Here is a 456,327-nt window from a genome sequence, read left to right as displayed (position 1 = left end):
CCTCCGCGGACAGGCGGCCCAGGTTGTGCAGCGCCACGAGGTAGTACAGCGCCATGTGGGTCCGCTCCACCGGGTCGATGCGGCCCAGGAGGTCCTTCGCCTCCGCCAGCCGGTCCTTCCGGTAGGTCAGGTACTCGGCGCGACCGGACATCGCGATGGCGTTCAGCATGGTCAGCAGCGGGTAGATCTTCCCGAACGCTTCGGTCATCGGCTGCGGGAAAGCCGGCGGGAGGTTCAGCTCGTCCGCGCGGTCGAGGTGGTCCAGGACCTCCTTCAGGTAGTCCCGGGGTCCGTCGAAGAGGTACCGGTCGTACCCGAGCAGCGAGACCACCGAGAGCAGCATGGATCCGCCGCGCCCGCGGAAGAAGGGCGCGGGGATCCGTTCCAGGAGGTCCAGCGCCTCGCGGACGTGGTCGCGTTCGCCGGTGACCAGCCGGTCCGCCAGGCCCAGCTGCCCGAGAGCGAGGAAGACCGCCGTACACGCGGAAAGCCGCTCGTAGTCGCCGTGCCGTCCGCTGTTCTCGTCCTTGATCCGGTCCGGCCGGATCTGGTCGGTCGCGGCGAGGATCTCCGCCGGGAAGTCCATCCACTCGTTGACCAGCAGCTTGTGGTCCAGGCCGAGCTTGGCGAACGCGTCCATCAGGATGCTGCCCGCCGTGACGCGGTAGTAGGGGTTCTCCTCCGACCGCACCGCGTCCACAATGGACCCGACCGCCGAGCCGACGTCGACCCGCGAAAAGTCCGCGGCCGGGTCCGCCACGTTCAGGATCAGGTCCGCCAGCAGCCGGGAGAACAGCGTGTAGGAGTTGGCCGGCGGTACCTTGGCCGCCAGCAGGTCGAACGTGTGCCGGATCCGTTCGGCGGCGACGGGGTCGTAGCCGATGGGGTACTGGCCGAGCCCGATGCCGCGCACCATGCGGCTCCACGGCGTCGCGATCATGCGGGACTCGGTGGTGAGGTCGTCCAGTCCTGCCACCGGCAGGGCCGGCGATGCACTGGTCATGGGTCAGCCCTCCTCCTTCTGCCGGGCGTGCGGGTGCCCGGTGGTGTGCCGTGCGTTGACCGCCGGTCGGGTGCTCGGTCGCGGCGAGCGGGGAGTGTGCTGTCCGGGCACCACGCGACGACGGGTGTGCCCGGCGGACGTCGTGCGCCGGTGCGGACGCTCCAGGTGAGCCAGCGACGGCACCGGCACCCCCAGGAACTCCGTCCGCTCGCCGGTCAGCAGCTGCAGCGCCCAGTTCAGCCACTTGACGCCCTCGCAGTAGATCGCCACCGGCCGGCGCTGCGCCTGGTAGGTGTCGGTCAACGTCCCGTCCAGCTCCGACTGGAAGTGGAACGGCGGCATGGCCGTGAAGTGGGTGCCCATCATGAAGACGAACCGGATGAGCCAGTAGGGATCCTTGAGCTGGCGCGATTCCGGGTCGTCCCGGTGCACGGCCGCCATCACGGTGGCGAAGTAGTCCTCCATCCCGCGCGGCGCGGCCGGGTCGACGTCTTCACCCCGGGCCACCACGTCCCGCACCCCGTAGGACTTCTGGTACGGGTTCCCCGCCACGAAACCGATGTCGACCCGGGGCGTCCGGCCCGCGCCGGTCCTGACCCGCAGGGTGAACTGCTCGTAGTGGATCTCGTCGTAGTGGCCGATGGAGTTGTGCCACGGCTTGTTGTCGTACATCGCGTCGTCGCGCGTGTCCCGGCCGTCGCTCTTGAAGCCGATCGCCCGCGGGTCCAGGAACCGGATCCCGACGGACTCCGCCGTGATCGCCGCCAGCGCCGCGTCGATCTCCTCGCGGGGAGCGCCCTGCTCGATCAGCCACTGGGCGTGCAGCAGCGGTACGGAGTTCTCGACCTTGATGTTCTCGGTGTTCGTGTCGCCCATCACCAGGGAGTGGAACCGCGGCTCCAGGATCCGGAGGTACTCCGGGTGCGCCCGGAACCGGGCCAGCAGCGCCGGCGCGTTGAGGTAGCTGACGCCGTCGATGACGATCCGCTCGGTGTCGAGCAGCTCCGGGGTGAAGGTGCGCGGCGCCGTGCGCCGGCACAGGGCCAGCCGGTCCTCGATCTTCCGGAAGTACGAGACGTCCAGGGTCTCGCCCGGCGCCGGGACGCGGTTCACCGTGTGCACTTCCCGGTTCAGCACCCGGAAGATCTGCTCGTAGAGGCGGGCGACCACCGCCGGGGGCGGCGAGTTCCGCTCGACGAACCGGCTCACCTCCTCACCCGGGACGTAGCTCATCTCGTAGATGACTTCCTTGCGAGTGGTCGTGCCGTCCGTCCGCAGGTGCGGCGGAACCGGGATGACCCGCTCCTGGATGTCGTACACCTCGGGGAAGTACCGGCGCACGGACTCCGGCAGGGCCTGCAGGTACTCCGCCTGCTTCCGGGCCTTCGCGAACGGCGGCAGCATCACGCCCCGGCCGTCCGGGTTCCAGCTGACCGTGGTCAGCGCCTCGCTCAGGACCTTGCGGACGGTGGTCCGGTCTTCGCCGTCCTTGCGCAGGAAGATCGTCATGGACTCGCTGCCGCCGTTGCCGAAGCCCAGGACGCGTTCGCCGATCTCGAGGTAGGCGTTGACGGTCCCGCTGAGCACCCGGCGGCTCTGGGCGTAGCGCAGCACCTTCTCGTTCTCCACGGTCATGGACAGGAGGCAGTGGTCCTCGAACTCGTCCAGCGCCGCGTTGACGCCCGTCGTCCGGACCTCGGCCGGAGAGGAGATGGAGATGACGTCGGCCCGGTGTGGCCCGGCGTCGACCCCTTCGAATGCGGATCCGAGCGCCAGGATCCGGCAGTTCCCGTTGAGGTGGATCCGCCGGGGTCCGGTGTCGAGAGCGCCGTCGAGGAAGACGCCGCGAGTGGCGGCCGCGACGTCCTTGGCGGACCACAGCGGGACGCCCGCCGGGGAGACGAGGGGCAACTCGGGAGAGGTCAGCGAGGACACCACGCGGTCCAGGGCGGCCTCCAGGTCGAGCCCCGTGCCGAATTCCCGGTACAGGTCGTGGAGGGCCACGACGTCGGCCGGCGGCGCCGCGCCCGACGCCGCCAGGGCCGCCAGCCAGCCCACCGGGTCGCTTCCCTCGAGGTAGCAGTCGTTCTGCCGGAACAGCGCCGGCCGGTCGTGGCGGAGCGCCTGGAAGAGGGCCTGCTGCCGCGGGATGGCCGCTTGGCTGTGGTAGGCGAGCCGGTCGAAGTGGACGACCACGACCTCGTGCCGCCCGGTCGTGGCGAGCTTCCGGTCGGTGACGCGGCCCGCCCGGTCGACCAGCCTGAGCTCGGTGTAGACCTCGCCCGGCCGGTCGCCGGTGAGCTCCTTCTTCAACCGCGCCCGCAGCACCAGCTCGCCGTCGCCGGCGTCGATGTCCGCGCGGTGCCGGTGGGTGTGCTGGAAGACCTCGAGGAGTTCGTAGAAGGCCGGTGCGGCGTCCCGCCTGGCGCGGAACATCTCTTCGGTGATGACACGCCGCATGTTCTGGAAGAGGTACTCCTCGCCGAACCGATTGCCCGATGTCAGCCGGAAGAGGTCGCGGAGCGTGTCGAGGTGCCGGTCGTCGAGGCGGTCGCCCGACTCGCGCAGCTTCTCCAGCTGGGCCAGCAGGACGTCGACCTGCTTGACCACGCGGAGCACCGGGTCCGTCGGGTCCCCGGTGTAGGCGGTCACGGGTGCGGCGATGTCGTTGTCATTCAGCAGTTGCACGGATTTCTCCCCCAGTCCCAGCTCCACCACCAGCTCGGGGTGGAGGTCCGCCAGCGTCGCCGCGGTCTCCCGCGACGCCATGACTTCGTCGGTGATCGCGAGGATGCCGGTGCGGACGTCCTCGGCCGTGGTGAGCAGCCCGGCACCGTGGTTCGAGACCACCGGGGTGTGCGGCGCGTGGAACACGATGCCCTTCGCGTCCAGGAACCGGCCGAGTGCTTCGCGTACGCCGCCCATCCGGCCGGAATGGGCCAGGAAGTTCGTCGGTTTCTTCAGCTCCTCCGCCCGCACCGCGGGGAACCGGGCCATGAGCTCGTCGAAATCCGCTTTGACGCCGCGGCGGACGTACACGTTCGTCTGCCGGTCCGAATAGAACTTGTGGATTTCGACATCGACCTTCGGGAACTCCTTCCCGATTTCACCGAGGGTGCCGGCGAGTTCTCCGGGGTCCCCCTTCAGGGCGACGACGTGGAACGGTTCGGGGACCAGTTGCCGGCCGCGCAGTGATTCCGGGAGGTACGCGGCGACCTCGCGGGCGACCGGTTCGTCGGGAACCGCCCCTTCGGCGGCCACCAGCATCAGCGGCGTGAAAACCCGCGCGATCTCGACGCCGTCGCCGACGGACAGCGCCCCGCTCGCCACGGCCGACGTGATGATCCCGAAGCTCTCCCCGGTGTAGGCCACGAAGTGCAGGGGGACCCCGCTCTTCGCCGCCGTGTCCCGCAGGTGGGCTTCCAGTGCCAGGCTGTGCACCAGGATCGCCGCGCCGAGGAAAGCCTGCTGCGCCAGTCTTTCCGCCGGCAGGTTCTCCGGGATCAGCAGGAGCTTCTCCGGGCGGCCGGGGACGCCGAACGCCTGCGCGGCCTGCCGGTAGACCTCGCGCACTGCCGGGCTCCCGGAATCCAGCAGGTGACGGCCGAGGTCCTGGTACGCGGCGCGGCTGCCCAGACCGGGGAAGACGCCGGCGACGGGGTGCTGCCGGGATCCCGGCGCGCGTTTCCGCGTGGGGGGATCGGTGCGCCCGCAGAACGGGAGCACGGTCGAACGTGAACGGGAAGGAACCACTTTCATCGCCTCTCCCTGAGTTGTCCGGAGTTTGTCCTCGACGGGAAACGGGAACCGTCGCACTACCGCCCGACGGTGTCGCGTGGTATCGAAAGTAGGAGCGCCGGGCATCGGGCTCAAGCGAGTCAGCGCTGGTAGAGCCGATGAGACAGGCCGCACTGTTACGAAGGTCGTAGTGACGATTACACCTACGTAGGCGGTGCCCGTTCCGGTGTCCGCCTACGCTGAAGCCGAGGTCATTCACCCACGAGGCGTGCACAGTTGAATGGAGGGTAGTCATGCCTATCGGGCTTCTCGCCTTGGCGCTGGGAGGCTTCGGCATCGGGCTGACCGAGTTCGGGATCGTGGGTCTGCTTCCCGAGGTGGCGGCGGACTTCGGGGTCACCGAGCCGGTGGCCGGGTACCTGGTCTCGGGTTACGCGCTCAGCGTCGCGTTCGGCGCGATCGCGCTGACCCTGGCGATCACCCGGTTCGACCGGAAGAAGGTACTGCTCGGGCTGATGGTCCTGTTCATCGCGGGCAACCTGATCTCGGCGGTCGCGCCGGTCTACTCGGTGATGCTGCTCGGCCGGATCGTCGCGGCCCTGTGTCACGGCGCGTTCTTCAGCGTCGGCGCGGTGGTCGCGTCGGAGATGGTCCCGGAGAACCGGAAGGCGAGCGCGATCGCGTTGATGTTCGGCGGCCTGACCGTGGCCAACGTGCTCGGCGTCCCGCTCGGCACGCTGCTGGGCCAGCAGCTGGGCTGGCGTTCGACGTTCTGGGCGATCACGGTCATCGGCGTCGTCACCTTGGCCGGCATCTGGCTGCTGGTTCCGCAGCCGGAGCCCGTCGGCCGGACGAGCCTGCGCGGCGAGCTCGGCGTGTTCCGCCGGCCCCAGGTCTGGATCTCGGCGGCGATCACCGTGCTGTCCTACGGCGGCATGTTCGGCGCGTTCACCTACATCGCCTTCACGCTCACCGAGGTCAGCGGCTTCGCCACCACCACCGTGCCCTGGCTGCTGGTGCTGTTCGGGGTCGGCATGTTCGCCGGCAACTTCCTCGGCGGCAAGGCGGCGGACCGGGCACTGGACAAGTCACTGCTCGTGATCTTCACCCTGCTCACGGCGGTGCTGGCGGTGTTCGCGCTGACCGCGCACAGCCAGGTCCTGACGATCATCTCGCTGTTCTTGATGGGCACCGTCGGCCTGGCCGCCGCGCCCGGCCTGCAGCTGCGGATCATGCGCTACGCCGAGGACGCGCCGACGATGGCCTCCGGCGCCAACATCGCGGCCTTCAACATCGGCAACGCGCTCGGCGCCTGGCTCGGTGGCCTGGCCCTGGCCGCCGGACTCGGGTTCGTCTCGCCGCTGTGGGTCGGCGCCGCGGTCAACGTCGTGGGCCTGGCCGTCCTGATCGCCGGATCGGCGGCGGCGCGCCGGCACCACCGGCACCTCACGGAGACGTCGCAGGAAACTCGCCACGCCGTCACCACCTGACGCCGTCCGCACACCGAGCCGGACGCCCGCTCCCCGGCAGGGAGCGGGCGTCCTGGCGCGCACGAGGCTCGCCGCACATCGAACTCGCGGGCGGGGCGGGGATCAGCCGGCTCGGACCCCTGCCTCGTTCCCTTGTGCCTGGCCGATCAGCCGATCATCACAGCGGGATCGCGGGTGCTCGGCGGGGGCTCGTAGTCGTGCCCGAAATTCCACCGGGCCATGCCGTCGCTGCAGCTCCCGGTGGTCACGTGGCTGCCGTATCCCCACCCGATGTCGCGGAGGCAGCCGCCGAAGGCGACCGAAACGCCGGCAGCTCGCCCGCAGCCTGATCGCTGCCGGGTGGTCAGGCGCCAAGGCGGCTGTAGAGCCGGCTGGCCAGGGACGCGGCGAGCCGGTTCAACGCACCCAGCGGATCGAGCTGCGCGAACTGCCCGAGCAGCTCCGCCGCCGCGTAGGCCTCGGCTTCCGACAGCAGCGCCGCGCACCGCTCGCGCCGTCCCCGCTCCAGCAACCGCGTCAAGGCTTCGGCGTACTCGCCCATGTCCCGTACCCCGACCAGGCCGTACCGCTCACCGAGCGGATCCTCCGTGACCTCGTCACTCATGGTCGTGCACCCCCTTCCTCCACCGTCCGTCCGACACGCCGCAGAAAATCTATGGTGGCTGGAGTAGACATCCCCCAGCGGGTGTGTGTAGTGTTCTTCTCGTAGCGAGAGAGACAACGTCAAGCAGGCGCGGGAGAGGACGTAACTACCCGCGAGGTGAGACAAGACGGTCAGGCAGTGCGGAGCCGATCTGGGAACAAGGTTTCGGCTGGTGACCGGGAGCAGTACTCCGGGACCGGGTTGTGAAGAGGTTTGACCAGGTAGTACCGGTCCGGAGCGGAAGTGCAGGAAGCGGGCGGAGCACGTGCGCCCGTGAAGATCAGCAGTTGTGGTTGTTGTTCGTGCAGTTCAGTTGTTTGCAGTTCAGGTGCAGGACCGGTCAGGTGGCCGGGGCCGATCAGTGGACAGGGCTCCGGGCAGTGACCAGCGACGTCAGCGTGCTGGGACCGATCAGTGGAAAGGGTTCCGGTCGTGACGCTCGCAGCAGGTGAAGTAGAAGTACCCAGTAAGTGGAAAACACAGGAGAGAAGGGATCGGGAGCATCATTGGATCGCCCGCAGCGGCTGGGTAGCGCCGCGCGGGTGCCGCAGTCCCATCGAGTTCGGAGGTGGTGCTCGGTCACGAATGAGCGATCCCCGCGGATGCCGGCTTTCGGCCGGACGCGGGTGCAGGACGCCGGCGGTCGCGCCGGTTGACAATGGTGAAACCCAACCCTTGAGGACCCCGGGTGCCGTCGCGGCACCCGGGGTCCTTTGTGATGTGGAGGTGGAATGATTCCTGACCAAGAAGGACCGGCCACGCCGAGCGGGGCCGGCAAGTTCGACGACGAGCACTACCCCGGCTACACCATGGGCCGGGCCGCGGACATGCTCGGTACCACCCAGGGGTTCCTGCGCAGCCTCGACGAGGCCGGCCTGATCACCCCGGAACGCTCCAGCGGCGGGCACCGCCGCTACACCCGGCACCAGCTGCGCCTGGCCGCCCGCGTGCGGGAACTGGTCGATGGGGGCACCGCCGTCGACGCCGCCTGCCGCATCGTCACCCTCGAAGACCAGCTCCACGAAGCCCAGCGCCTCAACCGATCCCAGCGCCTCGACACCGTCGACTGACTCGGCACGCGGCATCCACGCCGCGTGCCGATATCGTCGCCGGCCCTCGCCCTGATCGGTTCACCCGTCGTCGCGGCCTGGCCGGCCACCTCTCGCGCCAGGGCAGGTCAGCGCCCCGGTCCATTTCCGAATCTTATTCATATTCTCGGAGATCTCGCCGACGCGTAGCACGCCGGACTTCCTTCGAAAACCTTCCCGTTACATCTTGACGCCGCCGACGCCGTCGTTCACAGTCCTCGTGGTGCGTTCAGTCGCACCGCTGAACCACTCCCCCGTCCCTCATACCCCTTGCCTGGATTGCCGTCGGAAGTGTTAGCGCTAACAACTCCTCGCCTGGACTGTTGTGTCCGTGCGTGGGTGTCGTCGGGATCCGCAGCGTTGCGGCCCCTCCTGGAAGGAAAGATGCTCATGTCGGTTGGGTTTGCGAGGACCGCGAGGCGGCGTCGCCGGTGGCAGTCCGGGTTGGCGACCGCGGCGGTCATGACGGTTGCGGGCGGGCTGCTCACGGTGGCCCCCACCTCGGCGTCGGCCGCCACTGTGGACACCAGCGCCTGGTACGTGCTGCTGAACCGCAACAGCGGTAAGGCCCTCGACGTCAACGGTGCGTCCACCGCCGATGGCGCCGGCCTCATCCAGTGGACCCGCACCAATACCACCAACCAGCAGTTCCAGTTCGTGGACGCCGGCGGCGGCAACTACAAGCTGCGCGCGCGGCACTCCGGCAAGCTCGCCGACGTGCAGGGCGCCTCGACCGCCGACGGCGCCCCCGTGGTGCAGTGGACCGACAACGGCGGGGCCAACCAGCAGTTCAGCCTCGCCGACTCCGACAGCGGGTACGTCCGGTTGGTCAACCGCAACAGCGGCAAGGCCCTCGACGTGCAGGGCGCCTCGACCGCCGACGGCGCCAGCGTGGTGCAGGCGAGCAGTGCGGCCGGCAACGATCAACAGTGGCAGCTCGTCCAGGTCGACGGGGGCAGCGGCACCGGCACCTGCGCGCTGCCGTCGACGTACCGCTGGTCGTCGACCGGCCCGCTGGCGAACCCGAAGTCCGGGTGGGTCTCGCTCAAGGACTTCACCAACGTCGTCTACAACGGCAAGCACGTCGTCTACGCCACGACGCACGACACCGGGACGAACTGGAAGTCCACGAGCTTCACCCCCTTCACGAACTGGTCCGACATGGCCACCGCGAGCCAGAACTCGATGTCCTTCGGAGCCATCGCGCCGACGCTGTTCTACTTCGCCCCGAAGAACATCTGGGTGCTCGCCTACCAGTGGGGCGGGCCGGCCTTCTCCTACCGCACCTCGAGCGACCCCACCAACCCCAACAGCTGGTCCTCACCGCAGACGCTGTTCACGGGCAGCCTCCCCAGCGGGGCCCCGATCGACCAGACCCTCATCGGCGACGACACGAACATGTACCTGTTCTTCGCCGACGACAACGGCAACATCTACCGCGCCACCATGCCCATCGGGAACTTCCCGGGCAGCTTCGGCGCGAGCTACACGAAGATCATGAGCGACACTCCCCTCAACCTGTTCGAAGCACCCGAGGTCTACAAGATCCAGGGCCAGAACCAGTACCTCATGATCGTCGAGGCGCGGGGGACGAACGAGCGGCGCTTCTTCCGCTCGTTCACGGCCACGAGCCTGGGCGGCACGTGGACCCCGCAGGCCGCGACCGAGAGCAATCCCTTCGCGGGCAAGGCCAACAGCGGCGCCACCTGGACCAACGACGTCAGCCACGGTGACCTGGTCCGCACCAACCCGGACCAGACCAAGACCGTCGACCCCTGCAACCTGCAGTTCCTCTACCAAGGACGCGACCCCGGCTCCGACGGCACCGACTACGGCCTCCTGCCGTACAAGCCGGGTGTGCTGACGCTGCAGCGTTGACCCGGTGAGTGACGCAGGGCGGGCTCGGTGCAAGCCGAGCCCGCCCGCTCGCGCGGAAACCCGGACGGTGGTCTTCGGCTAGGGTGACCGCGTGCGGATCCGGGCAAGCGCGCTCATCCGGGGTGTCGGCGGGCGACCCGCCGTGCTCGTCGAACTGCTCCTTCTGCTGCTTTGGTTTCTGCTCTTCGCGCGTCTCGATGCCGCTGTGGGCAAGGACTTCGCGGCCGCCACCGCCAACGCGCTGGCCCTCCAGTCCACCGAACACGCGATACACATCGACATCGAACGCAGCGTAAACGGCCGGCTGGCCGGAAATCCGGTTCTGTGTCAGCCGGCGGTGTACCTGTACCGGCTGTACTACGTCGTCGTCGCCGGTGTGCTGGTGTGGGTGTTCGTCCGGCACGCCGGCGTCTACCGCCAGGCCCGCCGGACGATGGTCGCGATGATGGCCCTCGTCCTGCCGGTCTACTGGGCGGTGCCGATGTCGCCACCGCGGTTCGCGCTGCCGGGCGCCGTCGACGTCGTTGCCCGGTACGACTTCCTGCACCTGGAGAGCTGGACGCGGCCCACCCACTACACGGCCATGCCCAGCATGCACGTCGGCTGGTCGCTGTGGTGCGCGTACGCCGTGTGGTCCGCGCTGCGGGGCACGCATCCGCGCCTGGCACTGTTGGCGTGGTTGTTCCCGCTGCTCATGGCGGCCGACGTGCTCGCCACGGGGAACCACTACGTGCTCGACATCGCGGGCAGCGTCACGCTGCTGGCCGTCTCCGTCGTCGCCGCGTCGCTGTGGGGCCACCGTCACTCACGGGACACGTGCCGCACCACCACGCCGACCAGCCTGTCCCGCGGCACGAACCCGTAGTGCCGGGAGTCCCAGCTGGCCGGCCGGTTGTCACCCAGGACGACGGTGCAGCCGGGCGGCACCACCGTGCCGGCGAGGCCGTGGACGTCCGGGTCGGCCCAGCTCGGCGGCATGCGGTCGCCGGATACCGCCACGACGCGTTTGAGCAGCATCTACCCCCGTCGGCGCTCCGCTCGGCAACCGCGGGTAGCGCAGCAGGGCTACCTGGCCACGCCGTGGGCGGCGGGTCCGGCGCACCAGGACCCGGTCGCCGGACCGCAGTCCCGGTGCCATGCTCGAACCGTCCACTGTGGTCAGGATCAGGCCGCGGCGGACAACGACGGCGCAGCCGGCAGTCCGGCGGCCGGCAGTCCGGCGAGGACGAGCCCTTTCACGGCACGGTCTGGTAGCCGAGCTGGACCTGCACGAAGGACGCCGCCTCGGCGCGGCTGCGGACGACCCGAAGCATGTCCTGCCACCGGGGCGCCCGCCATCGCGAGTTGCCCCGGTCTCCTCACCGGGGCAACCCGTCCACCACCCACGGTAACCGGACTCGGAAACCCTCCGGCTCAATCCTCGATGACCGGCCTGACCGGGGAGAGGAACGGATCCAACCGCTCGTGAAGTTCACCACGCGCCATGACTCGCACCCGGAAAGCGCCGGGACCTGGCGGAGTATCCATGTCGTCCGACCGTTCGTACAACATGCCCCAGGACCCGGGGAAACGCCGAGCGACGTACTCCAAGAGCTCGGTCAGTTCGCGCTCTTCATCCCGACGTCGGTTCGGCACACCGTTCACCAGCAGGAAGTGCAGACCGTTGAATACCTTCAGCTCCGCTTCGCCCGAAGACCAGTCGATGCCGGATATCTTCACACGAAGCTCGGCCAACAGGCCGTCAAATTTCTCCTCCTCGATTTCCTCCGGAGTTTCCGCAAGCCCGAACCAGCCATGAAATTCATACAATCAAATCACCCGAGCGGTCCGATGTCGACAACGTAGTTGACACCATACCGCTCCCCGTACTCCGCCAGCTTTGCGATCACCTCGGGATCCGGCGGTCCTGCGAAGTGGAAGTAGGGAGTTCGGCCGGCCCGGATGGCGAACGCGAACGTACTCTTGGCCTGCTTGCGCCAAGAACTGCCGATCTGAAGCCCGGCCGGCTTGCTTTCCGCTATATAGGTGTCGCTGACCACGTCGATCTCCCGGCCCTTGGGGTCGTTGGCGAACTTGACCCGAGAGACACCACCAATCTTCTCCGCCAATGCGTCGGCGGCCGGATCCGGTTTGTTGTTCTTGATGAGAGCGCCCAGTCCACCATTGATACAGCCGTTTCCATCGTCGTTGTGCACAAGGACCGGCACACCACCGGCCTCGACATAGTACGTGTGCACGCTGTTGATGGTGAGGTTGTACGTACTGCCGCTACCGACGTAACGACGGTTCCCGACGACGGCGACGTGACCGCCGTGAGGGCTGTCGAGCTGCGTACCGGCGGCCAGCGCCGCGGCGGGCGTCCAGGCGTGAGCGGTGGTGTCCCAGAACAGGTGGTAGGCAGTGACGGTGATGCGCGCGGAGCCCTGTGGGGTGGCCACGGTGACATCGTCGAAGTCGGTGTCATCAGCGGTGACGTGCACCGCGTCGACGGGGTGCTGCTGGAGCACCGGGCTCCCGGGCTCGGCGTTGGCGACGCGGTCTCCCGTCCTGACGTCCTCGATGGGCTTGCTCGTACCGTCCGCCATCAGCACACGAGTACCCGCCGCGAAACTGTTGCCCCGGCAGATGATCCCGCCGATGTCTTCGGCACTTTCGGTTATCTCGGCGAACTCTGCATCAGTTTCCAGGGCCAGCCGTTCCATCTGACCGAGTTCGGCGTTGATTTCGGCGCCGAGGACCTCGAAGGCGCTTTTGCCTTCGGCCATGGCTTCCGCGATCGCGGCCGATGTCTCGAGACCGTCGACTGCTCCGAGTTCGGCACCGGCGCCTCCGAGCAGTGCGAGGACGTCGCAGATGCCTTCGCAGGCTGCAGTGAGGAGGGTGATGCCGATGAACAGGAAGATGTCGTTGACCGGGTCCCCTCCGCCGTTAGGCAGGCCGTCGGGGTACCGGGCTTGGAAGTTGGCGTTGAAGAGGTTGTACGGCTGTAGACACAGGTTCTCCTTCAAGCCGCTGCCGTGGGGATTGAGCTGGTGGCAGAGATCCTGCAAGTGGTGCAGGATGCGGTCCTTGTCCGCCTGGGTGCCGGTGAGCAGGAGAATGCAGTCTTCGGTGCTGTAGCCGGCCAGTGACGACGCAGGTCGCATTGCGGGCTGACACGCTTGCTTGCGCTGTTCGATGACCTGTTGCTTCTCGGTCTCGACCTTCCTGGCAACCGCTTCCCAGGCGGCGTGTGCGGCATCAGAAGCTTCTTTGGCGCTCTTGCCGGCATCGACGGCGGCGTTGTACGCATCGTGCGCGTATTTCGCCGCGTCGCGGGCATATCCCGCAGCATCCGCCGCCGAGTGGGCGGCACTGGCCGCGGAGCGGCCGGCCCTGTCGGCGGCGGCGGTCGCGGAGGCCGCGGCCGAGGCGGCCGTGTTCGCCGACGCCTGCGCCTGCTGCGCGGACGCGGCGGCACGGTCGGCGGCGGCCTGGGCCTGGTTGGCGGCATCGGCGGCCCGAGTGGCGGCGATGCCGGCTTCGTCGGCGTAGTGCGTTGCCTCCTCGGCGGAGTTGCGGGCGCGCGCCGCGGCGGCCTGGGCTTCGTTGGCGTCGTGGGCGGCACTGGCCGCGGCGCTGGTGGCTTGCGCGAGCAGGCTCTCGACAGCGTTGTTGTGCGCGGCGGTGTTCTGATCCCGTCGGGCCGCGGTGAACTGGCCGACGGCCAGGAATTCGCGCGTCAGCGTCGGCGGACCGTCCAATGCGGCCTGTGCGCCTGCGACAACCTCACGAGCCCCGGCCGCGCGGGCGGCCGACTGAACCTGGGCGACCTTCACCTTGTCGTCGATCTGCAGGGAAACGTATTGCTCGGTGTCGAGGAAGTCGCGCAACGCCTTGTCGGTCCCGGCGTCCAGCGCGGTTTGGCCGTGCTGGACGACCACGGTGCGGCCGGCCGCCCTCGCCGCGGACATGATCTGGCTGACCTGCAGGGTGTCATCCTGCAACCGGCCCGGGTAGTCGCGGCTTCTCAGGAAGTTCCGCACGTCGGTGTCGGAGCCGGCGAGCGCGGTGGTGGCGGCCGTCTTGAAGCCGGCTGTCCCGGCGTCGGAAAGCTGCTTGAGGATGACGCGGTCGTCCTGCCCCGCGGCCGCGTTCAGGCCGGTGGTGATGAAGTCGACGACTTCGTCGTCGGTCGCGGCGACCGCGGTGAGCGATGCTGCCTTGACCCAGGAACCACCGGTGTCCGCCAGCTTCAGCGCGACCTTGCGCGCGTCACTGATCACGGTGGCGCGCGCGGTGCCTGGGGCGGTCGCTTCGGCGATGAGGCGGTTGGTCTCCGCGTCCCAGATGCTGGCCTGGTCCAGGTCCCATCGCGGCGTGATCCGCCGAGCGGCGTACGCCGCCGAGGCCGCGAAGGCCGCGTCGTCGGCCTGCTGCCCGGCCAGCGCGATCCGGTCGTCGTCGGCTTTGCCCGCCACCTGGGCGATCTGCGACGCCTGCTGTGCCGCCGTCCCTGCCGTCGTCGCCGCTGCCGTCGCGGCATTGGCGTGGTCGGTGGCCTTCCGGGCCGCATCGGCCGCGTTCCCGGCGAAGACCGCCGCGTCGGCGGCGGCGTTGGCGGCCGCCGTGGCGTTGGCCGCGGCGGCGTCGGCGGCATCCGCGGCCTGGCCCGCGGCGGTCCCGGCCTGATCCGCCCACGACTGGCTTGCCTGAGCCGCGGCAACGGCGCGCGCGGCCTGTGCCCGCGCCTTGGCCGCGGCGGCCTGTGCCTGCCGGGCGTCGGCGCCGGCGGCCGCGGAGGCATTCGCCGCGTCCGTCGCCGCCTGCGCCGCCGTGCGCGACTGGTTCGCCGCGTCGGTGGCTGCCTGCCCGGCGACCTTGGCCTGCTGTGAGGCTGTCCGGGCGGACCGTGCGGCATCGGCCGCTGTCGTCGCGCTCTGAGCCGCGTCCCGGGCGGTCTGGGCTGCCGCGTTGGCATCCGCCGCCTTTGTCCTGTCGCCCAGCGCCGCGGCGGCGGCATCGTAAGCGTGGGACGCGGCCTTGCCTGCTTGCGAGGCGGCGGTCGCGGCTCGCGACGCGGCGACTGCCGCGGTGTGCGCGGCGGCGGTAGCGGCGTTGGCCGCGCCGATCGCCCGGCGCGCGGTGATCGCGGCCTGGTCGGCGGCGTATGCGGCACGGTTCGCGGCATCCGTGGCCTCACCGGCGTTTCCCTGCGCCGCTGCGGCCGCATCCTTCGCTTGCTGAGCCGCCTTCTGCGCGGCCGCGGCCTCGGTAACGGCTCGGTCCGATTCCGCCTTCGCCTGCTGCGTCTGAGTCGCTGCTTGTTCCGAAGCGGCTTTGGCCGTCGCCACGAGCTGGGCGATGGAAGCGGTTTCCGCGTCCCGCGCTTGTGCGACGGGCAAGTCGATGGTCAGGAACTGGTTCAACGCGTCGAGGGTCCCCGCGTCCAGAGCTTGTTGACCTGCCCGCTTCACCTCGGGGCCGCCGGCCGACCGCGCGCGGCTGACCTTCACCGTCTGGTCGATCTCGAACGGAACCTGCCACCCGGAATCGAGGAACGTCTTGAGCGCGTCGTCGGTACCGGCGTCGAGTGCCTGCTGTCCCGCTTTCCTGACTTCCGCGCCACCAGCCGACATCACCTGGCTGACACGCAGGCTGAGGTCAACCCCGTGCGGCGTTTCCCAGCCGGCATCCAAGAACGTCTTCAGCGCGTCGTCGGTGCCCGCGTCCAACGCCTGCTGGCCGGCCGAGCGGGTCGCCGGGCCACCGGCGGACATCATCCGGCTGACTTGCACGCTCCGGTCGATGGATACATCGGTGTCTTTCAGCGTGGTCAGGAACCTGGTCACGTCCGCGTCCGTGCCCAGCAAGGCCAGTTCGGCATCGCGCTTCGTGGCCGGGCCGCCGACTCGCCACAGCAGTGCCACTCGCGCCCGATCCGAGCCGGCCGCCGAGGACGACGTGGTCTGCGCCAGTGCCGGTCTGGCGGGAGAAGCGACCGCGGAGGCAACCGGGACGGCGACGCCCCCGGCAGCCAGCGCAACGGTCATCGTCATTGTCAGGGCAGCACGAAACCCGAGTCTTGCCGCACGCATCTGAGTCCCCCTCGATCGACCGGCGCGAAAATTCGCCCCGACGTAAATCGCGCGTCAGAACATTTACCGGGCACCCCCAGAACGGTCAACCGCCATTGTGACGTGATCGAGATCACAATGCCAACTCCGGCATAGGCTGCCTAATCTCGCGCTGCCCACATCATTTCGCCATCAGTGTCCAGATTGGGCGATACGTCGGCTTTTTGTCATCTTGAAGGGGGAGTCCATGCGCCGGTTGAACCGGATTTTTCTCAGCACCGCGGCTGTCGCGGTCATCACCGCGGCCACGACGAGCATCGCGGTCGTCCCGGCCCACGGTGCCGCGGCAGCGGACGAGCCGCCACCCGTCGTGGAGGACTACAGCTACCCGGGAGCGGACGTGATCTTCGCGAACGACCTCGTGCAGCTGATCAGCGGCGACGGCCACATTCTCTACAAGCCGTGCCCTGCGGCCGAAGCACCGGGGCTGATCATCGTGCGAAGCAACGACCTCATCGGCTCACGGCGCAACGGCAGGGTCTGCTTCGAGGTCACCGGCGCAGTCGGCCACCTGACGCTGAAGATTCCGAACGTCTACGCCGTTCGAGGCGACGGCACCACGACGACCGCCGGCCACAAGCTCAGGGCCGAGCTGACCACCAACGCCGGCGCGCACTCGTCGGTGGACGTCGACCCGAACTTCGACACGGAAGTCGGCATCGCCGCCACCCCGCCCGGCGACCCGACCACACTGCTGCAATTGGACGCATCACGCTGAGCCGGCTGCCACGTTTTCGCGGCCGCAAGCACACCGACGTCCCTTTCCCGAACGGAGAACTTCTGCAGACAAGAGGCCACTGAGGTCTCCGTGGCGCTTGTCCGACGGGACGAATAGAGAAACCGACGGGCCGGGGCCTTTCCCGGCCCGTCGGCCCGTTTCGCGAAAGGCGATGTCCTCGTCCATGGCCAGGACGTCGACACTCACGGACGCAGGCTTGCAGATCCCGTTCGACGAACCGTGCCACGGTCGGCGCCCGGGAACGGCGGGGCGATTCAGCCCGGCTGGTCCAGTCGTTCGAGCCACCGATCGAGCAACGCAGTCTCGGCCGGCTCCAGGTTCTCCGTGCCACTAAGGGAAAGCCGGTAGCGCAGCTGCCGCGCGGCCGCGCCGACGGGGTCGGGGCCCGGCCGGGTGTCCGCGTCGGTGAGGACCGCCGCGAAGACCGCGTCTCGGGCGCGCTCCGACAACGCCGGGTCGTCGTAGAGGGCCGGCTGGGCGATACGGCCGAGGGCCACCCCCACGTTCGCCGACAAGATCAGCTGGGCCGCCTGACGTGGTGTCGTGCGCAAGGCCCCAGCGGCGGCGCATCGCACCAGCGTTGCCTCCAGCAACTCCAGGATGCGCCGGTGCGCCGTCGACGCCGCCTGAGGGCGGGGGGCGAACATCAGCTGGTACAGCGCCGGGTTCCGGTCCGCGAACGACATGTGGTCGGCCCAGCCCACGTGCAGGTCGGCCACCGGGTCGTCGGTGACCTCCAGGGCCTGCTTGCGCCGGGCGTACCGGTCGAAGCCCGCGTCGGCCACCGCGTCCAGCAGGCCGCGCTTGTCCCCGAAGAGCCGGTAGAGGACCGGCTGTGTCACGCCCACTTCTTCGCACACCGCGCGAGTCGCGATGTCGCCGTCCGCGGAGCCCGCCAGTTGCCGCTCGGCCGTCTCGACCAGCGCCGTACGTACCGTGACGTCGTCGGCCGGGCCTACCGCACCGCGACGGCGACGACGGGCCGTCTCTGTCTCAGACACCATGAATCGATGATACGACACCGCGCTAGCGTCGATTCGGGCTCCGTGCTACGGTCGTCGTATCGTCGAAACGAACGATGAATATCACCGCTACTGGAGCAAGGGAACGACATGCCTTTCGCCAACCTGAAGGTTCCGGCCGACACCCTGACGCCGGAGTCGAAGAAGAAGCTCATCGACGCCGTCACCGACGCCTACGCCGATATCTACGGTGAACGGGCCCGCGCGACGACGCTCGTGCTCGTCGACGAAATCGCCGATGGTGGTTGGGGCGTGGGCGGGAACGTCCTGACCGCCGAGATGCTCGGCCGCAGCTGATCCGGCTTACTTCGCCAGAGTGCCGCTGACGTATAGCATGTCGCCCATGCGGACGTCGTCGTCGCCCAGGGGTGGCAGGTCGTTGGCGGCGAGCAGGTCCCGGATCGTGCTTCCGTTCAGCACCCAGCCGCGGTCGGCGAGGTAGGGAGCGGCTTCGTTGCGCTCGCCGTAATAGCGCAGCTTCGCCATGTCGGTGTCGAAACTCCGCGCACGCCAGCGTTCGGAAATGCCGCGCAGGCGGTCCTTCGTCCTGTCCTCGTCGCCCGGCCGTGGGTTGGGCCTGCTTTCCGTGGCCAGCCTGCTTCCCGGCGCGCTGAGTTCGGTGATGGTGTCCAGCAGGCGGTCCTGCGCCTCGGGCGGCAGGTAGCCCAGCAGGCCTTCGGCGCTCCACGCGGCCGGACGACCCGGGTCGAACCCGGCGCTGCGCAGGGCGCCGGGCCAGTCGTCGCGCAGGTCGGCCGCGACCACCCTTCGGTCGGCGGTGGGCTCGGCGCCCAGTTCGGCCAGCGCGCGCGTCTTGAATTCGACGACGCGCGGCTGGTCGACCTCGTACACCACCGTCCCGGCCGGCCAGGGCAGCCGGTACGCGCGGGAATCCAGCCCCGAAGCCAGGATCACGACCTGCGCGATGCCCGCGTTCGCCGCTTCGAGGAAGAACTCGTCGTAGAACTTGGTCCGGATCTTCGCCACGTCGATCCAGACCTGCTCGACCAGGTCGCCGGGCGGGACTTCGCCGCTCGCCAGCCGGGTCAGGAGGTCGACGCCGACCGCCCGGACGAGCGGTTCGGCGAACGGGTCGTCGATCAGCCGCCGGTCCGTGCGGGTCGCGATCGCACGGGCCGCCGCCGCCATGGTGGCCGTCGCGCCGACGCTGGACGCCAGATCCCAGGTGTCGCCCTCGTGCCTGGTCGAAGTCATGCTCTCTCCGGCTTTCTCCGGACTCACACGGACGAAACGCTACCGCCGCTCCGAGGAGTTCATCCGCATCCTCAAAGACTTATGGGCGAACGATCCGGCCGAGTTCCGGGGCTGCTTCTACCGGATCCACGACTTCGACATCAACCCCAAACCCCTCGCCGTGCCGTAAACCAGACCTGCTCAACCGGCTTGAGCGCCGTCAGCACGGCTGTCGGTGTGCCCGTCGGGCTGGGCCGGGGTGTACACCGGCTGGAGGAACAGGCTGCCGTACCGGTCGCCCTGGGACGTGGTGAGCGCTTCGGGCCGGGGTTCCTCGGCGACCGGGTGGCTGAACAAGTTGTCCACTGTGGAATTACTGATGGAGGTTCCTTTCGCGGGTGCCACCGGTTCAGGGCAGCCTTGAGGAGGTGGTGCGCGACGCCGGGACGACCGGTCGCGGCTGATCACCGTCGAAGTGCCGGACGGTCCGTGATAGGGCGGGTCACGCGTCAACGGCCACCACTTGCCCACGAAGCTTCTCGGACGCCCCCAGCTTACACGCCCAGGAGGCCGTGGAAGAACGTCCGGACGTCCGCGGCGAACAGGTCCGGCACCTCCATCGCGGCGAAGTGGCCGCCGCGGTCGAACTCCGACCAGTGCCTGATGTCGTACCGCCGCTCGGCCAGCGGGCGCACCGGCAGCGTGATGTCGTGCGCGAACACCGCCACTCCCACCGGGACCGGGCACGGCTGGGCGGCTCGCGGGGCGTCGTGGTGCAGCCGCGCCGAAGACGCCGCCGTGGCGGTCAGCCAGTACAGCGAAACGTCGGTGAGCAGCCGGTCGTCGCTGATTCCCGCCCGGGGGTCCGTCCACTGGGCGAAGCGCTCGGCGATCCAGACCAGCTGGCCGACCGGCGAGTCGGTCAGCGCGTAGCCGATCGTCTGCGGCGTCAGGGCCTGCAAGGCCTGGTACGGCGGCCGGTTCGCCATCAGCTGCCGGACCTTCGCCAGCCGGGCTTCGTCCGCTTCGGACAGTTCGACGCCGGCGTCCGGGTCCGGCCGCGTCGGCAGGAAGTTCACGTGCACGCCGACGACCTGCCCGGGAGCCACCGCGCCGAGCGCCAGCGAGATGCCCGACCCGAAGTCGCCGCCCTGCGCGCCGTAGCGGTCGTAGCCGAGGCGGCGCATCAGCTCGGCCCACGCCCGCGCGATCCGGGCGACGTCCCAGCCGCGCTCGTGCGTCGGCCCGGAGAAGCCGTACCCCGGGATCGACGGGATCACCAGGTGGAAGTCGCGCGACAGCGGCTCGATCACGTCGGTGAACTCCAGGAACGACCCGGGCCAGCCGTGGGTGAGGATCAGCGGGAGCGCGTCCGGGTTCGCCGACCGGACGTGGACGAAGTGGATGTTCTGGCCGTCGATCTCGGTGGTGAAGTGCGGGAGCTCGTTGAGGGCGGCTTCCTGCTCGCGCCAGTCGTAGCGGGTGTGCCAGTGGCCGGCCAGCTCCTTCAGCCGCGCCAGTGGGAAGCCGTAGTCCCATCCGGCGCCGGCCACTTCGCCGGGCCAGCGGGTGCGGGCGAGCCGGTCGTGCAAGTCGTCGAGGTCGGCCTGCGGGATGTCGATGCGGAACGGCTCGATCATGGTCCTGGCTCCTTACCGTTGGTACGACCAACGATAGCAGGATCGTTGGGCTTGCCAACGAATATCTGCCCACGTGTGGGTGATCTATCGCACTCGTTCGAGGTCCGGTCGATGCGCCTACGCCGGCTGTATCATCTCCGTCGATGAGCTGGGCGGGGTGGAAAGTGCGGTTGCGGGAGGTCCGCCCGGCGGACCGGCGCACCCTGACCGGGTTCGACCGGGACTCCGCCCGCGTCCGCGATCCGCAGGTCGGCGGCTACCGCCACTGGGCGACGCACCGCAGCGGCGCGGACGGCTCCGGCGACGACTTCCACTTCGCGATCGAGACACTGCACAACCGGACGCTGGTCGGGTCGGTCTGGGTCCAGGCCGACCCGGCTTCCGGGCGGTTCAGCTACGGCATCGGGATCGGGCCGCAGCACCGCCGCTGCGGTTACGCCGCCGACGCCGTCACGACCCTGCTCGCGGTCATGTTCGAGCTGCGCGGCTACCGCAAGTGCGAGGTCAGCGTCAACGGCGGCAACTTCGCCTCGCTGGCCCTCCACGGCGAGCTGGGCTTCCGCGAAGAGGGCAGGACGCGCGACACCGAACTGCTCCGCGGGGCGATCCGGTATCCGGTGCTGATGGGGCTGACCGCGGACCGGTTCGCGGAGCACCGGCCGGCGTTCCTCGCCGCCCGCGGTCCCGTCCGGCCCTCGCGAGGACGGCATTGGCGCACATCGCGGCGCGGACGGCACTGGCGCGCCGAACACCTGCGACGTCTTCCCCGGCCGACCAGCTGAAGGTGCTCTGCGGTCGCGGCGGGGTGTCCCGGCTTCACCGCGCGAAGGCGGCCACCGGTCCCGGCGCCGGAGACGCCGCCGGGGTGAACGAAACGATCACCGGGTCCGGCCGGTCGCCGATCCGGGCCTCCACCCGGCGCAACAGACCCGCCGTGTCCAGCCAGTACCGGACCCGGGCCGCCTTCGTCGTGTCCTGGGGGTGGGCCGGCTGGGGTCCGTCGATGACGTCGACCGGGGTCTCGTCCACCGTGTCGGTGCGGACCCACCTGGCCGAGCTCTGCCGGAGCAGCTGGACGTTGTCCGGGCGGTCCGCGCCCAGCCCGAGCAGGAGACGCAGGGCCGTGTCCAGCTCCGGGCCCTGCTGGAGCGGCCGGTACTGCCACCGGTCCGCGGGCGGCGGGTCGGTCGCCGCCTGGCCCGGGCCGCCGCGGAAGGCCACCGCGGAGGGCGTCCACTGCAGCAGTCCGGCGGACGCGTCGTCGTGGCGGCCGTCGGTGCTCATCTCCGCGTAGCCCAGACGCTCGACGAAGTTCACCCGTCCGTGCAAGGCGATCCGGCCGGCGCCGGTCGGCACCGTGGCCGTGAAGTTCTCCGTCCGGAACCGGTAGTTCGCGAACCGGGCCAGCGCCAGCCGCTCGGCCTCCGCCGTGGACAGCGGCCGGGGCTGCGGGTCGGCTCCACACGCCGCCACCAGCAGCACCGCGGCCAGCGCCGCCAAGCGCTTCACGGCTTGACCCCGGCGTGCTCGGCCAGCAGCGCGAGCGGCGGCACGGGGTAACTGCCGAGGTCGACCGGCCCCGGCAGGCCACGCGCGGGCCGCGGGGGCGCCGTCGCCGCGTCCGGCAGGTCCGGCTGCCCGGGCGGCGCGGCCACGTCCGGGAACGGCACGCCGCGGGGCGCCGGAGGCAGGACGAGCCGCACCCCGGCGGCCTGGGCGGGACGCGCCGGGCAGGCCATCGTCCCGGCGAGGCCGGCCGGGGCGGTGCTCGTCAGGACGTTGTCCTGCAGGCAGTTGCCGCTCCCCGGGGCCCGGTCCGAAGCGGCGTAGACGACGTCGACGCCGTTGCCGGAGAGCACGTTGCCGACCAGCCGGTTGTCCGACGGCGCCAGGTCCTCGGCCGAGGCCAGCGCGATCCCGGCGCCGGGGTTGCCGGTGACCAGGTTGCGGGCCAGCAGGTTCCGGGTGCCGCCGGCGATGCCGATGCCCACGCCGAACCCGCCGTCGGCCTGCGCCGGACTGCCCGGCTGGGCGTTCGCCGCCACCAGGTTGCCGACGATCGCGGCATCCCGCTGCGGCACGAACGCCTCCTGGTAGTCCGAGTTGGTGGAAAGGCCCACCCGGTTGCCGACGAACCGGTTGCCTGCCACGGCCATCAGCCCGGACGCGTTCGTGCCCTCGTAGCCCACCGCGTTGCGTTCGGCGACGTTCCCGCGGACCGCGATGTCGCACGGGTTGCACTGGCCGACGTAGAACCCGGAGTCCGCGCTGCCGGAGGCGTAGCTGTGCTCGATCAGCCCGTGCTGGGAGTCGAACGCGTAAACCCCGTACAGCCCGTTGTTGCTCGCCGTCACGTACGAGACGCGGAAACCCTGCACCGGCGGGAACTTCGCCGGGTCGAGCCGGGTGTAGCCGTCGCTGCCCCTGGCCAGTCCCCCGGTCTCGTCGGCCATGCCGGTGACGAGGACGCCGTTGAGGACGTGGTCGCGGACGGTCAGGTTTTCCACCGCGACACCCGGCGCGGTGACCACGATCCCGTTGGCCCGGCGCACTTCGCCGTCGAACACCACCCGGTTCCGGTCGGTGCCGCGCAGCACGAGGTCGGGCACGGTGATCCGCACCGACTCGCGATACACGCCCGGGGAGACGAGCACCAGGTCGCCCGGCCGCGCGGAGTCCACGGCCTGCTGGACGGTCGGCGCGTCCTGCGGGACCCGGATGGTCGCGGTCCCGGCGGCGTCCGGCCGGAACGACCGGTCGGCGGAAGCGCAGCCGGCGACGGCCAGCGCGCAGAGCAGGAGGACGGGAAGCGCACGCACGGCGAAACCATAGGAGGGATCCGCGCCGCACAGCCCTAACGACGCGAAATGCCACCTGGTGGAGTGACAACCACCGGCTCCGCGGCGGCGAGGCGGCACAATCCGCGCGTGGTCACTCCTCCCCCCTTGTCCCGCCGGGCGGTGCTGCTCGGCGCCGGTGCCGCCGGCCTGCTGTCCGCCTGTTCCGCCCCGGCCGCCGCCTCCGATCCGGGAGTGGTGGACGTCTTCGGCGCGCAGCAGGCCGGGATCGCCCGGCCCGCGCCGCCCCAGCGGCACGTCGACCTGTCCGTCTGGGACGTTCCCCCCGGGATCCGCCTCAGTGCTCTGCTGGCCACGCTCGGGCGGCGGGCGGCGGCGTTGTGCGCGGGCGGGCAACTCGCGGACCTCCCGCCCGCCCGGCTGACCGTCACGGCCGGGCTCGGCCCGCGGATCGTCGCGGCCGCCGGCCCGGACCTGCCCGGCGCGCAGGACCTCCCGGTGTTCCCCGGCGACGACGTCGAGGACCGGCACCGCGGCGGCGATCTCCTGCTCCAGGTGTGCGCGGACGAGCCGCTCGTCGCCGCGCTCGCGGTGACCGAGCTGACGGCCGGCATCGGGATGACCCCGCGGTGGCGGAAAACCGGTTTTCGCGGACCGTCCGCATCGGACGGTTCCGCGCGCAACGTGCTCGGCTTCGCCGACGGCATCGTGCTGCCCAAGACCGACGTCGAACTGGCCGCCGACGTGTGGCTCGACGGCCCGCCCGCGGTCCGCGGCGGCACGATCGCGGTCGTGCGGTCGATGCGGCTGGACACCGCGGCCTTCCACGCGCTGCCGGTGACGCGGCAGGAGCAGGTCATCGGGCGCCGCAAGGCGACCGCGGAACCGTTGTCCGGCCCCGAACTCGACCTGGGGGCCAAAACCCCGGACGGCGAGTACCTCATCCCGGCCGACGCGCACATCCGGCGTGCCCACCCGCTCACCGTCGGCGCCGGAGTCATGCTGCGGCGGTCGTACAACTCCGAAGAGGGTTTGCTGTTCATCTCGTTCCAGAAGGAACTGCGCACCTTCGTGGCCACCCAGCACCGGATGAGCGAAGGCGACGCACTCCTGCGCTACGCGACGCCGACCGCGTCGGCCACTTTCCTGATCCTGCCCGGCTTCAGCGCCGACGTCCCGCTCGGCCAGGCTCTGCTCCACGCAAGTTCGTGAAGGCCACCTTGAGGAACTACAAGTTCCTCAAGGTGGCCTTCACGAACAGTCAGCTCCGGCGAGCCCGGCGCGCGGCCAGCAGCGCCGCGATGCCGGCGGCCACGGCCAGACCGCCGAGGCCCAGGAGCCAGAACCCCGGGAAACCGGTGCTGGCCAACGGGCCCTTCTTCGGCGGGGTGACCGGAGCCGGGGCCGGGGCGGCAAGCAGACCGGCGTCCGCACCCAGGTCTTCGCGCTTCGCCGGGCCGACGGAGAGCACCGGGGTGCACCCGTCGGACGGCTGGGCGTCGGAGTCCCGCGTGTCGTCGGTGCCCACGTCCGGCTGGGTCAGCTTGCGGCCGCCGGTGTCGAAGCAGACCTTGTACCCGCCGTCGGGAAGGTTGTCGAACAGGTACTTCCCGCCGCTGTCGGTCTTCGTGGACGCCAGCTGCTTGCCGGTGCCGTCCTTCAGCACCACCGGCACGTCCGGCACGCCCGGCTCACCCGGGTCCTGCAGTCCGTTGCCGTTGCGGTCGAGCCACACGAAGTCGCCGATGCGGTTTGTGGGTTCGGCCAGGCCCGCGTCGAGGGTGAGGTTCTCCCGCTTGCCCACGCCGAGGGTGACCACCGGCGTGCACCCGGTCGCCAGGCCGGCGTCGGAGTCCTTGGTGTCGTCCCCGGCGTCCGGCTTGGTCCACTGCCGGCCGGCGTACTTGCCCGTCAGCTTCGAACGGTCGAAGCACACCTGGTACGACCCGTCCGGCAGGTTGTCGAACGAGTACTTCCCGTCGGGCCCGGTGCTCGTGCCGGCGAGTTGCTTGCCGTTGCCGTCCTTCAGCACCACCGGCACGTCCGGCACACCCGGCTCACCGGCGTCCTGCAAGCCGTTGCGGTTCAGGTCGGCCCACACGAAGTCGCCGAGGCGGTTCGGCGGCGAAACCAGGCCCGCGTCCAGAGTCAGGTTCTCGCGGGCACCCAGGCCGAGCTTCACGACCGGCGTGCACCCGGTCGCCGGGTCGGCGTCCGAGTCCTTTCCGTCGTCCCCGGCGCCGGCCTTGGTCAGCTTGTAGTCGGCCACCGGTGCCGGCAGGTGCGCGATGTCGAAGCACACCTGGTACGACCCGTCGGACAGGTTGTCGAACAGGTACTTCCCGCCACCGTCGGTCTTCGTCGTGGCCAGCTGCTTGCCCGAACCGTCCTTCAAGACGACCGGCACGTCCGGCACACCCGGCTCACCCGCGTCCTGCAACCCGTTCCCGTTGACGTCCTTCCACACGAAGTCGCCGAGGCGGTTCCTGGGTTCGACCAGACCCGCGTCCAGGGTCGGGTTCTCGCGGGCACCCGGACCGAGCTTCACCACCGGAGTGCACCCGGTGCCCGGGTCGGCGTCGGAATCCTTCCCGTCGTCACCCGCGTCCGGCTTGGTCCACTGCCAGTCGGCGTAGTCCGCCGGCAGCTTGGTCCCGTCGAAGCACACCTGGTACGACCCGTCCGGCAGGTTGTCGAACAGGTACTTCCCGCCACCGTCGGTCTTCGTCGTGGCCAGCTGCTTGCCCGAGCCGTCCTTCAGCACCACCGGCACGTCCGGCACCCCCGGCTCACCGGCGTCCTGCAGCCCGTTCCCGTTCAGATCGCCCCACACGAAGTCACCGAGCCGGTTCGGCGGCGTGACCAGGCCCGCGTCGAGGGTCAGGTTTTCGCGGGCATCCGGACCGAGCTTCACGACCGGGGTGCACCCGGTCGCCGGGTCGGCGTCGGAATCCTTCCCGTCGTCGCCGGCGTCCCGCTTGGTCAGCTGGTAGCCGGCCACCGGTGCCGGCAGGTGCGCGATGTCGAAGCACACCTGGTACGACCCGTCGGACAGGTTGTCGAACAGGTACTTCCCGCCACCGTCCGTCTTCGTTGTGGCCAGCTGCTTGCCCGAGCCGTCCTTCAGCACCACCGGCACGTCCGGCACACCCGGCTCACCGGCGTCCTGCAGCCCGTTGCCGTTGGTGTCGAGCCAGACGAAGTCGCCGACCCGGTTGCGCGGCTCGACCAGGCCCGCGTCCAGGGTCAGGTCCTCCGGGTGGTCGACCCCGAGCGTCGTGACCGGCGTGCACCCGGTCGCGGTGTCCGCGTCGGAATCCTTCCCGTCCTCCCCGGCGTCCCGCTTCGTCCACTGCCAGTCCTCGTAGTCCGGAGGCAGCTTGGCGCGGTCGAAGCACACCTGGTACGCGCCGTCGGGCAGCTTGTCGAACAGGTACTTCCCGTCCTGGCCCGTCTTCGTCTTGGCGATCTCCTTGCCGGCGCCGTCCTTCAGCACGACCGGCACGTTCGGCACGCCCGGCTCACCCGGGTCCTGCAGGCCGTTGCCGTTCTTGTCGGCCCACACGAAGTCCCCGAGCCGGTCCGGCGGCCGGATCCCGGCGTCGAGGGTGGGGTCCTCGTGCTTGCCCGGGCCGAGCGTCGTCACCTGGATGCACCCGGTGGGCGGGTCGGCGTCGGAGTCCTTGCCGTCCTCGCCCGCGTTCGGCTTGGTCCACAGCCAATCCGCGTAGTCCGCCGTCAGCTTCGAACGGTCGAAGCACACCTGGTAGGACCCGTCCGGCAGGTTGTCGAACAGGTACTTCCCGTCCTGGCCCGTCTTCGTGGTGGCGAGCTGCTTGCCCGAGCCGTCCTTGAGCACGACGGGCACGTTCGGCACGCCCGGCTCACCCGGGTCCTGCAGGCCGTTGCGGTTCACGTCGGCCCACACGAAGTCCCCGAGCCGGTTCGCCGCGGCGGTCAGGCCGGCGTCGACCGTGTGGTCCACCGAGCCCGCCGGGCCCATCGTCACCTTGACGACGCCCGTGGCCGGGTCGGGATCGGAGTCGATCGTCGCGTTGCCGCCTGCCTTCTGGACCGTCCACTTGATACTCGACAACGGTGGCGCGCCCGGCAGGGCACCGGTGTCGATGCCCGAGTAGTCGAACTTGACCGTGTAACAGGTGCCGGCCTTGAGCCCGTCCGCCGCGCCGAAGTAGTACTCGCCGTTGGCGCCGGTCGTCTTGGTCGCCAGTGCCGCGCCCTTGCCGTCGCAGGGCAGCAGCACCACCTTCGCCCCGGCCACCGCGGGCTCGGCCGGGTCCTGGACGCCGTTCGCGTTGGTGTCGAACCACACCCGGTTGCCCAGCTGGACCGGCGCGTTGTCGCACAGCGCCTCCAGGTCGGCCAGGCCGTTGGCCTTGGCCCACCCTTCGGTCTTCGAATCGTTGATCAGGTAGCTGTTCGGGTAGTTGTCGGCCATCATCGTGCCCTGGGCCCGGTCGAACCAGCCAATGCCGCCGGTGTTGATGTCCGTCGGGTCCATCACCGTCGCGGGCATCCGCGCGGCCGGGTAGACCACGGCGATACCGCCCTGCGCGGTTTCGTTGTGCGGCTTGCCGATCGAGGCGCTGCTGAAGTACTCACCGGGGTAGTACTCGACGACGTCGGTCGGCTCGCCGCCGCCGTTGGCCGCCGCGCTGTTGTTGTTGGGACAGCCCGAAGTGCCTTCCCAGACATAGCCGCCGGCCTGCTTGCAGACGCGGTTGAGGTCGCCGCCGCTGACGGTGTCGTACTTGTCGGGCGACCCGGCGGACGGCGGCATGTCGTGGCCGCCCTGGTCGGCGAACCGGTCCCGGAACCCGAGCACGAGGTCGCCGCCCGCCTCGGCGCGGATGTCGGTGAGCAGCGGTTCCGCGTGGGCCAGCAGGTGGCCGCCCTGCGGCGCGGGCGGCTGGTAGGTTGCCTGCCACGGGTTCCAGTGGTCGGTGTTGCTGCCCCACCACAGTGTGTCGCCGCGCTTGTAGTCCAGCTTGTGGTCGACGAGCACCGGGCCGAACGTGCCCGCGGCCGGGTCGAAGGTCCGGACCACCACGCGCATGTCGGCGGTCTTCTGCGTCGATTCGCCGGAGCACACCCCACCGACGAAGACGGCGCCGTCGTGCACACCGAGACCGCCCGGCCGCCAGTCACCGGCCGCGGAGCAGTCCGGGTTCGGGATCGCGTAGCTCGCCTTCGGCGCGGCCGCGGTCGCGCCGGTAGCGTCGTAGAGGTAGAGCTTGCGGTCGACCAGGTTCACCACGAACAGCGTCGTGCCGTCCTCGCTGATGCGCATCGCGCCGAGGCTCTCCTTGCCCACCACGTCGGCGAACGGCCCGTCGAAGTTCGTCTGCATGGCGTGCGCGGTGCTGCCGGCGCCGGGCACCTTGGTGAACAGCTTGGTGCTCTTGGCCGCGGTGTCCGTCACGTAGATGCCGCCGGTCCCGCCGGGGCCGTAGGCGGTGGCCCGCTTGGCGAACGCGCTGGAGAAGACGCGCTTGTCCTGCTTGCGGTACGCGATGCCGTAGACCGTCCCGGTGTCACCCTGGGTGGCCAGCGCGGTGGGGGCGGTCGCGGTCCCCCGCGCGGTGAACGGGAAGCTCACCAGCGAGCGGGCCTTGGGGTCGATCCCGGGCGCGATGCCGTTGCGCTGGCAGGCGGTGACGAGTGCCGGGTTGTCCTGGCAGTAGTCGGCGGGGTTCCACACCCCCATCGTCAGGTCGGCCTTCTTGCCCCCGGAGACGTCGACGAACGCGGTGAGGCTGCTCAGCCCCCCGCCCGCCGGGGCCGGCTTCAGGTACGGCATCGACGCGGGGACGCTCGCCTCGACGCGGTACTTCCCGCCGGCCAGCCCGGCGGTGGCCAGCTTGACGGTGCCGTCTCCGCCGGTGGTCCCGGCGGTCGTGCCGCCCGCGGGGTCGGTGGCCTTGACCGGGATCCCGGCCACCCCGGTCTCCAGCGCGGGCTCGTAGCTGCCGTTGCCGTTGAGGTCACGGACGACCCGGACGGTCAGAGTGCCGTCGGAGGCGTCCGCGGCAGCCGGCCGGGCCGGCACCGCCAACGGGAACACCGTCGAAGCGAGCAGGAGCACCGCCCCGAAAGCAGTCAGTCTCTTCAAGTCTCACTCCACAAGCCGGGCCCTCGACGGCCACTGTCCAATGCAGACGGTTGTGGGTGAGTTTAAAAGCCGGGCAGAGTGAGCCACCCGGTGAAGCCGGGTGAATGAATGACCGGATCACGTGACTTCAAACCCCACGATCGAGTGAGATGTCGCCCACCGACGGGGTTAGAGGCGGCCGCGACGCCACCGGACCGGGAGGCCCGAAGGCCTCCCGGTCCGGTGGGCGATCAGCCGTCGGACTCTGCCGACGGGAGGTAGGCACCCGGCACCTGGTCCGGGGCGTACACCTGCGGCTCACCCGGGTAGGGCAGCTGCCAGCCGTGCGTCTGGTACCACGTGAAGTGGTTCATCTGCGCGGGGTTGGCGTAGTCGGCGACGGCGTCCGGGCCGGTGAGACGCTGGTGCGTCGTCCACTCCTGCCACTGCGCCGCCACGTGCTGCTTGTCCGCGGGCACCGCCGACGACGGGACCGGCGCGGCGGCCGGGTTCGGCGGCGCGGGGGTGTCCGCGCCACAGGACGGCTGGGTCGCCAGGCCCGCCGTCAGGGAGGTCCGGTTGGGGACCGCCGTGAACGGCGTGTAGTCCGGCTTCGGCGTGAACGCCGCGCTCATCGGCGTCGCCGCGCTGTCCTTCTGGTTCATCGGGTGAACGCCAAGGATCTGCTCGATCGTGCGGACCATCGTGATCTGCGAGTAGTAGTGGCTGTCGACGACGCCGTGCTGGGCGTACGGGCTGATGATCTGCACCGGCGCCCGGTGCCCGTCGACGTGGTCCAGACCCGCCTGGGAGTCGTCCTCGACGACGAAGATCGCGGAGTCCTTCCAGTACCGGCTGTGCGAGATCTCGTCGACGATCCGGCCGACCGCGAGGTCGTTGTCGGCGACCTGGGCGGCCGCGTTCGGCGGGCCGCCGGTGTGGTCGCTGGACAGCCAGAACATGTTCAGGTTCGCCGGCCCGTGCTTCTCGAAGTCGTCCTTCCAGATCTGGTACCGGTAGGTGTCCGGAACCGACGTGTCGAACTTCGGGAAGGCCGGCACCGAAACGTCGTTCAGCGACGGGATCGGCGACGACGACACCAGCGGGTACGCGCTCGGTTCGCCGGTCGCGGCCATGTTCTTGGCGTCGCAGTAGAGGTTCTGCCAGCTCGCGCCGTCCGGCTTGGTCAGGAACTGCTGGAACTCGCCGAAGTCCCGCACCGACTTCCCGGCCGCCTGCGCGCCGGTCCAGAGGAACCCGGTGCTCTGGTGGCCGAGCGCGTCGTCCTCGGTGTCGTAACTGCGCAGGTACTCGCCCGCCGAAGACTCGGTGTACTCCGGGTTGTCGGCCTGCATCAGCCAGTTGTGGCCTTCGGCGGAGTTCGTGCCGATGTCGTAGGTGTTGTCGTACAACCCGAACTGCTTCTCCAGCGCGTGCTGGTTCGGCGTGACGTTCTCGCCGAACTGCGTCACCGACGGGTCGCCGTTGCCCCGCGGATCGTCGCCGAAGACCTGGTCGTAGGTCCGGTTCTCCTTGACCAGCAGGAAGACGTGCTTGATCGTCGACGGGTCGCCGAGCCGCGCCGGGACCGGCACCGGGGTCCGGTGGCCGTAGTCGTTCGCCACCTGGACCGAGCCCGGGGTCCAGCCGTTCTGCCGGAAGACCTTCGCCGTGTACCCGCGGATCGCGAAGTCGTCCGGCAGCCGGAACTTCTGCACGCTCGACGTCGTGTCGTGGGTGCCGTGCCCGGCCGCCGTCGTCGGGCGGCGGGCGTCGATCCCGCGGGTGTTGGAGACCACGACGTCCTTGCCGGCCGTGGTGATCGCCGTCGGGAAGTAGTCCGTGGGCAGCAGGCCGACGTAGCTCACCGGCGCCTGCGCCCACCAGTAGCGGTAGACGGCGACCGCGTTGGCGCGGCCGAGCGTCACCAGCAGGTGGCCGTCGTCGGTCAGCGTCACGCCGTCCGGCTCGTACCCGACCGACGCCTCCGGCCACGGCTGCGTCGCGATGGTCTGGACGACCTTGTCGCGCGCGGTGTCGATGACCGAGACCGAGTTGCTCGCGGTGTTGGTGACGAACAGCGTGCCGTTCTTCGCGTACACCGCGGTCGGGTGCAGGCCGACGTCGATGCTCCCCGGCGCGGCGGCCGGGTGCGCGAGGTCGATGACGCTGACCGTGCCGCTGGTCGTCGCGCCGGTGAACCGGCTGGCCGGCACCTGGGTGTTGTAGGAGTTCAGCGTCGGCTCGCCGGGACGCGCCGGGCGGCCGCCTTCGTTGCTGACGTAGAGCTTGTTCCCGAGGCGGACCAGGTCACGCGGCGCGTTGCCGACGGCCCAGCTCTGCTTGATCGCGCCGGTCGCCGCGTCGAGGGCGACGACGCGGTTCTGGCCGTTGACGGCGGAGTACACAGTGGACCCGTCGGGCGAAAACACCGCCTGCGCCACCAGCGCGTGCTTCGGCCCGTCCGCCGGGATCTTGACGGCCACCGGGGCCGCGACCGTCCCGTCGGGGTTCACCGTGAACCGCGTGTACCCGTCGGTTTGCGCGAGCCACAGCGACTTGCCGTCCGGCGAGTACGAGGGGCCTTCCTGGCCCACGTCGTTGCCGGGGATGCGCAGGTTCGCCGTCGCGGAGTTGCCGACGAGCTGCTGCACCTTCCAGTTCTTCAGGTCGACGACGGTGAGCGCTATCCCGCCGTCGGCGGTCAGCGCGGCGAGGTGGCTGCCGTCCGGGCTGGCCGAGGACGCCATGATCTTGCCGCCCGGCACGACGAGCCGGTCGCCGATGGGGTCGATGTACTGGTCGGCGGCGACGACCTGGCCCTGGCCGGTGACCTGGCCGACCTGGTCGTGCCCGAACTGCTGCGTCGACGCGACCCCGACCCCGGTGCCGGTGGCGACCAGCACGAGCGTGGCGGAACCGGCGGTCGCGAAGCGGAACCGGTGCCGGACGCGGCGGTCCTTCCCGGCCCGCCGTCTGCGGCGTGCTACCTGCATGGGGCTCATCCCTTCGTGGAGGAGAGCAGCTCGACGTTGGCGTCGAACTGCCAGAGCGGGTTGGGCTGGTCCCCCGCCGGGGTCCGTACCTGGAAGTAGCCGTTCACTTCCTTCGGCCCGTCGCCGTCGGCGACGTACCGCCCGTCCGAGGTGACGTCGAGCTGGTAGATGGCGGTCCCGGTGGCGTCGACGCCGGGAAGGTGCCAGGAGACGACGCACCGCCAGTCGTTCCCCGGCCCTTCGGCCGCGATCAGGCCGTCGCCCTTGGTGCACGCGGCCGTGGCCGCCAGCCGCGCCTCGGTGACGTCGGGGCGGCCGAGCTGCGCGGTCTGGAGGCGGTAGAGGTGGGCGAACGCCGTCGCGACCGACCGCTGCACCTTGTCCTGGTCGATCCCGGACCCCAGGGACGGCGTCGCGGCGGCGATGATCCCGGCCGTCACGGCGAAGAGCGCGACCAAGGGCAGCGCGGCGAGCGTCCGGCGCCCCGAGCCGTCGTGGGCCGAGTTGGTGAAGTCCCGCCGGACGAACAGCAGGTACGCGAGCGTCGTCGCGGCCACGGCCCACGCCAGGCCGACGCCCACGCCGACGAGCAGCGGGCCGAGCTGGCCGGGATCGGTGAACAGGCCGTTCCACGCGATGAAGGCGTAACTGGGCAGAGCGAGGCGGACGGCGACCGGCAGCGGCAGCAGCTGGGCGAGCGCCATCGCCAGCGCGACGACGGCGGGCAGCAGCAGCCCCATCGGCGAGCGTCCCCCGAGGACGGACCCGAGCAGCCCGAGTGCGGCCAGGGCCAGGGTCGGGGCGAGCACGCAGACCCAGGCGAGCAGGACCCGCCCGGCGGCGTCGCCGGGAGTGAGCAGGTGGCCGTCGAAGCCGACCAGGGCCCGGTTCCCGGCGGTGAGGAGGCCGCCGGCGGTGCTGGAGACGGCCATCCCGGCGACGAGCACGAGCAGGACGGTGAGGCTGGCCAGGGCCTTCGCGGTGAAGAGCCGGCTCGCGGACCGGACAGCCACCAGCAGGTGCCGCCAGGTGCCCAGCCGGTCTTCGGCGGCGAACACGTCCCCGGCGACGACGGAGGTGAGCAGCGGCAGGGCGTAGGTGCCCGCGAAGCCGAGCATCACCAGCGGCCCGGCCCAGCCGGTCGCGTTCATCCAGCGACCGAAGAGGGTGTCGACGGGCAGCGAGCTCTGTTCGCTGACGGCCGCGACGAAGATCGCGGGAGCCAGCCAGCAGGCGAGGATGAGCAGGCGGATGCGCCAGGTGGCGAAGAGCTTGACCAGCTCGAACCGGTAGGTGCGCCCGAGGGGAACGGGCCGGGCGACGGCGGTGGTCATCGGGTGCTCCCCTGTTCGGTGAGAGCCAGGAACGCGGCTTCCAGCGGCGACACCACCGGCGCCAGCTCGCGCACCGCGACACCGTCCCGCCCCAGCCGCAGCACCAGTTCGTCGAGCGCGGGAACGAGCGCCCGCACGACCACTCCCTCGGCATCCCGTGGCGCGTCGACGAGCTTGATCCCCCGCGTATCCGCGATCACCCGCCGGGCGGCGGCCGGGTCGGAGGTGCGCAGCCGGTACGCGAGCTCGCCGTTCTCCGCCGACAGCTTGGCGAGCGGGCCGGTGAAGACCACGCGGCCGGTCGCGAGGATCGTCACCTCCGCGCACAGTGCCTCGAGGTCGTCCATCCGGTGGCTGGACAGCACCACCGCGGTGCCGGCCGCGGCGAGGCGGCCGAGGACGCCGTGGACGTGCTTCTTGCCCGCCGGGTCCAGGCCGTTCGCCGGCTCGTCGAGCACCAGCAGCCGCGGCTCGGTGAGCAGGGCCGCGGCGAGGCCGAGCCGCTGGCGCATGCCGAGGGAGAAGCCGCGCACCCGGTCGTCGGCGACGTCGGCGAGCCCGACCTCTTCGAGCACGTCACCGACGACGTGGCCGCCGAGCCTGGCCAGCGCGGCGAGGTTCTGCCGGGCGGTGAGCGAGGGGTAGAGGCCGGGGCCGTCCACGAACCCCGCGACGCCGGCGGGCGCGGCGAGCGCCCGCCCGACCGGCGTGCCGAGGATCTCCAGCCGGCCTTCGTCGGCGACGGCGAGGCTCAGCAGCAGGCCGAGCAGGGTCGTCTTGCCGGCGCCGTTCGGGCCCGCCAGCCCGTGGATCTGCCCGGCCGCCACGTCCAGGTCGACGCCGTCGAGCGCGACGACGTCCCCGAAGCACTTGGTGATCCCGCGCGCTCTCACTGCCAAGGGTGCGTCCATGGGTCCCTTCCGTTCCCGGCCTGCGCGGAGAAACTTAGGTACCGCAAGTGACGGCGGCGGGCGCGTCGAGTGAACTGACGCGGAACGGGAGCCGACCGGCCGTGGCCGGACCGGTGAAATGTCCGGGTTGCGCGCTGGTTAACCCTCGCCTTGCCTTGACGCGGATGCCCTCACGAGGATCAGCGCGGCGGCCGCGCCAGCCCGTGCCCCACGGCGTAGCGCGTCGCCTGGACGCGGTTGCGCACGCCGATCTTGGCGAACGCGTTGTTGATGTGCGTCTTGACCGTCGCCTCGCCGATGAACAGCTCGGCCGCGATCTCCCCGTTGCTCAGCCCGGCGGCGATCAGGCCGAGCACCTCGGCCTCCCGCGCGGTGAGCCCGCCCGGCAGGCCTTCCTTGCGCGGCAGGCCTTTCACCACCGGGTCGGCCGCGCCGGGCAGGAGGCTCGCGACCTGGCTCGACACGCCGGCGCCGAACGTCAGCTGCCCGGCCGCCACGGCTCGCAGCGCGACACCGATCTCGCCGCGGCCCGCGTCCTTCGTCAGGAACCCCCGTGCCCCGGCGGCCAGCGCGCCGGCGATCGGCTCGTCGTCCGAACCGGTCGTCAGCACCACGACGGCGACGTCCGGGTGGTTCCCGGTGATCCGCCGGGTCGCTTCGACCCCGCCCAGGACGGGCGTGTTCAGGTCCATCAGCACGACGTCGACCCGGTCGAGCCGCCGGAGGAGTTCGAGGGCCTGCGCGCCGTCCGCCGCCGAGCCGGCGACCTCGACGTCTTCGAGGAGGCCCATCAGCGCGACCAGGCCGTCCCGCACGGCCTCCCGGTCGTCCACGACGATCACCCTGATGGCCCGCGGCTCCCCCATGGTCCCCCTTCCGCCCTTGCCCGGGGCAGGCTATCCGGAACAAGGACAATGGCGGGATGCTGACCCCCGAGCAAGTGAAGACCCACTGGTGGCGCGGGGCGCTCGTGGTGACGGCGGTGACCATCGCCGCCGCGTTCGCACGGGAAGCGCCGTTCGCGGCGGTGTTCGCCCTGGTCCCCGTCCTCCTGTGGTGCTCACTGGCGCGGTCGCCCCGGAACGGGGTGGTCGTCGGGCTGGTCTTGCTGGCGCTGCTGGCCTGGTTCGTGGTTCCGCGCGAACTGGACCTGTCCGGACCCTGGGTGCCGGCGAAGATCGAGGTCTACTGGCTCTACACGACGCTGGCGGCGGTGGTGTGCGCGATCGGCGCCCGGCGCGGCGCCGGCCGGCTGACGGCGCTGGTGGTCGCCGGGTTCGTCGTCACCGGCGGCGTCCTGTTCTCCGAATGGGAGGCCCCGCCCGGCGACGAAGGCGTGTCACCCGGCCCCGCACAGCTGCGGATCGTCGAGAGCATCGGCTGCGGTTCCGGCAACTGCTGGCGGGAAATGGCCGTCACCGGCGACTACGCCGCCGACGTCCTGCGCGCGCACCTCACGGCCCGCGACTTCATCCCCGCGCCGTCGGCCGGCGACCGGAGGATCGAACGGTTCTGCCGCGACACGGGGCTTCTGGTGACCCACACGGTGTGCGCGGATCTCTATACCTTCACTGAAACCTCGGCGCGCGTCGACTGGTACGTGAACTAGGAAAGGTGGTGCGGCGGCACCGGAACCGCCGCACCACCGCTCCTGTCAGCCTGGGGCGACCGCCCGCCCGGTCTGCGGCGAGATCATCCCCGAGCACAACCCGCGGCTGCTCAGCGTCTGGGCGATCCGGGGAATCGCGGCCAGGGTGTTGGCCGGCCATTCGTGCATCAGGATGACCTGCCCGTTCGTGAGCCGGGCGTTGGCCGCGACGATCGCGTCGACGCTCGCGTTGTTCCAGTCTCCCGAGTCGACGTCCCAGATGATCTGCCGGAGGCCGTACTTCGCCTCCACCGCCTGGACTGTCGCGTTCGTTTCGCCGTACGGCGGGCGGAACAGCCGGGGCGTGCCGCCGCCGGCCGCCGAGATCGCCTGCTGGGTCCGGGAAATCTCGGAGTCCACCTGCGCCTGGCTCTGCTGGGTCAGGTGCGGGTGGGTGTAACTGTGGTTGCCCACCCACATGCCGGCGGAGACCTCGGCACGGACCTGGGCCGGGTACGCGGCCGCGTACTGGCCCTCGTTGAACATGGTGGCCCGCAACCCGTTCTGCCGCAGCGCGTTCAGCAGGGCCGGGGTGTGGGCGTTCGACGGCCCGTCGTCGAAGGTGAGACCGACGTACCCGTTGCACGTCGCGGCGTGCGCCGGGGTGACGGCGACGGTCCCCGCCACGGCCATCGCCGCCACGGCCATCGCGGCGGCGGCCGGCAAGGTGCTGCGAGGTCGCATGGTCAGCCCACCGTCAGGTTGGAGTTGCCGCTGCTCTGGTAACCCTCCGTCGCAAGGATCATGTAGTAGTTGAAGCTGCCGAGCCGCATGCCGGCGCGGGCCCAGGCGTCGAAGTGGTTGCCGGTGGTGATGGTGCCGCCGGTCCGCCGCTGCTGCCGCACGCTCCAGTACTGGTTGAAGGTCTTGTTCCCTTCGACGGACGGCGCGTTGTAGCGGGTGGTCATATAGATGTCGTAGGTGCCGCCGTCGCTGGTCACGGTGCCCTTGTAGGTCCCGGTCGGCCGCCAGCTGCCCCAGTTGTCGACGATGTAGTACTCGACGAGCGGGTTGGACGTCCAGCCGTAGAGCGACAGGTAGCTGTTGCCGGAGGGGTTGAAGCTGCCGGAGTAGTTCACGTTCCGGCGGCTGCCGTTGCTCCAGCCCTTGCCGGCGACGAAGTTGTTGACGTTGCTCCAGTTCGTGCGGTAGTTGCCGCCGGAGCCGAGCGTCATGGAGACCGAGCCGCCACCGGCGGACCAGAACGAGTAGTAATACCCGTTGTTGGTGCCGGTCTGGTTGGTGGTGATGACGGTATCGGCTCGCGCCACCCCGGGCACCAACGCGGCGATCACCGCGAGCGCGGCCCCACCGGCGAACACCCTGAAGCGGTTCTTGGTACGCATTCTTCCTCCTCGTCGAGGCCTGGCGTCGGAGAAAGCATGTGATCACCGAGGGCGGCGGGGCAATCACTTTCGGAAAGTTTCGACCGGGGTGACGGGAAGTGCCGCGGCTGCTGCGCGGGTCAGGCGGAGCGGTCCCGCCGGGCGCGGCGCAGACCGCGCCGCCGGATGACCGCCGGCGCGGGGACGAGCCGGATCCACGCCGCCGCCGGTCCGGCACCGCTCGCGACGGAGACGGCTCGGTAGTCCTCGGCCCGGGCGCGCTCACTGTGCCTGACGACCTCACCGAAGAACCAGTCCGAGGCGATCACCGCCAGCACCGCCGCGGCGTCCGCCAGCGCCCGCTTCAGCTCCGGCGCGTCCACCAGCTGCTGGGCGTGCAGGATCGACGAGCCGGTCACGCCGTGCTCGTCGGAGGACACCTCGCCGGCGTGCAGTGCCAGCCTGAGCCGGAACCGTTCCGGCGCCGGATGAACCTCGTTGTGAATCGCCAGTTCGTCGGCGAGTGCGCCGACAAGCAAATCGGCGAACAGAGTCTTGGGGATTTCCGCGGGGGCCAGCACGAGCACGCCGTCGCCCAGATCCGAATAGCGACAGGCGCCCCACGGAATGCCGGCGGTGGCGAATGCCCGTTCCAATGATCGATACATCCCCTGCCGGACTCGCAGCTGATTCGGATTCAGGCGTCTGCCGAACGCTTCGACGTCCACGACGACCACGGTGCAGTGCGCGGTGTCCAGCTCGACGCTGCCCTGCCAATCCACCGCCCTCGCCCCGTGCAGGGGCGCGATCCCGACGGCGCCGGTCCGCACGCGCTCGGACGCGCGCGTCCGGCCTCCAGGCCGGGGCAGCGGCGGCCTCGCCGCTTCGGGATCGGGCATCGGGGGTTCCTTTGCCGAGAATCAGCCGATCGAGCGCGCGTCGGGATGTGGCGCAGTGCGCTCGTGTCCTATCCTCAGCGTAGTCAACCGAACGGGATGCCGGGAGCACACTGGTAGCATCGTTCGGTTACCGTAACCACGCAACGTCCCGTCCCCATCGCAGCTGCGCCTGCCCTTGCAGAAGGTCGTGAACATGGGTGTCCCGAGCCGGACGACGACCTGGCCTGCACCTGGCCACATCGGACGCTAGCGGAGCGCCGACGTGTCAGCGCCCCAGTCTCCCGTCGTCGCCTCGTGGGAGCTCGCGCTCCGGCTGAAACGGCGTCGTGAGCAACTGGGCGTCGAGGTCAGGACCATCACCGAAACACTGGGTTTCACCCGCAATTACTGGTCCGCCGTCGAAAACGAACGCAAGATCCTTTCCCAAGAAAGCCTCGCCAGGATAATCGAGCTGTTCGAATTCGACGACGAGGAGAAAGAAGAACTATTGGCCCTGCGCACTGCGGCCAAGGAACGCGGCTGGTGGACACGGTACTCTGCACTTTTCGACAACGAGATCCAACGACTGTACGGATTGGAACAAGGCGCCCGAGGAATCCGCGATTACGAAAATCTGCTGATTCCCGGCCTGCTCCAGACCGCCGACTACACGAGGGCGATCATGATGCCCGACGTGACCATGCGCCCGGTCGAGGTCGACCAGCGCGTGGAGGTCCGACTGCGCCGCCAAGCCCGTCTCCTGGACGAAAACGATGCGTTTACCTTCACGGCGGTCATCAGCGAAGCGAGTCTACGCCAGCAAATCGGCGGCCCGCGTGTACTGCGGGATCAGCTCAGGCACCTCGCGACCCTGATCGAGCGATATCCGTCCAAGTTGGACATCCGGGTTATCCCGTTCACCGCAACGGCGTGCGGCCTCTTCGGCGGAGCCACCGTCGTCCTCATCGACTTCGACAACCCGCAACTGCCCACCCTGGCTTGGCAGGAGACTGTCACCAGCTGGGGCATCATCGACGACCCGACGCAGGTCAGGAACCTTACGACCACGTTCGAGGACGCCTACCGGCTCGCCCTCGGCAAGGACGCGACCCTGGAGAAGGTCGACAACTGCATCAGAGAGTTGAGTTGACCTCGCCGCAAACACGCCACGCGGACATCATAGAGCAAGGGGACTCACACCGGTAGGGTACCGGACACGCCGGCTGGCCCTCGACAAGAGGGCCAGCCGGTGACTTTTGTTACCCTAACAGCAAGGAAATCGATTACCGTGGAATTCATGGCCACCAATTCGCGCATCCTCACCGGGTGGTTCAAAAGCAGCTATTCGAATGCCGGCGGAAGCTGCGTCGAAACCAGGTTCACCACGGATGCCACGTTGGTCCGGGACAGCAAGGACCGCCGCCCCGACTCCCCGGTCATCGAATTCGCCCCCGCGGCCTGGACATCATTCCTCGCCATCATGACACGGGACGATTCCTGAGCTCGAACACCTGAGGCGCGCGGACGAGGGTGCGACCACAAACCCTCGTCCCGGCCTCCGGCACACCACCCCCCGCCCATCGTCCCCCGCAGGAGGTCGTCCCTGCGCGGGGTTTGCCGTCGTGCCCGAAAAGCCAGAACATCCATGAGAATGCCCCGCACCCAAGCCGAGGAGCTCACGTGGACAAGTTCTGTTCCTACACCGCCGCGTCCCACCGTTCCGACTGGTTCAAGAGCAGCCACTCGAATGCGAGTGGCAGCTGTGTGGAAGTTCGTTTCGCCTCCGGCTGCGCCGCCGTCCGGGACAGCAAGAACCGCTGCGCCGACTCGCCTGTCATCGAGTTTCCGCCCGCATCCTGGACGTCCTTCCTGCGCGCCGTAGGACGTCTGACGTCGAGTCAGTAAGTCAAAGCCGGGTGAGGGAGACACCGGGCACCCTCACCCGGCCGTCCGGCGCCGCGCTCCTTCGCCCGGTCCCAGCAGGCGAACCCAGCCCCAGGCCGCGGTTTCCTTCTCCTGGACCCGTACCTGACGGAACAGGTCCGGCCTGCTGACCGGGCTGTGGCGGATGATCTCGTCGTAGAACCACGCCGACGCGATCACCGCGAGGTCCCCGCCCGCGTGCGCCGCCGCGTTCGCCATCACCCGCGAATGAAGCAGGCGGAACGTGTGCACGATCGCCGCCCCGGCTGTGCCGTGCACGTCGTAACTCACCTCTCCCGCGTGGAGGGCCACGCGCAACCGGATGCGTTCCGGACGCCGGTGGGAAGCGTTGTGGACGGCCAGCGATGCCGTGAGCTCACCCGGCAGCACCTCGCTGAACACGGCCTTCGGATAGCCTGCCGGCACCAGGACGAGCACGCCGTCGCCCAGGTCGGCCCAATGGCAGTCCTCCCATTCCACTCCGCCGGCCAGCAGCGCCTGCTGGGCCACGTGATAAAGGCCCGCCCGCTGCGCCAGCCGGTGCATCGTCGTCCGGTCGGGCGCGGAAAATCCCTCGATGACGAGCGCCAGAATGGTGTGGTGCACCGGATCCGTCACCGGCTCGGCCGGGCTGCACGGCACCGGGCGCTGCCGCAGCCATCCGGTCCAGTCCCTCCACGACATTCCGACCTCCCTCCACCGGGCCACTCGGGCCGGGATGATCGTGAACGGCGGTGGTTGACGCTTCGGTTGCCGGTTGCTGGACAAATTCTTGACAGCCGGTTGACCTGCGCTGAACCGCGGTGCTCCGCGGGTTACTGTGCTGGTCGAGAAAGTCCTTGCCGGCAGGCCAGGGGTGGACGAGGAAGCCCGATGGAGTTCCGGATCCTCGGGGCCGTCGAGCTCCGGCTCGGCGACCGGGAAGTCGCGCTCGGGCGCGCGAAAGAACGTTCGCTGCTGGGTGTGCTGATGCTCAACCACGGCAAGGTGGTCAGCCTCGGCACGGTCACCGAAGCGCTCTGGGACGACAACCCGCCCGCCCACGCGAAGAAAGACCTCCAGGCCTATGTCAGCCGGCTGCGGGCCGCGCTGCGCGGGTACGGCGTGTCGGCGCGGATCGTCACCCAGCGCGGCGGCTACCTCTTCTTGCCCGGGGACGAAGAACTCGATTACGCACGGTTCAAAGCCCTCGTCCGCGACAGCGGGATAGCGCGACGGGCCGGGCGGCTGGACGAGGCCGCGGCCGCCCTGCGGGAAGCGATGGACCTGTGGCGTGGGCCCGTCGTCGAAGACCTCGGCACTCTCTGGATGGAACGCAAGCGCGAAGACCTCGACCGCTACGACCGCGTCGCCGGGTACCAGGCGTTGTGCGCCGTCGAACTCGAACGCGGCCGCTTCCGCGAGGTGCTGCGGATCCTCGACTTCGCGATGGTCGAGCACGAATTCGACACCGATTACATCGGGCAGCGGCTGATCGCGCTCGACGGGCTGGGCCACTACGAAGAATTCGACGCCTACTGGAAAGAAGTCTACGACCGCTCCGCCCGGTCGTTCGGTACCGGGCCCGCCCGCGAACTGCAGGAACTGCACCGGCGGCTGCTGCAGTCCCGGGACGCGCTGGCCCCGGCGGACCTCCACCGCACCCAGGCCGCCCTGCGCGCCCTGCCGCCCGCTCAGCTGCCGTCCCGGGTCAGCGGATTCGTCGGTCGCTCCGACGATCTCGCCCGGCTCGACGAGCTGCTCCTGCGCTCCCGCGTCGGCGGCTCGCCGGCGACGCTGATCGTCGCCATCACCGGCCCGGCCGGGGTCGGCAAGACCGAGCTGGGACTGTGCTGGGCGCACGGCATCCGGGAACAGTTCCCCCACGGCCAGCTGCACGCGGACCTCTCCGGCCACGGCAGCGGCCCGCCGCGCGATCCGCGCGACATCCTCGGCGAGTTCCTCGACGCCCTGGGCGTCACGGCGCCGGCGATGCCCGCGAGCCTGAGCGCCCGGACGGCGATGCTGCGCACGCTGCTCGACGACAGCCGGGCGCTTTTCTTCCTCGACAACGCGCGGGATTCCGGGCAAGTCGTGCCCTTGCTGCCGGGCAGCGCCCAGTGCGTTGTCGTGGTGACCAGCCGGCACCGGCTGAGCGACCTCGTGACCCACCACGGCGCCTACCGGCTGGAGGTCGCGCGGTTCACCGAGACCGAGGCGGCCCGGCTCCTCGCCGGGCTGCTGCCGGACCCGGCGGTCGCGCTTCCCGAGCCGGCCACGGTCGTCGCGCTCACCGGGGGGACCCCGCAAGCCATCCGCACCCTCGCCGAGCTCCTGCCCGGCTCCGGGGAACCACCGAGCCTCGCCGAGCTGCTCCTGGCCGGAGAACTCGCGTCGGGAACGATCCTCACCTCGATACTGTGGTCCTGTGACGCGCTGGGCCCGCACGCCGCCCAGCTGTTCCGTTCACTCGCCCTCCACGTCGAGTCCGGCATCGGCGCGGAAGCGGTGCACGCCCTCGACGGGACCGACGCCGAAACCACCCGCGGCGCGCTCGCCGAACTGGGCGCCCGATACCTGGTCAGCAGGGAAAACGGCCGGTTCCGGATGGACGCGCTCACCCGGGCGGCCGGCGAACGCCTCGCGCTCGCGCAAGATCCGCCGGCCGACCGCTCGCGGGCGCAGGCGCGGCTGCTCGACTGGTACATCGCCCGGGTCGGGGAGGCCGCCGAAGCCCTGGCGCCGAGCCGGTGGCGCATCGCGGATCCGGCCCGTCACCTTCCCGGCTTCGCCGAGGCCAAGACGTTCCTCACCGATGAGGAGGCGTACCTGGCCGCCGCGATCCACCGCGCGGCCGGCAGTGACCTCGCCCGGGCGGTGACCCTGCTGCGGCTGCTCCGGCCGCACCTCGATTTCGCGGGCAGCGGGTGGCGCGAAGCCGCCCAAGCCGTCTTGCTGGCCGCCCGCGCCGCGAACGACCTCGGCGCCGAAGGCCAGGCCCTGACCACCTTGGCGCGCGTTCACGGGGCACTCGGCGATCCGATGGCCGCCGAGGAATCGCTCCAGCTCGCGATCACGATCTTCCGCATCACGCGCGACGACCGGTCGTCGGCCGAAGTCCTGCTCCTGCTCGCCCGCCACGCGGAGGACTCCGGCGATCCGGCCTACGCCGAGTCGTGCCTGCGCCAGGCCCTGGAACTCCAGGCCGGCCTGAACGAACCCGCCCAATGCGCGGCGGTGCACGGCGAACTCGGCGCCCACCTTCGCCGAAGGGAACGGCTCGAGGAGGCGGCGGGGCACCTTTCCGAGGCGAAACTGCTGTACACCGAGCTCGAAGACCACCGGCGGCACGCCGCCATGGCGCTGGAGCTCGGTCTCCTGAGCCGCCGGGCCGGCCGGACGACGGAGGCCATCCGCTTCCTGACCGAGGCGGTCACGTTGCACGACCGCCACCCCGCGGACCACGGGCGGACGCTGGCCGCGCTGGTCGAGCTGAGCGAGGCCAGCTGCGACGCCGGCGAACACGGTGACGTCCTGCTGTACGCCCGGAAAGCACTCGGCATCTCCCGCTCGTCCGCCGACCGCGGCCAGGCCGTCCGCGCGCTGGTGGCCTTGGTTCGGTCCCTCGCGGCCACGGGGCGGCAGGCCGAAGCGTGGAACGAGTCCCGCCAGACCATCGCGCTCGTCGCCGAACTCGACGGGCCCCTGCACGACCACGTCCGCACCCAGTTCGGCCGGCTCGGGCTCTGGCCCGCGGGACTCGATCCGTGAATCCCGGCTACTCGTGCACGCCGATCGCGTCGATCGGCCGGGCCCGCAGCGTCACCCGTGTCGCCACCCCGATCGCCACCATCCCGAGCAGTGCCGCGCCGCCGATGATTCCGAAGTAGACGGACGGTGGTCCCGCCGGAACGACGTTGCCGCGCAGGCCGATGTTGAGCAGTCCCAACGGCACCAGGGCCACCAGCGTCCCCAGTGCCATGGCGATCCCCACCGTGACAAGTGCCTCGAGCCGCATCATGCGGGTCACCTGACGACGCGTCGTTCCGACCAGGCGCAGCAACGCGAACTCCCGGCTTCGCTGCGCGGTCGTCAGGACCAGCGTGTTGGCCACGGAAATCGCCAGGTACCCGACGATGACGCCGGCCGCCACCAGGTTGAGGTAGAACTGCACCTGCCGTTCGCCGCCTTCCGGGGCGGCCGATGCCGGTGCTGTGAGCGCCAGGCCCGGGTAGGGCAGCGCCCGCAACGCCGTGGCCACCGCGGCCGCGTCGGCGCCCGGCTGGCGCCGGACCAGGACCGAGTCGTCCAGCCGGCCGCCGATGTGCTCGCGGGCCAGCGCGACCGGCAGCACGAAGTCGCCGAACGCCAGGTCGTGCGTGTACGTCGCCACCAGCCGCAGCTTCGCCGGGACGCCGTCGCCGAAGTAGAACTCGACCTCGTCGCCGAGCTTCTTGTCCAGCCAATCCGCTTCCGAACGGCTCAGTGCCACGGTGTCGCCGGTCAGGTCGGTGAGTTTCCCGGCGTCGACGCCCAGTTCGAGGGCGCCGCCCGCCTGCTCGGCCGCCAGGCCCTGGGCCGGTGTCCGCTGGACCTCGACGCTGTCGCCCAGCTTGCTCGCGGTGATCACGGACGTGCGCACCACCGGCGTCGCCGCCGCCACGCCGGGCACCCGCCGGGCCGCCTCCGCGACCTCCGGGGAGACGCCGCCCGGGCCCGCGAGCACGTAGTCGGCGGTCGTCGACCGCGCGGTCTGCTGCTCGGCGGCCGCCGAGGCGGCCAGCGGGCCGTAGAACGTGGCGAGGGCGAACGCCACCGCGAGCATCAGCGGCGTCACCGCCGCGGCGACGCGCCGGGCGTTGGCGTGGGCGTTCGCGCCCGCCAGGTAGCCGCTGATCCGCCACACCCGCGCCAGCGCCGGCGCGAGGAACCGCACCACCAGCCCGGTCACCTGCGGGCCCACCACGGCCAGCCCGACGACGACGACCAGCGTCGCCATCGAGGACGCCGCGGCCGCGATGTCGCCGCGGAGGAACAGCGGGACCAGCGCGCCGCCGAAGCCGGCGAGCACCAGGCCCCAGCCGGTGAGCAGCCGGCCGCGGCCGAGTTCGCGCCGCTCCACGGCGGCCTCCCCGAGCGCCTCGACCGGCCGGATCGACGACGGCCGCCGCGACGCCGCCCAGGCCGCCAGCCGGGCCGCGCCCAGGCCGAGCAGCACCGCGGCGAGCAGCGGCAGCGGGCTGATCGCCAGCCCGAAGTCGGCCGGGATCACGCCGATGGCGGCGAACGCGTCCCGCAGCCCGGAGGCCACCGCCAGGCCCAGCGCACTGCCCAGCACGCCCGCGACCAGCGCGATCAGCGTCGTCTCGGTGCCGATGAGCTTGCGGATCTGCTTCGGCGTGGCCGCGACCGCACGCAGCAGCGCGAACTCCCGGCGGCGCTGGTTGATGGTCAGGGCCAGGGTGCTCGCCACCACGAACACCGCGACCAGCAACGCGAAGCCGCCGAACGAACCGGCGATCGTCAGCAGCAGCGTGCGCGTCTGGCTGACGTCGAGGAACTCGACGCTGCTGCGCTCGACGCCCGTGGTGACCTCAGCGCCGTCCGCGACCGCCCGCACCCGGCCGGCCAGGGTCTCCGGCGTCACGCCGGGGCCGGCGAGGACGCCGATCGCGCGCGCCCGGCCGGGCTGCCCGGCCAGCGCCGCGGCCCGTTCCGGGGTGAAGAACAACGCCGACTGGCGCGGCACGCTGTCGACGACGCCGCTCACCTTGAACGTCGCCGGCACCGACCGGGTCGTGATCCGCACCTGCCCGCCGATGCCGACGCCGGCCCGGCGCGCCAGGTCGGCGTCCAGCACGACCTCGCCGGCGGCCGCGGGTGCCTCGCCCCCGCGCAGGGTGAACGGCGCCAGCACGGCCGCGTCCCAGTTGTGGCCGAGGGACCCGCTTCCGCCGAGCAGCTGCCCGTCGCGGGCCACGACCTGCGCGGGGAAGCTCTGCTCCACCACCGCGGAACGCACCCCGGGCACCGAGGCGATCCGCCCGGCCAGCGCGGCCGGGACCGAAGGCTGCTCGCCGACCTGCTCGAAGGAAAGCGCGTCGGCACCTGGGGGCCGGACGGTCTGGGCGCCGCCGACGACGACGGCCGCGGCGGCGTACCGCTGCGTGGGGACGCCGGCCCGCAGGCCGGACTCCATGAGGACCCCGCACGCCGCCACCAGGGCGGTGCCGCACAGGATCGCGATGAACGCGCCGGCGAACCCGCCGAGCCGGCTCCGGATCGTCTGCCAGGCCAGGGTCAGCACGGTCACCACTCCCCGAGGTGCGTCATCCGCTCCGCCACCCGCTCGGGGGTGGGGTGCGGGAGGTGGCCGGCCAGCTTGCCGTCGGCCAGGAACAGGACGCTGTGCGCGGCCGAGGCCGCGACGGGGTCGTGGGTGACCATCAGGACGGTCTGCCCCATCCCCTCGACGATCGCGCGGAGCAGGTCCAGCACCTGCCGCGCGGTGCGGGTGTCGAGCGCGCCGGTCGGCTCGTCGGCCAGCACCACCTCGGGCCGGGTGACGAGCGCCCGCGCGATCGCGACGCGCTGCTGCTGCCCGCCGGACAGCTCCGCCGGGCGGTGTTCCAGCCGCTTCGCGATCCCGACGCCGTCGACGATCTCCCGCAGCCACCGCGGGTCCGGCTTGACGCCGGCCAGCCGCAGCGGCAGCGTGACGTTCTGCAGCACGTTCAGCGACGGCAGCAGGTTGTAGGCCTGGAAGACGAACCCGATCCGGGTGCGCCGCAGCCGGGTCAGCTCGTTTTCCTTCAGCCTGCCGATCTCGGTGCCGCCGAGCAGCACCCGCCCCGCCGTCGGCCGGTCGAGACCGGCCGCGCAGTGCAGGAAGGTGCTCTTCCCCGAGCCGGACGGCCCCATCACCGCGGTGAACGTCCCCCGCGCCACCCCCGCCGACACCCCGTCCAGCGCGGTGACCGCGCCGTCGCCGGAGCCGTACACCTTCCGCACCTCGGTCAGCTCCAGCGCGTATGCGCTCGCTGTGGTCATCTCTGTCCCCTTAAAACTCATCCTTGCGTCGTAAGGAAAACTAGGTCGGTGCGGCCGCGCGTTCGATCCCGTGGAGGGGTGGATCGGGGGTAGCGCCAGCACCACCACGGTGGTGGGGTGGGACACTGCCGTGATGACGACCCGCCTGCGCGAGTGCTGGTCGGCGGTTCGCTACCTCGTGGTCGGCGCCGGCACGTCGCTGCTGTCGCTGTTCGCCCTCGCCGGGCTGTTCGCCGTCCTGCTGCTGTGCCCGGTCGGCATCGGGATCCCGTCACTGGCGCCGATGATCCGGCTGTCGCGGTGGCCGGTCGGGGCCGACCGCCGCCGGGCCGCGCGGAAGCTCGGCGAACCGATCCCCGAGCCGTACCGGGACGGCTCCCCGCTCAAGGACCCGGCCACCCGCCGCGACCTCGCGTGGCTCGCGATCCACGCCGCGACCGGGTTGATCATCGGCGCGCTGGCCTTCGGCCTGCCGCTGGGCGCGGTCCAGCAGGTCATCACGGTCTTCGTCTGGCCGCTGGTCCCCGGCGGGATCGAAGGCTCGCTCGGGATCGTGGTGGATTCCTGGCCACGGGCCGCGCTGGACCTGCTGGTGGCCGCCGCCATGGTCGCGGCGACGCTGCAGCTGCCGCGCGTCGCCTGGTGGCAGGCCCGCACCGCCCGGAAGCTGCTCGCCCCCGCCCCCGGCGTCGTGCTGGCGGACCGGGTCGCCGAGCTGACCGCGACCCGCGCCGCCGCGCTGGAGGCGCACGGGGCCGAGCTGCGGCGCATCGAGCGTGACCTGCACGACGGCACGCAGGCGCGGATCGCGGCGGTCGTCCTGCAGCTGGGCATTGCCGGCCAGCTGTACGACCGCGATCCGGCCACCGTGCGCGACCTGCTGGTCAAGGCGCAGGACACCGCGACCGACGCGCTGGCCGAGCTGCGCACGGTGGTGCGCAGCATCCACCCGCCGCTGCTGAGCGAGCGCGGCCTGGCCGGGGCGGTGCGCGCGCTCGCCGAGCGCAGCCCGGTGCCGGCCACGGTCGACGTCGCCGCCGAGACCGGCCGCCCGGCCGCCGTCGAGGCGGCCGCGTACTTCGTCGTCGCGGAGGCGCTGGCCAACGTGACCAAGCACGCCGACGCGTCCCAAGTGGACATCACGCTCGGCGGGACGGCTTCGGTGCTGTGCCTGGAAATCCGCGACGACGGCCGCGGCGGCGCCGACGAGTCGCGCGGCAGCGGGCTCGCCGGGATCCGCCGCCGCGCCGAAGCCTTCGACGGAACCCTGACCCTGACCAGCCCACCCGGTGGGCCGACCGTGCTGCGAGTGGAGCTGCCATGCGGGTCGTGATCGCCGAGGACGACGCGCTGCTGCGCGAAGGCCTCGCCCTGCTGCTGAAGACGGCGGGCATCGAAGTGGCCGCCGCGTTCGACAACGCCGAGGACTTCCTGGCGTTCATCGAGGGCGACCGGCCCGACGCGGTGGTGATGGACGTCCGCATGCCCCCGACCCACCGCGACGAGGGCCTGCGCGCGGCCGTGCGCGCTCGCGAGATCCACCCGGCCCTGCCGGTGCTGGTGCTGTCGGCGCACGTGGAGACGAGCTACGCGGTCGAGTTGCTCGCCGACGGCGTCGGCGGCGTCGGCTACCTGCTCAAGGAGCGCGTCGGCAAGGTCGAGCGGTTCCTGGACGCGCTCCAGCGGGTCGCGAAGGGTGGCACGGCGATGGACCCCGAGGTGATCGGCCGGCTGATGGGCCGCCGCCGCACCGCGGATCCCTTGGCGTCGTTGACCGCCCGGGAGCGCGAAGTACTGGGGCTGATGGCGGAGGGCTACAACAACAGCACGATCGCCGAGCTCCTGGTGGTCAGCGACGGCGCCGTGCTCAAGCACATCCGGAACATCTTCGCGAAACTCGGCCTGCCGTCCGACGAAGGCGCCGGGCACCGGCGAGTGCTGGCAGTACTGGCCTACCTCGGCCGCGACGCGGGCTAGCACGGGGCTCGCGGTCAAAGCCGTGAATGGCACATTGAGGGACTTGAAGTCCCTCAATGTGCCATTCACGGCTTTCCGGGTGAGCGCGTACAACGTCCACTAAGGACGGAGGCTGCGCAGCATGAGGTCGGCGAAGTGGCCGGCCACCTGCTCCCCCGACAGCTCGCCTTCGACGTGGTACCACATGCCCAGCCGATGGATGGCGCCGAAGTGGTAGTTGATGACGAGGTCGGCCGGGACGTCGGCGCGGAAGACGCCGGTGCGCTGGCCTTCGGAGACGAGGTCCCGCACCCGCTCGTGGTACGTGCGCCGCTCGGCGCGCACCTGGACCTGTTTGGACTTTTCCAGCAGCGGGAACGACTGGAAGAACACGGTTGCCGCGTCGAGGTCGGCGATGCTCGTCACCACGACGTCGGCGATGATCGCGTGCAGCCGTTCCGCCAGCGGGAGGTCCGATTCGGCGATCGTCTCCATGCGCCGGGTCTGCATCCGCAGCATGGCCGCGTAGATCTCGAAGAGCAGGTCGTCCTTGGACTCGAAGTAGTGGTACAGCCCGCCTTTGGTCACACCGGCCACTTCGACGATTTCGCGGACCGTGGTGGCCTCGAACCCCTTCTCCGCGAACAGGCGCACCGCCGCCCGCACGACCTTCTCCCTGACCGTCATGTCGTCACCCTATTCGAGTGAGCGGGGCGGGCCGGGCCCGCCACGAGCCCGGCCCGATCCTCACTTGCCCTGCGGGTTCACCTGCTCCGGAGTGGCGCGCTCACCGGTGTACGGCGTGATCGCGCCGGTGCCCCGGTCGGTGACGGCCGGTGGCTGGAGCACCGTCGTCGTGGTGTCCGGGTTGATCTTGAACACGTACGCGCCGGTGTAGCCGGAGTGCGAGTCCTTCGAGAACCCGAACGGTGTCAGCCCGGGCCCCTTGAGGGCGCCGGAGCTCATCGCGTCGACGAGCTTCTGCCGCGTCGGGTCCGGGCCCGCCGCCTTCAGCGCCTGCGCGAACGTGTAGGCCAGCACCATGCCGTAGAACAGCGTGTTGGTGAGCTGCTCCTTCGGGATGTACTTGTCGTGGATGCCCTTGAAGTAGGCGACCCAGGGGTCCGAAGTCAGCGCGACGTCCGGCAGGTAGCCGGTGCCGATCAGGCCGGCCAGCAGCTGCGCGCTGGAGACGCTGGCGCCGCCGCGCCGGGCGAAGTCCTGTAACAGCCCGGACAGCGTCGCCGGGTCCGCGCCGATGCTGCTGACGACGAACTGCGGGTGGTAGCCGATCTTCGCCGCGGACAGGATGGCGAGCGCGGTGAACGCCGGGATGCACTCGCAGACGACGACCTCGGCGCCCGCCGCCTTGAGCGCGGACAGCTGCGGCGTGACGTCGGTGTTGGCGGTGTCGTAACCCTGCCGGACGACGGTCTGGTCCTTGAGGAACTGGTCGAGCCCGGCCTGGGTGTCCCGTCCGATGTCGTCGTTCTGGGTGAAGTACCCGATCTTCTTGCCGGCGAAGGTGTCCTTGACGTACTTGCCCTGGATCTTGCCTTCGCGGGCGTAGTCCACCTGGTACCCGAAAGTCATCGGCGCCTTCTGCGGGTTGTCCCAGGCGAGCGCGCCCGACGACACCAGCACGTCCGGCACGCCTTCGGAGTTGAGGTAGTCGACCACTTTGGAGTGCGTCGGCGTGCCGAGCCCGCCGACGATCGCGAACACCTTGTCCTGCAGCACGAGCTTCTTGACGACCTCGACGGTCCTCGTCGGGTTGTAGCCGTCGTCCTCGACGCGGTAGTCGATCTTGCGGCCGTTGACCCCGCCGCCGTCGTTGATCGCCTGGAACACCGCGCGGGCCCCGACGGAGATCCGGCTGTACCCGGGCGCGGCCGGGCCGGTGAGCGGCTGGTGGGTGCCGATGACGACGGCGTCCTTCGTGACGCCGACGGCCGAGTCGGCGGTCTTCGCGCCACCGCCGTCGCTTTCGCCCGCGCCGCCGCACGCGGTCAGTACCAAGGCGAGGGCGGCGAAACCCGCGCCGTACCTAGTGCTTCTCATCGTTCTCCTTTGCTCGGCGGATCGAGGTCAGAGAAGTGCCCAGTCTTCGGAAGCCACCCTGGATGCCGCGCGGGAAGGCGAGCACGACGACGATGAGGATCACGCCGTACACCGCCAGCGGGAGGTTGTTGGCCACGTCGGTGTTCAGGTGCAGAGCGTCGGCGAGGTCCTCGGACCAGGCCTGGAAGTAGACGAGCGCGACCGCGCCCCACAGCGCGCCCCACAGGGACCCGAGCCCGCCCAGCACCACGGCCGCCAGCAGGCTCAGCGACAGCGCCGGGGTGAACGACCCGGGCGCGGCGGTGCCGAGCAGGAACGCCTGCAGGCCACCGGCGAGCCCACCGCAGACCGCGCTGACCAGGAACGCGAGGATCTTCGTGCGCCCCACGGCGATCCCGCCGAGCGCGGCGGCGACCTCGTCGTCGCGGACCGCGCGGAACTCGCGGCCGAGCCGGCCGCGGACGATGTTCACCACCAGCACCAGCGCGATGAGCACGCTGAGCCAGACGATCCAGGTCTGCCAGCGCAGCTCGGGAACGGCCACTCCGGACGGTCTGCTGTGGACGGTGAAGCTCAGTCCGTTGCTGCCGCCGAGGAAGTCCGGGAACCGGCGGGTCAGCGCGGGCAGGCCGACGGCCAGGGCGAGCGTCGCCCCGGCCAGGTACGGGCCGCGCAACCGGGCCGCGGCGGCGCCCGCCAGCAACCCGGCGAGCCCGCCGGCGGCCGAGGCCAGCAGCAGGTCGGCCCACAGCGGGAACGACGGCACCCGGCGCACCAGCAACGCGACCGTGTAGGCGCCGATGAACATGAACGCGCCGTGCCCCAGGGAAACCTGGCCGGTGAGGCCGGTGAGCAGCGTCAGCCCGGCCACCGCGATCAGGTAGTAGCCGATCGTCGCGATCCGCAGGTTGGTGAACTCGTCGGTGACCAGGGTCAGCGCGACGACGACGGCGAACGCGCCCAGCGCGGCCAGCGCGTGGACCAGCAGCGGCGGCAGTGCCCGGCGCCGCTTCGGTGTTTCCACCGGGGTTTCCGGGAGCTCGGTGCGCACGCTCATACCCGCCTCACCTTGGCCCGGCCGAACAGTCCGCTCGGCCGCAGCGTCAGCACGACCACCAGGATCGCGAGCGCGGCGATCGTCACCAGCTCCGGTCCGAGGTAACCGGACACATAGGACAGTCCGACGCCGAGGACGAACCCGCCGGCGATGGTGCCCAGCGGGTTGTCGAGGCCGCCGAGCACCGCCGCGGTGAGCGCGTAGACGAAGACGCCGTCCAGCACGTTCGGGAAGAGGAACGGCGGCGTGGCGAGCAGCCCGGCCAGCGAGCCGACGCCGGCGGCCAGCCCCCAGCCGAAGGTGAGCATCAGCCCGACCCGCACGCCCAGTGTGCGTGCCACGTCGGGGGCGAACGCGGCCGCGCGCATCCGCAGGCCCAGCGGCGTGTACTTGAACACCACCAGCACGAGCGCGGCGATGGCGAGCACCACCAGCACCACGAACAGGTCGTTGGCGGAGAACCGGCCGCGGAAGTCGAAGGCGTACGGGAACGCCAGCGGCTCGTTGGACCAGATCATGCCCGCGACCGCCTGCAGCACCAGCAGGAGCCCGAGGGTGACGATGATCGAGCTCAGCTCGGAGCGGTGCCGCAGCGGCCGGATCAGCAGCCGTTCGGTGGCGACGCCCAGCACCGTCCCGGCGGCGATCGCGACGGCGAAGCCGAGCCAGTAACTGCCGGAGGACTTGGTGACCGAGTAGGCGAGGTACGTCGAAATCAGGGCGAGCGCGGGCTGCGCGAAGTTCACCACCCTGGTGGCCCGGTAGATGATGACCAGCGCGAGCCCGAGTGCCGCGTACACCGCGCCGGCCGAGATCCCGCCGAGGGTCAGGTCGAAGAAGTCCTGCATATCGGACCGGTCACCTCCTGGTGAGGGGAAGTCAGAAACCGAGGTAGGCGTGGCGGAGGCCGTCGTCGGCCAGCAGTTCCGCCGCGGTGTCGACCGCCACGACGCGGCCGAGCGCGAGGACGTACCCGCGGTCGGCGATGGACAACGCGCTGTGCGCGTTCTGTTCGACGAGCACGACGGTGAGCCCGGTCGAGGCCCGCAGGTCCCGCAGGATTCCCATGATGCGGGCGGTGATCAGCGGGGCCAGCCCCAGCGACGGTTCGTCCAGCAGCAGCAACGCCGGACGGCTCATCAGGGCGCGGCCGATGGCCAGCATCTGCCGCTCGCCGCCCGAGAGCGTCGAGGCGGGTTTCGCCGAACGTTCTTCCAGCGGCGGGAAAAGCTCGTACACCTCGGTGCGCGCGACCGCGCGGTCGGCGCGGTCACGCCGCCACAGCGCGCCCAGCCGGAGGTTCTCGTCGACGGTCAGCTCGGTGATCACGCCGCCGCCCTCGGGCACGTGCGAGATCCCGCCGCGCGCGATGCGGTCCGGCGCCAGGCCGGTGAGTTCCCGGCCGTTCCAGGCGATCCGGCCGCCGCGGGCGGGCTGCAGGCCGCTGATCGTGCGCAGCAGCGTCGTCTTGCCGGCGCCGTTCGCGCCGAGCACGGCGGTGATCCCGCCGCGCTCGACCGTGATGCCGACGCCGTCGAGCGCGCGGACCGCGCCGTAGGCCACGGAAAGCTCCTCGATCTCAAGCACCGGGCGCCTCCTCGGCGGGGTCACCCAGGTAGGCCTCGGCCACGCGGGGGTCGGCCTGGATCTCGGCCGGGGTGCCCGCCGCGATCACCTCGCCGAAGTTCAGCACCACCACGCGGTCGCAGACCTGCATGACGAAGTCCATGTGGTGTTCGACGAGGACGATCGCCATGTGCCGCCGCAGGGCCAGGATCAACGTCGAGAGCTCGGCGAGTTCGGCGGCCGAGAGCCCGCTCGCGGGTTCGTCGAGCAGCAGCAGGTCCGGGTCCGCCACCAGCGCCCGCGCGAGCGCGACGCGTTTCCTTACGCCATAAGGAAGAACGCCGGGCAGCCGGTCGGCGAGGTCGTCGATCCCGAGCTCGCCGAGCGTTTCGCGGGCGCGGGCGGCCAACGCGGCTTCGTCGCGCGCCGAACGGCCGGCTCCGGCCAGGGCCGGCAGCACGCCGGTCCGGGCGTGGCGGCCCGCCCCGGCCATCACGTTCTCCAGCACGGTCAGCCCGGGGAACAGGCCGAGACCCTGGAGGGTCCGGACGATCCCGAGCCGGGCGAGGTGTTCGGTGCGGTGCCGCACGAGGGGTTCTCCCCGCCACAGCACGCGGCCCGCCTGCGGCCGCACGAACCCGCAGACGACGTTGAACAGCGTGGTCTTGCCGGCGCCGTTGGGCCCGATGACGCCGACGACGGTGCCGGCGTCGACGCTCAGCCGGACGTCGTGCAACGCGGTGAGGCCACCGAAGCGCACGGTCAGGCCGTCGACCACAAGCAGGTCCTCGCCGGGCAGTGCCTCACCAAGAGGTGTCATCGATGACTCCTGTCTCAGCAGGTGGACCAACCCGTACCGCGCGGTCGGTATGAAGAGGGTGGGCTGCGACGGCGGTCGTGTCAAGGTGCGAACCGCCGAAACCGGACGCGCGGTTACCCGGTCCGAAAATTTCACGAAGGCCACCCGGCGGGGAAAGTCCTTACGGCACAAAGAAGGGCGGGTGCGCGTTCGCGCACCCGCCCTTCGCGGCCCGTCCTCCGCTCAGCCGGTCCCGGCCTGCGGGGCGATCATCGAGGAGGCGTCGATCTTGGTCTGGACAACATCCAGCTGCTGCAGCAGGTCCGGCACCCGCTGGATGCGGCGGGCGTCCAGGGTGGACCCGAAGGCCGGCATCACCATCAGGCCCGCGATGTCCTGGTCCACCCGGGCGTTGCGGACGACCAGGGGTTCGATCCGGGCCCGGTCCACCGCGGCGCGGGTGGCGTTGAGCATCGCGCGCTGGAAGGCCCGCACCGTCTTCGGGTGCTCCTGGGCCCACTTGGCGGTGGCGCCGTAGCCGGTGAGCGGGAACGCCTGCGTGCTGCCGCTGGCCGCGTCGACCACGGGGTACGCCCCGGCGGTCTTGGCGGCCTGGGTGAGGAACGGCTCCGGCTGGTAGGCCGCGTCGACCCGGCCCTGCGCAAGCGCGGCGCCCATTTCGGGCAGCGGCATCGGGACCCACTGCACCTTGTCGGTCGCGACGCCGTGGTCACGCATGACCGACCGGGTGAGCACGTCCGAAGCCGCGTTCTTCGAGCTGATGGCGATCCGCTTGCCGCCCAGGTCGTTCACGGTCTTCACCGGCGAGTTCGGCACGGTGACGATCTCGTTGCTGCGCGGGCTCGCCGAGGTGGCGTCGCTGACCAGCTTCACGTCCGCGGTTCCGCTGCTCTTCGCCAGGAAGAACAGGGTGTAGGTGGACAGCGCGAGGTCGTCCTGGCCGTTCGTCATCCGGGTCAGCGTCTCCTGGCCGCTGGCGCCGACGTCGGTCTGCACGTCGAGACCCTCGGCCTTGAAGTACCCGCCTTCCTGGGCGAGCCACAGGGTGGCGAGGTCGACGGCGGGGAAGATCGCGACGCGGATCGACGGCTTTTCGACGTCGCCGGCGGCCGCGGAACGGCTCGGCTGACTGCACGCGCTCAGCAGTGCGGCGACGACGAGAGCGAGCGCGGCGAGCCGGCGGGGCGAGGCGCGATGGGGCATAGCTCTCCTGGAGAAAGAATCTTTCGATCACGGAATCCGGCTCGTCGAGCCGTGATTCGCCGGACTGTAGATGACGATTTCCGGGTCCGCAAATACGTTGCCGAGAAATACGTCACAGCATGGTCACGCGAAAGAGTGACGGGCGCGCGAACGGTGACCCACTGACAGGAGTGGTTGGACCAAGGAAACAAACCCACTGGAATGTCCTCGTTCCGGTGATCTCGCCACCGCAGGTGACCGGGGTCCCGACCGCCGTAACAGCGCGGATTCGCGGCGCGACTGGCTGATGTGACCTCCACCCCGGACGAACCGGACCCCGCCGAAGAACTGAGGAAACTGATCGAAAACTCCGCACCGGAGGACGATTGGCGGCACGTGGAAACGGCCGTCGTCCACCGAAGCGACGACGTCTACAAAACCGCGACGATATGGTTCGTCCCCACCGGTGGCGACGACGGAAAACTGATTCTCGTCGCCCAGTCCTGGTCACCACGGCCGGGCCACTCCGGATTCCACCTGCGGCCCGGCGCGAGCCAATGGACGTGCGAGGACGCCGCGATCGGCGAACTCCACCGGCTCCTTTCCGCCCGGTTCGGCACGCCGTCCGGCACGGCAGAGCCGCAAACCGAGCCGGACGCGCCGCTTTCGGCGGTCATCCGGAAGGTCCAAACGGGCGAAGCCGACGCAGGCCAATTGGCCCAGCTGGCCGAAGCACTGGCGGAAGCCCCGCACGCGGCGGAGATCCTGGCCGCGCACGGCGCCGGGCAGGTGCTGCTCGACGGCATCCAGGCCGCGAAACAACGGGACGTGATCACGGCGCTTTCCGACGTCGTCCGGGATCCGGCCGCCAAGGAGAACGATTTCCAGCGGATCCTCGAGGAAAGCTGGTGGATGTTCGGCGGCCGCTTCGTCGACAAGACGAAACGCCGGCTACTGGCCGTCATGACCCAGCTGGACGTCCCGCTGATCCGGGCCGACGGCGCGCTCCACGTCGTCGAGCTGAAACGGGCCTGCATCCGGGATCTCATCATCCCGTACCGCAAATTCTTCGTGGTCGGCCCCGAGGTGAACAAAGCCGTCGGCCAAACCCTCAACTACCTGCGCGAGCTGGACGAGGAACGCAACAGCATCAAGCAGAAACTGGGCATCGAGTGCCGTCGCGCGTTCGCGACGGTGGTCATCGGCCACCCCGGACACGTCGGCGACCCCGAGGTCCGCGAGCACGTCCCGGAGACGCTCCGGACCTACAACGCGCACCTCAGCCGCGTCGAGGTGATCACCTACGCCGACCTCATCCAGGGCGCCGAGAAGGCCCTCGAGCTGGCGCCGTCCCCGGCCGGCTGACGCACCGGCTCAGTTCGCGGCCGGCCCGCCGCCCGCGACGAAACAGGACTGGACGGACGAGAGCGCGCGTCAGAGTCATGGCCGGACCACGCGCCAGTTGTAACAGTGCTTACAGATCCACGACGATCGCACCTGAGCGCAGCTTTCACGTGAAAGCTACCTAGCGCGGCGACTCCTCCGTCACCGGCTCCCGCACGGCCATGGCGGAGATCAGGTAGGCCGAACGCAGGACGGCGTCGCGCAGCAGGGCGGCGCTGTCCTGCGTCCGCGCCGGGGCGAGCACGAACCCGGCGCCCGTGTGCTCACCCCAGCCGGTCATCACCTGCGGGTCGCCGAACCCGCGGATCGGGCACGGCAGCGGCGGCGCCACCGGCACGTGCGCGTCGCTCATCAGCAGGCTCACGTCGGCGCGTTCCGCCTGCTCGGGCACCGCCCGCGCGACCCGGGCGGGTGGTGCCTGGTGCGCCACGACGAGTGCCCGCGGGACCCCCAGCCCCGCGGCCACCCGCCGCTGCGCCAGGCGGTACGCGACGAGCGCGCCGAGCCCGGCACCGAACAGGACGTGCGGGCGGGCGAGGACGGCGGCCAGCTCCGCGGACAAGGACTCCACCAGCAGCCACATGTCCCGGTACGGGTGCTCGTCACGGCGCTCGCCGCGGCCCGGCAGCTCGACGACCTGCACCGAGATCCGCGGATCGCGCCAGGCCCGGTAGCGGCCCGCGGCTTCGCCCGCGTCCGGGAAACAGACGAACAACAAGCGGTCCGCGTCGTCCCTGTCCACCCATGGCCTCCCTTCCGTCACGTCCGGGGATAGGGTCGGTGACGGCACTTCCGTTCCGCTTCGGTCCGCCTTCCGGGGGGCAACACGTGCGCTACCGCCTGCTCGGACCCGTCACGGTCCTCCACGACACGGGCCCGGTCCGTCCCGGCGGCCAGAAGCAGACGTCCGTGCTGGCCGCGCTCTTGCTGAACCCGAACCGCGTGGTCAGCGAAGACCGGCTCATCGACCTGACCTGGGGCGAGAACGCGCCGCCGAGCGTCCGCGGGCGGCTGCAGGTGCACATCTCCGAACTGCGGAAGCTCCTCGGCCGCGACGTCATCGTGCGGCGCGCGCCCGGGTACGTCATCGAGGTCGCGTCCGGCGACCGGGACCTCGACGTGTTCGACGACGAGGTCGCCAAGGCCAGGGCCACCGCCGGGCCGGCCGCCGTCGCGCACCTGCGGGCCGCGCTGGCGCTGTGGGACGGCAGCCCGCTCGGCGGGGCGAGCGAGGAGCTGACCGGGCGCGAAGGCCCGGCACTGGCCGAACGCCGGCTCGTCGTGCTGGAGGAGCTGTACGAGCAGGAGCTGGCTTCGGGACGGCACGGCGAAGTGGTCGGCGAGCTGCGGCAGCTCGTCGACGAACACCCGTTCCGCGAGCGGCTGCGGGCCGCGCTGATGCTCGCGCTGCACCGCTGCGGCCGCAGTGCGGAAGCGCTGGAGACATACACGCGCGCACACGACCTGCTGGTGGACGAGCTGGGCATCGAACCCGGCCAGGCCCTGCAGGACCTGCGGCTGCGGATCCTGCGTGGCGAAGACGAACCCGCGCCGGCCCCGGTCGCGCCGCGGCCCGCCGAACTGCCGCTGGATGTCCGGGGGTTCGCCGGCCGGGCGCCGGAGCTGGCCGCGCTCGACGAACCCGGCGACGTCTGGGTGATCACGGGCACCGCCGGCGTCGGCAAGACCGCGCTGGCCGTGCACTGGGCCCACACCGCGCGGGAGCGCTACCCCGACGGCCAGCTGTACGTGAACCTGCGCGGCTTCGACGCCGACGACGAGCCGCTCACCCCCGCCGCCGCGCTCGCCCAGCTGCTGCGGACCCTCGGCGTCGACCTGCGGGACGTGCCGCCGGGCGTCGACGACCAGAGCAAGCTCTACCGGTCGCTGCTGGCCGACCGGCAGGCGCTGGTGGTGCTGGACAACGCCCGTGACGCCGCCCAGGTGCTGCCGCTGCTGCCGTCGTCCGGCCGGGTGCTGGTGACCAGCCGCCACCGGCTCGACGAGCTCGTCGCCCGCACCGGCGCGCGGTCGCTGGGCCTCACGCAGCTGCGTGAGGAGGACTCACTGGCGCTGCTGACCGCCCTGCTCGGCGAGCGGGCCGCCGGCGAGCGGGGCGAGCTGGCGGAGCTGGCCCGCCTGTGCGGGCACCACCCGCTGGCCCTGCGGATCGCCGCGGCGAACACCGGCGTCGCCGGCATCGGCGAGCTGGTCGACGAGCTGCGCGGCGACCCGCTGGCCCAGCTCGGCTTCGACGGGTCCGGGGAAAGCGCCGTCGCCAAGGCGTTTTCGGTGTCCTACCAGGCGCTGCCGCCGGTGCTGCGGCACGCGTTCCGGCTGCTCGCGCTGGTGCCGGGGGCCGACTTCACGGCGGTCGCGGCGGCGGCCCTGCTGGCGGTGCCCGCCGAGGAGGCGACCCGGCGGCTGCGCGGGCTGATCGCGGCGAACCTCCTCGAGGCGCACGCGCCCCGCCGTTACCGGTTCCACGACCTCGCCCGGCGCTACGCCGAGAAGTGCGTCTCCGCCGATGAGGACGAGTCCGCGCGGGACGCGGCGTGGGAGCGGCTGTTCACCGGCTACTGCGCGGCGGCGGACGCGGCGGTCGCCCTGCTCGGCGCGCGGATCGTGGCGCTCCCCCGCGAAGACGCGCCGTCGGCGCCGAGCCCGGTCGTCTTCGGCGGCGCGGCCGAAGCCGTGGCCTGGCTGGACGTCGAGGTGCCGAACCTGTCGGCCGCGCTCCGGCAGGCCGCGACGCGCGGGCCGTACCCCGGCGCCTGGTACCTCGCCGACGCGTTGCGGCGGTTCTTCCACGACCACGGCCGTCGCGCGGAATGGCTCGAGCTGGCCCCGATCGTGCTCCGCGCGGCGCAGGAGCGCGGTGCCCAGCCCGCCGAAGCCCTCGTGCACCTGTCCATCGGCGGCGCGTACTTCCGCGAAGGCCAGCACGAAGCGGGCATCCGGCACTCGGAGAAGGCGGTGCTCGCCAGCCGGGCGTGCGGCTGGCGGCAGTGCGAGGCCACAGCCGTCGCGAACCTCGGGGCGATGCTGGAGTGGACCGGCAGGCTGGCGGAGGCCGTCGAACACAGCCGGCGGGCGATCCAGCTGTTCCGCGAGCTGGCCAACCGCTCGGGCGAAGCACTCGCGCTGAACTCGCTGAGCTGCCACTACCGGCAGCTGGGCCGGCTGGAGCAGGCCGAAGACTGCCTGGTCGAGGCGATCGCGCTGGCCCGCAAGGAGGACCTCGCGTTCTGGGAGGCCGCGAACCTCGCCGACCTCGGCTGGGTGCTGCTCGCCACGGGACGGCTGGCCGACGCGGGGGACGTCCTCGACCAGGCGTTGCGGGCCTTCCGCGACCTGGGCTCCAGCTTCGGCGAGGCCACCGCGCTGAACGCGGTGAGCGCCCTGCAGGTCGCCCGCGGGGAGCACGTCGCGGCGGTGGCGACGGCGGAGGCGGCACTGGACTGCGTCCGCCGCGACGGCGACCGGCAGGTCGAGGCCGCCGCGCTGATCGCGCTGGGCCGGGCGTTGGAGGCCCGGGGTGACCTCGGCGCCGCGGAGCGCGTCCTGCGCGAGGCCAGGGAACTGACCGCGGAGTCGGGACTGCGGGGCCAGCTGGCGGAGGCGTCCGCGACACTCTCGCGGGTCCTCGCCGCCGGCGGCCGCGTGGGCGAAGCCGGCGAACACGCGCGGACGGCGCTCGACGCGGCCCGGGCGGGCGGGTTCCGCGTGGTCGAGGCGGAGGCCCTGCTGGGGCTGGCCGCGGTCGAGGCCGCGGCGGGCCGGTCGAGGCTCGCCGACGGCACGGCCCGCGAGTCCCGCGCCCGCTACCAGGCTGTCGGGCACGTCACAGGCGAAGCCTTCGCCGAGCGCTTCCTGGCCCGGTTGGCCGATCGCGCGACAGGCTGACCCACCGGCGGGTGTCACTCCCACCCCGCGGCGCGACATACTGGAGAGATGCCCCGTCCGAAACACGTTGCCGCGAGCGATCTGCGCCTTCCGGACGCGCTGCAGCCGGGGCGGCCGAAGGGCGACCAGCTCCGCGAAATCCTGGAAAGCGTCGCGACGGAGGCGGGTCCCGGCAGGCTGATGCCGTCGGAACGGTTCCTCGCCGAGCACTTCGGGGTCGCCCGCGGCACCGTCCGGCAGGAGATCAACCGGCTCGTCGCGGACGGCGTCCTGTACCGCCAGCACGGCACCGCGACGTTCACCGCGGAACGCCAGGCGGCGCACATCGACATGCTGACCTCGTTCACCGAGGACATGCAGGCCCGCGGCGTGGTGCCGAAGACGAAGGTGCTGCACGCCGAAGTCGAGAGCGCGGGCCCGCGCATCGCGGGACGGCTCAACGTGCCCCCCGGCGCCCGGGTGTTCCGGCTCGAACGGCTCCGCTTCGTCGAGAACGAGCCGTTCGCGGTCGAGCGCACCAACCTGTCCGTGGACCGGTTCCCGGGCATCGAGCTGTTCGACTGGGAAACGGAGTCCCTGCACCGCACGATCGAGGAACGCTGGGGCGTGCACGCGGAGTGGAACGACACGGCGATTTCGGCGGTGCTGCCGAACTCGGGTGACGCCGCCCTGCTCGGCATCGAGGCCACCCAGCCGTGCCTGATCATCGAAGGCACGCTGCACGACCAGAGCGGCGGCGTCATCGAGGCGGGCCGGTCCCTCTACCGCGCGGACCGCTACACCGTCTTCACCCAGGCACGGCGCAGCCCGGCCTAGGCCCCCCGAGCCGGGACCGAATCACACCGGCCGGTGTGATGGTGGGCCCGCAGCTGCTTCAGGCAGTGCTCCACCAGCACGTCCGCGGCCTCCGGGCGGAACAGCGTCACGTAGGACTCGTAAATGCCCTCCCGGTGGCCCGCGGCGTCGGGCAGGTACCCGAGGTAGCCGTCGGTGTAGCCGATCACCCGCGTGTGCCGGAACGGGCTGCCCTGCCGGATCCGCAGCCCCAGCGACGCGAACAGCTCGAACGGCGTGTGCAGCCAGGCGATCTCCCCGAGCGACACCACCGTGACCGGCACTTCGGCACAGCCGGCGGGCGGGTTGCTGGCCGCCATCACGGCGAGCATCGCGCACCCTTCGTACCGGGTCTGCGCGATCCGGACGGCCGGGTGGTCCTCGCCGTGGCTCGCCAGTTCACGCTGCCACTCGGCCTCGGCCGCCTCCCGCAGCTCGACGCTGTCCTCCAGGGACGGCACGTCCCGGTAGGGCAGGTGCAGCGCGGAGCGGGTCAGCCGGACCGGGCCGGTCGCCGCCGGTGACGACGGTGCCCCCGCCTCGGCGAGGGTGCGCGCGATCGACGTCGCGAGGTGCCCGCCGAGCGTGCGGACCTCCTCGTGGTTGCGGCCGCGCCGCACGAACCGGGAGCTGGCGTCCCCCGCCGCGCCCTGCAGGAAGGCCGCGACCGGCTGCCCGACCAGCGTGGCCAGCTCGCGGCGCGTCGCGCCCGGCCAGTCCGCCGACCAGGCGAGGTTGTCGGGGCCCAGCACGGTCGGGTGGCTGGCGTAGTCGAACAGCAGCGCGGCCGGGGAGCCGTCGTCGCGGCGCAGTTCGAGCACCCCGAACGACGTGTCGTGCGGCCCGTCCGGCCGGTAGCGGTTGCCGCCGACGGCTTGGGTCGAACCCGCGTGCCAGCGGGCGCGGACCCGCCCGCGGCAGGCGCGCAGCCGCAACGCGGCGCCGGTGACCTTCTCCGCCATGCGGCCGACCAGCCCGGGGTCGCGCTGCCCCGGCAGCCCGGGGTGCAGCGGCCCGGTCCAGCCCTCGGGGCCGGAATGCGTGTGCGACGCGCAGACGAGCACCCGCTCCGGGCCGATGCCCACCGCCGCGGCGACGGCGTCGGCCAGGGTGCTGGTGAGGCCGGCGTCGACCGCCAGCGCGTCCAGCGCCACCCACAGCACGCCGGGATCGTCCTCGGTGGACAGCCAGATCAGCGACGCCTCGAGGTCGTCGTGCGTGCCGGTCGCGACGCCGTGCCGGGCCAGGTAGCCGCCGAGCGGGTGCCCGGGTCCCGGCGTGATCCGGACGTCCTGCGCGGCGAGCATCAGCGCGGCGGTCACCAGGTCGATTCCAGGACGTCGACGACGCCGTCGCGGCCGGCGGCGCGAGCCACCCCGGCCAGCTCGGTGACGTCGCCGGTCGTGTGCAGCAGGACTTCCAGCAGCATCGGCAGGTTCAGCCCCGACACCAGCTCCAGGCGCGGGCGCGTGGCGGGCGCGGCGGCGAGCGCGCGGACGGTGTTGAACGGCGAGCCGCCGTGCAGGTCGGCGAGGACGAGCACCTCGGCGGCGTCGCCGGCCAGGGCGAGCACGTGAGCGCCGAACTCGTCCGGGCTCTCGTGCGGACCCAGCTCGCAAATCTTCAGCCGCGCCTGCGGGCCGAGGATCATCTCGGCGGCTTCCCCCACGCCGGAGGGCAGGCGGCCGTGCCCGGCGAGGATGATCGGAACGGTCATGGCGGACTCCTACTGTGCCGATTGTTCCCGATCCGGCCACAGTCACGGCCGAATGGCTTCGTAGCAACGGTTACGTGCCGCTCGGGGGGCGGCCTCCTTTTGGCCGCATCAGGAACTCTTCGCCGGGGCGGGCACGAACCAGCCGAGCCACCCCAGGACGACCCCGGCGACGACGACGATGGCGATGACCCAGACCGGCCGCAGCCGGGCCTTGACCGTCAACAGGTAGACCCCGGCGGTGACCAGCACCGGGAGCAGGAAGGGCAGCAGCTCGTCGAGCCGGTCCTGGATGGCGACCGACTGCGTCACCGGCTTCCCCTGGACCGTGGTGGTCTGCCGGTAGGTCAGCGTGGTGACCACCTTGACGATCGACGGGATGAACCCGCCGAGCACGACGAACCCCAGCACGGTCGCGCCCTGCGCGACGCGGGCGAGCGCGCCGGCGGCGAGGTGCCCGGCCAGCCGCTTGCCTTCGCGGTAGGCGAACCCGAACTGCCAGCGCCGCACGAGCGCGTACGGGACCAGCACCATCACCGCGGCGAACGCCGGGCCGAGCCAGTTGCCCTGCAGCGCCCACGACGCGCCCATGGTGAAGATGATGCTGTTGTACAGCGCGAAGACGACGGTGTCGCCGATGCCGGCCATCGGCCCCATCAGTGCGACCTTGGTGCTCGCGGCCGACTTCGGCGTGCCGGCCTCCTCGAGCGCGACCGTGGAGCCGAGGATCAGCGGGCCGCCGACCAGCACCGAGGTGTTGAAGAACTGGAGGTGCCGCTGCAGCCCGGCGGTGTAGTCGGCCTTGTCCGGGTACAGCTTGCGCAGCACCGGTTCCATCGAGTACGCGAACCCGAGCGCCTGCATCCGTTCGTAGTTCCAGGAGATCTGGCTCGACCAGAAGTACCGGCGGAACGCGCGGCGCAGGTCCTGTCTGGTCAGCCGGGGATCGGCGGCGGACTTTTCCTCGGCAGCGTTCGCGGCCTCGGGCACCACGAGCACGGGCTCGTCGCGCTTGAGCGTCACGAACAGCATCGCGACCGCGACGCCGACCAGCGCGATGCCCAGGACCGGCAGGTGCAGGTAGGCGAACCCGACGAACCCGATCAGCAGCAGGTACCAGTACTTCGACAGCTCCATCATGCCGAGCAGCAGCGCGAACCCGACGGCGGGCAGCAGCGACCCGGCCAGGGTCATGCCCTGGACGAACCCCGCGGGGATGCTCGCGGTGATGTCCTTGACCAGCCCGCCGGACGCGGCGAGCGCGGCGAGGAACGTCGGGATGGCGCGCACCGCGACCCACGGGACCAGGCTGACCCAGTGGATCATCGCGAGGCCGCGCGCGTTGCCGTCGGCGGCGTAGCCGTCGGCCCGGTGCACCAGCGCGGTGGTCACCATCTTGCCGACCGGGTCCAGCGCGGCCAGCAGGATCGCCGCCGGCAGCCCGACGCCGATCCCGATCGCGGCCTGCGCGGACACGTCGCCGGCGGCGCCCGCGGCCAGCGCGGTGCCCACGATCGCGCCGGTCTGGTAGTCCGGGATCGTCGCGCCGCCGTAGGTGTAGACGCCCAGCGCCGCCAGCTCCAGCGTCGCGCCGATCAGCAGGCCGAGCAGCGGGTGCCCGGTGATCAGCCCGGCCACCGAGCCGGCGATCAGCGGGCGCTGGGCGTAGATGAGGAACGGGCCGAGCCCGTCGTAGGTGCAGTAGATCGCCCAGATGGTCAGGGCCAACGCGACGAGCATGCGGGGCTAGAGCCCTTTCCGGTCGAGCAACGGGACGAATTCGGTCGGCTTGTCCTGGGGCATCAGCTGGGTGACCAGCGGGATGCCCGCGGCGGCGAGCTTCCGGTAGGCGTCGGCCTCGTCCGCGGTGACCGCGATCGAGCGGGTCACCATGGTGAACGTGGCGCCGGGCCGCGGCGCGACGTTGCCGACGTTGACGACCTCGGGCCGCAGTCCGCCTTCGACGAGGCGGAACGCGTCCTCGGGGTGCTGCGCGATGATCATGACGTCCCGGCCGGCGGGTGCGGCCAGCGCGTCGGCGACCGACAGCACGTCGGTCGGCAGGCCGCGGGCGGCCTGCGGGAGCAGCATCCGCTGCAGGTCGTCGGCGGCGACGTCGTCGTTGCAGACCAGCAGCCGGCGTACGCCGAGCCGCCGGGTCCACGCGACGGTGACCTGACCGTGGATGAGCCGGTTGTCGATCCGGACGTGTTCCCCCGCCATGTGTCTCCTCCCGGCCGGCAAGGAGACATACTGGTTCGTACCAGTATCTGTGTCAATACTGCCCGTGACCGGCCATCCGGACCAACGGCTTCGCGCGGCCGACGGTAGGACCCCTCAGACCTGCCGTCGGCCCGCGAGCGCGAAGCCCCCTCGGTGTTTCCCGGACCCTCCCATAAAGGTATATACCAGTATGGACGGTCGAGATCGACTGTCAAGACCTGCGCCGATGATCGGTCCGAGAAAATTATCGACCGTTCAACCGATCGAAATTTGAAGGATTGCCGAAGGGGCTCCCGGCCCCGAAGATTCCCGGGGAAAGCGCAACCTGGCCCGGCCACCGTCGTTAACCGCTTCGTCAGTTCAGGGGAGGACACCATGCCGGCCGTCAGATCGAACATCGTCCCGCTTCGGCACGCACGCCCGGGAGTGGTGGCGTACGTGAAGAGCCCGGCCGAGTGGTTCGTCGCGAACAGCGGCTGGATCCAGGGCAGCGACGGCGTCGTGCTGATCGACACCTGCGGCACCGAGCAGGCGACACTGGAACTGCTGCGCGACGTCCGCAAGTACGCCGGTGACCAGGCACTCACGGTCGTGATCACCCATGCGCACGGCGAACACCACAACGGCCTCGGCGTCGCTCTCCGCGACGGCGGAACGGCACTGGCCGCGCCAGGCAGCGTCGAGCTGGTCAAGGCGGGTCCGCAGACCTACGGCAACGTCTTCACCTGCACCCGCTGGGGCGTGCTCGAGCCACCGGAGCCGGACGCGGTACGGCCGGTGACCGGCTGGCAGCAGCTCGACCTCGGCGGCGCATCCGCCGACGTGGTGGCCGTGCCGGGCGTCGCGCACACGGCGGGCGACCTGGTGGTGCACGAGCCGCGGTCGGGCACGCTGTTCACCGGCGACCTGGTGTTCATCGGCAGCACACCGGTGGCGGTGCACGGCTCGATCCCGGGCTGGCTCGACGCGCTCGACTGGCTCCAGGACACGTTCCGGCCGCGCACCGTGGTGCCCGGCCACGGCCCGGTGGCGACCCCGGGCCACACCGCGTTCCACGCGATGCGCGTCTACCTGGAGTGGCTGCTGGAGGCGACCGCGCGCCAGTCCGACTTCACGAAGCTGGCGAAGCAGGCGTCGCTGCGGTGGCCGGGATGGCTCAACCCGGAACGGCACGTCGGCAACCTGATGCGCGCGTACGCCGACCAGCACGGCCGCAAGCTCGACGTCGACCTGGCGATCGACGCGGTCCTCGCGGCCGCGGGCGGCCGCATCGACCTCGACTACCTGCTGGACGGCGAACCGGTCCGGCAGATCTCCTAGCCCCCGGACGTCGTGAACGACTCGTTCATGTCATCCGACGTCATCAACGAGTCGTTCACGACGTTGCCACCGGCGCCGGCGCTGGTCAGGAGCCCGCGCCGCCCAGGCTTTCCAGCAGCGTGCGCAGCGTCGCGGCCAGTTCGTCGCGCTCGCCGGCATCCAGCGCGGCCAGGATGCGGTGCTCGGTTTCGACGTGGTCCGGCAGGACCCGGTCGATCAGCTCGCCGCCGGCGCCGGTCAGCTCGACGCGGACCCCGCGGCCGTCCGCCTCGTCCGGGGTGCGCTCGACCAGCCCGCGGGCCTCCAGCTTGTCGAGCCGCTGGGTGACGGCCCCGGACGTGACCATGGCCGAGCGCATCAGCTCGGTCGGGGTCAGCCGGTAGGGCGGCCCGCTGCGGCGCAGGGTCGCGAGGACGTCGAAGGTCGAGCGGTCCAGGCCGTGGCGGGCGAACGTGCGGCGCAGCTCCGCGTCGACCAGCGCGCTCAGCCGACTCAGCCGGCCAATCACCCCCATGGGGGATACGTCGAGGTCGGGACGCTCCGCGTGCCACTGCTCCAGGACCCGGTCCACGTGGTCGGCCATGGCCTCAGCGTAACGGATGCCTTAGCGGTAAGTGAGTAGTAGCGATCTACCTTAGCGCTGAGGTAATCTGCCTTAGTGCTAAACAACCGACTCGCCGTCGTCCTCGTGACCGCCCTGGCCCCCGCGATCTGGGGCACCACCTACCTCGTCACGACCGAGTTCCTGCCGCCCGGCCGCCCGCTGCTCGCCGCGGTGATCCGCGCCCTGCCCGCCGGGCTGCTGCTGGTCGCGCTCACCCGCCGCCTGCCGAAGGGCGACTGGTGGTGGCGCTCGCTCGTGCTCGGCACCCTCAACATCGGCGCCTTCCTGGCCCTGCTGTTCGTCGCCGCCTACCGGCTGCCCGGCGGCGTCGCCGCCACCCTCGGCGCCCTGCAGCCGCTGATCGTCGCGGGCCTGTCCACCGGCCTCCTCGGCGAACGCCTCAACCGCCGGACGGTGCTCGCCGGCCTCGCCGGGGTGCTCGGGGTCAGCCTGCTGGTCCTGCAGTCCGACGCCCGCCTCGACGCGCTCGGCGTCGCCGCCGCGGCCGGCGGCGCGGTCGTGATGGCCACCGGCGTCGTGCTGAGCAAGCGCTGGACGTCCCCCGCCCCGCTGCTGGCGACGACCGGCTGGCAGCTCGTCGCCGGCGGGCTGGTGCTCGTGCCGGTCGCGCTGGCCGTCGAAGGCGCTCCCCCGGCGACGCTGTCCGGCGCGAACCTGGCGGGCTACGGCTACCTCTCGCTGATCGGCGCCGCGCTGGCGTACGCCTTGTGGTTCCGCGGGATCCGCGCGCTGTCCGCGACGCACGTGACGTTCCTCGGCCTGCTGAGCCCGGTCGTCGCGACCCTGCTCGGCTGGCTCGTGCTCGGCCAGCGGCTGACGGCGTGGCAGCTGCTCGGCGCCGCGATCGTGCTCGCCGCCGTCGTGCTCGCCCAGCGGCGCAAGAGGACCGGGCAGTCTTCGACGACCGCTCGCCAGGCCACCGACTCCGCGATGGTTTGAACGACTCGCGTGATCCAGGCCGTACCTCGCGTGATCCAAGACGCAACTGGCGTGATCCAAGCCGTATCCCGCGTGATCAGAGCCGTAACTCGCGAGTTACGGCTTCAATCACGCCAGTTACGGGTTCGATCACGCGAGTTCCGGTTTCCAGCACGCGGGTGTGACGTCGGCCGGGTCATCATGGAACCGTGCGGATCACGGCCTGGTGGGGCGGACTCAGCCCGCGGCGACGCTTGATGCTGAGCTGTGTCGCCGTGGCCGTGGTCGCGGTGGTCGCCGCCGCCGTCGTCGCCACCTCCGGTGCGAAAGCCGCGCCGGAGGCCGGGACACCCGACCAGAACCGGCCCGGCCCGGTGCTGCTCGTGCCCGGTTACGGCGGCGGGCAAGGAGCGCTCGACGAGCTCGCCGCGCGGATCCGGCAGGCCACCGGCCGCACCGCCGAGGTGCTCACCCTCGCCGGGGACGGCACCGGTGACCTGGTGGAACAGGCCACCGTCCTGGCCGCGGCCGTCGAAAGGGCGTACGAACAGGGAGCACCTTCGGTCGACGTCGTCGGATACTCCGCCGGCGGGGTCGTGGCCCGGCTGTGGGTCAGCCGCGAGGGCGGCGCCCACCAGGCCCGCCGGGTGGTGACGCTCGGCGCGCCGATGCACGGCACCGGACTGGCCACGGCGGGCGGCGCGCTCGTCCCGGGCGCGTGCCCTGCCGCGTGCGTCCAGCTCGCGCCGGGCAGCAGCCTCATGCGGGAGCTGACGAAGGAGCCGATCCCGCCGGCCCTGCCGTGGCTGTCGGTCTGGACCGAGCGGGACGAGACGGTCACCCCGCCGGACTCCGCCCGGCTCGACGGCGCCGTCAACGTCGCCCTGCAGCAGGTCTGCCCCGGCAACCAGGCCGCCCACGGCGACCTGCCCACCGACCCGGCCGTCACCGAGCTCGTCCTCCAGGCCCTCGGCACCGGCCCGCTCGAAGCTCCCACGGACTGCCTCAGCTCGTGACGTCCTTCGTCGAGAAGTTCGCCCACGCCGCGCCGAAGAACACCACGATGTAGCCGGCCTGCAGCAGCAGTCCCTGGCCGATGTTGTGCCACAGCACCGGATCGCGGAAGAAGTCGATCCACGACAGCCAGTAGTGCGTCGGCAGGTAGGGCTTCACGGACGCGGCCGCGTCGAGGGCCTCCAGCACCGAGCTGGTGATCAGCACGGCCAGCCCGCCCAGTGCGGCCCCGAGTGCGGAGTCGGTCACCGTCGAGAGGAACACGGTGATCGCGGCGAATCCCAGCATCGACATCACGATGTAGGTCACCGCGCCCAGCAGCCGCAGGCCGAGCGCGGACGAGCTGAGCGACTGCCCCGACAACGACGTGACGCCGGACGGCTGCCCGCCCGGGCCGGCGATGCCCGGGGTGCCGCCGGTGCCGAACAGGAACACCCCGAGCACCAGCGAAGTCAGCACGACGATGACGATCGCCGCGGTCACGTAGACGGCCAGCGCCACCATCTTGGCGCCCAGCAGCCGGGTCCGCCCGACCGGGCGCACCAGCAGGTAGCGGAGGGTGCCGCCGGCGGCCTCGCCCGCGATCGCGTCGCCCGCGACCACCGCGACCGCGATCGGCAGGAACAGCGGCAGCACGAGCGCGAGCGCGGCGGCCGGGTACAGCGCGCCGTCGTTCACCACCGCGGACAGGAACGCCCCGCCCTGCCCGGGCGGCGGCGCGAAGTCGGCCGTCGCCAGGAAGACGCCGACGATCGCGGGCAGCAGGCACAGCAGCAGCACGCTGACCCACACCCGCGGCCGCAGCGCGAGCTTCCGCAGCTCGACGCCGATCATCCGGCCGCCCCGAACCGGTCCGAGCCCGGACCCGTCACGTCGAGGACGACCTGCTCCAGCGTCCGCTGCTCGGCGTGGATGGATGTCACGCGCACCCCGGCTCCGACGAGCAGCGCGTTGAGCGCCGCCGGGTCGCCGTGCCGGATGACCAGCCGGTCGCCGTCGCGGGTCTCGAGCTGCCCGTCGAGGACGGCGGCCGCCGCGGCGGCGTCCGGCGTGCCGACCAGCACCCGGCCGGTCGCCGCCCGCAGCGTGGCCAGGTCCTCCTGGAGCACGAGCCGTCCCCGGTCGACGACGCCGACGCGTGTGCACAGCTGCTCCACCTCGGCCAGCAGGTGACTCGACAGGAACACCGTGGTGCCGCCCGCGTTCAGCGCCACGAGCAGTTCCCGGATCTCCTTGATGCCCTGCGGGTCGAGGCCGTTGGTCGGCTCGTCGAGGATCAGCAGCCGGGGCCGCCGCAGCAGCGCGCCGGCGAGCCCGAGCCGTTGCCGCATGCCGAGCGAGTACGCCTTCACCGGCCGCTGGTCGACCCCGCCGAGCCCCACCTGCTCCAGGGCTTCGTCGATGCGACGGCGTCGCGTGCGCCGGCCGCCGCCGCGCCCGGCGGCGTCGAGCAGCGCCAGGTTCCGCCGTCCGGACAGGTGCGGGTACGCGGCCGGGCTCTCGACGAGCGCACCGACGTCGGGCAGCACTTCGGCGACCCGTTTCGGCACCGGTTTCCCGAGCACTTCGATCTCGCCGGTAGTGGCGTAGACCAGGCCGAGCAGCATCCGGACCAGGGTGGTCTTGCCCGAGCCGTTCGGGCCGAGGAAGCCGTAGCGATCACCTTCGCGGACATCGAGGTCCACCGCGTCGACGGCCACCGTGGTGCCGTACCGCTTGGTCAGCGCGCGCGTGACGATCATCGGCCGCTCCGGCGCAGCCGGGACAGCTCGTCGGCCACCGACTTCAGTACGTCCGGGGTCACCGTCCCGGCCAGCAGGTACGAGCGGCGGGAGACGGCCGAGCGGACGATCGCCAGCGACAACGGCGTGATCGACAGCTGCACCACGGTGCCGGCGGCCAGCTTGACCTGCGTCCCGCCGGCCTTGCCCGCGGCGTCACCGGCCGCCGCGGCGACAGTGCGCGGCACGGCGATCACGGCGAACGACGCGAGCCCGTTGCCGTAGAGCGCGGCACCCTCGATCCCGCCGAAGCCCGGCGACGTCACCGGACGGCCGGCGAGCTTCGCCGGCAACGGCACCTCCCCCATCGCGCCGAGCACACTGGCGACGTCCGGGGCGCTCGCCACGGTGAACCCGGACCCGAGCGCCGGCCGCGGCGCCTCGACGACCGGCGTCGTCTGCGCCAGCTCCCGGAACTCGGTGACGAAGATCGGTGCCCGCTGCCCGCGGGCGGTCAGCTCGACCCGCACGGCCACGCCGGTCGCCGGGTCCGCCCAGACGTCGACCTGCCCGATCGTCGTGTCCGGGTCGGCGGGGACGAGCCGGAGCCCGGACGCGGCGACCCCGGCGACGTTCCGCCCGGGCAGCGCGCTCACTCTGTCGTTGCCGGCGGCGCGGAGGATCCGCCGGGCGAGCTCGGGCGGCAGCAGGTCCCCGGCGCGCGGGAGCCGCACGGCCGGCTCGCCGATCAGCTCGGTCAGCGTGTTGTCGCCGTAGTCCCACGTGTATTCGCCGTCGGGCAACCGGTAGACGTCGTGCTCGCCGGCGGTGCCGAGGATGTCGACGCGGTAGCGGTCGGGTCCGGCGTACCACGCGCGCATCGGCGTCTTCATCGAGAAGAGCGCGGTGACGGAGCCGAGGTTCGGCAGCTCGGGCAGGGCGAGCGAACCGGTGCTTTCGGCGTAACCCTGGTACGGCCGCCCGGCGGAGTCCAGGACGAGGGCGCGCAACCGGGCCGGGTCGGCCGCCGCCCCGGCCGGGGCGAGCGCGGCGACGACCGACGGCGCGGACACGAGCACCACGGCCGCGGCGGCGGCGACCGCCCACCGGCGCCGCTTCTCGTGCCGTACCACCGAGGGCGTCATCCGGCATCACCTCTGCGTCCTTTGTACGCCATGGAAGTCCGGTCCGGGCTATGGTCGGACGGTGACGACCCCCGTTCATGCTGCTGTCCTGAGCTAGTTCCCGCTCCGGTCCTTCGCACACCCCGCACCTCTCGCGGGTTCTTCGTCGTGCCCGCAGCAAGAACGGAAACCCTTCACCCGTGGCTTTTCTCGTCCTGCCCGGCGAACCCGATCGCCGGCTGTTCACCCCGCCGCCGCGCCGCGTCGTCGCCGCCGACGACCGGCTCCCGGCCGACGCCGCCCTCCGCGCGATGTCCTCCGCTACCGCGCTCCTGTGGCTCGGCAGCTACCCGGCCGCGCGGCACCTGCTCGACGCCGTGAACCGGCGGATCCCGCCGCCCCCGCCGGACGATTACCCCCGCTACCGCGCCGACCGGGCCCGCCGGGCCCGGCTGCTCTCCCTGCTGTACGTGCCGCTGGACCCGGGGCACGTCGTCCCGCTGCGCCGGGCCCCGGACGTCCGCACGGCGTGCACCGCGGTCTACGGCCCTCTGGACGTGCCGGCGGCGGTGCCGCTGCGGGAGCTGCTCGGCGTCCTCGGTGCCGCCGAATGGCGTCGCCGGGGCATCGCCGTCCCGGCCCTCGGCGCGCGGATCCACCCGCACTACGGCGTTTTCGCGCCACTGCGGCAGGAATACGTCGACCTCGTCGCGGAAACGCCGTTACCCGGCACGGAACTGGTGTTCGACATCGGCACCGGCTCCGGCGTGCTCGCCGCCGTGCTCGCCCGGCGCGGGGTCGAGCGGCTGGTGGCGACGGACTCCGATCCCCGCGCCGTGGCGTGCGCGGCCGAGAACCTGGCCCGGCTGGGCTTCGGCGCGCGCGCCGAGGTCGTGCGCGCGGACCTGTTCCCGCCCGGCCGGGCGCCGCTGGTGGTGGCGAACCCGCCGTGGCTGCCGGGCCGGCCGCGCACGCCGCTCGACCACGCCGTCTACGACCCGGGCAGCCGGATGCTGCGCGGTTTCCTCGACCGGGCGCGCAGGCACCTGACCCCGGACGGCGAGGCGTGGCTCGTGCTGTCGGACCTCGCCGAGCACCTCGGCCTGCGCACGCGCGCCGCGCTGCTCGGCTGGATCACGGCGGCGGGCCTGCGGGTCGTCGCTCGGACCGAGGCGGTTCCGCGCCATCCCCGCGCGCTCGACCCCGCCGACCCGCTGCACCGGGCCCGGTCCGCCGAAGTGACGTCCCTCTGGCGCCTCAGTCCATAGTGGACAAGAAGCACGCCGATGCCATGAACGACTCTTTCCTGTCTTCTGACGACAGGAAAGAGTCGTTCACCGCATCGCGAAACCCGCCACCGCTTCCACCGCTTCCCGCGTCTCCCGGACGTTGTGGGCGCGGAAGACCGCGGCGCCGGCGTGCGCCGCGATCGCCGTCGCCGCGAGGGTGCCCGTCAGGCGGTCGTGGGCCTCGACGTCCAGGGTCTCGCCGATGAGGTCCTTGTTCGACAGCGCGACCAGCACCGGCCAGCCGGTCGCCACCAGCCGGTCGAAGTGCCGGAGCAGCTCAAGGCCGTGCCGGGTGCTCTTGCCGAAGTCGAAGGTCGGGTCGACGAGCACGCCGCCGCGCGGGACCCCGGCGGCGACGGTCCGCTCGGCCGCGGTGGTCAGCTCGGCGACGACGTCCGCGACGACGTCGTCGTAGCGGGGCCAGAAGGGCCGGTCCGGGGTCGGCGCGGGGTACGGGTCGGTCCGGACCGGCATGCCCCCGACGTGGGAGCAGACGTAGCCCGCGCCGAACTCGGCGGCGATTTCGACCAGCTTCGGGTCGGCGCCCGCCCAGGTGTCGTTGAGCAGGTCGGCACCCGCTTCGCAGACCTGCCTGCCGACCTCGTGCCGCCAGGTGTCGACGCTGATGACCAGCCCCGGGTGGCGGTCGCGCACCTCGGCGACGAACGGCACCACCCGGCGAATCTCCTCGTCGACGTCGACCTCGGGCCCCTCGCCCGCCTTCACCCCGCCGATGTCCACGATGTCGGCACCGGCCGCGACCGCGCGGTCGACGGCGTCCCTGGCCGCGTTCCCGGCGAACGTCGCGCCCTTGTCGTAGAACGAATCCGGCGTGCGGTTGACGATGGCCATCACCAGGGCGCGGTCGCCGGGCATGCGGCGGCCCCGGAAGACCACCTCCGGCCGGTGTGACGTCATGGTCATCACCCTGCCAGGTCACAGCTGGGGCCGGAACGCCGCGTCCGGGCCCACCGGCGGTTATTCTCGGCGCGCAACCGAGCAGGGGGAAACGCATGAGTACGACCAGTGAAGGTCCGGCCCGCAGCGAAGCCGAGTCGATGATCGCCGAGGCCAAGAAGGCCCTGTGGGTGATGGTCGGCCTGCTGGCGGTGCTGTGGCTGCTGCAGATCGTCAACGCCGTCGAAGGGTACGACCTGAGCACGGAGTTCGGCATCGAGCCGCGCGACCCGGCGTCGCTGCCGGAGATCTTCAGCGCGCCGTTGATGCACTCCGGCTGGGCCCACATCGAAGGCAACTCGGGGCCGCTGTTCGTGTTCGGGTTCCTCGCCGCCTACCGCGGGGTGAAGAAGTGGCTCAGCGTGAGCGTGCTGATCATCGTCGCGAGCGGGCTGGGCGTCTGGTTCACCGCGCCGTCGCACTCGATCACCATCGGCGCCAGCGGCCTGGTGTTCGGTTACTTCGGCTACATCATCGTGCGCGGGCTGTTCGACCGGCACCCGATCGACATCGTGATCGGGCTGGTGATGGCATTGTGCTTCGCCTACCAGTTCACGGCGCTGCTGCCCACCGACGAGCGGATCAGCTGGCAGGGACACCTGTTCGGGTTCGTCGGCGGCATCATCGGCGGCTGGCTCTTCCGCGATCGGCGCCCGAAGGCGGTCGCCACCCCGGACGCGGCGACCACCCTGCTCCCCAAGGACTTCAGCTAGGCGGCTCGAGTTCCGCCTCGACGTCGATCCGGACGTACCGGCCGATCACCGCTCGCGGCACCCGCATGCCGAGCGGCGCCCGGTCGAGCGTCCCGGTGGCGCGGACCCGGGTGCCATCCGGGACGACGGTCAGGGTCAGCGGGCACGACGTCCCCCGAAGCCACAGCTCGCCGGTGACTTCCCAGCCGTCGCCGCGCCGCTGGACATCGGCGGCCACGAACGTCATCTCCGGGCGAGCGCCGCTGTCCAGCAGGTTGGGCTTGCGAAGGTCGGCGTCGCGGCGCTCGTTCCGTGTGTCGAGCGTGCCGAGGTCCAGTTCCGCCCGGACGGCCGTCACCTCGCCGTCAGTCACCTCGACAACGCCCGTACGAACGGGAATCGTGCCGCGCACCCGGTTGAAGCCGAAGTTGCGGACCTCGAAGGCCGCCGTCGTCCGTCCACTGAGGACGGTCCACGTCCCGGTGCGGAGCGTGGCCGCCGGGTGCGGGCTCATCGCGCACCCGCCGGCGCCGGCAGGTGCGCGTGCAGCACGCGGTGCAGGTCGACCCGGTCCGCGCCGGGCAGCAGCGCGGGGTCCTCACCGGGCAGCAGCTCGGTGGCCATGATCGCCTCCTGGACGGCTTCGACCGTCGCCAGCGACGCGGTGAACCCGACGATGACCAGGGACCGGTCTTCCGCGATGAGGGCGTAGGTCGTGCCGACGCCCTCGATGCCCCGGACCGCGGGCCAGATGCGCTCGCGCCCCGCGCGCTGCTCGGCGGCCGACTGGTCGGCGCCGCGCGGGCCGTCGAACCAGGTGATCTGGGCGTAGGCGGCCGCGTCCGACGCCGGGTGCACGTCGGCGACCCGGTAGACGCCGGTGTCGAGCCAGGTCGTCCCGGCGGGCTGCCGGGACGCGGCCTCGCCCGCGGCCGCGGCGTCGGGCCAGAAGGTGACGACGGCACCGGCCTGGCCGCCGAGCTGGGTGAGCGTGGCGGCGCCGAGGGCGCCCTCGCCGAGGTCGTGAGTCCCGAGAGGACTCCGGAACTGGTGGATCGTGGCGTGCATCGGACGCTCCTTTTCGCTGGTCAATGCGTTGGGAGCCACTTTCGCCGCGGACCGCGTCCCGGGCATCAGTGCCAGTACGGAGAACGGCGCTGAAACCGGACGCGGAGGGGATACTGCTCGGGTGACGCGCAGCGAACCGTTCGTCGGGCGGGCCGGTGCCGCGGCCGACCTGCGCGCGTGGCTCGCGGCGGCGGCCGAGGGCTCCGGCGCGCTGGTGCTCGTCGGCGGCCCGGCGGGGATCGGCAAGACCCGGCTGGTCGAGACGGTCACGGACCGGGCCGCCGTCTGGGGCCGGTGCGTCGACGACCCCGGCGCCCCGCCGCTGTGGCCGTGGCGGCGGGTGCTGCGGGCGCTGCCGGAGGCGGGCGCGGAGGTTTCCCGGGCGCTGGCTGACCTCGACGGCCGCGACGGCGCCGACCTGGTCGCGGCCCGGTTCCGGTTCGTCGCGGTGGCCGCCGACGCGCTGGTCGACGCGGCCGGCCCGGACGGCCTCGTCGTGGTCCTCGAAGACGTGCACTGGGCCGACGAGGCGTCGCTGCGGCTGTTGCGGCACCTGGCCGGGGAGATCCGCCGCTCCCGGCTCGCCGTGGTCGCGACGTACCGGGACACCGGCTCGGCCGGCCCGCTCTTCGAGGCGCTCCCGGACCTGCTGGGCCGGCCGGGCACGGAAAGCCTCCGCCTGGACCCGCTGACCGAGCCCGACGTCCGCGCCTACCTCGCCGGGATCGGCCGGGCGGGCGTCGACGCCGTCGACGCGTTGCGGCGGTCGGGCGGGAACCCGCTGTACCTCAAGGCGGTGGCGCGGTCCTCGGCGACCGGCGGCGGCGAGGCGGAGCTGCGTCACCTCGTCCGCACCACGGTCGCCGGGCTGGACGCGGGGACGCGCGAGCTGCTGGCGATCGCCTCGGTCCTCGGCGAAGAGGTCGACGCGCACATCGTCGCCGAAGTGGCCGGGCAGCCGGTGGACGACGTCGTCGTCGCGCTCGACCGCGCGGTGCGCGCTCGCGTGCTGCTGCCGGCGGTCGCCGGCTCCCGGCGGTTCGCCCACGCCGTCGTGCGCGACGGGATCTACGCCGACCTCGACCAGGGCGTCCGCGAGGAGCTGCACGCCCGGACGGCGGCCGCGCTGGAGCACCGGGCCGAGCCGGGGGTGGTCGCCGGGCACTGGCTGCGGGCCGCGGCGACGCCGGACGCCCTCGCCCGCGCGGCGGACTGGGCCGAAACGGCGGCGCGGGACGCGACCCGCTCACTCGCCTTCACCGAAGCCGCGCGTTTTCTGGCCCTCGCGCTCGGCAGCCGTCGCCGCGCGGGCACCCCTGACGGGCTCGCCGCCCTGCTCGTCGACCTCGCGACCGCGGAGTACCGGGCGGGCCGGTTCGCCCGCAGCCTGGACCACGCCCGCGAGGCCGCCGGGCTGACGTCCGATCCGATGCTGGCCGCCGCCGCGGCCCTCGTCGTCCGGGACACCGCCGCGCCCGGCCTGTTGCCGGAGATGGCCGCGCTCACGGCGTCCGCGCTGGCCGCGATCGGCCCGGACGGGGACCCGGCGGTGCGGGCGAAGCTGCTCGCGCAGTCGGCCTCGGTGGCGGCCGACTGCGGGAAGACGAGCGAAGCGGCGAAGACCGCCGACGAAGCGCTGTCCCTCGCGGAGCTGTCCGGCGACCAGGAAGCGCGGCTCGACGCCGTCCGCGCCCGGCTGAAGACGCGCCCGAGGGAGCTGCCCCTGGCCGAACGGCTGCGGCTCGGCGCGCTCGCCGTGTCCCTCGGCGGCCCAGGACGGCCGCTCGTGGCGCTGTGGGGGCACAAGTGGCGGATCGACGCGGCGTTCGAGGTCGGCACGATTCCCGCCGTCGACGCCGAGCTGAGCGCGATCTCCGACCTCGCGGCGACGACGCGGCTGCCGCTCGTCCGCTGGCACGAGCTGCGGTTGCGGGCGTCCGTCGCGGCCTACCGCGGCGCGTTCGCCGAGAGCCGCGAGCTGAACCGGCTCGCGAGCGAGCTCGCGGAGGCGGAACTGGGCGAAGACCGGTCCACGGTCGCGATGTCCTTCGCGTTCGCGCAGCAGCTGGCCGACGTGGTCGGCGACCCGGCCGAGCTGCCCGAGGGGTACGGCGAGCTGCTGGCGATCGCGCCGCCGCTGCCGATCACGGTCGTCTCCCGGCCGCTGTGCGCCCTGATCGCCGGCCGCCGCGACGAGGCGCGCGCCGCCTACGACGCCCTGCGCCCGCACCTGCGCGACCCCGACTTCGTCGAGCATCCACCGGGGATCGGCCCGAGTCTCCTGCCGCTGCTGGAAGCGTTCGAGGACCTCGAAACCGCGGAGTGGCTCGCGAAGCGGATGGACGGCGAGCCCCCGATCGGCTCGGGTGGCGCGGGCACCTTCTGCAGCGACTGCTCCAGCAGCTGGGCCGGCCGCCTGGCCGCCCTCCTCGGGCAGCACGCCGAGGCCGTGCCGCTCTTCGAGGAGGCGATCGCATGGGACACGCGGCTCGGCGCCCGGCCCTACGTCGTGCACAACCGCGTCCGGCTGGCGGCCGAGCTGGCCGCGCTGGGGGAACTGCCGCGCGCGGAGACGCTGGCCCGGCAGGCCGCCGACGAAGCCCGGCGGCTCGGCATGCCCCGCTGGGTGCGGAAAGCCACCGAGTTGCTCGACCGGGTGCGCACCGAGGCCGACCCGCTGACCGGCCGCGAACGGGAGATCGTGGCGCTGGTGGCCGGCGCGCTGAGCAACCGCCAGATCGCCCACCGGCTGGTGCTGTCCGAGCGCACGGTGGAAAGCCACGTCCGCAGTGTCCTGGCCAAGCTGGGCCTGGCGAACCGGACGGAGGTGGCGGCGTGGGCACACCGCCGGGGCCTCACGACGGTGCCGACCGGGGCTCCGCCCCGGGCCGGGGGCTCCGCCACCCGGAACCCCCCATGAGCGGGCCGAACGCGAACACCGCCTCGGTGAACTGGTCCGGGTCGAAGTCCATCGCCTGGTGCGCCTGCCCGCGCATCGGCACGACGTCGGCACCGGGGATCCGCTCCGCGACCGCGTCGGCGGCGAGCCGGAGGTAGCCCGGGCTTTCCGTGCCCGCGAACAGCCGGACCGGGACCGCGATCCCGGCCAGCCGCTCGTCGAACACCATCGCTTCGACGACGTCCAGTTCGCGCGGGATCGTGGCCGCCGCGGCCACCCGGGCCTGCCAGACCGGCGTGCCGCGCATCGCCTCGACGGCCGCCGGGGCGAGCCGGAGCGCCTCCCCGAGGAAGATCTCCAGGATCTCCTCCGGATCTTCGGCCGCCTTCATGCGGGCCCGCGCGTCCGGCCCGACGACGAACCCGCCCGGCTCCGGCCGCGGCGGCTCGTAGGCCACGAGCCGGCCGATCGCGTCGGTGATCTGGGCCGCCTCCAGGGCGCACAGGGCACCGTAGGAGTGCGCGACGACGTAGACGTCTCCCCCGGCGGCCTCCGCGACGGCGGCGATGTCCTCGCCTTCCCGCCGGATGCCGTACCTGCCGGCCTCGGCGCGGCTCAGGCCCCGGCCGCGGCGGTCGAGCAGGTGGAGGCGGTAGCGCCGGCCCAGCCGCTCGCGGACCGCGGCCCAGCGGGTGTGGTCCGCGCCGGTGCCGTGGACCAGGACCATCGGCGGCCCGTCGCCGTACGTCTCGAACCCGACGACCGTCCCGTCGGGCGAGGTGACCGATCTCGACATGGCTTCGAGGCTAACGACGAACTACCGCACAGCCCCGGCTCACGCCGAAGACCGCGCGTTCGGGCAGCCTGTGTAGCGCTGTGAGGTCACTATGAGGTCGCTGTGCATCGGGCCGCGCACGCTGCGGATCCGGCGCCGCTGTGGTGATCTGGACCGGTGGCGATCAAGTTTCCCCGCACCGCGCTGACGACCGCGGCGGCGTTGCTGGTCCTGGGGACCGGGCTGGTCCTCGGCACCGGCACGACCGCCGACGACGCCTACGCCGCGGGCGTGCCGGCCCCGGTCACCACCCCGGCACCGGCTCCGGTCACCCCCGCTGCTCCGCCCCCGCCGAAGGCCGCCTCCCCGGTCGGAGCACTGTTCGCGAACGGCAGCCATTTCTGCAGCGCGAGCGTCGTGCACTCCGGCGCCGGCGACCTCGTGCTGACCGCCGCGCACTGCGTCAAGGACGGCATGTCTTTCGCACCGGAGTACCACGACGGTGTCGCGCCACTGGGAATGTGGACGGTGACCGGGGTGGCCGTCGCCGGCGGCTGGACGTCGTCCGCCGACCCGGATCTGGATTTCGCGTTCCTCACCGTCCGGCAGGCCGGAAACGCGAACTCGCTGGAAAGCCTCACGGGCGCGAACGTGCTCGGCACGAACCGCGGATTCGACCACCGGATCACCCTCACGGGCTACCCCGACACGACCGATTCCCCGGTGGTTTGCGAAGGAACCACCACACGTTCCGACACCTACCAAATGCGCGTGGCGTGCCCCGGTTTCCCCGACGGCACCAGCGGCGGGCCGTGGGTGACCGACGGCGCGGTCATCGGCGTCATCGGCGGTTACCAGCTCGGCGGCGACACCCCGGACGTCTCCTACAGTCCCTATTTCGACGACGACATCGCAAAGCTGTACGCGTCGGTCACCGGCTGAAAACGCGAGAACCGGACCCGTGTCCCTGGCGGAAGACACGAGCCCGGTTCACCTCTCGCGAACCCTCAGCAGGTCACGATGAGCCCGGTGAGCGCCGAGCACGTCTTCGACGCGCTGTCGTTGGCGCTGGTGGGATCCTCCGGCGAGCTCGCCGTCCGCACCGCCGTCGTGGTGTACGAACCGAGCGCGAGCAGGCCGCCGTTCACGGAGAACTTGGGCGTCGCGGAAGCGCCACTGGCCAGCGAAGCGACGTCACAGTTCACGGTCCGCGTGCTGCCGACGTGGGTACAGCCGGAGCCGCTCGCGAACGACAGGCCCGCGGGATAGGTGGCCACGACCCGGATTCCGGTCGCCGTGGACGGGCCGTTGTTCGTCACGGTGAGCGTGTAGTCGATGCGCGCGTTCAGCCCGCCGTGCCCGGTCGCGCCCAGCGCGACCTTGACGTCGGCGTAGGTCACCGGGTTGGCGATCGTGATGACCGGGCCGTCGAAGGTCTCGAAGGCGTAGTTGTCGCCGACGAACTGGTGCTGCAGCGTGAACTGCCCCGGCGCCGCGGTGTCCTTGACGCGCAAGGTCCACACCGTGGTCTTCGTGCCGCCCGCCTCGAGGTCGCCGAACGCGGCCCGGTAGCTGCTCCCGGCCTGGAAGCAGCCGACCGCCGTCGTGTTGGTGCAGGACACGATGTCGACGACGTCGACGATCGCGGTCGGAGTGCCGTAAATGGCGCCCTTCGCGAAAGTCACCGTGAAATCGCGGTCGTTGTGAATGGTTTGCGTGACCGTGAATGTCTGTCCCGGCAGCACGGTGGTGGGACTGACTTCGACGGAACTGGTGGGCGTGTCCGCCTGCGCGGCGGGCGCGATTGCGATGAACGCCGTGGCCAGTGCGGCCACCGAGGACAGAATCGTGGTCCGTCGCCAGCTTCTTTGCATAATCGTCATCTCGCTGTTCCGGTCCGGGGAATGCCGCTCTGACAGATGTTGCGTGGTCTTTTGTGGACAGCCGACGCTGATCAGTCGTCGCGTTCCCGGAATTCGTTACCGCCATCCGGACGCGCCGCGGCACCGCCCTCAGGAGGGACGCCAGCGGCCGTTCATCTCACCCGGGCGCGGCGGTGGGCCCGGCAGGTCGGGCCCACCCGCCGACAATCCCTCGACGAGCAGGGCGAGGTACCGGCGCCGCAGCTGCGCGGTGCGCTCCGGGTCGTCGACGCGGATCGCCGCGCAGCACTCGAGGATCATGCCGACGTCCTCGGCGACGGCGTCACTGCGCAGGCGCCCGCTCTCGTGGGCCCGGGCGACCAGGCCCGCCGCCAGCTCGTTGGCCCGGCGGGCGTCGGAGCCCATCTCGGGCGTCGGGGTGAACGTGCCCGCGAGGTGGACGGTCAGCGAGTGCACGTCGGCGTCCACGACCCGGGTGAGGAACCCGGTCAGCGCCGTCCAGCCGTCGGGCTCTTCGGCGGCGATTTCGGCTTCGTCGATGAACCGGCGGAGGCCGTCGTGGCAGAGCCGGCACAGCAGCACCTCCTTGCTGGGGTACCGCCGGTAGAGCGCGCTGATCCCGACCCCGGCACGGTCGGCGACGTGCGAGATCGGCGCCTTCGGGTCCACGAGGAAGACCTGGCGGGCGGCATCGAGGATGACGACATCGTTGCGGGCGGCCTGGCCGCGGCGGCCGGGCAGGGCTGTCTCACTCATGACCCGAGATTAGCACTGGAACGGATCGTTCCGCTCTGGTACAGTTCGGAACGAAGCATTCCGTTCCACTCCGAAGGAGCCAGTCATGACGGTCCCCGCCCTCCGCCCGTTCCGCGCCGAGATCCCCCAGGCCGCCCTGGACGACCTGCAGAACCGCCTGCGCGGCGCGCTGTGGCCGGACGACCTGCCCGCCGAGTACGGCGTCACGAACGAGCGGGTCCGCACGCTGGCCGAGTACTGGCTGGAGAAGTTCGACTGGCGGGCCTTCGAGGCGCGGCTCAACGCGTACCCGCAGTTCCTGACCGAGATCGACGGCGAGACGATCCACTTCCTGCACGTCCGGTCGTCGCGGGAGGACGCGACGCCGCTGGTGCTGACGCACGGCTGGCCGGGCTCGATCGTCGAGTTCCTCGACGTGATCGGCCCGCTGACCGAGCCGGAGCCGGCGGACGAGCCGGCGTTCCACCTGGTCATCCCGTCGCTGCCGGGCTTCGGCTTCTCGGGCCCGGCCCGCTCGGCGGGCTGGGGCACGCACCGCACGGCGGCGGCGTGGACCGAGCTGATGAGCCGTCTCGGCTACGAGTCGTACGGCGCGGTGGGCAACGACGCGGGCTCGATGATCTCGCCGGAGATCGGCAGGCTCGTGCCGGAGAAGGTCGTCGGCGTACACGTCACGCAGCTGTTCTCGTTCCCGTCCGGCGACCCGGCCGAGATGGCGGACCTGAGCGAAGCCGACCAGGCCGGGCTCGCGCGCCTGCAGTGGTTCTACGAGAACATGTTCTCCTTCAACACGCTGCACAGCCAGCAGCCGCACACGCTGGCGTTCGCGCTCGCGGACTCGCCGCTGGGCCTGCTGGCGTGGAACGCCCAGCTGTTCGGCGAGCACCTCGACCCGGAGTTCGTCCTGGCGAACGTGACGCTGTACTGGCTGACCCGCACCGGCGGCTCGTCGATCCGCTTCTACTACGAGGACGCGCACACGGCGGCGCGCCCGGAGGGCCCGACGACGGTCCCGACGGGCCTGGCGATGTTCGCGGGCGACTTCCAGTCGATCCGCCGGTTCGCCGAGCGCGACCACGCGAACATCGTCAGCTGGAACAGCTACGACGTCTCGGCGGGCTCCGGCGGCCCCCGCGACGCGGCGGGCCACTACGCGGCGCACGAGGCCACGGACACCCTGGTGGGCGACATCCGCCGGTTCTTCGCCGGCCTGAACCACGGCTGGCCGCTTCTCGCGTCGGCGCACGAAGCCCTGCGGTCGGCGGTCGCCGGCGTCACGGACTTCTCGGCCCCGACGCCGTGCTCGGAGTGGAACGTCACCCAGGTCCTCCAGCACGCGGCGGGCGACCAGCTCGGCTACGCGGCGGCCATCACGGGCACGGGCGGCCCGGACTTCAACCCGTTCGCCCCGTCCGGCGAGCTCACCGGCCCGGCGGCCGGCTTCCTGGAGCCGACTTTGAAGGCCGCGGCGGCGGCGTTCGCCACGGTGAAGCCGGACGCGGCCGCGGTCCCCACCCCGTTGCCGCAGGGCGCGCTCCCGGCCCCGGTGGCGGTGGGCGCGGCGGCCCTGGACGCGGCGGTGCACGCATGGGACATCGCCGTGGCGAGCGGCCAGGCCTCCCCGCTGACGCCGGAGCTGGCCGAGGCCCTGCTGCCGGTGGCGAAGGAACTGGCGGAACCGCTGCGCGGGTTCGCCTACGCCCCGGCCCTGGAAGGCCCGTCCGACGACGGCGTGGTGCCGTCGCTGCTGCGCTACCTGGGCCGCGACCCCGAGTGGACCGCCTGAGGACCAACGCCGAGTTCGCCGGGGAACCACAACGGTTCCCCGGCAACAGGCATGCGGCACCCCTTGCGGATGGCGGCGCCGCGATGTCATGAACGAGTCGTTCACCTCGTCGGACGACAGGAAAGAGTCGTTCATGACATTCGGCGAGCCGCTGATCGGCAAGGCGGGCACGACTCCGCCGGCCCCCTGCCGACCGGGGCACTCCCTGGTCGCCCACCGCCGATCCTGACTGTCCGCACAGGCCGAGAACCCACATTCGGCGCATGCCGCCGCGCCACACCGCTGGGTACGGTGACCGCATGACGCGCAAGGCGGTTGCGGTGCGGCGGGAGGAGATCGTGCTCGCCGCGCTCGAACAGATCCGGGCCCGGGGTATCGCCGGGGTGCGGGCCGCCGACGTCGCCAAGGCCCTCGACGTCAGCACCGCGCTGATCTTCTACCACTTCGGGACCCTGGAAACGCTCGTCATCGAGGCGTTCCGGCAGGCCGCCGAACGGGACCTCGCGAACCTGCGCGCCGAGCTGGCGCGAGGCGGTCCGGCCGACGCCCGCCTGCGCTCGGTGCTGGCGCTGTACGGGCCGGCCCAGCCCGCAAACGGCTGGAAGCTGTGGATCGAAGCGGGCGCGGCGGCGATGCGCGACTCCCAGCTCCGCGCCGTGCTGCAGCGGCTGGACCTGCGGTGGCGGGACGCCGTCGTCGCGTTGATCGCCGAGGGGGTCGGGGCCGGGGTGTTCCGGTGCCCGGACCCGCACGGCGCGGCGTGGCGGCTGACCGCCCTGCTCGACGGGCTCGCGGTGCAGGTCGTCGCACGCGAGGGCACGGTCACCACCGGCGACTGCGCCCGGTGGGTCGAGCAGGCGATGGCGTACGAGCTCGGCTGTTGACCGGGGAATCAGGAGGGGTGATGACGGAACAGGCCTTGCTCGAAGTGGCGTGGACCGACCCGGTCACCGGGTGCCGTGGCTACCTGGTGATCGACCGGCTCGTCCGCGGCGTGGCCAGCGGGGGCCTGCGGATGCGCCGCGGCTGCACGCTCTTCGAGGTCCGCGGCCTGGCCAGGGGCATGACGCTCAAGGAGGGGCTCAACTACGACCCCGACGGCCGGTACGTGCCGCTGGGCGGCGCCAAGGGCGGCATCGACTTCGACCCGTATGACGAGCGCGCCCGCGACGTCGTCGCCCGCTACCTGGGCGCCATGCGCCCGCTGATCGAGCAGTACTGGACCATGGGCGAGGACCTGGGCCTGCGCCAGGACGTCATCGACGGCGTGATCGCGGAGATCGGCCTGCTCAGCCCGGTGCAGGCGGTCTACCCGCTGCTCGAAGACCGGGAGGCGGCGACCGCCCGGCTGGCGGAGGCGTTCCGGATCGAGGTCGGCGGCCTGGGGCTCGACGAGCTGGTCGGCGGGCTCGGCGTCGCGCAGGCCACGCTGACCGGGCTCGAAATGCTGGGTCTCGACAAGAACGAGAACCGGGCGGTGGTGCAGGGCTTCGGCGCGATGGGCGGTGCGACCGCGCGGTTCCTCGCCGACGCGGGGCTGCGCGTGGTCGGGGTCTCGGACGTGCGCGGGGTCGTCGTCAACCCCGCCGGGCTCGACATCGAAAACCTGCTGCGGCACCGCGACCGCTTCGGCGGGATCGACCGCGACAACCTCAAGCCCGGCGACGAGCTGCTCCCGCCGGAGGCGTGGCTGGACGTGCCGGCCGAGGTCCTCGTCCCGGCGGCGATCTCCTACTGCGTCGACAGCGACAACCAGGCCAAGATCGACGCGAAGCTCATCGTCGAGGCCGCGAACCTGCCGGTCACCCCGGATGCCGAAGAGCTGCTGGACGCCCGCGGCATCCGGGTGGTGCCGGACTTCGTGGCCAATTCGGCGACCAACTCGTGGTGGTGGTGGACCTTGTTCGGCGATGTCGGCGCGGACGCCGGCGAAGCGTTCGGCAAGGTCCGGACCCGCATGATCGGGCTGGTGACCAGCATGTTCGAGGTGGCGACGCTGGACGGCCTGAGCCTTCGCGCCGCGGCCCTGCGGCTGTCGGAGCAGAACCTGGAGGCCATCCAGGCCCGCTTCGGCTGAGGGAACGATTCGTCCCGTTCGGTAGTTGAACGCTCTATGAAACTCGGCATCTACAGCTTCGGCGACCGCGCGCCCGACCCGGGCACCGGCGAGCAGCTCACCGTCGCGCGGACGCTGGCCAACACGCTCGAACGGATCAAGCTCGCCGACGAGCTGGGCCTCGGCTTCTACGGCCTCGGCGAGCACCACCTCGACCAGTACGCCATCTCCAGCCCGGGCACGGTCCTGGCCGCGGCGGCGAGCGTCACCCGGCAGATCACGCTCAGCTCCGCGGTGACCGTGCTGAGCACCGAGGACCCGGTCCGCGTGTACCAGCAGTTCACGACGCTCGACCAGCTCAGCCACGGCCGCGCCGAGCTGCTCGCCGGCCGCGGCTCGTTCACCGAGTCGTTCCCGCTGTTCGGCAACGACCTCGGCGACTACGACGAGCTCTTCGAGGAGAAGCTGGCACTGCTGCTGCGCATCGACCGCGAAGACCCGCTGACCTGGTCCGGCAGGTTCCGCCCGCCACTGGAGAACGCGCGGATCCTGCCCCGGCCGTACGGCGGGCGCCTGCGCATCTCGGTCGGCACCGGCGGCAACCCCGAGTCGTCGATCCGCGCCGGGCTGCTCGGGCTGCCGGTGGTGTACGCGGTGATCGGCGGCCGTCCCGAGCGCTTCGCCCCGCTGGTCGACCTCTACCGCCACGCCGGCGAGGCGGGCGAACAGGACCCCGCGGACCTGCGCGTCACCATGAGCGCGATCGGCTTCATCGCCGAGAAGTCGCAGGACGCCAAGGAGACGTTCTACCCGTACTGGCTCGAGACGATGAAGTACGGTGCCCGCGCCCGCGGCTGGGCGGTCCCGACCCGCGCCGAGTACGACTCCTACACCGACGGCGCCCAGGCGTTGTTCGTCGGGAGCCCCCAGGAGATCGCCGAGCGGCTGATCGAGGTCGGCAAGCTCACCGGCGCGGACCGCTACGCGATGCAGATGGACTGGTCCGGCGTGCCGCACGCGGACGTCATGCGAGCCATCGAACTCCTGGGCACCGAGGTGCTTCCGCTGGTGGAGAAGGAGTTCTAGACGTCGTTCGCGGCGATGTAGCCGAACGTCATCGCCGGGCCGATCGTCGACCCGGCGCCGGCGTAGCTGTGTCCCATCACCGCCGCGCTCGCGTTGCCCGCCGCGTACAGACCGCTGATCACCGAGCCGTCCGGGCGGAGCACGCGCGCCCGGGCGTCCGTGCGCATGCCGCCCTTGGTACCGAGGTCGCCGGGGACGAGCCGCAACGCGTAGTACGGCGCCGCCCGCAGCGGCGCCAGGCAGGAGTTCGGCGACACCGACGGATCCGTGTAGTAGTGGTCGTACGCGCTCGCGCCGCGGTGGTACTCGGTGTCCACACCGGACCGGGCAAAGCCGTTGAATCGGTCCACTGTGGACTTCAACGCGGCCGTCGGCACGCCGATCTGCGCGCCGAGGCCCTGGATCGTCGATGCCTTGAAGACCGCGCCGGCGGAGTACCAGGCGTCCGGGAACGGCAGCAGCGGCGCGATGTCGCGGAACAGGTACCGGTTGCGGTAGTTCTGGTCGACGATCAGCCACGCCGGGATGTCCGGCGCCGACGGGTTCTTGTCGTACATGGTGTGCACGACGTCGCTGTAGGGCGCGGCTTCGTTGACGAACCGCTGCCCGGCCTGGTTGACGATCAGCCCGCCGGGCAGGGTCCGTTCGGCCAGGCAGAAGTACGGGTCGCCGGGGGTCGGGATGGCCGGGCCCCACCAGGCGTCGTCCATCAGGTCGAGGGCGGCGCCGGCGCGCTGCCCGGCGCGGTGGCCGTCGCCGGTGTTCTCCTTCGCGCCGACCGTCCAGTCGGTGCCGATCGGCTGCCGCTGGTACTGCGCGCGCATCGCGGCGTTGTGCTCGAACCCGCCGGAGCCGACGATCACGCCCCGGCGCGCCCGCACCAGCCCCTGCGGCGTCACGACCCCGGTGACCGCGCCGTTTTCGACGTTCAGGTCGACGAGCGGGGTGTTCAGCAGCACCGGGACGTTCGCGCGCTGGAGGCCGACGCGCAGGCCGGCGGCGAGCGACTGCCCCATGGTGAGCGGCTTCTGCCCGGCCAGCGCGGCGGCCGTGCCACGGGCGAGGCACTCGGCGGCGACCGCGGCACCCTTCGCGTTCACCAAGGCGAGGTTCAGCCACTTGTAGTCGGTGCTGAAGACGACCAGCCCGGCCGGCGTCGCGAGGTAGGGCGGGTTCAGGTTCGCCAGTTCGGCGCCGAGCAGCTTGCCGTCGAACTGGTCCGGCTCGATCGACCGGCCGTTCGGCAGGCCGCCCGGCAGCTCCGGGTAGTAGTCGCTGTAGCCCTCCATGAAGCGGAACCGCAGCGGGCTGTTCGCCAGGACGAACGAGATCATGTCGGGGCCGTTGCGCAGGAACGCCTCCTGCCGCGCGGCCGGCACGTCCGGGCCGACGACGGCGGCGAGGTACTGCGCGGCCTTCGCGGGCGTGTCCGGCACACCGGCGGCGAGCAGGACGGGGTTGTTCGGGATCCAGATCCCGGCGCCGGAGCGGGCCGCCGAGCCACCGAACGTCGGCGCCTTCTCGAGCACGACGACGCTCAGCCCGCGCTTGGCCGCCGTCAGCGCCGCGGTCATGCCCGCCGCACCCGAGCCGACCACGACGACGTCGTACTCCCCGACCGGCGGGGCGGCGTTCGCCGCCGGGGCCGTGAGCCCGGACGTCACGGCGAGGCCTACGCCCGCGGCGCTGCCGCGGAGAAGCTGGCGGCGGGTCAGGTCGGCATCCATGGCGCACTCCTCGCTCGCGGAACGGCGAGGTCATGATGTCGGCCGCGGCCAGTAACTGAAACAGGTTCTACCCGCTTGGAGCAGTCGCGGACGCCGCCGTTGCGCCGGTGGCGCCAACCGGTGACGGCATTCGGCGCAGGCTCAGGCCGCCCAGGTCACCGGAACCTCTTCGGGCCCCCGCACCGACAGCGGCGGCCGCCAGGCGATGGTTTCCGCCGGAACGGCCAGGTCCAGGCCGGGCAGCCGGTCGACCAGCGCCCGCAGGGCGATCTCACCCTCCAGCCGGGCCAGCGCCGCGCCGAGGCAGAAGTGGACGCCGTGCCCGAAACCGAGCTGCGGGGCGTCCTTGCGGCGGATGTCGAACGCGGCCACGTCCGGGAACACGTTCTCGTCACGGTTGGCGGCCCCGACGTGCGCCAGCACCGCCTCGCCGCGCCGGACGAGCACTCCGCTCAGCTCGACGTCTTCGAGCGCCACGCGCAGCAGCGACGTGTCGACCGGGCCGTCGAAACGCATGATCTCCTCGACCGCGCCCGGCGTGAGCGCGGGATCGGCGCGCAACGCCGCCAGCTGCTCCGGGTGCCGGCACAGCAGGACGACGCCGGAGGCGATCAGGTTGACCGTCGTCTCGTGGCCGGCGAGCAGCAGCTGCGTGGCGAGGTCGATCAGCTCGGACTCGGTCAACCGGTCGCCGTCCTCGTCGCGGGCGTGCACGAGGACGCTCAAGAAGTCCTCCGTGGGGTGCGAACGCTTCGTCGCCACCAGCGCGGCCATGTCCTCGACGCTGTCCCGCCGTGCCTGCTCGACGTCGGCGGGCGCGTGCTGCATCGGCGTCACGATCACCCGCGACCACTGCCGGAACCGTTCGCGGCCGGCGACGGCCTCCCCCGGACACCCACCTCTGTCCCTTGTGGACATTCGACAAGTTGACGACACCCTCATCTTGTGGCTAAGTTGAGATGAGTCTCAACTTACTCCGAGGAGGTTCTCTTGCCCCCAGTGATCGCTGTCCTGGGCGTCGGCCCCGGGCTCGGCTTGTCGATCGCCCGCCGGTTCGGCCGCGAAGGCTTCACGACGGCGCTGGTCTCGCGCACCGACGCGCGGCACGCGGCCTACCGCGAGTCTCTGCCCGGCGTCACCACGCACACGTACACCGCCGATGTGACCGACGAAGTGCAGCTCAAGGCCGTCCTCGACCGCATCGCGGCGGAAGCAGGCGAGATCGGCACGGTGTACTTCGGACCCGCCGACGCCACGGCCGGCCCGGGCATCACGCCCCTGACCGAAGCCGGCGCTGACACGCTGCGCGCGCCGTTCGAATCCATCGTCCTCCCGGCGGTGAGACTCGTCGAAGCCGTGCTGCCGCGCATGCTGGCACGCGGTTCGGGCTCGCTGCTGTTCGCGGGCGGTCTGAGCGGCAAGTACCCGATGCCGATGCTCGGCAGCCTCGCCCCGGCGTCGGCGGCGCTGCGGATGTACGTCCTGACCTTGCACGCGGCCCTGCGCGAAAAGGGCGTCTACGCCGGGACGCTGACCATCGGCGGCCTGATCGAACGCGGCGACATCCACCGCGTGTTCACCGAGCAGGACCACGGCTTCGCGGTGGGAACGCTGGATCCCGACGACATCGCCGAGAAGGCGTGGTCCCTGCACGCCGCGAGGGACGAAGCCGAAGCCGAGTTCAACGCGATGGCGGCGGTCTAGGCGAGGTAGGAGAGTTCCGGGTGCGCGGCGAGGTAGCGCTCGAGCAGCCGCCGCGCCACCGGCACCGAGCCGACCAGCGGGTGCAGCGCGAACGCCCGCAGCGCCGCCGCCCGCGAACCGGTCGTCGCCGCTTCGATCGTCGCCCGCTCGACGGCCTTGACCGCGGTCACCAGGCCCAGCGCGTGGTCCGGCAGCGTCGCGGCGGCGACCGGGCGGGCACCGTTCGCGTCGACGACGCACGGCACCTCGACGACGGCGTCGGACGGCAGGCCCGGGAGCGCGGAACCGTTGCGGACGTTGAGGATCAGCGTCGTGCGTTCGCCGCCGGACAGGGCACGCATCAGCGCCAAGGCGACCTTCTCGTAGCCGCCCCCTTCGAGATCGTCACGCTCCCCTTCGCGCGTCTCGGCCATGTACGTCGCTTCGCGCTCCAAGCGCGTGCGTTCCCACGAAGCCAGCGAAGGCTCTTCGTAGAATCTGCGCTGCTGCTGCAGCAGCAACGCACCGCGCGATTCCGAACCGGCGGCCTCGCGCGCGAAGTAGTAATAGTGCAGGTATTCGTTCGGCAGGGCACCGAGGGCGCGCAGCCAGTCCGCGCCGAAGAGCTTGCCCTCTTCGAACGACTCCACCGCGGCCGTGTCGGCGAGCAGCCGCGGCAGGACGTCCTCGCCGCCGACGCGGACCGCGCGGAGCCAGCCCAGGTGGTTGAGCCCCGCGTAGTCGAACCACGCCGTCGCCGGGTCGACGCCGAGGGCCAGTGCGACGCGGCGGCACAGCCCGACCGGCGAGTCGCAGATACCGATCACCCGGCCGCCGAGGTGCGCGGCCATCGCCTCGGTGACCATCCCGGCCGGGTTGGTGAAGTTGATGACCCACGCGCGCGGCGCCAGCTCGCCGATCGTCCGCGCGAGGCGGACGGCGACCGGGACCGTCCGGAGCCCGTAGGCGATCCCGCCCGCCCCGGCCGTTTCCTGGCCCAGCACGCCTTCGGCGGACGCGACCTGCTCGTCGAGCTGCCGGCCGCGCAGGCCCCCGACGCGGATGGCGGAGAACACGAAGTCCACATCGGACAGTGCGGTGGCGAGGTCGGTGGTGGTCCGCACGCGCGGCGCGTCGTCCGCTCCGGCGGCTTGCTCGGCGAGGACGCGTTCGATCGCGGCGAGGCGGCCGGCGTCGACGTCGTGCAGGACCAGCTCGGTGACGTCCCGGCCGGTGAGCAGCGCCCCGTGCACGAGCGGCACGCGGAACCCGCCACCGCCGAGGATCGCGAGCTTCACCGCGGCGCCTCGACGCCGGGCGGGAGTCCCCCCATCGAGTGAGGACCGCCCTGCGCCCCGCCGAGGTTCAGCTCGTGCCGCATCCGGCGACGATAGCAGCCGGAAACACGCGATCCCTGGCCGATGGGCGGCAGCTCTTGCGAATCTCGCGCGGCTGACGCACGCTCGGGCCCACCGCCAGCGTGATCGGAATGGAGGCGCCCGTGCCGGCTGAGCCAGCCCCCGACGTCGATGTCTTCCTGTCCGGCCTGCTGTTCTTCGACCTGGTCTTCACCGGGCTCGAACAACCGCCGTCGCCGGGTACGGAGGTGTGGACGGGCGGCATGGGCTCGGGGCCGGGCGGGATCGCGAACTTCGCGGTCGCGCTGAGCCGCCTCGGCCTGCGGACGTCGCTGGCGGCCGCGTTCGGCACCGACGTCTACGGGCGGTACTGCTGGGACGTGCTGGCCCGGCAGGAGCACATCGACCTGTCGCGTTCGCGGCGGTTCCCGGAGTGGCACTCGCCGGTCACGGTCTCGCTGGCCTACGCGGGCGACCGCGCGATGGTCACCCACGGCCACCCGCCGCCCGTCCCGGTCGCGGAGCTGGCCGGCTCGCCGCCGCCGAGCCGCGCGACCGTCGCGCACATCGGCCTCGACACCGCCGACTGGGTCCACACCGCGCACCAGGCGGGCAGCCTGGTGTTCGCCGACGTCGGCTGGGACCCGTCCGAGGCCTGGTCGCCGGCGCTGCTCGAACAGCTGGCGTGCTGCCACGCGTTCCTGCCGAACGACGTCGAAGCCATGCGCTACACCCGCACGGACACGCCGGAGGCGGCGCTGTCCCGGCTCGCCGAGCTGGTCCCGATCGCGGTGATCACCCGCGGCGGCGCGGGCGTCCTGGCGGTCGACGGCACGACCGGTGAGACGGCGGCGGTCCCGGCCCTCCCGGTGGACGTGCTGGACGCGACGGGCGCGGGCGACGTGTTCGGCGCCGGGTTCGTCGCGGCGACGCTGACGGGCTGGCCGCTGGCGGAACGCCTCCGGTTCGCCTGCCTCACGGCGAGCCTGTCGGTCCAGCACTTCGGCGGCGCGCTGGCCGCACCGGGCTGGCACGAGATAGCCGAGTGGCACACCCGGACCCGCCGCCCGGACTACGCGTTCCTGGACGAGGTCCTCCCGGCGGAGACGGTGGCGGGCATCCGCCGCGGACCGGTGACCCTCGGCTTCGGCGACGACAGCTGGCGCTGACCGTTCGCCCGACGAGATGACGCAGGAGTTCGTCGCTCTCGGCACCGCCGTGAAGCCGTTGCGCGCGGACCACCGCATCGCCAAACCCCAGCTCGTGCTGCCCCTGGCCGACTGATGGACGAGCTGGACTTCCACCTGCTGGTGGCGGCCTTGCGCACGGACCGCGCGGGGACCGGAATCGCCCGGCCGGTCCCTCTCGGGGTCCGGCCGGGCTCAACCGGCTGCCGGCCGCGTCCTATCCCACCGCCACCCGCAGGATCTTGTTGTGGCTGTTGTGCGGCGTGCTGTCCTTGTCGCCGTCCACGCTGGTGGCCAGCCACATCTGGCCGTCGGGGGCGGGCTCGACCGTGCGGAGCCTGCCGTACGTGCCGTTGAAGAACGTCTGGAAGTTCGTCAGCGAACTGCCGCTGATCACCGCGCGATAGAGCCGCTGCCCCTTCTGGCACGCGACGTACAGCGCGTCACGGATGATCGTGATGCCGCTGCACGAACCCGAACCCACCGGGTACGTCTTCTTCGGCGCGATGAAGCCGGCGGTGCCGCACGAACCCGACGTCCCTTCACACGAAGGCCAGCCGTAGTTGCCGCCCTTCTGGATCAGGTTCGTCTCGTCCATGATGCTGTTGCCGAACTCCTGCTCCCACAGCCTGCCCTGCGAGTCGAACGCCAGGCCCTGGATGTTCCGGTGCCCGTAGCTCCACACCGCGTTGTGGAACGGGTTGTCCGCCGGGATCGTCCCGTCCGGGTTGATCCGCAGCACCTTTCCGTTGGGGCTGCTGGTGTTCGAGGCGTTCGACCCGTTCTGCGCGTCACCCGTGCCCGCGAAGAGGAACTTGCCGTCCGGGCTGAAGCGCAGCCGCCCGCCGTTGTGGAACTTGTTGCGCGCGATGCCGGTGAGCAGGATCTGCTCGGTGCTCGTGGTCAGCGAGTCGGCCGCCGCGTCGTATTTGATGCGCACGATCCGGTTGTCGTTCGGCGAGGTGTGCATGATGTAGAGCCAGTGGTCCGAGCCGAACGAGATCGGATTGATCTCCAGGCCCGTCAGGCCGCCCTCACCGTCGGTGCTCTGCACGTTCGGCACGAGGCCGATGGTCTTCTTCGCCCCGGTCTTCGGGTTCAAGTGGACGATCGTGTGCGCGTCGCGCTGGTTGTAGAGGATCGTGCCGTCCGGCAGGGTCACCAGGCCCCACACGACGTCGTCGTCCGTCGCGACCTGGGTGGCGCCGCAGACTCCCTGCGACGGCGTGCAGGTCGAACCGCCGGTCGTCGTGACGTCCAGGACCGGCGTGCTCGGTTCGCTGAGGTTGCCGTTCCCGTCGACGGCCCGGACCTGCAGGTGGTAGGCGGTGTTCGGGGTCAGCCCGCCGAGGGTGGTGCTCGCCGTGTCGGACGTCCCGATCTGCGTGCCGGAGTTGTAGATCCGATAGCCGGTGACCGCCACGTCGTCGGTCGACGCGGTCCACGCGAGGCCGATCGAAGTGCTGTTGACCGCGGTGGTGTGCACGTTCCCGGGCACGGACGGCGGCGTGTGGTCGTCGGACGGCGGCGTCTTCACCGCCAGCGTGCCGCTGGCCTGCGACACGTTGCCGGCCGCGTCACGCGCGTTGACGTAGAAGCCGTAGCTGACGTTGGGGCTGAGGTTCGAGCAGGTCGCCGTCAAAGCGCCGGTCGTGCCGGCGCAGAGCTGCCCGTCCCGGTAGATGTCGTAGCCCACGACGCCGACGTTGTCGGTGGCCGCGGTCCACGAGATGGTCGCGCTGGTCGGCGTGACCTCGTCGAGCGTCGGCGTGCCGGGCTGCGACGGCGGGACGACATCGCCGGTCGTGCCGTAGACGCCGAACTCCTGCAGCGAGTAGCCCTTCGACGCGTCAGTGCGGCACCGTTTCGTGCCGTACATCCGCACGTAGCGGCCGGTGCCGTCGAGGGAGGTCAGGTCCTCGACGCCGCCCTTCCCGGCGGTGGTCGCGTAGATCCGCGTCCACGTGACGTGGTCGGCGGAGGTGTCGACCTCGTAGGCCGTGGCGCACGAAGCGTCCCACTGCAGCCGGACCCGGCTGACGTGCACCGCCGCACCGAGGTCGACGTAGATCCACTGCGGATCGACGCCGGCCGCGCTGGCCCAGCGGGTCGCCGAGTCCCCGTCGACCGCGTTCGCCGCCGGACAGCACCCGCCGGCCGACGACGCGGTCACCGGTTTGCCCTGCGACAGCAAGGGATCCGCGGCTTGCGCCGTCCCCGCCGTGGTGATCGTCCCGATGACGAGCGCGGCCACCGCGGCCACGATCGTCCCCACCCGAATCCGTCTGGTCATCCCGTCCTCCACGCAGCCGGTGCGGAGGATCGACAGCGCGACACGACACGCCGCGACTCGCCTCCGCGGAACACTGCCGCCGCGGCTCCCGTCCGCTGTGCGCTCTACTCTGCGCTCGCCCGGGCCCGTCGGTGAACGGCCCGTCGGCACAGGCAGAGGCGGATGCCTGACGACGACGCGGGGTTCTCCGGGTCCGGGACCGACCTGGAGCCAGGGCGATCTCGGGAAAACCCTACGAGCGGAACGTCCGGCCGGTCAACCGGCACCGGCCCGGCTTCCCGCTCACCGGGCAGAGGCGCGAACCCGTTGAGGGAGAAGAAGTTCAGTCCGGCATCACCCGCCCGAGGAAACCCCGGACGTACCCGGCGATGGCGTCCAGGTGCGTCTCCAGCGCGAAGTGCCCCGAGTCGAGCAGGTGGACCTCGGCGTCGGGCAGGTCGCGGGCGTAGGCACGGGCACCGTCGGCGACGAAGATCTCGTCGTTGCCACCCCAGACGGCCAGCAGCGGGACCTGGCCGGTCCGGAAGTACTCGTGGAACTTCGGGTACAGCCCGACGTTGTGGTGGTAGTCGGCGAGCAAGGCCATCTGGATCTCCGCCGCGCCGGGCCGGTCCAGCAGTGCCTGGTCGTGGATCCAGACATCCGGGCTGACCAGCGACGGGTCGAGCACGCCGTCGAGGTACTGCGCCTTCGTGGCTTCGAGGGTGACCATGCCCCGCAGGTCGTCCCCGGTCAGGGTGCCGGCGGCCAGCTTCTGCGGCAGCCCCGCGCCCAGGCCCTCGACGTAGGCGTTGCCGTTCTGCGTGACGATCGCGGTCACCCGCTCCGGGTTCGCGGCCGCGATGCGCAGGCCCACCGGCGCACCGAAGTCCTGGATGTAGAGCGCGAACCGGCCGAGGCCGATCTGGTCGAGCAGGCCGAGGGTGAGTTCGGCGAGGGCGTCGAAGGTGTAGGCGAACTCCTCCACCGAGGGCGCGTCGGACGCGCCCGCGCCCAGGTAGTCCGGCGCGACGACGTGGTAGCGGTCGGCCAGTGCCGGGATGAGGTGCCGGAACATGTGCGAACTCGTCGGAAACCCGTGGAGCAGCACGATCGTGGGCGCCCCGGCGGGTCCGGCCTCCCGGTAGAACAGCCGGTGCCCGGCGACAGTGGCGTAGCGGTGATGCACGGTGACCATGACTTCTCCTCGTCTCTCATGGATATCTATCAATTTATCCATGATATCCGGTAAGCTGTCAACGGATTGGGCAAACTGGGCACGGACTCGGGAGGCGAACGTGGTCACTGCGGCACCCGGCGAGGACGGCTCGCCCGCGCTGGCATTGGTCAACACCTGGCGGCTGAGCACCACCGGCGAGGTCGACGAACTCGCCGAGCCCGGCGACGCCACCGAGTGGCTGCGCCGGCACGACCTCCCGGCAGTCACGCTCGGCCCGGACGACCTGAGCCGCCTGGCCGCCCTCCGCGCCGCAGTCCGCGAACTACTGGCCGCGCTGGCGGAAGAGCGCCCACCGGACACCACCGCCGTCGCGACGGTGAACGCGGCCGCACGCGCCGACGCCGCCGCACCCCAGCTCACCTGGCAGACCGGACCGCTGCGGGAGTGGCACAGCACCCGCCCGGACAGCCTCGACGAAGCCGTGGCATCCCTGGCTCGCGACGCGATCGACGTCGTCAGCGGCGACCTCGGCCGCTTGGTCCGCCCGTGCGAGGCTCACGGCTGCGTCCGGTTCTTCCTCCGCGAGCACGCACGACGCCGCTGGTGCTCCACGACCTGCGGTGACCGGGTCCGCGCGGCCCGGCACCAGCGTTTGGTGGTCGAACAGCGCGAAGCGTCCCAGCAACACCCCTGACCGGCCCGAAGCCGCCGAACGGCGACCTCAGTTCACCTCGAATTCAATCGCCCCTTTCCTCTCTTCGACCGCGGAGCCGTGTCCGCCCTCCGGACGCGATCACTCCGTCGCGAACGCCGCCGAACGGCTCACCTCGGCCCATTCGGCCACCTCCTCCCCGCGAGCACGTTCCGACCGTTGCACCGCCTCGACCGCGTCCGCGCCGAGCAGCAGCCGCAACGGTGGCTTGCCGAGCCGGACCAGGTCGGTGAGGATGCGGGCCGCCCGGGCCGGGTCACCCTGCTGTTTGCCGTCGCTCGCGTCACGCAGCCGGTGCATCTCACCCACCGATGCGTCGTACTCCGGCCGGACCGCGGCCCGTTCCATCGATGCGCCCTGCCAGTCCGTGCGGAACGCGCCCGGTTCGACGATCGTGACCTTGACGCCGAACGGCTTCACCTCCGCGTTGAGCACCTCGGAGAAGCCCTCCACGGCGAACTTCGCCGCCTGGTAGGCGCCGAGGCCCGGCGACCCGCCGACCCGGCCGCCGACCGACGAGAACTGCAGGAAGTGGCCCGAGCCCTGCTCGCGGAACACCGGCAACGCCGCTCGCGTGACGTTGACGACCCCGAAGAAGTTGGCCTCGACCTGTGCCCGGAAGTCTTCCTCGGCCATGTCCTCGATGGGTGCGCTGTTCGCGTAGCCGGCGTTGTTGACCACGACATCGAGGCCGCCGAACTCGCGCACCGCGAACGCGACCGCCTCACGCGCGGCCTCGGCATCCGTGACATCCAGCGCGAACGCGCGAACCGCGGCGCCGAATTCGGCCACCAGGTCTTTCAGCTGCTCCGGCCGGCGCGCGGTGGCGACCACCCGGTCGCCGTCCTCGAGTGCCGCCGCGTCAGCTCCCGCCCGAACCCGCGGGAACTGCCGGTGATCAGCCACGTCTTGCTCATGATGCCCTCTCCCTGGCTCGCCGGCTGGCGGTAACCAACCGGTTGGTTATCTCAGGAAACACCTCGGGGACGGGTTTGTCAACCAACCGGTTAGTTGCTAATCTGGTCGCATGAGAGACGCGGCGGAGACGAAGCGGCGACTGCTGACCGCCGCCACGGAGGAGTTCGCGGAACGGGGCATCGCAGGCGCCCGCGTTGACCGGATCGCGGCCGCCGCCGGGTGCAACAAGGCGATGATCTACTCGTACTTCGGCAGCAAGGACAACCTGTTCGACGCGGTGTTCGGCGAATCGGTCGCACGGTTCGTCCTAGACGTCCCGCTCGACACCGGTGACCTGCCTGGCTACGCCGGAAAGCTGTTCGACCAGTACGAAGAGCGACCGGACGCGCTACGGCTGGCGATCTGGCACCGGCTGGAACGTCCCGAAGGCAAGTGGGTCACCGAGATCGTCCTGGCCAACGAAATCCGGCTGCTCGACATGGAGCGCGCCCAGAAGGAAGGGAGACTGTCCGACCACTACACACCCATGGAACTGCTGGTGCTGATCCAGTCGGTCTCGACGGCGTGGACGACGACGAACTCGGAACTCGGCGTGCGCACCAATATCCCCCGCGAAGAGCGGCGGGCGCTGGTGGTGGACGCGGTCCGGCGGCTGATCGCGGAGCACTGACGAGAGCGGTACGGGCACACCTGGAGCACTGGTCACCCGGCGGCGAACCGGCCGGCGCGTGGCGAACCCGCGGCACCGGCTCGCCGCCGCTCTGGCCAGTCGAACTGTTGGCTAGCCGAACTGTTGGCCAGTCGAACTGTTGGCCAGTCGAACTGTGGCTAGTCGACCAGGGCGCCGCAGCTGACGTTGACCGTGGCTGCCGTCATCGTGCGGGCGCGGTCGGACGCGACGAACGCCGCGACCGCACCGATGTCGGCGAGGGTGGCCGCGCGGCCGAGCATCGTCTTGCCCGTGATGCTGTCCTCGATGGCTTCCCGGCCCGGGAAGCCGGCCGGGAGCGTCTCGGGGATGCCACCCGTCCGGAGCGTCACCGTCCGGATCCCGTGCGGGCCCAGCTCGGCGGCGAGCTGGCGGCGCATCGCCTCGAGCGCGTGGAACGCCACCTGCAGTCCGCCGACGGCGAACTCGCGCACGGGCTCGCCCGCACCACCGAACAGGAGGATCACACCGGACCGTTTTCCGATCATGTGCCGGGCCGCCGCGCGGGCGGTCAGGAACTGGGTGCGCACGGCAGTCACGACCGGCCGTTCGTAGTCCGCGAGCGACATGTCGACCAGCGGCGTGCCCTGGACGTCACCGTGGGCGATGAGGTTGAACGAGATGTCGACACCGCCCCGGGCGGCGACCGCGTCCGCGTGCTCGTCGACCGCGCGCTCGTCGAGGGCGTCGACCTGCGCCGTCTCGGCCGATCCGCCGGCCGCTCGGATGCGCTCGGCGAGTTCGTCCAGCCGGGCGCGCGTGCGACCGGCGAGGAAGACCCTCGCGCCTTCCTCGGCGAAAGCGGTGGCCACAGCCGTGCCGATCCGCCCGGCCGCGCCGTAGACGATCGCGTTCTTGCCTTCGAGCAACGTCATGACTCCTCCGATGTCCGGGGCCGTTCATCGGAGCGTCGAACGGGCGCACCCGAAATCGACACGAAGCACTCAGGCAGGCAGCTTGTTCGGCAGGATCGCGTGTCCGTGGATTTCCTTCGCGACCAGGTATTTCAACGCCGTGTCGGTGAGGTCCGGCGGGACCAGCTGCTGCATCTCGACCTCGATGCCACCCACTTCGAGTGCGTAGACCTTGGCCGGGTTGTTGGTCAGCAGGGTGACTTTTCCGAGACCGAGCTGCTTCAGCAAGGCGGCAGCGTCCTCATAAGAGCGAGTGTCGGCCTTGTAACCCAGAGCCGCGTAGCTGGCGAAGGTGTCGAGATCTTCCTTCTGCGACAGCTGGAGCCCCTTGGCCTTGGCCACCAGGCCGGCACCGCGGCCCTCCTGGTCCAGGTAGACCAGCACGCCGGAGCCGTGCTCGCGGATGATGCGACGGGACTCGCGCAGCTGCCACAGGCAGTCGCAATCGGTCGACTCGAAGACTTCGCCGTAGAGGCAACGGGAATGGACGCGGACCGGACAGCCGTCGGACGGCTCGCCGTACACCGCCGCGCACGGTGGGTTCGCCAGGTCCGCTTCAGCCTCGAGGACGACTGCGCGGAACGCCCCGTCGGCGCCCTCCAGCTGGTGCACCACTGATCCGGTCACGGATTCTCCAGGATTCGGTCGGTCTCGAGGGTGCGCTCGACCTCGTCGCGGCCCGGCATGGACTCGGCGATCTCGTCGAGCGAAGGATTGGTCGCCATCGCCGCGATCGCCCAGCGCAGCGCTTCTTCGCGGCTCCGGCCTGCACCCTCTTGAATGAGTCTTTGGATGAGCGCCGCGGAAAAAGCTTCACGGACGCCCGGTGCGTCGTCGAGCGGGACCGGCGGACCTTCGATGTCTTGGGAGATCACGCTCGATCGGATCTTACAACCGAAACTTTCGATGACGCACACGGCACCCACCCCCAAGGACAACAGGGATCGGGCCAGGTCGTCAACGGTACGCGGACCGTCCGGATCGGACAACAGCCTGCGCAGCTCGCCTTCGCGGCCGACGAGGTAGTCCACTGCGCGAAGGAGCCGGTAGAGCTGCTGCGGGGCTTCACGAGGTGGGGAAGCCTGTAGCAGCACCAAGGGCTTTTCCCGTTGCGCGGTAGCGACCGAGAGCGCCCATTTGATCGTTTCCATCGGTGGTTCGAGCGTGATCAGCACGGCGTCCGCCGCGGCCATCGCCTCCCGCACCCGTGGCGCGCGAAGGTCCTCTCTGGACAGAGAGACCTCGGTTTCGTTCGTCCAGCCGAGGTAACGGGTTTCCCCGGTCTGGCCGACGAGCACCAGCGCACGCGGGTTGGCGACGCCGGGCGTCTCCTTGACGAGGTCGGTCGCCAGACCTTCCTTGCGCATGAACTGCAGCAGGTCCTTGGCCTGGGAGTCGCCGCCGATCGCGGTGACGAGCCGCGCGTCGAGACCCAGGCGGCGCCCGGCCACGGCGAGGTTGAGGCCCTTGCCGCCCGGATGCACGTCGAAGGACGACGCCTGGACGGCCTCGCCGACACCGGGCCACTCCTCGGAAACGACGACGTGGTCGGTCACGGCGCTGCCCACCACGACGATGAGACCCACGGTTTGCCCCCGGGATTCGACGTCGGCAGGCTCGGCGTCGTCGACGCAGCGCTCGGCGAGCACGCCCAGCGTCCGGGCCTCGATCGTGCCGCGCAGGCTCCGGACCGTCGGCGACGGGTGGCCGGGCTCGACGCCGAGCAATGCGTGCAGGGCCCCCCAGCCCTCGGCAAGCGCGCGCCGCCGCTCCCCCAGGTCGTCCGCGTACAGGCGCTCCACCTCGGGGCGTTCGCCCACGCGCGCACGGAGGACACCGAGGGCCAGCGCGGCGTCGGCGATCAGCAGGTCGGCCGGTTCGAGCGCGGCGACGACCGCCGTCACCACGTGGACGATCGCTTCGCCCTCGGACACCCCGGTCTCGCGGATGTGCCGGCGGACGGCGGGCAGTTCGGCGACCAGGCGGACGTCGACCTCGGTGGCGTCGAGGCGCTCGACAGTGAGCCCGCTGCGCGTCCTCAGCTTGAGGAAGACGCTCCGGACGCCTTCGACGTTGGCGTCGTACCTCGCCATCGCCCCAGCCTACCTTTCGCTCGGCACTTGCCTTCTCCTGGTCGGCACTTGCTCGAAGGTGCGGGCACCGCATCGGCGGACGCGGACGGCCGACCTCCCATTGTTGCCCCCGCACGCCGGTGCCCCTCGGGAAGTTAGGCCGTTCGGTGCGTTTGACTGCGGCATCCGGGTCTCGCGTGTGCGTGGAACGGGCGCTTCCCGGCGTCGAGCAGGGAAACCCCTGACGACGACATCGTTTTGTCAATTGACATCGTTACTGGGCAAATGACAACCTGAAGAAGCTCATGGACCCTCGGGAGGTCGTCATGCAGCCTCTGAACCTCTGGTCGACGCGAGTAGCCCGGCCATCGAACACCCTGCTGGGCCTGCGTGGCGCAGCGTCCCCACGCGCCATCGTCAGGCGAGCGGCATTTGCCGGAGCGATTGCCATCAGCCTCGGGGTGAGCGGCTGCGCGCTGCCGACGCGGGCCGTGCGCCCCACCGGCGGCGACCGGGTGGTGGTGGTCGTCAGCGGGACGGCCAACGAGCCGCGGCCGACCGTCACCGACACTGTCCGCGCCGTGCTGCGCGACGCCGCGAACAGCGGGAACGTCTCGCAGCAGGGCTCGGGCAAGAGCAGCGTCGTGCTGGTGTCGGCCGCGGACGGCGGCGATCAGCGCTCGATCGTGCTCACCCCGCGGCGGGCCGACGGGTCGCTGGAGCACGGCCTTTCCCGCCCGGCGCTGATCGACCGGAATGTCACGAGCGCGGTCGACGCCATCGGCGCCACCGTGGCGCACAAGAGCGGGCTCGACCTGCTCGCCGGCATCGCCGACGCCGTCCGCGGCGTGCCCGCCGGGACGCTCGTGGTCCAGAGCAGCGGCTTGAGCACCGGTGGCGCGTTCGACCTGCGGCAGGTCGGGTGGGCGGCCGACCCCGCCGCCATCGCCGCGCGGCTGGCCGCCGCCGGGCAAGTGCCGCGGCTGGACGGCTGGCGCGTGCTCTTCGCCGGGCTCGGTTCGGTGGCCGGCGCCCAGCCGCCGCTGCCGTCGCCGGCCCGCGACCGGCTGGCCGCGTACTGGCAGGCGATCTGCCGGGCGGCCGGCGCGGCGACGTGCGACGTCGACCAGAGCCGGATCCCGGCCGAGCCGTCACGGGCCACCGTGGCGACGCCGGTCGTGCCGGTGCCAGGGGTGACATCGGTGACCGGCCCGCGCGGCGAGGTCACCACCACGGTTTCGGACACCGCGCTCGGCTTCGCCGGGGACTCCGCGGTGCTTTCCGAATCGGCCCGCGACCTGCTGCGGTCGCTCGCGGGCAGCATCACGGCCGGCGGCTCGGAAGCGCCGGTCACCGTCCGCGGCTTCGCGGCCGACCCACCGGGGTCGACCGACGCGGGACGGCGGGAACTGGCGGAGCAGCGAGCGCGTGCCGTCGCCGGCGCGCTCACCGAGGCCGGGGTGACCCAGCGGGCCGACGCCTCCGGCACCGGCACCCAGCCCGGGGTCACCGCGATGACCGGCGGGCGGTTCGACGAAACGGCGGCGGCCCGGATGAGGCGGGTGGAGATCACGTACCAGGGCCCCGGCCCGAGCTCGTAGGAAGACCAGGAGGCACGGCCATGACCAGCACCGACCAAACGCGCAACCTCCCCCTGCCCCAGCCGCGGCCCCGCCGGGAAACCCCCGCCGGCGACCTGCTCCTGGCGCGGGTGCAGGAGCTGAACTACCGCTCCGCCCGGGCGATGGAGGGCCACGTGGTGGGCCCGCACGGCCAGAACCTGACTGTCGGCGAGGCCCAGGCCCGCGCCGAGCTGATCGACCGGCTGATCGAGCTGGAGCAGCTCCGCGGCAGCCAGCGCCACCGCCGTGTCGGCCGGCTGACCCGGATACTGACCCTGCTCACGGTGACCGTGGTCGACCTGCCGATCATGCTTTGGCTGGCCAGCTCGGTGTTCAACGTCGACTGGAGCGACCCGCTGGGGCTGCCGCTGGCGATCAGCGTGGTCATCTCGGTGCTGGCGACCGGCGGCGCGGCGACCGCGCTGCACCACCTGGGCCACAACCAGCGCCAGCACAAGAACACCAAGCGTCAGCTGGACTGGGCGAAGCTGTCCGCCGGCTCGAAGCTCAGCCTGGCCACGGTCGGGCTGCTGGTCGGGCTGATGGGGGTGGTGATGTTCGTCCGGGTCTACACCGAAGGCGTGCTGTCCGGGATGAACGATCTGGCGGTGCTGATGGCGGTGCTGGTCGCGCTGGTCATGGTGATCTCGGCGACGCTGGTGTTCTGGACGGCGTTCCGCGACGGCTCGCTGGAGCAGGACGACCTGCGCCACTACAGCGATTGCGTGCGGCCGTTCCTCGTGGCGAAGCGCGCGTATGAGGACGAGGCCCACGAGCTGAGCTGCCAGTACGACCTGCTGCGGCGGCAGGCGGGACGAGGGGAGACCGGCGCCGACTGACCCGGGCGGGGCGAGTTGTCCACAGGCAGGCTTGCTTGTGGACAACTTCGTCCTGGGATGGCCGAACGGCCGGTTTCGCCGGTTGGGGCCGATAGACTGGACTGGGGACGCCCCCCAGGGCGGGTGGGGGCCGCCAGGACGGGGCCGCCAGGCAGCGTGAGCCAAAGCCCCGCCGACGCCCGTCAGGGTCGGGAGACGCCCATCGGGTTCGGCGCCGGGACCACGCCGCTGTCGAACAACGCTCGGCTCAGCGGCTCCGCCAGCTCCAGAAGCCGCTCGAGGTCGTTGCCCAGTTCCTCCACCGGTGCTGCCGCCAGGCGGTCCGTGTCCTCCTCGATCCGGTGGCGCAACGCCGTTCCCGCTGCTGTCAACCGACCCTCGTCGTCGAGCAGGCCGCGGTGGCGCAGCCTCTGCACCGCCGTCGTCCAGGCTTTGTCGGACCAGCCTCGGTGGGGCTGGACGTCGCCTCGGCCGATCACTCCGTCGCCGATGTGGGTCAGCGTTGTCTCCAGGCCGCTCAATCCCGCGTGGACCGCCGCGAGGACGTGGCCGTCGCCGCGGTGCTCGCGCAGCACCGTTGCCGCCAGCCACAAGCGGCTCCACGATCCCGGCGGCTGCGGGACCGCGGCCCAGCCCGCCGCCAGTGGGCGGCCGTCGCACCCGCACGCCTTCGCCGCCCGCGAGAGCAGTGCGGCCAGCTCCTGGGGGCCGTCCGGCCCCAGGACCCGGCGCAACGCGGCCGAGACCGCGTCGAGCCGGGAGCGGACGACCTCCGCCGGCGAAGCGAACGACCACGCGTCCGGCAGGGCCCGTGTCACCATCTCCGGGGCGAAGCCGAACAGCATCGACGTCGCCGCCGCGGGGCCGACCTCGCCGAGCGGGGCCAGACGGCCCGCGAAGTAGCCCATCCAGTACCCGCGCAGGCCAGCCGCCTTCGCCGCTTCGGCCGTCTCGGGTGCGAAGTAGACGACGGCGTGTAGTGGCTCTACGGCCGCCCACAACCGCCGGGCCGGTGATGCTCCCATCGCGCTCCTCCAGGCGTCCGCGCTGCTGGGAACAATAACTAGCGCGCTCCGTACGCGCCGCCGTTCACGTGGACGACCTGGCCGGTGATGTGGCCCGCGCCCGGTGCGGCCAGGAACTCCACCGTTTCCGCTACCTCCTCCGGGCGGCCTGCCCGCTTGTTCAACGCCACGGCGATCCGCGAGCTCAGCCACTCTTCCGTCAGTGTGCCGTGGAAGAACTCCGTGTCGAGGATGACGCCGGGGGCCACGACGTTGGCCGAACCGGTGTCACCAAGCTGACGCGCCAGGTCCGTGTTCCACGCCTCGATCGCGGCCTTCGCCGCGCCGTACGAGCCGGAGCCCTGCTTCGCCGCGACAGAGCCGAGAGTCACAACCCGCACGTTGTCCGCGAAGCGCGGCTTCAAGGCCGCCGTCACCAGGACGGCTGAGAGGACGTTGGCGTCGAAGTTGGCGTGCCACGCGTCCGCGAGGCCCTGCAGGTCGCGGGGTGCCGGGGCTTCGCGGACCCGGTCGGTGTTGCCGCCCGCGTTGTTGACCAGGACGTCCACCCGCGACGGCAGCTCCGCCAGCGCCGCCTGCACGGCCGCCGGGTCGCTCGCGTCGAAGGCCACCACCCGCGCGCCGATCTTCTCCGCCGCCGCTTCGAGCACGTCCTTGCGGCGCCCGGTGACGGTCACCCGCTCGCCCGCCGCCGCGAACCGGGCGGCGATCGCCAGCCCGATGCCCGTGCCGCCTCCGGTGACCACGATTTCCCGCTGTTCGCTCATGCCGCCATCTTCGCGGAGGAAAGCGCTTACCGGCTCGGTTTTCCCGGCGAGCGGGACACGAAATCCCTGTTCGTTAGGGTACTTTACGAACAAGTCTTGACGGCGGGCCGCCGCGCGGCGAACCTGGACGGACGCCGCAGTCATCGTCCACCCCTTTCTCACGGAGGCAGCATGACCCGGCGTGCGTTCGTGCTCGTGGTGACCCTGTTCCTCGCGTTCGCCGGCGGGCCGGCGGCGAGCGCGGCCACCACGCAGCCGACCTTCCTCACCTTCTACGGCTGGTGGGACAACACCCCGCCCGGCGGCGACATCTCCTACCCGAAGATCCACGACAAGGCAGGCGGCAAGGGCACCTACGCCGACCCGGTCACCTTCGCCACCAGCAGCGACGAACTCAAGCCCGGCACCAAGGTCTGGGTGCCGCGGATGAAGAAGTACTTCATCATGGAGGACGGCTGCGACGAGTGTTCCGACGACTGGAACAGCAAGGGCCCGAACGGCGGTCCCGGCCTGCGGCACATCGACCTCTGGCTCGGCGGCAAGGGCGGCAGCGCCTTCGACGCGATCGACTGCGAAGACGCGCTCACGCACTACAACCCCGACAACACGCCGGTCATGGAACCCGTGGTCGTCGACCCGCCGTCCGACGAACCCTATGACGCGACGCCGATCTTCAACACCAGCACCGGTGAGTGCTACGGCGGCGCGAAGCCGAACACCACGGTCGGCCAGTACCGCAACAACTCCACCGGCACCTGCCTCGAAGCCCCGGGCAGCGGCACGACGTTGAAAGTGGCCGCCTGCACCGGAAGTGCCGCGCAGCGGTTCACCTTCCACGGCGCGTTCCTCGTCATCAACGACAAGTGCGCGGGCATCTCCGGCAGCTCGATCGTGCTCCAGACCTGCACCGGCGGTCCGGCGCAGCAGTGGTCGATCAACCCCGACGGCACCATCTCCGACATCCAGACCAGCAAGAAGTGCTTCCGCGCCTCGGGCACCACGCTCACCGCGGGCAGCTGCTCCGGCACCGCCGCCCGCTGGACGTTCACCGCGGCCGGCGCGTCGGGCCTCAGCGTGTCGCCTTCGTCGGTGTCGGTCGCGCCGGGCGCTTCGGCGACGGCCACCGTGACGTCCGCCGAGGCCGTCACGCTCTCCGCGAGCGGCGCTCCGGCGGGCGTGACCGTGTCCTTCTCCCCCGCGTCGGTGCCGGCGAACGGCACCTCGACCGTCACGGTCGCCGCCGCCGCGACCGCGTCCCCCGGCTCGGCGACGATCACCCTCACCGGCGGCACGAAGACGGCGTCGCTGGGTGTCACGGTGACCGGGACCGGCGGTGGCCCGGAAACCCTGCTGTCGCAGGGCAAGGCCGCGACGGCGTCGTCCACCGAGTCGTCGTCCTACCCGGCGAGCGCCGCCGTGGACGGGAACCTGACGAGCACCCGGTGGGCGTCCAAAGAGGGCGCCGACCCGCAGTGGCTGCGCGTCGACCTCGGCGCGACCGCCTCGATCTCGCACGTCAAGCTGACCTGGGAAGCCGCGTACGGCAAGGGGTACAGCGTCCAGGCCTCCGCCGACGGCACGACCTGGACGACGATCTACACCACTACGACCGGCAACGGCGGCACGGACGACCTCACCGGCCTGGCGGGCAGCGGCCGCTACGTCCGGATGAACGGCGTCACCCGTGGCACGTCGTACGGCTACTCGCTGTACGAGATGCAGGTGTACGGCACGGCCTGAGTTGCCGAACCGGCAACGAAGTTTGCTTTCCCGGGGACGTGCTCCGCATGCTCGGAGTACGTCCCCGAGGAGGAGCCTTGTCCCACACGCACGATCAGCCCATCACCGTCGAGAACCTGCTGAAGCGGGAGTTCTGGGAGGCGCTCTACCAGCGCGACGACCAGATCTGGAGCGGGAACGTCAACGTCAACCTGCGTACCGAGGTCGAAGGACTGAAGCCCGGCCGCGCCCTCGACCTCGGCTGCGGCGAGGGCGGCGACGCGATCTGGCTGGCGAAGCTCGGCTGGACCGTCGACGGCGCCGACATCTCGACCACCGCGCTCGCCCGGGCGGAAGCCGCGGGCAAGGAGGCGGGCGTGGCCGTCCGGTGGCTGCACCGCGACATCCTGACCTGGCGGCCCGAGGACACCTACGACCTGGTTTCCGCGCAGTACATGCACCTTCCGCCGGACCTGCGCCGCGACGTCTTCACCGCGGCCGCCGCGGCGATCCGGCCCGGCGGCTCGCTGCTGGTCGTCGGGCACTCGCCAAAGGCGATGCGGGAGTTCGACGGCCAGAAACCGCCGCAGGAGCTGTACTTCGAGCCCGAGGAGATCACCACCTACCTCGGCGACGCGGCGCAGTGGGTGGTCGAGACGTGCGAGACGCGCGGCGAGGGCCACCACACCGACGCCGTCTACCACGCGAAGCGGCTGGAAGCCTAGAAAGAGCGAAGGCCGCTCACCTCCCCCGACGGCGGTGAGCGGCCTTCGCCGGATTTCAGGCGAGCTCGAGGCCGTACGCCTGCAGTTCGAGGGTCAGCGGGTAGAAGTAGCTGGTCTGGGTGTCGCCGCCGGACAGCGTGCCCAGGCCCTTCGAACCGTCGTACGCCGGGCCGCCGGAGTCGCCGTGGTCGGTGTGCGCGGTGGTGCCGAACTCGTGGTTGAGCACGCCGACGTCGAAGTTGACCGACTCGTCGACCGAGGTCACCTGGCCGCTGCCACCGCCGGTGGTCGAGCCCTGCTTCTGCATCTGCTCGCCGACGGTGGGGGTCGCCGCGCTGGTGATCTGCTGGCCGGTGTTGATCTCACCGGGCCCGGTGCCGTTCGGGCGGGTCAGCAGGCCGGAGTCGGCGCCGGGGCAGTCGCTCTCGACGACCTGCGCGCCGGAGACGTCGCCGCCGGACCAGGTGCCGCCGAGGTTGGTGCAGTGGCCCGCGGTGAGCAGGAACGGCGAACCGCCGCGCGTCACGTTGAAGCCGAGCGAGCAGCGGCCCTGGCTGTTCTGGATCGCGTCACCGTCCTTGATGTACAGCTCCAGCTTGCCGGTGCGGTGCTCGACGCGGACGCTGTCGCCGTACTTCGCGGCGGCCGCGGAGACCTTGCCGGCGGTCTCCTTGCTGGCCGCGTCGTACACCTTCACCACGACCTGGTTGGTCTTGGTGTCGATGCCCCACGCGGTCTGCGGCACGTTCTTCACCGCGTCCAGCTGGTTCTTGACGCCGGTGAGCGCGGCGAAGGTGTGCTTGACCTTCTTCGCGGTGAAGCCGGCGGCCTGCACCTGCCGCATCGCGGCGTCGTCGACGACGTTCACGACGGCCTTGCCGTTCTCGAGGTAGATGCCGCCGGAAGCGGCGCCGAGCGAGTCGGCCACCTGGGTGGCGGCAGTGATGGCGTGGGCCTGCAGTTCCGCGAAGGCCAGCGGGGACGCAGTGGCGGCCGAAGCGCAAACACCGCTGGTCAGCGCGGCTGCCGACAAGACGGCGAAGGTCTTGAGGGCGGTCTTCCGGGGAGTCATCAACTTCCTCCAGGGTTGCCGTTGAAGTCTGTGCCGACACTTTCGTTGCCGGGCAACCAACGCACCACCGACGAAGGTTGGTTAATAACCAAGGGAACCGGACATACCACTCAGATCACCCCGAACGGCCTAACGCCGATACCCCTTCGGCCTACTCACGCGGCCAGCGGACGTGCTCCTCGTAACCCGGGTGCTTCTTCAGGTACCCGACGATGAACGGGCAGACCGGCACGATCGTCCGCCCGTTCGCGACGACGTCGTCGAGCGCGCCCGCCGCCAGGACCTTGCCCAGGCCCTGCCCGGCGAACGCGTCGTCGATCTCGGTGTGGGTGAACACCGTGAGGTCGCCGCGGCGGTCGTACTGCGCGACCCCCGCCAGCTTCTCCCCCGCCCACAGCTCGTAGCGGTCCTCGTCCGGGTTGTCGACCACTCTGGTCTCGTCGCTCATCGGCTCTCCTCGCTCGGGTACGTCCACCATCGTGCGACGGCCGCCCGCCGCGTGCTGACCGGGTCGTGAACCCCGCTGGGCCGGCCGGGGGATGCGTCCGGCCCGTTCGTGTGCAACCGGCCTGCTTCCCTTGGCGGGCACCGGTCTCGTTTGGTTGCCTCACGGGGTGCCTCAACAGCCGTTCGTCCTCCCCGAGTTCTACATGCCCTACCCGGCGCGCCTGAACCCGCACCTGGAGGGCGCGCGCGAGCACAGCAAAGCCTGGGCGCGCGGGATGGACATGATCGACGTGCCACAGCACGGCACGGTGATCTGGACCGAACACGACCTCGACTCTCACGACTACGCGCTGCTCTGCGCCTACACCCACCCCGACGCCGGCGCCGAAGAGCTCGACCTGATCACCGACTGGTACGTCTGGGTCTTCTACTTCGACGACCACTTCCTGGAGCTGTACAAGCGCACCGGCGACATCGACAGCGCGCGGACCTACCTCGACCGGCTCACCCTGTTCATGCCCGCCGAGGGCGAGATCACCGCGACGCCGGAGAACCCGGTCGAGCGCGGCCTCACCGACCTGTGGAACCGCACGGTCCCGCACCGCACGGCCGGCTGGCGGCGCCGGTTCGTCGAGAGCACGAAGGCGCTGCTGGAAGAGTCGCTGTGGGAGCTGGCCAACATCAACGAGGGCCGGCTCGCCAACCCCATCGAATACGTCGAGATGCGGCGGAAGGTCGGCGGCGCGCCGTGGTCGGCGAACCTCGTCGAGCACTCGGTGCACGCCGAGGTGCCTGACGAGATCGCCGCGTCGCGCCCGATGGAGGTCCTGCGCGACTGCTTCGCCGACAGCGTCCACCTCCGCAACGACCTGTTCTCCTACCAGCGCGAGGTCCAGGACGAGGGCGAGCTGTCCAACGGCGTGCTCGTGTTCGAGGAGTTCCTCGGGCTGAGCACCCAGCAGGCGGCCGACGCGGTCAACGACCTGATCACCTCCCGGCTGCACCAGTTCGAGCACACCGCCCTCACCGAAGTGCCCGCGCTGTTCGACGAGCACGGCGTCGACCCGGCCGCGCGCGCGGCGACGTTCGCCTACGTCAAGGGCCTGCAGGACTGGCAGTCCGGCGGGCACGAATGGCACCTGCGGTCCAGCCGGTACATGAACGAGGGCGCCTTGGCCGGCCGCGGCGGCCCGGAGCTGGTCGGCGCGGCCGGCTTCGGGACGTCCGCGGCGCGCATCTTCTCCTCGGTGCTCGCCACCGCGCCGCAACGGCTGCGGGCGTACGGCTCGACGCCGTTCCGCGTGGTCGACGTCCCGCGGCCGTCCGTCGACGTGCCGTTCCCGCTGCGGCTCAGCCCGCACCTGGGCACGTGCCGGGTGCGCAACGTCGACTGGGCGCGGCGCGTGGGTTTTCTCGACGGCGTGGTCTGGGACGAGCGGAAGCTGCGCGCCACCGACCTGCCGCTGTGTGCGGCGGGAATCCATCCCGACGCCACCGCCGACGGGCTCGACGTCACCAGCGACTGGCTGACCTGGGGCACCTACGCCGACGACTACTACCCGGTGGTGTTCGGCGCGACCCGCGACCTCGCGGGCGCGAAGGCGTGCAACCTGCGCTTGTCGGCGTTCATGCCGGTGGACGACTCGCCGATGCCCGCGCCCACGACGGCATTGGAAGCGGGGCTGGCCGACATCTGGCCGCGGACCACGGCCGCCATGACGCCGGAGGCCCGGCGCGAGGTGCGCCAGGCGGTCGACACGATGACGTCGAGCTGGCTCTGGGAGCTGGCGAACCAGGCGCAGAACCGGATCCCGGACCCGATCGACTACGTCGAGATGCGGCGCCGGACGTTCGGCTCGGACCTCACGATGAGCCTCTCCCGGTTCTCGCACGGCCGCTCGGTGCCGCCCGCGCTGTACCGGACCCGGCCGGTGCAGGCCATCGAGCACTCGGCGACGGACGTCGCGTGCCTGATCAACGACCTGTACTCCTACCGCAAGGAGATCCAGTACGAGGGCGAGCTCCACAACGCCGTGCTGGTGGTGCGGAACTTCCTCGACTGCCCGGAAGAGCGCGCGTTCGCCGTGGTCACCGACCTGGTGCACGCCCGGCTGGCGGAGTTCGAGCACGCGGCGGCGATCGAGCTGCCCGCCCTGTTCCGGGACTACGACGTCGCGCCGGACGTGCAGGAGATGCTGCTCGAGTACGTCGGGGAGTTCCGCGACTGGATGGCCGGCATCCTGAACTGGCACGAGAACGTGGGGCGGTACACCGAGACGGAGCTGCGGTACCACCCGGTGGCCGGGTCCGTGCTCGGCGGGCCGACCGGGCTCGGGACGTCCTCGCTGCGGATCTCGTCCCTGCTGCCCGCAGGTCGCTGAGCCGCGTTGCCTGCGCCACTCCGCCGGGCATCCGGGTCCGGCGGAGGCGATACTCGACGGTGTGAGCGGCTTCAACCTGCGTTTCCTCGGCCATTCGACCGTCCGCCTCGAACTCGGTGACCGGGTCGTTCCCGCTCCGGCGGACCGCGCGTGAACTGGACGGATCCGGCCGCCCTCGGGTACCCGGCGGTGTTCGGCGGCGTGCTGCTCGGCTCGATCATCCCGATCGTGCCCACCGGTGCGGTGGTCGGCGCCGCGGCCGCTGTCGCGACCAGCAGCGGCCGGCTGTCCCTGCCGCTGGTGATCGTCCTCTCCGTCCTCGGGGCCTACCTCGGCGACGTCGTGACGTTCGGGATCCCGCGTCTGGGCAGCGAAGCCGCGTTCCGCTGGATCAGCGGGCGCCAGCCCGCCGAACGGCTCGAAAAGGCCCGCGAGCAGTTCACCCGCCGCGGCTGGCAGCTCGTCGTGATCGGCAGGCTCGTCCCGGCCGGGCGGATCCCGGTGCTGCTCGCGGCGGCCGCGTTGAGCTACCCGTGGCGCCGGCTGCTGCCCGCCGCGCTCGTCGCCTGCGTCCTCTGGGCGACCGCATACAGCCTGCTCGGCATCGTCAGCGGAGGCGTCTTCGACTCACCCCTGATCGCGACCCTGCTCGTGACGGTCCTGGTCCTGCTGATCACGGTCCTCACCGCCCTGATCGCTCGCCGGCGGCGCAAAACCAAGGAAGCCCTGTTACGGAGGTAGTTTCGTGAAACTGACGGTGTACGGCGCGGACTGGTGCCCGGACGTGAAGCGCAGCCGCGCGCTGCTCGACCGCGAAGGCGTCGAATACTCCTATGTGGACGTCGAGGCGGACGCGGACGCCGAGCGCCGGGTCCGCGAGCTGCAGGACGGCGCGCGCCGCATCCCGACGATCGTGTGGGAGGACGGCACGTTCCTGGTCGAGCCGTCCGACGAGGAGCTGAGCGGGCGGCTGTGAAACTGCTGCGGGAACTACCGCTCGGCACGCGGGTCGTAGTGCGCTACCGGATCGAGGGCGGCTTCACCGACGCACTCGGGAACCTGGTGGCCCGCGACGAAACGACGTGCACGGTCGACACCCGCCGCGGCCCGGTCGTCGTCGAGTTCGCCGCTGTCACCCTCGCCAAGCCCGTGCCCCCGCCGCCGGTGCGGAAATCCGGTGGCGGCCCTCCGCCCGCTTTGTGACGATCGGAGTCATGTTCGAGGACTTGGTGGCCGAAGCTTCGGCGAAGTCCTCGACGGCTGCCCTTCCCTGCCGCCGCTGATGGTGGCCACCGAGTCGTGGCCGCCGAACGTCGCGAAGGCGTCGGCCCGGTTGCGGCCGGCGGGAGCTGCACGAACTGATCGAGCGGGAGGGCCCGTTCGTCGCCCACACGACCCGGTTCCTCATCGAGGCCCGGAAGCCTTGACGATCGCCGCTTCGACGCCGTCCAGCAGCAGCTCCAAGCCCGCCTCGAACGACAGCCGCGCCTCGCGCTCCAAGTAAGGCTCGTCGGACGGCGCTTCGAACGCGCCCTCGGCACCGAGCCGGGCCACCGTCGGGAACCGGGCCGTCAGATCCGGCGCCAGCTCACCCAGCAGCGCCGAGCGCGCGTACCACCAGTCCTCTTCGGACTGTCCCGTCTCGGTCGCCGCCTGGCGGGACTCCGCCGCCGCCTGGACCGAGCCGCGGACGACGTTGAACAGCGCCGCCACCACCCAGCGCACCCGGGACAACGGCAACCCGGTCGCAGCCAAGACGGAAAGCAGCGTCTCCTGGACGTGGAACTCCCCCGGCCCCAGCGCCGGGCGCGCCGGCGAGACCTGCAGCAGCCACGGGTGCCGCAAGTGCAGGTCCCACAACGAGCTCGCCAAGGCCAACGCCGCCGGGCGCCAGCCATCCGAAACCGGAAAAGACGAAGGCAGCTCCCCCAGCGTCCGGTCGTACATGAGGTCGACCAGCTCGGTCTTGCCCGGCACGTACGTGTACAGCGCCATCGCCGTGCGGCCGAGGCGTTCGCCGACCGATCGCATCGACAGCGCGCCCATGCCCTCGGCGTCCGCTATCTCGATCGCCGCCGCGACGATCGCCTCGACCGACAGGCCCGGTTTGGGGCCCGGGCCGGTGCGCGGCGCGACCACGCGCGGCCCCCACAGCAGTTCCATGGACCGCCGGGCGTCGCCCTGACCCGCGAAGACGACCACCTTGCCGACTCCTTACACCATAAAGTAATGTACGATGGACAATCACTTTACAGCCTAAGCTATCAAGAAGGACGGTATGACCTCACCCAGGCGGGCCGCCGACACCCACGACGTGATCGAGGTCCGGGGCGCCCGGGAGAACAACCTCACCGGCATCGACCTCGACATCCCGAAGCGGCGGCTCACGGTCTTCACCGGCGTCTCCGGCTCCGGCAAGTCGTCCCTGGTCTTCGGCACCATCGCGGCCGAGTCGCAGCGGCTGATCAACGAGACCTACAGCGCCTTCCTCCAGTCGTTCATGCCGAGCCTGTCGCGCCCGGACGTCGACCTGCTGGAGAACCTCAGCGCGGCCATCGTCGTCGACCAGGAACGGATGGGCGCCAACTCACGCTCCACGGTCGGCACCGCGACCGACGCCTACGCGATGCTGCGGATCGCGTACTCGCGGCTCGGCGAACCGTACGTCGGCACGTCCGGCGCGTTCAGCTTCAACCTGCCCGAGGGCATGTGCCCGGCCTGCGAGGGCCTCGGCCGGGTGTCCGACCTCGACGTGCGCGCCCTGCTCGACTTCAACCGCTCGCTCAACGAGGGCGCCGTCCTGGTCCCCGGGTGGGCGCCCGACAACTGGTACGTCCAGATCTACGTGTCCTCCGGCTTCTTCGACCCGGACGCGAAGATCCGCGACTTCACCCCGGAGCAGCTCGACGACCTGCTGCACAAGGGGCCGTGCAAGGTGAAGGTCGGCAAGAACAACCTCACCTACGAAGGCCTCGCGCTGAAGGTCAAACGGCTCTACCTGCAGAAGGACACCGAATCGCTGCAGTCGCACCTGCGGGCGTTCGTCGAGAAGGCGGCCACCTTCAAGACCTGCGGCGAGTGCGGCGGCGCCCGGCTCAACCAGGCCGCGCTGTCGGCGAAGATCGACGGGAAGAACATCGCCGACTGCTCGGCCATGCAGATCAGCGACCTCGCCGAGTTCGTGCGGAACCTCGACGCGCCGTCGATCCGGCCACTGCTGGGCAACCTGCGCGACACCCTCGACTCGCTGGTCGAGATCGGCCTCGGCTACCTCTCGCTCGACCGCGAGTCCGCGACGCTCTCGGGCGGCGAGGCGCAGCGGGTGAAGATGGTGCGCCACCTGGGTTCCAGTCTCACCGACGTCACCTACGTCTTCGACGAGCCGACCGTCGGGCTGCACCCGCACGACATCGAGCGGATGAACAACCTCTTGTTGTGCTTGCGGGACAAGGGGAACACGATCCTGGTCGTCGAGCACAAGCCGGAGACGATCCGGATCGCCGACCACGTCGTCGACCTCGGTCCCGGCGCGGGCGCCGCGGGCGGGCGGCTCTGCTACACCGGGAGCATCGACGGCCTGCGCGCGTCCGGCACGCTCACCGGCCGCCACCTCGACCACCGGGTCACGCTGCGCCCGGAGCCGCGCAAGCCGTCCGGGCACGTCAGGATCACCGGCGCTCGCCTGCACAACTTGCGTGACGTCAGCGTGAACGTCCCCCTCGGCGTGCTGACCGTCGTCACCGGCGTCGCCGGGTCCGGGAAGTCGTCGCTGATCCACGGCTCGCTGGCCCACCGGGACGGCGTCGTCGTGGTCGACCAGTCGGCGATCCGCGGGTCCCGGCGGTCCAACCCGGCGACCTACACCGGCCTGCTCGACCCGATCCGCGCGGCCTTCGCCAAGGCCAACGGCGTCAAGGCGAGCCTGTTCAGCGCCAACTCCGAAGGCGCCTGCCCGAAGTGCAAGGGGCTCGGCGTGATCTACACCGACCTCGCGATGATGGCCGGGGTCGCGTCCGTCTGCGAGGAGTGCGAAGGCAAGCGGTTCACGCCGAAGGTGCTCACGTTCGAGCTGCGCGGCAAGAACTCCGCCGCACCCAAGAACATCAGCGAGGTCCTGGCGATGTCCGTCGCCGAGGCGCGCGAGTTCTTCCCGTCCGGCACCGCGCGGACCGTGCTCGACCGCCTCGCCGACGTCGGCCTCGGCTACCTGACACTCGGGCAGCCGCTGACCACGCTCTCGGGAGGTGAGCGGCAACGGCTCAAGCTGGCGATCCGGATGGCCGAGCACGGCTCGACGTACATCCTCGACGAGCCGACGACCGGCCTGCACCTCGCCGACGTCGACCAGCTCCTGGCGCTGCTGGACCGGATCGTCGACGCGGGCAACACGGTGATCGTCATCGAGCACCACCAGGCCGTGATGGCCCACGCCGACTGGCTCATCGACCTCGGCCCCGGCGCCGGCCACGACGGCGGCCGCGTGGTCTTCGAAGGTACGCCGGCTTCGCTGGTGGCCGACGCCGCCACGCTCACCGCCCGGCATCTGCGCGAATACCTGGGAAAGCCATGAACCCGACCGGCCTGCTCGAAGTCACCGCGGTGCGGCGCGTGACCCCGCGCACCGCGCGCGTCACCTTCACCGGCGACGGCCTCGGCGAGCTGGAGCCGTGGCCGGACCAGCAGCTCAAGCTGCTGGTCCCGCCACCGGGCTGCCCGGTGCGGCTGCCGACGGCGGCGGACGACGACGTCATGCGCTGGTACCAGGCGTTCCTCGCGATCCCCGAGGAAGAGCGGCCGGTGATGCGCAGCTACACCGTGCGCTCGCGGAATCGCGGCACGATCGACGTGGACTTCGTGCTGCACCCCGGTCCGGCGGGCCCGGCCACGGCCTGGGCGTTCCAGGCGGCAGTGGGTGACGTCCTCGGCCGCTACGGCCCGGACCCGGCCTACCGCCGCCCACTGTCCGCAGCGGACACTCTGCTCCTCGCGGGCGATGAGACGGCGATCCCCGCCGTCGCCTCGATCATGTCCGAAGTGGACAGTCCAGCGGTGTTCCTCGAGGTCGAAGACGTGGCGGAGGAGCAGCCGCTGCCCGGCGAGGTGCACTGGCTGCACCGGAACGGCGCCGAGCACGGCAGCCGTCTCCTGGAGGCGGTGCGTGGGGCGGTGCTGCCGGCGGGGTCGGCGGCCTGGCTGGCCGGTGAGGCGTCGACGGTCCGCGCGTTGCGTCGTCACCTCGTCGGCGAGCGCGGCTTACCCAAGGGCGACATCGAGTTCACCGGCTACTGGCGGCGAAAGCTGACCCAGGACGACGCCCCGACGCCGGAAGATCTGGCCGACGCGGCGGAAAAGCTGGGAGACTCGGCCGGGTGGACGGGGAACTGATCGCATCGGGCATCGACCCGGCTTCGGTGGTGACGGCCGGGGAAATCGGCGGGGGTACGTACAACACGGCGGTCCGGCTGAGACTGGCGGACGGGCGGCGGCTGGTGCTCAAGATCGCGCCGACCGCTCCCGGTCTCGCACACGAACACGACCTGCTGGCGACGGAGGCGGAGTACTACCGCCTGGTGCCGGGGCCGCTGCCGTCGGTGGTGGGCGCCGGGCCGGGATTCCTGCTGATGACGGAGGTGCCCGGCGTTCCCTGGCACGGCCGCGAGGTCGCCGATCGTCCGCGGCTGCGGCGGGAGCTCGGCGGGATCGTCGCGGGACTGCACAAGGTGACCGGCGAGGGGTTCGGCTACCCGCAGGATCCCCTGCACCCGACGTGGCCGGCGGCGTTCACGGCGATGGTGGACGCCGTGCTCGCGGGCGCCGTCCGGTACGGGGTGCGTCTGCCGCGGCCGGCCGCGGAGATCGCGCACCTTGTGCGCCGTCACGAGCCACTGCTGGCGCTGGTCGCGACACCGGTCCTGGTGCACTTCGACCTGTGGGACGGCAACATCCTCCTCGACGACGGCCGGGTGTCGGGGATCATCGACGCCGAGCGCGCGTTCTGGGGCGACCCGGTGGCGGAATTCGTCTCCCTGACGCTGTTCCGCGACCTGGACACCGACCTGGTGGCGGGCTACCGCGCGGCCGGCGGCCCGGCGCGGTTCGACGCGCCCGCTCGCCGCCGGCTGGCGTTGTACCGCGTGTACCTGGACCTGATCATGCTGGTGGAGATGGCACCGCGCAAGGACGGCGACGCGGACCGGGCGAGGTTCGTCGCCGAACACCTCGGGAGGGACATCGACGCCCTGCACCGGGCCGTCTGAACTCACACGAAGACGAGTGAGATCAGCTCGTCGACGAACGGCTCCACCAGCTCGGCCCCGGTCCGGTTGAGCACGCTGTGGAACAGGGCCACCCGCCCGTGCGCGCCGACGAACACCACGGCCGCCGCGCGGCCCGGGGTCACCCTCAGCAGGTGGCCGGCTTCGACGCAGCGCTCGAAGCCCGCCGCCAGGCGGTCGATCACGTCCAGCAGCGGGCCTTCCGCGCGGGCGCCGGGATCCGGGCGCGACGCGCCGTTCGCGAGCATCAGCCGGTAATGCCCCGGGTTCTCCATGGCGAACGTGCAGTAAGCGTGAATCTGCGCCCGCACCCGGCCGACGACGTCGGTTTCGCCCAGCGGCTCCTCCGCCGCGCACATCGCGTCGCGCAGCCGCGTGTATTCGTGGTCGAGCAAGCCGCGCACCAATTCCGCACGATCGGAAAAATGCTGGTAGATGCTCGCCGGGGCGATGCCGACCGCGCGCGCCACCCCGCGGATCGTCAGCCCGTCCTCGCCGCCCAGCTCGGCTAGCAGCCGGCCGGCCGCGGCCAGAATCTCCCCGCGCAGCCGTTCCCCTTCGCCCCAGCGGTTCCTCGTTCGGCCGTTTCCGGTTTCGACGTTTTCGGGCACCCACCCATTCATACGCCCGCGCCCGCCGGGCCGGTGTTCCGGGGTCCCCCAACGGGGGGACCCCGGAGCGTCAGTGGTTGTCCACGAACTGCCGGGCGAGCGCTTCGCCGGTGCTCACGGCGTTGGCGTGGCTCTCGATCGGCGTCACCTTCGAATTCTTGAAGAAAAGGTAGGTGACGCCCGAGTCCGTGCCGCCGTTCGACGGGTCCGGGTTGATCCCGAGCGAACTCGCGGTCGCATAGGACGCTTCGCCGATGATGTCGGTCGGCCCGGTGTCACCGACCACGGCGTAGGTCACCTGGTTGTTGTAGATCACCGCCACGACGCCGGCGCCCGCGATGCCGAACTTCCGGTAGTCCCAGGTACTGCTCGGGCTCGGCACGACGACGTACGGCAGTACCGCGGCGTTCAGCGGTTTCCCGTCGGACTGGTGGAACGCCGTGTCGGCCTGGAAGCAGCAGTCGGTGTTCTCGTTGCACTGCGAGGTCCGCTGGCCGTCGCAGTCGATGTCCATGTCGGCCTTCCAGAAGACCGCGTCCGAAAGCCCGCACACCGGGATCGTCCGGCTCGTCTCGGAGTCGGTCTTGTACTTGCCGCTGGAGATCTGGCTGCACGACGTCAGCTTGGCCAGCAGTTCGGACGCGCTCGGCGCCCCACCGCCGCCCCCGGAGTCGCCGACGGTCAGCGAGTCGACGTTCGGGCCGCCGTTCGCGGTCGTCGCGGTCGCCCGGACGGTGTGCGTGCCCGCGGTCAGCGTCACGGACACCGGCGTGGTGGCCCACGTCGTCCAGGCGCCGGTCCCGGCGAACGACGGCGTCGCGACGGTCGTGCCGTCGACGGCGACGGTCATCGGCCGAGCGGTCGTCGTGCCGTTGGCGAACCGCAAGGTCAGCGTCGTGCTGCCGGCGACGGCGACCGAGACCGGCCACTGGACGTAGGAGCCGGTCAGGTTGTCGTAGTTGACGAAGCCGGTGCCGGTGAAGCCGGCGTGGTCGGAGTTGACCGCGCCTTGGGAAATGGTGGCGTTCTCGGCTTCGTAGGTGGTAGTCGCGGCGTTCGCGGCCGCGGGCACGAACGCCGCTGCCAGCAGCGCGCCGACGGCCGCGATCGCCATGGCGATCGCGCGGGGTCTGTACATGATGACCTCCGACAGTTAGGAAAGTTTCCTTACTGTCGGAAAACGCTAAGTCGACATACCGCCACGGTCAATACGAACGGCGCCGGCTCCCGTTGACCGGGAACCCGTTCAGCGGGCCGACACCGTCCGAAGTGGACTCAAGACACCAGCGCCGGGTAGAGCCCGGTCAGGTCGCCGGCCAGCCCGGCGCGCACGTTCCGGCTGATGTCGTCGGCGATCACCTCGAAGCGGCCCTGGGCGACGCCGTCGAGCGCGAGACCCGCCACGATCGCCGGGTCGGCCTTCGGCCCGTCGACGTTCTTGGCCATGTCGGTGTCCATGTAGCCGACGTGCAGCCCGGTCACCAGGGTCTTCTGCGGGGCCAGTTCCAGGCGCAGCGCGTTGGTCAGCGACCAGGCCGCCGCCTTCGCCGCGGAGTACGCCGCGACCTGCGGCGCGGTGAACCAGGAAAGCACGGAGAGCACGTTGAGCACCGCGCCGCCGCCGTTGCGCTCCAGCACGGGCGCGAACTCGCGCGTCACGCCGAGGGTGCCGAAGTAGTGCGTGTCCATCTCCAGCCGGATGTCGTCGAGGGACCCGCCGAGCAGCGACGCCCCGGTGGACGAGCCGGCGTTGTTGACCAGCAGCGTGACGTCTCCGGCGATCGCGGCGGCTTCCCGGATCGACTCGGGGTCGGTGACGTCGAGCTTCAGCGGGACCACCCCGGGCAGGTCGACCGATTCGGGATTCCGCGCGGCGGCGTAGACCTTGGCCGCGCCGCGCTCGAGGAGGGCGGCGGCGAACTGACGGCCGAGCCCCCGGTTGGCTCCGGTGACCAGCGCCACCGCACCCGTGATCTCCATGACGAACTCCTCTCGCATCTGGCTTGCTCGTTGCAAGCTAGCTACGGCCGACCCTACGGCGTAAACTTGCTCGGAGCAAGTCAGCACGAAGGGATCACACGATGAGCCGTCGCATCACGTGGGAGGACGCCTCCTGCCCGATCGCCCGCGCCGCCGACGTCCTCGGCGAGCCGTGGACGCTGCTGATCCTGCGCAACGCCACCGCGGGCACCACCCGGTTCGAGGACTTCCGCGCCCAGCTCGGCATCGCCGACAACGTGCTGACGACCCGGCTGGCCAAGCTCGTCGACCGCGGCCTGCTGACGAAGCTCCCCTACCGCGACGGCGGCCGCACTCGCCACGAGTACCGCCTCACCCAGGCCGGCTCGGACGCGTTGCCGGTGCTGCACGCGCTCGGCGCGTGGGGTGACGCGTACACCGCGACGAAGAGCGAGTACGGCCCGACAGACCTGGTCCACACCCGCTGCGGGCAGCTCACGCGACCGGGCGCCAAGTGCGACAACTGCGGAAAACCACTGGTCAGGGCCGACCTCGCGTGGCGCGGCTCCTGGCTCGGCGAAGGCGAGATCCCGCTGGCGGACCCGGTCGGCTGAGCCAGGCCGCGACGGTCCGTGAATGGCACATCGAGGGACTCTACGTCTCTCAATGTGCCATTCACGGACTTGCGACGGGGCGCCCGCTAGGTTCGGGGCATGCTCACCACGCTGGCCGTCGAGAACTACCGCTCGCTGCGTGATCTGGTGATCCCGCTGTCGGGCCTGACCGTCGTCACCGGACCGAACGGCAGCGGCAAGTCCAGCCTGTACCGGGCGTTGCGGCTGCTGGCGGACGCGTCGCGCAACGGCGCCGTGGCGGCGCTGGCCCGTGAGGGCGGGCTGCCGTCGACGCTGTGGGCCGGGCCGGAGAACGGCGTGCGACGGGGCACTTCGCGGGTTGAGGGCAAGGTGCACACGAAGGCCGTCGGGCTGCGGCTCGGCTTCGCCGGCGACGAGTTCGGCTACGCGCTCGACCTGGGGTTCCCGGTGCCAGGCAAGAAGACGCTGTTCAACCTCGACCCGGAGTTCAAGCGGGAAGCGGTGTGGTCGGGACCGTTCCTGCGGCCGGCCGCGTTGCTCGCGGACCGGGCGGGCCCGTCGGTGCGCACCCGCGTTTCCTCCGGGGCCTGGGGCGAGGACCGGTTCAAGATCCGGTTGACCGACAGCATGCTGAGCGAGTTCTCGGACCCGCGGGCGTGCCCGGAGCTGCTGGTGCTGCGGGAACGCATCCGGTCGTGGCGTTTCTACGACCACTTCCGCACGGACGCCGACGCCCCGGCCCGCCAGTCCCGCATCGGCACCCGCACCCCGGTGCTGTCCCACGACGGCGCCGACCTCGCGGCGGCCCTGCAGACGATCATCGAGGTGGGCCACGCCGAGGGCCTGGCGGAAGTGCTCGACGCGGCGTTCCCCGGCTCGACCTTGGAGGTGCGGCGCTCCGAGGACGGCCTGCTGTCGGTCGAGTTCCGCCAGCACGGCCTGCTACGGCCGCTGTCGGCGGCGGAGCTGTCCGACGGCACGCTGCGGTTCCTCCTGTGGGTGGCGGCCCTGCTGACCCCGCGCCCACCGGAGCTGCTGGTGCTGAACGAGCCGGAGACGAGCCTCCACCCGGACCTCCTGCCGGCCTTGGCGACCTTGATCGCGACGGCGGCGAAGGAGACCCAGCTGGTGGTGGTGTCGCACGCCCGGCCCCTGATCCGCGCACTGGCGGAGGTGACCGACGTGGGCACGGTCGAACTGGAGAAGGAGTACGGCGAGACGAAGGTGGCCGGCCAGGGCCGCCTCGACCGGCCTTCGTGGCACTGGCCGTCCCGCTGACCAAAGCACCCCAATGTGGCATTGGGGCGTTGGGGTCTCAGCGGCCGCCGCGGGTGCTTTCGCGGATCTCCAGAGCGAACGGGGTCTGGATGTCCTGCGGCGGGGACGTCGTGTCTCCGGTGATCCGCCGGTGCACGAGGTCGACCGCCGCCTCCGCCAGCGCCGTCTTGTCCGGCGCGATCGTCGTCAGCGACGGCAGCGAGAATGCGCTCTCTTCGTTGTTGTCGAAACCCACGATCGCCACGTCGTCCGGGACTCGCAGGCCCAGCTCGGCCACCGCCCGCAACGCGCCGACGGCCAGGAGGTCGTTGAAGCAGAACACTCCGTCGGGCGGCGAGTCCAGGGCCAGCAACGACTTCATCGCCGCCGCCCCGACCGACCGGTGCCACTTCTCCGCCGGGGCCACCAAAGCGTCCGAATAGGACAAACCCGCCTCCGACAGCGCCGAACGATAACCGGCCAGCCGCTGGGACGACGTCCCGCGCGCCGGGTTGCGGCCGATCGCCGCGATCCGCGTGCGGCCCAGCGAAGCCAGGTGGGACACCGCCGTCCGGGCGGCCAGGACGTTGTCGATCGCCACGTGATCGAAGGGCACGTCCACCGCGTGCTCGCCCAGCATGACCAGCGGGATCCCGCCCGGATCCGACGGGAAGTCCGCCGCCTCCAGCGCCTCGGGGTGCACCAGGGCACCGTCGACCAGGTGGGGCCCCAAGGACGACAGCGTCTCCCGCTCCCGCTCCCGTGTCCCTTGCGTCTGTTCGATCAGGACGCTCCACCCGCGCTTCTGCGCCGCCGTGATGACCAGCCCCGCCAGCTCGCCGAAGTACGGGATCGACAATTCCGGCACCATCAGCGCGAGGAACCCGGTGCGGCCGCGGCGGAGGTTGCGGGCGCCGATGTTCGGCCGGTACCCGGTCGCCGCCAGGGCTTCCTCGACGCGCCGGCGGTTCTCCGGCTTGACGAAGGCGTAGCCGTTCACGACGTTCGACACCGTCTTCACCGACACTCCGGCGAGCATGGCGACGTCCTTGAGCGTCACGGTCACGAGCGGGTCCCTTCAGAGAGTGAGCACGAAGTGTAGCGAGCGGCTGCCGGTTTACAACGTTGTTCCAACGATGTAAAAAGTACCTCAAGACTCCCGGAGTGAGGCGTATCACTCCGGAGAGTGGGCCCAACGAAGCTGCCCGAGGAGTCGCCGTGCTCTTGTCCTCCCGTCCCCGGCTGGTCCTGGCCACCGCAGCCACCGCGGCCGCCGCCGCGCTGACCCTCACCTCCTGCACGAGCAGGGAAGAAACACCCGCGGCGCCGTCGAGTGGGGGTGGGCCGGCCGCGAGTGCCCAGTCCGCCGCGCCGGCCGCCGACGGCTGCACGCTCGCCAAGACCGGTTACCCCAAGGTCGACCTCAAGACCGCGGTGGTCGGTTTCTCCCAGTCCGAAAAGGAGGCCAACCCGTTCCGGATCGCCGAGACGCAGTCCATTCGCGACGAGGCCGCGAAGCTGGGCATCGGCAAGCTGCTCGTCACCAACGCCCAGAGCGACCTCAACCGCCAGATCAGCGACATCAAGTCGCTGCTCGACCGCGGCGCCCAGCTGCTCGTCGTCGCGCCGCTGAACTCCGACGGCCTCCAGCCCGCGCTCGACGCGGCGAAGGCCAAGAAGGTCCCGGTCGTCACCGTCGACCGCAAGGTGACGTCCCAGCCGTGCGGCGACTACCTGACCTTCATCGGCTCGAACTTCGTCGAGCAGGGCAAACGCGCGGCGCAGGCCATGGCGAAGGCGACCGGCGGCACCGGCAAGGTCGTGATCCTGCTCGGCTCGTCCGGCAACAACGTGACGACCGACCGCACCCAGGGCTTCAAGGACGAGCTGGCGAAGACGCCGGGTCTTTCGGTGGTCGCCGAGCAGACCGGTGAGTTCGACCGCTCCAAGGGCCAGTCCGTGATGGAGCAGCTCGTCCAGAGCCACCCGGACATCACCGCCGTGTACGCCGAAAACGATGAGATGGGCATCGGCGCGGTCAACGCGCTGAAGACCGCAGGCAAGTCGCCGGGCAAGGACGTCAAGGTCGTCTCGATCGACGGCACCCGCAACGCCGTGCAGCTGATCGTCGACGGCAGCTACAACGCCGTGATCGAGTCCAACCCGCGCTTCGGCCCGCTGGCCTTCCAGACGCTGCAGAAGTTCGAGAACGGCGAGCCGATCCCGGCGAGCATCGTCATCACCGACGACCAGTACGACGAGACCAACGCGGCCCAGAAGGTCGGGAACTCGTACAAATGACGGCAGCCACCGAAGTGCTGACCGCACCGGTGCTCGAGGTGACCGGGGTGACCAAGCGGTTCCCCGGCACCCTCGCCCTCGACGACGTCGGCTTCGCGCTGCGGCCGGGCGAGGTGCACGCGCTGGTCGGCGAGAACGGCGCCGGCAAGTCCACGCTGATCAAGGTGCTCACCGGCGTCTACCAGCCCGACGAGGGCGAAGTGCGCCACCTCGGCGAGCCGGTGACGTTCAAGCGGCCGATCGACGCGCAGCGCGCCGGGATCTCCACGATCTACCAGGAGGTCAACCTCGTCCCGCTGATGAGCATCGCCGGCAACGTCTTCCTCGGCCGCGAACCGCGCACGCGCACGGGACTCGTGGACTGGCCGAAGATGCACGCCGACGCCCGCGAGCTGCTCAAGGGCTACGGCGTCGACAACGATGTCAAGCGCCCGCTGCACACGCTCGGCGTCGGCGCGCAGCAGATGGTCGCGCTGGCCCGCGCGGTCTCGACCGACGCGAAGGTCGTCATCATGGACGAGCCGACGTCGTCGCTCGAACCCCGCGAGGTCGAGACGCTGTTCGAGGTACTGAACCGGCTGCACGCCGAAGGCATCGCGATCGTCTACGTCAGCCACCGGATGGACGAGCTGTACCGGGTGTGCGACAGCGTCACCGTGCTGCGCGACGGCCGAGTCGTCCACAGTGGACCGTTGAGGTCCTTGCCGCGCATCGAACTGGTGTCGCTGATGCTCGGCCGGGAGATCCGCCAGATCCGCGAAGAGGGCGTCACGGCGTTCGGCGAGGAACACGACGTCGAGCGCGAGCCGCTGCTCAAGGCCGAAAACCTGTCCGGGATGCGGAAGCTGCACGACGTCTCGGTGAGCATCCGGCCCGGCGAGGTCGTCGGCCTGGCGGGACTGCTCGGCTCCGGCCGCAGCGAGACGGCGCGGGCCATCGTCGGCGCCTTCCCCCTGGCTGGTGGTTCTGTCCTGCTGGCGGGAAAACCGTTGCGAAAAGGCAAGATCAAGGCCGCCATGCGCGCCGGGATCGCGTTGCTGGCCGAGGACCGCAAGACCGACGGGATCATCCCGAACCTGTCCGTCCGCGAGAACATCGTGCTTGCCGCGCTGCCGGCACTGTCGCCGTTCGGCCTGGTCAGCAAGGCCAAGCAGGACCGGATCGTGAAGACCTTCATGGACCGCCTGCGGATCAAGGCCGCGAGCCCCGAGCAGAAGGTGTCGGAGCTGTCCGGCGGCAATCAGCAGAAGGTGCTCCTCGCTCGCTGGCTGGCCACCGGCCCGAAGATCCTGCTGCTCGACGAGCCGACGCGCGGCATCGACGTCGGCGCCAAGGCCGAGGTCCAGGCGCTGATCGACGAACTCGCCCAGGAAGGGCTCGGCGTGCTGCTCATCTCGTCCGAGCTGGAGGAGCTGATCGACGGCTCCGACCGCGTGGTCGTCCTGCGCGACGGCTCGGTCGCCGGCGAGCTGACCGGCGAAGGTATCACCGAGGAAAACATCCTGGCGGCGATAGCGACGGAGGGTGACAACGATGTCCAGCGCCACCCTTGAGCGGGCGAAAGTCACCGCGTGGCTGCAGGACTACGGCGTCTACCTGGCCGTCGTCGTCCTGCTGCTGTTCAACGTCGTGTTCACCGAGAACTTCCTGTCCGCGGCCAACTTCCGCACGCAGCTGGTGCAGGCGGCACCCGTCTGCATCGTCGCACTCGGCATGGCGCTGGTGATCGGCACCGAGGGCATCGACCTGTCGGTCGGCTCGGTGATGTCGATCGCCGCCGCGCTCATCCCGCTGTACCTCGGCGCGGGCCCGCTGACGGCGATCCTCGTCGCCGTCATCGCCGGGATCGTTTCCGGCCTGTTCAGCGGATATCTCGTGGCCTACCTGGGCATCCAGCCGATCATCGCGACCCTCGCCCTGCTCGTCGGCGGCCGCGGGCTGGCCCTGGTGATCGCCCACGGCCAGCTCGTCCAGCTGCACAACCAGGACTTCCTGGCGCTGGGCACCGGCGACGTCCTGGGCGTGCCGATCATGGTGATCGTGGCGGCTGTGCTCGCGGTGCTGGCCGGTCTGGTCGTACAGCGCACGACGTTCGGACGGCACCTGGTCGCGGTGGGCGGCAACCGCGCGGCGAGCACCCTGGCCGGGCTGCCGGTGAAACGCGTGCTCGTCGGCGTCTACGTCATCTCCGGGGCCCTGGCCGCGGTGGCCGGCGTGCTGGCGACGTCGAGGCTGGGCGCCAGCGACCCGAACGACCTCGGCCTGCTGATGGAACTGTCCGCGATCACCGCGGTCGTCGTCGGCGGCACCCCGCTGACCGGCGGCCGGGTCCGCGTGCTCGGCACCGTGTTCGGCGCGCTGCTCATGCAGCTCGTGCACGCCACCCTGATCAAGCACAACCTGCCGGACTCGACCGCGCAGATGGTCCAAGCGGCCATCATCGTCGCCGCGGTCTACGTGGCCCGCGAGCGGAGCAAGCGATGACCACCACTCAGAACGCCGCGTTCGCCGGGGTGCTGCAACGGCAGGGCGCGGCCGTCGTCCTCGTGCTCGGCATCGCCGCCGCGTGGTTCGCCTTCCCGCGCTTCGGGTCCGTGGACAACCTGCGCGACCTGGCGCTGCAGGGTTCCTTCCTGGCGATCATCGCGCTCGGCATGACGTTCGTGATCATCTCCGGCGGCATCGACCTCTCGGTCGGCTCGAACTACGCGCTCGGCGGCGTCTTCGCCGCGTACGGCGCGCAGTACGGGCTGCTCGTCGCGATCGTCCTGCCGCTCGCCGTGTGTTCGCTGATCGGGCTGGTCAACGGCCTGCTCATCGCGCGCACCGGGATGGCGCCGTTCATCGTCACCCTCGCCTCCCTGCTGTTCGCGAGGGGACTCCTGCTCGCGCTGACGTCCGAAGGTGCGACGACGTACAAAGTGGACCCTGGCTCGGCGTTCCTCTGGCTCGGGCAGGGCACGATCTTCGGCATCGGCGTGCCGGTGTACCTGACGCTGATCCTGTTCGCGCTCGGCGGGCTGCTCCTGCGCCGCACCCGGTTCGGCCAGTCCGTGTTCGCCGTCGGCGGCGCCGAACAGTCGGCGTTGCTGATGGGTCTTCCGGTGGCGCGCACCAAGATCACGCTCTACACGCTGAGCGGCGCCCTCGCCGGGTTCGCCGGCGTCCTCACCGCCGCGTACCTGCAGTCCGGTGTCACGGTGATCGGCGTCGGCACCGAGCTCGACGCGATCTCCGTCGTCGTCATCGGTGGCACGCTGCTCACCGGCGGCGCGGGGACGATCGCCGGCACCCTCGTCGGCGTGCTGCTGCGCACGCTGATCCAGAACGTCATCAACCAGATCGGCACCCTCGACTCCAGCTACCAGACGGTGGTGAGCGGGGCCTTCCTGCTTGTCGTCGTGGTGATCCAGCGCCTGCTGGCACGTTCCCGAACCCGCTGAACGGTCCCCTACCAGGAGGTTCGACGATGTTCCGCCCCGCCCGCCTCGCCGCCGCACTGGCGCTGGTCTTCACCGGCCTCGCGGTCCCCGCCGCGAACGCCGAGTCCCCACCACAGTGGCAGCGGCTCACCCCGCCGCTGTCCACCCCGTGGACCAACGACGTCTCCCCCGCCAACGCGCTGCCGGACTACCCGAGACCGCAGCTGACCCGCGACAAGTGGCAGAACCTCAACGGCGTCTGGGAGTTCGCCTCGGCCAAGCCCGGCGAGGCGGCCCCGGTCGGACGTTCGCTGGGAGAGCGCATTCTCGTGCCCTACCCGGTCGAATCCGCGCTGTCCGGGATCATGCGCCACGAAACGCAGATGTGGTACCGCCGCACGTTCCAGCTGCCGCGCGACTGGCGCGGGCAGCGGATCCTGCTGCACTTCCAGGCCGTCGACTACGACGCGACGATCATCGTCAACGGCAAGACCGTTTCGCGGCACACCGGCGGCTACGACAGTTTCTCCGTCGACGTCACGGACGCCTTGACCACCGCGCGCGACCAGGAACTGATCGTCGGCGTCGCCGACCCGAACGACCAGGGCGGGCAGCCGATCGGCAAACAGCGCCAGCCCGGCGACGGCATCTTCTACACGCCGACGTCCGGCATCTGGCAGACCGTCTGGCTGGAACCGGTGGCCACCGCGCACATCGACCGCTTGGACGTGACGCCTGATGTCGCGAGTGGATCGGTCACGGTGAACGCCGTGGTCGGCGGCCCGGTGCGGCAGCGCGTCGAAGCCGTCGCCTACGACCACGGCCGCCCGGTCGGCCGCGTGAGCGGGGACGCGAACAAGCCGTTGAAGCTCAAGGTGGACCGGCCGCACCTGTGGTCGCCGGACGACCCGTTCCTCTACGACCTGCGCGTGCGGCTGTCCACAGGGGACGAGGTCGGCTCGTACTTCGGTATCCGGTCGATCAGCGTCGGCAAGACCGCCGACGGCAAGCAGCGGATGCTGCTCAACGGCAAGTTCGTCATGCAGGTCGGCCCGCTGGACCAGGGGTTCTGGCCGGACGGCATCTACACCGCGCCGACCGACGCGGCGCTGAAGTTCGATCTCCAGCAGGAAAAGGCGCTCGGCTTCAACATGGTGCGCAAGCACATCAAGGTCGAGCCGGACCGCTGGTACTACTACGCCGACAAGCTCGGGCTGATGGTGTGGCAGGACATGCCGGCGATGAAGGACGACGTCGAACCGTCCGCGGCCTCGCGCGTCAATTTCGAGTCCGAGATGCACCGGATGATCGACCAGCACCGCAGCTTCCCGTCGATCGTCACGTGGGTGCCGTTCAACGAGGGCTGGGGCGACTACGAGGTCGGCCGGATCGCCGACCAGGTCAAGGCCTGGGACCCGACACGGCTGGTGAACGCCGAGTCCGGCGTCAACTGCTGCCGCTCCGAACCGGACAGCGGCCGCGGCGACATCTACGACGACCACAGCTACACCGGGCCGGGCACGCCGGTGCAGACCGGCCCGCGCGCGGCGGTCGACGGCGAGTACGGCGGCCTCGGCCTCAAGGTCGCCGGGCACGAGTTCGACGCGGCGGGCAGCTTCGCCTACGAGATGGAACCCGACAGCGCGACGCTGACCCGGCGCTACGGCGAGCTGCAGCAGCGCCTGCTGCTGGTCGCCCAGCGGTGCGGCGTCTCGGCCGGGGTCTACACGCAGACCACCGACGTCGAGAAGGAGGTCAACGGCTTCTTCACCTACGACCGGCAGGTGAAGAAGATGGACTTCGCGGCGGTCCGCGCGGCGAACCTCGCGGTGATCAAGGGCGCCACCGGCACCCCGGTGTCCGGGCCCTCGGTTCCGGCGGGCACACCCGGGATCGACGGCATCGCCGCGTACCCGTTCGACGAAAACGCGGGCACGGTCGCCGCGGACGCGGTCGGCGACCACGACGCGACGCTCGTCGGCGGCGCGTCCTGGACGGCCGGGAAGAGCGGTTCGGCGCTGGCGGTGAACGGCTCGGGCCAGTACGCCGACACCGGTGCCGCCCTGCTGAACACCGAAGGCAGCTACAGCGCGGCGGCGTGGGTGAAGTTCAACGCCGTCGGTGACGGCTTCCAGACCGTGGTGAGCCAGGACGGCGACAGCAACAGTGCGTTCTTCCTGCAGTACTCGGGCGCGGACCACCGGCTGGCGTTCAGCTTCGTGGGCACGCGGGCCCTGGCGCCTGCCGCGCCTGAGCCGAACCGCTGGTACCACCTCGTCGGCGTCCGCGACGCGGCGTCGGGCACGCTCAAGCTGTACGTCGACGGCCAGTTGGCGGCGACGAAGAGCGTCTGCCTCGGCGAGGCGTCGACCGGGCACACGGTGATCGGCCGCGGCAAGTACGGCGGCGGCCCGGTGGACTTCCTGAACGGCGCGGTCGACCAGGTCCACGTCTACGACCGCGCACTGTCCGATTCGGACGTCAATGCCCTGTTCACCAGCGGGAAGTAGTCAAGGCAACCAGTAACGCCCCCTGTGCGTGTGCGATAGCGGTATGGCCGTATTCCACGGCCATCAGGTGCACACGCACAGGGGGTGAGCCTTATGGGCTCTCGAAGATCGATCCTGCCCGCCAGAGCGGGCGTCCTCACCATCGTCACGGCGCTGGTCGCGACCGGCACGGCGGTGCTCACCGCCGGTCCGGCCGCGGCGCAGACGGTGACCGAGACCGCGGCTTCGTCGTGGGCCTACGTCGACTCGGCGGCACCGAAGGCGAGCTTCGTCAACCAGGCCGGGAACGCGCCGGTCGGCGCGCACACCTACGCCGGCGGCACGAAACACGTCTTCAAGTCCTACGTCACTTTCGACATCTCCGCGCTGAAGGGCAACCCGCTCGAGCGGGCGTACCTGAGCACCGGCGAAACCGCCGTCACCGACTGCTCCCACCCGCGCACGACCGAGGTCTGGCTGACCGATTCCGCGAAGAAGCCGACCTGGAACAACCAGCCGGCGGAGCTCGTCAAGGCCACCGGCCCGTACATCGACTCTTCGTGCCCTTCGCGGCAGATCACCTGGACGGTCACCGCGGCGGTCCAGGCCGCGCTCGACGCCGGCCGCACCACGGCGACCTTCGTCCTGCGGCTGCCCGACGACCAGCAGAACGACCTGGCACTCGGCCGTGAGTACGACCCGAAGGCGGTGCTCGGCCTCACCTTCGACAAGACGCCGGGCAAGCCGTCCGGGCTGACCGTCAATTACCAGGCGTGCACGGCGAAGCCCCTCGTGGTCTCGAGCCAGGCGCACCTGACCGCGACGGTTACCGACGGCGACGACTCCTACCTCAACGGGGAGTTCGCTTTCTGGCCGGCCGACGCACCGGACCAGCGCCGGACCGTCGGCAACACGGGCATCGGCGTGGACCAGATCTGGGCCGACGTCGACTCGTACCTCACCGAAGGCGTCACCTACGTCTGGCAGGCGCGGGGCAAGGACTACCAAGGCGTCTTCGGGCCGTGGAGCGCGACCTGCAAGTTCACCACCGACTTCACCCCGCCCAAGGCGGCGCCGGTCATCACGTCGCCCGACTACGCGGCCGAGGCGCCGCCCGGATCCGGCGGCACCGGCGTCCCGGGGACGTTCGTCTTCGACGCCAAGGGGGACAAGGACGTCGTCGGGTTCAAGTGGGACGGTGGCTACGCGGCCGCCGACCGCCGCGGCGGCAAGGCGACCGTGCGCTACGCACCCCGCAGCAGCGGGCCGGTGAGCATCAGCGCGGTGTCGGTCGACGCGGCGGGCAACCAGGGGCCGACCGCCGACTACCGGTTCTGGGTCGCGGACAACCAGCCCGGGGTGACCTGCACGCCGTTCGACGACTACGTCGGCGTGACGCGGACGTGCACCTTCACCCCGTACGGCAGCACCCCGGTCACCGGGTACGTCTACCACCTGGGCAACCAGCCGGAAGACACCGTGGCGGCCGGCCCCGACGGGACGGCGACCGTGCAGGTCACCCCGACCGATCCCCAGCTCACCTACCTCCAGCTGGCCGTGCGGGCCCAGCTCGCCACCGGGTACCTGACCGCGGAGAGCAGCACCGCGGTGTGGAGCGAGCCCGGCGAGCCCGAGGTCGAGTCGCTCACCGCGAACCCGACGCAGGGCCTGCCGGCGCAGTTCCGGGTGCACGCCGCGCTGCCCGGGTCGGTCTCGTTCACCTACCACTGGAACGACGAGGACCTGATCACGGTGCCGCTCGACGCCGACGGCACCGCGACCGTGACGGTCACGCCGAAGACGTCGTCGTGGGGTTCGTTCTACGGCTACACGACGACGGCTTCGGGCCAGAACTCCGGCTGGGGCGGGATGAACGTCTCGGTCGCCTCGAACAAGCCGAAGGTGACGAGCGCGGAGTACCCGGAGGGCGGCGACATGACCGGGGCGGTCGGCGTCCCGGGCACGTTCGTGTTCTCCTCGCCCGTGCCGGGCGCGGTGAGCTACACGTACGACTTCAACAACGGGGTGCACGGCACGGTGGCCGCGGGACCGGACGGCACCGCGAGCGTGGTCTTCACCCCGACGCAGAGCTACATCAACAGCATCTGGGTGACCACGAAGTTCGCCGACGGCACGGTTTCCGAGCAGGGCAGCTACACGTTCTACGTCGCCTACTCTTCGCCGCACTTCTCGTGTGACGCCACCGGGTGGTCGGTGGCGCCGGGGCAGCACATCCAGTGCACCCTGACGCCGGTCCAGGTGAACCTGGCCACCTACGGCTACCGGGTGGACTCCGGCCAGGAGACCACCCTGGCGCCGGGGTCCGACGGCACGGCGACGTTCGCCTTCGACGTGCCCGCGGACGCCCACAGCGGCTCCTACGTCCAGCTTCGGGTGTGGAGCACGAACACCGCCGGCACCAAGTCGGACGAGTCGGGCACCAGCTTCTACGTCTACGTGAACACCGGTGCTTCGGCCCGGGGCGCGACGGCGGTCTGACCCCCCGTGACGGCCACCGCGGCAGCCCGCCGTGGTGGCCGTCACGCTGGACCTGGAGCGCGCTCCAGCCCCTAACGTCGGTTCCGGCAGCGACGAATTGGGGAAAGGAACCCGGCATGACCGACGAGCGCTTCGAACGTGGCCTCAAGACCCTGACCGAGATCGACGGCGAGGGCGGGCAGCGCGTCCTCGACAACCTCGCCGACGTCTCCCCCGCGCTGGCCGAAGCCGTGGTGTCGTGGGGGTTCGGCGAGATCTACTCCCGGCCCGGCCTGCCGCCGCGCGAGCGCCAGCTCGTCACGCTCGGCATGCTCACCGCGCTCGGCGGGTGCGAGCCGCAGCTGGAGGTGCACGTCAACGCGGCGCTCAACGTCGGGCTCACGCCGGCCGAGATCGTCGAGGCGCTGCTGCACTCGGCTGTCTACTGTGGATTCCCGAAGGCACTCAACGCGACCTTCACGGCCAAGAAGGTCTTCGGCGAGCGCGGGCTGCTGCCGGTGACCGCGGACTGAGCTCACCGGCCGCGGGCGACGAGACCGGCCAGCAGGTTCGTGAGCGTCTCCCCGAGCCCGGCCGCGAACACCGGTGGCTCGCCCAGCTCGGCGGCCGCGGCCGCGACAGCCGCCGTCGGGTTGGCGTGGGGCCACGACCCGGACACCAGCACCAGGACACCGCGGGCGAAGTGGCGGGCCCCCTCGGCCGGCAGCTCCGGAATCCGGTCGCGGACCAGGGTCCCGAGCCGCTCGGTGTTCGCGGCCACGCGGCGTTTGAAGCCGCGGGCGAAGTCCACCGGGATGTTGCGCTCCAGCACCGGCGCCGTCGAGCTGATCAGCTCGCACAGCAACGGCCGTTCGGCGAGCGTCCGCGCGATCGTGCCGGCGACTCGTTCTTCCCGCGCGAAGCCGGCTTCCGCCGGGCCGGGCTCGTCGAGCGCCTTCTCGAGGTCGTCGAGCCACGCCGTCCACACGCCGTCGAGGACCTCGAGGAAGATCGCCTCGCGGCTGTCGAAGTACCGGAGCACATTGGACTTCGCGAGCCCGACCTGGCAGCTGAGCTCCCGCAGGCTGATGTCGGCGACCGGCCGCCGGTCGAGCAGCTCCTTCGCGGCCGCGAGGATCGCGGCGCGGCGGGCCTCGACCTGCTCGGGCCGGCGGGCTCGCTGGAATCCGGCGCTCATGGCGCCGACGTTACCGGTCAGTCGGTGGCGGCCTTCGTCCCGCTTTCCCGGCGCGACTTGACGCGGTGGTAGCTCCAGCCCAGCAGCGCGAAGAGGATCACCGACGACAGGATCAGGCTCGATCCGGTGCTCCAGCCGCTGAACGGCAGCGACTTCACCGTGGCCCAGACGATCCCCGCCGCCAGCAGCGCCAGCCCGGCCAGCACCGAGCCGGCGATCCGCAGCGGCGAGGACACGCTGTCCTCGGCCGCCTTCATCGCGCGGTCGCGCACCGGGTCGACGTACCGCTCGAGCGCCGGGAACTCCGACGCCAGCAGCAGCAACCCGGCGAGCACCAGCAGCAGCCCCGGCCCGGGCAGCACGAGCAGCAGCACCCCGACCACCAGCAGGATGGCACCGGCCACCACGACCAGGACCCGCTTCATCCGCTTTCCGAGCCCCACGCGACCACTCCTGTCGTTTCGACCGATTCTTCCCGTCGCGGCCGCTGTCTGCCACTCACCAGAGCCGATACCCGCGTTACGACCACCACTAACGCACAGAGCGTCATCGATCCGAGCCAGATCACGAGACCCGGCCAGACGTGCAGGATCTGCCCGAAGGTGCCCTGGCGCCCGGCGAACACGAAGCTCATCAGCTCCGGGAGCAGCACGAGAGCCAGACCGGGCAGCAGATACGGCAGCAGCCGCAGGCCCGTCCGCCACGGGCTCGTCCGGCGCGCAGCCCATCGTCGCGCGTGGACCACGCCGAGTGCCGCGAGCAGCACCGACAGCAGGATCAGGCCGGCGAGGACCCGGTCCGCGACCACCCCGGCGGGCAGCGCGGGTTCCGGCGAGCCACCCTCCAGCAGCGTCGCCAGCCCCCGCGCCAGCGTTTCGGCGTCGTTGTCCAGCGCCAGGCCGGTGTTGGCGAGCACGGCGACGCCGTAGCCGCCGGGCAGCAGGAGCTGCGCGGCGGTGTGGCTGAACCACTCGCCGGTGTGGGACAGCCGTCCGGGGCTTCCGGCCCGCCAGCCCAGCGCGTAGTCACGACCGGGTGCCGGGGTGTGCGCCAGCGCGACCGAGGACGGCGACAGGGCGCCACCGCCGTCGCGCTGCGCGATCAGCCAGCGTGCCAGGTCCTCCGCGGTGCTCTGCACGCCGTGGCTGCCGCCGGTGAACCAGTCCGCTTCAGGCACCGGGACCTCGAACCCGAAGGCCCGCACGTAGCCCGGCGAGAGATCCGCGGGCGGCTCGTCCACGGTCGTGCTCGACGTCATCCCGAGCGGGGTGAACAGCCGCGTCCGCAGGTACTCCGCGAACGGCTGCCCGGCGACCACCTCGACGATCCGGGCGGCGGCTTCGTAGTTCGGGTTGTGGTAGTGGAACTTCGTCCCCGGCTCGCCGGCGAGCCGCGCGTCACGCAGGCGGGCGACGGCCTCGGCGAGGCTGTGCGGCTGCGGGAGCTTCAGGTCGGGGAACGCGGAGTCGGCCATCCCGGACGTCTGGTCCAGCAGCATCCGGACGGTGATCCGGGCGCCGCGCGGATCGGCGAGCCGGAACTCCGGCAGGTACCGCGTCACCGGCTCGTCGAGCCCGAGCCGGCCGGCCTCGGCCAGCTGCAGCACCGCGAACGCCGTCATGGACTTGCTCAGCGACGCGATCGGCAGCCGGGTCGACGCGGTGATCGGCGTGCCGGCCGCGTCGTGTCCGTAGCCGGCGACGCGGACGACGTCGGCGCCGTGGGTGATGGCAACGGCGGCCCCGGGCAGCCCGGTGTGGTCGAGGTAGGCGCGGACGTAGCCGTCGACGTCCGGCGCGGGCGCCGCCGCGGCAGCGGGGGTCGCGGTGCCGAGCAGCAGGGCCGCGAGCACGAGGAAGAGCCTGGTCATGGGGCAAAACTAGGCAGCGCGCCCGGCCGCTGTCGGCTGCCGGACGACGTCCGCCACCCCCTACTTTCGGCACCTTTCTTGACGGCGTGCCCATTCGGACTTATATTCAACTTATCGGTTGATAAACAGATTGGTTGAGAACTGACATGACGGTCGTCGCCAGCTTCTGCATGTCGCTCGACGGGTACGTGGCACGGCCCGACGACAGCGTCGGACCGCTGTTCGACTGGTACACCGCGGGCGATGTCGAACTGCCGATGGTCGGCTACCCGACCACCTTCCGCGTCGCTCCGGCCAGCGCTTCGTACCTGCGTTCCTTCCTGGAATCGGTGCGCGGTTCTGCTTTTGTGTGCGGTCGTCGCGTGTTCGACTACACCCACGGCTGGGGCGGGAGCCCGCCCGGCGGTGGGCGGGCTTTCGTCGTCACGCACCGGCCGCCGCCTTCCTGGTCCTCCGAGAATCTCGCGCCGTTCACTTTCGTTTCCGATGTCGCGAGCGCTGTCGAGCAGGCCAAGGCCGCCGGGGACGGGACTGTGGGGGTTTCCGGGCCCAGCATCGCCCAGCAGTGCCTGAACCTGGGCCTGCTCGACGAGCTGAGGATCGACCTGGTCCCGGTGTTCCTCGGCGAAGGAGTCCGCTATTTCGAAAACATCGGCTCGGACAAGTCTCCACTGGAACGCGTCGAGGTCGTCGCGGGCGAGGGTGTCACGCACCTGCACTACCGCGTCCACCACTGACGATTCCACAGTGGACATTCCCCGGGTTCGTGAAGGCCACCTTGAGGAACTTAGAGTTCCTCAAGGTGGCCTTCACGAACTTGCGATGAGTGCCTACTCCCCCGCCGAGGCGAGCAGCTGCTCGAAGGGCACGAACTCCGGCCCAGCCGCAACGGCCGGCCGCCCGGCAGCGAGGGAAGCCAGCTCGGCCCCGGCCTTCTCGATCCGCCGCTGCAAGGCACCCTCCCCGCTACCCCAGTCCGACGAAGCCGCATACACACCCGTCGCCACCGGGTCCGCCTTCAGATACCCGAACAACGGCCGCAGCTGATAGTCCAGCACCAGTGAGTGCCTTTCCGTCCCGCCCGTTGCCGCGAGCAGGACCGGCTTGCCCACCAGGGAATCCGCGTCCAGCACGTCGAAGAACGACTTGAACAACCCGCTGTAGCCCGCCGTGAACACCGGCGTCACCGCGATCAGCGCGTCCGCGCCCGTCACCGTTTCGATCGCCGTCCGCAGCTGCGGGCTCGGAAACCCTGTCAGCAGGTTCTTCGTGATGTCCAGCGCTATGTCGCGCAGCTCCACCACCGAAACCGAGACCGGCGACCCGGCCGCGGCGACCGTCGCCGCGGCCAGGCGGTCCGCCAGCAGGCGGGTCGAGGACGGGACCGACAGCCCCGCCGTCACCGCTGCGAGTTTCATACCGAAGCCTCCACCGAAGCCGAAGCTGCCTTCAGCGACTCGTGCGTCGGCGCCTCCGGCACGTGCGCCGGCCGCAGCGAATCGAGTTCCTTGCGCAGCACCGGGATCACCTGCTCGCCCAGCAGGTCCAGCTGCTCCAGCACCGTCTTCAGCGGCAGGCCGGCGTGGTCCATCAGGAACAGCTGACGCTGGTAGTCGCCGAAGTGCTCGCGGAAGGTCAGCGTCTTGTCGATGACCTCCTGCGGGCTGCCGACCGTCAGCGGTGTCTGGTCGGTGAACTCCTCCAGCGACGGCCCGTGCCCGTACACCGGCGCGTTGTCGAAGTACGGCCGGAACTCGCTCCGCGCGTCCTGGGACTTCGGCCTGATGAACGCCTGCCCACCCAGGCCGACGATCGCCTGGTCCGCCGCCCCGTGGCCGTAGTGCTCGTAGCGCTGGCGGTAGAACCCGATCAGCTGCTGGAAGTGGGAGGTCGGCCAGAAGATGTGGTTCGCGAAGAAGCCGTCGCCGTAGTACGCGGCCTGCTCGGCGATCTCCGGGCTGCGGATGGAACCGTGCCAGACGAACGGCGGCACGCCGTCCAGTGGCCGCGGTGTCGACGTGAACCCCTGCAGCGGGGTGCGGAACTTGCCCTCCCAGTCGACCACGTCCTCGCGCCACAGCTTGCGCAGCAGCGCGTAGTTCTCGATGGCCAGCGGGATGCCCTGGCGGATGTCCTGGCCGAACCACGGGTAGACCGGGCCCGTGTTGCCGCGGCCCATCATGAGGTCGACGCGGCCCTCGGCGAGGTGCTGCAGCATCGCGAAGTCCTCGGCGATCTTCACCGGGTCGTTCGTGGTGATCAGCGTCGTCGACGTCGACAGGATGATCTTGGACGTCTGCGCCGCGATGTAGCCCAGCATCGTCGTGGGCGACGACGGGACGAACGGCGGGTTGTGGTGCTCGCCGGTCGCGAAGACGTCGAGGCCGGCCTCCTCCGCCTTGAGCGCGATGCGGACCATCGCCTTGATCCGCTCGTGCTCACTGGGCGTGGTGCCGTTGGTGGGATCGGTCGTGACGTCGCCCACCGTGAAGATTCCGAACTGCATGACCTGCTCCCTTCGCGAGCACCATCTTACATGCACGTTCAACTACTTCCAAGCAAGAGATATTCCGGTCGTCAGGCCCTGGGAAGGCACCGGCTAAGGTCAAGGACATGGACGCGGAGCTCGCTCGGCTGGGTTTGGCAGAACGTTCGGTACGACTACTCGCCGGTCGCGACATCTGGGCCTCGATCACCCCCTTGCTCGCCCCGCGCCGGAACCTGGTGGCCGCCTTCGGTCACGTCGGTCCCGGCGCGGCGGCCCTGCTGCCGTTGCAACCCGGCGACACGCTGATCACGGACGCGAGCCTGGACACGGTGCTGTCCGGCGCGACGAGCCCGCACGCGCTGCTGCACTGGGTCAAGGCGGGCGTGATCGTGCACTCGCTGCGGGGGCTGAACGCGAAGCTGGTGATCGCCGAGGACGACCCGTCGTTCGTCGTGGTCGGCTCGGCCGACGTCAGCGCCGCCGGCCCACGGCAGCTGTTCGAGGCCGTCACGCTCTCCCACGAGCGGCAAACCGTCGAGGAGGCCCAGGAGGCCTGGCTCGAGTGGTGCGACCTCGCGGGCCCCTCGCTGACCGCCGGCGACCTCGAACCGCTGCTGGAGCAGTACGGCGCCGGCAAGCTGGTCACCGCCCGCCCGGCCGCGACCCGGCCCGCCGCCGCGCCCGCCCGGCCGGTGGTGACCAGCCGTCCGGTGACGCCGGTCCGGCCCGCGGCCGCGACGCCGCCGCCCTCCCCGGTGCGCCCTGCCGCTCCCGCACCGTCGCCGGTCCGCCCGGCCGCGCCGCCCGCTTCCCCGGTTCGCCCCGGTGTTCCGGAGAGCCCGGCCGGCAGCACGCCTCCCGCCGTGCCCACGGCCCCCAGCGCGCCGCTGCCCGCCTCCGCCGCCCAACCAGGCCCCGAGCAGCCGGAAGAGCTCGAAATCCCGGACACGGCCACTCCGGCCGCCACCGCGGAACCGGTTGCAGCCGAGCCGGACGCCCCCGAAGACACCGAAGACACCGGAGCCGCCGTGGACACCGACGTGCCCCGGCCGTCGTGGCCGCGACCGGCCGAGCTGTACCTGGTCAGCCTCGTCGAAGGCGGCGAACCGAACGCCGAGGCCGCGTACCGGCTCGAAGAGCTGCAGCGCGAATACACCCACCCGGGCGAGGACGGCGAATCACCGTTCCGCGTCGAGCTGCTCTGGGCCGACGACGGCCAGGGCCAGGACCCGCCGCGCACGCTCCGCGCGGGCGTGCACGTGATCCCCGTCTACAGCCAGAAGCAGGGCCGGCCCCTCGTCGGGTCGCGGATCGAGGCCCCCGGTCTCGTCCTGCAGGCGTACATCGACGAGTTCGCGTACCCCCGCCGTACGTACTGCTACGTCCTGACCCGGCAGTCGGCCGCCAAACCGGCCTTCGGCGACCTCCGGAAGGCCCTCGCCGCGATCGGCGAGAAGCCGAACTTCCGGAACAGCTTCCAGGTCCCGCGGAAGATCGAAGCCCTGCTGGGCCTGTGGCCCGACCTGGGCTACGACCCCCGCTGACGGGCGGCGCACGCCACTCCGGGAACGGGAGCGCGCGGAAACTGTCAGGGTGGGCGGATATCCTGCAGTACGGTGCAGGCCAAGTCCGCACCACCACCAGCACTTTCGCGAGCCACGATCCGGGAGAACGACCCTGTGACTGCCGAGACCTTGTACGGGGCCGACGACCTGACGCATCTCGAGGGTCTCGAAGCCGTCCGCAAACGACCCGGGATGTACATCGGCTCCACCGACAGCCGGGGCATCAACCACCTCTTCTCCGAGGTGGTGGACAACTCCACGGACGAAGGCGTCGCCGGCCACGCGACGAAGGTCGTCGTCACGCTGCACGCCGACGGCAGCGTCCAGGTGGACGACGACGGCCGCGGCATCCCGACCGGCACCCACGCCAAGTCCGGTTTGTCCGGCGTCGAGCTGGTGCTGACGCGCCTGCACGCCGGCGGCAAGTTCGGCGGCTCCGGCTACAAGACCTCCGGTGGCCTGCACGGCGTCGGCGCTTCGGCGGTCAACGCGCTGTCGCACCGCTTCGACGTCACGGTGAAGCAGGACGGCAAGGTCCACCAGATGTCGTTCAAGCACGGCGTCCCTGGCACGTTCGACGCGCCGGGCCCGAAAGCGAAGTTCACCCGCCGGTCCGGGCTGAACCTCACCGGCAAGATGAAGCGCGGCGAGCGCAGCGGCACGTCGATCCGCTACTGGTACGACGCGCGCTACTTCGAGTCCGGCGCGGCGCTCGACGTCGAAGGCGTCCGGGCCAAGCTGCGCAACACCGCCTTCCTCGTCCCGGGCGTCACGTACGTGCTGCGCACCGCGATCGAAGACACGATCAACGAAGAGACCTTCCACTTCCCGCACGGCCTGGTCGACATGGTCGACTTCCTCTCGCCCTCGGGCGAGAAGCCGGTCTGCGGCACGCTGCTGATCACCGGTGAGGGCACGTACAAGGAGAACGCGGCCGACGCCGCCGGCGTCATGCAGTCCAATGTGGAGCGTCACGCCGAGGTCGAGGTGGCGCTGCGCTGGGGCACCGGCTACGAGCGCACGGTCGAGTGCTTCACCAACACGATCCGCAACGTCCACGGCGGCACCCACCGCCGCGGCTTCGACCGCGCGATGGCGAAGGCGGTGCAGGACGCGATCTCCAAGACCCGCGGGCTGCTCAAGCCCAAGGAGGACATGCCGACGATCGAGGACGTCCTCGAGGGCATGACGGCCGTGGTGCACGTCCGGCTGCCGGAACCGCAGTTCACGTCGCAGACCAAGGACGAGCTGTCCACCGCCGGGATCACCCGCGTCCTCCAGGGCATCGTCGACAAGCACGTCAAGGCCTGGACCGAGGATCGCAAGACCAAGTCCGAGGCGAAGGTCGTGCTGCAGAAGGTGGTCGACGCCTCCCGCGTCCGGCTCACCCAGAAGCAGCAGAAGGACGCCGCCCGGCGCAAGACCGCGCTCGAAGGCGCGGCGATGCCGCCGAAGCTGGTCGACTGCCGCACCACCGGCGTCGCCCGCAGCGAGCTGTTCCTGGTCGAGGGCGACAGCGCGCTGGGGTCGGCGCGGATGGCGCGCGTGTCCGAGTACCAGGCGCTGCTCCCGCTGCGCGGCAAGATCCTCAACGTCCAGAAGGCGTCGCTGGGCGACACGCTGAAGAACGCCGAGATCGCGTCGATCGTCCAGGTCCTGGGCGCGGGCACCGGGCGCACGTTCGACCTGACGACGATGCGCTACGGCCGGGTGATCCTGATGGCCGACGCCGACGTCGACGGCTCGCACATCCGCACGCTGCTGATCACGCTGTTCGCGAAGTACATGCGGCCGGTGATCGAGGACGGCCGGCTGTACGCGGCGATGCCGCCGCTGCACAAGCTCGTCACGAAGGGCCGCAACCCGGAGACGCACTTCACCTTCACCCAGCGGGAGATGGAGCAGAAGTTCGCCGAGCTGGAGCGGGCGGGCAAGAGCATCGTCACGCCGGTGCCGCGGTTCAAGGGCCTCGGCGAGATGGACGCCGACGAGCTGTGGGAGACCACGATGAACCCGGCGACGCGCTCGGTCCGCCGCATCACCATGGACGATGCCGAAGCCGCCGAGGGCGCGCTGGAACTGCTGATGGGCGAGAAGGTCGAGCCCCGGCGGAACTGGCTGGTCGCCTCCTCCGACCGGGTCGACCGCGAAGCCATCGACGCCTGAGTTTTTCGTAGCTACCAAGGAGTTCTGCCGTGGCACGCCGCAAGGGCACCACCACCAAGGTCGATCCGAGCGCGTTCGACGCCGCCGGGGCGCAGGTCTTCGAGAACCCGCTGAAGACCGAGATCGAAGACTCCTACCTGGAGTACGCGTACTCGGTCATCCACTCGCGCGCCCTGCCGGACGCGCGGGACGGGCTCAAGCCGGTGCACCGCCGGATCCTGTACTCGATGAACGAGAACGGCTACCGGCCGACGCACGCGTACGTGAAGTCGTCGCGCGTGGTCGGTGACGTGATGGGCAAGTACCACCCGCACGGTGACGTCGCGATCTACGACGCGATGGTGCGGCTGGCGCAGGACTTCTCGCTGAACGTCCCGCTGATCGACGGCCACGGCAACTTCGGTTCGCCCGACGACGGCCCGGCCGCCTCGCGGTACACCGAAGCCCGCATGTCGCCCGAGGCGATGCAGCTGGTCGGCGAGCTCGGCGAGGACACCGTCGACTTCCGGCCGAACTACGACGGTTCGCTCGAAGAGCCGTCCGTGCTGCCGGCGGCGTTCCCGAACCTGCTGGTCAACGGCACGTCCGGGATCGCGGTCGGGATGGCGACCAACATGATCCCGCACAACCTCGGCGAGGTCATCGCCGCGGCGCGGTGGCTGATCACGCACCCGTCCGCGACGCTCGACAAGCTGATGGAGTTCGTGCCAGGGCCCGACCTGCCGACCGGCGGCAAGCTGCTGGGCCTCGACGAGGTGCGCCGCGCCTACGAGACCGGCCGCGGCGTGGTCCGGATGCGCGCGAGCGTCGAGACCGGGCCCCTCGAGGGCAGCCGCGGGCGGCAGGCGATCACCGTCACCGAGCTGCCCTACGGCGTCGGGCCGGAGAAGGTGATCGAGAAGATCACCGACGAGGTCAACAAGTCCAAGCGGCTCACCGGCATCGCCGACGTCAAGGACCTGACCGACCGCGAGAACGGTACGCGGCTGGTCATCGAGTGCAAGGTCGGCGTCAACCCGCAGGCGCTGCTGGCCGACCTCTACCGGCTCACGCCGCTGGAGCAGTCGTTCGGCATCAACAACCTGGTGCTCGTCGACGGCCAGCCGCAGACGCTGGGCCTGAAGGAGCTCCTGGAGGTCTTCCTCCGGCACCGCTACGAGGTCGTCACGCGGCGGACGAAGTACCGGCGCCGCAAGCGCGAAGAGCGGCTGCACCTGGTCGACGGCCTGCTGATCGCGCTGCTGAACATCGACAAGGTGATCCGGCTGATCCGCGAGAGCGAGAACGCCCAGGCCGCGAAGGACGGCCTGATGACGCGCTTCAAGCTCTCGGAGATCCAGGCGACCTACATCCTGGACACGCCGCTGCGCCGGCTGACCAAGTACGACCGGCTGGAACTGGAGTCGGAGCAGGAGCGGCTGCGCGAGGAGATCGCGGAGCTGACCAAGATCCTCGACGACGAGTCGGTGCTGAAGAAGCTCGTCTCGTCGGAGCTGGCGAAGGTCGCGAAGGACTTCACGACCGAGCGCCGCACCGCGCTGATCGACGGCGACCTGAAGGAGGTCCTGGCCGCGTCGAAGCCGTCCGGGCCCCTCGAAGTCGCGGACGACCCGTGCCAGGTGATCCTCTCGGCGACCGGGCTGGTGGCGCGTACCGCGGCCGAGTCCGAAGAAGCGACCGAGACGCGCCGCCGCAACGGCCGCGTGAAGCACGACGCGGTGGCGGCGCTGGTCCACACGACCGCGCGCGGGCAGATCCTGCTGGTGACCAGCCGCGGCCGGGCGTTCAAGACGGACGTGCTTCCGCTGCCGGTGCTGCCCGAGCAGGCCGGCACGGTCTCCCTGCGCGGCGGCATGGCGGCGAAGGAACTGGTGCCGTTGGAGAAGGGCGAGACGGTCGTCGGGATCGCGCCGCTGGGCGAGCAGGCGGCGGGCTCGCCGGGCCTGGCGCTCGGCACCCGGGCCGGCGTCGTGAAGATCTGTTCGCCGGAGTGGCCGGTCCGCTCGGACGAGTTCGAGGTGATCTCGTTGAAGGACGGCGACGAGGTCGTCGGCGCGACATGGCTGGCGGACGGCTCGGAGACGCTGGCGTTCGTGTCGTCGGAGGCGTCACTGCTGAAGTACGCGGCGTCCCTGGTCCGCCCGCAGGGCCTGAAGGGCGGCGGCATGGCCGGCATGAACCTGACCGCGGGCGCGTCGGCGGTGTTCTTCGGCGCGGTCCGCACCGACGACGACGAGCACGGCGAGCCGATGGTGATCACCGCGACGGGCCAGAGCGTGAAGGTGACGCCGTTCAGCGAATACCCGGCGAAGGGCCGCGCGACGGGCGGGGTCCGGGCCCAGCGGTTCCTCAAGGGCGAAACGGCGCTGCGGGTGGCGTGGATCGGCCCGCGCCCGGCGGCTGCGGCGCGCAACGGAGACCCGGTGGAACTGCCGGAGATCGACGTCCGCCGCGACGGCTCGGGCCACGCCCACCCCGGCCCGGACGTGGTGGGTCACCTCATCGAACGCGACTGATCGTGAAGGCCACCTTGAGGAACTTCAAGTTCCTCAAGGTGGCCTTCACGATCCGCTAGGCGACCTTGAACGACTGAGCGGCGCTGCCGCTACAGGCCGCCTGGACCAGCTGGACGCTGTCCGCGGTGGACGAGCCCGGCACGGTCAGGCACTTGCCGCTGTGGCGGGCGACGAAGTGGTAGTACCCGCTGCCTTCCGAGACCGGCTGCCACTGCTGGTTGTTCCCGCCGCTGTAGGACCACAGCTGCAGCCCGGCGTTGTCCGCGGTCGAGACGTCGGTGACGTCGATGACCTCGGCGGCGTTCGTCCGGTTGGTGATCCGGTCGTAGCCGCCGCCGGCCGGAGCGAACTGGTACTGCTGCGCCGCGGTGCCGTTGCAGGTGTACTGCTGGATCACCGTGCCGTTGGCGCTGCCGGCCGCGCGGGCGTCGACGCACTTGCCGGACGCCTTGTTCGTCACCGCGTACCAGGCCGCGGGGTCGATCGTGCCCGGGTCGGTCGGCCCGGTCGAGCCGCCACCGAGCCACTTCAGGCCGTCGAGCACGAACCGGTTCTGGTCGGCGCTCTCGAACGTCGACGACAACGCAGTGTTCGTCTCGTAGTTCATCGCGTTGTGGCCGAAGTTGGCGTAGAGCATCTTGTAGTTCTTGTTCGTCCACGCGATCGGGTAGTAGCCGCTGTACCAGGTCTGGTTCGGGTCGGTACCGATCGGGAACGTGGACTGGTCCATCGACGCGAGGATGGCGATGTTGCTGTTCTGGCGCAGGTCGTTCTGCCACGCGTACCACTCCGACGTCGACGACCGGATCGTCGCCGGCAGGTTCGCCGTCGACGGGTGGGTGCGGTTCTCGATCTTCAGCGTCTCCGGGGTCGGGCCCCACGTGTTCGACGTGAACCGGCCGGTGCCGAGGAAGTCGTTGTGGAACCAGTTCGCGTACGACGGCGTCGAGCTGTCGTTGTAGGCGGTGACGTGGAAGCCGAAGAACCCGCCACCGGCCTGCATGTAGCTCTGGAAGCCCTGGAACTGCGCGGCCGACTGCGGCTGGTCGTCGAAGAACATCACGACGTCGGCGGTGGCCTTGGTGAGGCTCGTGAGCCGGTTCCAGTCGGTCGTCGACGAGTAGGTGTAGCCGTTGGCCGCCGCCTGCTGGGCGAACCAGACTCCTGCTTCCTTTTCGAAGCTGATGTGTGCGGCGTCGTAGGTGCCGCTGTAGAACGCGAGCACCTTGAACGGCGTCGCGGCGTGCGCGGGTTCCCCGGCCGGGCTACCCAGGGCGAGCCCCAGGCAGGCGGCGAAGAACGCCAGGATCCGGATCAGCGGACGGCGGGTTCTCATCGCGGTTTCCTTCCGGCCGGCCTGATGGGTCGAAAATTCACGCCTTGAATTAATACAGGGACATTGGTGTTTGGTCCAGACCTTTGCGGGATCTGGGGTGCCGATCAGCGGGATTCCGGCTTCCGGTCAGGTCCTGACCTGATTCGGTTCTACGGTTCCGCCATGACTCGCGAACACGAAGAACTCCTGGGCCTGCTGACGGAAGTCCGCTCGCGATTGCTGATCCCGGTCCGCGGCCTCACCGACGCCGAAGCGGCCAAGCGCACGACGGTCAGCGAGCTGACCCTGGGCGGCCTGATCCGCCACCTGGCGACGGGCGAGCGCATGTGGCTGCAGGTCCTGCGCAACGCCGACGGCTCGCTGCCGGACGGCATGCTGAACACGGCGCAGTACTCGATGAGCGAGACGCTGTCGCACTGGCTGTCGGCCTACGAGGTCGCGGCGGCGGAAACCGATGCGTACGTGACTTCGCTGCCTTCGCTGGACGTGGAGGTGCAGCTGCCGACAACGCCGTGGTCGCCCCCGGAACCCCGGTTCTGGTCGGCGCGGCGGATCGTCCTGCACCTGATCCACGAAACGGCCCAGCACGCGGGCCACGCGGACATCATCCGGGAATCGCTGGACGGCGCGAACTCCACGGCCCAGCTCGGCGCCTGACCCGAAGCCCGGCACTGTGGACAAGCCGAGCCTCATCGGCCGAGAGCGCCCGGAACTGTCGGTGCCCTCCGGTAGCGTGGAAAACGGGGGCTGCTCAGCGATCCGAGCGCAGCGAAGCCGGGTCGAAGGTCTCCCAGTACGCGTCCTCGTCCTCCGAGGAAGACGAAGGCGCGGGCGCCGGCGATGAAGACCCGAGCCGCTCGGCCCGCAGCCGCTGGAACTCCTCGACCGTCATGCCCGGGTCGTCGTCCTCCGCGCGGGCCGGCGCCGGTACTCCCGTCATCTGCTCGATCATGGCCGTCATGTCCTCGCCGAGCAGCAGCGCGACCTTGTTGTAGCCGTCCTGGGTCGCCTCGCGCATGGCCGCCTGGGCGATCTCCACCACCAAGGGCCCCAGGCGGTCGCCCAGGTCCACCGCCGACGGTGCCAGCCACAGCCGCAGCAGCTTGCCGCGGGCGTCGACGGTGACCTCGACCTGGCCGTCGATGTCGTGGGCCGTGCCGGACGCCGACGCGAGCAGCTCCTCCACCCGGGCCATCGCCTCTTCGCGGGCCCGGGCCTGGGCGATCAGCTGACGAGTCGTGATCACCTCGGTCACCTTCCGTACGAGTAGGTCTCGGCGTCCGGGTCGTCGTCCGGGATCGCCTCGTAGCCCAGGGTTTCCAGCTGCGACGCGTCCACGACCGGAGCCAGCGCGTGGTACATGCGATCACCCGCGCGCCGGGTCGCGCGCTGGGCCAGCTCGAAGATCCGGTCGGCGATCACCGCCGACCCGTGCCGCAGCGCCGACCGGTGGATCGTCACGCCGGTCAGCAGCCCGCCCGGCGCGACCTGGACCTCGATGCCGTCGGCCTCCGCCTTGCCCACCACCGGGCCGGACCGGGCCAGGCGCGCCGAGACCTCCGTGCCCGCGCGCGATGCCTGCTCGGCGATCCGGGCGGAAGCCAGCTCGATGTCGAAGTCAGTCAAGGAATCACCCCGTCGGACGGTAGAAGCCGATGAACGACTGCCCCGCGTTCGTGGTGCGGATCTTGCTGATCTGCACCGGGTCGCCGGCCTCGACCATCTGGCCGTCGCCGATCACCATCGCCACGTGGCCGGACCATACGACGAGGTCGCCGGGCAGCAGCTGGTCGATCGAGGGCACCTCGGCCCCGACCGTCTGCTGCGCCGCCGTCCGCGGCAGCTGCAGCCCCGCGTCCTGGTACGACGTCATCGTCAGCCCGCTGCAGTCCAGGCCGACGCCCCGCGCTGTCCCGCCCCAGACGTACGGCACGCCGAGCTGCGAAAGCGCGTTGCGCACGGCCTTGGCCGCGGTCTCGTTCGGCGCCATGACCTGCTTGCCGCCGGGCAGGTTGATCGCGACGCCCGAGCCGGGCTGCGGCGGGATCGCGACCGGCAGCCGCGGCTTGTGCACGGTGCCGCCGCCACCGCCGCCTCCCCCACCGCCGCCGCCCCCGCCGTCCGAGCCGCCGCCGGAGTAGCCACTGTTGCTGTTGAACGACGAACCGACCTTCGTCGAGGGCGAGGCGGACGAAGCCGACGTCGTCTGCTCGCCGCCGAGCCGGGTGCCGATGTCGGTGAGCTGGTTGATCGTCTGCTCGCTGAACGTCGCGGCCTGGCCGGTCAGCTGACCGATCTTCGTCTGCAGCTTCATCAGGATGTCGCGCGACGCGGCCGCGCGGCTTTCCGGCGGCTGGATGGTCTTCACCGCTTCCAGCGCCTTCATCGACGCCGAAATCTCCTTGATGATCCGGTCGCGGACCTGGTCGTTCTTGATCTCGCCGACGTGCAGCGTCTCGGCCGCCTCGGAGACGGCCTTCTCGATCTCGGCGCTCTCGTCGAGGAGGTCCTGGACCTCTTTCTCCAGGTTCTCCGACGTCGCGGTGGCGCGGTCGGTCGTCGAGCCGGAACTGGCGGAAGCGAGGGTGACGCGCTGGGTGGAGGCGTGGTCGCGGGTCTGCCCCACCGACGTCTGGAGGGCGACGTGGGCGTCCCGCGCGCCGGTGATGGCGGCCGGGTCGTGCCGCAGCTTCCGCGCGAACTGGTTCGTGTGGTCCAGGCCGTGCCGGACGAGCTGGTCGGTGTGCTCGGTCACGCGTCGCCACCGAGCCGCCGGACGACGTCGCCGTGCTCGGCTTCGACCGCCGTGTAGTTGCGGTCGGTCTGCCGAGCGGCTTCGCCGACCTGCCGCCAGCCGCCGCCGACGCGGTGCAGCTTCTCCTGCAGCGCACGCATCCGGCCGCTGTAAGCCCCGGAGAAGCCGGACTCGCCGCCCATTTCCGAGAACCCGTGCCCGTCGAGCGTCACGTGCGGGCCGACGTGCTTCTCGGCCGCGCCCTTGACGTCTTCACCGAGCGGGTCGACTTCACGCGCGTAGCGTGTGTACGCGCCGTCGTCGACGTGAAACCCCGAATGCGAACCGTCCACTGGCCCTCCCTGTCACCGGCGGTGCGACGTGCGCGCGGCACCCCCGGTTCCCCTTTTGCGGAATTCAGCCTAGTCCACGGTCCGTACCCGAGTGGGCGAATTGCCCGGAGTCAGCCGAGGACCTTCTTGAGCCAGTCCGGGTCCTGCCAGGACACGACCGAGCCGTTCGCGGTGACCGTCGGCGTGCCGAAACCGCGCTGCCCGCTGCCGAAGTCCTGCGCCAGCTTCGGGTCGTTTTCGATCTGCTGGAACGCGGCGTCGACCTGCTGGTCGTAGGTGCCGGCGTTGACGGTCTGGGCGAACGCCGGGTCGGTGATCCCGACGTTCTTGCCGAGTTCGATCAGCTGCGTCTTGTCGTAGCCGCGCTTGCCCTCTTCGGGCTGGTTGGCGAACAGCGCGTCGTGGAACTGGAGGAACTTGCCGGCGTCGGCCGCGGCCAGCGCCGCGTTCGCCGAGTCGAGCGAGTAGCCCGGCGGGCTGGAACGCTGGTTGAGCAGCGGCACCATGTGGTAGCGCACCTGCAGCTTGCCGTCGTTGACGGCTTGCTCGATCTCGCTCTTGTACTGCTTCTCGAACTCGCCGCAGATCGGGCACAGGAAGTCGGCGTAGACGTCGATCGAGGCCTTGGCGCCGGTCTTGCCCACGGTGACGACCACGCCGTCGCGCTTCTGCGTGACGCCCGAAGCCGGCGCGCTCGTCGTCTCGCCGGGGTTGATGATCTGCCCCTTGGTTTTGTTCCGGTCCGAGATCGTCCAGAGCACGCCGCCGATGACGAGCGCGGCCACGACGACCACGGCGCCGATCCCGATGATCCACTTCCGCCGGTCGCCGGACGCCCCCCTGGCCTGCGCGACCACCTTCGGACCGGCCTGTGCGGCCTGACGACGCTTCCGAGCGGTCCGCTCAGCTCCACCCACTGTGATCAGTCCCCTTCCGCGATACCCGAGTAGTCGTGTTCGGGCTCGCCCGAGTTCCCGCGACCTCGCGCCAGCCAGCCGTCGATCGACAGCCAGGTGCGCGGCCGCGCCAGCAGCCAGGCGGCCAGCAGCGCGAACCCCGTGTCGCGGAGGATCTCCTGCGGGTACGCCGTCTGCCCCGCCGCCACCTGGCCCCCGCCGCCGAAGCACCCGCAGTCGATGCTCAGGCCGCGCGCCCACGATTGGGCGATCCCGGCGATGAGCACGAGCAGCAGCCCCAGCGCAGCACCGGCGGCCCACCGGGTCGCCAGACCCGCGAGCAGGAACAGCCCGAGCACGAGTTCGACCAGCGGCAGCGCGATGGCCACCACGTTTTCGAGTGCGTCCGGCAGCACGTCGTACGCCTGCACGGCGATCAGCGTCTGCCCGGGATCCGCCAGCTTCAGCGCACCGGAAACGAGCCAGACGGCCGCCAGCCCGAGCCGGGCGAGCGTGCCGACGGTGTTCAGCACGGGTTGGGACGGTCGCACCACACACTTAGGCTATCGGGGGGACCTGAGAACTTCGTGAAGCAGGACAGCGGCGGAGGGAGCGGCTGGATGCGGTGGCGCGCGCTCCTCGGCTCGGCGTTGCTCCTGGTCACGGTGTCGGCGTGCGGGCCGAGCCGGGTCTCGCCCACCGATTCGGTGGTCACCCGGGCGAGTGCCACGGATCACCTGACCATCGGTATCCGGTTCGACTCGCCGGGGCTTTCGGAGCACACCGTGGACGGCCGGTTCGTCGGGTTCGACGTCGATGTCGCCACTTTCGTGGCTTCGGAACTGGGCGTCGCGGCGAAAGACATCACCTGGCGCGAGACGACGTCGGCGACGCGCGAAACGGACCTCACCTCCGGTGCGGTCGACCTGGTCGTGGCGACGTACTCGATCACCGACAAGCGCAAGCAGCTCGTGGCGTTCGCCGGCCCGTACTTCACCACCGGCCAGGACCTGCTGGTCCGCCGGACGTCGGCCGACATCAGCGGCCCGGAGGCGCTCAACGGGCGGCGGCTGTGCTCGGTCACCGGCTCGACGCCGGCCCAGCAGGTGAAGGACAAGTTCGCCCAGGCCGTCCAGCTGGTCGAGTACCCGCGGTACTCCGACTGCGTGACCGCGCTGCTCGCCGGGCAGATCGACGCGGTCACCACGGACGCGGTCATCCTGGCCGGCTACGTCACGCGCGACCCGGAGCTGCTGAAGGTCGTCGGGAAGCCGTTTTCGAAGGAGAACTACGGCATCGGCCTGCGCAAGGGTGACACCCAGGGTGTGTCCGCGGTCGACGACGCGATCCGGAGGATGATCTCCTCCGGTGAATGGCTGCGCTCGCTCAACGCGAACATCGGCCCGTCCGGCTACCAGCTGCCCGCACCCCCCGAGGTCACCCGGAAGTGAAGCTCCCCGACCTGCCGGTCCGGTCCGTGCTGCCCGACGTCGTCGCCGCGCTCGACGCGCACGGCGCCGCGGTACTCGTCGCGCCGCCCGGCACGGGAAAAACGACGCTGGTCCCGCTGGCACTGGCTTCGGCCGGTGAAGGCCGGGTCGTGGTCGCCGAGCCGCGGCGGCTGGCGGCGCGGGCCGCGGCGGCGCGAATGGCGGCGATCCTCGGGGAGCCGGTCGGCGAAACCGTCGGGTACGCCGTGCGCGGCGACCGCAAGGTGTCCTCGCGGACCCGGATCGAGGTGGTGACGTCGGGGCTGCTGGTGCGGCGCGTGCAGGGCGACCCGGAGCTGCCCGGCGTCTCGACGGTCCTGCTCGACGAGTGCCACGAGCGGCACCTGGACGCGGACCTGCTGCTCGCGCTGCTCCTCGACGTCCGCGCCGGGCTGCGCGAGGACCTCCGGCTGCTGGCGACGTCGGCGACGGTCGCGTCCGGACGGCTCGCGGCCCTGCTCGGCGACGCCCCGGTCGTGACGGCGACCGCGCGGACCTACCCGGTGACCTTCTCGTACCTGCCGCCCGCGCGCGGCGAGCGCGTCGAGGCCACGGTGGCGCGCGCGGTGCGGACGGCACTGTCCGAAGGGGACGGTGACGTGCTCGCTTTCCTGCCTGGAGCGGGCGAGATCGCACGGACTTCGGGACTGCTGCGAATGTCTGATGTGGACGTCTTACCGCTGCACGGGAGGCTGTCGGCGGCGCACCAGGACGACGCGCTGCGGCCGCGTGACCGGCGCCGGGTCGTGCTGGCGACGGCGGTGGCGGAGTCGAGCCTGACGGTGCCGGGCGTGCGCGCGGTCGTGGATTCCGGGCTGGCGCGCGTGCCGCGGGTCGACCACCGGCGCGGGCTGCCCGGCCTGGCCACGGTGCGGGTGTCGGCGGCGGTGGCCGCGCAACGTTCCGGCCGCGCGGGCCGGGAGGCGCCCGGGCAGGCTTATCGCTGCTGGGCGCAGCACGAGCAGGCGACGTTGCCGGCGTACCCCGAGCCGGAGATCCGCACGGCCGAGCTGGCCCGGCTGGCCTTGGAGCTGGCGTGCTGGTCGACCCCCGACGGCAGCGGCCTGTCCTGGTGGGACCCGCCGGGCGAGGGCGCGCTGGCGGCGGGGCGGTCGTTGCTGGCGACGCTCGGCGCGACGGACGCTTCGGGAGCGGTCACCCCACGCGGACGGCGGATGGCCGAGCTGGGCCTGCACCCGCGGCTGGCCCGGGCGTTGCTGGACGGCGCTTCGGAAGTGGGCGCCCAGAACGCGGCGGAAGTGGTGGCGCTGCTGGACGCGGGCGGCACGCTGACCGACGTGGAGGCGGAGCTGCGCCGGCTGCGCTCGGCGGGAGACGAGGGCGCGCGCCGCTGGAAACGCGAAGCGCAACGCCTCGCCAAGCTCGTGACCGGCGAAGGAAAGCGGGATCCCGCGCTGGTCGTCGCCCTCGCCCATCCCGAACGGCTCGCCCGGCGCCGTCCGGGCGGCGCTCCCGTCTATCTCATGGCCGGGGGCACCGCGGCCGAGCTCCCGGCCGGCAGCGGGCTCGACGCCGAATGGCTGGCGATCGCCGAAGCCACCCGTGATCCCGGCCGCGCGCACGGCACCATCCGCCTCGCCGCGGCAGCCGACGAGCGCCTGGCCATCCGGGCCGCACCCACCCTTCTGTCCGAAGTGGACGAAGTCACTTGGGACGGCGACGTCGTCGCGCGGCGCGTCCGCAGGCTCGGTGCCATCACCCTGTCCGAGAAGCCGCTCAAGAACGCCGACGTCCGCGACGCTCTCGTGACCGGTCTCCGCGAGAACGGTCTCGGCCTCCTGAAGTGGAGCGAGACCGCGACTCGCCTCCGGGAGCGAATGGCGTTCCTCCACCGGGCACTCGGGAAACCGTGGCCGGCGGTGGACGACGCCACCTTGCTGTCCGATGTGGACAGCTGGCTCAATCTCGGCGGTGCCCGCCGGAAAGCCGATCTCGCCGCCATCGACGCGGGCACGGCGTTGAAGGCCCTCCTTCCCTGGCCGGAAGCCGCCAAGCTGGACGACCTCGCCCCCGACCGCCTCGAAGTCCCGTCGGGCTCCCGCATCCGCGTCGACTACCGCGGCGACCAGCCCGTCCTGGCCGTGAAACTCCAGGAAACCTTCGGCTGGAACGAAACATCGGCGATCGCCGGTGTCCCGGTCGTGCTGCACCTGCTCTCCCCGGCCGGCCGCCCGGCGGCGATCACCGCCGACCTCGGGTCCTTCTGGACGAGCGGCTACCCGGCGGTGCGCGCCGACCTGCGCGGCCGCTACCCGAAGCACCCGTGGCCGGAGGATCCCGCCACCGCCGTCCCGACCCGGCACACCCGCCGCCGCGGCTGACCCGGACTCGGCCCCGATCACCGGTCTGTATCGAAACGGTTCCCTTCGGTAACGTGGAACACCCCCCGCGCGACTTCGATGGGCGGCACGGGGCCCGGGGCACCCGGGCAGAGGGAGGTACGGTGGCGACGGCGAGGGCGGGCGAGCGGCACGGGGTGAGCCGGTGACCCGGGTTTTCCTCAGCTACGCCGAAGAGGACGCCGACGTGGCCGGCCGGGTCGCCGAACGGCTCCGCGCCTCGGGCGCCGAAGTCTTCCGCTGGGAAGATCCCGAAAACCAGGCCGAGCGGTTCGTCGAACGGCTCCAGTCCGAGATCGAAAAGGCCGACGTCTTCGTGGCGCTGATTTCCCCGGCCGCCCTCGCCTCGCCGTGGTGCGCCCGGGAACGCGACGTCGCCTTTCACCGCGAAACCCAGCTGAAACGGCAGTTCGTCTACGTCTTCGAGGTCGTTCCGACGAAAACCGACGGAACCGGGTTCCTGCGCACCTACGCCTGGGTCGACCTGAAGGCACCGGTCGACGACCAGAAACTGCACCGCGCGCTGGCCGTGCTGGAACGGGAACGGCCGGCGCCGTCCGGAGGCGGCACCAACGGGACACCGCCGAACGTCTTCCGCAACCGCACCGACGAGCTCACGCGCATCCGGACCACCCTCGGCACCACCGGCACGGACGACTTCTGGCTGGTCGTCTCCCCGCCGCGGATGGGGAAGTCGTGGTTCCTCCACCGGCTGCTCTGGGAGCTCCAGGAAGGGGACTGGCGCGCCCGGCTGATCGACCTGCGCAACCTCCCCGCCGGCTACCGCGCCGACTGGGCCAAGGTGCTGTGCCAGCTCCTGGACGTGGCCGAACCCGCCGGTTCCTTCACCGAAGACGACCGTTACCGGGCCGCGGCGGTCGTGAGCAACCGCTCGTGCCACCAGCTCTTCCTGCTCGACAGCGCCGAACTGCTGGAACAGCCGGCCGCGCACCAGCTGCGCCGGGAGCTGACGGAGATCTACAAGCTCGTCGGCGACAGCGGCAACGAAAACACCCGGATGAGCGTGGTGGTCGGGACGCGGCGGCAGGACGAATGGCAGGGCTTCCGCAGTTCGGGCGGCTCGTCGGTGCTCTTCCAGGTGCTCCCGCTGACCGAGTTCACCGTCAGCGTCGTCCGGCAGGCCCTGCACGAGTTCAAGCGGAGCTTCGGCGCCGACCGGCTGAACCGCTGGGCCGAAGGGCTCCACCAGCTGAGCGAGGGCCTGCCGGCGCTGCTGGTCAAGGGACTCCAATGGGCGGAGGAGACCGCGTTCATGCGGCTCGCCGACTGCGAAAACGGCCACCAGGGCGTCTTCGACACCGTCGCCCGCCCGTACATCAGCGAAGACCTGCTGGCCGCCGACAGCCTGCTCCCGTTCGGCGGGGATCAGCTCTCCGCCCGCAAGAAGGCGCTCGAGCTGACGTTGCGGGCGATCGTCCCCTACCGCATCTTCACGCAGTCGCACCTGCGCCACCACATCGAGCACGACGTCGAACTCGCGGACGCGCTGCGCGCCGCCGGCTGGGACGAGACCGGGCTGTGGGAGGCGATGAGCCGGACCGCGCTGCTGGCGAGCCCGTCGGAGGAGCTGTGGCAGGTCCTCAACCCGCCCATCCGGCGGCTGCTGTACCGGTACTACCACCCGGACACCCGGGCGCGGCTCGGCGTGCACGTGACGGCACGGGAGTTCTACGAGAAGTGGGCGGTGACGCCCGCCGGCGTCGAACAGGGCGTGGTGCTGATCGAATGCCTGTGGCACGAAGCCACGAAACTCCGGCTGGAAGAGCACCGGGACCTGCGGCCGAAGCTGCTGGCCGCCACGGTCGAGCTGTCGGCCGCGTTCGGCAGGCCGGAACGGTTCGGCCCGGCGGAGTTCAGCCGGTACGTCACCCAGAAGCTGGGCGCCGACTTCGAGTTCGCCTCGCTCCTGCGCTCCGACGAAGGCCTGTTCGACGACGTCGTCCGCACGCTCGGCGAGACCATCTCCGGAGGTGGCTGATGCAGCCGATGCCCGTCACCGACTACGTGCCGCGCCGGGAGGAAGCCGAGCTCCTGGCCGAGGTGGCCCGGGTGCGGTCCACCCGCCACAGCGGCGTCCTGCTGATCTACGGCGTCGGCGGGGTGGGGAAGACGAAGATGGTCCGCGCGCTGGCCCGCCGCGGCGGCCCGGACCGCCACACGCACTGGATCACGCCGATCGACATCGACGACTCCGAGTTCTGGCTGCTGGAGAACCTGCAGCGCGTCGTCGCCGAAGAGCTGGATCCCGAAGCGGTCTTCTTCAGCCCCTTCCTCACCTACCTGTCCCAGCTGCCGCAGTACTCGGCCCGCCGGATCGGCCGGGACACCATCGCCAGCCACCACCGGCGCATGCGCGAGCTGTTCGTGCAGTGCTACACGGACTTCGTCGAGAAGACCGGCGCGACCGTGGTCATCACCCTCGACACCGTCGAGACGATCCGCAGCACGTACCTGCTGATCACCCTCACCCAGTGGATGCGCCGGCTCCCGGCCACCCTGTTCGTCCTGTCGGGACGGCCGGCGACCGGCTGGGGCGGGCGCGACCCCATCCGCGAACACCTCGACGACCCCCGCAACCCGCTCCCGGTGACGGAGATGGAGCTGCACGGCTTCGGCCACGAAGACGCCGTCGGTTTCCTCGACGCGAGCGTGCTCGGCGATTCGCTCACCGCGGAGCAGAAGGAACACCTGGCCGACCTGACGGCGGGACACCCGCTCTGGCTCGCCCTCGCCGTCGACTACCTGCAGAGACGCGATCCGCCGCCGGAAATGGCCGAAGAGGGGCCGTGCGACGGTCCGCTGCGCGAGAACTTCCGGCGCCGCCTGGTCACCCCCTACCGCAGCGCGAACTTCTGGTCGGAGGCGATCAAACGCCTCGCGGTCGTCCGCCACAGCATCGACCAGCGGGTGTGGGGCCGCCTGATGGACGACCAGGACCTCCCCGACGGCGTCGGCGACTGGGACCAGGCGTGGACGGAACTGTGCCGCCGCCCCTGGATCCGCCGCCGGGCCAACGCCCGGTACGTCACCCTGCACGACGCCCTCGCCGAAGAGCTGTGCCTGCGGCTGATCCCGCTGCACGACCTGGACGAAACGTGGCGCCACCAGATGTGGCGGCGGGCGTCCGACGCCTACGAAAGCCTGGTCGGCGCCGAGTACGAGGCCGTGGTGGGCGAGCTTTCCACCGTCTTCGACACCGGCGAGGACCCCGACAACGCCGTGTTCCGCCGGGTCGCGGAGCTGGACATCCGGAAACGCGAGTTCGACCAGCTCCGCACCGCCGCGCTGTACTACCGGCTGCTGAGCGACTTCGAAGGCGGCACCGAGCTGTTCCTCGAGACCTTCAGCACCGCCGCCGCCCAGCACGACCTGCACTTCCAGGAGCTGGCGTGCCACGAGCTCGAGCGGTTCCTGCCGCCGGCTTCGGAAACGGCGCTGCTGGAGGACGCCGTCGGGGTGGTCATCGAGCGGTTCCGCTCCTGGCTGGTCACGACACCGCTGCGGTACCTCGACATCGGGATCAGGATCGCGCAGTTCCTCACCAACAACGCCCAGCCCAGGGCCGCGTTGTCGCTGCTCGACCGGCTGCCGGAGGACCAGGCCGACGCGGACCTGCGGTACCGGCTGGCGAACGAGCGCGGCAACGCCTGGATGGGCATCCCGGGCGAGGTCGAGCTGGCCAAGCACCACTTCGATCTGGCGCTGGAGTACACGGACGGCCTGCCGTCACCGGACCGGGAGCACCGGCGGGCCCAGGCGTACAAGGAACTCGGGTACTACACGAGGAACCTCGGCCGGTGGCAGCAGGCCGACACGTACTACCACTCGGCCTACGAGGTCATCGCCGCCGTCGTCGGCCCCGGCCGTCCGAGCGCCGACCGCGAAGAGCTCGCGTCCATCCAGGCGAACTGGGCGTACCTGCGTGCCCTGCACGGTCAGTACGACGACGCCCGCAACCTGATCGAAGCCGCGATCGCCGTGCGGCGGCGGCTGGGTTCGGACCACCAGCTCGCGGTTTCCTACAGCGTGTCGGGCGAGATCTACCGCTACGAACGCAAGTTCACTCTGGCGTGGAAATCCTATGCCCAGGCGGAGACATGCTTCTCGACTCTGCGTAACTGGCCGTGGATCGGGATGATCCTCCAGGAACAGGCGATCTGCCTCTTCCAGGCCCACCAGTCCGGGTACGAACTGCTCCCCGATCCGGTCACGCAGGCCAAGCAGATCATCCTGCGCTCCCTGGAGATCTGCCGCGACTACGCGATCAGGTGGTACCCCTCCGCTCTCAACCGCGCCGGGCGGATCTTCGGGGACGAAGACCCCGACACGGGTCTCGACTACCTCGACAAGTCGGTCACCGAAGCCACGAGGGTCGCCGACGGCTGGTTCGTCTCGGCCGGCCTCATCGAGTACATGGAGCTCGTCTACGAGGTCTGGACCCGCACCCGGGACCCGCGCTACCGTGCCCTCATCAGATCGCGGGTGGCCGACATCGAGCGCGCGATCGAGGAATACGACTACACCGATCTCGAGGCCCGCTGGGAACTGCTCCAAGGTCACCTGATCCTGCACGACAATCTCGACGGCACCGCGTCGGAGACGCTCGACGACGCCTTGACCCACTATTCCGTGGGTTTCCGCATCCTCGCGGATCGCCGGGTGGGTTCGCACGGCGCCGCCGCCATCGCGAGCGAGTTCGAAAGATTCCACCAGCTCTTCTCGCTGCTCAGCACCGAAACGCAGGTCCGGTGGTACGCCAGATTGCGCGAGGACTGGTCCACGAAAAGCCGATCGACTTCCTTGCTGGCTAGACTCGAACAACTGTACTAAGACCACCCGCGTGTTCCGGGTCGTCCGGCCAGTGAGAGGGTTTCGCGATGCATTCCAGCGACCAGCGCGCTGTCGCACTGTCCGGTTCGGACATTCCGGGAGCGCAGGAGCTGCTCGTCCACAGCTGCGAGGACTGCGCCTGCCCGCCGAGTGGTGGGAGCGCCGTCCGGGCGGCCGCCGAACCACCCGGCGGCCCGCTCGTGCGCGCGCGGGAGATCGTGGAATGCCCGGTCGACGACGAGCACACCGCGTTGTTCAACCCGGACGGGAACGGCGGGGTGCTGATCGTCAACCGGCGGGGACGCGCCCTTCTCGACCTTTTCGCCACACCCCTGGAGTTCGGCGGGATCGCGGCGTCGGGATTCGGCGACGAATCGGCGGAAGCGGCCGTGCGCCACCTTTTCGCGCACGACCTGCTGCACCCCGCGGGCGCACCCCCGGATCCCCGGTTCGCGGAAAGCCGGCAACTGACCGCCTGGCTGCACGTCACGAACAAGTGCAACCTGAAGTGCCCGTACTGCTACGTCAGCAAGTCCGACGACGCCATGACCCGGGACACCGGGCGGGATTCCGTCGACGCCCTCGTCCGCTCGGCGGTCCGGAACGGATTTTCGGCGCTGCGCCTCAAATACGCCGGCGGCGAGGCGAGCCTCAACGCCGACGTCCTGCTGGATCTCCACCAGTACGCGCGGGAACGGTGTGACGCGGCCGGCTTGACGCTCAGCGCGGTCCTGCTCAGCAACGGCGTCGCGATCGGCAGGCGGCTGGCGGCGGCGCTGACCGAGCACGGGATCGCGGTGATGATCTCGCTCGACGGCATCGGCGAGGCCCACGACGCCCAGCGTCCCACGGTGGGCGGGCGGGGGTCGTCGCACCTCGTGCTCCGCACCGTCGGCCGGTTGCTCGAGGCCGGCGTCCGGCCGCACATCTCGATCACCATCACCAGCCGGAACGTCGACGCGGTCGGCCCGGTCGTCCGGTTCGCTCTCGAGCGGGACCTGACCTTCAGCTTCAACTTCTTCCGGGACAACGACTGCTCGTCGGCCGTGGCCGACCTCCAGTACGAAGAGAAGGCGATGCTCGCGGGCCTCGAAGCGGCGTTCGCGGAGATCGAGGAAAACCTGCCCCGGTGGAGCGTCCTGGGGTGCGTGCTGGACCGGGGCCAGCTGCTCGCGCCCCGCCGTCGCGCCTGTGGCGTCGGCGACGACTACGTCGTGATCGACCAGCGCGGCGGAATCGCCAAGTGCCACATGGAAATCGGCGACACGCTCGGCAACGTGCGGACCGTGGACCCGGTGCTGGCCGTCCGCGACGACTCGCGCGGGATCCGGAACCTGCTCGTCGAGGACAAGCAAGGCTGCCGCGACTGCACGTGGCGCCACTGGTGTTCCGGCGGCTGCGCCGCGGCGACCTTCCGCGCCACCGGCCGGTTCGACGTCCGCTCGCCCAACTGCGCCATCTACCGGACCATTTACCCCCAAGCCGTGCGTCTGGAAGGATTGCGGCTGCTCCGGTACGCGGGCCGCTGACCAGTGCGACAGGGAGGTCCGATGGACGACCCGGTTCCCGCCGAGCGCCCCGAACCAGGCCGGGGGCTCGCGATCGCCGACGCCTCCTACGACTGGTACCGGTCGCACGCCATCCGGTCCCGCCGGTGGTACAAGGTGTCCGAGGTGGGGATGCTCGCGCTGTCGGCCAGCATCCCCGTCATCGCCGCGATCAGTGCCACGAGCACGGTGCCCCTGGCGATCATCGGCGCGGTGCTCGTCGTCGGTTCGGGCCTCCGGTCGGTGTTCCACTGGCAGGACAACTACCTGCGCTACAGCACCGCCCGCGAAGCGATCGACGCCGAGCGGCGGCTCTACCACATCGGCGCGGAACCGTACGCCGACGCGGCGACCCGGGAAGAAACCCTCGTCCGGGCCGTGACGCGCATCGAACAGGGCGAGCTGACCACCTGGACGAGAGTGGCCGCGGAAAAACCGCGGACCTGACCCCTGCCGAAAGTCGGGGACGGTCCGCGACCGTCGTCCGATGCCCCCGGTGCCCCGGAAACCGCAGACTCCCGGAGACAGGCGAAACCGGGAGGGGAACCATGATCACGCTTCGAAAACTCACGAAGCGCTACGGGGAGAAGACCGTCGTCGACGCGCTCACCTGCGACGTCGCACCGGGGCAGGTGACCGGGTTTCTCGGCCCCAACGGCGCCGGGAAGTCGACGACCATGCGGATGACCGTCGGGCTCGACCACCCGCAGGACGGCGAAGTCCTGGTCGGCGGGCGGCGTTACGGCGAGCTGCGGCACCCGCTGCGCGAAGTCGGCGCGCTGCTCGACGCCAAGGCCCTGCACCCCGGCCGCGGCGCCGGGAAGCACCTGCTGGCCATGGCGCGCAGCAACGGGATCGCGGCGAGCCGCGTCGAAGAAGTGCTCGCGACCGTCGGGCTCTCCGACGTCGCCGGTAAGCGGGCCGGCCAGTTTTCGCTCGGCATGGGGCAACGGCTGGGGATCGCGGGCGCGCTGCTCGGCGACCCCGGCGTGCTGCTGTTCGACGAGCCGGTCAACGGCCTCGACCCGGACGGCGTCCGCTGGGTGCGGCAGCTGATGCGGTCGCTGGCGGCCGAGGGACGGACGGTGTTCGTCTCGAGCCACCTGATGAGCGAGATGCAGCTGACCGCCGACCACCTGATCGTCATCGGCAAGGGCAGGCTGCTGGCCGACGCGCCGGTCGCGGAGTTCATCGCGGGCAACTCCCGGACCACGGTGTCGGTGCGCGTCCCGGACGATGCCGAACGCTCCTCTTTGGACGCGCGGCTGCGCGCCGGGGGCGGTCTGACGCACCCTGGTGAGCGGGGCGAGCTGGTGGTGGACGGCCTCGACGTCACCCGCGTCGGGGACCTGGTGCACGAACTGGGGATCCGCGTGCACGGCCTCGCCGAGCGGACGGCGTCGCTCGAGCAGGCGTACCTGGAACTGACCGCTTCTTCGGTGGAATACGGGGTTTCGGCATGACTGCTTCTGTCGAGGTGCGTGGCGGCTTGTCCGGAGCGGTGGCCGCGGAGTGGACGAAGTTCTGGTCGGTCCGGGCGACGTGGTGGTGCCTGCTCACGGGCGCCGCGCTGATGCTGGGCTACGGCACGCTGTCGGGCATCGCCCAGCGCTATGGCGACCACCCGGAAGCCGCGAACACGATCGCCCTCGGCGGCGGCTTCTACTTGACGCAGTTCGCCGTGATCGCCCTGGCGACGCTGTTCGTGACGAGCGAGTACGCGGGCGGCGGCATCCGTTCGACGCTGCTGTGGACACCGGTGCGTTCACGGGTGGTCGTGGCGAAGGCGGCGGTGCTGCTGCCGGTGCTGTTCGCGTACGGCGTGCTGCTGGCGTGCGCGGGAATGGCGCTGGCGGCCGCGGTGAAGGACGGCCACGGCCTGCCGACGTCTCCTGAAGCGGCCTTCACGACGGCGTCGGGCATGGGCGGGTACTTCGCGCTGCTGGGACTGCTGTGCACGGGCATCGGCTGGGCCCTGCGCAGCGCGGCGGGGACGCTGGTGTCGGTGATCGTGCTGCTGGTGCCGCTGCCGCTGATCGTGGCGTCGCTGGGGTTGCCGGAGACGGTGCCGTACTTCCCGGGGATCGCCGGGGTCAACGCGATGGTCGAGGCCGGGCAGCCCAACCCGGTCACGATGGCGCCCGCGCCCTATGCGCCTTGGGTGGGCTTGGCGATCTGCGCGGCTTGGACCGCGGCGGCGTTGCTGACGGGGGCGGCGGTCCTGCGCCGCCGCGACGCCTGACGCTCGAGCCGTGCCGTGAATGGCACATTGAGGGACTTGAAGTCTCTCAATGTGCCATTCACGGCTTTGCTGCCGCGTCTCCCCCGGTCAGTCCCGCCTCGTACGCCGTGATCGCCGCCTGGACCCGGTTCTTCACCCCGAGCCGGGTCAGGATCGTGCTCACGTGTGCCTTGACCGTGCCCTCCACGACGAACATCTTCGCCGCGATGTCCGCATTGGACAGTCCGGCGCCGAGCAGCGCCAGCACTTCGCGCTCGCGCGGGGTCAACGCGGCGATCCGTTCGCGGGCCGCGGCGGCGCGGACCAGCTGCCCGCCGGACAGCCGCGCGATCACCCGCTGCGCCACCTTCGGCGAGAGGAACGCGGCCCCGTCGGCGACCGCGCGGATGCCGGCCAGCAGCTCGCGCGGGTCGCCCGACTTCAGCAGGAACCCGCCCGCGCCCAGCCCCAAAGCGCGCTCGATGTAGTCGTCCTCGCCGAACGTCGTCAGCATGATCACGCCGGTGGCGGGCAGCAGCCGCCGGATCTCCGCCGCCGCGCCCAGGCCGTCCAGCCCGGGCATGCGGATGTCCAGCAGCACGACGTCGGGATGTGTGGCGAGTACCTGCGAAACGGCCGAACGACCGTCGGCGGCTTCGGCGACGACCTCGATACCCGGGTCCGCAGCGAGGATCGCCGCCACCCCCGCGCGCATCATCGCTTCGTCGTCGGCCAGCACGACCCTGATCACGTTGCTCCCTCGGCGAACCTGTCCTTGGCGACCAGCTTGCCATCGGCGAAGCACAGGCGGTACGCGGCATAGTCGTTGTCGAGCCACGACCGCCCGGTGCCGTAGTACTCGCACGCGACGCCGGCCACCGGCGGCTGCGGTGGCTCGCCCCGCACCGGGCGGGCGATGCGCTGGCGCTCGGGCAGCCGCGGCGCCACCTCGGCCCGGGACTGCCCGAGCCGCAGCCCGTCGTAGACCGGCCCGGGCAGCTCCGAGGAGTTCCACTCGTAGAGGAACACGATCCCGCTGACCGCGAGAACCGCCCCGAACAACACCAGCGGGACGGCCACCGCCAGGATCAGGCTGCGCCGCACGTCGCGCCGCGCCAGCTCGAGGGCCCGGGCCGACGTCGGCTCCCTGGTCTCGTCATCGGCGGCGGCGTCCGGCGGCTCGACCGGCGCGGCGCCGTGCGGCAGCGTCGCGGTGACGGCGAACCCGCCCTCGTGCGGGCCGGCCCGCAGCGTGCCGCCGGCGAGCCGGACGCGCTCACGCAAGCCGATCAGCCCGACGTGCCCGGACGCGGCCCCGGGCAGCGGCCCGGCGGGTGGCGGCGCGTTGACCACGCTGACGTCGGTCCGCGCGCCGGTACTGGCCACCCGGACCGTCACGGCGGCGCCCGGCGCGTGCTTCGCCACGTTCGTCAAGGCTTCCTGCACGACGCGGTAAGCGGCGCGAGCCACCATCGGCGGTGCCGCAGCCAAGTCCACTGTGGACTCGATGAGCAGGCCGGAGGCCCGGGCGCGCGAGATCAGCTCGCCGGGGTCGCCCTGCACCGGTTCCACCGGCGCGGCGTCCTCGCGCAGCACGCCGATGATCTCCCGCAGCCGCTCGGTGGCGGCCGCGGCACTGGTCCGCAGCTGCGCGGCGGCGTCGCGCTGGGTGTCGTCGAGGCCGCCCGCGACCTCCAGCGCGGCGGCGCGGACCGCGATCAGGCTCAGCTCGTGCCCCAGCGAGTCGTGCATGTCGCTGGCGATCCGCGCGCGCTCGCGCAGCCGCGCCTGCTCGGCGACCAGCCGCTGCCTGCTCTCCATCTCCTCGGCCCGGCGCCAGCCCGTGCGGGCGAGCTCGCCGCGCACGCGGACGTACCGGCCGAGCAGCCACGGCGACAGCCCGGCGAACACCAGGATCGCCACCATCGCGGCCCAGTCCCCGAGGCCGTCGGGCCCGGCGAACAGGGCCAGCGGCAGCCCGAGGACCGTGACGGCGACGCCGATCAGCACGCCCGGCCGGGCCCGGGTCATCCGCAACCCGGCCAGGTAGCTCATCGCGACCAGCACGAACACCACCCAGACCGGCACGTGGTCGCCGTACGGGAACGGCACGGCCAGCGCTCCGGCCAGCGCGATGCCGAGCGAGACGACCGGGTACCGCCGGGCCGTCGCCGTCGACCCGATCACCACGGCGACGCCGCCGGCCAGCTCCCAGTACGACCCGGACCCGACCGTGCCCGTGGCGACGACGAACGCGAGGAACAGCCCGAGAGCGACGTCGAGCACCACCCGCCACTTACGTTTCGTCACCTCTCGCACGGGTCCGAAGCTACAAGCCGTGACAGCGGGCGACCACTGCCGAAAGTCAACGGTTGCTCGAGGTGACGGGTGAGCAGTGCTCTCACTTTGGAGCGCCGCACCCGAGGCGGTTGCGAGCAGTGCTCTCGAAGCTGAGCACCATCCCGGACGCCGACACGGACGGCGGACGTCTCGATGCGCATATCCGCACGGCAGCGGCCCGGGTGTTGCATGATGATCCACCATGGCCGAGCGCACACTCGCCGATCAGTTGGGCGGCTACCTCCCCGAAGGCATCGAAGCCCTCGAAGAGCACGAGCGGCAGGATCTCGCGAACGCCCTGCGGGACGCACGCAGGCGGCAGGCGAAAGCGCTCGCCGAAGCGGGCGAAGAAGGCCTCCGATACGTACCCGCGCCGCTGCGCGGAGTGGTCCGGAAGGCGGTGGGCCTGTGACATCGGAAAAGCGGACCGAGGACTACGCGGCCCGCGCGGAGATCCTCAAGCTGGCCCGCGTCCTCGACGTCGAGCCGGCGCGGCTCGAGTACCTCGCCCGCGTCGACGCCGACGACCTGCAGGCGTTCCGCGAGCAGGTCACCGACACGCTGTTCGACGCGAACGCCGCCGTGCTGCAGCGGATGGCGCTGGCCGCGCGGGTCGTGCCCGTCGGAGTGCTCGCCAAGATCGCCGAGAAAGTGTTCGGCCCGCTGCTGTGCGCCCGGATCGCCGGCCTGGTCGACGTCTCGCGCGGCGTCGAGGTCGCCAAGCGGCTCCACCCGCGGTTCCTCGCCGAGGTCGCCGCGGAGCTCGACCCGCGGCGCGCGAGCGCGATCATCACCCGCATCCCGCTGGACACCGTCCTCGCGGTGGCGGCCGAACTGGCCCGCAAGGAGGACTGGATCACACTCGGCCGGTTCGTCGGGCACCTGCCGGACCCGACCGTCCGGCAGGCGCTGGAGCGGATCGACGACCCGTCGCTGCTGCGGATCGCGTTCGTGCTCGACGACAAGCACCGCGTCGACCACGTCGTCGGCCTGCTGCCGGCCGACCGGCTCGGCAGGCTGGTCACCGCCGCGAGCGCCGACGAAGACCTCTGGACGCCGGCGCTCGACCTCCTGGCCCACCTGGGCGAAGCCCGCCGCGCGACGCTGAAGCCGATGCTCGGCGGGCTGCCCGGGAAGTTCCGGGAACGCGTTCAGGCGACGATCAAGTAGATCCCGTAGCCGACGATCGCCGCGCAGGCGGCGAAGCAGACGACCGCGCCGGCCAGTGGGCCCGTGCCGGAGGCACCGGACTCGCGGGCCGTGTCGCGCTGGGAGAGCCCGACCACCCCGAAGGAGAACAGGCTCGTCAGCACGACGACCGAAGCCAGGGCGACGGCGAAGACGATCCCGAGGGAACCCCAATTGATGTGCACGGCGCTCCTCAGGCGTTGGCCGGCTGCGACACGGCGGATTCGGACGCGTTGACGGAATCGGCGTTGACCGGGTTCCGCTTCGAGGCGAGGTAGATGCCGAGCGCGACGACGACCCCGGCCAGGCCGACCAGCACGGTGCCCCAGGTCCCGAGCGTCGAGATCTCGGCGGCGAGCGCGCCGACGATCGCGGCGGCGGGCAGGGTCAGCGCCCAGGCCAGCACCATCTTGCCCGCGACGCCCCACCGGACCTCGGCGAGCTTGCGGCCCAGGCCGGAGCCGATGATGCCGCCCGAGCAGACGTGCGTGGTGGACAGCGCGAACCCGAGGTGCGCCGAGGTCAGGATGACCGCCGCGGCGCTGGTTTCGGCCGCGAAGCCCTGCGGCGTCTGGATTTCCGTGAGCTTCTTGCCCATCGTCTGGATGATCCGCCAGCCGCCCAGGTAGGTGCCGAGCGCGATCGCGGTGCCCGCGGTCAGGATCACCCAGACCGGCGGGCTCGAGTTCGGCGCGAGCGAGCCGGACGCGATCAGCGTCAGCGTGATGACACCCATGGTCTTCTGCGCGTCGTTCGTGCCGTGCGCGAGCGACACCAGCGACGCCGAGGCGATCTGGCCGGCCTTGAAGGTCCGCCCCACCGTGTCCTGCTTCGCCCGGGCGGTGATCCGGTAGACGAGGAAAGTCCCCAGCGTCGCGACGATCCCGGCGACGATCGGCGAGGCGAGCGCCGGGATGAGCACCTTCTCGACGACCTTCCCGAAGTGGACGGCGTCCGAACCCGAGGCGATCCAGGTGGCGCCGATCAGCCCGCCGAAGAGGGCGTGCGACGAGCTCGACGGCAACCCGATCAGCCAGGTCACGAGGTTCCACACGATGGCACCGACGAGCCCGGCGAAGATGATCACCGGTGTCACCTTGGTGTCGTCGACGATGCCGCCGGAGATCGTCTTCGCGACCTCGACCGAGAGGAACGCGCCGACGAGGTTCAGCACGGCGGACACAGCGACGGCGACTCTCGGCTTGAGCGCTCCGGTCGCGATCGAGGTGGCCATCGCGTTGGCGGTGTCGTGGAAGCCGTTGGTGAAGTCGAAGGCCAGTGCGGCGACGATCACCACCAGCACGATCAGCGAGAAGTCCATGGGCGGCTCTCTTCCGTAGCTGTTGATTAGCAACGCTACTGATCAACTTCGGCCCGTCCGATCCCAGCGGCGTGACGGCTTCCTGAACTCTCGATGAACCGGGGTGAGGAAAACCCCACCCCCGAGCCGGTGGTTCAGCCCAGTGTCCCCACCCGCCCCACCTGAAACGCTCGCAACCGGGCGAAGGGAGCCATGATGACCAAGCTGGGGTGGTCGGTCGCCGCGACGGTGGCGTCGGCGGTGTTGTTCTTTTTCGGCACGGGCTTGGACCCGCTGCCCGAACTCGCGTGGCTGGCGCCGCTGCCGGTCCTGCTGCTCGTTCCGCGCGTCAACGGCGCGATCGCGTTCCTCTGCGCGTTCGTCGCCTACCTCGCGGGCAGTTCCGGGAGCTGGAGCTACTTCTGGCATTCGCTGTCGATCCCCCGCCCCGCCGCGCTCGGGATCCTCGGCGGCAGCGCGCTGCTGTTCGCGGTCTCGGCCGTGCTCTTCCGGCTGCTGGTCCGCCGCGGTCACGGCTTCCTGGCCGCGCTCGCCGCGCCCGCGCTGTGGACCGCCGCGCTCTACGTCGTTTCGCTGCTGAACCCGACCGGCCTCATGGGCACCTTCATGACCACCCAGGCCGACCGGCCGTCGATCGTGCGGCTCGCCGCGGTCACCGGCGGCTGGGGCGTGGAGTTCCTGGTGCTGCTCGTCCCGGCCGCCGTGGCCGCCGCCCTGGCCCCCGGCGTCCGCGCCCGGTCCCGGACGGTCGGGCTGGTCGCCGTCGCCGCGGTCCTGGGTGCGCTCACCTTCGCGAGCATCCCGTCGCTCAACGGCCCCTCGACGCGGGTTGCGCTGATCGCCCCCGCGCAGAGCCGCTGGGCGGTCGACGTCGCCACCCCGGACGGCCAGGCGCTCGTCCAGTCCTATGTGGACCAGATCGGCCGCCTGCCGGACGGCGTGAAAGCCGTGGTGCTCCCGGAAGCCGCCTTTGGCGTGGACCAGGCCGGCCGCCCACGGCTCGTCGAGGCCTTCACGCAGGTCGCCCGCGCGAAGAACCTGGACGTCGTCACCGGCGTCGTCGACACCACCGGAGAGGGCCGGTTCAACGCCACCCTCGCCGTCCCGCCCACCGGAGAACCGGTCGAATACCGCAAGTGGCACAACGGGGACGCGAAGAACATCACGTCCGGCACCGAACTCACCCACTTCGCCGGGATCGGGCTGATGGTGTGCATGGACGTCAACTTCGCCGACCCCAGCCGTGGATACGGCGAAGCCGGCACAGGCCTGGTCCTCATCCCGGCGTCCGACGAAGACGCCGACGGCTGGGTGCACAGCCGCACGGCGCTGATCCGCGGCGTCGAGAACGGCTTCTCGGTGGCGTGGAGCGCCGCCCGCGGCACCCCGATGCTGGCCGACGCCCAGGGACACGTGCTGGCCGAAACCCACACCGGCGACCGCCCGTTCTCGGTGATCGCCGCCGACGTCCCGATCGGCCCCGGAAAGACCCCGTACGCCCGCTTCGGCGACTGGTTCGCCTGGCTCTGCGGCCTGGTCGCGCTGGCCGGGATCGTCACGACGACCCGCAGACCGTCGTTGTCACCCGTCACGACTCTGCCGCGGTGACCCGGACCCCGGCGCGCCACACCGAATGCGTCAGCGGGACCCCGGGCCGGTACGCCAGGTGCGTCACCGAAGGCGCGTCGAGCACGTGGACGTCCGCCCGTGCGCCGGGCCGCAGCACGCCGACGTCGTCGCGGCGCAACGCCTTCGCCCCGCCCGCCGTCGCGGCCCAGACGGCCTCCTCGATCGTCATCCGCATCTGCAGCACCGCCGTCGCGACGCAGAACGCCATCGACGTCGTGTACGAGCTGCCCGGGTTGGCGTTGCTGGCCAGTGCCACCGTCGCGCCCGCGTCGAGCAGCCGCCGGGCCGGGGCCAGGGGCTGGCGGGTCGACAGGTCGCACGCGGGCAGCAAAGTCGCGACCGTCTCGGAAGCCGCCAGCGCCTCGACGTCCGAGTCCGAAAGGTACGTGCAGTGGTCGACGCTCGCCGCGCCGAGTTCCACCGCCAGCCGGACGCCGGGGCCTTCGCCGAGCTGGTTGCCGTGCACGCGCAGGCCGAGCCCGCGCTCGGCGGCGGCCTTCAAGACTCGTGCCGACTGGGCCTCGTCGAACGCGCCGGTCTCGCAGAACACGTCCGCCCAGCGCACGCTTCCCGCTACGGCGTCGAGCATCTCGCCGCAGACAAGGTCCACATAGGACTCGGCATCGGCGCCGGGCGGGACGAGGTGCGCGCCGAGGAACGTCACCTCGTCGGCCACCTCGCCGGCGACCCGGGCGCTTCGGGCTTCGTCCGCGACCGTGAGCCCGTAGCCCGTCTTGGTCTCCAGGCAGGTCGTCCCCTGCCGGGCCGCTTCGCCGACGTGGCGGCGCAGGTTCGCCGCCAGCTGCTCGTCGGACGCCTCCCGCGTCGCGCCGACGGTGATCGCGATGCCGCCTGCCGTGTAGGGCTTTCCGGCCATCCGCGCTTCGAACTCGGCGGTGCGGTCACCGGCGAAGACCAGGTGGGTGTGGCTGTCGACCCAGCCGGGCAGCACCGCGCGGCCGTCGACGTCGACGCGCTCGTCGGCGGCCGGAGCCTGCGCGGTGGCCCCCACCCAGGCGACCTTTCCGTCCTCGACGACCAAGGCGGCCTCGGTCAGCCGGCCCAGCGCCGGGTCGTTGGTGGTGAGTTCGCCGATGCCCGTGATCAGGATTGCCACAGTGCCTCGATCTCCTTCGCCAGAACGGTTTCCGGTCGGTCGACGAGCAGGTGCGTGCCGTCGCGCACGACCTCGCGGCCGGCGACGACGACGTGCCGGACGTCGGCGCCGGATGCCGCGAACAGGATCCCGGACGGCTCGATCCCGGCCGTTCGCACCGAATCCAGGGACACGGTGACGAGGTCCGCGCCCGCCCCCTCGACGAGCCGGCCGACCTCGTCCCACCCGGTCGCCGCGTGGTCCGTGCCCGCTTCGAGAAGTTCTTCCGCGCTGAACCGGCCGCGTTCCTCACTGGCCAGCCGGTCGTCCAGCTCCAGCGCGCGGGTCTCTTCGAACGCGTCGACGACGGCGTTGCTGTCACTGCCGATGCTCAGCCGCACCCCGGCGTCCCGCAGGGCGCGGGCCGGGCCGATGCCGTCGCCGAGGTCGCGTTCGGTGGTCGGGCAGAAGCACGCCCCCACCCGGAACTCGCCGAGCCACCGCACGTCCCGGTCGGTGAGGTGGGTCGCGTGGACCACGGTGAGCCGCTCCTCGAGCACGCCGTTGTCCCACAGCAGCCCGGTCGGGGTGAACCCGGTGGCCGCCTCGCACTGCTCGTTCTCCGCCCGCTGCTCGGACAGGTGGATGTGCAGCGGCCGGTGCCCCGGCACCGCGTTGTCCACTTCGGACAGCTGGTCCTCGGGCACCGCGCGCACCGAATGGATCGCCCCGCCGACCCGGAACAGCTCACCTTCTTTCAGCGCCCCCACCCGGTCCGCCCAGGAATCGGCCGAGCCGTCCGAGAACCGCCGCTGGACCTCGTCCGGCTCGACGCCGATGCCCCCCGCGAGGTAGCACGTGTCGAGCAGCGTGAGCCGGATCCCGGCGTCGGCCGCGGCCTGGCGCAGGGCCTCCCCCATCGCGTTCGGGTCGGCGTACGGCTTCCCGCCGGGCGCGTGGTGCAGGTAGTGGAACTCCCCGACGCTCGTGTACCCGCCGAGCACCATCTCCGCGTACACCCCGCGGGCCAGCCGGTAGTACGTGTCGGGATCGAGCCGGGACGCCAGCGCGTACATTCGCTCGCGCCACGTCCAGAACGTGCCGCGCTCGTGGTGCGTCCGCCCCCGCAGTGCCCGGTGGAAGGCGTGCGAGTGCCCGTTCGCGAAGCCCGGCAGCGTCAGTCCGGTGAGCACAGTGCCGGACCGCGGCGACCCTGGCGTCACGCCTGTGATCCGGCCGTCGGCGACGTCGATCCGCACGCCCGAAGCGATCCCGCCGGGCAACCACGCCTGCTCGCACCAGAAGCTCATCGCGCCAGCCGCTCCAGGGCCGTCACCAGCGCTGAAGCACCGGCTTCGACGTCCTCGGTCTCGGCGAACTCCTCCGGCGAGTGGCTGATTCCGGTCGGGTTGCGCACGTAGAGCATCCCGGCCGGGACGAACCCGGCGAGGATGGCCGCGTCGTGCCCGGCGCCGGTCGGCAGCTCCGGCGGGCCACCGAGCCAGCCGCCCAGTTCGCGGCGGAGGGTGCCGTCGAAGACGACATCGCCGGAGTAGGACTCGCGCGTCACCTCGACCCGGCAGCCCTCCTCCTTCGCCGCCTCCGAGGCCGCCCGGCTGATCTCGGCGACCAGCCCCGGCGTGCCTTCGCCGGGTACCCGCGCGTCCAGCCACAGGTCCACTGTGGACGCGATGACGTTGGTCCCGCCGGGGGTCGGCACGAGCCGGCCGACGGTCGCCCGCGCGTCCGGCACCTTCGCGGCCAGCCGCCGGACGGCCGTGACCGTCGCCGCGGCGGGCAGCATCGGATCCGCGCGGTCGGCGAGCAACGTCGCCCCGGCGTGGTTCCCCTGCCCCGCGAACGAAAACCGCCACCGTCCGTGCGCGATCACCGTGCTGCCGACCGCCACCGGCGCACCGAGGTCGATCAGCCCGCGCCCCTGCTCGACGTGCAGTTCGAGGAACTGCCCGATCCGGTCGAGCCGCTCGGCGTCCGGGCCGATCCGTGCCGGGTCGACGCCTGCCTTCGCGGCCGCCTCGGCGAACGTCACGCCGTCGGCGTCCCGCAGGCTGCGCGCCTTGTCGGCGTCGATCGTGCCGGTGAGCAACCGCGAACCCAGGCACGGGACGCCGAACCGGCCGCCCTCCTCCTCGGCGAACACCACGACGGCGAGCGGCCTGCGCGGCCGGAACCCCTTGGCTTGCAAGGTCTCGACCGCGGCCAGCCCGCTCACGACCCCGAGCGGGCCGTCGAACGCGCCGCCACCCGGCACCGAGTCGAGGTGGCTGCCGGTGACCACGGCGTTGCGCCCCGGCGGCCCCCACCACGCCCAGATGTTGCCGTTGCGGTCGGTTTCGACGTCCAGCCCGAGCCCCAGCGCGCGCTCGACGAACCACTCCCGCAGGTCGTGCTCGGGCGCGTCGAAGGCGTGGCGGGAGTAACCGCCGCGCTTCGGGTCACGCCCGACGTCGGCGATCTCCGCCAGCAGCCCCGAGGCGCTCACTCGGCTTCCCGCATCGGCACCCGCACGCCGCGCTCGTCGGCGACGTCGGCCGCGCGCTCGTAACCGGCATCGACGTGCCGGATGACGCCCATGCCCGGGTCGTTGGTGAGCACCCGCTCCAGCTTCTGCGCGGCCAGCGGCGTCCCGTCGGCGACGCTGACCTGGCCCGCGTGGATGGACCGGCCCATGCCGACGCCGCCACCGTGGTGGATCGACACCCAGCTGGCGCCCGAGGACGTGTTGACCAGCGCGTTGAGCAGCGGCCAGTCGGCGATCGCGTCGGAGCCGTCGGCCATGCCCTCGGTCTCGCGGTACGGCGAGGCGACGCTGCCGGAGTCGAGGTGGTCGCGGCCGATGACGACCGGGGCCTTCAGCTCGCCGCCGGCCACCATCTCGTTGAACCGCAGCCCCGCCAGGTGCCGTTCGCCGTAGCCGAGCCAGCAGATGCGGGCGGGCAGGCCCTGGAACGCCACGCGCTCGCCGGCCAGCTTGATCCAGCGGGCGAGGGATTCGTTCTCCGGGAACAGGTCCAGCATCGCGCGGTCGGTCGCGGCGATGTCCTCGGGGTCACCGGAGAGCGCGGCCCAGCGGAACGGGCCGTTGCCCTCGCAGAACAGCGGCCGGATGTAGGCGGGCACGAAACCCGGGAAGTCGAACGCGCGCTCACAGCCGCCGAGTTTCGCCTCGCCGCGCAGGGAGTTGCCGTAGTCGAAAACCTCGGCGCCGCGATCCAGGAAGCCCAGCATGGCCTCGACGTGGTCGGCCATCGACTCGCGCGAGCGGTCGGTGAACTCGTCGGGCTTCTTGGCCGCGTAGTCGTGCCAGTCGTCGACGCTGACGCCCTTGGGCAGGTACGAAAGCGGGTCGTGCGCCGACGTCTGGTCGGTGACGATGTCGACCTCGACGCCGCGGCGCAGCAGCTCCGGCAGCACCTCGGCGGCATTGCCGACGACGCCGACCGACAGCGGCCGCTTCTCCTGCTTCGCCTTGGTGACGCGGGCGATGGCGTCGTCCAGGTCGTCGGCCACCTCGTCAAGGTAGCGGGTCTCGACGCGGCGGTGCGCGCGCTGCGGGTCGCACTCGATGACCAGCGCCACACCGTCGTTCATGGTCACGGCGAGAGGCTGCGCGCCGCCCATGCCGCCGAGGCCGGCGGTCACGGTGAGGGTGCCTTTCAGGCTTCCGCCGAACTTCTTCTTCGCGACGGCGGCGAACGTCTCGTACGTGCCCTGGAGGATGCCCTGGGTGCCGATGTAGATCCACGAACCCGCGGTCATCTGGCCGTACATGGTCAGGCCCTGCTGCTCGAGGCGACGGAACTCCGGCCAGGTCGCCCAGTCGCCGACCAGGTTCGAGTTCGCGATGAGCACGCGCGGCGCCCACTCGTGCGTGCGGAACACGCCGACGGGCTTGCCTGACTGGACGAGCAGCGTCTCGTCGATGTCCAAAGTGGTCAGTTCGCGCGTGATCGCGTCGAAGCTGGCCCAGTTGCGGGCGGCCTTGCCGGTGCCGCCGTAGACGACGAGGTCCTCGGGCCGTTCGGCGACCTCGGGGTCGAGGTTGTTGTGGAACATCCGCAGCGCGGCTTCGGTCTGCCACGACTTGGCGGTGAGCTGGGTGCCACGGGCGGCACGGACTACGCGGGACATCAGACCTCCAGACGGGCGGCGTCGAGGACGGCGCCGGAGCGGACGAGTTCTTCGGCGGCCGCGATCTCGGGCGCCAGGTGACGGTCGGGGCCGGGGCCGTCGACCTTCGTGCGGAGCAGGTCGCGCACCGCGCCGGTGACCGGCGACGGTTCGAGCGGCGCGCGGAAGTCCAGCGCGCGAGCCGCCGTCAGCAACTCGATGGCCAGCACGGTGGTCAGGCCGTCGACGGCCTTGCGCAGCTTCCGCGCGGCCGACCAGCCCATGGAGACGTGGTCCTCCTGCATGGCGCTGCTCGGGATCGAGTCGACGGACGCGGGCACGGCGAGCCGCTTGAGCTCGCTGACCACGGCGGCCTGCGTGTACTGGGCGATCATGTGACCGGAGTCGACGCCGGGGTCGTGTGCGAGGAACGGCGGCAGGCCGTGCGAACGCGCCTTGTCGAGCATCCGGTCGGTGCGCCGCTCGGCGATGCTGGCGACGTCGGCGACCGGGATGGCCAGGAAGTCCAGCACATACCCGACGGGCGCGCCGTGGAAGTTGCCGTTGGACTCGACGCGGCCGTCGGCGAGGACGACCGGATTGTCCACAGCGGACATGAGCTCGCGCTCGCCGACGAGTTCGGCGTGGGAGAGGCTGTCGCGCGCGGCGCCGTGGACCTGCGGGGTGCACCGCAACGAGTAGGCGTCCTGGACGCGGTTGCAGTCCGGGCCGCGGTGGCTCTCGACGATCTTCGAGCCCTGCAGCGCCTGCCACATCCGGGCGGCGGACTTCGCCTGCCCGGGGTGCGGGCGCAGCGCCTGGAGATCGGCGGCGAACGCGCGGTCGGTGCCGAGCAGGGCTTCGACGCTCATCGCGGCGGTGAGGTCGGCGATGTCGAAGAGCCGGTGCAGGTCGACGGCGGCGAGCAGGAGCATGCCGAGCATGCCGTCGGTGCCGTTGGTGAGCGCGAGGCCCTCCTTCTCGGCGAGGACGACCGGCTCGATGCCGGCCTGCTTCAGCGCTTCTCCCGCGGGTTTGGTCACGCCGTTGTGGACGACTTCGCCTTCGCCCATGAGCGCGAGCGCGACGGCGGCCAGTGGCGCGAGGTCACCGGAGCAGCCGAGCGAGCCGTACTCGTGGACGACCGGGGTGATGTCGGCGTTGAGCAGGGCCGCAAGCGTTTGCGCGGTGCCCGGCCGGACGCCGGTGTAGCCGCTGGCGAGCGTCCGCAACCGCAGCAGCATGAGCGCACGGACGACCTCGGCCTCGACGGCGGGCCCGGCGCCGGCGGCGTGCGACCGGATCAGGCTGCGCTGCAGCGCGGTCCGGCTCTCGACCGGGATGTGACGGGTGGCGAGCGCGCCGAAGCCGGTCGAGACGCCATAGGTGGGCGTGACGGCGTGGGCGAGGTCCTCGATGTGCTGACGCGTCGCGGCGAGGTTCTTCTCGGCCGCGTCGCTGAGCCCGACGGGCGCGTGGCCGCGGACGACGTCGACGACCTGGGCGGCGGTCAGGGGCTCCGGGCCCAGGAGCACTTTTTCCGGCATGGGCCCATTGGACATCGTCCTTCCCGCTGGTGGGCCGCCTGAACGAGTGGTTCTGTCTGGTATCCCAGACTTGGCTACGCTGGCCCCAAGCAGGGGGCGGAGGTGCGTGTGGGCGAGAGCAGTGAGGTTCCGGCGCTGCGCCGCGGGCTGGCCGTGCTGAGCCTGCTGGCGACCCGGCCCGGGCCGGTGACGGCGGCGGCGATCGCCCGGGAGGCGGGTCTCCCCCGGTCGACCACGTATCACCTGCTCAACGAGCTGGAGGCCGCCGGTTTCGTCGTGCACCTGCCCGCGGAACGCCGCTACGGCCTGGGCATCGCGGCGTTCGAGCTGGGCTCGGCGTACCTGCGGCACGACCCGCTCGAGCGGCTGGCCGGCCCGTTGCTCCGCAAGCTCGTCGACCGGGCCGGGCACACCGCGCACCTGGGCGTCCTGCACGGCAACGAGTCGCTGTACCTGATCAAAGAACGTCCGGCGCGCCCGGAGACGCTGGTGACCGAGGTCGGCGTCCGCCTGCCGGCGCAGCTGACGGCGTCCGGCCGCGCGATCCTGCGGCACCTGCCACCGCCGCACGTCCGGGCACTGTTCCCGTCGGCGTCGGCGTTCGTGCTCCGCACCGGCCGTGGTCCCGGCACCCTGGCCGAGCTGCGCCGCACGCTCACCGCGGAGCGCCGTCTCGGCTGGTCGGTCGAAGACGGCCACGTCACGGACGGCTTCGCGTCGGTGGCCTGCCCGGTGTTCGACCACGGCGCCCGCCCGCTGGCGGCGATCAGCGTGACCTTGCGCCACCACTGCGCGGCGGAGCCGTGCGAAGAAACGTGGCCGGAGCTGGCGGCGGAGGTCGCGGCGACGGCCGCCGAGCTGACCACCCGCATCGGCGGCCACCCGGGCTGACCGAGCCCGCTGACGGTCCCGTCAGGACAGTGCTCGATCACGGGCCTGTCGACATCGACAGGAACAGCGAGCTACCCGGCGACGGGGAAGGTGGTCCACGTAAGGGACCTGGTCTGACGCTCAGACGAGCCGCTGCCGCCGGCCGACATCGAGCCCGAGCATGGCAAGCAGCTCAGCGCAGTCCCGGACATCGGAGGAGTGTCCGGCAACGGTGAGAAGAGCCCGATCGTTCTGTTCGGCAAGCCGCTCGGCCTCCTCAGCCCGGATAACCCCCATACGGCTGTCTTCGTCATTGGCGGTGGAGCTGCCATGCTGCCGGGCCCAGGTCATCTGGCACCTACTTCCGACTCCACCGGTGCGGAGCCATGGTCGGAACTCCAGCATGACACTAACAAGAATTTCACTCACAAGTGACCCCCAGCACCAACCCTAGGTAGCAACTCAACCGCGGCCAGCCACCACATCCCAAAACCAACAACCAAAAGGAGGACGGCCCTGACCTGGGCTACGCGGACCGGTCCGCCTGGGCGGCGCTGTGCGCGGCCTGAGCCGGCTGGACGGGCCTGAGCCTGTCCGGTCGCCGGCGTGCGTGGCAGCCGCCGCCGTGGTGTCCTCAATGACTCATTCAGGTCTTCGGAGGTCTTGAATGAGTCATTCAGGACCTCCGGCGAGCCGACCCGCGAACCCGGCGTGACTTTGCCGGAACCCTGGGGGTCCGGGGCGAGGCCCCGGGAGGGGGTCGAGGGGGCGAAGCCCGCCTGGCGGGGGTCTGGGGGTTCGACCCCCGGAAGAACACCCGAGAACGAAGAGAAGGCCCAGCCCCGAAGGGGCGTGGGCCTTCTCGAAGTGGAGGTGCCGGGAATTGAACCCGGGTCCTCTGGCGTATCAACAGGACTTCTCCGTGCGCAGTCCGCTACGTCTCTACTCGGCTCCCTCAATCACGCGAACAAGCTGAGGTGACGAGCCCAGCCACTGTTTGCTTCACGACTGTTCCCCGTGGCCGGGACAGTCGCTGAGCCTCCTAGCTGATGCCGGTACCCGGGCCGGAGGCGAACCCGGGCCGACAGAGTCGCACTCGCTCAGGCGGCGAGGGCGAACTCGCGCTGACTGGAGTCGGCGCTTATTTGGTTGCGATGACGCTTACGGTGGTCTCTCGCCTGCACCGGCACGCTTCTCCTGAATCAACGTCCAAAGTCGAAACCGTTCACCCCCTTGGTGGGATCACAACCTGTCCATCATAACGCCCCCCGCTACCGGGTTAGTCCCGGCGGGTAGGGCCAGCCCTACCGGGAGGATGCCCGCGCGCACCATGTCGGCTGCCCCGGCGAACGGCGATCCTTGGACCATCGTGGGATGAAGGGAGTCCGGTCGTGGTGAGTGAGAGGCGGGATCCGCCGTTCGGCGGTTCGCTGGTGTTCTTGCTGATGAACCTGCCGCTGGGGGTGTCGGCGTTCGCGTTGCTGACGTCGTTCACGGCGACCGGGCTGGGGACCGCGGTGGTGTGGGTGGGCGTGGGCCTGCTCGCGCTCGTCGTCCTCGCGGTGCGGGGGGCCGCGAGGATGGAGCGCGCGCGGGTCTACGCGCTGCTGGACCGGTATGTCGATCTGCCTTATCTGCCGCTGCCTGCGGGCAAGCAGAGCCGGCGGTGGAAGGCGCGGCTGAAGGACCCCTCGACGTGGCGGGACCTGGCCTACTTCTTCCTCCTCTTCCCGCTGGGCATTGTCGAGTTCGTGCTGGTCACGACGTTCTGGGCGACGAGCTTGGCGCTGGCGACGCTGCCGATCTCCTACCGGTGGCTGCCGGGCGGCGCGTACTACTTCCCGTCGGACGACCTGCGGTGGCTGACCGTGGACTCGGCGGTGGAAGCGCTACCGTGGGCGGCGCTGGGGGTGTTGTTCATCGCGTTGTCGGTGGCGCTGACGAAGGCGCTGGCGGGGATGCACGCCCGGGTGGCGAACGCGCTGCTGGGGCCGACCGTGGCGCAGCGCCGCCGGATGGAGCGCTGGTGGGAAGACGTCGAAGAGCAGAACCTGGTGGCGGGATGAGCGAGGCACAGCGGCTGGAGCATCCGCGGCCGCACCCGGCTCGCACGATCGCGTACATGATCGCGAGCTTCGTCTTCCGGCTCCTGCAGTTCGTGCTGATCGTCGTGGGGATCGCCGTGGGGGTCTCGACGGCGGTGGTGTGGGTCGGGTTCCCGATCCTGCTGGCGACGACGAGTTTCGTCCGCTGGTCGGGTGACCGGGAGCGCGCGTGGCTGGGCGTGATGCTGCGGGTTCCGTTGCCGCCGGTGGAGCGGCGTCCGTACGACGGCCTGCCGCTGCTGCGGCGGTGGCTGGTGCGGTTGAGCGACACGACGACGTGGCGGGACCTGGCGTACCTGATGGTGGCGTTCCCGCTGGCGTGCGTGGAGTTCGGGATCGCGATCGCGTCGATCGTGCTGCTGCCGATGGCGATCTGGGTAACGCCGTGGCTGGGCTGGCTGCACGGCGAACTGGGCCTCGCGCTGCTGGGTCCGAACCGCACGAAACGGCTTGAGCAGAAGGCCGACCGGCTGCAGGCTTCGCGGGCGCGGGGCGTCGACGCGGCGGAGGCGGAGCGACGCCGCATCGAGCGTGACCTCCACGACGGCGCTCAGCAGCGGCTGGTGGCGGTCGCGATGAGCCTGGGGCGGGCGAAGTCGAAGTTCGACCAGGACCCGGAGGCGGTGCGGGAGCTGATCGACGAGGCGCATTCGGACGCGAAGCTGGCGGTGTCGGAGCTGCGGGACCTCGCGCGCGGGATCTACCCGGCCGTGCTCGGCGACCGCGGGCTGGACGCGGCCCTGTCGGCGCAGGCGGCGAAGTCGCCGATCCCGGTGGACGTCTCGGTGGACGTCGACCCGCGGCCGCCGGCGGCGGTGGAGACGACGGCGTACTTCATCGTCGGCGAGACGCTGACGAACATCGCGAAGCACTCCGGAGCGTCCGAAGCGATCGTGAAGGTGTGGCGGACCGACGACCAGGTCGTCGTCGAGATCACCGACAACGGCCACGGCGGCGCCGAGGTGCGGCCCGGCGGCGGGCTGGCCGGCCTGGCCGACCGCGCGGCGACGATCGACGGCGTGATCACCGTGGTCAGCCCGGTGGGCGGACCGACCGTAATCCGGGCTGACCTCCCCTGCCAGTGGTGAATAGGCTGGACCCCGTTCATCCACGAGCTTGGGGGCCGGATGCGGGTAGTCATCGCCGAGGACGCCGTGCTGCTGCGGGCCGGGGTGACCCGCCTGCTCGCCGACGAGGGCATCGAGACGGCCGCGGCCGTCGACAACGGGGACGACCTGCTCGGCGCGGTGCTGGAACATCGCCCTGACCTGGCGATCGTCGACGTCCGGATGCCTCCGACGTTCACCGACGAGGGTCTGCGCGCGGCGCTGGCGGCGCGCAAGGAGATCCCGGGGCTGCCGGTGCTGGTGCTTTCGCAGTACGTCGAGGAGTCGTACGCGGTGGAGCTGCTCTCGGGCGGTGCCGGCGGGGTCGGCTACCTGCTGAAGGAACGCGTGGCCGACGTCGCGGACTTCCTCGACGCGGTCCGCCGGGTGGCGGGCGGCGGCACGGCGATCGACCCGGACGTCATCGCCCAGCTGATGGCCCGCGGCCGCCGCAACCCCCTGGATGCCTTGACGGCCCGCGAGTCGGAAGTGCTGGGCCTGATGGCGCAGGGCCTGTCGAACACGGCGATCGCGAACTCGCTGGTGGTCTCCCACGGCGCGGTCGAGAAGCACATCGGCAACATCTTCTCGAAGCTCGGCCTGGAAGCGAGCGCCGAGGAACACCGCCGCGTCCGCGCGGTCCTCACCTACCTCGGCCGCTGAGCGAACTCTCAGTGACCGAAGTACCCGTAGAGTGGACAAAGGGTCACCCGTTCCGCGGGCGGCACCCTCCTGATCGCTCACTTACCATGAGCGAACCCGCCGGAGAGGAGAGCAGATGTCCGACGAATCTCGGTGCGTCCGCTTCTTCGGCGGACCGCTCGACGGCCGCGTCCAGGAGCTCGGCGACGCCGAACCGGTGCCCGGCACCGTCATCCGGCACATCCACCTGCACGGCGGCCCGAAGATCGAGACGCGCTACGAGCTCGGCCTCACCGAGACCGGCTGGGAGTACCGCGTCGCGGCGGCGCAGCACGAACCGGAGCCGGACGGCCTGAGGTAGGGAGAACCCCCGTGTCCGCCGGGGGTGGACAGGACCCCCAAGACGCCGGTCAGCACCGCTGTTTTCCCTGGTCGAGACGACCAGGCTGAACGGCATGCAGACAAGCCAGGGGGTCGCGAGCGGCGGCCGGGACAGGTTTCTCGACGTCGTCCGGGCGGGGGCCATCCTCGCCGTCATCGCCCAGCACTGGATCATGCCGGTGCTGTCCTATTCCGACGGTCACCTCGCGACCGGCAACGCCCTCGCGACGCCCGGCTGGTGGGTCGTGACCTGGTTGTCGCAGGTCATGCCCTTGGTCTTCTTCGCCGGGGGTGCGGCGAACCTGATCTCGTTCCGCCGCGCGGACTCCACGCGAACCTGGCTCTCCGGCCGCATCCGGCGCCTGATGGTGCCGGTGCTGCCGCTGGTGGCCGTCTGGCTGGTCATGCCGGACTTCCTCCGCGGCCTGGGCGTGCCGCCCCAGCCGGTGCAGGTCGCGAGCGCGATCGCCGCGCAGCTGCTGTGGTTCCTCGCGGTGTACGTCCTGGTCGTGCTGCTCACCCCGGTCATGGTCACCGCGCACCGGCGCTGGGGCCTGAAGGTGCCGCTCGTCATGGCGGTCGCGGGGGTGCTCGTCGACTTCGCCCGCTTCAACGACTTCGGTTACGTCGGCTACCTCAACGCCGTGTTCGTCTGGGTCGCGGTGCACCAGCTGGGCTTCCACTACGTCGAAGGCCGCCTCGGCGCGCTGACCCGCCGCGGCGCGCTGACGCTGTCGGCGGCCGGCTTCGGCACCACGGCGCTGCTGGTCGCGTTCGGGCCGTACCCCGCCAGCATGATCGGCATGCCGGGCGCGCCGGTGTCGAACATGAGCCCGCCGACCGTGCTGCTGGCCTTCCTCGCCGTCGGCCAGATCGGCCTGCTGCTCGCCTTCCGCCCGCAGCTCAACGCGCTCGCGGCGCGTCCCGGCGTCGGCGACGCCCTCGGCTGGCTCGGCGCGCGGTTCATGAGCGTCTACCTCTGGCACATGCCGGCGCTGGTCGTCGTCGCGGGCGTGACGGTGTACGGCCTCGGCTACGAGACCCCGGCGCCGGGCACGGTGTTCTGGCTGGTCATGGCGCCCGCGTGGTTCGCGGTGTGCGGGCTGGTGCTGCTCGGCCTGCTGCGGCTGTTCGCGCGGTTCGAGACGCGGCGCGACGCGAGCGAAGTGACGGCGAGCGTGCCGCAGCTGGTGGTGGCCGGGCTGATGATCTCCGGCGGCCTGCTCGGCCTGGCGGCCCACGGGTTCGCCCCGCTCTCGGACGGCCCGCTGCCGTGGGTGGTCCTCGCGACGGCCGGGTTCCTCCTGGCGGGCAAGCAGATCCCGGCGACCGTCCTGGGCACCCGCTTCCTGGGCCGCGCCGTGGCCGTCTCCGAACGCGCCCAGGGCGTCCGCTGACCCTCCACCCAAGTCCGTGAATGGCACATTGAGGGACTTGAAGTCCCTCAATGTGCCATTCACGGCTTTGCCAGGAAGGTCAGGCGTCGAGCAGGCGCAGCGGGGTGTCGTGCAGGACCGCCCGCAGGAACGGCTCCCCCAGGCGATCGTCGGCGGCCGCCCAGCCGGCGATCGCCTGCAGCTGCGTCGCGTACGAGTACGGGATGTTCGGGAAGTCCGTGCCGAGCACCACGCGGTCGGCGAACGCGGCCAGCCGCGCGGTCCAGTCCGGCGGCAGCGGCGACACGGCCTCGGCGAACGGCACCCCGACCATCGTGGTGTCCAGGTGCACCCGCGGGTACTTCGCCATCAGGTCGAACGCCGTCCCGAACTCGGGCATCGCCGCGTGCGCGAGCACCGCCGTCAGCTTCGGGTACCGGGAAAGCACCTCTTCGAACACCGGCAACCCGGTGAAGTCACCCCGCAACGGTCCGTGTCCACAGTGGACGACGACGGGGACGCCGGCGTCGGCCAGCGCGCCCCACACCGGCTTCAGCAGCTCGTCACGCGGGTCGTACGCGCCCACCTGCACGTGCGCCTTGAAGACCCGGGCACCGGCACGCAATGCACCGTCCACAGCGGACCCGGCACCGGATTCCGGATAGAACGTCCCGGTCGGCACCGCATCCGGAACCCGCGACGCGAATTCGAGCGCCCAGGAAGTCAGCCACTCCGCCATCCCCGGCTTGTGCGGGTAGACCAGCGGCGCGAACCGCCGGACGCCCAGCGAGCGCAGGGTCTCCAGCCGGTCCTCTTCGGACGTGCGGTAGTGCACCGGCCACGCCGTGCCGTAGTGCGCCGAGGCGCGGTCGAAGTAGGCCCAGACCTTGTCCATCACCGGCTTCGGCAGGAAGTGGACGTGCAGGTCGACCAGGCCCGGCAGGCCCAGCGACGCCGTCCAGCGCGCGACGTCCGAGTCGGAGGCCGGGCCGGGCGTCACTCCGTGAACCGGCCCTTCAGCGCGCGGCCCATGGCCTTCCTGATGTCCCGGTCCGCGTCGCGCTTGGCCAGCGTCTGCCGCTTGTCGTAGGCCTTCTTGCCCTGAGCCAGGGCGATCTCGACCTTGACCTTGCCGTCCTTGAAGTACATCGACAGCGGCACCAGGGAGAGCCCGCTCTCCTTGGTCTTGCCGATGAGCTTCTCGATCTCCCGCCGGTGCAGCAGCAGCTTCCGGGTGCGCCGCGGCATGTGGTTGGTCCACGTGCCCTGCGTGTACTCCGGGATGTGCACGTTGCGCAGCCACACTTCGCCGTCGTCGACCGTCGCGAACGCGTCCGCCAGTGACGCCTTGCCCTCGCGCAGGCTCTTCACCTCGGTGCCGACGAGCACGAGACCGCACTCGTAGGTGTCGAGGATGGAGTAATCGTGTCGCGCCTTGCGGTTCGACACGATCACCTTCTGGCCACGTTCCTTGGGCATACGACCACTCTACGTGATTTCGGGGACTACCAGCAGCCAGTTTTGAATAGGCACAGCAACCTAGTGCCGGACGTACAGGCGCAGCGTGACGTACCCGGTGATGGCGGAGATCACCACGGACACCCCGAGCAGGATCGGCGCGACCGGGAACAGCAGTTCCAGCGTGGTGATCTTCGGGAAGACGTCACCGGTGAACACCGCGTCGAGGAAGCTCACCTTGGTCAGGACCAGCATGATGATCCCCAGGATCGCACCGACCGCGCCGGCGACCACCGCCTCCAGGAGGAACGGCAGCTGCGTGTACCACCGTGTCGCGCCGACCAGCCGCATGATGCCGACCTCGGTGCGGCGGGTGAACGCGGAGACCTGGATCGTGTTGGCGATCAGCAGCAGCGCGGCGATGGCCATGATGAGCGCGGCGCCGAAGGCCATGTTGCGGACGCCGTTGAAGGCGTTGAACACGCGGTCGAGGAACTTCTTCTGGTCGTCGACCTTCCGCACGCCCGGCTTGCCCGCGTACTGCTGCACGATCGATTCACTGCGGTCCGGGTCCTTCAGCTTCACGTGCAGCGACGCGGGCAGCGACTCGGGACCGGTGAGCGCGATCAGCTCCGGCTGGCTCTCGAAGATCTTCTTGAACCGGGCGAAGGCCTGGTCGCGGTTCTCGAACACGACCGACTCGACGCCGTTGTTGCTCTGCAGGTCCGAGCGCAGCGACTGGCACAGCGCCTGGGTGCAGCTCTTGTCGGTCGCGCTGATGTCGTCGGTGAGGTAGACCGAAACCTCGACGTCGGCGAGGAAGTTGGCCTTCATCTTGTCGATCGTCCGCACGGCGAGGAGGCCGCCGCCGAGCATGGCGAGCGACACGGCCGTGGTCAGCATCATCGCGATGGTCATCGTGACGTTCCGGCGCAGGCCGGTGACTACCTCACTGAAGACGAAACTGGCGCGCATGTCGGGTGCAGGTCCTTGGGGTCGGGGTCGTTGAAGGGCTGCGTCGCTACGGGAACGCGGTCAGCGACCGATGCCGTAGACGCCGCGGGCGTCGTCGCGGATCACCCGGCCGAGCTGCAGCTCGACGACTCGGCGCCGCATGGAGTCCACGATGGAGTGGTCGTGGGTCGCCATCAGGACGGTCGTGCCGGTGCGGTTGATCCGCTCCAGCAGCAGCATGATGTCCTGGCTGGTGTCGGGGTCCAGGTTCCCCGTCGGTTCGTCGGCGAGCAGCACCAGCGGGCGGTTCACGAACGCGCGCGCGATGGCGACGCGCTGCTGCTCACCGCCGGAGAGCTCGTTGGGCAGCCGGTCGGCCTTGCCGTCGAGGCCGACGAGCTCCAGCACCTCGGGGACGACCTTCTTGATGGTCGGCGCGGGCTTGCCGATGACCTCGAGCGCGAACGCGACGTTCTCCGCGACGGTCTTGTTCGCCAGCAGGCGGAAGTCCTGGAACACGCAGCCGATGGTCTGCCGCAGGCGGGGGACCCGGCGGCGGGCCAGCTTGGCGACGTCGAAGTTGGACACCACCACGCGGCCCTTGCTCGGCGTCTCTTCGCGCAGCAGGAGCCGGAGGAAGGTCGACTTCCCCGATCCCGAGGGACCGATGAGGAAGACGAACTCACCCTTGTCGATGTTGACGGACACCCGCTCGAGCGCGGGCCGCGTCGAGGTCTTGTAGACCTTGGAAACCTCTTCGAGCCGGATCACGATTCGGCATACTACCCACCGGGCTCGTGAAGCCCCGGTTGCCCGGTGCACCCGGGTGGAGCAGCGGGTGTTTGCGCACGGTGAGCGGTCGCACAAACACCCACTGCACCGATCAGCCGGTTTGGATACGCCAGCGGATGCCGGCGTCGAGGAAACCGTCGATTTCGCCGTCGAGCACCGCCGACGGGTTGCCGACCTCGAAGTCGGTCCGCAAGTCCTTGACCATCTGGTACGGGTGCAGCACGTAGGAGCGCATCTGGTTGCCCCAGCTGGAGCCGCTGTCCTTGAGCGCGTCCATCTCGGCACGCTCCTCTTCCTTCTTCCGCAGCATCAGCCGGGCCTGGAGGACCTTCAGGGCGGCGGCCTTGTTCTGCAGCTGCGACTTCTCGTTCTGGCAGGAAACGACGATGCCGGTCGGCAGGTGGGTGATGCGCACCGCGGAGTCGGTCGTGTTGACGCTCTGGCCACCGGGGCCCGACGAGCGGTAGACATCGACCCGGATGTCCTTCTCCGCGATGTCGACGTGGTCGACCTCTTCGACCTCGGGCAGCACCTCGACGTGCGCGAACGACGTCTGGCGGCGGCTCTGGTTGTCGAACGGCGAGATCCGGACGAGCCGGTGGGTGCCCTGCTCGACCGAGAGGGTTCCGTAGACGTAGGGGGCGGTCACCTTGAACGTCGCCGACTTGATGCCCGCCTCTTCGGCGTAGGAGATGTCGTAGACGTCGGTCGGGTAGCCGTGGCGCTCCGCCCAGCGCAGGTACATGCGGAGCAGCATCTCGGCGAAGTCGGCCGCGTCGACGCCACCGGCCTCGGAGCGGATGGTGACGACGGCGTTGCGGTTGTCGTACTCGCCCGAGAGCAGGGTGCGGACCTCGAGGCCGTCGATGTCCTTGCCGAGGTCGGCGAGCTCGGCCTCGGCCTCGGCCATGCTGCCGGAGTCACCCTCGGCCTCGGCGAGCTCGTAGAGCACGCCCAGGTCGTCGAGCCGCTGACGCAGCTCGCTGATCCGGCGCAGCTCGCTCTGCCGGTGGGACAGCTGGCTGGTGACCTTCTGGGCCGCCTCCGGGTCGTCCCAGAGGTTCGGGCTCGAAGCCTGCTGTTCCAGGTCGGCCACCTGGGCACGCAGCGCATCCAGGTCCATCACCGACTCGATCTGCGTCAGCTTGCCGGTCAGGTCCCTCAGTGCCGCGTCGAACTCATCACTCACGTTTGTCAAGGTTACGGCAAAACCCACGACCGGTTGCGAGGACCGGTCGTGGGCGCGCGAACCTCAGGCCGCGGGGATGGCGTCGAGCAGCTTCAGCGCGGCCTTGGCCTGCGCCTGGGCGAACTCGGCGACGGCCTTCTCGTACGGCCCATCGGCCGCCTTGGTGGCCGCCCTCGCGTCGTCGAGCTGCTGGCTGTAGCTGGTCCGGGCCGACTCCAGCAGCGACTGGCGCTGCTTGGCAGTCAGCGACCCCGCGTGCACGAGCCGCAGGATGAGCGGGCTGCGCAGGTGGTCGGGGCCGGCCTCGGACGTCAGCCAGGCCTTGAAGGCCTTCTTGCCGGCGGCGGTGATCAGGTACTGCTGGCTGGAGCGCGGGCCCTGCTTGCCGAGCCGGACGAGGCCTTCCTTGGACAGCGCCGGGAGCTCCCGGTACACCTGGCTGCGGGTGACGCTGAAGAAGGCGCCGAAACGCTCACCCGCCCCCGCGACGAGCTGCCCGCCGGTGGCGGGACCGTCGTGGAGCAGACCGAGCAGGGCGGCGGCTGTTGCATTCAATTCGGACACGTCCTCTACATTCCCACTTATCGGCCGCTGTGTCCACAGTGGTCAGCGTATCTGTCCATTGTGGCTAGTGAGATCCCCTCGTTCGGCCCAATGCGACCGGGTCCACTGTGGACCCGGACACGCTGTGCAACCACCAGGGCCACGCTTTGGTCCGAAAAGCCGCACCCTCACCGCCACGGCAACCTCCAGGCAGGTGAGTTCGGCAGGCGGCTTTCCCCGGCTTGGCGCACACCGAACACGCACCGCAACCACACGCAAACAACGGCCGAATCACGGGATTCGTAGAAAATGGCGACCGGCACGGGGGATACCAAGGGATGAAGGGCACTTGGCGGGGGTTTGGGAGTTCGACCCCCATTGCAATGCGAAAGAGGCCGAGTTCGCATATTATGCGAACTCGGCCTCTGCCGTGGTAGCGGGGACAGGATTTGAACCTGCGACCTCTGGGTTATGAGCCCAGCGAGCTACCGAGCTGCTCCACCCCGCGCCGTTGTGGTACTTGAGAAAGATTACACGGTGCTTCCACGGGGTTTACACCGGGGGTCCCCAACCCGGCTGACCAGGCGTTTCGAGCCAGCTGCGGGCTCCACTGAGGACCATCGACAGCCCGTCGTCGAACCGCGCTTCGGCGTCACCCAGCACCGCTTCGCCCGCCGTCTCGCGGTACCGCTCGTCGAACTCGCCCGGCATCGGACGGACAGCCTGCTCCTCGATCACGTAACCGATGACGAAACAGTAGACGGTGAACGTCGCGCGGCTCGCGCGCCGCTCGTCCAGCCCGGACTCGATGCTCCGGCGCAGCGGGTGCTCGCCGATCAGGCTCAGGTCGGCGAGATAGGTCCCGGAGAAGACCTTCCCGCCGTCGCGGTAGGCCAGCATCATGCTGCGCAGCGCGCGGGCGCCGTGCGCGACGGCTTCCCACTCCCCCAGCGACTCCGGCGCCGCCCGCTGCGCCGCGGAATCGCGGTACATCTGCGTCGCCATCTGGTCGAGCAGCTCCTGCTTGTTCTTCACGTGCCAGTAGAGCGCCGGCGCCTTGACGCCGAGGTCGGCGGCGATCAGCCGGAGCGTAAGGCCGTTCAGCCCGACTTCGTTGAGCAGCTTCAGCCCGGATCGCGCGATGTTCTGCCTGGTCAGCGCCATTTCTGCCGATCTCCTCAGGGTTCCGGGATTGACAATTTAACGATGTTAAGGGCATCCTCGGGACAGGTCAATTTAACGTTGTTAAGGAGCTGGGGATGGACGAGCTGACCGCGGAGGTGGTCGTCGCCGGGGCGGGGCCGACGGGGCTGATGCTGGCGAACGAGCTGGCACTGGCCGGAGTGGACGTTCAGGTGCTCGAGCGGATGCACGAGCGGACGGGGTTGTCGAAGGCGCTGAACCTGCAGCCACGCACGGCGGAAATCCTGGATCTGCGAGGTCTGCTGGGCCGGGCGGAGGACCGCTCGTTCGCGACTGTCGCGGACGGACACTTCGCGGTGATCCCGGTGAGCTACACGGGCTGGGACACCCGCCACCCGTACCAGCTGGGTATCCCGCAGGCGGAGGTCGAGGCGGCACTGGAGGAGCGGCTGGCGGAGCAAGGTGTCCGGGTGAGACACGGCCACGAGCTGACGAGCTTCTCCCAGGACCCCACAGGAGTCACGATCACAGCGGGCGACGTCCGTATCAGAGCGGCCTACCTGGTGGGCTGCGACGGAGGCCGCAGCGCGGTGCGCAAGGCGTTGCGCCTGCCGTTCGAAGGAATCGAAGGCCGGGGCCACGGCGTATCAGCGGACGTGCTGTTCGATTCACCCCCACAAGGCGCACCCACGGAGTGGCGCTCGATGGGCAACATGGTGACGTCCCAGAGCCCGGGCAAGTTCGTGGGCGTGATCCCCCTGGGAGAGCCGAACCTGTACCGAGTGAGCTTCGGCGACCGCCTGCACCGCCCCCAAAACCTCAGGGCAGAGGTCACGGAGGAGGAAGTCCGCGCAGCGGTCGAAGAGCGCTTCGGCCCGGAAGCGAAGATCGCAAAGATCCGCTGGGCATCCCGTTTCTCGGACGACAGCCGCCTGGCAGCCAAGTACCGAGTAGACCGAGTCTTCTTGGCGGGCGATGCGGCCCACATCCACTTCCCGGCCGGAGGCCAGGGCCTGAACCTGGGCATCCAGGACGCAATGAACCTGGGCTGGAAACTGGCAGCAGAACTGAGAAACCAAGCCCCGCCAGCCCTCCTGGACACCTACGAGTCAGAGCGCCGCGAAGTGGCAAAGCAGGTCCTGGACAACATAGCGGCCCAAAACGCCCTGGTCCCCCTAACCCCGGACCAGCTGGCCCTACGAGCCCTCTTCCGCGACCTGACAGCGCTTCCAGAAGTCCAGCACCACTTATCAGGAATGATCTCCGGCCTGAACATCAAGTACTCGGCTCCCGCAGGAGCGCACCCTGCGCAGGGATCGCGCTTACCGGACTTCGCACTGGGAGACGGCCACGCAAGCGACGTATTCCACAAAGGAAAGTTCGTCCTACTGACAAAAGAGCCAACCCCACCCCCACACGCAGAGGTAGTAGTAGCCGAAGTCCCAGAACTCCCCTGGCCAGACCTGACGAAGATCCTGGTCCGCCCAGACGGCTACGTAGCATCAACAACAGGCTCGACCAAGGGCTGGCTCGTCTGAGGACGCGACGGGAACCCACCACCCCGAAGCCGGATTGTGACTACGGCCGGTAGCACCGCGTCAAGGCGGGAAAGCGTGCCTTGACCCGGCACTACCGGCCGTGTTCTGGCTTCGTATCGGGGTTGCGGGGAGGGTCTGGGTGGGGTGCCGGTTGCGCTTCAGCGTGCGGCCCGCCCTCACCAACGCAACCACCCGCAGGGGGTCCATGGGCTGCACCAACGCAACCACGCGCAGGGGGGTCCAGGGGCGGCGAAGCCCCCCTGGCGGGGGTCTGGGGGTTCGACCCCCAGGACAAATGCGAAGGAGGGGCGGTTCGCGCTTTCCGCGAACACACCCCTCCCACCTCTGTAGCGGGGACAGGATTTGAACCTGCGACCTCTGGGTTATGAGCCCAGCGAGCTACCGAGCTGCTCCACCCCGCGTCGTGGCACCTACCTTACGCCCTGGTTTCGCCGGGGTGCAAAGCAGGTGCCTCGGAGGTAAGCGACGTCACCTTCCCGGCGGGGTGCTGGGGGGCGGGCTGGTGCCGGGGGCGGCGGTTTTGGCGGCTTCGTAGGCCCTGGCGGCGGCGTCGAGCGCGGCGAGCGCGGCGCCTTGGTCGGTGAAGTTGCCGGATTGCTGGGCGGCTTTGAGTTTGGCGATGGCGGCTTGGATGTCGGCGACGGCCCTGTCGAGGGCCGCGTTGCCGCCACTGGTGTTGGGGGGTGCCGCGGTCGGTGAGGTGGGGGTGGTGGGTGTTGTCGGTGTGGGTTGCCCGGCTTGGGGCGGCGTGGTGGTGGCCTCGCCGGTGCCGGCGCCGAAGACCTGGTCGAGGGCTTCTTGGAGGGTGGCGCCGTAGCCGACCTTGGGTCCGTAGGAGACGAGGACGCGGGCCAGTTGCGGGTAGCTGTTCTGGTTGCGCTGCCGGATGTAGACGGGTTCGACGTAGAGGAAGCCGTCGGCGACCGGGAGGGTGATCAGGTTGCCGTAGATGGGGGTGACGTTGGGGTTGTTGAAGAGGGTGCGGTCCTGGGCGACGCGGGAGTCGCTCTGGAACCGGTTCTGGACTTGGACGGGTCCGTCGACCTGGGTGGCTCCGGTGGCCGCGCTGGGTAGCTGGAGGACGCGGATCTTGCCGTAGTCGCCGGGGTCGGAGGACACGGACATCCAGGACGCGAGGTACTGGCGCTGGAGGCCGGTGAGGGAGCTGGTCAGCTGGAACGTCGACTTGGTCTGGCCGGGGGTGTTGGCGAGGACGTAGTAGCCGGGCTGGTTGGCGGCGCCGGCCGCGGCCGGGTTGGAGCCGCCCTCGGCGGTCGGGTCCTGCGGGACGCTCCAGAAGGCCTGCTGGGAGTAGAACTCCTGCGGGTTGCTGACGTGGTAGCGGGACAGGAGCTCGCGCTGGATCTTGAAGAGGTCTTCGGGGTAGCGGAAGTGGGAGCGCAGGTCCGGGGAGATCTCGGCGCTGGGCTTCACGAGTCCGGGGAAGACCTTCTCCCAGGCGTTGAGGACGGGTTCCTTGTCGTCGATCGAGTACAGGTTGACCGTGCCGTTGAAGGCGTCGACGGTGGCCTTGACCGAGTTGCGGATGTAGTTGATGGAGCTGTTGGCCTGGCGGGCGACGCCGTTGAGCGAGTCGTTGGTGGCTGCGCCGAGCTGGGTCTGCTGGGCGTACGGGAAGTTGTTCAGCGTGGTGTAGCCGTCGACGATCCATTGGATCTTGCCGTCGACGACCGCCGGGTACGGGTCGCCGTCGAGGGTCAGCCACGGCGCGATCTTGCTCACGCGGTCGCGCGGGTCGCGGTTGTACATGATCTTGGAGTTGTCGCCGATGGCGTCGGAGAACAGGATGTTCCGTTCGCCGTACTCGGCGGCGAAGGCGAGGCGGTTGAACCAGTTGTCGATGGCGACGCCGCCGGTGCCCTTGTAGGTGTAGCGGTCGGTGGTGGTGTCGTACTCGCCGGGCGCGTTGCCGGAGGTGCCGCCGACGATGGCGTAGTCGGATTCCGCGGCGGACAGTTCGCCGTAGTAGATGCGGGGTTCCTTGACCTCGATGCCGGTCTGGCCGGGTGTGGGCGCACCGGCGCCCGCCGGGTTCTGCGTGTCGCTGGTGGTGGCGATCGGGTAGCCGCCGTCGGAGTTGGCGTCCTTGACCGCGCGGTCGATGGTGTTGGCGGGCGCGACGACGAAGCCGTTGCCGTGGGTGTAGACGAGGTGCTTGTTGATCCAGCTGGTCTGGTTGCCGGTCAGGCCCTCGGTCTTGATCTCCTTGGCGGCGACGATGTAGTCCTGCGTGACGCCGCCGACGGTGTAGCGGTCGATGTCGAGCTTGGCCGGGAAGCCGTAGAAGTTCTCGCGGCCGACGCGCTGGGTGAAGGTGTCGGAGAGGATGTTCGGGTCCAGCAGCCGGATGTTCGACATGGTGCCGTTGTCGGCCTTGATCTGGTCCGGGGTCGCGGACGAGCTGCCGGTGTAGGGCTGGTACTGGACGCCGGTGAGGCCGTAGGCGCGGCGGGTGGCGTCCATGTTGCGCTGGATGGACGCCGCTTCCTTCTCGTTCGCGTTCGGCTTGACCGAGAACTGGTCGAGGACGGCGGGCCAGGCGACGCCGACGAGGATGCTGGACAGGATCAGCAGCACCAGGGCGATGGCCGGGAGCTGCAGGTTGCGCAGGAAGGCACCGGCGAAGAACGCGATCGCGCAGATCACCGAGATGCACAGCAGGATCAGCTTGGCCGGCAGCACCGCATTGAGGTCGGTGTAGGTGGCGCCGACGAACAGCGGCATGCCGCGGTCGGACAGCAGCAGGTTGTACCGGTCGAAGAAGTACTCGATCGCCTTCAGCAGCACGAAGAGGCCGACGGTGATGGCGAGCTGCGCGCGGGTCGGGCCGGCGAGCTGGCCGCCCTTGCCGGCCAGCCGGATGCCGCCGAAGACGTAGTGGGAGATCAGCGCGCCGAAGAAGGAGATGACGACGGTGATGAACAGCCAGCCGAGGAGCCAGTTGTAGAAGGGGAGGTCGAAGGCGTAGAAGCCGACGTCCTTGCCGAACTCGGGGTCGGTCTGGCCGAACGAGGTGCCGTTGAGGAACAGCTGCACGACCTGCCAGTCGCCCTGGGCGGACAGCCCGGCGATGAGGCCGGTGAGCACCGGGATGCCGACGCCGAACAGGCGGATGCGGGCGACGATCGCGGAGCGGTAGCGCGCCAGCGGGTCGTCGGCGCCCGAGATCGGCACGAACACCGGGCGGCTGCGGTAGGCGATCATCAGGCTGATCGCCAGTGCCCCGCCGACGAGCAGGCCGACGGCGAGGAACAGCACGGCCCGGGTCACCACCTGGGTGGTGAACACCGACCGCGCGCCGACTTCGCCGAACCACAGCCAATCGACGTACGTGTCGAGGAGACGGGCCCCGAGCAACAGCGCCAGCACAATCACCGCGGCGATGATGAGGAGGATCCGGCTCCGCCGGGACAGCTTCGGCAGGCTCACCGGGGGCCGAGTCGCCACGGCACACGCTCCTGTCTTCGTGAACACTTGAGCAGGGGCGCGTGCGCCCCCTGATTCCCTAACTCTACGGATGCCCGGTGGAGTTCCCGGGACCCGCCCAAACCGGACTCGCGACGTCGTCGCGCCGGTCGACCTGACACGATGTGCGCATGGCAGCGAACGAAGCGCGACAGGCCGGCGTGGCCGCGCTCGCCCGTGAGATCGAGGACTTCATGGCCGCGGGTGGCTGGGACCAGCCGCCGCAGCTGTTCGCGCTGGTGCCGACGGCGGCGCTGCTGGACGAGCAGCCGGAGCTGGCCGGCCAGCTGGACCGGGCGAACCCGCTGACGCCGGTGGCCCAGGAAGCGCTGCCGGAGGGCGACCTGGCCGAGGCGCTGGGCCGGATCGCGTGGCCGGATCTGGTCATCGGGTGCGCGCTGGCCCAGGAGATCATCGTGCTGCCGCCGGGCTCGGAGCCGGAGCTGCCGGACGTCGCCGAGGCGGACGCGGAAAGCCTGCGCCGCGCGGCCGCCAACCACCCGCAGCGGACGGAGGCCCGCCTGGTGGCCGCCGTCCTGCGCGACGGCGAAGGCGCCTGCGTGATGCGGCTGCGCGGTATCGGGACGGCGGACGGGACGGACGAGTCGATCGACGAGATCGTGGAAAGCCCGGACCTGGCCCCGAATCTGCTCGAAGCGCTCAAGGCGACGCTGCAGCCCTAGCAGGAGGCCGTCGGGCGCCCCGCCTTGAGGTTGCCCAGCTGGGCGAGCGCGTCGTCCAGTGTGGACACCTTGATGAGGTTGAGCCCGGCCGGCGCGGCGGTCTTGGCTTCGGCGCAGTTGTGCTCGGGCACCAGGAAGTCGGTGGCGCCCGCTTCGCGCGCGCCGACCACCTTGAACGAGATCCCCCCGATCGGGTCGACCTCGCCGGTCTCGGTGATCTCGCCGGTACCGGCGATGTGCCTGCCGCCCGCGAGGTCGCCGGGCTGCAGCCGGTCGATGATGGCGAGGGTGAACATCAGCCCGGCCGACGGGCCTCCGACGTCCTGCAGGGAGATGTTCACGGTGAACGGCGCGTCGGCGCGGTCGACCGCGGTGAGGCCGATGAAGCCCTCCTTGCGGTCGGGGCGCGAGGCGAGCGTGAGCGGCACGGTCCGCTCGGGCTGGCCGTCGGACTGGAAGGTGATCTGGACGGTCTGGCCGGGCAGGGTGCCGGTCAGCGCGGCCCGCACGTCCGCGGCCTCGACGATCTTCTTGCCGTTGACGGTGATCAGCTTGTCGCCCGGGGCGAGCACGTGGTCGGCCGGGCTGCCGGAGACGATCTGCTTCGCCAGCACCTTGATCGGGTAGCCGAGCTTGCGCAGGGCGGCGACCTGGGCGTTCGTCTGCGAGTCCTGCAGCTGCTGGATGTTCTCCTGCTTGACCTGCTCGTTGGTCTCGCCGGGCTTGAAGTACTCCTCGCGCGGCGCGAGCGCGAACCGGCCGCTGGCCCAGAAGCCGAGGCCCTGGAACAGGGTGACGCCGTCGTGCAGGGAGACGGTCGTCATCCGCAGCTCGCCGGTGGTCTGCTGGGTCTCGTGACCGGTGACCTGGATGACCGGGTTGCCCGCCGCGTCGCGACCGAGCGTGTCATAGGTGGGGCCGGGGCTGATCGCCACGAACGGCACCGGCACGATCGAGCCGAGCACCACGAAGATCAGGAACAGCGAGCCGCTGACCACCAGTGTCCAGCCACGGCGGGTCATCCGCCGGGCCTCGCCGGCCGGCTCCGCCGCCGGTTCCGGGGCGCTCTTCGCGGGGGCGGTCTCCTCGGAGGACTTGGTCACGACCGACAGCGTACGGTGACCGCGTTCGCTTCCCGGTGAAGGCCACGCACATGGGTCCGGTTGACGCGCTCGGCGGCCGCTGAGCCGCGTACGGTGGACACATGAGCAATCCCCCGTTCGGCTTCGGACCTTCCGATCCCGACAAACGAGGTGAGAACGACCCCTCGGAAGGCGGGCAGCAGTCCGGCGCCGAGGCCTTCAACCAGCTCGGGCAGATGCTGAGTCAGCTGGGCCAGATGCTCAGCCAGGCCGGCAGCTCCAGCGGGCCGGTGAACTACGACCTCGCCAAGCAGATCGCCCTGCAGACACTGGGCAGTGCCGGCAACACCGGCGAGAGCAAGCTGGGCTTCCGCGGCGGCGACGACGCGAACGCCGCCGTGCGTGACGCGGCCCACCTGGCCGAGCTGTGGCTCGACGCGGCGACGGTGTTCCCGGCGGGCGCGACGTCGACGGTCGCGTGGTCGCCGCGGTCCTGGGTGGAGAAGACGCTCCCGACGTGGCAGCGGCTGTGCGACCCGGTGGCCCAGCAGGTCTCGGGCGCCTGGATGCAGGCGCTGCCGGAGGAGGCCAAGCAGGCCGCCGGCCCGCTGCTGCAGATGATGGGGCAGATGGGCGGGATGGCGTTCGGCTCCCAGCTCGGCAACGCGCTGGCGCAGCTCGCGCAGGAGATGCTGACGGCGTCCGAGATCGGCCTGCCGCTGGCGCCGGCCGGGACGTCGGCGCTGCTGCCGGCGAACATCGAGAAGTTCGCCGAAGGTCTGGAGCTGCCGAACAGCGAAATCCTGGTGTTCCTGGCCGCGCGCGAAGCCGCGCACCAGCGCCTGTTCACGCACGTGCCGTGGCTGCGGCAGCGGCTGCTGGCGACGGTCGAGGAGTTCGCCCACGGCATCACGGTCGACACGTCGGCGCTCGAGTCGCTGGCCGGCCGGATCGACCCGGCGAACCCGGCGAGCATCGAAGAGGCGATGTCGTCCGGCTTGCTGGAGCCCCAGACGACGGAGGAGCAGAAGGCGGCGCTGAACCGCCTGGAGACACTGCTCGCCCTGGTCGAGGGCTGGGTCGACGTGGTGGTGTCGGAAGCGGTCGGCGACCGCCTCCCGGGCGCGGACGCGCTGCGCGAGACGCTGCGCCGCCGCCGCGCGACGGGCGGCCCGGCGGAGCAGACGTTCGCGACGCTGGTCGGCCTGGAGCTGCGCCCTCGCCGGATGCGGGCGGCCTCGGCGCTGTGGAAGCTGGTGGGCGACCGCCACGGCCTCGACAAGCGCGACGGCCTCTGGTCCCACCCGGACCTGATGCCGACGGCCGAGGACCTGGACGAGCCGATCGACTTCGCGGACCGCGTGGGCTCGAGCGGCTCGCTCGACGACCTGGACCCGATCGCCGAGCTGGAGCGCACGGAACGTTCGGAGCGTTCCCAGCGCGAGCAGCAGGACACGCCCCCCGCGGACGACGACACCAAGGGCAACGACACCAAGAGCTGAGCAGTGGACCCGGAGCCGGGCGTCTCGCATCCGCGAGGCGCCCGGCTCCGTTTCCACCACCAGCCCCGCTCCGCCTCCCGGCCCAGCCGCCTGAACACACGTGTCGACCTTCCAGACACGCGAGTCGACCCTCCAATCACGCGAGTCGACTCTCCAAGCACGCGTGTCGTCCGGCTGGGTACGCGCGTCGTCCGCTCAGGTACGCGTGTCGTCCGGCTGGCTGCGCGAGCCGACCTTCCAGGCACGCGAACCGCCCCTTCGCGCACACGTGCCTATCCGTCAAGCCACCCGCGACCCGCCGACCGGCCGTCACCGTGACGTGACGTGACGTGACCGGGGTGGCCCGCACCAGCGGACCACCCCGGTCACCGTCACCCGCTCAGTCCTCGGTGGAGATCCCCCACCCGGCCGCGGCCGACAGCCCCTCGAGGTACCCCATCGCCCGTTCGGTCTTCGGGTACCGCCGCACCAGTGCCCAGAACGCCGCGTCGTGGCCGGGCTCGCGCAGGTGCGCCAGCTCGTGCACCAGCACGTAGTCCAGTACCCATGGCGGGACCTTCCGCAGCCGGTCGCTGACCCGGATGGTCGCGTCGACCGGCGTGCAGGACGCCCACCGCGTGCGCATCGGCGGCACCCAGCGGACGCTCGCCGGCACGGCGGTGCCGGCCAGGTACTTGCCCGACAGCAGCGCGCAGCGCGCCAGCAGGGCTTCGTCCGACGTCTTCGGGGACGCCGGGCGTCGGGGTTCCGAGCGCTGCAGTTTGCGCTCCATCTCGGCGACCCAGTGCTTCTCCTCCGCCCTGGTCATCCGCGCGGGGATGAGCACGACGAGCGTGTCGTCGTTCCAATACGCGGTGACCGTCCGGTGCCGGCGCTGGCTGCGCCGCACTTCGACCTTGTGTCCAGGTGTGTCCGACGGGGGGTTCGTCTCCCCCCGGCCCCTCAGTGAGGGCGTCCGTGCTTCGACCACCCGACCACGGTAAGGCCAGACACCGACAATCCCGAGCGCCTTGAGGTCACAGACCCGAGTTGTCCACAGCCTTCCTCAATTGTGGACAACTCGGCCGTTCCGCCGTCTTCGCGAGCCGGCCCGTCGCCGCCGGGTGCGATCCTGCGGACATGATCCTCTCCACCGCGGACATGCCTCCGGTGCTGCTGCCCACCCACCCCGCCCTGCTCCCGGGCCTGACGGTGCTGGACCGCGGCCCGCGCGAGATCCAGATCGGCCTCGACCCGCGTCACGGCGTGATCGTCGAAAACCTGCCCCCGAACCTGGTCCGGCAGGTGCGCGCCCTCGACGGCAGCCAGGCCGTCGAGCGGCTCCTGCTCGCCGAGAGCGAACACCGCGACCAGCTGCGGACGCTGCTGCGGCAGCTCACCGCGCTCGGCCTGGTCACCGACGCCGGACGGCCCGACAGCCCGGGTCCGCGCGGCGAGACCGGTCTCTGGTCGCTGCGCGCCCGGCACCACCAGGCAGCGTTGACGGACCGGCGGCGCGCCGCCGCGGTCTCGGTGCACGGTGACGGCCGCGTGGCGGTCGCCACCGCCGTCCTGCTGGCCAACGCGGGCGTCGGGCACGTCGACCTGCGGGTGTCCGGCGTGGTGACCGAGCACGACCTCGGCTCGGGCTTCACCGACGCGGACGTCGGACGGCCCCGGCGGGAGGCACTCGCCGCCCTGCTCCACCGGGTCGGCGCCGAGGTCCGCGTCACGCGCCTGCACGACCGCCATCCGGACCTGGCCCTGCTCACCGACGCCGTGGTGCCGGCTCCCGAAGTCGTCGCCGACCTGATGGACGACGGCGTCCCGCACCTGCTGGTGCGCGTCCGCGACGGGACCGGCATCGTCGGTCCGCTGGTGATGCCGGGCCGCAGCTCGTGCCTGCGCTGCGCCGACCTGCACCGGACGGACCTCGACCCGTGCTGGCCACGCGTCGCCGGGCAGCTCGCGGGCCGGCACCAGCGGCCCGACCTCGGCGCGGTCCACGCCTGCGCGTCGCTGGCCGTCGCCCAGGCGATGCGGCTGCTCTCGCCCGCCGAGCCACCACCACCGGCGTGGAACGCCACCCTCGAGATCGACGCCTTCGACGGCCGCATCCGCCACCGCGGCTGGCCGCCACATCCCCGCTGCGGCTGTGGCGCCCGCGCCGTGCTCCAGGAGACGTAACCCACCAAGACGCCGCGAGCAGGCTGCGCGCCGCCGGCGATGCAGGGCAGAATCGCCGGTGTGACCGACTTCCGCGACCCGGCCGATCGTGACACCACGATGCCGCGCAAGGGTGCCGCCCGTACCGCCAAGCTCGCCAGTCTCCCGCTCGGCATCGCCGGCCGGGCGGTCGGCGGGTGGGGCAAGAGGCTCGCGGGCCAAAGCGCGGAGCAGGTGAGCGCGACACTCTCGGCCAAGGCCGCCGAGCAGCTGTTCGAGGTGCTCGGCACGCTCAAGGGCGGGGCAATGAAGTTCGGCCAGGCGCTGAGCGTGTTCGAGGCGGCGGTGCCGGACGACATGGCGAAGCCGTACCGCGAGGCGCTGACGAAGCTGCAGGCAGCCGCGCCGCCGATGCCGGCCCGGCAGACCCACCGGGTGCTCGCCGAGCAGCTGGGCCGCACCTGGAGCAGCCGGTTCGCCTCGTTCGACGACGAACCGTCGGCGGCCGCGAGCATCGGCCAGGTGCACCACGCGGTCTGGCACGACGGCCGCGAGGTCGCCGTCAAGGTGCAGTACCCGGGCGCCGACGAGGCGCTGCGCAGCGACCTGCGGCAGCTGCAGCGGTTCAGCAGGCTGTTCCAGGCGTTCGTGCCCGGCACCGAGGTCAAGCCGCTGCTCGCCGAGCTCGCCGAACGGATGAACGAGGAGCTCGACTACCAGGCCGAGGCCCAGAACCAGCGTGCCTTCGCGAAGGCGTTCGACGGCGACCCCGGCATCCTGGTGCCGCGGGTGGTGGCCAGCGCGCCGAAGGTCGTCGTCACCGAATGGGCGAACGGCACGCCGTTGTCGAAGGTGATCGCGGACGGCGACCGCGAGACCCGGAACCTGGCGGGCCGGCTGCTGGCGGAGTTTCACTACTCCTCCCCCGAGCGCGTCCACCTGCTGCACTCGGACCCGCACCCGGGCAACTTCATGATCACCGCCGACGACAGGCTGTGCGTCATCGACTTCGGCGGCGTCGCCCGGCTGCCCGACGGCATCCCCCGCCACCTGGGCGAGATGACGCGGCTGGCCCTCGACGGCGAGTCCGCCGGGCTGATGCGCCTGCTGCGGGAGAACCGGTTCATCCGCACCGACAGCGACCTGACCGCGGACGAGGTGCTGGCGTACCTGGCGCCGTTCACCGAGCCGCTGGCCGAGCCGACGTTCCACTTCACGCGCCGCTGGATGCAGAAGCAGGCGGGCCGGGTGGGCGACAGCCGCGGCAACGACTTCCGGGTCGGCCGGCTGCTCAACCTGCCGCCCGAGTACCTGATGATCCACCGGGTGACGGCGGGGTCGACGGGCATCCTGTGCCAGCTCGACGCGGAGATCCCGGCCCGCGGCATCGTGGAGCGCTGGCAGCCCGGTTTCGCGGGCTGAGTTGTCCACAGGCGGGGCCGCGAACGGACGGATTCCGCCAAGTTGTCCACAGCCTCGGGAATCGGGGTTCCACCCGGTTGGCCGAGCCGCCATGCTCGAACCATGACCGCTACTCAACGCACCGATCCACTGTCCCTCAGTAATCCCGGCACCTGCGAGGTGATGAGCCTCGAACAGTTGCGCAGGGCCGGGGTGTCCGACCGAAGAACCCGGCGGCTCTGCGGCCCCGGCGGGCCGTGGCGCCGCCTGCACCCCGGCGTCGTCCTGCTGCGCAACACCACCCCGACCCGGCGGCAGCTGCTGCACGCCGCGCTCGGGCGGTACGGCGCGGGGGCGGTGATCACCGGCTCCGACGCGCTGCAGGCCCACGGGGTGAAGTGCCCGGCCGACGGCGAGATCCAGCTACTGGTGCCCGGGCACTGCCGGGTGACCGCCCGCGCCGGCGTCCGAGCGGCACGCACGGCCCGGTTGCCGGACCCGGTGCTGGTCGACGGGCTGCCGTTCGCGCCGCCGGCCCGGGCGGCGCTCGATCTGGCCCGATCGGAACCCGACCCGGCCCGGATCCGGCACCTGCTGACGCTGCCGCTCTACTGGGGCCTGTGCGACCGGCGGGAGCTGCTGGCGGAGCTCGCCGACGGCCCGCAGCGCGGCACGGCAGAGGTCCGGAAGGTGCTCCGCGCCATCGACGAGCGGCCGATCCAAGCCCACGGCCTGGCGACGCGCGTCCTCGACATCGCCCGGCTCCCGCCGCCGATCTGGGACGTGACGATCTGCGACCGGCGCGGCCGCCGCATCGGCGAGGCGGACGCGTGGTGGGACGAGATCGGGCTGGCCTGGCGATACCAGTGCGGCCCGGGCCCCGGCGGCGGCTTCAGCCACCTCGCGCTGGCGGCCACGGGCATCGTCCTGGTGCGCTGCACGGTCCGGCAGCTGCGTCAGGTCCCCCAGGAGGTGGCGCTGGAGCTGGCCCAGGCGTTCGGCGAGGCATCACGCACACCCCGCCCGCGGGTCCACGCGGTCCCGATGACGCCCATCGGCGACGCGGCCTGACGCCTCGCACCCGGCGAACCCGTTGCCATCAACTGCTCAGGAGGACGGATTGATCACCAGTACTCGTCGGGCAGCTTGCCTTCGATGTCGCGCACGTGCTCCCGCGCGCAAGCCGGGCACAGCCACCGAACCGTGCCCCGTTCGCGGGTGGACACCCAGGCGAGCGCCGTAGCCGGGTCGTCGTCCGGGCCACGGGTGCGGCCGCAGCGGGTGCACACCGGCCGTTCCGGGGCGCTCACCGTGACCGTCCACAGTGGATCTCCTTGGCGCCGAACAGGAAGAGATCGTCGCGGTGGCCGAGGAAATCCGGGCTCTGCGGGTCGGTGAGCGAGGCGAGCACGGCACGATCGCCGTCGTCGAGCCACTCCCCGGCTGACTCGGAGAGCCAGCCGACGCGGTGCACGACGTACTCGCGCAGCAGGTCCGAGCCGGGCATCGGGTGGTCGATGAGCGCGCCGAACGACTCGACGTCCTCGAGCCCGGCTTCGCGAAGCGCGCGAGGCCAGTCGTAGGGCATGGCGACGCTGCCCGCGATCCCGGCCCGCATCCGCGCGAACCACTCGCCTCGCGCGGCGAGCAGCCGCTGTTCCAGCCCCGGCCGTCCGACCCCGAGTTCCCAAGGGAGGCACCGTATTTCGAGTCCGCCTTCGGCGATGGCGAGCATTCCGCCCGGCCGCAGGAGCCCGGCCAGCGTGTGCAGCGCGGCCTGCTGATCACCGACGTGGTGCACCACGCCGGAAGCCCAGCCGAGATCGGCCGCGGGTACCTGCCGGGCCAGTTCGGGGTCGGCGAGGTCCGCGGCCAGGCCGACGACTTCGACAGCGCCGGCGGCCGCCTCGGTGACGACCCGCTCCGCCTCGGCCAGCAGCTCCGGCGTGGCATCGACGAGCACCACGGTGCCCCCGCCGCGCCGGGCCAGCTCGCGCGCGAACAGCACGCTCATGCCCCCGGCCCCGCACCCGACGTCGACCACGGTCGGCCGTTCGGCCACCCCGGCGACGAGCCGCCGGGCGACGGGCGCCAGCGCCTCGGCGTCGAGGGCGTCGGCCATGCGCAGCTGGGCGAGGCGATCCGCCCAGCCGATGTCGTCATGGGTGTGTGCGGCCACCCGCCCATTCAACACCAGCCGGCCCGCCGCCGAAGTCATGAACGAGTCGTTCACCGCGTCCGGCGACCTGAACGAGTCGTTCACGACGTGCGGCCGCGGGATAGCCGGGCAACACCGGAACTCGCACCCCACGGCCAGCACGAAGGCCCCCGCCGCCCGAAGGCGGCAGGGGCCCTGCGCTCAGTTCTGGTCCTGGTACCGCTCCGCCCGTCGAGTCGCCCATCGGGCTACTCGCGTCCAGCGGCGTGCCGCACGCGCGCTACCTCGGGCCCGCTGGGCGCGGACCCCCTCCTCCAGATCCCGTATTCGGGCCCTGGACAGTTCTTCATAGAGCAACATCTCGCTGATCTCCTCGATCTCGGTCTTCGTCAACTGCAGTTGCGGACTCATCCGCGCTTCGTAGTCCTTCGCTGTGACCGGTTCGACGCTCATGCGGCGGCGCTCCGGTGATCGCCGCGGGCCTTGGCCGCGGCGGGCTCGACGGCGGCGTTCTTGCGCGGACGGCCACGGGGCCGCTTGCGCGCGATCACGACACCGCGCTCGAAGATCTCGCCACCCCAGACGCCCCACGGCTCACGCCGGGCCAGCGCGCCGGCCAGGCAGGCCTCGCGCACCGGGCAGTCGGCGCACTGCGCCTTGGCGCGCTCGAGCTCGGCCGGGGACTCCGCGAACCACAGGTCCGCGTCGCCGGAACGGCAGGGCAGCGCCACGTCGGGAACGGCGATCGGGTCGAGCAGGTCGGCGAATATTGCCTCACCCGAGGTGTAGGCGATGGCCGAAGACATGGTGGTTCCTCCTTGTGTCGTACGGGTTTTCGGTGGAGTGACGGAGCTGGGCAACGCTGTTCCTCTTGGGTTGTGCAGCCAAAAACACGAAGGCCGCGGATCCGGGGTTTCCGGTTCCGCGGCCTTCGTGAGCCTCGTGTCCTGACTAGGTCAGGAACTTCGCTCCCGTATCGACAACGGAACACGGAACTGCTTGATGGTCGGCAGATCGGCCTGCGGGTACGCGGCGAGAACGCCCTGCGTCCCGAAGACGACGACACCGGTGGCCCAACGCCGCTCGACGCGACGCATGCCACGGATCTCGTGCGCGCTCACGGACACACCAGTGCCCGGGCGCGAAGCGGCCGCGACTTCCGCGGCGCAGGACAGACGGGTGCCCGGATTCGTGAGCGTCACGTTGATGGTCATTTCACCGGCACCTCCTTCTGTACTCTGCACACACGGCCGCCGAGCGGCGCTGCAACGTGGATCCCCAGCCGAGCCCTTCGGGCTCGGTACTGGCAGGTTATTGCCCCCCACCACACCGGGGCAACTCAATTAACGGGAAAATCCTCGAAGTTACGAAGATCGCCCCTGAGCAGCGGGTTCGCCGCGTCGATCATGGCTGCGACGCGGTCAAGTCGGCATCGGCCCAGCCCGGCCGCCCCTCGACGCGGGCACGACGACGCCGGCCCGGAAGCGCTCGCCCCACAGGCTGCCCGAAAGGACCGCCCGATCGGGCACTGCCGAAGCGACGCGACCTCTCCGGCGGACCGGCCAAGCGCCGCCGGAACCAGCCGAGCACCGCGCGGACCCGCCGAGCGCCCTCACGCCCGGCCGCACGAACCGGCCAAGCGCCGTCCGAACCGGCCGGGCGCCGTCAGGACTCCGCCGACGCCCGGACCACGCCGAGGATCTCCGCGCCGAAGCGTTCGAGCTTGGTCGCGCCGATGCCGGAGATCGACACCAGCGCTCCTTCGTCAGCCGGGCGCTGCTCGGCGATGGCCATCAGCGTCGCGTCGGTGAACACGACGAACGCCGGCACCTTCAGCTCGCGAGCCCGGTCGCCGCGCCATGACTTCAGCCGCTCGAGCAGGGCCTCGTCCACCGCGGACGGGCAGCGTCCGCAGCGGCCCAGCTTGACGTCGATGGTCTCCAGCAGCGGCCCGCCGCAGACGCGGCAGCGCGTCTTGACCGGCGTCGACGGCTTCTGCTGGGACCGTGCCGCCCTCGCGGCCGGGTGGTCCTCCGGGACCAGGCCGTACAGGAACCGGCTGCGCCGCCGGTTGCGCCGCCCGCCCGGTGTGCGGGCCAGCGCCCACGACAGCCACAGGTGCTCGCGGGCCCGGGTGACGCCGACGTAGAACAGCCGGCGCTCCTCCTCTATCGCGGCCTCGTCGTCGCCGGCGTGGAGGATCGGCATCGTGCCCTCGGCCAGGCCGACGAGGAACACCGCGTCCCACTCCAGGCCCTTCGCCGCGTGCAGCGATGCCAGCGTCACGCCCTCGACCGTCGGCGGGTGCTGGGCCGCGGCGCGCTGGTCGAGCTCGGCGCAGAACCGCGGCACGTCCGCGTCCTCGACCGTCGCGGCGAGCTCTTCGGCCAGTTCGACGATCGCCAGGAGCGCGTCCCAGCGTTCCTTGGCCGCGCCGCCGGCGGGCGGCGACTCGGTGAGGCCGACTCGCGCGAGCACCGAACGCACCGTCGTGACCAGATCGGAGCTGCCGTCACCGCTCGCCGTGCGCAGCGCGGACATCGCCTGCCGGACCTCCGTCCGGTTGAAGAACCGCTCGCCGCCGCGGACCAGGTACGGGATGCCCGCCTCGGCCAGCGCCGACTCGTAGGCCTCGGACTGCGCGTTCACCCGGTAGAGGACGGCGACCTCGCTCGCCGACACGCCACCGTCCAGCAGCTCACGCACCCGCCGGGCGACGGCCTCGGCCTCGACCGCCTCGTCGTCGAACTCGGCGAAGCGCGGCTCCGGCCCCGGCGGGCGCTGGCCGATCAGCTTCAGCCGCGAACCCGCCGGACGTCCCCGCGCGGCGCCGATCACCCGGTTCGCCAGCGAAACGACCTCGGGCGTCGACCGGTAGTCACGCTCGAGCCGGACGACGGTCGCGTCCGGGTAGCGCCGGGTGAACTCGAGCAGCGGCCGCGGCGACGCGCCGCCGAAGGAGTAGATGGTCTGGTTGGCGTCGCCGACGACGGTCAGGTCGTCGCGGCCGCCGAGCCACGCGTCGAGCAGGCGCTGCTGCAGCGGGGTGACGTCCTGGTACTCGTCGACGACGAAGCAGCGGTACCGGTCGCGGAACTCCTCGGCGACGACGCCGTGTTCCTCCAGCACCGCCGTCGTGTGGAGGAGGAGGTCGTCGAAGTCGAGGACCTGCGCGGCGTTCTTCAGCTCCTCGTAGTTCCGGTAGACCTCGGCGATCTGCGCCGCCGGCGCCGGGATGTCGCGCTGGGCGCGGGCGGTGACGGCCGGGTAGTCGTCCGGGCTGATCAGCGACGCCTTCGCCCACTCGATCTCGCTCGCGAGGTCGCGCAGGACCTCGACCTCGGTGCCGAGCTTGGCCCGGTTCGCGGCCTGGCCGACGTAGCGCAGCTTGTTCTCCAGCAGCTCCCACGGCCGGTCGCCGACCACGCGCGGCCAGAAGTACCGCAGCTGACGGCGGGCGGCGGCGTGGAAGGTCAGTGCCTGCGCGGCGTCGACGCCGAGGCCACGCAGCCGCGTCCGCATCTCCCCCGCGGCCCGCGTCGTGAAGGTGACGGCGAGCACCTGACCGGCGGAAACGTGCCCGGACCGGACGAGGTGGGCGATCCGGTGGGTGATCGTGCGGGTCTTGCCCGTGCCGGCGCCGGCCAGCACGCAGACCGGCCCCCGCGGGGCACTGGCGGCGGCGCGCTGCTCGGGGTCGAGACCATCGAGCAGACGGTTGATGCTCTTGGTGGAAAGTACGCCGGTCACGTCCGGCATCCTCGCAGAGGGGGACGGGGAATCGGGGCAGGGGCACGCGGCCGTATCCTGGTCATATGGCGGGACAGCAGGACAAGGAAGCGGCCAAGCAGGCCAAGAAGGAGAAGCGCGCGGCGAGCAAGGCACGCCGTGGCCAGCTCTTCGAGGCCTTCAAGATGCAGCGCAAGGAAGACCCGTGGCTCATCCCGTGGATGGTCGGCGCGATCCTCGTCGTCGCCGGCCTCCTGTTCGGGATCGGGTTCTTCTTCAAGGCCCAGTGGGTCCTGCTGCCGCTGGGCCTGGTCCTCGGCGGCCTGCTCGCCATGATCATCTTCGGCCGGCGCGTCCAGCGCACGGTCTACTCGAAGGCCGACGGCCAGCCCGGCGCCGCGGCGTGGGCGCTGGAGAACCTGCGCGGCCGCTGGAAGGTGACGCCGACCGTCGCGGCGACGACGCAGCTCGACGCGGTGCACCGGGTCCTCGGCGGCCCCGGCGTGGTGCTGGTCGCCGAAGGCGCGCCGCACCGCGTGAAGACCCTGCTCGCCCAGGAGAAGAAGCGCGTCTCCCGCCTGATCGGCGACACGCCGATCTACGACGTGACGATCGGCCACGAAGACGGCCAGCTCCCGCTCAAGAAGCTCCAGGGCTACCTGATGAAGCTGCCGCGCAACCTCAAGCCCGCCCAGGTCGACGCCCTCGAGGCCAAACTGGCCGCCCTCGGCAACCGCGGCGCGGCGCTGCCGAAGGGCCCGATGCCCGCCGGCGCGAAGATGCGCAACGTCCAGCGGACGATCCGCCGCCGCTGACCCGCTCACGAGAAGGCCCCGTCCGAACCCGGACGGGGCCTTTCTCGTCTCGCGGGGTCAGCGCATCCGGATGACGACGGTGCCGGTCAGCCGGTCGAGCCAGCTGCGGCCGTCGGCGTTGCGGACCGCCGCCGGGATGATGACGAACGTCAGCACCGCCCGGACCAGCGCTCGCGGCGGCCCGACCAGCGCGGCGCCGTCGAGACGGGCGACGCGGATGCCGACGACGCCCATGCCGGGCGTGAAGCCGAAGAAGCCGGCGGAGATCACCGAGATGACCGCCCAGACACCGCCCGACCAGAGGTTGAAGTTCTGCATCGCGACCGGGTCCTGCAGGCTGGGGTGCAGGAAGATGGCCGTGACCAGGGCCGCGACGACGAGGTCGACGATCAGCCCGAGCAGCCGCGCGCCCCCGCTCGCCGCCGAGCCGACGCCCGACTCGGGCAAACCGAACTTCTCACCCGGCCAGCGCGAGCCGTGTTGATCAGTGCCCCGGCCACCGTCGCCGGTGCCGGGCAGCCACTCGCCGGTCCATCTCGCCACCCGTCTAGGGTATGCCGGTGGCGCGGACCACATCCGACCTGGTCGGATACCCGATATCGACCACCCGTTAACACTGGCGAAACATACGGGTGACGGTCGGGCAACACCGCACTTTTAGCGTGAGCCGAAGAGAGCACTGCCGTACGAGCTCGAACGAGAAGGAGTCACCGAGGGTGCCCACTACTCCAGACGATATTCAGCGCCTCATCGCCGACCAGGACGTCGAGGTCGTCGATGTGAGGTTCTGCGACCTGCCCGGCGTGATGCAGCACTTCACCGTCCCCGCGAAGGCGTTCGACAACGACGCCATCGCCGAGGGACTCGCGTTCGACGGCTCCTCGGTGCGCGGCTTCCAGTCCATCCACGAGTCCGACATGCTGCTGCTGCCGGACCTGGACACGGCGCAGATCGACCCGTTCCGCAAGGCGAAGACGCTGTCGATCAACTTCTTCGTGCACGACCCCTTCACGCGCGAGGCGTACAGCCGCGACCCGCGCAACATCGCGCGCAAGGCCGAGCAGTACATCGCCGAGTACGGCGTCGCCGACAGCGTGTACTTCGGCCCCGAAGCCGAGTTCTACATCTTCGACTCGGTCCGTTTCGACTCCGCCGAGCACGCCTCCTTCCACGAGATCGACTCGATCGAGGGCTGGTGGAACACCGGCGCCGACGAGGTCGGCGGCAACCAGGGTTACAAGACGAAGTTCAAGGGCGGCTACTTCCCGGTCCCGCCGGTCGACCACTTCGCCGACCTGCGCGACGACATCGTCCGCAACCTGACGGAATCCGGTTTCGAGATCGAGCGCGCGCACCACGAGGTGGGCACCGCGGGCCAGACCGAGATCAACTACAAGTTCAACACGCTGCTGCACGCCGCCGACGACTTGATGATGTTCAAGTACATCGTCAAGAACACCGTGTTCGCGGCGGGCAAGACGGCGACCTTCATGCCGAAGCCCCTGGCAGGCGACAACGGCTCGGGCATGCACTGCCACCAGTCGCTGTGGAAGGACGGCACGCCGCTGTTCCACGACGAGTCCGGCTACGCGGGTCTGTCCGACACTGCTCGCCACTACATCGGCGGCCTGCTCAAGCACGCCCCGAGCCTGCTCGCCTTCACGAACCCGACGGTGAACTCCTACCACCGCCTGGTCCCGGGCTTCGAGGCGCCGGTTTCGCTGGTCTACTCGCAGCGCAACCGCTCCGCCTGTGTCCGCATCCCGATCACGGGCAACAACCCGAAGGCGAAGCGCGCCGAGTTCCGCTGCCCGGACTCGTCCGGCAACCCGTACCTGGCGTTCGCGGCGATGATGATGGCCGGCCTCGACGGCATCAAGAACAAGATCGAGCCGCCGGAGCCGATCGACAAGGACCTCTACGAGCTTCCGCCGGAGGAGGCCAAGAACGTCCAGACGGTGCCGGGCGACCTCGGCACGGTCCTCGACACGCTGGAAGCGGACCACGACTACCTCCTCGAGGGCGGCGTGTTCACCCCCGACGTGATCGAGACGTGGATCTCGTACAAGCGCGAGAACGAGATCGACCCGCTGCGTCTGCGCCCGCACCCGTACGAGTTCGCCCTGTACTACGACGTGTGATCCGGTAGCAGTCCGGCCCTTGGACACGCCGGCGGCGAGGTGCGAAGAGCCCTCGCCGCCGGCGTTTCTTTTGTCACTCCGCGGTCGACAGCACCTTCAGGTCCGCGCCCGCCGCTTCGAACCTGCCCCGCGGATCCTCGACCAGCTTGCGGCGCTCCAGGTCCATCAGCCCCAGCGTGCAGGTGATCTCCGCGGCCAGCGTCCCGTCGAGCTTCACGATGTTCGAGTCCATCTTGAACGTCTTGCCGCTGCCGAACTTGACGTCGCACGTCACGTCGACCGCGTCGCCGGCGCGCAGCTCTCGGCGGAACACCACGTGCGTTTCCAGCAGGACCGAAGCGAGCTTCGCCTTCCTGAAGCCTTCGAGGCCGCCGGCCGCGTCGAACAGCTCCAGTCTCGAAACCTCGCCGTACGAGTGGTAGACGGCGTGGTTGAGGTGGCCCAGGGTGTCCAGCTCGTAGTGCCGGACCTTGATCCGGGTCCGGAACGGCTCGCGATCGGTCACCCGCCCACTGTAGGTCAGGCCTCGTAGAACAAGTGCTCCACCACGGTGTGCGCCCGCCGCGTGATGCGGCGGTAAGTGTCGAGGAACTCGCCGGGGTCGTCGCCGGCCGACTGGCCGAGCACGCGGGCCACCGCCGCCAGGTCGCGGCCCGAACCGGGGACCTCGTCGACGGCCTTGCCGCGCACGAGCATCCCCGCGTTGCGCACCCGGGTCGCCAGCAACCACGCCTCTCGCAGGGAGTCCGCCTGCGCCTGCTCGGCCAAGCCCGCTTCCGGCAGGCACGCCAGCGCGTCCAGCGTCGACGTCGTCCGCAGCGCCGGGACCGTGTGCGCGTGCTGCAGCTGCAGCAGCTGGACCGTCCACTCGACGTCGGCGAGGCCGCCGCGGCCGAGCTTCGTGTGCCGCGTCGGGTCCGCGCCGCGGGGCATCCGCTCGGTCTCCACGCGGGCCTTGATGCGGCGGACCTCGCGCGCGTCCTTCGCGTCCAAGCCGCCTTCGGGGTAGCGGATCGGGTCGATCATCGCGATGAACCGCGCGCCGAGTTCGTCGTCGCCGGCGATGAACCGGGCCCGCAGCAGCGCCTGTGCCTCCCACACCTCGCCCCACCGCGCGTAGTAGGCGCGGTACGACTCCAGCGTCCGGACCAGCGGCCCGCTGCGCCCCTCCGGCCGCAGGTCGGCGTCGACGACGAGCGCCGGGTCCGAACTCGGCGCGCCCAGCATCTTCCGGACGGTCTCCGCGACCGACGAAGCGAACTTCACGGCATCGGCGTCCGAGACCCCTTCGAACGGCTCGCACACGAAGAGCACGTCGGCGTCGGAGCCGTAGCCGAGTTCGGCGCCGCCGAGCCGGCCCATCCCGATGACGGCGATGTGCGCCGGCGTCCGGCCCAGTTCGGCCTGCCGCTGGCGGAACGCCGCGGCCAGCGCGCCCTGCAGCACCGCCACCCAGACACTGGACAGCGCTTCGCACACCGCGGGCACGTCGAGGAGCCCGAGCAGGTCAGCGCAGGCGATGCGCAGGATTTCGTGCCGCCGCAGCGAACGCGCCGCGGCGACAGCGGCGTTCAACCCGGGCTGACGCCGGACGGCGGCCCGCAACGACGTCGCCACCTCGGCGGGCGTGCGGCCCATCAGCCGGGCCGGGTCGCCGAGCAGCTGCAGCACCTCGGGCGCGCGGACCAGCAGGGCGGGCACCAGCCGCGACGTCCCCAGCAGGAGGGCCAGGTTCTCGACGACCGTGCCTTCGTCGCGCAGCACACGCAGGTACCACGGCGTGTCCTCGAGGGCCTCGGACACCTTCCGGTACGACAGCAGGCCACCGTCGGGATCGGGCGTGTCGGCGAAGAGGCCGAGCAGCACCGGCAGCAGCGCCTGCTGGATCGCGGCGCGGCGCGAGACACCCGAAGTGAGGGCCTTGATGTGCTGGAGCGCGCCGTCGGGCGCGGTGTAGCCGAGCGCGGCCAGCCGGCTGGCCGCCTGCTTGGTGGTCAGCCGCAGGGCCTCGGTCGGCACGTTCGCGACGGACTGCAGCAGCGGCCGGTAGAAGATCTTTTCGTGCAGCCGGCGGACACCCTTGCCGTGCCGCCGGAACTCCGCGAGCAGCGTCTCGCCCTGGCTCTTGCCGCCGCTCGCCTTGATCCCGCTCGCCCTGGCGAGGATGCGCAGTTCGACGGTGTCCGTCGGCGCCGGGAACAGGTGGGTCCGCCGCATCCGGCGTAGCTGCAGCCGGTGCTCGATCATCCGCAGGAACTCGTACGACGCGCCCAGCTCGGCGGCGTCCTGACGACCGACGTACCCGCCTTCGCCAAGGGCCGCGAGCGCGTCCATTGTGGACGGCGAGCGCAGGTCCGCGTCGATCCGGCCGTGCACGAGCTGCAGCAGCTGCACGGCGAACTCGACGTCGCGCAGGCCGCCGCGGCCCAGCTTCAGCTCGCGCTCGGCGTGCTCGGCCGGCACGTGCCCCTCGACGCGGCGCCGCATCTGCTGCACCTCGCCGACGAAGTTCTCCCGGTCGGCCGCCGACCACACCAGCGGCGCCACCATCTCGGCGTACTGGCGGCCGAGTTCGGCGTCGCCCGCCACCGGACGTGCCTTGAGCAGCGCCTGGAACTCCCAGGTCTTCGCCCACTTCTGGTAGTAGCCGTGGTGGCTTTCCACGGTGCGGACCAGCGCGCCGGCTTTGCCTTCGGGACGCAGCGCGGCGTCGACGTCGAAGCACGCCCTCCCGACGACGCGCATCATCGTGCTCGCCAGCCGCGTGGCGGCGCCGAGGTCGTCCTCGCCGACGAAGATGACGTCGACATCGCTGACGTAGTTCAGTTCCCGGCCGCCGCACTTGCCCATGGCGATGATCGCGAGAGTGCCCTCGGCCGAAGCGCCGACCTCGGCTTCGGCGACCACCAGCCCGGCGGCCAGCGCGGCCTCGGCCAGCTCGGTCAGCTGCGCCGCGACTTCGGCGTAGCCCGGGTGATCGAGACCGGCCTCGACGACGTGCCCGAGGTCGGCGGCGGCGATGCCGAGCAGCTGGCCGCGGTAGGCGACCTTGAGCGCCTGCTCGGCTTTGAGCCCGGTCAGCACCGAACCGTCGCCACCCAGCAGAGCCGCGCGCAGGGCTTCCCGGTAGCAGGCGGAGTCGGTGCACTTGTCCCCGATGAGCGAGCGCCAGTGCTCCGGGTTCGCGGCGAGGAAATCGGCCAGCGCGCTGGACGTCCCCAGCACGCTCAGCAACCGGCCGCGGAAGGTGCGGTTCGCGCAGAGCTGTTCCGCGAGTGACGCCCACTCGGTGACGTCGGCCTCGCGGATCCGGTCCAGTCCGCGCAGCGCGAGGTCCGGGTCGGCGGTGCGGGACAGCGCGGAGAGCACGTCGATGGCCGTCGCGACCGGACCGCCGTCGTCCCACCAGCCGGCCGCGCGCAGCTGACCTTCGGCACGGGCATCGGTGAAGCCGTACCTCGCCGCCGAAGCGGTCGTTCGCGCGCGGTCTGCCATCACCGACCACCGTAGCCGGGGAACGTGGCTCAGGCGGCGAGGCGGCCCGGCTCGGTTCCGGCAGGCGTCGGCTCGGGCACGTGGAAGCTGTGCGCGGTGACGGGGTGGCGTCGCGAAAGCAGGTAGATGCCGAGGCCGACGCCGATCCCGGCCACCCCGACGGCGACGGTGCCCGCGGTGCCGAGGGAGGCGACCTTGCCGGAGATCGCGCCGACGATCGCGGCGGCGGGCAGCGTGAACAGCCACGCCACGACCATCCGGCCCGCCATCCGCCAGCGGACCGGCGCGTCCCGCCTGCCGACGCCGGAGCCGACGATGCCGCCGGAGCACACGTGCGTCGTCGACAGCGGGAAGCCCAGCCGCGAGGAGATCAGGATGACCAGCGCCGAGCTCGTCTGGGCGGCGAAGCCCTGCGGGCCCTCGATGTCCGTCAGGCCCTTGCCCAGGGTGTGGGTGATCCGCCAGCCGCCGAGGTAGGTGCCGAGGGCGAGCGCGCACGCGGCGCTGATGATCACCCAGACGGGTGGCGACGCACCCGCCGGGAGGCTGCCTGCGGTGACGAGCGTGAGCGTGATGACGCCCATCGTCTTCTGCGCGTCGTTGGTGCCGTGCGCGAGCGAGACCAGGGAGGCCGAGACGATCTGGCCGACCTTGAACCCGCGCGTGGCCGGGCGGCCGCGCACCAGGAAGCGGTAGACCAGGTAGGTCGCGATCATGGCGACGACACCGGCGATGACCGGGCTCGCCGCGGCGGGGATCAGGACCTTCTCGACGATCTTTCCGAAGTGGACCGAGTCGGCACCGGCCGAAATCCAGGTGGCGCCGATGAGGCCGCCGAAGAGCGCGTGCGAGGAACTCGAAGGCAGCCCGACGAACCACGTCACGAGGTTCCAGACGATCGCGCCGATCAACCCGCCGAAGACGATCGACGGGCCGATCTTCGTGTCGTCCACCAGCCCGCTGGAGATCGTCTTGGCGACCTCCACCGACAGGAAAGCGCCGACCAGGTTCAGGATCGCCGAGATCGCGACCGCCACGCGGGGCTTGAGGGCCCCGGTGGCGATCGACGTCGCCATCGAGTTCGCGGTGTCGTGGAACCCGTTCGTGAAATCGAAAACCAGGGCCGTGACGACGACGACCGCGACCAGCAACGAGGGCTCCACCCCGACCTCCGAACCCTTGTGGGGACTTTTCCCGCAAGGTACCTGACGGGTGCGCTCGGTGTTAACCGGACGTTGCCGGCTGTGACCCTTGTCGTTAAGCCAGCGGCAATGTGCGCTGACTCCCTGCGGCCGGCTCGAGTTCTCCGGCGGCCAGCCGGACGAACCTTTGCGCGAAGGGACGCCACGTCTCCTCGATGTCGGCGTGCACGGTGACCAAGGCGTCGTGCTCGAGTGAGCCGGGCCGGGCGAACTCCGCTACTTCGGGACAATCCGCGGCCCAGCTCTCGACGACGGCGGGCGTCGTCTCGATGTGGAACTGGACACCGTAGACACAACGGCCGAGCCGATAGGCCTGGTGCGTGTAGCGCGGCGCGGACGCGAGCAGCTCGGCACCGGGCGGGAGCCGGGTGATCGCGTCGGTGTGGAACTGGAGGACGTCCTGCATGAGCGGCAGGTCGGCGAACAGCGGGTCGGTCCACGCCGCGTCCTTCTTGGCGACGAGGTACGGGCCGACCTCCGGCCCGTCGGCGCCTTCCTCGACGCGGCCGCCGGTCGCGAGGGCCAGGAGCTGACCGCCGAGACAGATCCCGAGGGTGGGCAGGTTCTTCGCCGCCGCCTTGGCCAGCAGCCGGCGGACGTCGGCCAGCCACGGGTGTTTCGTGTCGTCCTGCGCGCCCATGTCGCCGCCGAGGCAGACGACACCCTGGTAGCCGTCGAGGTCCGCCGGCAGCCCGCCTTCCGGCTGCACGCGGACGTCGAGTTCCGCGCCGGCGTCGGTCAGCCAGTCACCGAGGGGGCCGAGGGGATCCGACGGGTCCGGCTGGATGATCAGCAGTCGTGTCACGCCTTCCAGGGTAGGTCAGCAGGCGCAGCGGATTCCGGGGGCTTTGTCTCCTTCTGTGTCTCCTTCTGTGGGGTAGCCCGCGGCGATCCAGCTGGTGATGCCGCCGGAGAGCCGTTTCACCTTGAAGCCGAGTTCGGCGAGCTTGAGCGCGCCCTTGGTGGCGGCGTTGCACTGGGGGCTCTCGCAGTAGCAGACGTAGACGAGGTTCTTGTCGAGGTGCGCTGTGCTTTCCGGCGTCATCTCGCGGTAGGGCAGGTTGATCGCGCCGGGGATGCGCGCCTGCGCGAAGACCTCGGGCGCGCGAGTCTCGACGACGACGTAGCCATCGGTGCGGCCGGCGTCGAGGTCATGGAGCTCCTCCAGGCCGACGGCCGGCTGAGCTTCACGGAGCTGGGCCGCCGGGTATCGCTGTCCGGCTCGGCATCCTGCGGGTGCTGTGCCGGGACACGGCGGAGCTGGAGGAGCTGGTCGAGAAGGTCCAGCGGTACGGGGAGACGACGACGTCACTGGTGTTGTCGTCGCCGTTGCGCCGGCTCGGCCGGGCTCGGTTTGAGGCCTCACGTGTGATCCGGGAGGCATCACGCGTGATGGGAGGGACGACACTGTGCCGGCCTGGGCCCGCGTCAGCGTGACCCGGGGCGGGATTCGCGTGACTGGGGCCGGGACTCGCGTGATTGACGGCGGAACTCGCCGCCAGGACCGGCCCGACTCGCATACCCGAACGCGGGAACGCAGAAAGGGCCCGGGCCGGGAGACTTGCGTCTCGACCGGGCCCAGGCCCTTTCTCCAAAATAAGTTCGGCGGTGTCCTACTCTCCCACAACCCTTCGGTTGCAGTACCATCGGCGCTGTCAGGCTTAGCTTCCGGGTTCGGAATGGGACCGGGCGTTTCCCTGACGCTAAAACCACCGAAACACTCCGAAACAACACACCCTGAGGTGGTGTTTCAGAACCGTAGAGTGGATGCGCAACATCTTCGTAGGCAAGTCCTCGGCCTATTAGTACCAGTCAACTCGACAACACATTACTGTGCTTCCATTTCTGGCCTATCAACCCAATGGTCTGTTGGGGGCCTTAACCCACAAAGGGGTGGGATACCTCATCTTGGAACAGGCTTCCCGCTTAGATGCCTTCAGCGGTTATCCCTTCCGAACGTGGCCAACCAGCCATGCCCTTGGCAGAACAACTGGCACACCAGAGGTTCGTCCGTCCCGGTCCTCTCGTACTAGGGACAGCCTTCCTCAAGTATCCTACGCGCGCGGCGGATAGGGACCGAACTGTCTCACGACGTTCTAAACCCAGCTCGCGTGCCGCTTTAATGGGCGAACAGCCCAACCCTTGGGACCTACTCCGGCCCCAGGATGCGACGAGCCGACATCGAGGTGCCAAACCATGCCGTCGATATGGACTCTTGGGCAAGATCAGCCTGTTATCCCCGGGGTACCTTTTATCCGTTGAGCGACACCCCTTCCACCAGGAGGTGCCGGATCACTAGTCCCGACTTTCGTCCCTGCTCGACATGTCTGTCTCACAGTCAAGCTCCCTTGTGCACTTGCACTCAACACCTGATTGCCAACCAGGCTGAGGGAACCTTTGGGCGCCTCCGTTACTCTTTAGGAGGCAACCGCCCCAGTTAAACTACCCATCAGGCACTGTCCCTGAACCAGATCATGGCCCGAGGTTCAGATTCCCAATTCGACCAGAGTGGTATTTCAACAACGACTCCACAACAACTAGCGTTGCCGCTTCACAGTCTCCCACCTATCCTACACAAGCCGAACCGAAAACCAATACCAAACTATAGTAAAGGTCCCGGGGTCTTTCCGTCCTGCCGCGCGTAACGAGCATCTTTACTCGTAGTGCAATTTCGCCGGGCCTGTGGTTGAGACAGCCGGAAAGTCGTTACGCCATTCGTGCAGGTCGGAACTTACCCGACAAGGAATTTCGCTACCTTAGGATGGTTATAGTTACCACCGCCGTTTACTGGCGCTTAAATTCTCAGCTTCACCCCCGAAGGGATTAACCGGTCCTCTTAACGTTCCAGCACCGGGCAGGCGTCAGTCCATATACATCGTCTTGCGACTTCGCATGGACCTGTGTTTTTAGTAAACAGTCGCTTTCCGCTGGTCTCTGCGGCCACCCACCCCTAGCCCGTAAAGGACTTCAGGATGTTTGGCCCCCCTTCTCCCGAAGTTACGGGGGCATTTTGCCGAGTTCCTTAACCACAGTTCACCCGATCGCCTTGGTATTCTCTACCTGACCACCTGTGTTGGTTTGGGGTACGGGCCGTGCATGCACTCACTAGAGGCTTTTCTCGGCAGCATAGGATCACTCTACTTCACCTCAAACGGCTACGCATCACGTCTCAGCCTCATGAAACACGGATTTGCCTATGTTCCGGCCTACACGCTTACACCAGGACAACCATCGCCTGGCGGAGCTACCTTCCTGCGTCACCCCATCGCTTGACTACTACGAAATCAGATCCCACGCTCCACACACAAACCTCCATCCGAAGACTTCAGCTCATGGCTTTGGGTGGTTAGTATCAAACGCCTCGTCATGGGCGCACATGCTCGGGTACGGGAATATCAACCCGTTGTCCATCGACTACGCCTGTCGGCCTCGCCTTAGGTCCCGACTTACCCTGGGCGGATTAGCCTGGCCCAGGAACCCTTGGTCATCCGGCGGCAGAGTTTCTCACTCTGCATTCGCTACTCATGCCTGCATTCTCACTCCCACACCCTCCACGACTGGCTTCCGCCGCCGCTTCCCCGGATGCAGGACGCTCCCCTACCCATCCACACCACTAGACAAGGACTTCAAGAGTCCAAGCCGATGTATTGCATGAATGACACAGCTTCGGCGGTGTGCTTAAGCCCCGCTACATTGTCGGCGCAGGACCACTTGACCAGTGAGCTATTACGCACTCTTTCAAGGGTGGCTGCTTCTAAGCCAACCTCCTGGTTGTCTGGGCAATCCCACATCCTTTCCCACTGAGCACACACTTAGGGGCCTTAGCTGGTGTTCTGGGCTGTTTCCCTCTCGACGACGAAGCTTATCCCCCGCCGTCTCACTGCCGTACTCTAACACCACGGTATTCGGAGTTTGGTTGATTTCGGTAACCCGGTAAGGCCCCTAGACCATCCAGTAGCTCTACCCCCGTGGAGAAACATACGACGCTGCACCTAAATGCATTTCGGGGAGAACCAGCTATCACGGAGTTTGATTGGCCTTTCACCCCTACCCACAGCTCATCCCCTCAGTTTTCAACCTAAGTGGGTTCGGGCCTCCACGACGTCTTACCGTCGCTTCACCCTGGCCATGGGTAGATCACTCCGCTTCGGGTCTAGACCACGCGACTACAGACGCCCTATTCAGACTCGCTTTCGCTACGGCTACCCCACACGGGTTAACCTCGCCACGCAGCACTAACTCGCAGGCTCATTCTTCAAAAGGCACGCCATCACCCAACAAAGCAGGCTCTGACGGCTTGTAGGCACACGGTTTCAGGTACTCTTTCACTCCCCTCCCGGGGTACTTTTCATCTTTCCCTCACGGTACTAGTCCGCTATCGGTCTTCAGGAAGTATTTAGGCTTACCGGGTGGTCCCGGCAGATTCACAGCAAATTCCACGAGCTCGCTGCTACTCGGGAACACCACCAAGGTCCTTGNAACTGGTTTTCGCGTACGGGGCTCTCACCCACTCCGGCCCGCCATCCCAAGCGGTTCCACTAACCAGCACAACAACCCGAAGAGATGTCAGTCTCCTCAAGGCGGGTCCCACAACACCGACCACACAACCCCTGACAGGTATCACATGCAATCGGTTTAGCCTCTTCCGCTTTCGCTCGCCACTACTCACGGAATCACGGTTGTTTTCTCTTCCTGCGGGTACTGAGATGTTTCACTTCCCCGCGTTCCCTCCACACACCCTATATATTCAGGTGCGGGTAACACCACATCACTGGTGCTGGGTTTCCCCATTCGGAAATCCTCGGATCACAGCTCGGTTGACAGCTCCCCGAGGCTTATCGCAGCCTCCTACGTCCTTCATCGGCTCCTGAAGCCAAGACATCCACCATGTGCCCTTAACAACTTGACCACAAAGATGCTCGCATCCACTCTACAGTTCTCAAACACCACACCAGAAACAAACTACGTTTCAGGGCTGTGTAAGCCCTGAGGCGTGTTGCCTCAGGACCCAACAGTGTGCACAGCGAACAACCCACCACCCAGCTCCACGACCGGGGTTCCACGCGAAGCAAGCTCCGCAGTACTAGCCGGCGGTATCACAACCGCGGTGAGCCATAACCAGTAGTTCCACGATTCCTTGAGCAACCGGAACAAGCACACATTCGGCACTTGAGTCCCAGCCACCCCACCAGGTTGATCCGGGTATCCCGGCCTGATGGATGTGTTGTGCTCCTTAGAAAGGAGGTGATCCAGCCGCACCTTCCGGTACGGCTACCTTGTTACGACTTCGTCCCAATCGCCAGTCCCACCTTCGACCACTCCCTCCCCTTACGAGGTTGGGCCATGGGCTTCGGGTGTTACCGACTTTCATGACGTGACGGGCGGTGTGTACAAGGCCCGGGAACGTATTCACCGCAGCGTTGCTGATCTGCGATTACTAGCGACTCCGACTTCACGCAGTCGAGTTGCAGACTGCGATCCGAACTGAGACCGGCTTTAAGGGATTCGCTCCACCTCGCGGTATCGCAGCCCTCTGTACCAGCCATTGTAGCATGTGTGAAGCCCTGGACATAAGGGGCATGATGACTTGACGTCATCCCCACCTTCCTCCGAGTTGACCCCGGCAGTCTCCCACGAGTCCCCGCCATAACGCGCTGGCAACGTAGGATAAGGGTTGCGCTCGTTGCGGGACTTAACCCAACATCTCACGACACGAGCTGACGACAGCCATGCACCACCTGTACACCAACCACAAGGGAAGCCCCATCTCTGAGGATGTCTGGCGCATGTCAAGCCCAGGTAAGGTTCTTCGCGTTGCATCGAATTAATCCACATGCTCCGCCGCTTGTGCGGGCCCCCGTCAATTCCTTTGAGTTTTAGCCTTGCGGCCGTACTCCCCAGGCGGGGTGCTTAATGCGTTAGCTACGGCACGGACAACGTGGATGTCGCCCACACCTAGCACCCACCGTTTACAGCGTGGACTACCAGGGTATCTAATCCTGTTCGCTCCCCACGCTTTCGCTCCTCAGCGTCAGTATCGGCCCAGAGACCCGCCTTCGCCACCGGTGTTCCTCCTGATATCTGCGCATTTCACCGCTACACCAGGAATTCCAGTCTCCCCTACCGAACTCAAGTCTGCCCGTATCGACCGCACGCTCCACGTTAAGCGTGGAGATTTCACGGCCGACGCGACAAACCGCCTACGAGCTCTTTACGCCCAATAAATCCGGACAACGCTCGCACCCTACGTATTACCGCGGCTGCTGGCACGTAGTTAGCCGGTGCTTCTTATCCAGGTACCGTCACTTGCGCTTCGTCCCTGGCGAAAGAGGTTTACAACCCGAAGGCCGTCATCCCTCACGCGGCGTCGCTGCATCAGGCTTTCGCCCATTGTGCAATATTCCCCACTGCTGCCTCCCGTAGGAGTCTGGGCCGTGTCTCAGTCCCAGTGTGGCCGGTCACCCTCTCAGGCCGGCTACCCGTCGTCGCCTTGGTAGGCCACTACCCCACCAACAAGCTGATAGGCCGCGGGTTCATCCTGCACCGCCAGAACTTTCAACAACCCCCCATGCGAGAAGTTGTGATATCCGGTATTAGACCCCGTTTCCAAGGCTTATCCCAGAGTGCAGGGCAGATTACCCACGTGTTACTCACCCGTTCGCCACTCATCACCACCCGAAAGCGGATCAGCGTTCGACTTGCATGTGTTAAGCACGCCGCCAGCGTTCGTCCTGAGCCAGGATCAAACTCTCCAACAATGAACAGTTTAATCGAGGCAAATTAATGCTCTCAAAGGAACCTCATACGAGGTTTCAAAACATAAGCTCTACTGGCTTAGTTCACTAGCACACTGTTGAGTTCTCAAGCAACACACTCTGAATCCATCCGCGTTATCCGCGGCTAAATCCTCGGCAGTTGTTCCAAGCGATATTCACAAACTTTTGGTCGAGCATGCCTCAGCCTACGGGTTTAGTCGTAGGGGGTCGGCGGCCGCTCGTGGGCCGACGCTGAACATTACCCGGTCCGATCCGCGGTGTCAACCCGCTCGTCCCGGCCTGGTCTCCGGGGCTTGCGGCCCCGGTGTGACCCGGTGTTCCTGGCGACGAAGAGAAGATTACATGCCCCCGAACCGCCCCAAAACAGGGGGGTCACTTAACGACATCGTCGCAGGTCAGAACGCTTACAGACGGCTACGACGGCCAGGTCGGCAGATACCGGGGCGGGACCCGCGCCGGAGCCACCCGCTCGAAGTCCGCCGCGAGGGCCAGCATCCGGGCGTCGGACCACCGCGCACCCATGAACGAGATCCCCACCGGGAGCGGTCCGGCGAACCCGGCCGGCACGGTCACGTCCGGATAGCCGGCGACCGCGGCCGGGGTCGACGACGGGATCACGTCGTTGTCCCCCACCGCGCAGTCGGTCTTCCACGCCGGCGGGTTGGTCGGCGACGCGATCGCGTCCAGGCGGTACGCGGCCAGGGTCTCGTCGAGCGACCGGCGCGCGAGGTCCGACAGCTCCGCCCGGCCGGCGAGGTAGCCCGGGTCCGACGGCGGAGGCGCGGCCAGTGCCTGCTCGAACAGCTCCTGTCCGGCGAAGCAGGTCCGCTCCAGCGGGTCCGCCCGGTTGTAGGCGATCAGTCCGGCCAGGTTCCGTGGCCCGGCCGGCCGCGTCGCGAGGTACGCGTCGATGTCGCGGTGGAACTCCGTGAGCAGCGCCGGGAACTCCAGCTCCTGCAGCCGCGCCTGGTACGGCAGCGTCACTTCGACGACCGTCGCACCGGCCTTGACCAGGGAGTTCCGCGCCGACGTCATGATCGCTTCGGTGGCCGGGCCGAGCACCGGCAGCCGCCACAGCCCGATCCGCGCGCCGCGCAGGACACCCGGGCGGAGCAGCTTCGCGTAGTCCGTGGGCTGGGTGCGCGGGTACTGCGCGGTCGCCGGGTCCGCGGGGTCCCGTCCTTGGAGCACCGAAAGAGTGAGTGCCACGTCGACGACGTTGCGCGCGATCGGGCCCGCGGTGTCCTGCTCGGCGGAGATCGGCACCACGCCGGTGCGGCTGACCAGGCCGAGGCTCGGTTTGTGACCGACCGTGGCCGTCATTCCGGCGGGGCACACGATCGAACCGTCGGTTTCACTCCCGATGGCGACCTGGGCCAGTGACGCGGCGACACCGGCCGCGGACCCGGCGGACGACCCGCACGGGTTGCGGTCCAGCACGTACGGGTTGTTCGTCTGCCCGCCGACGCCCGACCAGCCGGACGTCGGCTTCGCGGCGCGGAAGTTCGCCCATTCGGAAAGGTTCGCCTTACCGAGGATCACCGCACCGGCCGCGCGAAGCCGGGTGATCAGCGTGGCGTCCTTCGCCGGGCGGCTGCGCAGGGCCCTCGACCCGGCCGTCGTCCATTGGTCACGGGTGTCGACGTTGTCCTTGACCAGCACGGGGATGCCGTCGAGCGGTCCGCGCAGGCGATGCGTACGGCGCCGGGCATCGCTCTCGAGAGCTTGTCCCGGCGAAGACGGGTTGAGTGCCAGGACCGCGTTCACCTTGCCGTCGATCCGGTGCACCCGATCGAGGTACAGGCGGGTCAGCTCGACGGCGCTGAGCCTGCCGGACGCCATCCGCGCCTGCAGCGCCGGGATGTCGGCCGAGTCGAGGTCGAACTTCGAAGCCGGGGAAGACGCCGCGGCGGGGACCGCGGTGACGAGCGTGAAGACGGCGGCCGGCACCAGGAGGAGGGCCGGCCGCCGCTTCATCAGAGCACCGGCAGCAGGGTTCGGAGCTCGTACGGGGTGACCGCGCTGCGGTAGTTGTCCCACTCCACGCGCTTGTTCCGGAGGAAGAAGTCGTAGACGTGCTCCCCGAGGGCTTCCGGCAGGAGCTCGGACGTCTCCATCTCGGCCAGCGCCTCCCCCAGGTTCTGCGGCAGCTGCGAGTACCCGGCGGCGCGCCGTTCGGAGTCGCTCAGCTGCCAGATGTTGTCCTCGGCGGGTGGCGGCAGCTCGTAGCCCTTTTCGATCCCCTTGAGCCCGGCGGCCAGGATGACCGAGTACGCCAGGTACGGGTTGCACGCCGAGTCCAGCGTACGGATCTCCACCCGCCGGGATGACGCCTTTCCGGGTGAATACATCGGGACCCGGACGAGCGCGGAGCGGTTCGCGCGGCCCCACGAGACCGTCGTCGGCGCCTCACTTCCGCTGATCAGGCGCTTGTAGGAGTTCACCCACTGGTTGGTGACCGCCGAGATCTCCTTCGCGTGGTGGAGCACCCCGGCGACGAAGGCCTTGCCGGTCGCCGACAGCTCGTGCGGGTCTTCGGCGTCGTAGAACGCGTTGCGGTCACCCTCGAACAGGCTGACGTGCGTGTGCATCCCCGAACCGGGCTGGTCGGTGAACGGCTTCGGCATGAACGTCGCGCGCACGCCCTGGGTCAGCGCGACCTCCTTGACGACGTAGCGGAACGTCATCACGTTGTCGGCCATCGTCAGCGCGTCGGCGTACCGCAGGTCGATCTCCTGCTGGCCCGGCGCGCCCTCGTGGTGGCTGAACTCGACCGAGATGCCCATCGCCTCGAGGGTCTCGATGGCGTGCCGCCGGAAGTGCGTCGCCGTGGCGTGGCTGGCCTGGTCGAAGTAGCCGCCGTTGTCCGCGGGCTCCGGCTCGCTGCCGTCGTCCGGCATGGTCGAGAGCAGGAAGAACTCGATTTCGGGGTGGACGTAGCACGTGAAGCCCGCTTCGGCGGCCTTCGACAGCTGGCGGCGCAGCACGTGCCGCGGGTCCGCCCACGACGGCGAGCCGTCCGGCATCGCGATGTCGCAGAACATGCGGGCCGAGTAGGGGCCGCCCTCGGGGGTTTCCCAGGGCAGGACCTGGAACGTCGATGGGTCGGGCTTGGCGACCATGTCCGATTCGTAGACCCGGGCGAAGCCCTCGATGGCCGAGCCGTCGAAGCCGATGCCGTCGTTGAAGGCGCCTTCGAGCTCCGCCGGCGCGACCGCGACGGACTTGAGGAACCCCAGCACATCGGTGAACCAGAGACGGACGAAACGGATGTCGCGCTCCTCGAGCGTGCGAAGCACGAATTCCTGCTGGCGATCCATGGCCGCACCCTAACCACAGCGTGTTAACGACATGTTTCGCGACGCGCCGAGGCCGCGGAAGTCACGTCGCGAGTACCGCAACGGGTTTCTTCGCCCGGCTGATGGCCAGCGACGCGGCGGACGCGATGACCGCCAGGACGGCCGCGGAATACCAGGCCAGGGTGTAGTTCCCGAGCTGGTCGCGGACCAGGCCGGCGGCCGACGCGGCGAACGCGGCGCCGAGCTGGTGGCTGGCGAAGACCCAGCCGAAGACGATCGGGCCGGCATCGCCGAACGCGCGGACGCAGAGCGCGACGGTCGGCGGGACCGTGGCCACCCAGTCGAGGCCGTAGAACAGGATGAACGCCCACATGCTCGGCTGCACCGAACCGGTGAACAGCTGCGGCAGCAGCGCCAGCGAGAGCCCGCGCAGGGCGTAGTACACGCCCAGCAGGATCCGCGGGTCGACGCGGTCGGTGAGCCAGCCGGAGAAGATCGTGCCGACGACGTCGAAGACGCCGACCAGGGCCAGCAGGCTCGCCGCGGTCGTCTGCGGCATGCCGTGGTCGTGCGCGGCCGGGACGAAGTGGGTGCCGACCAGGCCGTTCGTCGTCGCGCCGCAGATCGCGAAGCCGACGGCGAGCAGCCAGAACGTCCGCGTGCGGGCGGCCTGGCCCAGCACGGACAGGGCGCGGCGGCCCGAGCCGGTCCTGGGGGCCGGCCGCGCGACCTCGGCGTCGGCGGGCGCGCCGTAGGCGGTGGTGCCGACGTCGGCGGGGTGGTCGCGGATGACCAGCAGGACCACCGGGACGACGGCGAGCGCGGCGATCGCGATCACCAGCGACGCCGTGCGCCAGCCCGAGTCCACCGCGAGGTTCGCGATGAGCGGAAGGAAGATCAGCTGGCCCGTCGCGCCCGCCGCGGTCAGGACGCCGGTGACGACGCCGCGGCTGCGGACGAACCACCGGGCCGCGACCATCGCGGCGAAGCCCATGGCCATCGAGCCGGTGCCCAGGCCGACCAGCACGCCCCAGCACAGCACCAGCTGCCAGCTCGCGGTCATGAACACCGTGCCGCCCGCGCCGAGGGCGATGACGGTCAACGCCGTCGCCGAGACCCGGCGGATGCCGAAGCGTTCCATCAGCGCGGCCGCGAAGGGCGCGAAGAGGCCGAAGAGCACGAGGTTCACCGAGACGGCGGAGCTGATCGTGGCCCGCGACCAGCCGAACTCCTGGTGCAGCGGGTCGATGAGGACGCCGGGGGCGGCACGGAAGCCCGCGGAGGCGAGCAGCGCGACGAAGGCGGCACCGGCGATCAGCCAGGCGCGGTGCAGCTTCGGGGCGGGACGGGTCTCAACAGTCACCCAGGCAGTCTCACCGCGCGCGCGGTGAGACGGAAGTGGCCGGGAGGACATCATCCGCAAGGATCGGGCCAACAGGCGCCGCTCAGTAGGCTCAGGGGATGTCGCGCTTCGCCCTGTTGCTCGTGCTTCTCCTGACGGCCCTGACGGCCGGCTGCACCGGGCTGCCCGACACGCGCGGGCCGTTCCCTCCAGGTGCCGAGCTGGTCAGCGACGCGGCGAAGTCGTTCGCGGCGGTGCGGAGCGTGCACTTCGCGGCGGGCGTCAACGGCGTCCTGCCGGGCTTCCCGCTCCGCCAGATCGAGGGCGACGCGACCCTCGACGACGGCGAGTCCGCGACCGGCACGGCCGACGTCCAGGACGACGACGCCGGCGGCGGGCACACGAAGTTCCGCTTCGCCGTCCAGGGCGGGCACGTCTCGACCGACCTCGGGGCCGGTCCGCTCCCCGACGCGTACGCGGTCAGCACGTTCCTCGGTCCGCACGGCGGGCTGAAGCGGCTGCTCGACAGCGTGACGGACGCCAAACCCGAAGGCCGCGAGAACGTCGACGGCGCGTCCGCGCTGCGGGTCGGCGGCCGGGTGCCGGCCGCCGTGGCGCACAGCGTGCTCGCGCCGGTCGACGCCGACCTCACCGTCAAGGTGTGGGTGTCGGACGCCCTGCCCCGGCGGTTCGTCCGGCTGTGGGTACAGATCCCGCCGCCGGACGACCACCTCAGCCCGGTGATGATCGAGCTTTCGCTCACCAAGCAGCAGGCGTAGCTCCGACATCCGGGGCTTCGCCCCACGCCGGGGGCTCCGCCACCCGGAACCCCCGAAAAGCGGCTCTCGACATCCGGGGCTTCGCCCCAGGCCGGGGGCTCCGCCACCCGGAACCCCCGAAAAGCGGCTACTGCCCCGAGCACCGCGTCCCCTCCGGCGGCACCGTGCCGTCCACGAGGTAGTCCGTGCCCGCCCGGTCCACGCACTTCACGCCCTGCAGGAACACCGTGTGCTGGGTGCCCTCGAAGGTCAGCAACGCGCCCTTCAGGCCCTTCGCCAGGTTGACGCCGGCCTGGTACGGCGTCGCCGGGTCGTTGGTCGTCGAGATGACCAGGGTCTTCGCCAGGCCTTCGACGTTCGGCACGTGCGGCTCCGACGTGTTCGGCACCGGCCAGAACGCGCACGCGTCGCGGGCCGCGCTCGCCGGGCGGCCGTCGTCGAGGAACGGCGCGACCTTCACGTACTGCTCCTGTGCTTTGAGGATGACGTTCGGGTCCGTGACGCGCGGGTCGTCGACGCAGCGGATCGCCGTGAAGGCGTCCTGCGTGGTGCCGTAGCGGCCGTCGGAGCCGCGCTCGTTGTAGATGTCGGCCAGCTTCTCCAGCGTCGCGCCCCGCTGCTGCTTCAGCTCGTTGAGGCCCGAGTTCAGGGCGTCCCAGAGGCTTTCCTGGTAGAGCGCCTGGATGACGCCGGTGGTCGCGTCCTCGTAGGAGAGCTTGCGGCCGTCGCCGACCGGCACCGGGAAGTCGATCAGCGGCCGGACGAGGCTCTGGAAGACCTTGACCGCGGCGCCCGCGTCCTGGCCGAGCGCGCAGTCCTGCTGGGCCGTGCACCACTTCCCGAACTGGGTGAACGCCGTCCCGAAGCCCTGGCCCTGCGCGACCAGCGACTCGACCGCGTCCTGCTCGGGGTCGACCGCGCCGTCGAGGACCATCGCACGGACGTTCTTCGGGAACGCCTCGGCGTAGGTCGACCCGATCCGGGTGCCGTAGGAATAGCCCAAATAGGTGAGCTTTTCGTCGCCGAGAACCGAGCGGAGGACGTCCAGGTCCTTCACGACGTCGCGGGTGCCGACGTTGGCCAGCATCCCCGTGCCGTCTTCGGTGCGCTGGGCGCACTTCGCGGCGAAGTCCTTTTCCTGCGCTTCCTGCTTGAGCACGCCCTTCGGCGAGCCGTCGGTCTCGCTGTCGTCCGCGCGGTCGGCGTCCCGCTCGGAGTCGGTCAGGCAGTGGATCGCCGGCTGGCTCGCGCCGATGCCCCGCGGGTCGAATCCGACCAGGTCGAAGCGCTTGGCGAGGCCCGTGCTCGTGGCCGGCTTGACCAGTCCGGCCGCCGCGACCATGCCCGAGGCACCCGGGCCGCCCGGGTTGACGACCAGCGACCCGATCCGCGCGCCCGCGTCGGCGGCTTTGTGCCGGAGCAGGCCCAGCGTGACGGTGTCGCCCGCCGGTTTCGCGTAGTCCAGCGGCACGGTCAGCCGGGCGCACTGGATGTCTTTCGCCTGGAAGGCCGACCTCGCGTCCTCGGACGTCGCGTAAGGTGCGCAGTCGGCCCAGGTCAGGCTCTGGCCGTAGAACCGCTCCAGCCCCGCGGGCACCGGCCCGGACGGCGGGTGCGACTCGGTGGTCGGCGCGGGCGCGGTCGTGCCGGTGGACGTGCAGGCGGTCAGCGAGGCCGCGAACAGCACGGATGTCGCAATTGCGGTGATCCGGCGGGCCCGGGACCTGGCGCTGGGATGTGGGAACACGGTTGGATCGTCCCATCCGGCCGCGGAACTCGAACGCACCACCGTCGCGTTGGGTGGTGGAGGCCGGTCGAGCGAGAGAGAACGGGAGACCAGGGGTGGCAGCACTGATCAGCCGGGTGGGCAAGAAGCTCCGCCGGATCATCCAGCGGCCGGGCAGCGTCGAGCTGACCCGCTACGAAGCACTGCTGCCCGCGGTCGAGAAGCTCGAAGCCGAGCTCGAGAAGCTCTCCGACGAGGAGCTGACCGAGCGGGCGGGCAAGCTTCGCGAGACGCTGAAGGACACCGCTTTCGGCGACGGCCAGCTGGTCGAGGTGTGCGCGCTGGGCCGCGAGGCCGCGCGGCGGGCACTGGGCGAGCGCGCGTTCGACGTGCAGGTGCTGGGCACGATGGGCCTGCTCTCCAAGCACGTCGTGCAGATGGAGACCGGTGAAGGCAAGACCCTCGCCGGTGCGCTGGCCGCGGCCGGCTACGCGATCCGCGGAAAGCGCGTTCACGTCGTCACCGTCAACGACTACCTGGCGCGACGCGACGCGGAGTGGATGGGCCCGGTCTACACGCTGCTCGGTGTGTCGGTCGGCTGGGTCGAACCGGCGCACTCGCGGGAAGAGCGCAAGGAGGCCTACGCCAAGGACGTCACGTACGGCGCCGTGGCCGAGATCGGCTTCGACGTGCTGCGCGACCGGCTCGTCACCCGGGTCGACGACCTGGTGCAGCCCGCCCCCGAGGTCGCGATCGTCGACGAGGCGGACTCGGTGCTGGTCGACGAGGCCCGCGTCCCGCTGGTGATGGCCGGCTCGATCGACCGCAGCGACGCCGACGAAGAGGTCGCGAAGATCGTCCGGCGGCTGCGGCTCAACCTGCACTACGAGACCGACAGCGAGGGCCGCAACGCCTGGCTGACCGACGCCGGCTCCTCCGTCGTCGCGAAGTCGCTCGGCCTGGAGGTCGACGACCTGTTCAACGAACAGGCCTCCGATCGGCTCGCCGCCGTCAACGTCGCCCTGCACGCCCACGCGCTGCTCACCCGCGACGTCGACTACCTGGTCCGCGACGGCAAGGTGCAGCTCATCAACGCCGCCCGCGGCCGCGTCGCCGAGCTGCAGCGCTGGCCGGACGGCCTCCAGGCCGCCGTCGAGGCGAAGGAGCAGGTCACCGCCACCGACCACGGCGAGATCCTCGACTCGATCACCGTCCAGGCGCTGCTCGCGCGCTACCCCGAGGTGGCAGGCATGACCGGCACCGCGGTCGCCGTCGCCGAGCAGCTGCGGGAGTTCTACGAGCTCGAGGTCGCGGTCATCCCGCCGAACACCCCGAACATCCGCGAGGACCTCCCCGACCGGGTCTTCGCGTCGCCGTCGCAGAAGCTGCGGGCGATCGAGGAGGAGATCCGCACGGTGCACGAGACCGGGCGGCCGATCCTCGTCGGCACCCAGGACGTCGCCGAGTCCGAGGAACTGGCCGAGAAGCTCTCGAAGGTCGACCTCGAGTGCGTCGTGCTCAACGCGCGCAACGACGCCGAAGAGGCCGCGATCATCGCCGAGGCCGGCAAGAAGGGCGCGGTCACCGTGTCCACGCAGATGGCGGGCCGCGGTACCGACATCCGGCTGGGCGGAACCGACGGCGAGAGCCGCGAAGACGTCGTCGAGCTGGGCGGGCTGCACGTCATCGGCACCGCGCGGTACCCGTCGAGCCGGCTCGACGGGCAGCTGCGCGGCCGCTCCGGCCGGCAGGGCGACCCGGGCAGCGCGATCTTCTTCGCGAGCCTGAACGACGAACTCGTGCTGTCGAACGCGCCGGACGTGCCCGAGGGCATCGTCGACGACGAAGAGACCGGCGAGATCACCGACAACGCGGCGCTGCGGCAGCTCAACCACGCCCAGCGCGTCGCCGAGGGCGTCGACCTGGAGATCCACCGGAACACCTGGCGGTACACGCGGCTGATCGAGCGGCAGCGCCACGACCTGCTGGTGCACCGCGACAAGGTGCTTCGCACCGCGTACGCGGCGGACGCGCTGGAGAAGGCGCACCCGGAGAAGTTCGCCGAGCTGAAGGAGAAGCTCGACGACCAGGAGAAGCTGGAGCAGATGTCCCGCGAGGTGCTGCTGTTCCACGTCGACCAGCTCTGGTCCGACCACCTGGCCTACCTCACCGACGTCCGCGAGAGCATCCACCTGCGGGCGCTGGCGCGCGAGACGCCGCTCGACGAGTTCCACCGCGCGGCGATCCCGGAGTTCCACAAGATCATCGCGGAAGCCGACTCCCGAGCGGCGAAGACGCTCGAAGAGGCCGAGCTGACCGACGAGGGCATCGACCTCGGCGACGCCGGCGTCCGGCGGGCGAACACGACGTGGACCTACCTGGTGCACGACAACCCGTTCGACTCGGACTTCGAACAGACCATCAAGAAGGTCCGCAGCATGATCAAGCGGAAGTAGTCCTTCTGCCGTTCGAGGCCCCGCCCGGTTCGCCGGGCGGGGCCTTGGCGTTTCGCCCACATTCGCTCGGCCTGGCGGGTGGCGGTGGGCCAGAATGACGGCATGCCGCAACTGCGCATCGCGCTCGCCCAGGTCAACCCCACCGTCGGCGACCTCGACGGCAACGCCGACCTGCACGTCGAGTGGACCCGCCGGGCCGCCGAAGCCGGCGCCCACGTCGTCGTCTTCCCCGAGATGTCCTTGACCGGCTACCCCGTCGAGGATCTCTCGCTGCGCAAGACCTTCGCCGCGGCCTCCCGGCAGGGCGTCGAGTCGCTCGCGCGTCGCCTCGACGAGGCCGGCTGCGGCGAAGTGCTCACCTACATCGGCTACCTCGACCTCGACGACGTCGGCCCGCGGGACGCCGCCGCGGCGCTCTACCGCGGCGAGGTCGTCGCACGGCAGTTCAAGCACCACCTGCCGAACTACGGCGTCTTCGACGAGCACCGCTGGTTCAAGCCGGGCACCACGCTCGACGTCGTCCGGTTCCACGGGCTCGACATCGGCATGGTCGTCTGCGAGGACATCTGGCAGGACGGCGGGCCGATCTCGGCGCTGGGCCGCGCCGGCGTCGACCTCGTCGTGGCCCCGAACGCGTCGCCGTACGAGCGGTCCAAGGACGAGCAGCGGCTGCCGCTCATCGCCCGGCGGGCCGCCGAAGCCGGAGCGCCTTTGGTTTACGCCAACCAGATCGGCGGGCAGGACGACCTCGTCTTCGACGGCGACTCGCTCGTCGTCGCCGCGGACGGCACGGTGCTGGCGCGCGCGCCACAGTTCGTCGAGCACTTGCTCGTGCTGGACATGGACCTCGCCGCGGGCGGGCACGCCGGTGACGGCGAACTCGAAGGCCTGCACGTCCGGCGCCGCGTGCTGAGCTCGGACCCGCTGCCGGCCTACCCCGCGTCGGCCGAGCCGGTCATCAGCGAGCCGCTGTCGGACGAGGCCGAGGTGTGGCACGCGCTGGTCGTCGGGCTGCGGGACTACGTGCACAAGAACGGGTTCTCGTCGGTCATCTTCGGGTTCTCCGGCGGCATCGACTCGGCGGTCTGCGCGGCGCTGGCGGCGGACGCGCTGGGCGGCGGCAACGTCTACGGCGTCTCGATGCCGTCGAAGTACTCGTCGGGGCATTCGAAGGACGACGCCGCCGACCTGGCGCGGCGGATCGGCGCGCACTACCGGGTCGAGCCCGTCGAGGACATGGTCCGCGTGTACGTCGACCAGCTTTCCCTGACCGGACTGGCCGAGGAGAACATCCAGGCGCGGACGCGGGGCATGCTCCTCATGGCACTGTCCAACCTGGACGGTCACCTGGTGCTGGCGACCGGCAACAAGACCGAGCTCGCCGTCGGGTACTCCACGATCTACGGCGACGCCGTCGGCGCGTTCGCCCCGATCAAGGACGTCTTCAAGACGCACGTCTGGCAGCTGGCCCGGTGGCGCAACGCCGAAGCGGCGAAGAACGGCGAGACCCCGCCGATCCCGGAGAACTCGATCAGCAAGCCGCCGTCGGCCGAGCTGCGGCCGGGCCAGGTGGACACCGACTCGCTGCCGGACTACGCGCTGCTCGACGACATCCTCGACGACTACGTCGAGGGCGACCGCGGGTACGCCGACCTGATCGAGGCCGGGTTCGAGCCGGAGACCATCGACCGCGTGGTGCGGATGGTCGACAAGGCCGAGTACAAGCGGCGCCAGTACCCGCCGGGCACGAAGATCACGTTCAAGGCCTTCGGCCGCGACCGGCGGCTGCCGATGACCAACCTCTGGCGCGAGGGCAAGGCCTGAGGTCCGTGAATGGCACATCGAGGGACTCTACGTCCCTCAATGTGCCATTCACGGCTTTCAGCTCAGGGCGACCTGGCGGCCTTCCGGGGTGCGCAGGGCGGCCGTGAGACCGGCTTTCGCGGCGCGGCGGACCAGGAGTTCCAGGCCGAGCGCGTCGGTCACCGCGAGCACCGAGTCCGGATCCGGGTGGGTGCCGGTGACCATCAGCAGCGGCAGGGACGGCAGGCCGCGCGTGGTCGGGTGCGGGGTGCTGCCCCAGTCGATGAGGAACGGGTGCAGGGTGCCCGGGGCGCTCGGCGGGGTCAGGCGCCAGCGCAGCACTTCGCCGTCTCCGGTCTCGCGGGACATCTCGATCGCGTCGCCCGGGTCGAAGCCGTGCGCGCGAGCCGCGGCGATCGTCGCGTCGATGTCGGGCGTGCGGACCGCCCACGCGACCAGCGCGGGCTCGGTCAGCTCGTCGATCCCGAACGGCCGCGGCCCTGGGGCGTCCGGCTGCGCCGGGTCCGGGCCGATGACCTCCAGGTACATGCCCGCGCCGAGGTCGGCGAGGTGGTTGGCGGTGCCCAGGCCGAGGTGACGGCCGCCGGGTGTGGGCGTGACCCCGGTGAGCGCGGTGACCCGGGCGACGGCCTCGGCGAGGTCCGGCCCGGCGTAGACGAGGTGATCGAGCACGGGCCCATCTTGTCGTACCTCGGTCGTATCGTGACGGGATGACAGTGGGGTTCACGGCGGGGTTCACGGTGTTCGAAACCGCGATCGGGGTCTGCGGGCTCGCGTGGCGCGACGACGTCGTGATCGGGACGTCGCTGCCCGAGGGCAGTGCGGCGCGGACCCGCGCGTGGCTGGTCCGGCGGTTCCCGGACGCCGTCGAGGGGACGCCGCCTCCGCCGGTGCGGGCCGCCGTGGACGGGATCGTGGCGCTGCTGAGCGGCACGCGTCGCGAGCTGGCCTCGGTCGAGCTGGACTTTTCCGGGGTGCCGGAGTTCCACCGCCGCGCGTACGAGATCGCGCGGACGATCCCGCCCGGCAAGACGCTCACCTACGGCGACATCGCGCACCGGCTCGGCCAGCCGGGGTCCGCCCAGGCCGTCGGGCAGGCGATGGGGCACAACCCGTTTCCGATCATCGTGCCGTGCCACCGGGTACTGGCGGCCGGCGGCAAGGACGGCGGGTTCTCGGCGCGGGGCGGGGTCGGGACGAAACGCCGGATGCTCGTGATCGAGGGCGCGCTCGCCGACGAGCCGACGCTGTTCTGAGCCTCGCGGCGTACCCGGAAGGGCATCACGCGTGATTGGCGGGTCGACACGCGTGATTGGCGGGTCGACTCGCGTGATTGGAGGGTCGACACGCGGGGTGGGCGGCCTGCCGGGTGGCAGGCCGCGGGCCGCGGTGGTCAGGCTGGCTGGGACTCCGGGGTCCAGGGCTTGATGAACGGGGTTTCCGGCCAGTCCTCGGCCGCCGCCATCAGGGGCATCGCCGTGCCGCCGTCGACGTGCTCGCGGATGATGTCCGCGTGGCCCGCGTGGCGGGCCGTCTCCTGGATCAGGTGCAGCAGCACCCAGCGGACCGACCAGGCCTCGACGTCCTGGGGGAACCACGGCACGCCCTTCGGCACCGGGACCGCCTGGCCGAGGTCGTCGATCCCCGCGATGACCTCGGCGGTGCGCGCCGCCACCTCGTCGTAGCGCGCCAGGACGCCCTCAAGCGTCTCCTCCGGCCCCAGGCGGTGCGCCGACTGGTATTCCGCCATCGCCTCGCCGAACGGCTTCTGCGGCACCTGGAGCACCGTGTCCATCCAGCCGTTCTCGGTGCTCGCGACGTGCTTGACCAGCCCGCCCACCGACAGCGTGCTCTTCGTCGGCGTGAGTCTCGCCTGTTCGTCCGTCAGCCCGTGTGCCGCCAACCTGAGCACGTACCGCTGCTGCTCCAGGAAGCTCAGCAGCCCGTCACGCTCGTCGGCCACCGGGCGCACGTTTCCCGCCATGTCGATCCTCTCCTCGCCGGACACTGCGGTGATCGTGCCACCCACCACCGACATTCCGGGCGGAAAGACCGGGATCAGGTCCGAGGAGCGTGCCGCGGCGCCGGCTTGACGAAGGCGTACGCCCCGCCCACGGCGTACAGCGTCGCGCGCTCCACCAGCTGGATCCGCGTGAGGACACCCTCGAAGGCGTTCAGCTCCCGGGCGAGGACGACGGCCAGCGAGGTGGCCACCACCACGACCAGCCCGGCGACGGCGAGCCCCCGCCAGCCGGGCGGCCACCACAGGATCAGGCTGACCACCCCGATCACGAGGACGAGACTCAGCAGCGCGGACAGCACCTCGCTGTGCTCCGGGTAGGCGGCCTGGAGCAGCAGCACCAGGCCGAACGCGCTCACCGAGTACGAGCTGAGCCGCGCCGACCACTGGACCGGCCCGAGCCGGTGCAGCGGGGGCCCGGCGAGCACGAACGCGACCCCGGACACCGCGAGCAGGACCCGGAACACCGGCGGCCCGGTCAGCAGCGCCTCGGCCGGGTCCCGCACCGGGGACACCCCGGTGGGCAGGAAGAACTCCAGCAGCCAGCCCGAATAAGCGAGGACGGCCACCCCCATCAGGAGGGCCGAGGCGATCCGAGCCGTGCGCACGAGGCAGAGCGTAAGCGACCGGCCGCGCCACGGCCCGTCGCCGTGACCAGGTCCACCGAGTCGTTATGCCTGCGGTCGGACGAAGGGGAACAGGACCGTCTGGCGGATGGAGGCCCCCGTAAGCATCATCAGCAGCCGGTCGACGCCCAGGCCGAGCCCGCCGGTCGGCGGCATGCCGTGCTCCAGGGCGAGCAGGAAGTCCTCGTCCAGCTCCATCGCCTCGACGTCGCCGCTGGCCGCGCGCAGCGACTGCGCTTCCAGCCGTCGCCGCTGCTCGATCGGGTCGGTCAGCTCGGTGTAGGCCGTGCCGACCTCGGACCCGAACGCGATGAGGTCCCAGCGCTCGGCCAGCAGCGGGTCCACCCGGTGCTGGCGGGTCAGTGGCGAGACGTCGGTCGGGTAGTCGGTGTAGAAGGTCGGCAGCACGGTCGCGCCCTCGACCAGGTGCTCGAACGCCTTGAGCACCAGGTCGCCGTGGCTCGGGTCCTCCCTCACCGGCACTCCCGCGGCGACGCACAGCCGGCGCAGGTCCGCCACCGACGTCCCCGATCCGACCTCCTCGCCGAACACCGCGGAAACGGCTTCGTGCACCGGGACCACCGGCCAGTCGCCGGAGATGTCGTACTCGGCGAGCTTCCCGTCGGCATCCGGCCTCCGCACGACCTGAGCGCCGTACGCCGCTTCGGCCGCGTGCTGGATGAGTTCGCGTGTCAGCACCCGCATCGAGTCGTAGTCCGCGTACGCCTGGTACGCCTCGAGCATCGTGAACTCGGGGTTGTGCGTCGCGTCGACACCTTCGTTGCGGAAGTTGCGGTTGAGCTCGAAGACCCGCTCGACGCCGGCGACGCACAGCCGCTTGAGGTACAGCTCGGGCGCGATCCGCAGGTACATCCGCATGTCGTAGGCGTTGATGTGGGTGACGAACGGCCGGGCGTTGGCGCCGCCGTGGACCGTCTGCAGCATCGGCGTCTCGACCTCGAGGAAGTCGGCGTGGTGCAGCCGGTCGCGCACCGCGCGGACCACGGTGGACCGCAGGCGCAGCATGTTCGTCGAGTCCGGGTTGACGGCGAGGTCGAGGTAGCGCTGCCGCACCCGCGTCTCCGGGTCGGTGAGGCCCTTGCGCTTGTCCGGCAGCGGGTGCAGGCACTTCGCGGTGACCGTCCACTCGTCGACCAGCACCGAGAGCTCGCCCCGCTTCGACGTCACGACCTGGCCGCTGACGCCGACGTGGTCGCCGAGGTCGACGCCGGTCCGCCAGCCGGTGAGGTCCAGCTCGCCCGCCTCGAGCATCAGCTGGATCTCGCCGCTGAAGTCCTTGACGCGGGCGAAGCACAGCCCCCCGAGGATGCGCATGTTCAGCACGCGCCCGGCGATCCGGACGCGGTGCCCGGTGGCCGTGTCCGGGGTGAGGTCACCGAACTTCGCGACGACGTCCCCGATGTGGTCGTCGCGGCGGAACCCGACGCCGTAGGGCTCGATGCCGGCCTCGCGCAGCTTGTCGAGCTTGGCGATGCGGACGCGGACCTGCTCGGGCCGCCGTACCGGCTTCGACGCCGGCGCCGCCGCGGACTCCTCGATCGCCTTCACGCGGGCGACGAAGTCGTCGCCGACCGTCTCCAGCCGCAGCGACCGCGACCGTCCGGTCGGGACGAACCCTTCGAGCGCGCCCGCGACGATGCCGACGCGCGGCAGCCGCCGCGCCGACGAGTAGCAGAGGAACCGCGGTTCCCAGTCCGGCCCGTACTTGGCGTTCGACCGGTACAGCGACTCCAGCTGGAAGAACCGCGAGAACACGCTGAGGATCCCGCGCCAGGCCCGCAGCACCGGGCCCGCGCCGATCCGCTCGCCCTCGGAGAACACCGCGCGGAACATCGCGAAGTTGAGCGAGATCCGCTGCGCGCCGAGGTACTGCGCGGCCGCGACGACCTCGGCGATCATGTACTCGTTGAGGCCGTTTTCGGCGTCGCGGTCGCGGCGCATGAGGTCCAGCGAAAGCCCGCGGCGCCCCCACGGGACGAACGACAACAGCCCGCGCAGCTCACCGCGGGCGTCGTACGCCTCGACCATCACGCTGCGGCCGTCACTGGCGTCGCCGAGCCGGCCCAGCGCCATCGAGAACCCGCGTTCGGTTTCGGCGCCACGCCACGCCTGGGCGCGGGCGAGCAGCTCGGTCATCTCCGGTACGGGGATTTCGCCGTGGCGGCGGACCCGCGAGGTGTAGCCGGCGCGCTGGATGCGTTTGACGGCTTGGCGCACCGAGCGCCGCTCCGGCCCGGCGAGGCTGAACTCGCGGACGTCGAGCACCGCTTCGTCGCCGATTTCCAGGGCACGCAGACCCGCGGCGGTGTAGACCTCGGCGCCGTGCCGGCTGGCGCCGAGCACGCCCGGGGTCCAGCCGTACGTGCGCGTCTCGTCGAGCCACGCGCGGACCGCGTCGGGCCACGCCTCGGGGTCGCCGACCGGGTCGGCGCTGGCGACGCTGGTGCCGCCGAGCACGCGGTAGGTCACCGCCGCGCGGCCGTTCGGCGCGAAGACGACGCTCTTGTCGCGCCGCGTGGCGAAGTAGCCGAGGGAGTCGTCCTCGCCGTATTGGGCGAGGAGCTGGCGCAGACGAAGCTCTTCGCTGTCCGTACGCAGGCCACGGCTGCGTACGCCGCGGAAGAGCATGTACAGCGCTCCGGTGGCGACGGCGGTCGCGCTGAGGTCGAGGAACACGTCCAGCCAGCCGGGTCCCTCGCCGACGCCGATCCGGCGCAGCTGCAGGTTCTCGCCGGTGGCGTGGTTCACGACCCAGGCGAAGCGCTCCCACGTGTCGCCGAGGTGCCCGGGAAACGCTTCCGTCAGCCCCCAGCCGACCAGGATGACGACGGCGAACCCGCCGAACAGCATGGTCAGGCCGTCACGCCAGGCGCTCGGCGCCAGCCGGGCCGGGAACGCGGGGCGCAGCGCGAGCAGGAACACGATCAGGCCGACCGACAGCAGGTCGGCGACGGTGAGCGCCCACACCTGGTTGGGGATGTGCCGCATCTGCTTGGGCCCGAGCACCAGCAGTTCGGGCGACCACAGCAGGGTCGCCTGCAGAGCGAGGGTGATCAGCAGCCCGCCGACCTGGAACAGCACCAGCGTGTACAGCGCGGCCTTCTTGCGACGGCGCAGGGCGCCGCCGAGCACCACCAGCAGCAGGACCATCACCAGGCTCGCGCTGGTCGGCACGCTCAGCGCGGAAAAGGCCATGTCGATGCCGTTGAGGACCCGGCCGTGCGTGCCGTTCGTGAACAGCAGGACCACCGAGAACACGGCGGCCAGCTGCACCACGGTCGCGACGATCCCGCCCGCCTTCGCCTTCCACACGGGGAGGCGGGGACGCGTGCTCGCGAGGTTTCCCATCGTTGCTTTCGTCGCCTTTCACGGCCGATCGGGGGTCATGCCCTCTTCTTGACGTAAGTGAACCCAAGTTGGTTGTCCCCGGACATCAACCTGAAGGCTGACCGGGACTCGTTCTCGGGGGTGTGAAGCTTGTCGCACGAGGTTGGGAGCGGTCCGGGGGCGTGTCACGCTTTGGAACACCCCAGCTCCACGACCCGGGGACCTCATCAAGGCCCCGAGGGAAGGACGGTCGACGACGATGTCTGCCACAGTGCCCTCCGGGGCCGAGCCCCGGACCCCAGCCGGGGGGCAAGCCCCCCTGGACCCCCCGATCGCGAATGGGCCCGCCGAAGAGGCGGCCCCCTACGGCACCGGATCCGCCGCGCCCGCGGCACGGCCGCCGGGCCGGAAAGTCCGCGTCCACCACCTGCGTGAGCTCAAGGAACGCGGCGAACCGTGGCCCATGCTCACCGCCTACGACATGTACACCGCCGCCCTGTTCGACGAGGCCGGGATCCCCGTGCTGCTCGTCGGCGACTCCGCGGCCAACAACGTCTTCGGCTACGACACCTCGCTGCCGGTGACGGTCGACGAGCTCCTGCCCCTGGTCCGGGCGGTCACCCGCTCGGTCAAACGGGCGCTCGTGGTCGCCGACCTGCCGTTCGGCTCGTACCAGCTCTCGCCGCAGCAGGCGCTCGAGACGTCGGTGCGGTTCATGAAGGAGGGCCGCGCGCACGCCGTGAAGCTCGAAGGCGGGCGGCGGTTCGCCGCGCACGTCGAGGCGCTGACGGCGGCGGGCGTGCCGGTGATGGGCCACATCGGGTTCACCCCGCAGAGTGAACACAACCTCGGCGGCTACCGGGTGCAGGGGCGCGGCGAAGCGGCGGACGTGCTGCTCGCCGACGCGCTGGCGCTGCAGGAGGCCGGGGCGTTCGCGGTCGTGATGGAGATGGTGCCCGCCGAAGCCGCGAAGCGCGTCACGGCGGAGCTGAAGATCCCGACGGTCGGCATCGGCGCCGGTCCGGACTGCGACGCGCAGGTGCTCGTCTGGCAGGACATGGCCGGGCTGCGGCGTGGCAAGGCGCCACGGTTCGTCAAGCGCTACGCCGACGTCGCCACGGTGCTGCAGAACGCCGCGACGGCGTTCGCGGAGGACGTCCGGCGTGGCGAGTTCCCGGCGCCGGAACACGCTTTCCACGACTAGGCCGGTCATCGGCGCTTGAACCGTTCCGCGAGCGCCGGGTCGTTCTCCCACCACAAACCGGGCGGCGCCGAAGCGGCTTCGACGTCCAACTGGGCGTCGATCCGCTTCGCGCGCCGCTCGTCGTCGCGGGCCCAGCGGACGAACAGGGCTGCGATGAACGGCAGCCCGGCGACGTCGCCGCCGATCCACAGCACGCCCGCGCCGACGATCTGGTCGGTGCGCGGGTCCGGGCCCCAGCCCGGGTGCGCGGCCGCGTAGTGCGCCGGCGCGAGCAGCGGGCCGAGCCACAGCACCAGGCCGAGCGCGCCGTCGAAGATCACCTCGGTGAACGCGATCCACACCGACACCAGGTGCGGGTCCTCCCGCGGCGTCGGGTCGAGGCCGAGCCGCGTCCAGAAGTACGTGAAACCGGCCAGCACGAGCGCGAGCCGGACCAGGCCGTCCACCACCGAAGACCGCAGCGTGACGTCGTAGAGCGGGGTCAGGTACAGCATCAGCACCGGCGCCACCAGGACGACGGTGACGACCGGCGGGAACGTCAGCGCCCGCGCCACCGGGCCGCGGCCGTGCCGCCGTAGCCACGTCGCCCCCGGGACCGCGTCCAGCAGCAGCCGGATCGGGGCGCCGAGGGCGAGCAGGAGCGGCGTGACCATCAGCAACGTCGTGGTCTGGACCGCGCGGACCCAGAACAGCGTCGTGTCGTAGACCGCGAGCGCCGAGCAGGTGACGAGCACGATCGTCGCGAGGCCGGCGAGGAAGGCCACCGTGCGGCCCGGCGGCCAGTCGCGGCGACGCGCCGCGCGGACGTAGAGCACGCCGAGGACCAGCACGGCGAACACCGCCGGGACGTCGAACGTCCAGGCGGTCAGGAGGCGGTCCGCCGTCAGCGGCACATCACACCGCGAAGAAGATCAAGCTGCCGATTCCGGCGACCACGCAGTAAATGGCGAACGGGGTCAGAGTACGCGTTTCGAAGTATCCGGTGAGGAATCGGACAGAAATGTACGAAGCGACGCCCGCGATGACGCTGCCGACGAGCGCCGGGCCGAGCGACGCGTGGTTCTCCGGGGCGAACAGCGTCGGCATCTTCAGCACGCCCGCGGCCAGGATCACCGGCGTGGCGAGCAGGAACGCGAACCGCGCCGCGTCCTCGTGCCCGAGCCCGCGGCGCAGGCCGGCGACCATCGTGATGCCCGACCGGCTGATGCCCGGCAGCAGCGCGAGGATCTGCGCCGCGCCGATCAGCACCGCCTCGCCGACCCGCAGCTTCGCGAGCCGGACGTCGGTCGCCTCCTCCACGGTCACCGCCCGCATGACCAGGGTTTCCTCGGTCGAAAAGTCCACAGTGTCCGCTTCGTCCGCGGGCTTCTTCCGGGAGAACTTCTCGGCGGCGTACAGGACGCCGCCGTTGAGCGTGAGGAAGATCGCCGCCGGCACCGGTTTGCCGAGGTAGTCGCGCAGCAGGCCCTCGAAGAGCAGGCCGGCCAGCCCGACCGGGATCGTGGCGAGCACGAGCAGCCACGCGAGCCGCTGGTCGGGCGTGCGGACCTCGCGGCGGCGGATCGACGTCCACAGCCCGCCGATGATCCGTACCCAGTCCTTGCGGAAGAACAGGACCAGCGCGAGCGCCGTGGCGACGTGCATCGCCACCAGCACCGCGAGGTACGGCGAATCCTTGCCGATGCTCAGGTCCCGCTGCCACGAGCCGCCGAGCCAGGCGGGCAGCAGGATGCTGTGGCCGAGACTGGACACCGGAAACAATTCCGACACCCCTTGCAAGGCACCGACGACAATCGCCTCGACATAGGTCACCGCGGACATTCCGTGCCTTTCCGTACCTTCTTTTTCGCCACTCCGACACCGGAAAGTACCGGCCTGCGGGTTAGGTCCCGGCAAGGGGCACCGGCACGCTCAGCGTCCTCTCAGTGGATCACCGTGAAGCGTTCACATCCATGAACATCAATCATGTTCTTGACTCACATTCGACTCGTGGCCTAGCGTTTAGCCCGTCGCCGCCACGACGAAGATTCGAACCTCGACGAGGAGGACGGGAATGCGTGTGCGGACTGCCGGCCGTCGTGACCACACCGACGGCGTCGCTTCTCCGAACGCTCCACGCCACCCGGGCGGCTGACGCCCCACTGACCGGGAACCCGCTCAGCCCGGCGGCGGGGGCGGGTTCCCACCTTTCTTGGTCGTCGTCCCGTCGCTCGGCGGCGGGGCGCCGGGACGACGACCAGGTCGCTTGCGGCAAAGTGTCGGGCATGGACGAGCTGTACCCGCCGATCGCCCCGCGCGCCGAAGGGTTCCTGGACGTCGGCGACGGGCACCGGATCCGGTGCCAGGAGGCGGGCAACCCGGCCGGGAAGCCGGTCGTGGTGCTACACGGCGGTCCCGGCAGCGGGATCGCGCCGATGGCGCGCCGGCACTTCGACCCCGAGGGCTACCGGATCGTCCTGTTCGACCAGCGCGGATCGGGCCGGTCGACGCCGGACGCGGGCGATCTCACCGCCAACACGCTGTGGCACCTGGTCTCCGACATGGAGGCGCTGCGCGAGCGGCTCGGCATCGAGCGCTGGCAGCTCTTTGGCGGATCGTGGGGCGCGACGCTGGCCCTCGCCTACGCGCAGACGCACCCTTCGCGGGTCAGCGAGATCATCCTGCGCGGTGTGTTCACCGTGCGGCAGAGCGAGCTGGACTGGATCTACCGCGGCGGGGCCGCGAACCTGTTCCCGCGCGAGTGGGAAGCCTTCCTCGCGCCGATCCCGGCAGCTCTGCGCGACAACCCGCTGGCGGCGTACGCGTCGCTGCTCGACGACCCGTCCGAGGAGGTCCGGCACCGGGCCGCGGTCGCGTGGAGCGTCTGGGAAGGCGCGACGGTTTCCGTACAGCCGCAGGAGTCCTTCGTCCGCCAGTACGCCGAACCGGCGTTCGCGCTGACGTTCGCGCGGCTCGCCGTCCACTACTTCAGCCACGGCGCGTGGCTCGACGAGGGCCGGCTGATCCGCGACGCGGGCAAGCTCGCCGGGATTCCGGGCGTCATCGTGCAGGGCCGCTACGACGCGGTGTGCCCGCCGATCACGGCGTACGAGCTGCACCGGGCGTGGCCCGGTTCGGAGCTGAAGCTGCTCGAAGGCGCCGGGCACGCGGTGACCGACCCGGGCGTGCTCGCCGCCCTCCGCGCGGCGACGGACTCCTTCCGCACGCAGACTTGAGTCAGCCCGGCACCACCCGCCTCACAGGGCGCTCATGACGTGCTTGACGCGGGTGTAGTCCTCCAGTCCGTAGAGCGAGAGGTCCTTGCCGTAGCCGGACTTCTTGAAACCGCCGTGCGGCATCTCGGCGACCAGCGGGATGTGGGTGTTGATCCAGACGCAGCCGAAGTCGAGCTTCGCGGCGACACGCATCGCGCGCTGGTGGTCGCGGGTCCAGACCGACGACGCGAGGCCGTACTGCACGGCGTTCGCGGCCTGCAGCGCCTCGGTCTCGGCGGAGAACCGCTGGACGGTGATGACCGGGCCGAAGATCTCGTTCTGGCTGATCTCGTCGTCCTGGCGGACGCCGGAGACCACGGTGGCCTCGTAGAAGTAGCCTTCGTCGCCGGCCCGGTGTCCACCACAGTGGACGGTCGCATGGGCGGGCAGCCGGTCGACGAACCCGGAGACCTTCTCCAGCTGAGCCGCGTTGCTGAGCGGGCCGTACGCGACGTCTTCGTCGTCGGGCTTGCCGGTCTTGGTGTTCTGGGCCTGCCGGGTGAGCGCGGCGACGAAGGTGTCGTGCACGTCGTCGGCGACCAGCACGCGGGTGGCGGCGGTGCAGTCCTGGCCCGCGTTGAAGTACCCGGCGACGGCGATGGCCTCGGCGGCGGCTTCGAGGTCGGCGTCGCCGAAGACGATGACCGGGGCCTTCCCACCGAGTTCGAGGTGCACGCGCTTGACGTCGTTCGCCGCACTGCGCGCCACTTCGATCCCGGCCCGGACCGAGCCGGTGATCGACACCATCGCCGGGATGTCGTGCTCGACCAGCGCGCGGCCGGTGTCACGGTCGCCGCAGATCACGTTGAACACGCCCGGCGGCAGGATCTCTCCGGCGATCTCGGCGAGCAGCAGCGTCGACGCGGGCGTGGTGTCGGACGGCTTGAGGACGACGGTGTTGCCGGCGGCGAGCGCGGGCGCGATCTTCCAGATGGCCATCAGCAGCGGGTAGTTCCACGGCGTGACCTGGGCACACACGCCGACGGGCTCACGGCGGACGAACGACGTGTGGCCTTCCAGGTACTCGCCGGCGGCCCGGCCTTCGAGCACGCGCGCGGCCCCGGCGAAGAAGCGGACCTGGTCGAGGACCATCGGGATCTCTTCCGACATCGTGAGCGCGATCGGCTTCCCGGTGTTCGCGGACTCGGCGCGGACCAGGTCCTCCGCCCGGGCTTCGAGGGCGTCGGCGATCTTCAGCAGGGCGAGCTGGCGCTGGGCGGGCGTCGTCGCGCGCCAGGTCTCGAACGCGGTCGCGGCGACCTGCAGGGCGTTGTCGACGTCTTCGGGGCCGGCGATCGGCGCGGTGCAGTAGGGGCGTCCGGTGACCGGGTCGGCGATCTCCGCCGTCCGGCCCGACTTGGACTCGACGTACGCGCCGCCGACGTAGTGCTTCAGCTCGTGCACGGTCACTCCTCGGTGCTGACGGGAGTTAAAACATATGACTCCACATGTTTTAGGACAAGGGGATGGGGCAAGATTGGTGCGAACGGGACTCCGCGACCGGCGAGGATCACGATGCGCAAGGGCATGTCGCACAGCGCGCGATCCGCCATGTTCGCCCCGCTCGGCCAGGTCGGGCGGGCGGAGGCGGTGGCGGCGCGGCTGGTCGACGCCATCACGCTCGGCCTGCTCGCCGACCAGGAGCAGCTGCCCAGCGAGGCCGACCTCGCCGCGCAGTTCGGCGTCTCGACCGTGACGGTCCGGGAGGCCCTGGTGGCCCTGCGGCAGCGGGGCCTGGTCGAAACCCGGCGAGGCCGCAGCGGCGGCAGCTTCGTCCGCGCGCCGGCCGACCCGCCGTCGGACGCGTGGCGCTCGCGGTTGCGCGAGGTGTCGCTGTCGGACCTGCGCGACGTCGGGGACCACTACCTCGCGATCGCCGGGGCCGCCGCGAAGCTCGCCGCCGAACGCAGCTCTCCCGAAGACGTCGCCCGGCTGCGGCTGGCGACCGACGACCTCCGCACGGCCAAGGGCGTCGGCTTCACGCGGGCGGAACGGCAGTTCCACCTGGAGGTCGCGGCGGCCGCGCAGTCTCCGCGGCTCACCCACGAAGAGGTCCACCTGCAGAGCGAGCTGGGCGGATTGCTGTGGCTGCCGCTCGGGGCCCACTCCCACGAGGAGCACGCAGCCATCGCCGCCGCGATCGACGCCGCCGACGGCGAGCTGGCCCGCAAGCTCACCGAGGAGCACGTCCTGAGCGCGCTCGACCGGCTCGCAGACGTGCACCTCGGCCTGCTCGCCCCGTAAACTTCGCCCCACTCCGCGCATCGAGGTGAGCACCGTGAACGACACCCGCACGCTGGCCGGCGACGAGGTCGTCGAGCAGGTTTCCGCGTTGGTGGAGGGGGTTTTCGAGCGGCTCGAGCCCGTGCTGGCGGCGGCCGAGTCAGTGCTGGCCGAGTCCCCCGCCGCGGTGGCGCTGCACCGGATCCGGCCGCAGGTCACCGAGGCCCTCGGCGGGCTGGTCGTCGGCGCGGGCTTCGTCAGCGCTCCGCACGTGCTGACCGATTCGGAGTTCGGCTTCGAGTGGTGGATCCGCACCCGGGACGAGCCGCCGTCGCAGCTGTTCATCAGCCTCGACCCGGCCAGCGAGAACTTCCTGGACTACACGCGCCAGTCCTGGTTCACGGTCCCGCGCGACACCGGGCGGCGGCACATCAACGGCCCGTACGTGGATTACCTCTGCACCGACGAGTACACCCTGACGTTCACGATCCCGGTGCTTCGGTCCGGCTCCTTCGCCGGCGTGGTGGGCGCGGACGTCTACGTGCGCGAGTTCGAGCGGGCCGTGCGTCCCCGGCTGCGGTCGCTGGGGCACGGGGCGGCGTTGCTGAACGCGCAGGGCCGGGTGATCGTGTCCAACAGCGTCCGGCAGCCGACGGGCTCACTGGTGCGGGAGGCCGACGTCCCGGCGTGGTGGTCGGCGGGCGCCGAACCGGGGCCGGGCCTGCGGCGCTGCGGGGATTCGCCGATCGTGCTGGTCAGCCGCACGGGGTGATCGTCTCGGATGCCAGGTGATCACGTCTGCAGCGCCACCCAGAGTTCCGCGCGGACGCCCGGGGAGTCCAGGTCACGGCCGAGCAGCTCCTGCGCCTTGGTGATCCGGTTCCGCAGCGTGTGCCGGTGGACGCCGAGGCGCGCGGCGGCGACGTCCCAGTGGCCGTGGTGCTCCAGCCAGCAGCGCAGCGACCCGGCCAGGTCGCCGCGGCCCGTCTCGTCGTGCCGGCGCAGCGGCGCCAGCAAGCCGTGGGCAAACGCTTGCGCCACCACCGGATCGATGAGGGACAGCAGGCCCCGGCCGGTGTGCTCCGCCGCCGAGACGAGGATCTTGTCCTCGGCCTCCGCGGCCCGGGCCGCCAGCTCCGCCTGCTCCAGCCCGGCCGCGAAGTCTTCGGCGGAGACCGGGCCGGCGACGCCGCCGTGCAGGCCGCCGATCCGCAGCGCCGCCTCGGCCACCGCGTCGACCACCTCGCCGGCGCCGAAGACGACCACCGACGAGCCGGATCTGGCCGCGAACACCTCGTCCTCCAGCGCGGCCAGGAGCTTGCGCCGGGCCGCGGGCGGTCCGAGGAACACCAGCACCGACCACGGCGCTCGCGGCGGCTCGCCACCCGTGGTCTCCAGCACCCGCAACGCCAGTCCGGCCTGGCCGCCGGACAGGAGCTCCAGCAGCCCGGTCCGCAGCGCCTGCCGCGCCGCCGCCTGGGCGCGGTCCTGTTCCAGCGCCAGGGAAAGCACCGACACCGCGGTGTTGACGATGTGCCGTCCCGCGGTGTCGAGCGGCGCCTCGGTCCCGACCGCGAGCACGCGCCGCGCGCCGGTGTCCAGGGTCTGCAGCACGACCTCCTGCCCGTCGAGCGAGAAGACCCGCGTGCCGGTGCGAAGCCGTTCCAGCTCTTCTCGCAGCGACGCGCCGTACGCGCGTGCGCTCGCCGGAGCAGCTTCGGTGACGGTGGTGCGTTCGAACAGCAGCACCCAGCCGTCGACCAGATTCGCGAGCTTCCGCACCACCCCCGCCGGACCACTCTTGCCGACCGCCGTGCGGGTCAGGTCCTGCTGGGCCCGCCCGATGCGGACGGTCGTGGCGTACTCGTCCGCCGCCACCGCCCGCGAGATCGCGCGGGTGATCGCGATGAACGGCGTCTTCCGCGGCACCTCCAGCACCGGCAGCCCGACCTCGGCGGCGGTCGCGACCAGGGCCCGCGGGACGTCGTCGTGGCTCAACCCGACGCCGAAGCCGAGCCCGGCGGCCCCCGCATCCACCAGCCGGCGCACGTAGGCCGGTGACGTCGCCTCGTCCAGCGCCAGACCGGTGGTGAGCAGCAGCTCGCCGCCCTCGAGGAAGGCGCGCGGGTCGGTCAGCTCCGTCGGGTGGACCCAGCCGATCGGCCGGTCCAGGACGTCTTCGCCGGTCAGCACCCGCAGCCCGAGCGGGCGGTCGTCGGCCAAGGCGCGCAGGGTGAGTGCCATAACGGCCAATTCTACGCGCTGAATTGTCCGGAATGGCCACCTGACGACTGTCCGGTAACAGCTCATCCTGAGGACGTCCACCGACTTCCCCAGGAGCACGCCGTGACCGCAAGCACCACCGCCGAGCCGCAGGCCCCGGCGCCCCGGCAGCGCACGCTGCGCACCGAGATCCCCGGCCCCGTCTCGCGCGAACTGCAGGAGCGCCGCGCCAACGCCGTCGCCGCCGGGGTCAGCTCGGTGCTGCCCGTCTATGTCACTTCCGCCAGCGGCGGCCTGCTCACCGACGCCGACGGCAACGTGCTGATCGACTTCGGCTCCGGCATCGCGGTGACCAACGTCGGGCACTCCGCGCCCGCGGTCGTCGACCGCGTCCGCAAGCAGGCCTGCTGGTTCACCCACACCTGTTTCATGGTCACGCCGTACGAGGGGTACGTCGAGGTCTGCGAAGCGCTGGCCGAGCTGACGCCGGGCGACCACGCGAAGAAGTCGGTGCTGTTCAACTCCGGCGCCGAAGCGGTCGAGAACGCCGTGAAGATCGCGCGGACGGCGACCGGACGCCAAGCCGTCGTCGTGTTCGACCACGCCTACCACGGCCGCACCAACCTCACCATGGGCATGACCGCGAAGTCCGTGCCCTACAAGCACGGCTTTGGCCCCTTCGCACCCGAGATCTACCGCGTGCCGGGCTCGTACCCCTTCCGCGACGGCCTGCCCGGACCCGAGGCGGCCGCGCTGGCGATCGACCGGATCGAGAAGCAGATCGGCGGCGACCAGGTTGCCGCGGTTGTTCTGGAGCCCATCCAGGGCGAAGGCGGGTTCATCGAGCCCGCGCGCGGCTTCCTGCCCGCCATCGCGGCGTGGTGCCGCGAGAACGGCGTCGTGTACGTCGCCGACGAGGTCCAGACGGGCTTCTGCCGCACCGGCTCGTGGTTCGCCTCCACCGACGAGGACGTGGTGCCGGACCTCATCGCGACGGCCAAGGGCATCGCGGGCGGCCTGCCGCTGTCCGCCGTCACCGGCCGCGCTTCCCTGTTGGACGCGGTCCCGCCGGGTGGTCTCGGCGGCACGTACGGCGGCAACCCGATCGCCTGCGCCGCGGCGCTCGGCTCGATCGAGACCATGAAGGCCGAGGACCTCGCTTCGTCGGCCAAGCGCATCGAAGGCGTCGTCCTCCCGCGGCTGCGGGCGCTGGCTTCGGAGACGGGCGTGATCGGCGACGTCCGCGGGCGCGGCGCGATGCTGGCGGCGGAGTTCGTCAAGCCCGGTTCGGGGGAGCCGGACCCCGGCCTGACCAAGCGCGTCGTGGCGGCCTGTCACCGCGCCGGGGTCGTCGTGCTGACCTGCGGCACCTACGGCAACGTCGTCCGGCTGCTGCCGCCGCTGTCCTTGGCCGACGACCTGCTCGACGAGGGCCTTTCGGTTCTCGAGCACGCTGTCCGCACGGAGGCCCGCGCATGACTTTCCCGTTCTGGGTGGCCGGAAAACCGGTCACCGCCGGCTCGACGGCCGTCGTCCGTCACTCGTACGACGGTTCTCCGGCGGGGTCGCACTTCGTCCCGTCGGCTTCGGACGTCGAGGCTGCGGTGCAGGCCGCGGCCGACGTCGCCGACGAGTTCGCGACGCTGCCCGCGCACGTCCGCGCCGGGGCGTTGGACCACGTGTCCCGTTCCTTGGGCGAGCGGTCCGAAGAGATCGCCGCGCTCATCACGGCGGAGTCCGGCAAGCCGCTGAAGTGGGCGCGCGGCGAGGTCGGCCGCGCGGTGTCGACGTTCCGCTGGTCCGCGGAGGAAGCCCGCCGTTTCTCGGGCGAGCTGCAGCGGCTCGACACGGACCCGGGCGGCACCGGCCGGCTGGCGCTGGTCCGGCGCGTGCCGCGCGGGCCGGTGCTGGGGATCACGCCGTTCAACTTTCCGCTGAACCTGGTGGCGCACAAGGTGGCCCCGGCGATCGCGGTGGGCGCGCCGATCGTGCTCAAGCCTGCGCCGGCGACGCCGCTGACGGCGTTGCTGCTCGGCGAAATCCTGGCTTCGGCGGATCTCCCGGCGGGCTCGTGGTCGATCCTGCCGGTCGACAACGAGACGTCGTCCCGGCTGGTCGAGGACCCGCGGCTGCCGGTGGTGTCGTTCACCGGCTCGGTCCCGGTGGGCTGGGCGATCCGCGACCGCGTGCCGCGCAAGCACGTCGCGCTGGAGCTGGGCGGCAACGGCGCGGTGCTCGTCTGCCCCGATTGGCCTGACCTCGAATTCGCGGCGCAGCGGATCGCGACGTTCGCGATGTACCAAGCGGGCCAGTCGTGCATTTCGGTGCAGCGGGTGTACGCGCACGACTCGGTGTTCGACGCGTTGGCCGAGAAGGTCCTCGCGCAGGTCGGGACTTTGCGCACCGGCGACCCGCGCACGGAGGGCGTGGACGTCGGCCCGCTGATCAACGTCGACGCGGCCGCCCGGGTTTCGTCGTGGATCTCGTCGGCGGTGTCCGCGGGTGGCCGTCTCCTGACGGGCGGTTCCCGGTCGGGCGCGACGGTGGAGCCGACGGTACTGGCGGACGTCCCGGAGGACGCGTCGGTGATGGCCGAGGAGGTCTTCGGGCCGGTGGTCTCGCTGAACCGGGTGTCCTCAGTGGACGAAGGGGTGGCCCGGATCAACGCGTCCCGGTTCGGGTTGCAGGCGGGCGTGTTCACCCGCGACCTTCCGACGGCGTTCGAGGTGTCGGCGGCACTGCGCGTGGGCGGGGTGATCGTGGGTGACGTCCCGAGCTTCCGCGCGGACCAGATGCCGTATGGCGGGGTGAAGGACTCGGGAGTGGGCCGTGAAGGCCCGGCGGCGGCGATGGCGGACTTCACGGAGGAACGTGTCACGGTCCTGACGGGATTGACGCTGTAACCCGTCGCCAAGTCCGTGAATGGCACATTGAGGGACTCTAAGTCCCTGGATGTGCCATTCACGGACTTGCGAGGACTTCTGTCAGCGCGGTGTGGGCCTCGACCAGTGAGGGCCCGTACCAGGTGAGGTGGCGGCCCGAGACCAGGACGTACCGCGCGTCCGGGAAGTGGTCCGGGCCGTCGTCCCCGGTGAACAGGTACGGCTCGTCCGGCAGCACCAGCAGGTCCGCGTCCGCGCTCAGGTGCGCCCGCAGTTCCTCCACGTCCGGGCGTGGGTAGCGCTCTTCCGAATCCGCGTACACGTTCGCCACGCCGACGCGGCGCAGGACGTCGCCCGCGAACGTGTCGCGGCCCAGGACTATCCACGGCTTGCGCCACACCGGGACCACCGCGTGGAACCGCGCCGGCCGGACCTCGCGCCAGGCTTCTTCCGCGGCGACCAGCCACTCCGGCTCTTCGAGTTCGTACGCCTGGGTCAGTATCCGCCGCAGCGACCCCAGCGCGGCCGGCACGGTCGCCGCCGCGGCCATCACCCAGACCGGGATTCCGTTGGCGCGCAGGCGTTCCACGTCCTCCTGGCGGTTCTCCTCGGAGTTGGCCAGCACGAGGTCGGGCGCCAGATCCAGCACCCGGTCGAGTTTCGGGTACTTCGAGCCGCCGACGCGCGGAACGTCCAAACCGGACGGATGCGTGCAGTAGTCCGTCGCGCCGGCCAGGCGGCCGGGCGCGCTCACCTCGACCGCTTCGGTGAGCGACGGCACCAGCGACACCACCCGGGCCGCCGGGCCCGGGAGCGGCACCGGCTCCCCGAGATCGTCGGCGAGGTAAGTCATGCCCGTTCGAACGACACCTTCCGCTTCTCGACGTCGACCGAGGTCAGCCGGACCCCGATCCGCTCCCCCGCGGTCAGCTTCTCCCCCGCGCACTTCGCCATCACCGTCGGGTCCTCGACCAGGATCTCCGCCTTGTTCTCGTCCGCGCGCAGCACCACCGCGCTGAACTCGCCGCCGATGTGCTCGGCCAGCACCCACGCTTCCACCTGGTCGATGCACGCGCGCTCGACCTTCGCGGCGAGGGTGTCCGACGCGCTCATCCGCTCCGGGACGTCCGCCAGCGCCGCCCGCACCCACTCCGGGACGTCGCGGCCGGCCGAGACGGCGAGGCAGATCTCCGTGGCGAACCGGTCGACCAGCCGCCGGATCGGGGCCGTGACGTGCGCGTACGCGCCGCCGATGCCCGCGTGCGTGGTCAGTGCGGGCAGCTCGCCGTCGAACGCCGTGTAGCCCGCGCCGCGCAGTAGCCGTGTCGTGTCGGCGTAGAGCGCCATCGAGGCCGGCTGCCCGGGGTCCAACCGGGACAGGAACTCCGAAACGGTCGCCTTCGGGGCCCACGCGATGTTCAGCGCCTCGGCCGAGCGGCGCAGCCAGTCGACGGCCTCGGGCTCCGGGTCGGGCAGCGTGCGCAGGACGCCGACCCGCGCGTCGAGCATGATCCGCGCCGCGGCCATCCCGGTGAGCAGCGAGATCTCGGCGTTCCACGCGTCGACGGCCGTGCGCGGACGGCGGGCGAGCACCCAGCCGCCGTCCGGGTCGCCGCTGATCTCCTGCTCCGGCAGCTGCAGCTCGACCGCGCCGCGGCGGACGGCCAGTTCGCGCCGCCGCCGTCCCAGCTCGGGCAGCGCGGCCACCGACGGGTGCGGGTGCCCGGCGTCGAGCGCGGCCTGCACGGTCTCGTAGTCGAACTGCTCAGTGGACCGGACCAGCGCGCGACGCACCCGGGTGGCAATCGGCTCGCCCGCTTCGTCGGTTTCGATGGTCCAGAGCACCGCGGGCCGGACCTCGCCGGGCAGCAGGCTCGCCGCGCCTTCGGACAGCACCGGCGGGTGCAGCGGAACGTTCCCGTCGGGCAGGTAGAGCGTCTGCCCGCGCAGGCGCGACTCGCGGTCGAGCGCGCCACCGGGCGGGACGAACGCGGCGAGGTCGGCGATCGCGTAGTGCACCCGGAAACCGCGCGCGGTGCGCTCGACGACCATCGCCTGGTCGAGGTCCTTGGATCCGGGCGGGTCGATGGTGACCAGCGGCAGGTCCGTCGCGTCCTCGCGGGGCTCGGGCGAGGCCAGCGGGTCGAGGACCGCGGCCTCCGCCTCGGCCAGCACCTCGGGCCCGAACGACTCCGGCAGCGAAAACTCGGCACGAAGGGGGCCGAAGTCCCCGCCCGCCGAGTGTGTCCTGATCACGAGGGGAGGCACCCCCCAACCCTAACCCTCACCGGGCCCGGTGATCGCCCGATCGGGCGCGGGCCGGTCGGGTGTACGTTGCCCGGAGCATAATGAAAACCGTCTTCATTGCCAGAAGGGGATCCGAAAAGTGAAGATCGCGTTCGTCGGCAAGGGCGGCAGCGGCAAGACCACGCTGTCGTCGCTGTTCGTGGCGTACCTCGCCGACGCCGGCCTGCCGGTGCTCGCCATCGACGCCGACATCAACCAGCACCTCGCGGTGGCGCTCGGCGCGACCGAAGAGGAAGCGCTCGCCTGGCCGACGCTCGGCGACAACATGACCCTCATCAAGGACTACCTGCGGGGCGACAACCCGCGCATCCCCGACGCGGCGTCGATGATCAAGACGACACCGCCGGGCCGCGGCTCGCGGCTGGTCCGGCCGTTCGAGGACAACCCGGTCTTTTCGGCGTGCTTCCGGCAGCTGGACGGCGTGCGGCTCGGCGTCACCGGGCAGTTCGACGAGGACGACCTGGGCGTCAAGTGCTACCACTCGAAGGTGGGGGCGGCGGAGCTGCTGCTGAACCACATGGTCGACGTCGACGGCGAATACGTCGTGATGGACATGACGGCGGGGGCGGACGCGTTCGCCTCGGGGCTGTTCACGCGGTTCGACGTGACGTTCCTGGTGTGCGAGCCGACGGTGCGGAGCGTGGGGGTGTACCGCCAGTACGCGGACTACGCACGCGACTTCGGCGTGCGGCTGGTGGTGGTCGGCAACAAGGTCACGGACGCCGAAGACGTGGAGTTCCTGCAGGAGCAGGTCGGCGGCGCGCTGCTGGGGTGGATGTCGGCTTCGCGGCACGTACGCGCGGCCGAGCGCGGCGCGGCCCGCCCGATCGCCGAGCTGGAGCCGCGCAACCTGGAGACGCTGAGCTCGATGCGCGCGACGGTCGACGCGGAGCAGCGCGACTGGGCTCGCTACCAGCGTCAAGCGGTCGAGTTCCACCTGCGAAACGCCCGGGCCTGGGCGGGCGCGGACCTCGTTTCGCAGGTGGACCCGGAGTTCGTGCTGAGCCCGCAGCTGGCGGTCCAGTCGTCTTAGTCGTCGTTCCAGGAGGCGTCGGCGGCGTCGGCCTTCCGGGTGCGTTCCCGGGCGATGTCGAGCGCACGGCGCGCGGTGGCTTCGTCCGGGTACGGGCCGAGCAGGTCGACGCTGCGGCTGCGTTCGAGGTGCTCGACCTGGTTGGTGCGGGTGTTGTAGTACCACCCCTGGTCCGGGTTCGGGTCTTTGGCCATGTACCCAGGTTCGCACCCGGCGGCCCGGCTGTCAGCGCTTGTACCGGTACGGGATCTCGGTCGGCTGGCCGGTCGGGCCGAAGTCCTGCGGTTCTTCGGGGTCCTTCTGTTCGGGGTGCTCGTCGAACCAGCCACGCGGAGTACCGCGCGGCGGAGTGGCGGGTTCCTGCCGCGAAGGCTGCGGAAGAGGCGTGTCCCGCCCGGGGAACACCGGCCGCGCGTTGGGCGCGGGGGGTACCGGAGGCATGGTCCCGGGCCCCGGGAAGACCGGACGCGCCGGGGCGGCGTGACGGGCGGGGAACGGCTGGGGGGTCGACTCCGGGCCGGGGAAGACCGGCTTGGCCTGCGGCGGCGGAGACGCGGTCTGGGGCGCAACCGGCGACTGCGGCTGCGAGGTGCCGCCAGGACCCGGCGATGCGGCAGCCGGCTGCGAAGCGGCAGGCGACACCGGCGGCTGCGGAACAGCGGGCTGCTGCGCGGTATCACCAGGCGCCTGCGAAACAACAGTCGGCTGCGAAACGGCCGGAGGTTCCGACGACTGCGAAACGGCAGGCGGCTGCGGCTGCGGGGTTCCGGAATCCTGCGAAGCGGCAGCCGGTTCCGGCGGCTGCGCAACAGCAGGCGGCGCCTGCGGCTGCGAAGCGGCAGCCGGCTGCGACGACACCGCAGGCGGGACCGTCTCCTCAGGCGTCGCAGTAGACAGCTCCGATGCCTGCGCCACGCTGGCCGGCTCCGGCTGCGCAGCGGGCATTCCCCGGGGCGTCGTGGGCGGTCCAGACTGGAACTCCGGCACAACCGGGTGGACCGGATTCTGTTCCGCCGGCGCAGGCGCGGCCGCCTCAGCTTGGTCTGTGTCTGCCGATGGCGGTGCGGCCACCTCAGGCCGGGCCGCCGTCCACGGCGCGAGCGTCTCGGCAGGCTTTGTCCCGGTCTCAGCCGGTGCGATCAACTCAGGCTGGTCCGCAGGCTCAGCGGATTCCGGCCGAGCCGCCTCCGTCGACACCGCCTCGGCTGCGGGCGGCTGCGCTGCTTGCTCTGTACCCGCTTCCCCCACGGCAACGGGTTCGTCGACCGCCGGTGATTCGGCCGTCAACGGTTCCGGGTGCATCTCCTCCGGCTCGTGCTCGACCACGGGCTGTTCCGCGGGCTGCCCGGACACGGGTTCCGTCACCGGAGACCGCGGCTCGTCCTCCGCAGTGGCCGCAGCCGGCTCCGGAGCGGCATGCCGCGGGAAGGACTGCGGCGCCTTGACCGGCCCCGGCGGATCCGATTCGGCCGGCACCGACCATTCCGGCTCCGCCGGCTCGGCGACCGGTGCAGCCGGACCCGAGTCGTGGCGAGGACCAGTCACCGGCGAAGCATCCACGCGAGCCGAAGCCGCACCCGACGGCGACGCAGCCTCTGCCGGCACCCAACCCTGACTCGGCGGTGCGGCTTCCTCCGGACGACCCCACCCCGGCGGCGCCGCCGGGCGTGGCTCGGACGCCGGCGCCAGGTGCTCCGGCGTTCCCGGTACCGACTGCCCCGGTGGTGGGTGGGGCACCGTCCGCCACACCGGTGCCGGGCCGATGTTCATCGGGGCCGGCGCCTGGCCCGGCGCCGGTGGGGCTCCCGGGGGCGGTGGCGAAGGACGAGCTGCCGGCTTCGGGATCGGGTCCAGGCAGGACACCAGCACCGTCGTGTTCAGCGGGTCGTCGACCTTGCGGCCGCTTCGCTCGCGGTAGACCATCTCGCCGTCGGCGTCCATCTCGACCAGGTAGCCCGCCTCCGCGAGCTGCTCCTCGTCGAGGTCCGCCAGTTTCTCGTACCGCGACGGCACGACCCGGTAGACCGGCCACGCCAGCGCGGCGTGCTCCGCGTGGAACTGGGCCAGCAGCGCCGCCATCTGGTGCTGCCACGGCAGCGACATCCCCTCGGCCAGCGAACGCGGCAGCACGACGTACCCCGCGTCGACACCGGGGTACCCCTGGCCCAGCTGGTCGGCGAGCGGGGTGCTGGACGCGGGGCGAGCCGGCTGCCGGGGCGGCTGGGGCGCGCCGAACAGCGCCGCCGGGTCCCGGGGCTCGCCCGCGCCGGCCTTGCCTCGCCTGCCGAATTTCCGTCCCACGTGCTCATCCTCTGCCAGTACGCGGCCACCTGCTCGTGGAAGCGCCGCGACGTCGGGTGAATCGGTTCCGCTGTCGGCCGAACCCGCCGGCCCCTGCTCGTGTCAAGGGTCTCTCACCCATGCTAAACGCCGGGGCGGACCGCCTGCGGTACCAGTTCGCGCTCGTCGAACGAGAAGGCTCGGATGTGGACCGGGACGCCGGTCTGCTGCGCTTCGACGACCTTGTTGTCGCCCAGGTACATCATCACGTGGTGGATGGAGTCGGGATCCGCCGGGTTGGTGGCGAGGAACAGCAGGTCACCGGGCTGCGCCTCGCGCACCGGCAGCAACGCGCCGGCGTGGTACTGGTTGTAGGAGACGCGCGGCAGGATGATCCCGGCCGACTCGTAGGCCCGCAGCATCAGTCCCGAGCAGTCGTACGCGTCCGGCCCTGTGGCGCCCCACACATACGGCTTCCCCTGCTCGCCCAGCGCGAACTTGATCGCCTGCGCGGCCGCCTGGCTCGGCGGCAGCAGGGCGCCCATGCCGGTGCCGCAGCCGACGACGTCGGCGACCTGGCCGACCTTCTCCACCAGCGTGGCCGCCATCGGCTCCCACTTGTGGTAGCGGCTCGGGAAGCCCGATCGCTCGACGGCCTGCGCGGCGTCGCCCGGCAGCTTGTTCTGCCAGTCCGGCACGCCCAGCAGGACGTCGTAGAACTTGTTGACCTCGTAAGTCGGGTCGGTGACCTGCGCCACCGTGCCCCAGCCCATCGACGGGCGCATCTGGAAGATGCCGAGGGAGTCGCGGTCGCCGTAGGTGAGGTTGTGCAGCCCGGACTCGGTCATCCCGGCCTGGATCGCGACCTGCCACGCGCGCGGCGCCAGTGACCGCTGCTTGCCGATCGAGACGATCAGCGCGACGATCCCGCGCTGCTCGTCGTCCAGCTTGGACGCGTCGACCGTGCCGCGCTCGCCCTGGCCGGGCTGGGTCGGCCCGACCGAGGCGTCGCAGCTCATCAGCGACACGCCCCGGGCCTGGGCCTGCTGGTTGTCGATGACGACCTTCGCGGCGACTGCGGTCACGACCAGGGCGCCGATCGCGACGAACACGACCAGTCCCAGCCAGAGCCCCAGGCGCCGCACGGTCAGGTCGCCTGGTCGTAGTCGGCGACCCGCCAGCCGGCGTTGGTGCTCACCACCGTGATGGCCAGCTTCGGGCCGTCGGTCGGGATGGTCAGCTGCACCGAGCTGGAGTACGACGTGCTGACCACCGGCTCACCGGTGACCTTCGTCGCCGGGATGTTCGCCGGGTCGACCGTCGACATCACCGGCAGATACTCGTCGGTGGTGAAGGGTTTCAGCTGCGCGAGCCACTGCGCGGAGGTGATGCCCGCCGGGTGGTCGACCCAGGCCGCGGCCCACTGCTTGGCGACGCGGAGGGCGTCCTCGTTCGGCGGCACCGGGGTGGGCGTGACCAGCGGCGTCGACAGCCGCGTCGGCAGGTTCGACGTCGGCACCGGCGCGGCGACGGCCGGCGGGGTCGTCGAGACGGACGTGGTCGTCCCGGTGCCGGGTGACGCCTTGGCCTGCGGTTTGCCGACCACCTTCGGCAGCACGATGCCGAGCGCGGTGACCAGGATCGCCAGGAACACCAGCGTGCCCATCAGGTGGCGGGGCGAGCGCAGCGGCCAGCCCCACAGGCGGCGGTAGACCGCGGCGCGGCCGCGGTTGGTGCGGATCGGCATCGGTCACCGCCCCATCGCTTGGTCGGTGTCACGGGGTTCTTCGCGGACCTCGATGCCCCGAGACGGCCGGTAGAGCACGAAGACCGGCTTGCCGGCGACGACTTCGGGATCGACGCGGCGCGGCTGGGCACGCGCGCCCGGCGTCCGCGCCGCGTCCGGCGACGGGTAGTCGCTGAAGTTCGATTCCGGAGTACGCAGGTCGGAGGGCACGACAACGGGCTCGGGCTCGTCGCTCCAGCGCCGATCGGCCACCGGCGAGGTGTCGACGCGCCGGCTCTCGTTCCGCGTCGTCGGACGGCCACCCGCCCCGACGACGACGTAGTCGCCAGGGTCGCCGTTGGCCGGGTTGTACTGGCCGAACACCGGGGCACCGGGCCGCCCGCCCGCGGGCAGCGCACCCGCGGAGCCACCGCCTCCCACAGCCCCCGGCCACGCGCCGGACCAGGCCGCGGCCGGGCGCGAGGCGCCGGAGTGGTTGTCGAGGCGCTGGGCGTTGGCGATGATCGTGGCTTCCGGCCGGAACCGGCCACCGCCGACGGTGGCACCCATCGGCCCGCGCTGTTCGCCGTCGACGACGTCGTCGGTGTCGCGCACGTTCTGCCAGAAGTCGTCCTGGGGCGTCGGGCCGTTCTGGCGGCGCTTGAAGCGGGAGAAGATCCCGCCCCCTGGCGACGGCACGGCGGCGCCGACCATGCTGACCGACATTTCGACCATCTGCCACAGCCGCCGCACCGGCCGCCCGACCATGAACAGCAGCACGGTGATGAGCCCGGCGAGGACCATCTGCGTGAGCATGTTCAGCGAGTTGCCGGCGTCGAAGATGGCTTGCAGGAGAAGGGCGTGCACCCCGGCGAGCACCGAGAGCACGACCAGGTTGAAGGCGACCCCGCCGGCGACCTTGAGCACGCGGCGCAGGATCTCCGGGTGCAGCAGGGCGACGAGCCCGATCAGCGGCGCGGTGAGCGCGAAGAGGCGGATGAGGACCTGGGCCAGCAGCACTGACGCTTTCGCCAGCAGCTGGAAGAGCGAGTAGACGAGGGCCTGGCCGAGGGACAGGAACCCCGCGCCGATGCGGCCGCCGGCTTCGCCGGTGAAGTAGCCGGTGGCGGGGCCGAGCTTGGTGGAGATGTCCTTGTAGGCGTTCTTCTTGCCGTCGATGACGGCCTGGTTCCCGTCGTCGCCGTTCACCAGCTGGTTGCGGGTGAACGCCTGGGCGTCGAGCAACGGCTTCCCGTACTGCCCGGCCTGAGGCGCCGACGGCGTGCCGAACTCCCCGCGCAGCCAGTTGTTGTAGACGATCTGCGTGTGGAGCTGGGTCGGCAGGATGTCGCGGACGATCCGGTCGCCGCTCTCGTCGACGAACCCCGCCTGGATGTTCGTGGTGGTCTGGACGATCGCTTTGTCGATCGGATCGAAGTACCGCAGCATCGCCAGTGACGACGCCGCCAGCCACACACCGGCCAGCGCGTAGAGCGCCCGTTTGCTGACCGCGGCCAGGTCACCCCGCCAGATGTTGCGGAACATCATGATGGAGAGGATCAGCGCCACCAGCCCGAACAGCTGGGCGTAGATGTTGTTGTAGACCTTTTCGGCGCCCGACTTCACCGCGTTGTAGATCGGGTTCAGCAAGCCGCCTTCGAGCACCGTGTAGTGCAGCGAGTTCGTAGCGCCGACGATGTTCTTGCCCAGGTTGAACAGCTGGTTGCCACCCCAGGTGTCCAAAGTGGACCCAGGCGGGGTGAGGTTCACCGCCGTGCAGTTGGTCTCGAAGGTGTTCCAGACCATGCCGGCGTAGCCGTAGTCGATGTAGGCGCTGTTCGGCTCGCCGTGGCCCTCCGGCGGATCGATCGCGCCGACCATCCCGGCACCCGGGCGTTCCGGGTTCGGCGCCTCGCCGCACGCCGCCGCGCTGGCCGCGGGGGCCGTGGCGATGGCCTGCAGGCCGAGGACCAGCATGACGGCGAACATGGTGGCCTTCCGGCTCGGCACACGCCGGGCCGGTGGGCCTTGCTTGATGCGGCGCTTAAGCGCGTGCCATGCGGCGGCCAGCGTCAGCAGCACCGCCAACGTCAGCAGGGTGTTCATGCCGCCCCCTCCGCGGTGACCCGCGAGGCCGCGGCGGGAGCGGCTTCAGCGCCGGCGCGGCTGCCCACGGCCCGGTGGCCGGGGCTCGCGCCCCGATCGGCACGCATGCCTCGTTCCCGGGCCGCGTTCATGCGGCGTCCCGGCCGGTGCCGCCCTTTCCTCCGGTTCGGGCGTGCTGTTGCCCGTTCGACGGCTGGACGCCGCCCTCCACCTCGCCTGTCTCCGATGCCAAGGGGTCCGGGGCGCCCAGGAGGTTCTCGTCGGCGAGGCCGACCTCCAGTTCCGCCGCCAGTTCGAAGTCCTGCTCCAGCTCGATGTCGTCCTCCGGAGGCACCGCGACGTAGGGCTTCTTCTCCTCCGTCTTCGGCCGCGCCAGCTCGTGGCCCGGGCGGGGCTTGGCCGCGTCCTTCGAGCCCGGCGTCGTGTCCATGACCGACCGCAGGTGATCCAGGTGCGGGCCCGAGAAGTCGACGCGGATGCGCTCCACGCCCCCGGCGCCGTCGCCGAAGATGAACTGGCGAGGTTCGACGTCCCGCTCCAAGCCGCGCTGTTGCGCGCCCGGGCGGCGGCCCAGCGCCGCGACGACCTGCTCGTAGCCCACGCCCACCGGGACCTTCAGCAGCCGCAGGGCGTCCGCCTGGGCGTCGTCGTCGTCGAGACGGCCGACGAACACCGAGTCCAGCAGGGTCACGAAACCCTGGATCTTCAGGAAGTCCGCCGGGATCTGGGACGACAGCAGGACCCGGACGTTCCACTTCCGCGAGTCACGCGCGAAGCGGTTCATCAGGACACGCCCGGTCGGGACCTCCGACAGGAAGAACGCCTCGTCGATCCAGACGCCCTTGCGCATGTCCTTCGGCTTCTCGTACACCGACCGCTGGGTCAGCCACGCCGCCAGGTTCAGCATCTCGACGCCGAGGGACTCCGCGTCCGTCCAGTACTCGCGGGGGACGCCGTCCTTCGGCAGGGTCAGGCCCGCCATCGTCAGCACCGTCAGGCGGTCGTCACGGGTTTCCGAGTACGGGTCCGCATCCGTCTCCGGGATGAGCAGCGCCATCCGCTCGCGCATTTCGTCGAGGAAGTCCGCGACGACGCCCGCGTGCTCGTGGTGTTCCGAAGAATCCCGCCGGAGCGCATCGATTACCTGGCCGGGATCCGCATCGAAGCGGCCGCCGACCGCGCGGACCGCGCGCAGCAGCACGATCCGCGTCTGCGCCATCCGCGACACCTCGTACGGCAGCACACCGGACAGGACGTCCAGCACCAGACGGCGCCGCGTCGCGCCCGCGAGGGCTTTTTCGCGGCGCCAGGAGCGCTCGGGGTCGTCCTCGTCCATGAAGTGCTCGATGAGCGGCTCGGCGACCACCCGGTACGGGTTCAGAATCCCCGGCTGGGCGTTGAGCAGGTTGATCGGCCGCGCGTACGGCCGCAGTTCCGGCAGGTCGCACAGCCGCGACAACGGGCCGGACGGGTCGAGGATCGTCCAGCTCGCCCCGGCCCGCAGCGTCTTGTAGACGATGCCGCCGCCGAGGAACGACTTACCACCACCCAGGCCCGCCACCATCGCGGTCAGACCGGAGCCGTCGCGGATTTCCTGGGCCATCCACGGGTCCCAGGCCACCGGGCGGCGGGTCGCCGTGCACGTCTCGCCGAGCAGGATGCCGCGGCGGTCGCCGACCTCCGCGGTCGCCGTCGGGACCGCCGAGGACGCCCAGACCACCGAGCCGCGGCGCATGTACGCCGCCGACGCCAGGGGCTCGCCGGGGATGAACTCCCTGGCCAGCGCGTACTGGGCTTCGGGGTGCTCGATGGCGATCTTCGGCTTGTACAGGTCGAGCAGCTGCTGGGCCAGGCGCAGCGCGTCGCGCTCGGTCGGGCCGGACACCGCCAGCCGCCACCAGGACCGCACGCGGGTGGCGAGCGCGGTGAAGCCCGACGTCATCTCGTCGTCGATCTCCAGCACCCGCCCGGCCTGCCGGGACAGCGACTGCGGTGGCTCCAGCTCGTGCTCGTCGGTGTAGTGCTTGACCTGCGAGCGCACCTTGTTCATCTGCCGCTGCAGCTCCCCGGCCACTTCCTCGGGGCGCCGGACGTAGATGCGCGCGGACACCTCGACCGCGGCGGGCAGCCGGTCGGCGTGCTGGATCCACGGGTCGTCGACCTCGGGGATCTGCAGGCCGTGCATCTGCCCGACGGTCAGGATCGCCAGGTGCCGCGAGACGCCGGCGTTGGAGCCGGTTCGGCCGCGGACGGTCACCGTCGGCGCGTACGGCTCGGCGTAGAAGTCGGCGGCGTCGGTGAAGCTGGCCAGGTCCTCCGGCTCCCACGCGGCGCCCGGCACGGCGGGCATGTTCCGCGGCGCGGGCAGGCCCAGCGAACAGGACCGGTGCATCAGCCAGGACATCTCCTCGGCGTGCACCGGACGGCCTTCCAGCCCGGCGCTGCCGATGACCTGGTCGAGGTGCTCGACCTCGGAGTCCAGTGCGGCCAGCTCGGCGTCGACGGCCTCGGGCAGGATCTTGCGCAGCACCGGCGCGGCCCGCTCGACCGCGCGGTCGACCATCCGCCGCGTCTGCACCTGGACGCCGATGTAGACCTCTTTTTCGGCCATCGAGCGGCCCATCAGCTGCTGCTGCTCGCCGATCAGGTAGTCGTCGAACGACAACGCGCCCGGGACGTCGTTGGGGCGGCCGTGGGCGTTGTAGACGTGCGCCTCGGCCCACATCCGGATCGGGTACGGCCGGTTCGTCACGCGCAGGTGCAGCCACCGGCCCTGCAGCTCGGCGTACTGGCCCGCGATGGCCGCGATGAGGTCGCGCCGCTGCGAGTCCGAGCGGAACGACCAGCGCTGCGGCGCGAGCCGATACCAGGCGTAGACCTCGTACCCCGAGCGCACCAGGTGCCCGTCGATGCTTCGCACCGCGATCGACGGGGTATACGCGGGTATGGCCTGCTCACCGGGCAGGCGAGCCTTGTTCCCCGAGCCGTTTCGCGACGCGCGGACCTGCTCGGGCGGTTGCCATCCGCCCGAGTGTGCGTCCCGACCCCGTTTTCCTCGGCTAGCGCCGCGACCGAACAACGACTACCTCCCGGCCCGAGCCGCGTTGCCGCGGTTCCGGCGCGCTCGTGGTGTTCCCTGGGTGATGGCACCCGGCGGCCCGCCGTGGTGCTGGTACTGCCGCCTCCGGCGGTGCTTCGGCAGCGGGCGCTCGGCCCGTACCCGGACGCGGCTGGCGCTGACGGCGCCGCCCGTGCCCGTGGTCACCTCTCTGGGGGTGTTGAGCTCGCGTCCGGCCATCGAAACCACGGTGCCCAGCGGGCGCTCGTGGCTGATCTTGGCCGTCAGCAGCCGGGTGATCACGATGGTGGCGACGAACGCCCACGCCGTCGAGAAGAACCCGAAACTCCACCCCGCCCAGCGTTCGATGCCGAGGACGACGAAGAACGCCGGGATGCCGATGAGCCAGGCGACGTACCGGGCTCTCCAGGGAAAAGTCGCTTTCGGCGGGCCGAGCCACACGGCGTCGACCCGGTAAACCTCGTCATCGGTCCTGATGCGCACGCTGCCCGCCTCAGCCGGTGAACAGGCCGGCGATCCACTGGCCCACGTTCACGCCCGCGCCGCTGACCGCGAGACCGATGATGGCGAGCGCGATCACCACGCCGGCGAGCCGCCGCATGACGCCGGCGTTGTCGCCCTTGCCGCCGCCCAGCCAGAGAAGCAGGAGGGCGACGGACAGCAGCACCAGGGGGATGACGTTGTCGAGCAGCCACTGACGCACGTTTCCCGTGCCCAGTTGACCGCCGGCGGCCAGCGTGTCGAGGGTGGTCAAGGTCATCATCGCGATACTCCCGGTGCGCGGTGGGGGCCGCGCGGTTCTGGCTCAGGCAGTGCTTCGAACAACATCATGGAGGCTACGAGGGGTAGTGGTCAAAGCGCGCAGAGTAGACATCGGCTGGCTCCTCAACCGATGCAGTCCGCACGGCACACGAAAACTCCACGCCCACCATCATCGCGGCAAGGGCCCTCGGGTTGAACCCCGGCCACCCATACTTCTCAGTGTGCTGACGAACTCACCCCAATGCCCGGGATTTGCTCACTGTGGGTACTGGCACTCGAGCCGTTGTGCGGCCCGGAACAGTGTGACACGACACGAACGGCCGCGTCCCACGAGTCCGCTCTGTGACGGCCCCGCGGCCGGTCGGACACCATCTCGATCTTGACCGCCCTCGCTGTCCGTCACAGGGGGCTCAGCACTTCACGCGATTTTCACTACATAGCGTGATCTTGGTCGATCAGGGCCGGCCCAGGGCGAAAACGTCCGCCGGGAAGACGCCGGCCTCGACGACGCGGACGCTGAGACCGCGGCACAGCTCTTCGAGCCGGGCGGTCTTCTCGGGTCCCAGGTGGTCCCACGGCCCCCGCGCGGCCGTCTCGGTGGCGGTCTCGACGCGGTCGCGCTGCGCGAGGCCCGCGTCGGTGAGCGCGCCCTCGGCGTCGAGGAGGCCGCGGTCCTTCAACGCGCTCTCGGCGGCGCTCCACTGCTCGTCGCTCCAGCCGCGGGTGAGCTTCGCGGCGGCGGTGACGAACCCGCGTCCGGTGGCGCCGTGGGTGACGAGCGCTTCGAGCCCGCTGAGCCCTTCGAGCACGAGAGCGGCGATGTGCCCGTCGCCGCGGTGCTCGCGAAGCAGCGTGACGGCGTGCCAGAGAACGAGGTGCGGCTCTCCCGGCCAGGCCAGCCCGGCGTGGGCGGCGTAGAGCGGACGGCCTTCCGCGCGGCACCCCGCCGTGGCTTCGCGGGCGAGTTCGGCGGCCTCGGCGGCTTCGTCGCTCTTGACGTGGTCGCCGAGCAGCCGCGTGAGCGCCTTGCCGACGCCGGCCAGCCGCGCCTCGAGCACCTGCTCGGGCGTCGCCAGGGTCCAGGCCCGCGGGATGGTGCGGGCGACGACCTCGGGGTTGAAGTTGTAGAAGGTGGCGGCGACGACCTCGGGCCCGACGGCCCCCATGGCGGCACTCCGCCCGGCGAAGTACGGCATCCGCCCCGGCCGCAGCCCGGCCCCGGCGAACGCGGCGTCGACCTCCGGCGCGAAGTACACCAGAGCGTGCAAAGAGTCGAAGGCCGCCTTGAACCGCTGCTCGTCACCCGCCATAGCGGCACCCTACTACCGAGTAACCCCGCGGGGGAACCGAAGATCGTCGCACCACAGGGACGGACACGGCTGGGTGCGGACGAGCTGGCATGTAAGCCGGATCCTGTTCCCCGGTCGCCTTGCGGCTTCCGGGGCGACGGCCATCCATCTCGGCCTGCCGTTGCCGGCAGGCTCCAGCGGCCTACCCGCAGGCTCGGACGGGCCGTCCTCGAACGCCTGCGCAGGAGCTCGAGAGCTCCCTCTTGGCCTTGCTCCGGGTGGGGTTTACCTAGCCACCCCGGTCGCCCGGGATGCTGGTGGTCTCTTACACCACCGTTTCACCCTTACCCCGGTCCTCATGAAGCACACGGACCGGGGCGGTCTGTTCTCTGTGGCACTGTCCCGCGGGTCACCCCGGGTTGCCGTTAGCAACCACCCTGCCCTGCGGAGTCCGGACTTTCCTCGGACCGGGTCGCCCCGGCTCGCGACCGCCCTGCCAGCTCGTCCGCAGGCTGGATGGTAGCTCAGTACCCGGCCACGGCCTCGCTGTGGTGGCGGGGCCGGACTTCGGGCGGGGGTTCGGCGGGCGCGGGGTGCTGGCGGGCGAGTTCGGCGGTCCAGTGGAGGACGGCGGCGGGGCTGTCGAGCCCGATCAGGCCGACGAGCTTGCCGTTCCGGACGAAGCCGGTGATCGGGCGGGTGCCGGGGACAGGGGATTCGAGCAGGACGGTGTCGGTGGCGAGCGCGGGCCGGCCGGCGACCTGGATGCGGACGCCGTGTTGTTCGGACCAGTAGCGGGGCACCGGGGTGTAGGCCGGGGAGCCCTGGGGGCCGGCGAGGAGGTTCTGGGCGGCGGCGCGGCTCATTTCGACGGCGTTGAGCCAGTGTTCGTCGCGCTGGGGGGCCGGGTCGAAGCGCAGGTTGGGCCAGCGGGCGACGTCGCCCGCGGCGACGATCGTCGAGGAGCCGACGACGTGGCAGGTGGGCCCGCAGACGACGCCGTCGTCGAGGGGGAGCTTGGCGCCGCGGAGCCAGGAGACGGCCGGGACGCTGCCCACCGCGACGACGACGCAGGCGACTTCGAGGGCGCGGCCGTCGGCGAACTCGAGGCCGACGTGGGTGGGTGCGGGACGCCAGCGGCGGATCGTCGTGCCGAGTTCGAGGTGGACGCCGCGGGCAGTGTGGAGCGCGGTGAGCCAGTCGCCGATGTCGGGGCCGAGGACGTCGGCCAGCAGCGCTCTCGACCGTCCGAAGAGGACGACGTCCCGGTTCATCTCCCGCAGGCTGGACGCGACTTCGCAGCCGATGAAGCCGTCGCCGATCACGGCGACCGGGCCGGGGTTCGAGGCGAGGGCGCGCTGGAGGGCGATCGTGTCGGCGAGGGTGCGGACTACGACCACGCGCGGGTGGCCGTGCGGCGCGCCGGGCATGCGGCGGGGTTCGACGCCGGTGGCGATGATCAGGCCGTCGTAGGGCAGTTCCTCGTCGCGGAGGTGGACGACCTGCTTCTGGGGCGACACCGCCGTGACCGGGGTGTCGAACCGCCATTCCGCGTCGACTTCGAGGGGGTCGGCGAGGAGGGTGTCGGCCCGGCTGACCGCGCCGGTGAGGAGCTGCTTGGACAGGGCCGGGCGGTGGTAGGCGATGCCGGGTTCGGCACCCAGGACGACGACTTCGCCGTCGAAGCCGAGTTCGCGCAGCCGTTCGGCGGCGCGCAGGCCGGCGAGGCCGGCTCCGGCGATGACGATGCGTTCGCTCATCGGGTGGCTCCCAACAGGTGGATGGCTCTCATGGGGCAGGCGCGCGCGGCGGCCTGGATGTTCGGGGCGAGCTGGGCGAGCGGGCGTTTCTCGTACTCGAGCTGCCCGTCCTGGCCGAGCTGGAAGACCTGGGGCGCCTCGGACTGGCAGACGCCGTAGGCGTGGCAGCGGTGGCTGTCGACGTCGACGCGCAGGGTGGCGGGCTCGGCGCCGGGTTCGGCCGGCGGTGCCGTGACCAGCCCGGCGCGGGCGAGGACCCGGGCGGGCAGCACGCGCAGGACCGACAGCAGCACCGGCGGGACGAGCAGCGTGATGCCGGCGAGCCAGACCAGGGCGAGGTGCCCGCTCGAGACGGCGCCGAGCCAGGCGTGCACGGCGAGCAGGCCGATGGCGAGGTAACCGGCCTGGTGGAACCGCAGCCAGCGGCCTTCGCGGGTGCCTCGCCGCAGGCCCGCGGTCACGGACACGGCGATCACGAGCTCGAGGCCGGCGATGCCCAGCGCGTGCCGCGGCGTGCCGTCGTAGAAGGGCAGGAGCAGGTCGGCGACGCCGACCGGGTCGTCCTCCAGGAAGAGGAAGGTCAGCCCGTGCACGGTGCCGAGGGCGAGGGTGAACGCGGCGAGCAGGACGTGCCCGGTGCGGATCGCGTCCTGGCCGCTGAACCGGCGGACCCAGCCGGTGGCGGCGAGGACGCCCCAGGACAGCGTCAGGCACATGCAGAGGTAAGTGAGGCGGCCAGACAGGGTGGCCGCCTCGGCGATCCCGATGTCGTGCGGCGACACCGGGATCAGCGCGGCTGAGGGGGACATGGGGCGGCTTACCTCCGGGTGCGCGGCGCGGTCCTGCCGGGGGTTCCGAGCAGGCGGAGCAGGCCGAACGTGACGACGGCGGCGAACGCCACGAAAACGGCCGCGAGGGCGAAGTCGCCGCCGCCGAGGGTGTCGTCCTCGGTGGCGGAGACGAGCAGGGACGTGGTCTCGGCGAGCCCAGTGCTCTCCAGGAGCGTCAGGTGGCCGAGCGCGGTGTCGACGGCGGTCTGGGCGAACGCGCGGACGTCGTCGTCGCGGGTGCCGGCGCGGACGTCGGAGGCGAGGGCGAAGAGGGTGCCGTACTCGGCGCGGAGCCGGTTGACGTAGGCGCGGTCGAACGCGTCACCGGAGTCCGCGGCGATCTCGCCCGCCCAGGCGCGTTCGGCGTCCGTGGGCTCCCCCGGCAGGGTGACGGCGAGCCGGTCGGCGACCGCGCGGAGGGCGACGTCGAGGCGGGCCTGGTCGTCGGCGATGCGGACGGCGACGGCGCGGACGCGCCGGTTGGTGGCGCGGTCGGCGGCGAGCCTGCTCGACGGCACGGCCCACAGCGTGTGCTGCTTCAGCCGGGTGAGCAGGGTGCGGTCGGTCTGCTGCAGTTCCCCGGCCGACGCCGGGAAAGCACAGCCGAGCACGAACGCGGCCGTGGCGGCCAGCAGTGCCACGAATCGGAGCGGCATCCCCGTTGTCCCTTCGCGAAGAGTCCTCATGGACAGCTACGGTCCGCACCTCTGATCCGGTTCTCACCGTCACCTTTTAGTGACTGTGACGTGTATCACAAGACACATTGTGAACCAACTGATGACGACTGCCGTCGCCTCGGCGGCTAATTGAGTGTGAAAACTGATGCATATGGTCTATTAAGTGATTTTGCGCTACGCTCCGATGACCCCTCGGTCCGCCAGTCAGGTGAGGTTGCGAGCTTTATGGAAGCACTGGGCAGAGAAAGTCGCGGCCAGGTCGGCTACGCCTCGTCCGCCACGGCGCTCGACGTCGACCTCGGCGAGCCCGACGACTTGGTCCCGTTGCTCTACAAGGACTTCCGCGCCACCCTGTTTTCGCAGGTGATGGCCCTGACCAACCACGACCGGCAGTGGACCGAAGACGTGGTGCAAGAGACGATGATCCGCGCGTGGCAGCACTCCGGCACGCTCGAACGCGAGCCCGGAATGCTCCGCGGGTGGCTGCTCACGGTGGCTCGGCGGATCGTCATCGACGGCTGGAGAAACCGCCGGGTCCGCCCGCAGGAGGTCGCCCTGGAGATCCCGGAAAACGCCGAGTCCGCCGACCGCACCGACAGCTCGTTAGCCGCGCTAACGATTTCCCGGGCATTGGTCGAACTCGACGAGAAATACCGTTCCGTCATCTACGAGACGTACCTCGCCGGAAACACCGTTCGGCAGGCGGCCGCAATTCTGGGAATTCCCGAGGGAACGGTGAAATCGCGGTTGTACACCGCGATGCGGCAATTGCGGAAGGCGCTCGGGGAAGTGACGGTGCGATGAGGGGGCGGCACGCCGACGCCGCGGCCTACCGGCTGGGCGTCCTGGACGATCCGGAAGAGTTCGAGGAACACCTTCTCGGCTGCGCCCGCTGCCGGGCCCGGGTCACCGGGTTCGGCCCGGTGGCCGGCGCGCTGGCCGAAGCGGCCCGGCTCGGCTGGCTCCCCCGCGGCGGACCGGCCGGCCGCTACCGGCCTCCCGGCGACGGCGCGGCCGGAAAGCCGTACGCGCACCGTCGGGGCTCGGTGGCCGGCCCGCTGCTGCTGCTCGTGCTGGGGATGGCCGTGACGGCCCTGGGCGTGGCCCGCCCCGTCGCCGGGAAGATCCGGGTCGCATCGGCTGCGTACATCGTCTCCCCTGCTCTGGTGGTGGACCTGCGTCGTGGGGCGCTCTGCCGGCCGTAACGGGTTCCCGGGCGGTTTCCCCAGGTCACCGCGCTCCACTCCCGTGGTGGGCCGGTTTCCAGTAGTCTGCCCGAACCCAACATGAAAGTCCTTACGGTGGATACCGAAGTAAATCCCGAGAACCCCGTCAGCGGGGCTTCGGTACCGAAGCGTCCCGCCCTGCGGCTCCCCGGCCGCGAGCCCGAGCTCAACCGCCTGACCAGCCTCTTCCCCGCCGTTCTCGGCGGCACGGCCGCCAGCGCGGTCCTGGTCGGCGAGTTCGGCATGGGCAAGAGCGCCACGCTCCACGCCGCCGCGGCGCTGGCCGCCGACGCGGGCTTCACCGTCGCGATCGCCACCGGGTCGCGCCTGGAGAGCCACCTGCCCGGCGGGGTCGCCCGTCAGCTGGCCGACGCGCTGGACGACCCGGGCGCACCGAGCCCGCCCGTCACCGAGCTGTGCGGACCGGCCGGCGAGAGCGAAGCGCTCGAACTCTTCTTCCGGATCGTCCGCGAGGCGGCCGGGAAGCGCCCGCTGTTCCTCGGCATCGACAACGTGCACCTGGCCGACGCCTGGTCCCTGCGGTGCCTGGCCTACATCCGCAACCGCGTCGTCGACCTGCCGGTGCTGATCACGCTCACCTCCGTCGTCGGGTATCCCCCGCACCGCGAGGTCGCGCTGCTGGACATCGTGGGGAGCACGCCGGTCAGGATCACGCTGAACGGCGTCGGCGACGCGGCCGCGGCGGGAATCCTCGGCCTCGCGCCCGGGGAGCTCGCCTCGGCCTGCCGCGAGGCGACCGGCGGCAACCCGGTTCTGCTGCAGGCGCTGCGGCCGCGGCTCCTCCCCGGCGTGGACCCGCACGAGCTCGGCTCCTCGCTGATCGGGCAGGTGCTCCACACGCGAATGCAGGAGTTCCCGCACGCTCCGGCGATCCTGGACGCGGCGGCGATCCTCGGCGAGGACGCGGGCTTCGACCTGCTGGCCCGGCTCGCCGACGTCGACGAGCTCGAAGCGCTGCAGGCGATCGACACCATGGTCCGGCTGCACGTGCTGAACAACAGCAGCCAGCCGACGCTCACCTACTCGTTCGTCCGCAACTCCCTGCTGAAGGACATGCCGCAGACCACGCGAGCGGTCAACCACTCCCGGGCCGCGAAGCTGCTGGCGGAGGCGGGCGCGCCGGCCGAGCGCGTCGCCGCCCACCTGCTGGAAGCGACGTCGATCCGGATCCCGTGGGCGGTGGACGTGCTGCGGCTGAGCGCGCGCGACGCCGTGTTCTCCGGGCGGGCCGAGCTGGCCGCGGCGCACCTGCGGCGGGCGCTGGAGGAACGGCTGACGTCCGGGCGCCGGATGGCCGTGCTGCTCCAGCTCGCCCACGCGGAGTTCCAGTTCGACCCGCCCGGCGCGGCGAAGCGGGTGCGGGAGGCCGTCGACACCGTCGGCAACCGCGACACGGCCGCGCACATCGCCTCCGCGATGCTGCTGTCGCTCTGCGGCGGCCAGGACGCCCGGCTCGGGATCAGCGCGGCGGGCCAGATCGCGGCGCGGCTCGACGCCGGCGGCCCGGACGCCGTCTGGCCGCTGTTGTGCATGACCTACCTCGCCGAGGCCGGGAGCAGGCTCGGCCCGCCGCCGGAGTTCCGCGACTTCGAGGAGCAGTGGGCGCCGCTGACCGACCCGGCGGCGCAGCGGAGCCGCTCCGCGCTGCTGGCGCTCGACGCCGTCCGCAGCGGCGAATCGGCGCAGGAGGCGGTCGGGCACTTCGCGGACGCGCTGAGCCAAGCCGGCGACCCCGCCGGGAGCCCCCGGAGGCCGAGCGGCGACGACGGCGAGCTGTTCGAGCAGCACTACTTCTTCACGCTGGCCACCGCGGTCCTGGCGGAGGAGCCGGCGCACGTCGACCGGCTGTGCCGGGTCCTCGACGTCGAGCGCGAACCGTGGGACGTGCACGTGCCGCACGGCGCGCTGCCCACCCTGGCCCGCGGGATCGCGCTGCAGGCCAGCGGGGACCTGCAGCGGGCGAGCGTCCACTTCGAGTCGCTGCTGCGCCGGTTCGACGAGCGCGGCGGGACGACGACCTGCCCGATCGGCGTCCTGTGCGCGGCGAAGCTCGTCGAATGCTGGGTGGACCTGGGCCGGTTCGAGGCGGCGACGTCGTTGCTGGACCGGATGGACTTCGTCGCCAGCCAGGGCCTGTTCACCCACACGTACCTGCTGTACGCGCGGGGCCGCCTGCGCGTCGCGACGGGGTACACGCGCTTCGGCTTCGAGGACCTGCTCAGCTGCGGGCGGCGGCTCGCGCACCACGGCATGCGGTTCCCGGGTTTCGTGCCGTGGCGCGCGCACGCGGCGCGGGCGGCGCTGGCCCTCGGCCAGGCCGACGACGCGGCGCGGCTGGCCGAAGAGGACATCAACGCCTCGGCCCGCTGGGGCGCGGCCCGCCCGCTCGGCACGGCGTTGACGACGCTCGGCCTGGTCCGCGAGGACGACGAAGCCGAGCGGGCGCTGAGCAAGGCGATCACGACGCTGCGGTCGTCACCGGCCCGGCTGCAGCTCGCGACGGCCCAGACCGAGCTGGGCACGCTGCAGGCACGGCACGGCCAGTCCGAAAAGGCCATCGAAACCCTGCGGCAGGCGGTGGAGCTGAGCGAGCACTGCGGAGCCCGCCCCCTGGCCCGCCGAGCGGCGGAGGAGCTGCGCTCGGCCCGGCGCGCGCTGACCCCGGCGAAGGACAACGAGCACGGCCTGACCCGGCAGGAGAACCGCATCGCGGTGATGGCGGCCCAGGGCCTGACCAACCGCGAGATCGCGACGGCGTTGCACCTGACGCGGCGGACGGTGGAGCTGCACCTGTCCGGCGCCTACCGCAAGCTGGGCATCCCGGGACGTGCGGAACTCGGCGGCGCGTTGGCGAAGTCGCAGCGCGGCAGCTGAGTCCGCTTCTGAGTCCACTTCGGACACTGGGCTGAGCTGCCCCCGATTTCCACGCTACCCGGGGGTACCGGCAAAACCGGCCTCCGCGGCGAGCAGGCCCGGGGTCCGGCACGGACGCGGGGCCGGGACTCCGGCAGCGCATGCCCTCGCCGAAGCGTGTCGTGAACGACCCGTTCACCTCGTCCGGCGTCATGAACGAGTCGTTCACGACGTTCGGCGCGCCGAATTGTCGGTGCCTGCCGGTAGCGTGGAAGACGGGGGGGGCGCCCCCGCGGGGTCCGTGCGTCCGAGGTTAGCGTGCACAGGTGAACTTCTGGGCAGGCGCGGGAAGCCTGGTGCTCTTGGCCGGCGTACTGCTCTTCGCGATCGTCCGGCCGCGGGGCTGGCCGGAGGCCGTGGCCGCCGTTCCGGCCGCAGGGCTCGCGCTGCTGCTGGGGCTCGTGCGGCCCGCCGCGGCCGGGCATCGGACCGTGGAAATCCTGCCGACGCTGGGCTTTCTGGCCGCCATCCTCCTTTTGTCCTTTTTGGCCAGTGTGGACGGCGTCTTCTCCTGGCTCGGCAGCCGGCTCGCCGAGGCGTGCCACGGGCGGCCGCGGCGGCTGCTCGTGCTGACCTTCGCCGCCGCGGCCGGGGTCACCGCCATCCTCAGCCTGGACGCCACCGTCGTGCTGCTCACCCCCGTGGTCCTCGCGACCGCGACGAGCCTGGAACTGCCCGCCCGGCCGCACGTCTACGCGTGCGCGCACCTGGCGAACTCCGCGTCGACGCTGCTGCCGGTGTCCAATCTGACCAACCTGCTGGCCTTCGCCGCGTCGGGGCTGACGTTCGCCGGGTTCACCGCGCTCATGGCCCTGCCGTGGCTGGTCACCATCGCCATCGAACTGGTCGTTTTCCTGCGGTTCTTCGCCGTGGACCTCCGCCCGCGGGACACCGCCGAGCCGCGGCAGCACCAGGAGCCGCCGACGTTCGCGCTCGTCATCCTGGCGCTCACCCTCGTCGGGTTCGCGGTGGGCCAGCTCGGGCACGTCGAGCCGGTGTGGATCGCCGCGCTCGCCGCGCTGGTCCTCGGGGTGCGGGCGCTCGCGGGGGGCAAGATCCAGCCGTGGCAGCTGGTCACCGAGGCGGCGCCGCAGCTGTGCCTGTTCGTGCTGGGACTCGCGGTCGTGGTCGAGGCGGTGTCGGAACACGTCCTCGGCGGCCTGCTGCGCGACGTCCTGCCGGCGTCCACCGGCCTGGTCGACCTGCTGCTCGCGGCCGGGGTGGCGGCGCTGCTGGCCAACCTGGTCAACAACCTCCCGGCGACGCTGATCCTGCTGTCGGTGCTGGGCCCGCACCCCGCGCCCGGCGTGCTGCTGGCCGTGCTGCTCGGCGTCAACATCGGCCCGAACGCGAGCTACCTCGGTTCCCTGGCGACGCTGCTCTGGCGCCGCACCCTCCCGGAACACCCGTCGGCCAGGACGTTCCACGCCCTCGGCGCCATCACGACCCCGCTGTGCCTCGCCGCGGCGACCGTCGCCCTCTGGCTCGGCCTCAGCCTGACGACGTAACCCGTAACTCGCGTGATCGAAGCCGTAACTCGCGTGATCGAAGCCGTAACTGGCGAGTTCCGGCCTCGATCACGCTGGTTACGGGTCTGATCACGCGAGTTGCGCGGATCAGCCCGGCATCGCGATCGTCTGGCCCGGCTTCATCGTCGGGCCGCAGTCGTCCAGCGGGCCGCCGAAGCGGTTGGCCGCCACCTCGGGGGCCGTCTTCGCCGCGTAGTCCTGCGCCGCCTTCAGCTTGGCCGGGTCGGTGGCCACGTCGCGGCGGACCCAGTCGCCGTTGCGGAGGCCCTCGATCGGGGAGCTGTAGATCAGCACGTAGTCGCGGTCGAGCCGCGGGTCCAGCGCGATGCCGTTGCCCGCCGCCCACGGACCCCACGAGTGGATGAACGTCGGCTTCACGGTGTCGAACACGTAGTTCCGGAGACCCCGCAGGTCGTTGTCGTGCACCAGGTCGGCGATCGGCTTGTTGACCAGGCCCGCCATGTCGACCAGCTCGAGCCTGCTGGTCATCGACGAGCCGCCGAGGTCCGGCAGCAGCAGCGACGCCTTCGGCAGGCCGAGGATGTCGGCGTAGGTGTTGAAGGTGCGGCCGAACCGGTCGGCCACCAGGCACGCCGTGATGTTCGGGTTGTCCGCGAACTTGTCCGCCGAGGCCGCGAACCCGATGCCCGACGGGACGAACGCGCCCATCAGCACCACGACCACGCCGACGCGCAGCAGCGCCCGCCGGTGGCGCAGGAGCTCACCGGCCGACAGCGTGCCCGCGATGACGGCCAGCGGCCAGATCGGGCTGGCGAACCGGTGCTGGTACATCCAGTCGGCGACCATCACGCCGTACGCGACGACCCCGAGCCCCAGCGGCACCAGCAACGCGATCAGCGGACGCCGCCACGGGGCCTTGACCAGCGCGAACACGATCACCAGCGCCAGCACGACCACGCCGGCCCAGCCCGCGTAGGCGACCAGCTCGAACGGCCGCTTCACGGCGTCGAAGCCGGGCAGGCCCTGCTGCTTCGCCACCGAAGGGTTGGCCAGCAGCCGGCCGAACTCCGCGTGCCGCCAGACGACGTACGCACCGAACGGCACGGCGAACGCCGCCACCGACAGCAGCGCGAACCGGAAGCTCTTCCAGAACAGCCCGGACCGCAGCAGGAACAGCGCGGCCAGCGGGTACGCGCCCGCGTAGATCAGGCCTTCCGGCCGGGTCAGCGCGGCGAAGGCCACGATGACGCCCGCCCCCAGCGCGACCTTCGGCGTCAGCAGCTTGTCCCGCTTCACCGAGACGAACAGCGTCACGCCGAGGGTGACGACCGCGAACGCGAACAGCGAGTTCTCGAGGCCGGACACGACCCAGATGACGTACGACGGGATCGTCGCCAGCGTCAGGCCGACGACCAGCGTCGCGAGCCAGGCGAAGCGGGTGAAGATCTGCTTCGCGGCGATGTAGCAGGCCGTCAGGACGCCGCCGGTGAACAGCAGGCCCAGCGCCTTGGGGAACAGCACGTAGTCCGGGATGCCGAACAGCAGGCCGTGGTCGAAGAGGCCCACGAGCTTGCCGACGCCGAGCAGGACCATCCACGTCGGGTCGGAGAAGCCCTCGACCGGCGGGGCGCCCGGCTGCAGCACCGGGCCGAGGCCGTCGGCGAAGCTGCGGGCGTAGGAGAAGGTGATGGCGGCGTCGTCGACGATCCAGTGGCCGTAGCGGGTGGCGTGGACGGCGACCGCCGCGACACCGGCGAGCACGGCCAGCACCGGCGCGAGCCGCGCGCCCCAGCCCCGCCTGGTCGTGGCGGGTGCGGGGTCCTCGGGGACGTCGCTCGGGGAGGTCTCGGTGAGTGCGCTAGCCGTCATGTCCTCGTCACTGTTCCGCCCGCAGGCATCTGCCGGTGGGATACGCGCGAGCCGGCGCCCCCTGATCGGACCCGGGACCTGGGCCCTCACCGCGGCGACGCGGCCCGAGCCACTGTAGCCAATACCCCATCCGGGGTCGGCCACGCGTCGGCATTGAGCGTGATCCACCCCACACTTTCCTGAATATCACAGCGCCAGTCAGGCCAGGTGCGAGGTGTCGTTGACGAGGCGCACCGAGGCGTTCCCGTCCGGGTAGAACTCGACGATCGACAGGGACGCCAGATCGAGGTGCAGCCGGAACAGCAGCTGCGGGCCGGCGTCGAGCCCCATCCGGAGCAGGGTCTTGATCGGCGTCACGTGGCTGACCAGCACCAACGTCCGCCCCCCGTGCTCGGCGATCAGCTCGTCGCGGGCCTTGCGGACCCGGCGGTGCACGACGTCGAAGCTCTCTCCGCCGGGCGGCGGGACCGAGCTGTCGCCGAGCCACGATCGGTGCAGTTCGGGGTCTCGGTCGGCCGCTTCGGGGAAGGTCAGGCCTTCCCACTCGCCGAAGTCGGTCTCGATGAGGCCGAGGTGGGTCTCGACGCGGCCGCCGAGCGCGTCGGCGACGGCCTGCGCGGTCTGCTTCGTCCGGGTCAGCGGCGAGGAGATGATCGGGACGGCCTCGCCGTCGACGACCAGGCCGTCGGTCGCGGCCAGCCGCTTCGCCGCCGCCGCGGCCTGCGCGCGGCCCAGCTCGGTCAGCGGGACGTCGCCGCGGCCGGAGTAGCGGCGCAGCGCCGACATCTCCGTCTGGCCGTGGCGCAGCAGGAGCAACCGGGTCGGGGTGCCGCTGGCGCCGGTCCAGGCCACCGCCGCGCGGTCGGGTTTCCGGGTCGGCAGCTGCGGTTTCTTCGCGGCGGTTCCGGGTCGGCCGGCGGCGGGCTTGCCGGTCGCCGCGTCCATGGCTTCGTTGGCGAGCCGGTCGGCGTGGGAGTTCTGCGCGCGCGGGATCCACTCGTACCCGACGCGCGAGAACCCGGCGGCCAGTTCCTTGGCGCGCCCGGCGAGCGGCTGCATGTCCGGGTGCTTGATCTTCCAGCGCCCGGACATCTGCTCGACCACGAGCTTCGAGTCCATCCGGACGTCCACAGTGGACGCTCCGACCTCGGCGGCGGCGGTCAGCCCGGCGATCAGGCCGTTGTACTCGGCGACGTTGTTGGTGACGACGCCGAGGCTTTCCTTGCGCTCGGCGAGGACCTGGCCGTCGCTGTCCTTGACGACCGCGCCGTAGCCGGCCGGCCCGGGGTTGCCTCGGGAACCGCCGTCGGCCTCGACTACCACATGCTTTGGGGGGTCCGTGGGGGCGAAGCCCCCCGGGCGGGGTTCGGGGGTTGCACCCCCGGAAACACCGTGCGAAGTCACAGACCCGACTCCATGGTCCGGACCAGGATCGCGCCGCAGTTCTCGCACTGGATGACGTCGTCCTCCGGCGCACCCTTGATCTCGTTGACGGTGTTGCGGTCCAGCTCCAGCTGGCAGGCGCCGCAGCGGCGGGCGCGCAGCAGCGCGGCCCCGATGCCCTTGTGCTCGCGGACCCGTTCGTACAGCTTGAGCAGCGGCTCCGGGAAGCGCAGCAGCAGCTTCGCGCGGTCTTCGTCGCGGCGCGCGCGGGTCGTGTCGAGGTCCTTGAACGCCTCGTCGCGGCGGACGATCGCGGCGGCGACCTCGGTCTCGGCCTTGTCCACCTCGGCGCCGGTGCGCTGCGCGTCCAGGCCGAGGGCCTCGCGCTGCTCCATCAGCTCCAGCAGGTCGTCTTCGAGCGCGCTCTGGCGGCGTTCCAGCGACTGCAGCTCGTGCTCGATGTCGGTCATCTGCTTCGAGTTGACCGACCCGGACGCCAGGAGCTTGCGGTCGCGGTCCTCGCGGGCGCGGACCGACTCGATCTCCTTCTCCTGCCGGGCGATCTCACGGTCGAGGTCGGAGGCGGCGGTCTCCACCGAGACGAGCGCGTCGCGGCGGTCACGGACGGTCTTCTCCCCCGCGTCGATCTCGGCCAGCTCGGGCAGGGTGCGGCGGCGGTGCGCGGTGCGCGAGAGCTCGGCGTCCACCTTGGCGAGCTCGAGCAACTGACGCTGCACGGCGGGTTCGGCCTTCACGGTGCTCCTCTTAATTCGATGTGCGCTCGGCGCGGACGTTCCACGGGTCGGTGCACCGCGTGGAGACGTGAACGTCGACGTTACCCGCAAACGCCTCGGCCACGACCGCCGAGGCTTGCCCGCACCAGGGCCATTCGCTGGCCCAGTGGGTCAGCCCGACCAGTGCGGGCACCGGGCCCCGGCCGGCCAGGTGCTCGCCGGCGGGGTGATGCCGCAGGTCCGCGGTGACGAAGGCGTCGGCACCGGCCGCGGTGGCCTGCTTCAGGTAGGAGTCCCCGGCACCGCCGGACACGGCGACGGTGCGGATCGGGCGGTCTTCGTCGCCGGCCCCGAGCACCCCCGGAACGGTCTCGGGCAGGGCGTCGGCGACGCGCTGGACGAACACCGCGAACGGCTCGGGCTCGGGCAGCTCGCCGAGGCGGCCGATGCCGGTGACGCCGTCGGCGTTCGGCGCGAGCGGCCCGGTCACGCGCAGGCCGATCGCCGTGGCCAGCGCGTCGGAGACGCCGGGGTCGGCGGAGTCGGCGTTGGTGTGCGCGCAGTAGAGGGCGATGCCTTCGCGGATCATCCGGTGCACCAGGGCACCCTTGGCGGAGTCGGCGGGCACGCCGTGCACGCCGCGCAGCAGCAGCGGGTGGTGGGCGACGATCAGCTGCGCACCGAGGTCCGCGGCCTCGTCGACGGTTTCGGCGACGGGGTCGACGCAGAACAGCACGCGCGACACGGGTTCGGCGGGATCGCCGCAGACGAGGCCGACGGCGTCCCACGACTCGGCGAGCGCGGGCGGGTAGGCCTGTTCCAGCACGGAGATGACTTCGGAAAGGGCGGAAGGCGCGGACACCCGGGGATCTTCGCATGTACCGTCCGGAACCATGCGCCTTCGGTCCTTGCTCGTCACGGTGACGGCGGTCCTCGCCGGCTCACTCCTCTTCGCGGTCCCCGCTTCGGCTTCGAGCCCGTCGTTTTCGAGTCCGTCGTTTTCGAGTCCGTCGCTGTGGCGGCTCACCGACCTGGCCGCCCAGCGCGTCCGGATCGCCGACCAGGTGGCCGCGGCCAAGTACGGCACGCCGTCGCCGATCGACGACCCGGCGCGCGAGCAGCAGATCTACGACTCGGTCGCGGCGCGGGCCCCGCAGCTGGGCCTCGACCCGGCGGACGCGGTCCGGTTCTTCCACGCCCAGATCGAGGCGAACAAGGTGGTGCAGCGCGGCCTCTACGCGCGCTGGGACGCGCACCCCGCGGAGGCGCCCACGACCCGCCCCGGCCTCGGGCAGATCCGCCCGGTGATCGACGGGCTGAACACGAGCCTGCTGACCGAGCTGGCGGCGACGATCCCGGTGCGGGCGGCGCGTTCGTGCCCGGCGCACCAGCTGGTGTCCGCGGCTTTCGCGGACGTCGTGCACCATTTCGACGCGCTGCACGCGCACGCCCTCGGCGAAGCGACTTCGGCGACGTGTACGGCCGGTTAGGGGCGCCGCGGCGGCCTCGGGCCGCCGCGGTCGCCGGGGGCGGTCAGTTGCAGTTGCCGCAGCAGCCGCAGCCCTGGCCGGTGCACTTCGAGCAGCACCCGTGCATGATCGCTCTCCTTCCGGTTCGCGTCCTCGCCCGATCGACGCTAAGTGCGCGGCGCGGACCGCGGATACCGCCGAGCGGGCGGGTGACCGGGTGAACCCGGCGGTTACCCATCTGGCCAAAAGCAGGCCGCCCCCCGCGCGGGACGCAGCCGTCGCTGCGGAAGCCTTAGGCCGTGACTGTGGCCGGATTGGTAACAATCGGCACAGTACGCTCGGGACGTGACGCACATCGTCTTCGTCTGTTCCGGCAACATCTGCCGCTCCCCGATGGCCGAGCTGGTGTTCCGGGCCCGGCTCGACGACGCCGGCCTCGGTGACGCCGTGCGCGTGACGAGCGCGGGCACCGGGCCGTGGCACGCCGGGGAGCCCGCCGACAAGCGCGCCCGCGCGACGCTCAAGGCGCACGGCTATCCGACCGCGCACGTCGCCTCCGAGGTGTCGGACGAGGACCTGGCCGCCGACCTCCTGCTGGCCGCCGACGAAGGGCACGCGGAGTTCCTGCGGGCGCGGGCCGGCGACCCGGCGAAGGTGCGGCTGCTGCGGTCGTTCGACCCGGCGGCCCCCGAAGGCGCCGAGGTCCCGGACCCGTACTACGGCGGCGACGACGGCTTCGAAGACGTTCTCGGCATGATCGAGCGCTCGGTGCCCGGTTTGCTGGATTGGGTGCGTTCGCGGGGGTAGAGGTCACAGCCCGCGAAGGCCGCCGGAGGGCACGGGCTACCGTGGTGGGGTGCGGTTGCGGTTCCTGCTCCGGCCCGGGTGGCTGGCTCTGACGGCGGTGGTGTTCACCTTCGCCATCTGCTGCTTCACGCTCCTCGCGCCGTGGCAGTTCAGCCGCAACGCCGAGCGCGAGCAGCAGAACTCCGCGCTCACGACGTCGTTCACCGCCGCTCCGGTGCCGCTGGCGCAGCTGCTGCCGCCGGGGAGTGAGCCCGGTCAGCGCACCGAATGGCACCTCGTCTCGATCACCGGCCAGTACCTGCCGGACAAGGAGGTCGCCGCGCGGCTGCGGACGGTCCAGGGTGAAGGTGCCTACGAAGTGCTGACGCCGCTGCGGACCGCCGACGGCACGGTCGTGCTGATCGACCGGGGTTACGTCCGGCTCGACAGCAAGTCGGGCATGCTGCCGTACGCGCCGCCGCCGGCCGGGATCGTGCAGGTGACCGCGCGGGCGCGGGCGGACGAGACCGACCCGAAGAACCGCGACGCGTTCGCCGACGATTCGACCGGCGGGAAGCTCCAGAGCTACGTCGTCGATTCGCGGGTCGTCGCGCGGGCGGGGAAGCTCGACATCCGGCCCGGGTACTTCCAGCTCGACGTCGGCCAGCCCGGCGTGCTCGACGCGCTGCCGCTGCCGCAGACCGACTCGGGGCCGTTCCTGTCGTACGCGCTGCAGTGGATCGCGTTCGGGACGATGGCGCTGCTCGGCTGGCTGTACTTCACGGTCCGCGAGCTGAAGCCGGGTGGGGCGCTGAACGCTTCCTCCGCTCCTACGCGCCGGAAGTCCGTCTCGGAGATCCTGGCCGAGGACGAGTACGCCGAAAGTGGCCCTCAGAGATAGGCCGGAAATGGCCCTGTAGTGAGGCCACTTGCCTCGCCGATACTCGGGTCATGCTGATCCACCCGTGGGACGCCGCCTCGGACGCCGAGTGGCGCGAGTGGCTGTCCGGACACGACTTCGGCCAGCTCATCGCCGGTGGGGTGGGCCGCGACCTGCCCGTGGTGACACCGGCGCACTTCGCGTTCGACGGCGACCGCACGATCCTCACGCACCTGGCCCGCCCGAACCCGATCTGGCCGTTGCTGGAGGAGCACCCCCGGGCGCTGCTGACGGTGGTCGGCGACCACACCTACATCCGCGCGGACTGGAACACGGCCGCGGACCCCGCCCACGGCGTGCCGACGTCGTACTACGCGACGGTGCAGCTCGAAGGGGACGTGCGCCTGGTCGACGATCCGGCGTCGAAGGCAGCGCTGCTCGACAAGCAGCTGCGGCACTTCGAGCCGGACGGCTCGCGGGCGCCGGTGAGCGCGGCCGAGGCCCCGGACCGGCGGCTGCTGCCGGGGATCCGCGGGATCGAGTTCGCGATCACCGGGGTGCGCGCGAAGTTCAAGTTCGGCGGGAACAAGCCGGCCGAGGACCGGGAGCGGATCGGGGCCCGGCTGGCGGAGCGCGGTGGGCCGCTGGACGAGGAGGCCCTGGCGCAGCTGCGCCGCCGCGGCTGAACGAGCGCTCCCCCGCCCTCCCTGGCACGGTTCCGGCAAAGTCGGCTGCTGCCGCGGTGTCTTGAATGACTCATTCAGGTCTTCGGAGGTCCTGAATGAGTCATTCAAGACCTCAGCGAGTCGCCGATCCGCGAACCGGGCGCGACTTTGCCGACCCCCCGCCCTCCCTGGGGGGCGTCCCCAAGTCCAGTTTACCGGCGGCAGGCGGCAAAACCGCCGGAAAACGAGCTGGGCAGCGCAACTGTCCACATCCGACCGCCCCTGTGGACAACTGCGTTCAGCTCGGGCGGCGCCAAAGGCCCGCGGCCACCGCCAGCACCACCGAAGTGACCCCGGCCAGCCAACCCACGACCCGGGACAGCTCCACCGCCCGCGTCACGTGCCCCGCGTCCGGGTTCCGCCCCACACCCAGCACCGGCAGCTCCGCCACCCCGTGCGGGTACACCGTCCGCCCGCCGACGCGGACCTCCAATGCTCCCGCGAACGCCGCCTCCACGCGGCCCGCGTTCGGGCTCGGGTGGGCGATCGTGTCGCGGCGCCATGCCCGCCACGCGCCGCCCGCCGAGCCGCCGACCACCGGGGCCGCCAGGACCGTCAAGGCGGCTGCCACCCGCGTCGGGACCAGGTGGACCAGTTCGTCGAGGCGGTCGATCGCCCAGTGGCCGCGGCGTCCCGCCCGGGCCCGGCGCAGCAGGCTCACCGCCCGCGCGCCCAGCAGGCCCGGCACCCCCGCCAGCGCGCCCCACACCAGCGGCGCCACGACCGCGTCGGACGTGTTCTCCGCCAACGTCTCCACCGAGGCCCGGGACAGCGCGATCGCGTTCAGCCCGTCGGCGACCCGGGGGTCCAGTTCGGACAGTGTCGAGCGCGCCGGCTCGAAGCGGCACTCCTCGAGGTCGCGGGCCAGCTCCGTGCCCTGCAGCGCCAGGCCCGCCGCGCCGAGGACCGCCCACGTCGTCACCGCCGTCGCCGACGCCTGCACCAGGGGGCGGCCGCGGCCGGCCCGCTCCAGCAGCGCCCCGCCCAGCACCGCCGCGCCGGCGACCAGGACGCCCGAGCGGGGCGGGAGACGGCGGAACGCCGTCACCGGGAGCCGCCGCCGGGGGTCGCCGACGGCGCCGTCGGCCGCCACACCCAGCACCAACCCGATCGCGCGTGCCGCGCTCACCTGTGCCCCCTGGCGTAAGAAAGTCCAGTTCCGCGAGGAGGCTACTCGACCTCGGGCCCGCCCTCGGATACCAGGGCGGCGATCTCGTCCCGCGCCTGGACGACGATGTCGCGCATCGCCCGCTCCGCCCGGTCCGCCTCGCCGGCGGCCACCGCCGCGGCCACCTCCAGGTGCAGCGCGACGGCCTCGGGCTGCGGCTCCGGCGGCATCAGGCCGTGCCCGGTCCGCCCGGTGAGCACCTCCGCGACGACGTCGGACAGCTGCCCGAACATCGAGTTCCGGGACGCGGTCAGCAGCAGGTCGTGGAAGGCGATGTCGAACCCGAGGAACGCCGAGAGGTCGCGCGCGCGGGCCGTCCGCGCCAGCCGCTCCCCCAGCGCGCCGAGGCGGCCGCGCTCCTCCGGCGTCGCGCGCAGGGCCGCGAACCGCGCCGCGCACGGCTCGATCGCCGACCGCAGCTCGTTCAGCGTGGCGAGCGCCGCCGGGCGGGCCGGCCCGTCGAGCTGCCAGCGGATCAGCCGCGGGTCGTAGTGGTTCCACTCCGCAGGCTCACGGACGATCACCCCGACGCGCCGCTTGCTGCTGGTCAGCCGCATCGTCTCGAGCACGCGGACGACCTCGCGGGCCACGGTCCGCGAAGCGCCGAAGCGTTCCTGAAGCTCTTCGGAGCGCAGCACGGTGCCCGGCGCCAGCGATCCGTTCGCGATCGCCGCGCCCAGCGCGTCCAGTACCTGTTCGTGCCTGTCGGTCCCCACACCTCCGAGGCTAACGTCTGATTCGATTAAGTAGTACTTCATCTTGAATAAGTAGTACTTTTGAGTTTCACTCGCCTGGGCACAACGAAGTGGGAGGTGCGGGATGACCGTCATCGTGGTGATGGGGGTGTCAGGCTCCGGGAAGACGACGATCGGCACAGCGCTCGCGCACGCCTTGGACGTCGAATACGCCGAAGCGGACACGTTCCATCCGAAGGCCAACATCGACAAGATGACCGCGGGCACGCCGCTGACCGACGAAGACCGCGCGCCCTGGCTCGAAGCCATCGCCGGCTGGATCCGCGACCACCAGGCCGCCGGCGGCGTCGTGACGTCGTCCGCGCTCAAGCGCCGGTACCGCGACGTCCTGCGCGGCGGCGGCGACGTCTGGTTCGCCCACCTGAACGGCGACCGGGCGCAGCTGGCCGAGCGGATGAAGACCCGCTCCGGCCACTTCATGCCCGTGTCACTCCTGGACTCCCAGCTCGCCGACCTCGAACCCCTCGAACCGGACGAGGCCGGCGCCGTCTTCGACAACACCGGCGGCACTCCGGAAGAGATCACCGAAGCCGTGCTGGCCGCCTTCCGGGAGCACGGGTGAACGCCGTCCTCGCCACCGGCTGGACCGGCCACGACACCCGCCTGATCGCCGCGACCGTCGTCGCGATCGCCGTCATCGTCGTGCTGATCACGAAGGTGAAGCTGCACCCTTTCCTGTCGCTGACGCTCGGCTCGCTCGTGCTCGGCCTGACCGCCGGGATGCCGATCACCGACGTGATCAAGAAGTTCTCCGCCGGGGTCGGCAGCACGGTCGCGTCCGTCGGCATCCTGATCGCCCTCGGCGCGATGCTCGGCAAACTGCTGGCCGACTCCGGCGGCGCCGACCAGATCGTCGACACCGTGCTCGGCAAGGCCCGCGGCGCCGCGCTGCCCTGGGCGATGGCGCTGGTCGCGGCACTGATCGGGCTGCCGATGTTCTTCGAGATCGGGCTCGTCCTGCTCATCCCGGTGGTGCTGCTCGCGGTCAAGCGCACCGGGAAACCGTTGATGCTGCTGGGGATTCCCGCCCTCGCCGGGCTTTCCGTGCTGCACGGGCTCGTCCCGCCGCACCCCGGCCCGCTGGCCGCGGCGGGTGCGTTGAACGCGAACGTCGGGGTCACGCTGGCGTTCGGCCTGCTCGTCGGCATCCCGACGCTGGTCGTCGCGGGCCCGCTGTTCGGCAAGGTCGCGGCGCGGCTGGTGCCGGACGCCGTGGCCCCCGAGCGGCTCATCCCCGAACGCGCCGACACGGACAAGCCGCGGCCGAGCTTCGCCGCGACGTTGACGACTGTGCTGCTACCGGTCGTGCTCATGCTGGCGAAAGCCCTGTCGGACATCCTGCTGGCCAAGGACAACCAGGCCCGGAAGATCTTCGACTTCGCCGGCGACCCGCTGATCGCGCTGCTCGCGGCGGTACTGGTGGGCATGGTGCTGCTCGGCCGCCCGGCCGGGCTGGACCGCGCCAAACTGTCCACTGTGGTCGGTGACTCGCTCGGCCCGATCGCCGGGATCATCCTCATCGTCGGCGCGGGCGGCGGGTTCAAGCAGACGCTCGTCGAGGCCGGCGTCGGGGACGTCATCACCGGCCTGGCCAAGGACGCGCACCTCTCGCCGCTGCTGCTCGGCTGGCTGGTCGCGGTCGCGATCCGGCTGGCGACGGGTTCGGCCACGGTCGCGACGGTCTCCGCGGCCGGCATCGTGGCACCCCTGGCCGCGGACATGGACCCGTCGCACAGCGCGCTGCTGGTGCTCGCGATCGGCGCCGGATCGCTGTTCTTCTCGCACGTCAACGACGCCGGGTTCTGGCTGGTCAAGGAGTACTTCGGACTCTCGGTCGGCCAGACGCTCAAGAGCTGGTCGGTGATGGAGACGCTCATCTCGGTGGTCGCCATCGCGCTGATCCTCCCGCTCTCCCTGGTGGTCTAACTCCAGGTCCGTGAATGGCACATTGAGGGACTTAGAGTCCCTCAATGTGCCATTCACGGCTTTTGGCAGGCGTTGACATGTGACCTTTTGGTCACCTATCTTCGAGGGGTGCAAGACGACCTGGTGTTCAAGGCGCTGGCGGATCCGACCCGCCGGTACCTGCTCGACCTGCTCTTCGAGCGTGACGGCCGCACGCTCACCGAGCTGGAGACCCAGGTGGAGATGACCCGCTTCGGCGTCATGAAGCACCTGAAGCTTCTGGAAGAAGCCGGGCTCGTCATCGCACGCAAGGAAGGCCGCGAGAAGCGGCACTTCCTCAACCCCGTCCCGATCCGCCAGATCCACGACCGGTGGATCGACAAGTACACCGAGCGCCAGGTCACCGCGCTCCTCGATCTCAAGAACGAGCTGGAAGGCGAAGAACCATGACGAACACCGTGCAGGTCCACCGCGTCTACATCAAGGCGACCCCCGAGCGCATCTGGGAGGCCATCACCAAGCCCGAGTGGACCGAGAAGTACGGCTACACCGGCCTCGCCGACTTCGACCTCAAGGTCGGCGGCAAGCACCGCACCCGCCCGACGCAGGCGTTCATCGACGCCGGGCTCACCGGCGACCTCGTCGACGGCGAAGTCCTCGAGGTCGACCCGCCGCGCAAGCTGGTCATCACCTGGAAACTGCTGCTGGGCCCCGAAGAGATGGCCGGTGAGCCGTACACGACACTCACCTACGACATCGAGGCGACGAAGACCGCGGGGACGCGGCTCACCGTCACCCACGACGTCACCGGCGCCCCGCTGACCGCTGAGATGGTCGCAGGCGTGCACGAGGACGTCAACGCCGGCCCGGGCGAGAACGCGGGTGGCGGCTGGGCCTGGATCCTCTCCGATCTCAAGTCCCTGCTGGAGACCGGCGAGACGATCGTCCCGGCGCCGTAAGGGGGTTCGGCGTGACCTGCCTCGCGCCGCTTCGAGGCAGGTCACGCCGGGTCATGCGCGCTGGGTCGCCGCCTTCAGGGCCGCCTTCGCGGCCTCGGTGGCGCCCAGCGTGTCCAGGCCGAACAAAGCCGCGCCGACGACGGGGTTCACGTCGACGACGCGGACCACCGCGCGCGGCGCGACCTTGAGGCACCGGCGCTCGATCTCCGCGATCACCGGCGCGCCGACCCCGGTCAGCACGCCGCCGCCGAGGACGATCTCCGGGGCGTCCGCGGTGAGGTCCAGCTGCCGGAGGATCACCGTCGCGAACACGCTGACCTCCTCGACGAACCGTGTGACGATGTCCTGCGCGACCTCGTCGCCCGCCGCGGCCACCTCGAACAGCAGCGGGCACAGGCCGTGGATCGACGCCGCGTCGATCTCTTCGAAGTGCAGGCCCTGCACGACGTCGAGCAGCGTCGGCTGCCCGAAGTAGCGCGCCACGGCCGAGCGCAGCGCCGTCCGCGGGCCGCGGCCGTCCTCGGCTCGCACGGCCCACCACAGCGCCTCTTCGCCGAGCCGGTAGCCGCCGCCCCAGTCGCCGGAGATCTTTCCCAGCGCGGGAAATCGGTGCACGCGGCCGTCGGGGCCGACGCCGGCGCCGTTGATCCCGGCACCGCAGACGACCGCGACGCCCACCCCCGCGCTGCCCGCCCGGAGCAGCGCGAGGGTGTCGTTGCCGACGGTCAGGGTGTCGCTCCAGCCGCGGGCGGACAGGGCCGCGTGCAGCGTCTCCTCCTCGCGCGGGAAGTCGAGTCCGGCGAGGTAGGCCGACGTGTGGATCGCTTCCGGCCGCGTCCCGAACACGGGGTACGCCGCCAAGACCAGCTCTTCCAGCGCCGCGACGCAGGCCGCGACGCCGATGTTCTGCGGCGACGCGCCGGGGCCACGCGAGGACCCCAGCACGACGCCATCTTCCGAGACCACGAGGACCTCGGTCTTGCTGTTCCCGCCGTCGATGGCGATGACCGCCGCCGACGTACTCTTCCCCGCGGAGGCGGAATTGGACGCGCTCATCCGCGGGCCCAGGGCAGGTACTCGCGGTTGATCTGCACCAGCGAATCGGCCAGGGTGTCGGCCTTGGTGTACTGGCCGACCAGCGGGTGCGCCAGCAGCGCATCGGCCACGCGGTCGCGGCCACCCTTCAGCGCCGCCTCCAGCGCCAGGTACTCGTACGACGTCGTCGCCGCGATGAGCCCGGCGAAGTTCTGCTCGACCGGCGGCTGCGGGATCGGCGCCGCGCCTTTCGAGTCCACAGTGGACCGAGCCTCGATGACCGCGTCGTCCGGCAGGAACGGGAACGTGCCGTCGTTGCGGACGTTCACCACGTGCTCCTCGGCCGGGCCACCCGCGGTCAGCGCGTGCACGAGCTGCACCGCCGCCTCGGAGTAATACGCGCCGCCGCGCTTTTCGAGGGACTCCGGCTTCGTGTTCTGCTCCGGGTCGAGGTAGATCTTCAGCAGTTCTTCCTCGACGTCGGACACGACGTCCGCGCGCGGCCGCTCGGTGCGCTGCTTGGTGACCTGCTCGTCGTGCGCGTAGAAGTACTTCAGGTAGTACGACGGCACGACGTTCATCCGTCGCAGCCACTTCCCGGGCACGCTGACCTCGTGGGACAGGTAGTCCAGGTGCTCCTCGAGCAGCTCGGGCAGCCGGTCGACGCCGTCGACGAGGGCGCCGCGCTCCCAGCTCAGGTGGTTGAGCCCGGTGTGGACGAGCTTGACGTCGTCCGCGCCGACCCCCAGGAGCTTCCCGAACTGGCGCTGCAGGTTGATGGCGACGTTGCACAGGCCCACCGCGCGGTGGCCCTCGTTGAGCAGGGCGCGCGTGACGATGCCGACCGGGTTGGTGAAGTTGACGATCCACGTGTCGTCGCCGGCGATCTTGCGGACGCGGTCGGCGATGTCCAGGACCACCGGCACCGTGCGCAACGCCTTCGCGAGGCCACCCGCGCCGGTCGTCTCCTGGCCGACGCAGCCGCAGGCGTGCGGGAACGTCTCGTCGGACCGTCGGGCCCGCTGCCCGCCGACGCGCAGCTGGATCAGCACGGCGGAAGCGCCGTCGACGCCTTCTTCCAGCGACTGCGTCGTCCGGACCTGCGCGGGGTGGCCGGCGTGCTCCAGCAACCGCCGGCTGAACCCGCCGACGGCCTCGACGCGGTAGGCGTCCGGGTCGACCAGCACGATCTCGTCGACGTCCAAAGTGGACCGGCGGCCGGCGATCCCGTCGATCAGCTCCGGCGTGTAGGTGGACCCGCCACCGACGACTGCCAGTTTCATCCCTTGACCCCCGTGAATGTGATGCCCTTGACGAACGACTTCTGCGCGAACACGAACAGCACGATCACCGGCGCCATGATCAGCGCGGTCGCGGCCATCGTCATGTTCCATTCGACATGGTGCATTCCGCGGAAGGACGCGATCGCCAGCGAAAGCGGCCAGTGGTCCTGGTTCTCGCCGGTGTAGAGCAGCGGGCCGAAGTAGTCGTTCCAGGTGAACAGGAAGCAGAACATCGCGGTGGCCGCGATTCCCGGCTTGGCCATCGGGATGAGCACCCGGTACATCGCCTGGAACTCGTTGCAGCCATCGATCTTCGCCGCTTCGATGTAGTCCTTCGGAATGGTGAGGAAGAACTGCCGCAGCAGGAAGATCGAGAACGCGTCGAAGAAGAAGTACGGCACGATCAGCGGCACCAGCGTGCCGGTGAGGCCCATCCGGACCCACAGGTCGTACAGCGGGACGACGGTGACCTGCGGCGGCAGCAGCATCGCGGCCACGGTCAGCATGAAGAACAGGTTCTGCCCGCGCCACCGCAGTTTCGCCAGCCCGTAGGCCGCCGGGATCGCCGAAAGCAGCGCGCCCACGGTCGCGCACGCCGAATACAGCAGGCTGTTGCCGAAGTACTCCAGCAGCGGCGCCTTCTTGAACACCGTCACGAAGTTCTCGAAGTGCCATTCGCTCGGCCACAGGCTCGCCGTCATCGCCTGGTCGCTCTTCATCACCGCGGTCAGGAACACGAACAGGATCGGCAGCATGAAAATGACGCCGAGGGCGATCCCGATCGCGTGCGTCGCGATGTAGGAGAGCCGCTTGTCCCAGTTGCGCTTGAACCGGACGCGGGGCGGCACGGACACCGGCGGCTTGCGCGCGGTGTCGGACAGCGTGATCATGCCCCCACTCCATTCATGCGGGACACCCGCACCCGGTCGGGGTCATGAACAGGCTGTCGCGAGGGTATGTTCATGCCCCCTCCTCCTGGTGCTGAGTTTTCCGCAACTGCCGCACGAGAATCCACGTGAAGCCCGACGAGACGATGAACAGCAGCACAGCCATCGCGGCCGCGTAACCCATGTTGAAGTAGCGGAAGCCTTGGACGTAGAGCCAGATCGGGTACGTCAGCGTCGAGTTCTGGGGCGCGCCGATGAGCTTCGAGTTGCCGGCGACGTCGGCTGTACCCGCGCTCGCCGAGGCCGCCACGATCGCCTGCGTGAAGAACTGCAGGGCGTAGATGATCGAGTTGACGACGCCGAACAGCAGCACCGGCGAGATCGACGGCAGCGTGACGTGCCAGAACCGGCGGACCGGGCCGGCGCCGTCGAGCTCGGCGGCCTCGTACTGCTCGGTCGGGACGTCCAGCAGGGCGGCCAGGATGATGATCATCAGCTCGCCGGAGCCCCACAGCGCCAGCAGCGTCAGCGCGGGCTTCGACATCGCCGGGCTGTTGAACCAGAGCCCGCCGTCGATGCCGACGAGCCGCAGGAACCGGTTGACCGGGCCGAACTCCGGGTTGAACACGAAGACGAAGGCCAAGGTCGCCGCCGCGGGCGGGGCGAGCGTCGGCAGGTAGCACAGCGTCCGGACCAGGCCGACGCCCGACTTCAGCCGCGAGATCACCGACGCGATGCCGAGGGAGAACACCACCCGGCAGACCGTCAGGACGACCACCAGCCACAGCGTGTTGTACGCGGCCGTGCCGACGAGCGGCTCGGTGGTGAACATCCGGACGTAGTTGTCGAAGCCGATGAACTGCGGCGGGTTGATCAGGTCGTAGCGGGTGAAGGAGTAGTAGACCGTGGCGATCAGCGGGTAGCCGAAGAAGATCAGGAACCCGAGGAACGCCGGGGCCATGAAGAAGAAGACGGTCCGGCGGCGCTTGGCCCGGCGGGCCCCCGCCCGCACCTCGGCAGGTGCGGACGGGGAGCCGTCGGTCTTGACAGGCAGGGCGGTGGACGTCATCCCCCCGCGCCCTTCTGCTTCAGTTCGTCGTTGACCTGTGCGTCGACCTTCGCCAGGCCCGCGGTCAGGTCCGGGATCGAGCCGGCCTGCCACTTCTCGGCGAAGTCGTTGACCGCCTTGAGGTGCGCGTCACCGATCGGGGTGGTCTGGTTGGCCACCAGCTTGCCGCTGTCGTAGATGTCGAGGAACGTCTTGAACTGCGGCTGCAGGTCCAGCTTCGGCGAGGTGAGCGACGCCTTGGTGCTGGGCACGTTCTTCAGGCCGTTGGCCATGTCCACCAGGGTGTCGGTGTCCAGGGTGACCTGCTTGACGAGCTCCCACGCGGCGCCGGGGTTCTTGGCGCCCTTGGGGATCGCGATGATCGTGCCGGTGGTGAAGCCGCCGCCGTAGTGGTCGGCCATCGTGTCGAGCACCGGGAACGGCGCGGTCTGGTACTTGACGTCCGGCGCCTGGTCCTTGAGGAAGGCGGTGCGGAACTCGCCGTCGATGATCATGGCGAGCTTGCCCTTCTGGAAGCCTTGGTCGGCGGAGTATTCGTCACCGAGGCCGGCCTTGAACTTCTCGACCTTGTCGTGGCCGCCGTAGAAGTCGATGAGCTTCTTCTGGAACTCGAACATCTCCTTCCAGCCCGGGTTGGTGGCGAGGTCGGACTTGCCGTCCGGGCCGAGGAAGGACGCGCCGAAGTACTGCGCCCAGTACTGGGCCTGGTTGGCGTAGAACGGCATCGAGGGCAGGAAGCCGGCGACCTTGATCGAGCCGTCCGGGTTGAACTCGGTGAGCTTCTTGGCGGCCTCGAACAGCTCCGACATCGTCTTCGGCGGCGAGGTGACGCCCTTCGCCGCGAACATGCCGGTGTTGTAGTACATCCCGTAGACGTCGGCGAGCATCGGCATCGCGCACCGCTTGCCTTGGTACTCGGTGTAGTTGCGGACGGCGTCCGGGATCTGGTTCAGGTCGATCTTGTCGCGCTCGATGTAGGGCTTGAGGTCCTGGAAGCTGCCGGTCGAGCACCAGGCGCCGAGGTTGTCGGTGTAGAAGGAGATCGCGACGTCGGGTGGGTTGCCACCGCGGATCGACTGGGTGAGCTTGTCGTCGTCCTGGTTGCCCTCGTGCTTGATCTCGATGTTCGGGAACTTCGCCTTGAGCTTGTTGAGCCCCGCGGTGACCACGCCGTATTCGCGGTCGGTGAACTTGGAGTACACGGTGAGCGTGAGCTTGTCGTCCTTGCCGGGCGCGGCGGACGCGTCACCGCCGCTCGGGGCGGCGGCGCCGGAACAGGCGCTGGTCAGCAGGACGGACGCCGCGGCGGCGACCGCTAACAGCGAGCCGCGGCGGATCCGGGTGGTAGGGGGCATGGCCCTCCTCCTCATCGGTTGGGCTACTCGGTCGGGGACGGGTGCTTTCGTCCTCGGGTCTGCGACCCGAGGAGCGTGGGGGTGACGACGCCGAAGACGTCGACTCGGGTGGTGGCCAGCGCGGACTGCAGCGCACCGGCGCGGACGGCGTTGCCCTGCACGGAAGCGCAGCCGACGGGGGTGCGCGGCAGGACCAGTTCGTGCAGCTTTTCCTGCACCAGGGCGGCGAAGTCCTCGCCGCCGGCGCGGCTGGTGTCACCGCAGAGGAGCACGAGCTGCGGGTCGGCGACCGCGACGAGGTTGGCGACGCCGCCCGCGACCCGCTTGGCGAGGTCGTCGAGGAAGGGGTGATCGCGGCCGGTTTTCTCCACGGCTTCCCAGGCGGTTTCGGCTTCGATGCCGTGGGCGGCGGCGAGGCGGCAGATGGCCGGGGAGTCGACGAGGTTGCCGAACCGGGCGCCGGCCACGGGCCAGACGTCACCGGTGTCCACTGTGACCGGATCGGGCACCCGCATCCAGTCGATCTCACCGCCACCGCCGGTCGCGCCACGCAGCAGCCGCCGTCCGATGACGACAGCGCCACCGACGCCTTCGGACAGCCAGACCATGACGAAGTCGTCGACGTCCTGGGCCATCCCGGCGGTCATCTCCTCGACGGCGACGAGGTTGACGTCGTTCTCGATGAGGACGTCGACGCCGAGGTCGTCGCTGAGCTTCTGCGGGACGTCGAAGCCGAGCCAGCCGGGGATGTGCGGCGCCGAGGAGAGCAGGCCGGTCCGCGGATCGAACGCCCCCTGCGCGCCGATCACCACGTGGGCCAGCTGGTTCCGGGTGATCCCCGCTTCCGCGGTGACGTGGTTGAGGGCGTCCCCGAAGGTCCCGACGACGTCGGCGCCTTCGTGGACGGGCAGCGGAGTCCGGTACTCGGCGAGCACGACGCCGGCGACGTCCGCGACGACGAAGTCGGCGACGTGCGGAGTGAGGTCCACGGCGGCGACGAAGGCGAGGCTGCCGTTGGCCGCCCAGAGCTGGGCCCGCGGCCCCCGGCCACCACCCCGGACGCCGGCTTTCACGACGAGGTCGTCCAGCTCGAGCCGGGTGAGGAGCTGTGCGGTGGCGGGCTTGGAGAGCCCGATGGCGAGCTCGAGTTCGGCACGCGTGAGGGGTCCCTCGCGGAGAAGGACCTCGATCGCGGCGCGATCGTTGATCTCGCGCAGCATCCGCGGGCTACCGGCTCGCACTCGTCCCTCCGGACTTAATTAGGATACTTTACAGACGGTTTCCGGGGACTGTAGTGAGCCGGGGCACAGCCGTCAACGGGCCTGAGAAACGGCCGGGTAACGCTTGGGGCGGTGGTAGGCCATCCGGCCGTAACACCGGTGAACGACTTGCGCCGGTGGTCCCGGGCCTGGTCAGGGGTTATCGAGTTGCCGTGGCGAGGATGCTGGAAGGATGGACCCGACCGCCGAAATCCTGGGCTGCCCGGTGCCGATCGCGCGGTTCGTGGCCCGGAGTGAACTCGCCGTGATCGCGCTGCAACACGTGGTCGCGTATCCGGCGGGCTGCAGCCTGACGCTGCACCTGGCGGTTCGCCGCGGCTCTTGGGATGACTCGACGTGGGCCGGCATCGACATGGTCCTCGCGGGCGGGCTCCCGGGCCCGGCCGACGCGAGCTTGCAGTTCCGCGTCGACCGGGGCTCGCTGGTGGAGCTCGGCGGCGGCGCCTCGAGCAACGACCGGTCCTACCGGGGCGAGCGGCAGCTGTGGCTGGCACCGCTGCCGTCGGAGGCGTTCGAATTCGCCGTCGAGTGGCGGAAGGTAGGAATCGAGCGGACCACCATCCGCCTGGATGGGCGAGTTATCGCCGAGGCGGCGAAGGGGGCAGAGCCGTTCTGGCCGTGACTACTCCTCCGCGTCCGCCCAGGCTTTGAGCATCACGCGGGCGATCGACGAGTTCCCCGGCAGGATGATCTCCGCCGCGCCGTCCGCGATCGGCGTCGGCCGCGCGCCCTCGCCCCGCCGCGAGCTGTTCGAGAACGCCTCCCGAACCTCCGCCCGCGACACCCACAGCGCCTCTTCGATCTCCCCGTCGGCGGGAACCAAAGGAGCAGAACGGTCCGCCCGCGCCGTGAAGCCCAGCATGATCGACCGCGGGAACGGCCACGGCTGACTCCCGAGGTACCGGACGTCCGAAACGGCCGCCCCCACCTCCTCGCGGATCTCGCGGACCACGCAAGCCTCCAGCGACTCCCCCGCCTCGACGAACCCGGCCAGCACCGAGTACCGCCCGGCCGGCCAGATCGGCTGGCGGGCCAGCAGGACGTGCGAGCCGTTCGTGCCCTCCAGCGAGTGGACCAGGCAGATCACCGCCGGGTCCGTGCGCGGGTACTCCTCGCGTCCGTCGTTCGTGCACTTGCTCGCCCAGCCGAACTGGGTCAGCTCCGTCGGGTGGCCGCAGCGCGTGCAGAACTTCGACTGGCGACGCCAGAAGCGCAACGCCTGCGCCGTGGTGAAGAGGCCGGCCGACGTGTCGTCCAGAAGGTCGCCGTACCCGCGCAGCTCGACCCAGACCTCGCCGTCCGCGCGCGGGACCTCCTCCACGAAGCCCCAGCTGCCCGCCATCTTCACCGTGTCGGCCTCGCCGGACGGCCCACCCGGCAGCGACCAGTAGTCGACGTCCTGCCACTCGCCCAGGAACACCGCGTCGGGCGGCGGCGCGGTCCCGAAATCGACCGCCTTCCGGAACGCCAGCGTCGACGAGCCTTCGACGACCGGTGTGCGCCCGGTGTCGTCCAGGAGGACGACCCGGGCGTCGGCCCACCGCGACGTCAGTCGCGAGGGATTGGTGCGCAAGCCTTCCTGACGGTCCACTGTGGACCGGGACAACGTCGGCAGGGCACCGAGGGTGAACGGGACGGACATCAGGCCGGCTCGCCCACGACGACGTCGCCGAGGGCCAGCAACTTGTGCTCCAGGACGGCCGCGTCACCGACCACCACGCCCGTGAACCGCTTGGGCGCGAAGTACTTCAACGCCGCTTCCGCGACCTCCTCGGCCGTCACCGCGGCCACCCGCGCCGGGTGCTCGATCAGCCACTCCAGGCCCAGCCCCGTCGAGGCCAGCGCCAGCACCTGCCCGGCCAGCCCGGCCTGCGACGACGTCGAGGTCAGCAGCGAGCCGATCGCGTACTGCCGCACCGACTCCAGCTCGTCGCCCGACGGCGGGACCTGGCCCAGCCGGCCCAGTTCGTAGCGAGTCTCCAGCAGCGCCGGCGCCGTCGCGTCGGTGGCCGTGTCCGCGTCGACGTTGACCACCGCCGTGCCGTCGGTGAACTCGAAGCCGGAGTGCGCGGAGTACGTGTACCCCTTGTTCTCGCGGATGTTCTCCACCAGCCGCGACGAGAAGTACCCGCCGTAGGCCAGGTTCGCCAGCTGCAGCGCGGCGTAACCCGGGTCGGTGCGCGGCACGGTCTCCGCCGACAGCCGGATCTGCGACTGCACCGCGCCGGCCCGCGGCACCAGCAGCACGCTCGGCCCGGTCAGCTCCGGCAGCGGCGGCAACCGGACGGCGGAGCGGTCCGACGCCCAGCCGCCGAGCACCTTCTCCAGGTCGTCGAGCACGCCGGCCGGGTCGAGGTCGCCCACGAGCACCAGCACCGCGCCGCGCGGCAGCACCGACGCCTGGTGCAGCGCGCGGACCTGGTCCGGCGTCACGACGGCGACGTCTTCGGCCTTCGGGACTTCGCGCGTCACCGGGTGGTCGCCGTAGCGGTGCTTCTGCAGGGCCTCGCGCGCGATCGTGCGCGGCTGGGTCCGCGAGACGGCGATCCGCTCGACCAGCCGTTCCTTTTCGCGGGCGATCTCCTCGTCGGCGTACGTCGCTCCGGTGAGGACGTCGCCGAGGACGTCGAGGAACGTCGGCAGCTTGTCGGCCAGCGCGGACCCGGTCAGCACCAGGCGTTCCGGGTCGACGCCGGCGCCGATGTCGCCGCCGATGAGCGCCAGCTCGGTGTCGATCTCGATGCGGTTGCGGCGCGCGGTGCCGGTCAGGATCGTCTCGGCGAGGACCTCGGCGATCGCCGGGTGCAGCGCGTCGTCGCCCGCGAACGGGATCCACAGCCGCGCCTCGACCAGCGGCACGGTCGCCTTGCGCACGGCCACCACGCGCAGGCCGTTCGCAAGCTGGGTGTCCACATGGGACAGATCGGTGGCGGCCCGCTGCTCACCGAGCGGCGGCAGCGGCCGCGGACCCCGCGCGGTGCGGCCGATCTCCTCGGCGCTGCGGTGCGTTGCAGAAGTCACTGCTCGTTGTTCCCTTCCGAAGCGGGCTTGACCACCAGCACGGCGCGCGCGTCCGGGCGCAGCGCCTTCGCCGCCGCCGAAACGGCTTCCGAGGTGACGGCGGACATGCGGTCCGCGAGCTTGTACACCAGCGACGCGTCGCCGTAGAGCAGTTCGAACGAGCCGAGGGCCAGCGTCCGGGACACCAGCCTGTCGTGCTCGGAGTGCAGGCTCGCCGTCCAGCGGGCGGTGACCTTGCGCAGCTCCTCCTCGCTCGGCGGGTTCTCGGCGAGCTTCTCCAGCTCGTCGTCCAGCGCGGCGAGCACGCGTTCGCGGGGCACCTCGTGCGGGTGGATCAGGGTGATGGTGAACGTGTCGGGGTCGCGGGCCTCGAACGGCCCGAACAACCCGGCGCCGGCGCCGATGTCGACGACCAGGGGTTCGCGGTGCACGAGCCGCTGCTGCAGCCGGGAACCGTCGCCGTCGGTGAGCACCCCGGCCAGCACCAGGTACGCCAGGTAGCCGTCGACGTCGTTGATCGGGTCCGGCATCCGGTAGCCGATGCCGAGCGCGGGCAGCGGGGCGTGCGCGTCTTCGATCTCGCCGCGCAGCTCGGTGGTCGGCAGCGGCTCGGCGAAGGACGGCCGCTGCGGCGCCGGCCGGTGCGGGACGTCGCCGAAGTTGTCTTCGATCAGCTTCTTGGCGTTGTCCACCTCGAAGTCACCCGCCACCGTGAGCACGGCGTTCGCCGGGGAGTAGTAGGTGTCGAAGAACGCCGCGCAGTCCTCGACCGTGGCGCTTTCGAGGTCCTCGAAGCCGCCGTAACCGTTGTGCGCGTTGGGGAACGTCGAGTACAGCACCGGCGGCAGGGTGATCCACGGGAACCCGCCGTACGGCCGGTTCAGCACGTTGAGCCGGATCTCCTCCTTGACGACGTCGATCTGGTTCGCCAGGTTCTCCGCCGTCAGCTTGGGCGCGCGCATCCGGTCGGCTTCGAGGAACAGTGCTCGCTCGAGTGCCGCGCTCGGGAGCACCTCGAAGTAGTCGGTGTAGTCCGGGTGCGTGGACCCGTTGAAGGTCCCGCCGCTGGACTGCACGTGCCGGAAGTGCGCGAGTTTCTCCAGGCTCTCGGAGCCCTGGAACATCAGGTGCTCGAAGAGATGGGCGAAACCGGTGCGCCCCTCCGGCTCGGAACGGAAACCCACGTCGTAGTGCACGCTGACGCCGACCACCGGCGCGGTCGCGTCGGGGGCGAGAACCACGCGCAGACCGTTGTCGAGGGTGTATCGGACGAGCTCGGGATCGGCCATGGCCCCACCCTACGACGGGTCGGCGCCCGCGTGCGTCCCGACCGGCGGGTGAGAACGGCTGTGCTGACCGACGGCGTCGAGGAGGCGGCCGCGCCGCGCGGCGGCGAAGGTGCCCGCGAGCGCCGTCGCGAAGGATCCGGCCTGGTCAGGGGTGACGTCGCCGGCGTGCCAGTACACCGGCGGCGGGTGATCGAGTGAGCCGAACGCGGCCACCCACGGCGCTAGTTCGCCCAGAGCGAGCGCGTACGGCAGGCCCCGGGAGAACACCAGTTCGCGCTGCGGCTTCGTCAGCTCCTTCGGCTTGGCGGACGCCAGCTTCTCCGCGACGCCGCGCAGGCGCCGCGCCACGTCGGCGCCTGCCCGCCGCCGCGCGGGCAGAGCGGCCGAGGCGACGGCGGCCGCGACCCCGGCGAGCACGACGATCACGCCGAGCTGGGCGTAGCCGGCCGTCAGCGCCAGCAGGACGGTCAGGAAGAGGCCGTAGAAGACGACCCGGATCCCGGCGCGGCCCAGCTTGCCGAGGCGCTTGCCCGGCGGCCGCGCGAGCCAGCCGCGCCGGACGGCGTCCTCGTACAGCGCGTCCGGTGCGACGCCGACGTGCCGCCGCCGCAGTTCGGCGAGAGTCACCGGCTCGTCCGGAACGACCGCGTCGAAGACGGCCCGCTCGAACGCCGTCAGGTGCTCGTCGACCGGGTTGCGGCGGGCCAGCCGCCAGCCGCCGTCCTCGGCGCTCACCCAGAGGTAGTTGCGGACGGCGAGGTCGAGCACGGTCGCGGCCAGGTCGGCGGCCCCCGGGCAGCCTTGCAGGAGCACACCGACGTGGCCCGGCAGCACACCTTCCGGAGACGCGAACTCACCCGTCGCTTTCACGTGAAAGTGCCCACCTGGGGGCGTCGCTTTCACGTGAAAGCGACGCCTCCGGGCGAGGAGCACCCAGGAGGTCGTTGCCAGCAGGAGCGCGCCGAAGGCTCCCCAGGCCCAGCCGACCGGGGCGGTGAGCACGAACGCGCCGGCGACCGTCTTGGCCGGGACCAGGACTGCGTTGTCGGGAACGGTGCCGGCGGGCAGCTCGACGGTCGCCGTCATCCGCTGCCCCGCGGCGAGGTCCTGCTGGTTGAACCGGGTCAGCCCGGCGTGGTCGATCTGCGCGGCCCCGCACGAGAAGTCCGAATCCGGCGGGCCGGCGAGGCAGTCGACGGCCGTCGGGATCTTCGGCGCCGCGAAGGACGCGCGGACGAACTTCAGCTCGGTGCTCCAGCCGCCGGCCAGCTCCCAGGTGACCCGGCTCCCGGCGACCGCACCGTCCACTGTGTACCGGATGATCGACGTGCCCGCGGTGAGGTGGACGGTGAAGGCGTCCTTGTCCACGTTCGCCGTCCCGCTGCCTTCGAGCACGACGTCGCGGACGCCGTAGACGCGGTCGCGGTGGTGCGGCGCCGGAACCCGCAGCGCGACGCGGCGGTCCATGGTCGTGCCCTGCGGCACCGAGATCGCTTCGGCGACCGACAACGAGCCGTCGCGCTGCACCTTGAGCTGGATCTCGGCGCTCTGCGCCACGGTCGGCAGCGGCGGCTGGTCCGCGGGCGCGGCGACCAGGAAGAGTGCGAGTACCGCCGCGGCGAACACGGTCAGCGGGTCGCCGCGGCGCGGCCGGACTCGGTGAGCAGCCCGTCGAGCGCGGTCAGGAAGGACGGGAAGTGGCTGCCGAACCGGCGCAGGTCGGACTCGGCTTCCATGCCGCCGTACCAGTACAGCCCGGCCGAGCCGTCGGACGCCGGGTTGAGCCCGGCGAACGTGCCGAGCCAGCGTTCGGTGTCGCCCAGGACCACCGCGTACGGCAGCGAGCGGGAGAACACCAGCTCGCGGTCGGCGGGCGGGATGTCGTCGGCTTTCGCGGTGTGCAGGTAGTCGAGCAGCCCGCGGACCTGCCCGGCCAGCACCCGGCCACGCGCGGTGCGGGACGGCAGCAGCGCGGCCGCCGCGGCGACGGCGAGCCCGGCGAGGGCGACGGCGACGCCGAGCAGCGCGTCGCCGACGGTGAAGGTGAGCACGGCGGTGGCGGCCAGCCCGAGCGCGAAGATCCCGGCACCGAGCCAGGTCAGCCGCCCGCGCGCGGTGTCCGGGCGCCGGGAGAACCAGCGCTTGGTGACGACGTCGGCGTACATCGCGTCGCTGATCCGGCGCAGGTCGAGCCCGCCGCGGGCCCGCAGCTGCGACACCAGCACGCTGTCGGTGCCCGCCGGCAGCAGGGTTTCGCAGACGGCACGCTCGAAGTCGTGCAGGTGCTCGTCCGGCGGGTTGCGGCGGGCGATCTGCCAGTCGTGGCCCGGGACTTCCGCGAGCCAGAGGTAGTTGCGGACGGCCAGGTCGACCACGGTGGCGCTGATGTCGACGACGTCGACGGTCTCGTCGACGACGGTGCCGACCTGGCCGGGCAGCACGCCGTCGGGGCTGGCGAAGAAGACGCGGTCGCCGTCGCGCAGGAGGACTTCGACCGGGCCGGTGGCGGTGAGGAGCGCGCCGGCGTCCTGCTTGCGGCGGCGCCAGACGAAGATCCCGCCGGCGACGAGGAACGCGAGCAGGAGGGCGAAGACGATTCCGGTCAGCGGCGTCAGCGCGAAGGCGGTGGCGAGCAGGCCGATGCCGGCGAACTTCGCGTTGGCCGGGGTGGTGTTCGCGGGCAGGCCGACGAGCAGGTCGACGCGGTCGCCGGGCCGGACGTCGTTCTGTTCGAGCCGGACCACGCCCGTGTGGTCGAGTTCGGCGAGGGTGCAGCGCTGGCTCGAGCCGAGCGGCCCGGCGAAACAGTCCACAGGGGACAATTGGGGCGACGGGGCGATGAACGACGCGGTGAGCTTGTCCAGCGGGGCGTCGAAGCCGCTCCCGACCTGCCAGCGGGCCTGCTGGCGGCCGCTCTGGTCGGCGATGGCGCCGTCCACTGTGTACGTGACGGCCGAGGTGCCGCCGGAGAAGGTGAGGACGAGCTGGTCGCCGGTCAATTGGCTGGTGGCGGCGCCTTCGGTCTTGACGTCACGGATCCGGAAGACGCGGTCCTGGTCGTCGCTCGCCGGGACCTTGAGGGGGACGCGGGAGGTGAGCTGCTTGCCACCGGGAACGGTGACCTTCTCGGTGACGGACAGGGTGCCGTCGCGGAGGACCTTCAGGGCGACGTCGGCGACGGTGCCGTCGGCCTGCTGGACGTCCTGCCCGGTGAGCAGCTGGGGTTTCTTGGCCTGGTCGGCGGGCACGTCCGGCAGGACGGGCCCGGCGGAGGGCCCGTCCTCGGCGACGGCGGTCCCGGACGTGACCAGCACGGCCGCGGCGACGGCGGCCGCTGTCACCCATTTCCTCGACACAGCACCACACCCTAGAGCACCCGATCTATGCTGACGCCCGGAACGGCGTGATCAGCGCAGGTACGCCGGTTCTTTCAGGGGAAAACGCACGGGGGGTCCATTTCGATGACGCACGGCCCGCAGGGTCCCGGTCCGCGCGACCCGCGCCGTCCGCTGCCGCCACCCGGGAGGCCGCCGCTGCCGCCACCGGCCGCCCGGCCGCTGCCGCAGGGCCCGGGCGGCGTGCCCGGCCGGCCGGGCCAAGCGCCCGGCGCGTGGCCGACCGGCTCGCCGCAAGGCCCCGGCGCTCCCGGGCGAGGCGGACCCCCACCCGGCGGGTGGCCGGGAGGTCCGGTGGGGCCGCCGCCTCAGCCACCCCGCGGTCCGCAGGGCTTTCCCACCCAAGGTCCGCCGTTCGGCTACCCCGCGCCGCCGCCCGGGCGTGCTCCGCTGCCGCCGCCCGCCGCGGCCGCTCCGGCCGTCTTCACCCCCGGCTATGCCGGGCCGCCCTCCTTCGGGCCGCGCTTCGCTCCCGGCTACACGCCCTACGTCGCCAAGAAGTCGAACGCCGGCGTGATCGTCGCGGTAGCGATCTTCGCGATCGTCGTCGTGACCGGTGGGCTCGTCGCGGCCGTCGCGCTGAGCGGTGGGCAGTCGCGGCACGTCGCCGACGCCGGCTACGCCAGCACCGAGCCCACCGACACCCCCACCTACACCACCGGGGAAACCACCGCCACCACGTCGTCGACCTCCGAAACGACCACCGCGCGCACGACCGAACGCGAAACGCCGACGTCGCAGACCCCGTCCGGGCCCCGCTCGGTCGTGGCCACCGGCGACAACCCGCTGTTCGGCCGCGCGGACTACGGCCTGCAGAACATCCCGTGCTCCCTGAGCCGCTGGGCGGCCGACCAGAGCAGCGCCACGCGGTTCTTCCAGTCCGGCATCGGCTGCCTCGACGCCGCGTGGTCGCGCCTGCTCGGCGCAGTGGACCTGCCGTTCCGGACGCCGAACCTGGCGGTGCCCCAGTCGCTCTCGGAGTCGTCGACGCCGTGCGGCAGCGGCGGCACGACGACCGGCGTCACGCCGTTCTACTGCCCGTCGAACAACACGATCTACCTGCCGATGGACCGGATCGAGATCGACGTGTGGGGCAACCACCCCGGCCCGTACCTGTCGATCCTGGCCCACGAATACGGCCACCACGTGCAGAACCTGGCCGGCATCACCGAGGCGTTCGGCGAAAAGCGCTACGACGCGGGCGCCGACTCGGCGGCGGGCCTGGAGCTGTCACGGCGCATGGAACTCGAGGCGCAGTGCTTCTCGGGGATGTTCCTCGGCTCGTCGTCGATCTCCGGCGGCTCGGTCGACCGCAACATCTACAACGAAGCCTGGAACGCCCAGGACCGCGGCGACGACTACGCCCGCAACGGCAAACGCGACCACGGCAGCGCCAAACACAACATTTCCTGGTGGCAGCACGGCGCCACCAAGAACCGGAACCAGCAGTGCAACACCTGGCTCTCGGCGTCGGCCGACGTCTCATAGCGCGGGTCAGCTCGGCGGGGTGAACGGGTTTTCCGCGGCCACCGGGGTTCCGGACGGCGGCGTCGGCGGGTCCGGCTGCGCCGCGGACGGCCCGGAGTACGACGGCCCCGGGTACTGGGCCGCGGTCGCCGGATAAGCCCCGCCCGGCGCCTGAGCCGCCCCGAAAGCCCGGTACGCCTGGAACGCCCGGGCGTGGTCACGGTTGCGCCGCTCGGCCAGCACCGCCGCCAGGAACGCCCACGGCGGCACCCCGGGCGGCACCTGCGTCCCCAGCGCGTTGCCGACCTGCTGCGCCAGCCCCCAGCCGAGCGCGTGCGACGCCTCCGGGCGCAGCTGGCCGAACCGGCCGAGGAACTGGCGGCTCGCCAGGGCGAGGTCGTCCGGGAGCCGGGTCAGGTCGAGCTGGGCCGCCCAGCCTTCGAGGCCCGGTGGCATGGCGATCGCCGCGTAGCCCGCGCTTTCCGGCACCCGCTCCCGGACCACCAGCGTCCCGGCCAGGAAGTCGCCGACGCGGCGGCCGTCGGACGAGCACAGCGACACGATCACCGCGACCGCGCCGAACAGCCCGAGCGTCCAGAAGTCCACGATGAACCCGGCGAGCCCGCGCACCAGCGCGTGCCGGAACCGGATCGGGCCGCCGTCGACGCGGACGACGCGCAGCCCCACCGCCAGCTTGCCCAGCGACCGGCCGCGCGAGAGCGTCTCGAACACCACCGGGTAGCCGACCATGATCAGCACCAGGAGCACCAGCAGGATGGCCAAGCCGAGCGCTTCGTCGATCTCCGGCAGCGCGATCGCGAGCACCATGAAGGAGCCGAACAGCAGCGCGAACTGGACGAGCACGTCCAGGGCCATCGCCAAGGCCCGGCTGGCGAGCTTGGCGACGCGCAGGTCCAGGACTACGGCTTCGCCGGTGACCAGCTCGGATTCCTCGTGCACGACGCCCAGCGTAACGACGGATAGGGTGGTCCAGTGGATGTGGACGTCTTCGTCGCGGCGCACGCGGCGGAGTGGAACCGGCTCGGCGAGCTGACGGGCCGCGGCGGCAAGCTGACCGGGCCCGAAGCCGACGAGCTGGTGACGCTCTACCAGCGGACCGCGACGCACCTGTCGATCGTCCGGTCGGTCGCGCCGGACCCGGCCTTGGTCGGGCGGCTGTCCGGCCTGGTCGCGCGGGGCCGCTCGGCGGTCTCCGGAGCGCACAACCCGGCCTGGCGCGAGGTCACGCTGTTCTTCACGCGCCGGTTCCCCGCCGCGGTGTACCTGTCGCGGCGCTGGTGGATCCCGGCCGCGCTGGCGTCGATCGCGGTGATGGCGGTGATCGCCGTCTGGGTCGCGCGTGACCCGAACGTGCGCGCGGCGATCGCGACGCCGGACGAGCTGAACGCGCTGACCAAGCCCGGCGGCGAGGCCGAGACCTACTACTCGACCGGGCCGGCGGCGTCGTTCGCGGCGCAGGTGTGGACGAACAACGCGTGGGTGACGGCGACGTGCCTGTTCCTCGGCATCGCGCTGGGCCTGCCGGTGATCGGCGCGCTCTGGCTGAACTCGCTCAACGCCGGCGTCATCATCGGCGCGATGAGCGCGGCGGGCCGCGGCGACGTGATGATCGGGCTCCTGCTGCCGCACGGCCTCCTGGAGCTGACGGCGGTGTTCGTCGCGGCGGGCACCGGCTTGCGGCTCGGCTGGACGGTCGTCGACCCCGGCCGCCGGTCCCGCACCGCGGCGCTGGCCGAGCAGGGCCGGTCAGTCGTGGTCATGGCGCTGGGGCTGGCGTGCGTGCTGTTCGTCTCGGGGGTCATCGAGGCGTTCGTGACGCCGTCGGGCTGGCCGACGTGGATCCGCGTCGGCATCGGCGTGCTCGTCGAAGTGGCGTTCCTGACCTACGTCTTCACGCTCGGCCGCCGCGCCGCGAAGGACGGCGAGGTCGGCGACCTCGCCGCGCGCGACGCCGGAGACGCCCTGCCCGAGTCCGCGTAGCCGTGCGGAAACGGTCGACACGCGTGATCAGGAAGCCGACACGCGTGATTGAGGGGACGACACGGCGCAGGACGGCCGTGTCGTCGCTTCGATCACGCGTGTCGACCCGCTGATCACGCGAGCCGGCTCTTCGATCACAGCCGTCCCGCGGCTTTCAGCGCCAGGTAGCGGTCCGCCAACGCCGGGGGCAGCTCCTCCGGGACCGCGTCCACCACGCCGACGCCGTGGCGCGCCAGCCGTTCGGTCACGCGCAGGCGCTCGGCCACCGTCCGCGAGGCCGACGCCGCGTCGTAGACCGCTTCCGCGTCCTCGCGGCCCGCCAGCATCTCCGCCACCCGCGGGTCCGCCACCGACGCCACGATCAGCTCGTGCCGCGCGGTCAGCGAGCTCAGCACCGGGAACAGCCCTTCCTCCAGCGGCGCCGCGTCCAGCCCCGTCAGCAGGACCACCAGCGCACGGCGGCGGGTCCGCCGGAGCACCTCCGCGACCATCCCCCGCGCGTCCGTCTCGATCAGCGACGGCTCCAGCGGCGCCATCGCGTTCACCAGCGACGTCAGCAGAGCCGCCCCCGACGAGCCCTGCACCGCCGCCCGCAGCCGCCGGTCGTAGGCCAGCAGGTCCACGCGGTCGCCGGCCCGGGAAGCCAGTGCTGCCAGCAACAACGCCGCGTCCATCGCCGCGTCCAGGCGCGGGGCGTCGCCGACCCGGCCCGCCGAAACCCGGCCGGTGTCGAGCACCAGCACGACGTGCCGGTCGCGCTCGGGGCGCCAGGTCCGGACCATGACGTCCGCCGCCCGCGCGGTCGCCCGCCAGTCGATCGACCGGACGTCGTCGCCGATGACGTACTCGCGCAGCGAGTCGAATTCCGTGCCCTGGCCCCGGATCAGCACCGCGTTGCGGCCGTCGAGCTGCTGCAGCCGCGCCAGCCGCGAAGGCAGGTGCTTGCGGCTGTGGAACGGCGGCAGCACGCGCACGGTCCACGGGACCTCGTGCGAACCCTGCCGCGCGGCCAGTCCCAGCGGCCCGGCCGACCGGACCGTCACCCGCGCCGCCATCCGGTCACCGCGCCGGGTCGGACGCAGCGCGGTCACCAAAGCCCGCCGCTCCCCCGGCGGGACGCGCACCGCGTGCCGGTCGGAAGCGCCCGCGCTCGGCGGCCACGCGTCACGCAGCTGCCCGCGCACCGTGCGGCGGCCGGGGTTGGCCACCACCAGCGTCACCTCGCACGGCTCGCCGAGCCGCACCGACGTGTCGCCGGAGCGCGAAAACCGCAGCGGCCGGACGCTTCCGGCCAGCACCAGGTCCACGACGACGAGCACCAGCAGGACGCCGCCGACCGCGAGGATCCCGGTGTCCGACGGCACGAGCAGCCCGACGACCAGCGCGCCGAACAGCGCCAGCAGCCCGAGCCTTCCGGTGAGGGCCATGTCAGCGCGGCACGGGCACGGACGCGAGCACGCGGTCCAGCACGCCGTCCGCGGTGACGCCCTCCAGCTCGGCCTCCGGCCGCACGTCCAGGCGGTGCCGCAAAGCGGGGCGCGCCAAGGCTTTCACGTCGTCGGGGGTCGTGTAGTCGCGCCCGGCGAGCCAGGCCCAGGCCCGCGCGACCGCGAGCAACGCCGTCGCGCCACGCGGTGAGACGCCGATCCGCACCGACGGCAGCTGCCGCGTCGCCCGGCACAGGTCGACGACGTACCCGATCACCTCGGGCCCGACGGTCACGCGCGCCACCGCTTCCCGCGCCGCCGCGAGTTCCGCGGCGCCCGCAACGGATTTCAGCCCCGCCGCGGCCAGGTTGCGCGGGTCGAAGCCCTGCGCGTGCCGCCACAGGATGCCGATCTCGTCCTCACGCGACGGTGTCGGCATCGTCAGCTTCAGCAGGAACCGGTCCAGCTGCGCCTCCGGCAGCGGGTAGGTGCCTTCGTACTCCACCGGGTTCTGCGTGGCGATCACGATGAACGGGTCCGGCAGCGGCCGCGACTTGCCGTCGAGCGAGACCTGCCGCTCCTCCATCGCCTCCAGCAGCGACGACTGCGTCTTCGGCGGCGTCCGGTTGATCTCGTCGGCGAGCAGCAGGTTCGTGAACACCGGCCCTTCGCGGAAGGAGAACTCGCCGCTGTGCGCGTCGTAGACGATCGAGCCGGTGACGTCGCCGGGCATCAGGTCCGGCGTGAACTGCACCCGCGTGGTCTCCAGGTCCAGCGACGCGGCCAGTGCCCGCACCAGCAGCGTCTTCGCCACGCCCGGGACGCCTTCGAGCAGCACGTGCCCCCGGCAGAGCAACGCCAGGATCAGTCCGGTGACCGCGGCGTCGTTGCCGACGACGGCCTTGCCGACCTCGGCGCGCAGCGCGATCAGCGCGTCACGGGCCCCGGTCGCGTTCTCGGTAGCGCTGCTCAAGTTCGTCCTGCCTCTCGTTCCACCCTGTCCAGTTCGCCGGCCAGCCGGACCAGTGCCGGGTCGTCCGGCACCGGCGGGCCGTAGAGGACCGCGCCGACGTCGTTCGCCTGCCGCCCGGTCCGTGCGCTCACCGAGCCCACCAGCGCCGCCGGGTCGGCGTCGCGGGGCAGGCCCAGTGTCGTCCGCAGCCGGCTCCGCGCCGCTTCCCGCAGCGTCTCACCCGCGTGCCCGGCCGCTTTCGCCCGCCGGTACAGCCGGGCGCGGCCCTCGGCGGTTTCGGCCGCGCGGACGACGATCGGCAGCGGCTCGGTGACCACCGGGCCGAGCCGCCGCGCCCGCCACAACGCCAGCAGCGCGACGGCGATGAACGCCTGCGCGGTGCCGTAGTACCAGCCGTCCGGGATGAGCTCGAAGAGCGACTTGCGAGTGTCGTCCAGCCCCGGGTCGTCCGCCGACGGCAGGTACCAGACGAGCTTCGGGTGCGCCCCGAGCAAGCGCAGCGCCAGCGCCGCGTTGCCCTGTTCGGCGAGCCGCGCGTTCGTCAGCGGCGCCGGCGAACCGAGCAGCGTCGTCGTGCCCCCGGCGTCGGCGAGCTGCAGCAGCGTGCCGCCGCCGTCCGCGCCGGGGTAGCACGAACGCGCGCCGGGCGCGGCGTAGCCGATCCCGCCCAGCGTGACGTCGCCCGCCGCGACCGCCGCGGCGACCGTGCACTGCGGGCTCAGGACGGCGGTTTCGCTCTGGCCCGCCTTGCGCACCAGCGGCAGCGAGTCGTGCAGCGTCCGCGCCCCCGGCGTCACCAGGACGACGTCCGCGGCGTGCCCCCGCAGCGCGTCGAGCCGCTTCGCCGGGACCAGGTCCGGCTGGGTGACGAGCAGCGTGGCGCCCGCGCCGATCCCGTCGTCCGCTTCGGCCATCGTGTGCGCGGTCCGGACATCGACGCCCTGGTCTCCCAGGAGCTTCGCGAGCGCGTGCGCGCCGCCGGGTTCGTAGGAGCCGGGTTCGAGCGCGCCGTGCGTCTGCTCCCCGCGGCCGAGCAGGAGCAGGGCACCGGCGGCGAAGATCAGGGCGACGAGGGCGAGCGGGACGCGGGCGCCGCGCCAGATCCGGCGCAGGTCCGGCGAAACAGAGCTCATGCCGCCTCCGCGGGAAAGCGCACGTCGGCGGTGGTGCTCACGAGCCCGCCATGGCGACCGGCCGCTCACGGCGGCAGCGTTCGTCCAGCCCGGTCAGCGCGCGGTACGCCGCTTCGGTGCCTTCACGGCCGCCGTAGTGGACATCGTCGAAGATCCGCGCGCCCTGCCGCAGCTCGTCCGCGACGTTCGGCAGCAGCACCCCGGCTTCGGCGGCGGCTTCGTCGGCCGTCCGGCCCGAGCGGACGTCGAGCAGCGCGCGTTCCTCCAAGGCCCGGACGACGGCGCGGAAGCGGTCTCGGACGGCGTCGCCGTAGCGGCCCGCGGCCGCGGCTTCGGTGGCCGCGCGGCGGTAGTCGTCGGCACTCTGCCGTTTCCCGCCGAAGACGACCCGCTCGGCGCGGGACGCGTGGGCGACCTCGCCGGTGCGCAGCCGGATCACGACCCCGAGCACGATCAGCAGGACGACGAGCAGCAGCAGCCCGAAGGCGCCGCCGGGGACCACCGAAGACACGCTGTTCAGCAGCTTTTCCACCTGCTCGCCGAGCCACTGCGCGGCCTCCTGCAGGAAGCTCGGCCGCGCGTCGCGGTACTTCGGGTCGGACAGCTCCTGGGCTGCCGCGCGCCGCGCACTGTCCCGGTCGATGTCGACCGGGACATCCGTGAGCAGCAGCGTCACCATGCCTGCGGGGGCTGGACCCCGGCCGCGCGCGCCAGCTCGATGTCCATGCCCTCGCGGCGCATCCGCTGGTCGAGGTAGACGATCACGGTGACCAGCGTGACGAACGGGATCGCGATCGTGCCCGAGATGATCTGCCCGGCCGACTGCAGCAGCAGGTCGCCGGTGTTCGGCAGGTACACCTTGCCGGGGTTCATGAACTGGCTGAACAGGCCGGCGCCGGCGTTGAACGGCAGCTGGATGATGCTTTCGAAGAACCCTTGGATGATGTGGGCCAGGAGGAGGATCCCGAGCACCCGCCAGAACGCGCCGGAGACGAGCTTCACCGACCGGGAGAACGCCTGCTTGAACGTCCCGCGTTCGAGCACCAGCGCCGGGGCCACCAGCGCCCAGAACACCCAGGCGAGCACGCCGGGGATGATGCAGAGCATCAGGCCGACCGTGGTGCCCACCGAGTAGACGACCGCCACGCCGAACAGCGGCAGCAGCCGCGGCTGCACTTCGCGCCACGCGACCGCGAAGGAGACTTCGCGGCCCAGCGCGGCCCGGCCCATCACCGCGGCCATCAGGCCGGTGGTGACCGTCATCAGCAGCGCCGAGACCAGCGAGGCCGGGATGGCGACGAGGAAGAGGTCGCCGAGCGCGCCGAACAGGGCGTTCCGCACTTCCGCCTCGGTCGCGGCGGGGCCGAACTCGGCGGTCGAGGCGAGGTCCTGCAGGTCGGCGTACAGGAACTTCTGCGTGAGGAACGTGAGCCCGGCGGTGATCACCGAGATCACCGCGCCGATGCCGAGCACGAGCAACGGGTGACGGCGGATCGCGGTGATCGCGCCGTCGAGGATGTCGCCGATGTTGAGCGGCCGCAGCGCGATCACGCCGGGTTTGCCGAGCCCGTGCGGGCTCCACCGCGGTGCCTGCGCGTACTGCGGGTGCTGCGGGCCGCCGGGGCCACCGTAGGGCGGTTGTCCCGGCGGCGGTCCCGGTGCCTGCCAGCCGGGCGGCGGCGTGGCCTGCTGTCCCGGTGCCTGCCAGCCGGGTGGCGGAGCGGCCGGGGAGTCCGGCGGCTGCCAGCCGCGCGGCGGCGTCGCCGGTGACGCGGCGTGATCTTCAGCCGGCTTCGGTTCACCCGATCCAGGGACGGGAGCCTGGGGGATCCCCTGGCTCGGTGTCGGCGTGTCGGCGCCATCGCCGCCGGGCGCGCCACCGGTGTCTGTCATCGAAGCCCCTCGCCTGCTGTGCCTGCTTGACGACACTCTCTCAGAGCCGGTCACACCCGGCCAGACCTGGGGTGACGTCCGCGCGCCGTGACCGGACGCGCACGGATGGGTGCGAGAGGACCCATTCCCCCGATATGCTGAACGGCGGATCGGGTACCCCCGGTCCGTACCGAGACCCTTCGGGACTGCCTAGATGACGCAACCGCCCCACGGCCAGGTACCGCCTCGCGGAACCGTCCAGCCGCCGCCGGTGCCGGATGCGCAACCGGATCTCCCGTGGCTGGGCCGCCCGCACACCGTGGCCACCGCCCCGCGCCGCCGTTCGCCGGCGGCGGTGATCGGCGTGTGCCTCGGCGCGGTGGCCGTCCTCGTGCTCGGCCTGGTCGCGATCGTGGCGCTCAACCGCACCGAGACGCCGCTGGCCAACGCGAACTTCCGCGACGCCCCGTCGTCCCAGGACGCCCCTCCGCAGCTGCAGCCCGGGGGCGCGGGTGCGCCCGCGTCCGGGCCGCCCAGCCCGTCGGCCTCGCTGTCGGCGCCCAGCGCGACCGGCCCGCAGAAGATCCTCAAGCTCGCCGACCACCCGATCCTGCAGGACCCCAACGCCGGGCTGCAGAACCGCGTCTGCGCGCTGCCGTCCTGGCAGAGCACGCAGGCCGGCGCGGAAGCGTTCTTCACCGCCGCCAGCAAGTGCCTGGACGCCGCGTGGGGACCGTTCCTCCTGGCCTACCACCTGCCGTTCACGCCGCCGGCGCTGCACTTCCCGACCGGCGCGAGCTTCGAGACCGAGTGCGGCACCATCCAGGTCGGCATCGCGACCGCCGCGTACTACTGCGAAAACAACCTGTACGTCCCGTTCCGCGGGCTGCAGACCGACCAGTACGGCAACAACCCCGGCGTCTACCTGGCCCTGTTCGCCCACGAGTACGGCCACCACGTCCAGGAGGTCGCCGGGCTGATGGACGCGGCCTGGCAGAAGATCTACGAGGCCGGCCAGAACAGCCCGGCCGGGCTCGAGATGTCGCGGCGCAAGGAACTGCAGGCCCAGTGCTTCTCGGGGATGTTCCTCGGCGCGCACGTCGACCAGGGCGGCACGATCACCCGCGACATGTACAACAAGGCCTGGAACGACCAGGAGACCCGCGGCGACAACACCTCCCGCAGCCACGACCACGGGACCAACGCGCACTACGCGTCCTGGTGGCGGGCCGGTGCGACGAGCAACCGGATCTCCGACTGCAACACGTTCTCGGCGCCGTCGTCCGAGGTCAGCTGACCTTCGCGGCTTTCGGTCCTGCTGTCCGGGGACGCAGCGGGATGCTCAGCCAGAGGTAGACGAACATCCCGCCGGAGAAGCACGCGAACACCAGCAGCGCGAGCCCGACCGGGCGCCGTGCGTCGGACGAGCCCGTCGACGTGTCCGCGGTGGTGACGGTGACCGCGCCCTGGTCCGGCAGCACGTCCGGCACGATGACTTCGACGCGTTCGCCCTGGCCGTGCCCGCAGCCGTTGAGCCTGCCCTCGTGGCTCTTCCCGGCGACGGTGAACTTGACCGTCTCGACGGCGTCCGGCTTGTCGCACGGCGCCGGCTTGGTCACCTCGGCCTGCACCGGCGCGCCGGCGACGTCGCTGGTGACGCCCAGCAGGCCGGGTCCGGCCAGCCAGGCGAGCAGCACGACGAGCACGCCCGCCGCGGCGGGGATCGCCACCGTGGGCCACTTCAGGGCGAGGGATCGCGGGGGCACTTCGCCATGGTTCCAGATACCGCGCGCAAAACCCAGGTGCCCTGGTCGGGCGTCAGCGCTGCGCTATTTTGTCCGTCTGCGTCACCTTTTTGACGTAGAGGAGCTTGTCGCCGGGCTCGATGGCGTCGGCCTGCGGGGCGTCGACGCGGTAGAGGACGCCGTCGCGGACCACGCCGAGGACGAGGTCCGGCAGGTGCCGCGGCGACCCGCCCTCCTCCGACGGCTCGACCGGCCGCTCGGCGATCGCCAGCCCCGATTCGGGCGTGAGCAGGTCCTCCATGATGTCCACGACCAGCGGCGTCGACGTCGCCATGCCGAGCAGCCGCCCGGCCGTCTCGCTGGAGACGACGACCTGGTTGGCGCCCGACTGCTTGAGCAGGTGGACGTTCTCCGCCTCCCGCACCGACGCGACGATGTGCGCCTTGGGCGCGAGCTCGCGCGCGGTGAGCGTGACGAGCACCGCCGTGTCGTCCCGGTTCGGGGCGACCACGACCGCGCGGGCGTGCTGCACCGCGGCGACGCGCAGGACGTCCGACCGGGTGGCCGAGCCGTGCACGGCGACGAGGCCGAGCGCGCTCGCCGCGTCGAGGGCCTGCTGGTCGGTGTCGACGACGACGATCTGGCCCGGGGCGACGTTCTCGTCGCCGAGCAGCGCGTTGACGGCGGACCGGCCCTTCGTGCCGAACCCGACGACGACCGTGTGGTCGCGCACCTTCGTCCTCCACTTCTGGATCTTGAACGCCTGGCGGGAGCGCTCGGTGAGCACTTCCAGGGTGGTGCCGACCAGGACGATGAGGAAGAGCACCCGCAGCGGGGTGATCACCAGGACGTTCACCAGCCGGGCGGACGACGTGGCGGGCGCGATGTCGCCGTAGCCGGTCGTCGACAGCGAGACGGTGGCGTAGTACAGGCTGTCGAGCAGGGACAGGCCGTCGCCGTTGGTGTCCCGGTAGCCGTCGCGGTCGACATAGACGATGAGCACCGTGGCCAGCAGCGCGAGCAGCGCGCCGATGATCCGCTTGACGATCGAGCGGAGCGGGCTGACCGTCAGCTCGGGCATCCGCAGGATGCCGACGAGCTCGTGGTCCGGCCGATCGGTGAGGCTGCCCAGCGGCAACCGTTTGAGGGCCTTCATGCTGGCTCGTGCCGAGCGTCACTCACGCCCGGAGGATAGCCGAACCGGACACCGCGCCGCCGCGTGAAACGATGAGTTCATGGCAATCTCGCAACGGCCCGCGCACGCCCTCGCCGGCATGCTGGCCCTCGGCGGTCTCATGCACTTCGTGAAGCCGAAGCCGTACGACGCCCAGATCCCTGCGTCGCTCCCAGGCTCCCCGCGGGCCTGGACGTACGCCTCCGGCGTCGCGGAGATCGGCGTCGCCGCCGCGATCGCCGCACCGCGCACCCGCCGCCTCGGCGGCCTGGCCGCGGCACTGCTGTTCGTCGGCATCTTCCCGGCGAACGTGAAGATGGCCGTCGACGCGCAGCGCAAGCAAGCCCCGGCGAAGTTCCGCGCGATCACGCTCGCCCGCCTCCCCCTGCAATGGCCCCTGGTCACGTGGGCCCTGAAGGTCCGCGACAACGCGTAACTCACGTGATCGAACCGCCGACACGCGTGATTGAAGGGTCAACTCGCGTGATTGAAGGGTCGACACGACGCTGAGACCCAAGTCCCGCCGTGTCGTCCCTCCAATCACGCGTGTCGGCTTCCGAATCACGCGTGTCGGCTTGCTGATCACGCTTCGGGGAGGTCGCGGAGGAGGCTGCGGAGGCCTTCCGCGTCGAGGAGGTCGGCCGGGCGGATCGTGCGGTTGGCGCGGACGTAGTGGAACGCCGCGCGGACCCGCTCCACCGGGACGTTCTTCAGCGCCGCCCAGGCCATGCGGTACGCCGCCAGCTGGACCGCCAGTACCGGGAGACGGGACTCCGCCGGGACCGCGCCGGTCTTCCAGTCGACCACCGTCCAGCCGCCGTCGGGGTCGGCGAAGACCGCGTCCATCCGGCCGCGCAAGGTGATGCCTTCGATGTCGGCCGAGAACGAGACCTCCGCCGCCACCGGCACCCGCGGCGCCCACTCGCTCTGCTCGAACTCGGTCCGGAGCTCCTCGAAGTCCGCGTCGGGCGCTTCGCCGAAGTCCGCCGCGCCCGGGAGGTCGTCGATCTCGATGAGCTGGTCGCCGGCGAACCGGCGTTCCAGCCAGCCGTGGAACTCCGTGCCCCGGCGGGCGAAGCTGTTGGGCTCCACCGGAAGCGGACGGCGCAGGTCCGCCGCCAGCCGGCCGGCGTCCTCGGCCAGGGCGACCAGCTGGCTCACCGAAAGCCGCGAAGGCAGCGGGACGCGGTTGACGTGGTCGTCCTTGCGCGCCCACTCTTCCAGCAGGACGTCGGTGTCGGTCGTCCAGCCGTCGGGATCGTCCTCTTCGGACTCTTCCGGTTCTTCGGACTCTTCCGGCTGCGCGGCGAGCGCCTCTGACACCAGCTCCACGCCGGTCTGCATCCCGGTGCGCCGGTCGGCCAAGGGGTCCACCGGCCACCGCGACGCCCGCGAGTCCGACACCAGCGGGTTTTCGTCGTCCTTGGCCGGCTCCGGCGCCCACTCGGCGAGCTGCCCGACACCCGTTTCCCGCAGCACGTCGGCGATCTCCGTCAGGAACTCCGACGGCCCCTTCGCCCGGCTGCTGCTCTCGTTCCACCAGTGCCCGGACACGATCAGCGCGTGCTCGGACCGCGTCAACGCGACGTAGCAGAGCCGCCGCTCCTCCGCCTGCTCCCGCTCGACGAACCCGGCTTCGTGCAGCTCCAGTCCTTCTTGGACTTCCTTGCGGTCGTAGCCCTCGGCGATCCGCAGGTCCGGCAGGTCCTCGGCGTCACCGCGCAACGCGGCGGGCAGCGACGTCGCGGTCCGCAGCCACGACGACGACCGCCGCCGGCCCGGGAACACCTCGTGCACCAGGTGCGGGACGGCGACGACCTTCCATTCGAGCCCCTTCGCCGAGTGCACGGTGAGCACCTGCACCCGGTCCGGGACGACCTCGACCTCGCCCGGGGTGAGCCCGTCCTCGGCGTGCGCGGCGGTGTTCAGGTAGTCCACAAAGGACAGCAACGTCGCCGTCGGCGCCGTCTCGGCGTAGTCGGCGACGACCTCGGCGAACGCGTCCAGGTGCGCGCGTCCCGCGGATCCCGGCCGCGCCAACGATTCGACGTCCAGGAGCATCGTGCGCTCGACGTCGGCGACGAGCTCCGGCAGCGACTGGTCGAGCCGCCGCCGCAGCGCGGCCAGCTCCCAGCCGATCCGCCGGACGCGCTTGTAGCCCTCTTCGGAATACCGCGCCGGGTCCCCGGGCTCGTCGATCGCGTCGATCAGCCCGGCCTGCTCGACGCGTTCCACGACCAGCTCCGGGGTGTCCGGCTTCTCCGGGCTGGACAGTTCCCCGGCCCGCCGCCACAGCGCGGCGACGTCGGCGGCCGCGAGCCGCCAGCGCGCGCCGGTCAGCAGCCGGGCGGCCGCGCTGCCGGACAACGGGTCCGCGAGCACCTTCAACGTCGCGACGAGGTCGGCGACCTCGGGTTCGTCCAGGAGCCCGCCGAGGCCGACGACCTCGACCGGCAGCCCGCGTGCCCGCAGTTCGGCGGCGATCGGGGCCATGTCGGCGCGGCGCCGCACCAGCACCGCGGCGGTCGGCGGTTTCCCGGTCTCTTCCTGGTGGGCGTACCAGCGCCGGGCGAGCGCGTCGGCCACCCACCCGCGTTCGGCGCGGACGTCCGGCAGCAGCGCGCACGCGATGTCCGCGGGCCCGGCACCTTCGCGCGCCCGCAGCCGTTCGACGCCGAGGCCGCGGGCCCGCAGCGGTTCGGCGATCGCGTTGGCGAGGTCGAGGATCTCCGGCGGGTTGCGGAAACTGGTCAGCAGCCCGAAGTCGTGCGCGGGGACGAGCCGTTCGCCGTCGAAGCGCGGGAAGTCCGTGGTGAACCGGGGCAGGTTGGCCGCACTGGCGCCGCGCCAGCCGTAGATCGCCTGCGCGGGGTCGCCGACCGCGGTGACCGGCATCGGCGGGTTCTCGACGCCGCCGAACAGCGCCCGCAGCAGCACGCGCTGGGCGTGCCCGGTGTCCTGGTACTCGTCGAGCAGCACCGCGCCGAAGCGCTCACGCTCACCGCGGACGACCGACGGGTACCCGCTCGCCAGCTGCGCGGCCAGGGACATCTGGTCGGCGAAGTCCAGCGCGCCTTCGTTGCGCTTGCGCCGGTGGTACTCCTCGACCAGCGGCAGCAGCGCGAGCCGGAAGTGCTGCGCCGCCATGACTTCGGTGAGTTTCTGCGGCAGCGCGGCCCGCTGTCCCTTGACGCGCGGCGCGTTCTCGATGACGCGGCACATCCACGTCGTGTACTCGGCGAGCTGTTCGGTGGAGATCAGGTGCTCGCCGAGCTCGCCGGCCAGCTGCAGGACGTCCGCCGTCACCGTCGGCGGGACGCGGTCGGTGTCGAGCTCATTGTCCCATGTGGACACAACGCGGTGCGCGATCTGCCACGACGACGTCTCGGAAAGCAGCCGGACGCCGGGCTGCACGGGCAGCCGCAGCCCGTGCTCGGAGAGCAGCCGCCCGGCGTAGGCGTGGTAGGTGAGCACGGTCGGCTCGCCGGCGACCACCGTGGACCGCAGGCCGCCGGTGGGGTCGAGCCGGTCGAGCAGCCCGGACCCGGCGAGCCGCCGCAGCCGCGCGCGGACACGCTCGCCGAGCTGGCGCGCGGCCTTGCGGGTGAACGTCAAGCCGAGGACGCGGTCGGGGCTGACGATCCCGTTGGCCACCAGCCAGACCACGCGCGCGGCCATGGTTTCGGTCTTGCCGGCCCCGGCCCCGGCGACGACCAGCGACGGCTCGACCGGCGCGGCGATCACGACGGCCTGCTCAGGCGTCGGCCGGTGCAGCCCGAGCGCGTCGGCGAGTTCGGCCGGCTCCACGGGGTTGGCGATGAGGAGCGGGCTCATGCGCCGGCCCCGCGTGGGCTCGCTGAACTCACCAGGTAGTTCACAACCTTGTAGTTCACAACCTTGACGGACGAACTCACTGGTTCGTACACAGGCTGGGCCGCTGAACTCACCGGATAGTCCACAACTCCGCCGACTGAACTCACCAGTTCGTGCAGAACCTGCATGTCTGAACTCACCAGTTCGTACACAAGCCCCCGCCCGCCGGCCCCGGCACCAGCGGGCGGACTCGCCAGTTCGTTCACGGGCCCGGCACCTGACGGCCCTCGGGCCGCAGCGGGCAGCAGCCACGCGCCGGGCAACGGTCGCAGTCCGGGTTCTCCTGGGCCTGGTAGTCCGGACCGGTCGCCGACTCCGCGGCGCCCCGCACCAGGTCCAGCCACTGCTTCCCGCCCACTTCGTCGAGCGGCGGCTGCGCCCGTTCGGTCGACCCGGTCTTGTTGTTGGCCTTCGCGACGTACACCAGCCGCGCGCCGCCCGGCGCGTTCCGGCCTTCGATCGCCCCGAGCAGCACCGCCAGCTGGTACGCCGCCAGCTGCGGGTGCTCCTCCGCGTCCTTGCCGGACACCGGGACCTTGCCGGTCTTGATGTCGACGATCACCGGGCGGCCCTCGCTGTCGAGCTCGACCCGGTCGACGCGCCCGCGCAGCAGCACCCGGACGTCGTCCTCACCGCCGACCGGCAGCTCGACCTCGATGTCCTGCTCGACGCCGGCTTCCTTGAGCTCCGCCCGGCTCTGCTCCAGCCACGTCGTGAAGTTCCGCAGCATCTGCTCGACGCGCCGCCGCTCGCGCCGGGAGAACCACGGCGCTCCCGCGTCGACCCGCACCCAGGCCTCGTCCAGCGCGGCCTGCAGCTCGGCGCCGGTGCTGCCGGACGCCACCGCCTGGGCGAGCCCGTGCACCAGCGTCCCCGTCACCGCCGCCAGCTGCGCCGGGTCGCTGCCGCCGTGCCGCTCGATCATCCAGCGCAGCGGGCACTTCGTCAGGATCTCCACTGTGGACGGTGAGATCCGGATGAGGTCGCCCGGCGGGTGCACCGGCTCGTCGCTGGACGCCGGGAGNAAGCCGTACCACGTCGAAGGGTGCGCGCCGGGTACGCGAGCGTCGGCCAGCCGCGCCAGCTGTTTCGCCGCGCGACGGCGGCGCGCGGGGTCGGCCTTGTCGTCGCAGACGACCTCGCGCAGCTCCCCCACCAGCTCGGCGAGCACCAGCGACCGGCCCGGCGGCTTCATCCGCGAGTCGAGGCCGCCGTCGTCGGCGCCGTTCTCCTCCAGGTCGTCGAGGAACCGCGACGGCTGCTCGTCCTCCCCCGACACCGCCGTGACCAGCAACGTCTGCTTCGCCCGGCTCATCGCGAGGTAGAACAGGCGCCGTTCCTCGGCGAGGATCGGCGCGGTCTGGGAGACGGCGTCGTCGTCGACGCCGGCCATCAGGTCCTTGAGCCGTTCCACGCCCAGCACCGATCCCCGCAGCCGCAGGTCCGGCCAGGCGCCTTCCTGGACACCGGCGACCGCGACGACCGTCCACTCGCGACCGGCGGCGGAGTGGGCGGTGAGCAGCGAGACGCCGTCGGACGGGACGGCGGCCGGCGCCAGGGTGTCGCCCGCGATCCGTTGGGCGCCAAGGTAATCCGCGAAGGAAGCGACGCTCGCGCGGGGCAGCCGGTCGACATAGCGGCCGGCCGCGTCGAACAGCGCCACGACGGCGTCGAGATCACGATCGGCCTGCGCGCCCAGCGATCCGCCGCGCCCGGCCTGCTTGAGCAGCTTCTGCTCCAGCCCGCTTTCCCGCCACAGCTCCCACAGCACCTGCTCGACGCCGTCGCCGCGGGCCACGGCCTGGTGCGTGACGCGCAGCAGGCCGCCGACGCGCCGCACCGGCTCGGCCTCGGCGTCGGCCAGCCCGGCGAGGATGTCCCCGCCGCGCAACGCTTCCACGAGCAGTTCGTCGCTCGACCGCTGCCCGCCGCCGGCCAGTTCCAGCCGGCGCAGGCCGCGCCGCAACCGGCGCAGCGCCAGGGGATCCGCGCCGCCGAGCGCGGACGACAGCAGCATTTCGGCGAGGTCGATGTCAAGGAGTTCGGGCGAAGGCGCGAGCTTCAGCACGGCCAGCAACGGCCGCACCGCCGGCTGGCGGGCCAGCGGCAGCTCCTCGGTGGCCGACCCGATCGGGACGCCGGCCGCGCGCAAAGCCCGTTGCAGCACCAGGAAAGTCCGCGCCGGCGACCGGACGAGCACGGCGATCTCCGACCACGGCACGCCGTCGACGAGGTGCGCGCGGCGGAGCTGGTCGGCGATCCAGCTCGCCTCGGCGGCCGGGGTCGGCATCACGCGGACCCGCACGTTCCCCCCGGAAGCGCCCGGCGGCGGGAGGATCTTGCGGTGCTGCGACGCGCCCGGCAGCGTCGCGCCGATCTTCGCCACCGCCAGGCGGACGGCCGGGGGGAGCCGGTGGGCCGTCGTCAGCGTGACGGTCCGGCTGCCGTCCGGGTCGGCGTCGGCGAACAGGCTCGCGTCGGCGCCGCGGAACGAGAACACGTTCTGGTCGGGGTCGCCGGCGACGACGAACTCGGCGGCGGTGTGCCCGATCACCCGGACCAGGCTGGTCTGCAGCGGGTCGAGGTGGTGGGCGTCGTCGACGAACAGGTGCCGCACGCGCGTGCGCTCGCGTTCGCGCAGCTCGTCGTCGTCCTCCAGGGCGAGCAGCGCGGAGGTGACCAGCTCGGCGGCGTCCAGCGCGGGCGCGCTCGCCACGCCCAGCGCGTTGCCGCCCGCGCCCTGCAGCTGCGTGACCTCTTCGTACTGCGCCCAGAACTGCCCGGCGGCCACCCACTCCTCGCGGCCGCGGCGGCGGCCCAGCTCGGCGAGGTCCTCCGGCCCGAGCCCGCGCTCGGCGGCCCGCATCAGCAGGTCGCGCAGCTCTTCGGCGAAGCCGGGGACCATCAGGGCGGGCCGCAGCTGCTCGGGCCAGTACCCGGCTTCTTCGTCGAGGTCACCGGCCAGGAGCTCACGGACGACGACGTCCTGCTCGGCGCCGGCGAGCAGGCGCGGCGGCGGGAGTTCTCCGGCCATCGCCTCCAGCCGCAGCAGCGAGTAGGCGTAGGAGTGCACGGTGCGCACGAGCGGTTCGCGGACGGTCCGGGGCAGCGGCCGCGCCTGGTCGGGATCGGCGGTGAGCCGCCGCGTGATGTCGGCGCGCAGCGCGTCGGCCGCCTTGCGGGACGTGGTGAGGACGAGCACGCTCTCCGGATCGGCGCCCTCGGCGATCCGGCGGGTGGCGGCCGAGGCCAGCAGCGACGTCTTGCCGGTGCCGGGGCCACCGAGCACGCGGAGGAACCCGCCGGGCGCGGAGAGCACGCGCCGGGCGCCTTCGTCCCAGGTGAACGTGGGTGCGCCCGCGATCGGCGTGCGCACCAGCCGCGCGTCCGCCTGCGCCGTTCGCCTCCCGTTCACCCCGCGATGGAACCACGCCCGCTCCCCCGGGTGGTGCACCGGCACGGCTTAGCGGCGGTGCGTTCGGCGAAGGTGCCGGTGCGTGCGCCGGTCGGCCACAAAAAGTGTCGGTGGTGTCCGGCAGAGTGTCGGTATGGACGACGTTCTGCACGAGCGCGTGCGGGAAATCATCGAGTCCGTGCCGGCCGGCACGGTCGCGACGTACGGCGACATCGCGGCGCTCGCCGGAGCACCCTCACCGCGGATGGTCGGCGCGATCCTGGCCGAGGACGGGCACGACCTGCCGTGGCACCGCATCCTGCGCGCGAACGGCACCCCGGCACCGCACCTGGTGCACGACCAGCTCGAACGGCTGCGCGCGGAAGGCGTGCTGGCGGACGGCCAGCGCGTCGACCTGAGGAAGTACCGCTGGAAACCGGACGGCGAGGCGGACGACGGCCCGGAAGGGCTGTTCTGAACCCCGACGCCGGTGGGGCGTTGAGTGCGCACAACGCCCCACCGACGCGGCGTCCTAGGAGAACCTCGCCATCAGCGGCGTGGGGACGCCCGGGTCCGCGCCGTCCATCGCGCCGGTGGTCCAGAGCGTGCCGGTGCCCGGCACCCTCGTGAGCCCGTACAGGGTGGCGCCGGCGGCTTCCGGCACGGCCGCCCGCCGCCACCTGCCGTCGATTCCCCGGCGGAGAGCGTAGGCGTGGGTGTTGCCCGCCTCGTCGTACTGGTAACCCACCGCCCAGACGTCCCGGCCCACGGTCGTCACCGCGTTGAGCTGGCCTCGCTCGTCCGGGGTCCGCTCGATCACCGCGCCCCACGGCGTCAGGCGGAAGGCCAGCGGCTTGCGGTTGAGGGCACCGCCGGTGGTCGACTCGCCCACCGCCCAGACCTGCCCGTCCGACACCGTGATGGCCCCCACCCTCGCCAACCCCAGACCGGCGGTGGAGGGCAGGGCGATCCGGCGCCAGGCGACTCCGTCCCAGTGCAGGACGAGGGGCGCCACGCCGTCGCCGTCCGCGACCGCGCCGGCCGCCCACACGTCGGCCGGGCCGCTCGCCGCGACCGCGGACAGGTCGCCGTCGGCCAGGCCGGCCGGGAGGGGCACCCGCGTCCAGCGGACGCCGTCCCAGTGCTGGACCATCGGCCTGGTGTGCTCGGCGTCGGCCGTGGAGCCGACCGCCCACGCGTCGGACTCGCCGATGGCCGCCACGCCGTACAGCTGGTGCTGGTCGAGGCCGGGATCGTCGTCGGCGGGCACGGGCGACCACGTCTTCCCGTCCCAGCGTTCGATCAGCGAAATCGTCCGGCCGCGCAGCCACGAGTCGCCCACGGCCCAGATCCGGCCGGGGGCCGAGGCGGCGATCGCGTTCAGGCGGCCGGTCCGGCCGTCGGGCAGCGGCGGGACCGGCACCCGCGACGACGCCTTCCCGTTCCAGTGCCACACCTGCGGCCGGAAGGTGACCTGGGGCTTGCCGTCGACGATCTCCTGGTCGAGGGTGAACCCGGCGGTCCAGACGTCGTGCGCGGACAGCGCCGTCGTCGCCACCAGGTTGCCCGGCTCCGGCGTGAGCGGGACGACCTCCCAGCTCGGCACCGACGGCGCCGCGGCCAAGGCCGCGGACAGCAGGATTTCCGTGATCACAGGTCCCCCAGGTGTTCGACGAGCTTCTGGTTCTTGGTGGCGGAGTAGACGACGGTGCCCGGCGCCATTCCGTCGAGCGCGGCCGTCGTCACCATGCGGTACCCGAGGGTGCGGGAGGTCGCCGGATCGATGACGATCTCCGTGCGCTTTCCGTCGTAGGTGTGGGCGATCGCGACGCCCGGGCGGCCGGCCAGGTCGACCTGGCCGGGGATCCGCGCCACCCCGGGCACCTGGGCGAGCGCCTGGTACAGAGCGGCACGCAGGCCGGGCGGGAGCAGGGCGTCGGCCGAGGTGGCCAGCGCGGTGCCCGCCTTGAAGACCTGCCGGTCACCGTTCGGGCCGTCCTGACCCACCGAGGCCCGCAGGATCGCCAGCAACCGGCCGGGGTCGGTGGGCAGCGACGCCAGGTAGGTGGGCGTGGGGTTGGCCAGGCCGGGCGGGGACGGCACCTCCGCCAGCTTGGGGTGGCTCGACGGTTCGTAGGTGGACGTCGTGACCTTGGTGTAGGCCGTGCCGTACCGGGCCAGCTTCTCCCCGTCCGCCGGCGTGAGCGGGTGCGCGTTGAGACCGCGGGTCGTCCTCATCAGCTTCGGCGCCGTGCCCTCGCCCACCACGCTCCACCGCTCGGTCACGTCTTCGGTGACGTAGTAGGCGAGGCCGTCCAGGCCGGTCGCGGACTGCACGGACACGGCGCGATCCGCGGTGTAGAGGTAACCGCCGTGGCTGAGGTCGAGTGGCGAGGCGTTGGCGACCCGCCGGACGACCAGGTCCACGGTCGCGGGGACGCTGCCGGCCGCGGTGATCGCCTCGGCACCGGCGTCGGGACGAGCCAGGGTCTTGGCAGCGGACGGCGACGGGGAAGCGGTCGTGGTCGTGTGCTCCGGCCACAGGGTGATCGTGGTGGCCGCCGCGGCGGCCACCACCACCGAGGCCGCGACGGCCACGGACACCCCGCGCAGGCGGGCGGGTCGCCCCGCGGTGGCCGTCCTGGCCAGCACCGTCCCGCGGATCCTGGCCAGATCGGCGGGATCCGGCCGGGGTCCGGCGTCGTGGTAGTGCCGCAGCGCCGTGTCGACGACGTCGTGCTCGGTCATGCCGGTCCTTCCAAGGTCGTGATGCCCAGCTCGAGGAGGGCGGCCCGTAGCCGCGTCCTCGCCCGGTTGAGCCGGGACATGACCGTGCCGATGGGGATGTCCAGCGCGGTCGCGATGTCGGCGTAGGTCAGGCCGGCGGCGTACAGGTAGAGCACGTCACGCTGGCGGCGGGAGATCTTGTCCAGCTCGCCGGCCAGTGCCCGGACCGCGGTGTCCGCGTCCGCGCGGGCGACGGCGCGCTCGGCCGCCCCTTCCGCGGCCGTCTCGCCGTGGTGCCGGATCAGCTTGCGGTACCGGGCTTCCGTGGCCCGGTACCGGCGCAGCACGTTGGTGGCGATGCCGTACAGCCATGGCAACGCGCTGGGCTGGGCCGGGTCGAACCGGCCCCGGCGCTCGTAGGCGATGGCGAAGGTGTCGGACACCGCGTCGTCCACGGTCTCCGTGCCGACGCGCCGGGCGCAGTACCGGTAGATCTCCCCGGCGTGCCGGTCGAAGACCGTGCCGAAGTCCGTTCGCGTCCCGGCGAGCAGCGCCGCGTCGGTCGGGGGGTCGGTCGGGGGGTCGGCCGGGGGGTCCGACCCGGGCGACCGGGCCGAAGAGGAGGTATCGGGAACTGTTCGCACACTCCCTCTTCCGGGCCCGGCGCGAATCTATTCCGCCGGCCGGCTCCCGAGGGCCGTGACCAGCAGTTTCACCAAAGCACCCAGCCGCTGCCGCTCCGGCTGCAGGGTCTTGACGCCCGCCTCCTCCAGCGGCGCCGCCGTCACCGGCCCCACGCACGCGCACACCAGCGGCCCGCGCAGCGCGGCCAGCAACTCGTCGAGACGTCCGTAGGACCGGGCCAGCGCCAGGAAGTTCGCCGCCGCCGGGGCGCTCGTGAACGCCAGCGCGCCCAGCTCACCGGCGATGGCCGCGTCGACCAGGTCGTGCACCGGCCGCACGTCCGGCGGGGAGAGCCACCGGTAGGGCTGCACCTGCAGCACCGTCGCCCCGGCCGTGACCAGCGGCGCGGTGTGCTCCGGCAGCGGCGTCCCGTGCAGCTGGACGGCGACCCGCGCGCCGCCGATGTCCGCGGCCGCCAAGGCACCGAAGAGCTCGGCGTTCGATTCCGACTCGGCCGAAAAGGACTCGCGCAACCCGGCGCCGCGGATCGCGCCGACGGCCTTGGGGCCGCGGGCGTGGATCCGGGACTCGCCCAGCGCCGCCACGAGCCGGTCGCGCAGGCCCCAGCCCGCCGCCGCGTCGAGCCAGCCGCGGAACCCCGCGCCCGTCGTGACCACCGTGAACGCCACCGGGGCGGCGAGCACGGCTTCGGTGCCCGCCCGCAGCTCGGGGTCGCTGTCCAGCGGCACGATGGTGATCGTCGGCGCGTGCCGGACCTCGGCGCCGGAGCGTTCGAGGGCCGCGATGAACTCGCCGGCCCGGCGTTCGGCCGTGACGCCGATGGCGATCCCGCTCAGCTCACCCATAGATCGCGCCCATCTCCTCGATCGCTTCGGCCAGCTCCGCCCGCAGGTCCGCCGGTTCGAGGACCTCCAGGTGCGGCCCGAAGCGCAGCAGCTCGCCGATGGCCGGTTCGCCCGGCTCCACCGGCAGCTCCACGGTGAGCCAGCCGTCCGCGTCGGGCTCGTCGCGGCACTCGCGCAAGGCGCGGGCGCCGACAGAACCTGCGTAGAACGGTACGAGAGCCTGCGCGCGCGGCGACAGCCGCACCACCGCCACGCGCGGGAACATCCGGCGTTCGAACTGCTCGGACCACTCCTGCCAGTACCGCGCGAGATCGAACCCGGCGGGCCGCTCGAACACCTCGCCGAGGTCCGTCAGCTCCAGCACCCGCGAGATCCGGTAGGTCCGGTCGGTGCCCTCGCAGCGGCCGGCGAGGTACCAGTTGCCCGCCTTGAGGATCAGCCCCAGCGGCTCGACGTCCCGCTCGACGACCCGCTGCCCCCACCGTTCGTAGCGGATCCGGATCCGGTGCGACGACCAGACGGCGTCGGCGACGGCGGACAGCGCCGGCAGGCTCTCGATGCCCCGGTGCCAGCCCGGGACGTCCAGGTAGAACCGCTCGGCGACGCGGCCGGCCCGGTCTCGCAGCTCCGGCGGCAGCGCGGCGTACAGCTTGAGCTGCGCCGCCGCGAGGACCGTGCCGAGCCCCAGCTCGGCCGCGGCCACGGGCAGCCCGGCCAGCGACAGCGACTGGGCCTCCTCCTCGGTCATCCCGGTGAGCCGGGTCCGGTAGCCGTCGACCAGCCGGTAGCCGCCGGTCCGGCCGCGGTCGGCGTACACCGGGACACCGGACGCCGACAGCGCGTCGATGTCCCGGTAGACCGTGCGCACCGAGACCTCGAGCTCTTCGGCCAGCTCCTCGGCCGTCATCCGGCCGCGGTTCTGCAGCAGCAGGAGGACGGTCAGAAGGCGGCTCGCGCGCATAATCTTCAGTTTGACAGAAATACCTGACACGAGCTGACAGGTATGCCCGGCAGGGTGGTCCCCATGAACGCATTCACCATGAAGAACTGGGACGAGAAGATCGTCAGCGGCACCGAAGGTGGTCCCCGGGTGGCGTACGCGCACGCCACGATGGCGTACAACGGCGTCATCGAGGGTGAATCGATCTGCGACCTTCTGCTGTACTACGCGGGCGAAGGGTACGAAAGCGGCACGACGACGTCGCCGAGCTTCGAGCGCTTCGAGGGCAAGATCGACGGTCGCGAAGGGACGTTCGTCGTACGGCACGAGTACACGTTCGACGCCAAGGGCATCGCCTCGACGTTCGGCGTCGTCCCCGGTTCGGGCACCGGCGCGCTGGCCGGGCTGACCGGCAGCGGCACCGTCGGCGGCGCGATGGGCGAGGAGAAAATGGGCTACACCTTCGAGTACACGTTCTAGGAGTCGCACGTGGACCGTCGCCAGGTACTCGCGTACCGCATCGCCGAGCACGGCCTGCACCGGAAAGCGCGAGACGCGGCCGAACTGGCCGTCGTCCGGGCCGGGCTGCAGGACAGCATGCGCGACACCGCGCTGCTCGCCCTGGTGGCCCGGCTCGACGGCCCGATGTCCCTCGAGGACGACGACCGGCTCGTCCTGGCGTGGACGTTGCGCGGCGCGCCGCACTACCACCTGCGTTCCGACCTGCCCGAGGCGATCCGCGCGCTGGTGCCCCTGGACGACGCGGACGCGCTGGCGCGGATGCTGTGGCAGCGCAAGGAAATGGCGGCGACGGGGCTGTCCGCGCGCGAAGTGGTGTTCACGGCGGCGGCCGCCATCCGGAAGGTCGTCACGAAGCCGATGACGAAGGGCGCTGTTTCGGCGGCAGTCACGAAGGTGCTGCCGCCGTCGTTCTCGCGGTGGTGCCGGGGCTGCAACGCGACGCACATCCAGGAGCAGCTGATGCGCATAGCGACCCCGCACGGCGGCGTCCGCCTGGTCGCGGGCGCGTCCCCGGCGACGCTGGCCCCGCTGGAGGGCCGCGGCAGGCAGCGCCGCACCCCGGACCCGGCGGCCGCGGCGAACGTGGTTTCCGGCTACCTGCGGCTGAACGGCCCGGCGACCCCGGGCGAAGCGGCGGAGTACGTCGGGACGGCTCGGGCGGTCGTCGACCGGACCTGGCCATCGGGGCTGGCATCGGTGAAGGTGGAGGGCAAGGTCCGCTACCTGCCGTCGTCCCGGCTGGCGGCGTTGGAGAACCCACCGGAGCCGGACGTGGTGCGGCTGCTGCCCCCGTGGGACCCGTTCATCCAGGCCCGCGACAAGGCACTGCTGGTACCGGACCCGGCGCGGCGCAAGGAAGTCTGGAAGATGCTGGGCAACCCGGGAGTCCTGCTGGCGGACGGCGACATCGCGGGAACGTGGCGTACGAAGAGCAGCGGCACGAAGCTGACGTTCACGGTGACGACGTTCGACCCGCTGCGCCCGCCGGTCCGGGAGGAAGCGGAAGCCGAGGCGGCGCGGGTCGCGGCGGCGCGGGGGTTCGAGAAGCACACGGTCACCTGGGCGGGCTGAGCCCCCGACCCCGCCGTCGCGAACCTCCCCCACCCTCCCTGGGGGGCGTCCCCAAGTCCAGTCTATCGGCGGGTACCGACGAAAAGTCCGGAAAGGCCGCCGAGACGCCACTCTGTCCACATCACCCGAACGGCTGTGGGCAACCGGATCAAGCGTCCACGGCCAGCCGGTATCCCCGCTTCACCACCGTCTGCACCACCTTCCCGCCCCCCAGCGAAGTCCGCAGCCGCCCGATGGCCGTCTCCACCGCGTGCTCCTCCCCACCCCCGGGTAACGCCGAAATCAGCTCGCGCCGCGAAACCACCCGCCCCGGCGACGCCGCCAACGCTCGCAGCAGCGCCATCGGTGCCGGCGCCACCTCTCGCCACTCACCGTCCACAATGGCTGCTTGGCCGCGTAGCTCGATCGACCTTCCGCCCGCCCGCAACCGCGGCGACCGAGCCACCAACGTCTCCGACACGGTCCTGGCCAATGCGCCGATGCGGGCCCGGTGCGGCTGGACCGTGGGCACCCCCAGTGCCGCCAGCGGTGCCGCCGTGATGGGGCCGACGCACGCCGCCACCACCGGGCCCGACAGCGCCGATACCAGCCCCGGCAGCCGCCCGGTCCGGCGGGCCAGGGCCACCAAAGAAGCCACCGCCGGGGCGCTCGTGAACGGCAGCGCGTGGATCGATCCATCCAGGACGCCGTCCAGCAGCCGGTCCACCGGGCCCGGGTCCACCGGGCCGACCCAGCGGTACACCGAGATCTCGATGACCTCCGCCCCGGCCGCGCGCAGCGTGTCCACGAAGTACGGCAACGGCTCGCCGTGCAGCTGCACCGCGATCCGCATCCCCTCGACCCCCGACGAGAGCAGGTGCTGCAGCAGCTCCGCGTTGCTCTCCGAAGCCGGCGAGTACGACTCCGAAAGCCCTGCCGCGCGAATGGCGCCGGTCACCTTCGGACCGCGCGCCAAGAGTGAAGACGAAGACAAGCGCGAGACCAGCGCGTCCCCCAGCCCCCAGCCCTCGGCCGCCTCCAGCCAGCCGCGGAAGCCGATGCCCGTGGTGGCCACCACGGCGTCGACCGCCGAAGAAAGCAGCCGCGTGGTGGCCTCGTGCAGCTCGGTGTCGTCCGTCAGGGGCACGATCCGGATGGCCGGGCCGTAGCGGACGCTCGCCCCCTTGCGCACCAGCAGCGCGCCGAGCTCGTCAGCCCGGCGCGCCGCGGTGATGCCGATCACGAAACCGGCCAATGGGAGCACATCGCTCACGGGCTCTCCACTTCGACGAGGCCTTCCCGCACGCGCACCTCGTACACCGGGACGGAAACGCCCTCGGCGTCCAGGCACTGTCCACTGTCGAGCGCGAAACGTTCCTTGTAGACCGGCGAAGCCACCACCGGAACGCCGCCCGCGTCGCCGACGATGCCGCGCGAGAGCACCGCCGCGCCGCTGCACGGGTCCCAGTTGGACAGGGCGTACCAGCGGTCACCCGGCAGCCGGAAGATCGCCACCTGCACGCCGCCGTCGAGCAGCGCCGCGACACCCGCGTATTCGGTGACCAAAGCGGCCGAGCAAACCGCCGTCCAGGTTCGTTCGATCGACGTCGTCATCGCCGCACCTCCGGAACTCCCAGCATCACGGGCACTTTCTGCTGTCGCTCCTCGCGGAAGGAGATCGCCGGGTCGGGGGCGCCCGGCGCGTTGACGAAGGAGGTGAACCGGGCCAGCTTCTCCGGGTCCTCCAGGACGCCCTTCCACTCGTCGGCGTAGTTGTCGACGTGCTTGGCCATCGCCGCGTCGAGGTCCTCGCAGATGCCGAGCGAGTCGTCGACGATCACCGCGCGCAGGTGGTCGAGCCCGCCCTCCATCTCCTCGATCCACGGCGCGGTCCGCTGCAGCCGGTCGGCGGTGCGCACGTAGAACATGAGGAACCGGTCGATGGTCCGGATCAGCGTCTCGCTGTCCACATCGGACACGAGCAGCTCGGCGTGCCGCGGCGTCGTGCCGCCGTTGCCGCCGACGTAGAGGTTCCAGCCGTTCTCCGTGGCGATGATGCCGAAGTCCTTGCTCCGCGCTTCGGCGCACTCCCGGGCGCATCCCGACACCGCCGACTTGAGCTTGTGCGGCGAGCGCAGGCCGCGGTAGCGCAGCTCCAGCTCGATCGCCAGCCCGACGCTGTCCTGGACGCCGTAGCGGCACCACGTCGACCCGACGCACGACTTCACCGTGCGCAGCGCCTTGCCGTAGGCGTGCCCGGACTCGAACCCCGCGTCGACGAGCCGGCGCCAGATCAGCGGCAGCTGGTCCACCGTGGCCCCGAAGAGGTCGATCCGCTGACCGCCGGTGATCTTGGTGTACAGCCCGAAGTCGCGCGCCACCTCGCCGATCACGATCAGCTTGTCCGGCGTGATCTCGCCGCCGGGGATCCGCGGCACCACCGAGTACGTGCCGTTGCGCTGCAGGTTCGCCAGGTACCGGTCGTTGGTGTCCTGCAACGTCATCTGCTCGCCGCCGAGCACGTGCCCGTTGCCGAGGGTGGCCAGGATCGACGCCACCGCCGGCTTGCAGATCGCGCAGCCGCTGCCCGTGCCGTACCGGCCGATCAGCTCGCTGAACGTCGTGATCCGGGTGGCCTGGACGATCTCGAACAGCTCCGCGCGCGACTGCGGGAAGTGCTCGCAGACGGCCTTCGACTGCTCGACACCGGCCGCGCTGAGCAGCCTGCCCAGCAGCGGGACGCACGACCCGCAGGCGGTGCCCGCGCGGGTGCACGCCTTGAGCTTCGGGACGGTGTCGCAGCCGTCCTCGTGGATGGCCTGGGTGATCGTGCCCTTGGACACCGCGTTGCACGAGCAGATCTGCGCCGCGTCGGGCAGCGCGTCGACGCCGACCGCGGCACCGCCGCCCGCCGGGGCGAGGATCGCGCCCGGCTCGGCCGGCAGTGGACGCCCGACCAGCGCACGCAACGTGTTGTACTCGGTCGCGTCGCCGACGAGCACGCCACCGAGCAGCGTCTTGCCGTCGTCGGTGACCACGAGCTTCTTGTACGTCCCGGCGACCGCGTCGTTGACGGCGACTTCCAGCGCGCCCTCGGTGGCGGCGTGCGCGTCACCGAAGGAAGCGACGTCGACGCCCATCAGCTTGAGCTTCGTCGACATGTCCGGCTCCGGGAACGTCCCGCTACCGCCGGTGAGCTGCGCGGCGACGATCTCCGCCATCGCGTAGCCGGGCGCCACGATGCCGTACACCTTGCCGTCGACCGCGGCACATTCGCCGATCGCGTAGATCGCCGGGTCGCTGGTGCGGCAGGAGGCGTCGGTGCGGACACCGCCGCGCGGGCCCAGCTCCAGGCCGGACTGCCGGGCGAGGTCGTCCCGCGGCCGGATGCCGGCGGAGAACACGACGAGGTCGACGTCGAGCTCGGTGCCGTTGCCCAGCTTGGCAAGCAACCGCGAGCCGTCGGGCTCGATGGAGCTGGTGGACGTTCCCGTGTGGACGGTGACGTCCAGCGCCGTGATCATCCGGCGGAGCATCGACCCGCCGCCCTCGTCGACCTGCAGCGGCATCAGCCGCGGCGCCATCTCGACGACGTGCGGGGAAAGTCCCATGTCCCGCAACGCCTTCGCGGCCTCCAGCCCGAGCAGGCCACCGCCGATGACGACGGCCGAGCGCCGGCCGCGGCCCGGCTTGTCGACCGCGGCCGCGCGGATCGCGTCGAGGTCCTCGATGGTCCGGTAGACGAAACAGCCGGGCAGGTCGTGCCCGGGCACCGGCGGCACGAACGGCCGCGAGCCGGTGGCCAGCACCAGCGCGTCGTAGGAGACCGAAGCACCGGACGCCGTGGTGACCGTCTTGGCTGCCCGGTCCACCGCGACGACCAGCTCGCCGAGCCGCAGGTCGACGTGCGGGTCGTCCGAGTAGTCCGAGCCCGGGAGGGCGAGCGAAGCCGGGTCCCAGGTGTCCACATAGGAGGTGAGCGCCACCCGGTCGTACGCCGGGCGCAGCTCCTCGGCCAGCACGACGACGCGCCAGGCTCCCTCTGAATCTTCCGCGCGCACCGCCTCCACGAGCCGATGGGCGACCATGCCGTGTCCGGCGACGACCAGGGTGGGCATCTCAGACCTCCGCTCCCGCGAGCGCCAGACCGCGCTCACTCGTGGGCTGTTCGGCGGGCTTGCGCAGGTAGACCGCCCAGGTGACGGCGAAGCACAGCCCGTAGAAGACCAGGAATCCGATGAAGGCGGGCACCCCGCTCTTCGCGTCGGCGAACGACTGCCGGAAGGCCAGGTTGATGAACAGGCCGCCCTCGGCGCCGATCGCACCGGCCAGGCCGATCAACGCGCCGGACAGGCGCCGCGCCTTGAGCAGTTCAGCCGCTTCTTCGGCGCCGTTCGCGATGGCGACCTTCGCCTTGGCGCGGAAGATGGCCGGGATCATCTTGTACGTCGAGCCGTTGCCGATGCCGGTGAGCACGAACAGCACGATGAAGGCGACCGTGAACAGCGTCAGCGACTTCGACGTCGAGGCCAGGATCAGCACGACCGTCGCCAGCGCCATCCCGACGAACGTGAAGAAGGTGATCTTGCCGCCGCCGATGCGGTCGGACAGCCAGCCGCCGGCCGGCCGCGAGATCGAGCCGAGCAGCGGACCGAGGAACGTGACCGCGGCCGCCTGCAGCGGGGTGCGGCCGAACTGGTTCTGCAGCACCAGGCCGAAGGCGAAGCTGTAGCCGATGAACGAGCCGAACGTGCCGACGTAGAGGAACGACATCACCCAGGTGTGCGGGTCCTTGACGACCTCGCGCATCGCCTTGGTGTCGCCCTTCACGGTGGCGAGGTTGTCCATGTAGAAGTACGCGCAGACCGCGGCGATCACGATCAGCGGGATGTAGACGTAGAGCACCAGCCGCGGCGCGGTCGCGCCAGCCGTGCCGATCACCAGAAGGCCGACCAGCTGGATCGCCGCGACGCCGAGGTTGCCGCCACCGGCGTTGAGGCCCAGTGCCCAGCCCTTGTGCTTCTCCGGATAGAAGGTGTTGATGTTCGTCATCGACGACGCGAAGTTGCCGCCGCCGACGCCGCCGAGGGCCGCGACCAGCAGGAACGTGCCGAGCGATGTGCCGGGGTGCAGCACGATCGCGGCCAGCGTGGTCGGGATCAGCAGCAGCACGGCCGACACGACCGTCCAGTTGCGGCCGCCGAACTTCGCCACGGCGAAGGTGTAGGGCAGCCGCATCAGGCCGCCGATCAGCGTCGGCGTCGAGACCAGGAGGAACTTGTCAGCGGGGGAGAAACCGTAGTTCTTGCCCATGAACAGGACGATGACCGACCACAGGGTCCAGATGGAGAAGCCGATGTGCTCGGCGAAGACCGAGAACCAGAGGTTGCGGCGGGCGATCTTCTTGCCCGTGGATTCCCAGAACTCCTCGTTCTCGGGTTCCCAGTGTTCGATCCAGTGCTTTCCTTGGTGGGCCACGGCTTTCTCCTTCGTGCGGCGGTTCGTGGTGGTCATTGCGCGGCGAGCCAGTTCGCGATGCCGCCGACGGTGTCGGTGCACCCGCCGCATCCCGTCGTGGCTCGCGTGGCCCGCGCCAGTGCGGGTGTGTCGGTGGCTCCGGCCTTCCAGGCTTCGATCAGCCGGCCCTTGGTGACGTTGTTGCAGCGGCAGATCACCGCCGCCGCGGGCAGGTCGGCCGGGCTCGCCGCCGGGGTGGAGCCGGTGGGCAGCGCGCGGCCCAGCAGGACGGCGAGCCGGTCGTCGGGCAGCAGCGTGCCGCGGTCGTGGAACTGGGTGATCGTCGCGGCCGCGTCGGGCAGGCCGAGCAGGATCGCCCCGGTGACGCGGTTTTCGCGGACGACGAGCTTGCCGTACCGGCCGCCGGTGGGATCGTTGAACGTCAGCACCTCGACGTCGGCGTCACCGGCCTGCAGCTGGGTCTCGCCCAGCGCGGCGAGGTCGATGCCGCGGGCCTTGAGCCGGGTGACGGCCGTCGTACCGCGGTAGCGGGCGGCCGCGTTCGTGCCGGTCAGGACGTCGGCCAGCACGGACGCCTGCTCCCACGCGGGCTGGATCAGCCCGGCCGGCGCACCGGGGTGACGGGCGCAGTCGCCGAGGGCGTGGATGCGGCCGTCGCTGGTGCGCAGCGTGTCGTCCACGACGATCGCCCCGTCGACGTCCAGGCCGGCTTCCACGGCCAGGCGCGTCTCGGCGCGGACGCCGGCGGCGACGACGACCAGGTCGGCCGGGACGAGGGTGCCGTCGTCGAGCTTGAGCCCGTCGCCGGGCAGGTAGCGGGCGGCGGTGGCGCCGAACTTGAACGTCACGCCCATGTCGGTGAGCTGCCGGGCCAGCACGTGCCCGGCGGCCGGGTCGAGCTGGCGTTCCATGACGTGCCCCAGCGGGTGCACGACGGTCACCTGGTTGCCGCGCCCGGCCAGGCCGCGGGCGGCTTCGAGGCCGAGCAGCCCGCCGCCGAGCACCGCGACCGGCGCGCCGAAACGGGCGGCGTCGAGGATCTTGGCGCAGTCGTCGAGGCTGCGGAACGCGACCACGCCGGGGCCCGCTTCGAGGCCTTCGACCGGCGGGATCCACGGGTTGGCGCCGGTGGCGAGCACGAGCGCGTCATAGTCCACGCATGCCCCGTCGCCGAGTTCGACACAGCGCTTCTCGCGGTCGATGCGGGCGACGTCGACGCCGAGCCGCAGGTCGATGTTGTGCCGCTGGGCCCACTCGTCGTCGTGCAGGCGGACGCTTTCGGCGCTCATCCCGCCCGCGACGACGGCGGACAGCAGCACCCGGTTGTAGGCGGCGTGCTTCTCGGCACCGAGCACGGTCAGCCGGACGCGTTCGGCGATCGGGTCGCGGCGGCGGATCTCGTCGGCCAGCCGGGCACCGGCCATGCCGTACCCGACGATCACGACTTCACGGGGACTCATGCGGCACCATCCACAGTAGACAGGGCAACGGCACACACCTTGAACTCCGGCATCCGGCTGACCGGGTCGAGCGCCGGGTTGGTGAACAGGTTGGCGCGCTGCTCACCGGGGAAGTGGAACGGCAGGAAGACCAGATCGGGCTTGAGACTCTGGACGAACCGCACCTTCGCGACGGTCTCGCCACGCCGGGACCGGATCCTCGCGGGGTCACCTTCTTCGAGGCCGGCGCGCTTGGCGGTGTCCGGGTGGACCTCGACGAACACCTCCGGCACGACGTCGTTGAGCTCGCCGATCAGCCGGGTCTGCGCGCCCGACTGGTAGTGCTGGAGCACGCGGCCGGTGGTGGCCTGCAAGGGGAACTCGTCGTCCGGCACCTCGGCCGGGCCGGTGTGCTCGACCGGCACGAACCGCGCGCGGCCGTCGGGGTGGGCGAACGACTCGAGGAACATCCGCGGGGTGCCGGGGTGATCGTTCTCCGGCACCGGCCAGTGCAGCGCCTCGCCCGCGCGCAACCGGTCGTAGCTGACGCCGGAATAGTCGGCGATCCCGCCCTTCGACGCGATCCGCAGCTCCTCGAACACCGTCTCGGCGTCGGTGGGGAAGCGGCCGTCCGGCTGGCCGAGCCGCTCGGCGAGCCCGTTGAGGACGTCCAGATCGGACCGGACGCCCGGCGGCGCGTCCAGGGCCTTGCGCCGCAGCAGGATCCGGCCTTCGAGGTTGGTGAGAGTGCCGTGCTCCTCGGCCCACTGGGTCACCGGCAGGACGACGTCGGCCATCGCCGCGGTCTCCGACAGCACGAAGTCCGCGACGACCAGGAGATCCAGGGCAGCCAGCCGCTCCTGGACGCGCTGCGAGCGCGGCGCCGAGACGACCACGTTGCTGCCGAACACCATCAGCGCCTTCGGGCCGTTCTCCTGCCCGAGCGCTTCGAGCAGCTCGGTCGCCGAACGGCCGGGGCCGGGCAGGCTGTCCGCGTCGACACCCCACACACCGGCGACGTACTCGCGCGCGGCCGGGTCGTCGAGCTTGCGGTACCCGGGCAGCTGGTCGGCCTTCTGGCCGTGTTCGCGGCCGCCCTGGCCGTTGCCCTGCCCGGTGAGGCAGCCGTAACCGGAGCCGTTCCGGCCCGGCAGGCCGAGGGAAAGCGCGAGGTTGATCCAGGCGCCGACGGTCGCGGTGCCGGTGGCGTGCTGCTCGGTTCCGCGAGCGGTGAGGATGTAGGCGTTGCGCGCGCCGGCGAGCTTCGCCGCGGCGAGGCGCATGTCGGCGGCCGAGACGCCGGTGACGCGCTCGGCGCGTTCCGGCCACCAGCTCGCGGCGATCCGCCACATCTCTTCGAACCCGCTCGTCCGATCGTCCACATAGGACTGTTCGAGGTGGCCGTCGGCGACGACGGCGTGCAGGATGCCCAGCGCCAGCGCGAGGTCCGTGCCCGGCGCGGGCGCCAGGTGCAGGCTCGCCAGCTCGGCGGTCGGGGTGCGCCGCGGATCGACGACGATGAGGTCGGTACCGCGCAGGTGCTGGATGAACGGCGGCATCGTCTCGGCCGGGTTCGCCCCGGCGAGCAGCACGACGTCGGCGTTCTTCAGATCCGTTACGGGGAAAGGCATCCCGCGGTCGGCCCCGAAGGCCTTGATCCCCGCGGCGGCGGCCGAGGACATGCAGAACCGGCCGTTGTAGTCGATCTGCGAGGTCCCGAGCGCGACGCGGGCGAACTTGCCGAGCAGGTACGCCTTCTCGTTGGTCAGCCCGCCGCCACCGAAGATCGCGGTGGCGTCCGGGCCGTGGTTTTCGCGGATTTCGACGAGCCGGCGAGCGACGTGGTCGAGCGCGAAGTCCCAGCTGACGGGCTCGAGTGCGCCGTCCACCCGGATCATCGGGGTGGTCAGCCGCTTCGGGGAGGTGAGCAGGCTGCCGGAGGTCCAGCCCTTCTGGCACAGGCCACCCGCGTTCACCGGGAAGTCCCGCGGCGTCACGCGGGTGCCCTCGAGGCTCATCCCGCACTGCAGCGCGCAGTACGGGCAGTGGGTCTCGACCTGCGGCATCGGGCACCTCCTCGGCGTCTCGGGGTTCCCCTGACGCTAAGGAGGCCGTGTTAACCGGATTCGACCGAATGTTTCAGGCAGTTGACATTGCGGCGATGTTTCCGGCGCCCGGCCGGTGAGATCGCCGTCCACCTGCCGGGACTCGGGAGGTCAGTGGGCCAAAACCGACATGACGCGCGATCGGTGCGACGCCGGTCACAAGCGGCCGAACACCGTGTCGTCCATCCAGGTACGCGTGTCGTCCACACTGGTGTGACAGCGCCTCACAGGACGCCGGACACCTCACGCGCCGCGGCACGCAAGCCGTCCAGTGAGGCCTGCGTCGAACGCGGGTTCAGCGCGTTGGACGCAAGCCGGAACAGCACCGCGCGCAGCAGCAGCTGCGGCCACTCCGGCAGGTGCGCCCAGCGCTCCAGGAGGTCGCGGCCCGCTCCGCCCCAGGCGAGCGCGTCGACCGCGACGATCGCCGCGCCGTACTCGCCCGGCCGGTAGTACGGCACGAAGTCGACGACGCCGGGGATGTCGTCGCCGTCGAACAGCAGCCCGGCCAGCAACTCGCCGTGGGCCACCTGCGCGGGCAGCCGGATCGAGCGACGGGCGCCGGCGAGGACCTCGAACCAGCGGCCGCCCTTCGTCTCTTCCAGAGGGACCTCGAATTCCTCCCAGGCGACGCGGTCGGCGACCGCGTCGACGTCGGTGCGTGCGTCGAGGAAGCCCGGCCGCGGCAGGCCGGTGGTGGCCCGGTGCAGCTTCACCGCCGCCAGCACCGACGCGTCACCGCGGTGCTCGGGCGTGCCGGGGACGAACCGCGACGCCGTCCAGCCGCCGACGATCCAGCGGCCGTCGGTGGACCGGACCGGCTTCGCGACCCGCAGGCCCGGCTCGCGGACGTAGTCGAGCGCGTGGGCGGTCCACAGTGTCCTGACCTTGTCCGTGACCGGCTTGAGCACGAGGTCGCCGCAGCGCCACGCCGTCGAGTCCGGCAGGCGTTCGCCGCCGTCGGCCGGGCCGCCGAAGGCCGCGCAGACGTGCGCCGGAGGACGTTCGAGGGTTGACCGCACGGCCGTGACGTTACCCGGCCGGGTGTTCCCCGATCGAGAAGACGCGCTGGTCACGCACGGTTTTGCCGAGCGCCCGAAATGCCATGAAGGCCACCTTCAGGAACTCTAAGTTCCTCAAGGTGGCCTTCACGAACTACCACTGTCAGTAGGTCGGCAGGCTCGGGTCGATCTGCTTCGCCCAGGCGAGCACGCCGCCGCCGAGGTGGGTCGCGTCCTTGAAGCCGGCCGCGTGCAGCGCGGCGAGCGCCTCCGCGGACCGTGCGCCCGACTTGCAGTGCAGCACGATCGGCTTGTCCTGCGGCAGCTCCGCCAGCGCCTCGCCCGAGAGGATGCGGTCCTTCGGGATCAGCGTCGCGCCCTTGATGTTGACGATCTCGTACTCGTGCGGCTCGCGGACGTCGATCAGCGCGAAGTTCTCGCCGCTGTCGAACTTGGCCTTGAGCTCCGCCGGGGTGATGGTGCTGCCCGACGCCGCCTGCGCGGCCTCGTCCGACACGACACCGCAGAACGCCTCGTAGTCGATCAGCTCGGTGATCTTCGGGGTGTCCGGGTCCTTGCGGATCTTGACCTCGCGGTACTTCATGTCCAGCGCGTCGTAGCTGATCAGGCGGCCGAGCAGCGGCTCGCCGATGCCGGTGAGGAGCTTGATCGCCTCGGTCACCATGATCGAGCCGATGGACGCGCACAGCACGCCCAGCACGCCACCCTCGGCGCAGGAGGGGACCATGCCCGGGGGCGGCGGCTCCGGGTAGAGGTCGCGGTAGTTGAGGCCCTTGCCGTTCGGCGCGTCCTCCCAGAACACGCTGACCTGGCCCTCGAACCGGAAGATCGAACCCCAGACGTACGGCTTGCCCAGCAGCACCGCGGCGTCGTTGACCAGGTAGCGCGTGGCGAAGTTGTCGGTGCCGTCGACGATCAGGTCGTACTGCTCGAAGATCTCGAGCGCGTTCGACGAGTCCAGCCGGTCGGTGTGCAGGTGCACCTTGACCAGCGGGTTGATCTCCGCGATCGACTCCTGCGCGGACGCGGCCTTGAGCTTGCCGACGTCGGACTGGCCGTGGATGACCTGGCGCTGCAGGTTCGACTCGTCGACGACGTCGAAGTCGACGATGCCGAGCGTGCCGACCCCGGCGGCGGCCAGGTACAGCAGCGCGGGGCTGCCGAGCCCGCCGGCGCCGATGACTAGGACCTTCGCGTTCTTCAGCCGCTTCTGCCCGGGCACCCCGACGTCCGGGATGATCAGGTGACGGCTGTACCGGGCCACCTCTTCCTTGGTGAGCTCGGCAGCCGGCTCGACGAGCGGCGGCAGTGCTGACATGGGTCCTCCATCTCGCGCGGATCGCGTCCATCCCACTATGCACAACGCGCGCGGGCAAATAAGCCTTCCCAGGTCCAGATGCTGGGAACTACTGGGGCGTGGGGTTCGGCCAGGAATTGGTCTTGCAGATGCGGCCGTCCTTGGCCACCTTGCCCTTGTCGCCGCCGGGGATGTCGTTGAGCATCGACACGTAGTCGTCGTTGACGCCGAACGACTGCTGCATCATCACCGGCGCCGGCTGGTCGTTGCCGCCGCAGCCGACGTGCTGGTTACCCAGGGCGTGCCCGACCTCGTGGTTGATGGCGTACTGCCGGTACCCGGTCATGTCGGGGCCGTACGCCTTCGCGCCGCGCACCCAGCGGGCCAGGTTGATCAGCACCCGGCCGAGGCTCTTGCGGTAGCAGGAGGCCTCGAACTTGATCTGGAAGCCGCAGGCGTCCGGCCGGTGGGTGGTCTCCGGCGTGGTGAGGCTCACCTTGAACGACGGGTTCGGGAAGTTGCCGTCCACCCGCTGGAACGCGATCTTGCCGTCCCAGGTCCAGCCCTGGGTGGGGTTCGACAGGGTGCCCTGGACGGCCGAGGCGAAGGCGTCGTCACCGGCGTAGCTCGACGGGTCGATGCCGTCCTCGACCTCGACGGTGTACGTGTACAGCTTTCCGGTGCCGATCTTCGGGCCGGTGCCCGGGACGACGTGCCACTGGCCGGTGCCGGCCTGGGTGAACGGGATGCCGTTCGGCAGGTCCGCGGTCGGCACCTTGAGGTCGACCGGCGTGGCCGGGTTCTCCGGGATGGCCTGCTCGCCGTTGCCGTCGATGGCGCCGCCGGAGCCGTCGCCACCCGCCGACTCGACGCCGGACGCGGCGGCGCCGCCGGTGCCGCCCTGCTCGGCGATCGGCTGGGCCGGACTGGTGGCGGTGTTGACCACGACGAGCGCGGTCAGCACGACCAGGATCGGCAGGGCGTAGACGCGCCAGCCGTAGGTCTTGGTGAGCTTCGTGAGGCCGGACTTCGGCGGCGGGTCCTGCTCCCGCTCCGGCTTGTCCGGGACCTGCGGCTTCCACGACGCGCTCAGCGGCTCGGCGCTGGTCCGCCGCCCACCCGGGCGGTAGCGGTCTTCGTCGGCGCGCGGGGCCGGCGTCTTCGACGGGCGGTACTGCCCGGTGCGGGGGTGGTCGGTGTGGTCTCCGGTGGCCGGCGTCCGGCGGGCCGACGCGCGATGGGGCGCGCGCCGATCTTCGCCTCGCGCGTCCTGCTTCACCCGGTCCACCGCACCAGGGTGCCACAGCGCCACCGAACCGTTATCGGCGACTGGCGGATCATCGAGTGACTCACCGTCACTCGATCGGGCTACCAAGTGGCCGCTTCGACGTGCTCCCACATGCCCAGTACGGCCTTCGCGACGACGACCGGGCGTTCCATCTGGGCCACGTGCCCCGTGCGCGGGAGCACGAGCAGCCGGGCCCGCGGGATCGCCCGTGCGGTCCGCACGGCGCGCTTCACGGAGATGACGCGGTCCTCGCGGCCCCAGATGACCAGGGTCGGCGCCTGGACCAGCGGCGCGACCGACCACAGCGACGCCTTCCCGAGCGTCGACCACGCCCGGAAGATGGCGAACGTGCTGCGCGCCATCGCGGGCGCGGCCCAGGCGAACCCGGCGCGGGCGCCGTGTTCCTCGGTCAGCTCGTCGAGCCGGCTCTCGGGGAACCGCGACGGGTCCGCGAAGCACAGCTTGATGACCTGCGCGGCGCGTTCGCGCGGGCCGAGCGCGGCCAGCTGGGCCCGCACCCGCGCACCGACCAGCGGCAGGTAGGCCAGCGCCATCCGCGGGTCCGACAGCCGGCGCGGGTCGGGCCGCCGGTCGGGCACCGCGGGCGAAATGAGCGTCAGCGTTTTCACCAGCTCCGGCTTCTGGGCCGCGACCAGCAGCGCGATCGCCCCGCCCATGGAGTTGCCGAAAAGGTGCACCGGCCCGCCGACGGCTGTGACATCCGGGGCTTCGCCCCGGGCCGGGGGCCGCGCCACCCGGGCCCCCGAAAAGCCGTTTTCGATGTGCCTCGCCACGACGTCCGCGTGAGCCTGGAGTGTGAAGTCGAAGCCCTCCTCCGGCTCGGAGTAGCCGAAGCCGGGCAGGTCGGGCGCGGTGCCGCCGGCGACCGGCGCCAGCAGCGCGGCCAGGTCGGTCCAGTTCGTCGACGAGCCGCCGAGGCCGTGGACGTAGACCGCGGGCACGCCGTCCGGGCCCGGCGTGCGGCGGACGTGGAGCCGGGCGGTGCCCACCTCTTCGAAGGCCGCCGGCCACGGCGGCGGAACCGGGTCGAGCGACGGCAAGGCCCTGCTCGAGAGCGGTACGTGGGTCAGCGGCGGCCGGGCCCGCACGGGGGTCTTCACGAGTCCAGAATGCCCGACCCTTGGCGCGGCACACGTACCGGCGAGTAATCTTCAGGGCGACTTCACGCGGTGGCGACCCCGCCCGTCGAAGAAGCGATGACGGGAGGACGAGCATGACGGAGATGACGCGGCTGCAGCAACGTGGGGTGCGGCTGCCCCGGACCGAGCGCCGGGCCCAGCTCCTCGCCGCGGCGCAGCGGGTCTTCGCCGAGAACGGCTACCACGCCGCCGCGATGGACGAGATCGCCGAGGTCGCGGGCGTCTCGAAGCCGGTGCTGTACCAGCACTTCCCCGGCAAGCTCGACCTGTACATCGCGCTGCTGGAGAGCCACGTCGACGAGCTGGTCAAGCGCGTCCAGAACGCGCTGGACTCGACGACGGAGAACAAGCAGCGCGTCCCGGCGACGGTCGGCGCGTTCTTCGACTTCGTCAGCAACGACGCGGGCGCGTTCCGGATGGTCTTCGAGTCCGACCTGCGCGGCGAGCCGTCGGTCCAGGAAGCGGTCGACCGCGCGACGTCGGCGAGCGTGGACGCGATCACCGAAACGATCACCGCGGACGCGGGCCTCGACGAGGACAAGGCGCGGCTGCTGGCGGTGGGCCTGGTCGGGATGAGCCAGGTCAGCGCCCGCTTCTGGCTGCAGCACCACCAGTCGATGAGCCGCGAGGAAGCCGTCGCCCTGACGGCGAACCTGGCCTGGCGCGGCATCGGCGGCGGCTTCCCCCTCAAGGACTCCTGACCAGGTCCGTGAATGGCACATTGAGGGACTTGAAGTCCCTCAATGTGCCATTCACGGCTTTCGGCTCACCGGCACCCGGGCGAGAGGACGGCCGTCATCGGCCCGCCGGGAGCAGGAAGGACTTGCGCCAGAAGTACTTCCCCGGCAGCCCGACCAGGCCCGATTCCCGCAGGAACGGCATGATCTTCTCCCCGGCCCACGCGATCGTCCCCTGCCAGTGCGGGTTGGTCAGCGCCGCTTCGACGCCGTCGCGCGGCCGGATGCCGACCGCCTTGTAGACGTCCGGGTTGATGAAGGCCCGCGTCACGAAGTACGAGATCAGCGCGATGATGAATTGCTGGTAGGCGATCTCGGCCTTCGACAGCTTCGCCATGCCGCGGGTGACCTCTTCGCGGGCGAAGGTGACGTGCCGGGCTTCCTCGAGCACGTGGATCCGGTTGACCATCCGGACCAGCGGCTGCACGCCTTCGTCGTTCATCTGCTCGCGCTGCAGCCGATCCAGCACTTCCTCGGCGACCAGGATCGCGCCGTAGCGCGCCGGGCCGTAGGAGATGGTCGGCATGAGCTTCGCCAGGCGCCGCAGCCACGGCACCGGGCCGTACGCCGGGCAGCCGATGCGCGACGCCATCCGCGCGAACATCGTCGAGTGCCGGCATTCGTCGGCGATCTCGGTGAGCGCGAACTGGGCGTGCGCGGACGTCGGGTCCTCTTCGTAGACCTCCTTGAGCAGCATCTGCATCAGGAGGATTTCGAACCACAGGCCGGTGGTCGCGACGCTCGCGACCTCGTGTTTGCCCAGCTCGATGCGCTGCTCGGGAGTCAGCTTGTCCCACAGTTCGGTGCCGTAGAGAGAGGAGCGCTCCTCCAGGATGAACCGCTTGCCTTCGACCAGCGGCGCGGTCCAGTCGATGTCGACGTCGGGGTCGTAGAACTTGTTCGCCGACGACTTCAGCAGGCGGTCCGCGGTCTTCTCGCGATCCGGTTCCTTCAGCGTCCGCGTCATCGCCGACACCCCTTTCGCGACATGTAACTTGAGGTAACAGTTACCTGTGCGTAGCATGACTCTCGTGATCGAACGTGTCAAGCGCACCAAGCAGGCCGGCAAGTCCTCCCGAAGCGAGGAGGCGACCGGCGACGCCCGGCGGGACCGCTGGCGCAAGCACCGGATCGCCCGGCGCAAGGAATTCGTCGAGGCGGCGCTGCGGGCGCTCGACACGCACGGCCCCGACCTCGGCATGGAGGACGTCGCCGCGGAGGCCGGCGTCACGAAGCCGGTGCTGTACCGGCACTTCGACGACAAGGCCGACCTGTACGTGGCGCTCGGCCAGCGCGGCACGGAAATCCTCTTCGAGCGGCTGATCCCGGCGATCAACGCCGAGCTGGCGCCGGTGCCGCGGATCCGGATGGCGCTCGACGCGTTCTTCACCGTCATCGAGGAGCACCCGAACCTCTACCGGCTCCTGGCGCACGGCCGGCCGGAGAAGCCGGTCTCGTCGGACGTCGTGGCGGAGGACAAGGAGCTGATCGCGACGGCGCTGACCGCGCTGCTCGGCGACTACATGCGGATGTTCAATATGGACTCCGGCGCGGCCGAGCCGTGGGCGCACGGCATCGTCGGCATGGTCCAGAACACGGGCGAGTGGTGGCTGGACCGCCGGTCGATGAGCCGCGACTCGGTCGTCGAGTACCTGACGCAGATCATCTGGGCGGCCATCGACGGCCTGACCAGGCAGCACGGCGTGGTCGTCGACCCCAACCTGCCCCTGGAAGCCAACAAGGTGGTCCAGCTGGGCCGCGCGAATCCGCTGGAGGAGACGTCATGAGCGAAGACGGTTACAGCGGTCCGGCCACCCTGGTGGTCGACGGCGTCTCGCTGACGGCGACGGTCGAGCTGCGCGGCTACTTCCAGCCGATCGACGGCTATTACCGCTGGTACGGCCGGGTGGCGGTGAACGACGAGCTGACCCGCCTGGCCGGCGGCAAGAAGAAGCCGGTGTCGATCCAGGCCGGCGCCTACTCGGCGACCGGGGAACTTTCCGACCCCGATCCGTGGGGCCGCTACCGCGTCACGGGCACGAGCACGCCGCCGTTCCACGTCCCCACGACCCTCGATGAACTCAACGCCTGAAAGCCGTGAAGGCCACCTTGAGGAACTTGTAGTTCGTCAAGGTGGCCTTCACGGCTTTTGGGCTACGAGTCAGTCGCCGACGCCGAAGCCGACCTTGCGGACGTCGGACGGGGCGATCTCGACGTACGCGATGCGGTCGGACGGGACGATGTACTTGCGCCCCTTCTCGTCGTTGATGCGGAAGAGCCCGTCACCGGCCGTCAGGGCCTCGGCGACCAGCTTCTCCACCTCTTCGGGAGACTGGCCACTGGACACGACCAGCTCGCGCGGCGTGTCCTTGATGCCGATCTTGACCTCCACGTGGGACCTCCGCTGGAAATTCGTAAGGGATGTGCCGGCCAAGGCTAACCGAACCGGCTCGTTCCGGTGGCGCATATCCGCGCCCGACCGCGTCGTCACTTCCGGGTACTCCATCGGGTTCAGCCCAGGCCGAGCGCCTGCATGCGCTTCGTGTGCCCCTGTTGCAACCGCCGGAACAGCGCGGCAATTCCGGAAAGGTCGCCCGAGCCGTTGATGATCAGCTCGGCCAGCCCGTCGCGCTCGGCGACGACGTACTGGGCCTGGGTCAGGGCCTCGCCGAGCAGGCGGCGGCCCCACAGGGCGAGCTTGTCACGGGTCTTGGGGTCGGCTTCGATGCCGGCCGCGACTTCGCGTTCGGCGAACGCGGAGTGGCCGGTGTCGGCGAGCACGGTGAGCACGAGGTCCTTGGTCTCCGGGTCGAGCCAGCTGGCGATCTCCCGGTAGAGGTCGGCGGCCAGCCCGTCGCCGACGTAGGCCTTGACCAGCGATTCCAGCCACGACTTCGGGGGCGTCGAGGCGTGCCAGGCGTCGACCTGGGCCACGAACGGCGCCATCGCGTCCTCGATCTTGACGCTCTGCGCGGCCAGGTGCTGGGCCAGCAGGCCGTAGTGACCGATCTCGGCGGCCGCCATGGTCGCCAGCGCGGCACGCCCGGCCAGGGTGGGGGCGCTGTGCGCGTCCTCCGCCAGCCGGTCGAACGCGGACAGTTCGAGATAGGCGATCACACCCAGAAGGTCGACTACGCCTTCGGAGATCTCTTTCGGCTCGGTCACGGGGGCAGGGTATCGCCGAAGCGCCCGGGCGTGCCGCGACGAGACCGATCACACTGGTTCCGGCGTGCCGGGTAGTGTCGAAAAACTGCTGACCAGGTACACTGGCGTCCGATATCAAGCTTCCGTACGCCATACAGGCGTCGGGAACAGGCAGGTCACGTGGCTTGCCGACGTACTGCAATGTGCGTGCACGCCTCTTCCGGCATTCCCGGGACGGACCGGTTCCGCGCTTGAAGATCAGCGCCAGGGACCAGGGTTTACTCCCGGTCGAGTGTCGAGCGGACCTACGGCTGTGCGCGCTGGTCACGAGAGAGGCGATCACACTGACCGCAGAAATTCCCACAACCGAACAGACCCCCGCCGTCGCGCTGGAACACAGCGAGACCGGCCCGGCCGCGCTCGACACCTCGCACCCGCTTCAGGCGGGCGTCGAGGTCGAGCCCGAAGCCCCGACCTTCGCGTCCTTCGGCGTCAAGCCGGAGATCGTCAAGGCCCTCGTCGAGGCCGGCATCGAGCGGACGTTCGCCATCCAGGAGCTCACCCTGCCCCTGGCCATGGCCGGCGACGACCTCATCGGCCAGGCCCGCACCGGCATGGGCAAGACCCTCGGCTTCGGCGTCCCGCTGCTGCACCGCGTGCAGGTCCCCGGCGACGGCACCCCGCAGGTGCTCGTCGTGGTGCCGACCCGCGAGCTGTGCATCCAGGTCGCCAACGACCTCAAGGGCGCCGGCAAGCACCTCGGCATCCGCACCCTGGCCATCTACGGCGGCCGCCCGTACGAGCCGCAGATCGAGGCCCTGCGCAAGGGCATCGACGTCGTGATCGGCACGCCGGGCCGCCTGCTCGACCTGGCCGAGCAGCAGCACCTGGTGCTCGGCAAGGTCCGCGGCCTGGTGCTCGACGAGGCCGACGAGATGCTCGACCTGGGCTTCCTGCCCGACATCGAGCGCATCCTCCGGATGGTGCCGGACGAGCGGCAGACCATGTTGTTCTCGGCCACCATGCCCGGCCCGATCATCACGCTGGCCCGCACGTTCCTGCGGCAGCCGACGCACATCCGCGCCGAAGAGAACGACGCGAGCGCGATCCACGAGCGCACCACCCAGTTCGTCTACCGGGCGCACTCGATGGACAAGCCCGAGGTTATCGCCCGCGTGCTGCAGGCTCAGGACCGCGGCTTGACGATGATCTTCAGCCGCACCAAGCGCACCGCCCAGAAGGTGGCCGACGACCTGGTGGAGCGCGGTTTCGCCGCGGCCGCCGTGCACGGCGACCTGGGCCAGGGCGCGCGTGAGCAGGCACTGCGCGCGTTCCGCTCCGGCAAGGTCGACGTGCTGGTGGCGACCGACGTCGCGGCCCGTGGCATCGACATCGACGACGTCACGCACGTGATCAACTACCAGTGCCCGGACGACGAGAAGACCTACGTCCACCGCATCGGCCGCACCGGCCGCGCGGGTCGCACCGGTGTCGCGGTCACGCTCGTCGACTGGGACGAGATGCCCCGCTGGAAGCTGATTTCGGACACCCTGGGCCTCGACAAGCCGGAGCCGGTGGAGACGTACTCGTCGTCGCCGCACCTGTTCGAGGACCTGGGCATTCCGGAGGGCACGAAGGGCCGGCTGCCGCTGGCCAACCGCACCCGGGCCGGCCTGGCCGCCGAGGAGGAAGAGGACCTGGGCGGCAAGCGCCGTGGCCCGCGTGGCCGTGGGAAGGCCGACGAGGCTGCCGCTTCGGAAGAAGCGCCGCGCAAGCGCGCCCGGACCCCGCGCAAGCGCACCCGCGGCGGTGCGCACTCGGCCGAGGCGATCGAGACGGCGGACAACGCCGCTGCCGCTTCTCCTGATGAGGCTCCGGCCTCGGAGGGACGCACCCGGTCGCGTCGCCGCACCCGCGGCACCGCGCCGGAGGCGACCGGCCCGGCCACCGAAAAGGAATCGGGCGAGAACGCCGAGCGGCCGGCCCGGCGGCGCCGCCGTCGCCGTCCCGCCGCGACGTCTGATACACCTGCGTCGGCAGACTGAAGCTTCTCCATCGGGGGTTCGGGTACGTGAGCGACGTCGAGAAGGCGGCTGAAAGCGCGCCTGAACCCGAGTACGGCTCCGAAGACGTCCTCGAGGACACTCCCGGGGACGTTTCCGGCGAGGTCACTCCGCCCGCCCCGCGGGTCAAGGCGCGCCGGTCGCCTTGGAACCGCGGGCGGGACCGGGTGCTCGCCGCGCTGATCGCGGTGGCCGTGGTGGCCGTCGCGCTGGTCATCGGCGAGACGAGCGACAGCGCGGCCACCGACCGGAACGAGGCGGCCCCGCCACCGCCGTTGCCCGCGGCGCCGGACAAGGTGCCGGGTTCGATGGCCGAGCTGTGGAGCGCCCCCAGCGGCGCGACGCCGGTCCCGGTGACGGCGGGCGACGCGGTGGCCACCGCGGACGGCGGCGAGGTCGCCACCCGCGACCCGCTGACCGGGAAGATCCGCTGGCACTACACGCGTGACCTGCCGTTGTGCACGGTGAACGAGACGTGGGGCCGGATCAACGCCGTCTACCACAAGAGCCGCAACTGCAGCGAGGTCACGCAGCTCGACCCGGCGACCGGGCGGATCACGGCCCAGCGCAACGGCAACGCCGAGCTGGGCACACAGCTGGTCAGCGACGGCTCGCACGTGACGGCGACGGGCAAGAAGCTCCTCGACACCTGGCGCGACGACCTGGTGAAGAGCGCCGAGTACGGCCAGGTCCCGGCGCTGGTCAACGCGGGCAAGCAGCCCCGTACGGGCTGCACATACGGCACAGTCGCGGCGGCGTCGGGCAAGATCGGCGTGATCGAGCGCTGCCCCGGCGACCCGGCCGACCGCCTGACGGTCTACAAGGCGACGCCGGAGAAGGACGACGAGCCGCAGGTCAGCTTCAGTTCGGTGCTGGCGGGCAAACGGGCCCGCGTGATCGCGATGTCCGGCGACCTGACGGCGGTCGTGCTCCCGGACCAGAAGCTCCTGGTGACCTACAACGGCGACGGTACCCAGCGCGCGGCATACCCCCTGGACGTGCCTGCAGGCGACCTGGCGGCCGACCCGCCGGCGGGCGTCGAGGCGACGACGCAGACGGCCCAGAACGTGTACTGGTTCAGCGGTTCGAAGGTGCTGGCGTTGTCGCGCGACGACCTTGCGCCGCGCTGGACGTTGAGCAGCGCGCAGGGCCCGGGAATCACGTTCGCGCAGCAGCTGGTGGTCCCGATCAAGGGCGGCCTGGCGGTGCTGAACGAGAACGACGGCTCGACGATCCGCACGGTCGGCGTCGACCGCCGCGGCTACACGGGAGTGGTCCGCCTCGGCGCGGCAGGCCCGGTCCTGCTGGAAGAGCGCGGCACCACCCTCACCGCCTTGAAGTAACCCGTGTCGTCCCGCCAATCACACGTGATGCCCGCTTGATCACACGACTTCCGGCCTCGATCACCCGAGTTCCGGCCCCAATCACGCGAGTTACGGGCCCAGTCACGCGAGTTACGGCTCTGATCACGCGGGGCCCGGGCTCGAACGCGCGAGTTCGGCCGTCAACGTGCCGCGCGAACCCGGACTCAGGTGCGTGGAGAGGCATTTCGCGTGATTGAGCGGGCATCTCAGGTGCTGGAACTCGGGACTCGCGTGATTGGAGCCGGAACTCGCGTGATCAGGGGCGGGACTCACGTGAGGGGGTTCGTGGTCAGGTGAGCCAGAAGAGGGTCAGGGCCGAGGCCGTGAACAGCACCACCGCGACACCCGCTCCCACGGCCGGGAGGCCGTTCCGACGGTCCGCGACCCGCTGAGCCAGCACGGCCAGCGCCGCCGCGATCGGGTGGCCGACCAGCAGGACCGGACCCGGACCCGGCGCTCCCGTGTACAGGTCGATTCCCGCCACCACCAGCACCCCGATGGCCAGGACCACGAGTCCTGCCGCCAACGAGCCCGTGAACCCGCGCCACCAGCGGCCGCCGTCCTTCGCCCTGGCCGGAGCTTCCGGCGCGGCGGGCTCCGGTTCGATCAGTTCGGGCTCAGCCCGCTGCTGCGGCGCCGTCTCCGCCCCGGGCGCCTCGGTGGCGTCGGTGGCGTCGGTGGCGTCGGTGGCGTCGGTGGCGAACGGCACCGTGGCCAGTTCGTCGGTGTCCGGTGAAGCCACGTTCCCTCCCGTTCAGGGCGCGAGCAGGTCCCAGGGCTGCGCCTGCGGGGCCGCTTCCTGCCCCGCCGCGCAGCTCGGCCTGAAGTCGCACCAGGCGCAACGCCGGTCCGGGCGGGGCGGGAACAGCACGTCCCCGTCGCCGCCCGCGTCCAGGGTATCCGTGGCCAGCCTGAGGTCTCCGGCGGTCTCGTCGGCGCGTTGCAGGTGCCTGCGCAGGCTCTCCGGCGTGTGCTCCGCCGCCGCGATCGTGCCGCTCGGCAGGTGGTGCAGTTCGACTGTGGTGCACGGCGTCCGCAACGTCCGCGCCGCGGCGACCGCGTACAGCGCAAGTGCCTGTGACGCCCGTGCTTCGTACTCGTCCGGTGGCCGGCGACCCGTCTTGTAGTCGACGATCACCAGTTCGCCGTCGCGCGCGTCGATGCGGTCCGTGCGGCCTTCGATGATCATCGAAGGCCGCTCCCCCGGCGCCGGGCTGACCGGCGCCGACACCCACCGCTCCAGCCCGACCGGGTCGTGGCTGACGTCGTTGTCCTCGACGTACTCCGCCACCCAGCCCTTGGCCCGCGCCCGGTACCGCGCCGCCTGCTCGTCGCTCTCGAAGCCGGCGTCCTTCCAGAACTCGGCCACCAGCGCCATCGCCCGCTGTGGCACCCGCTTGAGCACCGGCAGGTCGAACAGCGCCCGCAGCGCGTTGTGCACCACCGCGCCGAGGGTGCTGTGCGCCCACGGCCCGGTGCGCTGCGGTGTCGGCCGTTGGAGGTATGCGAGCTGGTACCGGCGCGGGCAGTCGTCGAAGGTCGCCAGCCGCGCCGGCGAGACCTTCGTCAGCCGCACCGGTTGCGCGACGCCGAAGTCGAAGCCCATCTGCTCCTTCACGTTCCCCACGCTACGCACCACCACCGACACTTTCCGCACGGCACCCGGAAAGCCGTGAAGGCCACCTTGAGGAACTTGAAGTTCCTCAAGGTGGCCTTCACGAACTACCGCACCACCAGGACCGTGTGGGTGCCGCCGGACACCGTGAGAGGTCCGGCGGCCCGCACCGCGCGGCCGTCCAGCAGGACCAGGCGGCCGGCCGGGACCACCAACGAGCCGGACGTCCCGAGCGGAGCCGTGACCGTCAGCGAAAACACCGAACCCTGCTGCGTCCACGAAGCGGACAACGCGCCCTTCGGCGTCGGCACCGCTCCTCGCGCCCAAGAAACGCCGCCCGGGCTCGGCGCGACCTTCCACGTCGCGAAGCCGGGCGACGTCGGCGAGACGCCCAGCAGCTCGTTCGTCAGCGCCGGGACGACACCGGTCGACCAGCCGTGCGCGGCCGACGTGTAGCCCTGTTCGTAGTGCGAGCCGCCCTCGCCGATGCCTTCCCAGGCCGTGATTCCGGGGTCGTGCGTGGCCATCCAGCCGTACATCCGCTTGATCTGGTCGATCGCGGACGCCGCCTGCCCGCTCCGGAACCTCGCCTGCAGCTCAGGGAACGACGTGAACGCGTACACGCGCTTCGTGCCATCGGACACGAGAGTGTCGTTGTCCATGAACGGGTTCCCGTACGGCAGCGCCCCGGCCGCCAGCCGGGCCAACGCGGAAGCCGCCTGCGACGGCGAAGCGATCCCGGCCAGGATCGCGTGGCTGTTGCCATCCTGGCCGTGGCGCACCGCGCCCGTCGCCGAGTCGAGGTACGCGCCCGCCGCCGGATCCCACAAATAAGCGTTCACAGCCGCGGCCACGCCCGAAGCGCGCGAAAGCCACCGGTCCGCGTCAGCCGCGTGCCCCGTCGCCCGCGCCAAGCCCGCCGCGCCCTGAAGAGCCCGGACGTACAACGCGTTGTAGTACGTCACTTCGCCCGTACGCGGCAGGAACGCGTAGTCGCCGTAACCGCCGGTGCCGTTCAGGCCCTTCGCGAGCAACCCGCGCGAATCGGTGACCGACGGATACCAGCTGTCGAGCGTCTTCACGAGGTGCGAGTAGTACGAAGCCGCGTACGCGGTGTCGCCGGTGTAGAGGACGTAGTCCCAGCTCGACGTCACCCACCAGAGCGGATAGTCGAACAGCGGCAGCGTGTAGTCGTTGATCGAAGCCGGCGGGATCCAGCCGTCCGCGCGCTGGTGGTCGGCCAGGTCGGCGAGGACGTTCCGCGCCGCCGTGCCGTCCTGGTGGGTCAGGTACTGCGTCAGGCCGGACACCGCGACGTCGCCGACGTACGGGTCCCGGTCGCGCTTCGCGCCGTCGTGCAGCACCAGCTTCCCGTCCAGTGACGGCGAGAACGCGCCGCGCGGGTCCACATCGGACTCCCGGAAGGTGTCCATGCCCAGCTCGTTCGTGTAGGACGCGGCGTACCAGTAGCGGTTCAGGTCTTCGTCGGACGACTCGAACCAGCCGCGGTAGGTCGACGGCGTGCCGAGGAACGGCGTGAAGTCGAGCGAGACACCGCTGATCCGCACCTCACCGGACGGCTGGGCCAGCGGTGCGTCCGACGCGAGCGCGTCGAGGCTGATCCGCAGGTAGCGGAAGCCGTGCAAGCCGTCCGCGCACACCTGGGTCCCCGAAACGCAGCCCTTCGTGTCACGCCAGACGGTCGGTGCCGCGGGCACGGCGTACTGGTCGCTGCCCGGCCCGCCGGAGAAGTCCGAACGCGTGAAGTCGGAACGTTCACCCAGGTACTGCTGGGTTTCGGAGAACGACAGCCGCACGCCCGGCCGGTTCGCCGACGCGCCCGCGAAGGCGATCTTCGGATAGCCGGCGACGACCTTGCCGAAGTCGAGCACCGCGACCGGCACCGGCGGATCGGCGACCAGGCCCGGCCAGACCTCGCTGACGCGGCTGAACTCGCCGGACGGGGTGCTCTGGTCCTTCGTCACGGTGATCCGGACCTGCGTGGTGGTCACCGGCCGGTCGAAGGCGACCGCACGCTGCACGGCGGTGTTGCCGCCGACCGTCGCGGCCACCCGCCACGCCCCCGCGTCCAGCACCTCGACCGTGAAGTCCTGCGGCACTCCGTCCACATTGGACAAAATGGTGACGCCGGGGAGGGCGACCGGCGCGGCCGAGGTGATCGTCAGGACGTCCGGGTAGGCGCCGATCGTGTCGTCGTTCCAGAACGTCTCGGTGTTGCCGTCGACGGCGTTGCCGGGGTCGTAGGTCCGCGGCCGGCCGTTCCCGCCGTTGTTCGGCGCGTGGAACGACGACGCGGCGGCCGTGGTCCCCGCCGGCCACGCCGGCTTCGGTGGCGGCGCCTGCCGCTTGAGCGTCGCCACCCCGCGCCCGAGCAGGCCGTTCGGGTTCGTGACGTCGCCGCTGGTGGACAGCACCCGCACCGGCCGGACGTCCCGGTTCGCCGGGGCGACGACGTACTTCTGCCAGCCGGGTGCGGCCGTGGCGGGCGCGGCGGCCATGCCGCTCGCCACCAGGACTGCCACCGGCAGGAACGCTCTGAGCCACTTCATCGAGGCCTCCGCAAGGCGTTTGAATCGTTTCAACCGCTGAGCTGAGCTTCAGGCTGCGGGAGAAGTGCCAACGATGTCAACGAACCCGGCGCATCCTGTCCGGCAGGACAACCCGGGTGGTGGCGTCAGCCGGCGCCGGAGATGAAGCCGCGGACCGAGTTCGCGACGAGCTCGACCGCGATGGCGGCGAGCAGCAGGCCGGCCACCTTGGCCAGCAGCGTGATGCCGCTTTCCTTGATCAGCCGGATGACGAACCCGGAGTAGCGCATGCAGAGGTAGATCACGAGGTGGGTCGTGACGATCGCCAGCGCCAGCGCGATGTACGCGCCGAGGTGGCCGTCCGCCTGCCGGACGAACACGATGGTCGCGGCGATCGCGCCAGGCCCGGCCAGCAGCGGCGTGCCGAGCGGCACGAGCGCGATGTTGACGTCTTCGGCCGCCGTCTCCGGCTCGTGCCCGTTGCCGGTGAGCAGCTGCAGCGAGATGAGCAGGAGCAGCAGCCCGCCGGCGCCCTGCAGCGCCGGGATGCCGATGCCGAGGTAGGCCAGGATCGCCTGGCCAGCGACCGCGAACAGGGTGATGACCAGCAACGACACCAGGACCGCTTGCCGGGCGGCGCGCGCCCGCGTCGCCATCGGCTTGCGGCCGACGAGGCTGAGGAACACCGGCACGGTGCCGGGCGGGTCCATGATGACGACCAACGTGATCGTCGCGCTCATGAAGAGCTTGACGTCGAAGAAGCCGGCGATCGCCATGTCAGCCCTTCACGACCTGGTAGCCAGTCGCGCGCGAAACGAGTTCCTCTAACTGACCGGGGTCGGTGGTGCACTCGCCGAGCGCGATCGTCTTGTTCGTGCCGTGGTAGTCGCTGGACCCGGTGACCAGCAGGCCGAGCTCGCCGGCGAGCTCGCGGGTGCGGGCCCGCGTCGGCGCGTCGTGGTTCGGGTGGTCGGCCTCGACGCCGGTGAGCCCGCGCGCGGCCAGCTCGGCGAGGGTGTCCTCGCTGATGGTGGCGCCACGGCTGAAGGCGAAGGGGTGCGCGATGACCGTGACGCCGCCGGCTGCGACGATCATGTCGATGGCTTCCCCGACCGGCGTGTCGCGCCGGGCGACGTAGTAGCCGCGCCGGGGGCTCAGGTAGTCGGCGAAAGCCTCGTCGACGGACTTGACGAGCCCGGCCCGGACCAGGGCCTGCGCCAGGTGCGGGCGGCCGGGCGGCGAGTCCTCGGGCAGCAGGCCGAAGATCTCGTCGGCGTCGATCGGCAGGCCGTCGGCGGCCATCCGCTCGGCCATCCGGCGCAGCCGCGTGCGGCGCTCGAGCCGCAGCCGGGTCTGCTCGGTGACGACGGCCTCGGACGTCGGGTCGAAGAGGTAGGCGAGCAGGTGGACACTGATCTGCCTGCCCGTCTCGGGGTCGATCGACACCGTGGAGAGCTCGGCGCCGGGAACCAGGGTCAGGCCCGGCGGCACCGCCTCGGAGGCGGGCGCCCAGCCCGCGGTGGTGTCGTGGTCGGTGATCGCGACGACGTCGAGCCCGGCGTTCGCGGCTGCGGCGACGAGCCCGGCCGGCGAGTCGGTGCCGTCGGAAGCGGTGGAGTGGGCGTGCAGGTCGATGCGCATCGTGTCCATTGTCGACGATGCGCTACGTCACACTTACGGCGGGATGACTCAGCCGACGGGCTTCTTGCCGCGGGCCGCACGCTGGGCCTTGATCATCGAGAAGCGTTCGGCCTGCTTCTGCTTGTCGCCGAAGACGAGTTCCGAGATCGTGTCGTAGAACTCTTCGGGGCGCGGGATGTAGTCGATCCGGTTCAGCGCCTGGATCTGACCGGCGGACTCGACCACCATCGTGCCGTAGCCCATCATGCGGCCGTTCGCCGTGCGGACGTAGCTGAGGTCCGTGACCTTGCTGATCGGCATCATCAGCACCTTGGTGGTGAACACGCCGGTGGTCATGACGAACCGCTTGTCCGTGACCACCAGCCGTTCGACCCACCACTCGATCACCACGTAGGCGAACCGCAGGACGACGAGCAGCGCGACGTACCAGAGGATGTTCTGGCCGATGTACAGCGCCGGTGGCAGCAGGTAGGACACCAGGACGCAGACGGCCAGCAGCGCGGCCGCCTCGAAGGTGTCCCAAAGCAGCACCGCCCAGTGGCGGCGGATCCGGATGACCCGCCGCTCGGTGTCGAGGAGGTACTCGTCGGGATCGCGTGGCGCGAACATGGTTCGAGGGTAGCCCCCGATCAGCCCTTGAACACGTTGCTGACGAAGGTGATCACCGATTCGGCCGAGGCACGCAGGAAATGGACGATGTTGCCGACGAGGCCCGCAGCCTGGCCCGGCTGGGCAATGACGAAGAACAGCACCAGCGCGATACCGGCGAGGCCCGCAATCTTCTTCACGTTCACCGTGATCAATCCCGTCTCTTACGGTGACACCGGACAAGTGGCACTTAACTTGTACCGCACTGGCCGAGTACGCGGGAGGTAAGTCCCGCGCTCGGGGCAGCACGCGGTCCGAAGTGTACCGTACGGCTACTCTCCGTGTACAGGACATCCGTTTTCAGTTCGGTCACGTCTACCCTTCGGGCATGACACACCCCGCGAGCACCACGATCCGCTGCGTCGGCGGCATCGCGTTCGACTCACGGGGCCGCTTGCTGCTCATCCGGCGCCTGAACGACCCCGGATCGGGGCTGTGGTCCCTGCCCGGCGGACGCGTGGAACCGGGCGAATCGGACGAAGCGGCCGTGATCAGGGAGCTGCGGGAGGAGACGGGACTGGACGTGATTCCGGGCACAGTGATCGGCACGGTGACGCGCGGGCCGTACGAGATCCACGACTACGCCTGCGTGGTGACCGGCGGGGTTCTCACAGCGGGTGACGACGCGTCGGAGGCGCGTTGGTCCGATGCGGCGGACCTGTCCGCGCTTGAGGCCGGCGGGGAGCTGGTGGATCTGCTTTACGTGACGCTTCGTGACTGGGACGTCCTGCCGCGGGCTTGACCAGCCGAGGCTCGCCAGAGGTCTTGAATGACTCATTCAGGACCTCCGGAGACCTGAATGAGTCATTCAAGACATCGCAGCGGCAGCGGCGGCTGCCCCGCACGCCGCCGGGCAAGGGCTAGAGCGGCAGCCAGGTCATCCGCTGCCCATGCGGCGCGGTCCGCGCCAGGGCATCAGCCTCCGGCTTCCCGTCCTCCCACCGGACCACCCCCAGCGTCGCGAGCCCGTCCGCACCGCCGGAAAGGTCCGACCGCCCGGGCAGCACGAGCTCCAGCCCAGCACCGTAGAACTCCTCCGAAACCCACCACACCGGCCGCGACTCCGCCAGTTCGGCCAACAACGAGACGAACGCCGCACGCCGGTCGGCCGGGAAGTAGGCCAGTGCGTGGCTCGTCACCACCACCAGCGGCCCCTCCAGTGACGCCGCCGCCGCGGGCAGGTCGTCCACGCCGTCGCCCGTGATCAACCGCGGGCGGTGCCGGGTCTGCTCGGCCGCCGCCGTGCGCAGGAGCCTGATGCGGTCCGGCTGGTCCGCCCAGACGCACGCCTCCAGCCACGCCAGCTCGTCCTCGTCCGACAGGTCCACCGGTGCCCGGTCGAGCCCCGCGCGGTCGAGCACGGCCAGCTTCTTCGGCAGCTTGGGCGCCACCGCGCCCGGCGCCAGGTCCAGCGCGCAGTGCAGGCCGACCGCCGCCTTCGCCGGGCCCGCCGTCAGCTGGTCTCCGCCGTCGCACTGGTAGCGGTAGCCGAAGCGGTCCAGGCCCAGCAGCAGCCCCGCGCTGCAGCCCACCTCCAGCAACGACACCTTCCCGCCCGCTTCGCGAGCCGCCCGCGCCACGCCCGGGTACAGCAGCGCCGCCCGGCGGACCTCGTTCGTCTGCGTGTAGCGCGACGAAATCAAGGCCCGGGCCTTCTCGGAACGCTCCAGCAGGAACGACCGGAACAGCGGCCAGGTTTCGGAGTCGACGCCGTCGAAGCCGCCCAGCGACGGGTAGTACCGCGACAGCGGGTGGATCGGGTCCGCCTGCACGAGCCGGTGCGCGGTCGCCATCAGCAGCGTCCCGCGGACCTCGCCGTCGCGGGCCACCGACAGCAGCCCCGCCACGTCGTCGTCCGCCGCCGCCTGCAGCGCCAGGTGCTCGTACAGCGGCGACACCCCGCGCGCCTCGACTTCCGCGAACGTGCGCAGTACGCCCTTGATCCCGTCCAAGTCCATCAGAGCCTCATTCGTGCGGCACCGGCCGGCCCGGCTGCTCCCCGCCGCGAGTCTCCCCGTAGGAGCGCTTCGGCACCATCACCTTCCGCCGGAAGATGCACACGATCGTGCCGTCCTGCTTGTAACCGCGGGTCTCGACGTACACGACGCCCCGGTCGTCCTTGGACTTCGACGGCGTCTTGTCCAGCACCTCGGTCTCGCCGTAGATCGTGTCGCCGTGGAAGGTCGGCTTCACGTGCTTGAGCGACTCGACCTCGAGGTTCGCGATCGCCTTGCCGGAGACGTCGGGCACGGACATCCCGAGCAGCAGCGAATAGACGTAGTTGCCGACGACGACGTTCTTGCCGAAGTCCGTCGACTGCTCCGCGTAGTGCGCGTCGAGGTGCAGCGGGTGGTGGTTCATCGTGATCAGGCAGAAGAGGTGGTCGTCGTATTCGGTGACCGTTTTGCCCGGCCAGTGCTTGTAGACCGCACCGACCTCGAACTCCTCGTAGTACCGACCGAACTGCACTCGTCTCTCCCTGTTCGCGTAACGCCGTGTGAGGCTGGTACGACACGCATCCGTGGTGAGGAGTACCCTCAACCATCGGTGTTCGCGCGTCAACGCGAGCCCCGCCACTGTTGCACCCGGCCCGAAGGAGGTGAGGAACTCGATGAGTAGTGGCGATAGTCCGCTCCCTAGTAGTCCCAGCGTTCCCACCTCAAGGGTCGTCTCCAGGTAGGCCTTCTCTCCCCGGGAACGCTGGTGTGTCGCCGGGCGGACGCATTTCCGCCCCTGGTCAGTCGTCTCGCACGACCACGCACGACACCAGGAGATCCCATGCCTGCCATTCCCTCGCTCGGCGGCCTTCGCGGCCGCGGCAACAAGGGTGCTGTCCCGGTCCGCCCGATTCCGGTGCCGCTGTCCGCGTACGTCGTCGACTGCGCGGTGTACGTCGCCGGTGAGCGCCTGCCCGGCCGCTGGGCCCACTCCGAGGCGATCAAAGAGGTCCGGAAGCGGCACGAGGGGTTCGTCTGGATCGGGCTGCACGAGCCGGACGCCCAGCAGATCCAGGGTGTGGCGGACACGTTCGGGCTGCACGAACTGGCGGTCGAGGACGCGCTCGAAGCGCACCAGCGACCCAAGCTGGAGCGCTACGACGACACGCTGTTCCTGGTGGTCAAGACCGTCCGGTACGTCGAGCACGAGTCGCCGACGACGGCGAACGAGATCGTCGAGACCGGCGAGCTGATGGTGTTCCTCGGCCGTGACTTCGTCATCACCGTGCGGCACGGGAACCACTCGGGGCTGGCGCGGCTGCGCCGCGAGCTGGACGAGGACCCGGAGCGGCTGCAGCTGGGCCCGTCCGCGGTGGTGCACGCGATCACCGACCACGTCGTCGACCACTACCTCGACGTCACCGGCCGGATCGAGAACGACATCGACGAGATGGAGGCGCAGGTCTTCGCGCCCCGCTCGCAGGTCAGTGCCGAGCAGATCTACCTGATGAAGCGGGAGGTCCTCGAGCTGCGCCGGGCGGTGGTGCCCCTGGCGACGCCGATCCAGCGCCTGGCCGAGGGCTACACGCGGCTGGTGCCGGACGAGGTCCGCTCCTACTTCCGCGACGTCGCCGACCACCTCACGACCGTGTCGGAGCGGGTGGCGGCGTTCGACGAACTGCTGTCCACACTGGTCGACGCGACCGTCGCGAAGATCTCCCTGCAGCAGAACACCGACATGCGCAAAATCACGTCGTGGGCGGCGATCATCACCGTGCCGACGATGATCGCCGGCATTTACGGAATGAACTTCGACTATCTGCCCGAGCTGCACTGGAAGTTCGGGTATCCGCTGGTGATCACCGTGATCCTGGCGATCTGCCTGTTGCTGTACCGAATATTCCGGAAGAACGGCTGGCTCTAGGTCCCCCTTTTCTTCCCCACCGTATTCGGAGAATTCGTGATGCCTCGCATGCTGTCCAACCTCAAGTTCTGGGCGCTCACGCTCAGCCTCGTGTGGATCTTCGTCATCACCTTCGTCATCGTCGCCGACCCGGGGTTCGCTCACGGCATGAAGTAGCGCCCGGCGTCGTACCCTGGATCCATGCCGAAAGCGCTGGTGGTCGCCGACGAGGTGGACGAGCGGTTGTGGACCGACGCGGTCCGCGCCCTCTCCGTCGACCTCGTCATCGGCGCCGGCGACCTCCCCTACGACTACCTCGCGTTCCTGGCCAGCGCGCTCGACGCGCCGTGCGTGTTCGTGCCCGGCAACCACGACCCCGACCTGAGCGGCTACACACGCTACGGCGGACTGTCCATAAAGGACGGTTTCCCGACGGCGTGGCCGGGCCCGGCGGGCGGTGTCAACGCCGACGGCCGGATCGTCGACGTCGCCGGGCTGCGGTTCGCCGGGCTCGGCGGTTCGATCCGCTACAACGACGGGCCGAACCAGTGGACGCAGCGCCAGCAGGCCCGCCGGGCCCGCGGCCTGGTGCGGCGCGCGAAGTGGCGGCGGTGGCGCGACGGCCGCGACGTCGACGTGCTGCTGACGCACTCGCCGCCGCTGAACCTCGGCGACCGGCCGGACCCGCCGCACCGCGGGTTCGCGTGCCTGCACTCCACGATCGCCACCCTGCGCCCGAAATGGCTGCTGCACGGGCACATCCACCCCCACGGCGAGCCGGTGCCGGACCGGGTCGCCGGCGAAACCCGGATCCGCAACGTGGTGGGCCACCGGATCATGGAGTTCTCATGAAAGAGACGGGGTTTCCCCGCGCCGACGCGGAGAACGACTTCCTCCGCGCCCGCCGGGGCCAGGTGCTGTCGAGGCTTTCGACGTGGCTGCGCCGCGAGCCCGACGACGTCAACATCATGCTGCCCTTCCACGAGGTCGTGGAGGCGCTCGGCTACCTCGGCGAGCACCGGATCGGGCTGCGGGTGATCAAGCTGGACTCGATCGCGGGCACGGTCGACCGCAGCCGCGACTTCGACCGCCGCTTCCGCCCGACGTCCGCCCGCGTCCGCGAGCGCTGGGAACGCCTGGCGCTGGCCGCCCGCCGCGGCGAGGAGATCCCGCCGATCGAGGTCTACCGCGTCGGCGAGCTGCACTTCATCATCGACGGCCACCACCGGGTGTCGGTCGCGCTGGCGCAGGGACTGTCCACAATAGAGGCTTCGGTGACGGTCGTGAAGACCAAGCTGGACCCGAGCGGCATCCGCCACCGCGGCGACCTGATCGTCAAGGACTACCGCAGGCTGTTCCTGGAGCGCGTCCCGCTGGCCGGCCACGCGCGGGCGTCGGTGATCGTGTCGGACCCGTGGGACTACGCGAAGCTGGGTGAGCACGTGGAGGCGTGGGGTTTCCGGCTGATGCAGGACGAGGGCAAGTTCTGCGACCGGGCGAGCGTGGCGCAGCGGTGGTTCGACGAGGAGTTCGTCCCGGTCGTGGGGATGCTGCGGCAGGCGGGGCTGGTCGGCGACCGGACCGACGCCGAGGCGTACATGTGGGTGGCCGCGGAACGGTACCGGCTGATCCGGACCCACCGGTGGGACGACGAAGTCATCGAGCGGCTGCGCTCCCGCCGGCAGTAGGCACTCACGGCAGGCGGTAGACCACCAGCGTCTGCTCGGGCCGCTCGGCGACGTGGAACGCGGCGTGCGTCATGGTGACGACGCCCAGCCGGGGGTGCCGGAAGCGCTTGTGGCCCGCGTGGCTGAACTGGATGTCGTGCCGCGGCCACCAGTCGCGCACCTCGGGGCTCGCCTCGGTCAGCTCGGCCACGAGCCGGGTCACGCGTGGGTGGCCGGGATGCCGCCCCGCGATCGCCCGCAGCCGGGCCAGGATCGCGCGCGCCTCCCGCTCCCAGTCGAGGAGTACTTCGCGGGCGGCGGGCTCGGTGAACACCCAGCGCACGACGTTGCCGCCCGGTCCGATGCCCCGCAGCAGCTCCGCGGCGGCGTCGTTGTGCGCGAGGACGTCGTAACAGATGCCGGTGACGTACGCGGGGTTGTCGCCCAGCAACGCCGGGACCCCCGCGACCTCGGGCGCGACCTCCTCGGGGGTGTCCTCCTCGGGCGACGTTCCTCCGCCGGCGAGGCGGTGCAGGTGCTCCCGCTCGGCGCCGGTCAGCCGCAGCGCCCGGGCCAGGGAGTCGAGCACCTGGCCGGAGGGGCGGACGTCACGGCCCTGCTCGAGGTAGGTGAGCCAGGTGGCGCTGATGCCGGCCAGCAGGGCCAGTTCCTCGCGGCGCAGCCCGGGGGTCCGGCGGCGCCCGGTGACCGGCAGGCCCGCGTCGGCCGGGGCGACCCGCTCCCGGCGGCTGCGCAGGAACGCGCCCAGCTCGATGTTCATCCTGGAACCTCCAGTACCAGAACAACGCGATTCTGGATACCAGCTTAACGAGCCGCGAGGCTGGCCTCATGCGAGCTTGGACTGTTGCTGCACAAGACGACGACGTACGCCTCTCCGAAGTGCCGGCGCCTGCTCTCCAGGGCGGTGGCGTACTCGTCGAGGTGCTCGCCGCGCACCTCCCGGCGTACACGAAAGCGGTGGTGCGGGGGAACCGCGGTGGCCTGCCGGTCCCCCTGACCCTGGGCCCGTCCTGCGTCGGGCGGGTGACCGGCGTCGCGCCCGACGTGTTCCACGTCGCCCCGGGCGACGTCGTGCTGGACACGGCGCTGCTCGACGCGGGTGGCGGCGACGAGATCCTGGTGGGCTGGGTCGGCCTCGGCGGTTCCGGCACCGGCAGCGAGCGCACGGATCGCATGCGCGCGGTGTGGCGCGACGGCGTCTTCGCCGAGAAAGCGCTCTGCGCCAAGGAGACGCTGATCAAGCTACCCGGCGCGGAGACCTACCCGGACCCGGCCCGGCTGGGGTTCCTGCCGTGGCTCTGCATCGCCGCCTCGGGCCTGCACGCGGCGGGTCCGCTGACCGGCCGCGACGTCGCGGTGATCGGGGCGACGGGCCAGCTGGGCGGCGCGGCGGTGCTGGTGGCGCTGGCGGAAGGCGCGGCGACCGTGACGGCGGTGGGCCGCGACGAGCGGGCGCTCGACCGGCTGGCCGGGCTCGGCTCCCGCGTGCGCGTCCACCGGCTGACCGGCGACCGCGCGACGGACGCGGCGGGCATCGGCCCGGTGGACGTGGCCCTCGACGCCCTCGGCGCCACGCCGGCGGCGGACGCGACCATGGCCGCCTACGACAGCTTGCGGGTGCGCGGCACCCTGGTGCTCATCGGCGGGGTACGCCAGGATCTCCCCATCCCGTACGGCGACCTGATGCACCGCAGGCTCACCCTGCGCGGCTCCTGGATGAGCGACGAAGCGACGGTGACCACGGTGTGGAACCTGGTCCGCTCCGGGCTCCTGGACCTCTCGGCGATCGAGCTGCTGACGGTCGGCCTGGACGACCCGGCGGCCGCCCTCGATCTGGCGGAGCGGACGACGGGCCTCGGCTTCGTGGCACTGGTCCCCTGACCGGTTCTAGAACCCCAATCCGGGTGTCAGTGCCAGCTGCCGCACCTGATCCAGTGTCAGCGTCGGCTCCGGGCGCTGCTTCGGCAGGCGGACGCCCATCTGCTGCAGCACTCCGCTGTTGTTCGACCAGAACTGCACGACCGCGTCCGGCGCGGCCAGTGCCACGCGGTGGGTCAGGACGTCGCCGGAGCGCAACGTCGACAGCCACAGCAGTCCCTGGGGCGTCGGTTCCGTGCGGCAGACGATCTCCTCCGGTTCTTCGCACGGCGGGCCACCCGAGTTGGCGCTGGGCACGATCAGGATGTACACGGACCCGGTCCCCTGGGCGTCGGTCACCCGGACCCCCATGTGGAACAACGCGTCCCGAGGCCGGGGCGAGTCGCCGGCCGGGTCGGCGATCAGGTGGAACGGGTCGTCCGGCGGGGTCTCCCCCGGGATCGTCAACCGGGTGATCTGCGCGTCCGGGGACAGCAACGCGCGCACCGCGCGGCCCACCACGCAGCTGAGCCGATCGACCAGCGCCGCGCGGGTGTCCGACGCCGTCGGGCACGGCGCGCCGGCCACCTGACCCCGGTGCGGCAGGACCACCACCGCCAGCGTCAGCGCGAGGACCACCACCGCCAGCGCCGCCGCCCCCGTGAGCAGGTACCGCCGGCGCGAAAGGCGCGCTGCCGAAAGCACTTCCTCCCCGGACAGGCCGATCGGCGGTTCGCCTTCGGTCACGTACGCCGTCAACACGGACCGGACGTCTTCCATCACGACTCCTCCGTAGTCGGCGCCGGCAGGGCCGCGCGCAAGGCCTCGACCCCGCGGGCCGTCTGGGACTTGACCGTGCCTTCGGCGACGCCGAGCAGTGCCGCGACCTCCGTCACCGGGAGGTCTTCGAGGAACCGCAGCACCACCATCGCGCGCTGGCGAGGCGTCAACCCGGCCAGCGCGCGCTCCACGTCGAGACGCAGCGACGTGTCCCGCCCCGGTGGCGACTCCCAATCCGGCGGGAACGACACCACGTACTCCCGCCCGGACCGCCGCTGCCCGGCGAGGAACAGGTTGAGCAGGATGCGGCGCGCGTACGCGTCGACGGTGTCCGGCCGCACCCGCCGCCAGCGCCGGTACAGCTGGACGAACATGGCCTGGACCAGGTCTTCTGCGCCGTGCCAGTCGCCGCAGAAGGCAAAGGCCACCCGGCGGAACCGCTGGACCCGCGCGGCGAAGTACTCGCTGAAATCGAGGTCTCTCGACGTCGCCACCCTGCTCTCCTTCCCCCGCTCTCCCCTTACTAGTGCGCGGAGGGCCGGAAAGGTTCAAGCGATTGTCCCCCGTGCGAGCTACGCGCGAGTGTCCACCGCGTGGTGACGATTCCCGGCCGCCGGATCCCTAGCGTTCTTCACAGCCGCGGCACGCAGGCCCGCGAGATTCGAAGGAGTTCTTCATGAGGCTGGTCTGGCAGTTCCTGGCCGTCGCCGCGGTCGCCTTCCTCGGTGGTCAGGCCGTCAACGCGGTGGGGAATCCGTGGCTGACGCTCGTCCTCGGGGCCCTGACCGCCGTGCTCGCCGTGCTCGTCTACCGCTGGGTGGTGCGGCGGACCGAGCACCGGCCGGTCACGGAGTTGAGCCGGCCGGGCGCCCGGCTCGCGTTCGGCCGGGGCGCGCTGATCGGGGTCGCGCTGGTCGGGCTCGTCATCGCGAACATCGCCTTGCTCGGCGACTACGAGGTCCGCGGCTGGGGCTCGGTGCCGGCCGCGGTGGGGCTCGTCGGCTTCATGGCCGCCGCCGCGGTGACGGAGGAGCTGCTGTTCCGCGGCGTCCTGTTCCGCATCGTCGAAGAACGCACGGGCACGTGGATCGCCCTGGTGCTGACCGGTGTCCTGTTCGGCCTGGTGCACTTGTTCAACGCGGATGCGTCGCTGTGGGGCGCCGTCGCCATCGCGATCGAGGCCGGTGGCCTGCTGACCTCCGCGTACGTCGCCACCCGCAAGCTGTGGCTCCCGATCGGCCTGCACTTCGGCTGGAACTTCGCCATGGCCGGCATCTTCGGCACGGAGGTCTCGGGCAACGGCACCCCGCAGGGCCTGCTGGACGCCGCGACGTCGGGTTCTGCGGCCGTCACCGGCGGCAAGTTCGGCCCGGAGGGCAGCCTTTACTCGGTGCTGTTCTGCGTCCTGGCGACGGGCGCTTTCCTGTGGCTGGCCCACCGGCGCGGCAATCTGGTGCCCCGCGGCCGCGGCACGGAACAGGCCGACGCGAATACACTTTCCCGGTGATCGATCACCGGCCGGCCCTGGCGCGGTGGCGCCGGCTCGACGTCGTGGTCCGGGACCTCCCGCTCGGGTTGGCGTTCCTGGCGGCGTCGTTCGTGCCGGCGTTCCAGAGCCACGGGACGGAGCTCGGCGGTGTGCCGGCGCGCCCCTTCGACGCGCTGGCCGTCGTGGTGGTCCTCCTCGAATCCCTCCCGCTCGCCGTGCGGCGGCGGTGGCCGGCCCTCTGCCTCACGCTGGTGTCGCTCGGCTTCGCCGTCGACCAGCTCCGCGGCTACCACTCGGTCGCCGGCGCCGCGCTGGCCGTCGCGCTGATGAGCGCGGGCGCCCACCTGGAGCGACGCCGGCGTGTCACCGCATTGCTGTTCTCAGTCGCGTACGTGCCGCTGGCCGTCGTCCTCTTCCGGCTCGGTTCGGAGCCGCCCGCCGAGTTCGTGACGTTCTTCCTGCTGCTGGTGTTCGCGGCGGGGACCGGGTCGTGGCTGCGCGCCACCCGTGCCGCGGAAGCGGGCCGCCGTCGCCGCGTCGCCGAGGACACCCGTGCCACCGAACGCATCCGCATCGCCCGCGAACTCCACGACGTCGTCACCCACCACGTGACGGCGATGGTCGTGCAGGCCGAGGCGGCCCGCTACCTCACCGCCGCGCCCGATCGCCTCGACCAGACGCTGACCGCGATCACCGGCACCGGCCGCCGCGCCATCGCCGACCTGCGCCACCTGCTCGACCTGCTCAACCCCGACCACGGCCCCGGAATCACGCCGCCGCCGGGCGGCCTGCGCACGCTCGTGGAGCACGCCCGCGAGGCCGGGCAGCCGGTGGAGTTCGCCGAGGAGGGCACGGCGGCGGAGTCGGCGGGCAGCGCCGACCTCGTGGCCTACCGGGTCGTACAGGAAGCTCTGACGAACGCCCTCAAGCACGCGCACGGCAGCCGGACGTCGGTCCGGGTCCGCCACGACGAACGGGAGATCGAGGTGGAGGTCGGCACGGACGGCTCCGGTTCGCGGGACGCGTCCCCCGGCGGGAGCGGGCGGGGTCTCGCCGGCCTCCGCGAACGGGTTCGCGTCCTGGGCGGCGACTTCAGCGCGGAGCAGGCCGGCGCGGGTTTCGTCGTCCGGGCACGGATTCCGACGGGGAACCGGTCGTGACCGCGCCGATCCGGGTCCTGGTCTGCGACGACCAGATGCTGATCCGCACCGGGCTCGTCACGATCATCGGCGCGCAACCCGACTTCGAGGTGGTGGGCGAATGCGGGAACGGGCGCGCCGCGGTCGACCTCGCCGGGAAGCTGCGCCCGGACGTCATCGTGATGGACGTGCGCATGCCGGTGCTCGACGGCATCGAAGCCACCCGCCTGCTGGCCGGCGCCGGCGTCCCGCACCCGGTCAAGGTGCTCGTGCTGACGACGTTCAACCTCGACGAGTACGTCTACGAGGCACTGCGCGCGGGGGCGAGCGGGTTCCTGCTCAAGGACGCGCCGCCGGATCAGCTGCTGCACGGGATCCGGACCGTCGCCTCGGGCGCGGCCCTGCTGGACCCGGAAGTGACGCGCCAGCTGGTGGGGCGCCACGCGGCCCGCATCCGGCCCACCGGCACGACACCCGAACTTCGGTTGACGCCTCGCGAACTGGAGGTCCTCCGGCTCATCGCCGACGGCCTTTCGAACGGCGAAATCGCCGCGAGTCTCGTGATCAGCCCGGAAACCGTCAAGACGTTCGTGTCGCGCATCCTCACCAAGCTCGAGCTGCGCGACCGCGTCCAGGCCGTCGTCTACGCCTACCGCCACGGCCTCGTGACGTGAACGGGCCTCCCGGGAGGCCCGTTCACGCAACGGGAACTACATGTGGACGGCGCCCGGCGCCGCTTCGCCCTTCGGGACGCCCGGGCGCAGCAGCAGCGCGCTCAACACCGCGCCCGCCACGAAGATCACGGCGGCCCAGGTGAACGCCGTCGTGTAGCTCTCGATCGACGCTTCGGCCGCGAGCTGCGGGGTCGGGACCTTGCCCGCGACGAAGGCCGTCGCCGCGTTACCGGCGAGCGTCGAGAGCAGTGCCGTGCCGATCGAACCGCCGACCTGCTGCATCGTGTTCACCGCCGCCGACGCGACACCCGCGTCGTGCGCCTCGACGCCGAACGTCGCGACGCTCATCGCCGGCGCCATCGCCAGCCCGATGCCGAAGCCCATCACCAGGAGCGGGCCCAGGACACCGGAGGCGTACGTGCTGTCGAGGCCGATCCCGCTCAACCAGAAGAGGCCGCCGGCGGCGATCGCCATGCCGGTCGGCACCAGCGGCCGGGGGCCGAACCGCGGCAGGAGCACGGCCGTCGCCGACGTGGCGGACAGCATCAGCGTCGCCACCATCGGCAGGAACCCGACGCCGCTCTGGATCGGCGTGAACTGCAGGTTCTGCTGCACGTAGAACGTCAGGAACAGGAAGATCGCGAACATCCCGATGGCGAGCAGGAACATCGCCAGGTACGAGCCGCCGCGGTCCCGGTCGAGCAGCACGCGCAGCGGCAGCAGCGGGTGCTCGACGCGCTGCTGCAGCCACACGAACACGCCCAGCAGCACCACGCCCGCGGTCAGGAAGCCCCAGACCGACACCGCCGACCACGAGTCCGACGCGGCGTTCGCGAAGCCGTAGACCAGGGCGAACAGACCGGCCGACGCCGTCACCGTGCCCGGCAGGTCCAGCTTCGGCCGCGGGCCGCCGTCCTTCTGGTTGCTCAGCAGGATCGAGCTGCCGGCGAACGCGATGACGGCGAAGATGATGTTCACGAACATGCACCAGCGCCAGTCGAGGTACTCGGTGAGCACACCGCCGAGCAGCAGCCCGACCGCCGCGCCGCCACCGCCGATGGCGCCGAAGACGCCGAACGCGCGGCCGCGTTCCTTCGGGTCGGTGAACGTCGTGGTGAGCAGCGAAAGCGTGGCGGGCGCGAGCAGCGCGCCGAACACGCCCTGGGCCGCCCGGGCGACCAGCAGCATTTCGATGTTGGTCGCCGCGCCCCCGAGCGCGGACACCGCGGCGAAGCCGGCCAGGCCGACGAGCAGGGCGTTCTTGCGGCCGAAGACGTCCGCGAGCCGCCCGCCGAGCAGCAGCAGGCTGCCGAACGCGAGCGCATACGCCGTGACGACCCACTGGCGGGCGTCGTTGGAGAAGCCCAGGTCGACCTGGGCGGACGGCAGCGCGATGTTCACGACGGTCGCGTCCAGCACGACCATCAGCTGGGCGATCCCGATCATCACCAGGATCAGCCAGCGTCTGGCGTGGTGGGGGTTCTCGGCGGCGCGCGCGTCCCCCGACGGCGCGACGGCGAGTGTGGACTCGGTCATGGAATGTCCTCACAGAGGGTGATCAAGACACTATGTGGAGTAGATATCTCCCCTTACGCGACCCAAGGTACACAAGAACCGGAGATGGTGCCTCTACTTCAGGGGCTAGACTGGGTGGCATGGCACGGGACGCTGGTCCCGCCGCACCGGCGCGGCCGCTGCGGCGTGACGCTGAACTCAACCGCCGTCGCATCCTCGCGGCGGCCCGCGAAGTGTTCGGCCTGCGCGGGCTCGAGGCCACCCTGGACGACATCGCCCACCACGCCGGCCTCGGCGTCGGCACGGTCTACCGCCGGTTCCCCAGCAAGGAACACCTGGTCGAGGCCATGTTCGCCGAGCGGATGGAAGAAATCGGGGACCTCGCGCAGCAGGCGCTGAAGGCCGAAGACGCGTGGCAGGCGTTCGTCGACTTCACGTGGCAGGCGGCCGAGATGCACTCGGCGGACCGCGGGCTGCGCGAGATCATGCTGTCCAACAAGTTCGGCCACGAGCACGTCGCCGCGGAGAAAGCCCGCATGGTGCCGTTGATCACACAGCTGGTCGACCGGGCCAAGGAAGCGGGCGGCCTGCGACCGGACTTCGCCTCGACGGACATGGCGCTGGTGCACATGATGGTCGGCTCGGTGGTCGAGTTCACGTGCGCGGTCGACCCGGACCTGTGGCGCCGCAGTCTCGCCATGCTGCTCGACGGCCTCCGCGCCCAGCCCGGCAAGCCGTCGGAACTGCCGCACCCCGCGCTCGACGAGCAGGAGATCGACCGGGCGATGTCCTGCTGGCGACCCTGATGGGGTGATCGCCACGGGATCCCGGCACCGCCCTCCCGCCCGGACACTGCTGCCCGCGCGATCATGGCAGACGGGGAGGTGCGCGGGTTGGCGTATTACAGCGTTCCGGCGATCAGGCGGCTCCAGCTCGGGAGAGAGCTGAAGGCCTGGCGGGAACAGGCCGGGCTGACGCTGGAGCAGGCCGGCGGGGATCTCGACCTGTCGAAGAGCACGCTGTCGCGGCTGGAGAAGGGGCAGGGGGCGATTCACCCGCTGCACGCGCGGGCGATGGCCGAGCTGTATCGGGTGCCCGAGGACGATCTCATCCGGCTGGTCGACATCGCCCGGGAAGCGCGGCGGCCCAACCAGAACCGGATCGAGGGGGTCTCAGCCAACAGTTATCCGGCGCTGGAGGCGGAGGCTGTCTCGGTCCGCAACTTCGAGCTGGCGTATGTGCCCGGGCTTCTCCAGACCGAGAGCTTCTCGCGGGCCATTTACGCACACCACGGCACCCGCGAGCGCAACCACAAGCTGCAGGTGCGGATGTGGCGGTGCCAGCGCCTCAAGGGCGACGATCCCCTGCGACTGCACGCGATCGTCGACGAGACCGCGCTTGTTCGGCCGATCGCGGAGAAACATGTTCTGATCGCGCAACTGCTGCACATCGTCGAACTGACCGAGTTGCCCAACGTCACCATCCAGGTGGTGGCCGCCGAAACCGGGCTTTACCGCGGGTTGCGTGGCGCATTTTCGCTGCTCAGCTTCCCGCCCGACACGATCGGCGACCTCGGCTACGTGGACCATGCCGCCGGTGCCCTGCAGTTGGTCAAGCCCGGTCAGCTCGCCGATCTTTCCCGCCGGTTCAAAGACATCGGTAAGCTCGCACTGAGCGAGGCGGAGTCCTGCAATCTCCTACTCCGGCTCGCGGACCGGCTGAGCGAGTAGGAGTGAGCTGTGGAGCGGATGGTCTGGCGCAAGAGCAGCTACAGCGGTGACGAGAACCAAGCCTGCGTCGAGGTTGCCTTCACCTCTCCCGCCGTCGCCATCCGGGACTCCAAGGACCCCGCCGGCCCGCACTTCGCCGTCGGGGCCACCGCTTGGCGCGGCTTCCTCACTTCCGTCACTCGGACGGAATGACCGCCCACAAGATCAGGTAGGCCACGAACTGCGGCCCGGGCAGCAGGCAGGACACCACGGCCAGCAGCCGGACCGTGCCGGGCTTCATGCCGTACCGCTGGGCCAAGCCCGCGCAGACGCCGCCGATCACGCGGCCGTTGCGGGGACGGGACAGCCGTCGTGTGACCGGTGCGCTCATCGTCTTTCCCTTTCCTCGAAGTTCCGATACCACTACTTCACCACCGGAGTACCCGCTTCCGCATCGCTCGCGGGAAGGATCGCTCCCTTAGGGGACGGTAAAGCCGAAAATCGTTCAGCCGACCCGGCGAACCGGGCGGAATCCGGCGGGAAATCCGATGACCTGCGCGTTCTTCTCCCGGTACTGGGTCAATAGTGAGACATGTCCCCGTCAGGGCTGGTTTTTCGGCCCGATGTGGTGATACTTGCACCCCGTGTACCCGCGTTCGAAAACCTTGGTCGTCGCGATGCTCTGCGCCCTGTTCGCTGCTGGATGCGCGAAGACCCAGGCCGCGCCCCAGCAGAGTTCCGGGCCCACCCCGCTGACCGCCTCCGCCGCGCTCGGCGACTTCGGGAGCGTCGACTACTGCAGCCTGCTGAACGTGCCCGACGTGGCGCCCGGCGCGGTCGCCGTCCCGACGTTCGAAAGCTGCCGGGCCGCGGCCGGCCCGCGCACGATCCTCGTCGGGCCGCTGGCGTTCGACTCCGACCCGAACATCAAGCCCTACGCCTACCTCGGGCCGGTGCCCGACGGCGTCGCGATCCAGGAGTCGACGTTCAACGACCACAGCGCGTGCACCCGGGCGATCACCTTCGCCGACGGCACCCGGCTCGACCTGTCGGTCACCGACACCGGCAACGACCAGGCCTCGCGCTGCGGCATCGCGGACGCCACCGTCGGCTCGGCGCTGGCCGCGATCACCGAGAACAAGGTCCGGCGGCTGACGTTCCCGGACCGCTCGTGGGGCCGGGTCGCGCCGTGCGTCCCGCTCGACAGCCACGAGCTCGACGCCGCCGCCGGGCCCGCCAGCCGGCCGACGACCGGCCTGACCGGGCACAGCTGCTACCGCGGCAAGGTCAGCCTCAAGCTGACGGTGGAAACGGTGGAGGCGGCGGACACCCCGCCCGAGACACTGGGCGGCCGCGAGGCCCGTGTCCGCGTCGCGGGCGCGTTCTGCCTGGTCGACACCACTCAGCCGGCACCGGGCCTGCCCGGACGCCGCGAACTGGCGGAGATCAGCGTCGTCGAAACCGCGGGCACGGCGGGCGACGCCACGTGCGCGCTGGCCCGCACGGCGGCGACGTCGATCTTCCCGCGCCTCCCGACTCCCGGAAAGCCGTGAATGGCACATTGTGGGACTTAGAGTCCCTCAATGTGCCATTCACGGACTTGGGTCAGTCCTCGTAGGTGAGGTTCTTGCCGTTCGAGGGGTCGAACAGCTTGATCTTGTCCGCGTCGTACCAGACCTCGAGGTCCGCGTTCTCCGCCGCGGACGACTCCGCCGAAAGGCGAGCCACGATCTGGGACTCCGCGCCTGGCACGTCCGCCGAGCCGCTGTCCGCGGCGAGTTCGGCGAGTTCCGCGGCGGTGGCGGCTTCGCCCTCCAGCGTGAAGTGGGCGAACTTCTCCGAGCCCATCGACTCGAGCACGTCGATGTGCGCGGTGAACGTGCCGCCGCCCGTCTTCTGCCCGGCCTCGACCAGCGCCGCGTCCTCGAAGTGCTCCGGCCGGATGCCGATCAGCAAGTCGCGGGGCGCGTTCGCCTTCTCCACCAGCTGCCGGACGCGGTCCGTCAGCGGCGTCGTCCCCAACGCACTCCGCAGTTCGTTGTTCTCCAGTGTCGCCGGGACGAAGTTCATCGACGGCGAGCCGATGAACCCGGCCACGAACAGGTTCGCCGGGTTGTCGTAGAGGAACTGCGGCGCCCCGACCTGCTGCACGTAGCCGCCGCGCAGCACCACGACCCGGTCGCCCAGGGTCATGGCCTCGGTCTGGTCGTGCGTCACGTACAGCGTCGTCGTGCCGAGCTGCTTCTGGATCTTCGACACCGACGTCCGCATCTGGCCGCGGAGCTTGGCGTCCAGGTTGGACAGTGGCTCGTCCATCAGGAACGCCTTCGGGTTCCGGACGATCGCCCGGCCCATCGCGACGCGCTGCCGCTGGCCACCGGAGAGGTTGGCCGGCTTGCGGTCCAGGTGCTGGGTCAGGTCGAGGATCTTCGCCGCCTCTTCGACCTTCGCCCGCACGGTCTTGTCGTCCACCTTGGCCAGCCGCAGCGGGAAGGCCATGTTCTCGCGGACGCTCATGTGCGGGTACAGCGCGTAGGACTGGAACACCATCGCGATGTCCCGGTCCTTCGGCGCCTTCTCGTTGACGCGCTGCCCGTCGATGCGCAGCTCACCGGAAGTGATGTCCTCCAGCCCGGCCACCATGTTCAGCATGGTCGACTTCCCGCAGCCGGACGGGCCGACCAGGACGAGGAACTCGCCGTCCCCGATCGTCATGTCCACTTCGGACACCGCGAGCGCGCCGTCGGGGTACTTCTTCGACACCTTGTCGAGCACGATCTCTGCCATAGCGCTACCCCTTCACCGCACCGGAGGTCAGCCCCGCCACGATGCGACGCTGGAAGAACAACACGAACACAATGATCGGAATGGTGATCACGACCGCCGCCGCGCTCACCTGCCCGGTCGGGTCCTCGAACTGCGAGGACCCGGTGAAGAACGACAGCGCCGCCGGCACCGTGCGCGACGCCGTGGTCGACGTCAGCGAGATGGCGAACAGGAAGTCGTTCCAGCAGAAGATGAACACCAGGATCGCCGTGGTGAACACGCCCGGCGCGGCCAGCGGCGCGATCACCTTCCGGAAGGCCTGGGCCGGCGTCGCGCCGTCCATCTTCGCCGCTTTTTCCAGCTCCCACGGGATTTCCCGGAAGAACGCCGACAGCGTGTAGATCGACAGCGGCAGCGCGAACGTGATGTAGGGCAGGATCAGCCCCGGCCACGTGTCGAACAACCCGATGTTCCGCTCGATGTTGAACAACGGCGTCACCAGCGACACCTGCGGGAACATCGCGATCAGCAGCGACAGCCCGACGAGCAGCTGCTTGCCGGGGAAGTCGAGCCGGGCGACCGCGTACGCGGCCATCGTGCCCAGCACCACCGCGATCACCGTCGAGATGATCGCGATGCCGATCGAGTTGACCAGCGCCAGCGGGAACTCCGACGTCTGGAAGATGTCCGCGTAGTTCTGCCAGGTCCACGACTGCGGGATGAACGACCCGTCGGTGATCGTGTCCTTGGTCTTGAACGACAGCGAAACCACCCAGAGCACCGGCACCAGCGCGAACACCAGCACGAGGATGTCGACCAGGCCCCACCTGGCCTTGCGGCCCGTCGTGACGGTTCCCATCGTCATCAGCGTTTACCCCCGTCGTCCGAACCCGGTGCGGCCGTGCCGAACACCTTGATGAAGAGGAAGGCGATGATCGCCACCGTGATGAAGATCAGCACCGCCATCGTCGACCCGATGCCGAGGTTGAGGCCTTTGACGAGGTTGTCGTAGGTCTGCATCGACACCGACCCGGTGTCCTGCGCGCCGTTGGTGAGCACGAAGATGTTGTCGAAGATCCGGAAGGCGTCGAGCGTGCGGAACAGCAGCGCCACCAGGATCGCCGGCTTCATCACCGGCAGCATCACCTTCGTGAACCGCTGCCACGCGGTCGCGCCGTCCATCGCCGCGGCCTTGAGCAGGTCCTCGGGCACCAGCGCGAGGCCGGCCATCAGCAGCAGCGCCATGAACGGCGTGGTCTTCCACACCTCGGCGCCGATGATGATGAACAGCGACGGCCACCGGTCGGTCAGCGGTGCCGCGTCGGCCGAGAGGAAGTTCGCCAGGTAACCGGTCTTCGGCGTCCACGCGTAGTACCACGAGAACGCCGCGACGACCGTGACGATGCCGTACGGGATCAGTGCGACGGTGCGGACCACGCCGCGGCCGACGAGCGTCCGGTGCATGATCAGCGCCAGCGCCATGCCGAGCACGAACTCGATCGCCACCGACACGACGGTCAGGAACATCGTGGTGCCGAAGGCTGTCCACCAGTACGAACTGGACAGCACGGCCGCGTAGTTGTCGAAGCCGATGAACTTCTGCTGCGACGGGAACCGCAGGTCGTACCGCTGCAGCGACAACCAGAGCGAGTAGAGGATCGGGTAGCCGGTGACCGCGATCATCACGATGAACGCGGGCGCGCACAGCCACAGCCCGAGCCGCCGCTCGGCCTTCTTCCCTTCGGAGAGAACGGGTTTGCCCTTCTTGGGCGACGTCGCCTCCTCGGCGACCGTGGCCCCTGCGGTGTCGGCCGGGGTCGAGTCCTGGACGGTCACGGGATCACTCCCTTCGACTGGAGCGCGTCACCGAGCTGCTCGCGCAGCTTGGCCGCGGTGGCCTGCGGGTCGATGTCCGACGGCGGCGAAAGGACCTTCGACATGACCGTCGAGGCGTTCTGGTAGGCCGGGGTCAGCGGGCGCACCGCGGCGGTCTTGAGCGCGGCGAGGATCGCGTCGCGCATCGGGTACTTGCTCGCCATGTTCGGGTTGTCGTCCGACGCCGGCTTGCCCGGGTCGAGCGGGACGTCGTTGTGGTACACCGACTCGATGCTCGGCGGCACGCCGTCGTTGATCGCGGAGATCTTCTGGCTTTCCGGGCTGCGCAGGCACAGCGCCGCCTCGAAGGCTTCCGGCTTGTGCTGCGAATAGGTGCTCACGGCCAGGTCGAACCCGCCGATCGTGGTCCGGGCGGGCATCCCGGCCTGGGCCTCCGGGTAGACGGCCCACTTGAAGTGCGAGAGGTCCGCCTTCTTGTCCTTGGCGTAGGCGGCGTAGACGTACGGCCAGTTGAGCTGGAACGCGGCCCGGCCGCGCTGGAACGCCTGCCGGATGTCGTCCTCCTTCATGTTGCTCAGCGACGGGTCGGTGAGCCCCGAAGTCGACACCTTCTTGAGCAGTTCCAACGCCTTCACGGCGCCGTCGTCCATCACGACGGACTTGCCGTCGTCGGACAGGATGTGCCCGCCCAGCGACGCGACCAGCGTGTTGTAGAAGACGACGAGGCCTTCGTACTGCGCGCCGGTGAACACGATCTCGTAGGGCTTGCCCTGCCCCTTGAGCTCCTGGGACTTCTGCATCATCTCGTCCCACGTCTTCGGCGGCGTGGGCGTGACCCGGTCGTCGTACCAGAGCAACTGGACGTTGGTGTTCTTCGTGGCCGCGTAGAGCTTCCCGTTGTGGGTCGCCGTGTCCAACGGCCCCTGCAGGACGCCTTGCGACGCCTCGTCCTTGTTCTGGCCGGTCCACTCCTCGGCCCAGCCCGCCTCGGCGAACTCCGAAACCCACGTGACGTCCAGGCCCAGGATGTCCATGGCGCTGTCGCCCGCGGCCAGCCGGCGCGCCATCTGCAGCCGCTGGTCGTCCGCCCCGCGCGGCAGCTTGTTGTAGACGATCTCGTACTTCCCGGCCGCCTTCACGTTGCAGGCGTCGACAACCTTCTGGAAGTTGTCCTCGGGCGACATGTAGATGTTGATCTTGAGTCCGGAACTCGTTCCGCACCCGGCCAGCATGCCGGTCACCAAAGCCCCTGCCCCCAGCAGGACCGCGGTGCGGCCGGGCGAGCGTCCCCGTTTGCCCGCGCCGATCCTCTTCCCCATCAGGCCTCCTCACCCGCGTGCACGCCGGTTACCGCGGTGCCCGGTGGGCACCGCGACGCGATGAGGCGAACCGCGCCAGCACCCCGACGTGCTAGTGCTCGGGCCGCCGCGCTGGTTGGGCGAGGCCGCCCGACTGGTGTCGGCCAACTTATGCCGGGCGATCACACCCCGCAAGCAGTATCGGTAACGATTCAGCGCACCGCGCGTCGAATCGTGATTTTTCCCTGGTAGAAGGCGGCTTTTTCAGGCATTCGCGGACGGCGGTTTCAGGGCGAGCTTGGCGAGCAGTTCCCGGCCCTGCTCGGCCGAGCGCGGCTGGCACAGGACGTCGTAGCGGCCGGCGACCAGCTGGCTCGCCGACGAGAAGTCCCGCCGTCCCCGCGACATGCTGTACCCGATGGCGGCGAACATCAGCCCGGACAGCACGCCGAGCACCAGCCCGGTCAGCAGCTGGAGCGCGAAGCCCTGGTTGACGAACAGCCCGAGCAGCAGCCCGGCGAAGAGGCCGAACCACGCCCCGGACACCGCGCCGGTGCCGAGGACGCGGCCCCAGCTGAGCTTCCCGATGACACGCTCGACCAGCATCAGGTCGACGCCGACGATCGTGACGTCACCGACGGAAAACTCGCTGTCCGCGAGGAAGTCGACCGCCTGCTGCGCCTCGCCGTAGGTCGCGTACGACCCGATCGGCCAGCCGGTCGGCGGGGTCGGCAGCCGCGGCAGCCCACCGGGCGCCCGGCCCCCGCCAAAGGGACTACTCACCATCATCACCTGCGCACTCGTGGTCCTGGGCGTCCATCTTGTCAAGAACACACCGGCCGTGCGAGCCGCTTACCCCGAAAGGCCCGGCGCGTTTTGTCGACAGAGCGACATTCTCCCGAAGTTCGTGAAGGCCACCTTGAGGAACTTGTAGTTCGGCAAGGTGGCCTTCACGAACTTGCACCGGGTCAGGAGCGGGACTTGTACTCCCGCAGCAGACCGCGGCTGATGATGGTCTTCTGGATCTCGCTGGTGCCCTCGCCGATCAGCAGGAACGGCGCCTCGCGCATGAGCCGCTCGATCTCGTACTCCTTGGAGTACCCGTAGCCGCCGTGGATGCGGAAGGAATCCTGCGTGACCTCCGCGCAGTACTCGGACGCGATGAGCTTCGCCATCCCGGCCTCGACGTCGTTGCGCGCGCCGGAGTCCTTGAGCCGGGCCGCGTTCACCATCATCAGGTGGGCCGCCTCGACCTTGGTCGCCATCTCCGCCAGCTTGAACGCCACGGCCTGGTGCTCGGCGATCGCCTTGCCGAACGTCTTGCGCTGCTGGGCGTACTCCACCGCGAGCTCGAACGCCCGGATCGCGATGCCGCACGCCCGCGCCGCGACGTTCACGCGGCCGACCTCGACACCGTCCATCATGTACGCGAACCCGCGACCCGGGGCCTCGCCGAGGACCATGTCGGCGCCGATCTTGTAACCGTCGAAGACCGCTTCGGTCGTGTCGACGCCCTTGTAGCCCATCTTGTCGATCTTGCCGGGGATGGTCAGCCCGGGCGCCACCTCGCCGAAGCCCTCCGGCTTCTCGACGAGGAACGTCGTCAGGTTCTGGTGCGGCTTCTCCGCGCCTTCGTCGGTCTTGACGAGCAGCGCGATCAGGTTGGACGAGCCGCCGTTGGTCAGCCACATCTTCGAGCCGTCGATGACGTAACCGTCGTCGGTCCTCTTCGCCTTCGTCTTGATCGCGGCGACGTCCGAGCCGAGGTCGGGCTCCGACATCGAGAAGGAGCCGCGGACTTCGCCCGTCGCCATCCGCGGCAAGAAGTGCTGTTTCTGCGCTTCCGTGCCGTGGCGGGAGATCATGTGCGCCACGATGAAGTGCGTGTTGATCACGCCGGACACGCTCATCCAGCCCCGCGCGATCTCCTCGACGACCAGCGCGTAGGTGAGCAGCGACTCGCCGAGCCCGCCGTACTCCTCCGGGATGGTGATCCCGAACAGGCCCATCTCCTTCATGCCCTCGACGATGTCGGCGGGGTAGGTGTCGGCGTGCTCGAGCTCCTGCGCGTGCGGGATGACCTCCTTGTCCACGAACTGGCGGACGGTCGCGAGGATCTCCGACTGCACGTCGGACAGGCCGGCGGTCTGGGCGAGACGGGCCATCACGGCTCCCTTTCCGGAGTACGACGCCGCTCCCGGCGCTGGGTTACCGGTGAGTATGACCCGAAAGCCGCAACCCTGCTATGAGGACGCTCACGCTCCCGGCGGCCACGGTCGGCGGATCTCCCGCCGGCGGCCGCGGGTGGGCGGCTAACGTGGGAGCCCAGCACGCATCGAGGGGACCCGTCATGACCGACCCGTCCGGGGACAAGGACCGTCCGGCCGCCGACCCGGCCGCGGCGTACGACCCGCCGCCGACCGCCGACCCGGCGACCTACGCGCCGGAGAACTACGACCCACCGGCGCCCGATCCGACCGTGTCCGATCCGACGGGGTCCGACACGACCGTGTCCGCCACGGCGGGGTCCGAGACGACGGCGTCCGACATGCCGGCGCCGGGCCCGGCCGTCGACGGCACCACGGCCGCCCGGGACTACCCGGCCGCCCCCGAACAGCCCGGCCACCTGCCGCCCGGCGCGTTCGAGACGCCCGCGGCGCACATCCCGGGCACGCCGTACGCCGCCCCGGGCCAACCGCAGCCGATGTACCAGCCGTCGTTCCCGCAGCCGACCTACCAGCAGCCCTACCCGCCCGCGTACGGACAGCCGTACGTCCCGCCGGCGCCGTACGGGCAGCCGTACCCGGCTTCGCCGCGCGGGCAGGACAACGCGCTCGCGATCGGCGCCCTGGTCTGCTCGATCCTCGGCTTCTGCTCCGGCGTCACCGCGCTCGCCGGGCTGATCATGGGCCACATCGCGCTGAGCAAGACCAACCGCGGCGAAGCGGGCGGCCGCGGGCTGGCCACGGCCGCCGTGATCGTCGGCTACGTCGTCATCGCGCTGTGGATCGGCTTCTTCACCACCCTGATCATCCTCGGCGCCAACGGCTACCTGAACTAGTCCGCCGCCGGCAGCACCGCGTCGCCGGGGCTGCGCGGCGCCGGCGCCGCATGGCCGTTCGCCTCCGGCTTCGCCTCCACGGCTTCGGGTTCCGGCTTGGCAGCGGGCGCTTCGGGAGCGGCCGCCGCCGCGGGCTTCGGCGTCTGCGCGTCCAGGAATCGCAGCAGCTCCACCGGGAACGGCAGCACCAGCGTCGAGTTCTTCTCCGACGACACCTGCACGACCGTCTCCAGCAGCCGCAGCTGCAACGCCGCCGGGGTGTCGGCCATCTGCGCGGCGGCCTGCGAGAGCTTGTACGACGCCTGCAGCTCACCGTCGGCGGAGATGACGCGCGCGCGCCGTTCCCGCTCCGCCTCGGCCTGCCGTGACATCGAGCGCTTCATCGCCTCCGGCAGCGCGACGTCCTTGATCTCGACGCGGTCGATGTGGATGCCCCAGTCCAGTGCCGGGCTGTCGATCATCAGCTCCAGGCCCTCGTTGAGGCGCTCGCGGTTGGAGAGCAGGTCGTCGAGCTCGCTCTTGCCGATGATCGAGCGCAGCGACGTCTGCGCGACCTGGCCGACGGCCGACCGGTAGTCCTGCACGTTGACCGCCGCGACGACCGGGTCGATGACCTTGAAGTAGACGACCGCGTCGACCCGGACCGTGACGTTGTCGCGGGTGATGCCGTCCTGGGCGGGCACCGGCATGGTCACGATCTGCATGTTGACCTTCTGCAGCCGGTCCGCGAACGGCATCAGCACCATCAGGCCGGGTTCCGCGATCCGCGAGCGCACCCGGCCGAACCGGTAGACCAGACCGCGTTCGTACTGCTTGACCACGCGCACACTGGCCGCGAGCCAGGCTCCACCCGCGACGACGACGGCGCTGAGAATCTCCACCACCATGACTGCTCCCGGGGTTTCGTTATCCCGTGAAATCCCAGCGTACGCCCGTGCGGACCCCGACGAAACGCACTGGACACAGCGGCCACGATGGGGTGGTGAACGATCTCCGCGTGCCCCCGCTGTTCGCCGCCCGCGCACCGCGGGTGCTCGGCGCGGAGGCGGTCCCGTGGCTCGCGGCCCTGCCGGGCCTCGCCGCGGAATACGCCCGGGAGTGGGGCCTGACGTTCGAGGGCGAGGCGATGCACGGCTACGTCGGCGTCGCGCAGCCCGCGCGCCGGGCCGACGGCACACCGGTGGTGCTGAAACTGGGCCGGCGCGACGAAGAGTCCGCCGACGAGCCGCTCGCACTGTCCACATGGGCCGGTCAGGGTGCGGTGCTGCTGCTGGAGTCCGCGCCGGACGACGGCGTCCTGCTGCTCGAACGGCTCGACGCCGGGCGCACCCTGGACGACCTCCCGCTGAGCTCGGCGATCCCGCTCATCGGCGACCTGGCGCGGCGCTTGGCCGTCCCCGCGCCGCCGGCGTTGACCCGGAACCTGCGCGCCGAAGCGGCGCGGTTGATCGAAGAGCTCCCTCGGCGCTGGGCCGAGCTCGGCGAACCGTTCGACCGGCGGCACGTCGACGACGCCGTGGCGATCTGCCGCGAACTGGGACCGTCGGCGGGCGCGGAGCTGGTCAACGAGGACCTGCACTTCGAGAACGTCTTGGGCGGCACGCGGGAGCCGTGGCTGGTGATCGACCCGAAACCGCTGTCCGGCGATCTCGAGTGGGGCGTCATCCCGTTGTTCTGGAACCGCTTCACCGAGTCCACACTGGACGAACGGATGGCGCTGATCGTCGCGTCGCAGGGCCTCGACGCCGCGAAGGCGCGGGCCTGGACGCTCGTGCGGGCGGTGCAGAACTGGATCTGGATGCTCGAGGAGTACGAGGAGACAGGAGAAGACAGCGACGACCCGGCCTACGTCACAGTGCCGGAAATCGCTGTCTGGGCGGCCAGCCGATAGTGTCAGCGGCATGGCCGGGGTCACCAGGGTTTTCGCAGCTCAGCTGTCCGGGTTGCCGGTATTCGGCCCCGACGGCGAGTCGATCGGCCGCGTCCGCGACCTGGTCGCCGGGCTGCGGCTGGACGCGCAGCCGCCGCGGATCCTCGGCCTGGTCGTCGAGCTGACCACGCGGCGGCGCGTCTTCGTCCCCATGCTTCGGGTCACCTCGATCGAACCGACCGCCGTGACGCTCGCCACCGGCTCGGTCAACATGCGCCAGTTCACCCAGCGGCCCAACGAGGTCCTGGTGCTCGGCCAGCTGCTCGACGCGCACGCCACGCTGGCCGGCTCGGACACGCGGGTCACCGTCGTCGACGCCGGGATGGAGCCGACCCGCACCCGGGACTGGGTCCTGGCCAAGCTCGCCATCCGGGAGCGGCGCGGGGGCCTGGGCCGCCGCCGGTCGGCGATGCAGGTGCTGCCGTGGCCGGAGGTGGCCGGGCTGGGGCTCACCGACCTCACCGGCCAGCCCCAGGGCGCCGGGCAGCTGCTGATGCTGTTCGACACGATGCGCCCGGCCGACATCGCCGCGACCGTGCGCGACCTGCCGCTCAAGCGGCGGCACGAGGTCGCCGACGCGATGGACGACGAGCGCCTCGCCGACGTCATCGAGGAACTGCCGGACGACGACCAGAAGGAGCTGCTGGCCTACCTGGCCGAGGAGCGCGCGGCCGACGTCCTGGAGGCGATGAACCCCGACGACGCGGCCGACCTGCTGGCCGAGCTCGCGCCGGCCGACCAGAGCCGGCTGCTGGAGCTGATGGAGCCGGAGGAGTCCGCGCCGGTCAGGCGGCTGCTGGAGTACTCGTCCGACACCGCGGGCGGCCTGATGACGCCGGAGCCGGTGGTGCTGACCCCGGACACGACGATCGCCGAAGCACTGGCCCACATCCGCAACGCCGAGCTGCCGCCGGCGCTGGCCAGCATGGTGTTCGTCTGCCGCCCGCCGACCGCGACGCCGACCGGCCGCTACGTCGGCGTCGTCCACTTCCAGCGGCTCCTGCGGGAGCCGCCGGCGGAGCTGGTGGCGAGCGCCGTGGACACCGGGCTCCCGCCGCTGAAACCGGGCGCCTCGCTCGCCGAGGTCACGCGGTACTTCGCGGCTTACAACCTGACCTGCGGACCGGTCATCGACGCCGAGGACCACCTGATCGGCGCGGTGACCGTCGACGACGTCCTCGACCACCTGCTGCCCGAGGACTGGCGCGAGACCGGTCTGCACGACACCTTGGAGGAAGACCGTGCCTGAGCTGACTTCGGGACGGCGGCTCGACCAGCCCCGCGGCCAGAACCGGTTCAGGCTGAACATCGACCCCGACACCTTCGGCCGGCTGTCCGAGCGGCTGGCCCGGTTCCTCGGCACCGGGAAGTACCTGTTCTGGCAGACGATGCTCGTGCTCGTCTGGGTCGTGCTGAACATCACGGCGGTGTCGCTGCAATGGGACCCGTACCCGTTCATCCTGCTCAACCTGGCGTTTTCGACGCAGGCGGCGTACGCGGCACCGCTGATCCTGCTCGCGCAGAACCGCCAGGACGACCGCGACCGCGTTTCTCTGGACGAGGATCGCAACCGCGCGGCGCAGACGAAGGCCGACACGGAGTACCTGGCCCGGGAGCTGGCGGCGCTGCGGCTGGCGATCGGCGAGGTGGCGACGCGCGACTACCTCCGCAGCGAGCTGGACCGGCTCCGCGAGGACCTGTCCATCCAGCCCAGGAAGTCCCGCACTCCTACCGGCTCGTAACATGGACGGGGTGACCAGCACCCAGCAGCTCCCCAGCGTCGACGACGTCCGCAGCGCGCTGAAGAGCGTGCAAGACCCCGAGATCCGGAAACCCATCACGGACCTGGGGATGGTCAAGGACGTGGTCGTCGGTGACGATGGCGTGGTCACGGTCGGGATCTACCTGACGGTGGCGGGCTGCCCCCTGAAAGCGACGCTGACGGCCGACACGCAGGCCGCCGTCTCGAAGCTCCCGGGTGTTTCGAACGTCCGGGTCGAGCTGGACGTGATGAGCGACGAGCAGCGCACGGAGCTGCGGAAGTCCCTGCGCGGCGACGCGGCGGAGCCGGTGATCCCGTTCGCGCAGCCGAGCTCGATGACGCGGGTGTACTGCGTGGCGTCGGGCAAGGGCGGCGTGGGCAAGTCATCGGTGACGGTCAACCTGGCGGCGGCGATGGCCGCGCGCGGCCTCTCGGTGGGTGTCGTGGACGCGGACATCTACGGCCACTCGATCCCCCGCATGCTGGGCGCGCGCGAGAAGCCGACCAAGGTCGACACGATGATCATGCCGCCGCAGGCGCACGGCGTGAAGGTGATCTCGATCGGCATGTTCACCCCGGGCAACACGCCGGTGGTGTGGCGCGGCCCGATGCTGCACCGGGCGTTGCAGCAGTTCCTGGCGGACGTGTTCTGGGGCGACCTGGACATCCTCCTGCTGGACCTCCCCCCGGGCACGGGCGACATCGCGATCTCGGTGGCCCAGCTGATCCCGAACGCGGAGATCCTGGTGGTGACAACCCCCCAGCAGGCGGCGGCCGAGGTCGCGGAGCGGGCGGGCGCGATCGCGCTGCAGACGCGTCAGCGAGTGGCCGGCGTCATCGAGAACATGTCATGGCTGGAGCAGCCCGACGGTTCCCGCCTGGAGCTGTTCGGCGCCGGCGGCGGCCAGACGGTGGCTGATTCGCTGACGAAGTCGATCGGCTCCGAGGTCCCCCTGCTCGGCCAGGTGCCGATGGACCCGAGGGTCGTCGCCCAGGGCGACGCGGGCACACCGATCGTGCTTTCCGACCCGGAGGCGCCGGCTTCGGTGGTGCTGCTGGAAGCGGCGAAGAAGCTTTCGGTCCGAGCGCGCGGGCTGGCCGGGATGATGCTGAACGTGACGCCCGCGGGCCGCTGAGGGCCGGCCGCGCGGCAGCTGCCGCGGTGTCTTGAATGACTCATTCAGGTCTTCGGAGGTCCTGAATGAGTCATTCAAGACCTCTGGCGAGCCGCAACCGGACCGGACTAGGTGGCGTCCGGGTCGATCGGCGGGCGCTCGCCCGGCTTGAGCGGCTCGGGCTGGGACTGCGTCTGGCCTGCCAGGTAGCCGTTCGAGCCGTTGGTCCCGTTCGTCGCCGTGCTGCCGCCGTTCGTGATGCCCTTCAGGCCGAGCGGGTCGGCGTCGCCGTCGAAGAGGTGCTGCGTCACGACCCGTTTCGGGTCGAAGTTGCGCAGCCCGCGCAGGTCTTCCAGCGGCTTGCGCAGCTGGTCGAACTCCGGGCCCATCTCCTCGCGGAGCTGCTCTTTGGCGCCGGTCGCGAAGTCGCGGACCTTCTTCACGCTCTTCGCGAGCCAGGACGCCGCTTCGGGAAGCCGTTCCGGGCCGAGGATGAAGAGACCGGCGATGATGAGGACGAGGATTTCCCCCCATCCGACACTGTCGAACACCCGTCTACCTCCACTCGGAACCTACCCGCCCAGGGTACCCGCCACCCGCCGCGCTCCGGCAGGCCGAACACGGGAACTCAGTCGGAAGCCAGGGTTACGTCCACGACGAAGCTCGCGCCGTCGCGCGCCAGCGACACGGGGACCACTTCGCCGACGTCGTGCGCGCGGACCGCGACCGTCAGTTCCGCGGAGTCGCGGACGAGCCGGTTCCCGATCTTCGTGATCACGTCGCCTTCCTTGATGCCCGCGTTCGCGGCCGGGCCGCCGGGCGCGACGTTCTTCACCTGCGCGCCCATCGTGGCCGAGCCGGCGACCGTCGAGGAAGCGTTGATGCCGATGTCGGCGTGCTGGACCTTGCCGTCCTTGATCAGCGCCTTCGCGATCTTGATCGCGTAGTCGCTCGGGATGGCGAAGCCGATGCCGATGCTGCCGCCGTCCGCGCCGGCCGAGCGGATCGACGAGTTGATGCCGACCAGCGCGCCGGTGGAGTCGACGAGCGCGCCGCCCGAGTTGCCGTGGTTGATGGCGGCGTCGGTCTGGATGGCCTCGTAGGTGACCGGCGGGGCGCCGTTGTCGCCGCCCGCGGTGATCGGCCGGTTCAGCGCGCTGACGATCCCGGCGGTCACCGAGTTCTGCAGCGCCAGCGGCGAGCCGATCGCCATCACGGTGTCGCCGACCTGCAGGTCCGCGGACTTGCCGATCTGCAGCACGGTCGGGTTGGTGACGTTGACCTTCACGACGGCGAGGTCGGTCTTCTGGTCGGCGCCGACGAGCTTGGCCCCGGTGCGGGTGCCGTCGATGAAGACGGCCGTGATCTTGACGCCCGGGTCAGCGGCGGCGGAGGCGATGACGTGCTCGTTGGTGAGGATGTAGCCCTGCGGGTCGATCATCACGCCGGAGCCCTGCTCACCGGAGTCGGCGCCGGGCTTGAACACCTCGAGCGAGACGACGGCGGGGGCGACGCGCTTGGCGATTTCGGCGACCGACCCGGCCGGGCGTTCCTTGCCCACCTCGGCCTCGGAGATCGTGGCGGAGCCGGTGAGCTCGCCGCCGGTGTCGGCGACCCACCAGCCGACGAATCCCCCGGCCGCACCGATGAGCAACGCGACGACACCGAGCAGGCCGAGCGCCTTCGGCTGCACGCGGCGGCCGAACAGCACCTCGGGCAGGCTGAGCAGGGCACCGGGTGGCCGCTTGGCGGGTTTCTCCTCGTCCTCGGCGGGCATCGCGGGCCCGGCGAGGACGGCGGCGGCCCCCGGATCACGCCACGGATCGCCGGTCCCGGTCCACAGGGGCGGTTCGGCGTCCGGCGCATCGCCGGTGGCTTCCCGCGGCCGTTCGAGGAGAACACCTTCGGCCCCCGGCGGCCGCCGGAAAGCCTCGGCGAGCGACTCGGGCGCGGGCGGCGCGAGGTTGACGCCGTTGGCTTTCCGCGGGGTGTAGAGCTTGTCGAATGCGCCGTCGACCCCGTGCGGCCTGCCGAACACGACGGCCTGCGCCGGATCGACAGCCGGCCGCGCGAGCGGCCGCGGACCCAGCCGGTCGGCTTCGTGCGCGCCGGGCTGCTCGGGATTCTCGTTCGGCTCGGTCATCATTCCCCGGTGCAGAAGATCAGGTGGCTGGGCGTGACGATACCCAAGCCCAGTGCTCCGAGTCTGCCGGTCCGCCAGTGAAATGGCTGTTTCTTGGCGAGGCGTGGGTGGGGTCTCACGGAGTTGCCCACAGGGCGGCGGCAATGTGGACAGGTCGGCGGCCTGGGAAGGTGATCAGGGGTTTTCGTCAGTGGGCACCGATAGACTGGACTGGGGACGCCCCCCAGGGAGGGTGGGGGCTGCGTTCGGGGCGAGGGCGCCTCGGGAGCAGCGGCCGCGCCCCGGCGCGAGAGGGCCGGTAGGCGCACGACGAAGGCCGCCGCGAGGATCCCTCACAGCGGCCTTCACAGACCCGCGAAAATCAGCCTCAGCGAATGCCGGCCGGAACCGCGACCGGTGTAGTGGTCGGCGCGATCGAAGTCGGCACCTGGTGCTGGGGTACCGCCATCTGGGCCGGGAGCAGGTTCGCCGGCTGGGGCGCTCCGCCGCCCGTCTCCGGGACTCCGTCTCCGCCGTCCGCGGACGTGCCCACCAGCGCCAGCGCGCTCAGCACCAGCCCGGACACCACTACACCCGCTCCCTGCGCCGCGCGGCGCTTGAAACGGCCGCCGCCCAGGACGTTCGGGGACTGGCCCAGCGGTGCCGACGATCCCAGCGGCGCCACGCCGCCCAGGACGCCCGCGTCGCGCAGGCCCGCGACGCGGTCGGGACGCTGGACCGCGACCAGCTGGCCGTCGGCCGTGATCGCCAGGTTGTCCGGGGTGCTCGGCAGCTCCGTGTGCTGCGGGATGGACTGCAGGCTCGCCAGGAAGCCCGCCGACATCGACGGCGCCGACGCGTGGCGGATCGCTTCCATCGTCTGACGCTGCGCGCGTACTTCGGCCGCGCATGCCGCGCAGCGGGTGATGTGCGATGCCGCGCGGTCGCGGGCGCCGTGCGAGAGCTCGCCGTCGACGAACGCCACCACGACGTCCGGCAACAGGTGCGACTCGGCGAGTCCCCAGCCTCGCGGTGCGGTCATACCGTCACCTTCGCAGATTCCGGTGTGTAAGTGCGCCGACGCTCCAGCGAAGCGCGCAGTGCCTGGCGGCCGCGGTGGATCCGGCTGCGGACGGTGCCCAGCTTGACACTCAGCGTCGCGCCGATCTCCTCGTACGACAGCCCTTCGACGTCACACAGCACGACGGCGGCGCGGAACTCCGGGGGCAGCTCGTCGAGTGCCGCCTGCAGGTCCGGGTCCAGGTGGGTGTCCGAGTAGACCTGCTCGGGGCTCGGGTCGTCGCCTACGATGCGGTCGGTGTCTTCGGGCAGGCCTTCCATCCGCACGCGCGAGCGGCGGCGGGCCATGTCCAGGAACAAGTTGGTGGTGATCCGGTGCAGCCAGCCCTCGAACGTGCCCGGCTTGTACGACGCCAGCGAGCGGAAGACCCGGATGAAGGTCTCCTGCGTCAGGTCCTCGGCGTCGTGCGTGTTGCCGGTCAGGCGGTAGGCGAGCCGGTAGACCCGGTCACCGTGTTCGCGGACGACCTCGTCCCAGGACGGCGGCGTCCAGGCCGCCTCGTCCAAGGTCACGGGCTGAACCGCGACAGCGTCATCGGCAACGGCGTTCTGCATCGCGGGAGCAGGCACCTCCATCTGCGTTTCTCCTGTCTGCTCCACCCAACGCGGGCTGTGGCCACGGTGTTCCCCGTGTGCTCGGATTTCAGTCTCTCCGGACTCCTTATGGTTCTAGTGAGACTGGACTGAGAGCAGGCTGAGAACTTCTTCCCGGGTGCTTACCAGGGAGCCTGCGCGGATTTATCGACAACCAACGCTAACCTCCGTGCGTGAACACGCCCACCCCTGCGGCCGCACCGGCCGATTCCGGGTTCGTCGACGGGTACCTGCCCGACGACGAGGTGCTGTCTTCGGCGCGAGCACGGGCCGAGGACCTGGGCTGCACCCCGCTCAGCGCGGGTGCGGGCGCGACGCTGCGTTTCCTGGCCGCGACGCTGCGTGCGAAGGCGGTCGTCGAGGTCGGCACCGGCGCCGGAGTGAGCGGGCTGAGCCTGCTGCGCGGGATGGCGCCCGACGGCGTGCTGACCTCGATCGACGTCGAACCGGAGTACCAGCGGGCCGCGCGTGCGACGTTCCGCGAGGCCGGGTTCGCGCCGGGCCGCACCCGGCTGATCATCGGCCGGGCGCTCGACGTGCTGCAGCGCCTCACGCCGGGCGGCTACGACCTGGTGTTCGTCGACTCCGCGCACATCGAGTACCCCGGCTGCTACGAGCTGGGCGTGTCGCTGCTGCGGCGCGGCGGAATCATCGCGTTCCACAACGTGCTGGCCGGCGGCCGGGTGATCGACCCGTCCCACCGCGACCCCGAGACCCTCGCCCTGCGCGAGGTGGCGCGCGCTTTCCGCGAGGACGAACGCCTGGTCCCGGCCCTCCTGCCAGTAGGCGGCGGCCTGCTGGTCGCGGCGGCGATCTGAGCAGTTGTCCACAGGCCCGTCGAGTTGTGGACAACTCGCCGTTGGCGGCCGGGTCCGTCGGTGGGTGCCGATAGACTGGACGTGGGGTCGCCCCCCGGGACGGGTGGGGGCTGCGTAGGGGCGGCCGGTTCGCGGGTCGGTGGCTCGCCGGAGGTCTTGAATGACTCATTCAAGACCTCCGAAGACCTGAATGACTCATTCAAGACACCGCGGTAGCGGCGGGGACGGCCTGGCTCAGCCCGCGGTCACCAGCTCGCGCCGTGGCACGCGCACCCGCGTCGCGGCGCCGACCACCGCCACAGCCAGCAGCAGCCACGCCGCGACCACGGCGATCAGCCACGCCCACCCCGCATGGCCGTACACCCATGCTCCGGCCGCGCCGCCCACGCTGCTGCCGAGGTAGTACGACGCCGTGTACGTGCCGCCGACCTGGCCGCGTGCGTCCTCGGGGGCCTCCGCCGCCGCCCAGCCGTTCGCGACCGCGTGCGCCGCGAAGAATGCGCATGTCAGGAGCAGGAATCCGGCGATCACCAGCGGTAACGAGTCGGGCAGGGTCAGCGTCGCGCCGGCCGCTGTCAGCAGCAGTGAGCCGATCAGTGCCCGGCGGCGGCCCACCCGGGCCACCAGGCGTCCGGCCGCGGCCGACGACACCGAACCGGTTGCGTAGGCGAGGAACACCAGCGACGCCACCGCCGGGGACAAGTGCAGCGGATCGCCGGTCAGCCGGAAGCCCGCCGCGTTGTAGAGGGCGACGAACGAACCCATGGCGAGCAGCGCGACGGCGTACTGGGCCAGCAGCACCGGGCGGCGCAGCGCCGTGACCAGGCCGGTCGCCACCGTCCGGAGCCGGACCTTCCTGCGGCTGGTGCCCGGCGGCAGCGTCACAACGGTGATCGCCGAGCACACCGCACCCACCCCCGCGACGACGTACAGCGCGCCGCGCCAGCCGAGCGGTCCGGCGGTGAACCCGCTGGCCAGCCTGCCGAGCATGCCGCCGACCGTGTTGCCCGCGATCATCGCGCCGACCGCCGCGGCGACGCCCGCGCGGCCGAGCCGTTCGGCCAGGTACGCGGCCGCGACCCCGGGGAAGCCGGCGATGGCGATGCCCTGGAGCGCCCGCATGACCAGCAGCGCGGGGTACGTCGGCATCAGCGGCACCAGCAGCCCGAACACGACCGACGCGACGACGGACGTCAGGATCACCGGCCGGCGGCCGACGACCTCGGACAACGCGGCGATCGGCAGGACGGCGATGGCGAGCGCGCCGGTCGCGACGCTGATCGCCAGCGCCGCGCCGCCGGGGTCGAGGTGGTACTGCGCGGCGAGCTGCGGCAGCACCGGCTGCGGGGCGTAGAGCAGGGCGAAGGAGGAGATCCCGGCTGCGGCGACAGCGGTCTTGACTCGGCGCGTGGTCACGCCGTTGAAAGTAAGGAAGGCTAATCAATACGTCTAATGCGCTCGTCTGGAATGATTGATGCGGTGACGTATGACTCACTGTCGGCGCAGGTCGCGCCGCACCTGCCGTTACTCGCCGCGCTGCGGGAGACGAGGAACATCACACGGGCGGCGGAGCTGCTGGGCGTGCCGCAGCCGACCGTGAGCCGCCGTCTCGCGGCGCTGGCCGACGCGCTGGGAGCGCCGCTGACGGTCCCCGACGGCCGCGGCATCCGGCTCACGCGGGCGGCGGAACTCCTGGCGGAGGCGGCTTCACGCGGCCTGGCGGCGGTCGAGAACGGCGTCCGGCTGGCGCGCGAGGAGGTGTCGCCGGAGTCGGGTCACGTCGTGCTCGGGTTCCTGCACCTGCTGGGGCGGTCGCTGGTGCCTTCGCTGCTGCGCGGCCACCGGGCGCGGTATCCGGGTGTGCGGTTCACGCTGGTCCAGGGCTCGCGGCAGGACATGGTCGACCGGCTGGCCGGCGGCGAGCTGGATCTGGCGCTGGTGGCGCCGCTGCCCGCCGTTCCGTCCTTGACCTCGGCGGGCCTGGTGGACGAGGAGATCCTGCTGTCGGTCCCGGCGGGCCACCGCCTGGCGGGGCGGCACTCGGTGCGGGTGGCCGAGCTGGCGGACGAGGAGTTCGTGCTGCTCGAGCAGGGCTACGGGGTGCGGACGCTGACGGACGAGCTCTGCGCGGCGGCGGGCTTCACGCCGAAGATCGCGTTCGAGGGCCAGGAGTCGGACACGGTGCGCGGCCTGGTGGCCGCGGGGCTGGGGGTGGCGTTGCTGCCGCGGTTCGGGCCGGGGACACCGGCGGGCGTGGCGGAGGTGCCGCTGTCGCCGCGGCCGTACCGGACGATCGGCCTGGTGTGGCGGGCCGAGGAGCCGATGACCCCGGCGGTGACCGGCTTCCGCGACCACGTCCTGACGACGGCCGAGGCAAGTCCATGAGGGGCACCCTCATGGACGGGAAAGCCATGAGAGTGCCCCTCATGAATCACCCCAGCGAAGCCGCCAGCTCGACCAGGGTGCGAGCCGCGAAGCCTGTCGCGCCTGGGACCACGTCGTCGTAGTTCTTCTCCGATCGGGCCGGGCCCGCGATGTCCAGGTGCGCCCAGGGCAGACCGGCCGTGAACTCGCGCAGGAACAGCGCCGCCGTGATGCCGCCCGGGCCCGGCGGGGTCTGGCGGACGTCGCCGAACTCGCCGCGGACGTTGTCCGCGTAGTCCTCCACCAACGGCATCCGCCACCACGCCTCGCCCACCCGCGAGCCGGCCGCGGACACCAGCGCGGCCAACGAGTCGTCGGAAGCGAACAGGCCGCCCGTGCGCAGCCCCAGCGAGACCTTCATCGCGCCCGTCAACGTCGCCGCGTCGACCACGTAGTCCGGGGTGAACCGCTCGATGCCGTACACCAACGCGTCGGCCAGGACCATGCGGCCTTCCGCGTCCGTGTTCGCCACCTCGGTCGTCTTGCCGCCGTAGTGGCGGACGATGTCGCCGGGCCGGTACGACGATCCCGAGACGTGGTTCTCCGCCGCCGGCACCAAGGCCGTCACGCGGACCGGCAGCTCCAAAGCGGCGATCGCGCGGGTCGCCGCGATCACCGCCGCGCCGCCCGCCATGTCCGTGCGCATCAGGTGCATGCCGTCGGCCGGCTTGATCGACAGGCCGCCCGTGTCGAACGTGATGCCCTTGCCCACCAGCAGAAGATGCCGGGAAGCCCCCTGCGGCCGGTACGCCAGCTCGATCAGCCGGGGCGGCCGGGCCGAACCGCCGCCCACCGCCAGGATGCCGCCGAAGCCCTGCGCCGCCAGCCACTTCTCGTCCCGGACCGTCACGTCGACAAGCGGGCCGGCCACCCGGGCAGCCGTGTCCGCCAGCCACGCCGGCGTCTTCACGTTGGACGGCGTGTTCGCGAGGTCGCGGGTCAGCGCCGTCGCCGCGGCCAGCTGCGCGGCGCGGGAAACCAGCTCGCCGAACGCCGGGTTCTCGGTCACCAGCCGGACCGTGCGCACCGACGGCTTCGGGTCCTCGCCGGACACCTTGTACCGGTAGCCGCCGAGCAGAAGGCCCAGCGCCAGCTCGGTGACGTGCTCGCCGTCCGCCTCCTCGGGCAGCGCGAGCTGCACCGCGCGGAACGCCTTGCCGCCGTGGTCGACATCGTCGGCCAGGGCCGCGTTCACCGCGCGGACCAGCGCCGCGCCGGTTTTGCGGTACTCCTTCGGCTCACCGCCGCCGAGCCCCGCGACCCAGCGGGGGCCGTCGCCGGGCACCGTCTGGACGGTGCCCGCCTTGCCGCTGATCCGGACGCCCTCGATCTCCAAGGGCTCGACGTCATCGTTGTCGGGAGCCGCCACCAGCCGGGCCGTCGGGACGCCGCGGCGGAGCTCCGCCGCGACCTCGATGTCGAGCAGAGTAGTCGGAACGGGCGGTAGCGGATTACGCACAGTGAGCAACCTTCGGGCGCAGAGGAACCGCGACCCCGGCCTCCGAAGGGAGACCGGGGTGCGACGGAAGGACGGTTCGAGGGGGCCTGCTCAGCCGGTGACCTCCGCCAGCGCGGCGCCGAGGTCCTTCGCTTCTTCCGCAGAGAGTTCGACGACGAGTCGCCCACCACCCTCGAGCGGTACGCGCATCACGAGGCCCCGCCCCTCCTTAGTCACTTCGAGGGGACCATCTCCGGTCCGGGGCTTCATGGCCGCCATAGCGTGCTCCCTCCGTCTCAACCGGCGCGCCCGGGTCGCGCTCGCGTGAAAGCCAGCCGGGTCTGGTGTCCATTGTCCCTCATCAGCGGCCGGGCGCATCAGCGGAGGGGATCTTTTGCCGCCGTATCGGTGCTGGTATGCGGCCCGCGCGAGGTGAAAGACTCTCGGCCGACCGAAGTTTTCCGCGCAAGGAGAAGACGTGACCACATCCGACGTCCTGGTGACCGCCGACGCCGACGGGGTGCGCACCCTCACCCTCAACCGGCCCCAGGCGTACAACTCGCTGACCGTCGAGCTGAAGGAAGCACTGCTCGCGGCGCTGCGCGAGGCGGCGGACGACGAAGGAGTCCGCGCGGTCGTGCTGACCGGTTCCGGCAAGGCGTTCTGCGCCGGCCAGGATTTGAAGGAGCACGTGGGACTGCTGCAAGCGGGTGACCCCGCTCCGCTACACACGGTGAAGGAACACTACAACCCGATCGTCAAGACGATCGTGGAAATGCCGAAGCCGGTCGTCGCGGCGGTCAACGGCACCGCCGCCGGCGCCGGGGCCGCTTTCGCCTACGCCAGCGACCTGCGGATCGCCGCCGAGTCGTCGTCGTTCCTGATGGCGTTCGCCAACGTCGGGCTCGGCCCGGACTCCGGCGCGTCGTGGACGCTGCAGCGGCTGGTCGGCTACGGCCGCGCCGCCGAGCTGATGCTGCTGGCCCGCACCGTCGATTCGGCCGAAGCGCTGCGGCTCGGCCTGGTCGGCGAGGTCGTGCCGGACGAGGAACTGCCGGCCCGCGCCCAGAAGATCGCGGCGAAGCTCGCGGCCGGCCCGACCGTCGCCTACGCGAAGATCAAGGGCGTGCTCAACCTGGCCGCCCAGTCGACGTTCGACGAGGCACTGGCCGCCGAGGACGCCGCCCAGACCGCGCTCGGCGCGACCGCCGACCACACCGAGGCCGTCGAGGCCTTCGTCGGCAAGCGCAAGCCGGCCTTCCAGGGCAAGTGACGTCGTGAGTGAGAAACAGTGTTCTAACACTGTTTCTCACTCACGAGGCCCGGAAGCAGCCCTGGATATGGTCGTCGACCATGCCGGTGGCCTGCATCAGCGCGTAGCAGGTCGTAGGACCGAGGAAGACGAAGCCGCGCTTCTTCAGTTCCTTCGCCATCGCCTTGGACTCGTCCGTGATCGCCGGGACGTCGGCCATCGAGGCAGGCCGCTTGTGCGAAGCGGGCGCGAACGACCACAGCAGCTCGTCCAGCGGCGTGTCGAGCGAAGCGATCGCCTGCGCGTTCTTGATCGCGGCCAGGATCTTCGCCCGGTTCCGCACGATCGACGCGTCCTGCATCAGCCGCTCGACGTCGGCGTCGCCGAACTTCGCCACCTTCGCCGGCTTGAACTGCTTGAACGCCTTCCGGAACGCCTCCCGCTTGCGCAGGATCGTGATCCACGACAGGCCCGACTGGAACGACTCGAGGCACAGCCGTTCGTACAGTTCGTCCTGGCCGTGAAGCGGCACGCCCCACTCTTCGTCGTGGTAGGCCACGTAGTCCGGGGCCGAATTGCCCCAGCTGCACCGCGGAAGGCCGTCGGTGCCGATCAGTTCAGTCATTCCCGCCCACCGAATAGTTCTCCGCGAACCGCGCGAACCGCCGCAGCGACTGGCGCACCCCCAGCACGAACACCGGCCGCGCCACCGGCCAGCCGAGCCTGCCCAGCGGCCCGAACGGCAGCCGCAGGTGCTCGGCCCAGACGAACGTCGAGCGCGTCGCGCCCTTCGGCACCACCTGGAACACGCCGGTGCCCTGGACGACGCTGCCGAGATGCCGCATCGTGCACCGCACCGGCGGCTCCCAGCCGGTGATCTCCATGGTGTCGGTGAAGCCGATGCCGGCCACCCCGGTGAACGCCGCCAGCCGCGACCCGACGCTGCGGCCGTTGCCCTCGACGACCTCGACCTCGGTGCCGAGCATCCACTCGCCCTGACGCGTCCAGTCGGTCAGCGCGAGCCAGGTCGTCCCGGCCGGCGCGCGGACGTCGACCGAGAGCACCAGGTCCGTCACGGGGCACCCTCGGCCGAGCTCTCCCGCTCCCGCTCACGCTGCTCCAGCTCGGCGACGCGGGCGCGCAGCTCGTCGAGCTCGGCGCCGAGCCGCCGCATCACCCAGTCCACTTCGGACATCTTGTAGCCGCGCAAGACCAGCTGGAAGCGGACGTCCTGCAGGTCTTCGCCGGTGATGTCCTCGGCGGGCAGCCGCGTCGGCGAACTGCCCGGAGGCAGCGGGGCGAGCTCCTCACCCCGGCCGAACACCACCGCGGCGAGCAGGAACACCACGGCCGCCACCAGCAGCATGACTACGAGGTAGATCAGCGCGGTCGTCACGCGACGATCGTGGCATACCCGCCCCAGGAACGTCTCGCGAGCACGACGAGCCGGAGGGAAAGCGCCACCCACGCGAGCATCAGGAGCGCGCACGGGACGCTGAGGAACAGCCTCGAGACGTCGACGAAGCCGGTCGCCGCGATCAGCAGCCCGAGCGACCCGAGATTGATGCCCACGGCGACGGCGATCAGCAGCCCGCAGAACCGGGACAGCCGGGTCCCGTCGAGGCGACGGCTGAGCCAGCGGGTGCCGAGCAGCGCGAGCAGGCCGATCACCGGTACGAGGAACACCGAGCCGTGGGAGACGCGCGTGATCACCATGTACCACCCGGGGGACGGCGTCGGCAGCTTCGTCCACGCGCCGAAGGTGAGGATCCGCGCGTAGTCCCACGCGATCTGCATCGCCGGGACGCCGAGGACGAGCTTCCACAGCGTGCGGACGCCACTGAGCATGGCCAGCTCGGCCTGGTAGTCGTGGGCGACGACCGCCGCCGGGCCGAAGTCGGCGACCGCGCGCCGCTCGGCTTCTTCGTCGTTCCACCCGCCGGCACGGTAGGCGTCGGCCGCGTCGTTCAGGCCGTCGCGTGCCTCGCCCAGCAGGTCGGCCTTGAACCGGCCGCAGCCGCGCAGCCTGCGGTCCAGGTCCCCCAGGTACTCGTCGATCATGTGCCCAGCACTCCCCCGATGACCGTGGTGAACTCCCGCCACTCGGTGCGTTCGGCGGCCAGGGCCTGTTCGCCGGAGCCGGTGAGGCGGTAGGTGCGCCGCTTGCGCCCGGACACGACGTCCCACTCGCTGGCCAGCCAGCCGGCCCGCTCGAGCCGGCGCAGCGCCGGGTAGACGGTGCCGGTCGGCAGGTCGAGCGCGCCGTCGCTGCGCAGCTGGAGCGCCTCGATGATCGCGTAGCCGTGCAGTTTCCGGCCATCGAGCACGGCCAGCAGCAAGGCGTCGAGGTGCCCGCGCAAGGTGTCCGGCTTCATGAGTACGCAGTCTACACGTCGCCTAGCTACATGTAGACAGACTACGTGTAGCCTGACTACATGAACGCACTCCCGATCGCGAGACTCCAGTTCGCGACGACGACCTCGTTCCACTTCCTGTTCGTGCTGCTCACCCTGGGCCTGGTCACGCTGGTGGCCGTGATGCAGACGCGCTGGACCGTCGGCGGAAAGCCGGAACTGCTGCGGATGACGCGCTTCTGGGGCCGCCTCTACGTGATCAACTACGCGCTGGGGATCGTCACCGGAATCGTGATGGAGTTCCAGTTCGGGCTGACCTGGACCGGACTGTCCGCCTTCGCGGGCGACGTCTTCGGCGCGCCGCTGGCCATCGAGACGCTGGTCGCGTTCTTCCTCGAGTCGACCTTCCTCGGCCTGTGGATCTTCGGCTTCGGGCGGATGGACAAGTGGCTGCACCTGACGCTGATCTGGCTGGTCACGCTCACCGCGTATGCGTCGGCGCTGTTCATCATGCTGGCGAACTCGTTCCTGCAGAACCCGGTCGGCAGCCACGTCGAAAACGGCACGCTGCGCCTCGACGACTTCGGCGCGTTGTTCGCCAACCCGGCGCTGGTGGCGTCCCTGCCGCACGTCGCCGGCGCGGCGATCGTGACCGGCGGGTTCTTCGTCGTCGGCGTCAGCGCCTGGCACTTCCTCAAGCGCACCACCGAGGTCGAGTTCTTCCGGCGGTCGATGCGCGTCGGCGTGGTGGCGGCGCTGCTCGGCTCGGTCTTCGTGGTCAACCAGGGCTTCGCGCAGTTCGGCGAGCTGAAGATGTACCAGCCGGACAAGCTCGGCGAGAGCGCGGTGGGGGCGCCGCTGGGCGCCATGATCGGGCTCGGGTTCCTCATGTTCGCCTGCGCGATCCTCGGCACGGTGCTGCTGGTCCGGAACCGGATCACCCGGGCGCGGTTCCTGCACTACCTGATGGTCGCGGCGATCCCGTTGCCGTTCCTCGCGGCGATCATGGGCTGGCTGGTGCGCGAACTCGGCCGTCAGCCGTGGCTGGTCTGGGGGAAGCTGCGCACCGCGGACGCGATCGCGGACGTCCCCGCCGGCCAGATCCTGTTCTCCTTCATCGCTTTCACACTGCTGTTCGCCGCGCTCGCGGTCGCCGACTGGGTGCTCATGGCGCGCGTCGCCAAGCGCGGCCCGGACCCGGTCGACGAGCCCGCCGAACTGCCCGTCCTGAGCGGAGTCTGACCGATGGTGACCTTCTGGTGGTGCGTGCTGGGCTTGTTGACCTGCGGGTACTTCGCGCTGGCGGGGTACGACTACGGCGTCGGCATGCTCCTTCCCGGGTTCGAGTCCGGCGAGCGGCGGCGACGGCAGACGCTCGGCGCGCTCGGGCCGTTCTTCCTGGCCAACGAGGTGTGGCTGGTGGCCGCGGTCGGCCTGCTGTTCGGCGCGTTCCCGCACCTGGAGGGCAAGGTGTTCGCCGGGGCGTACGTCCTGGTCGTGACGCTGCTGCTGGGCCTGGTGACGTTCACGGCGTCGATGCAGCTGCGCAGCCGCCGCCCGGACGCCCGGCGCGGCGCCTGGACCGCGGGCATCGTCGGCGGCGCGCTGGTGACGGCGTTGTCCTGGGGCCTGTTCCTCGGCAACCTGATCGTCGGGCTGCCGCTGTCCCCCGACGGCTCGCCTTCGGGAGACGTGCTCGCCCTGTTCTCGCCGTACGCAGTGCTGTGGGGACTCGGGTTCGTCGCCCTGTTCTGCCTCCAGGGCGCGGCGTTCCTGGCCGTGCGCGCGCCGGCCGAACTGACCGGCCGCGCGGCACGGCTGGCTCGCGCCTTCTCGGCGCCGGTCTTCGCCTTCCTCGTCGTCGCCACGGGGTGGGGCTTCTTCGCTCTCGACGGCGTCACCGCGCTCGGCGTCGGCGTGGTGGTGCTGGCCTTCGCGGCCTTCGCCGTCGCTCACCTGGGCCTGACGGTCCGGCGGTACCGGGTGGCGCTCGTCGGTTCGATGGTGCTTTCGGCCTGCCCCGCAATGCTCGCCGGCACGCTGCGGTTCCCCACCGTGCTGGCGTCGTCCGGGTACGCCCTGACCGTCGGCCAGGCGGCGACCGCGCCGGCGACGTTCGCGGTGCTGGCCTGGTTCGCGCCGCCGGCCGTGCTGGTGCTGCTGGTGGTGCAGTGGCTGACCTGGCGCGCGCATCGCCGTCCCGTCGACCAGCACTCGCTGCTGCACTACTAAGGAGACGTCGTGCCCGCGCTACCCGGACTCCGGCGGTATCTCTGCGCGTTGAGCCTGCTCGGCGTGCTCACCGCCGCGGCGGTGCTCCTCCAGGCCGAAGGTCTCGCCACGCTGCTGACCGGCGGCGGGGTTTCGGTCTTCCTGCTCGTGGCGATCGCCGCACGGGTGCTGCTTTCGTGGAGCCACGGCGTCCTGAGTGGACGGTTCGCCGCCACGGTGCGCACCGGGCTGCGACGACGTCTGCTCGAGTCCTCTCCGGACCCCGCCGGCGTCGTCGCGACCCAGGTGACGCGCGGGGTCGACGCGACGGACAGCTACTTGACCGGGTACCTGCCGTCGCTCGTCGTGTCGGTGGTCGTGCCGGTCGCGGTGATCGCGCGGCTGTTCACGACGGACCTGACGTCGGCGCTGGTCGTCACGGGCACGTTACCGCTGATCCCGGTGTTCGCGATCCTCGTCGGCAAGCACACCCGGGCGTCCGTCCAGTGGCAGTTGCTGACGAAGCTGGGCGGGCACTTCCTCGACGTCGTGCGCGGGCTCGGCACGCTGAAGGTGTTCGGGCGGGCGCGGGCCCAGGTGCGGACAGTCCGTTCCCTGGCCGACGCCCACGCCGACGCGACGGTGAAGACGCTGCGGGTCGCGTTCCTTTCGGCGTTGGTGCTGGAACTGGTGGCGACGCTGTCGGTGGCGCTGGTGGCGGTGCCGATCGGGTTCCGGTTGCTGGCCGGGGGCATGGACGCGCGGACGGCGCTGTTGGTGCTGGTCCTGGCGCCGGAGGCCTACCTGCCGCTGCGGGCGGCGGGCGCGAAGTTCCACGCCGCGGAGGAGGGGCTGGCGGCGTTGCGGGAGGCTCTCGCGGTTCCGGTGGTCGCTTCGCGTTCGGGTGCCATTGTTCGCCGCCGGGGCGCGCCTTCGGTGGTCTTGGAACGGGTTTCGGTCTCCTACGGCGGTGTTCTCGCATTGTCCGAAGTGGACCTTTCCGTGCCCGCCGGTTCGAGTGTCGCGCTGGTGGGGCCGAGCGGGTCGGGGAAGAGCACGTTGCTGTCGGTGCTGCTGGGGTTCGTGCCGCCCACTTCGGGGCGGGTGCTGGTGGACGGGGTCGACCTGCGTTCGCTGTCGTCCGCCGGGTGGCTGGCCGACGTGGCCTGGGTCCCGCAGCGGCCGACGTTGTTCCGGGGGTCGCTGGCCGCGAACATCGCCCTTGGCGTCCCGTCGGCGGACATTGCCTCGGCCGCCCGGGCAGCGGCCCTCGATCCGGTGGCGGCGGGGTTGCCGCTGGGGTTCGAGACCCAGGTGGGCGAACTGGGTTCGGTCCTGTCGGCGGGCCAGCGGCAGCGGGTGGGAGTGGCCCGGGCGTTGGCGCGTTCGTCGGCGGGCCTGGTGCTGCTCGACGAGCCGACGGCCCGCCTGGACTCCCGCACGGAAGCGGCGGTGCTCGCAGCGACCCGCCGGCTGCTGCCTGGGCGGACCGCTGTGCTCGTCGCGCATCGGCCGGCGATGGTTTCGCTGGCCGAGCGCGTGGTGGAGCTGCGCGAGGGCCGGGTTCTTAGCGAGGTGGCGGCGTGATGTCAAATCCGTCATCCACAGGGCAGGGCGTGCTGTCGGATTCGCCCGCCACCGGGCGGCAGTTGTCCACAGATCGCCGAGCGGCCCGTTTTTCCGGGCAGGCGCGGCAAAGTCAGCCCGCTCCGCCGGTCGGCGACCCATCCAACGACATGAACGACTCGTTCATGTCATCCGACGAGGTGAACGAGTCGTTCATGACATCGCAGCAGCGACCCCAAAGCACTCCGGCAAATGGACAGGCGCCCCGGCTCAGGCGTAGCGCCCGAACGGAACTGTGGGCTGTGTCCACAAAGGACTTCCTCCGCCTCCTCCGCGCCGCGCTCCTGGGCGCCGGGGCCGAACTCGCCGCTCTCGCCCTCATGGCCACCGCCGCCTGGCTGCTGCTCCGGGCCGCCGAACGGCCTCCGCTTGCCGCGCTCACCCTCGCCATCGTCGCCGTCCGGACTCTCGCTCTCCTCCGCGGCGGCCTGCGGTACGCCGAGCGGCTCGCCGGGCACGAGGTCGTCCTGCGGTGGCTCGGTGCCCTGCGTGGCCGGGTCTACCAGGCCCTGCTGCCCGGGTCCCGGTACTCCGGCGGGGACCTCGTCACCCGGCTCGTGTCCGATGTGGACGCTCTGCAGGACGCCGTGCTGCGGTGGCTGCTGCCCGTGGGGGTCGCCGCGGTCGTCGGGCTCGTCGCCGTCGGGACCACCGCCGTCACGTCGACGCCGGCCGCGCTGGCTCTCGCGGCCGGGCTGGTCGTCGCGGGCGGGCTTCTGCCGTGGCTGGTCGTGCGCGCCACCGGCCAAGCCGCCCGGGAGAGTGCCCCGAAACGCGCCGAACTGGCCGAACGCGCCGTCGAACTCGTCACCGGGCACCGGGAGCTCGTCGCCGCCGGGGCATTCGGCGAAAACCGCGCGCGGGCGGCCGGGGTCGTCGATGACCTCGCCCGTCGCGAACGGGCCACCTCCGCCAAGACCGCCCTGCTCACCGCCGCCGGGGTGCTCGTCCAGCTGCTCACGACCATCGCCGTCGCACTGCTCGCCCACGCCTCGGTGCCGTGGACCGCCGCGCTGGCGCTCGCCGCCATGACGGCCTTCGAGGTCGTGCTCCCGCTGATCGGCGCCGCCCGGCGCGTGCCGGAGATCCGCGCGTCGGCCGCCCGCGTACGAGCCGTGCTGAGCGAACCGGCCCGCCCCGAAGGCACCCGCACTCCGCGAGAAGGACACTTCCGCCTCCGGAACGCCGGCCTGCGGTACCCGGGTCGCGCGCCCGCCCTCCACGCCGTCGACCTCGACCTTCCGCCCGGCAAGCGCGTCGGCGTCCTCGGCTCCAGCGGCGCCGGGAAGACGAGCCTCCTCAACCTCCTGCTCGGCAGCGAAACCCCCACCGAAGGCCAGGTGACCCTCGACGGCCACCCGCTCGCCGAGTACGCCGACCTTTCCCGGGTCATTTCGGGCGCCGAGGCCGACGCCCACGTCTTCCACACGACCGTCCGCGAAAACCTCCTGCTCGCGAAGCCCGACGCGAGCGACGAAGAGCTGAAGGAAGCCTGCGAAACCGCCGGGTTCGACCTGGACCTCGACCGCGACACCGGCCCGGACGGCGAAGCGCTGTCCGGCGGTCAGCGGCAGCGCCTGGTCCTGGCCCGCGCGGTCCTGGCCGCGCCGGAGGTCCTGGTGCTCGACGAGCCCGTCGAAGGCCTCGACCCCGCCCACGGCGACGCCGTCCTGGCCCGCGTCCTCGCGAAGGCGAAAGGCACCGTGGTCCTCGTCACCCACCGGCCCGAGCACCTCGACGGCTTCGACGAGGTCCTCACTCTCGAGGACGGGCGAGTACGTCCCGCATCGGCGGCCGGCCGGCGACCCGGACCTCCGTGACGTCCGGCAGCCACTCCTCGTCGACCTGCACGAACTGCGTGAACGGCGCGTCGGCGGCCGGGACCCCGCAGCGGTCCAGTGCCGTGCCCAGGATCTGCCGGGACATCACGCCCAGCTGCCGCAGCGACCGGTTCCGGTGCTTGCGGACCCCGAGGTTGACCTGCGCGAGCCCGTCGAGGCCGTAGCGCGCCTCGGCGTCGAGCAGCAGCCCGATCTCGACGCCGTACCCGGCGGCGAACGGCACCGATTCGAGGAACTCGCGCGTGCCCGCGTACTCGCCGCCGAGGGGCTGGACCAGCCCGCCGAGCGAGGGGCGCAGCGCCGAAAGCACCGGCCGCGCGAGCAGCTCGGTGACGCGCCCGCCGCCACTGCTCTCCAGCCGCAGCGGACGGCGGTAGAAGCCCTTGACCAGGTGGACGCCGCTTTCGGAGACCAGCGGCCCGAGCAGCGACGGCACGAACGCCGGGTCCGGGTCGACCAGGTCCGAGTCGAGGAAGACGACGAAGTCGCCGCTGGTCGCGGCCAGGGAACGCCACAACACCTCGCCCTTGCCGGGCACCGGCGGCACGTCCGGCAGGACGTCCTCGCGCCGGACCACCCGCGCGCCGGCCGCCTCGGCCGTTTCCACCGTGGCGTCCGTGGAACCCGAATCCATGACCACCAGCTCGTCGACCACCCCGCCGACCAGCGGTCGTATCGACGCGACGACGTCACCGACGGTCCGCTCTTCGTCCAGGGCCGGTAGCACGACCGAAACCGTCCGGTCACCCTTCGCGGCCAGGATGTCCTCGGGCGTCCAACCGGGCTCCTGCCACGTACGCCGCTCGAACCAACTCACGAGTAACGATCGTGCCATGCTGATGGCACCGCTACCGAGGAGGAGGACCAGTTGATCGCGCTGCTTGTCCGGTTCGTACTGGGACCGCTGGTCAGGGCGGTGTACCGGCCCAAGGTGCACGGCGTGGAGAACGTGCCCGCGACGGGCCCGGTGCTCCTGGCCGCCAACCACCGGGCGGCGCTCGACACCGGCGTGATCACGTTCACGACGCCGCGGCAGGTCAAGTTCCTCGGCAAGGCGGAGTACTTCGTCGGCAAGGGCGTCAAGGGCAAGCTGCTCGCCGGGTTGCTCGGCGGCCTCGGGTACGTCCCGGTCGAGCGCGGCAACGCCCAGGCCGGGCTCGCCGCGCTGGAGGCGGCCCGGAAGGTCCTCGACGCGGGCGGCGTCTTCGCGATCTATCCGGAGGGCACCCGCTCGCTGGACGGCCGGCTGCACCGCGGCCACACCGGCGTCGGCGCGCTGGCCCTGGCGACCGGCGCGAAGGTGGTCCCGGTCGCCCTGACCGGCACCGAAAACCTCCAGCCGAAGGGCGCCCGCGTCCCGCGCCCGGCGAAGATCGGCATCACGTTCGGCAAGCCCCTCGACTTCTCCCGCTACGAGGGCCAGGACTACGCGCCGGCGATCCGCCGGTCGGTCACCGACGAGGTGATGTACGCGATCCTGGAGATCTCGGGCCAGGAGTACGTCGACACCTACCACAAGCGCCCGAGCGAAGGCGTCGCCTAGATCCCCGGCGGCTCCTTCGCCCACTTCGGCGGGGCCGGCGGCTCGTACGTCTCGAACCGGTCCAGCAGCGCCGCCGGGTCGGCGTCGGCGAGCAGCAGCTCGCGGTAGGCCTGCTTGACGAACCCCTCGGCCACCATGTGGTCGGCGAACGTCAGCAGCGGCGCGTAGTAGCCGTCGACGTCGACGAGGCCGATCGGCTTGCCGTGCAGGCCGAGCTGCGCCCACGTCCAGACCTCGAACAGCTCTTCCAGGGTGCCCGCGCCGCCGGGCAGCGCGAGGAAGCCGTCGGACAGCGCCGCCATCTTGGCCTTGCGTTCGTGCATGTCCGCGACGACGTGCAGCTCGGTCAGCCCGGCGTGCGCGATCTCGACGCCGGAGAGCGCCTCCGGGATCACGCCGATCACCTCGCCGCCCGCGGCCAGCGCCGCGTCGGCCACGACGCCCATCGTGCCGACGCTCGCACCGCCGTAGACCAGGCCGATGCCGCGCTGGGCCAGCAGCTTGCCGAGCGCGGCCGCCTGCTCGGCGTAGCGCGGCGAAAAGCCCATCGACGAGCCGCAGAACACGCAGATCCGGCGCATCAGTGGGTGTCCTCCCACGCCTGGTAGGACTCCTGCACCACGCGGACGGCGTCGTCGATGTCGTCGGTGACGTGCAGCAGGTCCAGGTCGTGCGGGCTGATCTTGCCCTCGGCCAGCACCGAGCTCTTGATCCACTCGTAGAGCCCGCCCCAGTAGTCGCTGCCGAACAGCACGACCGGGAACTTCGTGACCTTCTTGGTCTGCACCAGCGTCAGCGCCTCGAACAGCTCGTCGAGCGTGCCGAAGCCGCCGGGCAGGCAGATGAAGGCCTGCGAATACTTGATGAACATCGTCTTGCGGGCGAAGAAGTACCGGAAGTTGACGCCGAGATCGACCCACGGGTTCAGGCCCTGCTCGAACGGCAGCTCGATGCCGAGGCCGACGGAGAAGCCGCCGGCTTCGGCCGCGCCCCGGTTGACCGCCTCCATCGCGCCCGGGCCACCGCCGGTCATCACCGCGAACCCGGCGTTGGCCAGCGTGGCGCCGATCTTGCGGCCGAGCTCGTACTCCGGGTTGTCACGCTTGGTGCGCGCCGAGCCGAACACGGTGACCGCGCGGGGCACCTCGGCCAGCGCGCCGAAGCCCTCGACGAACTCGGCCTGGATGCGGAGGACACGCCATGGGTCGGTGTGGACCCAGTCGCTCGGGCCACGCGAGTCCAGGAGCCGCTGGTCGGTGGTGCTGCCCTGGTCGCGGCGGTCGCGGCGGAGCACCACAGGGCCCTTGTGGCGCTCTACCGGGCGTTCGGGGTACTGGCCGTCCGGCCATTCAGACTGTTCACTCACCTCGCCATGCTACGGCGTACCCGCCGGCGAGAAGGCGGGAAGCTCGGTAGAGGTGAGGTCGATGGCGGGCCCGTTACCGGGCCATGAACGCGCATCGCCGGAGAATTCATCCGGACGAGTGCGTCTCTCTTCGCCGTCCGGTCCACTGTGGAGGCGACCGGCACCGATCGCCGAACGACGGGCTCGCCGGCGCAGGCCGAGTCCGCCTCGCAGCCCGTGTCGTCCTCCCCATCACGCATGATGCCCCTCCAATCACGGGCGATGCCCCTCCGGTCACCGAGCTTCGCGTGATCGGAGCCGGAACTCGCGTGATCGGAGCCGGAACTCGCGTGATTGAAGGGGCATCTCGCGTGATTGGGCGGGCATCTCGCGTGATTGAGGGGGCATCACTCGTGATTAGGAGGACGACACGGGTGAGCCAGGGCTGGTTCCTGAGCTGTACTAACGAATCCCGATGATCGAGATCATCCGGCGTTCGGATGGTGTCGCGGACAATCCCTACGAAAGTCGTTCCGGCGCGGAACGCGGTGAGAATCCCCTGTTGCGGCAGGGTTTGCACGATTTGAGCGGTGAATCCGTAACATACTGTTGGTCCGTTCGGCGCCTTGACGCCCGGAACCGTTGATCCTTTACTCGGATGCGTCCGGACGCATACCTCCTGTTCGCACCCCGGACACGTCTCCCCCCTTCCCCCTTACCGGACCTCGATTCTGCCTTCATGGAAGGAAGACCTCGATGACCCATCGTGGGTTCAGCACGGGCTTGGCGGCTGCCGCCGGGCTCGCCATGACGCTCGCGTTACCGGTGACCCCGGCGAGCGCAGCTTCTCAAGCCCAGCCCGCCGCGCCCGAAGTGGCGGCCGCCCGCGCGGCCGACCAGGCCGCTGCCGGCGGTCTCGACGCCCTGCGCCGTGGCCCCGCCGAAGCGTTCCAGCGCGTCGGCCTGACCGCCGGGGGCGCCGGCCTCTTCTACGGCGCCTACCAGCGGACCTACCAGGGCCTGCGGGTCGTGGGCGGGGACGCGGTCGTCGTCGCCGACGGTGCCGGGCGCGTCCGCGGCACCAGCTCCGCGGAGACCGCGCCGATCACCGTCGGGACGCAGGCACTCGTCGACGTCGCGAAGGTCACCGCCACCGCGCGCGCTCAACTGCCCACTGTGGACAGTGTGAGCACGCCGGAGAAGGTGGTGCTGGCCGGGACGAGCCCGAAGCTGGCCTACGAGGTCGTCGTCGCGGGGCGCACCGCCACGGCGCCGAGCAACCTGCACGTCTTCGTCGACGCCGCGACCGGCGCGGTGCTCGACAAGCGGGACGACGTCAAGACGTTCGGCTCCGGATCCAGGCGCCAGGACCGGACCGGCACGGCGAACCTCGCCGGCGCCGGCAACAGCTACTACGCCGGGAACGTCGCCATCGACACGACGCAGTCCGGCAGCACGTACACGATGCGTGACCCGGGCCGCACCGGCATCAGCTGCGGCCGCGAGGGTGGTTCGGTCTACAGTGGACCGGACGACGACTGGGGCAACGGCTCCGGCACCGACCTCGAAACCGGGTGCGTGGACGTGCTCTACAGCGTCCAGACCGAGTGGAAGATGCTCGCCGACTGGCTGGGCCGCAACGGCATCAACGGCAGCGGCACCGGCTACCCGGCTTCCGTGGGCCTGTCCGACGTCAACGCCTACTGGAACGGCTCGTCGACGCACTTCGGCCACTCGCAGGACAACCAGCGCCAGGCCACCTCGATGGACGTCGTCGGCCACGAGTTCGGGCACGGCGTCTTCCAGTTCACCCCGGGCGGTTCCGGTTCGGGCAACGAGACCGGCGGGATGAACGAATCGACCGACGACATCTTCGGCGCGCTCACCGAGGCGTACGCGAACAACGCCAAGGACACCCCGGACTACGAGGTCGGCGAAGGCGTCAACCTCGTCGGCGACGGCCCGATCCGCTACATGTACGACCCGTCGAAGGCCGGCGACCCGAACTGCTACTCGTCGTCGATCCCGAGCACCGAGGTGCACGCCGCGGCCGGCCCGCAGAACCACTGGTTCTACCTGCTGGCGGAGGGCTCGAACCCGGGTGGCGGCAAGCCGGCCAGCCCGACGTGCAACAGCTCGTCGGTCACCGGCATCGGCGTCCAGAAGGCCGGCCAGATCTTCTACAACGGCCTGCTGAAGAAGACCTCGTCGTGGAACCACAAGGCCGCCCGCAAGGCGACCCTCGAAGCCGCGCTCGCGCTCTTCCCGGACAGCTGCACCGAGTTCAACGCCACCAAGGCCGCGTGGAACGCCATCTCCGTCACCGCCGGCACCGGTGAGCCGGTCTGCGGCGGCGACCCGGACTACGCGGTCACGCTGAGCTCGGCGACCGGATTCGTCCGGCCGGGCGGCTCGGCCAGCGTCACGGTGAACACCGAGCTCACCTCGGGCACGGCCCAGTCGATCACGCTGTCCGCCGCCGGCCTGCCCGCCGACGCCACCGCGACGTTCAGCCCGGCGACCGTCCAGGCGGGCGACAGCTCGACGCTGACCATCACGACGTCGTCGACGACCCCGGAAGGCACCGGCCAGATCACCATCACCGCCGACGGGACCGCCACCGACCACACGGCGCAGTACGCGCTGACCGTCGACAGCTCGGTCTGCCCGCCGGTGACCAACTCGACGCGGCTCGACATCCCGGACTACCCGGGAGCGGCAGTGAGCAGCACCAGCACCGTCGCCGGCTGCGCGCGCAACGCGTCCGACACCACCAAGGTCGAGGTGCACATCACCCACACCTACCGTGGTGACCTGGTCCTCGACCTGATCGCCCCGGACGGAACCTCGTACCGCTTGAAGGGCTCCAGCAGCGACTCCGCCGACGACATCGACGCCACCTACACCGTCAACGCCTCCACCGAAGCCGCCAACGGCGACTGGAAACTCCAGATCAAGGACGCGGCCGCCATCGACACCGGCTACCTCTCCTCCTGGACGCTGACCATCTGACCCGTCCCCCAAAGCCGTGAATGGCACATTGAGGGACTTGAAGTCCCTCAATGTGCCATTCACGGCCTTTCCCCTTCCCCATAAGGAACTGGCATGACCTGGAAGACACGACTCGGCGCCGGGGTCACCGCCCTGGCCGCCGTGCTGGGTGCCGTCACCGCGCCGGCGGCCACCGCCGCACCGGCCGTGGCACTCGCCGCGCCGGACATCTCGCTGGCCAACATCAAGGCCCACCTCAACCAGCTGCAGAGCATCGCGACCAGCAACGGCGGGACGCGCTCGGCACGCGGCGGCGGCTACGCGGCCTCGGTGTCCTATGTGGAGAATCTGCTCAAGAACGCCGGGTACACGACGACGCGGCAGACCTGCACCAGCTGTCTCGGGCAGTCGCAGAACCTGATCGCGGAGTGGCCGCAGGGCGACGCGAACCAGGTGATCATGCTCGGCGCGCACCTCGACAGCGTGAGCGCCGGCCCCGGCATCAACGACAACGGCTCGGGCAGCGCGTCGATCCTCGAAGTCGCGCTGACGCTGGCCCGGACGAACCCGGCGATGGCCAAGCGCGTCCGCTTCGGCTGGTGGGCCGACGAGGAGTCCGGCCTGGTCGGTTCGAAGTACTACGTCAACAACCTGCCGAGCGCCGAGCGCACGAAGATCAAGACCTACCTCAACTTCGACATGATCGGCTCCAAGAACTGGGGCTACTTCGTCTACGACGACGTCGCTTCGATCAAGGCGATCTTCGACGAGTACTTCTCCTCGATCGGCATCCCCACCGAAGGCGACAGCGAAGGCGACGGCCGGTCCGACCACGCGTCCTTCAAGAGCGCGGGCATCCCGGTCGGCGGCCTGGCCACCGGCGCCGGCGACATCAAGAGCTCGGCGCAGGCGCAGAAGTGGGGCGGCACCGCGGGTTCGCCGTTCGACAACTGCTACCACCGCGCCTGCGACACGACGGCGAACATCCCGGACGCGCCGCTGGAGAAGAACAGCGACGCCATCGGCTACGCGCTCTGGAAGCTGGCCGTCGACGCGCCGCAGGGCAACGACTTCTCGGTCGCGGTGAACCCGGCCTCGGGGACTGTCCAACCGGGACAGTCGCTCCAGGCCGCGGTGAGCACCACGACGACGTCCGGCTCGGCGCAGTCGATCTCGCTGTCGGCAAGCGGCCTGCCGGCGGGCGCGACGGCGTCGTTCAGCCCGGCGACGATCTCCTCGGGCGGCTCCTCGACGCTGACCATCACGACGTCGTCGAGCACGCCGACCGGCACATTCGGTGTCACGGTGACCGCCGACGGCGCGAACGCCGACCACACGGCGTCGTTCTCGCTCGGTGTCGGCAGTTCGTCGTGCGCCCCGGTGACCACCTCGACGCGGCTGGACATCCCGGACTACCCGGGTGCCGCGGTCAGCAGCACGGCGAACGTCGACTGCGCGCGCAACGCGTCCGGCACCACCAAGGTCGAGGTCCACATCACCCACACCTACCGCGGTGACCTGGTCATCGACCTCGTCGCCCCGGACGGCACGGCGTACCGGCTGAAGAACTCCAGCAGCGACTCGACGCCGAACCTCGACACCACCTACACCGTCAACGCCTCCTCCGAGGCCGCGAACGGCTCCTGGCAGCTCCGCATCCGCGACGCCGGCCCGGCCGACACCGGCTACCTGTCCTCCTGGACGCTCACCGTGTAGCACCAAGTCCGTGAATGGCACATTGAGGGACTTGAAGTCCCTCAATGTGCCATTCACGGCTTTAGCCCCAACGACAGTTGTCTAGACCACCCGTTCGTCGGTAGTCAGGGGTTCCCGCGGCGCTTATGTTGGGCGGACCCGCCGCGTTCGCCCTCAACGACGATGGGAGCCGGTATGAGAACCCGTTGGCTCGGAACCCTTCTGACGGCGTTGCTCGCCGTCCCGCTGTTCGTGGCGGCTCCCGCGCAGGGGGCGGTGCGGGCCGACACGTGCGCGGTGAAGTCGCGGCCCGCCGGGAAGGTCCTCCAGGGATACTGGGAGAACTGGGACGGCGCCGCGAACGGCGTCCACCCCGGGATGGGCTGGGTCCCGATCACCGACAGCCGCCTCGCGCAGCACGGCTACAACGTCGTCAACGCGGCCTTCCCGGTCATCCGCTCCGACGGCACAGTGCTGTGGGAGAACGGGATGGACGCCGGGGTGAAGGTGTCGACGCCCGCCGAGATGTGCGCCGCGAAGGCCGCGGGCGCGACCATCCTGCTGTCCATCGGCGGCGCGGCGGCCGGGATAGACCTGTCTTCGTCGGCGGTGGCCGACAAGTTCGTCGCCACGGTCGTGCCGATCCTCAAGCAGTACAACTTCGACGGGATCGACATCGACATCGAAACCGGGCTGACGAACAGCGGGAACATCAAGACGCTCTCGGCGTCGCAGGCGAACCTGATCCGCATCATCGACGGCGTGCTGGCGAAGATGCCGTCGAACTTCGGGCTCACCATGGCGCCCGAAACCGCGTACGTGACCGGCGGCAGCATCGCCTACGGCTCGATCTGGGGCGCGTACCTGCCGATCATCAAGAAGTACGCGGACAACGGCCGGCTGTGGTGGCTCAACATGCAGTACTACAACGGCTCGATGTACGGCTGCTCCGGCGACTCTTACCAGGCCGGGACCGTGCAGGGCTTCACCGTGCAGACGCAGTGCCTGAACCAGGGCCTGGTCGTGCAGGGCACGACGATCCGCGTCCCCTACGACAAGCAGGTCCCCGGCCTGCCCGCGCAGCCCGGCGCGGGTGGCGGGTACATGTCGCCGAGCCTGGTTTCCCAGGCGTGGCGCTCGGTTCCGGGCCTGAAGGGCCTGATGGACTGGTCGATCAACTGGGACGGCTCGAAGGGCTGGACGTTCGGCAACAACGTGAAATCCCTGCAGGGCCGCTGATCCGAAAGCCGTGAATGGCACATTGAGGGACTTGGAGTCCCTCAATGTGCCATTCACGGACTTGTGCGGTCAGGAGTCCCCGGCCGGGATCGGGTCGTTGTACTCGCCCGGCGGGCCGGCGTACTCGCGGCCGCCGTCCGGGAACGGCCACGGGTTCGGGACGCAGCCGTGCAGCCCGAGCGTCTGCTGCTCCATCACCGGCGCCGGGCGGCCCGGGCCCGGGCACAGCTCGTGGCCCTGGCCCAGCCGGTGGCCGGTTTCGTGGGTGACCATGTACTGGCGGTAGACGTCGATCGGGGCGCCGTAGTTCGGCACGGCGTTGGCCCAGCGGGCGACGTTGAGCACGACGTTGCTGCCGTTGCGGCAAGACGTGTAGCCGTCCGGGGTGCCGCCACACAGCTTGTCGCGGCTGGCCGGGGTGGCCAGGTAGATGGTGAAGTCGGCCATGTCGGCCGGCCCGACCTGCTGCAGCCGCCACTGGCCGCCGCCGGTCCAGCCGCGCGGGTCGCCGAGGATCCCGCGGATCCGCCGGGCGAAGTCGGCGGGCCCGACGCCGTCGATGTCGGTCTCCAGCGCGATCCGGTAGCGCATGAGCCTGCCCTGCGTACCGGCGACCTCGTCGCTGCCCGGCGTGAACATCCACTGGCCGGAGCCGGTCTGCGGGAACGTGATGGCGACCTCGACGGGCGTGGGCTGTATGACGGGCTCGCGTTCGGCGGGCGGCGGCGGGATCGAGGTGGCGTCCGCGATAGCGGTGACGATCGGACCGGCCGCCGGCGCGGCGACGGGCTGTCGTTCTCCACAGGCGGCCACCGCTCCGCACACCGCCACGGCGAGCACGGCGACGGCCGCCGCCCGTCTCGCGCTGTTCGGCATCGGTCCTCCCCTGGTGCACGGTTCCCCAGGGAATACGGCCCGCGACGAGGAAAAGTTGCGGTGACGTCCGACCCCGGAGCGTCACCGCAGCTCAGCACCGCCCAGTGTGACGACCGCCACTGAGCACTCAGGCCAGGAACTTGCGGAGGACGTCGGCGACCTGGCCGATCTCCTCGATCCGGACGTTCTCCTGCTGCGTGTGCGCCAGCGTCGGGTCGCCGGGGCCGAAGTTCACCGCCGGCATGCCGCGCGCCGCGAAGCGCGCGACGTCCGTCCACCCCAGCTTCGCCGCCGCGCGGCCGCCCGCCGCCGCCACCAGCTCCGCCGCCGCCGGCGCGGACAGGCCCGGCAGCGCACCCGGCGAAAGGTCCACAACGGACAGTTCGAATCCGTCGAACACCTCGCGCAGGTGCCGCTCGGCCGCCGCCGGGTCGCGGTCCGGGGCGAACCGGTGGTTGACCGTCAGGACGGCCGCGTCCGGGACGACGTTGCCCGCCACCCCGCCGCCGACCGCCGTCGCCTGCAGGCCCTCGCGGTAGGTCAGGCCGTCGATGTCGACGATCCGCGGCGTGTACTCCGCCAGCCGCCGCAGCGGCTCGGCGAGCGCGTGGATCGCGTTCTCGCCCATCCACGACCGCGCGGTGTGCGCGCGCTTGCCGGAAAACCGCAGCTCGACGCGCATGGTGCCCTGGCAGCCGGCCTCGATCACGCCGTTCGACGGCTCGCCGACGATCGCCAGGTCCCCGGCCAGCCACTCCGGCAGCTCGCGCTCGATCCGGCCGAGGCCGTTCTTGACCGCTTCGACCTCTTCGTTGTCGTAGAAGACGAAGGTGACGTCGTGCTTCGGCTCCGGAAGCGTCGCCGCGAGGTGCAGGAAGACCGCGTCGCCGCCCTTCATGTCGACCGTGCCGAGGCCGTGCAGGAACTCGTCATCGCGCCGCGAAGGGAAGTTGCCGTTCTCCGGCACGGTGTCGAGGTGCCCGGCGAGCACGACCCGCGACGGGCGGCCGAGGTTCGTCCGCGCGAGGACGGCGTCGCCGTTTCGGACGACCTCGAGGTGCGGCGCCTGCTTCTCGAGCGCCTCCTGCACGAGCGCCGCGAGTTCGGCCTCCGACCCGGACACGCTGAAGACGTCCACCAGCGCTGCGGTCAGGTCCACCGGGTCGGCGTGCAGGTCGAGACTCATGCCCGGCACGCTACCGTGAGGGTGTGCGTAGGTTCCCGGTCGCCGTGGGCGGCGCGTTGCTGGTCCTGGTCCTGTCCGGCTGCGGCAACGAGGCGGGCCCGGCCCCCAAGCAGGGCGGCGAGCCCGGCCCGGACGCCCTCCCGACCAAGCTGGACGCGCTGACCGCGGACCAGTGCTACGCGAGCCCGCGCACCCAGCTGCCGAAGGGCTGCGAGAAGTACGTCACCGAGGTCGCCAACGTGCCGGGCGCGGCCCGCAAGCGCGCGGACGACCGCGACCCGCAGCTGGTCGCCGAGGCGGGCGCACTGGAGAAGGCCGTCGCGGAGTTCCGTGGCGCGGGCTGCACCACCGTGCCGTCCCCCGGCGGCCCGTGCTCGCAGGCGCTGGTCGACATCGCCGGGGCGCTCTCGGGCCTGAAGAAGCAGGTAGACGCGCGGCCCACGAGTGGTTGATCCGCGTCACTCCACTACGGTGAAGGCCGTGAGCGAGCAGAGCCCGAACCCCGAAACGACCGGCGCCAGCGGCGTCGGGCTGGCCACCGTCACCCCCGAAGGGACGGTCCTCGACACCTGGTACCCGCACCCCAAGCTGACCGAAGGCGGCACGCCCGGCACCGAGCGGCTCAGCGTCGGCGAGGCCACCGAGCTGCTCGGCGAGGCCGCCGCGGCGCTGCTCGGCCCGGACACCGACCGCGGGGTGGAGGTCGTCGCCGTGCGCACCACGATCGGCAGGCTGGCCGACGCGCCCGCGGACACGCACGACATCTACCTGCGGCTCCACCTGCTCTCGCACCGGCTGGTCCGCCCGCACGGCCAGAACCTCGACGGCCTGTTCGGCCTGCTGGCCAACGTCGTGTGGACCAACCACGGCCCGTGCCCGGTCGAGGGTTTCGAGACGACGCGGCTGCGGCTGCGGGCGCGCGGCCCGGTGACCGTGTACAGCGTCGACAAGTTCCCGCGGATGGTGGACTACGTCATGCCGACGGGCGTCCGGATCGGCGACGCGGACCGCGTGCGGCTCGGCGCGCACCTGGCGTCCGGCACCACCGTGATGCACGAGGGCTTCGTCAACTTCAACGCCGGCACGCTCGGCGCGTCGATGGTCGAGGGCCGGATCTCGGCCGGCGTGGTGGTCGGCGACGGCTCGGACGTCGGCGGCGGCGCGTCGATCATGGGCACGCTGTCGGGCGGCGGCAAGGAGACGATCTCGCTGGGCGAGCGCTGCCTGATCGGCGCGAACGGCGGCGTCGGGATCTCGCTGGGCGACGACTCGGTCGTCGAGGCCGGCCTGTACGTGACGGCGGGGACGAAGGTCGTCGTCGAAGGCAAGGTCGTCAAGGCCCGCGAGCTCAACGGCATCTCGGGCGCGGTCTTCCGCCGCAACTCGGCGACCGGCGCGGTCGAGGTCGTGCCGCGAACCGGCATCGGCGTCGAGCTGAACGCGGCGCTGCACGCCAACGACTGACCTCTGCTTCGTGAAGGCCACCTTGAGGAACTTGTAGTTCCTCAAGGTGGCCTTCACGAACTTTGGGCGAGGCCGAGTTGTTCACCTACCATTCATCTGGTGACCACCGGATCGTTGCCTCGTACTCCCGCTGACCTCGGCCTGCCGGAACTCCCGGTCGAGGCGCGCCCGGCCGATCCCGCGGTCGACCACGTGCGGGCCAAGCTGGACCGGGAGATCCGCGCCCTGCTCGCCCACGAATCCGGCACGCGCTCGGGCGCCGACCCCGAGGACCTGCACCAGATGCGCGTCGCGCTGCGACGGATGCGCAGCGTGCTCAAGCTGTCCGGCACCCTGGTCGGGGACGGCGCCGAGCCGGTGCGCGCGGAGCTGGGCTGGCTCGGCCAATCGCTCGGCGAGGTGCGGGACTACGACGTCCTCATCGGGCACCTGCGCGAGCTCATCGCCGGCTTCGAGGTCCGCGACCAGGCCCCCGGCCACCGTCTCGTGTCCCGGTTCGTCGCCGAACGCGCGACGGCGAAGCGGCGGCTGACCCGGGCGCTGTCCAGTGCCCGCTATTCGACGCTGCTGCGGGAGGTCAGCCTGCTGACCCGGGAGCGCGACGCGGCCGCCGAGGAGGCGGAGCGGCCGCACGACCTGATCGCCGGTCTGGCGAAGCCGCACCGCAAGCTCGCCAAGGCCGTCCGCGCGCTGCCCGCCGACCCGCCGGACGACGACCTGCACGCCCTGCGCATCCACGGCAAGAAGCTCCGCTACGCCGCCGAGCTGGCCCAGACGTCGGCGAAGAAGAAGCAGGCCGAGCGGATCAAGAACCTGCTCAAGGCGACGAAGGACTTCCAGACCGTGCTGGGCGACCACCAGGACGCGGTGATCGCCGCCGAGCGGATGCGCACGGTGCTGGAGTCCGCCAACGGCCCGGTCGGGTTCGTCGCCGGCCGGATCGCCGAGCACGAGCTGGGCCGCCGCGCCGAAGCCCGCGCGATCTGGCGAGACTCCTGGGAGGCGGTCGACGCCGCCGCCAAGGCCCTCCACGCCTGACCTGACCGGACGTCATGAACGACCCTTTCCTGACGTCCGGCGACATGAACGACTCTTTCCTGACGTTCGGAAGCCCTCTCAGGACATCGACCAGACGTAACCGTCCGGGCGGATGAGGACTCGCGCGCCCGGCTGCACGTCGTAAGCCGCGTAGGCGTGGCCACCCTCGTCGACCAGGTCCGTGCCCGTCGCGATGCTGCCCGCCGGGAGGATCCGGTAGCCGGACGTCGGGCCGTCGCCGAAGACCAGCTCGGTGGCGTGCGGGCCGCGGAACAGCTCGAACAGGCGGACGCGCTTGCCGTTCGCGTCCACCAGCGGCGCGTCCGGCGCGCGGTCGCCCGGGCGCAGGGACCCCGTGCCGGCCGGCGACAGCGGGCCGCCGCGGTAGGTGATGTCCAGCTGCTGGGTTTCCTCGCCGCGCCGGTCCGCGTCCTCGTCGCCGTCGACGTACTTCTGCATCAGGCCGGTCGTGATCCCCAGCACGCGGGCCGCGACGGTCCGCCGTTCGATTTCGTAGCTGTCGAGGAGCTCCGGCGAGCCGTCGGCCAGTTTCCAGCCCAGGTTGTAGCCGTCCTGGATGCCGGTGTTCAGCCCCTGGCCCCCGGTCGGCGGGTGGACGTGCGCCGCGTCGCCGGCCAGGAAGACGCGGCCGTCGCGGAACCGCGCCGCGAGCCGCACGTTCGGCCGCCACACCGTCGACCAGGCCAGGTCCGACAGCGTGATGCCGCCGCCGGTGACCGCGTCGAGCCGCGCCTGCACGGCGGGCAACGCCGTCTCGGACTCGAGGTCGCCGTCGCCGAGCGGGGACCCGAACTGGAAGTGCGGGGTGCCCGGCAGCGGGCTGAACATCATGCCCTGCATGGGGTTGTCCGTCGCGCCGAACCGGTGCCCGTATCCGCGGTCGAGGCCGTCGGCCCGGACGTCGCCGAGCAGCATCCGGATCGACTCGTCCGTGGTGCCTTCGAAGGCGATCCCCAGCGCCTTGCGCACGAAGCTCTTGCCGCCGTCGGCGCCGACCAGATACGCCGACCGCACGGTCTCGCCCGTGCTCAGGGTCGCCGTGACGCCGTCGGCGTCCTGCTCGAACCCGGTCAGCGCGGTGTTCAGTTCGACGCGGACGCCGAACTCGGCCAGCCGGTCGCGCAGGATGCCCTCGGTCTGCGACTGACCGAGGAACCACGCGCCCGGGTACGGCGTGTCCGGCGTCGGCTCGAGCACGTCGAACATGAAGCGCTCGTCGACCAGCGTCCCGCCGACGTAGACGCGGGTCGGGACCGGCGCGGCCCCCTGCGCCAGTACCGCGTCGAGCACGCCGAGGTCCTCGAAGACCTCCATCGTGCGGGGCTGGAGCCCGTCGCCGCGTGAGCCGGCGAAGTACGTCTCGGCCTTGTCGATGATCCGCACCGGGACGTCCCGGCGCGCCAGCTCGATGGCCAGCGTCAGCCCGGTCGGTCCCGCCCCCGCGATCAGCACCTGTGTACTCATGTCGCCCTCCCAGTGAATTAGAATTCAGTGAATCTGGATTCAGAATGACGCTGCTAGCGTCCCGTGTCAAGGAGGTGACGGTGAACCGCAAGGAGAAGGCCGCCGAGACCGAGAGCGCGCTCAAGGCCGCGGCCAAGCGCGTCTTCGCCCGGAAGGGCTACCTGAACACGAAGATCACCGACATCACCGCCGAAGCGGGCCGGGCCGCTGGGTCGTTCTACAACCACTTCGCGGGCAAGGAAGAGCTGCTCGAAGCCCTGCTCCAGGACATCGCCGCGTCAGGCGACGAGAGCGCTGACAGCGAAGACCACTTGGCCGACTTCAGCGACCCGACGGCCGTGCGCTGGCACATCAGGCAGTACTGGACCTTCTACCGGGAGAACGCCGCGACCATGCTGGCCCTGCGCCAGGCGGCGATGGTCAGCGAATCGTTCGCCCGCACGGTGGCGAAGTTCGGCGCGACGCAGGCCGCCGACCTCGACGACCACCTCGCGCACATCACCCGTGCCGGCCTGAGCCTGCCGGCGACGCCCGACCGCTGCGGCATGCTCATCTACAACCTCGTCGACTCGTTCGCGGCGACGTGGCTGCACGGCTCGCCGCCGGACTGGACGCCGCCGACCGACGAGGAAGCGATCGAACTGCTCACCCGGTTCGTCTACCGGGGCCTCACCGGCCGCGACTACTGAGTCAGCCGCTGCACGGCGGCGTCGACCCGCTCGTCCGTCGCGGTCAGCGCGACCCGGACGTGATTGCCGCCCTTCGGGCCGTAGAACGAGCCGGGAGCGACGAGGATCCCGCGTTCGGCGAGCCAGGCGAGCGTGGTCTGCGCGTCTTCGTCCCTGGTCGCCCAGAGGTACAGGCCCGCTTCGGAGTGGTCGACGCGGAACCCGTTGTCCCCGAACGCCTTCCGCAGGGCAAGCCGGCGGCGGGCGTAGCGCTCGCGTTGGGCCGCCAGTGCCTCGTCGTCGGTCAGGGCGGCGACCATCGCCTCCTGGACCGGGCGCGGCACGATCATGCCGGCGTGCTTGCGGATCTCCAGCAGCTGCTTGATCAGCCGGGGATCACCGGTCAGGAACCCGGCGCGGTAGCTGGCCAGGTTCGCCGACTTCGACAGCGAGTGCACGGCGATCAGCCCGTCCGGCCGGCCGTCGCAGACGTCCGGGTGCAGGATCGACAGCGGCTCGGTCTCCCAGCCCAGCGCCAGGTAGCACTCGTCGGAGACCACGACGACGTCGCGTTCGCGCGCCCACTCGACGACCTTGCGCAGGTGCTCGACCGGCAGCACCTGGCCGGTCGGGTTGGACGGCGAGTTCAGCCAGATCATCGACGGCCGCTGCGGGCCCAGCGCGGTCAGGCCGTCGGCCCGCAGGATCGACGCGCCCGCCAGGAGCACCCCGACCTCGTACGTCGGGTACGCCAGCTCCGGGATGACGACGACATCACCGGGACCGAAGCCGAGCAGCCGCGGCAGCCAGGCCACGGCTTCCTTCGACCCGATCGTCGGGAGCACGGCGTCCGGCTCGATGCCGGTCACACCGTGCCGGCGGCCGAGCGCGGCGATGGCGGCCGCGCGCAGCGCCGGGGTGCCGTGCGTGGTCGGGTACCCGGGGATCTCCGAGACCGACGCGAGCGCGTCGCGGATGCCGGCCGGGACCGGGTCGACCGGGGTACCGATGGAGAGATCGACGACCCCACCGGGATGCGCCTGCGCCGTGGCCTTGACCTCGGCGAGCGAATCCCAGGGGAAGTCGGGCAGGGCGACGCGGTTCATTCGCCCTGCGGGGGCAGCGCCTTGATGAACGCCGGGTCGTGCGCGGTCTTGCCCACCTTGGACGCGCCGCCGGGCGAGCCCAGCTCGTCGAAGAAGTCGACGTTGGCCTTGGTGTAGTCCGACCAGTTGTCCGGGACGTCGTCCTCGTAGTAGATCGCCTCGACCGGGCAGACCGGCTCGCAGGCGCCGCAGTCGACGCACTCGTCCGGGTGGATGTACAGCATCCGCTCGCCCTCGTAGATGCAGTCCACGGGGCACTCGTCGATACACGCCTTGTCGAGCACGTCGACGCAGGGCTCGGCGATCACGTAGGTCACTGCGCACTCCCGCTTATCTCTGCAAAGACAGTCTCTGCAAACAGCCAGTCGGTCCCGACATTACGCGGCATCGGCACCCGTTCGGTTGGTGAGGCAAGCCTTAGCCATACTCCGGGTATGGCGCTCACCTCTCCCGGCGGCGCGGGGGCGGGGTCGCCCGGGCGTCGCCGGTGATGACGAAACGCGGCTTGGGTGCCTCGTCGGTGTCACTTTCGGGCTTCTTCTCCCCCACGGCCCGGTTGAACCCCTCGGAGATCTCGTCGACGAGCTTCTCGTTGTGCCGCTCGTCCTTGCGCTGGATGCCCACGGCCACCCTCCTGCCGAAATCCGCTCCGCGACTTTCACCGCCTCAGTCACAATCTAGCCGTGAACGCCCCCGAAACGCTCCTGGTCGCCTGCAGCCGAGCCTGGCCACCGCCGGTCGTGGAACACCTGGGCGACTGGCGCCTGCGCTGGGCGGACGGCTTCACCGGCCGCGCGAACAGCGCTCTCGCCGTCGGCGACGCCGGCCGCCCGGTGCCGGAGGCGCTCGAGACGGTGTGTGACTTCGCCCACGATCGGGGGATCACCCCGATGGTGCAGGTGGTCCGTGACAGCCCGGCCGAGCGCGCTATCGCCGCCGAAGGCTGGGTGGAGGCGAAGGGACACCGCCGCGGCCACGAGGTCGTCGTGCTCACCAAGCGCCGCTTTCACGTGAAAGCGACGCCCCCAGGTGGGCGCTTTCACGTGAAAGCGACGCCCCCAGGTGGGCGCTTTCACGTGAAAGTGGCGGACGAGCCGGCGCCGGAGTGGTGGGCGCTCACGCTGGGCTCCGCCGAGGACAGCGCGGCCGCGCGGAGCGTCCTGACCGGCGGGAAGGTCGGCTACGGCGTCGCGACGGTCGACGGCGTCACCGCCGGTGCCGTCCGCGGTGCCGTCGTGGACGGCTGGCTGCACGTCGGCCGCCTGGAGGTCGCCCCCGCCTTCCGCCGCCAGGGGCTCGCGTCCGCGTTGATGGCCGCGGTGCACACCTGGGGCGCGGAACACGGGGCGGACCGCGCGGTGTTGGAAGTCGCGGAGGGCAATTCGGGCGCGCTCGCGCTCTACGCGGGGCTCGGCTACGCCCCGCACCACAGATACCGGTACTGGGTGCCCGCACCCGGCTCGTGCGAGGATTCGACGTCGTGAAGATCGTGGTAATGGTCGGCGGAGTGGGCGGGGCCCGCTTCCTGCTGGGTGTCAAGGCGGCTTTGGGCATGGCACCGGAAGGTGCCTCCGAGTCGGAGCACGAGGTGACGGCGCTGGTCAACACCGGCGACGACGTCTGGATGCACGGGCTGCGGATCTGTCCCGACCTGGACACCTGCATGTACACCCTCGGCGGCGGGATCGACCAGGAACGCGGCTGGGGCCACTCGGGCGAGAGCTGGGTCGTCAAGGAGGAGCTGGCGGCCTACGGCGCCGAGCCGACGTGGTTCGGCCTCGGCGACAAGGACATCGCCACCCACCTGATCCGGTCGCGGATGCTGCGCGCGGGCTACCCGCTGTCGGCGGTGACCGAGGCACTCTGCGACCGCTGGCAGCCCGGCGTCCGGCTGCTGCCGATGTCCGACGACCGCGTCGAGACGCACGTCGTGATCGACGACCCGGAGCAGGACGAGCAGCAGAAGGCCGTCCACTTCCAGGAGTGGTGGGTGCGCTACCGCGCCGAGCCGAAGGCGCACTCGATCGTCGCGGTCGGGGCCGACGAGGCCAAGCCCGCGCCGGGTGTGCTGGAAGCGATCAAGGACGCCGACGCGGTGCTGTTCGCGCCGTCGAACCCGGTCGTTTCGGTGGGCACTGTGCTGGGCGTGCCGGGGGTCCGGGACGCGCTGCGCAAAACGTCCGCCGGCGTCGTCGGGGTGTCGCCGATCATCGGCGGGAAGGCGCTGCGCGGGATGGCCGACGCGTGCCTGACCGCGATCGGCGTCGAGACGTCCGCGGAGGCGGTGGGCCGGCACTACGGCTCGCGCAAGGACGGCGGCGTGCTCGACGGCTGGCTGATCGCCGAGGGCGAGACGGCCGACGTTCCGGGCGTGACCGTCCGCGACGTCCCCCTGCTGATGTCCGATGTGGACGCGACCGCGGCGATGGTCCGTGCCGCCCTGGAACTGGCTGGAGCCCCTGTTGACTGACACCGGTGACCACGCCGCACTCAAGCTGGAGATCCTGCCCGTCACCGGGCTGCCGGAGTTCCGGCCGGGCGACGACCTGACCGGCGCGATCGTGGCCGCCGCGCCCTGGCTGCGCTCCGGCGACGTCCTGGTCGTGACCAGCAAGATCGTCTCGAAGGCCGAGGGCAGGCTCGTGCGCGTGCCGTCGGACCCCGAGGTCCGTGACGCCGAACGCCGCAAGCTCGTCGAGCAGGAGGCCGTGCGGGTCGTCGCGCGGATCGCGCGGACGGTGATCACCCAGAACCACCTCGGGATCGTCCAGGCCGCGTCCGGGATCGACGCGTCCAATGTGGCCGGTGACGAGGTCGCGCTGCTGCCCGCCGACCCGGACGCGTCCGCGCTGGCGCTGCGCAACGGCCTGCGGGAGCGGCTCGGCGTCGAGGTGGCGGTCCTGGTCACGGACACCATGGGCCGGGCCTGGCGGATCGGGCAGACCGACGCCGCGATCGGCGCGTCCGGGCTGCGCGTGCTGCACGCCTACCGCGGGCAGGTCGACGGGCAGGGCAACGAGCTGGCCGTCACCGAGGTCGCCGTCGCCGACGAGCTCGCCGCGGCCGCCGACCTGGTCAAGGGCAAGCTGGGCGGGACGCCGGTCGCGGTCGTCCGCGGGCTCGACATCTTCGACGACGGCTCGACGGCGCGTTCGCTCGTCCGGCCCCTCGAAGAGGACCTCTTCCGGCTCGGCACCGACGAAGCCATCGCCCAGGGCCGCCGGGAAGCCGTCCCGGCCCGGCGGTCCGTGCGGCAGTTCGCGGACGAGCCGGTGGACCCGGCCGCGCTGCGGCGCGCGGTGGGTTCCGCGTTGACCGCGCCCGCACCGCACCACACGCACCCCGTGCGGTTCGTCTGGCTGCGCGACGGCGCGACGCGCAAGCAGCTCCTCGACGCGATGCGCGAATCGTGGCGGGCCGACCTGTCCGGGGACGACTTCACCGAGGAACAGATCGCGAAGCGGCTCAGCCGCGGCGACATCCTGTACCGCGCGCCCGAAGTCGTCATCCCGTTCCTGGTGCCGGACGGCGCGCACACCTACCGCGACGACCGCCGCAACGACTGCGAGAAGACGATGTTCACCGTCGCCGCCGGGGCCGCGGTGCAGGGCCTGCTGGTCGCGCTGGCGGCCGAGGGCCTGGGTTCGTGCTGGATCGGGTCGACGATCTTCGCCGCGGACCTCGTGCGGGACGTCCTGGGCCTCGACGAACGCTGGCAGCCGCTGGGCTCGGTGGCGATCGGCGTGCCGCTTTCGGCCCCCGGACCGCGCGGGCCGGTCTCGCCCGGCGAAGGGCTGCTGGAGCTGTGAGCCTGCACGCGGACGCCGTCGCGACGCTTTCCGCGTGGCGGCCTGCCGGCGCGTCCCAGGAGTCGCTGCGGCAGGCGTTCCTCGGGTTTCTGGCCGCCCGTCCGGACAGTTGCCGGCGGTCGTGCGCGGCCGGGCACCTGACGGCGTCGGCGGTGGTTCTGGACCACACGGGCACGCGGGTGCTGCTCACGCTGCACCCGCGGGTCGGCCGGTGGCTGCAGCTCGGCGGGCACTGCGAGCCTTCCGACGTCTCACTGGCCAGGGCGGCGCTGCGGGAGGCGACCGAGGAGTCCGGCATCGCCGGGCTGCGGATCTCCGCCGAGCCGGTGCACCTGGACGTCCACCCGATCACGTGCTCGCTCGGGGTGCCGACCCGGCACTTCGACGTCCAGTTCGCGGTGCACGCCCCGCCGGGAGCTTCGCCGGTGCGCAGCGCCGAGTCCGACGACCTGCGGTGGTGGCCGGTCGACGCCCTTCCGGCCGGCTCCGAGGATCTGGCCGATCCGGTGAAAGCGGCCGTTCCTGTCGGTGCCGGGCACTAACCTGGAGCGCGGACAGGGAGGGACCACATGGCTACGCAGTTCCCCGAGCGGGTGCACATCCACACCAGCAGCGGCGGTGGCGACGGGGTGTTCGGCTACATCGTCGTCGGCCTGCTGATCCTGGCGATCATCGTGTTCGTCGTCGTGGTGGCGGTGCGGGTGTCGAAGATGCGCCGGGAAGAGGCGATGAAGAACAGCGGGCAGTTCCCGCCGCCGGGCTTCCCGCCGCAGCAGGGTTTCGCGCCGCCGCAGCAAGGATTCCCGGCGCAGCCGGGGTTCCCGGCGTCGCAGCAGGGGTTCCCGCAGCAGGGGTTCCCGCCGTCGCAGCCGATGCCGCAGCAACCCGGATATCCGCCGTCGCAGCCCATGCCGCAGCAGCAGTACACGCCGCAGGGCCCGTACCAGCAGCAGCCGCCGGGTCCGGGAGCGGGTCCGCAGAGCTGGTGATCATCCCCTTCGACAGCAGCTCGCCGGTCCCGCCGTTCGAGCAGGTCCGGTCCGGGCTCGCGACGCGGATCAACGACCGGAGCCTGGCCGTCGGCGCGAAGCTGCCCACGGTCCGGCAGCTCGCGGCCGACCTCGGCATCGCCCCGAACACGGTCGCGCGGGCGTACCGCGAGCTCGAGGAGGCGGGGCTGATCGAGACCCGCGGCCGCGCGGGAAGCTTCGTCGCCGCTTCCGGCGACCAGAGCCGCCGCCGCGCCCAGCAGGCCGCGGCCGAATATGCTGCGCTGACCCGCAAACTAGGCTTGGACGACACGGAAGCGCTGGCAATCGTCCGCGCCGCACTCGACGAGGGAACTGGCTGAATGCTCGGGGTGTCCGCGTTGATGCTGCTGATCGGGCTGGTGGTCATCGCCGGCATCGTCGGGGTGGTGCTGCTCATCGTGAACGCGAGCAAGCCGAAGCAGCCGCCGTACCCGGGCGTGACTCCCCCGGGCTCAAAGCCGTGAATGGCACATTGAGGGACTTGAAGTCCCTCAATGTGCCATTCACGGACTTTGCCCGTCCTCACATGGCGCGGTAGTCACGCAGCTCGATCCGCGGCCCGAACCGCGGGCGCGTGTGCCCGGCCGCCTCGAGGTAACGCACCGCTCGCTGCCGCTGCGGCGCGTACGGCACCAGCAGCTCGGCCATCCCCGCGTCGTCGAGTTTGGTGCCCAGCAAGGCGTTCCCGACCATCGACGGGATGTTGTAGTCACCGAAGCTCACCGCGTCCGGGTCACCCCAGGCGCGCTGGGCGATCTCCGCCGCCGTCCACACCCCGATGCCCGGGACCTGGCGCAACCAGTGACGTCCCGCGAGCCCGCCCAGCTCGACCGCGCGTTCCAGGTGGGGCGCGACGCGGGCCGCGTTGAGCAGGGCCGTCCGGCGCTTGATGTCGACGCCCGCGCGGTGCCAGTGCCAGTCCGGGAGCGACCGCAGCGCCGCCGGCGTCGGCGGCACCCGCAGCCGCTCGGGCGCCGGACCGGGCGGGCGGGAGCCGAACCGGCGGCACAGCTCCGCCCACGAACGGATTGCCTCCTTGCCCGCGACCTTCTGCTCCAGCACGGCGAGCACCAGCCAGTCCCACACCACCCCGGTCGCGCCGAGCCGCAGGCCGGGGTTCGCCCGCCGGGCCCGCGCGACGACGTCGTGGTGCGCGACGAATTCGGAGTCGTCGTCGTTCGCCCCCAGCAAGGCGGGCACGCCGGTGAGCAGGCGATCCTTGCCTTCGCCCCAGGCCGCCGCCTCGACGCGGCCGTCCGGCAGGCGGCGCAGCGCCAGCGTGCCGGGGCCGTCGGGCGTGTTGGACGCGAGCCAGGTGATGCCGCGCTCGTCGGTGAGGATGTTGAGCGACCCGCGGCCGCGCTTCAGCGGACCCAGGACCCGGCCCAGGTCGACTTCGAACGCGGGGCGCCAGTACATCGGCTAAGCGTCGCTCGAGAAGCGGATGGAACCGTCGGGCAGCACGACGTCCGGCCAGACGCGGGCGCCTTCGAGGAGTTCGCAGCCGGCCCCGACGGACACGCCGTCGCCCAGCACCACGCCGCGCAGCACCGCGCCGGCGCCGACGCGCGCGCCGTGCCCGAGCACCGAGCGCTCGACCACCGCGCCCTCCGACACGGCGGCGCCGTCGAACAGCACCGAGCCGTCGATCTTCGCGCGCGAGCCGACCACGGCCGCGACGCCGATCGTCGAACCGCCCGACAGCTGGGCGTCCTCGGCCACGGACGCGCCATCGAGCACCAGGAACTCACCGGGACGGCCGGGCAGCGCCGACGTCGGCGCCACGCCGCGCACCAGGTCGGCGGAGCCGCGCACGAACGCTTCCGGCGTGCCGACGTCCAGCCAGTAGGAGGCATCGACGAACCCCTGGATGTGCGCGCCCTGCTCCAGCAGCCGCGGGAACGTCTCCCGCTCGACCGACACACGGCGTCCCGTCGGGATGGCCTCGATCACCGGGCGGCGGAAGACGTAGCAGCCTGCGTTGATCTGGTCGGTCGGCGGGTTCGGCGTCTTCTCGAGGAACGCCTGAACGCGCCCGGTCTCGTCGGTGGGCACCGACCCGAACCGGCTCGGGTCCGGCACGCGCTGCAGGTGGAGCGTGACGTCGGCGCCCGACTCGCGATGCACCCGCAGCTGCTCGCCCAGGTCCGCGCCCGACAGGATGTCGCCGTTGAAGACGATCACCTGCTCGGCGCGCAGCTTGTCGTACACGTTCCGGATGGCGCCGGCGGTGTCGAGCGGCTCCTCCTCGACGACGTACTCGAGGTCTAGGCCGATCGACTTGCCGTCGCCGAAGTACTCCTCGAACACCTCCGCCCGGTAGCTCGTGCCCAGCACGACGTGCCGGATCCCGGCCTCGCGGATGCGGGAGAACAGGTGGCTCAGGTACGGCGTCCCGGCTGTCGGGAGCATCGGTTTCGGCGCCGAAAGGGTGAGCGGGCGCAGCCGGGTGCCCTTGCCCCCGACCAGCACGACGGCGTCGACATCGACCTCGGACGTCACGGAAATCTCCTCTTTTATCACGCACCGCTGAGCGACAAGCCATGGGAAACCCTGACGGAGGTCGCCTCGAGGGCCTACCCTAGACAGGAAACAGGCGGGCCTTTCCCCAGAGGGCCCCGGGTCAGTCGGGAGGCCGAGGGGATGGACCCCCGCGATCGGGCGGACGCCCTGCTCGCACGAGCCCAGGCGCGCGGTGTGTTCGTAGTGACACCCGACAGCGCGACGTCACCGATGGACTCGTCCAACACCCAGCAGATCCCGCGCGCGCAGATCGACGGGCTGGACCGCAGCAGTGATCCCGACACGACGACGCAGCTGCCGGCGTCGCTGATCGAGGAGAACGACCACCCGCTGGCCGGCGCGGCGCCGACGCGGCGGCTGGAGGTGCCGGGCGGCCGCCGCCCGCAGCAGACGACACCGCTGAGCACGCCAGGGCCGGCGACGCAGGTGACAGCCCCGCTGTCCCGCCGTCCCCAGGCCGAGCCCATCACGAGCCCCCTGAAGGAGCCCGATCCGGAGGACACCGGCCTGGTGCCGACGGTGACGCAGAACAACGGCAAGTCCGACCTTTCGCGCCGGCTCGACGGGATCTAGCGGGTCTCCAGCTTCAGGCGCAGCGCGAGGCCGAGCTTCACGGCGGCCAGCACGGGTTTCCACGCGAGGCCCTGGTGGCGGTCGGCGAGGTAGCGGTAGGCGCTGGCGTGGTGGGCCGCGAGCATCTTCTTCGACGCCTGCGACGTCGAGTGGCCGCCGAGGTGCATCACGCCGGCCGAGGGCACGTAGACGTTCTGCCAGCCCGCCCGGCCCAGCCGGTCGCCGAGGTCGACGTCCTCGAAGTACATGAAGTATCGCGAGTCGAAGCCGCCGACCGAGTCGAAGGCCTCCCGGCGCAGCAGCAGGCACGAGCCGGACAGCCACTCCGCGACGCGCTCGACCGGCGTGCCGCTCTCCTGGCGGTACTGCCGGGTCCACGGGTTGCCGGGCCAGACCTTGCCGAACGCGGCGTGGCCGATGCCGCGGCCGAAGGAGGGCAGCAGCCGCGCCGACGGGTAGACAGCACCGTCGAGCTCGTGGATGAGCGGCCCGAAGGCACCCCCGCGCGGCCACCGCTTCGCGGCGTCGAGCAGCGCGTCGATCGACCCCGGCTCCCATTCGAGGTCGGGGTTGGCGATGACGACCCAGCCGCAGGAGTCGTCGAGCTCGGCGACACCGCGGTTGCAGCCGGTCCCGTAGCCGACGTTCTCCCCGATGCTGAGCAGGTGCACGTTCTCGCGCTTCGCGGCCTTCTCGGGCGCGCCATCGGTGGAGACGGTGTCCGCGACGACCACCCGGACATCGCGGTCAGTGGCCTTCTCGAGGGTGTCGAGGAACCGCTCGAGGGTGTCGCCGGAGAAGTACGTCACGGTGACGACGCCGATCTGGTCGCCGTAGCGGGGATGCTCAGTCACCCGGCCATTGTCCACTCATCACCGAGCGCAACCCCGCCACCCCGCGGCCCGTGACGGAAGGGCCGCCACGCGTGATCAGGAAGCCGACACGCGTGATCAGAGGGTCGACACACCGAGGCACCGCCGTGTCGACCCTCTAATCACGCGAGTTGACCGTCTGGTCACGGGTCAGCGGGTGCGGAGGTGGCGGGACCAGGCCTTGGCGTACGCCTCCCGGTGCCGCTCCGCGGTCGTCGCCCAGGAGAAGTCCTTCGCGCGCTGCTGGGCCGCCGTTGCCAGCTCGGCCCGCCGCGATGGGTCCGCCAGCAGCTCCGAAATCGCCGCCGCCACGTCGCCCGCGCCCACTCCGCAGTACGCCACCGCGTCGCCGCCCACCTCCGGCAGCGACAGCCTGCGCGTCGTCAGCACGCACGCGCCGCACGCCATCGCCTCCAGGACCGGCAGTCCGAAACCCTCGCCCAACGACGGGTAGGCCACGAGCGAAGCGCCGCCGAGGAACCCCGCCAGCGTCCCGAACGGCAGGTACCCCGCCCGGATCACGCGCAGCCGGTGCGGAACCGCGTCCAGGGCCCGCTCGACCTGCGTGTCCCAGCCCGGCTGGCCGGCCAGCACCAACGCCGGCGCGTCACGCTGCCCCGCCACCGCGCGGGCGAACCCCCGGATCAGCGCCGGCACGTTCTTGCGGGGCTCCAGCGCGCCCAGGAAAGCCACGTACGGTGTCCTCCCCAGGCCGACGGCCTCGCGGGCCGCCTCGACCTCGGCTGGGGACGGTGGGTGGAAACGCTCGCTGTCGACGCCGTGGTGAATGACTTCCAGCGAAGCGTGCCGCACCGGGGCGACCCGGGTCAGCTCCGCGGCCGTCGCCGCCGAAGGGACCACGCACACTGTCGCTCGCCGGAGGGCCGTCGCCGTCCACGCGCGGAAGAAGCGGGCCTTCACCGACGAATGCAGGACGGCGTCGGTGAAGAACGTCGCGTCGTGCAGTGTGACCACCGAGGCCGCCGACGTCGCCAGGGGCATCGTGTAGTGCGGCGAGTGGACGACGTCCGCGCCGAGCCGGCGCGCCAGCCGTGGCAGCGTCGCCTGTTCCCAGGTCAGCCGGGCGGTGCGGGTGGTCGTCGTCGGCGACGCGGGCACGACGCGGGAGTGCGGCGCCAGCCGGTCGTAGAGGCCCAGGTCCCGTGGCTGGCAGACGACGGTGATCCGGGCCCCGTCCGCGTCGAGGGCGGCGACGAGCGAATCCACGTACCGGCCGACGCCGCCGCGGTCCGCGGGAACCGCGGTCGCGTCGATCAGCACCCGGGGGTCATCGCTCACCCCTGCAGGGTACGGCGGCGACCCTGCGTCATGGTGGGGAACTGGCAAACCAGGCTCAGTCGTGCGCGCGCCGGTGGATCGCCCACACGGCCTCCGCGGCGCGGCGCCACGTGAAGGCCCGGGCCCGCTCCCGGCCCGCCTTGACCAGCTCCGCCGCCCTCATGGGCGAACCGAGCACCTCACGCAGCGCGGAAGCCAGCGCCGCGGCGTCCCCCCGCGGCACCATGACACCGGCCCCGCCCGCGACCTCGGCCAGCGCCGGGACGTCGGTGTGCACGACCGGCACCCCCGCCGCCATCGCCTCCAGCAGGCCCAGCCCGAACCCCTCGGCGAGGCTCGGCACCGCCAGCACCCTCGCCCGGCGCAACGCGGTCGCCAGCTCGGCGTCCGTCACCTTCCCCAGCACCCGCAGCCGGTCCGCGGGCAGGCCGCGCTCGGCCGCCAGCGCGACCGGGTCGACGCCGCCCCAGCCCGGCTGCCCGGCCAGCACGAGCACCGTGCCTTCCAGTGCCACCACCGCGTCGATCAGTACGTCGATCCCCTTGCGCGGCTCGATCGTCCCGACCGCCAGCACGTACTCCCCGGGCAGGTCCAGTTCGGCCGATCCGGTGGGAACGCGCACGCCGTGCGGCACCACGCGCACCGGGACGTCGACGTCGATCAGCACCGCCAGCTCGTCGGCGACCGCGCGCGTCGGCACGACCAGCCCGGACGCGCGGCGCGCGGCCCGCGCGATCATCGACCGGTGCCAGCTCACCCCGCGCGCGGTCAGCGTCTCGGGGTGGGTCCACGGCACGGTGTCGTGCACGGTCACGCTCAGCGTCCGCCCGGCCGGGGCGCGCGGCGGCGCGAACGGCGTCGGCGCGTGCACCGCATCGCCGCCCGGCCACCAGCGCAGGCCCAGCTGCCAGGCGGCGACCAGCGCCCGCGGCGGGATCCGCAGCACCCGGGGGCCCTCGACACCGTCCAGCCGGGCCGCGCTGACGTCGGCGTGCCGCGCGACGGCGCTGGACACCGTCCAGCCCGGCGGCGCGGACTTCGCGAGGGAGGGGAGCAGTTCGGCCGTGTAGCGCCCGGTGCCACCGGGCACGGGCGCGAGGAGTTGCTCGGCAAGCACGACCAGTTCGGGCACGCGGCTATTGTGCGGGACGTGACCGCGAATCCCGCCACCACGGTGGTAGTCGTGACCTGGCGGGGTGCCGGCCAGGTCACGGCCTGTCTCGACGCGCTCGCCGCGCAGACGCGTCCACATCGGACGCTCGTGGTGGACAACGCCTCCGACGACGGCACCGCCGCCCTGCTCGCGGCCCATCCTTCGCACCCGCAAGTAATCCGCCTGGCCCGCAACACCGGCTACGCGGGCGCCCTCGCGGTCGCCCTCGAAAAGGTCCAGACCCCGCTGATGGCGTGGCTGAACGACGATGCCGAACCGTCACCGGATTGGCTTGCGACACTGGAAGACGCCCTCGAAAAGGCACCGCTGGCCGCCGCCTCGACCTCGCTGCTCGCGCGGCCCGACGGCACTACTCAGTCCGCCGGCGTGCGGCTGACGGCCGACGGCCACGGCGCCGACGTCACCGAGCCCACCGGCGAGGTGTTCGGCTTCTGCGGCGGCGCGGCCCTGCTCCGCGTCGAAGCCCTGCGTGACGTCGGCGGCGTCCCGGCTCAATTTTTCTGTTATTACGAAGACACCGACACGGCTTGGCGGCTGCGGCTGGCCGGGTGGGACGTCGTCGCGGCGCCCGGCGCCCGCGTCCGGCACGCCCACGGCGTCAGCAGCGAACTGGGTTCGGCGCTGTTCCACCACTGGAACGAGCGCAACCGCCTGCTCATGCTGCTGCGCTGCGCACCGCTCGACGTCGCAGTGAAGCAGTTGGCAAGGTTCGCCGTGCTGACCGCGGTGCTGCCACTGCGGCCGAGCCGTCCGGACGCGGCGAACTTCCGGCTCGGCCTGCGCTGCCGGGTGCTGGCCGAAGTGGCCGCACGGCTACCTGCGACGTTGCTCGCCCGCCGCGTGATCACCCGTCGCGCGGCACTCGGCCGAGGCGCGGTCTGGGAAGCATGGGCGGGCCTTTAAGCTTGCGGCACCCGACGAAGGAGCAGGCTTTGGCGCAGGGGGAACCGCAACCGCTCGTCTCGGTGATCGTGGTCAACTACCGCGGCGCCGACGACACGATCACCTGCCTGCGCGCGCTCGCCGAGCACGACTACCCCGAGCTCGAGCTGATCTGCGTCGACAACTCCGACGAGGCCGCGCGCCTCCGCGAAGCCGTCCCCCAGGCCCGCGTGATCGAGGCCGGGCGCAACCTCGGGTTCGCCGGTGGCTGCAACCTCGGCGCGAAGCACGCGAAGGGCACGGTCCTCGGCTTCCTCAACAACGACGCCCGCCCGGCGCCGGGCTGGGTCTCCACCGCGGTCGCCGAGCTGCGCGGGCAACCCCGCGTCGCCGCCGTGGCGAGCAAGGTCCTCGACTGGGACGGCACCGGCACCGACTTCGTCGACGGCGGCCTGACCTGGTTCGGCATGGGCTACAAGCGCCACGCGGGCTTGCCCCTCGAAGACGTCCCGGCCGCCGAGCACGAGGTCGCGAAGGACGTCCTGTTCGGCACCGGCTCGGCGATGTTCGTCCGGGAAAGCGTGTTCGCCGAGCTGGGCGGCTTCGACGAACGGTTCTTCATGTTCTACGAGGACGTCGACCTCGGCTGGCGGCTCAACCTCCGCGGCTGGCGCGTCCGGTACCTCCCCGAGTCGGTGGCCTTCCACCGCCACCACGGCACGATGGCGGCGGTCGACGCGCCGGAGACCGGCCGCGAGACGTTCCTCCTGGAGCGCAACGCCCTGGCGGCGCTGTACAAGAACCTTTCCGACGAGACCCTGGCCCGCGCGCTGCCCGCGGCACTCGCCCTGGCCGTGCGCCGCGCCACCGCCCGCGGCGAGCTGGACGCCACCCAGCTGGACCTCGAACAGGGCGTCGGCCCGATCGAGTCCGGCGACGTCGCGATCCCCCGGAGCACGCTCGCCGGGATCCTCGCCATCGACCAGTTCGTCGAGCAGCTGCCGTCGCTGGCCGGATCCCGCGCGGTCGAGCAGGCCGCCCGCGTCCGGACCGACGCCGACCTGCTTCCCTTGCTGCGCAAGGCGTTGGAGCCGGCCTACCCGCTCCCCCGCTACCTCGCCGCGCACGACATCCTCGTCGAGGCGTTCGGCATCGAGAAGGCCTTCGGGCAGCGCCGGAAGATCCTCGTGCTCACCGGCGACGCGCTCACCGAGCGGATGGCGGGCCCGGCGATCCGCGCCTGGAACATCGCCCTCGCGCTGGCCGCCGAACACGACGTCCACCTCGTCACCACCAACCCCCTCGCCACGCCACCGCCGTCGCCGTTCCGCGTCAGCGCGGGCAAGCACCGCGAGCTGGAGGCGCCGGTCGCCTGGGCCGACATCGTCGTCCTGCAGGGCCACGTGCTCGAACTGGCGCCGTCGCTGAAGAAGGAGCACCGCGGCAAGATCGTCGTCGCCGACCTCTACGACCCGATGCACCTCGAGCTGCTGGAGCAGGGCAAGGGCGTCGCCGACGACAAGCGCGCGGCCGACCTCGCCGGCGTCACCCGCGTCTTGGACGCCCAGCTCGAACGCGGCGACTTCTTCCTCTGCGCGTCCGAGCGGCAGCGCCACTTCTGGCTCGGCCACCTGGCCGCGATGGGCCGGCTTTCCCCGCGCCTCTACGACGCCGACCCGACGACCCAGTCGCTGCTCGCGGTCGTCCCCTTCGGCCTGCCCCCGGAGCCGCCGGTGCGCACCGGGCCGGGCCTGCGGTCGTCGCTGGGCATCGGCGGCACCGACCACGTCGTGCTCTGGGCGGGCGGGGTGTACAGCTGGTTCGACCCGTTGACGCTGGTCCGCGCGATCGACCGGCTGCGCCGCAACCGCGGGGACGTCCGGCTCGTGTTCCTCGGTATGAAGCACCCGAACCCCGAGGTCGCCGAGATGGACATCGGCGCGCGGACGATCCGGCTGGCGGACTCACTGGGCCTGACCGGCAAGCACGTCTACTTCAACGAGCAGTGGGTGCCCTACCACGAGCGCCAGAACTGGCTGCTCGACGCGAACTGCGGCGTCACGACGCACTACGAGCACGTCGAGACGACGTTCGCGTTCCGCACCCGCGTCCTCGACTACCTGTGGGCCGGGCTGCCGATCGTCACCACCGACGGCGACGCCTTCGCCGACCTGGTCCGGGCCGAGCGGCTCGGTGTCGTCGTCCCGGCCGAAGACGACGTGGCTTTGGCCGACGCGCTCGAGAAGGCGTTGTACGACGAGGAGTTCGCCGCGGGCTGCGTCGAGCGGATCGCCGTCGTCGCGCAGCAGTTCGCGTGGCCGGAGGCGCTGAAGCCGCTGGTCGAGTTCTGCCGCGACCCGCGACCGGCGGCCGACCGGCTGCCCGGGTCGGCTGACCTGGTGAGGACGCCGGCCGTGCGCGGCCGGGAGCTGCTGCGGCGGGACGTCGACCTGGTCCGCGAGTACCTCGCGGCGGGCGGGCCCGGCGAGCTGGCGCGGCGCGTCGGCGGCCGGACGCTCAAGGTCGCGAAGCAACGGCTCCGCCGTGGCTAGGTCCCTGCGCGTTCTCCTCGACGGCACCCCGCTCCTCGGCGCGCGCACCGGGATCGGCCGGTACACGGCCGCACTGAGCGAAGAGCTGGTCTCGATCCCCGAAGTGGACACGCGCGCGGTGGCGTTCACGCTGCGCGGGTGGCGGCGGCTGCGGCATGTGCTCCCGTACGGCGCGCAGGCCCGCGGCATACCGGTCGCGGCGCGGCTGCTGCGGATGGCGTGGGTGCGCTCGGACTTCCCGCCGGTGGAGCTGTTCGCCGGCCCGACCGACGTCGTGCACGGCACGAACTTCGTGCTGCCAGGGCGGTTCCGCGCCGCCGGCGTCCAGACGATCCACGACCTGGCCTTTTTCGACAATCCCGAGGAGCTGTCGCCGAGCGACCGCGACCTGCCGGAGCTGGTGCGCCGCGGCGCGCGCCGCGCGGACGTCATCTGCACGCCGACGTCCGCGGTGGCCGACGCGGTGGCGACCCGGCTGGACGTCGACCGCGACAAGATCGTCGTGACGCCGCTGGGCGTGAACCCGGCGTGGTTCACCGCGCGCCCGCCGGACGACGAGCGGCGGGCGCGGCTCGGACTGCCGGCTCGCTACTTGCTGTTCGCCGGGGCAGCCGGGCCGCGGAAGGGCCTGAACTGGCTGGCCCGCGCCCACGAGGCCGCGCCGGATCTGCCGGACCTGGTGTTCGCGGGGCCGGGCCCGTTCCCCCGGGGAGCCCGGCGGTTCCAGACCGGTTATTTGTCCGATGTGGACCTGCGCACGGTCGTGGCCGGCGCGTCGGCGCTGGTGCTGCCCTCGCGCGACGAGGGTTTCGGGCTGCCGGTGCTGGAGGCGATGGCCTCGGACGTCCCGGTGGTCTGCACGGACATCCCGGCCCTGCGCGAGGTGGCGGGCGAGTGCGCGAGCCTGGTCCCGTACGGCGACGTGGACGGCCTGGCGGAGGCGCTGCGCACGGCGGTGACGGACCCGCACGCGGTCGCGACGTCGGCTTCGCGACGGGCCCACGCGGCGAACTTCACGTGGCGCACGTGCGCGGAGCTCACGGTCGGCGCCTACCGCCTCGCCTCCGGCCGCCACTGACCGCTGGTCCAAGTCCGTGAATGGCACATTGAGGGACTTGAAGTCCCTCAATGTGCCATTCACGGACTTTCGGGAACTACTCGGCGGCGAAGTAGGCAGCCAGGGCCTCGTCCCACGGGCGTAGCGGGGTCAGGCCGGCTTCGCACCACGAAGCCGGGGACAGCACCGAGTACGCCGGACGCGCGGCCGGGCGGGGGAACTCCGCCGTCGTGCACGGCTTGACCCTCGCCGGGTCCGCGCCCAGGTGGGTGAAGATCGCGCGCGCGAAGCCGCACCAGGTCACCGAACCCGTGTTCGTGCAGTGCAGGACCCGCCGGGCCGGCCCGTCGCCCGCGGCCACGCGGGAAGCCAGATCCATGAGCCCGGAGGCCAAATCAAAAGTCCATGTAGGACCGCCGACCTGATCGTCCACAACGGACAGCATCTCCCGCGACGACTCCAAGCGGGCGATCGTCTTCACGAAGTTCGCCCCCGACTTGCCGTACAGCCACGAGGTCCGCACCACCCACGACGACGCGCCGGACCCGAGCACCGCGTCCTCGCCGGCCGCCTTCGTGCGGCCGTACGCCGAACGCGGTCCCAGCTCGTCGGAAGGCTCGTACGGCCGGAAGGCGTCGCCCGGGAAGACGTAGTCCGTCGACACGTGGATCAGCGGCACCCGCCGGGCCGCGCACGCCGCCGCGAGCACGCGCGGTCCGTCGGCGTTGACCGCGAACGCGCGTTCCTCGTCGGTTTCCGCCGCGTCGACCGCCGTGTACGCCGCCGCGTTGATCACCACCGGCGCCGAACCCGTCTCGCGTGCCCGGTCGGCCAAGGCGCCGACCGACGCCAGCACCTGACCCGTCAAGGTGACGTCCAGTCCGGCCGAACCCGGAGCCACCACGTCCACCGAAGGGGACGCCAGCGCAGCGAGGTCCCGGCCGAGCTGCCCGGAACCCCCGGGCACGAGCACCGTCAGCCGCACAGGCACTTCCTCTACTTCTTGAGCGCGGCCCGCCCTGCCAGCGGCTCCCACCACGCGCGATTGTCCGTGTACCAGGCCACTGTCGCGGCCAGACCGTCCTCGAAGGACACGCGCGGAGCGTACCCCAGCTCCTCGGTGATCTTGGTGATGTCCACCGAGTACCGGCGGTCGTGACCCTTGCGGTCCTCGACCGGTTCGACGCTGTCCCAGCCCGCGCCGACCGCCTCGAGCAGCTTCTCCGTCAGCTCGCGGTTGGTGAGCTCGGTGCCGCCGCCGATGTTGTAGATCTCGCCGGGGCGGCCCGACTCGGCGACCAGCTGGATGCCGTGGCAGTGGTCGTCCACGTGCAGCCAGTCACGGACGTTGAGCCCGTCGCCGTAGAGCGGCACCTTCCGCCCGTCGAGCAGGTTGGTGACGAACAGCGGGATGACCTTTTCCGGGAACTGGTACGGACCGTAGTTGTTGGAGCACCGCGTGACGCACACCGGCAGCCCGTGGGTGCGGAAGAACGAGCGCGCCACCAGGTCGGACGACGCCTTCGACGCCGAGTACGGCGAGTTCGGCTCCAGCACGTGGTCTTCCGTCCACGATCCGTGCTCGATCGAGCCGTACACCTCGTCGGTGGACACGTGCACGACCTTGCCGACACCGGCTTCCAGGGCCGCCTGCAGCAGGTTCTGCGTGCCGAGCACGTTCGTCAGCACGAAGTCGGCGGCGCCGAGGATCGAGCGGTCCACATGCGACTCGGCGGCGAAGTGCACGACCAGGTCCACGCCGCGCATCACGTCGGCGACCAGCGCGGTGTCGCAGATGTCGCCGCGGACGAACTCGAGCCGCGGGTCGGCGGCGACCGGAGCCAGGTTGGCTTCGTTGCCCGCGTAGGTGAGTTTGTCCAGCACGACCACGTCGGCGTCATCCAGCGCCGGGTACGCGCCGGTCAGCACCTGCCGGACGTAGTGCGACCCGATGAAGCCCGCACCACCGGTGACCAGCACCCGCATAATCCCGCCTTTCCTCACGCCCCGGGCGGGGCCGTTCGCCCCCCAGCCTACGGAGGTCCCACACGGGTCTCAGTAGAGTCTGGTTGGACGCACATGGGTGTGCTGGGGGAAGCACGGGGTTTCACAGGGGAGGAAGCGCGTGACCGAAGAGGCTGCGCCGACCGTCCCGGCGCGGCGAAAGCAAGACACCAGCCACGGCGTCGCGATCTTCGCGCGCCGCGGCGGCAAAGTGGTGGTCTCCCTGCTGTCGGTGGCCGTCCTGGCCCTGGCCTGGTACGGCTGGAACTACATCGGCGACCCGAACACCGGGCTGACCACGACGAACGTCTTCGCCGACACCGAGGCGCACGCGAAACCGCTCGACGGCGCGATCGACATCCTGCTGGTGGGCCAGGACAGCCGCACCGACGCGCAGGGCAACCCGCTGCCCCGCGAGGTGCTGGACATGCTGCACGCCGGCGTTTCCGACGGCGAGCTGAACACCGACACGATGATCCTCGTGCACATCCCCCAGAACGGGAAGCACGCGATCGCGATCTCGTTCCCCCGCGACTCCTGGGTGGAGCTGACCGGCGGCTTCGGCAAGCACAAGCTCAACAGCGCGTTCGTCTACGCGTACACGGACACGTACCGGACGTTGCAGCGCCAGGGCATGACCGACCTCAAGGAGGCCGACGCGCAGGCGAAGGTCGCCGGGCGGAAGAACCTCATCGCCACGCTCGAGAAGTTCATCGGCAAGCCGGGCATGATCGACCGCTACGCCGAGGTCAACCTGGCGAGCTTCTACGAGATCACCAAGTCCATCGGCGGCGTCGAGGTCTGTCTCAAGGGGCCGGTCAAGGAAGTGAAGTCCGGTGTCGACCTGCCGGGCGGGCGCCAGACGATCGAAGGCGTGCAGGCGCTCGCGTTCGTCCGCCAGCGCTACGGCCTGCCGAACTACGACCTCGACCGGATCGCCCGGCAGCAGGCGTTCCTGTCCGGGCTGGCCCGCAAGGTGCTCTCGACCGACGTGCTGACGAGCCCGGTGAAGATCGCCGACCTCGTGTCGGCCGTGAAGAAGTCCGTCGTGCTGTCCCAGGGCTGGGACCTGACCGAGTTCGCCGAGCAGATGCGCGGGCTGACCGGCGGCAACATCGAGTTCCACACCATCCCCACCCTCGGCAACGCGAACATCGGCGGCGCCGACGTGCTGCGCGTCGACCAGGCCCAGGTGGCGGCGGAGGTGGCGCGGCTGACGTCGGACGGCGACACCCCAGCGGCTCCGTCGTCCTCGGCGCAGCTGCCCGGCGCGAAGGCCGTCACGATCGAGCTGTTCGACGGCTCGGGCTCGCCGACGCTGGCCGGCCAGACGCACACCATGCTGCAGGGCAAGGGCTTCACGCTGGCCGCCGACCAGCGGCTGAGCACCCGCAACACCACGGTGGTCCGCTACAACCCGGCCGACGAGTCGGCGCTGGGCCTGGTCAAGCAGGCCCTGGGTACCACGGTCCAGGCCGAGCCGGACCGGGACGTGACCGCCGGGCACGTGCGCGTCCTGCTGGGCAAGGACTTCCGGAGCTCGGCCGCCGGACCGGGTGGCGCGCCCACGTCCACGGCCGTGAAGCCGCCGGTCACCTCGGCCACCTCGGCCGCCCCCGCCGCGCTGCCGATCACGGCGGGCGACGTGCCCTGCGTCAACTAGACTGCGTACGCAGGGTGGCCGGGGAGGTAAACCAGCGTGGAAGACGAGCAGGAAGAGCCGGACGCGGCCGCCGAGACGGTGACTCAGCGCGACGATCCCGAGTGGAAGCCGTCGCCGTTCCCGCGGGTGGCTCCTTCGCCGGCGCGGCGCGCCGGCCGGGTGACCCGCCGGATCGCGGCCGGCCTGGTGTCCCTGCTCGCGCTCGGCGCCAGCGGCTACGCCTACGTCACCAAGGACCAGCTGCAGAGCACGGTCCCGACGACGGACGCGCTCACCCCGCGGGCCGGCGAACCCGCGCCGCCGCCCGCGGACGACGGCGCGGACGACATCCTGCTCGTCGGCAGCGACGCGCGGACGGACGCGCAGGGCAACCCACTGCCGGCGAAGATGCTGCGGCAGCTGCGCACCGAGGCCAACAGCGGCGCGGTGAACACGGACACGGTGATCCTGCTGCGGGTGCCGAAGAACGGCGGCAAGCCGTCGGCGGTCTCGATCCCGCGCGACACGTGGACGACCGTCCCCGGCCGCGGCCAGGCGAAGATCAACTCGGCGTACGGCATCGCGAAGGCGCACTTCGCGCAGGCGTTGCGCGGGCAGGGCGAGCGCGACCAGGCGAAGATCGAGCGCGACTCCGACACCGAGGGCCGCCGGGTCCTGGTGCAGACCGTGCAGGACCTGACACAGGTGCGGATCGACCACTACGCCGAGATCAACCTGCTGGGCTTCTACCTGCTCACCGAGGCGCTCGGCGGGGTCAAGGTGTGCCTGAACCACGCGACCGAGGACAAGGACTCGGGAGCGAACTTCCGCCGCGGCGAGCAGACGGTGTCGGGCGGCGAAGCACTGTCTTTCGTCCGGCAGCGCAAGAACCTGCCGCGCGGCGACCTGGACCGGATCGTGCGGCAGCAGGCGTTCCTGTCGTCGGCGCTGCACCAGCTGCTCTCGGCGGGGACGCTGGCCAGTCCCGGCACGCTCAACGACCTGATGGACGCGGTGCACCGTTCGCTGACCGTGGACCCGGGCCTCGACCTGCTGCAGTTCGCGCAGCAGGCGAAGGGCCTCGCCTCGGGCGACCTGACGTTCGCGACGATCCCGGTGATCACCGCGAACGGCCGCAGCGAGGACGGCCAGAGCATCGTGCAGATCGACCCGAAGGCGGTCCGCGAGGCCGTGGCGAGCTTGGCGGGCCGCACGGCGTCGGCGGCGGCCGGCGCCCCGGGCGGCGGCGGGTCGGGCAGCGGCGGGTCGGGCAGCGGCGCCGCCCCCGACGCGGCGCCGCTGCTCCAGGACTCGCCCGGAGTCCCCTGCGTCAACTGAAGTCGGCGCGGTGGTCCTCCGCCCACTGCCGGAAGGTCCGCGGCGCGTGCCCGGTGACGTCCCGCACGACGTCCGTCACCACCGAGGCCTCCCGCGTCGTCCGCTCCATCGCGCGCAGGATCTCCGGCGGCACCTCGGGCGGCCAGCCCAGTGCCGCCATCCGCCCGGCGGCCTGCTCGGGTGTCAGCTCCTCCACCCGTAGCGGCCTCCCCAGCACGTCCGCGAGGATCGCCGCCTGCTCGCGGAAGCTGATCGGCTCCGGCCCGCTCAGCTGCAGCGCCTCCCCCGCGTGCGAGCCGTCCGCCAGGATCTTCGCCGCGACGTCGCCGATGTCCCGCTCGTGGATGGCGCCGACGCGCGAGTCCGGGTACGGCGTACGGACCACACCCTCGGCGATGTCCGCGCGCCAGCCGAGGGTGTTCGTCGCGAACGAGCCCGGGTTGAGCAGCGTCTCGGCGAACGGCGCGGCGATCAGCGCCTCCTCCACCGCCCGGTGCAGGCGCGCGACGCGGCTCTGCGCGGATCGAGGCTCGAGCGTCGCGCCCGACGACAGCAGCACGACGTGCCGCACGCCGGCCGCTTCGGCCGCCTTCACGAACCCTTCGATCCCCTGCGGCCGCGTGTACAGGAACACCGACGAGACGCCCTCCAGCGCGGCGTCCAGGGTCGACGGATCCTCGAGGTCGGCGCTGACCTTGGCGACTCCGACGTCGAGCGTCGTGACGTCCCGGCTCGCGGCGCGGACGTCCTGACCTGCGGTGACGAGCGCGTCGAGCACGGCACGCCCGACGTTCCCGCGGGCGCCGGTGACGAGAACGGTCATGGAAGACCCCCAGTCCGATATAGCTTTGCTTGCAAAGCAAAGCTACTCAGTTCACTGATCGCGTGTCAACCGGCGAAGCCCGTGGTCCGCGCCTTAGCCTTGTCCCATGAGCCTGACCGACGAGCTGCTGCGGCCGCTGCTGGCCTCGCCCGCCAAACCGTTGATCACCCACTACGACGACCAGCTGGGCAGCCGCGTCGAGCTGTCCGTGGCGACGACCGCCAACTGGGCGGCGAAGACGGCCAACTGGCTGACCGAGGAGTTCGACATCGAACCGGGCGACGCCGTGGCCGTGCAGCTCCCGGCGCACTGGCAGACCGTCGGCGTCCTGCTCGGGGCCTGGTGGTGCGGGGCGCGCGTGGTGACCGAGGGCGCCGGCGCCCGGCTGGCGTTCGTCGGGCCGGACGACCCGGAGCCGACCGGCGCGGCGGCGACCGCCGTCGTGACGCTGGACCCGATGGGCCGCGGGCTGGCCGAGCCGCCGGGCGGCGGCGCGTTCGACTACCTGACGGAGTCACGGGCCGCGGGCGACCAGTACAGCCCGCTCTTCCGGATCCCCGGCGGGACGACGGCCCTCTTCGAGTCCACAGTGGACGAAGTGCTGGCCGAGGCCAGGGCGCGCGCGGCGAAACTGGGCCTCACCGCGGACGACCGCGTGCTGTCCACCCGGGAGTGGGACGGCCCGGAAGGCATCCTCGACGGCCTGCTCGTCCCCCTGGCCGCGGGCGCCCACCTGGTCCACGTGAGCAACGCCGACCCGGCGAAGCTGGCCGCCCGCCGCGACGCCGAACGCACCACGGCCGACCTCCCGGCGTAAAGCCGTGAAGGCCACCTTCAGGAACTTGAAGTTCCTGAAGGTGGCCTTCACGGACTTGAGGTCAGGCGTTCTGGAGTTCGCCGACGCCGGCGTCGCGGCGGGCGCGCTTGCGGCCCCACAGCAGGTGGTCGAGCGAGAGCCGGCCGCCGTTGAAGCCGAGGGCGAGGCCGGCGAGCGCGAGCACCAGGACGAGTTCGTAGCCGCCCTGGCCGGTCAGGCCGTTGTCGATGTGCACCGAGAGCAGCGCGCCGACCGAGATCACGACGTAGCCGATGCCGACGAGCGGCAGCAGGAAGCCGGCGATGAACGCGAGCGAGCCGAGGATCTCGACGGTCATCGCGAAGACCGCGGCGGCCGTGGGCAGCGGGATGCCCGACATTTCGAAGAACTTCGCCGTGCCGCCGATGCCGTTGTTCCACTTCTGGAGCCCGTGCGCGAGGAAGACGACCGCGACGCCGATCCTCCCCAGCAACAGGGCCACGTCCTTGAATCGTCCGAACATCCGGTTTCAGCTCCCAGGTAGGTGAAGTTTCAACTGACCCGGCCCAAAGTAGGGCACCGGGCACCCATCTCGAAGCTCCGGACAGTGATCGACAGGAAACCGACAGGCACCACTCAGCGCTTGTGCGTCCAAGCGGCGGGGAAGCAGTAGACCCCGAACGCGGCGAGCCCCAGGGCCACCACGGTCAGCAGCACGGTGCCGAAGGGCTGGGCGGCGAGCGTCTTGAGCGCCGCGTCCAGGCCGCCCGCCTTGTGCGCGTCGGCGTTGAACCCGGCGATGGCCAGCAGGATCGCGACCACGGCGAGGACGAGACCCTTGGCGAGGTAGCCGGTGGTGCCCAGCCAGCCGACCCAGCGGCGCGACCGGCCCGGCAGCTCGGACGTGTTGAGGTCTTCGAGGAACTTCTGCTTCGCACCCTTGATCCCGGCGGCGATCGCCACCCCCAGGACGGCAGCCGCGACGAGGACGACCAAGGCCGGCCCGGCCGGCAGCGACAGCAGCTTGCCGGTGAACTCCTGCTGCTTCTGGCCGCTCGATCCGCCGCTGCTGCTGCCGGTGGCGAGCCGGAAGGCGGTGAAGCCGAGCACGAGCACGACGACACCGCGGGCGGCGGCGCCGATCCGCTTGCGCGTCCGCTTCCCGCCGCTGACCCACTCGTAGCCGGTGGCGGCCATCAGGAACTGCCACAGCCCGAAGAGGACCAGCCCGATGGCGACGACCCAGAGCAGAACCTGCCCGAACGCCGACGAGCCGATCTGCTCCAGTGCGCCCTTCTGATCCGCCTGCTCACTGCTGCCGAAGGCGACCTGCAGGGCGAGGTAGGCGAGGACAAGGTGTACGACGCCGTAGCAGGCCATGCCGGCCCGGCCGAGCAGTTGCGCGGTGTTGCTCTTCTCGCCTCTTTCGGCGGTGGCCTCTGTCCGGTTCATGCCTTCTGGGTACCCAGCCAGCCCCATGATCCGCTGGGCCGGGTGGCGCAACGTCGTTGCGACGTTGAGCCGATCCCGGGGTGGATCCGCGACCACCCGGCTACCGGCCGTCGCAGGGGACTCGAGCGGGCGCCGCCAGGATGGGACGATCCCGGGGTGGACACGCGGTTGATCGGCTACTGGTCGGACCAGGAGGTCCACCCCGGCTCACCCGAGTACACCGAACTGGGCTTCCGCGCCGACGGTTCGGGCTGGATGTACTGGGCGAGCTGGAGCACGGAGTTCGTCGTCCACCGGTTCGGCTGGCACCTCCCGGCACCGGGCATGCTGATCGGCCGGCTGCACCTGACCGTCGGCGGCGAATGGTCGATGGACGGCGGGGACGTCACGCACCTGGCCGAGTACCGGGAGGAGGTCGACACCGTCGTCGAGCTCGGCTGGGCGATCGGCCCCGGCCCGGAGCTGACCTTGGACCGCCCGCTGGACGACGCACTCGGCGGCCGGCGGTTCCGGCCCGTCGAAGAGGGCGGCACCGATCCGACGCCGGCCGGGGCCTAGGCGGGACGGCGCCGCACCTCGTCGAGGCCGGCCCAGCCGCCGTTGACCGCGAGCAGCGTCAGTACCTGTTCCGCCTGCTCGGCGAACCGGGCGAGGTCCTCGTGCAGCAGGGCCGCGCGCTCGCCGTCGAGCTGGTCGAAGTCGTCGAACCACAGCGAGATGGCCGAGCCGGCCGTGACGGCGAGCCCCTGCGTCAGGCTCAGGAACCCGGGCGACGGCTCATCGGCAGCCGCGCGGTAGGCGGTCTCGATCTCGTCGCACGCGCCCAGCAGGTCACGCAGCTGCCGGACGGCGCCGGCCGGGGTCCCATCCCAGGCGGCGGTCGGCCAGGCGCGATCGGACAGCTCGAGCCACAGCCGCCAGCCGGCGACCAGCTCGGCTTCGTCGTGGGGCGTCCAGGACGCCGGAACCGGCCAGTACATCCTTCGAGGGTGACACCGCGGAAGCCGAAATCCGCCCCGGCGGTGGGTTATGTCTCATGTGGCGAAACTCAGCCCGCCCCAGGGGCCTGACAGCCGGCGTTGACGGCCGACGCCCCCGGCACGGTGGGGCCGGGGGGCGTCGATCGAAGCGGGGGAATCAGCCCTTGAGCAGGGCGCGGGCCATGACGACCTTCTGGATCTGGTTGGTGCCCTCGTAAATCTGCGTGATCTTGGCATCCCGCATCATCCGCTCAACCGGGAAGTCCCGCGTATACCCAGCCCCACCGAAGAGCTGAACAGCATCCGTGGTCACCTCCATGGCGATATCGGACGCATAAGTCTTGGCAGCCGAAGCCATGAACCCAGCCCGCTTGTCCCCCCGCTCGGACGCGGCAGCCGAGGCGTAGACCAGGTGCCGAGCAGCCTCGATCTTCGTCCCCATGTCGGCAATCATGAACTGAACACCCTGGAACTCGGCAATGGACTTACCGAACTGCTTGCGGTCCTTCACGTACGCCACCGCCGCGTCGAGCGCGCCCTGCGCGATGCCCAGCGCCTGCGCGCCGATCGTCGGGCGGGTGTGGTCCAGCGTGCGCAGCGCCGTCTTCAGGCCCGTGCCCGGCTCGCCGATGATGCGGTCCTCGGGGATCGTGCAGTTCTCGAAGTAGATCTCGCGCGTCGGGGAGCCCTTGATGCCGAGCTTCTTCTCCTTCGGGCCCACCGAGAAGCCCGGGTCGTCCTTGTGGACGACGAACGCCGAGATGCCGTTGGCCTTCTTCTCCGCGTCCGGGTCGGTCACGGCCATCACCGTGTACCACGAAGATTCACCCGCGTTGGTGATCCAGCACTTGGTGCCGTTGAGCACCCAGTGGTCACCGTCGAGCCGGGCGCGCGTGCGCATCGACGCGGTGTCCGAGCCCGCCTCGCGCTCCGACAGCGCGTACGACGCCGAAGCCTCGCCCGACGCGATCGACGGGAGCACCAGCTTCTTCACGCTCTCCGAACCGGACAGGATGATCGGCTGGGTGCCGAGCTTGTTCACCGCCGGGATCAGCGACGCCGACGCGTCCACCCGGGCGACCTCTTCGATCACGATGCAGGCGCCCACGGCGTCCGCGCCCTGGCCGTCGTACTCCTCGCCGATGTGGACGGCGTTGAAGCCGGACTTGACCAGGGCGTTGTACGCCTCGATCGGGTAGCGCTCGTTCTCGTCGACCTCGGCCGCGTACGGCGCGATCTCCTTCTCGGACAGAGCCCGGACCGCGGCCCGCAGCTCCTCGTGCTCCTCGGCAAGCTGGTACAGGCCGTCGGTCACTTCCGGTCACCTTCTCTGCAACGTCGGGAGGGGTTCGGTCGATGTTAGCGCTCGTTCACCTGCGTCGTCCTTGTGGCGTTGACCGCAGAATTCGTATGGTCGGGTGATGCCGATCACCGCGCCGACGACGCCGCCCGGTCTGCCCGCCTCCCTCGACTACCCCGAAGTCCCGGTCGGTTCGATCCTGGCGGCGGGTGCCGCGCGCTGGGGCGACCGGACCGCCTTCGCCCACGACGGCCGAAGCCTCACCTTCACCGAGACCTACCGCGCCGCGTGCCGGTTCGCCAACGCCCTGCGCGACCGCGGCCTCGGCCGCGGCGACGTCGTGGCACTGCACCTGCCGAACTGCCTGGCCTTCCCGGTCGCCTACTACGGCACGCTGCTGGCCGGGGCCACCTTCAGCCCGGCGAACCCGCTGCTCCCGCCGGACGACCTCGCCTTCCAGCTCGCCGACTGCGAGGCCGTCGCCGTCGTGACGTACGGCCCGGTCGCGGCCGCGCTGGCGAGCGTCGCCGACCGGATCCCGGCGCGGTTCAGCGTCGTCGTCCAGCCCACCGGCGACCTGGCCGAGGGCGCTGTCGAGTTCGAGGCGTTCCACGCCGGCCAGCCGGAGACGCGCCCCGACGTCGAGGTCGACCTCTACGAAGACCTCGCGCACCTCGCCTACACCGGCGGCACCACCGGCCGGTCGAAGGGCGTGCGGCTGTCGCACCGCAACGTCGTGGTCAACACCCTCCAGCACGCCTGCTGGGCCACCGGCTCGGTACCGGCCGTGGACGCGCACGGGGACGTCACCCTCGACCAGATCGGCGGCGAGGACGAGTGGCCGTCGCGCCTGGGCAACGGCGTCGTGATCAACCTGACGCCGTGGTTCCACGCCATGGGCATCGTCGGCGGGATGAACTCGCTGGTGATCGCCGGGACCACGGTCGTCCTGCACTCGCGCTTCGACCCGGCGGCGTACGTCGCCGACGCCGAACGGCTGCGCGTCACCGGCATGGGCGGGGCTCCGGCGCTGTTCGCCGCACTGCTCGCGACGCCGTCGTTCCCCACCGCCGATCTCTCGTCGGTTCGCGCGATCGGTTCGGGTGCGGCGCCGATGAACCACGCGATGATCACCGCGCTGCGCGAGCGGTTCCCGGGCGTGGTGGTCACCGAGGGCTACGGCCTCACCGAGGCGACGATGGGCGCGGTGATCGCGCCGACGTACCGCTCGGGCACCCGCAAGGTCGGCTCGGTGGGCGTGCCGATCTTCGACACCGAGGTCAAGATCGTCCCGGCCGAGGGCGGCGAAGACCCGCTCCCCGCGGGCGAGCGCGGCGAGGTCTGCCTGCGCGGGCCGCAGATCATGCTCGGCTACCGCAACCGCCCCGAGGAGACGGCGGCCGCCCTGGCCGGCGGCTGGCTGCACACCGGCGACATCGGCGTCCTCGACACCGACGGCTACCTGGCCATCGTGGACCGCAAGAAGGACATGTTGCTGTACAAGGGGTACAACGTCTTCCCGCGCGAGCTGGAGGAGCTGCTCATCACGATGCCGGGTGTCGCGGCCGCCGCGGTCGTCGGCCGCCCCGACGTGGAGGTGGGCGAGCTGCCGGTCGCTTTCGTGGTGCCGCGGGGCTCGCTGGACGCCGGCGAGCTGATGGCCGCGGTGAACGAGAAAGTGCTGCCCTACAAGCGGTTGCGGGAGATCCACGTGGTCGAGCAGATCCCGGTGTCCGCCGCCGGGAAGGTGCTCAAGCGCGAACTGCGGCAGCAGCTGATCGGCGAGCTCGACTGAACGAGCCGCTAGTGACCCGTCTTCTCGCGCAGGGCCGCGTCCTTGTCCAGGACCAGCTTCTCCAGGTCCTGCTGGAAGCGCGCCATCTTCGCCCGCAGGCCCTCGTCGGACGCCGCCAGGATGCGGACCGCCAGGAGGCCCGCGTTGCGCGCGCCGCCGACCGAGACCGTCGCCACCGGGACGCCCGCCGGCATCTGGACGATCGACAGCAGCGAGTCCATGCCGTCGAGGTACTTCAGCGGCACCGGGACGCCGATCACCGGCAGCACCGTCGCCGAGGCCACCATGCCGGGGAGGTGGGCCGCGCCGCCCGCGCCCGCGATGATCGCCTTCAACCCGCGCGAGGCCGCCGAAGTCGCGTAGTCCAGCATGCGCTGCGGCGTGCGGTGCGCCGAGTAGACGCCGACCTCGTACTCGACGCCGAACTCGTCCAGCGCCGCGCCGGCCGCCTCCAGCACCGGCCAGTCCGAGTCGCTGCCCATGATCACGCCCACCTGCGGCGCCATACCTGATCTCCTAGTGGATCTCGTAGCCGTCGAGCCAGACGGCGTGGGACAGCCAGTGCGCCGACAGCAGCGCACGGTTGCGCAGGTCTTCCATGCGCTCGCCCGTGAAGTTGACGTGCCCGAGCTTGCGCCCCGGCCGCTCCTGCTTGCCGTAGAGGTGCACCCGCACCTCCGGGTACCGCGCGAACAGGTGGTGCAGCCGCTCGTCCGGCCCCATCTCGGGCAGCTCGGACGCGCCCAGCACGTTCGCCATCACGCACGCGGGCGCGATCAGGTCCGTCCGGCCCAGCGGGTAGTCGAGCACCGCCCGCAGGTGCTGCTCGAACTGCGACGTGCGCGCGCCGTCCATGGTCCAGTGCCCGGAGTTGTGCGGGCGCATCGCCAGCTCGTTCACCAGCAGCCCGGTGTCCGTCTCGAACAGCTCGACCGCGAGCAGCCCGGTGACGTCCAGCGTCGACGCGATCCGCAGCGCCAGGTCCTGGGCTTCGTGCACCCGGTCGTCGCCGAGCCCCGGGGCCGGGGCGAGGACCTCGGTGTTGATGCCGCCGGTCTGCACCGTCTCGACCACCGGGTACGCCGCGCCCTGGCCGAAGGGCGAGCGCGCGACGAGCGCCGCCAGTTCCCGCCGCATCGCCACCTTCTCCTCGACCAGCAGGGCCGTGCCCGCTTCGAGCAGCTCCGGCACGGTCTCGCGGGCGTGCTGCGCGGTGTCCAGCATCCAGACGCCGCGGCCGTCGTAGCCCCCGGTCGCCGCCTTGAGCACGACCGGCCAGCCGTGCTCGCCGCCGAACGCGAGCACGTCGTCCACAGTGGACACCTCGGCGAAGGCGGGGCCCGGGACGCCGAGCCCGGCCATCATCTCGCGCATCACCAGCTTGTTCTGCGCGAAGCCGAGCGCGCTCGCCGCCGGCCGGATGACGTGGCCCTCCATCGCCAGGGTGAGGAGGTGCTCGCCCGGCACGTGCTCGTGGTCGAACGTGAGCACGTCGACCGAGGCCGCGAACTTCCGCAGCGCGTCGAGGTCGGTGTGGTGTCCCAGTGTGACGTCGCCCGCGACGAGCCCCGCGGCTTCGTTCTCGCTCGCGGCGAGCACGTGCAGGGACTGGCCGAGGGAGATCGCCGCCTGGTGCGTCATCCGGGCGAGCTGGCCGCCGCCCACCATGCCCACGACGGGCAGACCGGTGTTCTTGTCCATGGTGGCCTCAGGCTACTGCGCGAGACCGGGCGCGACGGCGGCGACCTGCGCGGACCGCCGCGACATCCGCAGTTCCCGCAGCGCCAGCCCGAGGATCGCGAGCGCCGCGGCGAGCACGTAGAGGTTGCCCAGGACCGACCAGCCCAGGCCCCAGCCGAACTCCGCGTCCCCGCCGTTGGGCACGAGCATCACGATCTGCGAGGCGAACAGCACCGCGACCGCCGCCGCGGCCCACCACCGCGCCTTGACCACCAGCAGCGCGATCAAGGGCACGCACCAGACCCAGTGGTGCGACCACGACACGGGCGACAGCAGCAGCCCGTAGAACGCCGTCACGAGCAACGCGGCCGCGTTCTCACCGCGCCGGTGCAGCCGCACCACCAGCCACACCGCGGGTACGGCGAGCATCGCCGCCACCCCGGCCGCCACCGCCAGCGACCAGGGGGCCAGCGCCGAAGCCCGGTTGACCAGCCCGTTGAGCGACTGGTTGAAGATCCAGTGCACCGACCCGACCCGGCTCGGGTCGGTCGCCGAATCCCGCCAGAACCGCGCCGCGTCGACCGGGATGACCGCGAACATCACCGCTTCGAGTGCCACGAACGTGCCCACCGCGCGCAGCCCGTCCTTCCACCGGCCGGTGAAGAACAGGTGCGGCACGAAGATCAGCGGGGTCAGCTTGATCGCCGCCGCCACGCCGATCAGCACACCCGCGAACCGCGACCGCCTGGCCGACAGCACCAGGACGTCCAGCACCACGAACGCCATCAGTATCAAGTTGATCTGGCCCAGGAACAGCGTCTTCCACACCGGTTCCAGCGCCAGCGCGGCGGCCGTTCCCGCCGGCAGCGCCCACCAAGCGAGTGAGCGCCCCGGCGACGACGAAACCACCGTGATCACGACCATAACGGCGACCACCGACAAAACCGCGATCACGCCCCAGACCAGGCCCGACGGCACCAGGGCGAGCGGCAGGAACAGCGGCGCGGCGGCCGGGGTGTAGGTGAACGGCAGGCGCACCCAGCCCGGCAGCGCGGTCAGCACGTCCCGCGTGTAGAGCGGGTCGCCGTGCAGCAGGGTCAGCGCCCCCGCGCGGTACACGGCGCTGTCCGCGCCCACGTGCCAGCCGGCCAGCCAGACGACGACGCCGAGGGCGAAAACGAGAAGCGCGAGAGCCCCGGCGAGGAGACGGCCGGTGCGCGCCTCAGACGCCGGTCGCGACGTCGACATGCTCGTCCGGAGCGGCCTTCTTCCTGGCCCGCCGCTGCAGCCCCCAGCGCAGGATCAGCGCCGCGGCCAGCACGACCGGCATCAGGATGTAGGCGTCCCCCAGGATGTTCTGCCACACCTTCCAGTGCAGCTCGACGTTGCGGCCGTTCGGCAGGATCAGCAGCACGCAGCTGACGAACACGAACCCCACCAGGCCGGTCCCGACCCAGCGCTTCCACGCCGTCTTCGGGGTGGTCTTCGGCAGCCGCGAGACCAGCAGCACGATCAGCGGGATCACCCACACCCAGTGGTGGGTCCACGAGATCGGCGAGATCAGCAGCGTCCAGAACGCCGTGACCAGCAACGCGGCCAGCGCCTGGCCCTTCCGGTGGAAGCGCATCAGCAGCCACAGCGCCGGGATCGCCAGCAGGAAGCCGATGCCCATCGCCGCCTTCGATGCCCACGGCGCGAGGTCGGTGGCCCGGTTCATCAGCGCGTTCAGCGACTGGTTGCCCGCCCAGTGCACCGGCCCGATCCGGCCGGTGTCCGGCAGCGTCACGGTCCAGTACTTGGCCGCGTCGTGCGAGTTGATCAGGAACATCAGGCCCTGGAGCAGCACGAACGTCGCGAACCCGCGGATGGCGTCCATGCGGCGGCCGGTGATGAACAGGTGGCCGAGGAACACCAGCGGCGTCAGCTTGATCGCCGCCGCGACGCCGACCAGCACGCCGCCCCAGCGACTGCCGCGGGCGCCGATGACCAGCATGTCCAGCAGGATCATGGCCATCAGGATCAGGTTGATCTGGCCGAGGAAGATCGTCCGCCACACCGGCTCGAGGGCGAGGAAGACCAGGAAGAACACGATGGTCGAGCGGGCGGGCGAGGCCCACCAGCGCGGTCCGTCCGCGGCCGGGCGGGGCAGCGCGCCGATCGCGATCCGGATCGACAGCGCCATCGCCCCCAGCGAGACGGCGGTGATCAGGCCCCAGGAGATCTGCGTCGGGAACGCGGCCAGGGGGATGAACATCAGCGCGGCCGTCGGCGGGTAGGTGAACGGCAGCAGCGCCCACCACGGCTCACTGGGCAGCGTGTTGGCGTCGTAGAGGGAGTCGCCGTGCAGCAGCGTCAGGGCGCCGGCGCGATAGACCGCGCTGTCGACGCCGAGCACCCAGTCGTGCTGCCAGCCGTAGATGCCGTACCCGATCGCGACCAGCGGGATCACCGACAGGATCAGGATCGACCGCGGGCGGACGGACAGCCGGGCGAGTGACTTCCGCAGGGCCAGCCGGTGCTGGGATCTGGCCGCGACTGAGCCGTCGACGTCGGTGGATACGGTCCGGGTCACCGCACCAGGAAATCATGACCGGCCCGGTCCCGGTCGGAAGGGTCCGGGCGGAACCGAACTTTTCGCGTGTTCTAGGCCCGCGCGAGGTGGGCCAGCAGGTCGCACGCCAGCTCGTGGGTGGCGGGCAGCCGCACCGCCGACACGCGGGGCCGGCCGGCGTCCGCGAGCTGTGCGTCGACCGAAAGCCGCTCGTGCAACGCCCTTCGCAGCGCGACGCCGTGCGAAGCGACGCGCTCGTCCTTCGGGACCAGGGCCGCGACGACGGACGGCCCGAGCGAAGCGACGCTCTGCCCGCTGTCGAACACCGCCCGCAGCGCGTCCGCGACCAGGATCATCCCGGTCAGCCGCGGGAACCCGGCGACGGCGCTGAGGTCGAGCGAGACGACGAGCAGCACGTGGTCGTCGGCCGCCGGCCGCTCGCCCGCGGCGGCGGCGCGGTAGACCTCCACGAGCCGGGTCCGCAGGTAGGCCGCCGTCGGCAGGCCGGTCAGCGAGTCGGTGACCTCGGTGTGCACGAGCTGGTCGGTGGCGACGTCCGCCCAGGCCAGTGCGGTGGTCCGGAGCAGCCGCGCCGGCGTGGCGTCGACGTCCGGCACGATGAAGCCTTCGCCGCGGTGGCCGAGCACGGCGTGCAGCGCGGCGAGGTCGGCGAGGGTCTCCGCGAGCCCCGCGCCGGCCGCCGCCCGTGCCCTGGCCAGCCCGGCGAGCGCGGTTTCGGCGGCCTCGACGCGGCCCTTGGTCATCACGGCCGCGCAGACGGCGTCGACCTCGGGGAGGGCCCAGTCGCTGGGGAAGCGCCAGCCGGCGGCCAGGCTGGCCGTGCGCCAGCGCGCCCGCAGCGCGCGCAGGGAACGGTCACGCTCGGCCTGGGCGGCGCGTGGGACGTCCTCGGGGCCGGACCGCGTAGCCGGAACGTCCACTGGCCACCCGCCCCTTTCGTCCGGTCCGTGTCGATCTTGCTGGGTTCTTCACGGTGAGGACGTGTCCCGGCGGACGCCGTGACGCGTACTGACCAGTTTTTGTCGCAAAGCTTTTCCCCGGCGCAACCCGGAGGTGGGTGATTTTGCTCCGCCGTCGGAGTCAACACGCCGACCACGACGTGACCACACGGGGCGGGTCAGTCACACTGGCCTGGCGCCCCGGATCACCTGTTATGGCTGGTCGGGGCCCCTAGCCGACCGAGGAGTGCCGTGTCCACCGTTCCCGCCGATCTCAGCGGAAAGAGTGACGCCGAGCTGATCGCGGAGGTTCGTTCCGGGGAGATCGCGTCGTACGGGACGCTCTACGAACGGCACACCGGCGCGGCCCACAATCTGGCCCGTCAGCTGGCCCGCTCGAGCTCCGAAGCCGACGATCTCGTGTCCGAGGCGTTCGCCAAGGTGCTCGACACTCTCCGTGGCGGCAAGGGACCGGAGTCCGCCTTCCGGGCGTACTTGCTGACCGCGCTGCGTCACACGGCGTACGACCGCACCCGCAAGGAGCGCCGGGTCGACCTCAACGAGGACATGACCGAGGTCGGCGGGGCCGCGGCCGAGGCGCTGACCGTGCAGTTCTCCGACACCGCCGTCGCCGGGCTGGAGCGGACGATGGCCGCCAGGGCGTTCGCGCGGCTGCCGGAACGCTGGCAGGCGGTGCTCTGGCACACCGAGATCGAGCAGCAGAGCCCGGCCGAGGTCGCACCGCTGCTGGGCCTGACCGCGAACGGCGTCTCCGCGCTCGCCTACCGCGCCCGCGAAGGGCTCCGCCAGGCGTACCTGCAGGTCCACCTGCAGGAAAACGCCGGGGAACGCTGCCGCGCCTGCGCCGAGCGGCTCGGCGCGTGGACCCGCGACGGACTGTCCAAACGCGAACGCGCCCAGGTCGAAAGCCACCTCGACGAGTGCGAGAACTGCCGGGCCCTCGCGGCGGAGCTCGCCGACGTCAACGGCGGGCTGCACGCGATCATCGCCCCGATCGTCCTGGGCGGCGCGGCGCTGGGTTACCTCGCCACCATCGGTGCCGCGAAGGCGAGCGCGGCCACCGCGGGCGCGTCCGTCGCCGCCGCGGCGGCCGGGGGCAAGGCCGCCGCGGGTGCCGCGGCCGCCGGCCCCCGCCAGTTCGCCGGGGTCGCCGCCTCCGGCGTGGCGGTCGTCGCGGCCGTCGTCATCGCGCTCGCCGCCGGCGGCGGGACGCAGCAGATCCCGGCCGCCGCCCAGGTGCCACCGCCCGTCCAGCCGGTCCAGCCACCCGCACCGAAGCCGCAGCCGCCCGCTCCGGTCGTGCCCGTCGCGCCTCCGCCGGTTCAGCCGGTTCAGCCGCCGGCGCCGCCGGCGACTCCTTCCGTCGCACCCGCGCCGCCACCCGTCGTGCCGCCGGCACCGCCGCAGGCGCCGGTCCCGGCACCGCCCGCGCCGGTACCGCCGTCGATGTCCGCGACGACCCCGCCGGGCGGCGTCGAGCTCAGCCCCGGCACCGCGATGACCCTGCCGGTCACGGTGCGCAACGACGGCGGCAGCCCGTCCGACCCGGTGGCCGTCGCGCTGAACCTCCCGCGGGGCGTGCGCGCGATCGACACGGGCGGGGGCAGCGCGCCGATGGCGTTCGCCCAGGCCCCCGGCCCGATCTCGGTGAACTGCCCGGGCGGCGAGGGCACGATCACGTGCAAGACGGGCACCGGCTTGCAGCCCGGTCAGAGTGCGACGCTGAACTTCCGGCTCCAGGCCGACGAGGACGCTGAAGGCGGCACGGTCACCGGGTCGGTCACCGCCGGTGTGCAGATCAACGTCGCGGTGAGCGTCAAGGTCACCGTGAAGCAGCCGCCGGACGCGGTGGCCCTGGAAGCCGTGGGCGACGGGCTCTCGGCGTTCCCCTGGACCCGCCACCCCCTGGTCTACGTGCGGGTCCGCAACACCGGCGAGACGACCAAGCCGGTCACGGTCACCTTCGACCACCCGCTGTGGCAGTGGTGGAGCCTGCGCGGCTTCCCGTGCACGCCGGCCGGCGGCGGCGCGAGCTGCACGACGCGTGGCACGCTGGCGCCCGGCCAGCACGTCAACCTGTGGGTGCGGCTGGACGGCAGGCCGGACGACGGCCGCGTGACGATCACCGCCCGGCTCGGCCGGGCGTCGGCACCGCCGGTGACGGTGAACTTCGGCTGCTGGCGCCACTGGTGCGACCACGACCCGGTGCCGACGACCACGCCTTCGCCCACGACGTCGACGGCACCGACGAAACCTTCGAAGCCGGCGCCGTCCAAGCCGTCCCCGACCCCGCCGGCGACGACGAAACCCGAGCCGCCGACCGAGCCGCCGGTGTCCTCGACAACGACCAGCGCCCCGCCGCGCCCGACCGGAAAACCGGGTGACAAACCACCGACCGTCACCCCCGAAAAGGCTTTCGGCTGGTCGACGGGGTAGCGTCCGCGCGGTGCGCGAACTGCTGAAGAAGCACCGCGAGCTCCTCCGCTTCGCCGTCGTCGGCGGGATCAGCTTCGTGATCACGATGTCCGTGAACTACAGCCTGAAGTTCACCGTGCTGCGGACCCACCCGGTGACGGCGCTGATCGTCGGCGTCCTCGTGGCGACGATCTTCTCCTACGTCGCCAACCGCGAGTGGTCGTTCCGCACCCGCGGCGGCCGGGAGCGGGCGCACGAGGCCGCGCTGTTCTTCGTCCTCAGCGGCGTCGCGCTGGGCCTGAACGCGCTGCCGCAGTGGTTCTCGCGGTACGTGCTGGACCTGCAGACACCGCGGCTGTCGCCGTTCGGCGTCGAAGTGGCCGACTTCGTCAGCGGAATCATCATCGGCACGCTGCTGGGCACGGCGTTCCGGTGGTGGGCCTTCAAGAAATGGGTGTTCCCGGAGGAGGACGGCCGCCCGCGCGCGGTGCCGGCCGAGGCCGCGGAAGATCCGGACATTCACGACAGCAAGGCCGCCTGAGCCGCTGGGCACCCCGGCGCTCTCCTAGACTGCCTGGTGTGACCGTTGTGGAAACCGTGCTCAAACGCACGCCGGAACCACTGCGTTCGGTGCTGATCAAGCACCGGGAGCTGCTGAAGTTCGCGATCGTGGGCGGCACGACGTTCCTGGTCGACAACGGCGTCTGGTACACGCTGAAGCTGACGGTGCTGGAGCCGAAACCGACGACGGCGAAGGCGATCGCGATCATCGTCGCGACCATCGTGTCCTACATCCTCAACCGCGAGTGGTCCTTCCGGACCCGCGGCGGGCGCGAGCGGCACCACGAAGCCGCGCTGTTCTTCGTCATCAGCGGCATCGCGGTGGGCGTCAACCTGGTCCCCCTGATCATCTCGCGGTACGTGCTCGACCTCGAGGTCCCGCACGTGACGTTCCTGGTCCAGGAGATCGCGGACTTCGCGAGCGGCTCGATCATCGGCATGCTGCTGGCGATGTTCTTCCGCTTCTGGGGCTTCAAGAAGTGGGTGTTCCCGGACGAGCTGGGCGAGCGACGGCGGGACAACGACCAGGTCACCCGCCTGCACTGAGCCCCATCCGGGCTGAGACCCTCCGAGAAGTGCTTGTCTTTTTACATGTAGTTGTTTAGAGTCATGCTCGTCAGTGTTCCTTCGTGAGGACGCCGTCCGGGTTCGGCCGGGCGAGCGGGACGATTCGAGGTGGTTTCCGAGCGCGAAGAGGTCGCATCCGCCCCGCGGATGACGATGAAGCCTTTTCCCGACTCGACGGGACGTGCCTGAAGCACGTCCGCCTCTCCTGTCCCCCTTTTCTTCACTTGGACATTCCTTGACAACAATCGCGCCTTCGCGCGCCAAAACGGCCGTATTCGGCCTGTTCCTGTCCGTCTTCCTCGCGATGCTCGACGCCCAGGTCGTCGCCACCGCGCTCCCCCGGATCGCCGCCGAATTCGGCGGCACCGGCGCCTACGCCTGGGTCACCACCGCCTACCTGCTCGCCGGCAGCGTCACCGCGCCGCTGTACGGCAAGCTCGGTGACGTCTTCGGCCGCAAACGCGTGCTCCTGGCCGCACTCGCCGTCTTCCTGCTCGGTTCGCTCGCCTGCGGCCTCGCGCCGACAGCCGGGCTGCTGATCGCCGGGCGGGTCCTCCAGGGCGCGGGCTCCGGTGGTCTCTTCGTCTCCGTCGGCGCTTCGCTCGGCGAAATGTTCACGCCGCGCGAAGGTGCGAAGTACTTCGGGTGGTTCTCGATCTGCTTCGCCGTCGCGTCGCTGTCCGGCCCGGTCGTCGGCGGCCTGCTCACCGGCCTGGCCGGCTGGCGGTCGATCTTCCTGGTCAACCTGCCGCTCGGCCTGGTCGCCGTGGGCCTGCTCAAGACCCTCGACCTGCCGCGGCGCCGGAAAGCCGCGCCGTTCGACTTCACCGGCGTCGTCCTGCTCGGCATCGCGATCACCGGCTTCACGCTGCTCACGCCGTGGTCGATCGCCCTCGGTGCGGCTTCGGCCGTCGCGTTCGCCGTCACCGAGCGGAAAGCGGCCGCCCCGGTGCTGCCGCCGCGCTTGTTCCGCGACCGGACGTTCACCGTGTCCGTGCTGCTCAGCGTGCTCGCCGGGTTCGCGTTCCTCGGCTCG

At 71.1% G+C, this 456,327-nt stretch carries 410 protein-coding genes, 2 tRNA genes, 3 rRNA genes and 2 other RNA genes (2 of these 417 only partly in view); 172 read left to right on the top strand and 245 right to left on the bottom strand.

Annotated elements, in window-relative coordinates; genetic code table 11:
* Positions 1 to 1,003, bottom strand: the 5' portion of a protein-coding gene (locus tag A3CE_RS0130530; RefSeq protein ID WP_020643900.1) for a hypothetical protein. It extends 473 nt beyond the left edge of the window; the window shows 1,003 of its 1,476 coding nt (coding positions 1-1,003); it begins with the start codon at positions 1,001 to 1,003; the stop codon falls past the left edge of the window.
* 3 nt (positions 1,004 to 1,006) lie between these two features.
* Positions 1,007 to 4,762 carry an ACP S-malonyltransferase gene (locus tag A3CE_RS0130525; protein ID WP_026469030.1) on the bottom strand — a complete coding sequence of 1,252 codons (3,756 nt, stop codon included), beginning with the start codon at positions 4,760 to 4,762 and terminating at the stop codon, positions 1,007 to 1,009.
* Between the two features lie 272 nt (positions 4,763 to 5,034).
* Between A3CE_RS0130525 and A3CE_RS0130520 the strand changes: the two genes are divergently transcribed.
* The gene (locus A3CE_RS0130520) at positions 5,035 to 6,231 is read left to right on the top strand and encodes an MFS transporter (protein WP_026469029.1); all 1,197 of its coding nucleotides are present in this window, start codon (positions 5,035 to 5,037) and stop codon (positions 6,229 to 6,231) included.
* A gap of 343 nt (positions 6,232 to 6,574) precedes the next feature.
* On the opposite strand, the gene A3CE_RS0130515 is transcribed toward A3CE_RS0130520, so the two are convergent.
* The gene (locus A3CE_RS0130515) at positions 6,575 to 6,835 is read right to left on the bottom strand and encodes a hypothetical protein (RefSeq protein ID WP_020643897.1); all 261 of its coding nucleotides are present in this window, start codon (positions 6,833 to 6,835) and stop codon (positions 6,575 to 6,577) included.
* Between the two features lie 770 nt (positions 6,836 to 7,605).
* On the opposite strand from A3CE_RS0130515, the gene A3CE_RS0130510 reads away from it, so the two are divergent.
* The 3 genes from A3CE_RS0130510 to A3CE_RS0130500 all read left to right on the top strand — a co-directional run bounded on the left by A3CE_RS0130510 (position 7,606) and on the right by A3CE_RS0130500 (position 10,705).
* Positions 7,606 to 7,944 (top strand): helix-turn-helix domain-containing protein, encoded by a 339-nt coding sequence (locus A3CE_RS0130510; protein ID WP_020643896.1) that lies wholly within the window; start codon positions 7,606 to 7,608, stop codon positions 7,942 to 7,944.
* A gap of 408 nt (positions 7,945 to 8,352) precedes the next feature.
* Positions 8,353 to 9,840 carry a non-reducing end alpha-L-arabinofuranosidase family hydrolase gene (locus A3CE_RS0130505; protein ID WP_026469028.1) on the top strand — a complete coding sequence of 496 codons (1,488 nt, stop codon included), beginning with the start codon at positions 8,353 to 8,355 and terminating at the stop codon, positions 9,838 to 9,840.
* 91 nt (positions 9,841 to 9,931) lie between these two features.
* Positions 9,932 to 10,705, top strand: a complete 774-nt coding sequence (locus tag A3CE_RS0130500; RefSeq protein ID WP_020643894.1) for a phosphatase PAP2 family protein — start codon at positions 9,932 to 9,934, stop codon at positions 10,703 to 10,705.
* On the opposite strand, the gene A3CE_RS59640 is transcribed toward A3CE_RS0130500, so the two are convergent.
* The 3 genes from A3CE_RS59640 to A3CE_RS51840 form a co-directional block, all read right to left on the bottom strand.
* Complete coding sequence (locus tag A3CE_RS59640) at positions 10,642 to 10,857, bottom strand: S26 family signal peptidase (protein WP_026469027.1); 216 nt, start codon at positions 10,855 to 10,857, stop codon at positions 10,642 to 10,644. The two genes, A3CE_RS0130500 and A3CE_RS59640, sit on opposite strands and share 64 nt — an antisense overlap.
* 396 nt (positions 10,858 to 11,253) lie before the next feature.
* On the bottom strand, positions 11,254 to 11,649 hold the full coding sequence (locus tag A3CE_RS0130490) for an Imm7 family immunity protein (protein WP_020643893.1): 396 nt from the start codon (positions 11,647 to 11,649) through the stop codon (positions 11,254 to 11,256).
* 5 nt (positions 11,650 to 11,654) lie between these two features.
* On the bottom strand, positions 11,655 to 15,872 hold the full coding sequence (locus tag A3CE_RS51840; protein WP_125591607.1) for a restriction endonuclease fold toxin: 4,218 nt from the start codon (positions 15,870 to 15,872) through the stop codon (positions 11,655 to 11,657).
* 271 nt (positions 15,873 to 16,143) lie between these two features.
* Here A3CE_RS51840 and A3CE_RS51835 point away from each other — a divergent pair, with 271 nt between their 5' ends.
* Positions 16,144 to 16,674, top strand: coding sequence for a hypothetical protein (locus A3CE_RS51835; RefSeq protein WP_020643891.1), 531 nt, complete (start codon positions 16,144 to 16,146; stop codon positions 16,672 to 16,674).
* A 275-nt stretch (positions 16,675 to 16,949) separates the two neighbouring features.
* Here A3CE_RS51835 and A3CE_RS0130475 read toward each other — a convergent pair whose 3' ends face one another.
* Positions 16,950 to 17,699 (bottom strand): TetR/AcrR family transcriptional regulator, encoded by a 750-nt coding sequence (locus A3CE_RS0130475; RefSeq protein ID WP_020643890.1) that lies wholly within the window; start codon positions 17,697 to 17,699, stop codon positions 16,950 to 16,952.
* A 108-nt stretch (positions 17,700 to 17,807) separates the two neighbouring features.
* Between A3CE_RS0130475 and A3CE_RS0130470 the strand changes: the two genes are divergently transcribed.
* On the top strand, positions 17,808 to 18,014 hold the full coding sequence (locus A3CE_RS0130470; RefSeq protein WP_020643889.1) for a 4-oxalocrotonate tautomerase family protein: 207 nt from the start codon (positions 17,808 to 17,810) through the stop codon (positions 18,012 to 18,014).
* 6 nt (positions 18,015 to 18,020) lie between these two features.
* Here A3CE_RS0130470 and A3CE_RS0130465 read toward each other — a convergent pair whose 3' ends face one another.
* On the bottom strand, positions 18,021 to 18,932 hold the full coding sequence (locus A3CE_RS0130465; RefSeq protein ID WP_026469025.1) for a class I SAM-dependent methyltransferase: 912 nt from the start codon (positions 18,930 to 18,932) through the stop codon (positions 18,021 to 18,023).
* Here A3CE_RS0130465 and A3CE_RS58785 point away from each other — a divergent pair.
* Positions 18,931 to 19,101, top strand: coding sequence for an LLM class flavin-dependent oxidoreductase (locus tag A3CE_RS58785; protein ID WP_376741602.1), 171 nt, complete (start codon positions 18,931 to 18,933; stop codon positions 19,099 to 19,101). The genes A3CE_RS0130465 and A3CE_RS58785 overlap by 2 nt on opposite strands.
* A gap of 11 nt (positions 19,102 to 19,112) precedes the next feature.
* Here the strand turns inward: A3CE_RS58785 and A3CE_RS57485 are convergent, their stop codons facing one another.
* Both A3CE_RS57485 and A3CE_RS0130450 read right to left on the bottom strand, forming a co-directional pair.
* Positions 19,113 to 19,277, bottom strand: a complete 165-nt coding sequence (locus tag A3CE_RS57485; RefSeq protein WP_020643886.1) for a hypothetical protein — start codon at positions 19,275 to 19,277, stop codon at positions 19,113 to 19,115.
* A 188-nt stretch (positions 19,278 to 19,465) separates the two neighbouring features.
* On the bottom strand, positions 19,466 to 20,551 hold the full coding sequence (locus tag A3CE_RS0130450) for an epoxide hydrolase family protein (protein ID WP_020643885.1): 1,086 nt from the start codon (positions 20,549 to 20,551) through the stop codon (positions 19,466 to 19,468).
* Between the two features lie 143 nt (positions 20,552 to 20,694).
* Here A3CE_RS0130450 and A3CE_RS0130445 point away from each other — a divergent pair, with 143 nt between their 5' ends.
* Positions 20,695 to 21,333: a GNAT family N-acetyltransferase gene (locus A3CE_RS0130445; protein ID WP_051183797.1), complete on the top strand. Its 639-nt coding sequence runs from the start codon at positions 20,695 to 20,697 to the stop codon at positions 21,331 to 21,333.
* A gap of 34 nt (positions 21,334 to 21,367) precedes the next feature.
* On the opposite strand, the gene A3CE_RS59355 is transcribed toward A3CE_RS0130445, so the two are convergent.
* Entirely contained in the window at positions 21,368 to 22,060 is a 693-nt protein-coding gene (locus tag A3CE_RS59355; RefSeq protein ID WP_020643883.1) for a hypothetical protein, read from the bottom strand.
* Positions 22,057 to 23,370 (bottom strand): right-handed parallel beta-helix repeat-containing protein, encoded by a 1,314-nt coding sequence (locus tag A3CE_RS0130435; RefSeq protein WP_020643882.1) that lies wholly within the window; start codon positions 23,368 to 23,370, stop codon positions 22,057 to 22,059. The genes A3CE_RS59355 and A3CE_RS0130435 overlap by 4 nt, the downstream gene beginning before the upstream one ends.
* Positions 23,371 to 23,478: 108 nt before the next feature.
* Between A3CE_RS0130435 and A3CE_RS0130430 the strand changes: the two genes are divergently transcribed.
* The gene (locus tag A3CE_RS0130430; protein WP_043791150.1) at positions 23,479 to 24,561 is read left to right on the top strand and encodes a Dyp-type peroxidase; all 1,083 of its coding nucleotides are present in this window, start codon (positions 23,479 to 23,481) and stop codon (positions 24,559 to 24,561) included.
* A gap of 49 nt (positions 24,562 to 24,610) precedes the next feature.
* Here the strand turns inward: A3CE_RS0130430 and A3CE_RS53650 are convergent, their stop codons facing one another.
* The 5 genes from A3CE_RS53650 to A3CE_RS0130405 form a co-directional block, all read right to left on the bottom strand.
* Positions 24,611 to 29,482 (bottom strand): SdrD B-like domain-containing protein, encoded by a 4,872-nt coding sequence (locus tag A3CE_RS53650; RefSeq protein WP_157376794.1) that lies wholly within the window; start codon positions 29,480 to 29,482, stop codon positions 24,611 to 24,613.
* Between the two features lie 230 nt (positions 29,483 to 29,712).
* On the bottom strand, positions 29,713 to 32,457 hold the full coding sequence (locus tag A3CE_RS0130420; RefSeq protein WP_020643880.1) for an alkaline phosphatase family protein: 2,745 nt from the start codon (positions 32,455 to 32,457) through the stop codon (positions 29,713 to 29,715).
* Positions 32,458 to 32,462: 5 nt separating this feature from the next.
* The gene (locus A3CE_RS0130415; RefSeq protein WP_020643879.1) at positions 32,463 to 33,791 is read right to left on the bottom strand and encodes an ABC transporter permease; all 1,329 of its coding nucleotides are present in this window, start codon (positions 33,789 to 33,791) and stop codon (positions 32,463 to 32,465) included.
* On the bottom strand, positions 33,788 to 34,702 hold the full coding sequence (locus A3CE_RS0130410; RefSeq protein ID WP_026469024.1) for an ABC transporter ATP-binding protein: 915 nt from the start codon (positions 34,700 to 34,702) through the stop codon (positions 33,788 to 33,790). The genes A3CE_RS0130415 and A3CE_RS0130410 overlap by 4 nt, the downstream gene beginning before the upstream one ends.
* 179 nt (positions 34,703 to 34,881) lie before the next feature.
* Positions 34,882 to 35,568, bottom strand: a complete 687-nt coding sequence (locus A3CE_RS0130405; protein WP_020643877.1) for a response regulator transcription factor — start codon at positions 35,566 to 35,568, stop codon at positions 34,882 to 34,884.
* A 56-nt stretch (positions 35,569 to 35,624) separates the two neighbouring features.
* Here A3CE_RS0130405 and A3CE_RS0130400 point away from each other — a divergent pair, with 56 nt between their 5' ends.
* The gene (locus A3CE_RS0130400; RefSeq protein WP_020643876.1) at positions 35,625 to 36,311 is read left to right on the top strand and encodes a hypothetical protein; all 687 of its coding nucleotides are present in this window, start codon (positions 35,625 to 35,627) and stop codon (positions 36,309 to 36,311) included.
* Positions 36,312 to 36,356: 45 nt separating this feature from the next.
* On the opposite strand, the gene A3CE_RS0130395 is transcribed toward A3CE_RS0130400, so the two are convergent.
* From A3CE_RS0130395 to A3CE_RS53645, 3 genes are all read right to left on the bottom strand, one after another.
* Positions 36,357 to 37,034, bottom strand: a complete 678-nt coding sequence (locus tag A3CE_RS0130395) for a polysaccharide deacetylase family protein (RefSeq protein ID WP_026469023.1) — start codon at positions 37,032 to 37,034, stop codon at positions 36,357 to 36,359.
* A 2-nt stretch (positions 37,035 to 37,036) separates the two neighbouring features.
* Entirely contained in the window at positions 37,037 to 37,696 is a 660-nt protein-coding gene (locus A3CE_RS0130390) for a glycoside hydrolase family 11 protein (protein WP_020643874.1), read from the bottom strand.
* Between the two features lie 119 nt (positions 37,697 to 37,815).
* Entirely contained in the window at positions 37,816 to 38,403 is a 588-nt protein-coding gene (locus A3CE_RS53645) for a hypothetical protein (protein WP_169524026.1), read from the bottom strand.
* A gap of 433 nt (positions 38,404 to 38,836) precedes the next feature.
* Between A3CE_RS53645 and A3CE_RS0130380 the strand changes: the two genes are divergently transcribed.
* The 3 genes from A3CE_RS0130380 (at position 38,837) to A3CE_RS59635 (ending at position 40,458) form a co-directional block, all read left to right on the top strand.
* A complete protein-coding gene (locus A3CE_RS0130380; RefSeq protein WP_020643872.1) occupies positions 38,837 to 39,703 on the top strand; it encodes a Scr1 family TA system antitoxin-like transcriptional regulator in 867 nt (288 codons plus the stop codon).
* Between the two features lie 147 nt (positions 39,704 to 39,850).
* Entirely contained in the window at positions 39,851 to 40,054 is a 204-nt protein-coding gene (locus tag A3CE_RS0130375; RefSeq protein WP_043792702.1) for a DUF397 domain-containing protein, read from the top strand.
* A 29-nt stretch (positions 40,055 to 40,083) separates the two neighbouring features.
* The gene (locus A3CE_RS59635) at positions 40,084 to 40,458 is read left to right on the top strand and encodes a DUF397 domain-containing protein (protein WP_342668241.1); all 375 of its coding nucleotides are present in this window, start codon (positions 40,084 to 40,086) and stop codon (positions 40,456 to 40,458) included.
* A 33-nt stretch (positions 40,459 to 40,491) separates the two neighbouring features.
* On the opposite strand, the gene A3CE_RS51810 is transcribed toward A3CE_RS59635, so the two are convergent.
* Complete coding sequence (locus A3CE_RS51810; protein WP_020643869.1) at positions 40,492 to 41,160, bottom strand: hypothetical protein; 669 nt, start codon at positions 41,158 to 41,160, stop codon at positions 40,492 to 40,494.
* 189 nt (positions 41,161 to 41,349) lie between these two features.
* On the opposite strand from A3CE_RS51810, the gene A3CE_RS0130360 reads away from it, so the two are divergent.
* Positions 41,350 to 44,226, top strand: coding sequence for an AfsR/SARP family transcriptional regulator (locus tag A3CE_RS0130360; protein ID WP_020643868.1), 2,877 nt, complete (start codon positions 41,350 to 41,352; stop codon positions 44,224 to 44,226).
* A 7-nt stretch (positions 44,227 to 44,233) separates the two neighbouring features.
* Here A3CE_RS0130360 and A3CE_RS0130355 read toward each other — a convergent pair whose 3' ends face one another.
* Complete coding sequence (locus tag A3CE_RS0130355) at positions 44,234 to 46,771, bottom strand: ABC transporter permease (RefSeq protein WP_020643867.1); 2,538 nt, start codon at positions 46,769 to 46,771, stop codon at positions 44,234 to 44,236.
* Positions 46,765 to 47,505, bottom strand: coding sequence for an ABC transporter ATP-binding protein (locus tag A3CE_RS0130350; protein ID WP_020643866.1), 741 nt, complete (start codon positions 47,503 to 47,505; stop codon positions 46,765 to 46,767). The genes A3CE_RS0130355 and A3CE_RS0130350 overlap by 7 nt, the downstream gene beginning before the upstream one ends.
* A 133-nt stretch (positions 47,506 to 47,638) precedes the next feature.
* On the opposite strand from A3CE_RS0130350, the gene A3CE_RS0130345 reads away from it, so the two are divergent.
* Together A3CE_RS0130345 and A3CE_RS0130340 are read left to right on the top strand one after the other, a co-directional pair.
* On the top strand, positions 47,639 to 48,838 hold the full coding sequence (locus A3CE_RS0130345) for a sensor histidine kinase (protein ID WP_026469022.1): 1,200 nt from the start codon (positions 47,639 to 47,641) through the stop codon (positions 48,836 to 48,838).
* On the top strand, positions 48,826 to 49,482 hold the full coding sequence (locus tag A3CE_RS0130340; protein ID WP_020643864.1) for a response regulator transcription factor: 657 nt from the start codon (positions 48,826 to 48,828) through the stop codon (positions 49,480 to 49,482). The genes A3CE_RS0130345 and A3CE_RS0130340 overlap by 13 nt, the downstream gene beginning before the upstream one ends.
* A gap of 99 nt (positions 49,483 to 49,581) precedes the next feature.
* Here the strand turns inward: A3CE_RS0130340 and A3CE_RS0130335 are convergent, their stop codons facing one another.
* From A3CE_RS0130335 to A3CE_RS0130305, 7 genes are all read right to left on the bottom strand, one after another.
* Positions 49,582 to 50,148, bottom strand: a complete 567-nt coding sequence (locus A3CE_RS0130335) for a TetR/AcrR family transcriptional regulator (RefSeq protein WP_020643863.1) — start codon at positions 50,146 to 50,148, stop codon at positions 49,582 to 49,584.
* Between the two features lie 60 nt (positions 50,149 to 50,208).
* A complete protein-coding gene (locus A3CE_RS0130330) occupies positions 50,209 to 51,522 on the bottom strand; it encodes an ABC transporter substrate-binding protein (protein ID WP_026469021.1) in 1,314 nt (437 codons plus the stop codon).
* Positions 51,509 to 52,579 (bottom strand): branched-chain amino acid ABC transporter permease, encoded by a 1,071-nt coding sequence (locus A3CE_RS0130325; protein ID WP_020643861.1) that lies wholly within the window; start codon positions 52,577 to 52,579, stop codon positions 51,509 to 51,511. The genes A3CE_RS0130330 and A3CE_RS0130325 overlap by 14 nt, the downstream gene beginning before the upstream one ends.
* Entirely contained in the window at positions 52,576 to 53,427 is an 852-nt protein-coding gene (locus A3CE_RS0130320; RefSeq protein WP_020643860.1) for a branched-chain amino acid ABC transporter permease, read from the bottom strand. The genes A3CE_RS0130325 and A3CE_RS0130320 overlap by 4 nt, the downstream gene beginning before the upstream one ends.
* Positions 53,428 to 53,458: 31 nt before the next feature.
* Complete coding sequence (locus tag A3CE_RS0130315) at positions 53,459 to 54,166, bottom strand: ABC transporter ATP-binding protein (RefSeq protein ID WP_020643859.1); 708 nt, start codon at positions 54,164 to 54,166, stop codon at positions 53,459 to 53,461.
* Positions 54,159 to 54,965 carry an ABC transporter ATP-binding protein gene (locus A3CE_RS0130310; RefSeq protein WP_026469020.1) on the bottom strand — a complete coding sequence of 269 codons (807 nt, stop codon included), beginning with the start codon at positions 54,963 to 54,965 and terminating at the stop codon, positions 54,159 to 54,161. The genes A3CE_RS0130315 and A3CE_RS0130310 overlap by 8 nt, the downstream gene beginning before the upstream one ends.
* 222 nt (positions 54,966 to 55,187) lie before the next feature.
* On the bottom strand, positions 55,188 to 56,168 hold the full coding sequence (locus tag A3CE_RS0130305; RefSeq protein WP_020643857.1) for an ABC transporter substrate-binding protein: 981 nt from the start codon (positions 56,166 to 56,168) through the stop codon (positions 55,188 to 55,190).
* Positions 56,169 to 56,456: 288 nt separating this feature from the next.
* Between A3CE_RS0130305 and A3CE_RS51805 the strand changes: the two genes are divergently transcribed.
* A complete protein-coding gene (locus A3CE_RS51805; protein ID WP_020643856.1) occupies positions 56,457 to 57,512 on the top strand; it encodes a Shedu anti-phage system protein SduA domain-containing protein in 1,056 nt (351 codons plus the stop codon).
* Positions 57,513 to 57,672: 160 nt separating this feature from the next.
* On the opposite strand, the gene A3CE_RS0130295 is transcribed toward A3CE_RS51805, so the two are convergent.
* Entirely contained in the window at positions 57,673 to 58,293 is a 621-nt protein-coding gene (locus A3CE_RS0130295; protein WP_020643855.1) for a thioesterase II family protein, read from the bottom strand.
* Positions 58,294 to 58,379: 86 nt separating this feature from the next.
* Here A3CE_RS0130295 and A3CE_RS0130290 point away from each other — a divergent pair, with 86 nt between their 5' ends.
* Both A3CE_RS0130290 and A3CE_RS0130285 read left to right on the top strand, forming a co-directional pair.
* Entirely contained in the window at positions 58,380 to 61,457 is a 3,078-nt protein-coding gene (locus tag A3CE_RS0130290; RefSeq protein WP_026469019.1) for an AfsR/SARP family transcriptional regulator, read from the top strand.
* Positions 61,458 to 61,505: 48 nt separating this feature from the next.
* The gene (locus A3CE_RS0130285; RefSeq protein WP_020643853.1) at positions 61,506 to 62,273 is read left to right on the top strand and encodes a GntR family transcriptional regulator; all 768 of its coding nucleotides are present in this window, start codon (positions 61,506 to 61,508) and stop codon (positions 62,271 to 62,273) included.
* Here the strand turns inward: A3CE_RS0130285 and A3CE_RS0130280 are convergent.
* The 4 genes from A3CE_RS0130280 to A3CE_RS0130265 all read right to left on the bottom strand — a co-directional run bounded on the left by A3CE_RS0130280 (position 62,270) and on the right by A3CE_RS0130265 (position 66,228).
* Positions 62,270 to 63,613 carry a hypothetical protein gene (locus tag A3CE_RS0130280; protein WP_020643852.1) on the bottom strand — a complete coding sequence of 448 codons (1,344 nt, stop codon included), beginning with the start codon at positions 63,611 to 63,613 and terminating at the stop codon, positions 62,270 to 62,272. The genes A3CE_RS0130285 and A3CE_RS0130280 overlap by 4 nt on opposite strands.
* A complete protein-coding gene (locus A3CE_RS0130275; protein WP_020643851.1) occupies positions 63,610 to 64,008 on the bottom strand; it encodes a PTS sugar transporter subunit IIA in 399 nt (132 codons plus the stop codon). The genes A3CE_RS0130280 and A3CE_RS0130275 overlap by 4 nt, the downstream gene beginning before the upstream one ends.
* A gap of 108 nt (positions 64,009 to 64,116) precedes the next feature.
* Positions 64,117 to 65,745 carry a PTS system mannose/fructose/sorbose family transporter subunit IID gene (locus A3CE_RS0130270; protein ID WP_020643850.1) on the bottom strand — a complete coding sequence of 543 codons (1,629 nt, stop codon included), beginning with the start codon at positions 65,743 to 65,745 and terminating at the stop codon, positions 64,117 to 64,119.
* Between the two features lie 6 nt (positions 65,746 to 65,751).
* Positions 65,752 to 66,228 (bottom strand): PTS sugar transporter subunit IIB, encoded by a 477-nt coding sequence (locus A3CE_RS0130265; protein ID WP_020643849.1) that lies wholly within the window; start codon positions 66,226 to 66,228, stop codon positions 65,752 to 65,754.
* Between the two features lie 375 nt (positions 66,229 to 66,603).
* Here A3CE_RS0130265 and A3CE_RS0130260 point away from each other — a divergent pair, with 375 nt between their 5' ends.
* The gene (locus A3CE_RS0130260) at positions 66,604 to 67,548 is read left to right on the top strand and encodes an MBL fold metallo-hydrolase (protein WP_026469018.1); all 945 of its coding nucleotides are present in this window, start codon (positions 66,604 to 66,606) and stop codon (positions 67,546 to 67,548) included.
* 85 nt (positions 67,549 to 67,633) lie between these two features.
* Here the strand turns inward: A3CE_RS0130260 and A3CE_RS0130255 are convergent, their stop codons facing one another.
* On the bottom strand, positions 67,634 to 68,131 hold the full coding sequence (locus tag A3CE_RS0130255; RefSeq protein WP_020643847.1) for a MarR family winged helix-turn-helix transcriptional regulator: 498 nt from the start codon (positions 68,129 to 68,131) through the stop codon (positions 67,634 to 67,636).
* A gap of 75 nt (positions 68,132 to 68,206) precedes the next feature.
* Here A3CE_RS0130255 and A3CE_RS0130250 point away from each other — a divergent pair, with 75 nt between their 5' ends.
* Both A3CE_RS0130250 and A3CE_RS0130245 read left to right on the top strand, forming a co-directional pair.
* Positions 68,207 to 69,112, top strand: a complete 906-nt coding sequence (locus tag A3CE_RS0130250) for an EamA family transporter (protein WP_020643846.1) — start codon at positions 68,207 to 68,209, stop codon at positions 69,110 to 69,112.
* 188 nt (positions 69,113 to 69,300) lie between these two features.
* Positions 69,301 to 70,107 (top strand): lipase family alpha/beta hydrolase, encoded by an 807-nt coding sequence (locus A3CE_RS0130245; RefSeq protein WP_245589612.1) that lies wholly within the window; start codon positions 69,301 to 69,303, stop codon positions 70,105 to 70,107.
* On the opposite strand, the gene A3CE_RS0130240 is transcribed toward A3CE_RS0130245, so the two are convergent.
* The 3 genes from A3CE_RS0130240 to A3CE_RS0130230 are packed head-to-tail and all read right to left on the bottom strand — an operon-like array spanning position 70,097 to position 72,971.
* A complete protein-coding gene (locus tag A3CE_RS0130240; RefSeq protein WP_020643844.1) occupies positions 70,097 to 70,939 on the bottom strand; it encodes an ABC transporter permease in 843 nt (280 codons plus the stop codon). The two genes, A3CE_RS0130245 and A3CE_RS0130240, sit on opposite strands and share 11 nt — an antisense overlap.
* Positions 70,936 to 71,847, bottom strand: coding sequence for an ABC transporter ATP-binding protein (locus A3CE_RS0130235; protein ID WP_020643843.1), 912 nt, complete (start codon positions 71,845 to 71,847; stop codon positions 70,936 to 70,938). Before A3CE_RS0130235 ends, A3CE_RS0130240 begins: the two co-directional genes overlap by 4 nt.
* Complete coding sequence (locus A3CE_RS0130230; RefSeq protein WP_020643842.1) at positions 71,844 to 72,971, bottom strand: LolA-like protein; 1,128 nt, start codon at positions 72,969 to 72,971, stop codon at positions 71,844 to 71,846. Before A3CE_RS0130230 ends, A3CE_RS0130235 begins: the two co-directional genes overlap by 4 nt.
* A gap of 179 nt (positions 72,972 to 73,150) precedes the next feature.
* On the opposite strand from A3CE_RS0130230, the gene A3CE_RS0130225 reads away from it, so the two are divergent.
* Complete coding sequence (locus A3CE_RS0130225; protein WP_020643841.1) at positions 73,151 to 74,218, top strand: methyltransferase; 1,068 nt, start codon at positions 73,151 to 73,153, stop codon at positions 74,216 to 74,218.
* 66 nt (positions 74,219 to 74,284) lie between these two features.
* Here A3CE_RS0130225 and folP read toward each other — a convergent pair whose 3' ends face one another.
* Positions 74,285 to 75,157 carry a dihydropteroate synthase gene (gene folP / locus A3CE_RS0130220; protein WP_026469016.1) on the bottom strand — a complete coding sequence of 291 codons (873 nt, stop codon included), beginning with the start codon at positions 75,155 to 75,157 and terminating at the stop codon, positions 74,285 to 74,287.
* A 95-nt stretch (positions 75,158 to 75,252) separates the two neighbouring features.
* Between folP and A3CE_RS0130215 the strand changes: the two genes are divergently transcribed.
* On the top strand, positions 75,253 to 75,909 hold the full coding sequence (locus A3CE_RS0130215) for a rhomboid family intramembrane serine protease (RefSeq protein ID WP_020643839.1): 657 nt from the start codon (positions 75,253 to 75,255) through the stop codon (positions 75,907 to 75,909).
* Here A3CE_RS0130215 and A3CE_RS0130210 read toward each other — a convergent pair.
* Together A3CE_RS0130210 and A3CE_RS0130205 are read right to left on the bottom strand one after the other, a co-directional pair.
* Positions 75,902 to 76,402 carry a YceI family protein gene (locus A3CE_RS0130210; protein ID WP_020643838.1) on the bottom strand — a complete coding sequence of 167 codons (501 nt, stop codon included), beginning with the start codon at positions 76,400 to 76,402 and terminating at the stop codon, positions 75,902 to 75,904. The two genes, A3CE_RS0130215 and A3CE_RS0130210, sit on opposite strands and share 8 nt — an antisense overlap.
* Positions 76,399 to 76,956, bottom strand: coding sequence for a hypothetical protein (locus A3CE_RS0130205; RefSeq protein WP_020643837.1), 558 nt, complete (start codon positions 76,954 to 76,956; stop codon positions 76,399 to 76,401). The genes A3CE_RS0130210 and A3CE_RS0130205 overlap by 4 nt, the downstream gene beginning before the upstream one ends.
* A 121-nt stretch (positions 76,957 to 77,077) precedes the next feature.
* On the opposite strand from A3CE_RS0130205, the gene A3CE_RS55440 reads away from it, so the two are divergent.
* Positions 77,078 to 79,876, top strand: a complete 2,799-nt coding sequence (locus A3CE_RS55440; protein WP_020643836.1) for an ATP-binding protein — start codon at positions 77,078 to 77,080, stop codon at positions 79,874 to 79,876.
* On the opposite strand, the gene A3CE_RS0130195 is transcribed toward A3CE_RS55440, so the two are convergent.
* Positions 79,812 to 80,651 (bottom strand): alpha/beta fold hydrolase, encoded by an 840-nt coding sequence (locus tag A3CE_RS0130195; RefSeq protein WP_020643835.1) that lies wholly within the window; start codon positions 80,649 to 80,651, stop codon positions 79,812 to 79,814. The genes A3CE_RS55440 and A3CE_RS0130195 overlap by 65 nt on opposite strands.
* A 156-nt stretch (positions 80,652 to 80,807) precedes the next feature.
* On the opposite strand from A3CE_RS0130195, the gene A3CE_RS0130190 reads away from it, so the two are divergent.
* A complete protein-coding gene (locus A3CE_RS0130190; protein WP_020643834.1) occupies positions 80,808 to 81,572 on the top strand; it encodes a trypsin-like serine peptidase in 765 nt (254 codons plus the stop codon).
* A gap of 65 nt (positions 81,573 to 81,637) precedes the next feature.
* Here the strand turns inward: A3CE_RS0130190 and A3CE_RS0130185 are convergent, their stop codons facing one another.
* Complete coding sequence (locus A3CE_RS0130185; RefSeq protein WP_020643833.1) at positions 81,638 to 82,465, bottom strand: DUF11 domain-containing protein; 828 nt, start codon at positions 82,463 to 82,465, stop codon at positions 81,638 to 81,640.
* Between the two features lie 177 nt (positions 82,466 to 82,642).
* Entirely contained in the window at positions 82,643 to 83,269 is a 627-nt protein-coding gene (locus A3CE_RS0130180) for a TetR/AcrR family transcriptional regulator (protein ID WP_020643832.1), read from the bottom strand.
* Positions 83,270 to 83,354: 85 nt separating this feature from the next.
* On the opposite strand from A3CE_RS0130180, the gene A3CE_RS0130175 reads away from it, so the two are divergent.
* From A3CE_RS0130175 to A3CE_RS0130155, 4 genes are all read left to right on the top strand, one after another.
* A complete protein-coding gene (locus A3CE_RS0130175; RefSeq protein WP_020643831.1) occupies positions 83,355 to 85,055 on the top strand; it encodes a TIGR03086 family metal-binding protein in 1,701 nt (566 codons plus the stop codon).
* 299 nt (positions 85,056 to 85,354) lie between these two features.
* Positions 85,355 to 85,939: a TetR/AcrR family transcriptional regulator gene (locus A3CE_RS0130165; RefSeq protein WP_020643829.1), complete on the top strand. Its 585-nt coding sequence runs from the start codon at positions 85,355 to 85,357 to the stop codon at positions 85,937 to 85,939.
* A gap of 20 nt (positions 85,940 to 85,959) precedes the next feature.
* Complete coding sequence (locus tag A3CE_RS0130160) at positions 85,960 to 87,132, top strand: Glu/Leu/Phe/Val dehydrogenase dimerization domain-containing protein (protein WP_020643828.1); 1,173 nt, start codon at positions 85,960 to 85,962, stop codon at positions 87,130 to 87,132.
* A gap of 36 nt (positions 87,133 to 87,168) precedes the next feature.
* On the top strand, positions 87,169 to 88,197 hold the full coding sequence (locus A3CE_RS0130155) for an LLM class flavin-dependent oxidoreductase (protein ID WP_020643827.1): 1,029 nt from the start codon (positions 87,169 to 87,171) through the stop codon (positions 88,195 to 88,197).
* On the opposite strand, the gene kstD is transcribed toward A3CE_RS0130155, so the two are convergent.
* Together kstD and A3CE_RS51795 are read right to left on the bottom strand one after the other, a co-directional pair.
* On the bottom strand, positions 88,194 to 89,924 hold the full coding sequence (kstD, locus tag A3CE_RS0130150; protein ID WP_020643826.1) for a 3-oxosteroid 1-dehydrogenase: 1,731 nt from the start codon (positions 89,922 to 89,924) through the stop codon (positions 88,194 to 88,196). The genes A3CE_RS0130155 and kstD overlap by 4 nt on opposite strands.
* 141 nt (positions 89,925 to 90,065) lie before the next feature.
* Positions 90,066 to 90,842, bottom strand: a complete 777-nt coding sequence (locus A3CE_RS51795) for a cytochrome P450 (RefSeq protein WP_169524023.1) — start codon at positions 90,840 to 90,842, stop codon at positions 90,066 to 90,068.
* Positions 90,843 to 90,923: 81 nt separating this feature from the next.
* Here A3CE_RS51795 and A3CE_RS0130140 point away from each other — a divergent pair, with 81 nt between their 5' ends.
* Positions 90,924 to 91,628 carry an SDR family NAD(P)-dependent oxidoreductase gene (locus tag A3CE_RS0130140; protein ID WP_020643824.1) on the top strand — a complete coding sequence of 235 codons (705 nt, stop codon included), beginning with the start codon at positions 90,924 to 90,926 and terminating at the stop codon, positions 91,626 to 91,628.
* Here the strand turns inward: A3CE_RS0130140 and A3CE_RS0130135 are convergent.
* Entirely contained in the window at positions 91,625 to 92,905 is a 1,281-nt protein-coding gene (locus A3CE_RS0130135) for a 6-phospho-beta-glucosidase (protein WP_020643823.1), read from the bottom strand. The two genes, A3CE_RS0130140 and A3CE_RS0130135, sit on opposite strands and share 4 nt — an antisense overlap.
* A gap of 203 nt (positions 92,906 to 93,108) precedes the next feature.
* Between A3CE_RS0130135 and A3CE_RS0130130 the strand changes: the two genes are divergently transcribed.
* On the top strand, positions 93,109 to 94,134 hold the full coding sequence (locus tag A3CE_RS0130130; RefSeq protein WP_020643822.1) for a carbohydrate kinase family protein: 1,026 nt from the start codon (positions 93,109 to 93,111) through the stop codon (positions 94,132 to 94,134).
* Between the two features lie 235 nt (positions 94,135 to 94,369).
* Here A3CE_RS0130130 and A3CE_RS0130120 read toward each other — a convergent pair whose 3' ends face one another.
* Together A3CE_RS0130120 and A3CE_RS0130115 are read right to left on the bottom strand one after the other, a co-directional pair.
* Positions 94,370 to 96,445, bottom strand: a complete 2,076-nt coding sequence (locus A3CE_RS0130120) for a PQQ-dependent sugar dehydrogenase (protein ID WP_245589611.1) — start codon at positions 96,443 to 96,445, stop codon at positions 94,370 to 94,372.
* A gap of 322 nt (positions 96,446 to 96,767) precedes the next feature.
* Positions 96,768 to 97,622 (bottom strand): alpha/beta fold hydrolase, encoded by an 855-nt coding sequence (locus A3CE_RS0130115; RefSeq protein WP_020643819.1) that lies wholly within the window; start codon positions 97,620 to 97,622, stop codon positions 96,768 to 96,770.
* A 100-nt stretch (positions 97,623 to 97,722) separates the two neighbouring features.
* On the opposite strand from A3CE_RS0130115, the gene A3CE_RS0130110 reads away from it, so the two are divergent.
* Entirely contained in the window at positions 97,723 to 98,298 is a 576-nt protein-coding gene (locus A3CE_RS0130110) for a CGNR zinc finger domain-containing protein (RefSeq protein ID WP_020643818.1), read from the top strand.
* A gap of 99 nt (positions 98,299 to 98,397) precedes the next feature.
* On the opposite strand, the gene A3CE_RS51790 is transcribed toward A3CE_RS0130110, so the two are convergent.
* The gene (locus A3CE_RS51790; RefSeq protein ID WP_245589610.1) at positions 98,398 to 99,222 is read right to left on the bottom strand and encodes an SDR family NAD(P)-dependent oxidoreductase; all 825 of its coding nucleotides are present in this window, start codon (positions 99,220 to 99,222) and stop codon (positions 98,398 to 98,400) included.
* Positions 99,223 to 99,343: 121 nt separating this feature from the next.
* Between A3CE_RS51790 and A3CE_RS0130100 the strand changes: the two genes are divergently transcribed.
* Positions 99,344 to 99,904: a TetR/AcrR family transcriptional regulator gene (locus A3CE_RS0130100; protein WP_020643817.1), complete on the top strand. Its 561-nt coding sequence runs from the start codon at positions 99,344 to 99,346 to the stop codon at positions 99,902 to 99,904.
* Positions 99,905 to 100,062: 158 nt separating this feature from the next.
* Here A3CE_RS0130100 and A3CE_RS0130095 read toward each other — a convergent pair whose 3' ends face one another.
* From A3CE_RS0130095 to A3CE_RS0130085, 3 genes are all read right to left on the bottom strand, one after another.
* Entirely contained in the window at positions 100,063 to 100,818 is a 756-nt protein-coding gene (locus A3CE_RS0130095) for an SDR family NAD(P)-dependent oxidoreductase (RefSeq protein WP_020643816.1), read from the bottom strand.
* 69 nt (positions 100,819 to 100,887) lie between these two features.
* The gene (locus A3CE_RS0130090; RefSeq protein WP_020643815.1) at positions 100,888 to 101,484 is read right to left on the bottom strand and encodes a GTP cyclohydrolase II; all 597 of its coding nucleotides are present in this window, start codon (positions 101,482 to 101,484) and stop codon (positions 100,888 to 100,890) included.
* Positions 101,481 to 102,950 (bottom strand): PfkB family carbohydrate kinase, encoded by a 1,470-nt coding sequence (locus A3CE_RS0130085; protein ID WP_020643814.1) that lies wholly within the window; start codon positions 102,948 to 102,950, stop codon positions 101,481 to 101,483. The genes A3CE_RS0130090 and A3CE_RS0130085 overlap by 4 nt, the downstream gene beginning before the upstream one ends.
* A 305-nt stretch (positions 102,951 to 103,255) precedes the next feature.
* On the opposite strand from A3CE_RS0130085, the gene A3CE_RS0130075 reads away from it, so the two are divergent.
* The gene (locus A3CE_RS0130075) at positions 103,256 to 104,530 is read left to right on the top strand and encodes an OmpA family protein (RefSeq protein ID WP_125591617.1); all 1,275 of its coding nucleotides are present in this window, start codon (positions 103,256 to 103,258) and stop codon (positions 104,528 to 104,530) included.
* Between the two features lie 20 nt (positions 104,531 to 104,550).
* Entirely contained in the window at positions 104,551 to 105,390 is an 840-nt protein-coding gene (locus tag A3CE_RS0130070) for a hypothetical protein (protein WP_020643812.1), read from the top strand.
* Between the two features lie 182 nt (positions 105,391 to 105,572).
* Here the strand turns inward: A3CE_RS0130070 and A3CE_RS0130065 are convergent, their stop codons facing one another.
* On the bottom strand, positions 105,573 to 106,415 hold the full coding sequence (locus tag A3CE_RS0130065) for an SCO6745 family protein (protein ID WP_026469012.1): 843 nt from the start codon (positions 106,413 to 106,415) through the stop codon (positions 105,573 to 105,575).
* 38 nt (positions 106,416 to 106,453) lie between these two features.
* Positions 106,454 to 107,182 (bottom strand): SDR family oxidoreductase, encoded by a 729-nt coding sequence (locus tag A3CE_RS0130060; protein ID WP_020643810.1) that lies wholly within the window; start codon positions 107,180 to 107,182, stop codon positions 106,454 to 106,456.
* Positions 107,183 to 107,353: 171 nt separating this feature from the next.
* Between A3CE_RS0130060 and A3CE_RS0130055 the strand changes: the two genes are divergently transcribed.
* Both A3CE_RS0130055 and A3CE_RS0130050 read left to right on the top strand, forming a co-directional pair.
* Positions 107,354 to 108,922, top strand: coding sequence for a discoidin domain-containing protein (locus A3CE_RS0130055; RefSeq protein WP_020643809.1), 1,569 nt, complete (start codon positions 107,354 to 107,356; stop codon positions 108,920 to 108,922).
* A 77-nt stretch (positions 108,923 to 108,999) separates the two neighbouring features.
* The gene (locus A3CE_RS0130050; RefSeq protein WP_020643808.1) at positions 109,000 to 109,626 is read left to right on the top strand and encodes an SAM-dependent methyltransferase; all 627 of its coding nucleotides are present in this window, start codon (positions 109,000 to 109,002) and stop codon (positions 109,624 to 109,626) included.
* Between the two features lie 55 nt (positions 109,627 to 109,681).
* Here A3CE_RS0130050 and A3CE_RS0130045 read toward each other — a convergent pair whose 3' ends face one another.
* Both A3CE_RS0130045 and A3CE_RS0130040 read right to left on the bottom strand, forming a co-directional pair.
* Positions 109,682 to 110,698, bottom strand: a complete 1,017-nt coding sequence (locus A3CE_RS0130045; RefSeq protein ID WP_020643807.1) for a S1 family peptidase — start codon at positions 110,696 to 110,698, stop codon at positions 109,682 to 109,684.
* 151 nt (positions 110,699 to 110,849) lie between these two features.
* Positions 110,850 to 111,146, bottom strand: a complete 297-nt coding sequence (locus A3CE_RS0130040) for a GNAT family N-acetyltransferase (RefSeq protein ID WP_020643806.1) — start codon at positions 111,144 to 111,146, stop codon at positions 110,850 to 110,852.
* A 202-nt stretch (positions 111,147 to 111,348) separates the two neighbouring features.
* Here A3CE_RS0130040 and A3CE_RS0130035 point away from each other — a divergent pair, with 202 nt between their 5' ends.
* The 4 genes from A3CE_RS0130035 (at position 111,349) to A3CE_RS0130015 (ending at position 114,729) form a co-directional block, all read left to right on the top strand.
* Entirely contained in the window at positions 111,349 to 113,526 is a 2,178-nt protein-coding gene (locus A3CE_RS0130035; protein WP_020643805.1) for a terpene synthase family protein, read from the top strand.
* Positions 113,527 to 113,676: 150 nt separating this feature from the next.
* Positions 113,677 to 114,267: a DedA family protein gene (locus A3CE_RS0130025; RefSeq protein ID WP_020643803.1), complete on the top strand. Its 591-nt coding sequence runs from the start codon at positions 113,677 to 113,679 to the stop codon at positions 114,265 to 114,267.
* Positions 114,268 to 114,271: 4 nt separating this feature from the next.
* Positions 114,272 to 114,502, top strand: a complete 231-nt coding sequence (locus tag A3CE_RS0130020; RefSeq protein WP_020643802.1) for a glutaredoxin domain-containing protein — start codon at positions 114,272 to 114,274, stop codon at positions 114,500 to 114,502.
* A complete protein-coding gene (locus A3CE_RS0130015) occupies positions 114,499 to 114,729 on the top strand; it encodes a putative acetyltransferase (RefSeq protein ID WP_020643801.1) in 231 nt (76 codons plus the stop codon). Before A3CE_RS0130020 ends, A3CE_RS0130015 begins: the two co-directional genes overlap by 4 nt.
* Positions 114,730 to 114,930: 201 nt before the next feature.
* On the opposite strand, the gene A3CE_RS0130010 is transcribed toward A3CE_RS0130015, so the two are convergent.
* A complete protein-coding gene (locus tag A3CE_RS0130010) occupies positions 114,931 to 115,728 on the bottom strand; it encodes a TetR/AcrR family transcriptional regulator C-terminal domain-containing protein (RefSeq protein ID WP_020643800.1) in 798 nt (265 codons plus the stop codon).
* Between the two features lie 76 nt (positions 115,729 to 115,804).
* Here A3CE_RS0130010 and A3CE_RS0130005 point away from each other — a divergent pair, with 76 nt between their 5' ends.
* From A3CE_RS0130005 to A3CE_RS0129995, 3 genes are read left to right on the top strand one after another with little or no spacing between them, the layout of a single operon-like run.
* A complete protein-coding gene (locus A3CE_RS0130005; protein WP_020643799.1) occupies positions 115,805 to 118,096 on the top strand; it encodes an ATP-binding cassette domain-containing protein in 2,292 nt (763 codons plus the stop codon).
* Positions 118,093 to 118,911 (top strand): siderophore-interacting protein, encoded by an 819-nt coding sequence (locus A3CE_RS0130000; protein ID WP_020643798.1) that lies wholly within the window; start codon positions 118,093 to 118,095, stop codon positions 118,909 to 118,911. The genes A3CE_RS0130005 and A3CE_RS0130000 overlap by 4 nt, the downstream gene beginning before the upstream one ends.
* Positions 118,896 to 119,783: a phosphotransferase family protein gene (locus A3CE_RS0129995; RefSeq protein WP_020643797.1), complete on the top strand. Its 888-nt coding sequence runs from the start codon at positions 118,896 to 118,898 to the stop codon at positions 119,781 to 119,783. Before A3CE_RS0130000 ends, A3CE_RS0129995 begins: the two co-directional genes overlap by 16 nt.
* Positions 119,784 to 119,785: 2 nt before the next feature.
* Here the strand turns inward: A3CE_RS0129995 and A3CE_RS0129990 are convergent, their stop codons facing one another.
* The 3 genes from A3CE_RS0129990 to A3CE_RS0129980 all read right to left on the bottom strand — a co-directional run bounded on the left by A3CE_RS0129990 (position 119,786) and on the right by A3CE_RS0129980 (position 122,392).
* Positions 119,786 to 120,349, bottom strand: coding sequence for a TetR/AcrR family transcriptional regulator (locus A3CE_RS0129990; protein WP_026469009.1), 564 nt, complete (start codon positions 120,347 to 120,349; stop codon positions 119,786 to 119,788).
* A 133-nt stretch (positions 120,350 to 120,482) separates the two neighbouring features.
* Positions 120,483 to 121,526: a glycoside hydrolase family 75 protein gene (locus A3CE_RS59940; RefSeq protein WP_084642143.1), complete on the bottom strand. Its 1,044-nt coding sequence runs from the start codon at positions 121,524 to 121,526 to the stop codon at positions 120,483 to 120,485.
* Positions 121,527 to 121,687: 161 nt separating this feature from the next.
* Positions 121,688 to 122,392, bottom strand: coding sequence for an SDR family oxidoreductase (locus A3CE_RS0129980; protein ID WP_020643794.1), 705 nt, complete (start codon positions 122,390 to 122,392; stop codon positions 121,688 to 121,690).
* Positions 122,393 to 122,493: 101 nt separating this feature from the next.
* Here A3CE_RS0129980 and A3CE_RS0129975 point away from each other — a divergent pair, with 101 nt between their 5' ends.
* The gene (locus A3CE_RS0129975) at positions 122,494 to 122,985 is read left to right on the top strand and encodes a winged helix-turn-helix transcriptional regulator (protein ID WP_020643793.1); all 492 of its coding nucleotides are present in this window, start codon (positions 122,494 to 122,496) and stop codon (positions 122,983 to 122,985) included.
* Positions 122,986 to 123,084: 99 nt separating this feature from the next.
* Positions 123,085 to 124,245, top strand: coding sequence for an AAA family ATPase (locus A3CE_RS0129970; protein ID WP_020643792.1), 1,161 nt, complete (start codon positions 123,085 to 123,087; stop codon positions 124,243 to 124,245).
* Positions 124,246 to 124,282: 37 nt separating this feature from the next.
* On the opposite strand, the gene A3CE_RS0129965 is transcribed toward A3CE_RS0129970, so the two are convergent.
* Positions 124,283 to 125,290: a LacI family DNA-binding transcriptional regulator gene (locus A3CE_RS0129965; protein ID WP_020643791.1), complete on the bottom strand. Its 1,008-nt coding sequence runs from the start codon at positions 125,288 to 125,290 to the stop codon at positions 124,283 to 124,285.
* 152 nt (positions 125,291 to 125,442) lie between these two features.
* On the opposite strand from A3CE_RS0129965, the gene A3CE_RS0129960 reads away from it, so the two are divergent.
* The 7 genes from A3CE_RS0129960 to A3CE_RS0129930 all read left to right on the top strand — a co-directional run bounded on the left by A3CE_RS0129960 (position 125,443) and on the right by A3CE_RS0129930 (position 135,447).
* Positions 125,443 to 126,525: an ABC transporter substrate-binding protein gene (locus A3CE_RS0129960; RefSeq protein WP_020643790.1), complete on the top strand. Its 1,083-nt coding sequence runs from the start codon at positions 125,443 to 125,445 to the stop codon at positions 126,523 to 126,525.
* Positions 126,522 to 128,078 carry a sugar ABC transporter ATP-binding protein gene (locus A3CE_RS0129955; RefSeq protein WP_020643789.1) on the top strand — a complete coding sequence of 519 codons (1,557 nt, stop codon included), beginning with the start codon at positions 126,522 to 126,524 and terminating at the stop codon, positions 128,076 to 128,078. The genes A3CE_RS0129960 and A3CE_RS0129955 overlap by 4 nt, the downstream gene beginning before the upstream one ends.
* Entirely contained in the window at positions 128,059 to 129,009 is a 951-nt protein-coding gene (locus A3CE_RS0129950) for an ABC transporter permease (protein ID WP_020643788.1), read from the top strand. The genes A3CE_RS0129955 and A3CE_RS0129950 overlap by 20 nt, the downstream gene beginning before the upstream one ends.
* Positions 129,006 to 129,968 carry an ABC transporter permease gene (locus A3CE_RS0129945; protein ID WP_020643787.1) on the top strand — a complete coding sequence of 321 codons (963 nt, stop codon included), beginning with the start codon at positions 129,006 to 129,008 and terminating at the stop codon, positions 129,966 to 129,968. Before A3CE_RS0129950 ends, A3CE_RS0129945 begins: the two co-directional genes overlap by 4 nt.
* A gap of 26 nt (positions 129,969 to 129,994) precedes the next feature.
* Positions 129,995 to 132,457, top strand: a complete 2,463-nt coding sequence (locus A3CE_RS0129940) for a glycoside hydrolase family 2 (protein WP_020643786.1) — start codon at positions 129,995 to 129,997, stop codon at positions 132,455 to 132,457.
* A gap of 93 nt (positions 132,458 to 132,550) precedes the next feature.
* Entirely contained in the window at positions 132,551 to 134,935 is a 2,385-nt protein-coding gene (locus A3CE_RS0129935; protein WP_020643785.1) for a DNRLRE domain-containing protein, read from the top strand.
* 116 nt (positions 134,936 to 135,051) lie between these two features.
* Positions 135,052 to 135,447, top strand: coding sequence for a carboxymuconolactone decarboxylase family protein (locus tag A3CE_RS0129930; RefSeq protein ID WP_020643784.1), 396 nt, complete (start codon positions 135,052 to 135,054; stop codon positions 135,445 to 135,447).
* A gap of 2 nt (positions 135,448 to 135,449) precedes the next feature.
* On the opposite strand, the gene A3CE_RS0129925 is transcribed toward A3CE_RS0129930, so the two are convergent.
* From A3CE_RS0129925 to A3CE_RS0129915, 3 genes are read right to left on the bottom strand one after another with little or no spacing between them, the layout of a single operon-like run.
* On the bottom strand, positions 135,450 to 136,112 hold the full coding sequence (locus A3CE_RS0129925) for a TetR family transcriptional regulator (RefSeq protein ID WP_020643783.1): 663 nt from the start codon (positions 136,110 to 136,112) through the stop codon (positions 135,450 to 135,452).
* Positions 136,113 to 136,129: 17 nt separating this feature from the next.
* Positions 136,130 to 136,555, bottom strand: coding sequence for a PGPGW domain-containing protein (locus tag A3CE_RS0129920; RefSeq protein WP_020643782.1), 426 nt, complete (start codon positions 136,553 to 136,555; stop codon positions 136,130 to 136,132).
* Positions 136,534 to 137,982, bottom strand: a complete 1,449-nt coding sequence (locus tag A3CE_RS0129915) for a serine hydrolase domain-containing protein (protein WP_020643781.1) — start codon at positions 137,980 to 137,982, stop codon at positions 136,534 to 136,536. Before A3CE_RS0129915 ends, A3CE_RS0129920 begins: the two co-directional genes overlap by 22 nt.
* Positions 137,983 to 138,128: 146 nt before the next feature.
* On the opposite strand from A3CE_RS0129915, the gene A3CE_RS0129910 reads away from it, so the two are divergent.
* A complete protein-coding gene (locus tag A3CE_RS0129910) occupies positions 138,129 to 138,719 on the top strand; it encodes a dihydrofolate reductase family protein (RefSeq protein WP_020643780.1) in 591 nt (196 codons plus the stop codon).
* Positions 138,720 to 138,812: 93 nt separating this feature from the next.
* On the opposite strand, the gene A3CE_RS0129905 is transcribed toward A3CE_RS0129910, so the two are convergent.
* The gene (locus tag A3CE_RS0129905) at positions 138,813 to 139,400 is read right to left on the bottom strand and encodes an FMN reductase (protein WP_020643779.1); all 588 of its coding nucleotides are present in this window, start codon (positions 139,398 to 139,400) and stop codon (positions 138,813 to 138,815) included.
* Complete coding sequence (locus A3CE_RS0129900; RefSeq protein ID WP_020643778.1) at positions 139,397 to 140,488, bottom strand: LLM class flavin-dependent oxidoreductase; 1,092 nt, start codon at positions 140,486 to 140,488, stop codon at positions 139,397 to 139,399. The genes A3CE_RS0129905 and A3CE_RS0129900 overlap by 4 nt, the downstream gene beginning before the upstream one ends.
* A gap of 107 nt (positions 140,489 to 140,595) precedes the next feature.
* Between A3CE_RS0129900 and A3CE_RS0129895 the strand changes: the two genes are divergently transcribed.
* From A3CE_RS0129895 to A3CE_RS0129885, 3 genes are all read left to right on the top strand, one after another.
* Positions 140,596 to 142,014 carry a hypothetical protein gene (locus A3CE_RS0129895; RefSeq protein ID WP_026469006.1) on the top strand — a complete coding sequence of 473 codons (1,419 nt, stop codon included), beginning with the start codon at positions 140,596 to 140,598 and terminating at the stop codon, positions 142,012 to 142,014.
* 135 nt (positions 142,015 to 142,149) lie between these two features.
* A complete protein-coding gene (locus A3CE_RS0129890; RefSeq protein WP_020643777.1) occupies positions 142,150 to 144,201 on the top strand; it encodes a DNA gyrase/topoisomerase IV subunit B in 2,052 nt (683 codons plus the stop codon).
* A gap of 29 nt (positions 144,202 to 144,230) precedes the next feature.
* A complete protein-coding gene (locus A3CE_RS0129885; RefSeq protein WP_020643776.1) occupies positions 144,231 to 146,717 on the top strand; it encodes a DNA gyrase/topoisomerase IV subunit A in 2,487 nt (828 codons plus the stop codon).
* A gap of 55 nt (positions 146,718 to 146,772) precedes the next feature.
* Here the strand turns inward: A3CE_RS0129885 and A3CE_RS0129880 are convergent, their stop codons facing one another.
* Positions 146,773 to 148,053 (bottom strand): RICIN domain-containing protein, encoded by a 1,281-nt coding sequence (locus A3CE_RS0129880; protein WP_020643775.1) that lies wholly within the window; start codon positions 148,051 to 148,053, stop codon positions 146,773 to 146,775.
* Between the two features lie 162 nt (positions 148,054 to 148,215).
* On the opposite strand from A3CE_RS0129880, the gene A3CE_RS0129875 reads away from it, so the two are divergent.
* A complete protein-coding gene (locus tag A3CE_RS0129875; protein ID WP_020643774.1) occupies positions 148,216 to 148,710 on the top strand; it encodes a DinB family protein in 495 nt (164 codons plus the stop codon).
* Between the two features lie 94 nt (positions 148,711 to 148,804).
* On the opposite strand, the gene A3CE_RS0129870 is transcribed toward A3CE_RS0129875, so the two are convergent.
* From A3CE_RS0129870 to A3CE_RS0129845, 6 genes are all read right to left on the bottom strand, one after another.
* Entirely contained in the window at positions 148,805 to 149,299 is a 495-nt protein-coding gene (locus tag A3CE_RS0129870; protein ID WP_026469005.1) for a YbaB/EbfC family nucleoid-associated protein, read from the bottom strand.
* A gap of 5 nt (positions 149,300 to 149,304) precedes the next feature.
* Positions 149,305 to 149,679, bottom strand: coding sequence for a hypothetical protein (locus A3CE_RS0129865; RefSeq protein WP_020643772.1), 375 nt, complete (start codon positions 149,677 to 149,679; stop codon positions 149,305 to 149,307).
* A gap of 4 nt (positions 149,680 to 149,683) precedes the next feature.
* Positions 149,684 to 150,808, bottom strand: a complete 1,125-nt coding sequence (locus tag A3CE_RS0129860; RefSeq protein WP_020643771.1) for a C40 family peptidase — start codon at positions 150,806 to 150,808, stop codon at positions 149,684 to 149,686.
* On the bottom strand, positions 150,805 to 151,140 hold the full coding sequence (locus A3CE_RS0129855) for a hypothetical protein (RefSeq protein ID WP_020643770.1): 336 nt from the start codon (positions 151,138 to 151,140) through the stop codon (positions 150,805 to 150,807). The genes A3CE_RS0129860 and A3CE_RS0129855 overlap by 4 nt, the downstream gene beginning before the upstream one ends.
* A 110-nt stretch (positions 151,141 to 151,250) precedes the next feature.
* On the bottom strand, positions 151,251 to 151,997 hold the full coding sequence (locus A3CE_RS0129850) for a DsbA family protein (protein WP_020643769.1): 747 nt from the start codon (positions 151,995 to 151,997) through the stop codon (positions 151,251 to 151,253).
* 65 nt (positions 151,998 to 152,062) lie between these two features.
* A complete protein-coding gene (locus A3CE_RS0129845) occupies positions 152,063 to 152,569 on the bottom strand; it encodes a MauE/DoxX family redox-associated membrane protein (RefSeq protein WP_020643768.1) in 507 nt (168 codons plus the stop codon).
* Positions 152,570 to 152,656: 87 nt separating this feature from the next.
* Between A3CE_RS0129845 and A3CE_RS0129840 the strand changes: the two genes are divergently transcribed.
* The 8 genes from A3CE_RS0129840 (at position 152,657) to A3CE_RS0129805 (ending at position 164,526) form a co-directional block, all read left to right on the top strand.
* A complete protein-coding gene (locus A3CE_RS0129840) occupies positions 152,657 to 153,487 on the top strand; it encodes a glutamate ABC transporter substrate-binding protein (protein WP_020643767.1) in 831 nt (276 codons plus the stop codon).
* Positions 153,484 to 155,868 carry an ATP-dependent helicase HrpB gene (gene hrpB, locus A3CE_RS0129835; RefSeq protein ID WP_020643766.1) on the top strand — a complete coding sequence of 795 codons (2,385 nt, stop codon included), beginning with the start codon at positions 153,484 to 153,486 and terminating at the stop codon, positions 155,866 to 155,868. Before A3CE_RS0129840 ends, hrpB begins: the two co-directional genes overlap by 4 nt.
* A 163-nt stretch (positions 155,869 to 156,031) precedes the next feature.
* Complete coding sequence (locus A3CE_RS0129830; protein WP_020643765.1) at positions 156,032 to 157,885, top strand: TIR domain-containing protein; 1,854 nt, start codon at positions 156,032 to 156,034, stop codon at positions 157,883 to 157,885.
* Entirely contained in the window at positions 157,885 to 160,737 is a 2,853-nt protein-coding gene (locus A3CE_RS0129825; protein ID WP_020643764.1) for a tetratricopeptide repeat protein, read from the top strand. Before A3CE_RS0129830 ends, A3CE_RS0129825 begins: the two co-directional genes overlap by 1 nt.
* Positions 160,738 to 160,784: 47 nt before the next feature.
* Positions 160,785 to 162,266: a radical SAM/SPASM domain-containing protein gene (locus A3CE_RS51780; protein ID WP_020643763.1), complete on the top strand. Its 1,482-nt coding sequence runs from the start codon at positions 160,785 to 160,787 to the stop codon at positions 162,264 to 162,266.
* A gap of 21 nt (positions 162,267 to 162,287) precedes the next feature.
* The gene (locus A3CE_RS0129815; RefSeq protein ID WP_020643762.1) at positions 162,288 to 162,731 is read left to right on the top strand and encodes a DUF4231 domain-containing protein; all 444 of its coding nucleotides are present in this window, start codon (positions 162,288 to 162,290) and stop codon (positions 162,729 to 162,731) included.
* Between the two features lie 101 nt (positions 162,732 to 162,832).
* Complete coding sequence (locus A3CE_RS0129810) at positions 162,833 to 163,747, top strand: ATP-binding cassette domain-containing protein (RefSeq protein ID WP_020643761.1); 915 nt, start codon at positions 162,833 to 162,835, stop codon at positions 163,745 to 163,747.
* On the top strand, positions 163,744 to 164,526 hold the full coding sequence (locus tag A3CE_RS0129805; RefSeq protein WP_043791142.1) for an ABC transporter integral membrane protein: 783 nt from the start codon (positions 163,744 to 163,746) through the stop codon (positions 164,524 to 164,526). The genes A3CE_RS0129810 and A3CE_RS0129805 overlap by 4 nt, the downstream gene beginning before the upstream one ends.
* Before the next feature lie 58 nt (positions 164,527 to 164,584).
* On the opposite strand, the gene A3CE_RS0129800 is transcribed toward A3CE_RS0129805, so the two are convergent.
* Together A3CE_RS0129800 and A3CE_RS0129795 are read right to left on the bottom strand one after the other, a co-directional pair.
* Positions 164,585 to 165,256, bottom strand: coding sequence for a response regulator transcription factor (locus tag A3CE_RS0129800; RefSeq protein WP_020643759.1), 672 nt, complete (start codon positions 165,254 to 165,256; stop codon positions 164,585 to 164,587).
* Positions 165,253 to 166,824, bottom strand: coding sequence for a sensor histidine kinase (locus A3CE_RS0129795; protein ID WP_026469003.1), 1,572 nt, complete (start codon positions 166,822 to 166,824; stop codon positions 165,253 to 165,255). The genes A3CE_RS0129800 and A3CE_RS0129795 overlap by 4 nt, the downstream gene beginning before the upstream one ends.
* Before the next feature lie 223 nt (positions 166,825 to 167,047).
* Here A3CE_RS0129795 and A3CE_RS0129790 point away from each other — a divergent pair, with 223 nt between their 5' ends.
* Positions 167,048 to 167,257, top strand: coding sequence for a hypothetical protein (locus A3CE_RS0129790; protein ID WP_020643757.1), 210 nt, complete (start codon positions 167,048 to 167,050; stop codon positions 167,255 to 167,257).
* Positions 167,254 to 168,015: a hypothetical protein gene (locus tag A3CE_RS0129785; RefSeq protein WP_020643756.1), complete on the top strand. Its 762-nt coding sequence runs from the start codon at positions 167,254 to 167,256 to the stop codon at positions 168,013 to 168,015. Before A3CE_RS0129790 ends, A3CE_RS0129785 begins: the two co-directional genes overlap by 4 nt.
* On the opposite strand, the gene A3CE_RS0129780 is transcribed toward A3CE_RS0129785, so the two are convergent.
* Positions 167,997 to 168,218, bottom strand: coding sequence for a hypothetical protein (locus A3CE_RS0129780; RefSeq protein WP_020643755.1), 222 nt, complete (start codon positions 168,216 to 168,218; stop codon positions 167,997 to 167,999). The two genes, A3CE_RS0129785 and A3CE_RS0129780, sit on opposite strands and share 19 nt — an antisense overlap.
* 8 nt (positions 168,219 to 168,226) lie before the next feature.
* A complete protein-coding gene (locus A3CE_RS0129775) occupies positions 168,227 to 169,354 on the bottom strand; it encodes an inorganic phosphate transporter (RefSeq protein WP_020643754.1) in 1,128 nt (375 codons plus the stop codon).
* A 195-nt stretch (positions 169,355 to 169,549) separates the two neighbouring features.
* Here A3CE_RS0129775 and A3CE_RS0129770 point away from each other — a divergent pair, with 195 nt between their 5' ends.
* Positions 169,550 to 170,962, top strand: a complete 1,413-nt coding sequence (locus A3CE_RS0129770; protein ID WP_020643753.1) for a nitrilase-related carbon-nitrogen hydrolase — start codon at positions 169,550 to 169,552, stop codon at positions 170,960 to 170,962.
* Here the strand turns inward: A3CE_RS0129770 and hutI are convergent.
* From hutI to hutH, 5 genes are read right to left on the bottom strand one after another with little or no spacing between them, the layout of a single operon-like run.
* Positions 170,943 to 172,100 (bottom strand): imidazolonepropionase, encoded by a 1,158-nt coding sequence (gene hutI / locus A3CE_RS0129765; RefSeq protein WP_020643752.1) that lies wholly within the window; start codon positions 172,098 to 172,100, stop codon positions 170,943 to 170,945. The two genes, A3CE_RS0129770 and hutI, sit on opposite strands and share 20 nt — an antisense overlap.
* Complete coding sequence (locus A3CE_RS0129760; RefSeq protein ID WP_020643751.1) at positions 172,088 to 173,389, bottom strand: formimidoylglutamate deiminase; 1,302 nt, start codon at positions 173,387 to 173,389, stop codon at positions 172,088 to 172,090. Before A3CE_RS0129760 ends, hutI begins: the two co-directional genes overlap by 13 nt.
* Positions 173,386 to 174,582, bottom strand: coding sequence for an allantoate amidohydrolase (locus A3CE_RS0129755; protein ID WP_020643750.1), 1,197 nt, complete (start codon positions 174,580 to 174,582; stop codon positions 173,386 to 173,388). Before A3CE_RS0129755 ends, A3CE_RS0129760 begins: the two co-directional genes overlap by 4 nt.
* Positions 174,579 to 176,231, bottom strand: coding sequence for a urocanate hydratase (gene hutU, locus A3CE_RS0129750; RefSeq protein WP_020643749.1), 1,653 nt, complete (start codon positions 176,229 to 176,231; stop codon positions 174,579 to 174,581). Before hutU ends, A3CE_RS0129755 begins: the two co-directional genes overlap by 4 nt.
* Positions 176,231 to 177,757 (bottom strand): histidine ammonia-lyase, encoded by a 1,527-nt coding sequence (gene hutH, locus A3CE_RS0129745; RefSeq protein WP_020643748.1) that lies wholly within the window; start codon positions 177,755 to 177,757, stop codon positions 176,231 to 176,233. Before hutH ends, hutU begins: the two co-directional genes overlap by 1 nt.
* 108 nt (positions 177,758 to 177,865) lie before the next feature.
* Between hutH and A3CE_RS0129740 the strand changes: the two genes are divergently transcribed.
* Positions 177,866 to 178,648 (top strand): IclR family transcriptional regulator, encoded by a 783-nt coding sequence (locus tag A3CE_RS0129740; protein ID WP_020643747.1) that lies wholly within the window; start codon positions 177,866 to 177,868, stop codon positions 178,646 to 178,648.
* 120 nt (positions 178,649 to 178,768) lie between these two features.
* Here the strand turns inward: A3CE_RS0129740 and A3CE_RS0129735 are convergent, their stop codons facing one another.
* Together A3CE_RS0129735 and ssrA are read right to left on the bottom strand one after the other, a co-directional pair.
* On the bottom strand, positions 178,769 to 178,978 hold the full coding sequence (locus A3CE_RS0129735; RefSeq protein WP_020643746.1) for a hypothetical protein: 210 nt from the start codon (positions 178,976 to 178,978) through the stop codon (positions 178,769 to 178,771).
* Between the two features lie 514 nt (positions 178,979 to 179,492).
* Positions 179,493 to 179,860: a transfer-messenger RNA gene (gene ssrA, locus A3CE_RS54045) on the bottom strand.
* 158 nt (positions 179,861 to 180,018) lie between these two features.
* Here ssrA and A3CE_RS0129730 point away from each other — a divergent pair.
* The 5 genes from A3CE_RS0129730 (at position 180,019) to A3CE_RS0129710 (ending at position 184,258) form a co-directional block, all read left to right on the top strand.
* Positions 180,019 to 180,693, top strand: coding sequence for a sensor domain-containing protein (locus A3CE_RS0129730; protein ID WP_020643745.1), 675 nt, complete (start codon positions 180,019 to 180,021; stop codon positions 180,691 to 180,693).
* Positions 180,690 to 181,820 carry a sensor histidine kinase gene (locus A3CE_RS0129725; protein WP_020643744.1) on the top strand — a complete coding sequence of 377 codons (1,131 nt, stop codon included), beginning with the start codon at positions 180,690 to 180,692 and terminating at the stop codon, positions 181,818 to 181,820. Before A3CE_RS0129730 ends, A3CE_RS0129725 begins: the two co-directional genes overlap by 4 nt.
* 39 nt (positions 181,821 to 181,859) lie before the next feature.
* Complete coding sequence (locus A3CE_RS0129720) at positions 181,860 to 182,501, top strand: response regulator transcription factor (protein ID WP_020643743.1); 642 nt, start codon at positions 181,860 to 181,862, stop codon at positions 182,499 to 182,501.
* A 115-nt stretch (positions 182,502 to 182,616) separates the two neighbouring features.
* A complete protein-coding gene (locus tag A3CE_RS0129715; RefSeq protein ID WP_020643742.1) occupies positions 182,617 to 182,841 on the top strand; it encodes a hypothetical protein in 225 nt (74 codons plus the stop codon).
* Between the two features lie 94 nt (positions 182,842 to 182,935).
* Positions 182,936 to 184,258 carry an acyltransferase family protein gene (locus tag A3CE_RS0129710; protein WP_020643741.1) on the top strand — a complete coding sequence of 441 codons (1,323 nt, stop codon included), beginning with the start codon at positions 182,936 to 182,938 and terminating at the stop codon, positions 184,256 to 184,258.
* Positions 184,259 to 184,337: 79 nt separating this feature from the next.
* Here the strand turns inward: A3CE_RS0129710 and A3CE_RS0129705 are convergent, their stop codons facing one another.
* The 8 genes from A3CE_RS0129705 to A3CE_RS0129670 form a co-directional block, all read right to left on the bottom strand.
* Entirely contained in the window at positions 184,338 to 185,237 is a 900-nt protein-coding gene (locus A3CE_RS0129705) for an amidohydrolase family protein (RefSeq protein ID WP_020643740.1), read from the bottom strand.
* Entirely contained in the window at positions 185,234 to 185,716 is a 483-nt protein-coding gene (gene smpB / locus A3CE_RS0129700) for an SsrA-binding protein SmpB (RefSeq protein WP_013223156.1), read from the bottom strand. The genes A3CE_RS0129705 and smpB overlap by 4 nt, the downstream gene beginning before the upstream one ends.
* 60 nt (positions 185,717 to 185,776) lie before the next feature.
* Complete coding sequence (gene ftsX, locus A3CE_RS0129695; RefSeq protein ID WP_020643739.1) at positions 185,777 to 186,670, bottom strand: permease-like cell division protein FtsX; 894 nt, start codon at positions 186,668 to 186,670, stop codon at positions 185,777 to 185,779.
* Positions 186,671 to 186,730: 60 nt separating this feature from the next.
* On the bottom strand, positions 186,731 to 187,420 hold the full coding sequence (ftsE, locus tag A3CE_RS0129690; RefSeq protein ID WP_020643738.1) for a cell division ATP-binding protein FtsE: 690 nt from the start codon (positions 187,418 to 187,420) through the stop codon (positions 186,731 to 186,733).
* Between the two features lie 112 nt (positions 187,421 to 187,532).
* Entirely contained in the window at positions 187,533 to 188,630 is a 1,098-nt protein-coding gene (gene prfB / locus A3CE_RS0129685) for a peptide chain release factor 2 (RefSeq protein WP_020643737.1), read from the bottom strand.
* Between the two features lie 63 nt (positions 188,631 to 188,693).
* Positions 188,694 to 189,194 carry a PadR family transcriptional regulator gene (locus A3CE_RS0129680; protein WP_020643736.1) on the bottom strand — a complete coding sequence of 167 codons (501 nt, stop codon included), beginning with the start codon at positions 189,192 to 189,194 and terminating at the stop codon, positions 188,694 to 188,696.
* A gap of 410 nt (positions 189,195 to 189,604) precedes the next feature.
* Positions 189,605 to 189,681 (bottom strand) — tRNA-Met (locus A3CE_RS0129675).
* Positions 189,682 to 189,725: 44 nt separating this feature from the next.
* The gene (locus A3CE_RS0129670) at positions 189,726 to 190,337 is read right to left on the bottom strand and encodes a TetR/AcrR family transcriptional regulator C-terminal domain-containing protein (RefSeq protein WP_020643735.1); all 612 of its coding nucleotides are present in this window, start codon (positions 190,335 to 190,337) and stop codon (positions 189,726 to 189,728) included.
* Between the two features lie 95 nt (positions 190,338 to 190,432).
* Here A3CE_RS0129670 and A3CE_RS0129665 point away from each other — a divergent pair, with 95 nt between their 5' ends.
* Positions 190,433 to 191,854 carry an FAD-dependent monooxygenase gene (locus A3CE_RS0129665; RefSeq protein ID WP_020643734.1) on the top strand — a complete coding sequence of 474 codons (1,422 nt, stop codon included), beginning with the start codon at positions 190,433 to 190,435 and terminating at the stop codon, positions 191,852 to 191,854.
* Positions 191,855 to 192,202: 348 nt separating this feature from the next.
* Here A3CE_RS0129665 and A3CE_RS0129660 read toward each other — a convergent pair.
* Positions 192,203 to 192,276 (bottom strand) — tRNA-Met (locus A3CE_RS0129660).
* 67 nt (positions 192,277 to 192,343) lie between these two features.
* On the bottom strand, positions 192,344 to 195,343 hold the full coding sequence (locus tag A3CE_RS0129655; RefSeq protein ID WP_043791139.1) for a UPF0182 family protein: 3,000 nt from the start codon (positions 195,341 to 195,343) through the stop codon (positions 192,344 to 192,346).
* A gap of 149 nt (positions 195,344 to 195,492) precedes the next feature.
* On the opposite strand from A3CE_RS0129655, the gene A3CE_RS0129650 reads away from it, so the two are divergent.
* The gene (locus A3CE_RS0129650; protein ID WP_020643732.1) at positions 195,493 to 196,044 is read left to right on the top strand and encodes a PPA1309 family protein; all 552 of its coding nucleotides are present in this window, start codon (positions 195,493 to 195,495) and stop codon (positions 196,042 to 196,044) included.
* On the opposite strand, the gene A3CE_RS0129645 is transcribed toward A3CE_RS0129650, so the two are convergent.
* Positions 196,041 to 197,045, bottom strand: coding sequence for a YlbL family protein (locus tag A3CE_RS0129645; RefSeq protein WP_185839909.1), 1,005 nt, complete (start codon positions 197,043 to 197,045; stop codon positions 196,041 to 196,043). The genes A3CE_RS0129650 and A3CE_RS0129645 overlap by 4 nt on opposite strands.
* A gap of 203 nt (positions 197,046 to 197,248) precedes the next feature.
* Between A3CE_RS0129645 and A3CE_RS0129640 the strand changes: the two genes are divergently transcribed.
* On the top strand, positions 197,249 to 198,628 hold the full coding sequence (locus A3CE_RS0129640) for a zinc-dependent metalloprotease (RefSeq protein ID WP_020643730.1): 1,380 nt from the start codon (positions 197,249 to 197,251) through the stop codon (positions 198,626 to 198,628).
* 379 nt (positions 198,629 to 199,007) lie between these two features.
* On the opposite strand, the gene A3CE_RS0129635 is transcribed toward A3CE_RS0129640, so the two are convergent.
* Entirely contained in the window at positions 199,008 to 199,517 is a 510-nt protein-coding gene (locus A3CE_RS0129635) for a M48 metallopeptidase family protein (RefSeq protein WP_020643729.1), read from the bottom strand.
* A 230-nt stretch (positions 199,518 to 199,747) separates the two neighbouring features.
* Between A3CE_RS0129635 and A3CE_RS0129630 the strand changes: the two genes are divergently transcribed.
* The 3 genes from A3CE_RS0129630 to A3CE_RS0129620 all read left to right on the top strand — a co-directional run bounded on the left by A3CE_RS0129630 (position 199,748) and on the right by A3CE_RS0129620 (position 203,245).
* Positions 199,748 to 200,794, top strand: a complete 1,047-nt coding sequence (locus tag A3CE_RS0129630) for a ThiF family adenylyltransferase (RefSeq protein ID WP_020643728.1) — start codon at positions 199,748 to 199,750, stop codon at positions 200,792 to 200,794.
* Positions 200,795 to 200,854: 60 nt separating this feature from the next.
* Positions 200,855 to 202,195, top strand: a complete 1,341-nt coding sequence (locus tag A3CE_RS0129625; protein ID WP_026469000.1) for an ABC1 kinase family protein — start codon at positions 200,855 to 200,857, stop codon at positions 202,193 to 202,195.
* A gap of 162 nt (positions 202,196 to 202,357) precedes the next feature.
* Positions 202,358 to 203,245, top strand: coding sequence for a hypothetical protein (locus A3CE_RS0129620; RefSeq protein ID WP_026468999.1), 888 nt, complete (start codon positions 202,358 to 202,360; stop codon positions 203,243 to 203,245).
* Between the two features lie 53 nt (positions 203,246 to 203,298).
* Here A3CE_RS0129620 and A3CE_RS0129615 read toward each other — a convergent pair whose 3' ends face one another.
* The 6 genes from A3CE_RS0129615 to A3CE_RS0129590 form a co-directional block, all read right to left on the bottom strand.
* On the bottom strand, positions 203,299 to 203,484 hold the full coding sequence (locus tag A3CE_RS0129615) for a hypothetical protein (RefSeq protein WP_020643725.1): 186 nt from the start codon (positions 203,482 to 203,484) through the stop codon (positions 203,299 to 203,301).
* The gene (locus tag A3CE_RS0129610) at positions 203,481 to 204,353 is read right to left on the bottom strand and encodes a class I SAM-dependent methyltransferase (RefSeq protein ID WP_026468998.1); all 873 of its coding nucleotides are present in this window, start codon (positions 204,351 to 204,353) and stop codon (positions 203,481 to 203,483) included. Before A3CE_RS0129610 ends, A3CE_RS0129615 begins: the two co-directional genes overlap by 4 nt.
* 180 nt (positions 204,354 to 204,533) lie before the next feature.
* Positions 204,534 to 204,785, bottom strand: coding sequence for a hypothetical protein (locus A3CE_RS59935; RefSeq protein WP_020643723.1), 252 nt, complete (start codon positions 204,783 to 204,785; stop codon positions 204,534 to 204,536).
* Positions 204,782 to 205,138, bottom strand: a complete 357-nt coding sequence (locus tag A3CE_RS0129600) for a WhiB family transcriptional regulator (protein ID WP_020643722.1) — start codon at positions 205,136 to 205,138, stop codon at positions 204,782 to 204,784. The genes A3CE_RS59935 and A3CE_RS0129600 overlap by 4 nt, the downstream gene beginning before the upstream one ends.
* Before the next feature lie 150 nt (positions 205,139 to 205,288).
* The gene (locus A3CE_RS0129595; RefSeq protein ID WP_020643721.1) at positions 205,289 to 205,546 is read right to left on the bottom strand and encodes a hypothetical protein; all 258 of its coding nucleotides are present in this window, start codon (positions 205,544 to 205,546) and stop codon (positions 205,289 to 205,291) included.
* Positions 205,547 to 205,997: 451 nt separating this feature from the next.
* Positions 205,998 to 208,091 carry an ATP-dependent DNA helicase UvrD2 gene (locus A3CE_RS0129590; protein ID WP_185839900.1) on the bottom strand — a complete coding sequence of 698 codons (2,094 nt, stop codon included), beginning with the start codon at positions 208,089 to 208,091 and terminating at the stop codon, positions 205,998 to 206,000.
* 56 nt (positions 208,092 to 208,147) lie between these two features.
* On the opposite strand from A3CE_RS0129590, the gene A3CE_RS0129585 reads away from it, so the two are divergent.
* The gene (locus A3CE_RS0129585; protein WP_020643719.1) at positions 208,148 to 208,876 is read left to right on the top strand and encodes a DUF4191 domain-containing protein; all 729 of its coding nucleotides are present in this window, start codon (positions 208,148 to 208,150) and stop codon (positions 208,874 to 208,876) included.
* A gap of 57 nt (positions 208,877 to 208,933) precedes the next feature.
* Here the strand turns inward: A3CE_RS0129585 and A3CE_RS51775 are convergent, their stop codons facing one another.
* A complete protein-coding gene (locus A3CE_RS51775; protein WP_043792669.1) occupies positions 208,934 to 209,323 on the bottom strand; it encodes an RDD family protein in 390 nt (129 codons plus the stop codon).
* 269 nt (positions 209,324 to 209,592) lie between these two features.
* Between A3CE_RS51775 and glnA (A3CE_RS0129575) the strand changes: the two genes are divergently transcribed.
* Positions 209,593 to 211,017, top strand: coding sequence for a type I glutamate--ammonia ligase (glnA, locus tag A3CE_RS0129575; RefSeq protein WP_026468997.1), 1,425 nt, complete (start codon positions 209,593 to 209,595; stop codon positions 211,015 to 211,017).
* A gap of 73 nt (positions 211,018 to 211,090) precedes the next feature.
* On the opposite strand, the gene A3CE_RS0129570 is transcribed toward glnA (A3CE_RS0129575), so the two are convergent.
* From A3CE_RS0129570 to A3CE_RS0129520, 11 genes are all read right to left on the bottom strand, one after another.
* Positions 211,091 to 211,522, bottom strand: coding sequence for an acyl-CoA thioesterase (locus A3CE_RS0129570; RefSeq protein WP_020643716.1), 432 nt, complete (start codon positions 211,520 to 211,522; stop codon positions 211,091 to 211,093).
* 14 nt (positions 211,523 to 211,536) lie between these two features.
* Complete coding sequence (locus A3CE_RS0129565) at positions 211,537 to 214,512, bottom strand: bifunctional [glutamine synthetase] adenylyltransferase/[glutamine synthetase]-adenylyl-L-tyrosine phosphorylase (protein WP_020643715.1); 2,976 nt, start codon at positions 214,510 to 214,512, stop codon at positions 211,537 to 211,539.
* Between the two features lie 29 nt (positions 214,513 to 214,541).
* On the bottom strand, positions 214,542 to 215,675 hold the full coding sequence (locus A3CE_RS0129560; protein ID WP_020643714.1) for an inorganic phosphate transporter: 1,134 nt from the start codon (positions 215,673 to 215,675) through the stop codon (positions 214,542 to 214,544).
* A gap of 94 nt (positions 215,676 to 215,769) precedes the next feature.
* Positions 215,770 to 216,519 (bottom strand): type 1 glutamine amidotransferase, encoded by a 750-nt coding sequence (locus tag A3CE_RS0129555; RefSeq protein ID WP_020643713.1) that lies wholly within the window; start codon positions 216,517 to 216,519, stop codon positions 215,770 to 215,772.
* 15 nt (positions 216,520 to 216,534) lie between these two features.
* The gene (locus tag A3CE_RS59930) at positions 216,535 to 217,098 is read right to left on the bottom strand and encodes a rhodanese-like domain-containing protein (RefSeq protein WP_084641825.1); all 564 of its coding nucleotides are present in this window, start codon (positions 217,096 to 217,098) and stop codon (positions 216,535 to 216,537) included.
* A 216-nt stretch (positions 217,099 to 217,314) separates the two neighbouring features.
* Positions 217,315 to 217,431: ribosomal RNA gene (rrf, locus tag A3CE_RS0129545) — 5S ribosomal RNA — on the bottom strand.
* A 65-nt stretch (positions 217,432 to 217,496) separates the two neighbouring features.
* Positions 217,497 to 220,623, bottom strand: a 23S ribosomal RNA gene (locus A3CE_RS0129540).
* A gap of 328 nt (positions 220,624 to 220,951) precedes the next feature.
* Positions 220,952 to 222,472: ribosomal RNA gene (locus A3CE_RS0129535) — 16S ribosomal RNA — on the bottom strand.
* Together the 16S, 23S and 5S rRNA genes form the textbook arrangement of a ribosomal RNA operon.
* Before the next feature lie 432 nt (positions 222,473 to 222,904).
* Positions 222,905 to 224,467, bottom strand: coding sequence for an amidase (locus A3CE_RS0129530; protein ID WP_020643711.1), 1,563 nt, complete (start codon positions 224,465 to 224,467; stop codon positions 222,905 to 222,907).
* A complete protein-coding gene (glnA, locus tag A3CE_RS0129525; RefSeq protein WP_020643710.1) occupies positions 224,467 to 225,810 on the bottom strand; it encodes a type I glutamate--ammonia ligase in 1,344 nt (447 codons plus the stop codon). Before glnA (A3CE_RS0129525) ends, A3CE_RS0129530 begins: the two co-directional genes overlap by 1 nt.
* A gap of 61 nt (positions 225,811 to 225,871) precedes the next feature.
* On the bottom strand, positions 225,872 to 227,152 hold the full coding sequence (locus A3CE_RS0129520) for an MFS transporter (RefSeq protein WP_020643709.1): 1,281 nt from the start codon (positions 227,150 to 227,152) through the stop codon (positions 225,872 to 225,874).
* Between the two features lie 98 nt (positions 227,153 to 227,250).
* On the opposite strand from A3CE_RS0129520, the gene A3CE_RS0129515 reads away from it, so the two are divergent.
* Complete coding sequence (locus A3CE_RS0129515; protein WP_020643708.1) at positions 227,251 to 227,910, top strand: LppX_LprAFG lipoprotein; 660 nt, start codon at positions 227,251 to 227,253, stop codon at positions 227,908 to 227,910.
* 127 nt (positions 227,911 to 228,037) lie between these two features.
* Here the strand turns inward: A3CE_RS0129515 and A3CE_RS0129510 are convergent, their stop codons facing one another.
* Positions 228,038 to 229,597 carry an alpha/beta hydrolase gene (locus tag A3CE_RS0129510; protein ID WP_020643707.1) on the bottom strand — a complete coding sequence of 520 codons (1,560 nt, stop codon included), beginning with the start codon at positions 229,595 to 229,597 and terminating at the stop codon, positions 228,038 to 228,040.
* A 155-nt stretch (positions 229,598 to 229,752) separates the two neighbouring features.
* Here A3CE_RS0129510 and secA2 point away from each other — a divergent pair, with 155 nt between their 5' ends.
* Together secA2 and A3CE_RS0129500 are read left to right on the top strand one after the other, a co-directional pair.
* The gene (gene secA2 / locus A3CE_RS0129505; protein WP_020643706.1) at positions 229,753 to 232,092 is read left to right on the top strand and encodes an accessory Sec system translocase SecA2; all 2,340 of its coding nucleotides are present in this window, start codon (positions 229,753 to 229,755) and stop codon (positions 232,090 to 232,092) included.
* 102 nt (positions 232,093 to 232,194) lie between these two features.
* Positions 232,195 to 233,916 carry an NAD+ synthase gene (locus A3CE_RS0129500; RefSeq protein WP_020643705.1) on the top strand — a complete coding sequence of 574 codons (1,722 nt, stop codon included), beginning with the start codon at positions 232,195 to 232,197 and terminating at the stop codon, positions 233,914 to 233,916.
* Positions 233,917 to 233,973: 57 nt separating this feature from the next.
* On the opposite strand, the gene A3CE_RS0129495 is transcribed toward A3CE_RS0129500, so the two are convergent.
* Positions 233,974 to 234,588 (bottom strand): VOC family protein, encoded by a 615-nt coding sequence (locus tag A3CE_RS0129495; protein WP_020643704.1) that lies wholly within the window; start codon positions 234,586 to 234,588, stop codon positions 233,974 to 233,976.
* Positions 234,589 to 234,626: 38 nt separating this feature from the next.
* Here A3CE_RS0129495 and A3CE_RS0129490 point away from each other — a divergent pair, with 38 nt between their 5' ends.
* Positions 234,627 to 235,172 (top strand): methylated-DNA--[protein]-cysteine S-methyltransferase, encoded by a 546-nt coding sequence (locus tag A3CE_RS0129490; RefSeq protein ID WP_043791137.1) that lies wholly within the window; start codon positions 234,627 to 234,629, stop codon positions 235,170 to 235,172.
* A 137-nt stretch (positions 235,173 to 235,309) separates the two neighbouring features.
* Here the strand turns inward: A3CE_RS0129490 and A3CE_RS0129485 are convergent, their stop codons facing one another.
* The 3 genes from A3CE_RS0129485 to lysX all read right to left on the bottom strand — a co-directional run bounded on the left by A3CE_RS0129485 (position 235,310) and on the right by lysX (position 239,931).
* Positions 235,310 to 235,900, bottom strand: coding sequence for a DinB family protein (locus A3CE_RS0129485; RefSeq protein ID WP_026468996.1), 591 nt, complete (start codon positions 235,898 to 235,900; stop codon positions 235,310 to 235,312).
* Positions 235,901 to 235,974: 74 nt separating this feature from the next.
* The gene (locus tag A3CE_RS0129480; protein ID WP_245589607.1) at positions 235,975 to 236,544 is read right to left on the bottom strand and encodes a hypothetical protein; all 570 of its coding nucleotides are present in this window, start codon (positions 236,542 to 236,544) and stop codon (positions 235,975 to 235,977) included.
* Between the two features lie 63 nt (positions 236,545 to 236,607).
* Entirely contained in the window at positions 236,608 to 239,931 is a 3,324-nt protein-coding gene (gene lysX, locus A3CE_RS0129475; RefSeq protein WP_026468995.1) for a bifunctional lysylphosphatidylglycerol synthetase/lysine--tRNA ligase LysX, read from the bottom strand.
* A 238-nt stretch (positions 239,932 to 240,169) separates the two neighbouring features.
* Between lysX and panB the strand changes: the two genes are divergently transcribed.
* Complete coding sequence (gene panB, locus A3CE_RS0129470) at positions 240,170 to 241,114, top strand: 3-methyl-2-oxobutanoate hydroxymethyltransferase (protein ID WP_245589606.1); 945 nt, start codon at positions 240,170 to 240,172, stop codon at positions 241,112 to 241,114.
* A gap of 5 nt (positions 241,115 to 241,119) precedes the next feature.
* On the opposite strand, the gene A3CE_RS0129465 is transcribed toward panB, so the two are convergent.
* Positions 241,120 to 242,007, bottom strand: a complete 888-nt coding sequence (locus A3CE_RS0129465) for a cytochrome c oxidase assembly protein (protein WP_020643698.1) — start codon at positions 242,005 to 242,007, stop codon at positions 241,120 to 241,122.
* Between the two features lies 1 nt (position 242,008).
* Positions 242,009 to 242,935, bottom strand: coding sequence for an undecaprenyl-diphosphate phosphatase (locus A3CE_RS0129460; RefSeq protein WP_020643697.1), 927 nt, complete (start codon positions 242,933 to 242,935; stop codon positions 242,009 to 242,011).
* 443 nt (positions 242,936 to 243,378) lie between these two features.
* Here A3CE_RS0129460 and pip point away from each other — a divergent pair, with 443 nt between their 5' ends.
* Positions 243,379 to 244,329, top strand: a complete 951-nt coding sequence (gene pip, locus A3CE_RS0129455; RefSeq protein WP_020643696.1) for a prolyl aminopeptidase — start codon at positions 243,379 to 243,381, stop codon at positions 244,327 to 244,329.
* 21 nt (positions 244,330 to 244,350) lie between these two features.
* Here the strand turns inward: pip and A3CE_RS0129450 are convergent, their stop codons facing one another.
* Complete coding sequence (locus A3CE_RS0129450; protein WP_026468992.1) at positions 244,351 to 245,772, bottom strand: gamma-aminobutyraldehyde dehydrogenase; 1,422 nt, start codon at positions 245,770 to 245,772, stop codon at positions 244,351 to 244,353.
* 111 nt (positions 245,773 to 245,883) lie between these two features.
* Here A3CE_RS0129450 and A3CE_RS0129445 point away from each other — a divergent pair, with 111 nt between their 5' ends.
* Both A3CE_RS0129445 and A3CE_RS0129440 read left to right on the top strand, forming a co-directional pair.
* Positions 245,884 to 246,612: a FadR/GntR family transcriptional regulator gene (locus A3CE_RS0129445; RefSeq protein WP_020643694.1), complete on the top strand. Its 729-nt coding sequence runs from the start codon at positions 245,884 to 245,886 to the stop codon at positions 246,610 to 246,612.
* Positions 246,613 to 246,646: 34 nt separating this feature from the next.
* Positions 246,647 to 247,363, top strand: a complete 717-nt coding sequence (locus A3CE_RS0129440; protein ID WP_026468991.1) for a cache domain-containing protein — start codon at positions 246,647 to 246,649, stop codon at positions 247,361 to 247,363.
* A 20-nt stretch (positions 247,364 to 247,383) separates the two neighbouring features.
* Here A3CE_RS0129440 and A3CE_RS0129435 read toward each other — a convergent pair whose 3' ends face one another.
* Positions 247,384 to 248,835, bottom strand: coding sequence for a PucR family transcriptional regulator (locus tag A3CE_RS0129435; RefSeq protein WP_020643692.1), 1,452 nt, complete (start codon positions 248,833 to 248,835; stop codon positions 247,384 to 247,386).
* 102 nt (positions 248,836 to 248,937) lie between these two features.
* Between A3CE_RS0129435 and gabT the strand changes: the two genes are divergently transcribed.
* A complete protein-coding gene (gene gabT, locus A3CE_RS0129430) occupies positions 248,938 to 250,293 on the top strand; it encodes a 4-aminobutyrate--2-oxoglutarate transaminase (protein WP_020643691.1) in 1,356 nt (451 codons plus the stop codon).
* Positions 250,290 to 251,717, top strand: coding sequence for an aldehyde dehydrogenase family protein (locus A3CE_RS0129425; RefSeq protein ID WP_020643690.1), 1,428 nt, complete (start codon positions 250,290 to 250,292; stop codon positions 251,715 to 251,717). The genes gabT and A3CE_RS0129425 overlap by 4 nt, the downstream gene beginning before the upstream one ends.
* 58 nt (positions 251,718 to 251,775) lie before the next feature.
* Here A3CE_RS0129425 and A3CE_RS0129420 read toward each other — a convergent pair whose 3' ends face one another.
* Together A3CE_RS0129420 and A3CE_RS0129415 are read right to left on the bottom strand one after the other, a co-directional pair.
* Positions 251,776 to 252,549 carry a helical backbone metal receptor gene (locus A3CE_RS0129420; protein ID WP_020643689.1) on the bottom strand — a complete coding sequence of 258 codons (774 nt, stop codon included), beginning with the start codon at positions 252,547 to 252,549 and terminating at the stop codon, positions 251,776 to 251,778.
* A complete protein-coding gene (locus A3CE_RS0129415; RefSeq protein WP_020643688.1) occupies positions 252,546 to 253,952 on the bottom strand; it encodes an RNB domain-containing ribonuclease in 1,407 nt (468 codons plus the stop codon). The genes A3CE_RS0129420 and A3CE_RS0129415 overlap by 4 nt, the downstream gene beginning before the upstream one ends.
* A 130-nt stretch (positions 253,953 to 254,082) precedes the next feature.
* On the opposite strand from A3CE_RS0129415, the gene A3CE_RS0129410 reads away from it, so the two are divergent.
* Entirely contained in the window at positions 254,083 to 255,036 is a 954-nt protein-coding gene (locus tag A3CE_RS0129410; protein WP_020643687.1) for an ATP-binding protein, read from the top strand.
* On the opposite strand, the gene A3CE_RS0129405 is transcribed toward A3CE_RS0129410, so the two are convergent.
* The 13 genes from A3CE_RS0129405 to A3CE_RS0129350 all read right to left on the bottom strand — a co-directional run bounded on the left by A3CE_RS0129405 (position 255,033) and on the right by A3CE_RS0129350 (position 269,524).
* Positions 255,033 to 255,230, bottom strand: a complete 198-nt coding sequence (locus A3CE_RS0129405) for a hypothetical protein (RefSeq protein ID WP_020643686.1) — start codon at positions 255,228 to 255,230, stop codon at positions 255,033 to 255,035. The two genes, A3CE_RS0129410 and A3CE_RS0129405, sit on opposite strands and share 4 nt — an antisense overlap.
* Positions 255,231 to 255,261: 31 nt before the next feature.
* Positions 255,262 to 257,337: a hypothetical protein gene (locus A3CE_RS59630; protein WP_020643685.1), complete on the bottom strand. Its 2,076-nt coding sequence runs from the start codon at positions 257,335 to 257,337 to the stop codon at positions 255,262 to 255,264.
* A gap of 122 nt (positions 257,338 to 257,459) precedes the next feature.
* Positions 257,460 to 258,440, bottom strand: a complete 981-nt coding sequence (locus A3CE_RS0129395; protein ID WP_425387614.1) for a C40 family peptidase — start codon at positions 258,438 to 258,440, stop codon at positions 257,460 to 257,462.
* A gap of 23 nt (positions 258,441 to 258,463) precedes the next feature.
* Positions 258,464 to 259,063, bottom strand: a complete 600-nt coding sequence (locus tag A3CE_RS0129390) for a hypothetical protein (RefSeq protein WP_020643683.1) — start codon at positions 259,061 to 259,063, stop codon at positions 258,464 to 258,466.
* A 3-nt stretch (positions 259,064 to 259,066) separates the two neighbouring features.
* The gene (locus tag A3CE_RS0129385) at positions 259,067 to 261,148 is read right to left on the bottom strand and encodes a hypothetical protein (RefSeq protein ID WP_020643682.1); all 2,082 of its coding nucleotides are present in this window, start codon (positions 261,146 to 261,148) and stop codon (positions 259,067 to 259,069) included.
* Positions 261,149 to 261,275: 127 nt separating this feature from the next.
* Positions 261,276 to 264,227 (bottom strand): ATP-binding protein, encoded by a 2,952-nt coding sequence (locus tag A3CE_RS0129380; RefSeq protein ID WP_026468990.1) that lies wholly within the window; start codon positions 264,225 to 264,227, stop codon positions 261,276 to 261,278.
* A gap of 3 nt (positions 264,228 to 264,230) precedes the next feature.
* Positions 264,231 to 264,710 (bottom strand): hypothetical protein, encoded by a 480-nt coding sequence (locus tag A3CE_RS0129375; RefSeq protein WP_020643680.1) that lies wholly within the window; start codon positions 264,708 to 264,710, stop codon positions 264,231 to 264,233.
* Positions 264,711 to 264,720: 10 nt separating this feature from the next.
* On the bottom strand, positions 264,721 to 264,990 hold the full coding sequence (locus A3CE_RS0129370; protein ID WP_020643679.1) for a hypothetical protein: 270 nt from the start codon (positions 264,988 to 264,990) through the stop codon (positions 264,721 to 264,723).
* A gap of 454 nt (positions 264,991 to 265,444) precedes the next feature.
* On the bottom strand, positions 265,445 to 266,299 hold the full coding sequence (locus A3CE_RS0129365; RefSeq protein WP_020643678.1) for an SCO6745 family protein: 855 nt from the start codon (positions 266,297 to 266,299) through the stop codon (positions 265,445 to 265,447).
* Positions 266,300 to 266,375: 76 nt separating this feature from the next.
* An RNA gene (rnpB, locus tag A3CE_RS53935) (RNase P RNA component class A) lies at positions 266,376 to 266,782 on the bottom strand.
* Positions 266,783 to 266,802: 20 nt separating this feature from the next.
* Positions 266,803 to 268,038 carry an NAD(P)/FAD-dependent oxidoreductase gene (locus tag A3CE_RS0129360; protein ID WP_020643677.1) on the bottom strand — a complete coding sequence of 412 codons (1,236 nt, stop codon included), beginning with the start codon at positions 268,036 to 268,038 and terminating at the stop codon, positions 266,803 to 266,805.
* Positions 268,035 to 268,847: a ferredoxin gene (locus A3CE_RS0129355; RefSeq protein ID WP_020643676.1), complete on the bottom strand. Its 813-nt coding sequence runs from the start codon at positions 268,845 to 268,847 to the stop codon at positions 268,035 to 268,037. The genes A3CE_RS0129360 and A3CE_RS0129355 overlap by 4 nt, the downstream gene beginning before the upstream one ends.
* 8 nt (positions 268,848 to 268,855) lie before the next feature.
* Positions 268,856 to 269,524 (bottom strand): DUF4142 domain-containing protein, encoded by a 669-nt coding sequence (locus tag A3CE_RS0129350; RefSeq protein ID WP_026468989.1) that lies wholly within the window; start codon positions 269,522 to 269,524, stop codon positions 268,856 to 268,858.
* A gap of 246 nt (positions 269,525 to 269,770) precedes the next feature.
* Between A3CE_RS0129350 and A3CE_RS0129345 the strand changes: the two genes are divergently transcribed.
* From A3CE_RS0129345 to A3CE_RS0129330, 4 genes are all read left to right on the top strand, one after another.
* Complete coding sequence (locus tag A3CE_RS0129345; RefSeq protein ID WP_020643675.1) at positions 269,771 to 270,349, top strand: sigma-70 family RNA polymerase sigma factor; 579 nt, start codon at positions 269,771 to 269,773, stop codon at positions 270,347 to 270,349.
* The gene (locus tag A3CE_RS0129340; RefSeq protein WP_020643674.1) at positions 270,346 to 270,750 is read left to right on the top strand and encodes a hypothetical protein; all 405 of its coding nucleotides are present in this window, start codon (positions 270,346 to 270,348) and stop codon (positions 270,748 to 270,750) included. Before A3CE_RS0129345 ends, A3CE_RS0129340 begins: the two co-directional genes overlap by 4 nt.
* A gap of 96 nt (positions 270,751 to 270,846) precedes the next feature.
* A complete protein-coding gene (locus A3CE_RS0129335; protein WP_020643673.1) occupies positions 270,847 to 273,666 on the top strand; it encodes an AAA family ATPase in 2,820 nt (939 codons plus the stop codon).
* 305 nt (positions 273,667 to 273,971) lie between these two features.
* Entirely contained in the window at positions 273,972 to 275,213 is a 1,242-nt protein-coding gene (locus A3CE_RS0129330; protein WP_020643672.1) for an SLC13 family permease, read from the top strand.
* 108 nt (positions 275,214 to 275,321) lie between these two features.
* Here A3CE_RS0129330 and A3CE_RS0129325 read toward each other — a convergent pair whose 3' ends face one another.
* The 4 genes from A3CE_RS0129325 to A3CE_RS0129310 all read right to left on the bottom strand — a co-directional run bounded on the left by A3CE_RS0129325 (position 275,322) and on the right by A3CE_RS0129310 (position 280,076).
* Positions 275,322 to 277,064 (bottom strand): hypothetical protein, encoded by a 1,743-nt coding sequence (locus tag A3CE_RS0129325; protein ID WP_020643671.1) that lies wholly within the window; start codon positions 277,062 to 277,064, stop codon positions 275,322 to 275,324.
* Between the two features lie 198 nt (positions 277,065 to 277,262).
* Positions 277,263 to 278,387: a bifunctional RNase H/acid phosphatase gene (locus A3CE_RS0129320; protein WP_020643670.1), complete on the bottom strand. Its 1,125-nt coding sequence runs from the start codon at positions 278,385 to 278,387 to the stop codon at positions 277,263 to 277,265.
* Positions 278,388 to 278,464: 77 nt separating this feature from the next.
* Positions 278,465 to 279,202 (bottom strand): zinc ribbon domain-containing protein, encoded by a 738-nt coding sequence (locus tag A3CE_RS0129315; RefSeq protein ID WP_020643669.1) that lies wholly within the window; start codon positions 279,200 to 279,202, stop codon positions 278,465 to 278,467.
* Between the two features lie 10 nt (positions 279,203 to 279,212).
* A complete protein-coding gene (locus A3CE_RS0129310; protein WP_051183793.1) occupies positions 279,213 to 280,076 on the bottom strand; it encodes a Nif3-like dinuclear metal center hexameric protein in 864 nt (287 codons plus the stop codon).
* Between A3CE_RS0129310 and A3CE_RS0129305 the strand changes: the two genes are divergently transcribed.
* The 4 genes from A3CE_RS0129305 to A3CE_RS0129285 all read left to right on the top strand — a co-directional run bounded on the left by A3CE_RS0129305 (position 280,075) and on the right by A3CE_RS0129285 (position 283,002).
* Positions 280,075 to 280,671, top strand: a complete 597-nt coding sequence (locus A3CE_RS0129305; RefSeq protein ID WP_026468988.1) for a chorismate mutase — start codon at positions 280,075 to 280,077, stop codon at positions 280,669 to 280,671. The genes A3CE_RS0129310 and A3CE_RS0129305 overlap by 2 nt on opposite strands.
* Before the next feature lie 324 nt (positions 280,672 to 280,995).
* Complete coding sequence (locus A3CE_RS0129295) at positions 280,996 to 281,457, top strand: low molecular weight protein-tyrosine-phosphatase (protein WP_020643665.1); 462 nt, start codon at positions 280,996 to 280,998, stop codon at positions 281,455 to 281,457.
* A gap of 49 nt (positions 281,458 to 281,506) precedes the next feature.
* Positions 281,507 to 282,337, top strand: coding sequence for an SURF1 family cytochrome oxidase biogenesis protein (locus A3CE_RS0129290; RefSeq protein WP_020643664.1), 831 nt, complete (start codon positions 281,507 to 281,509; stop codon positions 282,335 to 282,337).
* Between the two features lie 50 nt (positions 282,338 to 282,387).
* Positions 282,388 to 283,002, top strand: coding sequence for an FMN-binding negative transcriptional regulator (locus A3CE_RS0129285; RefSeq protein ID WP_020643663.1), 615 nt, complete (start codon positions 282,388 to 282,390; stop codon positions 283,000 to 283,002).
* Between the two features lie 277 nt (positions 283,003 to 283,279).
* Here A3CE_RS0129285 and A3CE_RS0129280 read toward each other — a convergent pair whose 3' ends face one another.
* Positions 283,280 to 284,170, bottom strand: a complete 891-nt coding sequence (locus A3CE_RS0129280) for a cobalamin biosynthesis protein CobD/CbiB (protein WP_020643662.1) — start codon at positions 284,168 to 284,170, stop codon at positions 283,280 to 283,282.
* A gap of 41 nt (positions 284,171 to 284,211) precedes the next feature.
* The gene (locus tag A3CE_RS0129275; RefSeq protein WP_020643661.1) at positions 284,212 to 284,925 is read right to left on the bottom strand and encodes a FadR/GntR family transcriptional regulator; all 714 of its coding nucleotides are present in this window, start codon (positions 284,923 to 284,925) and stop codon (positions 284,212 to 284,214) included.
* Positions 284,926 to 285,028: 103 nt separating this feature from the next.
* Here A3CE_RS0129275 and A3CE_RS0129270 point away from each other — a divergent pair, with 103 nt between their 5' ends.
* From A3CE_RS0129270 to A3CE_RS0129255, 4 genes are all read left to right on the top strand, one after another.
* Complete coding sequence (locus tag A3CE_RS0129270; protein WP_020643660.1) at positions 285,029 to 285,526, top strand: gluconokinase; 498 nt, start codon at positions 285,029 to 285,031, stop codon at positions 285,524 to 285,526.
* Positions 285,523 to 286,890 (top strand): GntT/GntP/DsdX family permease, encoded by a 1,368-nt coding sequence (locus A3CE_RS0129265; RefSeq protein ID WP_020643659.1) that lies wholly within the window; start codon positions 285,523 to 285,525, stop codon positions 286,888 to 286,890. Before A3CE_RS0129270 ends, A3CE_RS0129265 begins: the two co-directional genes overlap by 4 nt.
* 108 nt (positions 286,891 to 286,998) lie before the next feature.
* Positions 286,999 to 287,319 carry an ArsR/SmtB family transcription factor gene (locus tag A3CE_RS0129260; RefSeq protein ID WP_020643658.1) on the top strand — a complete coding sequence of 107 codons (321 nt, stop codon included), beginning with the start codon at positions 286,999 to 287,001 and terminating at the stop codon, positions 287,317 to 287,319.
* A complete protein-coding gene (locus tag A3CE_RS0129255) occupies positions 287,316 to 287,828 on the top strand; it encodes an SRPBCC domain-containing protein (RefSeq protein WP_020643657.1) in 513 nt (170 codons plus the stop codon). The genes A3CE_RS0129260 and A3CE_RS0129255 overlap by 4 nt, the downstream gene beginning before the upstream one ends.
* A gap of 51 nt (positions 287,829 to 287,879) precedes the next feature.
* On the opposite strand, the gene A3CE_RS0129250 is transcribed toward A3CE_RS0129255, so the two are convergent.
* The 6 genes from A3CE_RS0129250 to A3CE_RS0129225 form a co-directional block, all read right to left on the bottom strand.
* Positions 287,880 to 288,884: an N-acetylglucosamine kinase gene (locus A3CE_RS0129250; RefSeq protein ID WP_020643656.1), complete on the bottom strand. Its 1,005-nt coding sequence runs from the start codon at positions 288,882 to 288,884 to the stop codon at positions 287,880 to 287,882.
* Positions 288,881 to 290,146, bottom strand: a complete 1,266-nt coding sequence (locus tag A3CE_RS0129245) for a 6-phospho-beta-glucosidase (RefSeq protein WP_020643655.1) — start codon at positions 290,144 to 290,146, stop codon at positions 288,881 to 288,883. Before A3CE_RS0129245 ends, A3CE_RS0129250 begins: the two co-directional genes overlap by 4 nt.
* Complete coding sequence (locus tag A3CE_RS0129240) at positions 290,143 to 291,036, bottom strand: carbohydrate ABC transporter permease (RefSeq protein ID WP_020643654.1); 894 nt, start codon at positions 291,034 to 291,036, stop codon at positions 290,143 to 290,145. The genes A3CE_RS0129245 and A3CE_RS0129240 overlap by 4 nt, the downstream gene beginning before the upstream one ends.
* 70 nt (positions 291,037 to 291,106) lie before the next feature.
* Positions 291,107 to 292,102 (bottom strand): carbohydrate ABC transporter permease, encoded by a 996-nt coding sequence (locus A3CE_RS0129235; protein WP_020643653.1) that lies wholly within the window; start codon positions 292,100 to 292,102, stop codon positions 291,107 to 291,109.
* A complete protein-coding gene (locus A3CE_RS0129230) occupies positions 292,099 to 293,457 on the bottom strand; it encodes an extracellular solute-binding protein (protein WP_020643652.1) in 1,359 nt (452 codons plus the stop codon). Before A3CE_RS0129230 ends, A3CE_RS0129235 begins: the two co-directional genes overlap by 4 nt.
* 23 nt (positions 293,458 to 293,480) lie before the next feature.
* Positions 293,481 to 294,677, bottom strand: coding sequence for an ROK family transcriptional regulator (locus tag A3CE_RS0129225; protein WP_020643651.1), 1,197 nt, complete (start codon positions 294,675 to 294,677; stop codon positions 293,481 to 293,483).
* Between the two features lie 232 nt (positions 294,678 to 294,909).
* On the opposite strand from A3CE_RS0129225, the gene A3CE_RS0129220 reads away from it, so the two are divergent.
* Positions 294,910 to 295,359, top strand: a complete 450-nt coding sequence (locus A3CE_RS0129220; RefSeq protein WP_020643650.1) for a hypothetical protein — start codon at positions 294,910 to 294,912, stop codon at positions 295,357 to 295,359.
* Here the strand turns inward: A3CE_RS0129220 and nudC are convergent, their stop codons facing one another.
* The 5 genes from nudC to A3CE_RS0129195 are packed head-to-tail and all read right to left on the bottom strand — an operon-like array spanning position 295,360 to position 302,403.
* Positions 295,360 to 296,379, bottom strand: a complete 1,020-nt coding sequence (gene nudC / locus A3CE_RS0129215; RefSeq protein ID WP_020643649.1) for an NAD(+) diphosphatase — start codon at positions 296,377 to 296,379, stop codon at positions 295,360 to 295,362.
* On the bottom strand, positions 296,379 to 297,758 hold the full coding sequence (locus tag A3CE_RS0129210) for a M16 family metallopeptidase (RefSeq protein WP_020643648.1): 1,380 nt from the start codon (positions 297,756 to 297,758) through the stop codon (positions 296,379 to 296,381). The genes nudC and A3CE_RS0129210 overlap by 1 nt, the downstream gene beginning before the upstream one ends.
* Positions 297,755 to 299,047, bottom strand: coding sequence for a M16 family metallopeptidase (locus tag A3CE_RS0129205; protein ID WP_020643647.1), 1,293 nt, complete (start codon positions 299,045 to 299,047; stop codon positions 297,755 to 297,757). The genes A3CE_RS0129210 and A3CE_RS0129205 overlap by 4 nt, the downstream gene beginning before the upstream one ends.
* A gap of 9 nt (positions 299,048 to 299,056) precedes the next feature.
* Entirely contained in the window at positions 299,057 to 300,673 is a 1,617-nt protein-coding gene (locus A3CE_RS0129200; protein ID WP_020643646.1) for a DUF2207 family protein, read from the bottom strand.
* A 2-nt stretch (positions 300,674 to 300,675) separates the two neighbouring features.
* Complete coding sequence (locus tag A3CE_RS0129195; RefSeq protein ID WP_043791134.1) at positions 300,676 to 302,403, bottom strand: DUF2207 domain-containing protein; 1,728 nt, start codon at positions 302,401 to 302,403, stop codon at positions 300,676 to 300,678.
* A 333-nt stretch (positions 302,404 to 302,736) separates the two neighbouring features.
* Here A3CE_RS0129195 and A3CE_RS0129190 point away from each other — a divergent pair, with 333 nt between their 5' ends.
* Positions 302,737 to 303,930 carry a neutral zinc metallopeptidase gene (locus tag A3CE_RS0129190; RefSeq protein WP_020643644.1) on the top strand — a complete coding sequence of 398 codons (1,194 nt, stop codon included), beginning with the start codon at positions 302,737 to 302,739 and terminating at the stop codon, positions 303,928 to 303,930.
* Between the two features lie 6 nt (positions 303,931 to 303,936).
* Here the strand turns inward: A3CE_RS0129190 and A3CE_RS0129185 are convergent, their stop codons facing one another.
* Positions 303,937 to 304,869 (bottom strand): RDD family protein, encoded by a 933-nt coding sequence (locus A3CE_RS0129185; protein WP_020643643.1) that lies wholly within the window; start codon positions 304,867 to 304,869, stop codon positions 303,937 to 303,939.
* A gap of 33 nt (positions 304,870 to 304,902) precedes the next feature.
* Here A3CE_RS0129185 and A3CE_RS0129180 point away from each other — a divergent pair, with 33 nt between their 5' ends.
* Entirely contained in the window at positions 304,903 to 305,910 is a 1,008-nt protein-coding gene (locus tag A3CE_RS0129180; RefSeq protein ID WP_026468982.1) for a stage II sporulation protein M, read from the top strand.
* 134 nt (positions 305,911 to 306,044) lie between these two features.
* Here the strand turns inward: A3CE_RS0129180 and A3CE_RS0129175 are convergent, their stop codons facing one another.
* Genes A3CE_RS0129175 through A3CE_RS0129155 form a run of 5 tightly spaced genes read right to left on the bottom strand, consistent with a single transcriptional unit; the run spans position 306,045 to position 311,336 of the window.
* Positions 306,045 to 307,337 (bottom strand): DUF58 domain-containing protein, encoded by a 1,293-nt coding sequence (locus tag A3CE_RS0129175; RefSeq protein WP_020643641.1) that lies wholly within the window; start codon positions 307,335 to 307,337, stop codon positions 306,045 to 306,047.
* 1 nt (position 307,338) lies between these two features.
* Positions 307,339 to 308,310 (bottom strand): AAA family ATPase, encoded by a 972-nt coding sequence (locus A3CE_RS0129170; protein ID WP_020643640.1) that lies wholly within the window; start codon positions 308,308 to 308,310, stop codon positions 307,339 to 307,341.
* Complete coding sequence (locus A3CE_RS0129165; protein ID WP_020643639.1) at positions 308,307 to 309,443, bottom strand: DUF4350 domain-containing protein; 1,137 nt, start codon at positions 309,441 to 309,443, stop codon at positions 308,307 to 308,309. Before A3CE_RS0129165 ends, A3CE_RS0129170 begins: the two co-directional genes overlap by 4 nt.
* Positions 309,444 to 309,480: 37 nt before the next feature.
* Positions 309,481 to 310,122 carry a DUF4129 domain-containing protein gene (locus tag A3CE_RS0129160; protein ID WP_020643638.1) on the bottom strand — a complete coding sequence of 214 codons (642 nt, stop codon included), beginning with the start codon at positions 310,120 to 310,122 and terminating at the stop codon, positions 309,481 to 309,483.
* Positions 310,116 to 311,336 carry a hypothetical protein gene (locus tag A3CE_RS0129155; protein ID WP_026468981.1) on the bottom strand — a complete coding sequence of 407 codons (1,221 nt, stop codon included), beginning with the start codon at positions 311,334 to 311,336 and terminating at the stop codon, positions 310,116 to 310,118. Before A3CE_RS0129155 ends, A3CE_RS0129160 begins: the two co-directional genes overlap by 7 nt.
* A gap of 250 nt (positions 311,337 to 311,586) precedes the next feature.
* On the opposite strand from A3CE_RS0129155, the gene A3CE_RS0129150 reads away from it, so the two are divergent.
* The gene (locus A3CE_RS0129150; RefSeq protein WP_020643636.1) at positions 311,587 to 312,612 is read left to right on the top strand and encodes a neutral zinc metallopeptidase; all 1,026 of its coding nucleotides are present in this window, start codon (positions 311,587 to 311,589) and stop codon (positions 312,610 to 312,612) included.
* Here A3CE_RS0129150 and A3CE_RS0129145 read toward each other — a convergent pair.
* Positions 312,605 to 313,045, bottom strand: coding sequence for a P-loop NTPase family protein (locus tag A3CE_RS0129145; protein ID WP_026468980.1), 441 nt, complete (start codon positions 313,043 to 313,045; stop codon positions 312,605 to 312,607). The genes A3CE_RS0129150 and A3CE_RS0129145 overlap by 8 nt on opposite strands.
* Positions 313,046 to 313,133: 88 nt before the next feature.
* A complete protein-coding gene (locus A3CE_RS0129140; protein WP_020643634.1) occupies positions 313,134 to 314,216 on the bottom strand; it encodes a potassium channel family protein in 1,083 nt (360 codons plus the stop codon).
* A 79-nt stretch (positions 314,217 to 314,295) separates the two neighbouring features.
* Here A3CE_RS0129140 and A3CE_RS0129135 point away from each other — a divergent pair, with 79 nt between their 5' ends.
* Entirely contained in the window at positions 314,296 to 314,670 is a 375-nt protein-coding gene (locus tag A3CE_RS0129135; RefSeq protein WP_020643633.1) for a DoxX family protein, read from the top strand.
* Positions 314,671 to 314,816: 146 nt separating this feature from the next.
* On the opposite strand, the gene A3CE_RS0129130 is transcribed toward A3CE_RS0129135, so the two are convergent.
* The 3 genes from A3CE_RS0129130 to A3CE_RS0129125 are packed head-to-tail and all read right to left on the bottom strand — an operon-like array spanning position 314,817 to position 321,483.
* Positions 314,817 to 318,068 (bottom strand): ATP-dependent helicase, encoded by a 3,252-nt coding sequence (locus tag A3CE_RS0129130; RefSeq protein WP_020643632.1) that lies wholly within the window; start codon positions 318,066 to 318,068, stop codon positions 314,817 to 314,819.
* Positions 318,065 to 318,313 (bottom strand): hypothetical protein, encoded by a 249-nt coding sequence (locus tag A3CE_RS56755; protein WP_125592270.1) that lies wholly within the window; start codon positions 318,311 to 318,313, stop codon positions 318,065 to 318,067. The genes A3CE_RS0129130 and A3CE_RS56755 overlap by 4 nt, the downstream gene beginning before the upstream one ends.
* Positions 318,310 to 321,483, bottom strand: coding sequence for an ATP-dependent helicase (locus tag A3CE_RS0129125; protein ID WP_026468979.1), 3,174 nt, complete (start codon positions 321,481 to 321,483; stop codon positions 318,310 to 318,312). Before A3CE_RS0129125 ends, A3CE_RS56755 begins: the two co-directional genes overlap by 4 nt.
* Positions 321,484 to 321,655: 172 nt before the next feature.
* On the opposite strand from A3CE_RS0129125, the gene A3CE_RS0129120 reads away from it, so the two are divergent.
* On the top strand, positions 321,656 to 321,979 hold the full coding sequence (locus A3CE_RS0129120; RefSeq protein WP_020643630.1) for an MGMT family protein: 324 nt from the start codon (positions 321,656 to 321,658) through the stop codon (positions 321,977 to 321,979).
* 54 nt (positions 321,980 to 322,033) lie between these two features.
* Here A3CE_RS0129120 and A3CE_RS53640 read toward each other — a convergent pair whose 3' ends face one another.
* The 5 genes from A3CE_RS53640 to A3CE_RS0129095 are packed head-to-tail and all read right to left on the bottom strand — an operon-like array spanning position 322,034 to position 326,679.
* Positions 322,034 to 323,155 carry a hypothetical protein gene (locus A3CE_RS53640; RefSeq protein WP_020643629.1) on the bottom strand — a complete coding sequence of 374 codons (1,122 nt, stop codon included), beginning with the start codon at positions 323,153 to 323,155 and terminating at the stop codon, positions 322,034 to 322,036.
* Positions 323,152 to 324,249, bottom strand: coding sequence for a CU044_5270 family protein (locus A3CE_RS53635; RefSeq protein ID WP_020643628.1), 1,098 nt, complete (start codon positions 324,247 to 324,249; stop codon positions 323,152 to 323,154). The genes A3CE_RS53640 and A3CE_RS53635 overlap by 4 nt, the downstream gene beginning before the upstream one ends.
* A complete protein-coding gene (locus A3CE_RS51750; RefSeq protein WP_020643627.1) occupies positions 324,246 to 324,872 on the bottom strand; it encodes an RNA polymerase sigma factor in 627 nt (208 codons plus the stop codon). Before A3CE_RS51750 ends, A3CE_RS53635 begins: the two co-directional genes overlap by 4 nt.
* 27 nt (positions 324,873 to 324,899) lie before the next feature.
* On the bottom strand, positions 324,900 to 325,718 hold the full coding sequence (locus A3CE_RS0129100; RefSeq protein ID WP_020643626.1) for a uroporphyrinogen-III synthase: 819 nt from the start codon (positions 325,716 to 325,718) through the stop codon (positions 324,900 to 324,902).
* Complete coding sequence (locus tag A3CE_RS0129095) at positions 325,711 to 326,679, bottom strand: helix-turn-helix transcriptional regulator (protein WP_020643625.1); 969 nt, start codon at positions 326,677 to 326,679, stop codon at positions 325,711 to 325,713. Before A3CE_RS0129095 ends, A3CE_RS0129100 begins: the two co-directional genes overlap by 8 nt.
* 63 nt (positions 326,680 to 326,742) lie before the next feature.
* Here A3CE_RS0129095 and A3CE_RS0129090 point away from each other — a divergent pair, with 63 nt between their 5' ends.
* Positions 326,743 to 327,138, top strand: a complete 396-nt coding sequence (locus A3CE_RS0129090) for a DUF3224 domain-containing protein (protein ID WP_020643624.1) — start codon at positions 326,743 to 326,745, stop codon at positions 327,136 to 327,138.
* Between the two features lie 9 nt (positions 327,139 to 327,147).
* Entirely contained in the window at positions 327,148 to 328,251 is a 1,104-nt protein-coding gene (locus A3CE_RS0129085; protein WP_020643623.1) for a DNA glycosylase AlkZ-like family protein, read from the top strand.
* Between the two features lie 148 nt (positions 328,252 to 328,399).
* On the opposite strand, the gene A3CE_RS0129080 is transcribed toward A3CE_RS0129085, so the two are convergent.
* From A3CE_RS0129080 to A3CE_RS0129030, 10 genes are all read right to left on the bottom strand, one after another.
* The gene (locus A3CE_RS0129080; RefSeq protein ID WP_026468978.1) at positions 328,400 to 329,503 is read right to left on the bottom strand and encodes a uroporphyrinogen-III synthase; all 1,104 of its coding nucleotides are present in this window, start codon (positions 329,501 to 329,503) and stop codon (positions 328,400 to 328,402) included.
* Positions 329,500 to 329,844, bottom strand: coding sequence for a nitrite reductase small subunit NirD (nirD, locus tag A3CE_RS0129075; RefSeq protein ID WP_020643621.1), 345 nt, complete (start codon positions 329,842 to 329,844; stop codon positions 329,500 to 329,502). The genes A3CE_RS0129080 and nirD overlap by 4 nt, the downstream gene beginning before the upstream one ends.
* Complete coding sequence (gene nirB / locus A3CE_RS0129070) at positions 329,841 to 332,348, bottom strand: nitrite reductase large subunit NirB (RefSeq protein ID WP_020643620.1); 2,508 nt, start codon at positions 332,346 to 332,348, stop codon at positions 329,841 to 329,843. Before nirB ends, nirD begins: the two co-directional genes overlap by 4 nt.
* 1 nt (position 332,349) lies before the next feature.
* Positions 332,350 to 333,744, bottom strand: a complete 1,395-nt coding sequence (locus A3CE_RS0129065; RefSeq protein ID WP_020643619.1) for a nitrate/nitrite transporter — start codon at positions 333,742 to 333,744, stop codon at positions 332,350 to 332,352.
* Positions 333,741 to 335,168 carry an FAD-dependent oxidoreductase gene (locus tag A3CE_RS0129060; RefSeq protein WP_026468976.1) on the bottom strand — a complete coding sequence of 476 codons (1,428 nt, stop codon included), beginning with the start codon at positions 335,166 to 335,168 and terminating at the stop codon, positions 333,741 to 333,743. The genes A3CE_RS0129065 and A3CE_RS0129060 overlap by 4 nt, the downstream gene beginning before the upstream one ends.
* Positions 335,165 to 337,213 (bottom strand): molybdopterin oxidoreductase family protein, encoded by a 2,049-nt coding sequence (locus A3CE_RS0129055; RefSeq protein WP_020643617.1) that lies wholly within the window; start codon positions 337,211 to 337,213, stop codon positions 335,165 to 335,167. Before A3CE_RS0129055 ends, A3CE_RS0129060 begins: the two co-directional genes overlap by 4 nt.
* Positions 337,214 to 337,476: 263 nt before the next feature.
* Positions 337,477 to 338,274, bottom strand: coding sequence for a TIGR02569 family protein (locus A3CE_RS0129050; protein WP_020643616.1), 798 nt, complete (start codon positions 338,272 to 338,274; stop codon positions 337,477 to 337,479).
* A 142-nt stretch (positions 338,275 to 338,416) separates the two neighbouring features.
* Positions 338,417 to 339,592, bottom strand: a complete 1,176-nt coding sequence (gene moeZ / locus A3CE_RS0129040) for an adenylyltransferase/sulfurtransferase MoeZ (RefSeq protein ID WP_020643614.1) — start codon at positions 339,590 to 339,592, stop codon at positions 338,417 to 338,419.
* Positions 339,593 to 339,680: 88 nt separating this feature from the next.
* Positions 339,681 to 340,859 carry a DUF3152 domain-containing protein gene (locus A3CE_RS0129035; protein ID WP_020643613.1) on the bottom strand — a complete coding sequence of 393 codons (1,179 nt, stop codon included), beginning with the start codon at positions 340,857 to 340,859 and terminating at the stop codon, positions 339,681 to 339,683.
* An 80-nt stretch (positions 340,860 to 340,939) separates the two neighbouring features.
* Positions 340,940 to 341,980, bottom strand: coding sequence for an alpha/beta fold hydrolase (locus A3CE_RS0129030; protein WP_026468975.1), 1,041 nt, complete (start codon positions 341,978 to 341,980; stop codon positions 340,940 to 340,942).
* Between the two features lie 113 nt (positions 341,981 to 342,093).
* Between A3CE_RS0129030 and A3CE_RS0129025 the strand changes: the two genes are divergently transcribed.
* Positions 342,094 to 342,720, top strand: a complete 627-nt coding sequence (locus A3CE_RS0129025; RefSeq protein ID WP_020643611.1) for a TetR/AcrR family transcriptional regulator — start codon at positions 342,094 to 342,096, stop codon at positions 342,718 to 342,720.
* A 94-nt stretch (positions 342,721 to 342,814) separates the two neighbouring features.
* Here the strand turns inward: A3CE_RS0129025 and A3CE_RS0129020 are convergent, their stop codons facing one another.
* The gene (locus tag A3CE_RS0129020) at positions 342,815 to 343,723 is read right to left on the bottom strand and encodes an AurF N-oxygenase family protein (protein ID WP_026468974.1); all 909 of its coding nucleotides are present in this window, start codon (positions 343,721 to 343,723) and stop codon (positions 342,815 to 342,817) included.
* A gap of 55 nt (positions 343,724 to 343,778) precedes the next feature.
* On the opposite strand from A3CE_RS0129020, the gene A3CE_RS0129015 reads away from it, so the two are divergent.
* Together A3CE_RS0129015 and A3CE_RS0129010 are read left to right on the top strand one after the other, a co-directional pair.
* A complete protein-coding gene (locus A3CE_RS0129015; protein WP_020643609.1) occupies positions 343,779 to 344,543 on the top strand; it encodes a TetR/AcrR family transcriptional regulator in 765 nt (254 codons plus the stop codon).
* Positions 344,540 to 344,848 (top strand): DUF4873 domain-containing protein, encoded by a 309-nt coding sequence (locus A3CE_RS0129010; protein ID WP_020643608.1) that lies wholly within the window; start codon positions 344,540 to 344,542, stop codon positions 344,846 to 344,848. Before A3CE_RS0129015 ends, A3CE_RS0129010 begins: the two co-directional genes overlap by 4 nt.
* A gap of 69 nt (positions 344,849 to 344,917) precedes the next feature.
* On the opposite strand, the gene A3CE_RS0129005 is transcribed toward A3CE_RS0129010, so the two are convergent.
* A complete protein-coding gene (locus A3CE_RS0129005; protein ID WP_013223016.1) occupies positions 344,918 to 345,148 on the bottom strand; it encodes a DUF3107 domain-containing protein in 231 nt (76 codons plus the stop codon).
* A 119-nt stretch (positions 345,149 to 345,267) separates the two neighbouring features.
* Entirely contained in the window at positions 345,268 to 345,921 is a 654-nt protein-coding gene (locus tag A3CE_RS0129000; protein ID WP_020643607.1) for a ferritin-like fold-containing protein, read from the bottom strand.
* A gap of 230 nt (positions 345,922 to 346,151) precedes the next feature.
* Between A3CE_RS0129000 and A3CE_RS0128995 the strand changes: the two genes are divergently transcribed.
* Both A3CE_RS0128995 and A3CE_RS0128990 read left to right on the top strand, forming a co-directional pair.
* On the top strand, positions 346,152 to 347,945 hold the full coding sequence (locus tag A3CE_RS0128995; RefSeq protein WP_020643606.1) for a DEAD/DEAH box helicase: 1,794 nt from the start codon (positions 346,152 to 346,154) through the stop codon (positions 347,943 to 347,945).
* Between the two features lie 26 nt (positions 347,946 to 347,971).
* The gene (locus tag A3CE_RS0128990; RefSeq protein ID WP_020643605.1) at positions 347,972 to 349,306 is read left to right on the top strand and encodes an Rv3212 family protein; all 1,335 of its coding nucleotides are present in this window, start codon (positions 347,972 to 347,974) and stop codon (positions 349,304 to 349,306) included.
* A gap of 310 nt (positions 349,307 to 349,616) precedes the next feature.
* Here A3CE_RS0128990 and A3CE_RS0128985 read toward each other — a convergent pair whose 3' ends face one another.
* The 7 genes from A3CE_RS0128985 to A3CE_RS51745 all read right to left on the bottom strand — a co-directional run bounded on the left by A3CE_RS0128985 (position 349,617) and on the right by A3CE_RS51745 (position 355,926).
* Complete coding sequence (locus A3CE_RS0128985; protein ID WP_020643604.1) at positions 349,617 to 350,069, bottom strand: hypothetical protein; 453 nt, start codon at positions 350,067 to 350,069, stop codon at positions 349,617 to 349,619.
* Between the two features lie 12 nt (positions 350,070 to 350,081).
* Entirely contained in the window at positions 350,082 to 350,933 is an 852-nt protein-coding gene (locus A3CE_RS0128980) for a RecB family exonuclease (protein ID WP_020643603.1), read from the bottom strand.
* 116 nt (positions 350,934 to 351,049) lie between these two features.
* Complete coding sequence (locus A3CE_RS0128975; RefSeq protein ID WP_020643602.1) at positions 351,050 to 353,512, bottom strand: alpha-L-rhamnosidase-related protein; 2,463 nt, start codon at positions 353,510 to 353,512, stop codon at positions 351,050 to 351,052.
* A 125-nt stretch (positions 353,513 to 353,637) separates the two neighbouring features.
* On the bottom strand, positions 353,638 to 354,267 hold the full coding sequence (locus tag A3CE_RS0128970; protein ID WP_020643601.1) for a MarC family protein: 630 nt from the start codon (positions 354,265 to 354,267) through the stop codon (positions 353,638 to 353,640).
* A gap of 1 nt (position 354,268) precedes the next feature.
* The gene (locus tag A3CE_RS0128965) at positions 354,269 to 355,141 is read right to left on the bottom strand and encodes a PHP domain-containing protein (RefSeq protein ID WP_020643600.1); all 873 of its coding nucleotides are present in this window, start codon (positions 355,139 to 355,141) and stop codon (positions 354,269 to 354,271) included.
* 39 nt (positions 355,142 to 355,180) lie between these two features.
* Positions 355,181 to 355,741, bottom strand: coding sequence for a PH domain-containing protein (locus tag A3CE_RS0128960; RefSeq protein ID WP_020643599.1), 561 nt, complete (start codon positions 355,739 to 355,741; stop codon positions 355,181 to 355,183).
* 20 nt (positions 355,742 to 355,761) lie between these two features.
* A complete protein-coding gene (locus tag A3CE_RS51745) occupies positions 355,762 to 355,926 on the bottom strand; it encodes a hypothetical protein (protein ID WP_043792657.1) in 165 nt (54 codons plus the stop codon).
* Positions 355,927 to 356,108: 182 nt separating this feature from the next.
* Here A3CE_RS51745 and A3CE_RS0128950 point away from each other — a divergent pair, with 182 nt between their 5' ends.
* The gene (locus A3CE_RS0128950) at positions 356,109 to 356,522 is read left to right on the top strand and encodes an NUDIX domain-containing protein (protein ID WP_020643597.1); all 414 of its coding nucleotides are present in this window, start codon (positions 356,109 to 356,111) and stop codon (positions 356,520 to 356,522) included.
* Between the two features lie 118 nt (positions 356,523 to 356,640).
* Here A3CE_RS0128950 and A3CE_RS0128945 read toward each other — a convergent pair whose 3' ends face one another.
* On the bottom strand, positions 356,641 to 357,738 hold the full coding sequence (locus tag A3CE_RS0128945; RefSeq protein ID WP_020643596.1) for a DUF2332 domain-containing protein: 1,098 nt from the start codon (positions 357,736 to 357,738) through the stop codon (positions 356,641 to 356,643).
* A 7-nt stretch (positions 357,739 to 357,745) separates the two neighbouring features.
* Positions 357,746 to 358,249, bottom strand: coding sequence for a MaoC family dehydratase (locus tag A3CE_RS0128940; protein ID WP_020643595.1), 504 nt, complete (start codon positions 358,247 to 358,249; stop codon positions 357,746 to 357,748).
* Positions 358,250 to 358,558: 309 nt separating this feature from the next.
* Here A3CE_RS0128940 and corA point away from each other — a divergent pair, with 309 nt between their 5' ends.
* The 3 genes from corA to A3CE_RS0128915 all read left to right on the top strand — a co-directional run bounded on the left by corA (position 358,559) and on the right by A3CE_RS0128915 (position 361,308).
* A complete protein-coding gene (gene corA / locus A3CE_RS0128935) occupies positions 358,559 to 359,641 on the top strand; it encodes a magnesium/cobalt transporter CorA (protein ID WP_020643594.1) in 1,083 nt (360 codons plus the stop codon).
* Positions 359,642 to 359,821: 180 nt separating this feature from the next.
* Entirely contained in the window at positions 359,822 to 360,472 is a 651-nt protein-coding gene (locus A3CE_RS51740; protein ID WP_020643592.1) for a metallophosphoesterase family protein, read from the top strand.
* Positions 360,469 to 361,308, top strand: coding sequence for a chromosome partitioning protein ParB (locus A3CE_RS0128915; protein ID WP_020643591.1), 840 nt, complete (start codon positions 360,469 to 360,471; stop codon positions 361,306 to 361,308). The genes A3CE_RS51740 and A3CE_RS0128915 overlap by 4 nt, the downstream gene beginning before the upstream one ends.
* Positions 361,309 to 361,312: 4 nt before the next feature.
* On the opposite strand, the gene A3CE_RS0128910 is transcribed toward A3CE_RS0128915, so the two are convergent.
* The gene (locus A3CE_RS0128910; protein WP_020643590.1) at positions 361,313 to 362,068 is read right to left on the bottom strand and encodes a helix-turn-helix transcriptional regulator; all 756 of its coding nucleotides are present in this window, start codon (positions 362,066 to 362,068) and stop codon (positions 361,313 to 361,315) included.
* Between the two features lie 68 nt (positions 362,069 to 362,136).
* On the opposite strand from A3CE_RS0128910, the gene A3CE_RS0128905 reads away from it, so the two are divergent.
* Positions 362,137 to 363,189, top strand: a complete 1,053-nt coding sequence (locus A3CE_RS0128905; protein ID WP_026468970.1) for a zinc-binding dehydrogenase — start codon at positions 362,137 to 362,139, stop codon at positions 363,187 to 363,189.
* A gap of 6 nt (positions 363,190 to 363,195) precedes the next feature.
* On the opposite strand, the gene A3CE_RS0128900 is transcribed toward A3CE_RS0128905, so the two are convergent.
* Together A3CE_RS0128900 and A3CE_RS0128895 are read right to left on the bottom strand one after the other, a co-directional pair.
* A complete protein-coding gene (locus A3CE_RS0128900) occupies positions 363,196 to 363,945 on the bottom strand; it encodes a hypothetical protein (RefSeq protein WP_020643587.1) in 750 nt (249 codons plus the stop codon).
* A complete protein-coding gene (locus tag A3CE_RS0128895) occupies positions 363,945 to 364,439 on the bottom strand; it encodes a SigE family RNA polymerase sigma factor (RefSeq protein ID WP_020643586.1) in 495 nt (164 codons plus the stop codon). Before A3CE_RS0128895 ends, A3CE_RS0128900 begins: the two co-directional genes overlap by 1 nt.
* Positions 364,440 to 364,621: 182 nt before the next feature.
* Here A3CE_RS0128895 and A3CE_RS0128890 point away from each other — a divergent pair, with 182 nt between their 5' ends.
* Genes A3CE_RS0128890 through A3CE_RS0128880 form a run of 3 tightly spaced genes read left to right on the top strand, consistent with a single transcriptional unit; the run spans position 364,622 to position 367,247 of the window.
* On the top strand, positions 364,622 to 365,452 hold the full coding sequence (locus A3CE_RS0128890; protein WP_020643585.1) for a CPBP family intramembrane glutamic endopeptidase: 831 nt from the start codon (positions 364,622 to 364,624) through the stop codon (positions 365,450 to 365,452).
* Positions 365,449 to 366,594: a sensor histidine kinase gene (locus tag A3CE_RS0128885; protein WP_020643584.1), complete on the top strand. Its 1,146-nt coding sequence runs from the start codon at positions 365,449 to 365,451 to the stop codon at positions 366,592 to 366,594. The genes A3CE_RS0128890 and A3CE_RS0128885 overlap by 4 nt, the downstream gene beginning before the upstream one ends.
* Positions 366,591 to 367,247, top strand: a complete 657-nt coding sequence (locus A3CE_RS0128880) for a response regulator (protein WP_020643583.1) — start codon at positions 366,591 to 366,593, stop codon at positions 367,245 to 367,247. Before A3CE_RS0128885 ends, A3CE_RS0128880 begins: the two co-directional genes overlap by 4 nt.
* Before the next feature lie 36 nt (positions 367,248 to 367,283).
* On the opposite strand, the gene A3CE_RS0128875 is transcribed toward A3CE_RS0128880, so the two are convergent.
* Entirely contained in the window at positions 367,284 to 368,783 is a 1,500-nt protein-coding gene (locus A3CE_RS0128875; RefSeq protein ID WP_020643582.1) for an MFS transporter, read from the bottom strand.
* Between the two features lie 119 nt (positions 368,784 to 368,902).
* On the opposite strand from A3CE_RS0128875, the gene A3CE_RS0128870 reads away from it, so the two are divergent.
* The 3 genes from A3CE_RS0128870 to A3CE_RS0128860 all read left to right on the top strand — a co-directional run bounded on the left by A3CE_RS0128870 (position 368,903) and on the right by A3CE_RS0128860 (position 370,684).
* A complete protein-coding gene (locus A3CE_RS0128870) occupies positions 368,903 to 369,568 on the top strand; it encodes a TetR/AcrR family transcriptional regulator (RefSeq protein WP_020643581.1) in 666 nt (221 codons plus the stop codon).
* Between the two features lie 87 nt (positions 369,569 to 369,655).
* Positions 369,656 to 370,492 (top strand): helix-turn-helix domain-containing protein, encoded by an 837-nt coding sequence (locus tag A3CE_RS0128865; protein WP_020643580.1) that lies wholly within the window; start codon positions 369,656 to 369,658, stop codon positions 370,490 to 370,492.
* An 18-nt stretch (positions 370,493 to 370,510) separates the two neighbouring features.
* On the top strand, positions 370,511 to 370,684 hold the full coding sequence (locus A3CE_RS0128860) for a DUF397 domain-containing protein (RefSeq protein ID WP_043792655.1): 174 nt from the start codon (positions 370,511 to 370,513) through the stop codon (positions 370,682 to 370,684).
* Here the strand turns inward: A3CE_RS0128860 and A3CE_RS0128855 are convergent.
* Entirely contained in the window at positions 370,668 to 370,862 is a 195-nt protein-coding gene (locus tag A3CE_RS0128855) for a PspC domain-containing protein (protein WP_020643578.1), read from the bottom strand. The two genes, A3CE_RS0128860 and A3CE_RS0128855, sit on opposite strands and share 17 nt — an antisense overlap.
* Positions 370,863 to 371,148: 286 nt before the next feature.
* Between A3CE_RS0128855 and A3CE_RS0128850 the strand changes: the two genes are divergently transcribed.
* Entirely contained in the window at positions 371,149 to 372,024 is an 876-nt protein-coding gene (locus A3CE_RS0128850; RefSeq protein WP_026468969.1) for a hypothetical protein, read from the top strand.
* 52 nt (positions 372,025 to 372,076) lie between these two features.
* Here A3CE_RS0128850 and A3CE_RS0128845 read toward each other — a convergent pair whose 3' ends face one another.
* The 6 genes from A3CE_RS0128845 to A3CE_RS0128820 form a co-directional block, all read right to left on the bottom strand.
* Positions 372,077 to 373,258, bottom strand: coding sequence for an ABC transporter ATP-binding protein (locus tag A3CE_RS0128845; RefSeq protein WP_020643576.1), 1,182 nt, complete (start codon positions 373,256 to 373,258; stop codon positions 372,077 to 372,079).
* 4 nt (positions 373,259 to 373,262) lie between these two features.
* Positions 373,263 to 374,102 carry a carbohydrate ABC transporter permease gene (locus tag A3CE_RS0128840; RefSeq protein ID WP_020643575.1) on the bottom strand — a complete coding sequence of 280 codons (840 nt, stop codon included), beginning with the start codon at positions 374,100 to 374,102 and terminating at the stop codon, positions 373,263 to 373,265.
* Positions 374,102 to 375,073 carry a carbohydrate ABC transporter permease gene (locus tag A3CE_RS0128835; protein WP_020643574.1) on the bottom strand — a complete coding sequence of 324 codons (972 nt, stop codon included), beginning with the start codon at positions 375,071 to 375,073 and terminating at the stop codon, positions 374,102 to 374,104. Before A3CE_RS0128835 ends, A3CE_RS0128840 begins: the two co-directional genes overlap by 1 nt.
* A complete protein-coding gene (locus A3CE_RS0128830; RefSeq protein WP_020643573.1) occupies positions 375,070 to 376,392 on the bottom strand; it encodes an ABC transporter substrate-binding protein in 1,323 nt (440 codons plus the stop codon). Before A3CE_RS0128830 ends, A3CE_RS0128835 begins: the two co-directional genes overlap by 4 nt.
* Positions 376,393 to 376,635: 243 nt before the next feature.
* Entirely contained in the window at positions 376,636 to 377,160 is a 525-nt protein-coding gene (locus A3CE_RS0128825; RefSeq protein ID WP_020643572.1) for a YflT domain-containing protein, read from the bottom strand.
* Positions 377,161 to 377,339: 179 nt separating this feature from the next.
* On the bottom strand, positions 377,340 to 378,536 hold the full coding sequence (locus A3CE_RS0128820) for an acyl-CoA dehydrogenase family protein (RefSeq protein ID WP_020643571.1): 1,197 nt from the start codon (positions 378,534 to 378,536) through the stop codon (positions 377,340 to 377,342).
* Positions 378,537 to 378,721: 185 nt separating this feature from the next.
* Here A3CE_RS0128820 and A3CE_RS0128815 point away from each other — a divergent pair, with 185 nt between their 5' ends.
* The gene (locus A3CE_RS0128815) at positions 378,722 to 379,432 is read left to right on the top strand and encodes a DUF4190 domain-containing protein (protein ID WP_020643570.1); all 711 of its coding nucleotides are present in this window, start codon (positions 378,722 to 378,724) and stop codon (positions 379,430 to 379,432) included.
* On the opposite strand, the gene A3CE_RS0128810 is transcribed toward A3CE_RS0128815, so the two are convergent.
* The gene (locus tag A3CE_RS0128810; RefSeq protein WP_020643569.1) at positions 379,429 to 380,319 is read right to left on the bottom strand and encodes an SPFH domain-containing protein; all 891 of its coding nucleotides are present in this window, start codon (positions 380,317 to 380,319) and stop codon (positions 379,429 to 379,431) included. The two genes, A3CE_RS0128815 and A3CE_RS0128810, sit on opposite strands and share 4 nt — an antisense overlap.
* Before the next feature lie 92 nt (positions 380,320 to 380,411).
* Between A3CE_RS0128810 and A3CE_RS0128805 the strand changes: the two genes are divergently transcribed.
* The 4 genes from A3CE_RS0128805 to A3CE_RS0128790 are packed head-to-tail and all read left to right on the top strand — an operon-like array spanning position 380,412 to position 384,260.
* Positions 380,412 to 381,323, top strand: a complete 912-nt coding sequence (locus A3CE_RS0128805) for an aminoglycoside phosphotransferase family protein (RefSeq protein ID WP_020643568.1) — start codon at positions 380,412 to 380,414, stop codon at positions 381,321 to 381,323.
* A gap of 10 nt (positions 381,324 to 381,333) precedes the next feature.
* The gene (locus tag A3CE_RS0128800; RefSeq protein ID WP_020643567.1) at positions 381,334 to 382,611 is read left to right on the top strand and encodes a magnesium transporter MgtE N-terminal domain-containing protein; all 1,278 of its coding nucleotides are present in this window, start codon (positions 381,334 to 381,336) and stop codon (positions 382,609 to 382,611) included.
* Positions 382,604 to 383,104, top strand: coding sequence for a DUF1003 domain-containing protein (locus A3CE_RS0128795; RefSeq protein WP_020643566.1), 501 nt, complete (start codon positions 382,604 to 382,606; stop codon positions 383,102 to 383,104). The genes A3CE_RS0128800 and A3CE_RS0128795 overlap by 8 nt, the downstream gene beginning before the upstream one ends.
* A gap of 10 nt (positions 383,105 to 383,114) precedes the next feature.
* Positions 383,115 to 384,260: an Mrp/NBP35 family ATP-binding protein gene (locus tag A3CE_RS0128790; RefSeq protein ID WP_026468968.1), complete on the top strand. Its 1,146-nt coding sequence runs from the start codon at positions 383,115 to 383,117 to the stop codon at positions 384,258 to 384,260.
* Positions 384,261 to 384,367: 107 nt separating this feature from the next.
* Here A3CE_RS0128790 and tatB read toward each other — a convergent pair whose 3' ends face one another.
* The 4 genes from tatB to sigE form a co-directional block, all read right to left on the bottom strand.
* On the bottom strand, positions 384,368 to 384,790 hold the full coding sequence (tatB, locus tag A3CE_RS0128785; protein WP_020643564.1) for a Sec-independent protein translocase protein TatB: 423 nt from the start codon (positions 384,788 to 384,790) through the stop codon (positions 384,368 to 384,370).
* Positions 384,791 to 384,867: 77 nt separating this feature from the next.
* Complete coding sequence (locus A3CE_RS0128780; RefSeq protein ID WP_020643563.1) at positions 384,868 to 386,385, bottom strand: S1C family serine protease; 1,518 nt, start codon at positions 386,383 to 386,385, stop codon at positions 384,868 to 384,870.
* Between the two features lie 364 nt (positions 386,386 to 386,749).
* Complete coding sequence (locus A3CE_RS0128775) at positions 386,750 to 387,403, bottom strand: anti-sigma factor family protein (RefSeq protein WP_020643562.1); 654 nt, start codon at positions 387,401 to 387,403, stop codon at positions 386,750 to 386,752.
* Complete coding sequence (sigE, locus tag A3CE_RS0128770) at positions 387,400 to 388,017, bottom strand: RNA polymerase sigma factor SigE (protein WP_026468967.1); 618 nt, start codon at positions 388,015 to 388,017, stop codon at positions 387,400 to 387,402. The genes A3CE_RS0128775 and sigE overlap by 4 nt, the downstream gene beginning before the upstream one ends.
* 191 nt (positions 388,018 to 388,208) lie before the next feature.
* On the opposite strand from sigE, the gene A3CE_RS0128765 reads away from it, so the two are divergent.
* Positions 388,209 to 388,853 carry an O-methyltransferase gene (locus tag A3CE_RS0128765; protein WP_020643560.1) on the top strand — a complete coding sequence of 215 codons (645 nt, stop codon included), beginning with the start codon at positions 388,209 to 388,211 and terminating at the stop codon, positions 388,851 to 388,853.
* A 234-nt stretch (positions 388,854 to 389,087) separates the two neighbouring features.
* Here A3CE_RS0128765 and A3CE_RS0128760 read toward each other — a convergent pair whose 3' ends face one another.
* Positions 389,088 to 390,269, bottom strand: a complete 1,182-nt coding sequence (locus A3CE_RS0128760) for an MFS transporter (protein ID WP_020643559.1) — start codon at positions 390,267 to 390,269, stop codon at positions 389,088 to 389,090.
* A 51-nt stretch (positions 390,270 to 390,320) separates the two neighbouring features.
* On the opposite strand from A3CE_RS0128760, the gene A3CE_RS0128755 reads away from it, so the two are divergent.
* Positions 390,321 to 391,238 (top strand): LysR family transcriptional regulator, encoded by a 918-nt coding sequence (locus tag A3CE_RS0128755; RefSeq protein WP_020643558.1) that lies wholly within the window; start codon positions 390,321 to 390,323, stop codon positions 391,236 to 391,238.
* A 46-nt stretch (positions 391,239 to 391,284) separates the two neighbouring features.
* Here A3CE_RS0128755 and A3CE_RS0128750 read toward each other — a convergent pair whose 3' ends face one another.
* Together A3CE_RS0128750 and A3CE_RS51735 are read right to left on the bottom strand one after the other, a co-directional pair.
* Positions 391,285 to 392,736 (bottom strand): leucyl aminopeptidase family protein, encoded by a 1,452-nt coding sequence (locus tag A3CE_RS0128750; RefSeq protein ID WP_020643557.1) that lies wholly within the window; start codon positions 392,734 to 392,736, stop codon positions 391,285 to 391,287.
* A 90-nt stretch (positions 392,737 to 392,826) separates the two neighbouring features.
* Entirely contained in the window at positions 392,827 to 392,994 is a 168-nt protein-coding gene (locus tag A3CE_RS51735; RefSeq protein WP_013222969.1) for a DUF3117 domain-containing protein, read from the bottom strand.
* 199 nt (positions 392,995 to 393,193) lie between these two features.
* On the opposite strand from A3CE_RS51735, the gene A3CE_RS0128740 reads away from it, so the two are divergent.
* Entirely contained in the window at positions 393,194 to 393,988 is a 795-nt protein-coding gene (locus tag A3CE_RS0128740; RefSeq protein WP_020643556.1) for an enoyl-CoA hydratase-related protein, read from the top strand.
* A 40-nt stretch (positions 393,989 to 394,028) separates the two neighbouring features.
* Here A3CE_RS0128740 and A3CE_RS0128735 read toward each other — a convergent pair whose 3' ends face one another.
* The 5 genes from A3CE_RS0128735 to A3CE_RS0128715 are packed head-to-tail and all read right to left on the bottom strand — an operon-like array spanning position 394,029 to position 396,342.
* Positions 394,029 to 394,592: a DNA-3-methyladenine glycosylase I gene (locus A3CE_RS0128735; RefSeq protein ID WP_020643555.1), complete on the bottom strand. Its 564-nt coding sequence runs from the start codon at positions 394,590 to 394,592 to the stop codon at positions 394,029 to 394,031.
* Positions 394,585 to 395,043: an SRPBCC family protein gene (locus A3CE_RS0128730; RefSeq protein ID WP_020643554.1), complete on the bottom strand. Its 459-nt coding sequence runs from the start codon at positions 395,041 to 395,043 to the stop codon at positions 394,585 to 394,587. Before A3CE_RS0128730 ends, A3CE_RS0128735 begins: the two co-directional genes overlap by 8 nt.
* Entirely contained in the window at positions 395,040 to 395,363 is a 324-nt protein-coding gene (locus A3CE_RS0128725; RefSeq protein ID WP_020643553.1) for a DivIVA domain-containing protein, read from the bottom strand. Before A3CE_RS0128725 ends, A3CE_RS0128730 begins: the two co-directional genes overlap by 4 nt.
* Positions 395,360 to 396,028, bottom strand: coding sequence for a permease prefix domain 1-containing protein (locus A3CE_RS0128720; protein WP_020643552.1), 669 nt, complete (start codon positions 396,026 to 396,028; stop codon positions 395,360 to 395,362). The genes A3CE_RS0128725 and A3CE_RS0128720 overlap by 4 nt, the downstream gene beginning before the upstream one ends.
* Positions 396,025 to 396,342 carry a helix-turn-helix transcriptional regulator gene (locus tag A3CE_RS0128715; RefSeq protein ID WP_020643551.1) on the bottom strand — a complete coding sequence of 106 codons (318 nt, stop codon included), beginning with the start codon at positions 396,340 to 396,342 and terminating at the stop codon, positions 396,025 to 396,027. Before A3CE_RS0128715 ends, A3CE_RS0128720 begins: the two co-directional genes overlap by 4 nt.
* A 60-nt stretch (positions 396,343 to 396,402) precedes the next feature.
* On the opposite strand from A3CE_RS0128715, the gene A3CE_RS0128710 reads away from it, so the two are divergent.
* From A3CE_RS0128710 to cydC, 4 genes are all read left to right on the top strand, one after another.
* Complete coding sequence (locus A3CE_RS0128710) at positions 396,403 to 397,563, top strand: cytochrome ubiquinol oxidase subunit I (RefSeq protein WP_020643550.1); 1,161 nt, start codon at positions 396,403 to 396,405, stop codon at positions 397,561 to 397,563.
* 3 nt (positions 397,564 to 397,566) lie between these two features.
* Complete coding sequence (locus tag A3CE_RS0128705) at positions 397,567 to 398,553, top strand: cytochrome d ubiquinol oxidase subunit II (RefSeq protein ID WP_020643549.1); 987 nt, start codon at positions 397,567 to 397,569, stop codon at positions 398,551 to 398,553.
* Between the two features lie 9 nt (positions 398,554 to 398,562).
* Positions 398,563 to 400,119: a thiol reductant ABC exporter subunit CydD gene (gene cydD / locus A3CE_RS0128700; protein WP_051183792.1), complete on the top strand. Its 1,557-nt coding sequence runs from the start codon at positions 398,563 to 398,565 to the stop codon at positions 400,117 to 400,119.
* 281 nt (positions 400,120 to 400,400) lie between these two features.
* Positions 400,401 to 401,978, top strand: coding sequence for a thiol reductant ABC exporter subunit CydC (gene cydC / locus A3CE_RS0128690; RefSeq protein WP_020643547.1), 1,578 nt, complete (start codon positions 400,401 to 400,403; stop codon positions 401,976 to 401,978).
* Here cydC and A3CE_RS0128685 read toward each other — a convergent pair.
* Positions 401,914 to 402,816, bottom strand: a complete 903-nt coding sequence (locus A3CE_RS0128685; RefSeq protein ID WP_020643546.1) for a glucosyl-3-phosphoglycerate synthase — start codon at positions 402,814 to 402,816, stop codon at positions 401,914 to 401,916. The two genes, cydC and A3CE_RS0128685, sit on opposite strands and share 65 nt — an antisense overlap.
* Positions 402,817 to 402,867: 51 nt before the next feature.
* On the opposite strand from A3CE_RS0128685, the gene A3CE_RS0128680 reads away from it, so the two are divergent.
* Positions 402,868 to 403,542: a lysophospholipid acyltransferase family protein gene (locus A3CE_RS0128680; RefSeq protein ID WP_020643545.1), complete on the top strand. Its 675-nt coding sequence runs from the start codon at positions 402,868 to 402,870 to the stop codon at positions 403,540 to 403,542.
* On the opposite strand, the gene A3CE_RS0128675 is transcribed toward A3CE_RS0128680, so the two are convergent.
* Both A3CE_RS0128675 and A3CE_RS0128670 read right to left on the bottom strand, forming a co-directional pair.
* Entirely contained in the window at positions 403,539 to 404,123 is a 585-nt protein-coding gene (locus A3CE_RS0128675) for an LOG family protein (protein WP_020643544.1), read from the bottom strand. The genes A3CE_RS0128680 and A3CE_RS0128675 overlap by 4 nt on opposite strands.
* A complete protein-coding gene (locus A3CE_RS0128670; RefSeq protein ID WP_026468965.1) occupies positions 404,123 to 404,908 on the bottom strand; it encodes an LOG family protein in 786 nt (261 codons plus the stop codon). Before A3CE_RS0128670 ends, A3CE_RS0128675 begins: the two co-directional genes overlap by 1 nt.
* A gap of 735 nt (positions 404,909 to 405,643) precedes the next feature.
* On the opposite strand from A3CE_RS0128670, the gene A3CE_RS0128665 reads away from it, so the two are divergent.
* The 3 genes from A3CE_RS0128665 (at position 405,644) to A3CE_RS0128655 (ending at position 410,812) form a co-directional block, all read left to right on the top strand.
* On the top strand, positions 405,644 to 407,899 hold the full coding sequence (locus A3CE_RS0128665; protein ID WP_026468964.1) for a M4 family metallopeptidase: 2,256 nt from the start codon (positions 405,644 to 405,646) through the stop codon (positions 407,897 to 407,899).
* Between the two features lie 93 nt (positions 407,900 to 407,992).
* A complete protein-coding gene (locus A3CE_RS0128660) occupies positions 407,993 to 409,594 on the top strand; it encodes a M28 family metallopeptidase (RefSeq protein ID WP_020643541.1) in 1,602 nt (533 codons plus the stop codon).
* Positions 409,595 to 409,768: 174 nt separating this feature from the next.
* Positions 409,769 to 410,812 carry a chitinase gene (locus A3CE_RS0128655; protein ID WP_020643540.1) on the top strand — a complete coding sequence of 348 codons (1,044 nt, stop codon included), beginning with the start codon at positions 409,769 to 409,771 and terminating at the stop codon, positions 410,810 to 410,812.
* 69 nt (positions 410,813 to 410,881) lie between these two features.
* Here the strand turns inward: A3CE_RS0128655 and A3CE_RS0128650 are convergent, their stop codons facing one another.
* Both A3CE_RS0128650 and dapE read right to left on the bottom strand, forming a co-directional pair.
* The gene (locus A3CE_RS0128650; protein WP_020643539.1) at positions 410,882 to 411,688 is read right to left on the bottom strand and encodes a DUF3152 domain-containing protein; all 807 of its coding nucleotides are present in this window, start codon (positions 411,686 to 411,688) and stop codon (positions 410,882 to 410,884) included.
* Positions 411,689 to 411,815: 127 nt separating this feature from the next.
* Complete coding sequence (dapE, locus tag A3CE_RS0128645; protein ID WP_020643538.1) at positions 411,816 to 412,874, bottom strand: succinyl-diaminopimelate desuccinylase; 1,059 nt, start codon at positions 412,872 to 412,874, stop codon at positions 411,816 to 411,818.
* Positions 412,875 to 412,918: 44 nt separating this feature from the next.
* Between dapE and A3CE_RS0128640 the strand changes: the two genes are divergently transcribed.
* The 3 genes from A3CE_RS0128640 to A3CE_RS0128630 all read left to right on the top strand — a co-directional run bounded on the left by A3CE_RS0128640 (position 412,919) and on the right by A3CE_RS0128630 (position 415,376).
* Positions 412,919 to 413,326 (top strand): hypothetical protein, encoded by a 408-nt coding sequence (locus tag A3CE_RS0128640; RefSeq protein WP_020643537.1) that lies wholly within the window; start codon positions 412,919 to 412,921, stop codon positions 413,324 to 413,326.
* Positions 413,327 to 413,354: 28 nt separating this feature from the next.
* Positions 413,355 to 414,338 carry a 2,3,4,5-tetrahydropyridine-2,6-dicarboxylate N-succinyltransferase gene (gene dapD / locus A3CE_RS0128635; RefSeq protein WP_026468962.1) on the top strand — a complete coding sequence of 328 codons (984 nt, stop codon included), beginning with the start codon at positions 413,355 to 413,357 and terminating at the stop codon, positions 414,336 to 414,338.
* Between the two features lie 99 nt (positions 414,339 to 414,437).
* Positions 414,438 to 415,376 (top strand): CHAD domain-containing protein, encoded by a 939-nt coding sequence (locus A3CE_RS0128630; protein WP_020643535.1) that lies wholly within the window; start codon positions 414,438 to 414,440, stop codon positions 415,374 to 415,376.
* Between the two features lie 78 nt (positions 415,377 to 415,454).
* Here the strand turns inward: A3CE_RS0128630 and A3CE_RS0128625 are convergent, their stop codons facing one another.
* Entirely contained in the window at positions 415,455 to 416,861 is a 1,407-nt protein-coding gene (locus A3CE_RS0128625) for an FAD-dependent monooxygenase (RefSeq protein WP_026468961.1), read from the bottom strand.
* Positions 416,862 to 416,905: 44 nt separating this feature from the next.
* Between A3CE_RS0128625 and A3CE_RS0128620 the strand changes: the two genes are divergently transcribed.
* On the top strand, positions 416,906 to 417,550 hold the full coding sequence (locus A3CE_RS0128620) for a TetR/AcrR family transcriptional regulator (protein ID WP_020643533.1): 645 nt from the start codon (positions 416,906 to 416,908) through the stop codon (positions 417,548 to 417,550).
* On the opposite strand, the gene dapC is transcribed toward A3CE_RS0128620, so the two are convergent.
* The 3 genes from dapC to A3CE_RS0128605 all read right to left on the bottom strand — a co-directional run bounded on the left by dapC (position 417,544) and on the right by A3CE_RS0128605 (position 419,259).
* Positions 417,544 to 418,635 (bottom strand): succinyldiaminopimelate transaminase, encoded by a 1,092-nt coding sequence (dapC, locus tag A3CE_RS0128615; RefSeq protein ID WP_020643532.1) that lies wholly within the window; start codon positions 418,633 to 418,635, stop codon positions 417,544 to 417,546. The genes A3CE_RS0128620 and dapC overlap by 7 nt on opposite strands.
* A complete protein-coding gene (fdxA, locus tag A3CE_RS0128610; RefSeq protein ID WP_003083029.1) occupies positions 418,632 to 418,952 on the bottom strand; it encodes a ferredoxin in 321 nt (106 codons plus the stop codon). The genes dapC and fdxA overlap by 4 nt, the downstream gene beginning before the upstream one ends.
* A gap of 124 nt (positions 418,953 to 419,076) precedes the next feature.
* Entirely contained in the window at positions 419,077 to 419,259 is a 183-nt protein-coding gene (locus A3CE_RS0128605; RefSeq protein WP_020643531.1) for a hypothetical protein, read from the bottom strand.
* Positions 419,260 to 419,318: 59 nt separating this feature from the next.
* Between A3CE_RS0128605 and A3CE_RS0128600 the strand changes: the two genes are divergently transcribed.
* From A3CE_RS0128600 to A3CE_RS56750, 7 genes are read left to right on the top strand one after another with little or no spacing between them, the layout of a single operon-like run.
* Positions 419,319 to 420,119, top strand: a complete 801-nt coding sequence (locus tag A3CE_RS0128600) for a GNAT family N-acetyltransferase (RefSeq protein ID WP_020643530.1) — start codon at positions 419,319 to 419,321, stop codon at positions 420,117 to 420,119.
* The gene (gene cofD, locus A3CE_RS0128595) at positions 420,116 to 421,105 is read left to right on the top strand and encodes a 2-phospho-L-lactate transferase (protein WP_020643529.1); all 990 of its coding nucleotides are present in this window, start codon (positions 420,116 to 420,118) and stop codon (positions 421,103 to 421,105) included. Before A3CE_RS0128600 ends, cofD begins: the two co-directional genes overlap by 4 nt.
* Positions 421,098 to 422,444 (top strand): coenzyme F420-0:L-glutamate ligase, encoded by a 1,347-nt coding sequence (locus tag A3CE_RS0128590; RefSeq protein ID WP_026468959.1) that lies wholly within the window; start codon positions 421,098 to 421,100, stop codon positions 422,442 to 422,444. Before cofD ends, A3CE_RS0128590 begins: the two co-directional genes overlap by 8 nt.
* The gene (locus A3CE_RS0128585; RefSeq protein WP_020643527.1) at positions 422,441 to 422,986 is read left to right on the top strand and encodes an NUDIX hydrolase; all 546 of its coding nucleotides are present in this window, start codon (positions 422,441 to 422,443) and stop codon (positions 422,984 to 422,986) included. The genes A3CE_RS0128590 and A3CE_RS0128585 overlap by 4 nt, the downstream gene beginning before the upstream one ends.
* Positions 422,987 to 423,013: 27 nt before the next feature.
* A complete protein-coding gene (locus A3CE_RS0128580; RefSeq protein ID WP_020643526.1) occupies positions 423,014 to 423,433 on the top strand; it encodes a hypothetical protein in 420 nt (139 codons plus the stop codon).
* On the top strand, positions 423,430 to 423,795 hold the full coding sequence (locus A3CE_RS0128575; RefSeq protein WP_020643525.1) for a GntR family transcriptional regulator: 366 nt from the start codon (positions 423,430 to 423,432) through the stop codon (positions 423,793 to 423,795). Before A3CE_RS0128580 ends, A3CE_RS0128575 begins: the two co-directional genes overlap by 4 nt.
* Positions 423,796 to 423,939: a hypothetical protein gene (locus A3CE_RS56750; RefSeq protein ID WP_020643524.1), complete on the top strand. Its 144-nt coding sequence runs from the start codon at positions 423,796 to 423,798 to the stop codon at positions 423,937 to 423,939.
* 58 nt (positions 423,940 to 423,997) lie between these two features.
* On the opposite strand, the gene A3CE_RS0128565 is transcribed toward A3CE_RS56750, so the two are convergent.
* Complete coding sequence (locus A3CE_RS0128565) at positions 423,998 to 424,894, bottom strand: DNA-3-methyladenine glycosylase family protein (RefSeq protein ID WP_020643523.1); 897 nt, start codon at positions 424,892 to 424,894, stop codon at positions 423,998 to 424,000.
* Positions 424,895 to 424,897: 3 nt separating this feature from the next.
* The gene (gene manB / locus A3CE_RS0128560) at positions 424,898 to 425,977 is read right to left on the bottom strand and encodes a mannose-1-phosphate guanylyltransferase (protein ID WP_020643522.1); all 1,080 of its coding nucleotides are present in this window, start codon (positions 425,975 to 425,977) and stop codon (positions 424,898 to 424,900) included.
* A gap of 141 nt (positions 425,978 to 426,118) precedes the next feature.
* On the opposite strand from manB, the gene A3CE_RS0128555 reads away from it, so the two are divergent.
* Positions 426,119 to 426,571 carry a hypothetical protein gene (locus tag A3CE_RS0128555; protein ID WP_020643521.1) on the top strand — a complete coding sequence of 151 codons (453 nt, stop codon included), beginning with the start codon at positions 426,119 to 426,121 and terminating at the stop codon, positions 426,569 to 426,571.
* Here the strand turns inward: A3CE_RS0128555 and A3CE_RS0128550 are convergent.
* The 3 genes from A3CE_RS0128550 to A3CE_RS0128540 form a co-directional block, all read right to left on the bottom strand.
* Positions 426,568 to 427,425, bottom strand: coding sequence for a glycosyltransferase family 2 protein (locus A3CE_RS0128550; RefSeq protein ID WP_020643520.1), 858 nt, complete (start codon positions 427,423 to 427,425; stop codon positions 426,568 to 426,570). The two genes, A3CE_RS0128555 and A3CE_RS0128550, sit on opposite strands and share 4 nt — an antisense overlap.
* 168 nt (positions 427,426 to 427,593) lie before the next feature.
* On the bottom strand, positions 427,594 to 428,724 hold the full coding sequence (locus A3CE_RS0128545; RefSeq protein ID WP_020643519.1) for a glycosyltransferase family 4 protein: 1,131 nt from the start codon (positions 428,722 to 428,724) through the stop codon (positions 427,594 to 427,596).
* A 73-nt stretch (positions 428,725 to 428,797) separates the two neighbouring features.
* Positions 428,798 to 429,874, bottom strand: coding sequence for a glycosyltransferase family 4 protein (locus A3CE_RS0128540; RefSeq protein WP_020643518.1), 1,077 nt, complete (start codon positions 429,872 to 429,874; stop codon positions 428,798 to 428,800).
* Positions 429,875 to 429,883: 9 nt separating this feature from the next.
* On the opposite strand from A3CE_RS0128540, the gene A3CE_RS0128535 reads away from it, so the two are divergent.
* Genes A3CE_RS0128535 through A3CE_RS0128525 form a run of 3 tightly spaced genes read left to right on the top strand, consistent with a single transcriptional unit; the run spans position 429,884 to position 434,428 of the window.
* A complete protein-coding gene (locus tag A3CE_RS0128535; protein ID WP_169524021.1) occupies positions 429,884 to 430,819 on the top strand; it encodes a glycosyltransferase family 2 protein in 936 nt (311 codons plus the stop codon).
* Positions 430,820 to 430,848: 29 nt separating this feature from the next.
* Positions 430,849 to 433,350: a glycosyltransferase gene (locus tag A3CE_RS0128530; RefSeq protein ID WP_020643516.1), complete on the top strand. Its 2,502-nt coding sequence runs from the start codon at positions 430,849 to 430,851 to the stop codon at positions 433,348 to 433,350.
* Positions 433,343 to 434,428: a glycosyltransferase family 4 protein gene (locus tag A3CE_RS0128525; RefSeq protein ID WP_020643515.1), complete on the top strand. Its 1,086-nt coding sequence runs from the start codon at positions 433,343 to 433,345 to the stop codon at positions 434,426 to 434,428. Before A3CE_RS0128530 ends, A3CE_RS0128525 begins: the two co-directional genes overlap by 8 nt.
* A gap of 76 nt (positions 434,429 to 434,504) precedes the next feature.
* Here A3CE_RS0128525 and rfbD read toward each other — a convergent pair whose 3' ends face one another.
* Both rfbD and rfbB read right to left on the bottom strand, forming a co-directional pair.
* Positions 434,505 to 435,398 carry a dTDP-4-dehydrorhamnose reductase gene (gene rfbD / locus A3CE_RS0128520; protein WP_043791115.1) on the bottom strand — a complete coding sequence of 298 codons (894 nt, stop codon included), beginning with the start codon at positions 435,396 to 435,398 and terminating at the stop codon, positions 434,505 to 434,507.
* Positions 435,399 to 435,403: 5 nt separating this feature from the next.
* On the bottom strand, positions 435,404 to 436,393 hold the full coding sequence (gene rfbB, locus A3CE_RS0128515) for a dTDP-glucose 4,6-dehydratase (protein ID WP_020643513.1): 990 nt from the start codon (positions 436,391 to 436,393) through the stop codon (positions 435,404 to 435,406).
* Between the two features lie 139 nt (positions 436,394 to 436,532).
* On the opposite strand from rfbB, the gene A3CE_RS0128510 reads away from it, so the two are divergent.
* A complete protein-coding gene (locus A3CE_RS0128510) occupies positions 436,533 to 438,074 on the top strand; it encodes an LCP family protein (RefSeq protein WP_020643512.1) in 1,542 nt (513 codons plus the stop codon).
* Between the two features lie 36 nt (positions 438,075 to 438,110).
* Entirely contained in the window at positions 438,111 to 439,391 is a 1,281-nt protein-coding gene (locus A3CE_RS0128505; RefSeq protein ID WP_020643511.1) for an LCP family glycopolymer transferase, read from the top strand.
* On the opposite strand, the gene A3CE_RS0128500 is transcribed toward A3CE_RS0128505, so the two are convergent.
* On the bottom strand, positions 439,384 to 440,214 hold the full coding sequence (locus tag A3CE_RS0128500; protein WP_020643510.1) for an NmrA family NAD(P)-binding protein: 831 nt from the start codon (positions 440,212 to 440,214) through the stop codon (positions 439,384 to 439,386). The two genes, A3CE_RS0128505 and A3CE_RS0128500, sit on opposite strands and share 8 nt — an antisense overlap.
* Positions 440,215 to 440,320: 106 nt before the next feature.
* Here A3CE_RS0128500 and A3CE_RS0128495 point away from each other — a divergent pair, with 106 nt between their 5' ends.
* Positions 440,321 to 441,031 carry a TIGR03089 family protein gene (locus tag A3CE_RS0128495; protein ID WP_020643509.1) on the top strand — a complete coding sequence of 237 codons (711 nt, stop codon included), beginning with the start codon at positions 440,321 to 440,323 and terminating at the stop codon, positions 441,029 to 441,031.
* A gap of 61 nt (positions 441,032 to 441,092) precedes the next feature.
* Here the strand turns inward: A3CE_RS0128495 and A3CE_RS0128490 are convergent, their stop codons facing one another.
* Positions 441,093 to 441,533, bottom strand: a complete 441-nt coding sequence (locus A3CE_RS0128490; protein WP_020643508.1) for a DoxX family protein — start codon at positions 441,531 to 441,533, stop codon at positions 441,093 to 441,095.
* 113 nt (positions 441,534 to 441,646) lie between these two features.
* The gene (locus A3CE_RS0128485) at positions 441,647 to 442,462 is read right to left on the bottom strand and encodes a DUF1206 domain-containing protein (RefSeq protein ID WP_020643507.1); all 816 of its coding nucleotides are present in this window, start codon (positions 442,460 to 442,462) and stop codon (positions 441,647 to 441,649) included.
* Between the two features lie 156 nt (positions 442,463 to 442,618).
* Here A3CE_RS0128485 and A3CE_RS0128480 point away from each other — a divergent pair, with 156 nt between their 5' ends.
* Positions 442,619 to 443,020, top strand: a complete 402-nt coding sequence (locus A3CE_RS0128480) for a hypothetical protein (protein ID WP_020643506.1) — start codon at positions 442,619 to 442,621, stop codon at positions 443,018 to 443,020.
* On the opposite strand, the gene A3CE_RS0128475 is transcribed toward A3CE_RS0128480, so the two are convergent.
* Positions 443,017 to 443,442: a hypothetical protein gene (locus A3CE_RS0128475; RefSeq protein ID WP_020643505.1), complete on the bottom strand. Its 426-nt coding sequence runs from the start codon at positions 443,440 to 443,442 to the stop codon at positions 443,017 to 443,019. The two genes, A3CE_RS0128480 and A3CE_RS0128475, sit on opposite strands and share 4 nt — an antisense overlap.
* 157 nt (positions 443,443 to 443,599) lie before the next feature.
* The gene (locus A3CE_RS0128470) at positions 443,600 to 444,757 is read right to left on the bottom strand and encodes an acyl-CoA dehydrogenase family protein (RefSeq protein ID WP_020643504.1); all 1,158 of its coding nucleotides are present in this window, start codon (positions 444,755 to 444,757) and stop codon (positions 443,600 to 443,602) included.
* Positions 444,758 to 444,863: 106 nt separating this feature from the next.
* Here A3CE_RS0128470 and A3CE_RS0128465 point away from each other — a divergent pair, with 106 nt between their 5' ends.
* Positions 444,864 to 446,537, top strand: a complete 1,674-nt coding sequence (locus A3CE_RS0128465) for a class I adenylate-forming enzyme family protein (protein ID WP_020643503.1) — start codon at positions 444,864 to 444,866, stop codon at positions 446,535 to 446,537.
* Between the two features lie 8 nt (positions 446,538 to 446,545).
* On the opposite strand, the gene purE is transcribed toward A3CE_RS0128465, so the two are convergent.
* The 5 genes from purE to A3CE_RS0128440 all read right to left on the bottom strand — a co-directional run bounded on the left by purE (position 446,546) and on the right by A3CE_RS0128440 (position 451,709).
* Positions 446,546 to 447,043, bottom strand: a complete 498-nt coding sequence (gene purE, locus A3CE_RS0128460; RefSeq protein ID WP_020643502.1) for a 5-(carboxyamino)imidazole ribonucleotide mutase — start codon at positions 447,041 to 447,043, stop codon at positions 446,546 to 446,548.
* Positions 447,044 to 447,053: 10 nt separating this feature from the next.
* A complete protein-coding gene (locus tag A3CE_RS0128455) occupies positions 447,054 to 448,238 on the bottom strand; it encodes a 5-(carboxyamino)imidazole ribonucleotide synthase (RefSeq protein WP_020643501.1) in 1,185 nt (394 codons plus the stop codon).
* A gap of 12 nt (positions 448,239 to 448,250) precedes the next feature.
* Complete coding sequence (locus A3CE_RS0128450) at positions 448,251 to 449,465, bottom strand: glycosyltransferase 87 family protein (RefSeq protein ID WP_020643500.1); 1,215 nt, start codon at positions 449,463 to 449,465, stop codon at positions 448,251 to 448,253.
* The gene (locus A3CE_RS0128445; protein WP_020643499.1) at positions 449,440 to 450,789 is read right to left on the bottom strand and encodes a glycosyltransferase 87 family protein; all 1,350 of its coding nucleotides are present in this window, start codon (positions 450,787 to 450,789) and stop codon (positions 449,440 to 449,442) included. The genes A3CE_RS0128450 and A3CE_RS0128445 overlap by 26 nt, the downstream gene beginning before the upstream one ends.
* Positions 450,790 to 450,860: 71 nt before the next feature.
* Positions 450,861 to 451,709 (bottom strand): hypothetical protein, encoded by an 849-nt coding sequence (locus tag A3CE_RS0128440; RefSeq protein WP_020643498.1) that lies wholly within the window; start codon positions 451,707 to 451,709, stop codon positions 450,861 to 450,863.
* 270 nt (positions 451,710 to 451,979) lie between these two features.
* On the opposite strand from A3CE_RS0128440, the gene A3CE_RS0128435 reads away from it, so the two are divergent.
* The 4 genes from A3CE_RS0128435 to A3CE_RS0128420 all read left to right on the top strand — a co-directional run.
* Complete coding sequence (locus tag A3CE_RS0128435; protein WP_020643497.1) at positions 451,980 to 454,184, top strand: sigma-70 family RNA polymerase sigma factor; 2,205 nt, start codon at positions 451,980 to 451,982, stop codon at positions 454,182 to 454,184.
* Positions 454,185 to 454,194: 10 nt separating this feature from the next.
* A complete protein-coding gene (locus tag A3CE_RS0128430; RefSeq protein WP_020643496.1) occupies positions 454,195 to 454,704 on the top strand; it encodes a GtrA family protein in 510 nt (169 codons plus the stop codon).
* Between the two features lie 38 nt (positions 454,705 to 454,742).
* Complete coding sequence (locus A3CE_RS0128425; RefSeq protein WP_026468956.1) at positions 454,743 to 455,270, top strand: GtrA family protein; 528 nt, start codon at positions 454,743 to 454,745, stop codon at positions 455,268 to 455,270.
* 256 nt (positions 455,271 to 455,526) lie between these two features.
* Positions 455,527 to 456,327, top strand: partial view of an MFS transporter gene (locus tag A3CE_RS0128420; protein ID WP_020643494.1) — the 5' portion only. 492 nt of this gene lie beyond the right edge of the window; only the first 801 of its 1,293 coding nucleotides appear in the window; the start codon lies at positions 455,527 to 455,529; its stop codon lies beyond the right edge, outside the window.

Origin of the sequence: Amycolatopsis balhimycina FH 1894 (genome assembly GCF_000384295.1) — a bacterium.
In the GTDB taxonomy this organism is placed as follows: domain Bacteria; phylum Actinomycetota; class Actinomycetes; order Mycobacteriales; family Pseudonocardiaceae; genus Amycolatopsis; species Amycolatopsis balhimycina.
Note: the sequence above shows the minus strand (reverse complement) of the source record. Positions and strands in the feature narration are given on the sequence as shown.

Coding starts and splice junctions, on each gene's coding strand:
- rfbB (WP_020643513.1), bottom strand. CDS start 436,393: ATGCGGGTGCTGGTCACCGGTGGTGCGGGCTTCATCGGGTCGCACTAC.
- A3CE_RS0129975 (WP_020643793.1), top strand. CDS start 122,494: ATGAGCCGTCGCATCACGTGGGAGGACGCCTCCTGCCCGATCGCCCGC.
- A3CE_RS0128980 (WP_020643603.1), bottom strand. CDS start 350,933: ATGGGCTTCGACTTCGGCGTCGCGCAACCGGTGCGGCTGACGAAGGTC.
- A3CE_RS0130470 (WP_020643889.1), top strand. CDS start 17,808: ATGCCTTTCGCCAACCTGAAGGTTCCGGCCGACACCCTGACGCCGGAG.
- A3CE_RS0128565 (WP_020643523.1), bottom strand. CDS start 424,894: ATGTACTGGCGCCCCGCGTTCGAAGTCGACCTGGGCCGGGTCCTGGGT.
- A3CE_RS0130165 (WP_020643829.1), top strand. CDS start 85,355: ATGACGCGCAAGGCGGTTGCGGTGCGGCGGGAGGAGATCGTGCTCGCC.
- A3CE_RS0129565 (WP_020643715.1), bottom strand. CDS start 214,512: ATGGCAGACCGCGCGCGAACGACCGCTTCGGCGGCGAGGTACGGCTTC.
- panB (WP_245589606.1), top strand. CDS start 240,170: ATGTCTGCCACAGTGCCCTCCGGGGCCGAGCCCCGGACCCCAGCCGGG.
- A3CE_RS0130235 (WP_020643843.1), bottom strand. CDS start 71,847: ATGATCGTCACGCGCGCGCTGACCAAGCGGTACGGCACCACGGTGGCC.
- A3CE_RS0128665 (WP_026468964.1), top strand. CDS start 405,644: ATGACCCATCGTGGGTTCAGCACGGGCTTGGCGGCTGCCGCCGGGCTC.
- A3CE_RS0129425 (WP_020643690.1), top strand. CDS start 250,290: ATGACTTTCCCGTTCTGGGTGGCCGGAAAACCGGTCACCGCCGGCTCG.
- A3CE_RS0129650 (WP_020643732.1), top strand. CDS start 195,493: ATGGCAGCGAACGAAGCGCGACAGGCCGGCGTGGCCGCGCTCGCCCGT.
- A3CE_RS51840 (WP_125591607.1), bottom strand. CDS start 15,872: ATGACCGTTGCGCTGGCTGCCGGGGGCGTCGCCGTCCCGGTTGCCTCC.
- A3CE_RS0128625 (WP_026468961.1), bottom strand. CDS start 416,861: ATGAGTACACAGGTGCTGATCGCGGGGGCGGGACCGACCGGGCTGACG.
- A3CE_RS0128800 (WP_020643567.1), top strand. CDS start 381,334: ATGGCCGGGGTCACCAGGGTTTTCGCAGCTCAGCTGTCCGGGTTGCCG.
- A3CE_RS0130175 (WP_020643831.1), top strand. CDS start 83,355: ATGACGGTCCCCGCCCTCCGCCCGTTCCGCGCCGAGATCCCCCAGGCC.
- A3CE_RS0129025 (WP_020643611.1), top strand. CDS start 342,094: ATGACGGAGATGACGCGGCTGCAGCAACGTGGGGTGCGGCTGCCCCGG.
- A3CE_RS0130350 (WP_020643866.1), bottom strand. CDS start 47,505: ATGACCACAGCGAGCGCATACGCGCTGGAGCTGACCGAGGTGCGGAAG.
- A3CE_RS0129165 (WP_020643639.1), bottom strand. CDS start 309,443: ATGAGCTCTGTTTCGCCGGACCTGCGCCGGATCTGGCGCGGCGCCCGC.
- A3CE_RS0130260 (WP_026469018.1), top strand. CDS start 66,604: ATGCCGGCCGTCAGATCGAACATCGTCCCGCTTCGGCACGCACGCCCG.
- A3CE_RS0129490 (WP_043791137.1), top strand. CDS start 234,627: ATGACAGTGGGGTTCACGGCGGGGTTCACGGTGTTCGAAACCGCGATC.
- A3CE_RS0129310 (WP_051183793.1), bottom strand. CDS start 280,076: ATGGTTCCGGACGGTACATGCGAAGATCCCCGGGTGTCCGCGCCTTCC.
- glnA (WP_020643710.1), bottom strand. CDS start 225,810: ATGGATCGCCAGCAGGAATTCGTGCTTCGCACGCTCGAGGAGCGCGAC.
- A3CE_RS0129345 (WP_020643675.1), top strand. CDS start 269,771: ATGGAAGCACTGGGCAGAGAAAGTCGCGGCCAGGTCGGCTACGCCTCG.
- A3CE_RS0130510 (WP_020643896.1), top strand. CDS start 7,606: ATGATTCCTGACCAAGAAGGACCGGCCACGCCGAGCGGGGCCGGCAAG.
- A3CE_RS0128720 (WP_020643552.1), bottom strand. CDS start 396,028: ATGATCGACGAGTACCTGGGGGACCTGGACCGCAGGCTGCGCGGCTGC.
- A3CE_RS0129775 (WP_020643754.1), bottom strand. CDS start 169,354: ATGGACTTCTCGCTGATCGTGCTGGTGGTGATCGTCGCCGCACTGGCC.
- A3CE_RS0128820 (WP_020643571.1), bottom strand. CDS start 378,536: ATGGCCCGTCTCGCCCAGACCGCCGGCCTGTCCGACGTGCAGTCGGAG.
- A3CE_RS0130215 (WP_020643839.1), top strand. CDS start 75,253: ATGAGTACGACCAGTGAAGGTCCGGCCCGCAGCGAAGCCGAGTCGATG.
- nirD (WP_020643621.1), bottom strand. CDS start 329,844: ATGACGACGTCGATCGAACGAACCTGGACGGCGGTTTGCTCGGCCGCT.
- A3CE_RS0129905 (WP_020643779.1), bottom strand. CDS start 139,400: ATGAAACTCGCAGCGGTGACGGCGGGGCTGTCGGTCCCGTCCTCGACC.
- A3CE_RS0129805 (WP_043791142.1), top strand. CDS start 163,744: ATGACTGCTTCTGTCGAGGTGCGTGGCGGCTTGTCCGGAGCGGTGGCC.
- A3CE_RS0128960 (WP_020643599.1), bottom strand. CDS start 355,741: ATGTTCGCGCCACGCGATCCCGACGAGTACCTCCTCGACACCGAGCGG.
- A3CE_RS0130505 (WP_026469028.1), top strand. CDS start 8,353: ATGTCGGTTGGGTTTGCGAGGACCGCGAGGCGGCGTCGCCGGTGGCAG.
- A3CE_RS0129485 (WP_026468996.1), bottom strand. CDS start 235,900: ATGGCGGGAAACGTGCGCCCGGTGGCCGACGAGCGTGACGGGCTGCTG.
- A3CE_RS0129390 (WP_020643683.1), bottom strand. CDS start 259,063: ATGCCGATCCGCACCAACCGCGGCCGCGCCGCGGTCTACCGCCGCCTG.
- A3CE_RS0129980 (WP_020643794.1), bottom strand. CDS start 122,392: ATGGAGATCACGGGTGCGGTGGCGCTGGTCACCGGAGCCAACCGGGGG.
- A3CE_RS0128710 (WP_020643550.1), top strand. CDS start 396,403: ATGAACGCACTCCCGATCGCGAGACTCCAGTTCGCGACGACGACCTCG.
- A3CE_RS0129790 (WP_020643757.1), top strand. CDS start 167,048: ATGGCCGAGCGCACACTCGCCGATCAGTTGGGCGGCTACCTCCCCGAA.
- A3CE_RS0129285 (WP_020643663.1), top strand. CDS start 282,388: ATGCTGATCCACCCGTGGGACGCCGCCTCGGACGCCGAGTGGCGCGAG.
- A3CE_RS0129810 (WP_020643761.1), top strand. CDS start 162,833: ATGATCACGCTTCGAAAACTCACGAAGCGCTACGGGGAGAAGACCGTC.
- A3CE_RS0129360 (WP_020643677.1), bottom strand. CDS start 268,038: ATGAGCGAACGCATCGTCATCGCCGGAGCCGGCCTCGCCGGCCTGCGC.
- A3CE_RS0130325 (WP_020643861.1), bottom strand. CDS start 52,579: ATGAGCGTGCGCACCGAGCTCCCGGAAACCCCGGTGGAAACACCGAAG.
- smpB (WP_013223156.1), bottom strand. CDS start 185,716: ATGCCCAAGGAACGTGGCCAGAAGGTGATCGTGTCGAACCGCAAGGCG.
- A3CE_RS0129500 (WP_020643705.1), top strand. CDS start 232,195: ATGCCGCAACTGCGCATCGCGCTCGCCCAGGTCAACCCCACCGTCGGC.
- A3CE_RS0129515 (WP_020643708.1), top strand. CDS start 227,251: ATGTCGCGCTTCGCCCTGTTGCTCGTGCTTCTCCTGACGGCCCTGACG.
- A3CE_RS0129240 (WP_020643654.1), bottom strand. CDS start 291,036: ATGATCACGCTGTCCGACACCGCGCGCAAGCCGCCGGTGTCCGTGCCG.
- A3CE_RS0129235 (WP_020643653.1), bottom strand. CDS start 292,102: ATGACGTCCACCGCCCTGCCTGTCAAGACCGACGGCTCCCCGTCCGCA.
- nirB (WP_020643620.1), bottom strand. CDS start 332,348: ATGCCCACCCTGGTCGTCGCCGGACACGGCATGGTCGCCCATCGGCTC.
- A3CE_RS0128500 (WP_020643510.1), bottom strand. CDS start 440,214: ATGACCGTTCTCGTCACCGGCGCCCGCGGGAACGTCGGGCGTGCCGTG.
- A3CE_RS0128830 (WP_020643573.1), bottom strand. CDS start 376,392: ATGGGGAAGAGGATCGGCGCGGGCAAACGGGGACGCTCGCCCGGCCGC.
- A3CE_RS0129600 (WP_020643722.1), bottom strand. CDS start 205,138: ATGTCTTCGGCCATCGCCTACACCTCGGGTGAGGCAATATTCGCCGAC.
- A3CE_RS59640 (WP_026469027.1), bottom strand. CDS start 10,857: ATGCTGCTCAAACGCGTCGTGGCGGTATCCGGCGACCGCATGCCGCCG.
- A3CE_RS0129100 (WP_020643626.1), bottom strand. CDS start 325,718: ATGGGTGAGCTGAGCGGGATCGCCATCGGCGTCACGGCCGAACGCCGG.
- A3CE_RS0129640 (WP_020643730.1), top strand. CDS start 197,249: ATGAGCAATCCCCCGTTCGGCTTCGGACCTTCCGATCCCGACAAACGA.
- A3CE_RS0129065 (WP_020643619.1), bottom strand. CDS start 333,744: ATGACCACCACGAACCGCCGCACGAAGGAGAAAGCCGTGGCCCACCAA.
- A3CE_RS0129355 (WP_020643676.1), bottom strand. CDS start 268,847: ATGTCCCCCTCAGCCGCGCTGATCCCGGTGTCGCCGCACGACATCGGG.
- A3CE_RS0128755 (WP_020643558.1), top strand. CDS start 390,321: ATGATTGATGCGGTGACGTATGACTCACTGTCGGCGCAGGTCGCGCCG.
- A3CE_RS0130085 (WP_020643814.1), bottom strand. CDS start 102,950: ATGGCGAGGTACGACGCCAACGTCGAAGGCGTCCGGAGCGTCTTCCTC.
- A3CE_RS0129010 (WP_020643608.1), top strand. CDS start 344,540: ATGAGCGAAGACGGTTACAGCGGTCCGGCCACCCTGGTGGTCGACGGC.
- purE (WP_020643502.1), bottom strand. CDS start 447,043: ATGGCGCCGCAGGTGGGCGTGATCATGGGCAGCGACTCGGACTGGCCG.
- A3CE_RS0129385 (WP_020643682.1), bottom strand. CDS start 261,148: ATGAACACCCTGCTGACGTTGGCGGTGCTGCTGACGCTGGCCGCCGCA.
- A3CE_RS0128815 (WP_020643570.1), top strand. CDS start 378,722: ATGACCGACCCGTCCGGGGACAAGGACCGTCCGGCCGCCGACCCGGCC.
- A3CE_RS0128675 (WP_020643544.1), bottom strand. CDS start 404,123: ATGCGCCGGATCTGCGTGTTCTGCGGCTCGTCGATGGGCTTTTCGCCG.
- ftsX (WP_020643739.1), bottom strand. CDS start 186,670: ATGCGCGCCAGTTTCGTCTTCAGTGAGGTAGTCACCGGCCTGCGCCGG.
- A3CE_RS0128905 (WP_026468970.1), top strand. CDS start 362,137: ATGCGAGCTTGGACTGTTGCTGCACAAGACGACGACGTACGCCTCTCC.
- A3CE_RS0129135 (WP_020643633.1), top strand. CDS start 314,296: ATGGCAATCTCGCAACGGCCCGCGCACGCCCTCGCCGGCATGCTGGCC.
- A3CE_RS0129880 (WP_020643775.1), bottom strand. CDS start 148,053: ATGAGAACCCGCCGTCCGCTGATCCGGATCCTGGCGTTCTTCGCCGCC.
- A3CE_RS0130475 (WP_020643890.1), bottom strand. CDS start 17,699: ATGGTGTCTGAGACAGAGACGGCCCGTCGTCGCCGTCGCGGTGCGGTA.
- A3CE_RS0129365 (WP_020643678.1), bottom strand. CDS start 266,299: ATGGCGGGTGACGAGCAGCGGTTCAAGGCGGCCTTCGACTCTTTGCAC.
- A3CE_RS0129445 (WP_020643694.1), top strand. CDS start 245,884: ATGCGCAAGGGCATGTCGCACAGCGCGCGATCCGCCATGTTCGCCCCG.
- A3CE_RS0130415 (WP_020643879.1), bottom strand. CDS start 33,791: ATGACCACCGCCGTCGCCCGGCCCGTTCCCCTCGGGCGCACCTACCGG.
- A3CE_RS0129895 (WP_026469006.1), top strand. CDS start 140,596: ATGGACGCGGAGCTCGCTCGGCTGGGTTTGGCAGAACGTTCGGTACGA.
- A3CE_RS0129760 (WP_020643751.1), bottom strand. CDS start 173,389: ATGAGCTTCTGGTGCGAGCAGGCGTGGTTGCCCGGCGGGATCGCTTCG.
- A3CE_RS0130040 (WP_020643806.1), bottom strand. CDS start 111,146: ATGAGCGACGAGACCAGAGTGGTCGACAACCCGGACGAGGACCGCTAC.
- A3CE_RS0128950 (WP_020643597.1), top strand. CDS start 356,109: ATGACACACCCCGCGAGCACCACGATCCGCTGCGTCGGCGGCATCGCG.
- hutU (WP_020643749.1), bottom strand. CDS start 176,231: ATGTCCCGCGTAGTCCGTGCCGCCCGTGGCACCCAGCTCACCGCCAAG.
- A3CE_RS0130285 (WP_020643853.1), top strand. CDS start 61,506: ATGCCCCGTCCGAAACACGTTGCCGCGAGCGATCTGCGCCTTCCGGAC.
- A3CE_RS0129095 (WP_020643625.1), bottom strand. CDS start 326,679: ATGCGCGCGAGCCGCCTTCTGACCGTCCTCCTGCTGCTGCAGAACCGC.
- A3CE_RS0128915 (WP_020643591.1), top strand. CDS start 360,469: ATGAAAGAGACGGGGTTTCCCCGCGCCGACGCGGAGAACGACTTCCTC.
- A3CE_RS0128875 (WP_020643582.1), bottom strand. CDS start 368,783: ATGACCGAGTCCACACTCGCCGTCGCGCCGTCGGGGGACGCGCGCGCC.
- A3CE_RS0128970 (WP_020643601.1), bottom strand. CDS start 354,267: ATGGCGATCGCCGGCTTCTTCGACGTCAAGCTCTTCATGAGCGCGACG.
- A3CE_RS0128910 (WP_020643590.1), bottom strand. CDS start 362,068: ATGAACATCGAGCTGGGCGCGTTCCTGCGCAGCCGCCGGGAGCGGGTC.
- A3CE_RS51740 (WP_020643592.1), top strand. CDS start 359,822: ATGCCGAAAGCGCTGGTGGTCGCCGACGAGGTGGACGAGCGGTTGTGG.
- A3CE_RS0129940 (WP_020643786.1), top strand. CDS start 129,995: ATGTTCCGCCCCGCCCGCCTCGCCGCCGCACTGGCGCTGGTCTTCACC.
- A3CE_RS0128845 (WP_020643576.1), bottom strand. CDS start 373,258: ATGGCAGAGATCGTGCTCGACAAGGTGTCGAAGAAGTACCCCGACGGC.
- A3CE_RS51780 (WP_020643763.1), top strand. CDS start 160,785: ATGCATTCCAGCGACCAGCGCGCTGTCGCACTGTCCGGTTCGGACATT.
- A3CE_RS0128455 (WP_020643501.1), bottom strand. CDS start 448,238: ATGGACAAGAACACCGGTCTGCCCGTCGTGGGCATGGTGGGCGGCGGC.
- pip (WP_020643696.1), top strand. CDS start 243,379: ATGGACGAGCTGTACCCGCCGATCGCCCCGCGCGCCGAAGGGTTCCTG.
- A3CE_RS0129935 (WP_020643785.1), top strand. CDS start 132,551: ATGGGCTCTCGAAGATCGATCCTGCCCGCCAGAGCGGGCGTCCTCACC.
- A3CE_RS0130270 (WP_020643850.1), bottom strand. CDS start 65,745: ATGCTCGTCGCGTTGGCCCTGACCATCTGGGCGATCTACTGCACCTAC.
- A3CE_RS0130310 (WP_026469020.1), bottom strand. CDS start 54,965: ATGACACCTCTTGGTGAGGCACTGCCCGGCGAGGACCTGCTTGTGGTC.
- A3CE_RS0130305 (WP_020643857.1), bottom strand. CDS start 56,168: ATGCCCCATCGCGCCTCGCCCCGCCGGCTCGCCGCGCTCGCTCTCGTC.
- A3CE_RS0129930 (WP_020643784.1), top strand. CDS start 135,052: ATGACCGACGAGCGCTTCGAACGTGGCCTCAAGACCCTGACCGAGATC.
- A3CE_RS0129670 (WP_020643735.1), bottom strand. CDS start 190,337: ATGGCGCTGACCAGGCAGAACATCGCGCGATCCGGGCTGAAGCTGCTC.
- A3CE_RS0129350 (WP_026468989.1), bottom strand. CDS start 269,524: ATGCCGCTCCGATTCGTGGCACTGCTGGCCGCCACGGCCGCGTTCGTG.
- lysX (WP_026468995.1), bottom strand. CDS start 239,931: ATGGGAAACCTCGCGAGCACGCGTCCCCGCCTCCCCGTGTGGAAGGCG.
- A3CE_RS0130035 (WP_020643805.1), top strand. CDS start 111,349: ATGCCCTACCCGGCGCGCCTGAACCCGCACCTGGAGGGCGCGCGCGAG.
- A3CE_RS0128650 (WP_020643539.1), bottom strand. CDS start 411,688: ATGCCGAACAGCGCGAGACGGGCGGCGGCCGTCGCCGTGCTCGCCGTG.
- A3CE_RS0128555 (WP_020643521.1), top strand. CDS start 426,119: ATGGACCCCCGCGATCGGGCGGACGCCCTGCTCGCACGAGCCCAGGCG.
- A3CE_RS0129175 (WP_020643641.1), bottom strand. CDS start 307,337: ATGGCCCTCACCGGAAGGCTCGGGCTGCTGGCGCTGTTCGGCGCGCTG.
- A3CE_RS0128705 (WP_020643549.1), top strand. CDS start 397,567: ATGGTGACCTTCTGGTGGTGCGTGCTGGGCTTGTTGACCTGCGGGTAC.
- A3CE_RS0130410 (WP_026469024.1), bottom strand. CDS start 34,702: ATGGACGCACCCTTGGCAGTGAGAGCGCGCGGGATCACCAAGTGCTTC.
- dapE (WP_020643538.1), bottom strand. CDS start 412,874: ATGAGTCTCGACCTGCACGCCGACCCGGTGGACCTGACCGCAGCGCTG.
- A3CE_RS0129945 (WP_020643787.1), top strand. CDS start 129,006: ATGACCACCACTCAGAACGCCGCGTTCGCCGGGGTGCTGCAACGGCAG.
- A3CE_RS0129325 (WP_020643671.1), bottom strand. CDS start 277,064: ATGACGGCTAGCGCACTCACCGAGACCTCCCCGAGCGACGTCCCCGAG.
- A3CE_RS0129220 (WP_020643650.1), top strand. CDS start 294,910: ATGGACCCGACCGCCGAAATCCTGGGCTGCCCGGTGCCGATCGCGCGG.
- A3CE_RS0129230 (WP_020643652.1), bottom strand. CDS start 293,457: ATGCCCCCTACCACCCGGATCCGCCGCGGCTCGCTGTTAGCGGTCGCC.
- A3CE_RS0130515 (WP_020643897.1), bottom strand. CDS start 6,835: ATGAGTGACGAGGTCACGGAGGATCCGCTCGGTGAGCGGTACGGCCTG.
- A3CE_RS0129305 (WP_026468988.1), top strand. CDS start 280,075: ATGCGCCTTCGGTCCTTGCTCGTCACGGTGACGGCGGTCCTCGCCGGC.
- A3CE_RS0130205 (WP_020643837.1), bottom strand. CDS start 76,956: ATGCACGCCACGATCCACCAGTTCCGGAGTCCTCTCGGGACTCACGAC.
- A3CE_RS0130160 (WP_020643828.1), top strand. CDS start 85,960: ATGACGGAACAGGCCTTGCTCGAAGTGGCGTGGACCGACCCGGTCACC.
- A3CE_RS0129955 (WP_020643789.1), top strand. CDS start 126,522: ATGACGGCAGCCACCGAAGTGCTGACCGCACCGGTGCTCGAGGTGACC.
- A3CE_RS0130445 (WP_051183797.1), top strand. CDS start 20,695: ATGAGCTGGGCGGGGTGGAAAGTGCGGTTGCGGGAGGTCCGCCCGGCG.
- A3CE_RS0129270 (WP_020643660.1), top strand. CDS start 285,029: ATGACCGTCATCGTGGTGATGGGGGTGTCAGGCTCCGGGAAGACGACG.
- A3CE_RS0129015 (WP_020643609.1), top strand. CDS start 343,779: ATGACTCTCGTGATCGAACGTGTCAAGCGCACCAAGCAGGCCGGCAAG.
- kstD (WP_020643826.1), bottom strand. CDS start 89,924: ATGGATGCCGACCTGACCCGCCGCCAGCTTCTCCGCGGCAGCGCCGCG.
- A3CE_RS0129770 (WP_020643753.1), top strand. CDS start 169,550: ATGACCAAGCTGGGGTGGTCGGTCGCCGCGACGGTGGCGTCGGCGGTG.
- A3CE_RS0128475 (WP_020643505.1), bottom strand. CDS start 443,442: ATGTACTGGCCGGTTCCGGCGTCCTGGACGCCCCACGACGAAGCCGAG.
- A3CE_RS0129250 (WP_020643656.1), bottom strand. CDS start 288,884: ATGAGCGCGTCCAATTCCGCCTCCGCGGGGAAGAGTACGTCGGCGGCG.
- A3CE_RS0128485 (WP_020643507.1), bottom strand. CDS start 442,462: ATGAACCGGACAGAGGCCACCGCCGAAAGAGGCGAGAAGAGCAACACC.
- A3CE_RS0130275 (WP_020643851.1), bottom strand. CDS start 64,008: ATGACCGTTCCGATCATCCTCGCCGGGCACGGCCGCCTGCCCTCCGGC.
- dapC (WP_020643532.1), bottom strand. CDS start 418,635: ATGAACCGCGTCGCCCTGCCCGACTTCCCCTGGGATTCGCTCGCCGAG.
- A3CE_RS0129665 (WP_020643734.1), top strand. CDS start 190,433: ATGGACGAGCTGACCGCGGAGGTGGTCGTCGCCGGGGCGGGGCCGACG.
- A3CE_RS0130345 (WP_026469022.1), top strand. CDS start 47,639: ATGACGACCCGCCTGCGCGAGTGCTGGTCGGCGGTTCGCTACCTCGTG.
- hutH (WP_020643748.1), bottom strand. CDS start 177,757: ATGCCGGAAAAAGTGCTCCTGGGCCCGGAGCCCCTGACCGCCGCCCAG.
- A3CE_RS0128620 (WP_020643533.1), top strand. CDS start 416,906: ATGACGCTGCTAGCGTCCCGTGTCAAGGAGGTGACGGTGAACCGCAAG.
- A3CE_RS0128780 (WP_020643563.1), bottom strand. CDS start 386,385: ATGATGACCGAGCCGAACGAGAATCCCGAGCAGCCCGGCGCGCACGAA.
- sigE (WP_026468967.1), bottom strand. CDS start 388,017: ATGGAGGTGCCTGCTCCCGCGATGCAGAACGCCGTTGCCGATGACGCT.
- A3CE_RS0128660 (WP_020643541.1), top strand. CDS start 407,993: ATGACCTGGAAGACACGACTCGGCGCCGGGGTCACCGCCCTGGCCGCC.
- A3CE_RS0129245 (WP_020643655.1), bottom strand. CDS start 290,146: ATGAAACTGGCAGTCGTCGGTGGCGGGTCCACCTACACGCCGGAGCTG.
- A3CE_RS0128775 (WP_020643562.1), bottom strand. CDS start 387,403: ATGACCGCACCGCGAGGCTGGGGACTCGCCGAGTCGCACCTGTTGCCG.
- A3CE_RS0129970 (WP_020643792.1), top strand. CDS start 123,085: ATGCTCACCACGCTGGCCGTCGAGAACTACCGCTCGCTGCGTGATCTG.
- A3CE_RS0129140 (WP_020643634.1), bottom strand. CDS start 314,216: ATGAAGGCCCTCAAACGGTTGCCGCTGGGCAGCCTCACCGATCGGCCG.
- A3CE_RS0129715 (WP_020643742.1), top strand. CDS start 182,617: ATGTCCGACGAATCTCGGTGCGTCCGCTTCTTCGGCGGACCGCTCGAC.
- A3CE_RS0129925 (WP_020643783.1), bottom strand. CDS start 136,112: ATGAGCGCCGGATTCCAGCGAGCCCGCCGGCCCGAGCAGGTCGAGGCC.
- A3CE_RS0128965 (WP_020643600.1), bottom strand. CDS start 355,141: ATGGACACGATGCGCATCGACCTGCACGCCCACTCCACCGCTTCCGAC.
- A3CE_RS0128975 (WP_020643602.1), bottom strand. CDS start 353,512: ATGAAGTGGCTCAGAGCGTTCCTGCCGGTGGCAGTCCTGGTGGCGAGC.
- A3CE_RS0128655 (WP_020643540.1), top strand. CDS start 409,769: ATGAGAACCCGTTGGCTCGGAACCCTTCTGACGGCGTTGCTCGCCGTC.
- A3CE_RS0129435 (WP_020643692.1), bottom strand. CDS start 248,835: ATGGCACTCACCCTGCGCGCCTTGGCCGACGACCGCCCGCTCGGGCTG.
- A3CE_RS0128840 (WP_020643575.1), bottom strand. CDS start 374,102: ATGACGATGGGAACCGTCACGACGGGCCGCAAGGCCAGGTGGGGCCTG.
- A3CE_RS0129710 (WP_020643741.1), top strand. CDS start 182,936: ATGCAGACAAGCCAGGGGGTCGCGAGCGGCGGCCGGGACAGGTTTCTC.
- A3CE_RS0130375 (WP_043792702.1), top strand. CDS start 39,851: ATGGCCACCAATTCGCGCATCCTCACCGGGTGGTTCAAAAGCAGCTAT.
- A3CE_RS0128890 (WP_020643585.1), top strand. CDS start 364,622: ATGAGGCTGGTCTGGCAGTTCCTGGCCGTCGCCGCGGTCGCCTTCCTC.
- A3CE_RS0129815 (WP_020643762.1), top strand. CDS start 162,288: ATGGACGACCCGGTTCCCGCCGAGCGCCCCGAACCAGGCCGGGGGCTC.
- A3CE_RS0129405 (WP_020643686.1), bottom strand. CDS start 255,230: ATGGCCAAAGACCCGAACCCGGACCAGGGGTGGTACTACAACACCCGC.
- A3CE_RS0130120 (WP_245589611.1), bottom strand. CDS start 96,445: ATGACCAGACGGATTCGGGTGGGGACGATCGTGGCCGCGGTGGCCGCG.
- A3CE_RS0129950 (WP_020643788.1), top strand. CDS start 128,059: ATGTCCAGCGCCACCCTTGAGCGGGCGAAAGTCACCGCGTGGCTGCAG.
- A3CE_RS0128735 (WP_020643555.1), bottom strand. CDS start 394,592: ATGACTGAACTGATCGGCACCGACGGCCTTCCGCGGTGCAGCTGGGGC.
- A3CE_RS0130115 (WP_020643819.1), bottom strand. CDS start 97,622: ATGGTCACCGTGCATCACCGCTACGCCACTGTCGCCGGGCACCGGCTG.
- A3CE_RS0130420 (WP_020643880.1), bottom strand. CDS start 32,457: ATGCAGGTAGCACGCCGCAGACGGCGGGCCGGGAAGGACCGCCGCGTC.
- A3CE_RS0130180 (WP_020643832.1), bottom strand. CDS start 83,269: ATGAGTGAGACAGCCCTGCCCGGCCGCCGCGGCCAGGCCGCCCGCAAC.
- nudC (WP_020643649.1), bottom strand. CDS start 296,379: ATGTCCGTCCCGTTCACCCTCGGTGCCCTGCCGACGTTGTCCCGGTCC.
- A3CE_RS0128945 (WP_020643596.1), bottom strand. CDS start 357,738: ATGGACTTGGACGGGATCAAGGGCGTACTGCGCACGTTCGCGGAAGTC.
- A3CE_RS0129585 (WP_020643719.1), top strand. CDS start 208,148: ATGGCGGGACAGCAGGACAAGGAAGCGGCCAAGCAGGCCAAGAAGGAG.
- A3CE_RS0129120 (WP_020643630.1), top strand. CDS start 321,656: ATGGACGACGTTCTGCACGAGCGCGTGCGGGAAATCATCGAGTCCGTG.
- A3CE_RS0128810 (WP_020643569.1), bottom strand. CDS start 380,319: ATGGTGGTGGAGATTCTCAGCGCCGTCGTCGTCGCGGGTGGAGCCTGG.
- A3CE_RS0129340 (WP_020643674.1), top strand. CDS start 270,346: ATGAGGGGGCGGCACGCCGACGCCGCGGCCTACCGGCTGGGCGTCCTG.
- A3CE_RS59935 (WP_020643723.1), bottom strand. CDS start 204,785: ATGAGCGTCGAACCGGTCACAGCGAAGGACTACGAAGCGCGGATGAGT.
- A3CE_RS0129020 (WP_026468974.1), bottom strand. CDS start 343,723: ATGACGCGGACGCTGAAGGAACCGGATCGCGAGAAGACCGCGGACCGC.
- A3CE_RS59930 (WP_084641825.1), bottom strand. CDS start 217,098: ATGCCTCCCGGATCACACGTGAGGCCTCAAACCGAGCCCGGCCGAGCC.
- A3CE_RS0129420 (WP_020643689.1), bottom strand. CDS start 252,549: ATGACTTACCTCGCCGACGATCTCGGGGAGCCGGTGCCGCTCCCGGGC.
- A3CE_RS0130045 (WP_020643807.1), bottom strand. CDS start 110,698: ATGACTCCCCGGAAGACCGCCCTCAAGACCTTCGCCGTCTTGTCGGCA.
- A3CE_RS0130450 (WP_020643885.1), bottom strand. CDS start 20,551: ATGATCGAGCCGTTCCGCATCGACATCCCGCAGGCCGACCTCGACGAC.
- A3CE_RS0130240 (WP_020643844.1), bottom strand. CDS start 70,939: ATGATCGGCGTCGAGCTGCGGAAGCTCGCGCTGCGGCCGCGGGTGTGG.
- A3CE_RS59940 (WP_084642143.1), bottom strand. CDS start 121,526: ATGGCGATCGCGGCCGTCGGCGCGCTGCTGGCAGCGGCGTTCGTGCCC.
- A3CE_RS0129840 (WP_020643767.1), top strand. CDS start 152,657: ATGCGGTGGCGCGCGCTCCTCGGCTCGGCGTTGCTCCTGGTCACGGTG.
- A3CE_RS0130255 (WP_020643847.1), bottom strand. CDS start 68,131: ATGGCCGACCACGTGGACCGGGTCCTGGAGCAGTGGCACGCGGAGCGT.
- A3CE_RS0129875 (WP_020643774.1), top strand. CDS start 148,216: ATGACTCGCGAACACGAAGAACTCCTGGGCCTGCTGACGGAAGTCCGC.
- A3CE_RS0128870 (WP_020643581.1), top strand. CDS start 368,903: ATGGCACGGGACGCTGGTCCCGCCGCACCGGCGCGGCCGCTGCGGCGT.
- A3CE_RS0129720 (WP_020643743.1), top strand. CDS start 181,860: ATGCGGGTAGTCATCGCCGAGGACGCCGTGCTGCTGCGGGCCGGGGTG.
- A3CE_RS0128900 (WP_020643587.1), bottom strand. CDS start 363,945: ATGGAAGACGTCCGGTCCGTGTTGACGGCGTACGTGACCGAAGGCGAA.
- A3CE_RS0129915 (WP_020643781.1), bottom strand. CDS start 137,982: ATGACCAGGCTCTTCCTCGTGCTCGCGGCCCTGCTGCTCGGCACCGCG.
- A3CE_RS0128450 (WP_020643500.1), bottom strand. CDS start 449,465: ATGTCGACGTCGCGACCGGCGTCTGAGGCGCGCACCGGCCGTCTCCTC.
- A3CE_RS0130400 (WP_020643876.1), top strand. CDS start 35,625: ATGCTGACCCCCGAGCAAGTGAAGACCCACTGGTGGCGCGGGGCGCTC.
- A3CE_RS0129725 (WP_020643744.1), top strand. CDS start 180,690: ATGAGCGAGGCACAGCGGCTGGAGCATCCGCGGCCGCACCCGGCTCGC.
- moeZ (WP_020643614.1), bottom strand. CDS start 339,592: ATGTCAGCACTGCCGCCGCTCGTCGAGCCGGCTGCCGAGCTCACCAAG.
- A3CE_RS0130520 (WP_026469029.1), top strand. CDS start 5,035: ATGCCTATCGGGCTTCTCGCCTTGGCGCTGGGAGGCTTCGGCATCGGG.
- A3CE_RS0129735 (WP_020643746.1), bottom strand. CDS start 178,978: ATGACCTGGGCCCGGCAGCATGGCAGCTCCACCGCCAATGACGAAGAC.
- A3CE_RS0130060 (WP_020643810.1), bottom strand. CDS start 107,182: ATGAGCGAACAGCGGGAAATCGTGGTCACCGGAGGCGGCACGGGCATC.
- A3CE_RS0130390 (WP_020643874.1), bottom strand. CDS start 37,696: ATGCGTACCAAGAACCGCTTCAGGGTGTTCGCCGGTGGGGCCGCGCTC.
- A3CE_RS0129620 (WP_026468999.1), top strand. CDS start 202,358: ATGAGCCTCGAACAGTTGCGCAGGGCCGGGGTGTCCGACCGAAGAACC.
- A3CE_RS0129595 (WP_020643721.1), bottom strand. CDS start 205,546: ATGACCATCAACGTGACGCTCACGAATCCGGGCACCCGTCTGTCCTGC.
- A3CE_RS0130075 (WP_125591617.1), top strand. CDS start 103,256: ATGCAGCCTCTGAACCTCTGGTCGACGCGAGTAGCCCGGCCATCGAAC.
- A3CE_RS0129155 (WP_026468981.1), bottom strand. CDS start 311,336: ATGACAGACACCGGTGGCGCGCCCGGCGGCGATGGCGCCGACACGCCG.
- A3CE_RS51835 (WP_020643891.1), top strand. CDS start 16,144: ATGCGCCGGTTGAACCGGATTTTTCTCAGCACCGCGGCTGTCGCGGTC.
- A3CE_RS0130525 (WP_026469030.1), bottom strand. CDS start 4,762: ATGAAAGTGGTTCCTTCCCGTTCACGTTCGACCGTGCTCCCGTTCTGC.
- A3CE_RS0128580 (WP_020643526.1), top strand. CDS start 423,014: ATGGCTACGCAGTTCCCCGAGCGGGTGCACATCCACACCAGCAGCGGC.
- A3CE_RS51735 (WP_013222969.1), bottom strand. CDS start 392,994: ATGGCGGCCATGAAGCCCCGGACCGGAGATGGTCCCCTCGAAGTGACT.
- A3CE_RS0128490 (WP_020643508.1), bottom strand. CDS start 441,533: ATGTTCGGACGATTCAAGGACGTGGCCCTGTTGCTGGGGAGGATCGGC.
- A3CE_RS0129160 (WP_020643638.1), bottom strand. CDS start 310,122: ATGGTGACGCTGCTGCTCACGGATGTCCCGGTCGACATCGACCGGGAC.
- A3CE_RS0128495 (WP_020643509.1), top strand. CDS start 440,321: ATGAGCCTGACCGACGAGCTGCTGCGGCCGCTGCTGGCCTCGCCCGCC.
- A3CE_RS0130155 (WP_020643827.1), top strand. CDS start 87,169: ATGAAACTCGGCATCTACAGCTTCGGCGACCGCGCGCCCGACCCGGGC.
- A3CE_RS0129255 (WP_020643657.1), top strand. CDS start 287,316: ATGACGAACACCGTGCAGGTCCACCGCGTCTACATCAAGGCGACCCCC.
- A3CE_RS0129825 (WP_020643764.1), top strand. CDS start 157,885: ATGCAGCCGATGCCCGTCACCGACTACGTGCCGCGCCGGGAGGAAGCC.
- A3CE_RS0130330 (WP_026469021.1), bottom strand. CDS start 51,522: ATGAGAAGCACTAGGTACGGCGCGGGTTTCGCCGCCCTCGCCTTGGTA.
- A3CE_RS0130340 (WP_020643864.1), top strand. CDS start 48,826: ATGCGGGTCGTGATCGCCGAGGACGACGCGCTGCTGCGCGAAGGCCTC.
- A3CE_RS0129910 (WP_020643780.1), top strand. CDS start 138,129: ATGACGGTCGTCGCCAGCTTCTGCATGTCGCTCGACGGGTACGTGGCA.
- A3CE_RS0129060 (WP_026468976.1), bottom strand. CDS start 335,168: ATGAGTCCCCGTGAAGTCGTGATCGTCGGGTACGGCATGGCCGGTGCC.
- A3CE_RS0130395 (WP_026469023.1), bottom strand. CDS start 37,034: ATGCGACCTCGCAGCACCTTGCCGGCCGCCGCCGCGATGGCCGTGGCG.
- A3CE_RS0129370 (WP_020643679.1), bottom strand. CDS start 264,990: ATGATGACCTTGACCACCCTCGACACGCTGGCCGCCGGCGGTCAACTG.
- A3CE_RS0130065 (WP_026469012.1), bottom strand. CDS start 106,415: ATGGGAGCATCACCGGCCCGGCGGTTGTGGGCGGCCGTAGAGCCACTA.
- A3CE_RS0129530 (WP_020643711.1), bottom strand. CDS start 224,467: ATGAAGCGGCGGCCGGCCCTCCTCCTGGTGCCGGCCGCCGTCTTCACG.
- A3CE_RS0128850 (WP_026468969.1), top strand. CDS start 371,149: ATGCTCTGCGCCCTGTTCGCTGCTGGATGCGCGAAGACCCAGGCCGCG.
- A3CE_RS0130095 (WP_020643816.1), bottom strand. CDS start 100,818: ATGACGTTGCTCGAAGGCAAGAACGCGATCGTCTACGGCGCGGCCGGG.
- A3CE_RS0129900 (WP_020643778.1), bottom strand. CDS start 140,488: ATGCAGTTCGGAATCTTCACGGTGGGCGACGTCACGACCGATCCCACC.
- A3CE_RS53635 (WP_020643628.1), bottom strand. CDS start 324,249: ATGACCGAGCACGACGTCGTCGACACGGCGCTGCGGCACTACCACGAC.
- A3CE_RS0129090 (WP_020643624.1), top strand. CDS start 326,743: ATGAACGCATTCACCATGAAGAACTGGGACGAGAAGATCGTCAGCGGC.
- A3CE_RS0130265 (WP_020643849.1), bottom strand. CDS start 66,228: ATGGCGGGGGAACACGTCCGGATCGACAACCGGCTCATCCACGGTCAG.
- A3CE_RS0128860 (WP_043792655.1), top strand. CDS start 370,511: ATGGTCTGGCGCAAGAGCAGCTACAGCGGTGACGAGAACCAAGCCTGC.
- A3CE_RS51795 (WP_169524023.1), bottom strand. CDS start 90,842: ATGTCCACAAGGGACAGAGGTGGGTGTCCGGGGGAGGCCGTCGCCGGC.
- A3CE_RS0129630 (WP_020643728.1), top strand. CDS start 199,748: ATGATCCTCTCCACCGCGGACATGCCTCCGGTGCTGCTGCCCACCCAC.
- A3CE_RS0128715 (WP_020643551.1), bottom strand. CDS start 396,342: ATGAAGCCGGACACCTTGCGCGGGCACCTCGACGCCTTGCTGCTGGCC.
- corA (WP_020643594.1), top strand. CDS start 358,559: ATGCCTGCCATTCCCTCGCTCGGCGGCCTTCGCGGCCGCGGCAACAAG.
- A3CE_RS0129055 (WP_020643617.1), bottom strand. CDS start 337,213: ATGCCGCAGGTCGAGACCCACTGCCCGTACTGCGCGCTGCAGTGCGGG.
- A3CE_RS0130055 (WP_020643809.1), top strand. CDS start 107,354: ATGACCCGGCGTGCGTTCGTGCTCGTGGTGACCCTGTTCCTCGCGTTC.
- A3CE_RS56750 (WP_020643524.1), top strand. CDS start 423,796: ATGCTCGGGGTGTCCGCGTTGATGCTGCTGATCGGGCTGGTGGTCATC.
- A3CE_RS0130000 (WP_020643798.1), top strand. CDS start 118,093: ATGAACCCGACCGGCCTGCTCGAAGTCACCGCGGTGCGGCGCGTGACC.
- A3CE_RS0130195 (WP_020643835.1), bottom strand. CDS start 80,651: ATGTCGAGATCGGTCACCTCGCCCGACGGGACGGTCGTCGGGTTCGAG.
- A3CE_RS0129130 (WP_020643632.1), bottom strand. CDS start 318,068: ATGAGCCCGCTCCTCATCGCCAACCCCGTGGAGCCGGCCGAACTCGCC.
- A3CE_RS0130070 (WP_020643812.1), top strand. CDS start 104,551: ATGACCAGCACCGACCAAACGCGCAACCTCCCCCTGCCCCAGCCGCGG.
- A3CE_RS0129205 (WP_020643647.1), bottom strand. CDS start 299,047: ATGGCCGATCCCGAGCTCGTCCGATACACCCTCGACAACGGTCTGCGC.
- folP (WP_026469016.1), bottom strand. CDS start 75,157: ATGACGTCACACCGGCCGGAGGTGGTCTTCCGGGGCCGCCGCATGCCC.
- A3CE_RS58785 (WP_376741602.1), top strand. CDS start 18,931: ATGCTCTCTCCGGCTTTCTCCGGACTCACACGGACGAAACGCTACCGC.
- A3CE_RS0128825 (WP_020643572.1), bottom strand. CDS start 377,160: ATGATGGTGAGTAGTCCCTTTGGCGGGGGCCGGGCGCCCGGTGGGCTG.
- A3CE_RS51810 (WP_020643869.1), bottom strand. CDS start 41,160: ATGTCGTGGAGGGACTGGACCGGATGGCTGCGGCAGCGCCCGGTGCCG.
- A3CE_RS0130005 (WP_020643799.1), top strand. CDS start 115,805: ATGACCTCACCCAGGCGGGCCGCCGACACCCACGACGTGATCGAGGTC.
- A3CE_RS0129225 (WP_020643651.1), bottom strand. CDS start 294,677: ATGCTGCGCGAGATCAACGATCGCGCCGCGATCGAGGTCCTTCTCCGC.
- A3CE_RS0130320 (WP_020643860.1), bottom strand. CDS start 53,427: ATGCAGGACTTCTTCGACCTGACCCTCGGCGGGATCTCGGCCGGCGCG.
- A3CE_RS0130465 (WP_026469025.1), bottom strand. CDS start 18,932: ATGACTTCGACCAGGCACGAGGGCGACACCTGGGATCTGGCGTCCAGC.
- A3CE_RS0128465 (WP_020643503.1), top strand. CDS start 444,864: ATGCCGATCACCGCGCCGACGACGCCGCCCGGTCTGCCCGCCTCCCTC.
- A3CE_RS0130210 (WP_020643838.1), bottom strand. CDS start 76,402: ATGAGCCCGCACCCGGCGGCCACGCTCCGCACCGGGACGTGGACCGTC.
- A3CE_RS0130360 (WP_020643868.1), top strand. CDS start 41,350: ATGGAGTTCCGGATCCTCGGGGCCGTCGAGCTCCGGCTCGGCGACCGG.
- A3CE_RS0130405 (WP_020643877.1), bottom strand. CDS start 35,568: ATGGGGGAGCCGCGGGCCATCAGGGTGATCGTCGTGGACGACCGGGAG.
- A3CE_RS0130100 (WP_020643817.1), top strand. CDS start 99,344: ATGAGAGACGCGGCGGAGACGAAGCGGCGACTGCTGACCGCCGCCACG.
- A3CE_RS0129460 (WP_020643697.1), bottom strand. CDS start 242,935: ATGTCCGCGGTGACCTATGTCGAGGCGATTGTCGTCGGTGCCTTGCAA.
- A3CE_RS0130335 (WP_020643863.1), bottom strand. CDS start 50,148: ATGACGGTCAGGGAGAAGGTCGTGCGGGCGGCGGTGCGCCTGTTCGCG.
- A3CE_RS0128855 (WP_020643578.1), bottom strand. CDS start 370,862: ATGAGCGCACCGGTCACACGACGGCTGTCCCGTCCCCGCAACGGCCGC.
- A3CE_RS0130230 (WP_020643842.1), bottom strand. CDS start 72,971: ATGACGCCCTCGGTGGTACGGCACGAGAAGCGGCGCCGGTGGGCGGTC.
- A3CE_RS0129590 (WP_185839900.1), bottom strand. CDS start 208,091: ATGCCGGACGTGACCGGCGTACTTTCCACCAAGAGCATCAACCGTCTG.